Genomic DNA, 449,980 nt, shown 5'->3' on the forward strand with positions numbered 1-449,980 from the left:
GGGCGGCGCGCAGCAGGCCGAGCCGGAAGCCAAGCACGATGACGTGGTGGACGCCGAGTTCGAAGAAGTGAAAGACAACAACAAGCAGTAATCCTGCAAGTTGTCGGCCAGTGCACCGCCGTTTGGCGGTGAACTGGTAGGATGTCGCCGCGCGGGGGCTTGCTCCCGCGTTGACGTATCTGGAATTCGAGAATTTTTGCAGCATTTGTCAGCCCCTCATGGGGAGCAGGTGCTGACGGCGCGGCGCAGATGCCGGACGCCCAACAAGGTGCAAATGACCTATGTCCAAGCGTGATTATTATGAGGTCCTGGGTGTCGAGCGCGGCGCCACGGATGCTGACCTCAAGAAAGCCTATCGCCGGTTGGCGATGAAGTACCACCCCGACCGCAACCCGGGTGACAAAGAGTCCGAAGACAAATTCAAGGAAGCCAACGAGGCCTACGAGGTTCTGTCGGACGCCAGCAAGCGCGCAGCGTTCGACCAGTATGGCCATGCTGGTGTCGACCCGAGCATGGGTGGCGGCGGGGCCGGTTTCGGGGGCGCCAACTTCTCCGATATCTTCGGTGATGTGTTCAGCGATTTCTTCGGCGGCGGCCGGGGTGGTGGACGCGGTGGCGCCCAGCGCGGCAGCGACCTGCGCTACACCCTGGAGCTGAACCTGGAAGAAGCCGTACGCGGCACCACGGTCAGCATTCGCGTGCCGACGCTGGTCAACTGCCAGCCGTGCGATGGCAGCGGTGCGAAGAAAGGCTCCACCCCGTCGACGTGCCCGACCTGCGGCGGTATCGGCCAGGTGCGCATGCAGCAGGGCTTCTTCTCGGTGCAGCAGACCTGCCCGCGCTGCCATGGCCAGGGCAAGATCATCACCGACCCTTGTGGCGCCTGCCACGGCGAAGGCCGCGTCGAGGAATACAAGACCCTGTCGGTCAAGGTGCCAGCAGGCGTCGACACCGGTGATCGCATACGCCTGTCGGGCGAGGGCGAAGCCGGCGCGCACGGTGGGCCGACCGGCGACCTGTACGTGGTGATCAACGTGCGTGAGCACGAGATCTTCCAGCGTGATGGCAAGCACTTGTACTGCGAAGTGCCGATCAGCTTCACCGATGCTGCGCTCGGTGGCGAACTCGAGGTGCCAACCCTCGACGGTCGGGTCAAGCTGCGCATTCCCGAAGGCACCCAGACCGGCAAGCAGTTCCGCCTGCGTGGCAAGGGCGTGGCGCCTGTGCGCGGTGGTGGTGCGGGCGATCTACTGTGCCGCGTGGCGGTGGAGACGCCGGTCAACCTCAGCCGTCGCCAGCGCGAGCTGCTTGAAGAGCTGCGTGATTCGCTCGAAGGCGACAGCTCCCATTCGCCCAAGGCCAATGGCTGGTTCGATGGCGTGAAGCGTTTCTTCGGCGATCTCTGACAAGGAAAAGGCTATGCGACGTATTGCAGTGATGGGCGCGGCAGGGCGAATGGGCAAGACCCTCGTCGAAGCCGTGCAGCAAACCGCAGGTGCCGGACTCACGGCTGCCATCGACCGCCCGGACAGCACGCTGGTGGGTGCGGATGCAGGCGAGTTGGCGGCCCTGGGGCGCATTGGCGTGCTGCTGTCAGACGACCTGGCCAAGGTTGCCGATGACTTCGACGTGCTGATCGACTTCACCCATCCATCGGTCACCCTGAAGAACCTGGCGTTCTGCCGCAAGCATGGCAAGGCCATGGTCATCGGCACCACCGGGTTCACCGTGGAAGAAAAGCACCTGCTGGCCGAAGCGGGCAAAGACATCCCGATCGTGTTCGCGGCCAACTTCAGTGTGGGCGTCAACCTCAGCCTCAAGCTGCTGGACATCGCGGCGCGTGTGCTGGGCGATGACGTCGATATCGAGATCCTCGAGGCGCATCACCGCCATAAGGTCGATGCGCCTTCGGGCACCGCGCTGCGCATGGGTGAAGTGGTGGCCAATGCGCTGGGGCGCGACCTGCAGGAAGTGGCGGTGTATGGCCGCGAAGGGCAGACCGGTGCACGTGATCGCAAGACCATCGGCTTTGCCACGGTGCGCGCCGGCGATGTGGTCGGTGATCACACGGTGCTGTTCGCTGCCGAGGGCGAGCGCCTGGAGATCACCCACAAGGCCTCCAGCCGCATGACATTCGCCAAGGGTGCCGTGCGAGCGGCTTTGTGGCTGGACGGGCGCGAGCCTGGCCTGTACGACATGCAGGATGTGCTCGAGCTGCACTGAGCCATCGGTCGTGACCAGGGCAACCTGCCGCCGCTGACGCGCACCTGTGCGGGTCTAGGCGGTGGGGCTCGCTTCTGGCGCGTGGCTCTGACAGCGGTCTGTCGCATTCATGTGTTTAAGAGGCACATATGCGGTAGACCCAAAACGCACTTTTCTGTAAGCTACAGCTTTAGTGTGTCCACTAAAAGCGCGCAGCGAATTGAATTCAGCACATAAAAGCGGGGTGACGTGTCCATACGTCACTCCGCTTTTTTGCAACCTGCGATCGCCCTTTCATGCTTGATTTTCGGGAGGTCTTCTTGACAAAGCCAGCCATACTCGCCCTTGCCGACGGCAGTATTTTCCGCGGTGAGGCAATCGGTGCCGACGGCCAGACCGTTGGTGAGGTGGTATTCAACACCGCTATGACCGGCTACCAGGAAATCCTTACAGACCCTTCCTACGCGCAGCAAATCGTTACCCTGACCTACCCGCACATCGGCAACACCGGCACCACGCCGGAGGACGCAGAATCCAACCGCGTCTGGTCGGCCGGCCTGGTCATTCGCGATCTCCCGCTGCTGGCCAGCAACTGGCGTAACACTCAGTCGCTGCCCGAGTACCTCAAGGCCAACAACGTGGTGGCCATTGCGGGTATCGACACCCGCCGCCTGACCCGAATCCTGCGTGAAAAGGGCGCTCAGAACGGCTGCATCCTGGCCGGTGACGACATCAGCGAAGAAGCCGCGATCGCTGCTGCGCGCGGCTTCCCAGGCCTTAAAGGCATGGACCTGGCCAAGGTGGTTTCCACCAAGGAACGCTACGAATGGCGCTCCAGCGTGTGGGAGCTCAAGACCGACAGCCACCCCACCCTCGAAGCTGCCGACCTGCCTTACCATGTGGTTGCGTTCGACTACGGCGTCAAGCTGAACATCCTGCGCATGCTGGTCGCCCGTGGCTGCCGCGTCACCGTGGTACCGGCCCAGACGCCGGCGAGCGAAGTGCTGGCTCTCAACCCGGACGGCGTTTTCCTGTCCAACGGCCCGGGCGACCCTGAGCCTTGCGACTACGCCATTCAGGCGATCAAGGAAATCCTGGAAACCGACATCCCGGTCTTCGGCATCTGCCTGGGTCACCAGCTGCTGGCCTTGGCCTCCGGCGCCAAGACCGTGAAGATGGGTCACGGCCACCACGGTGCCAACCACCCGGTTCAGGACCTCGATACCGGTGTGGTCATGATCACCAGCCAGAACCACGGCTTTGCGGTAGACGAAGCGACCTTGCCTGGTAACGTGCGCGCCATTCACAAGTCGCTGTTCGACGGCACCCTGCAGGGTATCGAGCGCACCGACAAGAGCGCGTTCAGCTTCCAGGGCCACCCTGAAGCGAGCCCAGGCCCGACCGACGTCGCGCCCCTGTTCGATCGTTTCACCGATGCCATGGCCAAGCGCCGCTGAGTCTCCTGCTTCAAGGCCCCGGGCGGCATGTGCCATGCCCGGATGCGCCTGACCCAGATTGTTCAATGCGGCTTGCCGACTGACCCCGGATTTGAGTGACAACCATGCCAAAACGTACAGACATCAAAAGCATCCTGATTCTCGGCGCTGGCCCGATCGTGATCGGCCAGGCCTGCGAATTCGACTACTCCGGCGCCCAGGCTTGCAAAGCCCTGCGCGAGGAGGGGTTCCGCGTCATCCTGGTGAACTCCAACCCAGCCACCATCATGACCGACCCGGCCATGGCCGACGCCACCTACATCGAGCCGATCAAGTGGCAGTCGGTGGCCAAGATCATCGAGAAAGAGCGCCCTGACGCCGTCCTGCCGACCATGGGTGGCCAGACTGCGCTGAACTGCGCCCTGGATCTGGAGCGCCATGGCGTTCTGGAGAAGTTCGGCGTGGAAATGATCGGCGCCAATGCCGACACCATCGACAAGGCCGAAGACCGTTCGCGCTTTGACAAGGCCATGAAGGACATCGGCCTGGAGTGCCCGCGCTCCGGTATCGCCCACAGCATGGAAGAGGCCAATGCGGTGCTCGAGAAGCTTGGCTTCCCTTGCATCATTCGTCCGTCGTTCACCATGGGCGGCACTGGCGGCGGCATCGCCTATAACCGCGAAGAATTCGAAGAAATCTGCACCCGTGGCCTGGACCTGTCGCCGACCAAGGAACTGCTGATCGACGAGTCGCTGATCGGCTGGAAGGAATACGAGATGGAGGTGGTCCGCGACAAGAAGGACAACTGCATCATCGTCTGCTCCATCGAAAACTTCGACCCGATGGGCGTGCACACCGGCGACTCGATCACCGTCGCCCCGGCGCAGACCCTGACCGACAAGGAATACCAGATCATGCGCAACGCCTCCCTGGCGGTGCTGCGTGAAATCGGTGTCGAGACCGGCGGTTCCAACGTGCAGTTCGGCATTTGCCCGAACACCGGCCGCATGGTCGTCATCGAGATGAACCCGCGTGTGTCGCGCTCCTCGGCCCTGGCCTCGAAAGCTACCGGCTTCCCGATCGCCAAGATCGCCGCCAAGCTGGCCATCGGCTACACCCTGGACGAGCTGCAGAACGACATCACCGGTGGCCGCACCCCGGCTTCCTTCGAGCCGTCGATCGACTACGTGGTGACCAAGCTGCCACGCTTTGCTTTCGAGAAATTCCCGAAGGCCGACGCTCGCCTGACGACCCAGATGAAATCGGTCGGTGAAGTCATGGCCATCGGCCGTACTTTCCAGGAATCCTTGCAGAAAGCCCTGCGCGGCCTGGAAGTCGGCGCCTGCGGCCTCGACCCGAAAGTCGACCTGGCCAGCCCCGAGGCTGCCAGCATCCTCAAGCGCGAGCTGACCGTGCCGGGCGCCGAGCGCATCTGGTATGTGGCCGACGCCATGCGTTCGGGCATGACCTGCGAGCAGATCTTCGACCTGACCGGCATCGACATGTGGTTCCTGGTGCAGATGGAAGACCTGATCAAGGAAGAGGAAAAGGTCAAGACCCTGGCCCTCACCGCGATCGACAAGGACTGCATGCTGCGCCTCAAGCGCAAGGGCTTCTCGGACCAGCGTCTGGCCAAGCTGCTGGGCATCACCGACAAGACCCTGCGCCGTCACCGCCACAAGCTGGAAGTGTTCCCGGTGTACAAGCGCGTCGACACCTGCGCCGCCGAGTTCGCCACCGACACCGCCTACCTGTATTCCACCTACGAGGAGGAGTGCGAGGCGAACCCGTCGACCCGCGACAAGATCATGATCCTCGGCGGTGGCCCCAACCGCATCGGGCAGGGCATCGAGTTCGACTACTGCTGCGTGCACGCCGCCTTGGCGCTGCGTGACGACGGTTACGAGACCATCATGGTCAACTGCAACCCGGAAACCGTTTCCACCGACTACGACACCTCCGACCGTCTGTACTTCGAGCCGCTGACGCTGGAAGACGTGCTGGAAGTCTGCCGCGTCGAGAAGCCCAAGGGCGTGATCGTGCACTACGGCGGCCAGACCCCGCTCAAGCTTGCCCGCGCCCTGGAAGAAGCCGGCGTGCCGATCATCGGCACCAGCCCCGACGCCATCGACCGTGCCGAAGACCGTGAGCGCTTCCAGCAGATGGTGCAGCGCCTGAACCTGCTGCAGCCGCCAAACGCCACCGTGCGCAGCGAAGAAGAGGCCATCAGCGCCGCTGGCACCATCGGCTACCCGCTGGTCGTGCGTCCATCCTACGTCCTGGGTGGTCGTGCCATGGAGATCGTCTACGAACTGGACGAGCTCAAGCGCTACCTGCGCGAAGCCGTTCAGGTGTCCAACGACAGCCCGGTGCTGCTGGACCACTTCCTCAACTGCGCCATCGAGATGGACGTGGATGCGGTCTGCGACGGTACCGATGTGGTTATCGGCGCCATCATGCAGCACATCGAGCAGGCCGGCGTTCACTCCGGTGACTCGGCATGTTCGCTGCCACCTTACTCGCTGAGCAAGGAAGTGCAGGATGAAGTGCGTGTGCAGGTCAAGAAAATGGCCCTGGAGCTGGGCGTAGTTGGGCTGATGAACGTGCAACTGGCCCTGCAGGGCGACAAGATCTACGTGATCGAAGTCAACCCGCGTGCCTCGCGTACCGTACCGTTCGTGTCCAAGTGCATCGGCACGTCGCTGGCCATGATCGCCGCCCGCGTCATGGCAGGCAAAACCCTGAAGGAACTGGGCTTCACCCAGGAAATCATCCCCAACTTCTACAGCGTGAAGGAAGCCGTCTTCCCGTTCGCCAAGTTCCCAGGGGTTGACCCGATCCTCGGCCCTGAGATGAAATCGACCGGTGAAGTAATGGGTGTCGGTGACAGCTTCGGTGAAGCCTTCGCCAAGGCCCAGATGGGTGCCAGCGAAGTACTGCCGACCGGTGGCACTGCGTTCATCAGCGTGCGCGACGACGACAAGCCGCAAGTGGCCGGCGTTGCCCGCGACCTGATCGCCCTGGGCTTCGAAGTGGTGGCAACCGCAGGTACCGCCAAGGTCATCGAGGCGGCCGGCTTGAAGGTACGCCGCGTGAACAAGGTGACCGAAGGCCGTCCTCATGTGGTCGACATGATCAAGAACGACGAAGTGTCGTTGATCATCAACACAACCGAAGGCCGTCAGTCGATCGCCGATTCCTACTCGATTCGCCGCAATGCGCTGCAGCACAAGATCTACTGCACCACGACCATTGCGGCCGGTGAAGCCATCTGCGAGGCGCTGAAATTCGGTCCGGAAAAAACCGTTCGCCGCCTGCAGGATCTGCACGCAGGACTCAAAGCATGAGCATGACCAAATACCCGATGACCGTCCAGGGCGCTCGCGCCCTGGAAGAAGAACTGCTCTTTCTGAGCAAGACCGAGCGCCCGCGCCTGAGCCAAGCCATTGGTGAAGCGCGTGAGCTGGGCGACTTGAAGGAGAACGCCGAGTACCATGCCGCCCGCGAGGAGCAGGGCATGGTCGAGGCCCGTATCCGCGACATCGAAGGCCGTTTGCAGAACTCGGTCGTGATCGACGTGACCACCATTGCCCATACGGGCAAGGTCATTTTCGGCACTACCGTCGATCTGGAAAACACCGAGACGGGTGATCAGGTCACCTACCAGATCGTTGGCGAGGATGAAGCCGACGTGAAGAAAGGCAAGCTGTCCAGCAGTGCGCCGATCGCTCGCGCCATCATTGGCAAGGAAGAGGGTGACACCGTTGTCGTCAAGACGCCAAACGGTACGGTCGAGTACGAGATTGTCGAAGTCAAGCACATCTGACCGGCGCCTGCGGGCGCCTTCCCTCGAGGGGATCCTCTGGCAGCTGGCCCAGGTATTCTGGGTCGGTGGCCTGTGGGTGTTCCACGTGGGGTTGGTGCCTGCGTTGAAAGTCAGCGGCCTTGCGCCATTGCTTGTCCAGGACATTGCCGGGCAGATCGACCGTTGGTTGATCGGCGTGGCACTGCTCGGCTTGATCACCCAGCTGGCGGTATTGGCGAGGGTGGAAGGCCTGGCTGCCTGGTGGCGCCAGTTCCGTGGCCAGATGCTGTTGCTGGGCCTTGGGGCCTGCATCGGCTACTACACCTTGCGCTACGGGATCTCCGTGGGCGAGCGCTGGCAGATGTTCTGTTTCCTGGTGCTGGGCTTTTCCGGCATCGTGCTGGTCGCCCAGCCCGTTCCACTCAGGGCGCGACATTCGCGCCACTGAGCGGCGCCACCGTTACTTGTAACGGTGGACGTTGGACAGCTGCTTGTTCGGCTGAGGGTTCTTGCGGTAGATCAGCGCCTTCTTGCCGATGGTCTGAACCAGCTCGGCGCGGCCGGCCTTGCACAGCGCGGCAATGGTCTCGGCACGCTCTTCGCGGTCTTCGGAACGAATCTCGACCTTGATCAGCTCGTGGTCGGCCAATGCGCGTTCCAATTCGGCGACGACACCTTCATTCAAACCGTTGCCAGCAACGATCAGGACCGGCTTGAGGTCATGACCAATGGATTTGTATTGCTTCTTCTGCTCGTTATTGAGCGGCATAATCTGACCCTTTCCGTCTGATTCTGTAAAATTGACCGGCATTTTACCCGAGGGCCACCGGCTCCGCCCAGTCAATCACCACGCATATCATCGAGGTGCCCCGTGGTACAACGTTCCAAAAGCAGCGCAAACTGGCTGCGAGAGCATTTCAACGACCCTTTCGTCAAACAGGCGCAGAAGGACGGCTACCGCTCGCGAGCAAGCTACAAGCTGCTTGAGATCCAGGAAAAGGACCGCCTGATCCGTCCTGGCATGAGTGTCATCGACCTGGGCGCAGCGCCGGGCGGCTGGTCCCAGGTGACCAGTCGTCTGATTGGTGGTCAGGGTCGACTGATCGCCTCCGACATCCTGGAGATGGACTCAATCCCCGATGTCACCTTCATTCAGGGGGACTTCACCCAGGACGAGGTGCTACGGCAAATTCTCGAAGCCGTCGGCGATTCACACGTAGACCTTGTGATTTCGGACATGGCCCCCAATATGAGTGGTACGCCCGCGGTCGACATACCGCGAGCCATGTTCCTTTGCGAGCTGGCCCTGGATTTGGCAACCCGCGTGCTTCGGCCCGGCGGTGATTTCCTGATCAAGATCTTCCAGGGTGAAGGTTTCGATGTGTACCTCAAGGACGTGCGCACCAAGTTCGACAAGGTACAGATGCGCAAACCGTCTTCATCGCGGGATCGCTCCCGCGAGCAGTACCTGCTTGGCAAGGGGTTCAAGGGCGCGTGAACGGTACTAAGCGCAGCGGCCGATAGTTAATTCCAATCGGCCACGGCGTCAGGATCGTCCGAACTTCGTGTAGTCTGGATTTCACAAAGGGTTACAGACGGTGCCTGCGGTTGCGTGGGCAATGTAGTAAGTTAGGGCGATGAATATCATGCGAGGCACGGCTGCGTCGTGCGCCGGCCTCAGAGGGTAGCGAATTGAACGACATGGCAAAGAATCTGATCCTGTGGTTGATCATCGCAGCTGTCCTGGTGACGGTGATGAACAACTTCTCCAGCCCTAACGAGCCGCAGACCCTCAACTACTCCGACTTCATCCAGCAGGTCAAGGATGGCAAGGTCGAGCGAGTGACCGTCGACGGTTACATCATCACCGGCAAGCGCTCCGACGGCGACAGCTTCAAGACCGTGCGCCCGGCGATCACCGACAACGGCCTGATCGGCGACCTGGTGGACAACCACGTTACCGTCGAGGGCAAGCAGCCCGAGCAGCAGAGCATCTGGACCCAGTTGCTGGTTGCCAGCTTCCCGATCCTGGTCATCATTGCCGTGTTCATGTTCTTCATGCGCCAGATGCAAGGCGGGGCGGGTGGCAAGGGTGGCCCCATGAGCTTTGGCAAGAGCAAGGCGCGCCTGCTCTCCGAGGACCAGGTCAAGACCACCCTGGCTGACGTCGCCGGTTGCGACGAGGCCAAGGAAGAAGTGGGCGAGCTGGTCGAGTTCCTGCGCGACCCGGGCAAGTTCCAGCGCTTAGGCGGCCGCATTCCGCGCGGTGTGCTGATGGTGGGCCCGCCCGGTACCGGTAAGACCCTGCTGGCCAAGGCTATTGCAGGCGAGGCCAAGGTGCCGTTCTTCACCATTTCCGGGTCGGACTTCGTTGAAATGTTCGTCGGTGTCGGTGCCAGCCGTGTACGCGACATGTTCGAGCAGGCCAAGAAGCACGCCCCTTGCATCATCTTCATCGACGAGATCGACGCCGTCGGCCGTCACCGTGGTGCTGGCATGGGCGGGGGCCACGACGAGCGTGAGCAGACCCTCAACCAGTTGCTGGTAGAGATGGACGGCTTCGAGATGAACGATGGCATCATCGTCATCGCCGCGACCAACCGCCCTGACGTCCTCGACCCTGCGCTGCTGCGCCCCGGTCGCTTCGACCGTCAGGTCGTCGTTGGCCTGCCGGACATTCGGGGTCGTGAGCAGATTCTTAAAGTGCACATGCGCAAGGCGCCGATCGGCGACAACGTCAACCCGGCCGTCATCGCCCGTGGTACGCCGGGCTTCTCCGGTGCAGACCTTGCCAACCTGGTCAACGAAGCCGCGCTGTTCGCCGCTCGCGCCAACAAGCGCCTGGTCGACATGAAGGAGTTCGAGCTGGCCAAGGACAAGATCATGATGGGCGCTGAGCGCAAGACCATGGTCATGTCCGAAAAGGAAAAGCAGAACACGGCCTACCACGAAGCGGGTCACGCGATCGTCGGTCGCCTGGTGCCCGAGCACGATCCGGTCTACAAAGTGTCGATTATCCCGCGGGGTCGTGCACTGGGTGTGACCATGTTCCTGCCCGAAGAAGACCGCTACAGCCTGTCCAAGCGTGCGCTGATCAGCCAGATCTGCTCCCTCTACGGCGGTCGTATCGCCGAGGAGATGACCCTGGGCTTCGACGGCGTCACCACCGGCGCTTCCAACGACATCATGCGTGCCAGCCAGATCGCGCGGAACATGGTCACCAAGTGGGGCCTGTCCGAGAAGCTGGGCCCGCTGATGTATGCCGAAGAAGACGGCGAAGTGTTCCTGGGTCGTAGCGCAGGCAGCCAGCAGACCAGTGTTTCCGGTGAGACGGCCAAGCTGATCGACTCCGAAGTGCGCAGCATCATCGACCAGTGCTACGCCACTGCCAAGCAGCTGCTGACCGAGAACCGCGACAAGCTCGATGCAATGGCCGAAGCCTTGATGAAGTACGAAACCATCGACGCCGAGCAGATCGACGATATCATGGCCGGCCGTACGCCTCGCGAACCTCGCGATTGGGATGATGATTCGGCTTCCGGTACACCGGCTGCCCAGGGTGACCGCCCGGAATCGCCCATCGGTGGTCCAGCGGCTCAACACTAAGGGCACCTATGAGCTCAGTGCAGCACCCGACCCGATTGCCTTGCGGCAATCGGGTTCTTGATTTGTCGCGTACCCATGTCATGGGTATTCTCAATGTCACGCCCGATTCCTTCTCCGACGGTGGCCGCTTCAGTCAGCGCGACGAGGCTTTGCGCCACGCCGAGGCAATGGTGGCCGCAGGCGCCACGCTGATCGATGTGGGCGGGGAGTCCACCCGCCCGGGTGCGCGGCCCGTTTCGGTCACCGAAGAGCTTGAGCGCGTGGCGCCGATGGTCGAGGCCATCCACCGTCATCTCGATGTGGTGGTGTCGGTGGATACGTCCACGCCTGCCGTCATGCGCGAAGCCGCCCGCCTGGGCGCTGGCCTGATCAACGATGTGCGCGCCCTCGAGCGCGATGGGGCGCTGGATGCCGCTGCTGCAACCGGGCTGCCGGTGTGCCTGATGCACATGCGCGGCGAGCCGGGCACCATGCAGGACGACCCGCATTATGAGAATGTCACCCAGGACGTGGCGCGCTACCTCCAGCAGCGCATGGTGGCCTGTGCGAACGCGGGCATCGAGGCCGACCGCGTCGTGCTCGATCCAGGCTTCGGTTTCGCCAAGACCCTGGCCCACAATCTCAGCCTGTTCAAGCACCTCGAAGCGCTCCATCGCCTGGGGCGTCCGCTGCTGGTAGGCGTTTCCCGTAAAAGCATGATCGGCCTGACGCTCGAGCGTCCTGTGGATGAGCGTCTTTATGGCAGCCTGGCGCTCGCGGCGCTGGCCGTGACCAAGGGCGCAAGTATCCTGCGCGTGCATGATGTAGCGCAAACTGTTGACGTGGTCCGCATGATCGCCGCCGTTCAGCACGCCGAATAAGAACATTGGAGTCCCTATGAGCAGAAAATATTTTGGTACCGACGGCATTCGTGGCCGCGTCGGCGAATACCCGATCACCCCAGAGTTCATGCTCAAGCTTGGCTGGGCGGCTGGCATGGCGTTTCGCAAACAAGGCCATTGCCGCGTGCTGGTGGGCAAGGACACGCGGATCTCCGGCTACATGTTCGAATCCGCGCTCGAAGCTGGTCTTTCGGCCGCAGGGGCCGATGTGATGCTGCTGGGCCCGATGCCCACGCCTGCCATCGCCTACCTGACCCGCACCTTCCATGCCGAAGCCGGTATCGTCATCAGTGCCTCGCACAACCCGCACGATGACAATGGCATCAAATTCTTCTCGGGGCAGGGCACCAAGCTGCCGGACGAAGTGGAGCTGATGATCGAGGAACTGCTCGATCAGCCCATGACCGTCGTGGAGTCGAGCAAGCTGGGCAAGGTTTCGCGCATCAACGACGCAGCCGGTCGCTACATCGAGTTCTGCAAGAGCAGCGTGCCCAGCAGCACCAGCTTCGCCGGCCTCAAGCTGGTGGTCGACTGCGCCCATGGCGCCACGTACAAGGTGGCGCCCAGCGTGTTCCGTGAGTTGGGTGCCGATGTGACGGTGCTGCACGCCCAGCCAGATGGCCTGAACATCAACGAGGGCTGTGGTTCGACCCACATCGAGTCGCTGCAGGCCGCTGTGCTGGTCGGCCACGCAGACCTTGGCATCGCTTTCGACGGTGATGGCGACCGTGTGTTGATGGTCGATCACACCGGCGCGATCGTCGACGGTGACGAGCTGCTGTTCATCATCGCGCGCGACCTGCACGACCGCGGCAAGCTGCAAGGGGGCGTGGTGGGTACGCTCATGAGCAACCTGGGGCTGGAGCTTGCGCTCAAGGACCTGGATATCCCATTCGTGCGTGCCAAGGTCGGTGACCGCTACGTCATGGCCGAGCTGCTCGAGCGCGAGTGGCTGGTGGGTGGGGAGAATTCCGGCCACGTGGTGTGCTGCAACTACACCACCACGGGGGATGCGATCATCGCTGCGCTGCAGGTGCTGATGGCGCTCAAGCGCCGTGGCGAGACCCTGGCCCAGGCGCGCCAGGCGCTGCGCAAATGCCCGCAAGTGCTGATCAATGTGCGCTTCAGTGCAGGCGACGTGGACCCCCTCGAGCACCCGGACGTCAAGCAAGCCAGCGCGCAGGTCACAGAGGCCCTGGCAGGCCGTGGGCGGGTGTTGCTGCGTAAATCCGGGACCGAGCCGCTGTTGCGCGTCATGGTCGAAGGTGAGGATGAACACCAGGTGCGTCTGCATGCCGAAGCACTGGCAAAGCGCGTCGCAGAAGTTTGTGCCTGAAGCCGCTTGCCAGCGCGAATCTGGTTGGGTAAGATCTGCGCCCACTTTGACCGACGAGGTAAAGCATGCGTCGCCCTATGGTTGCTGGTAACTGGAAGATGCACGGTACCCGCGCCAGCGTCGCTGAGCTGACCGAGGGTTTGCGCAATCTTGCCCTGCCGAGCGGAGTGGAAGTCGCGGTATTCCCGCCAACCTTGTTCATCAACCAAGTGGTTGCCGAACTCGACGGCAAGGGTATTATCGTCGGCGCACAGAATTCTGCGGTAATGCCCGAACAGGGCGCGCTGACCGGTGAAGTTGCTCCGGAACAGCTGGTTGAAGCAGGTTGCAAGTTGGTGTTGATTGGCCATTCGGAACGTCGCCAGGTAATCGGCGAAGATGACGAAGTGCTGAATCGCAAGTTTGCAGCGGCTCAGGCCAAAGGTTTGAAGCCCGTGCTCTGTATTGGGGAAACCCTTGAAGAGCGCGAGGCCGGCAAAACGCTCGAAGTTGTTGGGCGTCAACTCAACAGTATCATCGAAGCTTTCGGTGTTAGTGTGTTTGCCAATGCGGTAATTGCCTATGAGCCTGTATGGGCCATCGGCACTGGCCTAACGGCCACGCCTCAGCAGGCCCAGGATGTGCACGCCGCCATCCGCGGCCAGCTGGCGGCAAAAGATGCTGAAGTGGCTGCGAAGGTGCAGTTGCTCTACGGCGGCAGCGTGAAGGCGGCCAATGCGGCCGAACTGTTCGGCATGCCGGATATCGATGGGGGTCTCATTGGTGGGGCTTCCCTGAACGCAGACGAATTCGGTGCAATTTGTCGCGCCGCAGGAAACTGAACAAATGCTGGAAACAGTCATCGTTGTTTTTCATCTGTTGGCAGCGCTTTCGCTGGTAGTGCTGGTACTGTTGCAACAGGGTAAGGGGGCGGAAGCCGGTGCATCTTTTGGTGCGGGTGCTTCCAATACCGTCTTCGGAAGTCAGGGCTCTGCCACCTTCCTAAGTAAATTCACTGCAATACTCGCTGCCACTTTCTTTTTGACAGCACTTGGGTTAGGATACTTCGCGAAGCAACAAGCTCACCAGCTTAGCCAAGCAGGTCTTCCAGATCCAGCCGTGCTAGAAGTGAAAGAGCAGCCAAAACCGGCCATCAATGATGATGTACCGGTGCTCCAAGAACAGAAGAGCGAAGCCACTCCTAATTCGGGTGATGTACCTCCTCCGGCAGAAGAGCAGAAGTAACGGGTTTCAAAGTAGTATTGCCGAGGTGGTGGAATTGGTAGACACGCAACCTTGAGGTGGTTGTGCCCATAGGGTGTAGGGGTTCGAGTCCCCTTCTCGGTACCATTTAAAGCTTGAGAGCCCGCCTTGGCGGGCTTTCTTGCAGGTGAAGGTTTGGATTTGACCCTCAAGTGGGTTCGGTCTTATACTTTCGCCCCAGCTTTGTCGCGGGGTGGAGCAGCTTGGTAGCTCGTCGGGCTCATAACCCGAAGGTCGTTGGTTCAAATCCAGCCCCCGCAACCAGCTTCAGCGAAGCCCCTTTTCAGGGGCTTTTTGCTAACCGAACAGTTCAGGCGTCGTTGTCCAACGGCGCTTTCAGGGATGGGCGCTTCGCCCATTTTTTATTTGCACAGCATGCACGAGGGGGTTCAGGTGTCGAGCAAGCTAGAACAGTTGCAGGCCTTGTTGGCCCCGGTTGTCGAGGGTCTGGGCTATCAATGCTGGGGGATCGAATTCGTTTCCCAGGGCAAGCATTCGGTATTGCGTATCTACATCGACAAGGAAGGCGGCATTCTGGTGGAGGACTGCGAAGCTGTCAGCCGTCAAGCCAGCGCCATCCTGGATGTCGAGGATCCGATCAGCAGCGAGTACACCCTCGAGGTGTCTTCTCCAGGCATGGATCGCCCACTGTTCACACTGGAACAGTTTGCCTCGCATGCCGGCGAACAAGTGAAGATCAAGCTGCGCTCACCCTTCGAGGGTCGTCGTAACTTCCAGGGCCTTCTCCGCGGTGTGGAGGAGCAGGATGTGGTGGTCCAGGTGGACGACCAGGAGTTCCTACTGCCGATCGATTCGATCGACAAGGCCAATATTATTCCCAGTTTTGACTGAGACGTGCCGGGCCCGACGGATTATCCGGGCCCAATGGCTTGCGCAAGGCGAGGCGTACGATGAGCAAAGAAGTACTGCTGGTTGTTGAATCGGTATCCAACGAAAAAGGTGTACCGCCCGGCGTCATTTTCGAAGCGCTGGAGGTGGCCCTGGCCACCGCAACCAAAAAACGTTTTGAAGACGAAGTCGACCTGCGTGTGGAAATCAACCGCCACACCGGTAGCTACGAGACTTTCCGTCGTTGGACCGTGGTCGATGAAGCCGACCTCGATGATCCGGCCATCGAAACCTGGCTGGACAAGATCAAGGACACGCATCCCGAAGCCAAGATTGGCGACGTGATCGAAGAAAAGATCGAATCCATCGAGTTCGGCCGCATCGCCGCGCAGACCGCCAAGCAGGTCATCGTGCAGAAGGTCCGTGAGGCCGAGCGTGCGCAGGTGGTCGATGCCTACCGTGAGCGTGTGGGCGAAATCATCTCCGGTACCGTCAAGAAGGTCACCCGCGACAACGTCATCGTCGACCTGGGCAACAATGCCGAGGCGTTGCTGGCCCGCGAAGACATCATTGCCCGCGAAACTTTCCGTGTGGGTGTGCGCCTGCGTGCACTGCTCAAGGAAATTCGCACCGAAAACCGTGGTCCTCAGCTGATCCTGTCGCGCACCGCGCCGCAGATGCTGATCGAGCTTTTCCGCATCGAAGTGCCGGAAATCGCTGAAGGCCTCATCGAAGTCATGGCCGCTTCCCGTGATCCGGGTTCGCGAGCCAAGATCGCCGTCCGCTCCAAGGACAAGCGCATCGACCCGCAAGGCGCCTGCATCGGCATGCGTGGGTCGCGCGTCCAGGCCGTATCCGGAGAGTTGGGTGGTGAGCGTGTGGATATCGTTCTCTGGGACGATAACCCGGCGCAGTTCGTCATCAACGCCATGTCGCCGGCTGAAGTCGCGGCGATCATCGTTGATGAAGATGCCCATGCCATGGACATCGCCGTCGCCGAAGACAACCTGGCTCAAGCCATTGGCCGTGGCGGTCAGAACGTTCGCCTGGCCAGTCAGTTGACTGGCTGGACCCTGAACGTGATGACCGAGAAGGACATCCAGGCCAAGCAGCAAGCCGAAACTGGCGACATCCTGCGCAATTTCATCGATGAACTGGAAGTCGACGAGGAGCTGGCCCAAGTGCTGGTCGACGAAGGCTTCACCAGCCTTGAAGAAATTGCCTACGTACCGTTGGAAGAAATGCTCAACATCGATGGCTTTGACGAAGATATCGTCAATGAGCTCCGCGCTCGAGCCAAGGACCGTTTGTTGACCAAGGCCATCGCTACCGAAGAAAAACTGGCAGACGCCCATCCGGCCGAAGACCTGCTCTCCCTTGAGGGCATGGACAAGGACCTGGCGGCGGAACTGGCGGTGCGCGGCGTGGTTAACCGCGAAGACCTGGCCGAGCAGTCGATCGACGACCTGCTCGACATCGACGGCATCGACGAAGAGCGTGCCGGCAAGTTGATCATGGCCGCCCGAGCCCACTGGTTCGAGTAATTAGGCGCGGCCTGAGGAGAGAAGTGCATGACGCAAGTCACGGTGAAAGAACTGGCCCAAGAGGTCGAGGCACCGGTAGAGCGCCTGCTGCAGCAGATGCGTGAGGCAGGTCTGCCGCACACCGACGCCGGTCAGGTAGTGACCGACAATGAGAAGCAGACCTTGCTGACTCATTTGAAGAGCAGCCACAAGAGCAAGGCGGAAGAACCGCGCAAGATTACCTTGCAGCGCAAAACCACCAGCACCCTGCGTGTCGCCGGTAGCAAGAGTATCAGCGTAGAAGTACGCAAGAAGAAAGTATTCGTGCAGCGCAGCCCGGAAGAAATCCAGGCTGAGCAGAAGCGTGAGCTCGAAGAGCGCCGTGCAGCTGAAAACGCTGCCCGCGACAAGGTTGACGCTGAAGTGCGTCAGCGCAACGAAGAGCAGGCGCGTCGCCAGGCTGCTGATGCCGCCGCTTCCGCTCCGGCTCCGGCTGCTAAGGCAGAACAGGCTTCTGCCCCTGCCGCTGCGCCGGTCGTAGCCAATGCGCCGACGTCGGAAGACGCTGCCGCCCGTGCGGCCGAGCGCAAGAAAGACGAGACCCGTCGCAACGAAAGCCGCACCCGTGATGACGACCGTCGTCGTGGCGAGGCGCCACGTGTGTCGATCAAGGTCAAGGTCAAGGAAAAGGAAAAGGCTCCGACGCCTCGTGCCGCGCCGCGTACCACCGACGAAGAGAGCGATGGCGCTCGTCGTGGTCGTGGTGGCAAGAGCAAGCTGAAGAAGCGTAACCAGCACGGCTTCCAGAACCCGACCGGTCCGGTCATTCGTGACGTGACCATCGGCGAGACCATCACCGTCTCCGAGCTTGCCAACCAGATGTCCGTCAAGGGCGCTGAAGTGGTCAAGTTCATGTTCAAGATGGGCACCCCGGTGACCATCAACCAGGTGCTCGATCAGGAAACCGCTCAGCTGATCGCCGAAGAGCTGGGCCACAAGGTCACGCTGATCAGCGATTCCGCCCTGGAAGACTCCCTGGCCGAATCCCTGAAGTTCGAAGGCCAGACCGAGTCCCGTGCGCCGGTCGTCACTGTCATGGGTCACGTCGACCATGGCAAGACCTCGCTGCTCGACTACATCCGTCGTGCCAAGGTTGCTGCTGGCGAAGCCGGTGGTATCACCCAGCACATCGGTGCCTACCACGTGGAAACCGACCGCGGCATGGTCACCTTCCTCGACACCCCTGGCCACGCTGCGTTTACCCAGATGCGTGCCCGTGGTGCCAAGGCGACCGACATCGTCATCCTGGTGGTGGCGGCGGACGACGGCGTGATGCCACAAACCCGCGAAGCCGTTCAGCATGCCAAGGCAGCTGGCGTACCGCTGGTGGTTGCGGTCAACAAGATCGACAAGCCTGGTGCTGACCTTGATCGCATCCGTAACGAGCTGTCCGTCGAAGGCGTGACCTCCGAGGACTGGGGTGGTGACACGCCATTCGTCAAGGTTTCGGCCAAGATGGGTACCGGCGTGGACGAGCTGCTCGAAGCGGTGCTGCTGCAGGCCGAGATCCTCGAGTTGACCGCTACGCCGACCGCCCCAGGGCGCGGTGTGGTCGTCGAATCGCGTCTGGACAAGGGCCGCGGCCCAGTCGCTACCATCCTGGTTCAGGACGGTACGCTGCGTCAGGGCGACATGGTGCTGTGCGGCTCCAACTATGGCCGCGTTCGCGCCATGCTGGACGAGAACGGCAAGCCTGTGAAGGAAGCTGGCCCGTCCATCCCGGTCGAAATCCTTGGCCTGGACGGCACACCGGAAGCCGGCGACGAGCTGTCGGTAGTGGCTGACGAGAAGAAAGCCCGCGAAGTTGCCATGTTCCGTCAAGGCAAGTATCGCGAGGTCAAGCTGGCCCGTGCTCACGCAGGCAAGCTGGAAAACATCTTCGAGACCATGGGTCAGGAAGAGAAGAAAACGCTCAACATCGTTCTCAAGACCGATGTGCGCGGTTCTCTCGAAGCGCTGCAGGGTTCGCTCGGCGGCCTGGGCAACGACGAAGTGCAGGTCCGTGTCATTGGTGGCGGCGTAGGTGGTATCACCGAGAGCGATGCCAACCTGGCGCTGGCTTCGAACGCAGTACTGTTCGGCTTCAACGTGCGTGCCGATGCCGGTGCGCGCAAGATCGTCGAGCAGGAAGGTCTGGATATGCGTTACTACAACGTGATCTACGACATCATCGAAGACGTCAAGAAAGCCCTGACCGGCATGCTCGGCAGCGATGTTCGCGAGAACATCCTGGGCGTCGCCGAAGTGCGTGACGTGTTCCGTTCGCCGAAGTTCGGCGCCATCGCTGGCTGTATGGTCATCGAAGGTACCGTCTACCGTAACCGTCCGATCCGCGTACTGCGCGACGACGTGGTCATCTTCGAGGGCGAGCTGGAATCGCTGCGCCGCTTCAAGGACGATGCCGCCGAAGTGCGTAACGGCATGGAGTGTGGTATCGGCGTGAAGAGCTACAACGACGTCAAGGTCGGCGACAAGATCGAAGTGTTCGAGAAAGTCCAGGTGGCTCGTACCCTCTAAGGGTGAGCAGGTTGCAAGCGCCTTGGCGGGCGCTTTGCAGCACCTCTTCAGGCAGCGCCCGGTCAGGCATCGTTCTGACCGGGCGTTTGCCGCTTTACGTTACAGGTAACAAGAATGGCCAAAGAATATAGCCGTACCCAACGCATTGGCGATCAGATGCAGCGCGAGCTGGCTGAGCTGATCCGTCGTGAAGTCAAGGATCCGCGTGTCGGTCTGGTCACCATCACTGCCGTGGATGTGAGCCGCGACCTGGGCCATGCCAAGGTGTTCATCACCGTGATGGGTGAAGAAACCCCCGATGCCGTGCAGCAGTCGCTCAAGGCCCTGAACAGCGCCGCCAGCTTCCTGCGCCTGCACCTGGGTCGCTCCATGCAGCTGCGCAGCGTGCCGCAACTGCATTTCCACTTCGACGAAAGCGTCAGCCGTGGCGTGCACCTGTCGGCATTGATCGAGCGTGCAGTGGCCGAAGACCGCCTGCACAAGGATGCCGACGAGTCTGGCACCAAGGAGTAATCGGTGGCCCAGGTCAAACGCATTCGCCGCAATGTCAGCGGCATCATCCTGCTGGACAAGCCCTTGGGCTTCACCTCCAACGCTGCCTTGCAAAAGGTGCGCTGGTTGCTCAATGCAGAGAAGGCCGGTCACACCGGTAGCCTCGACCCGCTGGCCACTGGCGTCTTGCCGCTGTGCTTCGGCGAGGCCACCAAGTTTTCGCAATACCTGCTCGACTCCGACAAGGGTTACGAGACGGTCATGCAACTGGGCCAGACGACCAACACCGGCGACGCCGAGGGCGAGGTGCTGCGCACCCGCGAGGTGACCGTTGGTCGCGCCGAACTGGAAGCCGCATTGCCCGGTTTTCGTGGCCCGATCAGCCAGATACCGCCCATGTACTCGGCTCTCAAGCGTGACGGTCAGCCGTTGTACAAGCTGGCGCGTGCAGGAGAGGTAGTGGAGCGCGAGGCGCGTTCTGTTACTATTAGCCGTCTTGAACTGCTCGAGTGCGAAGGCACCCGTGCACGCTTGAGCGTTGGCTGCAGCAAAGGCACCTATATTCGTACCCTGGTGGAGGATATCGGTGAAGTGCTGGGCTGCGGTGCGTATGTCGCAGAGCTGCGCAGGACGCAGGCCGGGCCTTTCGCGCTGGCACAGACCGTCACCCTCGAGGCACTCGAGCAGGCCCACGCCGAAGGCGGCAACGAAGCGCTCGATCGTTTCCTCATGCCGTCGGACAGCGGGCTGCAGGATTGGCCGATGGTGAGTCTGTCCGAGCACAGCGCGTTCTACTGGCTGCATGGGCAGGCAGTGCGTGCACCGGACGCGCCGCAATTCGGCATGGTTCGTGTACAGGATCACAATGCCCGCTTCATCGGTATCGGTGAGGTGAGCGAAGACGGGCGGATCGCGCCACGTCGACTGATTCGGTCGGAATGACCGAAACCATGGGCCCAGGCAGGTGCCGAGGTCCGTGGAGCAGAGGGTGGCTGTCAGTAGGCACGGTCACACCTCTTTCTATTGATACAGGGATAAGTCCCTGGCCTATTGGAACCCGTTCGCGGGGTCCGTTTAATCAGGAGAAGCCTCATGGCCCTCAGCGTTGAAGAAAAAGCTAAGATCGTTGCCGAACACCAGCAAGCCGCCGGCGACACCGGTAGCCCGGAAGTACAGGTTGCTCTGCTGACCGCCAACATCAACAAGCTGCAAGGCCACTTCAAGGCCAACGACAAAGACCACCACTCCCGTCGTGGTCTGATTCGCATGGTCAACCAGCGTCGTAAGCTGCTGGACTACCTGAAGGGCAAAGACACCACCCGTTACAGCGCGCTGATCGCTCGCCTGGGCCTGCGTCGCTAATAGCGGCCTGGTTGGTGGTGTGCATGGCGTGCCGCTGGCTTCGACAGGGCTGTTTCACAGCCTTGTCGTGGGGCACGCCACGCATGACTTCGAGGCTGGCAGCCTGGTAACTCGAGCGGTTTTTCGCTCGGTTCCAGGCTCCCGGCCTCGAGTTGTATCTGGACGGTAGACAGGGCCGATTCCCTGCACTGCCCAAGCATTCGCAAGAAAACAGTTCCCCCAAGAGCCACTGAAGAAGGTAGGAAACCGTGAACCCGGTAATCAAGACATTCCAGTTCGGTCAATCGACCGTTACTCTCGAAACGGGCCGCATTGCCCGTCAGGCAACCGGCGCCGTGCTGGTCACCGTCGACAACGACGTCACCGTGCTGGTGACCGTGGTCGGTGCCAAGCAAGCTGATCCAGGCAAGGGCTTCTTCCCGCTGTCGGTTCACTACCAGGAAAAAACCTACGCTGCCGGCAAGATCCCCGGTGGTTTCTTCAAGCGTGAAGGCCGTCCTTCCGAGAAAGAAACCCTGACCTCGCGCCTGATCGACCGTCCGATCCGTCCGCTGTTCCCTGAAGGGTTCATGAACGAAGTGCAGGTCGTCTGCACCGTGGTTTCCACCAGCAAGAAGACCGACCCCGATGTCGCCGCGATGATCGGTACCTCGGCGGCTCTGGCCATCTCCGGCATTCCATTCGAAGGCCCGATTGGCGCGGCACGCGTTGCCTTCCACGAAAGCACCGGCTACCTGCTGAACCCAACGTACGAGCAACTGGCGGCTTCTAGCCTGGACATGGTTGTCGCCGGTACCGAAACCGCCGTGTTGATGGTTGAATCGGAAGCCAAAGAGCTCACCGAAGACCAGATGCTGGGCGCCGTGCTGTTCGCCCACGATGAGTTCCAGGCCGTCATCCAGGCCGTCAAGGAACTGGCTGCCGAAGCCGGCAAGCCAACGTGGGACTGGCAGCCCGCCGCCGCCAACACCGAGCTGATGAACCTGGTACGCGCCGAGTTCGGCGAGCAGGTTTCACAGGCCTACACCATCACCCAGAAAGCGGACCGCTACACCCGCCTGGGCCAGCTGCGCGATGAAGCCATCGCCCGCCTGAGCAACGAAGAAGCCGGCCCGACCGCTGGCCAGATCAAGGAAATCTTCGGCGAGCTGGAATACCGCACCGTGCGCGAGAACATCGTGAACGGCAAGCCGCGCATCGACGGCCGTGACACCCGCACCGTGCGCCCGCTGAACATCGAAGTCGGTGTTCTGCCCAAAACCCACGGCTCGGCATTGTTCACCCGTGGCGAAACCCAGGCGCTGGTCGTTGCCACCCTCGGTACTGCCCGTGACGCACAGTTGCTGGACACCCTGGAAGGCGAAAAGAAAGACCCCTTCATGCTGCACTACAACTTCCCACCGTTCTCGGTCGGTGAGTGTGGTCGCATGGGCGGCGCTGGCCGTCGTGAAATCGGCCACGGTCGTCTGGCGCGTCGCGGCGTGCAGGCGATGCTGCCAAGCGACAGCGAGTTCCCGTACACTATCCGTGTCGTCTCGGAAATCACCGAGTCCAACGGTTCCAGCTCCATGGCTTCGGTCTGCGGTGCCTCGCTGGCCCTGATGGATGCCGGTGTACCGATGAAAGCACCGGTTGCCGGTATCGCTATGGGTCTGGTCAAGGAAGGCGAGAAGTTTGCCGTTCTGACCGACATCCTGGGTGACGAAGACCACCTTGGCGACATGGACTTCAAGGTAGCCGGTACCGCCAAGGGCGTCACCGCCCTGCAGATGGACATCAAGATCAACGGCATCACCGAAGAGATCATGGAAATCGCCCTGGGCCAGGCCCTGGAAGCGCGCCTGAACATCCTCGGCCAGATGAACCAGATCATTGCCCAGTCGCGTACCGAGCTGTCGGCCAACGCGCCGACCATGATCGCCATGAAAATCGACTCGGACAAGATCCGCGACGTGATCGGCAAGGGCGGCGCCACCATTCGCGCCATCTGCGAAGAGACCAAGGCTTCGATCGATATCGAAGATGACGGCTCGATCAAGATCTTCGGCGAAACCAAGGAAGCGGCAGACGCTGCCAAGCAGCGCATCCTGGGCATCACTGCCGAGGCCGAGATTGGCAAGATCTACGTGGGCAAGGTCGAGCGTATTGTCGACTTCGGCGCCTTCGTCAACATCCTGCCTGGCAAGGATGGCCTGGTGCACATCTCCATGCTGAGCGATGCGCGCGTCGAGAAAGTCACCGACATCCTCAAGGAAGGTCAGGAAGTTGAAGTGCTGGTACTGGACGTGGATAACCGCGGCCGTATCAAGCTGTCCATCAAGGACGTCGCGGCTGCGAAGGCTTCTGGCGTCTGATCGCCTAGCGCTTCACAAAGGGCTCCCGCGGGAGCCCTTTTTTTTGGATCTATACTGGGCTGTGCCCGTGTAAATACAAAAACAGACACGGAACTTTTAGCGGACTTGCATCTTGCATGCAGGTTTATCGCGCAGGTTGCAGAATGCACGAGTCGTGAATGATGCGATGATACGTAAGTCATTGATTTAAAAGGAATCAAGCGAAGCGTAAAACCTGGCACAAGCCATGCAACTACCTGTTTACCTGCCGCCAGACACATGGCGCAGACCTTTCGAAAAACAGGAGTGACTCACATGAAGAAGTTCGCCATTGCTGCCGCTACTGCTACCGCTCTGACCCTGACCATGGCCAACGCCGCTTTCGCAGCCCAGGCCACCCAGGCTCCGGTAATGCTGGCTGCCAACACTATGGATGACGCTAAGCAAGAAGGCTCTGACACCTGGATCACCACCAAGGTCAAAGCGGATCTGCTGACCGAGAAAGGCGTACCAGGCAGCGACATCAAAGTAGAAACCAGCCACGGCGTAGTCTCTCTGTCCTCGGACGTCAAAGTGACCGAGTCGCAAAAAGAAGTGGCCGTGCGCGTTGCCAAGAACATCAAAGGCGTCAAGAGCGTAATGGCTGACGGCCTGAAAGCTGAATAAGGATCGTCCTGTCGGCCAAATGGATTTGGCCAGCTACAACAAAAGCCCCGGCCTGTGCCGGGGCTTTTTCGTGGAAGCTTTCATTGAGCCGCATAGGCTTGGCATCAAGCCTTAGGAGTCACGATCAGTCGGCATCCAGGTGCATTGGCGTGACAACGCGGCCATCTTTTTCGGGCTGCCCCAGGTGGGTGTCGATGAAGTACACCCTATCGTCTTCAAGCTTGGCTTTGTCCACCAGGTAATCCTTGATACTGCTGGCCCGCTCCTGCCCCAGAGTGCGTAACAGAGCCGTGCTTTCGGCCCAGAACTTGAGCACGGCGTTGCGAAGGTTGGCAGTGCGCGCGTCGCGGTCAAGCTGCTCCCATTCGGCAGGCGGTTGCTGCTTGAGGCGGCTGCGGTAAATGCCTTCGAGCATCGCTGGCTTGTCGGCCTCGTCGACCACCATCAGGGACGCACTGGCCGGTACCTTGTCACCGCGCCGCTGCAGAATCTTGTACCAGGTGGCCTGATATTCCCGCTCCAGACGCTGTTGGGCAAGAATGGGGCCGTCGCTTGCCTGAGCGCTGGTGCCTTCGATTTCCAGGCGCAGTTCCGGCCGCTTTCTCAGCCCTTCGGCAAGTTTATCCAAGGATGCTTGGGCATCGCCTGCCAGCTCGCTGGACCCGGGTGCAAAGGCCACAGTGCCCAAGTCTTCGGCGCCGCCTCCGGCAACAAGGCCACCGATGAGCTTGAACGGTGCCTGCGCGGCGCGCAGCACCAGGTTGCGCAAGGTTTGCCACACGATCGGCATCACGCTGAACTGCGGGTTGTTCAGATCGCCCGCAACGGGCAACTCGATGGAAATCTTGCCGTGAGTGTCTTTGAGCAGCGCCACTGCGAGGCGAATCGGCAGATCGACCGCGTCCGGGCTGTCCACTTTCTCCCCAAGTTGCAACTGCTCAACGACCACCTTGTTCTCGGCTTTGAGTTGGCCCTTGGTGATCAGGTAGTGCAGGTCCAGGTTCAGCCGGCCTTTGCGGATGCGGTAGCCGGCAAACTTGCCCGAGTAGGGCGTCAGGGTGGTCAGTTCGACGCGTTTGAACACGGCGGCGATATCCAGGCTCGCGAGTGGGTCGAATGGGTTGAGGCCACCTTTGATAGTGACGGGTGCGTACCGGTCGACCTTGCCTTGCACATCCACCTGGGCAGGGAGGGGCTTGCGGTTATCGATGGTCCCCACCTGGCCGTTGAGCTGTTGCACGGCCGTGGCGAAATTGGGCGTGAGCGACAGGTCGGCGAAGTTGGCCGAACCGTCCTTGATCACGATCTGGCCAATGTGGATACCGAGCGGCTTTTCCTCGGTGGCGCTTGCAGGCTGGGGCTGGGCCTTGGAAGGGGCATCGTTTGGCTGTGGGATCAACAGGTCATTGATGTTGGTAGTACGGTCTTCGTTGATGATGAAGCGTGCATAAGGCTGTTGCAGTGTCACCTTGTCGATCGACAGGGCATCGCCATGCACATACGTCAGGCCATCGAGGTTGACCTGCTGCCATTTGACGAAGTCCCGGCTCTTGATGGTGTCGAGGGTATGCAACTGATTCACCTGCGCTTTGCCGCTTACCGTCAAGGCCAACGGCGAGGTGCTTTTCAGGTCCACCTTCAGGTCGCTGTCGAGCATACCGCTGCGCAGCTCCAACAGAATGAAGGGGCTGATGTAGGCTTGGGCTAACCGCAGGTCGATGTCCCGGGTGCCGACATCCAGCTTGGCCCACACCGGCGCCAGGTTGACCTGGCCCTGGCCCTGCAGGGTGCCTTGCTTGCCGATGCCGGTGTCGAACTTGACCGTGAAGGGCTTCTGGTTGAGGCTGTCGAAGCCCTTCAAGTCAGCGTTCAAGGGGCCTACGTCCAGGGTGACCGGTTCTTTTTGCGTGCGGTCTGCCAGGTGAACACGGTAGTTCCTGAGCTGGACATCATTAAGCAACACCTGCCAGGGCTTGCTTGGGGCCGCTGGCGTCTGCGGTGCAGCTGAAGCCCCTGCAGTGGGCGGCTCGGCCTTTTCAGCTGGTGTTGGCTTGCCAGGCTCGCCGGCAAACAGCACCTGCCAATCGAGCTGACCGTCCTTCTCCAGCGCTGCCCAGGTTTCCAGTTTTTCACTGCGTACCTTGCCGATCGTGACCTGCTGCTTGACCAGGTCGACGGAGGCATCACTCAACTCCAGATTGGCGAGCCTTGCCAACGGACGACCATCCGGAGCCTTGATGGCAAAGGGCGCCACCCGCACCGAGGCTTTTTCCAGACGCAGTTCGGTCTTATCTGCCAGGTTGAGCCGATAATGCGTGCTCAGGCTGAGCTTGCCGTCTTCCAGCACCAAGGGCACCGCATCGCGCACATAGGGCCAGAACAGCTTCATCTTGCTGTCGGTGACCTTGAGCGTGCCTTCGGACGCGATAGGCGCTAGGCTCAACGTGCCCTGCCAGTCGATGCGCCCACCGTTGGGACCGTTGGCCACCATGGTCATGTCGGCATTGTCATTGGCGAGGGTGCTGAGGTTCTTCAATTCCAGGCCAAGGTTGTCGTAGAGAAACTCGATCGGCTCGCTGGGACGCAGGTCTTCGAAACGCACGAAACCCTGCTCAAGCTTGATGCTGCCGATACGCAGCGGGAAAGGATCGCCTGGGGGTGTATCAGGCTCGCTTTTGCTGGCAGGCAGTTGGAAAAGGCGAGCGAGGTTGAGCGTGCCATCTTTGGCAAATAGCACTTCGGTGCGTGGTTTGACCAACTCGAGGGCGTCAAGGTGCAGCGCGCCGGTCCATAGGCTGTCCAGCGACAGGTTGGCGTACAGTTTTTCGAAGCCAACCTGCTCTTTACCGGGCTCGCCGATCTGCAAGCCCCACAAGGTCAACTCAAGGCTGAAGGGGTTGAACTCGGCTCGTTGCAGGTGGGCCGGCACCGTGGCGTAGTGGGCGAGCTGCTGGTTGGCGATACGCAGCGCGACGCCCGGAAGAATGAAAAAGCCAAGCAGGCTGTACAGGGCGAGCAACGCCAGCAGTGCGCCGATGGCGCGAGTCAGTCCTTTGTACATGAATCGCTTCGTCTGTCCGGGCCGGGATGCCTTGGAGTATGGCACGTTAAATCAGTTCCGCTGAGGTGCGCTCAGTGCTTATTCGATGCCCATGCGGCGCCTGGCCCGGTGCGCAGACCCGTCGCGCATGGCCCAGCGCAATACCGGTGCGGTGCCTTGCACGCCCAGGCGGATCAACCGTTTTTGCCAATGGCCCTGTTCGAGGCCAAGCTGCTGTTGTGCCCACTGTGGCAGCAGCTCGATACCGGCGTGCAGCATCAGCTTGCCCACCGGTTTTGCCAGCCGGCTGGGCGCAGGGGCGTCGAGCAGAATACCCATGACTTCCTGACTGCGGGCATCGCAGCTCAGTTGTGGGCGCATCGCATGCAGGTAGTGTTCGACCTCACGGCGCGAGCGTGGCACGTCCAGGGCGCCCAGGCGTTCGGCGATCAGGGCGATTTCCTGGTAGTAAGCGTCTTGGTCGGCCAGGGACAAGCGGGGGTTGCGGTAACGCAAGTGAGCGGCCAGAAAGCTGCTGACCTCGGCCACATGCACCCAGGTCAGCAGGTGAGGGTCGCTGGCCGCATAGGGGCGGCCATCCGGCGCGGTGCCTTCGACTTGCAGGTGTATCCGGCGCACTTTTTCGATCAGCCAGTGCGCATCTTCGGTCGCACCGAACGTGGTCCCTGAAATGAACTGGCTGGTGCGCCGCAGGCGCCCGATCAAGTCATGGCGAAAGTTGGAATGGTCCCAGACCCCAGCGAGCGCCAGCGGGTGCAGCAACTGCAGCATCAGTGCGCTGATGCCGCCGACCAGCATGCTGGGGAAGTCGCCATGCACCCGCCAACTGACACTGTCGGGCCCGAACAGGCCAGGGTCGCCCTTGGGCGACTCCAGGTCGAGCTGCCCCAACGCCAGGCCGGTGAGGCTCATGGCTTGTTGTTCGATACGGCGGCGAAGCGCTTCCATGGTGACCTGCAGGGCTGGGCAGCCTGGGTAGCGGCCGCCGGTTATCGGTTCAGGCGAGTGTCGATCAACCCTTGGACGACGCTCGGGTCGGCCAGGGTAGAGGTGTCGCCCAGGCTGTCGAGCTCGTTACAGGCGATCTTGCGCAGTATACGCCGCATGATCTTACCCGACCGTGTCTTGGGCAGAGCCGGAGCCCATTGCAGCAGCTCGGGCTTGGCGAAGCTGCCGATCTCCTTGCCGACGAGCGCCAGTAACTGGGCCTTGAGGTCTTCATCGGGGCTGACACCGTTCATGGTGGTCACGAAGGCGTATACACCCTGGCCCTTGAGATCGTGGGGGTAACCCACCACGGCTGCTTCGGCCACGCTGTCGTGAAGCACCAGGGCGCTTTCGACCTCCGCCGTGCCGATGCGATGTCCGGACACGTTGATCACATCGTCCACGCGCCCAGTGATCCAGTAATGCCCGTCGGCATCGCGCCTGGCGCCATCCCCGGTGAAGTAGTAGCCGGGCATGGGCTTGAAGTAGGTGTCGACCATGCGTTGGTGATCGCCATGGACGCTGCGAATCTGCCCCGGCCAGCTGGCCTTGATCGCCAGCAGCCCAGCCCCTGGACCCTCGATGACCTGGCCCTTGTCGTCAAGCAGCACCGGCTGCACGCCGAACATGGGTTGGGTGGCGCAGCCAGGCTTGAGGGTCTGGGTGCCGGGCAGTGGCGTGAGCATGATGCCGCCGGTTTCGGTCTGCCACCAAGTGTCGACGATGGGGCAGCGGCGCTGTCCGACCTCATCGAAATACCAATGCCAGGCTTCCGGGTTGATCGGTTCACCCACGCTGCCCAGCAAGCGCAGGCTCGCACGGGAGGTACTTTGCAGGGGCGCAAGCCCTTCGCGCATCAGGGCGCGCAGGGCGGTGGGTGCGGTGTAGAAGATGTTGACCTGATGCTTGTCCACCACTTGCCAGAACCGCGAGCTGTCGGGGTAGTTGGGCACGCCCTCGAACATCAGCGAGATGGCGCCATTGGCCAGAGGGCCATACACGATGTAACTGTGGCCGGTGACCCAGCCGACGTCGGCGGTGCACCAGAAGACTTCCCCCTGCCGGTAGTCGAACACCACGTCGAATGTCATGGCCGCTTGCAGCAAGTACCCCGCCGTGGTGTGCAGCACGCCTTTGGGTTTGCCGGTGCTGCCGGATGTGTAGAGGATGAACAGCGGCGCCTCTGCCTCCATGGGTTCGGGCGGGCAAGTCTCGTCGACCTGCTCGATGGCGTGGTGGTACCAGACGTCACGACCGTCGTCCCACGCGACATCACCCCCAGTGCGCCGCACGACCACGACGGTGCTGACGGCTGGGCAACTGGCCAGCGCCTTGTCGACATTCTGTTTGAGGGCGATGCGCTTGCCGCCGCGTACGCCTTCGTCAGCGGTGATGACGGTGCGGCAGTCGGCATCGAGGATACGGTCACGCAGCGCGTCGGGGGAAAAACCACCGAACACCACGGAGTGAACAGCGCCTATGCGCGCGCACGCGAGCATGGCGAACGCGGCTTCGGGGATCATCGGCATGTAGATGCATACCCGGTCACCTTTGGCCACGCCTCGCGACTTCAATACATTGGCCAGGCGACATACCTGGCGGTGCAGTTCACGGTAGCTGATGGCCTTGGTGTCGCTAGGGTCGTCGCCTTCCCACAGCAGGGCGGTCTGCTCGGCCCGCGTGGCCAGGTGGCGATCGATGCAGTTGTAGCTGACGTTCAGTTGGCTTCCGTCGAACCAACGGGCGTGGCCGGTGCGCAGGTCCGACCGTTGAACCTGGGACCATGGCTTCATCCAGGTCAGGCGTTGCGCTTGAGTGGTCCAGAAGGTATCCGGGTCTTCGACCGACTGGCGGTACAGGCGGTCATAGTCGTCCTGGGAAAGGGCTGCCGCCTGACTGACGGCGAGGGCGTGCGGGTAATGTCGGAGATCGAACATGGCGGTGGTCCTGCTCTTGTAAGGGGCGAGGCACGGCAACGGCTATTGAGTAGGACAGTTTTGGGGGGAGGGGTGTTCAACCGGTCCGGCGATTGGGCGGTCACGGGCTACAGGGACAGTGGAGCTGCAGACTGGCTTGCTGCGCAGGCTTCACTCACGTGCGATAGGCGCTGCGCGGCAGCCCCGCCAATCGCCCGGAAGCGAACTGCAGAAGCTACGGCGCACTTTTTTCACGCCCTGCCTGACGAGCAGGATGCACTGCCAGGCAGAGGGTGGGATCAGCCGCGATGGCGGCCGCGGAAGTAATTGATCAGGCCCTGGGTAGAACCGTCCTCGGCAACCTCTTCCTGGCTGCCCACAAGACGCTGGTACACACCCTTGCCCAGCTCCTTGCCCAATTCCACGCCCCATTGGTCGAAGGCATTGATACCCCAGACCACGCTCTGCACGAACACCTTGTGCTCATACATGGCCACCAGGGCGCCCAGCCGGCGTGGGCTGATACGCTCGACCACCAAGGTGTTGCTCGGACGATTGCCCGGAATGACCTTGTGCGGGGCGAGCTTTTGCACATCGGCTTCGCTCATGCCCTTGGCACGCAGTTCGGTCTCGGCTTCCTCGCGCGTCTTGCCCAGCATCAGCGCCTGGCTCTGGGACAGGCAGTTGGCGTATAGCCACTGGTGGTGGTCGGCCACCGGGTTGAAGCTGACGACCGGCACGATGAAGTCGGCCGGGATCAGCTGTGTGCCCTGGTGCAGCAATTGGTGATAGGCATGCTGGCCGTTGCAGCCCACGCCGCCCCAGATCACCGGGCCGGTCTCGGTTTTCACCGGGGTGCCGTCCTGCAGCACGCTCTTGCCGTTGGACTCCATGTCCAGCTGTTGCAGGTGCTTGGTGATGTTGCGCAGGTAGTGGTCGTACGGCAGGATCGCGTGGCTGCTGGCACCCCAGAAATTGCCGTACCACACGCCCAGCAGCGCCAGCAGCACGGGCATGTTCTTCTCGAACGGCGCGCTCTGGAAATGCTGGTCCATGGTGTAGGCACCGGAGAGCAGTTCCTTGAAGTTGGCGGTGCCGATGGCAAGCGCAATCGGCAGGCCGATGGCGGACCACAGCGAATAGCGCCCACCGACCCAGTCCCACATCGGGAAGATGTTCTCTTCGCGGATGCCAAACGCCACGGCGGCGGCCTTGTTGCTGGAAACGGCGATGAAGTGGCGGTACAGCTCGGCTTCCGAGCCGCCCTGGGCCAGGTACCAGGTACGCGCGGCCATTGCGTTCTTCAGGGTCTCGAGGGTGTTGAACGACTTGGACGAGACGATGAACAGGGTGGTTTCGGCGCGCAGGCTGGCCGACAGTTCGTGGAACTCGCTACCGTCGATGTTCGCCAGGTAATGGCAGCGTACACCGCGCTGGGCGTAAGGCATCAGCGCTTCGGATACCAGTTCCGGGCCCAGGAACGAGCCACCGATACCAATGTTGACTACGTCGGTGATGGGCTTTTCGCTGTAGCCACGCCACAGGCCATCATGGATGCGGCCTACCAGCTCGGTGATCTGGTTGAGCACCTTGTGCACTTCCGGCATGACGTTCACGCCGTTGACGCTGAGCTTGTCACCCACCGGGCGGCGCAGGGCGGTGTGCAGCACCGGCCGGCCTTCGGAGGCGTTGATGATCTCGCCGCTGAACATCGAGGTGATGGCGTCCTTGAGGCCCACTTCGTCGGCCAGGTTTACCAGCAGGTCACGTGTCTGTTCGGTGATCAGGTTCTTGGAATAATCCAGGAACAGGCCACAGGAGCTCAGGGAGAATTGTTCGAAGCGCTGAGGATCGGCGGCGAAGGCTTCACGCATGCTGAAGCCTTGCATGGCATCGCGGTGCTGCTTGAGCGCCTGCCAGGCGGGTAGAGCCGTGACATCGTGGGGGGTACGGTAATACGCCATTGCGCGGGGGTCCCTTGGTCCGTGGTGATGCGTTGGACACGGCAGTCATTGCCGGGTTCAGGCTGGCATCATTATAGGCGAAGGTCCGGCGCTGGGAATGGGGGGCGTTCAAGTAGATGAGGTGCCTGGGCACCCCAGGCCGTTCAGGCAGTCGTGTCCTGCACTTGCACGTACAGGTTGTCGATCAGGCGGGTGTTGCCCAGGTAAGCCGCCGCGATGACCACCAGGTCTCGGTCATCGACCACGGCCGGGCGCAGGGTCAGGGCATGCCGTACTTCCAGATAATCGGTGCGCAGACCGGCTGTGCTCAACTGGGCCTGGCCGTCGGCCACCAGCGTGGCGAAGTCCTTTTGGCCATGGGCGATGGCAGCTGCCAGTGTCTGGAGTACCCGATACAGCACTGGCGCTGTTGCCCGCTGCTCTGGGGTGAGGTAGCCGTTGCGCGATGACAGTGCCAAACCGTCTGCGGCGCGCACCGTAGGCAGGCCCATCACCTGGATCGGCATGTTCAGGTCGCGCACCATGGCGCGGATGACTGCCAGCTGCTGATAGTCCTTTTCGCCAAAGACCGCGAGGTCAGGCTGCACCATGTTGAACAATTTGCTGACCACGGTGGCCACGCCTTCGAAGTGCCCTGGCCGACTGGCGCCGCACAGCCCTTGCGACAGGGTGGGCACGCTGACCCGCGTCTGCACGCTCATCCCGTCCGGATACATTTCATCCACGCCAGGGGCAAACAGCAGGTTGCAGCCCGATTCGACCAACAGCTGCTGGTCGGCTGCCAACGTGCGAGGGTATTTGTCCAGGTCTTCATTGGCCCCGAACTGCAGCGGGTTGACGAAGATGCTGGCAACGACGAAGTCGGTGCATTGCGCGGCCTTGACCACCAGGGCCGCATGGCCGCTGTGCAGGTTGCCCATTGTCGGCACGAAGCCGATGCGCTTGCCTTCGTTGCGGGCGCGGGCTACGGCGGCGCGCAGCTCCCGCACGGTCTTGACTGTATTCATGCGCTGAACCCGTGTTCACTGGCGGGGAAGGTGACCTGCTTGACGGCCTGGACATAAGCGGCGAGGGCGCTGGCGATGTCAGGTTGGCCGTCCATGAAGTTCTTCACGAACTTGGGCACCCGACCGCTGAGAGACAGGCCGAGCATGTCGTGCAGCACCAGTACCTGACCATCGGTGGCGTTGCCGGCACCAATGCCGATGACCGGGATGCGCACGGCCTGGGTGATCGCTGCGGCCAGATCGCTCGGCACGCACTCGAGCAACAGCATCGCGGCGCCCGCGGCTTCAAGGGCGATGGCATCGGCCTGCATCTGCCGGGCTTGTGCCTCAAGGCGGCCTTGTACTTTATAGCCGCCGAGCACGTTTACGGTCTGAGGTGTCAGGCCCAGGTGGGCGCACACAGGCACGCCGCGCTCGGCCAGCAGCCGAATGGTCTCGGCCAGCCAGGCTGCACCTTCGATTTTGACCATGTGGGCGCCGGCCTGCATCAGCGCCGCGCTGTTGGCAAAGGCCGATTCGGGCGTGGCGTGGGCCATGAAAGGCAAGTCGGCGAGAATCAATGCGCCGTGATTGCCGCGCTTGACCGAGGCGGTGTGGTAGGCCATGTCTGCCGTGGTGACCGGCAAGGTGCTGTCATGGCCTTGCAAGACCATGCCCAAGGAGTCGCCCACCAGCAGGACGTCGACGCCAGCCTGGCTGGCTGCCTTGGCGAACGTCGCGTCATAGCAGGTCAGCATGGCGATTTTTTCACCCTTGGCCTTCAGGCCATTGAGGGTGGAAAGGGTTACTTCAGGCATGTAGAGAGTTCCTCATTCTGGCGCCAGGGGAAACGACTGCATGCAACCTGAGTAGTCATCTTCCGCAGCGGCACATCATCGCGCGTGATGTTCTGGCACAGGTCCGTCCGGGCCTCGATAGGGGTGCGCAACACGGGGGTGCTACGCGGGTGGCCTATAGTCGTGAGCGAAATGAGGGAAGTCAATCACCCTGTTACCGCATTGTTACGATCAGGGTGTTACTGGCGTTACTGCCTTAACGAACGGCCGGTTACAGGCGTTCGAGGCCAATGCAAGGGCAGGCGGCGAGCAGCTGGGACAATTGGCGGCCATCGGCAAGCCGGAAGTCTGCAGGTACCAGTTCGGCCAGCGGATAAAGCACGAAGGGCCTGGCATGCATGTGGTAGTGCGGTACCTGCAGGCGCGGCAGGTCCAGCACCTGGTCGCCGTACAGCAGGATGTCCAGGTCGAGGGTGCGCGGCCCCCAGCGTTCCTTGCGCACCCGGCCCTGGTCGTTTTCGATGGCCTGCAAGGCATCGAGCAGGTCAAGTGGCGCCAAGGCGCTGTCGAGCGCGGCGACCGCATTGGTGTAGCGGGGCTGACCCGGCAGTAGCGAATCGCTGGTATACAGCGCCGAAGCAGCCACCAGTCGCGTTGCCTGGACCTGATCGAGGGCGTCCAGGGCGCTGCGCAACTGCTCGGCCGGGGCATCCAGATTGCTGCCCAAGCCGACGTACACGCGGATGCTCACTCGAAGGCCTCTTCACCACCGCGCTTGCGCTTGCTGTTGCTGCGCTTGCGTTTGCGGGACGCACCGCCTTCATCACGGCTGCCCAGGTCGCGAATCATGTCGCGGCGCTCGCTGTCATTGGCTTCCTGATACTCGGTCCACCACTGGCCAAGGTCATCGGTTTCTTCGCCAGCGCTTTCGCGCAGCAGCAGGAAATCGTAACCGGCACGGAAGCGCGGATTGTCCAGCAGCATGTCGGCGCGTTTACCGCTGCGGCGCGGCAGGCGTTCCTGCATATCCCAGATTTCGCGGATCGGCAGCGTGAAGCGCTTGGGGATGGCGATGCGCGCGCATTGCTCGGCGATCAGGTCATGGGCTGCGCCGTTCATGGCCGGAATCGGTGGCACCCCTTGATTCTGCAGGTGCAGAACGCGTGCTGGCAGGGCAGGCCACAACAGGGCTGCGAACATGAAGGCAGGCGTTACCGGCTTGCCTTGCTTGACGCGCAGGTCCGTGTTGCTCAGCGCCTGGCTGATCAGCGTGTGGGTATAAGTGGGGCGGTCTTCCAGCGCCTGGGCACTGGCGGGGAACAGGGGTTCGAACAGCTGCAGGTCGACCAGCATTTCGAACACCATGGCGCCCTGGCCCGAAAGGAACAGCTTCAGGCTCTCTTCGAACAGCCGCGCCGGCGGTATTTCGCGTAGCAACGGCGCCAGTTCGCGAATCGGCTGTACGGTGTGCTTTTCGATACCGAAGTCGAGCTTGGCCGCGAAACGCACCGCACGCAGCATGCGTACTGGGTCTTCCTGGTAGCGATGGGTAGGATCGCCGATCAGGCGCAACAGGCGATTGCGCACATCGTGCACGCCGTTGGCGTAATCGAGGATGCGCTCGCTGACCGGATCGTAATACAGCGCGTTGATGGTGAAGTCGCGGCGCTGCGCGTCTTCTTCCAAGGTGCCATATACGTTGTCGCGCAAGATTCGCCCGCTGGCATTATGGGACGAGCGGTGGCTGTCGCCCTGATCGTCCTCGGAGTGAGGGGCACGGAAGGTGGCGACTTCAATGATTTCACGGCCGAAATGCACGTGAACCAACTTGAAGCGGCGGCCGATGATCCGCGCGTTACGGAACTCGGCGCGTACCTGTTCGGGGGTGGCGCTGGTGGCCACGTCGAAGTCTTTCGGCGTGATGCCCAGCATCAGGTCGCGGACACAACCACCGACCAGATAAGCCTGGTAACCGGCGCTCTGCAGGCGCTCCACGATGTTTACCGCATGGCGGCTGAACTGGTGGCGCTGCAGCGAATGCTGGCTTTTGTTGATCACCTCGGGCGTGGTACGCCGGTGGTGCTGGCCCGGTACGGGCGGGCGGAACGACTGGAACAGCTTCTTCAGCATGGGATGCACTGTTTGAAGGAATGTTCGGCCAAGAATATGAGAATGGCCGCATGATGGGCGGGGATTCTAGCATTTACTCGCGGGATGGTGTAGGCGGTCGCAGAATGCCTGCCCAAAGGCAGAAACGACAAGGGGAGCCTAAGCTCCCCAAGAAGTCGTTGCGTGTGCTCTTATTGTTTTTTTTGCGGGCTTCTTGTTTTTGTTGAGCGCCCTGCCACTAAGCGCGAAGCTTGTGGACGACCCCCAAGCCAGGGGTAAAGAGCAAACGGATTGCTTTGGCCGCTGATGTCACGTTGATCGTCGATCCATCCAGTTCAGGTGCTGCTTTTTAGTGCAGTTTTTGTTGTTCTCTGCCTGGGTGTGGGGCAAGCCCCAAACATGCATCCTCTCCAAAAGAATCAGTTAGCTGCGCCTCCGCCGTCTTGTTCTTATTGTGCGTGAGTCGTTTCGTCTTGTTCTTATTGTGGGTTGCAGTGCTTGTTATTGTTTTTGTACTAAGCATATAGCAGAAGGCGTGCCAACTTTGGCTGGCCCAGCAAATCCGGGGGTTTGGTCATTTCTGCAGGGTTGCATCCCAGGGGCGCAACGTGTTTTTCGTTACCGTTTGCCTCGGTAACTGTTACGTGCCAGCAGGCAGGTAACAGATTTTGCAGAGGGGGAGGGTGCGGGGAATCGGTTTGAGCCCTATTACGAGGAAGGGCTTTGCAGGGTGACCGAAGACGGGCAGGAGATGACGCCTGCCCGGTTGAATCAGTTCTCGCTGGTGGCGTTGGTTTTACGGCGTGGAATACCCAGGCGCTGCCTGCGCTCCCAAAGGCATTTACGGCTGACGCCCAGCTTGCGTGCCAGCTCGGTCTCGGTCATGTGGTCCTGATGCTCCAACACGAAATGCTGGAAGTAGTCCTCCAGCGACAGGTCTTCGGTCGGCTCATGACTGGCCGTGGCGGCACCGGCCACGGTCAGCGTACTGTCGAGCAGCTCGTCCTCGTCCAGCTCGCTGAGCTCGATGTCGATGCCCAATAGCTCCGCCGAAATTTCCGGGCTCTCGCTCAGGATCACCGCGCGCTCCACGGCGTTTTCCAGTTCTCGCACGTTGCCGGGCCAGCTGTAGTGACGAATGGCCTGCTCTGCCTCGGAAGAGAAGTGCAGATCGTCGCGCCCGATCCGCGCGCACTGGCGGGCCAGGAAGGCACTGGCAATTTCGTTCACATCGCTGCCACGCTCGCGCAGGGCAGGTAGCTTGAGCGCGATCACGTGCAAGCGGTAATACAAGTCTTCACGGAACTGACCGGCCTTGGCCAGGTTTTTCAGGTCTCGGTGAGTGGCCGCGATCAGGCGCACGTCGACCTTTTGCGACTGTACCGAACCCACCCGGCGAATTTCCCCTTCCTGAAGCACGCGCAACAGGCGCGCCTGAGCTTCGAGTGGCAGTTCGCCGATCTCGTCAAGGAACAAGGTGCCGCCGTCAGCAGCCTCCACCAGCCCGGCCCGGCCTGCGCTGGCGCCGGTAAAGGCGCCCTTTTCGTGACCGAACAGCTCGGACTCGATGAGCGTTTCGGGAATCGCCGCGCAGTTGACCGAAATCATCGGTGCCTTGGCCCGCCGAGACAAGTTGTGCAGCGCGCGGGCGACCAGTTCCTTGCCGGTGCCTGATTCACCCTGGATCAGCACATTGGAATCGGTAGGGGCGACCTTGCGGATCTTGTTGAACATGTCCTGCATGGGGGCGCAGGAACCGATGATGCCGATATCTCCGTTGGTCGCCGGTGCGCTGGCTTTGTCCGCCGGGGCAGACTTGCCGGAAACCGGGCGTGGCTCAGGGGCTGCGGGAGGCGCGCTTGGCCGATCACGCAGGATGCGCGCAACCGCCTGGAGCATCTCATCATGATCGAACGGCTTGGCGATGTAGTCGACCGCGCCCATTTTCATCGAGTCCACGGCCGAGCGCAGGCTGGCGTAGCTGGTCATGATCAGCACAGGCCTGCCCTCGCCGAGCTTGATCAACTCGGTGCCAGGGGCACCCGGCAGGCGCAGGTCGCTGACGATCAGGTCGAAGGTCGCAATGCTGAAGCGTTCCTGTGCTTCCTGCACCGAGCCGGCTTCGCTGACCTGGTACTGGTTCCGTTCGAGCAGGCGTCGCAGGGCCGAGCGGATGATGGTTTCGTCTTCGACGATCAGAATATGCGGCATTGATTCAATTCTCTCGACGGTCTCGATTTTCAGGGGACGTCGCTACGACATGCCGGGGCAGGGTCACGCGGATCCGTGTGCCACGTTGCCGTTCGATATCGGCCGGGCTGTCGATGGTGATTTGTCCATAATGCTCTTCCACGATGGAATAGACCAGCGCAAGGCCCAGCCCGGTTCCCTCGCCAGGGTCCTTGGTGGTGAAGAAGGGTTCGAACAAGCGATCCATGATGTTCTTCGGAATGCCGCTGCCCTCATCCTCCACGATCAGGTCGACCGTGTGCTCGCAGCCCACGGTGCGCACGCGGATCGCGCTGCCGGGTGGGGAAGCGTCCCGCGCATTGGACAGCAGGTTGATCAGCACTTGAGCCAGGCGCTGCGGGTCGCCCTCTGCCCAGTGGTCGGGGTCGCACAGGTTGAAGAACTGCACGTCGAAGTTGCGCCGATTCAAGGCCAGCAGGCCAATGGCGTCCTGGGCCACTTCGGCCAGGCACACGGGTTCTTCGCTGTTCTGATGACTGCCGCCTGCATGGGCGAAGCTCATCAGCGACTGCACGATGCGCGACACCCGCTTGGTCTGTTCGAGGATCTGGCTGGACAGCTCGATGATTTCCCCATCCCCTTCGCGCTCCTCGCGAAGGTTCTGCGCAAGGCAGGCGATGCCGGTGATCGGATTGCCGATCTCGTGGGCCACACCCGCCGCCAGGCGACCGATGCTGGCCAGGCGTTCGGAGTGCACCAGCTTGTCTTCCAGGGCCTGGGTGTCGGTCAGGTCTTCCACCAGCAGCACCAGGCCACTGTTGCCTGGGGCCAGCGGTTCGTCGATGGCGGCCTTGTGCAGGTTCAGCCAGCGCGGCTGGCCGTCCAGCGCCAGGCGCTGCTTGTGCAAGTGTTCATCCGGCACATTGATGAAGCCCTGCAGCAGGCCCCGCCAGGGTTCGGCAATGGTGATCAGGCGCGAACCGACCACGTGCTTGGCCGCAATGCCGGTCAGCTCTTCCATGGCCTTGTTCCACATGAGGATTTCCTGGTCCTTGGCCAGGGAACATACCCCCATCGGCAGCTCCTGAAGCGTCTGGCGGTGATAGCGGCGCAACGCGTCGAGTTCCGCAGCCAGGCCGGTCAGGCGCGAGTGGTAGTCTTCCAGCCGGCTTTCGATGAAGTGGATGTCTTCGGTCACATAGTTTTCATTGCCTGACTTGTAGGGCAGGAAGGTCTCCACCATGTCCTGGGCGACGCTTGGGCCCATCAGGCCGGACAGGTTGGCCTCGATGCGGTCGCGCAACCGACGCAGGGCGTAGGGGCGCCGCTCGTCGAAGGGCAGATACAGGTCGCGCAGGGCTTGCTCCACTTCTTTCTGCGCGGCCTTGGCGCCCAGTGGCTTGGCCAGCTGGGTGGCGAACTCCTGTGGCGAGGCGGCGTGCAGTTCGCGGCGCTGGGGACGGCGGACGTTGTCGACGGCGCAGGCTTCGGCGGCGGCCACCTCTTCGTTGCTGGCATTGGTGAACAGGGAGATCAAGGTGAACAGCAGCACGTTGGCGGCCAGCGATGCAATGGCTGCCATGTGCCAGCTGGTGTCGTCGAGCACGTAGATCATGTCCAGCAAGGGGATGTAGAAACCCTGCAGGTTACCCAGCAGCGGCAGCAGCATGGTGCCCATCCACACCAGGGTGCCCGCCACTAAGCCGGCAATGAACCCCCGCCTATTCGCCGTGGGCCAGTACAGCACCGACAGGACCCCTGGCAGGAACTGCAAGGTGGCCACGAACGCGACGATGCCCAGGTTGGCCAGGCTCTGGTGGTTGCTCTGGGTGAGGTAGAACATGAAGCCGGCGGTGATGATGGCCACGATCAAGGCCCGGCGTGTCCACTTCAGCCAGCGGTAGATGTTGCCCTCGGCAGGCGGCTGGTACAGCGGCAGGACCAGGTGATTGAGCGCCATGCCCGAGAGGGCGAGGGTGGTCACGATGATCAACCCGCTGGCTGCCGAAAGCCCGCCGACATAGGCCAGCAGGGCCAAGGCCTGGTTGTTGGCCGCGATGCCCAACCCCAAGGTGAAGTATTCCGGGTTGGTACTGGCGCCCAGGCGCAAGCCGGCCCACAGCACCAGGGGCACGGCCAGGCTCATCAGCAGCAGGAACAGCGGCAGCCCCCAGCTGGCGCTGACCAGCGAACGCGGGTTGAGGTTTTCGGTGAACGCCATGTGGTACATGTGCGGCATGACGATCGCCGAGGCGAAGAACACCAGCAGCAAGGTGCGCCACGGGCCTTCCTGCAAGGGCGTGTGCAGGGCCGCGAGCGCCGTCTGGTTCTGCAGCAGCCAGACCTCCAGGCCGTGGGGCCCGCCAAAGACACCATACAGGGCATAAAGGCCGATGCCGCCCAGGGAGATGAGCTTGATCACCGACTCGAAGGCGATGGCGAAGACCAGCCCCTCGTGCTTCTCACGGGTAGCGATGTGCCTTGAACCGAAGAAGATGGTGAACAGGATGATGAGGGCACAGAAGGCGAACGCTACCCGGGCCTTGACCGGCTCCCCGGTGAGGATGCTGATGGAGTCGGCCACGGCCTGGATCTGCAGGGCAAGCAGCGGCAACACCCCGATCAGCATGATCACCGTGGTCAGAGCCCCGGCCCAGGTGCTGCGAAAGCGAAAAGCCAGCAGATCGGCCAGGGACGATAGCTGGTAGGTCCGGGTGATCTTCAGGATCGGATACAGCAACACCGGTGCCAGCAGGAACGCCCCGGATACCCCCAGGTAACAGGCCAGAAAGCCGTAGCCGTACTGGTAGGCCAGCCCGACCGATCCGTAGAACGCCCAGGCGCTGGCATAAACCCCCAGCGACAAGGTGTAGGTAAGGGGGTGGCGGATGATCGAGCGCGGTATCAAGCCGCGTTCGCTGACCCAGGCCACGCCGAACAGCACCAGCAGGTAGCCGGCACTGATCAGGATCATCTGGGTCAGGCTAAAGCTCATCGGCATCTCGTTGGCTCTGCAGGATGAAAGTGACGACGATCAGGATGAGCCAGAGCAGGTACGGGCGGTACCAGGCTCCGGTGGGCTCGATCCACCAGTCCATGATGGCCGGGGAGAACAGGTAGATCCCCACGACCAGAAGCAGGACCAAACGATAGATGTACATGCGGGCCTCGACGGTTGGGCGCTGCGGGTGTGGATCTATTATTGGCGCATATGGCGTGGCGGATGCTAGCGGGAATCGGCAGCGTTGGCCAAGGGTTTGAATTTCATGGCCTTTTGATTCAGGTTGGCGGGTTATCGAAACCCGGCCTAGCGCAAGTCGGCCTCAGGGACCGTGGTGCGCTGGGCAATGCGTTCGGGCCGCCACTGCGCACGTGCCAGGGCCAGCACTTCGGCCGGGGTGGCGCTTGCGAGCTGCGCGGGCGTGTCCTGGCCCAGTGCCCTGAGCGCGCGCAGCAGCAGCGGGGTGGCCTGGTCGGCCTGCAAGGGCGGGGAGCGGTACGACTTGCCCAGCTTGTGGCCGTCAGGCTGGACGATCAGCGGGACATGCAGGTAGCGCGGCTGCGTGAAGCCGAGCAACTCCTGCAGGTACAGTTGACGGGGAGTGTTGTCGAGCAAGTCGGCGCCGCGCACGATGTCGGTGATGCCTTGCCAGGCGTCATCGAGCACCACCGCCAACTGATAGGCATAGAGCCCGTCGCGGCGCTGAATGACGAAGTCGCCGACGTCGCGGCCCAGGTGCTGCTCGTACTCACCTTGAACCCGGTCGGTGAAGCGGTAGGTCAGCTCCGGTACCCGGATACGAATCGCCGCACCTTCGCGGGCATGCCCGGCGTTGCGACAAAAGCCGGGGTAGATGCCGCCGTACGCTTCCAGCTGCTTGCGCGAACAGGTGCAGGCGTATGCCAGGCCCATGTTGAACAGGCGGTCGACCACGCTGGCATAAACATCAAAGCGCAGGCTCTGGAAAGCCACTTCGCCATCCCATTCCAGGCCGTAGCGCTCCAGGGTTTGCAGGATGGCATCGCGCGCGCCGGGCATTTCCCGTGGCGGGTCGGTGTCCTCCATGCGCAGCAGCCAACGCCCGCCCACGGCTCGGGCGTCCAGCCAGGACGCCAGGGCGGCTACCAGGGAGCCAAAATGCAGGAAACCGCTGGGGGTGGGGGCAAAGCGGCCGATGTAACGGGACTGGGTCATGATCGGGCAGGGCATATAAATGAAGCGGGGCGCATGATGCGCCCCGTTTGGAGAAGAAGACGATCAGCCTTTGCCGACGGTCTTTTCTTTCTTCTCGGCAATTTCCTTGCAGTCAAAGCACAGGTCGGCGGTAGGACGGGCCTCCAGACGGCGCAAGCCAATCTCGATCCCGCAGGAATCGCACCAGCCGTATTCTTCGTCCTGAATCTTTTGCAGGGTCTTGTCGATTTTCTTGATCAGCTTGCGCTCGCGGTCGCGGTTGCGCAGCTCGAGGGCGAATTCTTCTTCCTGGCTGGCACGGTCGGCCGGGTCGGGGAAGTTCGCCGCTTCGTCCTTCATGTGGTCCACGGTGCGGTCCACGCTCTGCATGAGCTCGCCTTTCCAGGCATTGAGAAGCTTGGTGAAGTGCTTCTTCATGGGCTCACCCATGTATTCTTCGCCCTTGGTCTCTTGATAGGGCTCGACACCGTACATGGTTTGACCGGTTTTTTGCTTTTCTACGGTGGACATGAATAGACCGCCTCTCACTCATCTGATCCTATGCGCAGGATGCTCCATCTCCGGCGACCGCCGGCCCTGCGACTGCGAGCCGCCGAACTTACCAGATAGATCGGGGGTGCGCTAGCCCGCCCGATCCTGCTTACTGACACCGGCGCGAACCGTACGTTCGATTGCGCGCAAGGGTAGAATCCCAAGTTTAGACCCGATTGAGAGAAGGACATGGCCCAACCCTACAGTGCGCGCAGTCGCGCCATCGAACCCTTCCATGTCATGGCGCTGCTGGCGCGTGCCAATGAGCTGCAGGCAGCCGGGCATGACGTGATCCACCTCGAGATCGGCGAGCCGGACTTCACTACGGCGGCGCCCATCGTTGCCGCTGGGCAAGCCGCGCTTGCCGAAGGCCACACCCGGTACACGGCCGCCCGTGGTCTGCCGGCACTGCGCCAGGCAATCGCCGGTTTCTATGGTCAGCGCTACGGCCTTGACGTCGATCCGGAGCGCATCCTGATCACGCCAGGTGGTTCCGGGGCGCTGCTGCTGGCCAGCAGCCTGCTGGTCGATCCCGGCAAGCATTGGCTGCTGGCCGACCCGGGCTACCCGTGCAATCGCCACTTCTTGCGCCTGGTCGAGGGCGGGGCGCAGTTGGTGCCCGTAGGGCCTGAGGTGAACTATCAGCTCGATGCAGAGCTGGTGCACAAACACTGGAATGCCGATACGGTCGGCGCCTTGGTGGCATCACCTGCCAACCCGACGGGGACGGTGCTGGGGCGCGAGGCGTTGGCCAGCCTTGCCCAAGCCACGCGCGCCCGCGCCGGTCACCTGGTCGTGGACGAGATCTACCACGGCCTGACCTATGGCATGGATGCGCCCAGCGTGCTCGAGGTGGACGATTCGGCCTTTGTGCTAAATAGCTTTTCCAAATATTTCGGCATGACCGGCTGGCGCCTGGGTTGGTTGGTGGCACCCGAAGATGCGGTGGCTGACCTTGAGAAACTGGCGCAAAACCTCTACATCAGCGCACCCAGCATGGCCCAGCACGCCGCGCTGGCCTGCTTCCAGCCGGAGGCGCTCGGGATCTTCGAGGCGCGCCGGGCAGAATTTGCCAAACGCCGTGATTACCTGCTGCCAGCCCTGCGCAGCCTGGGTTTCAAAATCGCCGTGGAGCCCCAGGGCGCGTTTTATCTGTACGCCGATATCAGCGCATTCGGGGGTGATGCCTTCGGCTTCTGCCGACATTTCCTGGAAACCGAGCACGTGGCGTTTACCCCTGGGCTGGACTTTGGTCGCCACCTGGCCGGCCATCATGTGCGCTTCGCCTACACCCAAAGCCTGCCGCGCCTGGAGCAAGCGGTCCAGCGGATTGCCCGTGGCCTGCAGAGCTGGCAGGGCTGATGCGCTTTTCTCCTGCCCTTGAACAAGGTCGGCTGCTGCGCCGGTACAAGCGCTTTCTGGCCGACATCGAACTGGCCACTGGCGAGCAGCTGACCATCCATTGCCCCAACACCGGCTCCATGCTCAATTGCATGCGCGAGGGTGGCCTGGTGTGGTTCAGTCGCTCAAGTGACCCGAAACGCAAACTGCCAGGCACCTGGGAAATCAGCGAAACCCCGCAAGGTAGGCTGGCGTGCGTCAACACCGGCCGCGCCAACGCATTGGTGGAGGAGGCGCTGCGGGCGGGGATCATCACCGAACTGGCAGGTTTCACTGCACTCAAGCGGGAGGTGGCCTACGGTGAAGAAGGCAGTCGCATCGATTTTCGTCTGGAATTCGACGGTGCACCGGCTTACGTGGAAGTGAAAAGCGTAACCCTGGGTTACGCCGACAGCACCACGGCGGCGTTTCCGGACGCCGTCACCCAGCGCGGTGCCAAGCACCTGCGCGAGCTGGCCAAGCTGGCGCGTCAAGGCATACGGGCGGTTCAGCTGTATTGCGTGAACCTGACGGGAATCGAGGCCGTACGACCGGCCGATGAGATCGACATGGCCTATGCCCAAGCGCTGAAGGTGGCGGCGGCCGAGGGGGTCGAAGTGCTGGCCTATGGGACCCGGCTGGATGCCGAGGGCATCGTCATTGACCGGCGCCTGCCGGTGATCCTCACGCCTTGAGCCAGATGCCCTGACTGTCTTCGAGGCAGTCCAGGGCCTGCAACGACTCGCCTTCGCAAGGCCCGGACACACATTCGCCCGTCTCGATCAAAAAGAGTGCGCCGTGGTGGCTACAGTGAATAAGGCTGTTGCTGTCGTCCAGAAAACGTTCCTGCGGCCCGTTCAATGCAATGCCACGGTGCGGGCAGCGGTTGCGGTAGAGGTAGACGCTGCCTTGGCGGCGAACGCCCAGCAGGAGAACGCCGTCTACATCGAACGGGCGGCTCTGGCCTTCGGGCAAGCTGTGGGAGGGGCAAAGAAAGTGCATGGCAGGCCTGACTCTTGGAACGGTGGTCGACTTGACGCGTCAATGCGAACAATTATCAAATGGCTGTCATTCGCTGCGCCTGGCGTTGCATGGTGCGCAGTTCTGCCGCCTGCTACAAGGTGTGGGGGCCAATCCAATAAAGGAAATCCAATGATGCGTCGCCTTGCCGCCGTGCTTGTTCTTGCCGCCTGCCCACTGCTCTGCACCAAGGCCCTGGCAGCCGAACAGTCAAGCCGTTGGGTCAGTGCTGGCGGTGCCTTGAGCGAGTGGGTGGTCGCGTTGGGCGCTGAGCGGCGGTTGGTCGGCGTCGATACCACCAGCCAACATCCAGCCTCCTTGAAAGCACTGCCCAGTATTGGTTATCAGCGCCAGTTGTCCGCCGAAGGCATTCTGAGCCTGCGCCCTGACAGGTTGATAGGTACGGATGAAATGGGCCCACCGCCGGTGTTGGCACAGATCACCAGGGCCGGCGTGCCCGTCGAGGTGTTCTCCAGCCAGCCCGATATCGATGCCCTCGGGCAGACCCTCAAGCGCCTGGGCGAGCTGCTTGGGGCCCAGGCGCAGGCCGCACGTGCGACTGAAGACTTTCGCCATCAGCTCGATGAACTGCACGACAAGGTACGCCAGGCACAAGCCGAGCAGCCCGCGCCCGGCGTGGTGTTGCTCGTGGGGCATGCCGGTGCCAAGCCGCTGTTGGCAGGTACCGGCACGGCAGGGGATTGGGTCTTGCAGCAGGCCGGGGGGCGTAACCTTGCAACCCATCAGGGCTACAAGGACTTTTCCAGCGAGGCGCTCGCGGCGCTGGACCCGGACGTCATCGTGTTCTCGGACCGCGTGCTCACCGATCAAGCAGCCTTGCAGGCGCTGTTGAAGGAAAACCCTGCACTGGCCGCCTCGCGTGCAGTGCACGATCAGCGCCTGGTTCAGCTTGACCCGACCTTGCTGGTCGGTGGGCTGGGGCCGCGCTTGCCAGCCACGCTTAGGGTGCTGGCCGCTGCGTTCTATCCGTCGGCCACTATCCGCTTCGCGCCATGAGGCCACGGGTTCGACCGCGCACATTGTTCATCTGGCTGGGCTGTGCATGCGTGCTCGCCATCCTGCTTTCCTTGTCGCTGGGGCCCGTGAGTCTGCCGCTGACCGATACCCTGCAGGCCAGCTTGCGGCTTTTGGGTGTACCGCTTGCAGCAGAGGGTTTGCAGCAGGCGCAGATGATCATTGGCCAGATCCGCCTCCCGCGAACGCTACTGGGGCTGGCTGTGGGCGCAGTGCTGGCCTTGTCGGGGGTGGCCATGCAGGGGTTGTTTCGCAACCCGCTGGCAGACCCTGGGCTGGTAGGCGTGGCGGCCGGTGCGGCGGTTGGCGCCGCAGTTGCGATCGTTGGGAGTCAATGGCTGGGTAACATACCCGAGGGTTTGTCACCGTATCTGTTGTCGCTGTGTGCGTTTCTGGGCGGACTGGGTGTGACCGCGCTGGTATACCGGCTAGGCAGGCGCGACGGGCAGACCAATGTGGCCACCATGCTGCTGGCCGGGGTGGCCATGACCGCACTGGGCGGCGCGACCGTGGGGCTCTTCGGCTACCTGGCAGATGACGCCACCCTGCGCACCTTGACGTTCTGGAACCTGGGCAGCCTCAATGGCGCAAGTTACGCGCGGATCTGGCCTCTGCTACTGGTCGCGACGGGCGTTTCGCTCTGGCTACCTCGCCGGGCGAGGGCGCTCAACGTGCTGATGCTGGGGGAGTCCGAAGCCCGCCATCTGGGTATCGACGTCGAGCGCTTGAAGCGCGAGTTGGTGTTCTGCACGGCATTGGGTGTCGGGGCGGCGGTGGCCGCAGCCGGCTTGATCGGTTTCATCGGCCTAGTGGTGCCGCATTTGGTGCGAATGCTGGCCGGCCCTGACCACCGGGTGGTATTACCTGCCTCGTTGTTGGCAGGTGGCGCTTTGATGCTGATGGCCGATCTGGTGGCGCGGCTGCTGCTGGCCCCTGCCGAGCTTCCCATTGGTATCGTCACCGCTTTCATTGGCGCGCCGTTTTTCTTGTACCTGCTGATCCGAGGGCGCGCGTGATGCTGCAAACCGAAGGCCTCTACCTGCGCCGTGGTCAACAGGACGTTCTGCGGGGTATCGATCTGCAGCTACCGCCTGGGCAGATCGTCGGTGTATTGGGCCCGAATGGTGCGGGCAAAAGCAGTCTGTTGGGAGCGCTCAGTGGCGAACTCGTGCCTGCGCAGGGGCGAGTGACACTGCAAGGGCGACCGCTGTCGGGCTGGGCCGGCCCCGAGCGCGCGCAGCGATTGGCGGTGTTGCCACAGGTGGCCAGCCTCGGTTTTGCGTTCCAGGTGCAGGACGTTGTGGGGATGGGGCGCATGCCGCATGCCATAGGGCGCCTGCGTGACGCACAGATTGTGGAGGCGGCATTGCAGGCAGCAGATGCAGCCCACCTTGCACAGCGCAGTTACCTGGCGCTGTCGGGTGGCGAGCGCCAGCGGGTGCACCTGGCACGGGTGATGGCGCAGTTGTGGCCGGGCGAAGAGGGCGTGACGTTGTTGCTCGACGAGCCCACCTCCATGCTCGACCCGCTGCACCAGCACACGACCCTGGAGGCGGTGCGTCGTTTCGCAGATCGTGGCGCTGCCGTTTTGCTCATTCTGCATGACCTTAACCTGGCAGCGCGGTTCTGCGACCAGATCCTGTTGCTGGAACAGGGGCGCAGTTACGCCTTGGCCAGCCCTGCCGGTGTGCTCACCCCAGAGGCGCTCAAGGCTGTCTTCGGAATCGATGTCATCGTGCAGGCGCACCCTGAGCGTGGGCATCCGTTGGTCATCGCCCGCTGAAAGAGAAGCAGGCGTGTTCATGACGTCGGTCGGGTACTCGACCTGAACAGCCAGGCAAAAAAAGACCCGGCAAAGTGCCGGGTCAATAACCGTGATTAGCCTGATGAGGAGATAATCTGAGAGTCCGAACCAAGGGCTCTGAGGTTATCCAACCAGTCTCGCGACCAGTTGTGATAATCATAACGATTCTCATTCATGGGTCAATAGCTTATTACACTTTATTTTTGCCTCGCGCCGAGTGGCGGCTTCCAGCAGCTCGAGCAGTGCCGTCTTGCGCGGGTGCGGCAGCGCTCTCCAGGCAACATCCAGCAGGGCGCCTTCGATGGCGAACAGCAGTACCTTGGTAGCGCGAAAACCGCGAGCCTTCACCGTCAAGTAGGCCTGGACTGCGCCAAGGCGGCGCAGATCCGACGGGGTTTGCACGCCGGCGGCCTTAAGCCACTGGACTGACGTCTTGCCAAGGTTTTTCAGGCATTGCAGATCCTCGGTCATCACGCCTCCTTGCGATGGTTGAGGAAAGAGCGCATGGCGCTGGAGCAAGTGTAGCGGGGCCCTACAAGTGCGCGGCCTTTTGACAAGGCCGCAGGTCGGAGGCGCGTCGCTTGAAACGGCGTCTTGCCGCTTCAGGTATCAGAGCCCTGGCAGGCGCTGACGGATTTGCTCGATGACATGGTCCATGCTGCTGCTCGCCTGGGTGTCTACCGGCGTGCTCAAGGCGACTTCCTCGGCAGCCAACGGCTCACGGCTTGCCTGTTGGGCCTGAACGACCTCCAGGGTGGCATCCGACGGATCCTGGTTCTGCGCCTGGCGTTGCTGCAGCCAGCTGCTGATCACGGCATCCGGGGCATGGCAATCGAGGATCAGGAAGGGGACGCCTGTTTGGCTCGCGACGTCGGCGGCGGCTTGGCGCTGTGCATGCTTGAGGTAGGTGGCGTCGAGTACCACCGGCAAGCCTGCCCGCAGCACGGTACCTGCAATCTGGTGAAGGCGCTGGTAAGTGGCTGCACTGGCCTCTTGGTCGTAGATGCCTGCGCTCAACTGGCCTGTCGTGTCTTGCGCCTGTTCGCCGAACAGACGTTTGCGTTCCACATCCGAGCGCACGCGCACGGCGCCCAGCGCTTCGACCAGACGCATGGCGACATGGCTCTTGCCGACTGCCGAAACCCCATGGGTAATGGCCAGCAGGCGTGAAGGAATGGCGCTGTAGCTTTCTGCGAGATTGGCGTAGTTGCGGTAGGTACGCAGGGTCGTGGCCTTCTGTACGCCATCGGCGTCGGCAGGCATGCTGAACAGCGCGACCTTGGCACGCACCAGGGCGCGGTAGGCCTTGTAGAAGTTGAGCAACTCCAGCCCTTCATAGTCGCCGGTCAGTTCCAGGTACTGGCTGATGAAACGCCGGGCCAGGCACTTGAGCCCGCGGTCCTCGAGGTCCATGGCCAGGAAGCCGGTATCGGCATAGACGTCGGTCAGGCGGAAGGGCTCATTGAATTCGATGCAATCGAAGATCACCACCTGGCCATCGATCAGGGTCGCGTTGCCCAGGTGAATGTCGCCGTGGCATTCGCGAATGAAACCTTCGGCCTTGCGGCGTTCGAGCAGCCCATGCAAGCGATCGAAACTGCTGCGCGCCCAAGCTTGCAGGGCGTCGAGCTGTTGCAGGTCGGCCTTGTCGCTCAGAAACGGACGGATCTGTTCGAAGTTCTGCTCCACCGGTGCCATCACGCTTTCTGGCGTACCCAGCGGGTGCTCCACCGGCACGCGAGGCGCCTGCATGTGGAACTCGGCGATCTGGCGGGCCATCTGGTCGACATGGGCAGCGGTCAGCTCACCGTTGGCCTGGAGAGTTGACAGCATCTGTCCCTGTGGGAACTGGCGCATTTTCAAAGCGAATTCGATGGCCTGGCCCTCTCCACCGATCTGCGGGGCGTCGGCGGTGCCGGTGATTGGCAGCACCTCCAGGTACAGACCGTCGGTCAGGCGCTGATTCAGGCGCAGTTCTTCGTTGCAGAAGTGCTGGCGCTGATCCAGGTGGGTGAAGTCGAGGAAGCCGAAGTTCATCGGCTTCTTGATCTTGTAGGCATACTCACCCGTGAGCAATACCCAGGAGATATGCGTCTCGATGAGGTGGAACCCATCCACGGGGTGGGGGTACAGGGCAGGGTTCTGCAACGCAGTGATGAGGGCTTGGCTCACGGGAAATCCTTCCGGGGGCAGGGAATTCGAATCGGCCATTATGGTCAATGGTGCCGTCCCTGCCTACCGCCGGGCCGCCTGCCCAGCCTCAGTAAAGTGCGTATAATCCGCCGCCATGACTCGATCTCGAAATTCCCGTACCCCCAAAAAACGCCCGACCTGCCGCTCCCGTGCCTGGCTGGGCTGGGCTTTGAAGCTCAGCCTGGTCGGCTTGGTGATCATCGCTGGCTTCGCGGTCTACCTCGATGCCGTCGTGCAGGAAAAGTTTTCCGGCAAGCGCTGGACTATCCCCGCCAAGGTGTATGCCAGGCCGCTGGAGCTGTTCACCGGCCAGAAACTGAGCAAGAACGACTTCCTCACCGAACTCGACGCGCTGGGTTATCGCCGTGAAAGTGCCGCCAATGGGCCAGGCGCGGCAGCGGTGAACGGCAACACGGTGGACCTCAATACACGTGGGTTCCAGTTCTATGAGGGCATGGAGCCTGCCCAGTTCGTCCGTGTACGGTTCTCCGGTGATTACGTGGCGGGACTGGCGGGCGCCGACGGCAAGGCCTTGGATGTGGTGCGGCTGGAGCCGCTGATGATCGGCGGCATCTACCCCAAGAACCTGGAGGATCGCATCCTGATCAAGATCGACCAGGTGCCCAAGTACCTGCTCGAAACCCTTGTGGCCACCGAAGACCGCGATTTCTACAGTCACTTGGGCGTGTCGCCCAAATCCATCGCCCGGGCCATGTGGGTCAATACCTCGTCCGGATCGATGCGCCAGGGTGGCAGTACCCTGACCCAGCAGTTGGTCAAGAACTTCTACCTCACCAGTGAGCGCAGCCTGAGCCGCAAGCTGACCGAGGCGATGATGGCGGTATTGCTGGAACTGCATTACGACAAGCGCGAAATCCTGGAGGCCTACCTTAACGAGGTGTTCGTCGGCCAGGACGGTCAGCGTGCCGTGCACGGTTTCGGCCTGGCCAGCCAGTTCTTCTTCAGCCAGCCGTTGTCCGAGCTCAAGCTGCATCAAATTGCGTTGCTGGTCGGCATGGTCAAGGGCCCGTCCTACTACAACCCGCGCCGTTACCCGGAACGTGCGTTGGCCAGGCGTAACCTGGTACTGGACCTGGTCGCCGAGCAGGGTGTGGCCAGCCAGGCCGAAGTGGATGCGGCGAAGAAGATGCCGCTGGGCGTCACCAAGCGCGGCAGTCTGGCCGACAGTTCGTTCCCGGCCTTCCTCGACCTGGTCAAGCGCCAGCTGCGTCAGGACTACCGCGACGAAGACTTGACCGAAGAAGGGCTGCGCATTTTCACCAGCTTCGACCCGATCCTGCAGATGAAAGCCGAAACTTCGATGAACGAGACGTTCAAGCGCCTGGCCGGGCGCAAGGGCGCCGACGAGGTGGAATCGGCGATGGTCGTGACCAACCCGGAGACCGGCGAGGTGCAGGCACTGATCGGCAGCCGCCAGTCGGGCTTTGCCGGCTTCAACCGAGCCATCGATGCCGTGCGCCCGATTGGTTCCCTGGTCAAGCCGGCGGTGTACCTGACGGCCCTCGAGCAGCCGAGCAAGTACACCCTGACCAGCTGGGTGCAGGACGAACCGTTCTCGGTCAAGGCTGCCAACGGACAGGTATGGCGCCCGCAGAACTACGACAGGCGTTCGCACGGCACCATCTACCTGTACCAGGGGCTGGCGCACTCGTACAACCTCTCCACCGCCAAGCTCGGCCTGGAAGTGGGTGTGCCGAACGTGATCAAGACCATCGGGCGCCTGGGTGTGGATGTGGACTGGCCGGCGTTCCCATCGATGTTGCTGGGTGCAGGCGGGATGTCGCCGATGCAGGTCGCGACCATGTACCAGACCCTGGCCAACGGCGGCTTCAACACGCCGATGCGCGGTATTCGCAGTGTACTGACAGCCGAAGGCGAACCGCTCAAGCGCTACCCGTTCCAGATCCAGCAGACGTTCGACCCGGCGGCCATCTACCTGGTCCAGAACGCCATGCAGCGGGTCATGCGTGAAGGCACCGGGCGCTCGGTATACAACACCTTGCCGCGCACCCTCACCCTGGCGGGCAAGACCGGTACCAGCAACGATTCACGTGACAGCTGGTTCTCAGGCTTCAGCCAGGACCTGCTGGCAGTGGTCTGGATGGGCCGCGACGACAACGGTAAAACGCCCTTCACCGGCGCTACCGGCGCGCTGCAGGTGTGGACCAGCTTCATGAAAAAAGCCGACCCACTGCCGCTCGACATGCCCCAGCCCGACAACGTTGTGCAGGCCTGGATCGATCCGTACAGCGGCCAGGGGTCTGACAGCAGCTGTCCGGGCGCCGTGCAGATGCCGTATATTCGCGGGAGTGAACCGCCTGCCGGCGCGACCTGTGGCGGCGAGCAGAATCCAGCTGAATCGGTCATGGACTGGGTCAAGGGCTGGATGAATTAAGCACAGGCTGCATTGAAGAGGTGTGACGTGAACAAGTGGCTGTTTCCTGCCGTGACGGCGCTGGTGGTGCTCCAGGGGTGCTCCAGCGTGCCTCGCGGCAATATACCGGTGGTCGACTCCAGTACCCGCGTGTCCAACAGCGAGCGCGTCACGGCCAAGCGCCAGGCCCCTGGCATCAACGCCGGCACGCCCCAGGCGCAGACCCTGCCGGAGGATTCCGGCGTCACGGTGATGATTCCCCAGGGGGCCGGGGCGTCCGGCATCCAGACGTTCCCTGCTGGCAATGGCGCGGCGCCTATCAGCACGACGCCGATCACCACCGAGCCGGTTAACGCCCAACCGATTACCACTGACCCTAACCCCATTGCCGACGAGCCTTTCGATATCGCGTCAATGAACAGCGCATCGGCCCCCAAGGCCAACAGCGCGCCTACCGGCATTCCGCGTAGCGGCGCTGGCGGCGGGTTGTCCGCTGACGAACAGCTCGATGGGCCGGTGCTGGCACTGCTGACCACCGCCCAGACGCAGCAGGGCAGCGGCGATTTCAACGGCGCGGCGTCGAGCCTGGAGCGGGCCCAGCGGATCGCACCGCGCGAGCCGCAGGTGCTCTACCGGTTGGCGCAGGTAAGGCTGTCCCAGGGCGACGCCCCGCAGGCCGAGCAGTTGGCGCGCCGTGCGCTGACCTATGCCAATGGTCGTCCGAGCTTGCAGGCCGAGTTGTGGAATACGATCGCCCAGGCGCGTGAAAAGCAAGGCGACAGTGCCGGGGCAGCGCAGGCACGGCAAAAGGCACGGGTGAGCTCGTGACGGTGGAACCGCGGGTACTGGCCATTGCCGATCACCTGATGCTGATCGAGCGTGAGTTGCAGGTGCAAGGTTGGTGGGACGACGAGGCGCCTGACGACGATGCCCTGGAGAGCACGGTGCCCTTTGCGGTCGACACCTTGCGTTTCGAGCAGTGGCTGCAGTGGATTTTTCTGCCGCGCATGAAGATCATCATCGAGTTGGGGCATCCATTGCCCAACGCGTCGGGGATCCTCACCATGGCTGAAACCGTGTTCGTGAACCGGCCGGAGCAGAGCCGGGAGCTGCGCCGACTGTTGGCAGCATTCGACCAATTGATCGCCCCGACCGCCTGATTTCTTCCAATTTTCCTTCAAGGGCCGCAGATTGTGGCCCTTTTTTACGGAAATCTTAATTTTCCTGCTGCTTTAGTGATTTTTAGTGGTGCCAGGAATTCATCTTGGCTGAAAATTGGCAATAATTTTTCTTGACTTGTCGCCGCCAAATCACAAGAATCCAACTTCCGCTGTAGTGGGACTGCCAGAAGCAGACCCGCTAAGCAGATCATGAGGCGCACACCCGCGCCGACCTGTTACACCCCGCAACGCGTTACCTCGCGCTGGGTGGGAAACCCCCGCAACACTCTGGGGAGCTCCCAATACTTGCTCAGTCAGTGCTGACGTTCGCTCATGCTCTGCTTGGCAGTAAACCTATTAAGACCCGCCTGTTGGGGCGGTATTCTGGCGTTTTAGAGGTGAACAACGTGGAGCTTTTATCTGGCGCTGAGATGGTCGTCCGCTTCTTGCGTGACGAAGGCGTTAAGCACATCTACGGGTACCCTGGTGGTGCTCTCCTGCACGTCTACGACGCGCTGTTCAAGGAACCGGAAGTCGAGCACATCCTGGTTCGCCACGAACAGGCGGCGACCCACATGGCCGACGGCTACGCCCGCGCTACCGGCAAGGCCGGCGTGGTGCTGGTGACGTCCGGCCCGGGTGCGACCAATGCCATCACGGGCATTGCCACTGCCTACATGGACTCCATTCCGATGGTCATTCTGTCCGGCCAGGTGCCTAGCACCATGGTAGGTACCGATGCCTTCCAGGAAACCGACATGATCGGTATCTCCCGGCCTATCGTGAAGCACAGCTTCATGATCAAGAACCCGACCGAGATTCCGGAAATCCTGAAAAAAGCGTTCTACCTGGCGCAATCCGGCCGCCCAGGCCCGGTGGTGGTCGATATCCCCAAGGACATGACCAACCCGGCTGAAAAATTCGAGTACGTGTATCCCAAGAAGGTCAAGCTGCGCTCCTACAGCCCGGCCGTGCGCGGTCATTCCGGGCAGATTCGCAAGGCAGCAGAAATGCTGCTGGCTGCCAAGCGCCCGATCGTCTACGCCGGCGGCGGCGTGATCCTGGGTGGTGGATCCGAGTCCCTGACCGAGATCGCCAAGTCGCTGAACTTGCCCGTCACCAATACCCTCATGGGGTTGGGCTGCTTCCCGGGTACCGATCGCCAGTTCCTTGGCATGCTGGGCATGCATGGCAGCTTCACCGCCAACATGGCCATGCACAACGCCGATGTCATCTTCGCCGTCGGTGCGCGTTTCGACGACCGTGTGGTCAACGGCCCGGCCAAGTTCTGCCCGAACGCCAAGATCATCCACATCGACATCGACCCGGCGTCGATCTCCAAGATGATCAAGGCCGACGTACCGATCGTTGGCCCAGTGGACAGCGTGTTGTCCGAGATGATCGGCATTCTCAAGGAAATCGGCGAGCAGCCTGAGAAGGCGTCGCTGGATGCCTGGTGGAAGCAGATCGACGAATGGCGTGGCAATGGCGAGCTGTTCCCTTATGACAAGGGCGACGGCAATGTCATCAAGCCGCAGAAAGTCATCGAGACCCTGTGCGAAGTTACCAACGGCGATGCCTTTGTGACCTCGGACGTGGGCCAGCACCAGATGTTCGCTGCCCAGTACTACCGCTTCAACAAACCCAACCGCTGGATCAACTCCGGTGGCCTGGGCACGATGGGCTTCGGCTTCCCGGCAGCGATGGGCATCAAGCTCAATTTCCCGGACCAGGACGTGGCCTGTGTAACCGGTGAAGGCAGCATCCAGATGAACATCCAGGAGCTGTCGACCTGCATGCAGTACGGCCTGCCGGTCAAGATCGTCAACATGAACAACGGTGTGCTGGGCATGGTTCGCCAGTGGCAGGACATGGCCTACAACGGCCGTCACTCGCACTCTTATGTCGAGTCGCTGCCTGACTTCATCAAGCTGGCCGAGGCCTATGGCCATGTGGGTATCCGCATTACCAGCCTGAAGGACCTCAAGCCCAAGCTCGAGGAAGCCTTCGCGATGAAGGATCGCCTGGTGTTCATCGACATCGCGGTTGACCGCAGCGAGCATGTCTATCCGATGCAGATCAAGGACGGTTCGATGCGTGACATGTGGCTGAGCAAGACGGAGCGTACCTGATATGCGGCACATCATCTCCCTGCTGCTGGAAAACGAACCGGGTGCCTTGTCCCGTGTGGTCGGCCTGTTCTCCCAGCGCAACTACAACATTGAAAGCCTGACCGTGGCGCCGACTGAAGACCCGACCCTGTCGCGTCTGACGTTGACCACCGTTGGCCATGACGAAGTGATCGAACAGATCACCAAGAACCTGAACAAGCTGGTCGAAGTGGTCAAGCTTGTCGACCTGTCGGAAAGCGCTCATATCGAACGCGAGCTGATGTTGGTCAAGGTCAAGGCCACCGGTGCCCAGCGTGCCGAGATCAAGCGCACCACGGATATCTTCCGTGGCCAGATCGTCGATGTGACCGCCAGCGTGTACACCGTGCAACTGAGCGGCACCAGCGACAAGCTGGACAGCTTCATCCAGGCCATCGGCACCGCATCGATTCTCGAAACCGTGCGCAGCGGCGTTACCGGCATTGCCCGTGGCGACAAAGTGCTCAGCATCTGAATTCAACAATAAATTAGCGATGGCTCCTTTGGGGCCGGGATATAACCAGGGGTATTTCATGAAAGTTTTCTACGATAAAGACTGCGACCTTTCCATCATCCAAGGTAAGAAAGTCGCCATCATCGGCTACGGCTCCCAAGGCCACGCTCAGGCGTGCAACCTGAAAGACTCCGGTGTGGACGTCACTATCGGTCTGCGTAAAGGTTCGGCCACCGTTGCCAAGGCAGAAGCCCACGGCCTGAAAGTGACCGACGTAGCCTCGGCGGTCGCCGCTGCCGACCTGGTCATGATCCTGACCCCGGACGAATTCCAGGGCCAGCTGTACAAGCAGGAAATCGAACCGAACATCAAGAAGGGCGCTACCCTGGCGTTCTCCCATGGCTTCGCGATTCACTACAACCAGGTGGTTCCACGCGGCGACCTCGACGTGATCATGATCGCACCGAAAGCCCCGGGCCACACCGTGCGCTCCGAGTTCGTCAAAGGTGGCGGTATCCCTGACCTGATCGCCATCTATCAGGATGCTTCTGGCAATGCCAAGAACGTTGCCCTGTCCTACGCCTCGGGTGTGGGTGGTGGCCGTACCGGTATCATCGAAACCACCTTCAAGGACGAGACCGAAACCGACCTGTTCGGCGAGCAGGCCGTGCTGTGTGGCGGTACCGTCGAACTGGTCAAGGCTGGTTTCGAGACTCTGGTCGAAGCGGGCTATGCCCCTGAAATGGCCTACTTCGAGTGCTTGCACGAGCTGAAGCTGATCGTTGACCTCATGTACGAAGGCGGTATCGCCAACATGAACTACTCGATCTCCAACAACGCCGAATACGGCGAGTACGTGACCGGTCCGGAAGTCATCAACGAAGAATCCCGTAAAGCCATGCGCAATGCACTCAAGCGCATCCAGGACGGCGAGTACGCGAAGATGTTCATCTCCGAAGGTGCTACCAACTACCCATCGATGACCGCCAAGCGCCGTAACAACGCCGCGCACGGCATCGAAGTCATCGGCGAGAAACTGCGTTCGATGATGCCGTGGATCTCGGCCAACAAGATCGTCGACAAGACCAAGAACTAAGGTTCGTCGAACGATGAAAAACGCGGCTTAGGCCGCGTTTTTTCGTTCTGGCAGCCAGCTTCTGGTATAAAGCAGACCAGTGGCCCGCCGTCAGAACCTGTTTAGCGGGCCCGTGTCGAACTTTTTCCATCCTGTTGCAAGGTACCCTCCATGAGCGAACGTCCCGAAGAGCCGAACAAGCCCTCCGACGCCGAAAGCCTGCTACCTGTCGATGAGCACATTGAAGAGGGGCATGACGACGAAGGGCGCAAGGTGCGTCATCGCGGCATTTATCTGCTGCCCAACCTGTTCACCACCGCGAACCTGTTCGCCGGTTTCTATTCCATCATCAGTTCGATGAACGCGCAGAGTGCCCTGAGCGCTGGCGATCCACGCGAAGCGAGCAAGTATTTTGCCTTTGCTGCCATCGCCATCTTCGTGGCCATGGTGCTCGATGGCCTCGATGGCCGGGTGGCGCGCATGACCAATACCCAGAGCGCCTTCGGCGCCGAGTACGATTCGCTGTCGGACATGGTCGCCTTCGGCGTGGCCCCGGCCCTGCTGGCCTTTGGCTGGGCGCTGGGTGACATGGGCAAAGTCGGCTGGATGGTGGCCTTCATTTATGTGGCCGGTGCTGCGCTTCGCCTGGCGCGTTTCAATACGCAGGTGGGCACTGCCGACAAACGCTACTTCATCGGCCTGGCCAGCCCGGCTGCGGCCGGTGTGGTAGCCGGTACCGTATGGGCGTTCAGCGACTATGGCATCCAGGGCTCGAAGCTCTCGTTCCTGGTGGCGCTGTTGGTGGCGGCTGCGGGCATGCTGATGGTCAGCAACATCAAGTACAACAGTTTCAAGGAGCTTGACCTCAAGGGGCGTGTACCTTTCGTGGCGATCCTTGCCGTGGTGCTGGTGTTCGCGGTGGTCTTCAGCGATCCACCGCGCATTCTGCTGCTGGCCTTCCTGGCCTATGCGGCTTCCGGCCCCATTCAGTTCCTGCTGCGCTCGCGTCGCCGAAAAGGGTGATAATCGCTTAATTGTGGAATAACCCTCCGGCTCTATAGTCTTACTGGTACATCCGTTATCCAGTGCTGTGGAGCCGCTCATGCTTATCAAGCTTTCCAGGTCTTCCGAATGCAAGGCGTCGGAGATCACCCCTGAAGGTCTCTATCTCTCGCGCCGCGCCCTGATGGGCGGTTCGCTCGCGGGTCTGGCACTGGGTACGTTGCCGGGCAATGCCCTGGCTGGCGAGCCGTCTCGCTATCCTGACGTACAGGCTGGCAAGGCGCCTGCCTGGTTTGCCGAAAAGTTGCCCGATACCCGCTGGCAGGCGGTGACGGTCCAGAACGAAGCCGTGACCCCCTTCAAGGATGCCACCCACTACAACAACTTCTATGAGTTCGGGCCCGACAAGGGCGACCCGGCTGCCAACGCAGACAGCCTCAAGACCGAACCCTGGAGCGTTGTCATCGATGGGGAAGTGGGTAAACCCGGTCGCTATGCACTGGAGGACTTCGTCAAACCCTACCAACTTGAAGAGCGTGTCTACCGGCTTCGCTGCGTGGAGGCGTGGTCGATGGTCATTCCGTGGCTGGGTTTTCCATTGGCGCACGTGCTCAAGCAGGTCGAGCCCACCTCCAAGGCCCGTTATGTCCGTTTCGAAACGCTCGAGGATCCCAAGAGCATGCCCGGCCAACGTTCTGGCTTTGCATTGATCGATTGGCCTTATGAAGAGGGGCTGCGCCTGGATGAGGCGATGCATCCGTTGGCCATCCTGGCAGTCGGTATGTATGGCCGGGAGCTGCCGAACCAGAACGGGGCGCCGCTCAGGTTGGTCGTGCCTTGGAAGTATGGTTTCAAAAGCATCAAGTCGATCGTGCGCATCAGCCTGGTGGCAGAACAACCGAAAACCACGTGGCAGGGGTTGGCCCCGGACGAGTATGGTTTCTATGCCAATGTGAACCCGACGGTCGATCACCCGCGCTGGAGCCAGGCTCGTGAACGCCGGTTACCTAGCGGGCTGTTCAGTCCCAACGTGCGGGAGACACAGATGTTCAACGGCTATGCCGATGAGGTGGCGTCGCTATATGACGGGCTCGATCTGCGGAAGAACTACTGATGCGATACCCCTGGTTTCGTCTGGGCATATTCATGGCAGGCTGCTTGTTTCCGGCCTGGTGGCTCTATGAGGCCTCGGTCAACCTGTTGGGCCCTGATCCGGGCAAGGTGTTGATGGATCGATTGGGGTTGGGCGCCTTGGTGTTTCTATTGATCAGCCTGTGCATGACGCCATTGCAGCGGCTTACGGGTTGGCCGGGCTGGATCGTGGTGCGACGTCAACTTGGGCTGTGGGTGTTTGCCTACATCGTGTTGCACGTGCTGGCGTATCTGTTCTTTATCCTGGGGTTGGACTGGGGACAGTTGACGGTAGAGCTGCGCAAGCGGCCGTACATCATCGTCGGTGCGCTTGGCTTGCTGGGTTTGCTGGTGTTGGCGGTCACCTCCAATCGCTACAGTCAGCGCCGCCTGGGCGCGCGATGGAAAAAGCTGCACAGGCTGGTCTACGCGGTACTGGGCTTGGGGCTGCTGCATTTCCTATGGATTGTGCGATCTGACCTGCGGGAGTGGGCTGTCTATGCCTTTATTGGGCTGCTATTGATAGTGCTGAGGATACCGGCTGTTGCCCGTTCGCTTCCCCGCGTACACCGCCGACAGGGAAGGTCGGCTTGAGTTGGCATTGGGGTAATAGGTGCTTGTCTCGCGATTTCTGAAAATAGTGGTTGACGCAGTTCCTAATCCGCTTATAATGCGCCCCACTTCCAGCGACATCGGAACGCGAAACTCCTTGAGATTCAATGAGTTAGCTAGTTCGGATGGTGCTGAAAGGGCTACGATCGAATAGATCGACGGCGGTTGAGAAGAAGGTTGACAGCGTGTTGAAACGCTGTAGAATTCGCCTCCCGCTACGAGAGATCGAAGCGAGTCAAGTGGTTGAAGTTGAACGAGTTTCTCGAAACAAACTTCAAAATAAACGCTTGACAGGCAATGAGGAAAGCGTAGAATGCGCGCCTCGGTTGAGACGAAACACTCTTAGCCAAACGCTCTTTAACAAATCGAATCAAGCAATTCGTGTGGGTGCTTGTGAGTACGGACTGATAGTCAGAAAGATTATCAGCATCACAAGTGACCATGCGAGAAATCACATAGTCATTTGAGATTGCTGAGCCAAGTTTAGGGTTTCTTAAAAACCCAAGCAGTATTGAACTGAAGAGTTTGATCATGGCTCAGATTGAACGCTGGCGGCAGGCCTAACACATGCAAGTCGAGCGGATGATGGGGGCTTGCTCCTGGATTCAGCGGCGGACGGGTGAGTAATGCCTAGGAATCTGCCTGGTAGTGGGGGACAACGTTTCGAAAGGAACGCTAATACCGCATACGTCCTACGGGAGAAAGCAGGGGACCTTCGGGCCTTGCGCTATCAGATGAGCCTAGGTCGGATTAGCTTGTTGGTGAGGTAATGGCTCACCAAGGCGACGATCCGTAACTGGTCTGAGAGGATGATCAGTCACACTGGAACTGAGACACGGTCCAGACTCCTACGGGAGGCAGCAGTGGGGAATATTGGACAATGGGCGAAAGCCTGATCCAGCCATGCCGCGTGTGTGAAGAAGGTCTTCGGATTGTAAAGCACTTTAAGTTGGGAGGAAGGGTTGTAGATTAATACTCTGCAATTTTGACGTTACCGACAGAATAAGCACCGGCTAACTCTGTGCCAGCAGCCGCGGTAATACAGAGGGTGCAAGCGTTAATCGGAATTACTGGGCGTAAAGCGCGCGTAGGTGGTTTGTTAAGTTGGATGTGAAAGCCCCGGGCTCAACCTGGGAACTGCATCCAAAACTGGCAAGCTAGAGTACGGTAGAGGGTGGTGGAATTTCCTGTGTAGCGGTGAAATGCGTAGATATAGGAAGGAACACCAGTGGCGAAGGCGACCACCTGGACTGATACTGACACTGAGGTGCGAAAGCGTGGGGAGCAAACAGGATTAGATACCCTGGTAGTCCACGCCGTAAACGATGTCAACTAGCCGTTGGAATCCTTGAGATTTTAGTGGCGCAGCTAACGCATTAAGTTGACCGCCTGGGGAGTACGGCCGCAAGGTTAAAACTCAAATGAATTGACGGGGGCCCGCACAAGCGGTGGAGCATGTGGTTTAATTCGAAGCAACGCGAAGAACCTTACCAGGCCTTGACATGCAGAGAACTTTCCAGAGATGGATTGGTGCCTTCGGGAACTCTGACACAGGTGCTGCATGGCTGTCGTCAGCTCGTGTCGTGAGATGTTGGGTTAAGTCCCGTAACGAGCGCAACCCTTGTCCTTAGTTACCAGCACGTTATGGTGGGCACTCTAAGGAGACTGCCGGTGACAAACCGGAGGAAGGTGGGGATGACGTCAAGTCATCATGGCCCTTACGGCCTGGGCTACACACGTGCTACAATGGTCGGTACAGAGGGTTGCCAAGCCGCGAGGTGGAGCTAATCTCACAAAACCGATCGTAGTCCGGATCGCAGTCTGCAACTCGACTGCGTGAAGTCGGAATCGCTAGTAATCGCGAATCAGAATGTCGCGGTGAATACGTTCCCGGGCCTTGTACACACCGCCCGTCACACCATGGGAGTGGGTTGCACCAGAAGTAGCTAGTCTAACCTTCGGGGGGACGGTTACCACGGTGTGATTCATGACTGGGGTGAAGTCGTAACAAGGTAGCCGTAGGGGAACCTGCGGCTGGATCACCTCCTTAATCGACGACATCAGCCTGCTGATGAGCTCCCACACGAATTGCTTGATTCATTTGCTGATGAGAAATCAGAAATGAACATTCCGGTGTGAATGTTGATTTCTGACTTTTGTCAGACCGTTCTTTAAAAATTTGGATATGTGATAGAAATAGACTGAAGACCAGTTTCACTGCTGGAATTCAGGCTAAGGTAAAATTTGTGAGTTCTGCTCGTAAGAGCGACGTGCGAATTTTCGGCGAATGTCGTCTTCACAGTATAACCAGATTGCTTGGGGTTATATGGTCAAGTGAAGAAGCGCATACGGTGGATGCCTTGGCAGTCAGAGGCGATGAAAGACGTGGTAGCCTGCGAAAAGCTTTGGGGAGTCGGCAAACAGACTGTGATCCAGAGATCTCTGAATGGGGGAACCCAGCCAGCACAAGCTGGTTATCTTGTACTGAATACATAGGTGCAAGAGGCGAACCAGGGGAACTGAAACATCTAAGTACCCTGAGGAAAAGAAATCAACCGAGATTCCCTTAGTAGTGGCGAGCGAACGGGGACCAGCCCTTAAGTTGATTTGAGATTAGTGGAACGCTCTGGAAAGTGCGGCCATAGTGGGTGATAGCCCCGTACACGAAAATCTCTTATCAATGAAATCGAGTAGGACGGAGCACGAGAAACTTTGTCTGAATATGGGGGGACCATCCTCCAAGGCTAAATACTACTGACTGACCGATAGTGAACCAGTACCGTGAGGGAAAGGCGAAAAGAACCCCGGAGAGGGGAGTGAAATAGAACCTGAAACCGTATGCGTACAAGCAGTGGGAGCCTACTTGTTAGGTGACTGCGTACCTTTTGTATAATGGGTCAGCGACTTATATTCAGTGGCGAGCTTAACCGAATAGGGGAGGCGTAGCGAAAGCGAGTCTTAATAGGGCGTTTAGTCGCTGGGTATAGACCCGAAACCGGGCGATCTATCCATGGGCAGGTTGAAGGTTAGGTAACACTGACTGGAGGACCGAACCGACTACCGTTGAAAAGTTAGCGGATGACCTGTGGATCGGAGTGAAAGGCTAATCAAGCTCGGAGATAGCTGGTTCTCCTCGAAAGCTATTTAGGTAGCGCCTCATGTATCACTGTAGGGGGTAGAGCACTGTTTCGGCTAGGGGGTCATCCCGACTTACCAAACCGATGCAAACTCCGAATACCTACAAGTGCCGAGCATGGGAGACACACGGCGGGTGCTAACGTCCGTCGTGAAAAGGGAAACAACCCAGACCGTCAGCTAAGGTCCCAAAGTCATGGTTAAGTGGGAAACGATGTGGGAAGGCTTAGACAGCTAGGAGGTTGGCTTAGAAGCAGCCACCCTTTAAAGAAAGCGTAATAGCTCACTAGTCGAGTCGGCCTGCGCGGAAGATGTAACGGGGCTCAAACCATGCACCGAAGCTACGGGTATCACCTTTTGGTGATGCGGTAGAGGAGCGTTCTGTAAGCCTGTGAAGGTGAGTTGAGAAGCTTGCTGGAGGTATCAGAAGTGCGAATGCTGACATGAGTAACGACAATGCGAGTGAAAAACTCGCACGCCGAAAGACCAAGGTTTCCTGCGCAACGTTAATCGACGCAGGGTTAGTCGGTCCCTAAGGCGAGGCTGAAAAGCGTAGTCGATGGAAAACAGGTTAATATTCCTGTACTTCCAGTTATTGCGATGGAGGGACGGAGAAGGTTAGGCCAGCCTGGCGTTGGTTGTCCAGGTTTAAGGTGGTAGGCTGAAATCTTAGGCAAATCCGGGATTTCAAGGCCGAGAGCTGATGACGAGTTGCCTTTAGGCGATGAAGTGGTTGATACCATGCTTCCAAGAAAAGCTCCTAAGCTTCAGATAACTGGGAACCGTACCCCAAACCGACACAGGTGGTTAGGTAGAGAATACCAAGGCGCTTGAGAGAACTCGGGTGAAGGAACTAGGCAAAATGGCACCGTAACTTCGGGAGAAGGTGCGCCGGCGAAGGTGAAGGGCTTGCCCCGTAAGCTTTTGCTGGTCGAAGATACCAGGCCGCTGCGACTGTTTATTAAAAACACAGCACTCTGCAAACACGAAAGTGGACGTATAGGGTGTGACGCCTGCCCGGTGCCGGAAGGTTAATTGATGGGGTTAGCGCAAGCGAAGCTCTTGATCGAAGCCCCGGTAAACGGCGGCCGTAACTATAACGGTCCTAAGGTAGCGAAATTCCTTGTCGGGTAAGTTCCGACCTGCACGAATGGCGTAACGATGGCGGCGCTGTCTCCACCCGAGACTCAGTGAAATTGAAATCGCTGTGAAGATGCAGTGTATCCGCGGCTAGACGGAAAGACCCCGTGAACCTTTACTATAGCTTTGCACTGGACTTTGAATTTGCTTGTGTAGGATAGGTGGGAGGCTTTGAAGTGGGGACGCCAGTTCTCATGGAGCCATCCTTGAAATACCACCCTGGCAACTTTGAGGTTCTAACTCAGGTCCGTTATCCGGATCGAGGACAGTGTATGGTGGGTAGTTTGACTGGGGCGGTCTCCTCCCAAAGAGTAACGGAGGAGTACGAAGGTGCGCTCAGACCGGTCGGAAATCGGTCGTAGAGTATAAAGGCAAAAGCGCGCTTGACTGCGAGACACACACGTCGAGCAGGTACGAAAGTAGGTCTTAGTGATCCGGTGGTTCTGTATGGAAGGGCCATCGCTCAACGGATAAAAGGTACTCCGGGGATAACAGGCTGATACCGCCCAAGAGTTCATATCGACGGCGGTGTTTGGCACCTCGATGTCGGCTCATCACATCCTGGGGCTGAAGCCGGTCCCAAGGGTATGGCTGTTCGCCATTTAAAGTGGTACGCGAGCTGGGTTTAGAACGTCGTGAGACAGTTCGGTCCCTATCTGCCGTGGACGTTTGAGATTTGAGAGGGGCTGCTCCTAGTACGAGAGGACCGGAGTGGACGAACCTCTGGTGTTCCGGTTGTCACGCCAGTGGCATTGCCGGGTAGCTATGTTCGGAAGAGATAACCGCTGAAAGCATCTAAGCGGGAAACTTGCCTCAAGATGAGATCTCACTGGGATCTTGAATCCCCTAAAGGGCCGTCGAAGACTACGACGTTGATAGGTTGGGTGTGTAAGCGCTGTGAGGCGTTGAGCTAACCAATACTAATTGCCCGTGAGGCTTGACCATATAACACCCAAGCAATTTGCTTCTGCAGATTGCGGTGGTGAAGATGACATGAACCGAAAGTTCGCAACGCATCACAAACATCACATATCCGAATTTGCTGGGCTGTCCAACAGGACATTCTGGCTACAGAATTTCTTGACGACCATAGAGCATTGGAACCACCTGATCCCATCCCGAACTCAGTAGTGAAACGATGCATCGCCGATGGTAGTGTGGGGTTTCCCCATGTGAGAGTAGGTCATCGTCAAGATTCATTTCGCAAAACCCCTATCTGCGCAGGCAGGTAGGGGTTTTGTCTTTAGGCTGGAAAAAATGACGTACTCGTGTTTGTACCGTCAAACGAGCAACCGCCGTGGGCGAGCCGGGGCAGGCGCGCGACTGCCTACCCCACACCAACGCCTCGAAACATCTCTACAACCCCGCCCTCGACCCGCTCCGTGATATCGTTCCTCCCCAAGTAAACGCGCCCGAAAGAGACCTGCCGATGTCCAGTACCCACCTCCAGCCTGGCTTCATGATCGTCCAAGGCAATCGCCCAGACGACCTGCGCAGCCTGGTGGTGAGCTGGATGCGCCGTTACCCTCTGGCGCCTTTGGAGAATGAAATCGCGCTGGTCCAGAGCAATGGTATCGCCCAATGGCTCAAGCTCGCCTTGGCCGAGGATCCTCTAGAAGATGACCAGGGCGGTTGTGGCATTGCCGCTGCCATCGAGATGCAGCTGCCGGGTAGCTTCATGTGGCAGTTGTACCGCACCGTGCTGGGCCGCGATCAGATACCGGAAGTGTCGCTGCTCGACAAGGCGCCGCTCACCTGGCGCCTGATGCGCCTGTTACCCGAACTGGTCGAGCGGCCGCACTTCGAGCCCTTGCGGCGTTTTTTGACTGACGACAGCGATCTACGCAAACGCTACCAGCTCGCCGAGCGCCTGGCCGATCTGTTCGACCAATATCAGGTGTACCGCGCCGACTGGTTGAAAGAGTGGGCCGCAGGGCGGCATGTGCTCAACACTGCCCGCGGCGAACGCAAGCCATTGCCTGTCGACAACTGCTGGCAGGCAGAACTGTGGCGTGCCCTGCTGGAGGATGTAGGCGAGGAAGGCATGGCCCAGAGCCGTGCCGGCGTACACCAGCGGTTCATGGCCTGCATCGACGACCTGGAGCAGGCTCCGGCAAACCTGCCCGCACGGGTGATCGTGTTCGGTATCTCCTCGCTGCCTGCCCAGACGCTCGAAGCGCTGGCCGGTCTCGCCCGTTTCAGCCAGGTCCTGTTATGCGTGCACAACCCTTGCCGCCATCACTGGGCCGACATTGTGGCCGACAAGGACTTGCTGCGGCACCAGTACAAGCGTCAGCAACGCCGGCCCGGCATGCCATTGGAACTGGATGACCAGTCGCTGCACCAACATGCGCATCCCCTGCTGGCAGCCTGGGGCAAGCAAGGCCGCGACTACATCAACCTGCTCGACAGCTACGACGACCCAGGCAGTTACCAGGGTGTCTTCAGCGATGGACGAATCGACCTGTTTACCGAAGGTTCACCCATCACGCTGCTCAACCAGCTACAGGACGATATCCTTCAATTGCGTCCGCTGGCCGAATCCCGTGAGCAATGGCCGCCGGTCAATGCACGCCGCGACCGTTCGGTGCGCTTCCACGTTGCGCACAGCCCGCAACGGGAAGTCGAGATTCTCCACGACCAGTTGTTGGCCCGCTTCAGCGCAGATCCCACGCTGCGCCCACGTGACGTCATCGTCATGTTGCCCGACGTCGATAGCTACGCACCGCACATACGGGCCGTCTTCGGCCAATTGCAGCGCAAAGACCCTCGCTACATCCCGTACACCTTGACCGACCAGGGCCAACGTGGCCGCGAGCCGCTGCTGATCGCCTTGGAGCACCTGCTCAAACTCCCCGAAAGTCGTTTTGCCGTCAGCGAAGTGCTGGACCTGCTGGACGTACCGGCAGTGCGGGCTCGGTTCGGCATTCGCGAAGGTGACTTGCCAACCCTGCACCGCTGGATCGAAGGTGCCGGCATTCGCTGGGGGCTCAATGCCGAGCAACGGGCCAGCCTGGGCTTGCCGGACGGGCTCGAGCAGAACTCCTGGCGCTTTGGTTTGCGGCGGATGCTGCTGGGTTATGCCGTGGGTGTGGGTGATGCCTGCGATGGCATCGAGCCTTACGACGAGATAGGCGGGCTGGACGCTGCACTGATTGGGCCGCTTGTCGCGTTGCTCGATGCGCTTGAAGTGGCGTGCCAAACCTTGTCTTGCCCGGCCAACGCCGGCGAATGGAGCGAACGCCTCAATGCCCTGCTGCACGTCTTCTTCCTGGCCGAGGATGAGCAGGATGAGTTTCTGCTGATCCAGTTGCAGGACCTGCGCGAATCTTGGCTGGATGTCTGCGAAACCGTGGACCTGCAAGACCCACTGCCGCTAACGGTGGTGCGCGAAGCCTGGCTGTCGGGCCTGGACCAAGGCAAATTGTCCCAGCGCTTCCTGGCCGGCTCGGTGAACTTCTGTACGCTCATGCCCATGCGCGCCATCCCGTTTCGCGTGGTCTGCCTGCTGGGCATGAACGACGGTGATTATCCACGCGCGCAGCCACCGCTGGATTTCGACCTGATGGCCACCGATTACCGCCCAGGTGATCGTTCGCGTCGGGAAGATGATCGTTACCTGTTGCTCGAAGCCGTACTGTCGGCCCAGGACCAGCTCTACGTGAGTTGGGTGGGGCGCAGTATCCGCGACAACAGCGAGCGGCCTGCCTCGGTACTGATCGGCCAGCTTCGCGATCACATCGCTGCGGGGTGGCAACTGGCCGATGCGCAAGCCGATGTCAAACACGATCCGGGCCAGCAACTGCTTCATGCCTTGACCCAGGAACACCCCTTGCAGCCCTTCAGCCTGCGCTATTTCGAACAGGGCAGCGCGCTGTTCAGCTACGCACACGAGTGGCAAGTGCTGCACCAGGCCCACAGCGATGTCCCTCACGACCTGGCCGAGCTGCCGCCCTATCAGGATGATGAGCCGCTGACATTGAATCAGCTGGCCGATTTTCTCAGGCATCCGGTGCGGCATTTCTTCAGTCAGCGGCTCAAGGTCTATTTCGAAGCGCTCGAAGCGCCCACGCCGGACGAAGAGCCTTTCGTACTCGACGCCTTGCAGCGTTATGGTGCAAGTGAGGCGTTACTCAGCGCAGCCTTGAGCACACCCGAGGATGTTCCGCGCGCCCTGCATCAGCAGGCACGTCGCCTGCAGGCCCAGGGCTTGCTGCCCTTGGCCGGTTTTGGCGAACTCTTGCAGCATGACCTGATCGAGCCGCTGCCCGACTTGCTGCAACGCCATGGGCAGTTGCTCGAGCGCTGGCCGCGGCAGGTTGAGGGTGCACTGCCTGTGCATTTCGAGCACGGCCCCCATCGGCTGGAGGGCTGGCTGGGTCGCGTGTTCCAAGGCGATGACCAGAGCGTGCTGAGCATCAACACGGTCCCCAACACCATCAGTGCAGGGCGCAACAGCCTAAAATGGCATCGCCTCATCGCGCCGTGGGTGACACACCTTGCCGCCTGCGCGGCAGGTTACGCCTATCACAGTGCGCTGGTGGCCAGTGACGTGACCCTGCTACTGGCGCCTGTTGACCAGCAAGCGGCAGCGGACCTGTTGGGAGAACTGCTGGTGGCACGACAGGCGGGCATGTGTGCACCGCTCCCGGTGGCGCCCAAGACGGCATTCGCCTGGCTCGCCCAGGACGATCCGGACAAAGCCATGGCTGCGGCCGCCCGTGCTTACGAAGGCGACGAACGCACCAGTGCCGGCGAGCGCGGTGAAAGCGTTGCCCTGGCCCGACAGTTCCGCGATTTCGCCGCGCTCACGGCCGACGAAACCTTCGAGGGGTGGTGTGAGGCCTTGTACCGCCCCCTGTTCGACGCCCCCTGGCAAACCCTGGGCAACCCGGAGAAAAGCGCATGACCCAGGCTCGGCCACTGGCCCTAAATTTTCCCTTGCACGGCAGCCAGCTGATCGAGGCCAGCGCGGGAACGGGCAAGACGTTCACCATTTCAGCGTTGTACCTGCGCCTTATCCTCGGCCACGGTGGCGAGCAGGGTTTCGAACGAGAGCTGCTGCCGCCGCAGATTCTGGTAGTGACGTTCACAGACGCTGCCACCAAGGAGTTGCGCGAGCGTATCCGGACTCGGCTGGCTGAGGCGGCGCGGTTTTTCCGCGGTGAACTCGAAGCCGTCGACCCGCTGCTGGCGCAATTGCGTGACGATTATCCACAGCACGCGTGGGCCAGCAGTGCCGCCCGGCTGGAAACCGCTGTGCAGTGGATGGACGAAGCAGCCGTATCGACCATTCACGGCTGGTGCCAGCGCATGTTGCGTGAGCACGCATTCGACAGCGGCAGCCTGTTTACCCAGACCCTCGAAACCGACCACAGTGAACTGCTGGGGCAGGTGGTGCGCGATTACTGGCGACGTTTCTGCTACGGCATGCAAAGCCAGGCCCTGACGTGGGTGCGTAGCCACTGGGTCAGCCCTGCCGCGCTCTTGCCCCGCATTCGCCCGCTGTTTGGCAGGGTGCGTGCCGCCCACCAAGGGCCCGAGCCCGAGGCACTGATCCTTGAGGCGTTGCAGGCCCGCGACGAGCAGCTGGCCCGGCTCAAGGGGCCCTGGGCGGTCTGGGTCCAGGAGCTGCGACAGCTCTGTCATGACGCCGTGGCCGCCAAACAGGTAGACGGCAGGAAGATGCAGGCCCGCTACTTCGAACCCTGGTTCGACAAATTATCCCAGTGGTGCAACGACGAACAGTGCGTGGAACTTGACCTGGGTACAGGCTTCACCCGCCTGACCCCTGCGGGCCTCGCCGAGGCCTGGAAAGTCGGCGAGCCGCCAGCGCACCCTGCACTCGATGCCATGCAAACATTGCAACAAGACCTGCAGGCCCTGGCCAGCCCGGACGCAGCGCTACTCGAACATGCCGCCAGCTGGGTTTCGGCGCAGTTCGAAGTGGAGAAGCGGCGCCGCGCGGAGATGGGGTTCGACGACATGCTCCTGCGGTTGCAGCAGGCACTGTACAGCGAGGCAGGCGAGCGACTGGCCGGATTGATCCGTGAGCAGTTCCCGGTGGCGATGATCGATGAATTCCAGGACACCGATCCGGTCCAGTACGGTATTTTCGAACGCATCTACCGCATCAGCGAGAACCACGGCGACACCGGCCTGTTCATGATCGGCGACCCCAAGCAGGCGATCTACGCCTTCCGGGGCGCCGATATCTACACCTACCTTGCGGCCCGGCGCGCGACCCAAGGCCGCTTGCACAGCCTGGACACCAACTACCGCTCCAGCGAAGGCATGGTCGCGGCGGTCAATCAGGTCTTCCAGCAGGCCGAGGCGCGTCCCAGCGGGCGTGGCGCCTTCCTCTTTCGGGAGGCGGACGACAACCCTCTGCCCTTCGTTGCAGTGCGCGCCCAGGGCCGCAGCGAACAACTGATGCTCCAGGGTCAGCCCTGCGCCGCACTCCAGTGCTGGCAACTCCCCAGCGACGAGCCGGTTTCGATGGGCGTTTACCGGCAGCAAATGGCCACCAGTTGCGCGAGTCACATCGTGGGCCTGCTCAACGCCAGTCAACACGGCACGGCAGGCTTTGCGCACGCCAATGGCCATTTGCGCCCGTGCCTGCCATCGGACATCGCCATCCTGGTGCGCGATGGCCACGAGGCGCAACGTATCCGCGCAGAGCTCGCTGCCCGAGGCGTGCGCAGCGTCTACCTCTCCGACAAGGACTCGGTGTTCGCCGCCCAGGAGGCTCATGACCTGCTGGCCTGGCTCAAAGCCTGCGCAGAGCCGGACTCCGAGCGCCTGCTCAAGGCGGCGTTGGCCAGCTTGACGCTTGACCTGTCGCTGCCGGCGCTTGATCGCCTGAACCAGGACGAACGGGTGTGGGAAAGCTGGGTGATGCGGTTTCGCGCCTACCGCGACACCTGGCAGCGCCAGGGCGTGCTGCCCATGCTGCGTCAGTTGCTGCATGACTTCGAGCTGCCGCGAACGCTCATTCGTCGCACGGACGGCGAGCGCGTGCTCACCAACCTGTTGCACCTGGCCGAGTTGCTCCAGCAGGCCGCAGGCGAGTTGGACGGTGAGCAGGCGCTGATCCGCCACCTGGCCGATCATCTGGCCAGTTCAGGCCAGGCCGGCGAGGAGCAGATCCTGCGCCTGGAGAGCGACGAGCAACTGGTCAAGGTGGTCACCATCCACAAGTCCAAGGGCCTGGAGTACCCATTGGTCTATCTTCCGTTCATCTGCTCCAGCAAACCGGTGGACGGCAGCCGCCTGCCGCTCGCCTGGCACGACAGCCAGGGCAATGCGCACCTGACCCTGACGCCGGACGCCACGCAGGTCGAGCGCGCCGATGACGAACGCCTGGCCGAAGACTTGCGCCTTTTGTATGTGGCGCTCACCCGTGCCCAGTATGCCTGCTGGCTGGGGGTGGCCGACCTCAAGCGCGGTAATCACAAGCGCTCGAGCCTGCATCGCTCGGCGCTCGGCTACCTGCTAGGCGGCGGCGCCGAACTTGCCGATTCCAAGCAACTGACAGGCTGGTTGCAAGCACTGGCCGATACCAGCGCGCACATAACCTGCCCTGGGCTTCCGGAAGAGGACCGAGCGCTCTACCACACCCCGCAGTTGCAGCACCAACTGGTCCCAGCCCGTATGCCCCGGCGCGCGGCGGCCGAACAGTGGTGGATCGCCTCCTACAGCGCGCTGCGGATCGGTGAGCAGGCACTGGGCGTCGACAGCTCGCTGGCGCAACAACTGCTCGACGATGAGCCCGTCGATACCCAGGTACTGCGCGAGGTCCCCGCGGACAGCGGAGACATCCACCGCTTCCCGCGCGGCCCAAACCCCGGCACGTTCCTTCACGGGTTGCTGGAGTGGGCCGGGCGTGAAGGCTTTGCCCAGGTACACGATAACCCGCAAGCGCTGGCCCGCACCGTGGGCCAGCGCTGTAACCGGCGCGGCTGGGAGGGCTGGATACCGACGCTGACCCAGTGGCTCACAGGCCTGCTCGACACACCGATGCCCGTGGCACAAAACGGCCTGACCGTGACCCTCAGCCAGCTCACCCGCTACCAGGTCGAAATGGAGTTCTGGTTTGCCAGTCACCAGGTCGATGCCCAGCAGCTCGACCGCCTGGTGGCCCACTACACCCATCCAGGACTACTGCGCCCAGCCGCGCAGCCGACGCTGCTCAACGGCATGTTCAAGGGTTTCATCGACCTGGCGTTCGAGCTGGAGGGGCGCTACTACGTGACCGATTACAAATCCAATTGGTTGGGCCCCGACATTCAGGCGTATGACCCTGCCGCGATGCAGCGGGCCATCCTTGAGCATCGTTATGACCTGCAATACGTGCTGTACCTGTTGGCCCTGCACCGACAGCTGCGCGCCCGCCTGGCGGACTATGACTATGACCTGCATGTCGGCGGGGCCCTTTTCATTTTCCTGCGAGGGGCCAACAGCAGCGGGCATGGTATTTATCACGCCAAGCCCCCGCGCGAGCTGATCGAAACCCTCGATGCCCTGTTTCGCGGCGAGCACGCACCTGTTGCGCATGACCTGTTTGCCGGAGACGCCCCATGAGCCGAAGCCTCGTCGACCTGCTGCCCACCCCCCTGCAGGCCGAGCACCTGCTGGCCCTGGCCCCTCAACACCGCAGCAGTGACCTGCTGCAACTGCTCGATCGCTGGGTCGAACGCGGCTGGTTGCGGGCGCTGGACCGTGCTTTCGTATCCTTTCTGGAGACGCTTGCGCCGGGCAGTGACCCGCTGTTGCTGTTGGCAGCCGCCCTTGCCAGCCATCAACTGGGGCATGGGCACGTCTGCCTGGACTTGCAGCAGACCTTGGCCGAACCTGACTTCGCGCTCTCGTTACCGCCTGAGGGGGATGCGCTGACCGGCCCGCTGCTGTTGCCCTCCCAACTGCTGGCCGGCCTTGACCTGGACGCCTGGCGCCAGCGCATCGCCGCAAGCCCGCTGGTGGCAGCCGCCGATACGCCAGGGCAGCACACCCGGCCCTTGGTCCTCAGCGGCGAACGCCTTTACCTGCGCCGCTACTGGAGTTATGAGCGGCGCATCGACCGCACCCTGCGCCAACGCCTGACCCAGGCCGACGCCGTACCGTCAGACCTGACGAGGCGTCTGGATGCCCTGTTCGAGGGCGGCAGCCTCGCAGGGCAGGTGGACTGGCAGAAGCTTGCCTGCGCCCTGGCCACTCGCGCCGGGTTCAGCATCATCACGGGTGGGCCTGGCACCGGCAAGACCACCACCGTGGTACGCCTGCTTGCCTTGCTCCAGGCCCCGGCAGTGGAAGCGGGCAGGCCGTTGCGCATTCGCCTGGCGGCGCCCACGGGCAAGGCAGCTGCTCGCCTGACCGAATCCATTGGCCAGCAAGTCGAACGCCTGCATGTCAGCAGCGACGTGCGTGGCCATATCCCCACCGAAGTCAGTACCGTGCACCGCCTGCTCGGTAGCCGTCCAGGCTCGCGACACTTCCGTCACAATGCCGCCAACCCCCTGCCTCTGGATGTACTGGTGGTCGACGAAGCTTCGATGATCGACCTGGAGATGATGGCCAACCTGCTCGATGCCATGCCGCCAAAAGCACGACTGGTGCTGCTCGGTGACAAGGACCAGCTGGCCTCGGTGGAGGCCGGGGCGGTGCTGGGTGATTTGTGCCGGGATGCCGAGCAGGGCCGCTACTCCCCAGCGACCCAGGCATGGCTGGAGCATATCGGCGGGCAATCGCTGTCTGAAAGCGGTCTTGAGCCTGGTGATGAACAGCGCCATCCGCTGGCTCAGCAAGTGGTCATGCTGCGTTTTTCCCGACGCTTCGGCGAAGGCAGCGGCATCGGTCAGCTCGCCCGATTGGTCAACCGTCAGCAAAGCCATGCGGCGCGCGACTTATTGGCCATGCCGCCGCCCGATGTCCACAGCCTGGCCCTGAAACAGGAGCATGACCGCGCCTTCGATCGCCTGCTGCTCGACGGCCTGGACCGCGGCGCGGAAGGCCCCCAGGGCTATCGCAGCTACTTGCGTACCTTGGGCAGTCAGCGTCCGGCACTAGACACTCCATTCGACGACCCTGCCTGGGAACGCTGGGCCGCCAAGGTCCTGCACCGTTTCGAGGATTTCCAGCTGTTGTGCGCCGTGCGCCGTGGCGCCTGGGGTGTAGAGGGGTTGAACGAGCGGGTGGCGCGGGTGCTGCACAGCGCCGGCCTGATCGACAGCCAGCAGCCTTGGTACGAGGGCCGGCCGGTGTTGGTCACCCGCAACGACTATGGGCTGGGTTTGATGAACGGCGACATCGGTATCGCCCTGTGCCTGCCGGATGAGCAGGGCAAGCCATTGCTGCGCGTGGCCTTTCCCCGCAACGATGGCAAGGGTGGCGTACGCTTCGTGCTCCCCAGCCGCCTGAACGAGGTGGAAACCGTGTTCGCCATGACCGTGCACAAGTCCCAGGGCTCGGAATTCGGCCATACCGCACTGGTCCTGCCCGACGCGCTCAACCCGGTCCTGACCAAGGAACTGGTCTACACCGGCATCACCCGTGCCAAGCACTGCTTCAGCCTGGTGGAACCTCGCCAGGGCATTTTCGAGGAAGCCGTGGGGCGCAAGGTTCGACGTATTTCGGGGTTGATGCTCGAGCAGGTGTGAGGGCGACGCTCGTCAGCGCCGTCAGGCCTGGTTGCAGGCCTTGGTAAAGCGCATCACCGTGTCCTGCCCCATCATCAGTGGGGCATTGGCTTCGGTCACCTCGCGGATGTAGTCCCACAACAAGGTGATGCGCTTGAGCTTGCGCAGGTCTTCGCGGCAGTACATCCAGAATTGCCGCGTCACTTCCACCTGCTCGGGCAGCACCGTCACCAGCCGCGGGTCCTGCGCGGCCAGGAAACACGGCAAAATCGCCAGCCCGCGGCCTTGAAGCGCAGCGGTGTACTGGGCAATCACACTGGTACTGCGCAGGTGAGCCGTGGCCCCAGGGATCAGGTTGGCCAGGTACAGCAGCTCGGAGCTGAAGGCCAGGTCGTCGACATAACTGATGAAGGGATGCCCGGCCAGGTCGGCAACGGCCTGGATCGGCGCATGGCTGTCCAGGTATGCCTGCGTGGCGTACAGGCGCAGTCGGTAGTCGCACAGCTTGCAGCATACGTAGGGCCCGTGTTCCGGGCGTTCCAGGGCGATGACGATGTCCGCCTCGCGTTTGGAAAGGCTGATGAAATGCGGCAGCGGCAGGATATCCACTGAAATCGCCGGGTAGGCATCGACGAAGTGGCTCAGCTGCGGGGTGATGAAGAAACTGCCGAAGCCCTCGGTGCAGCCCATGCGCACATGCCCCGACAGCGCCACCCCCGAGCCGGATACCTGCTCGCACGCCATGTGCAGCGTGCTTTCGATGGCCTCGGCATAACTGAGCAGACGTTGACCTTCTGCCGTCAGCACGAAGCCGCTGGTGCGCGATTTTTCGAACAGCAAGGTGCCAAGCGCGCCTTCCAGCGAAGTGATGCGCCGCGAGACGGTGGTGTAGTCCACGCTCAGCCGTTTGGCCGCGCTGCTGGCCTTGCGCGTGCGGGCCACTTCGAGAAAGAACTTCAAGTCGTCCCAGTTGAGCGCGCTCAGGGATGTGAGGTCTTTTTGCATGATGATCCGGAATTTTTATGCGTTCTTGTAGGATGTTTGCACATCTATACTCGAAACATGCCCTCTTACGCCACCCCGCGTTAGCGACGGCGCTGGCGATCTCGTCCTGACAATAATTCCAAGGAGAACGCAGATGAACGCACCCCAGTCCCCTGACCAGACCAAGGTCGAGCAGGCCAAGCTGCTGATCGATGGTCAATGGGTGGAGTCCCGAACGAGCGAGTGGCGCGATATCGTCAACCCGGCCACCCAGGCCGTGCTGGCGCGTGTTCCGTTCGCCACCGCCGAGGAGGTGGACGCCGCCGTGGCGGCGGCCCAGCGTGCCTTTCTGACCTGGCGCCATACGCCGATTGGCGCGCGCATGCGCATCATGCTCAAGCTCCAGGCGCTGATCCGTGAACACAGCAAGCGCATTGCCCAGGTGCTGAGCGCCGAACAGGGCAAGACCCTGGCCGACGCCGAGGGAGATATCTTCCGTGGCCTGGAAGTGGTCGAGCACGCGGCTTCCATCGGCACCCTGCAAATGGGCGAATTCGCCGAAAACGTGGCAGGCGGTGTCGATACCTATACCTTGCGTCAGCCGATTGGGGTATGCGCTGGCATCACGCCGTTCAACTTCCCCGCGATGATCCCGCTGTGGATGTTCCCCATGGCCATCGTCTGCGGCAACACCTTCGTGCTCAAGCCCTCCGAGCAGGACCCGTTGTCGACCTTGTTGCTGGTCGAGCTGGCCGTGGAGGCCGGGGTGCCCGCCGGTGTGCTCAATGTGGTCCATGGGGGCAAGGCCGTGGTCGATGCCCTGTGCACACACCAGGACATCAAGGCGATTTCCTTCGTCGGCTCGACCGAGGTAGGTACCCATGTCTACAACCTGGCCAGCCAGCATGGCAAGCGCGTGCAGTCGATGATGGGCGCCAAGAACCATGCCGTGGTGCTGCCGGACGCCAACCGTACGCAAACCGTGAATGCCCTTGTAGGGGCGGCCTTTGGCGCTGCAGGCCAGCGCTGCATGGCCACCTCGGTTGCGGTGCTGGTGGGCAAGGCCCGCGAATGGCTGCCAGACATAAAGCAAGCGGCGAGCAAGCTCAGCGTGAACGCCGGCAGCGAGCCAGGTACCGATGTGGGGCCGGTGGTGTCCAAGCGGGCCAAGGAGCGTGTACTGAGCCTGATCGAGAGCGGCATCCGAGAGGGCGCCACCTTGGAACTCGATGGCCGCGACGTCAAGGTGCCGGGCTATGAGCACGGCAACTTCGTCGGCCCCACGTTGTTCTCGGGCGTGACCACCGACATGCAGGTCTATACCCAGGAAATCTTCGGTCCGGTTCTGGTGACGCTCGAGGTCGACACCCTCGATGAGGCCATCGCCCTGGTCAACGCCAATCCGTTCGGCAACGGCACCGGTCTGTTCACCCAGAGCGGCGCGGCGGCACGCAAGTTCCAGAGCGAGATCGACGTCGGGCAGGTGGGCATCAACATCCCGATCCCGGTGCCCGTACCGTTCTTCAGCTTCACCGGCTCGCGCGGCTCCAAGCTGGGAGATCTGGGGCCGTACGGCAAGCAGGTGGTGCAGTTCTACACCCAGACCAAGACGGTTACCGCCCGCTGGTTCGATGACGACAGTATCAACGACGGCGTGAACACCACCATCAGCCTGCGCTAAGGAGCACGTCATGCGTATCGCATTCATTGGCTTGGGCAACATGGGCGCCCCCATGGCCCGCAACCTGATCAAGGCCGGTCACGCGCTTGCCCTGTTTGACTTGAACAAGGAGGTACTGGCAGAACTCGGCGCCCTGGGTGGGCAGGTCAGCGCCTCACCACGCGAGGCGGTAGCCGAAAGCGACCTGGTCATCACCATGTTGCCGGCAGCCGCGCACGTGCGCAGCGTCTACCTCGATGACGATGGGGTACTGGCCGGGATCCGAGCTGGCACGCCCACCGTCGATTGCAGCACCATCGACCCACAGACCGCGCGCGAGGTGTCCAAGGCGGCGGCCGCCAAGGGCGTGGACATGGGCGATGCGCCTGTCTCCGGAGGCACGGGTGGGGCGGCGGCCGGTACGCTGACCTTCATGGTTGGAGCCAGCGACGAACTGTTCGCAGCGCTCAAGCCGGTGCTCGAGCACATGGGCCGCAATATCGTGCACTGCGGCGAAGTGGGGACGGGGCAGATCGCCAAGATCTGCAACAACCTGCTGTTGGGCATTTCGATGATCGGTGTGTCCGAAGCCATGGCGCTGGGCAATGCTCTGGGTATCGACACTCAGGTGCTGGCAGGCATCATCAACAGCTCCACCGGACGCTGCTGGAGCTCCGACACCTACAACCCCTGGCCTGGCGTGATCGAGACGGCGCCGTCCTCGCGTGGCTACACCGGCGGCTTCGGCGCCGAATTGATGCTCAAGGACCTGGGGCTGGCCACCGAAGCTGCGCGTCAGGCCCGCCAGCCCGTGATCCTCGGCGCCCTCGCGCAACAGCTGTACCAGGCCATGAGCCTGCGCGGGGAGGGTGGCAAGGACTTCTCGGCCATCATCGAGGCCTACCGCAAGCCACAATGATCAAAGGGTGCACGTCATCGTTGTACAGGGGGCGGCTCATTGCGCCCCCTGCGTCTGCCAATCAGGCGAAGACGAAGTATTTGCGCACCGTCTCGACCACTTCCCAGGTCCCCTTCATCCCTGGCTCGATCACGAACACGTCACCTGCCTTGAGGTGTTTCGGTTCCTCGCCTTCCGGGGTGACGATGCAGTAGCCATCGAGGAAGTGGCAGTATTCCCACTTGTCGTAGTTGACTTCGAACTTGCCCGGGGTGCAGATCCAGGTGCCCATGATCTTGCTGCCGTCGGCCGACAGGTAGGCGTTCAGGTTCACGGTGTGCGGGTCGCCGCCGATGCGTTTCCACTTGGTCGCGTCCACGACCGGGGTGGGGCAGGTTTCACGCAGCACGGTGATGAAATCGGACATGGCACAACTCCTGTGACTGGTTGAATGACCCGTCACCATAGGCGTTGAAGCGCCCGCGCAGTTGCCTGAAGTCGACGTCCAGGTGTCTGGCCGCGCTGTTCGCGCAGGGTCAGCCCAAACTACCGGCTAACGCGCTACCAGGCCTTGGCGCCGTTTCAAGCCCACCAGTAGCGCACGAAGTGGAAAAACACCGGTGCAGCGAAGCAGACCGAGTCGATGCGGTCGAGCATGCCGCCATGGCCTTCGATCATGTGCCCCCAGTCCTTGACGCCACGGTCGCGCTTGATCGCCGACATCACCAGCCCACCAAAGAAGCCCATGGTATTGACCGCCAAGGCCATCAAGGCGGCCTGCCAGAAGCTGAACGGCGTGATCCAGCACAGCAGCGCGCCGATCAGCGTGGCCAGTGCCACGCCGCCGACCAGGCCCTCGAGGGTTTTGGAAGGCGACAAGTTGGGCGCCACCTTGCGCTTGCCGAACAGCTTGCCGCACACGTATTGCAGCACATCGCTGAGCTGCACCACCACGATCAGCCAGGCGATCAGCAGCAGGTTGCGCCCCTCGAAGCCGGGGATCTCCAGGGTCATCAGCGCCGGCACCGACGATACGCAGTACACCGCGATCATCAAGCCCCACTGGACCTTCGAAGCCCGCTCCAGAAAGCGCGTGGTGTCGCCCCCAAGGCTGGCGAGGATCGGCAGCAACAGGAACAGGTAGACCGGAATGAAGATGCTGAACAGGCCATACCAGTCCATGGCGATGAGCACGTACTGGACGGGCAGCGCGATGTAGAACGCCGCCGCCAGGGCGGGGTAGTCACTGCGCCGGGTGGGCGTGAGGGTCATGAACTCGCGCAAGGCATAGAACGACACACCGTAGAACAGCACGATCACGCCGTATTTGCCGAAGACGAAGGCGATGCCGATTACCAGCACCATGACCCACCAGGCATTGATGCGGGCGTTGAGGTTGTCGATCACCGCATGGGGCCCGGGGCCTGCGCGCCACTTCAGCACACGGCCGATCACACTGGCGAGCAGCAGCAGGGCGCCGATGCCGGCGAACAGCGCGAGGGTATTGTCGTGCATGTCAAACGTCCTTGGGGGCTAGATCGAGCAGGGCTTGGCCAGCCCGCTCCAGAAAGGCTTGCTTGCTTTCGTCGGCCTGCAGGTGCAAGGGTTCGCCGAAACTCAGGGTGCATAGCAACGGCAACGGCAAGGCGCGTCCCTTGGGCATCACCCGATTGAGGTTGGCGATCCATACCGGCACCAGCTCGACCTGCGGGTGGGCCGCCGCCAGGTGATACAGGCCACTTCGCAACGGCAACAAGGGCTCATCGCTGAGGTTGCGCGTGCCTTCCGGAAAGAAGATCAGCGAATCGCCCTGGGCCACGGCGTCGAGTACCGGTTGCAAGGGGTGGCCCTGGCCTTCGTCGCGATGTCGCTGGATCAGCACGCCATTGAATACCTTGCGGATGAGAAAATCGCGAATCCCCGGCTTGGCCCAGTAGTCGGCACCGGCTACCGGCCGAGTGCGACGCCGCAGCGTCTGGGGCAGCGATGCCCATAGCAGGACGAAATCGCCGTGGCTGCTGTGATTGGCAAAGTACAGGCGCTGCACCGGAAGGGGCGTGCACCCCAGCCAGAGGGCTCGCGCCCCGGTAATCAGGCGCGCGGCCGAGGTGATCAGGTAGGCGGTCAGGTTGGCGAGCATGGAACGTTCATCATCCTTTGATAGACAGTATCAGCAGGGTAGCCAAGGCCACCGTGAGTTGCAGGCCCAGGCACAGGCCCTGGCGACGCAGCAGAGCAAGCGCCGCCCGGCTGCGGACCGGCCAGGTGCGCGCATCGACTGGCTGCGGCTTGAGCCCGTGGTCGAACAACGCGCGGTCCAGTGCCTGGGTGTCTGCTGCCAGGTCCTGGCTGTTGGCCAGGTGCGCGAACAGGTCGGCATCGAGTGCAACGCGGATGGCCCAGTACTTGTGCAGCATGCCCAGGCCGATGAGCAGCAGGCACGGCACAAGCGACCAGGGTGACAGCGCCGCGCCAAGCAGCGGCACCAGGCCGAACCCGAGCGCCAGCAGGGTCATGCCGTCCGAGAGCCCTGCCAGTTGCCGGCCCCGGCGCAGCAGGCTAGCGACCAACACAAGGTCCACTCAGCGCACCCGTTGAGCGAGGCTGACACTGAAAATCCCCCACTCGTCGATGCGCTGGGTCACCTTGCGAAAGCCTGCCGCCTCCACCAGCTGGTCCATTTCTGCCTGGCTGCGACGACGCATCACCCAGGCCTCGCCACCCCGGTGGCTGGTCAAGGCACGCGCAATCATCTCCAGTTGCGGGTGCCACGGTTGACCGGTGTAGACCAGGTAACCGCCATCCTCCATTGCCTGTGCCAGGCCAGCCAATGAGTTGCTCACCAGGGTGTTGCTGGCGAACAGTTCGTACAGGCCTGATACCACTGCCAGCGTCGGAGGCTGTTCCAGCGTCGCCAGGCTAGGGCGGTCGAAGGCATCGCCCTGGACGAAACGGGCAATGTCCCCCAGGCCCTTTTCCTGGATCAGCGCGGTGCCTTGTTGCACGTTGAGCGGGCTGTAATCGCGCAGCAGGATTGATTCTGGGCGTTGATCGACCTGTTGCAGGGCTTCGAGAATGTAGCGGCCATGGCCGGCTGCGATATCCACGATGTGCACGGGTCGGCCGGCCTCGCGTAGACGATCCATGGCCAGGCGCAGCAGTGCTTCCACATTCAGCTTGCGCTGGCGAATGCCACGCCAGCCGATGGCATTGAGGTAGTTCTGGTCGACCAGGCGGCCCAGCGCGCCTTTGCCTGCAGGCTGGTTGCGGTACACGTAGTCCAGTGTGCTGCCCGAATCGAAACCCGTGTCGAAGCCTAGCCGCACGCCGTCCGCTACCTTGCTGCCCAGGCGCAGACCGGCTCGGGTGGCGCGCCAGTAAAGCCCGCGCAGCGAGTGGCGGGGCAAAGGCGCGGCCAAGCTTTCGGCCTCGGCGCAACTGGCGCCGGTCTTGTCCGCATCGAGCAGCGAAGGCCGCTCGGCAGGGCAGGCGAAGCAGTGCTCGACGAAACGCTCGATACGCCGTAAAGCGTGTGCTCGCTCACGCTCGCCCAAGGTGTCGTGGAAGAACCCCGGCAGCACGTGCATCTCCTTGCGCGCACTGCCCAGACGGTCGAAGAAGCGCTGCTGGGGTGCTAGCTCGACCACCAGGTCTGTACCGGAGACCAGCAGTTGCGTCGGTAGCTGGATGGCCTGGGCGTCGGCCACCACACGATCGGCGGCTTCGTACAGCCCTAGCAGCATGGTCACCGAAATGGGCCGGCTGATCAGCGGGTCTGCCTTGTACGACATGACCCGTTCCGGGTCATGGGTCAGCAGTTGTGGCTTGACGTAGCTGTTGACGAAGAAATTGCCGCGCACGGCCTTGAGCAGCTTCAGGCCAGGGCGTGCCAAGGGGACGTACAGCTTGACCTTGAACGCCGGAGACGCCAGCACCAGGCAACGCACCTTGGGTGCATAGTCATGCGCCCAGGTGGCCACCAGCACCGCGCCGACGCTCTGCGCCAGCACCACCAGGTCCTGTTCGGCCAGCCCGTGACGGGCCTGAATGTGCTCGATGAACGTCTGCACGTCGCGCACGCTGGTCGCGAAGCTCGGGCTGTCCCCGCGTGCGCCGGGCGACAGGCCATGACCGCGGGCATCCCAGGCGAATAAGTCATAGCCCGGCATGTCCAGCTCATCGGCCAAGTGGGCGATTCGCCCGCCGTGTTCATGGCCACGGTGGAACATCACCACCGCCCGACGCGGCTGGTGTTCGTTGCGCGTGGCGGGCCAGTGGCGGTAATGCAGCTCGACACCGTCATGGGTGGAAAAATGCAGGCTTTGCGCTTGGCGCATGGTCGATATCCTTATGCGACGGGCGAAGACTCAGCGGGTTTCAGCCAGCCCGCGACGCACCCGGTTGTAGAGGGTATAGAGGCAGAGCGCCAGGACCACAAGCAGCAAACCATTGATCCAGGTACCGTCAAGCACATCCAGGGCGACACCGGTACCCAGTACACCAAAGGCGAAGGCGCGGTCGCTCTTGCCCATGGGCCCGTCATAGCGGCGCGAGGCACCTGCCAAGGGCCCCATCACGCCAGCGTATTCGCTGATCGTCGCCAGTAGCACCACCATCACCACCAGCGGCGGCCACACGCCTACCAAGAGGGCGAACGGCAGGTACAGGGCGGCATCGGCGATCACGTCGCACAGCTCGTTCAGATAGGCGCCAAGGGTGGATTGCTGGCCAAATTCCCGTGCCAGCATGCCGTCGATGGCGTTGAGCGCCATGCGCAGCAGCATCCATATGGGCACCAGGATGAACAACCCGTGAAGGTGGGGCAGGGCCGCCAGCAGCAGCCCTAGCGCAACGGAGATGACGGCAGCGGTGAGCGTGACCTGGTTGGCCGTCACGCCCCTGTCGTACAGGCGCTGCACCAGAGGCCGCAGCAGGGCCTGGAAACGGGGTTTGAGCTGGTAGATCGAGGCCACTGGCAAGTCCTTTTTGGTGGGGCGTTGTCGCGCATTCTGTTGCAGTCTTGGTGGCCGGTAAAGCCGCAGTCACCGGCGCTCTTGCCACTGACCTGGCTGCGCGACAAGAAGTTTCAGGCACACCCGGCGAATACGCTGACCAATGCCGCTGCGTAGCCTGGCAGGGCCGCAAAGTCGCGCGCGCACAACAGCAACTTCCGGTTAGCCCAGGGTTCCTGCAGTGCCATGGCCCGCAGCGGCAACACCCCTTGCCAGCGCTGCACCGCCGCCAAGGGCACGACCCCGACGCCGGCACCGCCTGCGACCATGCGCAACACGCCTTCGAAGCCCTCGGCACGAACCCTGACGCGCATGCGCTGGCCTGCACGCAGCGCCTGCTCTTCCAGGTAAAGCGCCAGGGCACTGGCCGGCCCGAGGCCGACGTGACCATGGGCCAGGCTGTCGACGAAGCGCGGCGAGGGAAGGTTGACGAGCGGGTGATCCGTTGGCGTCACCAGTACCAACGGGTCGTCGCGAAAGGGCTGCGTCTGTAGATGCTCGCTAGGTGCTGCGCTGGAGATGATGCCCAGGTCGGCCATGCCCTGGGTGATGGCCTGCACGATGCGCAAGCTCGGGTACTCCTGCACATCCACGCTCATGCCTGGGTTCTGGGCAAGGTAGGCCGCCAGCAGTTCGGGCAGGTATTGGGTCAGGGCCGCGGTGTTGCACAGCAAGCGCACCTGGCCTTGATGCCCCTGCGCGTACTGACCCAGGTCGAATTGCAAGCGCTCGACCTGCTGGGCGATGAGCCGGGCATGTTGCAGCAATGCCTGCCCGGCGGGCGTGGGGCTGACACCTCGGCGATTGCGCAGCAGGAGTGCAACGCCCAGGGACGCCTCCATGGCACGAATCCGGGCGCTGGCTGCTGGCAGCGACAAGTGGCTACGCCCAGCACCGGCGGTGATGTTTCCACACTCGACAGCGTGCCGGAATAGGGTCAGGTCAACAAGATCAAAATGCACGTGGCTCTGTCCAGGCAAGAGGCTGACCACGAATATGACAGATGTTCAGCGCGTCATGCATTGGCCATGATGGGCACATGATGACATTTACAGCGTTTTACCAAGACCTTGGCCTACTGCTGACTGCGCTGGTGTTTGCCACCTTTGTTCTGGCAGGTGCCGTCAAGGGCGTGATCGGGCTCGGCCTGCCGACCGTGGCCATGGGGCTGCTGGGCATGGCTCTGCCGCCCGCGCAGGCTGCTGCGTTACTGATCGTCCCATCCACCGTGACCAATCTCTGGCAATTGGCGGCAGGAGGGCATTTGCGAGCGTTGCTGCGCAGGCTGGGCCCGATGCTGGCCATGATCTTTATCGGTACCTTGCTGGGCAGTGCGTGGCTGGGCATCAGCAGTGGCCCCTGGGCCGCGCATGCACTGGGAGGCGCACTGATTCTCTATGCCGTTTATGGACTGGCTGGGCCGGCCTTGCGCATTGCCCGGAAACGCGAAGGGTGGCTCGGCCCTGTCTGCGGCCTGGCTACCGGAGTGATCAGTGCGGCCACGGGTGTGTTCGTGATGCCGGCAGTGCCGTACCTGCAAAGCCTTGGGCTTAGCCGTGACGAGATGATTCAGGCCCTTGGGCTGGCATTTACGGTGTCCACCCTGGCGCTGGCTGTGGGCCTTGCCGGGCAAGGCGCACTCGGCGGCCCGGCGCTGGGTGCTTCTTTACTGCTGGTGGTGCCCGCCCTGCTTGGCATGCAGGCGGGCCAGTGGCTGCGCCGACGCGTCAGCGCACAGGTGTTCCGCCGCTGTTTCTTGGTGGGCCTGATGCTGCTGGGCGTGCATTTGCTGATCAACGGTTAGCGGATGAGTCGCTGAGCATGTCGACCCGTTGGACCTCGAAGTCGCGCTCCAGGTAATCCATGCGCCGGTCGAAAAAAGCAGCCATGTGCGGCAGGGCCGAGTGCACATCCAGTGCCGCCTTGTTCGCCCAGACTTCGAAGAACACGAACAGGCTCGGGTCCTGCTGATCGCGCAGCATGTGGTATTCGACACAGCCGGGTTCTTGTCGGCTGGGCTCGACATAGGGCCGGAACAGTTGCTCGAAGGCTTCTGCCATTTCCGGGCGTGTCTTGGCTTTGAGAATGAAGGCGTATTGCTCGTTCATGAGGGTCTCCTGCTTCGTAAGTGCCAAAGATTAAAGCAATAATCCCGGTCGATTCGTGATCTTGAGTCAAATGTATTTTGCTGTTGATTGGCTGTTTCCCAACTGCGCCTGACCTTAACCTGCCTGCAATCAGTGATCAGGTCCGGGAGGCCCCCATGAAAAACATCTTGCTACTCAACGGCGGCAAACAGTTTGCCCATTCCGCAGGCCAGCTCAATAGCACCCTGCATGAGGCCGCACTGGCGCACCTTGACCGTGCAGGTTTCGACGTGCGCCAGACCTTCATCGACGGGGGCTATGACGTCCAGGAGGAGGTGGAGAAATTCCTCTGGGCTGACGTGGTGATCTACCAGATGCCAGGCTGGTGGATGGGCGCGCCCTGGACCGTCAAGAAGTACATCGATGAGGTCTTCACTGCCGGGCACGGCAGCCTGTATGCCAGCGATGGTCGTACCCGCTCGGATCACACGCAGAAGTACGGCAGTGGTGGGCTCATTCAAGGCAAACAGTACATGCTGTCGCTCACGTGGAATGCACCGCAGCAGGCGTTCGACGAGGCTGACGACTTCTTCGAGGGCAAAGGTGTGGATGCGGTGTACTTCCCCTTCCACAAGGCGCAGCAGTTCCTGGGCATGAGCGGCTTGCCGACCTTCCTGGCCACCGACGTCATGAAGCGCCCGGATGTCCCGGCAGCGCTGGCGGCCTATCAAGCGCACCTGGAGCGGGTGTTTGGCAAGGCTCGGTAGACATCTGCCTTGATGGCACTGCTGGACTTCCCTTGCGCAAGCGGCTATCTAGACCCTGGCAACTCTACCCGCAGGCCTTGATGTGAAAACCCGATCCGAAGAACTCCAGGTGTTCGTCGCCGTCATCGACTGTGGGTCGATCTCTGCAGCGGCCGCGCAAATGGGCCAGACGCCCTCGGCGGTCAGCCGAACCCTGGCGCGCCTTGAGGCCAAGCTGGGCACCACGCTGGTCAACCGCACCACCCGGCGCATGGACCTGACCGAGGAGGGGCGGTTCTTTCTCGAACAGGCAAGGCAGGTGCTGCGGCAGATGGACGAGCTGGAAGAGCGCCTGGCGATGAACCGGCAGACGCCCATCGGTCGCCTGCGGGTCAACGCGGCCACGCCATTCATGCTTCACGCCATCGTGCCCTGGATAGGCGAGTTCCGGCAGCAGTACCCCGGCATCGACCTGGAGCTCAACACCGACGATTTGATCATCGACCTGCTTGAGCACAGTACCGACGTGGCCATCCGCATCGGTGAGCTGGCCGATTCCAGCCTGCACGCGCGCAACCTGGGTTGCAGCCCGGTGCAGGTGCTCGCCAGCCCGGCTTATCTGGCGCGTCACGGCACCCCCCAGCGGGTCGAGGATCTGGCCGATCACTGCCTGCTTGGCTTCAGTCAACCCGAGACGCTGAACCAGTGGCCCCTGCGCCATGCCCAGGGCGAACACTGGACCATTCGGCCTACGCTGGTCGCTTCCAGCGGCGAGACGCTGCGACAACTGGCGCTGGCCGGGGAGGGCATCGTCAGCCTGTCGCACTTCATGACCCACGAAGACATTCGCAGCGGCCGCCTTCAGGTCGTGCTGCCCCAGGCCAACAACGGCCATCGTCAGCCCATCCATGCGGTGTACTACCGCAATACCCAGCTGGCCCTGCGCATTCAATGCTTCCTGGATTTCATCCAGCGCAAGTTGGCCATCTACGCCTGTTCAGTTGCCTGAACGCGACATCTGCTGCCTAGGGGCGGCGCGTCATGGACGATGAGATTGCACAGGCCTGACGCTTGGGTCTTACTGACGGTCCCACAAGAACAACACCCAAGGAATGTGTCATGCGTAGCGTCCCTTTCCAGTACCTGGCTCTGGCAGCCGCGCTGTTGGGCAGCTCATCGGTGTACGCCGTTGCCCTGGAGGGCGGGGCTGTCGCCGCGCCTGATCAGTACGGCGCCCAGGTAGCCGCCGATATCCTGAAAAAAGGCGGCAACGCGGTCGATGCCGCGGTAGCCACCGCATTCACGCTGGCAGTGACTTACCCCGAAGCCGGCAACATTGGCGGTGGGGGCTTCATGACGTTGTTCGTGGACGGCAAGCCCTACTTCCTTGACTACCGTGAAGTGGCGCCCAAGGCGGCCACGCGCAACATGTACCTGGATGACAAAGGCGAAGTGATCGAGAACCTGAGCCTGGTGGGTGCCCGTGCTGCAGGCGTGCCAGGCACGGTGATGGGCTTGTGGGAGGCCCATCGCAAGTTCGGCAAGCTACCGTGGAGCGAGCTGCTGACACCGGCCATCGGCTACGCCAAAAACGGCTTCAAGGTCGCCGACAAGCAGTATCAGTACCGCAACGATGCCCAAGGCATGTTCAAGACCGCCACCAACTTCAACGACTACTTCGGCAGCATGAAGGTGGGCGAGCTGTTCAAGCAACCCGAGATGGCCCAGACCCTCGAGCGCATCGCCGACAAGGGCGTGAGCGAGTTCTACCAGGGCAAGACCGCCGACCTGCTGGTGGCGCAGATGCAGGCCGACAAGGGGCTGATCACCAAGCAGGACCTCAAGGACTACAAGGCCGTGTGGCGTGAGCCCATGGCCGTCAGCTGGCGCGGCAATGTCGTGTACACCGCGCCCCCGCCCAGTTCCGGTGGCGTTGCCCTGGCCCAGCTGCTGGGCATCAAGGAGGACCGTGCCGCCGATTTCAAGGGTGTGGCGCACAACTCTGCGCAGTACATCCACCTGTTGGCCGAGATTGAAAAACGCGTTTTCGCCGACCGGGCCGACTACCTCGGTGACCCGGCTTTCACAAAAGTGCCCGTGGATCAGTTGGTGGCCAAGGATTACCTGGCCAAGCGTGCGGCTCAGGTCAATCCCAAGGCCATTTCCGCTACCGATCAGGTCAAGCCCGGGCTGGAGCCGCACCAGACCACGCATTTTTCCATCGTCGACAAGGCCGGCAATGCGGTCAGCAACACCTACACGCTCAACCTCGACTACGGCAGTGGCGTGGTGGTCAAAGGTGCCGGGTTCCTGCTCAATGACGAGATGGACGACTTCAGCGCCAAGCCGGGTGCCGCCAATGCGTTCGGCGTGATCGGTGGCGATGCCAATGCCATCGAGCCGGGCAAGCGCATGCTGTCTTCCATGAGCCCCAGCCTCATGACCCGTGACGGCAAAGTGGAGCTGGTGATCGGCACACCGGGTGGGTCGCGCATTTTCACCTCGATCTTCCAGGTGATGAACAACCTGTATGACTACGGCATGCCGCTGGACAAGGCAGTGGCTGCGCAGCGGGTCCACCACCAGTTGCTGCCCAAGGACACGATCTATTTCGACAGCTATGCGCCGCTAACCGGGCAGGTGGCTGCTGATCTGAAAAAGATGGGTTACGTGCTGGAGGACCAAGGCTGGGAGATGGGCGACATCCAGGCCATTCGGGTCAACGGACAGACGCTTGAGACCGCGTCCGACCCGCGTGGCCGTGGAGTAGGGATGGTGGTGAAGTGAAGGGCTGATGGCGCGCCGGTTGCTGGCGCGCCGAAGTGCGAGCACTCAGCCAATGGCTGAGGCTTGCGGCAACAGCAGAGGCCGTTGTGCGGCCTCTGCTACGGGCCACCACGCCCAACCCACTGCCTCAGGTCAAACGCGGAACCGGCTGACCAGCATCTGCAACTCGCCCCCCAGGCGCGCCAGCTCAACGCTCGACGCCGCCGTCTCGTCGCTGGCAGAGGCCGTCTGCTCCGACACATCACGCACATTCAGAATGCTGCGGCTGATCTCTTCGGCAACCGCGCTCTGCTGCTCGGCTGCGGCGGCAATCTGCTGGTTCATCGACTGGATGCTCGACACGGTGCCCGTGATGTTCTCCAGCGACTCACCGGCCTTGCGCGCCAGGTCGACACTGCTGTCGGTCAAGGCGCGGCTGCCCTGCATGGCATTGGCTACCTGCTGGGTGCCGTGCTGCAGGCTGGCGATCAGCTCCTCGATTTCCTCGGTCGACTTCTGCGTGCGCTGAGCCAGCCCGCGCACTTCGTCTGCCACCACGGCAAAACCGCGTCCGGCTTCGCCTGCACGTGCCGCCTCGATGGCCGCGTTGAGGGCCAGCAGGTTGGTCTGCTCGGCCACCGATTTGATCACGTCCATGACGCTGCCGATCTTCTGGCTTTCCTGCTGCAACGCAGTCATGGCCTCGGTGGAGCGGTGCATGTCCTGCGCCAGGCGCTCGATCTGGCTGATCGCCTCGCCCACCACCCGATCCCCGGCCCGCGCCTCGCCATCGGCACCTGTCGCCGCCTGCGAAGCCTGTTCGGCATTGCGTGCCACCTCCTGAACCGTGGCGGCCATCTCATGCATTGCGGTGGCCACTTGGTCGGTCTCGACTTTCTGGCTATTGGCACCGGCACTGGTCTGTTCGGTCACGGCCGACAGCTCCTCGGCAGCGCTGGCGATCTGGGTCACACTATCGCGAATGCCCCCGATCAGCTCGCGCAGGGTCGTGCCCATGCGGGCAATGCCTTGCTGCAGCACCCCCAACTCGTCGCGGCGGGTGACATGCAACTGTTGGGTCAGGTCGCCGCTGGCGATTTTCTCGACCGCCGCCAAGGTGTCCTGCAACGGCCGGGTGATCTGCCGGGTGATCAGGACGGCGGCCACGATACCCACCAGCAACGCCAGCAGGGTAGCGATGGTCTGCAAGGTGCGCGCCTGGCTGCTTTCGACATCGCGACGCTCCAGCTGGATCTTGTACAGCGCATCGCTGTGCTTGACGATGTCCGCGCCCTGGACCGTCATCTCGGCGCGAGCACCGGTAATGGTGGTCACGGCATCGCGGAATTGACGCGTAGCTTCACGGTAGTCGGTGACTGCGCGCTCGAGCTGTTGCACCCGGTCGCTTGGGCCGGACAGCTCGCGCTTGAGACTATCGACCACCGCGAGCGCCGCATCGAGCTGGCGCAGAGCCGCCTGTTCATTGTCCGCCGTGTTGTCGGCGATGTAGCCGCGCACATCGATGCGCACCTGCATCAATTGCTGGCGGGCCTTGCTGATCAGTTGGTACTGCGCAAGGCGCACGCTGTCGGCCTCGGGCCGAGCCATGACTTCCTGGCTCAAGGCTTCCATGGCCTGGTCCGCCTGGCTACCGGCGCGGGTCATGGCGGCGCGTGCGGCACGACTGGCGTCGTAACCCTGGCGCATCTTGGACAGCGATACCTTGTAGGCACTGATGATGTCGCCCAGTTCGCCCAGCAGCTTGACGTTTTCGGGGCTCTTGAACGTGTGCTCCAGGTAAGCTTGCTGCTTGCTGAAGGTATCGAGCTTGGCCAGGGTATTGGCAGCCGCGGCATCATCGCCGTTGGCGATCATGTATTGCAGGCGGGCGATACGCAGGTCGGTAAGGTCCTTGTTCAACTGGCCGATGTCGCTCATCCAGTTGCTGCGGTCGATGAGACCGCCCAGGCTCGTCCAGCCCACCAGGGCCAGCAGGCCGGTCAGGATCAGCACCAGGGCGAAGCCCAGGCCGAGTTTGAGGTTGACGCTGATATTGGCAAACCAGCTGTTCATGCACGCACTCCAGAAGTTGTTTTCGCTCTCTTGATCTCCGATCGCAAGGCGTTGTTATTCTGGCTGCCCGCTCAATCGTGCTGGAGTTATCGGCCGTTGGCGAGGAAGCTGAAACGCTTTTTCAGCCGTAGGGGCGATACGGCGCGTTTCAGCGACCACAGGTGCTGCAATGGACGAATCAATCAGGACGCAACGCTGAGCACCTTCAGAGAGTACGCGCGCTGAAGGTGTCGCAGCTGTCGACGTCGCCTTCGGCGAACCCGGCCTTGAACCAGCGCACGCGTTGGGCCGAGGTGCCATGGGTGAACGAGTCCGGCACCACGCGCCCTTGACCCTGCTGCTGCAGTCGGTCGTCACCGATGGCGTTGGCGGCATTGAGCGCTTCCTCCACATCGCCAGGTTCCAACCAGTTCAGGCGTTTCTGTGCCTGGTAGGCCCACACGCCAGCAAAGCAGTCGGCTTGCAGTTCCTGGCGCACCAGTAGGCCATTGCTGCCTTCCATGCGCTGGCCGCTACGCCGTGCCGCGTCCACCTTGGCCGACACGCCAAGCAGCGTCTGCACATGGTGGCCGATTTCATGGGCGATCACGTACGCCTGGGCGAAGTCGCCAGCAGCCGAGAAGCGTGTTTCCATTTCACGGAAGAACGACATGTCCAGGTACACCTGCTGATCCGCCGGGCAGTAGAACGGCCCGACCGCCGCTGTGGCAAAGCCGCACGCAGAATTCACCTGACCGTTGAACAGCACCAGCTTGGGGTCCTTGTACTGTTTGCCGGACTGGGCGAACAATGCTTGCCAGGTGTCTTCGGTGTCGCCCAATACGGAGGCGACGAATTCCGCCTGCTGGTCATTGGCCGGAGGCGCCTTGCCATCGGTCACGGCAGGCGCTTGCTGCTGCATCTGGCCGGTCAATTGACCAAGGATCTGCAAAGGGTCCTGGCCCGTCAGCCAGCCGATCCCGACAATCAGCAAGATGGCGCCAAGTCCCAGTCCTTTGCCACCGCCAAAGCGCATACCACCGCCACCGCCACCTGCACCCCGTGCATCGACCACATTGTCGCTACGCCGGCCTTTTCGCCATTCCATGAGTGCTCTCCAGAGCGTGAAACAAGAAGACAAATATTAGTTCAACACAGCCTCAGGTGTCAGGGCACCTGCGGCTGTCTAGCGCATTGGAGATGGCCGGGGCGCCTGAATTCAATTTCATCGTCCCCGGCCTGCACAGGGTCCAGGCTCAGCGCCGCACCAGCAGCACACCGCTTTCCATGTGGTGGGTGTAGGGGAATTGATCGAACAACGCGCAGCGTTCGATCCGGTGGGTGTCGTGGAGCTGGGCAATGTTCGCCGCGAGTGTTTCCGGGTTGCACGAAATGTACAGGATCCGCTCGAAACGTCGGGTCAGCTCGCAGGTGTCCGGGTCCATGCCGGCGCGCGGCGGATCAACGAAGACCGTGCCGAATGCGTAGCTTTTCAGATCGATGCCTTCGAGGCGGCGGAAAGGGCGCACTTCGTTCAGCGCCTGGGTCAGCTCTTCAGCCGACAAGCGCACCAGGCGCACGTTATCCACAGCGTTCTCGGCCAGGTTGCTCAGTGCGGCGTTGACCGAGGTCTTGCTGATTTCGGTAGCCAGCACCTGGCGCACCCGGGTGGCCAGCGGCAAGGTGAAGTTGCCGTTGCCGCAGTACAGTTCCAGCAGGTCGTCATCGCGATCGCCCATGGCCTCGAAGGCCCAGCTCAGCATCTTCTGGTTCACGGCGCCGTTGGGCTGGGTGAATGCGCCTTCAGGCTGGCGATAGCTGAACACACGGCCGGCCACGTCGAGCTTTTCAACCGCATAGTCACGGCCGATGACCAGGCGCTTGCCCTTGGAGCGGCCGATCAGGCTCACGCCCAGATCTTGGGCCAGTTGCCGCGCGGCCACTTCCCACGCTTCGTCCAGTGGGCGGTGGTAGCACAGCGTGACCATCGCATCACCCGCCAGGGTGGTGAGGAATTCCACCTGGAACAGGCGATTGCTCAAAGCCTCGCTGGCCTGCCAGGCCGCCTTCAGGCGCGGCATCAGGTCGTTGATGCGCTGGCTGGCAATCGGGAAGTCGTCGATCAAGATAGCCTTGTGCTTCTCGCCCGGGGCGAACATCGCATAGTGGCGCTGGCCGTCCTCGCGCCAGAGGCGGAATTCCGCACGCAGGCGATAGTGCGCGCGCGGCGAGTCGAAGACGGCGGGCTCCGGCGCACCGAAAGGTGCGAGCAGCTCGCGCAGGCGGGCGGTCTTATCCTGCAGTTGCGCGTCATAGGCGCTAGGGTCGAATGCAGCACTCATGCGTTGAACCAACCCAGTTTGATGACGAACAGGATGGAAAGAATCACCAGGGCCGCGTTCAGGTCATGGCGACGCCCGGAAATGAGTTTCACGGCGGTCCAGGCAATGAAGCCGAAGGCAATGCCGTTGGCGATCGAATAGGTCAGCGGCATGGCCAACGCGGTGACCACCACTGGGGCTGCTTCGGTGACGTCGTCCCAATTGATTTCTGCCAGGCCCGAAGCCATCAGCACGGCGACGAACAGCAACGCCGGCGCGGTGGCGAAGGCCGGTACGCTGCCAGCCAGCGGTGCGAAGAACAGGGCCAGCAGGAACAGCACGGCGACCACGATGGCCGTAAGGCCCGTACGCCCCCCGGCGCTCACGCCAGCCGCCGACTCGATATAGCTGGTGGTGGTCGAGGTGCCCAGCAGCGAGCCGGCCATGGCGGCGGTGCTGTCGGCAATCAGGGCACGGCCCATCTTCGGCATGTGGCCATCCTTGCCCATCAGCCCTGCACGTTTGGCCACGCCGATCAGGGTGCCGGAGTTGTCGAACAGGTCGACGAACAGGAAGGCGAAGATGACGCTCACCAGGCCCACGTCCAGCGCGCCGGCGATGTCCAGTTGCAGGAAGGTCGGCGCCAGCGAAGGCGGCATGGACACGATGCCCCCGAAGGGCGTGACGCCCATGGCAATGGCTGCCACGGTCACGGCCAGGATGCCGATCAACACGGCGCCGCGCACCTTCAACGCTTCCAGGCCAACGATCAGGAAGAAGCCCAGTGTGGCCAGAATCGGTGCCGGCTGACGCAAGTCGCCCATGCCCACTAGGGTTGCAGGGTTATCGACGACGATGCCCGCATTGTGCAGCGCGATCAGCGCTAGGAACAGTCCGATGCCCGCAGCAATGGCCGAGCGCAGGGGCAGGGGAATGCTGTTCACGATCCATTCCCGGATTCGGAAGATCGACAGCAGGAAGAACATCACCGCCGACAGGAATACCGCACCCAGGGCCACTTGCCAGGTGTGCCCCATGTGCAGCACCACGGTGTAGGTGAAGAACGCGTTCAGGCCCATGCCCGGCGCCAAGGCGATCGGGTAGTTGGCGATCAGGCCCATGGTGGTCGAGCCAATGGCCGCCGCCAGGCAGGTGGCGACGAACAGCGCACCCTTGTCCATGCCCGTCTCGCCGAGGATGCTCGGGTTGACGAAGAGAATGTAGGCCATGGCCAGGAAGGTGGTGACGCCCGCCAGTATCTCGGTGCGCACATTGGTGTTGTGTGCTTTTAGTTGAAACAGCCTTTCCAGCATGCCCGCTCCCCGAGGCGCCCCCGGCGCCATGAATATGTCGACCCCATCAGCAAAGCACAGACCGTACCGGCTGCCGTGATTTCTATGGGGCAGAAAAAAGCCGCGCATCATACCAGCATGCCGGGCAGGGGCCTATGGCCGTCTGGGAATAGGCTGGCCGCGCCCGGTGCGCCTGGCGTACAGGGCCGCTGGGGCGGCCTTTCAGTCTTCGTGCAAACGGTCCCGGTTGGCCAACGTGGGGAACAGTTTTATCCACACTCCCGTCACCACCAAGGTGCCCACCCCACCCATGACGACGGCTGGCACCGTACCAAACCAGTGCGCGGTGACCCCCGATTCGAATTCGCCGAGCTGATTGGAGGCACCGATGAACAGCCCGTTGACGGCGCTGACGCGCCCGCGCATTTCGTCCGGGGTATGCAACTGCACGAAAGCGCCTCGAATGACCATGCTGATCATGTCGGCAGCGCCCAGTACCACAAGGACCGCCAGGGAAAACCAGAAGGATGTGGACAGGCCGAACGCGATAGTGGCCACGCCAAAGACGCCCACCGCCGTGAACATGGTTCGGCCCACCTTGCGCTCGAAGGGAAAGCGCGCCAACCACACCGACATCAGCAACGCGCCTACTGCGGGCGCCGAACGCAGCAGCCCGAGCCCCAGCGGCCCTGTCAGCAGGATGTCCTTGGCAAATACCGGCAGCAGCGCTGTGGCCCCGCCCAGCAGCACGGCGAACAGGTCCAGCGAGATGGCGCCCAGGATATCCGGCCGGCTGCGAATGAAACGAATGCCGGCCAGCAGCGACTCGACGGTGGCACGGCCCCGTTGAACGACTTGTCCTCGCGCCTGCAGGCTCAGGGTCAGCACACAGGCTATGGCATACAACGCCACGGTCGGGCCGTAGACCCAGCCGCTGCCGAATGCGTACAGGAAGCCGCCCACGGCGGGCGCCACAATGGTAGCCGACTGGGTCGCAGAGGCCGACGCGGCGACCGCCCGTGGAAACAGGCCCGCGGGCACGACGTTGGGCAGCAGCGCCTGGGTCGCCGGCATCTCGAACGAACGGGTGGCGCCGAGCAGAAACGCCAGCACGAAAATCAGTTCGCGGCTGACCTGATCCGTGGCGCTGCCCAGCGCCAGGGCCAGTGCGATCAGCCCTTGCAGGCATTGGCACAGGGCGGCAACCTTGCGCCGGTCATAGCGGTCTGCCACATGGCCGGTGTGCAGCATGAACAGCACACGGGGTGCGAACTCCACCAGTCCGACAAGTCCCAGGTCCAGCACGTTGCCGGTCAGCTGATACAGGTGCCAGCCAATCGCCACGGTCAACATCTGGAATCCGCTGGCGGTGAAGACCCGTGCCAGCCAGAACGCCAGAAAAGGGCGATGGTGACGCAACAGCGGCGGTTCAGTCTCGGACATCGGACACCTGTGACCTCGATGCAGGGGAAGCTCCGCAGCCTATCATCTGTATGTAACAAATAGTTGCTGTTTACCGTGTCCGACACCGTTTCGGTGCCGCTGAACAGGGGGTGGGGCAACCGGTCACGCGGCAAACAACCACACCTCGCACCGGGCTATTCGGGGCTATGCTTGATTCATATCGTTGACCTGGATCAATCGTTGCGTTTGCAACGATCCCCGACGATTTCGGCCTTTGGCCGCAATCCCTGCACATCGAACAGAACAATTCCAACACGCCGTACTCGACTATGTGGGGGCAGTGGGCGACAGGGCCGAGTGCCCGACCGCCGGATTATCTGATGAGGTAGCACCTATGTTCGGTCTGGAGGCACTGGATCTTGCCCGGATCCAGTTCGCGTTTACCGTGTCCTTCCATATCCTGTTCCCTGCCATCACTATCGGCCTGGCCAGTTACCTGGCGGTGCTCGAAGGGTTGTGGCTCAAGACAGACAGGCAGGTCTATCGGGACCTGTACCACTTCTGGTCGAAAATCTTCGCAGTCAACTTCGGCATGGGCGTGGTCTCGGGCCTGGTCATGGCCTATCAGTTCGGCACCAACTGGAGCCGTTTTTCCGAGTTCGCAGGTTCGGTCACCGGGCCCCTGTTGACCTACGAGGTGCTGACCGCCTTCTTCCTCGAGGCAGGTTTCCTGGGGGTGATGCTCTTTGGCTGGAACCGCGTAGGCCGTGGCCTGCATTTCTTCGCCACCTGCATGGTGGCGCTCGGAACGCTGATTTCCACTTTCTGGATTCTGGCCTCGAACAGCTGGATGCATACCCCGCAAGGTCACGAAATCATCGATGGTCGCGTGATTCCGGTCGACTGGTTCGCGGTCATCTTCAACCCTTCGTTCCCGTTCCGCCTGATGCACATGGCCACGGCGGCATTCGTCGCCACCGCCTTCTTCGTGGGGGCATCGGCTGCCTGGCACCTGCTGCGTGGACGCGACAACCCCTCGGTGCGCAAGATGCTTTCCATGGCCATGTGGATGGCGCTGATCGTCGCGCCCATCCAGGCAGTGATCGGCGACTTCCACGGGCTCAATACCCTCAAGCATCAACCGGCGAAAATCGCTGCCATCGAAGGGCATTGGGAGAACCCTCCTGGCGAGCCTACCCCGTTGATCCTCTTTGGCATCCCGGACATGCAAGCTGAAACGACACGGTTCAAGATCGAGATCCCGGTGCTCGGGAGCCTCATTCTCACCCACAGCCTGGACAAGCAGGTGCCGGCATTGAAGGAGTTCCCGCCTGAAGACCGGCCCAACTCCACCATCATCTTCTGGTCCTTCCGCATCATGGTGGCGCTGGGCATGTTGATGATCGCCGCTGGCGTGTGGAGCCTTGTATTGCGCAAAGGCGGCAAGCTGTACACCTCGCGGCCGTTCCTGCATTTCGTGACCTGGATGGGGCCTTCAGGATTGCTGGCAATCCTCGCCGGCTGGTTCACCACCGAAATCGGCCGCCAGCCCTGGGTGGTCTACGGGCTGATGCGCACGGCCGACGGCGTCTCCAACCACAGCTATGCCCAACTGGGGTTCACCCTGGTGGCGTTCGTGGTGGTGTACTTCGCCCTGTTCGGCACAGGGTTCGCCTACATGATGCGCCTGGTGCGCAAGGGCCCGCATACCGGCGAAGGCGATCAGCAGCGTCCGGGCGGTCCTGGCCGCAAACGCACGCCGGCGCGGCCATTGTCCGCCGCCGACGAAGGCAGCGATGCCACCACTGCAGACCTGAGCAAGGGGAACTGAGCCATGGGTATCGATCTTCCACTGATCTGGGCCGGCATCATCATCTTCGGCGTCATGATGTACGTGGTGATGGACGGCTTCGACCTGGGCATTGGCATGCTCTTCCCCTTCGTCAAACACGAGCGTGACCGCGACGTGATGATGAACACGGTCGCACCGGTCTGGGACGGCAACGAGACCTGGCTCGTGCTGGGTGGCGCGGGGCTGTTCGGCGCGTTCCCGATGGCGTATGCCGTCGTGCTCGAGGCGCTCTATCTGCCACTGATTCTGATGCTGATCGGTCTGATCTTCCGGGGCGTGGCCTTCGAGTTCCGCTTCAAGGCCACCGACGCTGGTCGCCATCTGTGGGACAAGGCGTTCATCTGGGGCTCTCTGGTGGCAACGTTCTTCCAGGGCGTGGCGCTGGGCGCCTTCATCGAAGGCTTCAAGGTCGTGGATCGGCATTACGCCGGTGGCTCGCTGGACTGGCTGACACCCTTCAGCCTGTTCTGCGGCTTGGGGCTGATCGTGGCCTACGCGCTGCTAGGGTGTACCTGGCTGATCATGAAGACCGAGGGGCCGCTTCAGGAACAGATGCACAAGCTTGGACGGCCGCTGGCGCTTGTGCTGCTGGCTGTAATGGGTGTGGTCAGCCTGTGGACGCCAATCGCCTATCCGCAGATTGCCGATCGCTGGTTCAGCATGCCCAACCTGGTGTGGTTCATGCCGGTGCCGATCCTGGTGCTGTTGACCTTCTACAACCTGTTCAAGGCAGTAGCCCGTAGCGCGAACTACATGCCGTTTTTGCTGACGCTGGGGCTGATCTTCCTGGGTTACAGCGGCTTGGGCATCAGCCTGTGGCCCAATATCATCCCGCCATCGATCTCGATCTGGGAGGCTGCCGCGCCGCCGCAAAGCCAGGGCTTCATGTTGGTGGGAACGCTGTTCATTCTTCCGCTGATCCTGGGTTACACCTTCTGGAGCTACTACGTGTTCCGTGGCAAGGTCACCCATGACCAGGGCTATCACTAGGAGGCTGCACCATGACCCATGAGCAGGACGTGGCAGGCAAGAAACCGCTGTGGCAGCGCCTGGGCTGGTTGGTGTTGATCTGGGCGTTGAGTGTGGCCGCGCTGGGTGTGGCGGCCTGGTTGATGCGCCTGTTCATGAGCGCAGCCGGGTTGACTACCCACTGAGCCCTGGCATCGACAGGTAGCGCGCTATACGCGTCTGCTGACCCTGACGCCGTGCGGTGCGCTACCTGTGGACAGTTACTTGCGTGCCTTGAGCACCACGAACTTGGGCGTTGCCGCCACCTGCTCCACGCCTCGGAACAGGCGGGCAAGCTTGCTGTGATAGCCCAGGTGGCGGTTGCCCACGATATACAAGGCGCCACCGACCACCAGCGCCTCGCGGGCCTGCTGGAACATGCGCCAGGCCAGCACATCACCCACCACTTGCTGCTGGTGGAAGGGCGGGTTGCACAGCACTACGTCCAGTGACTGTTTTTCGATGCCGGCCAAGCCGTCTACGGCCAGAAAATCGGCTGGCCGATCGCCCAGCGCAAGCTGCCAGTTTTCCCGTGCCGACTGTACGGCCATGTAAGACTCGTCCACCAGGGTGTACTGGGCGTCTGGATTTTTCAGGGCGCTGGCAATGGCCAGCACGCCGTTGCCGCAACCCAGGTCTGCGACCCGGGCATTGCCCAGGTTGTCCGGCAAATGCGGAAGAAACGCCCGCGTACCAATGTCCAGGCCTTCACGACAGAAGACATTGGCATGGTTGAGCAGTTCCAGCGGTGGCGATTCCAGGCGATAGCGGCTGGGGTAGGGCGAGGTGAAGGCGGGACGCGCCTCCACCGTGGCGGTCAGCAGCCGGGCTTTTTTACGTGCCAGCGAGGCTTGCATAGGTCCGACATACTTCTCCAGCAGGTCGCCGGCGGCATGGGGAAGGTGCTTGATCATGGCCCCGGCGATCACCAGCGCTCCTGGGGCCAGGTGCCCTTGCAGCCGAATGAGTTGCTCTTCGAGCAAGGCAAGCGTCTTGGGCACTCTGATCACTACCCGATCGAAGGGGCCTTGCCAGGTGTGGCAGGCAGGCACGAACGAAACGCTGTCCGCAGGCAGGCCGTTACGTGCCAGGTTCTTGCCTAGCGCGAGTTGAGCAAGGTAGGAGTCGCCGCTGCTGGTCACCTGCATGTGTCCGGCAAGGCTCACCGCCAGCGCCCCGAAACTGTCGTTGAGCACCAGCACACGGCTGCCGCCTGGCAATGCCTGGGCATGCAATTGTTCGAGCAGGTACTCATCGGCGGCGTCAAAGGCCTGCAAGGGGTCGTTGGCCTGGTCTGGCTGGCGGATCAGATCGAGTTCGGCGAAGGGCGTGGTCAACAGGGGCATGGCAATCTGGCTCGGGTACAAAGCTGCCCGCAACCGTTCGCTGCAGGCCTGGTCGAGCGATTCTACAGGGCTTTGGCTGGGCTCGCAGGCCCTGGCGTCAGATCCAGCCGCGCAACGCGGCAATGGCGACGGCGCCTGCCTTGTTGGCGGCATTGGTCTTGGTGATCACGCTGCGAATATGAAAGTTCACCGTACTCTGCGACAGCGACAGGATGCAGGCGACATCGGCAGCCGTCTTGCCGGCCGCAGACCACTTCAGCACTTCCAGTTCCCGTTCGCTCATCTTGGGTTGGGATGGGCACAGTGCATCGAGGTGATGGGCGCTCAGCACCGCATGTACGGTATGGCACAACCACTGGATGGCACCGGCTTTTTCGAACAGCTCGGCGGTCTCGACCTTGCGTAGCGGCCGGGACACACTCATTTGGCTTTCGTTGTGCTGCAGATCATGCAAGGACTGGGTCCAGCCATGACGCAGGCCATGCTCGCAGGCCGCTTCGCGAAAATGCGGTGCCTCGCGGTAGACCTCGTCGCTCCATACCACAGGGTTGGTCGAGTTGTGGCTGAGCGCAGCCGCGGCGTCCTGCTTGTAGAACTCTTCGTGCTGGTAGCGTTCGATCCAGGCCTTGGGATAATTGCTGTACAAGTAATGGCGAGGTGTCTGGGTGGCGATCTGGATGCGAAGCTTGAGGCCCAAAAATTCGAAATCCATGTCCTGAGCGAGATGCACCGCGATGTCGAACAGCTTCCGAGGACTACGCTCGCTCACCAGGGCGTGCAGGTGCTCGGGGTTCCAGTGAAACATGCCAATCTCCAAGGGCGACGCGGCCCAGTCCATATGGGTACGTGACCAGTGTAGATAGATCCAGATCACTGTGTTCATCTTTTTCGCTATAACTGTGCTGTATTTCTGATTACCTTTGTACAGCTCTTGAAGCCGCAAAAACCCAGTGGTTTTTATCCCGGGCGCTTTGCGCGACACTGTAGGGACCCAAGACATGGAGCCCGACATGACCGCCAGCGACGAAAAATTCACCCGCCAGACCTTGCTCGATGTTCAGCCGCTCACGCCGAACCTCTTCAGCCTGCGGGTTACCCGGGATGCGGGTTTTCGCTTTCGCTCCGGTCAATTTGCACGCCTGGGCGTGGCCAAGGCGGATGGCAGTGTGGTTTGGCGCGCCTATTCCATGGTCAGCGCACCCCACGATGAATACCTGGATTTCTTTTCAATCGTAGTGCCGGGCGGTGAGTTCACCAGTGAGCTTAGCCGACTGGGTGAGGGCGATACGCTATTGGTGGAGCGTCAGGCCTTCGGCTTTCTCACCCTTGACCGCTTTGTCGACGGACGCGACCTGTGGTTGCTGGCCACGGGTACAGGCATTGCGCCTTTCATGTCGATTCTGCAGGACTTCGAAGCCTGGGAACGCTTCGACAACATCAAACTGGTGTATTCGGTGCGAGAGGCCAGGGAGTTGGCCTATCTGAATGAAATCGCTGGCTTGGAACAGCGTGAGTACCTGGCCGAGCATGCCGGCAAGTTGCAGTTCATCCCGGTCGTGACGCGTGAGCGACATCCAGGCGCCCTGAATCAGCGCATCACCACATTGATCGAAAACGGCGAGCTGGAAAAAGCCGCGGGGCTTGAGCTGTCACCCGAGCACTCGCGAATCATGCTGTGCGGCAACCCTGAGATGATCGATGAAACGCGCAAGGTGCTCAAGGCCCGCGACCTGCAGTTGAGCCTTAGCAAACGGCCGGGCCAGGTGGCCGTCGAGACGTACTGGTAGCCGACGTGCCGCTACAGGCTACAGGGGTGAAGCGGTGCATGGAGGTTCGCCGCTTCCTGCAGCCTGTAACGGTGAGCTTCAGGGCCGGTTCTGAGCCTTGAGCAGGTCGCGGATCTCGGTGAGCAGGGTCTGCTCGGGCGACGGCGCCGGCGGCACGCTTGGCGCCACGGCCTCTTCGCGCTTGAGCCGATTGATGGCTTTGACGCCCATGAAGATCGCAAAGGCGATGATCACGAAATCGATCACGGTCTGGATGAACTTGCCATAGGCCAGCACCACGGCCGGGACGTCGCCTTGCGCCGCCTTCAAGGTGATGGCCAGGTCGCTGAAGTCAACGCCGCCGATCAGCAGGCCCAGTGGTGGCATGACCACGTCGCCGACGAAGGACGAGACGATCTTGCCGAAGGCCGCGCCGATGATGATACCTACCGCCATGTCGACGACATTGCCTTTGACCGCGAAGGCCTTGAACTCACTGATCATGCCCATGTTTCGATTCCTTTGTAACAAATGGTGAGGTAAACGCAGTGTAAGCCACTTAAACGCTTCATGCGCTGCATTCAGGGGTAGTGACTTCTGTCGCACCGAATAGTTTTGTCGCATCCCAAGGCATTCGGGACACGGTCAGGCTCGGGTATCATGCAGGTTTTGCCCGGAGGCACTCACCCATGGCCAAGGCCAAGCGCTTGTATGGCTGCACCGAGTGCGGCGCGACTTTTCCGAAATGGGCTGGCCAGTGTGGCGAGTGTGGCGCCTGGAACACGCTGGTCGAAACCATGATCGAGAGCGGCGGCGCCGCAGCCCCCAGCACGGGCCGCGCCGGCTGGACAGGGCAGCAGGCGCAGATCAAGACCCTGGCTGAGGTCAGCGTCGAGGAGATACCGCGCTTCACCACCAGCAGCACCGAGCTCGACCGTGTGCTGGGCGGTGGCCTGGTCGATGGCTCCGTGGTCTTGATCGGTGGCGATCCAGGGATCGGCAAATCGACGATTCTGCTGCAGACCCTGTGCAATATCGCCGTCGGCATGCCGGCGTTGTACGTCACTGGCGAGGAATCCCAGCAGCAGGTGGCCATGCGCTCCCGGCGTCTGGGCCTTCCCCAGGACCAGCTCAAGGTCATGACCGAAACCTGCATCGAAACCATCATCGCCACCGCCCGTCAGGAAAAGCCACGGGTAATGGTGATCGACTCCATCCAGACCATTTTCACCGAACAGTTGCAATCCGCCCCGGGCGGGGTGGCGCAGGTGCGTGAAAGTACGGCGCTGCTGGTGCGTTATGCCAAGCAAAGTGGCACAGCGATCTTCCTGGTGGGCCACGTGACCAAGGAGGGCTCGCTGGCAGGCCCGCGGGTGCTGGAGCACATGGTCGATACCGTGTTGTATTTCGAGGGCGAATCCGACGGTCGCCTGCGGCTGCTGCGAGCGGTGAAGAACCGCTTCGGCGCGGTAAACGAGCTGGGCGTGTTCGGCATGACCGACCGGGGTTTGAAAGAGGTCTCCAACCCCTCGGCGATCTTTCTCAATCGCACCCAGGAAGAAGTCCCTGGCAGCGTCGTGATGGCCACTTGGGAAGGTACCCGGCCGATGCTGGTCGAGGTCCAGGCCCTGGTCGATGACAGCCACCTGGCCAACCCGCGCCGCGTCACCCTGGGCCTGGATCAGAACCGTCTGGCCATGCTGCTGGCCGTTCTGCACCGGCATGGGGGCATCCCGACCCACGATCAGGATGTGTTCCTGAACGTGGTGGGCGGTGTGAAAGTGTTGGAAACGGCTTCGGACCTGGCGTTACTCGCTGCGGTCATGTCCAGCCTGCGCAATCGGCCGCTGGCCCATGGCCTGCTGGTGTTCGGGGAAATCGGCCTGTCGGGTGAGGTGCGGCCTGTACCCAGTGGCCAGGAGCGGCTCAAGGAGGCTGCCAAGCACGGCTTCAAGCGTGCCATCGTGCCCAAGGGCAATGCACCCAAGGAGGCGCCTGCAGGGTTGCAGGTCATCGCTGTGACGCGCCTTGAGCAGGCGCTGGATGCCTTGTTCGAATAGTTCACAGGCGAAAAAAAGGGCCGACGATGCGCATCGGCCCGGTACAACACCCACGTGATAGGTCAGTGCTCGGCGACTGCTGCGCGCTTGACCGGCTCACTGCCATGCTCGTCCTGGCCCCTCATCGGCACCTCGTGGCCTTCGGCATCGAACAGCCTGCCATCCTTGAAATAGTCACCGTCGCGCAGTGCGGAGATATCCGAATAGCGAATGGTGCGTTCGTAGCCGGCAGCGAACACCGACTGCTGGTCCGAATTGCCTGCCGTGAAATGGTTGAAGATCAGGTTCAGCAGGATGGCCATGATCGCCGCCGAACTGATGCCTGAGTGGAAGATGGTTTCGAACCAGGTGGGGAACTGGTGATAGAAGGCCGGTGCGGCGATCGGAATCATGCCAAAGCCCAGGGAAGCGGCAACGATGATCAGGTTGACATTGTTCTGGTAGCTGACCTTGGACAAGGTGCGGATGCCGCTGGCTGCCACCGTGCCGAACAACACGATGCCCGCGCCGCCCAGCACGGGGGTAGGCACTGCGGCGATGATGCGCCCCATGATTGGCAGCAAGCCCAGTACGACCAGGATCAGACCGCCGGTGGCCACCACGTAACGGCTGCGCACGCCAGTAACCGCCACCAGGCCGACGTTTTGGGCGAACGCACTTTGCGTGAACGAGCCGAACACCGGTGCCAGGATGCTTGAGGCCATGTCGGCGCGCAGGCCATTGCCCAGGCGCTTGGAGTCGACCTTGGTACCGATGATCTCACCCACGGCCAGGATGTCGGCCGAGGTTTCGACCAGCGTCACCATGATGACGATGCACATCGACAGGATGGCCGCGATGTGGAACTCCGGCATGCCGAAGTGAAAGGGCGTGGGGAAGGCGAAAACAGGGCCTTCGGTAACCTTGCTGAAGTCGGTCATGCCCAGTGCCCAGGCGATCAGCGTACCGACCACCATCGCCAGCAGGATGGACAACCGGGATATCGTCGCGCTACCCAGTTTGCTCAGCAGCAGCACGATGGCAAAGGTAAGCGCCGCCAAGCCGATGTTGGCCATGCTGCCGAAATCAGGTGAGGCACTGTTGCCACCCATTACCCAGCGCGCGGCCACCGGCATCAGCGTCAGGCCGATGGTGGTGATCACGATGCCGGTTACCAGCGGTGGGAAGAACTTGGTGATGCGCGAGAATACCGGGGTGATCAGCAGCCCTATCAGCGAGGCGGCCATTACCGCGCCGAGCACTCCCGGCAGCCCGCCCCCACTTTCACTGCTGAGAATCGCGCCCATGGTGGCGACGCCGGCAAACGACACCCCCTGTACCAAAGGGAGCTGGCAGCCGAAAAATGGCAGACCCAGGGTCTGAAGCAAGGTCGCCAAGCCACCTGCAAACAGCGAAGCGGCGATAAGCATGCCGATTTCTGCGCCATTGAGGCCTGCGGCCTGCCCCAGAATCAAGGGTACGGCGACGATTCCCCCATACATGGTCAACACATGCTGCAGGCCATAGGCCAGGTTGGCACCCAGGCCGAGGTTTTCGTCCTCTGGTCGCTGGGCGGGAGACGTGCTTGTGGACGTAGTCATGGCGCAGGCTCTCTGTTTATTGTTGTGGAGCTACTGTAGTCAGTTATTGCCTACAGGTACTACACAAATTGTATACAATATTTTGATCCAAGCGCCGCAGGGTAAAGCCTCAGGGCGTATGCATCCTTGTTGCAGGAGGCATACCAACCCGAAGCGCTTATGAGAAAAGGGTGTATACAACGATGCCTGCACTAGGCAGGAAGCTGTCTAGATGGACAGGAAAGGACTAACGGTCAAGAAGATAGCCAGCTAATAGATCCTGTTATTCGATCAGTTCGCGCAGCTCACGCATCATTTCGGTGCTGTCAGCAATGTTCAGTTCCACAAGACGGTGCAGGTGGCTCATGGAGTCGATGTCGATGTACAGGCACACGAAGCCCAGCCGCGTGGGTTCTTCATGGCGCAGTTCGACCTGCATTTTCACCCAGGTATCGGCGTCGAGCTGAATAACGGCCTCGTAGTTCTGGGTAGGGTCCGGGGTCCAGTCGGTCGGGCGCTCGACCAACAGGCCTTTGAGGGAGAGATCGATGAGTCTGGCAGGCCAGCGCTGTTCGCCTTGGCGAAGTTCGGCAGGTGCGTCGAAATCGATGCGTTGGAAGCGGCGGCGTTCGGAAGGTGGCGGGGTCATGGCGAGTCCTCATCTGATGTTCAGACTATAGACCAGCCAAGATCCCCGCATTCGTCCCTACGTTACTTGACGATATTCACGTCGCTGCAGTTGTAGAAACCCTCACCTGCAGCGTCATCCCGTTGCCAGCGGGTGTAGACCACGCGTCGGCCAGTGTGCTCCTTGAGATCGACGTCGAACTCGTAGTAGCCATTGACAGGCTGGACATCTCCGATTTCCTGTACCAGCTCCAAGTCATCCCATTTCAAAGGCTGCTGGGTGGGGTTGTAGTCCGGCTTGGACACATAGATTTCCCAGTAGCTGGGGTTGTGCGGCGCCATGATTTTGTAGCGCATGTGGGCTTTGTTGTCGTCATCTTTTTTCCAGTCCTGGACGTGCCAATCGGCAGGGACGTCCAGGCCGCTCTTGTCATTGACCTGCGTGGACTTCGCTTTCGTCTCCGCCAGGCTGTTGCCTGCCGAGCACAGCTGACCATCTGGAATGGCTTTTTTGACAGCCTCCTTATTGCGGAAATCAACGACGTTCTTCGACACCTCATGCCATTGATTGAACTGGTAAACAGCCTGTTGCGCATTGTTGCCGAACTTTTCATACACATGCTGGTAAGCAGCCTTGCACCCAGGGCTTTTGATGTTTGAACCGTCGACTGGCCAGTTGTAGTCACCCTGTTGATAACAGTAGTACTGCCTGGAAACAGGCATCTCCACTGCGCCATGCATCGGCTCCACAGGTGCGGCATTGACGTGCACACTGCCCGCCGCAAGGCTGGCTGCGATGATGAGATGAAGTGAGTTCATGGCGACTTCCTCGCTAGAGTTGGAAGTACCAAGGTCGGTCAATCGGCCCTGGCTCGACAACTGGCAGAACTACCAGGTAGTCGGTAGTGCAGTACCGCTCTACCACGTGAAGTTGCGCTGTAGATCGGCATGCAATTGGAGATGGTAAAGGCGACCAGCAGGCCCTAGACTCAGTGTGCTGACCATTCCAACCTCTCAGCTGGAAGCCAACTATGAACAATAACAACAGCCTGCTACGCCACCTCCCGTGGCTGGTGCTGGCAGTCCTGGGAGCCTGCGCGCTGGGTGTCGTCGCCCTGCGCCGTGGCGAAGCGATCAATGCCTTGTGGATCGTGGTCGCGGCAGTGGCCATTTACCTGGTCGCCTACCGCTATTACAGCCTGTTCATCGCCACCAAGGTGATGCAACTCGATCCGCGCCGCGCCACCCCTGCGGTGCTCAACAATGACGGTCTGGACTATGTTCCAACCAACAAGCACATCCTCTTCGGCCACCACTTCGCGGCCATCGCCGGCGCAGGTCCCTTGGTCGGGCCAGTACTGGCGGCGCAGATGGGCTACCTGCCCGGCACCCTGTGGCTGATTGCCGGTGTGGTACTGGCAGGTGCCGTCCAGGACTTCATGGTCCTGTTCCTGTCCACCCGCCGCAACGGCCGTTCACTGGGCGACATGGTGCGTGAAGAGATGGGCCGCATACCGGGCACCATCGCCCTGTTCGGCTGTTTCCTGATCATGATCATCATCCTCGCGGTGCTGGCGCTGATCGTGGTCAAGGCCTTGGCCGAGAGCCCCTGGGGCATGTTCACGGTGATGGCGACCATCCCGATCGCCATGTTCATGGGCGTCTACATGCGCTATATCCGCCCCGGCCGCATCGGTGAGATTTCCATCATCGGCGTAGTGCTGCTGCTTGCTTCCATCTGGCTGGGCGGCCAGATTGCTGCGGATCCGGTCTGGGGCCCAGCTTTCACCTTTACCGGTGTACAGATCACCTGGATGCTGGTGGGCTACGGCTTCGTCGCCGCCGTGCTGCCGGTCTGGCTGGTGTTGGCCCCGCGTGACTACCTGTCGACCTTCCTCAAGATCGGCACCATCGTGGGCCTTGCCATCGGCATCCTGATCATCGCCCCTGAGCTCAAGATGCCAGCGTTGACCCAGTTCACCGATGGCACCGGCCCGGTCTGGAAGGGCACGCTGTTCCCGTTCCTGTTCATCACCATCGCTTGTGGCGCGGTATCGGGGTTCCATGCCCTGATCTCGTCGGGCACCACGCCCAAGCTGCTGGATAACGAAACCAACGCCCGCTACATCGGCTACGGTGGCATGCTGATGGAATCGTTCGTGGCGATCATGGCCATGGTCGCGGCTTCGGTGATCGAGCCGGGCGTGTATTTCGCCATGAACAGCCCGGCTGCCGTGGTAGGTGCAGACACGGTTTCGGTGGCGCAGACGGTCAGCAGCTGGGGCTTCTTGATTACGCCTGAGCAGCTTGAGGCGGTTGCCCGTGACATTGGCGAGCACACCATTCTGGCCCGCGCCGGCGGTGCGCCGACATTGGCCGTGGGTATCGCGCAGATTCTTCACCAAGTGTTGCCAGGCGAGAACACCATGGCGTTCTGGTACCACTTCGCCATTTTGTTCGAGGCCTTGTTCATCCTCACCGCCGTGGACGCCGGTACTCGTGCCGGGCGCTTCATGTTGCAGGATTTGCTGGGCAGTTTCGTGCCGGCGCTCAAGCGCACCGAGTCGTGGGGCGCGAACCTGCTGGCTACTGCCGGTTGCGTGGCCATGTGGGGCTACTTGCTCTATCAAGGCGTGATCGACCCACTCGGGGGTATCAACACCCTGTGGCCGCTGTTCGGCATTTCCAACCAGATGCTGGCCGGTATCGCATTGATGCTGGGCACCGTGGTGCTGATCAAGATGAAGCGCCAGCGCTACATCTGGGTCACCCTGCTGCCAGCCACCTGGTTGCTGATCTGCACCACGGCGGCCGGCCTGATCAAGCTGTTCGATCCCAACCCAGCCGTGGGTTTCCTGGCCTTGGCCAAGAAATACAGCACCGCGCTGGACGCTGGGCAGGTACTGGCACCGGCCAAGGACATCGGGCAGATGCAGCACGTGATCTACAACGCTTATACCAACGCCGGGCTGACCATCCTGTTCCTGCTGGTGGTGTTCAGCATTCTGTTCTTCGCGATCAAGGTGGGTTACGCCGCCTGGGGTCGCAAAGAGCGGACCGACAAGGAAACCCCGTTCCAGGCACTGCCTGACGCTTGAGAGGACTGCTGCGATGTTCAATGACCTGGGTCGGCTGGGCAAATACCTGGGGCAGGCTGCACGCCTTATGGTGGGCATGCCTGATTACGACAATTACGTCGAACACATGAACAAAACGCATCCGGACAAACCGGTCATGACGTACGAAGCGTTCTTCCGAGAGCGCCAGGAAGCGCGTTATGGTGGCAAGTCCGGGCCCAAATGCTGTTAAGCCACAAGCGTTGAGCTGTACCGGCCTCACTGTCGGCAGCCTGCGTTCATCGACCAGCCTGCTCCCCTTGGGGGCAGCCACTGGCGGTCAACGCAGGCCTGTCGCGGTGGGGCCTGTGTTTTTTCCGAACAGGAGATGTTCTGCGTGCAGACCCCGATTCCCGTAACCGTACTGACCGGCTTTCTCGGTGCCGGCAAGACCACGCTGCTCAAGCACATGCTCAAGGCCGAGCATGGCCTGAGGCTGGCCGTGATCGAAAACGAGTTCAGCGAAGCAGGCATCGACAGCCAGTTGCTCGGCGACGAGCCGGTGCAGGTCATGACCCTGGCCAACGGCTGTGTGTGCTGCAGCATTCATGGCGACCTTACCCGTGCTCTGTTCCTGCTGCTGGAGCGGCTCGACGCTGGCGAAATCGCCTTTGATCGGCTGGTGATCGAGTGCACAGGGTTGGCCGACCCTGCGCCAGTGGCACAAACGTTCTTCATCGACGAAGAGCTGCGCGAGCGGTACATCCTGGACGGCATCATCACCCTGGTCGACGCCGCCCATGCCGACGTCCATCTGACCCAGACCATCGCCCAGGCCCAGGTGGGCTTTGCCGATCGCCTGCTGCTGAGCAAGACCGACCTGGTGGAGCCGGCCACCGTGCAAGCCCTGCGCGAGCGCCTGGCCCGCATCAATGGGCGGGCAGCCCTGCATGTGGTCGAACAAGGCTGCATCGACCTGGGTGCACTGCTCGATGTACGCGGCTTCAACCTCAACCCAGACCTGGGCGTCAACCTCAAACCCACCCTGCGTCCAGTGCTCAAACCCGCCACCCCGGACCGTATCGCCACCTTGGTGTTGCGCACCGACAAGGCGCTGGATATCGACCGCCTCAGCGACTTCATGAATGGCCTGTTGGAAACCCATGGCACGCAGTTGTTGCGTTACAAGGGCGTGCTCAATATCGCGGGCGAGGACCGCAAGCTGGTGTTCCAGGGCGTGCTCAAGCTCTACGGGTTCGACTGGGACGCTGAATGGGCAGAGGCCGAACCGCGCGAGAGCGTCATGGTGTTCATTGCCGACGACCTTCCCGAAGCTACGATTCGGGCCGGCTTCGAGGCGCTGACGGCCGAGTGACGGGCTGAGCCTGGGCGCCGAACCAACCCGGCCAGGAGCTTCGATGGCGGGTGTGCTGCTCCACGCAAGGGATCAGGCGCTGGGCCAGCACGTCGGTTTGCCGCACCGCCTTGGCCGTGCGGTACTTGGCACTGTGGATGCACTCACGATCGCCAAACTCGCACCGGTTCAACGTGGTACCGCCGCAGGGCCCGTTCGCCAGGCCCTTGGGGCAGGTCTCGGGGCAGGTGTACAAGGTGTCTTCAAGGCGGCAACGACCGCAGGTGTCGCAGCCAAGCAGGGGCCGCTTTACGGCCCGCTCCAGGATGTGCAGCACCTGGGCGCCCAGGCCTGTCGTCCACATCGGCTGGCGAACCGCCCACCCGAACAGCTGACTCACCGGATTGCTACGGCTGAACAGCAGGCCATGCATGCCATGCATGGCGTGGTAGCGGGCTTTCTGCGCAAACGAGGCCACGACACGTGACTCTCCCTCGCGCCACGCCGCCTGCGGTGGATGAAACGTCACCGCCGGTAGGCCAGGCATTTGCCAGCTGGCCTGCCAAGCAGGCGCCCATTGCTCCAGCGTGGTCACGTGCGCCTGCCAGTGCTCAAGGCGTGCCTCCAAGGCAAGCAGCTGGCTGGGCTCATGAATGCCCGACAGGTGCACGCCGGCGTAGCCCATCAGCTTCACCCCAATGACCTGCAGGGCCAGGCGGTCGATGCTGCGCGCCTGGGCAAAGGCCTTGGATTGCGCCGTCTCGGCTTCCAGCATTTGCCGCATCGACGGGGTGACGGTCACGCCTGCGACATGATCGAGCATGCCCGCGCGGCCTTGGGTAAGGCTCATGAGACAGGCCAGCAGGGGTTTAGGCGCGCGTTGGCGGCGCATCCAGTGCATGGCCTCCTGATGCTTGGCGGCATCGAAACCTAGCTGCAGGATGAAAAAGTCGGCACCGGCTGCCAATTTCTTTTCAGCCTTCAGGTACTGAGCGGCACCTTCCTCCTCTCGGTACTTGAACGGGTTGAGTGCTGCGCCCAGCCACCAGTGTGGATAGGCCTGGCGGGCGATCTGCAACGCTGCGACCGATTCCAGGTACCGCACCGGGCGCTCGCCTGGCGTATGGCCTGGCAGGCGATCCCCTGTCAGCATCAGCAGCTGGTGCTGGCCTGCAGCGTCCATGCGCCGCATCTGGGCGAGCAAATGGTGGCGCTCCCGGTCCTTGCCGGAGAAGTGAGGCAGGGCGGGCACCGGGTGCTCGAAACAGGCCAAGGCGTCCAGGGGAGACATGTCAAGCGGGCTGCTCACTCGGTCACCGATGGCAAGTGTCATCGGCCAGCCACACACTTGCCCACGGGCCATTATTGCGTCCATCGCCGCAAAACGCTCTGCTGACGGTTTGGGGACGAACTCCATGACGCAAGCGAATTGCTGCTCTTGCAGGGCGGTTTTGAGCACGCTCATGACGGACACCGGGTGTTGGCAGGCTGGCATTGTGCGCCAGCCCTGCGAGCGGGTCATGCCCGGGTGCGCAGGGCACTGATCTGATCAAGACATGGCAATGAGCCGCGGGCGCGCCCAATGTGAGTGAACATGAGAAAAACTTGGGTTGATCTCAAATTTATTGAGTTTGTTTCAAACGCCAATCGATCTGAAAATGCCGCCATCATTTCTGCACACTGGGGAACACACATGGCACTGGCGCATAACCTGGGCTTTCCACGCACGGGCAACGACCACGCGCTGCGCGCACGTCATTGGCAAATGCAGAAAGACGCCGGGATCGAGCTGTTGCCTGTGGGCGATGTGGACTGGCAGGGTGGGGCCGTGCGCGACCCTCGCACGCCAGTGACGCAGCCTTTCACCCAGCTTGCCGATCAGCTGCTGAAGGAAGTGGCCCAGGCCAGTGCGCTTGGCCACACCGTCAAACCTGTTCTTGTCGGCCCTTTGACCTATTTGTGGCAAAGCGCGGCGCAAGACGGGCACAGCCTGGTGCTGGAATGTGTAGACGAACTGCTTCCGCACTATGACGACGTTCTCAATCGTCTGGCCGAACTAGGCGTGCAGTGGGTGCAGATCGATGAGCCGATCCTTGCCCAGGCGCTGCCGCAGGACTGGAAAAACGCCTACGAGCGGGTTTACAACATTCTGCAGCGTGCCCCGTTGAAGAAGCTGATCGCGACATGGGCCGGTGGCTTGCAGGGCAACCTTGGCCTGGCCGCGAACTTGCCGGTGGACGGCTTGCACATCGACCTGGTGAGTGACCCTGAACAGCTGACGACCACCCTGGACCGTCTGCCTGCCTACAAGGTGCTGTCGCTGGGCCTGGTCGATGCAGAAAACGATGCCCAGCATGCCCTGGACAGCAAGTGGCACTGGCTGTGTGAAGCCAATGAGCGTCTGGGGGAGCGACTGTGGATCGGTACGGCCTGTTCACTGCTGCACAGCCCGCTGGGCGTCGCCGTGCAGGCCTGTGAGGATGTCGCCCGGCTGGCCAAGGCGCTCAATGACCCGATCAAGGCGACGCCACCCACGTTCGATGCCCTGCAGGTGGCCAGCGCCTGATCGTGCATGGCAGGTGCCGCTGCGCACTGGCGTGCTTAGCGGCCCCGGGTGCCCGTGGCTCGGTTGATCAGCGCTCGATCGCCAGGGCCACGCCTTGTCCACCACCGATACACAGCGTGGCCAGGCCTTTCTTGGCATCGCGCTTGATCATCTCGTGCAGCAAGGTGACCAGCACGCGGCATCCGGATGCACCGATGGGATGACCCAGCGCAATCGCCCCACCGTTCACGTTGACCCGCGAAGCATCCCACGCAAGCACCTTGCCAACCGCCAGCGCCTGGGCCGCAAACGCCTCGTTGGCTTCGATCAGATCCAGGTCGGCCAAGTGCCAGCCTGCCTTGCCCAGGCAGCGTTCAGTCGCAGAGACAGGGGCGATCCCCATTACGGCAGGGTCGACTCCAGCGCTGGCATAGGCCGTGATCCTGGCCAGCACGGGCAAGCCCAATGCCTGGGCCTTTTCAGCGTTCATCAGCAGCACTGCCGCAGCCCCATCGTTGAGGCTGGAGGCATTCCCTGCCGTCACGCTGCCATCCTTCTTGAAGGCAGGACGCAGTTTGGCGAGGGATTCGACCGTGGTGTCCGAGCGTGGCTGTTCGTCCTGGGCGAAAACCTTGGGCTCGCCTTTTTTCTGGGGCAGCAAGATCGGGGTGATTTCAGCCTCGAAGCGGCCAGCGGCGATGGCTGCCACCGCCTTGCGCTGCGACTCGGCCGCAAAAGCGTCCTGCTGTTCGCGGCTCAGCCCGTATTCTTGCACCAGGTTTTCGGCAGTGATGCCCATGTGGTAATCGTTGAACGCGTCCCACAGGCCGTCGCTGATCATGCTGTCGATCAACTGACCATGGCCCATGCGCTGGCCGGTGCGGGCAGAAGGCATGACATAAGGGGCGAGGCTCATGTTTTCCTGGCCGCCGGCGATCACCACCTCGGCATCGCCGCAGCGAATGGCCTGGGCGCCCAGGTGCAGTGCCTTGAGCCCCGAGCCGCAGACCTTGTTCAGGGTCAAGGCAGGCACGCTGAACGGCAGGCCTGCCTTGATGGCTGCCTGACGAGCAGGGTTCTGCCCGGCGCCGGCCGTCAGCACCTGGCCCATGATCACCTCGTCGACCTGCGCCGGATCCAGCCCGGTTTGCTCCAACAGACGCTTGATCACGGCTGCCCCCAGGTCGACGGCCGGGACGCCAGCCAGGGCGCCCTGGAAGCTGCCGATGGCGGTGCGGGTCGCGGCGACGATCACCACTTCGTTCATGTTGTTGTTCTCCGTCTGAAGGTGAGGGCACCCAGCATCGGCGCATTTTGCTCATTTGTTAAGTTTGTTTTTGTTGCCTATTGATAGGAAAACCGAATCAATGCCTAGGCGCAGGAAGAGGGCGTCCGGACAGGGCGCTCTGTCGCCAGTCGGCCACCGATTTTGCATCGCTGCGCTCAACCCTTAAGATGTGTCGCCTGACCTGCGGGGTGAGTCTTACCCCTCAGTCCACTTTTGAAAACGCCCTGCGTGGCGTTATCGTGCATAAACCAGACGAGGTACAGACATTGGCCATCATTCATCCTAAGGTCCGCGGTTTCATCTGCACCACGACTCATCCCAAGGGCTGCGAGCTCAACGTCCGTGACCAGATCGAAGCCACCCGCAAACGGGGCGTACGCGAGGATGGTCCGAAGAAGGTGTTGGTCATCGGTGCCTCCAGTGGCTACGGCCTGGCGGCGCGCATCACTGCCGCCTTCGGTTTCAAGGCCGACACCCTGGGCGTGTTCTTCGAAAAGCCAGGCACCGAAACCAAAGCCGGCACCGCCGGCTGGTACAACGCGGCGGCGTTCGACAAGTTCGCCAAGGCCGAGGGCCTGTACAGCAAGTCGATCAACGGTGACGCCTTCTCCGACGAAGCGCGGGCCAAGGTCATCGAGCTGATCAAGAACGACATGGGCGGCAAGGTCGACCTGGTCATCTATTCGCTCGCCTCACCGGTGCGCAAGCTGCCACAGACAGGCGAACTGGTGCGCTCGGCGCTCAAGCCGATTGGCCAGCCGTACAAGTCGACGGCCATCGACACCAACAAGGACGCCATCATCGAGGCCAGCATCGAGCCGGCCACCGAGCAGGAAATCGCCGACACCGTGACCGTCATGGGTGGCCAGGACTGGCAGCTGTGGATCGATGCCCTGGCCGGTGCCGATGTGCTGGCCGAAGGCGCCCGCACCGTCGCCTTCAGCTACATCGGCACCGAAATCACCTGGCCCATCTACTGGCACGGCGCCCTGGGCAAGGCCAAGCAGGACTTGGACGACACTGCCCTGCGCCTGGACCAGAAGCTGGCGGCTGACGTGAAGGGCGGCGCCAATGTGGCTGTGCTCAAGTCGGTCGTGACCCAGGCCAGCTCGGCCATCCCGGTGATGCCGCTGTACCTGTCGATGGTGTTCAAGATCATGCAGGAGAAGGGCGTCCACGAAGGTACCCAGGATCAGCTCGATCGCATGTTCCGTGACCGTATGTATCGCACCGACGGCGCGCCAGCGCAGGTCGACGAGAAAGGCCGTCTGCGCCTGGACGACTGGGAACTGCGCGATGACGTGCAGGACGCCTGCAAGGCCATGTGGCCACAGGTGACTACCGAGAACCTGTTCGAGCTGACCGACTATGCCGGTTACAAGAAGCAGTTCCTGAACCTGTTCGGCTTCGAGCGCACTGACGTCGACTACGACGCAGATGTGGCGACCGACGTGCAGTTCGATTGCGTCCAGCTGTAATCGAGCGCTCAGAGTTCAGATTACCGGGGCTGCCAGGCAGCCCCGGTATTCATGCTGCGATGCCGACCTCCAGGGCGCAGTCCACTCGATGGCAGCCCCTCATCAAGCCTTGCGCGACAGCGGCAGTGTCTCGAACTTGACGCCTGCCAGGCCATACGCGATCAGCGCACGGATATTCCCATGGTCATGGCCCTCGGGTGTGGCCTGCACATCTCGATAATGCTCGCCAAAAGCCAGCAGCGCTTCACGATCACTCAATCCCTCGAGCAACGCCAGGCCCAAGGTCTTGCATGAACCTTCGTTCTGCCCGGCTGCGTTTTCGACGTCACCGTTGCTGAAGGCCCGGGGCTGATAGGCATAGTGTTCGGCAATGAATGCCAGGGTGTCAGCGAACACATGTTCACCACTGTCCAGGCTGGCGCGCAGGGTAGTCAGATCAGTCACGGGGTTTTCCTTGTTCGAATGCGGCCTGCTGCTGGGGGCTGGCCTCTTTCTGGTACTGGGCCTTCCACTCGCCGTAAGGCATGCCGTAGACGGCTTCGCGCGCCTCGTCCAGGCTCAGGTCCAGCTGGCGCTCGTCGGCTGCCGCCTTGTACCACTTGGACAGGCAGTTGCGGCAGAACCCGGACAGGTTCATCAGGTCGATGTTCTGCACGTCGGTGCGTGAACGCAGGTGTTCCACGAGCCGGCGGAAAGCGGCGGCTTCCAGTTCGAGCTGTTGCTGTGGGGTCATGGGCTTCTCTCAAATGATGCGGTTTTTCAGGTGGCGGCCACCATTGATGACCACTTGGCTGCCGGTGCTGTACTGACTGGCAAGCAGGTACTTGACCGTCTCGATCAGCGGCCCGGCGCCCGGTTCGAATTCCAGCAGTGCCTTCTTCAGTGTCTGTTGGCGATAGGCTTCGTCGCCGCCCTCCTTGAGGATCAGCAGCCCAGGCAGAATACCGTTGACGTGCACCGTGGGCGCGTACTTTTCGGCGAACGACAACACCATGTTCTGCAGCGCGGCCTTGGTGGCGGCATAGCCGATGTGGCTTTTGCTGCCGCGCGAGGATGTCTCGTCGCAGACGTGGATGATGTCAGCCTTGTCGACCTTGGCCAACAGCTCGCCCAAGGCCAGGTTGAGATGATAGGGCGCTTCGACATGAAGGCGGAACATAGTCTCGAGGTTGGCCAGGCCATCGTCGAGCCACAGCGAAGCGTTGTGGATGACGGCGCGCAGGCCATCGTAATGGCTGTAGAGGTAGTCGACCAATGCCTGGCGATCGGCCACCTGGCACAAGTCTGCCGTGAACGGGATGATGTTGGGGTGTGGCGATTGCGGCTGGACGCTGCGGCTGGCACTGACCACCGTATGGCCGGCCTGGGCCAGTTCCATGGCCAGGGCCAGCCCGACGCGTTGGCTGGCTCCGGTTATCAGGATAGGGCTGTTCATGTTCGGGGCGGTCAACTGTATCTGTCGAGGGTTGCCGCCCAGCATACCCCAACTGCCCAGCGCGTGTGAGGCCTGCGCCTACCGGCTACGCCAGGCGTGTTCACGTGTTGACGAACCCTGCAGCCAGCCCGCCAGCAGGTGCGTTGAAAGGGGGATGAACAGGTACACCATCAGGGGGGTGAGCGCCAGGGTGCTCACAAGCACGCGTGGCAACAGGTCCATGCCTGCCAACCAGTGACCGAACAGCATATTGAAAGCCAGTGACACCGGAAAGAACGCCAGCCAGATCGCCGTGGCCTGCTTCCAACGGGGTGGTTTACGCACCAAGGCAGTGCCGAACCAGTCGTTTATGCCACTGACCCGTGCCTCTCTGGGGCGCTCGAACAGCCCGTTGCCCCGCTTGAGCCAGGCGCGCCGGGAAGCCGAATGTTCCCAGGCATGCAGGGTCGGCTCGTCACTGAAGCGGAAGATGATCTGAAACTCATCGCCGTCGCGCGGCGGTGCGAGAATCCCTGAGCCCAGGTAGCCGGGGAAGTCGGTGGCCAGCTGTTCGCCCTCATGGAGCCAGGCCAGCAAGTCTTCGTAGCGGCCGTCGGCGGCGCGCCGCGACACCATCAAGGTGACGGGGGATCTAGACATCGTGTATCTCCTGACGACGAGGCTGGCGGGTAGCTGGCCCCTTGGCTGTGTCGGCCGGGGTGGTGGTCGACTCAGTTAGGCATGCAAGAAGTGGGCGCGGATTATGGCGTATCGCCCGGGCAGGCGTAAGTCATAGGGTGGGTAAACACGGCGCGTTCGTCGGGTGTGGGCTTCAGCCGGGCATTTGCGTATGCAACTCAGGGTGAGCCAGCCGGTGCTTGTGGAGAATGAAATCGCGCAGGCGTTCGATGTCTTCCTGGGCAGTGCCACTCAGGTCATAAGCGGCCTTCGATCCGTCGATACGCCGGCCGAGCTTGCCATGAAGCTCGATTGGGCAGACCCCGTCCGGGGCGAATCGGAGCGTGAAGACATCAGGGGCGTCAGGTAGGTCGCGCACTTGCACAAGCACACCTTTGACAGAAATGTCACACACCCAGAGCCCGCTGTCGTCACCATGGGCGTCGAGCAGCGCACAGGGCGGATCAAGGGTCAGTCGCCAGGGTCGCAGCCTGGGGCCTATCTCGAAAATGTCGGGCGCGCCCAGTTGCAATTGCAGCGTATGGAACTCGTCTTCGATCAGCTGCAGCGGAATGCTGATTTGCTGGTTGTCGACATGGGCCTGCAAGGTGACTTGCTCATGCGCGACCAGGCGCGTCAACAGGCCCTGGATGCGGCTGTCCCCATTGACCAGGAGGCTCGTCATGGCTTCGGCCATGTCGAACTGCGGGGAGTGCTGGACATCCTGGATATAGTCCAGCTCATCCTGGGTCAAAAGCGTGTCGGGGGGCATCTTGAAACTCGATGTGGAGGGTTCTACAACCCAGTTGACTCCAAAAAACAACCGGGGTTCAGGTCTGGTCACCGGCTTTCTGACGAACGCGCAGCTCGGCCAATTCGCGTTCCATTTCCACTTGCCGGGTAACGTCCTTCTGAATGCCGATGAAGTACAGGCGCTGGTCAGCCGCATGCCTTAGCGGGGTAATCGAAAGCTCGTTCCAGAACGCGGTGCCATCCTTGCGGTAGTTACGCAGCACTTCACGGCAGGCCCGGCCCTCTGCCAACGCCTTGCGGATGCGCGCGCGGCCCAGTTGGTCGCGGTCGTCTCCCTGCAGGAATCGGCAGTCCTGGTACAGGATTTCATCTCGGCTGTAGCCGGTTAGGCGCTCGAAAGCCGCGTTCACGTAGATGAGGATGGTGTCGTCGCCTTCCTGTTCGGCGACCACGATACCGTCGTCCGAGGCATCGACCATCGATTGCAGCAACTGCGCAGTGATCATGTGTAGGTCATGCAGTGAAGGGATGAGGGCCACGGGCATTACCACGGCCTTGTGCCAGCGCTGGGTGCTAGTATCCTACGATTTCACTCAGTATCGGAAACCTTTTCCCTGATGAAAGTCGTCATTATTTCCGGATCGGTGTACGGCACCGCCGAAGAAGTCGCCCGTCACGCCGAATCGCTGCTCAAGGCTGCTGGCCTGGAGGCCTGGCACGCCAACCGAGCCTCTTTGCCCGACCTGCAGGCGTTCGGCCCGCAGGCAGTGCTAGCGGTGACCTCCACCACCGGCATGGGCGAGCTGCCCGACAACCTCATGCCCCTCTACAGCGCCTTTCGCGACACCCTGCCGGCCGCCTGGCGTGGCCTGCCGGGTGCAGTCATCGCCTTGGGCGATTCCAGTTATGGCGATACGTATTGCGGCGGCGGCGAACAGATGCGCGAACTGTTTGCCGAACTTGGCGTGCACGAGGTGGTGCCCATGCTGCGGCTCGATGCCAGCGAGAGCGTGACACCGGAAACCGATGCCGAGCCGTGGCTGGCTGAACTGGCCCAGGCACTGAATGCCTGACGTTTTGCAGGACGGGAACGCAGCCGGCAACCAGGCAGGCTGCGCCTACCGCTGGTGCAGGTGACTCGCTCAGTCATCAAGCTGGCTGGCAACGCAAGTTCAAGCGCCTCGGCCGCTGGCTAGACTGTGTCTCGACATAGAGAGCACATGCAAGTGCCGAGGTGACATGCAATGACAGCAGCCTTGCCCTATCGCGTCCATATTCCTTAACCCGGTGCCTTCCGATGCCCATGGCCGAAATTCCATTGTGCGTCTGGCGTACCCGGGGACAGAGTTTCACATTCCGGGGCCAGAGCATCCGCTACTGGACCGCAGGGCAAGGAACGCCCCTGCTTTTGCTACATGGTTTTCCTACAGGGAGCTGGGACTGGCATTACCTGTGGGGGCCTCTGGCCCAGCGCTATCGGGTGGTGGCCTGCGACATGCTAGGGTTCGGCGATTCGGCCAAACCGGTTGATCACGTCTATAGCCTGATGGAGCAGGCCGACTTGCAGCAGGCCTTGCTGGCTCACCTGCAGATCGAGCAGCCGGTGGATGTGCTGGCTCATGACTACGGCGGTAACGTGGCTCAGGAACTGCTGGCTCGGCATCATGAACAGCGTGCCAGTATCGCCAGCTGCGTCTTTCTCAACAGCGGCCTGTTTCCTGAAGGCTGTCGCATGCTGCTGCTGCAGAAGCTGCTGCTAAGCCACCTGGGGTGGTTGGTGGCGCGTTCGTTCAGCCGTGATGACTTGGTGCGTCACCTGACCCGTGTCTACGGGCCGTGTACCCACCCGAGCGAAAGCGTGCTCGACGACTTCTGGAGCATGCTGGCTGCCAATCGCGGCACGCGCGTGCTGCACAGGCTTGCCGGTTACGTGCCTGAACGCATGCGCCACCGTGATCGCTGGACACAGGCGCTGCAAGGGACGGTGCCGTTGCGTCTGATCGCTGGCGCAGTCGATCCCCTTTATGGCGCGCACATGGTCGAACACTACCGTCGGCACGTACCGACCGCCGATGCCGTGCTGTTGCAGGGTATTGGTCATCATCCGCATACCGAAGCGCCGCAACAGGTGTTGCGTCATTACCTGGCGTTCAGGGAGCCCGCCCAGGCGTTCGGCTTGCTCAAGGTGGCCCAGTCCTGACCCGTTGAAGCGGCAACCAGGCCCTTGAGCACTAAATCGCAGGCAAAAAAAACCGCTGCCTTTCGCAGCGGTCAATCGAGACGTCAGATCAAGGAGCTTCAAAATCTACGTCGATACACCTGGCTGACACCGCGAGCGGGGGGAGAGCCCTCGGTGGCAGCCAGTGATCCGATAATAAGCAATTGAATCCGCTGGAAAAACCGCATACGGCGACATTCACCGTTACATACCAGGCAACAGTCTGCAGTACTCAAGGCGCTGGGCAGTGCCCCATGCGCCAGCTTGTCTCGCGCGTGGCAGCCAGTAGCCGCTGCGCCGCAGGGCCTTGTTCATCGGCCTGGAACATCGACGTGGGCCCCACCACCGTCATCACCGCAGCGATCTGCCCCATGGCGTTGAAGATCGGTGCTGACAGCGCATCCACACCCGGCATCAGCAGCCCGTGGATGTGGTGCAGGCCGCGTTCACGTATACCTGCCAGTACCTGCTGATAATCATCAGGCCGCTGCTTGAGCTGGGTCAGCTCGCGCGCCATCAGGTCCACGGTTTCCCGCTCAGGCAAATGGGCCGCGAACACCAGCCCGGTGGACGAGGTCAGCAGCGGCAATACCGAGCCGATCTGCGTCACCACGGTGACGGCGCGCACGGCCGGTTCGATGCTTACCACGGTCGCCCCCTGGTTGCCCCACACCGCAATGAAGCAACTCTCGTTCAATTCATCACGCAGCTGGGAGAGCGGCAACGCGGCGACTTTCAGTACATCGATGCTGCCCAGCGCGGCCATGCCCACGCGCAATGCTTCGCGCCCCAGACCGTAATGATTGGTGGCCGCATTCTGTTCGGCGAACCCGCTGGCAATCAAGGCTTGCAGGTAACGATGCACCTTGCTCGCCGGCATCTGGACATGCTCTGCGAGCCTGGACAGTGACGTAGAAGGCGAGAGTTCGGCCAATGCCTTGAGGATGTCGGTGCCCACCTCGGCTGAGCGGACCTTCTGCTTGCCGTTGTCGGTAGGGGAGCTGGCTTTGGCCATCGGTAGGATCATCCGCGAGTCATCGAGTCGCGCCTTTATAGCTTGACGCCTGGCGCAGAGCAAATTACGTTATTCGTAATCTGATTACGATAAAAACAATGCAGATGCGCCGCCGTTCCCTCGGGCAGCAGCAACTGCTCCCACAGGCCGCCCCGGCCCGGAGGCATCGATGAATCGCGACCCTGCACCTGACCTTCACTACCTCAGCGGTTTCGGCAACGAATTCACCAGCGAAGCGTTGCCAGGCGCATTGCCGGTCGGGCAGAACTCGCCTCAGAAAACTCCCTATGGGCTCTATGCCGAGCTGCTCTCCGGCACAGCGTTCACCATGGCCCGTCATGAGCTGCGCCGCACCTGGATGTACCGCATCCGGCCGTCGGCCGCTCACCCGCGTTTCGAGCGCCTTGCGCGCCAGCCTCTGAGCGAGGCGTTGGGTACGATCACGCCCAACCGCCTGCGCTGGAACCCGCAGCCCATCCCGCAAACGCCGACCGACTTCATCGAGGGTTGGGTGCCCATGGCGGCCAATGGCCCTGCTCATGCGCCTGGCGGTGTGAGCATCTACATCTACTGCACCAACCGCTCCATGGAGCGCGTGTTCTTCAACGCCGACGGCGAGCTGTTGCTGGTGCCTGAGCAAGGTCGCCTGCGCATCGCCACCGAGCTGGGTGTCATGCAGGTCGGCCCGCTTGAAATTGCAGTGATTCCCCGCGGCATGAAATTTCGCGTCGAGCTGGTCGATGCCCAGGCGCGTGGCTACCTTGCCGAAAACCACGGCGCGCCCCTGCGCCTGCCGGACCTGGGGCCCATCGGCAGCAATGGCCTGGCCAACCCTCGCGATTTCGAAACGCCGGTGGCCGCTTATGAACAAACCACCGGGCCGGTGCAGCTGGTACAGAAATTCCTGGGGGAGCACTGGGCATGTGAACTCCAGCATTCGCCGCTGGACGTGGTGGCCTGGCACGGCAGCAACGTGCCTTACAAATACGACCTGCGCCGCTTCAATACTTTGGGCACCGTCAGCTTCGACCACCCGGACCCCTCGATCTTCACCGTGCTCACCTCACCGACCAGTGTGCACGGCCTTGCCAACATGGACTTCGTGATCTTCCCGCCGCGCTGGATGGTGGCCGAGAACACCTTCCGTCCACCGTGGTTCCACCGCAATCTGATGAACGAGTTCATGGGGCTGATCGACGGTGCCTACGATGCCAAGGCCGAAGGCTTCGTGCCCGGTGGCGCCTCCCTGCACAGCGTCATGAGCGCCCATGGCCCGGATGCCGAGACGTGCGACAGGGCCATCGCCGCCGAGCTTGCCCCGCACAAGATCGAGAACACCATGGCGTTCATGTTCGAGACCAGCCAGGTGCTGCGCCCGAGCCAGTACGCCATGGCCTGCCCGCAGTTGCAGACCGACTACGACAGCTGCTGGGCCACCTTGCCCAGCACCTTCAACCCGAACCGGAGATAACCCATGAACCAACACGCTATCGCCCGCAGTTGGGTGAGCCATGCCAATGGGCACAGTGACTTCCCGCTGCAGAACCTGCCCTTGGGTATCTTCAGTCGTGGCAGCGAGGCCAGACGCTGTGGCGTGGCCATCGGCGATGCCATCCTCGACCTTGAGGCGGTGCTGGGCTTGGGTTTGTTCGAAGGTCAGGCCAAGGCGGCGGTACTCGCTACGCAGGGCGGCACCTTGAATGGGTTCTTCGCACTGGGGCGCGGAGCGCGCGTGGCGCTGCGTGAACGGCTGCTCGAGTTGCTCGGTGAGCAGTCCGAGCACCAGGCAATGCTGGAAGGGGCGCTTTACCCCGCCAGCACTTGCCAGATGCACGTGCCGGCCCAGATCGGCGATTACACCGACTTCTACGTGGGCATCGAGCACGCCCGCAACATCGGCAAGTTATTCCGCCCCGACAACCCCTTGCTTCCCAACTACAAGTACGTGCCCATCGGCTATCACGGCCGTGCATCGACCATTCGCCCCTCCGGGACGGATGTTCGCCGGCCCAAGGGCCAGACATTGCCCGCCGGGCAGAGCGAACCGAGCTTCGGCCCGTGTGCGCGGCTGGACTACGAGCTGGAGCTGGGCATCTGGATCGGGCAGGGCAATGACATGGGCCAGGCCATCCCCATCGGCGATGCCGCCGAGCACATCGCGGGCCTGTGCCTGCTCAACGACTGGTCGGCGCGAGACATCCAGGCGTGGGAATACCAGCCACTGGGGCCGTTCCTGTCCAAAAGCTTCGTGACCACGATTTCGCCCTGGGTCGTCACGGCCGAGGCGCTGGCGCCCCTGCGCTGCGCTCAGCCGGCCAGGCCGCAAGGGGATCCCCAGCCGCTGTCCTACCTGCTCGACAAGCGTGATCAGGCAGCCGGTGCATTCGACATCGAACTGGAGGTGCTGCTGCTCACCGAACGCATGCGGGAGGAGGGGGCTACGCCGCACCGCCTGGCCCTGAGCAACACCCGCAGCATGTACTGGACGGTGGCCCAGCTGGTGGCGCACCACAGTGTCAACGGTTGCCAGTTGCAACCCGGCGACCTGTTCGGTTCCGGCACCCTGTCAGGTGCCACCCCAGGGTCCTATGGCAGCTTGCTGGAAATCACCGAGGGCGGTAAGCACCCGGTGGAGTTGCCCAATGGCGAAGTGCGCAAGTTTCTGGAGGACGGCGACGAAGTCATCCTGCGGGCACGGGGTGTGTGCGACGGTGAGGTGAGCATCGGGTTCGGCGAGTGCCGTGGCCGGGTCATCGCGGCCAACTGAGGAGCGCAGGCATGGAGCTGTATACCTATTACCGTTCCACCTCGTCCTACCGGGTGCGGATTGCCTTGGCCCTCAAAGGGCTGACCTTCCGTGCACTGCCCGTCAATCTGCTGCAAGGCGAGCATCGGCAAGCCGGTTACCTGGGTATCAATCCCCAGGGCCGGGTACCCACCCTGCGTACAGACGGTGGCGAGCTGCTGGTGCAATCCCCAGCGATCATCGAGTACCTGGAAGAGGCCTACCCGCAGCCCGCCCTGCTACCGGAAGGTGCAGCGCAGCGCGCCCAGGCCCGCGGGGTGGCGGCGATCATCGGCTGCGACATCCACCCCCTGCACAACGTCAGCGTGCTCAACCGCTTGCGTGAAGCGGGCCAGGATGAAGTGCAGATCAACCAATGGATCGGTCATTGGATAAACCAGGGGCTGGGGGCTGTCGAGCAGGTGATCGGCGAGGGTGGGTATTGCCTGGGCGATACCCCTGGCCTGGCGGATGTCTACCTGATACCGCAGCTTTATGCCGCCGAGCGATTCGGGATCGACCTAGGGCGTTACCCGCGCATCCGCAGAGTGGCGGCGTTGGCGGAGCAGCATCCGGCGTTCATGCAGGCTCATCCTTCGCGTCAGTCCGATACACCGCGGTGAGCCGCGTTCGATTGGTGATCAATGAAGGGAGCGGCTTGTCGAGGGCAATTGCTCCAGACGCTCGTTCAATACGAGTCGCTGCACAGGGTCTTCCGTGAGCAGCAACGCATGTTCCAGGTCGAAGCGTTCGGCGTGCGGGCAATCGAGTTGCCTGTACAGGCTTGCCCGGGCCAGGTAGTCGCCAACCTGGGCGGGCCCCAGTTGCATGACGCGCTCGGCATCGATCAGCGCCGCGAGTGGGGCATCATTACTGGTGTGCAGGTGGCGCAAGTTGCGTGACAGCCGTTGCAGCATCTGCATCGCGCTGGCCGGGCGCAGGTGCTCGGCGCTCAACGCGGTGCCAGGGCCATACTGGCGGATCAGCAGCTCCCGGCAATCATTGGGGTAAAGACGCCGACCGCCGCAGGGGTCGAGCAAATGGTCGGCACCCGGCACGCGCAATAGGAAGTGCCCCGGGAAGCTGACTCCTTCGAGTGGAATGGACAAACGTTGCGCAAACTCCAGTGCCAGGATGGCCAAGGCCAACGGTTGGCCGCGTCGCCTTGTCAGCACATGGTTCATCAAGGCAGCGTGCGGACGCAGCGGCAGGTATTCATCCTGTTGGAAACCTAACGCGTTGAGCTGGCGCAAAAGCGGCTGGGCAAGTTCAGTGGCCGCCACCATGGGCAGGTGAATGCTGATGGTGTGCTGCATGTTCTGGCAGACGGCCTGGCAGGCATCAGGGTCGACGCTTGGGTCATGTTCGGCGGCGATCCACAGCGCAGCTTGCAGCAGGGCGGCAGGCTTGTTTTCAAGGCAGGCCAGGCAGGCTTGACGTGGCTTCATGGGCTTCTCCACTCACCCTTGAGTAATAGCCGGCCAGAGCGGTTTCGTCCAGTTGTCCGGTAGCCCGGCCTGCCCGGTTCAGGTGCCTATACTGGATGCTGCACCTCATGGGGGAGCCAGGCCATGTTCGCACTGATGCAAAGCACCCGTACTCAGTCACTGCATGTGTTCAACGATCCGCAGACAGGCCTTGAAGCCGTCGTGGTCATTCACAGCGAGCGGTTCGGGCCGGCCATGGGCGGTTGTCGCTACCTGGCCTACACCGATCATGAGAGTGCCATCACCGATGCAGTCACCCTGGCCCAGGGCATGAGCTACAAAGCGGCAATGGCGGGCCTGCCGTTCGGGGGCGGCATGGCGGTCATTTTGCGCAGTCCGCATGTGAACGACCGCGCCGCCCTGTTCGAGGCACTCGGCCGCTGCATCGATAGCTTGCAAGGGCGACTGCTCATTGCCCTGGACAGCGGCACCTCGACGCTGGACATGGATTGCCTGGCGCAGGGCACCCCCCATGTTGTCAGCACGACGGCGCTGGGTGAGCCTGCCCCACATGCGGCGATGGGGGTATTCGCGGGCCTGCGCGCCACCGCCCATGCACGGCTGGGCAGCCACAACCTGGAAGGGCTGCGTGTTGCCGTTCAGGGACTGGGGAGCGTGGGGTATGCGCTGGCCGAACATCTGCATGCATCCGGTGCAGACCTGCTGGTCAGCGACCTGGAGCCAGGCCGGGTGCGACTTGCAGTGGAGCAGTTCGACGCACAACCGATTGCCCACGATGCGCTACCCAGTACACCGTGCGACATCTTCGCCCCGTGCGGCGTAGGCCCGGGATTGAATGGGCAAAGTGTGATGCAGTTGAGGTGCGCGGCGGTGGCAGGCGCTGCGAATAACCAGCTGGCATCGCTGCATGTTGCCGATCAGTTGGAGGGGCGAGGAATTCTCTATGCGCCTGATTACGTGATCAACGCAGGCGCCCTGATCTACTCGGCGTTGGCTCATAAGGGCGAAAGAGCGGAGGCGATCACCGCCCATATTGCCCGTATACCTGCCCGACTCACCGAAGTGTTCGGCCATGCCCAGGCTGAAAAGCGTTCACCTGCACGTGTGGCGCAGGCGCTGGCGGAACGTTTGCTGTACGCGTGATTTCCGCGCCCTTAGGCAATCAAGGCACCAGCGATCGTTATTGAGCAGCATCGCTCTCGAGCAGTTCACCCAGCGCGTCAGGCTGGCTCTTGAACGCCCTGGCAAACACGTCGCGGTTCTTCGCCATGTAGATACCAGCTTCTTCTACCTGCTGCTCGCTCAATGATGGCACGGCCTTGTGCAGCACCTCTGCCAGGCGCTCAGCCAGTTCGAGCATCTTGTCGTGACGGTCTGCTTCGGCTTTATCCATGAACAAGCGCTCCGGGTCGCGGCTGCTGCGATACACCACTTCGACGGCCATTCATCACCTCTATGCCTTTTTGCTGTTAACAATTTACTGTATCTATATACAGTAATGGCATTCTCCGAATCGCGCAACCCTGAATTTCCCGGGTGCTGCGCGTGTCCTGCGTCACTCGACCACCTTCCAAGCCCCTGTGCCTGGCCCTTTAACTGCATGGCACAAGCGTCATACGGGTAGCGCATCATTTTTTGGATAGCTTTGGGGAGTCGTTGATCGTGAACATCAAATGGGCAGAAAAACTGCGCAAAGGCTTGCATGGTTCAGCCGATTCGCTGGGCAACCTGTGCGTCGAAGGCTTTCACTACCTGGCCTTATTCGGCATCGGTGCGATAACCGCCTATGCCGCTGTGGTGACCTTCCTGGACATGCTCGGCAAGGGTGGGATCAGTGTGGATGACATCCTGCTGCTGTTCATCTACCTGGAGTTGGGCGCCATGGTAGGCATCTATTTCAAGACCAACCACATGCCCATCCGCTTTCTACTGTACGTGGCCATCACGGCGCTCACCCGCCTGTTGATTGGCGACGTGTCGCACCACAAGGCGCCGGATGTAGGCTTGCTGTACGTGTGCGGGGGCATTCTGCTGCTGGCATTGGCCATTCTGGTGGTGCGCTACGCGTCGTATCGCTATCCGTCGACCAAGGCCCTGGATGCCAGCGGCAAGGATGTGGAAGAGGGCAAGTAACCCTCAGTTGGCCACGACGTTGCGTGCTTGGCCGCCACCGGGGCGCGTGAGGGCGGCGAGCACTTGCATGGGGTTCTGGCTGCGGTCTATCGCCAGACCCAGGCGGATGCTGTCGATGACCCGTTGCAAACGAGCAGGGTCGTTGCGTTGCGCCTGGCTGATCAAGCGTTTGGCGGCAATGCCCGCCTCGTCAGACAAGGTGAGCATGATGCTCCCGTCTAGCGCCTCGATGCTCAGGTTGACCCGGTACTGGGGGCTGAACGCTGCACTGATCTGATCGAATGGGTTGGTCATGATGGCGCTTCTGCAACGTGATGATGCAGAAATTGACTGGCGGGGGCAGGAGCAGGTTCCAACCGTTTATCGGTCGTGACAGGCGCAGTAGTGCAAGGCTGAGCCCCTGCGGCTGGATAAGGCAAGGGCCGCTGCGCGGCCCTATTCTGGTCAGGTGATCAAGCCTCCGGATCGCTCACCTCCAGCACGCCACGCTTGCTGCGCAACTTGCCGTACAGATGCTCCAGCGCGTGGGTCAGCTTAATAGCCGCGCCTTCCACCGCCTGGTCAAGCGAATTGGCCGTATGGGTCACCGAGATCGGCTGATGGCCTTTGGGGCGAGCCTCCATCTGGCAGCGCTTGTCCTGTGGTCCGGGTTTGCCGCCGTTTTCATCGCGCAGGTGCACCTCGATACGGGTGAGGTCTTCCTCGTAGCGCTCCAGCGTGTCTTGCACCGTGTTGCGGACCCACTCGTCGAGCCGGGCATTGCCATCGATGTGGTTGCTGCTGTTGACCTGGATTTGCATGATTCAATCCTTATTCAGCTTGCTCGCGTGGAGACGCCAGGCCCTTGAGACCCTTGGAATTTCTGCGCCTCTTGACTCTAAGGTCAGGCAAGCGAACAGCGAATTCAACCCCCGCGAAAAAATAAATGTCTTGTAGCAAAGCCGATTGCTCACTTTTGCCCGGCATGCTGTCGGCCAGGCTTTGCATATGAGAATCCATATCATTATTATTGCTGGCCTGACCCTTTCTGGACTTCGTCATGACCCGTAAACCCGCCAGCCTCACGCCCAGCTATCGTCTGGCCGTGGCTTCACGCAGCCTGGCGGCGTTGCTCGGCGGTTACCTGTTGGCGTCTACGGCCAGTTTCTGCGTGGCAGTGTCGCTGCCCGTGGCGCCGGTCGACGCCACGCTGATCGGCCTGATGCTGTCGTTCGTGTTCTACGTGCTGGCATTCATCGGTTGCTTTGCCTGCCGTGATGCCTGGCGAGCGTGGCTGGGCGTGTTGATACCGAGCCTGGTGCTCGGGCTGCTTGGCGCACTGGTCCATTGGATGAAATTGCCATGAAAGAAGGCTTCCGCCAGGCGATGGCCTGGCTGCACACCTGGACGGGCCTGCTGTTCGGCTGGCTGCTCTTTGCCATCTTCCTCACCGGCACCCTGTCGTACTTCAAGGAAGAAATCACCCACTGGATGCAGCCTGAGATAAGCCATCACGCCGCCAGCCCGCAGGCCGCACTGGAGGCGGCGCAGCGCTACCTGCAACGTCAGGCGCCCGCTTCGCAAAGCTGGTTCATTCGCCTGCCCAATGAGCGTGAAGCAGGGGTGAAGGTCGGGTATCGGGATGCGAACGGCGGGCCGCGCGGTTTCGTCACCCAGACCCTCGATGCCAAGACCGGCGAGCCCGTCACGGCGCGCGACAGTCGCGGCGGTGAGTTCTTCTACCGGTTCCACTTCCAACTGCAGATGCCTTATCCGTATGGCCGCTGGCTGTCGACATTCTGCGCCCTGATCATGCTGCTGGGGCTGGTCACCGGCATCATCACCCACAAGAAGCTCTTCAAGGAATTCTTCACCTTTCGTCCTGGCAAAGGCCAGCGTTCCTGGCTGGACGGACACAACGCCATTGGCGTGCTGGTGCTGCCGTTTCACCTCATGATCAGCTACAGCAGCCTGGTGCTGTTCATGTACCTGGTCATGCCCGCAGGGCTGATGGCGCATTACGGCGATGACACCTCGAAGTATTTCAATGATCTGTTTGGGGGAGGGGAGGCGCCCAAGGCAGCCCAGGTCGCCGCGCCGCTTGCACCACTGCCGGGTCTGTATGCCCAGGTCCAGGCGCTGCAACCAGGGGCGCGGGTGGGCAACATTCGGGTCGAGAACCCGGGCGACAGCAACGCCCGGGTCACCTTCACTCAATCTGCCGCCGACCACGTTGCCTATCGTCGCAGTGCCAACTGGACCTTCGACGGCGCCACAGGCGCGCTGCTCGAACAAGGCAAACCCGAAAGTGGCGCCATGCTGACGGCATTCAGTTTCGCCGGGTTGCACATGGGCAATTTTGCTGGCCCTTGGCTGCGATGGCTGTATTTCTGCTTCGGGCTGGCGGGCACCGCTGTAATCGGGACCGGCCTGGTGATGTGGTTGGACAAGCGCCAGCTCAAGCATGCCAAAGCCCCACGCGTTCCACGTGAGCTGCGTCTGGTGGAAGTGCTCAATATCGTCAGCATGAGTGGGCTGCTGTTGGCAGTGGCCAGCTTTTTCTGGGCTAACCGGCTGCTGCCGGTGGCGCTTGAAGCCCGTGCCGACTGGGAGGTCAACGCGTTTTTCATCACGTGGGGCCTGGCGCTGGCGCATGCCATTGCGCGTAGCGGTCGCCGGGCCTGGGGTGAGCAATTGGCACTCGGGGCGCTGGCCTTCATGCTGTTGCCCCTGCTCAACGCGCTGACCACGGCGCACGGGCTCGACCACGCCATCATCGATGGCGACTGGAGTATGGCGGGGTTCGACCTCACCGCACTGGGCTGCGGCGTATTCCTGGCCTGGCTGGCAAGCAAGAAGCTGCGCCCTGCGGTGGCCTCGGCCAAGCTTTCCCGTTCACGCGCCAGCCAGGTTGGCCATGAAACGGCGCAGGCCCGATGATGTTCGGTATCGCCTTGATCGGCTTTGCGGGTTTCGCCGCCTTGTGCCTGGCCATGCCCAAGCACTTCGAAACGCTGTTGGGGCGCACGCCTGGTCCAGGACAACCGCAGCTATTACGCGTGACCGGCTGGCTCATGCTGCTGGTCTCGTTGGCCCTTGCTGTGCAGTCGCGGGGCTGGGCTCACGGCTTGGTGGAGTGGACGGCCGTGGTGATGGCAGGTGTGACCATGTGGGTGTTCGCGTTGCCGTATCTGCCGCGCTTGCTGGTCGGCATGGCCGCCGTCAGCGCATTGCTGGGGCCGTTGCTGGTCCTGTCAGCCGGGTGATGCCATGAGCCCCACGACGCAGAACGATGGCTCGGACGGTGAATCGAGCGCTCGTGCCCGCTTTATCCAGGTCTTCATGGCCCAGCGCGCGCGCATGGAGGCGCTGGTCAGTCGCCGGGTAGGCTGCCGGGCCACCGCGTCCGACCTGGTCCAGGAACTGTTCTTGCGCTTCTGGGGGCGTGCGCAGGTCAAGGTCGAAGCCCTGGACACCTACTTGATGCGCTGCGCCGGCAACCTGGCCATCGATCACTTGCGCAGCGAGAGCAGCCGACAGCGTGCTGTCGCTGATGCTTCACAGGACAGCGCGCACCTTGTGAGCCAGACGCTGGAGCAGACCCTGGAGGTGGATGACGATCTGCAACGTATCGAAAACGCCTTGCGTGCGTTACCCGAGCGTACCCGGCAGATCTTTCTGCTCAACCGTGTCCACGGTTGCACGTACAGCGAAATAGCACTCGCCATGCAACTGTCCCAAAGCGCCGTGGAAAAACATATGATGCGTGCCCTGCAAGCCTGCAAGGCCAGTGTCGCCCTGGCCGCGCCCTTTCCACGACGACCACGGGGCACGCCGTGACGACCACGTTAGCTGCTGTCACCCAGGCACAATCCGATGCCGCCCTGCAGTGGCTTGTACGCATCAACGGGCAGCCCGAGCAGGCCCGCTGCGCGGCGTTCAGGCGTTGGCTGCTGGCCGATCCCCGGCACCCGGTTGCGTACGAGCAGGCGCAGGCGCTGTGGAACCACAGTGCTTCCGCTGCCGCGACCCTGGCCGATGAAGACCGGCTGGCCCTGCACCACTACCTCGACCGGATGACGCCGCCTGCTACGAGGCGCCCCAGGCGTTGGCGTGCAGGGGCGCTGGTCATGGCCGCTTGCCTGATCATGGCCATTGGCATGCTCGTTGGATGGCAGCCCGGGCACTGGCTGCTGGATCTGCGCGCCGACTACAGTACGTCGGCCGAACGGCGCGAAGTGACCTTGCCGGACCACTCGGCGGTCACGCTGGACGCCCACAGTGCGATTGCCGTGCATTTCGACAAAGGCCAGCGACGCGTGCGGTTGCTGCACGGCGCCGCGTTCTTCAAGGTCACCCACACTGGCGAGCCCTTTGTGGTGCAGGCCGCGGATGGGCAGGTGCGAGTGCTGGGCACCGAGTTCGAAGTACGCGAGCAGGGCGCCGCCACCCAGGTCACCGTACGCGCCGGTCGCGTAGCGGTCCGCCCATCCAAGGGAGCCGTGGCCCGTGAGCTGATTGCCAACCAGCAGGTGAGCTACAGCGCGGGGCAGGTCAGCCACACGTTGTCGGTCGACAGCGAGCAGCGTCTGGCATGGCGCGAGGGTTGGCTGACCTACTCCCAGGCGCCGCTGGCGCAAGTGGTCGAGGAGTTGGGTCGCTATTACCCCGGTCACATCGTGCTGCTCAACGAAGCATTGGGGCACCGTGAAGTCAGTGGCAGTTTCCCCATTGCCGAACCGCTGCAGGCGCTGGACTCACTGGGTGCAGTGTTGGGCTTTTCGCGTCAGACGGTGCTTGGGCGGTTCACGGTTATCCGTTGAATGCTGGTCGTTATGCACCGGGTGCCATGCTCTCAAAAAAACTTCATCCCGCAGGTGAGGTATCAGCACCCCTGAACCGTGTAGTGCGTGGAAGTGCGATTCATTCGCACTCAACACCCTCTCTCAGGTCAGCGTCCATGAAGTCTACCTTGCGTTGCGTTCCCCTCTGGCTCGGTCTTGCAGTACTCCCGCCGTTCGTCTACACCCCAGCGGTGAGTGCGGCGCAACGCGCGCAAGCTTACACCTTCGACCAACCCGCCCAGCCACTGCTCCAGGCCCTGGACGCCTTCAGCCGCGTCACCGGGCAGAGCGTGGTCCATACCCTGACGCTGCCTGCCGTGCAGGCGCCTGCGCTGCGCGGGGCCTTGAGCGCCGAGCAAGCGTTGCAACGCTTGTTGGGTAATGCCGGGCTGATCTGGCGACGGGTCGATGCCCATACCTTCACCCTGGAGGCGCTGGACACCGCAGGTGCCTTGAACCTGCAGGCCACCACCGTGACTTCGCAGCTCGACAGCTCAAGCTATCAGCCGCCGGACACCACCTCGATCATGCGTGGCCAGGGCCCGACTCAGGACATCCCCCAGGCGATCAACGTGGTGCCTGCCCAAGTGCTGCGCGACCAGGCGCCGCGCAACCTTGACGATGCCCTGGCCAATGTCAGCGGCATTACCCAAGGCAACAATTTCGGCGGTACCTCCGACACCGTCATGAAGCGCGGCTTTGGCGACAACCGCGACGGCTCGATCATGCGCGATGGCATGCCGTTGGTGCAGGGCCGCAGCCTCAGTGCCAGCACTGAGCGGGTCGAGGTGCTCAAGGGGCCGGCTTCGCTGCTGTACGGCATCCAGGATCCAGGCGGCGTGATCAACGTGGTCAGCAAGCGGCCGCAGTTGCAGGCCTACAACGCCCTGACTGCACGCGGCTCGACCTATGGCGATGGCAAGAACGGCAGCGGTGGCGGGTTCGATAGCACCGGCGCGCTGGGGGACAGCAACATGGCCTACCGCCTGATTGCCGACCATACGGACGAAGACTACTGGCGCAACTATGGCGTGCGCCGCGAGACGCTGCTGGCCCCCTCGCTGGCCTGGCTGGGCGAGGATACCCAAGTGGTGGTGGCCTACGAGCACCGTGAGTTTCTCTACCCGTTCGACCGTGGCACGGCCTTCGGTAACGACGGTCATCCGCTTGACATCCCAGCCACTCGGCGCCTGGATGAGCCGTTCAACGATATGCAGGGCCGCTCCGACCTCTACAGCCTGCAACTGGACCATCAGCTTGCCGACGACTGGAAACTGCACCTGGGCTACAGCTTCAACCGGGAAACCTATGACGCCAGCCAGGTACGCGTGACCGGGGTCAACCCGCGCACCGGCACACTGTCGCGCAGCATCGATGGCACGCGCGGTGCCATGAGCCGGGACCAGTTCGTCACGGCGAGCCTGGCTGGCACGGTCCAGTTGGCAGGCCTGCAGCATGACCTGCTGGTGGGCCTGGACCATGAAGACCGCAAGGTGTACCGCGCCGACTTGATCCGCCAGACGCCGCGCACCTCCTTCAACTACCTGAACCCTGTGTATGGGCGTGAAGTGGAAGGCAGCACGGTACGCGCCTCCGACAGTGACCAGACCGACAAGCTGCGCACCGACGCCCTGTTCATGCAGGATGCGCTGCACCTGGACGATCACTGGATCCTGGTGGCCGGTGGGCGCTTCCAGCAATATGACCAGTACGCCGGTCGCGGGCGCCCGTTCAATGCCAACACCGACATCAGTGGGCAAACCTGGGTCCCCCATGCGGGGGTGGTGTACAAGGTCGATGAGCAACTCTCGTTCTACGGCAGCTACAGCGAGTCGTTCAAGCCCAACTCGACCATCGCGCCACTGGCCGGCAACGTGGTGCTCGACGGCGCCATCGCCCCGGAAGAGGGTAAGTCGTGGGAGCTTGGGGCCAAGCTCGACGTGCCGGGGCGTATCACGGGTACCCTGGCCTTGTTCGACATCACCAAGCGCAACGTTCTGGTGTCCAACTTCGATTCGAGTACCCGCGAGACGGTTTACAGCAATGCCGGTGAAGTGAACTCCCGGGGCGTCGAGCTGGACCTGACCGGCCAGTTGAGCGAGCGCTGGAGCCTGATCGGTAGCTACGCCTTCACCGATGCCAAGGTCACCCAGGACCCGGCCCTCAAGGGCAACCGCCTGCAGAACGTGGCGCGGCACGGCGCTTCGTTGTCCGCCGTCTACGATTTCGGCAGCCTGTTCGGTGGCGACAGCCTGCGCGCCGGTGCCGGGGCTCGTTATGTGGGCGAGCGTACCGGCAATGCGACCAACACCTTCGACCTGCCGTCCTACACAGTGGCCGACGCCTTCGCCAGCTACGAGACCCAGCTGGACGAGCACACCGTTCGCCTGCAACTGAACGTCAAGAACCTGTTCGACAAGGTGTACTACAGCTCGTCGGTGAACCAGTACTTCGTGGCGGTGGGCGATGCGCGGCAGGTGAGCGTATCGGGCACCTTCGAATTCTAGCGACCGGCCCTTCGGCCCAGGGCTTGGCGATACTCCCCAGGCGTGGCCGCCAGCACCTGGCGGAAGCGATTGCTGAAATGGCTGGCACTGGCGAACCCGCAGGCCAGGGCCACCTCGCCCAAGGGCGCATGGCCCAGCCGCAGCAGCAGGCACGCCCGGTGCAGGCGCCGGGCCAGCAGGTATTGATGGGGTGGCAAGCCGAAGCTCACGCGAAACATGCGTGCGAAATGGTACTCGGACAGGTTGCACCGCACGGCCAGCTCGCCAAGGGTAAGGGCATGCTCCAGGTGTGCCTCGATGTAGTCGATCAACTGGCGGCGCTGGCTGGGCGCCAGCCCGCCCTTCAGGCGCAGACCTTGGCGCAGGCCCACCTGGCTGAGCACGGCATGGTCGACGATCTCGTGCGCCAGGCTGCTGGCCAGCAAACGCTCGGCCGGCTCGTTCCAGTCAAGGCCTGACAACTGGCGAAAGCGCAGGGCCTGCCCGGGGTCGTCCAGGAAGGTCGCCTCCTGCAGTTGCAGCGCCCGCGGTTCCCGGTCGAGCAGGCGTACGCACCCCAGCGCAAACTGCGCTGGGCTCACATACAAGTGGGCCATGCGGATGGCCCCGTTAATCACCCAGTTCGACTCGTGCTCGGCCGGCAATACGCACAGCTTGTCCGGAGCACCTTTGTCGGCCGGGCGTTGGCGTCGAAAGGTGCCGGTACCGTCGGCCAGGTAGCAGGAGAGGGTGTGGTGGCTGGGTGCCTGGTAGTCGCGGGCATCGTCGCGGTTGCGCCACAGCGCAGCCGCCAGCCCATCGCCCAGGTGCGCGCTGAGCTCCAGCCGGGCGTTGGGTGATGCATGCATGACATTGAACACTTGCAGCTGGGTGAATGGCGTCATCGGGGCCTACCTCTGCTGCACATGCTACTGCGGCCAAGGACTGGTGACAGCGCCCTGATGCGCAAAAGCGCAAGTTTATGCAAGCAGGGCAGGGACACCGAGCGAAATACTGGCGATGCCCGGTACCCAGGCATGCCTGCCTTGGCCGGGACACCCGTGGACGGCCCAAAGGAAACACACCATGAACCTGTCGCTCTACCTGCTCACCGTGCTGATCTGGGGTACGACCTGGATTGCCCTGAAATTCCAGCTGGGTGGGGTCGCCATCCCGGTATCCATCGTCTATCGCTTTGCCTTGGCAGCGCTGATCCTGTTTGCCATGCTGTTGCTCACCCGGCGCCTGCAGCCCATGGGGCGGCGCGGCCACCAGATTTGCCTGGCCCAGGGGTTGTGCCTGTTCTGCATCAACTTCATCTGCTTTCTCAGCGCCAGCCAATGGATCGCCAGCGGCCTCATTGCCGTGGTGTTCTCCACCGCCACCTTGTGGAACGCGATCAATGCCCGGCTGTTTTTTGGCCGGCAGGTAGCCCCGCATGTACTTGGCGGTGGGGCCCTGGGTTTGCTGGGCCTGGGCCTGCTCTTCTGGCCGGAGCTGTCGCACCATGCGGCCAGCCGCCAGACCCTCTATGGCCTTGGCCTGGCACTGCTCGGCACCTTGTGTTTTTCGGCAGGCAACATGCTCTCGAGCGTGCAGCAGGCGGCCGGGCTCAAGCCCATGACCACCAACGCCTGGGGCATGGCGTATGGGGCAGGCATGCTGTCGATCGCCTGCCTGTTGGGTGGGATTCCCTTCGAGATGGAGTGGAGCACACGCTACGTGGGCTCACTGCTCTACCTGGCGGTGCCGGGCTCGGTGATCGCGTTCACGGCGTATCTGACCTTGGTCGGTCGCATGGGGCCGGAACGCGCGGCCTACTGCACGGTGCTTTTCCCGCTGGTGGCCCTGAACGTGTCGGCGGCCGTCGAAGGCTATCAATGGACGCCCACCGCCTTGCTTGGCCTGGTGGCGGTGATGGCGGGCAATGTGCTGGTGTTTCGCAAACCCAAGGCTGCGCGTAGTTCCGAGGTGCCACGGCCTGCCTAGGCCTGGTCATGAAGCCGGGCCGCACCGGTGGCGGCCCGTGCGCTCAACAACGGCCGTGCTCAGCCTTTCCACACCTGAGGGTTGACCAGGTCCCTCGGCCGCTCGCCCAGCAGCGCCGCGCGCAAGTTGTCGATGGCGCGGTTGGCCATCGCCTCGCGCGTCTCGGCGGTCGCCGAACCAATGTGGGGCAGGGTCAGGGCATTGGGCAGGCTGAACAGCGGGGAGTCGGCCAGGGGTTCCTTTTCATACACGTCCAAGCCGGCACCTCGGATCGTGCCGTCCTGCAGGGCCTGGATCAATGCCGCTTCGTCCACCACTGGCCCGCGGGCGATGTTGATCAGAAACGCCGAGGGCTTCATCAGCTTCAGCTCGCGGGCGCCTATCAACTGGCGCGTGGCATCGGACAGCGGCACCACGATGCAGACGAAGTCGGCTTCGCCCAGCAGTTGCTCGAGGCTGCGCATCTGCGCACCCAGTTCCTGCTCCAGGGCCGTCTTGCGGCTGTTGCCGCTGTAGATGACCGACATGTTGAAGCCCAGACGACCCCGCCGCGCGATGGCGGCGCCGATGTTGCCCATGCCGACGATGCCCAGGGTCTTGCCATGTACGTCACTGCCGAACAGCGCAGGCCCTACGCTGGCCTGCCAATGGCCGGCCTTGGTCCAGGCGTCGAGCTCTGCGGTCCGCCTGGCGCAGCCCATGATCAAGGAAAAGCCCAGGTCGGCCGTACTTTCAGTGAGCACGTCCGGTGTATTGGTGAGGGCGATGCCCCGTTCGTTGAAGTAGTCCAGGTCGTAGTTGTCGTAGCCCACTGACACGCTGGACACCACTTCGAGCTTGCCAGCCCCTTCGAGCTGGGCACGCCCCAGCTTGCGGCCCACCCCAATCAGGCCGTGGGCATGCGGCAGGGCTTCGTTGAACTGCGCGTTGACGTCACCGCGTTTGGGATCGGGCATGATCACGGTGAAATCGTGCTGCAAGCGCTCGGCCATGGCCGGGGTGATCCGGCTGAAGGCAAGGACGGTCTTTTTCATCGTTCACCTGAAGGCAAAACCCTGAAGCTACAGGTTGTGCGCAGCAGGCTGCAACCCTTGCCGGTGGTGGCTCAATGCGCTTTCAGGTCGGCTTCATGGGCCGCGAGGATTTCCGGCAGCGAGTTGCGCAGGTACTCCACCCAGGTCTTGATCTTGGCGTCCAGGTACTGGCGCGACGGGTAAATGGCATACAGGTTGAGTTCCTGCAGCCGGTATTGCGGCAGGATTCGCACCAGGGTGCCGTTGCGCAAGCCTTCGATGGCCGAATAGATCGGCAATACCCCCACCCCCATGCCACTGCGAATGGCCGTGCGCATCGCATCGGCCGTGTTGACCATGAAGGGTGAGCTGGTGATGTTGACCATTTCCTGGCCTTCGGGACCATCGAACAGCCATTTTTCAAGCGGTATCACCGGGCTGACCATGCGCAGGCAGGCATGCTTGAGCAGATCGGCCGGCTTCTGCGGCACGCCATGACGGGCAATGTAGGCCGGCGACGCGCAGACGATGCTGTAGGTGATGCCCAGCCGTTGTGACACGAAGCCTGAGTCCGGCAGCTCGGTGGCCAGCACGATGGACACGTCGTAACCTTCGTCGAGCAGGTCGGGCACGCGGTTGGCCATGGTCAGGTCGAAGGTCACGTCCGGGTGCGATTCGCGGTAGCGGGCGATCGCATCGACCACGAAATGCTGGCCCACCCCGGTCATCGAGTGCACCTTCAACTGCCCGGCCGGGCGGGCATGGGCGTCGCTGGCCTCGGCCTCGGCTTCTTCGACGTAGGTCAGAATCTGTTCGCAGCGCATCAGGTAGCGCTTGCCGGCTTCGGTCAGCGCGATGCGGCGGGTGGTGCGGTTGAGCAGGCGTGTTTGCAGATGCGCTTCCAGGTTGGAGACGGCCCGCGACACGTTGGCGGTGGTGGTATCCAGCTGGCCCGCTGCGGCCGTGAAGCTGCCGAGCTGGGCCACGCAACTGAAGGCACGCATGTTTTGCAGGGTGTCCATGGGTCACTCTCGATCTAGAGGACAAAATTGTGTCACGAAGTCGCGCAACCAGGATGAAAAGTTGCGTTCGACCAAAGGCTGATTATCGCTGTTTCAGTAACAAAGATTCGCAGGAATCAGCGCTTATCGCCAGTGTGGCCGCCCCCTAGAATTGCCCAGCCCCTCCACCTCTTCCTCGGGATATCGCAGCTGTGCCGCGTTGCATCATCGGAACGCTCCAAGCGTTCAGTGCCTGTGCCCTTGCCCTCACCTTGAGCGGCTGTATCGGAACCTGGGGCATTGCCCCGCAGACCCAAACGCTGCAAGCCAACACCCTGAGCCCCAGTGCAGCCATCGAGCAGGCCGCCGCCGACGCCCACTGGCCCGACCAGCAATGGTGGCGCGCCTACCGCGACCCCCAACTCGATCACTGGATAGCACTGGCGCTGGCCGCCAACCCCAGCCTGGCCATCGCCGCAGCACGGGTGCGTCAAGCGCGGGCCCTGGCTGGCCTTGCCGAGTCGGCCGAACACCTGCAAGGTACCGGTCGGGCGACGCTCAACCGGCACAATTGGCCTGACGATCCCTTCTATGGCCCGGGTGATTTGTCCGGTTCCACCACCTGGGATAACAACGCAAGCCTTGGCCTGAGCTACGCCCTTGATCTGTGGGGGCGCGAGCGCAATGCCAGCGAGCAGGCCGTGGACCAGGCCCATCGACAGGCCGCAGAGGCCAGGCAGGCCCAGTTGGAGCTGCAGCACACGGTGGTGAGCGTGTACATCGAGCTGAGCCTGCACTACGCCCGGCGCGACATCATCAAGGCTCAACTGGCGCAGCAAGAGCAGATTCTGGACCTGGCCCAGCGTCGACTGGACGCTGGCATCGGTACCCATCTGGAGGTCAGCCAGGCTCAGGCGCCGCTGCCGGAAACCCATCGCCAGCTCGACAGCTTGGACGAGGATATCGCCCTGGCCACTCATCAGCTGGCGGCCCTGGCGGGCAAGGGGCCAGGGGAGGGCGCGCAGCTGCAGCGCCCCAGCCTGACCCTTGCCGCACCCTTGACGCTGCCTTCCAGGCTACCCGCCGAACTGGTCGGCCAGCGCCCCGATGTGGTCGCCAGCCGCTGGCAGGTCGCGGCCCAAGCGCGGGGGATCGACATGGCCCATGCCGGCTTCTTCCCCAACGTGGACCTGGTCGGCAGCCTGGGTTTCGTGGCCACTGGCGGCGGCCCGCTGGCATTTCTCACCGGGCGCAAGTTCAACTACACCGTCGGCCCGGCCGTCACCCTGCCGATCTTCGATGGCGGGCGTCTGCGCGCGCAACTGGGGGCCGCCGCCGCCGACTATGATGTGGCCGTGGCGCGCTACAACCAGACGGTGATCGGCGCGCTCAAGGACATCTCCGATCAGCTGGTGCGTCGTGAGTCGATGCAGGCGCAGGCGCACTTTGCGGCCGAGTCGGTCGCCGCGGCGCAGAAAACCTACGACATCGCCATGGTCGCCTACCAGCGGGGCTTAACCGACTACCTGAACGTGCTCAACGCGCAGACGCTGCTGTTTCGTCAGCAGCAGGTTCAGCAGCAGGTGCAGGCCGCGCGCCTGATCGCTCACGCCGCGCTGGTGACTGCGCTGGGCGGCGGTCTGCAAGCCGGCTCGGATGTGCCGGACGAAGAACGCCAGGCGCCGCCAGCCACGCCAGCACCTCTCGCCCTACTCAACGCCAAGCCGAGTGAGCGCCCATGAATACCTGGGGTTTACCCCTGCGCTGGTTGCAGAGCCTGCAATGGCGGCGCGGTTTCCAGGCCTGGGTGCGGACCGATGGGGTCACCTGGGTGTACATCTTCAAGGTGCTGGCTGCAGCCTTCATCACCTTGTGGCTGGCCATGCGCCTGGAGTTGCCGCAGCCGCGCACCGCCATGATCACCGTGTTCATCGTCATGCAGCCGCAAAGCGGGCATGTGTTCGCCAAGAGCTTCTACCGGGTGCTGGGCACCTTGGCGGGTTCTGTGATGATGGTCGCATTGATGGCCGTGTTCCCGCAGAACACCGAACTGTTTCTGCCCAGCCTGGCCGTCTGGGTGGGCCTGTGCTCGGCAGGCGCCATGCGCTACCGCACTTTTCAGGCGTATGGCTTCGTGCTTGCCGGCTACACGGCGGCGATGATCGGCCTGCCGGTGTTGCAGCACCCGGACCAGGCGTTCATGGCAGCGGTGTGGCGAGTGCTGGAGATTGCCTTGGGCATCCTGGTGTCCACGTTCGTCAGCGCCGCCATCTTGCCGCAATCGGCCAGTGCTGCCATGCGCAACGCCCTATACCAGCGTTTCGGTGCGTTCGCGGCCGTGGTGGTCGAAGCCTTGCGTGGCGACAGCCAGCGTGAGCGTTTTGAAAGCAGCAACGTGCGCTTCGTGGCCGAGGCGGTGGGGTTGGAAAGCCTGCGCAACGTCACTGCCTTCGAGGACCCGCACATGCGGCGGCGCAGTGGCCGGTTGGTACGCATGAACAGCGAATTCATGGCCATCACCACACGCTTCAACGCCCTGCACCGCCTGATCGAGCGGCTTCGCGCACGTGGGCCCGTGCAGATCGTCAGCGCCATCGAGCCTGGCCTGCACACCCTCGTCGACCTGCTCGAACCCTATGTGGGACGCGCGTTGACCGATGCCGACGCCTTGCGCCTGACCCTTGAGCTTGGTGCCTACCGCGAAGGGTTGCAGGCCCAGGTCCGCAGTTTGCGCGCCGAATACCTGGCCACCGCGCCCTGCGAAGCCGACCTGCTGGATTTTCACACGGCGTTCGAGTTGCTCTACCGCTTCGTGGACGAGATGTACAGCTACGCCGAAACCCACGCCTCCCTGGCGGTGCACAACCACGCGCGAGAGCAGTGGGACGAACCCTACGTGGCGCAGACCAGCACCCTGGTATGCCTGGCAGCCGGGCTGCGCTCGGCAGCGGTGCTGTTGCTGCTGGGCAGTTACTGGCTGATCAGCGACTGGCCAAGCGGCGCCATGATGACCTTGATCGCCACGGTCACCGCTGGGCTGTCTGCGGCTTCGCCCAACCCCAAGCGGCTGTCGTTCCAGATGGCGTGCGGCACGGCGATAGGCGCGGTGATCGGGTTTTTCGAAACCTTCTTCGTGTTTCCCTGGATCGACGGCTTCCCTTTGCTGTGCATGGTCCTGGCCCCGGTGTTCGTGCTGGGTGCGTTTCTCTCGTCGCGCCCGGCCTACTCGGGCTACGGCATTGGCCTGCTGGTGTTCTTCGCCATCGGCTCGGTGCCCAACAACCTGACGGTGTATGACCCGTACAGCTTCATCAACGACTACATCGCCATGGTCGTTGGCATGTTCGTGTGCGCGGCTGCCGGCGCGATCATCCTGCCGCCCAATAGCCGCTGGTTGTGGAGCCGGCTGGAGCAGGCCCTGCGTGAACAAGTGCTGTTTGCTATCAGCGGGCGTCTGCGCGGCATCGGCACGGCCTTCGAAAGCCGCACGCGCGACTTGCTGCACCAGGCCTATGGCCTGGCGGCCGGCAAGCCGCAGGTGCAAAGCCAGTTGATGGGCTGGATGTTCAGCGTGCTTGAAATCGGCCATGCGGTCATCGAGCTGCGCAAGGAGCAGGCACGGGCACCCGTGCACCCGGCCTATGCCGAGTCCCAGCCGTGGCGCCAGGCTATCCGGGTCATGGGCCGTGCCCTGGCGCGGTTGTTCTTGCAGCCCAGCGCCGGGAATCATGAGCGTGCCCTTGTGGCGGTGGACCATGCCATTTCCCGGGTGCAGGCCACCGACGAGCCGTTTGCGCGGCACTTCGACACGTCGGTGTTACGCCGTGTCCAGAGCTACCTGCACTTTATCCGCTCATCCCTGCTCGACCCCCACTCACCGCTTGCGCCACCCAAAGGCTTGCCCCATGCCTCGTGAAATCGCCTTCCACGGCGTGTACATGCCCACCCTGACCGTGATGTTCCTGTTTGCGCTAGGCCTGGCCTGGGGGCTTGACCGGTTCATTGCCAGCGTTGATGGCTACCGCTTCTTCTGGCACCCGGCGCTGCTGCGCCTGAGCCTGTTCGTCTGCCTGTTCGGCGCCCTGGCGCTGTCGCTCTACTGGTGAGAATCCTTCGATGAAAAAGTTCTTCAGCCTTGTCGCTACGTTGCTGGTCCTGGCGGCCGCCGTGGTGATCGGTCGTCAGCTGTGGCTGCATTACATGACCACCCCCTGGACACGCGATGGCCGGGTGCGTGCCGACATCATCAACGTGGCGGCCGATGTGCCTGGCTACGTGGTCGATGTGCCAGTCAAGGACAACCAGCGGGTCAGCAAGGGCGACCTGTTGATCCAGATCGACCCGGAACACTACCGGTTGGCGGTCGAACAGGCCAAGGCCTTGGTGGCCGCCCGCAAGGCCACCTGGGAGATGCGCCGGGTCAATGCCAGACGCCGAGCCGACCTGGACAACCTGGTGATCTCCAAGGAAAACCGCGACGATGCCAGCAACATTGCCAGCGCTGCGCTGGCCGAGTACCAGCAGGCCCAGGCGACGCTGGCGGCTGCCGAGTTGAACCTCAAGCGTACCCGGATCGTGGCCACGGTCGATGGCTATGTGACCAACCTGAACGTTCATAAGGGCGATTACGCACGTACCGGCGAGGCGGTGATGGCGGTGGTCGATGAGGCGTCATTCTGGGTGTACGGGTTTTTCGAAGAAACCAAGCTGCCCCATGTGAAGGTAGGCGACCCTGCCGAGCTGCAGATGATGAGCGGGGAACGCTTGCAGGGCCATGTGGAGAGCATCGCCCGGGGCATCTACGACCGCGACAACCCGCAGAGTCGCGAGCTGATTGCCGATGTGAACCCGACCTTCAACTGGGTGCGCCTGGCCCAGCGGGTGCCGGTGCGCATCCATATCGACCAGATGCCCGAAGGTTACTTCCTGGCAGCGGGGACTACCTGTACGGTGGTGGTCGATCCGCAGTGAAGCACTCGGCAGCCTGCCGCTGCAGCGCGTTGCGCCTGGGCGGCACGTTTCTGCAAGTCCCGCAATCACCTGAAGGTCCGGCTCCTCAAGCGGGACATTCAGCCGGCCCGACCAAAACCGGCACCTGCACCTGATCGATCACCTTGGCACTGATCGAAGGGTCCAGCAGTCGCCCCAATCGCGACAGATGACGGTGCCCCATGATGATCAGTTCGCAGTTCAGGGCCTGGGCCTTGGCCACGATGACCTCTACAGGCCGACCGGCCACCATGCTGCCGTGGCAGGCGAAACCCGCCTGCTGCAAGTCACGGACCGCCTTGCCCAGGGCATGGTCGGCCTGTTGCTGTTCCTCGCACGCGGCAGGGTACTGCGCTTGTTCGTCGGCCGTGTAGGGCGCCGGTTGTTCGTGCACGGCAAAGGAAGTATCGATGGCCAGCAGTACATGCAAGGTATGGTCTTCAGGACGACACCAGCGGCGGGCCAGGGCGAGCAGCGCTTGGGTAGCAGGGGAGGCGTCGATGGCGATGAGCACGGGGCTTGGCATACGGAATCCTTGATCGTGGGGGTGGCTGAGCTGCCGGCCAGGGCCGAGCCTGCTGCTGCCATTGTCGACCTCACCCAGGCTGCGAATAAAGGCCCTGCCACGCACGAGCACATTGCGTCGGGCGCAATCGAGCAACCTGCTAACATCGCCCTTTCCCAACGTCGTCTCGGAAAACGACCATGCAACTGCCTGACATGAACCTGCTGGTCGCCCTCGACGTGCTGCTCGATGAGGGCAGCGTGGTGGGCGCGGCACAACGTATGAACCTCAGCCCAGCCGCCATGAGCCGCACGCTGGGGCGCATACGCGAGGCCATGGGCGACCCCATCCTGGTGCGCGCTGGCCGCGGGCTGGTGCCCACGCCGCGCGCCCTGGCCCTGCGCGAGCAGGTGCATGGCCTGGTGGAGCAGGCCGGGCAGGTGTTTCGCAGCCGTGAAGGCGTCGACCTGTCCAAACTGCACCGTGCCTTCAACGTGCGTACCAACGACCTGTTCATTGCCCTCTACGGGGCCAAGCTGCTGCGCATGATGCTGGCCGACGCGCCCAATACCGTGCTGCGTTTCGTGCCCGAAGGCAGCAGTGACGACGATGCCATGCTGCGCAACGGCCACATCGACCTGATCGTCAGCTCCTCCGTGGAGCTGGGGCCGGAGATCAAGGTGCAGAGTTTGTTCAGCACCTACTTCGTCGGCCTGGCGCGCATGGAGCATCCGGTCTTCGACCAGGACATCACCCCACAACGCTTCGCCGCGTTCCCGCAGATCAGCGTGTCGCGCCGGGGCCGTGCCAACGGTCCGATCGATGTGGCCCTGGCCAACCATCGGGTCGAGCGCCGGGTGGCGCTGATTACCACCAGCTTCCACTCGGCGATGTTCTCGTTACCTGACTCGGACCTGATCCTGCCGATCCCGGCCAACATCCTGAACAGCGTCCAGCGTCTGAAGCTTCCCCTGCGCTCCTTCGAAATTCCCGTACCCCTTGAAAAAGTGAACGTGATGCAGGCCTGGCACCCACGTTTTGACAACGACCCGGCCCACCAGTGGCTGCGTCAGACGATCAAGGCCTGTACCCGAAGCGACCCTTGAACATGGAATCATTGCGTTTGACGCAATATAAAGCTGCCAATAATTCAGTTTTCGTCAGCATTCACCCTGCCTAAAATCGCTCCAGTCGTAAAATTGTTGCTGGAGATGTCTCTAAATGAATGCCGTTTCTGCCTCAGCGAGTGGGCTGGCTGCCACGCCTGCACCGGCCGCCCCCGCACAGGGCGCGTTCGGCCTGCAGGTGGTGGTCGGGCTGTTCGGCGTGTTGCTGGCGGTGCTCTGTGCGGGCCTCAACGAGTCCGTGACCAAGATTTCCCTGGCCGATATCCGCGGGGCCATGGGCATCGGTGCCGATGAAGGGGCCTGGCTGCTGGCGGTGTACAGCGCAGCCTCCGTTTCGGCAATGGCCTTTTCGCCCTGGTTGGCGACCACCTTTTCCTTGCGGCGCTTCACCTTGGCAGCCATTGGTACCTTCGCGGTGCTGGGTCTGCTGCAACCCTTCGCCCCCAACGTGCACAGCCTGATGCTGCTGCGGGTGCTGCAAGGGCTCGCCTCGGGTGCACTGCCGCCGATGCTGATGAGCGTGGCGCTGCGTTTCCTGCCCCCTGGCATCAAGGTCTACGGCCTGGCGTGCTACGCCTTGACGGCCACCTTCGGCCCCAACCTGGGTACACCGCTGGCTGGCCTGTGGACCGAATACGTCGGCTGGCGCTGGGCGTTCTGGCAGATCATCCTGCCGTCGCTGGTGGCCGGTGGCTGCGTGGCGTGGGGGTTGCCGCAGGACCCATTGCGCCTGGAGCGTTTCAGGCAGTTCGACTGGCGTGGTGTGCTGCTTGGGTTGCCGGCGATCTGCGGTATCGTGCTGGGGCTGTCCCTGGGCGATCGCTGGGGCTGGTTCGATTCGCCGTTGATCTGCTGGCTGCTGGGCGGTGGGCTGCTGCTGTTGGTGCTGTTCATGTTCAACGAGTGGTCCGAGCCCCTGCCGTTTTTCCAGCTGCGCTTGCTGGGCCGGCGCAACCTGGCCTTTGCCCTGCTAACCGTCGCAGGCGTACTCATCGTGCTGTCGGGTGTGGGTAGCCTACCGTCCGCCTACCTGGCCCAGCTCCAGGGCTACCGGCCCGCCCAGACCAGCCCGCTGATGCTGCTGGTGGCCATGCCACAATTGATCGCCCTGCCGCTGACCGCCGCGCTTTGCAACATCCGCGCAGTCGACTGCCGCTGGGTGCTGGGTATCGGCCTGGCAATGCTGGCCGCGTCCTGCATCGGCAGCAGCCTGCTCACGAGCCAGTGGATCCGCACCGACTTCTACCCGTTCTACCTGTTGCAGGTGTTCGGCCAGCCGATGGCGGTCCTGCCGTTGCTGATGCTCTCGACCACGGGCATGAGCCCCCAGGAAGGCCCCTTCGCCTCGGCCTGGTTCAATACCGTCAAGGGCTTGTCCGCCGTCGTGGCGGGCGGGCTGCTGGATGCCCTGGGCACGCTGCGTCGGCATTTTCATTCCAATCACCTGGTCGACAGCCTGGGCAATGCCCCGTTGCTGGACGACCACGCTGCCAGCCTTGCCAAGCGTATTCATGACCAGGCGCTGGTACTGACCTCGGCCGACCTCTACCTGGTCCTGGCCGTCATTGCCGTGGCCCTGATCTGCCTGATCCCTGTCATGCCCACCCGGGTCTATCCGCCGCGCGCGGTGGCCTGACCCCCGTCTGAATTCGAGAAACGCCAAATGACCATCCACCGTAAAACCCTGTTCATCGGCGCTGTGCTGGCCGTGGCCGTGCTGGCCGCCCTCGTCGGCCCCTGGCTGGTGGGCAGCGATCACCGGCAGAGCACCAACGATGCCTACGTGACCGCCGACTACACCGTGGTCGCGCCCAAAGTCGCTGGCTTCATCACGCAGGTGCTGGTCGAGGACAACCAGCAGGTCAAGGCCGGACAACTGTTGGCCACCATCGATGCCCGTGACTACCAGGCTGCCCTGGACGCTGCCCAGGCGCAGCTGCTGGTGGCCAAGGCCCAGAGCACCGATGCCCGCGCCACCCTCGACCGCCAGGACGCGCTGATTGCCCAGGCCCAGGCAGCGGTGAAAGCCGCCGAAGCCGAGGCGGCGTTCGCCGATCATGAGGTGCGCCGCTACGGGCGCCTGGCCGAGCAGGGCGCCGGTACCGTGCAAAACGCTCAGCAAGCGCGCAGCGCCGTGGACCAGGCCCGTGCCCGCCTGGCCAATGCCCGCGCAGCTTCGGTGGCTGCACGCAAGCAGGTAGACATCCTCGCCGCCCAGGTCGCCAGCGCCGATGGCCAGCTCAAGCGCGCCGAAGCCGGGGTGGAAAAGGCCCGGCTGGACCTCTCCTATACCCGCATCACGGCGCCGGTCGACGGCATGGTCGGTGAGCGTGCGTTGCGCATCGGGGCCTACGTCAACCCAGGGGCGCGACTGTTGTCGGTGGTGCCCCTGCAACAGGCCTATGTGGTGGGCAACTTCCAGGAAACCCAATTGACCCACGTGCAGCCTGGTCAGCCGGTCAGCATCAGCGTCGATACCTTTGCCGATGAACAACTCCATGGACACGTCGAAAGCATCGCTCCGGCCACAGGGGTGACGTTCTCCGCTGTGAAGCCGGACAACGCCACCGGCAATTTCACCAAGGTGGTCCAGCGTATTCCGGTGAAGATCGTCTTCGATGACGGGCAGCCGTTGTTGACCCGCCTGCGTGTCGGCATGTCGGTCGAAGCGACCATCGACACGACCCGCGATACCCGAGGCGATAAGCTGGCAGGCAGCGGGGTGACAGCCCGATGAACATCGCTCACGCGCAGAGCCCTGCACCCGCCCGCCCACAAGTAGTCAGTTCATCGCGGCCCGTCACGCGTTTCAAGACAAAGACCCCTGCGGCCGTACTGCTCGCTGCACTGCTCACGGGCTGTACCCTTGGCCCGGACTTCCAGCGCCCTGACGCCCAGGCGCCCCAGCAGTGGGACCCGTTGCAGGGTGAACACGCGCCCAGCCAACCTGTGGCAGAGGCCATCCAGTTGCGCTGGTGGGACAGCTTTCACGACCCACGGCTCAGTGCACTGATCGAGCAGGTCGCCACGCGCAACCTCGATCTGCAGATCGCCAGTGCCCGCTTGCTGCAAAGCCGTGCGCTGCGCAGTACTGTGGCCGCCGACCAGCAGCCGTCGGTGGACGCCAATGCAGGCTACAGCCGTGCCCGCAACAGCGCCGAGGGGCTGAGCGACCCCTCGGGCAACGCGGGTAAATCGGCCTTCAACCTGTGGCAGGGTGACTTGGTGGCAGGTTGGGAGCTGGACGTCTGGGGGCGTGTGCGGCGTCAGGTCGAAGCGGCCGACGCCAGTGTCGAGGTCGCCGAGAACGACCGAAACGGCGTCCTGCTGGCCCTGCTCGCCGAAACAGCCGGTGATTACATCCAGCTGCGTGCGGTGCAGCATACGTTGCAGGTGACCGAGGACAACCTCAAGGTCGCGCGGCACAGCCTTGAATTGTCCGAAGACCGTCAGGCCGAAGGCGTGGCCACTCGGCTCGACGTGGCCCAGGCCAACGCCCAGGTCGCCTTGATCGAATCTCGCCTGCCCACTTTGCAGGCACGCCGTGACGATTTGATCAATGCCTTGAGCCTGCTGGCGGCCGAGCCCCCACGCAGTCTGCAGGACAGCCTGCTGCAAGCCGGTGAGCTACCCGACCCGCAGCAGACGTTCGCCATCGGCGTGCCTTCGGAACTGGCCGAGCGGCGTCCGGACATCCGCCAGGCCCAGGCGCGCCTGCATGCTGCCACGGCCAGCATCGGCGTGGCCAAGGCAGATTTTTATCCGCGTATCCGGCTGTCTGGCAACGTGGGCTTCCAGGCCATGCAACTGGCTGACTTCGGTGCCTGGGACTCTCGCCGCTTCGCCTTCGGACCGCAGCTGTCGCTGCCGATTTTCGAAGGCGGTCGCCTCAAGGGCACCTTGGCACTGCGCCAGGCGCAGCAGCAGGAAGCGGCCCTGAACTACCGCAAGGTGGTGCTGGGGGCCTGGCATGAAATCGATGATGTGCTGCGCCTTTACAACGCCAGCCAGCTGCGTCGCGATCGCCTCGCCGAAGCCGTGCGGCAGAACCGCATCGCCCTGGAAACGGCCCAGCGTCAATACGTGGAAGGTGCGGTGGATTTTCTCAATGTACTGACCGTGCAGTCGGCCTTGCTGGCCAGCGAAGAGCAGTGGATCGACAGCGCTGCCGCAGTATCCCAGGCGCTCGTGGGGCTGTACAAAGCGCTCGGCGGAGGGTGGCAGGCGTTCGACAAGGTCTGAGTGCGCGGCGCCGTCAGCGCCCTACAGCGTTCGTGACAAGCCAAACCGTTTGCGCAGCACCTTGTCCAGTAAACGCTGCGGCACCAGGCAGGCCATCAGTGGCAAGGCAGTGCTGCCGTTGCCCAGCCGCACCCGTGCTGGCACTGGCGAACGCTGGGTCGCTTTCAGCACGCCCTGGGCAAAGACCGCTGCCGGTGTTGGCCGGTCGAGCGAGGCGCGGGCCCGGGCTTGAATGTGTTCACGCAATGGCCACCACGGCGATTCCGGCGCCAGCACCTGCTGCGCCTGCTGCTGGGCGTGACTGGCGAACTGCGAGGCAATCGCTCCAGGCTGCACCTCCATCACGCGTATGCCCAACGGCGCAAGCTCCAGGCGCAAGGCGTCGCTCAAGGCCTTCACGGCGGCCTTGGAGGCGCAGTAGGCGCCGGCGAACGGCGTGACCAGCACCCCGGAGACACTGCCGATGTTCACCACCAGGCCTTTGGCGCGACGCAACTGGGGGAACAGTGCGCGTGTCACGCCGACCAGCGCGAACACGTTTGTCTGGAACTGGCGCTGCAGGGCGTCGACCCCGCCATCGAGCAGCGGCCCCATGGCGCCGTAGCCGGCGTTGTTGATCAGGATGTCCAGTGCATCGAGCTCCTGCGCGAGCAGGGCCAGGGCGTGTGGGTCGTTGACATCCAGTTGTCGGGCAACGAAGCCCGCAGCGGCCAGGCGCGCCACATCTTCAGCCTGGCGGGCAGTGGCCCAGACCTGATGACCGGCATCGCGAAACGCATCGGCCAGGGCGCGGCCAATGCCGCTGGAGCAACCGGTGATCAGAACAGTCGACATGCAGAAGGCCTTTGGGTCTGGGTAGAGGGGCAGTGGGTGTGCGCCGAGTCGCCGATGCGTCGCCAGCGGTTGGGCATCGAAGGATTCAGTTGGCAAAGCTGCCTTGCAGGTGCTCGGCCCTGAACGCCAACGTCTGTGCACGGTAGCCCGAGCGTAGCGCAGGCAACGGCAGGCAATCGGACCACTGCGCGCCGGGTTGCAATTCCCCAGGCCCACGGTAGCGCGGTGCATTGTAGGTGTTTTCTGCCAGGTTGACGGTGTCGCCAGGCGCATAGGCCGCCACACGCCAGCGCAGTTCGGTGAGCGGAACCTTGTTGTCGTTCTTCAGGGTGACCTGCAAGGGGCGGTCGGCGGGGCATTGGGTGGGGGCATAGGCAAGGCGCATGTCCAGGCGGGCCAGTTGCGAGGTTTCGCGAGTGTCCTGCCAGATGACGAACAAGGCCACCAGGCCCAGACCACCCACCGCAGCCAGCGAAATCGGCAAGGCCTTGGCGGGGTAGCGCAGCAACAGCACCAGCCAGGTGAGGATAAGGAGAGCGCCGATGATCATGAGGCTTGCAGACCTTGGTTGCGCGAGGGTTGAAGCATCGTAGCGTGAAATGGGGGAAGGCTCAAAAGGGGAAGGCTTGGCCGGCTGTGGATCGAGCAAGGCGAGGTGGGGCTCAAGTGCCGGAGCGCGAATCAGCCCCGGGGCTTGAGCCCCCCATCACCGCGCAATCACTGCGAAGCAGCCTTGACCGCGCCACCACACTGCGCCGACTCGGACGTACGCCCGTACACATCCTCGAACCGCTCGATGTCATCCTCGCCAAGGTAGCTGCCCGACTGCACCTCGATGATCTCAAGGGGGATCTTGCCGGGGTTGCGCAGGCGATGCACCGACGCGATCGGAATGTAGGTCGACTGGTTTTCGGTGAGCAGGAATACATTCTGATCGCACGTCACTTCAGCCGTACCCGACACGACGATCCAGTGCTCGGCGCGGTGATGGTGCATCTGCAACGACAGGCTGGCCCCCGGCTTGACCGTGATGTGCTTGACCTGGAAACGCCCGCCCATGTCCACCGAATCGTACGAGCCCCACGGACGGTAGACTTCCGGATGGCTCTGGGTTTCGCTGCGACCCTGGGCGTCCAGGGTCTTGACCATCTGCTTGACGCCCTGGACCTTGTCCTTGTGGGCAATCATCATGGCGTCCTTGGTTTCGACCACCACGATGTTGTCCAGCCCGATCACCGACACCAGCTTGCCGTTGCCGTGAATCATGCAGTTGTGGCTGTCCTGCACCACCACGTCACCCTTGGTGACATTGCCGTGGTCATCCTTGTCGTGCACATCCCACAGTGACGACCAGCAACCCACATCGCTCCAGCCGGCCGACATGGGCACCACGCAGGCTCGCTGGGTCTTCTCCATCACGGCATAGTCGATGGAGTTGTCCGGGCAGCAGGCGAAGCTCGCTTCATCGATGATCAGCGTGGTGCCATCCACCTGGCTGCGCTCCAGCGCCAGCAAACAGGTGTCGTAAATGTCGGGGTCGTGCTTTTTCAGCTCTTCGAGAAAGCGGCTGGCACGGAACAGGAACATGCCGCTGTTCCAGAAATACCCCCCGGCCTGAACGAACTCGATCGCCCGCTGCTCGTCAGGCTTTTCGACGAACTGCGCCACTCGCGCCACGCCTTCGGGCAGCAAGGCATCCTGGCTCGAGCGAATGTAGCCGTAGCCGGTTTCAGGCTTGGTCGCCGGCACCCCAAACAGCACCATCTCGCCGCGCTCGGCGGCCACGGTGGCCAGCGCCAACGCCCGCTGCAGCGCCTTCTGGTCATCGATGACATGGTCAGCAGGCAGCACCAGCATCAACGCGTCACGCCCTTCGTTGACCAGTTTCATGGCGCTCATGGCCACTGCCGGCGCGGTGTTGCGCCCGAACGGTTCGAGCAGGATGCCCTGGGTTTGCAGGTCGAGCGCGGCCAGTTGCTCCTGCACGATGAAGGTGTGCTCCTTGTTACAGACCACAATGGGTGCGTCCATGCCTTCGAACACCAGACGTTCGAGTGTCTGCTGGAACAGCGTGTGCTCGCCGGTCAGGGCCAGGAACTGCTTGGGGAACTGCTTGCGCGACAAAGGCCACAAACGCGAACCGCTACCGCCAGAAAGAATTACCGGGATCATCGTGTTTCTCCAATCGTCATTGAGGGCAGGGCAATCAGTTGCTGCTCACAGGGCGGGTGACCCATACCGGGGACAGCGTGCTGCCGGAGCCGGTGACATACAGCACGGCCGCTTCGCCGCGCTCCAGGGCCACGGGTTTCACGTCACCGACTTTCCGGTCGCCCTGGAACAGCGCCAGGTCCACCTTCACAGGGTTGATTTCACGCTCGCCGCGGCCATTGGCGGCGACCGGCTTGACCACTTCGGTCTTGCCATCGGCGGTTTTCAGCGCCAGCGTCTGGTTGCTCAGGTTCTGTACCCGTACCAGCGCTTTCTGCTTGTTCTTGAACGGCGGCTCTTCGATCAGTAGAGGCGTACCGGCAGGGCTGTTGACCAGGGTGTAGTACTGGTCCGAGGCCAGCTTGACCGGTACGCGCTGGCTGCCGACCTGAGCGGTGTAGTCACCGCCTGGCAGGAAACTGAAGTCACTGCTGGCCTGGGGGCCGACCGGCTTGATCTGCGTGTTGCCGACGGAGGCGCCAGCCGGTGCGCTGCTTGCGTTGTACAAGCGCACGAAGGTCGAGCCCTTCGGCGCGCTCGGGCCGTAAAGCGCCGCGTCGGCGCCGGCATAAGCCTGTACTGATGCCAGGGACAGGCCGGCTGCGAGGGTCAGGGCTTTGGCGATGGAAGATGGAGTCGTCATGGGCATTGCCTCTTTCGGTCAGTGGGTGGTTCGGGTGGCCGTCAAGGCCAGGTTTTTTTCGGCGTCGCGCGAGTGCTTGAGCTGAGCGACCCAGTGCGGATCGATGCCGTCGAGTTCAGGTTTCATGGGCAGGTAGCGCTCCGGGAATTCCCACACCACCACTTGTGGCGCGGCATGTTGGAAGGCATCGCTTTGCAGGTACTTGAGCATGGGTAGGAAGGGCCCGTGGCCGTCCTCGGCATAGTTGGCCACGTCGCTGTGCAGCGCCTGCTGCAGGGCGCCCACGAAGTTCCAGCGGGGGTTTGCGCTGTAGCTGGTGCCCACCAGCGCCACGGGGATCTGCTGGTCGGCGAACAACGCATCCCCTGCGTCGGCTTGAGCTGCAACAGGGCGGGTGGTGCGTTGCTGGAGGGTGTCCGGCGGCGGCAGCAGGTGGGAGAACAAAGGATCCAACGGCAGGAAGTTGGTCAGGTCGCCCTTGTACGGCGCACTGCCCTGGGCCTGGGTGACGAAGGCTTGTGGGCTCGCTTCGAGCAGACGCTGGCGGCTGACGGCCGCAGCCAGCGCTTGTGCTGCCACTTCGGCACCCAGGGGCGTCCAATGGGTATCGGTGCGCAGAAACACCTGGCCGCGGGCCTTGGCCTGTTCCAGCGGGGCCATCAGGTCCGGGGCGAACACATTGGCCTGGCGTGCCTTGGCATGAAACTGGTTGTACAGCTCCCCATGCAGGCTCGCCGGTCGTGTCTGGCCAAGGTGTTCGTCGTACACCCGCGCCTTGGCCGGCACGATCGCCAGCACCAGCTGGCTGCCGTGCCGTTGCAGGGTGTCGCGCACGCCGCGGATCAGCGCCAGGTTCTCCTGCACCAATGCCTCGGCACCGGCGGTGGGCTTGAACTCTTCGTCACTGAACAGCCACTGGTCGCGCCCCAGCACCACGCCTGGCCGCCCTTCGTGGAACAGCTTGAAATCCAGGGCGGCCCACACGTTGGTGCCCAGGCGCTTGATCGGAAACGCGGCGTCGTAATGTTGTTCGGTGGCCTTGGCCAGCTTGCCGTCGAGCAGGCTCATCTGTTCGGTGCGTTCAAAGCCGTGCAGGCTTGAGGTCGACCACAGGCCCATGCCCGTCAACAGGCCGAGGAAAGACAAGCAGTAGGTCATGCGAAGTGTCCGGGTCATCACATCGGCCTCAGAACTGGAAATAGAGAAACGGCGAATAGCTCTGCGCCGACAGCTTCAGGATCGACGCGACAAACAGCAGCAGCACCAGGGTTCGGGTCATCACGCGCGTCCAGCCAAGGCCGAGCGAGCCATCACGGTTGATCTGCACTGGCGTGGCGGTGGGTGATGCGGTGGGCGTGGTTCGGGCGTTACGGTAAACATCGCGCAGGCCGAAGAAGGCCAAGGCCAGGTAGGCGATCACCAGAGTCGCCACTTGCAGGCCGGTCAGCTGAGCGCGGTTGAGTTCGGAAAGCTGCCAGTGGCCGAAGCTGAACATGGCGCCGTACATGCGCGCTGCGACGTGCAGGTTCTCGGCCCGGAACACCACCCAGCCCACCACCACCAGCAGGAAGGTGAAGGCCCACTTGACCGGGTTGAAGCGCTGCGGGTGGGTGTCGATGCCCAATGCCCGTTCGATCGCCAGCCACACGCCATGCCAGGCGCCCCAGAGGATGTAGGTGACGTTGGCGCCATGCCAAAGCCCGCCCAGCAGCATGGTCAGGAACAGGTTGCGGTAGGTGTTGAGCGTGCCTTTGCGGTTACCGCCCAGGGTGATGTACAGGTAGTCGCGCAGCCAGGTGGACAGGCTGATGTGCCAGCGCCGCCAGAACTCGGTGATGGACTGGCTGATGTAGGGCTGGCGGAAGTTTTCCATGAAGCGAAAGCCCATCATCAGGCCCAGGCCGATGGCCATGTCGCTGTAGCCGCTGAAGTCGAAATACAACTGCGCGGTGTAGGCCAGCGCGCCCAGCCAGGCATCGCCGGTGGTGGGCTGCTGCAAGGCGAAGCAATGGTCTGCCACCACCGCCAGGGTATCGGCGATGAATACCTTCTTGACGAACCCTTGCATGAAGCGCGTGCAGCCTTCGGAAAATTTGTCCAGCGTATGCGTGCGGTGGTTGAACTGCTCGACCAGGTCCTTGAAGCGCAACACCGGCCCGGCGATCAGGTGCGGGAAGATCGCCACGAAGGCGGCGAAGTCGATCAGGTTGTCGGTGGCCGGGGTATCCCCGCGGTACACGTCGATGAGGTAGCTGATGGACTCGAAGATGTAGAACGAAATGCCGATTGGCAGCAGCACATGGGTGAGGATGAACGGCTCAAGGCCGAACGAGGTGATGATCGCATTGAGGCTTTCGACGCCGAAGTTGGCGTACTTGAAATAGCCCAGAATGGCCAGGTCCACGCCAACGCCCAGCAGCAGCCAGCGTTGCGCGGGCTTGCTGCGCACACCGGCGGCACCGACGTTCAGCCCGATCCAGTAGTTCCACAGGGTGACGCCGGCGAACAAGGCGAGGAAGTCCACGCGCCACCAGGCATAGAAGAGGTAGCTGGCGATCAGCAACAACGCGTTGCGATAGCGCTGCCCGCTCAGGTAGTACAAACCGAGGAAGATCGGCAGGAACAGGAACAGGAACACGTTGGACGAAAAGACCATCCCGGTTCTCCTAAAGACTCACAGCATCCAGGGCAAAGCGCCCCCCAAACCCCCCACAGATAATCGGGAGGCCACCTAGCTTTGTGCAGGCGGTGTGTCGTCACGACACGCCGCCCCTTGCACGGTCTTGCGTTAGTGCTTGCGCATTGCGCCTGGGTCATACACGCGCGTCATGTCCCCCCCCATGCGGAAGCTGTTGAACGGCTGCATGCCCTGCTTGCGCGCCAGGGTGTCGCCCACGCAGTGGTACAGGGCGCACCAGGGCTCCAGCCAGGCGTACTTGGTGTCGACCTTCAGGTCCTTCATGTCCTGTTTCTCGCCTGCGCGCTCGGCGAAATGACGCGGGTCGCGGGCGCCGGCCAGTACCCCTTCGCCCAGGCGCTGCAAGGCAAAATTGTTCTCGGCGCGCAGGTCCACGCCGTTGGCCTGGGCAAAGCTTGCGATCAATGCCAAGGGCGGCAGGGCATAGTTGTGATAGGCCAGCGCACGTTGCTTGCGTTTGATCTCGTTGGGCAGAAAGCCCTGGTCGTCGACTTGATTGACGCCGACCTTGTATTGCTTCACTGCCCAGTCGAACAGGTCACGGCGGTCGGTGGCCACGGCCGTGGCCATGACCGACCAGGCCGCCCAGTAGCTGTGATTGTTGATCTTCTGCAGCGGCAGGTCGCTCCAGTCGCTAACCGTCTGCTGGGCCAGGCGAGCGAACCATTTCTCGATCAGCTCGGCTTCGGCCTGATGCGCCGCCAGTGGCCTGGCGTTGGAGAACTTCAGGCGCAGCCATGACCCGCTCAGGCTGCCCAAAGCCCATTTGCGCATCGATTTGCCGGTGTGGTTGTAGTTCGTGGACATCAGTGCGTCGGCCCGTGCCCAGGTGCCCAGCCACGCCAGTGCGCAGTCCAGCTGCGCCGGTCGACCGTCGCGCATGTACTGGGTGACCAGTTTGCTTACCCCCTTTTCCAAGGCAGTGATGTCCTGGGTGGAGGTCCGAAAGGCGTGCTCGGAAGCCACATTGAGCGTGGCCCGCGCCTTGTCCGAGCCTTCGTACTTGCTGCGAAACTGCAGGGCACCGGTATACGGGGTGGGCGGGGCTTCGCAGCGAAAATCGCCGGTACCCGTCTTGAGTTTCTCGATGCCTTCGTAGTAACCCTGAGGTGGCACCAGCGAGGCCTGCGCGGCGCTTGCGAACAGAGCGAGGGCGAGCAGGGCCGGGCGCAGAATCAGTTTGTAATGGGTCATGTTCGCCTCACTGGCCGGCCTGCGCGGTCTGCGCAGGTCCGGCGAAGTCGTTACGTTTGCACAGCTTGGCTTCGAGCTTCTGCGTGCCTTTTTCCGGCCCCTGCACCTCGAAGGCCAGCAGCTTCTGATCGGCCCAGTCCTGGTCCTCGCGCATCTGGAACACGAACCGGCCATCGGTATCGGAGGTTTCGGGTTTTTCCAGCTTGATGTCCTCGTGCCGGCCGTTGAGGTACCAGAGGGTTGCCTGCAGCAACTTCACTGAGGGGTCGTCGAACTTCACATCCATTTGCAGGTGGCGGTTGACCAGCGGCTTGATCACCCCACCCTTGCCATTGACCATCAGGGTGTTCTTGCCCGGCTTGAGCGTAGTCTTGGCGCTCATCAGCGCCGGGCGGTCGTCGCAGCCGTCGTCGAGCAGGCCGAGGATCTGTCGCCAGATGGTTTCCTGCTCCAGGCTGTAGAGGGGCGAAAATTCCCAGACCAGGATCTTGGGTGGATGCTTGCGGAACTCCTCGCTGCCCAGGTACTGAATCATCGAGCCCTCCAGACCGCCGCCGGGGAAGGCGACGTTGAGCACATCGGCGCCGATGTACTGCTCCAGAAACCCGGCGAAGTTGTAGTTCTTGCCGCTGTGGCTCGTGCCCACCAATGTGATCTGGGCATTGCCCTGGTCGCCGAACAGGTCGTCGTCATCGCCGCTGGCCCCTTTGGGTTCGGTGCTGAACTGGTCCATGTACTGCACCGCGTAGCTAGTGCCGCACAGCTGCCCGGCAACGTTGTGCAAGGTTCCGGTCTTGCCCATGCGCCCGGACTTGACGGTTTCGAATGCCTTGCGCGGGATGCCCTGGAATGCAGGCATCGTGTGCACGGTGTCGGCCACGATACGGGCAGCGCGCTCGGCGCCGTAGGGCGTCCAGTGCTGGTCGCCACGGAAGTAGAAATCCTTGCCCTGGTCGGCGGCAGGCAGCTGCTCGTTGGTCAGCGGCGACAGGTCAGGCACGTTGTAGCCCATGGCGGCGAAGCGCTTGAGCATGGCCTGGTAGTTGCCCAGTGCTTTCTGGTAGTCGAACGCGGCTTTTTCTGCCGGCTCAAGCATGTTTCGGTTCACCAGGCCCCGGGTCGGCTGATACACCACTACCAGTTCCACACCGCGTTTCTTGAAGGCGTCGTGCACCTGCTGCAGGCGTTTGTACCCGGCAGGGGAGGTGTCGAATTCGGTGCGCAGGTCTTCACGGGTTCGGAACAACCAGTCGCCCTGGCCCTGCACCAGGGTGGTGAAGTTCTGCTGGTAGCGGGTGGTGTAGCGGCTGGCATCGTGTGCCTGCGGGCACAACTGGCAGCACGGCACCGCCGTGAAGGTAGGGGCCTGCACGGTGTCGGCGCGTGAGCCCTGACTGATGGCCAGGAGGGCGCAGGTGACGCTCAGCACGGTAATCGCTTGTGGAGTCATGGTCCGGGCTTCCTTATTGGATCAATTCGGTCTGGCGCTCGACCGGGTCGATCAACACGGCTTTGCGCTGGCGTACCAGCAGGTCGAGGATTTCATCCTGGCGCTGGCCCAGCACACCGTTGAAGGTGATCCCGCTGGCTTTGCGCGGCGCCAGCATGGCCACGTCGTACAGCTCGACCGACAACGGCGAGTCGATCGACAGCGGGCCAGAGCCGTTGGCCGCCAGTTGCCCACCCACCAGGATCAACGACACCTTGGTGTCGAACGGGTCGAGGGCAATGTCGCGGTCGGTGTCGGACAGGTCCTTGATGTGGCCGTAAACGCCCACCAGACCGTTGGCCATGGCGATGTTGTCGTACAGCCGGATGTTCACGCTGTTGCGCACGCGAATGCCATGGCGTCGGTTGTTGACCAGCGTGTTGCCCCACAGCAAGTTATCGCCGCTTTCGTACAGGGTGATGCCGTCGGTGTGGTTGCGGTAGATCTGGTTGTAGGCCACCAGGTTGTTGACGCTGTTGCGATCGATCACGACGCCTGACAGCTTGTTGTCGAAGCTCTTGTTGTTGAAGATCCAGCTGTCGTTCACCTCCCGCGAAACGATGATGCCGTGCTTCTTGCGCGTGCCATGCACGCTGTTGCCGGCGATGATCAGCCCGTGGGAGCGGTCGTGCGGGTCGATGCCGTAGACGATGTTGTCGCGGTAGGTGTTGTCCTTGACCACGAAGTCGCGCGTCTCATAGCAGTAGAAGCCGTACCACAGGTCGCTGAACTGCGAACCGATGATCCAGCCGGTCGGCTCCGCCCGGCCCATGCGCTTGGCCAGGTTGGGGGTGTACTGGGAAATGCTCACGCCATAGGACTTGGACTTCGCATAGCCCAGGCTGGCCAGGGTGCTGTTGACGATGTAGGTCTCGGTGCCGCCCCAGGACAGCAGAAACGGGCGAAACGCCTGGGGCGAGCGGAACGTGGCCGGGCCTTTGGCCTGCTCGCGCCACCCGGTCACCTGGGTGTCGGTGATGAACAGCTTGCCGTCGTTGACCAGAAATGCCCCGCCTTCCTCGGACAGGCGCAGTTGCTTGACCTTGCCGTCGATCTCCAACGTCCCGGTGCGCCCGACCACGATGGGCAGACGCGCCAGGTACACACCGGGCTGCACCTCGGACAGGTACTGGCGCGGCACCTGGCGGCTCAACTGCGCCAGGTCCACGTGGCCATCGTCGATGAAAATGGCCTGTGGAATGCCGTGTTGGCGCCGCACCCATTCGGCGGCCTTGTTGTCGCCACCGACGAATGCCTTGAGGCTGTCTTCCTGGAACATACGGCGCAGGCTGACCTTGCCCGGCTGGCTGCGATCGATCTTTTGCTGCACGGCCTGTGCGGTGTAGCCACTGAGGTCAGGGAGCTTGGGCGGGTCCAGCTGCAGCGGCGCTATCGGTGCGCTAGAGACGGTATAGCTGCGCGCCTGTTGCAGTTCCTTGGTCAGCAGGCCGGGTTGCGCCGCCCAGGTCGAACCACTGGCAAGCAGCAGGGCGCAGGCCAGCAGGCTGTGGCGAAGATGGGGATGAACGTTCATGGCAATTTCCTCGTGGCCTCAGAAACGCCAGATCACGTCGACGAAGGCGCGGTGCATGTAGCTGTCTGCCTCTTTGCCGTAGGCATCGCCCGGCTTGAATACCCCAGCACGCAGGCGAACCAGAGCCGAAGGCTCGTCGATCGCCTGGCTCATCGAGGCGGGGAGCAGGCCTTGCTTGAAGTACTTGGTCACGACCACGTCCATTTCCTGGCCAAGGTCTTTCTCACCCTCGACCAAGGGCCGGTTGATGCCGTTGTCGTTGACTACGGCGTTGATGCCGCTGGAGCCTATGTTCTGCGCACCGTCCACTCGCCAGAACCTGTGGTAGAGGAAGCTTGCGTCGTAGTCGTCGCGCAGCTGCCAGGAGGCGAACAAGGTGGCGGCCTGCAGGTTGCCCAACTCGCCACGAAAGGCCTCGCCAAAGCGATGCACACGCGATCGGGTGCCGGTGAAGTTGGAGCGGTTGCTTTCAAGGCCGGTCTGCTCGAAGTTGTTGCCGCCCTCGTCACCGCCGCCGCTGCCGCGGGCGTAGGCGGCGCCCACCTGCCACTGCGGGTTCAGGCGCAGGCGTACGCCCAGGTCGGTGGCCCAGGCATTGACGTCGCCGCGTTGGGTACCGGTGGCCACTTGCTGGTCGCCCACCTGGCGGCTGCTGAGGGTGTCACGGTTGCCGGTCAGCCAGGTCAGGCTGCCCCAGTAGTTGACGTCATGCTCATTGCGCCAGTTGTAGGCATCGCTGTTGGCCTCCAGGCCCAGCCATGTCAGGTCGCCGGTGCGGGTCTTGTCCAGGGCGTCGACGGTTTGGCCGGGGTTTTTCAGGCTACCGCTGTCGTGGGTGTGATGAGCCCGCAGGCCCACCCAATGGCCAGGCGTCCACTGGGCAGCGACATTGCCGTAGAGGTGAGTACGATCCTCGTCCTGCGGGGCCAGGTCGGTCAGGTCGGTTCGGTATTCGCTGAAACGCCGGGCTACACCCAGGTCGGCCTTGAGCAGGGTGGTGTCGAAGGTCCAGTTGAGGGCTTCGATGTTGGTGTCGCGCCACATGCCATCGTCGCTGCGCAACCGTTGCCGGCCCAGTCGCAGTTGCTCGCCGGGGTAGGCGGTCAGGCCGCTGTAGCCCACCCAGAACTCGCGCATGGCCAGGTAGCTCTTGTCCGGTTGACGACTGTCTGCGCCCGTGTCGGTGGTGGTGCCATCGTCGTTCTGGCGCAGGGTATCGGTTTCGATGGTATCGGTGGCAGTGACCGCCTGGCCCATGGCATAAGCGCTCCAGTTGCCGCGCTCGCCGTAGACCCACGGGCGCAGGTCCAGGCCCAGGCCATTGACGTCACCGCCTGGGCGGGTGCCCAGGTCGCGGTCGTCTTCGGACTGGCCAGTGACTTTCACTTCCAGGCCAAAATTGCGTTCGGCCGTGACCTGGGCCAGGCTCGGGCAGGACCACAGCAAGGCAAAGCCAAGGCCGATCCCGGCTTTGACGAAAGGGTTGAGCATCATGGCGCGTCCTCACCGTCTACGTCGTTTTCATCGTCTTGCAGCACATCCAGGGCCAGGGTATTGATGGCGCCGGGCGTCATGGCCATGCGAGCTTGGGTCTCCCGCGCCAGCGTCTGCTGAGCCTGGCGGCGCGCCTCGGGCGCCAGCTGCTGCTCGATCTGCTGCAACAGCTCGGCCGACTGGGGCGTCGGGTTGGCCTGGGCGAGTTGCGCGAAGACCCATGCATCGGCAGGTTGCGGGCGGATGCCATGCCCCTCGCTGAACAGCTGCGCCAGGGCATAGTCGGCACTGACCTGGCCACCGCGTGCGGCCGCCAGCAGGTTGTCCAGCGCTTTCTGCGGCTCGACGTTGCCCAGGTAGCCACGGCGATAGAGTTGGCCCAGGTAGTAGCGGGCACTGGTCTCGCCGGCCGTGGCGGCGGCCAGCAGGTGACGCTCGGCGCTCTCGGCATCGGCCGGCAGCTGCTTGCCCTCGTAGTACAGGCGGCCGAGCAGCAGGTCCGCGCGAGGCTGCTGCGCATCACGGCCTTTTTTCAGGTAAGCCAGCAACTGGTCGGTGTCCCCCAGTTCAGGGAAGTCGTACAGCAGCTGCGCCAGGCTGACCCAGGATGCCGGGTACGCCGGTGCCACGCGTTCGAGCAACGCCTTGGCAGCTTGCCCGTCGGTCTGGCCCAGGCTGCGGTCGGCCAGCACGCGAGCGACGCTGTCCACCCGGCTGGCAGGCACTGCCCCGCGGGCGTAAGCCGATTCGAGCTGGTGCATCAGGGCGGTCAGCTGTTCGGCCTGACCACGCTTGCGGTACACGGTGGCCAGCTCCACGTAGCACAGGTCGGCAGTCGCCAACCCCGCCTGGCACAGGCTCTGCACTTCGTCCAGGTGCTGGTCGTAGGTGCCCTGCGTACGGTAGAGCAGCACCTGGGCGATGCCCGCTTCCGGGTAGCCCTCGGTACGCCACCGCTCGATCTGCTGCTGCGCGTTGATGGTGGGGAAGCTCTGCGGGTAGGCCAGGTACAGCATGGCCAGTGGCACCAGGGTATTGCCCTGGCCCTGGCGGGCGGCCAGCTTGAGCAGCGTTTGCGCTTCTTCGCGCTCGGCCTGGGTGCTGCCCGGCTTGGTCACCAGCAGGCGGCCAAGGCGCGCCTGGGCACGGGGCGAGGTGGCAGCGGCGGCGCGGTAGGTGGCTTCGGCTTGCTCGCGTTGGGCGCTGTCACCGGTGGCCACCTTGATGTCGGCCAGCCCGACCTGGGCATCGCTGTAGCCCAGGTCGGCCAGTGCCTGGTAGTTGCGTTCGGCCACAGCCAGGTCGCCGCGCTTGAGCGCTTCGTTGGCCAGGCGCTGGTCGGGCAGACCGGCGCAACCGGCCAGTGTCACGGTCAGGGCAAGTGCGCACGCAGTAAAGGGGCGCGGGTTGGACCCAGGCAAGGTTGGCATGCTCGTCATCTCACAGGTCACGGGCCGACGCACTGCCGATCAGCCAGTCCAGCGAAGGGCCGCGGTTGCTGGCAACCGACACCGGCCGGCCTGCCAGGGCCGCTGGCAGGGCGCTGTCCGGTTTGATCTGTACGCGGATGTCGGCGGCCAGCGCGTCGGGTTCCAGGCTGCTGCTGGCGACGATTTCCCCTGCGCGCACCTGGTCTTCGCCTGCCACCTGGAAGTTGACCCGCGTCCCCGGCTTGACCTCGTCGAACTGGCGGTAGCTGAAGCGGGCCTGGACAGTGGGTGTGCTCGTGCGTGGCACCAGCTCGAAGATCGGTTGGCCCTTGGCGGCGTACTGGCCGTCTTCCACACGCTGGCGGGCGACGATGCAATCGCAAGGGCTGGTGAGGGTGCCGGACAGTTGCTTGCCGAACAGCTCCTGGATTTTGGCGGGGTCGAGCTGGGTGTCGTCCAGGCTGCCCTTGAGCACGTCCAGCATGCTGGTGCTGAAGCTGGCAAGCGGGGCGCCCTTGCTCGTTTGGGCGCCGCTTGGCACCAGGCTGCTGACGGTGCCGTCCCTGGGCATGGTGATGGTGGTGACAGGCACGGCGACGACTGCGGCCTGGGCATGGCTGACGAAGTACAGGCCATACAGCGATTTGGCAACGAAGCCGAACGCTGCCACGCCCGCCACGAACACGCCCAGCGTCACGCTGACCGCCTTGAACCGGGCCAGGGGGCCCTGCCCGCTGCCGGCGTCCTTTTGCTTGCGCGCCTTGGTGAAGTTGTCCCGTTGCAGCGTGCTGAGCACATCGCCCACGGTGATCAGCTCGCCGGACAAGTGGCTGGTGATCAGGTGGCGCAAGGTGGCGATATCGCGCGGCTCCAGGTTCTGGAACTGCACGCCGGCCCGACCGCTGCCTGGGACGTAGGAGCGCACCTGAAACGCCACGTCCATCGACAGCCCCAGGTTATCGACGCTGAACTGCAACCGGCCGTGCAGCACCTGGCCTACGGCCAGAGGATGCGGGCTATGGAAGCTCAGGCCGCCGGCCGACAGGTCATCTACCTTGGTTTCATGGGGCTGACCCTGGGCGTCGACAAAGCGCAGCCTGGCAGGCATGCGCACCCGTGCGTGCTGGCGCTGGGCTTCGGATTCATGCACGACGTTGACGTTCACGGCGGTATTCATGGCGGTTGTTCCTGTTAGTTCCGATCCGGGGCGGGGTCACACGACCATGAACAGCGCAGCGACGAACAGGCTGGCAGCCGAAAAGGTCATGGCCCGCGAGGACCAGGTGTTGAACCATTGTTGAAAGCTGGCGAGGTCACGCTTGAGGGTGGTGGGCTGGCGCGTCCACGACTGTTTGTCGAGGCGGAAGAACACGTAGATCTTCATCAGCGCGCCGACGATCTGGTTGTAATAGAGAATCACCGGGTAGGCCGGGCCAACGCTGTGGCCCGAGCACAGCAGCATGAAGGTGAGTACCAGGCGGGTGAAACCGATCCACAGCAGGTACACCAGCAGGTAGGCCATGCCGAATTTCAGGCTGGCGATGAGGGCCACTGTCAGGCCCAGCAGGCTGGTCCACATCGAGACCCGCTGATCGAACAGCACGATGCTGGTGAACAGCCCCAGGCGGCGCAGGCCAAGCCCAAGGGCGCGTGAATTCTGCCGAAGGTTGTTGCCGTACCAGCGGTACATCAGCTTGCGGCTGGCCTTGAAGAAGCTTTTTTCAGGCGGATGCTCGACCGTGTTGATGGCCGCATCGGGCACGTAAAACGTGTCGTAACCCAGGCGCATCAGGCTGAACCAGCTGGACTTGTCGTCACCGGTCAGGAACTTGAAGCGCCCCAGGCGCCAGTGCATCAACGCGTCGCTTTCCACGTCGGCGATGAACTCGGGGTTGGTCACCACGCTGGCGCGGAACATCGACATGCGGCCAGTCATGGTCAGCACGCGCTTGGACAGGGCCATGGAACACATGTTGATGTGGCGCTGGGCGAAGCGCAGCTTGTGCCACTCGCTCATGATGTAGCCGCCGCGCACTTCGCAGAACTCGTTGGTGGTCAGGCCGCCGACGTTGGGGAACAGCTTGAACCACGGCACGGTCTTGCGCACCACGCCCTCGTCCAGCACGGTGTCGCCGTCGATTACCGCCACCACGGCATCGTCATCGGGCAGCATGCGGGAAATGGCGCGAAAGCCGTAGGCAAGGCCATCGCGTTTGCCGGTACCTGCGATGCGCACGATGTCCAGGGTGACATGAGGGGGCGGGTTGTACCTGGCCCACAGGCTCTTGACCAGCAGCTCGTCCGACATCTCCACCAGCGAACAGACCACGGTGGTGGGGAAGCCGCAGTCGATCGCTTCGCGAATCACCGAGCTGTACACCTGGGCGGTGGTCAGCGCTTCGATGCGAAAGCTGGTGACCATCAGGTAGACATGGGACGGATCGGCTGCCTGGCCCATCTTCTGCACCTTGCGGCGCAGGTACGGATAGACGCCGTACAGAAAGACCATGCCACGGATGAAGTGGGTGGCGCCCATGGAGTAACGCCAGATGCCAACTGCGCCGACCAGGAAGATGAAGTGCCTGGACTGCGGGTCGAAGATGTCGGCTGGCAGGGCCAGGGCGATCAGCATGAGAAGGCTCATGTAGAACAACCAACCGGCGCACTGCAGCAGCGCTGTCTTAAGCCTTTGCATGTTCAGCATCCGTGAAGAATTCAGGGTAGGGGCGACGCGGGATGGGGCACTGCGTCGCCTGGCCAGGCGTTACCAGCAGATGCCTTCGGTGCGGCCATCGGGGCTGGTGGGCTTGGCCATGAAGCCCACCAGGTCGATCACTTGCTTGCCGGCCGGCGCGTGCTGGGCCAGGGCGCGGAACTGCTCGTCACGGTTGCCGAGCACGATGATGTCGGCGTTGTCGATCACCTTCTGGAAATCGGCATTGAGCAGCGAGGACACGTGCGGGATCTTCGATTCGATGTACTCTTTGTTCGCCCCGTGTACCCGGGCGTACTGCACGTTCTCGTCATAGATGTCCAACTGGTAGCCCTTGCCGATCAGGCGCTCGGCCAGCTCCACCAGTGGGCTTTCACGCAGGTCATCGGTGCCGGCCTTGAAGCTCAGGCCCAGCAGGGCCACCTTGCGCTTGTCGTGGCTGTCGATCAGGTCGAAGGCGTTCTGCACCTGGGACTCGTTGCTGCGCATCAGCGAATCGAGCAGGGGCGCTTTCACATCGAGGCTGGCGGCGCGGTAGGTCAGTGCACGGACATCCTTGGGCAGGCACGAGCCGCCGAAGGCGAAGCCGGGACGCAGGTAGTACTGGGACAGGTTCAGCGCCTTGTCCTGGCAGACCACTTCCATCACTTCGCGGCCATCGACGCCCACGGCCTTGGCGATGTTGCCGATCTCGTTGGCGAAGGTCACCTTGGTGGCATGCCACACGTTGCAGGTGTACTTGATCATCTCGGCCACTTCGACCGACTTGCGGATGACAGGTGCATCGAGTTCTTCGTAGAGCGCCTGGAGCACGTCGCCACTGGCGCTGTCGAGCTCACCGATGACGGTCATCGGCGGATGGTCGTAGTCCTTGATGGCCGTGCTCTCCCGCAGGAACTCAGGGTTGACTGCGACGCCGAAGTCGATGCCGGCACGTTTGCCGGAGCAGTCTTCGAGCAGCGGTATTACCACGTTCTTCACGGTGCCCGGCAACACGGTACTGCGTACCACGATGGTGTGGCGGCTGGCTTTTTCACGCAGTACGAAACCGATCTCGCGGCACACCGATTCGATGTACTCAAGGCCCAGGTCGCCATTCTTCTTGCTGGGGGTGCCCACGCAGATCATCGACACATCGCTGGCCCGGATGGCCTCGGCAAAGTCGGTGGTCCCCCGCAGGCGGCCATTGGCGATGCCCTGCTGCAACAGCGCCTCCAGGCCTGGTTCGACGATGGGCGACTTACCCTGGTTGATCAAGTCGATCTTGGTGGCCGAGACATCGACGCCAATTACGTCATGGCCACGTGCAGTCAGGCAACCTGAACAGACGGCACCTACATAACCCAAACCAAAGATGCTGATACGCATCGCTATCACCTCGTGTGTTATCACGCTGGCACTTGTACTTGCAGGTGCCGAGTGGGGTTGATTAACAACAAATTCAGGGCGCACGGGGGCGTGGCGATTATCGGCATCGCCCCAGGCAATCACATTCAACATTAAACGTATGCGTTTAAAGTGCTTAGTTGAGCACGCCCATTTGAGCCACGCTTAGAAAGTACTTGGGTGCGGTCGGCACGTCTGTTCATGTTTATGTACAGGTGCCGGGTCGCTGGGTGTGCTATTTAAAATAAAAACCATAGCGTTCAATTACCCGCGCTGGGCGTGGCCATTATTGACGTGCTGGGCGCGACATTTTATTGCCAGGGTTGGCTATCGAGATGCTGGCAACTTTCCGGTATGGGAATTTATCTTTAGGCCATCTCTTACAACCTACGAACAGCAAAATCGTTACGGCACCTATGAGCAGTAGGGTTGAGAGAAGTTCCGGCCTGAGATTCATTCGTATGCGGGTTTTTTCAGTATTTCGCGAGGGTCATACAATTTCAAATTGATGGCACGAGGCGGTTTGACCTCGGTATATAAAGGGCGAAAATGTTTCGAGATGTTTATATGCCAGCATGAGCGTCGGGTGCGAAAAAAAACTAAAAAAATCGGCCTGAGCGATGGTGGCAATCTGAGATTTTTTGGACCGGTGTTTATTTCTTGACGTCAATAAACAGTCCTTTACGGCTGGGTTTCACGATTTCTCGCCATATTTCGTAACGCTTGAAGGCCCTTCGCTTCCTAAGGTTTTTCAGCACCGGGCCGCCAACGTGGCTAGACGTCGTCATCGGCGGCTGTGAACGAAGGATCGTCGCAGTCCATGCGTTGCCGGCCCACGCAGGCGTCTGCTCCCTAACCACATGGAAGAGACGAGGCTTGAAACGATGAAGAACTGCATGCGAATCCTGTCTGCCACCGCCGTCATGCTGGCGGCGGCTCCAGCCCTTGCTGGGCCACCCGTTGAAGTGACGTTCAGAAATCTTGGAACCGAGTCGGTGAAACTCCAGCTGACCAATGCGAACGAGACCAGTACGTATCAGATTGCCAACCCTAAGCCGCACCATGAAGTGAAACCGGGTGAGAGCATCAGGTTCACCGTGCAGCGTCTGGTGAGCCGTGACACCAATGGTGCAATGCTCCGCTATTCGCAAGGGCGCAAGTCATGCGCCTTCAGCACGACGTTCGTCATGATGATGTCAGGAGGTATCAAGCAGCCTAAGTGGAACAAGACTGCCACGCCGGCCGGCGGTGCAACCTGCACCGCCGTTAACTCGGGGTTCAGTTCCAACTACGCCTGGAAAGCCGAATTCACTATGAAGTAACTCGGCTCCGTAGCCTGCTTTGCTGTTGGATTGGCGCTGATGGCAAACGCAGGCACTTTCACCGATTGAACTCACGGAATTTCAAATCGAGGTGCGGCGATGGAACATATTTCGAGAACGGCAAGTTTTTCCGCAGGGGCTGTACCTGTAACGCGGGCAAAGGAGGCAACGACCGGTACGAACGCGGGCAACGTAGCGCCCGTGTTTGAAATACATGAGTCAAGTTCTGATGTTTCAGCGTTGGGCCGTCAACTCGCGGCGGCGGCGCAGCGAGCGGCTGTCCGAGATAGCCAGCTGAGTCGGCAGGAGTTGGCGGAGCTTGGGTCGCGCATTCAAATGGGTCTAGGCGGTCAAGGCTACGTCTATACAAAGGCGCTGCATGATGCCTTCATCCCTGATACGCAAGATCAGGCGCTGTTAGCCAGGGCGCGGCAAGCAACTGATTTTATCAACGGGAAAGATGCCAACCCCTTCAAACACCTCACCACAGAGCAATTGGCGCTGATTGGTTACGATGAGGGCGAAGACTTCACCTACAACGAGCGGCTCGCTGCCAGTGCTGAATTGGGTCATCGTTATTCGCAGTGGACCCGCTACATCGTTGACAAAGCCAACGCGGAATACGACAGGACAGGCTTCAGGGACGATGCGCTGAGGGAAATGATCGATTACTACAAAAAACTTCCTCCTATCATGGAGGCGAGTTTTAGAAACTACGAATTTGATTTGACTGCGATGATAGGCAGAACCGAACCACCGCACGGCGATGAAGCCGATTCTCTGATAGACACCCTCCTGAAAACCGCCCGCAAGCTTGAAGACCGGGCAAAGAAGGATCACCCGCCGCTCGAAGGCCCTGACGAACCAGGCAAGCCCGCATGATGCCCGCCGTACAGCTGTGCAATGTCAGTCGGTTTCAGGGTGACGTGCCGGTGCTTCAAGGCATCGACCTGCTGATCCCCAGCGGGCAGACGTGCGCTGTCATCGGCCCGTCCGGTTCGGGCAAGAGCACGTTGCTGAACCTGATCGGGCTGCTAGACCGCCCGTGCGCAGGCCAGGTATGGATCGGCGGTACCGACATGACAGGCGCCAGCGCCGACCAGCGCGCCGTGATGCGCAACCGCCTGATCGGCTTCGTTTTCCAGAGTTTCAACCTGCTGCCGCGGTTGTGCGCCCTGGACAACGTGGCGTTGCCGCTATCGTATCGAGGGCTGCGCTTGCCCGTTGCCCGCCAGCACGCCGAGGTGCAATTGCGTGCCGTAGGCCTTGCCAGCCAGGCGGGCAAGCGGCCCGCCGAGACGTCCGGTGGTCAGCGCCAACGTGTGGCGATCGCGCGTGCGTTGGTGACCGAGCCGAGCCTGCTGGTGGCCGACGAGCCCACCGGGAGCCTTGACGCCCAGACCGGTGAGCAGGTGCTGCACCTGCTGCTGACCCTCAACCAGGAAAGAGGCACGACCTTGCTGGTGGTCACCCATGATGCCAAGGTGGCACACAGGCTGCCCTGACGACCTGTTGCGCTCAGCGCCCTATGCGTCGGGCTGATCCCGCAAGAACACCAGGTGTTCGGCCTTCGACTGCTCGGCGCTGTAGTAATACCCCTGCACGTCGAACTGCTTGAGCTGCGTCGGGTCACTGATGCGCTCTTCGATGACGAAGCGGCTCATCATGCCGCGCGCTTTCTTGGCATAGAAGCTGATGATCTTGTGCTGGCCGTTTTTCAGGTCCTTGAAGTCCACGTTGATCACCCGGGCCTTCAGGGCGCTGCGCTTGACCGCGCTGAAATATTCGTTGCTGGCCAGATTCAGCAGCACATCGTCGCCCTGTTCGGCCAGGGCCTCGTTGAGCCACTCGCTGATGCGCGTGCCCCAGAACGCGTACAGGTCCTTGCCACGGGCGTTGGCCAGTTTGGTGCCCATTTCCAGGCGATAGGGCTGCATCAGGTCCAGAGGGCGCAGCAGGCCGTAGAGGCCGGAGAGCATGCGCAGGTGATCCTGGGCATAGCTGAGGTCGTCTTCAGTCAAGGTCTGGGCGTCCAGGCCGGTGTAGACGTCACCTTTGAAAGCCAGCAGGGCCTGCTTGGCGTTCTCTGGCGTGAAGGTAGGTGTCCAACTGCCGAAACGCGCGGCGTTCAGGCCCGCCAGCTTGTCGGACAGGTGCATCAGTTCGCTGATCTGCGCCGGGCTCATTGCTCGCAGCTGCTCGATCAGTTCCTGGGAATGGTCGAGGTGGCGGGGCAGGGTGAAACGCTCGGTCACCGGCGGGGTGTCGTAGTCGAGGGTCTTGGCGGGGGAAATCACCGTCAGCATCGGATCGGCTCCTGGCATCGTTGAGCGGGGATTCTAAGGGTTGGAAGAGGCAAGTCCAAACTATGGCGACAATAGTCAACGCCCATGGCCGATACAGCGGCTATAGTGCCTGTTTTCCTTGAGCGGAGCCCTGACCGTGCGCCTCGTTACAGCCCTGCTGGCTGGCCTGTTGAGCCTGGCCGTTCAAGCCGCCCCTGCCACGCCGGCCAGCCTGGACCGTGGCCTGTGGCCGGAGCAGCTGGACAGCCCTGCGCTGTTCGATGTGGCATCACGGGCCGAAATACTCTCGTTCGCCCGGGTGCTGCACGAGAACGAGCTGCTCGACGAGAATACCTTGGCAGCTCGCCTGGGCCTGCGGCAGGTCAACGTGCAGAAGGTCAGGCAGGTGAGGGCGCGGCTGTGGCAGCGGCTTTGGCAAGGTTATCAACAGGCGCAACGCAGTTGCGAGCAGGATGCGTCCTTTTGCTATGCGGTGACGTCGATGGCCGAACTGCGCTTGCAAGCGGCGACCTTCGCCACGGATGTGGGTGAGTTCTACACGGGCTGGATCGAGCCCAGCCGGCAATTTCATGAGCAGTACCTGAACGAGCAACTGCGCAAGGCGGCGTTGTTGCCGCAGACCAGCAGCGAAGTACAGCGGCTGTCGGCGGCCGAACGCAACGGCGATGAGCTCAATGACCGGCTGTTTCTGCTCACCTTTGCCGGTGGGCCGGGCGCGGCGGCGGGCACCACAGACGCGTTGACCGCCTACCTGCGCAAGCAGAAGCTCGACGGGACGTTCTTCGTGCTCGGCAGCCGTTTGCAGCAACGTCGTGACGGCGAATCGCTGGCGGCCCTGCGGCGCTTGTATGAAGGGCAGTGCGTAGGCATTCAGGGGTGGGAGTACCGGTCCCACGCGCAGTGGACGGATTGGCAGGCCTCGATCAGCCGCAGCCAGGCACGGGTGCGGGCAGACCTGCCCGAGCAGTACGTGCCGCTGTTTCGCCCGCCCTATGGCCAGCGGCGGGCCGACGGCCAGGCCTTCATGCAGCGCCAGCAGTTGCAGGTCTCGCTGTGGGATATCGATGCGCAGGACGACTCGGGCTTGAGTGCGCAGGCCTCAGCCCAGCGTGTGTTGACCTTGATGCTGCTATGGCGCAAAGGCGTGATCCAGTTTCACGACGCGTTGCCCAAGGCCAGGCCTGCGCTGCAGTGGCTGCTTGAACACACCGCGCAAAGCGGCATTGGTTGGCAGGATTGTCGCGAATACGGACAGGGCGCGCAGCAACCTGACTTCTGACTGTAGACCTGCTTGGCGCTGGCGCCAAGGCCTGTTCGTCAATCAGAAAAATAAAGTTGGCAATCGTATGAAAATGCTTTTTCCGGTCATGGCTTTTGCGGTATGAAGAAACCAGACAGCCGATTCCTGCAGCACAGGTGGCGTCACATGGGTCCACCTGGCCAGATCGCTTCCCGCCCGTAACAACGCGGATACGGGAAGAACGGCAGTCACTCCGCGGCGTAACAGACCACGCCGTGCCGCTTCGACATAAGGTGACCGAGTATGGATGACCAAGGACGCACCCCTTCCTCCAGCAAGCCAATCCTCTATGTGCTCGATACCAACGTCCTGATTCACGACCCCAACGCATTACTCAACTTCGAGGAGCACCACGTCGCCATTCCCATGACGGTGCTGGAGGAACTCGACAAGCTCAAGGCCGGTAAGCAAAGTATCGCTGCCGAATGCCGCCAGGCCATCCGCCTGATCGACCAGACGCTGGGTGATGCCTCGCCCAGCGTGGTGGAGCAGGGGGTACCCATCCAGCGTGGCAAAAGTGGGCCAAAAGGTTATCTGTCCATCCTGATGACCCCGCGCAACGAGCCGAACAAGCTGTTGCCCGAAACCCTCAACGACAACATCATCATCAATCAGCTGCTCGAAGTCAGGGCACGGCGTACCGACCTGGACGTGGTGCTGGTCACCAAGGACATCAACATGCGCCTGAAGGCGCGTGCCTGCGGCATTGCCGCCGAGGACTACAGCACCGACCAGTTGGTCGACGACGTGTCGCTGTTGTCCAAGGGCTACCACTCGGTCACCGGCTCGTTCTGGGACCGGGTCAGCAAGGTCGACACGCGTCAGGAGCGTGGCCGTACCTGGCACAGGGTGCAATTGGCCGAGCCGCTGCCAGCGGTGCACGTGAACGAGTTCATCATCGATGAGCAAGGGTTCGTCGGCTGGATCAAGGGCACGCGCGAGGGCGAACTGCTACTGCTCGACCTGCACCAGGAGCCCTTGCTGCACCAGGAAGCCTGGGGCTTGAAGCCGCGTGACATTCATCAGAGCCTGGCGCTGTTGGCGCTGCTCGATCCGGATATCCACCTGGTCAACCTGACCGGGGCGGCGGGTTCGGGCAAGACCATCCTGGCGCTGGCGGCGGCCATCGAGCAGACCATGGTCAGCAAGCGTTACCGGCGCATCATCGCCACCCGTAGCGTGCAGGGGCTCGACCAGGAGATCGGTTTTCTACCGGGGACAGAGGCCGAGAAGATGGAGCCCTGGCTGGGCGCGATCACCGACAACCTCGAAGCCTTGCACATGGACGACGAAAGCACCCACGGCAGTGTCGAGTACATCCTCGAGCGGGTGCCGCTGCAGTTCAAGTCGCTCAACTACATCCGTGGTCGCAGCTTCCAGCAGAGCCTGATCCTCATCGACGAGTGCCAGAACCTCACGCCGCACCAGATGAAAACCATCATCACCCGTGCCGGCGCAGGGTCGAAGGTGGTGTGCCTGGGCAACCTGGCGCAGATCGATACACCGTACCTGTCCGCGACCAGTTCGGGCCTGACCTACCTGACCGAACGCTTCAAGGACTTCCCCCATGGCGTGCACATCACCCTGCAAGGGGTGCCTCGGTCGGTGCTGGCCGAGTTCGCCGAGTCCCACATGTAGCCCCGTGCGCCGGGCGGTTCGCCGCCCGGCGGCTTCTGGCCGCGATGCGTCGGCCTGGCCCCTGCTCAAACCTGACCCACCGGTTTACACTCTCTGCTCCCTTCACAGGAGCAGAGCAGTGCTGACACATCTTGATTCCCAAGGGCGGGCCAATATGGTCGACGTCACTGAAAAAGCCGTGACCGAGCGCGAGGCCACAGCCGAAGCGCGCGTGCGCATGTTGCCGCACACCCTGCAAATGATCGTGGACGGTGAGCATCCCAAGGGTGATGTCTTCGCTGTGGCGCGCATCGCCGGCATTCAGGCGGCGAAGAAGACCAGCGACCTGATTCCGTTGTGCCACCCGCTGATGCTGACCAGTGTCAAGGTCGAGCTCAGCGCCGAGGGCAGTGATGCGGTGCGCATCGTCGCCCGGTGCAAGCTGGCCGGGCAGACCGGCGTGGAGATGGAAGCGCTGACGGCAGCCAGCGTGGCTGCATTGACCCTCTACGACATGTGCAAGGCCGTGGACAAGGGCATGGTCATCGAGCAAGTGCGCTTGTTGGAGAAGCTGGGCGGAAAAAGCGGCCCGTACAAGGTGCAAGGCTGATGAAGATCAAGGTGATGTATTTCGCTCGCTACCGGGAGCGGCTGGGACGCGGTAGCGAGTCGCTCGAAGGGACGTTCAAGGATGTGGACGATGTGCGCCTGGCGTTGGTGGGTAGAGGCGAGCCTTATCAGGTGCTGGCCGAGCAAAACCTGATGTGCGCCCGCAACGAGGAATTGTGCAGGCTGGATGAGCCTGTGCAAGAGGGCGATGAAGTGGCGTTCTTTCCGCCTGTAACCGGAGGTTGAGCATGGCCGTTCGGGTACAGGAAGGCGCTTTCGACCCAGGCGTTGAGACCAACGCCTTGCACGCGGCCAACGTGGGTGTCGGGGCAGTGGTCAGCTTCATCGGCTACGTGCGGGACTTCAACGACGGCCAGGACGTGGCGGGTATGATGCTTGAGCATTATCCCGGCATGACCGAGAAGGCCCTGGCCAAGATCGTGGCCGAGGCGCAGCAGCGCTGGCCGTTGCTCAAGGTCGAGGTGCTGCACCGCGTGGGTTACTTGGCGCCCGGTGAGCCGATCGTGTTCGTCGGCGTGGCCAGTGCCCATCGGCAGGCCTCGTTCGAGGCTTGCAACTTCATCATGGATTACCTGAAGACCCGTGCACCGTTCTGGAAGAAGGAAACGACCGGGCAAGGGGAGCGATGGGTGGAAGGACGTCAGAGCGACCAGGACGCGGCGGGGCGGTGGGGGTAGAGGGAGCGATTGACCTTGGGCGTCGCAGAAACGCCCAGGGTTTAGTCATGCAGGCTCAACGCCCAGGGTCGCTGCGCGGCCCATTGCGGCCGATCCGGTGGTCAGGGCCCGGAGCATGGGCATCATCGACCTGACCGCCCGCAACCCGATCACGTGTGCTTGCGCGGCACTGGCTTGAGCAACTCATCAGGCGGCATTTCACACTTGATCTTGCGCCCCAGCAGCGTTTCGATCGCTGGTAACTGGTAGGAATCATCTTCGCCGGCAAAGCTGATCGACACGCCGCTCGTGCCTGCCCGGCCGGTACGGCCGATCCGGTGCACGTAATCGTCAGGGTCTTCCGGCAGGGTGAAATTGATGACGTGGCTGATGCCGTCGATATGAATCCCGCGCCCAGCCACATCGGTCGCCACCAGCACCGTGATACGCCCCTCACGGAAGTTCTCGAGGGTACGGATACGCTTGTGCTGGGGTACATCGCCGGACAACTGCGCGGCATTGACGCCATCGCGTACCAGTTTTTCCTCGATACGGCGCACTTCGTCCTTGCGATTGGCGAACACCATCACCCGTTCCCACTTGTTCTGGGTCACCAGGTTGTACAGCAGCTTGTATTTGTCGCTGCCAGCCACCGCGTAAACGTGCTGCTCGACCGTTTCGCTGGCCACGTTCTCGGGCTCGATCTCGACGATGGCGGGATCGGTCGTCCACTGCTTGGCCAGGTTCATCACGTCATCAGTGAAGGTGGCCGAGAACAGCAACGTCTGGCGCTCGCTCTTGGGCGGCGTCTGGCGAATGATCTGACGCACCTGCGGGATGAAGCCCATGTCCAGCATACGGTCGGCTTCATCCAGCACCATCACCTCGACCATGTCCAGGTGCACCTCGCCACGCTGGCTGAAATCCAGCAGGCGGCCGGGTGTTGCCACCAGGATGTCGCAGTGGCGTGCTTCCAGGGCCTTGAGCTGCTTGTCGAAGTCCATGCCGCCGACGAAGCTCATCACGTTCAGGCCGGTGTATTTGGTCAGGGCGACCGCGTCCTTGGCAATCTGCACCACCAGCTCGCGCGTGGGGGCGATGATCAGCGCGCGTGGCTCGCCCATGTAGCGTTCCTTGGGCGGGGGCGTCTGTTGCAGCTGGGAAATGATCGAGATCAGGAACGCGGCCGTCTTGCCGGTACCGGTCTGGGCCCTGCCGATCGCGTCCTGGCCCCGCAGCGTGAAGCCCAGCACCTGCGCCTGGATCGGCGTGCAGTAGGGGAACCCCAGATCGTGAATGGCGTGCATCAGCTCAGAGGAGAGCTTGAAGTCGTGGAAACGGGTCTTGCCCTCCTGGGGCTCGACCACGAAGTCCTCCGGTTTCCACAGGCTGGCCTGCGGCTTGGGCTTTGGCTTGCGCTCTCGACGCGGTTTGTCACTGGCCGGTTTGGTGGCGGCAGTGTGTTCGATTTGGGCGGCAGGCGGGTTGCCCGCAACGGCGGGGGCCGCTGGCAAATCGGCCTGGGGGGCCGCTGGCGCCGGGGTAGTGCTGGCAGCGGGCGCAGTGGCCTGGGGGGCAATGTCTCCCTTGCCGAATATTTTCTTGAGTGCCTTGAGCACGGTCATCTCGTCAATTGGTTAAGGAATGTACGCCGGGCAGTGTAATGCAAGATCCCCGCTCGGCGTAGTGCAATGGCCTTGAACGAACCGTGCGCCCAGGTCACTGCAGTTGCGTGGCCAGCCATTGAAGGATGTCATTGAGTTCTTCGACGATCACTTCGTGCTCCATCGGGTACTCGTGCCATTGGGCAGCGACGCCCCAGGTGTTCAGGTACTCGAAGGCCGTGCGCCCCATCGACGGGATCACCACCGGGTCGTGCACACCATGCAGGCACAGGGCCGGGGTGCGTTGCTGGCAAGCACTCAACGTGTGCTCGTCAGCGAAGGTGGGGGCATAGGTGGAAAGGGCCAGCACGCCACCCAGCGCTTCCTGCCACTTTATATAGGCCGTGTGCAGCACGACGGCGCCCCCTTGGGAGAACCCGGCCAGGAAGATGCGCGACAGGCTGATGCCCTTGGCCTGCTCGGCCTTGATCAAGGCGATGACCTGCTCGGCCGAGGCCTCGAGCTCGGCCTCGTCTATGGCCCTGGCCGGCGTCATGGCCTTGATGTCGTACCAGCTGGGCATGGCATAGCCGCCATTGATGGTCACCGGCCGGGTCGGCGCCTGGGGCATGACGAACCGGGCAGTGAGCAGATGCTGCTGCATGAATTCGGCCACCGGTAGGAAGTCGTAACGGTCCGCGCCCAGGCCGTGCAACCAGATCACACAGGCATCTGCGGCTTTTTGGGGTTCGAGAATGAGTGGGTCGGTCATGGCTGCTCCGAAAACATGCGTGTGGAAGGGGTCGTGCTTGAAAAGAAGGCGCGCGCCCGACGAGCCGGAAAAAGAATGTCGCAACGATGCAACTTTCCCTACTTGACTCGTGCTTAAACGCTCAAGCCGCGCAATCTGGTACGCGTTTTGCACTTCCCTCTGTGATGCAAGGGACAGGCCGAGACGGTAACACCCTTTGCACGCGAAGGCTGTCACAGAACAGCCCATTGCGCCAAGTGACCCAATAACAAGCCAATACGGGTCGGATGCGCCTCAAAAGGGTGCGGTGCAATTCCGGCTCGATACAACAAGAGCGATTTGGAGGTTGTGAATGAAGATGTTGAAAACCACCCTGGCAGTCCTGACCGCTGCCGCTGCCCTGGGCGCCGTGAGTACGGCCCAGGCCGGTGCGACGCTCGATGCGGTAAAGAAGAAGGGCTTCGTCCAGTGTGGCGTGAGTGACGGTCTCCCTGGCTTCTCGGTTCCAGATGCACAAGGCAAGATCGTCGGGATCGACGCCGATGTCTGTCGCGCTGTAGCGGCAGCAGTGTTCGGGGACGCGACCAAGGTCAAGTTCAGCCAGCTCAACGCCAAGGAACGCTTCACCGCGCTGCAATCGGGCGAAGTCGACGTGCTGTCGCGCAACACCACCTGGACCAGCTCGCGCGATGCCGGCATGGGCCTGATGTTCACTGGGGTCACCTACTACGACGGCGTAGGTTTCCTGGTCAACAAGAAGCTTGGCGTATCCAGCGCCAAGGAGCTCGATGGCGCGACCATCTGCATCCAGGCCGGCACCACGACCGAACTGAACGTATCGGACTTCTTCCGCGCCAATGGCCTGAAATACACCCCCATCACCTTCGACACTTCGGATGAGAGCGCCAAGTCCCTGGAGTCTGGCCGTTGCGACGTGCTGACGTCGGACAAGTCCCAATTGTTCGCCCAGCGTTCCAAACTCGCCGCCCCGACCGACTACGTGGTACTGCCGGAAACCATTTCCAAGGAACCGCTGGGCCCGGTCGTGCGCAAGGGTGACGAGGAGTGGTTCAGCATCGTCAAGTGGACCCTGTTCGCCATGCTCAATGCCGAAGAAGCCGGCATCACCTCCAAGAACGTCGAGGCCGAGGCCAAGAGCACTAAGAACCCGGATGTGGCGCGTCTGCTGGGTGGCGACGGCGAGTACGGCAAGGACCTCAAACTGCCCAAGGACTGGGTAGTGCAGATCGTCAAGCAAGTGGGCAACTACGGCGAGGTGTTCGAGAAGAACCTTGGCCAGAGCACCGACCTGAAGATCGACCGTGGCATGAATGCCCTGTGGAACAACGGCGGCATCCAGTACGCACCACCTGTGCGTTGAATGGTTGCACCTGCGGCGGCATCCCGCCGCCGCAGGCGGTCCGCTACCCTTCTCTTCGGGGCATTTCATGCAAAATCGAATTGGCGCACGAAAGGGATTATCCCTGAGCGATCCACGTGTGCGCGCGTGGCTGTTCCAGCTATTGACCATCGTCTTCGTGGTCGGTCTGGGCTGGTACCTGTTTCACAACACGCAAACCAACCTGCAGCACCGAGGCATCACCTCGGGCTTCGACTTTCTTGACCGCAGTGCCGGCTTCGGCATCGCTCAGCACCTGATTCCCTATGTGGAGTCGGACAGCTATGCGCGGGTGTTCGTCATCGGGCTGCTCAACACCTTGCTGGTGACCCTCATCGGGGTGGTGCTGGCCACACTGCTGGGCTTCATCATCGGTGTCGCCAGGTTGTCGCCGAACTGGATGATCAACAAGCTGGCTACCGTGTACGTGGAAACCTTCCGCAACATCCCGCCGCTATTGCAGATCCTGTTCTGGTACTTCGCCGTGTTCCTGACCCTTCCGGGGCCGCGGGGCAGCATCAACATCGATGACGCGTTCTTCATCAGCAACCGCGGCCTGAACATGCCTGGGGCCTCCATGGCAGAAGGCTTCTGGCCATTCGTGGCTGCCCTGCTGGTAGCCTTGCTGGCAACCGTGTTGATGGCGCGTCGAGCCAACCGGCGCTTCGAAGAAACCGGCCAGCCGTATCACAAGTTCTGGGTGGGGCTGGCGCTGATGATCGCCATTCCGGGTGCCTGTGTGCTGTTGTTCGGCAGCCCCGTGCAGTGGGAGGTGCCGCAGCTCAAGGGCTTCAACTTTGTCGGCGGCTGGGTACTGATCCCTGAACTACTGGCGTTGACCCTGGCCTTGACGATCTACACCGCAGCATTCATTGCCGAAATCGTGCGCTCGGGTATCCGTTCGGTCAGCCATGGCCAGACCGAGGCTGCGCGTTCGCTGGGGCTGCGCGAGGGGCCAACCCTGCGCAAGGTGATCATCCCGCAGGCACTGCGCGTGATCATTCCACCGCTTACCAGCCAGTACCTGAACCTGGCGAAGAACTCGTCGCTGGCCGCAGGCATCGGCTATCCGGAAATGGTCTCGCTGTTCGCCGGCACCGTGCTCAACCAGACCGGCCAGGCCATCGAGGTGATCGCCATCACCATGAGCGTCTACCTGGCCATCAGCATCAGCATTTCGCTGTTGATGAACTGGTACAACAAGCGCATCGCGCTGATCGAACGGTGAGGATACGTCTGTGAATGCTCATGTTTTCAAACCTGACATGCCGCCTCCGGTGAAAACCGTCGGCGTGCTCGCCTGGATGCGCGCCAACCTGTTCTCCAACTGGCTCAACACCCTGCTTACCCTGTTCGCCATCTACCTGGTCTGGCTGATCGTGCCACCGCTGCTGCAATGGGCGTTGATCGATGCGAACTGGGTGGGCACCACCCGTGCCGACTGCACCAAGGAGGGCGCCTGCTGGGTGTTCATCCAGCAGCGTTTCGGCCAGTTCATGTATGGCTATTACCCCTCCGAGTTGCGCTGGCGGGTGGACCTGACGGTATGGCTGGCGGTGCTGGGCGCAGCGCCGCTGTTCATCCGCAGCTTCCCGCGCAAGGCGGTCTACGGGCTGGGGTTCCTGGTGCTGTACCCGCTGGTGGCCTACACCCTGCTGCACGGCGGGCTGTTTGGCCTGGAGACGGTACCGACCAGCCAATGGGGCGGCCTGATGCTGACGCTGGTGATTGCCACCGTGGGCATCGTCGGGGCCTTGCCCCTGGGGATCGTACTGGCGCTGGGGCGGCGCTCGCGCATGCCGGCGGTGAAAGTGGTGTGCGTGACCTTCATCGAGTTCTGGCGGGGCGTGCCACTGATCACGGTGTTGTTCATGTCGTCGGTGATGCTGCCGTTGTTCCTGCCCGAGGGCATGAGCTTCGACAAGCTGCTGCGGGCCATGATCGGGGTGATCCTGTTCCAGTCGGCATACATCGCCGAAGTGGTGCGTGGCGGCCTGCAAGCCATCCCCAAGGGGCAGTACGAAGCCGCCGCCGCCATGGGGCTGGGCTACTGGCGCTCGATGGGGCTGGTGATCCTGCCCCAGGCGCTCAAGCTGGTCATCCCCGGCATCGTCAATACCTTCATCGCCCTGTTCAAGGACACCAGCCTGGTGATCATCATCGGCCTGTTCGACCTGCTCAACAGCGTCAAGCAAGCTGCCGCCGACCCGGCCTGGCTGGGCATGGCCACCGAAGGCTATGTGTTCGCCGCCTTGGTTTTCTGGATTTTCTGTTTCGGTATGTCCCGCTACTCCATGCACCTGGAGCGCAAGCTGGACACTGGCCACAAGCGTTAGGAGTTTCGAAATGAGTGAAGCGATCAAGCAGCCTGCCGGCCCCGAAGGCATCATCCAGATGCAGGGCGTGAACAAGTGGTATGGCCAGTTTCATGTGCTCAAGGACATCAATCTCAATGTTCGCCAGGGCGAGCGCATCGTGCTGTGCGGGCCCTCGGGTTCGGGCAAGTCCACCACCATCCGTTGCCTGAACCGTCTGGAGGAACACCAGCAGGGGCGGATCGTGGTCGACGGTGTGGAACTGACCAACGACCTCAAGCAGATCGAGGCCATCCGCCGCGAAGTGGGCATGGTGTTCCAGCACTTCAACCTGTTTCCGCACCTGACCATCCTGGAAAACTGCACCCTGGCGCCCATGTGGGTGCGCAAGATGCCCAAGCGCAAGGCCGAGGAAATCGCCATGCACTACCTGGAGCGAGTGCGTATCCCCGAGCAGGCGCACAAGTACCCCGGGCAGTTGTCTGGCGGTCAGCAGCAGCGCGTGGCCATCGCCCGGGCGTTGTGCATGAAGCCCAAAATCATGCTGTTCGATGAGCCGACCTCGGCGCTGGACCCGGAAATGGTCAAGGAAGTGCTCGATACCATGGTTGGCCTGGCCGAAGATGGCATGACCATGCTGTGCGTGACCCACGAGATGGGCTTTGCCCGCACCGTGGCGAATCGGGTGATCTTCATGGACAAGGGCGAGATCGTCGAGCAGGCGTCACCGGACGATTTCTTCGACCGGCCACAGAGTGACCGCACGCGCTTGTTCCTCAGTCAGATTCTGCACTGATGCAGTAGAGGGGCGAATGGCCTGCGTAGCGCCGCAGGCCAATCGCAAGCGCCCACATGTTGGGCACTTGCGTTACTTTTCTTCCTGCTTGGCCACCGGCGCTGGCGGTGGCCGCAGGCCTACCTCGGCGATCAGCTTGAGCTGCTGACCGTTGCGCATCACCTCGATGGTGATCTTTTCGTTGGGCTTGATGCGCGCCACCTGGTTCATCGACCGGCGGCCATCGCCCGCCGGCTCGCCGTTAATGCTCAGGATCACATCCCCTAACTGCAGGCCGGCCTTGGCCGCCGGGCCTTCGCGGAAAATGCCCGCCACCACGATGCCTGGCCGGTCCTTCATGCCGAACGACTCGGCAAGCTCTGTGCTGAGCGGCTGAACCTCAATACCCAGCCAGCCCCGGATGACCTGGCCGTGCTCGACGATCGACTTCATCACCTCAAGGGCCAGCTTCACTGGAATAGCAAAGCCGATGCCTTGCGAGCCACCCGACTTGGAGAAGATGGCGGTGTTGATGCCGATCAGGTTGCCGTTGGCATCCACCAGGGCGCCGCCCGAATTGCCCGGGTTGATCGCCGCGTCGGTCTGGATGAAATCTTCGTAGTTGTTCAGACCCAGCTGGTTACGGCCGGTGGCGCTGATGATACCCATGGTCACGGTCTGGCCGACGCCGAACGGGTTGCCGATCGCCAGCGACACGTCGCCGATGCGAATGGTGTCGGAGCGCCCGATGGTGATGGCCGGCAGTTTCTTCAGGTCGATCTTGAGCACCGCCAAGTCTGTCTCCGGGTCGCTGCCGATCACCCTGGCCAAGGTTTCCCGGCCATCCTTGAGCGCCACGACGATCTGGTCGGCGCCGCTGGTCACGTGGTTGTTGGTCAGCAGATAGCCCTCGGGGCTCATGATCACCGCCGAGCCCAGGCTGGACTCCCAGCGGCGCTGCTTGGGCAGGTTGTCGCCGAAGAACCGGCGGAACTGCGGGTCTTCGAACAGCGGGTGCGAGCTCTTGTTCACCACCTTGGTGGTGTACAGGTTGGCCACCGCAGGCGCGGCCAGGGTGACGGCATCGGCATAGGAGACCGGGCCCTGCACCACCTGTGTGGACTGGGGCGCCTGTTGCAGGTTGACATCCTGGCTGGGCAAGCCGACCCACTCCGGAAAGCGTTGGATGATCAGGGCGGCGATGAGCACGCCAGTGAGCAGGGGCCAGCCAAAGTAACGCAGAGCCTTGAACATGAACGAATCCTGGAAAGAGCCGGGGCCTGGGGCCGCGCATTGGAGCGTGGGCGCGCGATCATACACCGGTTCCCCCAGTGCCGACGACGGCCCATAATGGCCGGCATTATACGGACCTTCGCCAGGCCTTGCGCCTGGCAGGCACCCAGTTTTTTCGAGGAGATTTCCCATGGCCGTCGCGCTGAGTACATTGGTCGAAGAAGCCGAGCGCTACCTGGGCAGCAGCAGGATCCAGGACTATTGCCCCAATGGCTTGCAGGTCGAAGGCCGGCCGCAGGTCGGGCGCATCGTCACGGGCGTGACCGCCAGCCAGGCCTTGCTCGATGCGGCCGTAGAGGCTCAAGCCGATCTCGTGCTGGTGCACCATGGTTATTTCTGGAAGGGGGAAAACCCCTGCATCACCGGCATTCGCCAGCGACGCCTGAAAACCCTGCTGAACAACGACATCAGCCTGCTGGCCTTTCACCTGCCGCTCGACGTCCACCCGGAAGTGGGCAACAACGTGCAGCTGGCGCAACAGCTTCAGATCACCGTCGAGGGCCCGCTGGATCCAGAAAACCCCAAGGTAGTCGGGCTGGTCGGGTCGCTGGCCCAACCCATGACTGCCCGCGATTTCGCCCGACGCGTGCAGGATGTGCTGGGGCGTGAGCCATTGCTGGTCGAAGAAGACAGGGTCGTTCGTCGTGTAGGGTGGTGCACCGGCGGCGGGCAGGGCTACATCGACACCGCGATCGCCGCCGGGGTGGACTTGTACCTGACCGGCGAAGCGTCGGAACAGACCTACCACAGCGCCCGCGAAAACGGCGTGAGCTTCATCGCCGCAGGACACCATGCGACCGAGCGTTACGGGGTGCAGGCATTGGGCGATTACCTGGCACGGCGTTTTGCCGTGGAGCACCTGTTCATCGATTGCCCCAATCCGATCTGACCGGCCTGTCGGCGCAGGCCAGATGATGGATCAGCGGGCTTGAGCGCCAACCCGCAGCCCAAACCCGCAGTCATATGGTTAGACGCTTTCGATCTATCCAGGCGTCTAAATAGAATCATCTGCTGTGATAGAGTGGCTCGCTCGAACACGGCCCGCTGGCCGTCCATAAGATCGTTTTTCGTGAGTAGCCATGGTCGACAAACTGACGCACTTGAAACAGCTGGAGGCGGAAAGCATCCATATCATCCGCGAGGTGGCCGCCGAGTTCGACAACCCGGTCATGCTGTACTCGATCGGCAAGGATTCCGCCGTGATGCTGCACCTGGCGCGCAAGGCTTTCTTCCCGGGCAAGCTGCCGTTCCCGGTGATGCACGTCGACACCCAGTGGAAATTCCAGGAGATGTACCGCTTCCGCGACAAGATGGTCGAGGAAATGGGGCTCGACCTGATCACCCACGTCAACCCAGAGGGTGTGGCGCAGGGCATCAACCCGTTCACCCATGGCAGCGCCAAGCACACCGACATCATGAAGACCCAGGGCCTCAAGCAGGCACTGGACAAGCATGGCTTCGATGCCGCTTTCGGTGGCGCCCGCCGCGACGAAGAAAAGTCGCGAGCCAAGGAACGCGTGTACTCCTTCCGTGACAGCAAGCACCGCTGGGACCCGAAGAACCAGCGCCCTGAGCTGTGGAACGTCTACAACGGCAAGGTCAACAAGGGCGAGTCCATTCGTGTGTTCCCTCTGTCGAACTGGACCGAGCTGGACATCTGGCAGTACATCTACCTTGAAGGCATCCCGATCGTGCCGCTGTACTTCGCCGCCGAGCGCGAAGTCATCGAGAAGAATGGCACCCTGATCATGATCGACGACGAGCGCATCCTCGAGCACCTGTCCGAGGAAGAGAAAGCCCGTATCGTCAAGAAAAAGGTGCGTTTCCGTACCCTGGGCTGCTACCCGTTGACGGGCGCCGTGGAGTCCGAAGCCGAGACGCTCACCGACATCATTCAGGAAATGCTCCTGACGCGCACTTCCGAGCGTCAGGGCCGGGTCATCGATCACGACGGCGCCGGGTCCATGGAAGACAAGAAACGCCAGGGCTATTTCTAAGCTTCAAGCGGCAAGCTGCAAGAGCAGTCGAACGCGCTGCGTTCGAACCTTGTGGATTGCCGCCTGCATGGCCCGCGAGCGCTCCAGAATGCCAAGTGGGTTGATCAACCTAATTTCTAACTAGTTGTACGCCGACAAGCTTGCCGCTTGAAGCTGACAGCTTGGAGCTTGAATGAGATGAGTCACCAATCCGATTTGATCAGCGAAGACATCCTCGCTTATCTGGCTCAGCACGAGCGCAAAGAACTGCTGCGTTTCCTGACCTGCGGCAACGTGGACGACGGCAAGAGCACCTTGATCGGGCGCCTGCTGCATGACTCGAAGATGATCTACGAGGACCACCTCGAAGCCATCACCCGTGATTCGAAGAAGTCCGGCACCACGGGCGAGGAAGTGGACCTGGCGCTGCTGGTCGATGGCCTGCAGGCCGAGCGCGAGCAGGGCATCACCATCGACGTGGCCTACCGCTACTTCTCCACGGCTAAACGCAAGTTCATCATCGCCGACACCCCGGGCCACGAGCAGTACACCCGCAACATGGCGACCGGCGCGTCCACCTGCGACCTGGCCATCATCCTGGTCGATGCGCGCTACGGTGTGCAGACCCAGACCCGCCGCCACAGCTACATCGCCTCGTTGCTGGGCATCAAGCACATCGTGGTCGCCGTCAACAAGATGGACCTCAAGGGCTTCGATGAAGGCGTCTTCGAGTCGATCAAGGCCGACTACCTGGCATTCGCCGAAGCCATCAACCTGACGTCGAGCAGCCTGCACTTCGTGCCGATGTCCGCGCTCAAGGGTGACAACGTGGTCAACCACAGCGAACAGTCGCCGTGGTACACCGGCCCGACCCTGATGGAAATCCTGGAAACCGTGGAAGTGGCGGCCGACCGCAACTTCACCGACCTGCGTTTCCCGGTGCAGTACGTCAACCGCCCCAACCTGAACTTCCGTGGTTTCGCAGGCACCCTGGCCAGCGGCGTGGTGCACAAGGGCGATGAAGTCGTCGTGCTGCCGTCGGGCAAGAGCAGCCGGGTGAAGTCCATCGTCACCTACGAAGGCGAGCTGGAAAGCGCAGGCCCGGGCCAGGCCGTGACCCTGACCATGGAAGACGAGATCGACATCTCCCGTGGCGACCTGCTGGTGCATGCCGACAATGTGCCGCCTGTGACCGACCAGTTCGAAGCCATGCTGGTGTGGATGGCCGAAGAGCCGATGCTGCCGGGCAAGAAGTACGACATCAAGCGTGCGACCAGCTACGTGCCGGGTTCGATTGCCAGCATCACCCACAAGGTGGACGTCAATACCCTGGAGAAGGGCGCTGCCAGCGCCTTGCAACTGAACGAAATCGGTCGCGTCAAGGTGTCCCTGGACAGCGCCATTGCGCTGGACGGTTACGAGAGCAACCGCACCACCGGTGCGTTCATCGTCATCGACCGCCTGACCAACGGCACCGTGGGCGCCGGCATGATCATCGCCCAGCCCGTACTGCCCCATGGCAGCGCCGGGCAGCATGGCAAGTCGGCGCATGTCTCGACCGAAGAGCGCGCCCTGCGCTTTGGCCAGCAACCGGCAACCGTGCTGTTCAGCGGCCTGTCCGGCGCCGGCAAGAGCACCTTGGCCTACGCGGTGGAGCGCAAGCTGTTCGACATGGGCCGCGCCGTTTACGTACTCGACGGGCAGAACCTGCGCCATGACCTGAACAAGGGCCTGCCACAGGATCGCGCTGGCCGTACCGAGAACTGGCGCCGCGCCGCCCATGTGGCGCGCCAGTTCAACGAAGCCGGCTTGCTGACCCTGGCCGCGTTCGTGGCCCCGGATGCCGAAGGCCGTGAGCAAGCCAAGGCGCTGATCGGCAAGGACCGCCTGGTGACCGTCTACGTCCAGGCCTCGCCACTGGTCTGCCGCGAACGCGATCCGCAGGGCCTGTATGCAGCCGAAGGTGACAACATTCCAGGCGAGAGCTTCCCGTTCGATGTACCGCTGGACGCCGATCTGGTCATCGATACCCAAGCCACCAGCGTGGAAGAAGGGGTCAAGCTCGTGCTGGATGTGTTGAGGCAGCGTGGGGCGATCTGACCGACGCCAGTCCAGCGCCTTGGCAATGCCCCTCCTACAAAAAACTGCGAGCCTGCTGACTCAGGCAGCACGCGGTCTGGGGTAGGAGCGGCATTACCGGGGCGCCGGACCGACTGCGATGGGCCGCGCAGCGGCCCCAGCGCTCCCACATGCACAGCTTCACGACACCGGTATGGATCTCCCTTCCTTCACCGCCTTGTACGAAAAACTCGAATAGATTTCCTTGACCCCCGGCAACCGTTGCAACACTTCACGGGTAAACTCCCCGAACGATTCCAGGTCAGCGGCGAGCACTTCAAGCAAAAAATCGTAGCGTCCCGAAATGTTGTGGCAGGCCACGATTTGTGGAATGGCCATCAGCTGCTGCTCGAATGCCAACGCGGTCTGCTTGGTGTGCGATTCCATCATGATGCTGACGAACGCGGTTACGCCAAAGCCCATCGCCCTGGGTGAAAGTACAGCCTGATAGCCCGTTATGTACCCGCTTTCTTCAAGCTGCTTGACCCGCCGCCAACAGGGCGAAGTGGTCAGCGACACCAGGTCGGCCAACTCGGCGATGGTCAGGCGTGCATTGCCTTGCAGGGCAGTCAACAGGGCGCGATCGATACGGTCTAGCTCGGCAGGCATAACGTGCCCTCGCAAACGGCAGAATGGCTGTTTTGTTGTGAAATAAGCAGTGCTTACAAGCGAGTTTGGAAAAATTCGTGCGACGCAGTGGCATAAGCTTAGATCAAACCAACAAGAGGCTGTTGCCATGCGCGACTCCCGTCACGACAACGGTTTTTCAACGCGTGCCATCCATCACGGTTACGACCCGCTAGCGCACGGCGGCGCACTGGTACCGCCGATCTACCAAACCGCTACCTATGCCTTTCCAACCGTCGAATACGGCGCGGCGTGCTTTGCCGGTGAACAGGCCGGGCATTTCTACAGCCGTATCTCCAACCCCACGCTGAATGTGCTCGAAGCGCGCATGGCGTCGCTTGAGGGCGGGGAGGCGGGCCTTGCGCTGGCATCGGGGATGGGCGCCATCACGTCCACGCTCTGGACCCTGCTGCGCCCGGGCGATGAGTTGATCGTCGGGCGGACCGTGTATGGATGCACCTTTGCCTTCATGCACCACGGCATCGGGGCGTTTGGCGTGACGATCCGCCACGTCGACCTCAACGATACCGACGCACTGCGCGCCGCGCTCAGTGACAAGACGCGCATGATCTACTTCGAGACCCCCGCCAACCCGACCATGCGGCTGGTCGATATTGCCGCCGTGGCCGAAGCGGTACGCGGCCGTGATGTGCTGGTGGTGGTCGACAACACCTACTGCACGCCTTACCTGCAAAGGCCGCTGGAACTGGGCGCTGATCTGGTCGTGCATTCGGCCACCAAGTACCTCAGCGGCCATGGCGATATCACCGCCGGCTTGGTGGTGGGCCGTCAGGCGCTGATCGATCGGATTCGTCTGCAGGGGCTCAAGGACATGACAGGGGCGGTGCTGTCGCCTCAGAACGCCATGCTGCTGATGCGCGGAATAAAGACCCTGGCCCTGCGCATGGACCGGCATTGCGAAAACGCCCGGCAGGTCGCCGAGTACCTGTCGCGTCAGCCGCAGGTGGAGCTGATCCACTACCCAGGCTTGCCGACGTTCGCACAACACGACTTGGCCAAGCGGCAAATGCGCCTACCCGGCGGCATGATCGCTTTCGAGCTCAAGGGCGGCCTTGATGCTGGACGCCGCTTCATGAATGCGCTGGGCCTGTTCGCACGCGCCGTGAGCCTGGGTGATGCCGAGTCGTTGGCCCAGCACCCGGCAAGCATGACCCATTCTAGCTACACGCCCGAAGAGCGGGTGCAGCACGGTATCTCCGAGGGGCTTGTGCGTTTGTCGGTAGGGCTTGAGGACATTGAGGACCTGCTGGCAGACGTGCAACAGGCGTTGCGCGCCTGCTCATGAGGTGCGAGGAAGCGCTACCCGATGCCTTGTCCAGACTGGGCGAGGGCATTCTGGCGGTGCTGGCGAAAGAGCCAGCGTATCCAAGAGGAGCGTCACCATGAAAGTATCTGCATACCCACTCGATCTGATCATTCGCCATGCTGGCGGAGATGACGATGAGGGCGGTCATTCCTGGCGCAAGCCTTGACCTGAAGGGCGTTCCCCGCCCTTGCAGGGGGCGCCTGGTCGATGTTGATCGTGCATTGAAAAAGGCCTCTTTCGAGGCCTTTTTCAATGTTCAGTGCTTCAGACCATAGCTCTCGTCGAGCATGCCCGGCGAGTTGGGCGTTTTCGGCGCGTAATCGCGCGGCACTTCGGCGGTATCCCTGGGCGGCGTCAGGCGACTGTGCGGGCCGTGGGAGCTTTCCGAGTGCAGCGCTGCCAGCAGGCGTTGACGCGTCACTTCGTCCAGGGCCAGGTTGTTGGCGCCATCGGCCAGGTGATCTTGAACATCCTGATAGCTCTGATTGAGCTTTTTGACCAGTACGGCGGTGCTGTTGAAGTGCGTCACCACCTGGTTCTGGTAGCTGTCGAAACGCTGTTGGATGTCATCGAGCTGGCGCTGGCTGCTGCTGGGCGCAGCGTTGGGCAACAGGCGCGCCACGACGAAACCGACGACCACACCGATGACCAGGGCCAGGGTAGGCAACAACCAAACAAGGAGCGAGAGTTCCACGAGTCCTTCCTCTATAAACGGCTTTGCTTTACGTTAACGGCTCAGACCTGCGCTGTATACCGCGAGCGATCGCAAATCAGAACAGAATTCCTCACCTAGACGAATCGACCTCCCCCAAGGTCACGGAGTAGTGCCTTGCTTGTCCGCGAAACCCCTCTGTTCATCGACGGCCCCAGTGGCCCGCTCGAAGCCCTCTACCTGGACGTGGCAGACGCCCGTGGCGCCGTGCTGATCTGTCATCCCAACCCGGTCCAGGGCGGCACCATGCTCAACAAGGTGGTTTCGACATTGCAACGCACGGCCCGGGACGCCGGGTACGTGACCCTGCGTTTCAACTACCGCGGCGTTGGGCAAAGCGCCGGCAGCCATGACATGGGTGAAGGCGAGGTGGCTGACGCCCAGGCCGCGGCCGCCTGGCTGCAGGCGGCGCATCCCGGGCTGCCCCTGGTGTTGATGGGCTTTTCCTTCGGCGGCTTCGTGGCGACCGCCCTGGCTGGCCGCCTGGAAGCCGAAGGCACTGCCTTGCAGCATCTCTTCATGATCGCTCCGGCCGTCATGCGCCTGACCGATCAATTCCCCGTGCCGCAGCGGTGCCCGGTGACCCTGGTGCAACCCGATGCCGACGAGGTCGTTTCACCGGCGCTGGTTTACGATTGGTCCGACAGCCTGTCACGCCCCCATGAGCTGCTGAAAGTGGCAGAATGCGGACACTTCTTCCATGGCAAGCTGACCGACCTCAAGGATCTGCTGCTGCCGCGACTTTCGAACCGAGCCAAGCCTGAATAAGCGAACACCCATGACCACGCGTATCCTTACCGGTATCACGACCACCGGCACTCCGCACCTGGGCAACTACGCCGGTGCCATCCGCCCGGCCATCCGAGTCAGCCAGCAGCCTGGCGTGGACTCGTTCTACTTCCTGGCCGACTACCACGCCCTGATCAAGTGCGACGATCCGCTGCGCATCCAGCGCTCGCGTCTGGAAATCGCCGCCACCTGGCTCGCCGGTGGCCTGGATCCGGACAAGGTGACCTTCTACCGCCAGTCCGACATTCCGGAAATCCCCGAGCTGACCTGGCTGCTGACCTGCGTGGCGGCCAAGGGCTTGCTCAACCGCGCCCATGCCTACAAGGCATCGGTGGACAAGAACGTCGAAAACGGCGAAGACCCGGATGCCGGCGTCACCATGGGTCTGTTCAGCTACCCGGTGCTGATGGCGGCGGACATCCTAATGTTCAACGCCAACAAGGTGCCGGTTGGTCGTGACCAGATCCAGCACGTGGAAATGGCCCGCGATATCGGCCAGCGCTTCAACCACCTGTTCGGCCAGGGCAATGAGTTCTTCGCACTGCCGGAGGCGGTCATCGAGGAAAGCGTGGCCACCTTGCCCGGCCTGGATGGGCGCAAGATGTCCAAGAGCTATGACAACACCATCCCGTTGTTCACCAGCGCCAAGGACATGAAGGATGCCATTTCGCGCATCGTCACGGACTCGCGCGCGCCGGGTGAAGCCAAGAACCCGGACGACGCGCACCTGTTCACGCTGTTCCAGGCCTTCTCCACACCTGAGCAGTGCGCCGAGTTCCGAGCCGAGCTGGAGCAGGGCCTGGGTTGGGGCGAAGCCAAGCAGCGACTGTTCCAGTTGCTCGACGGCCAGCTGGCCGAAAAGCGCGAGTATTACCATCAGCTGATCGCGCGGCCTGCGGACCTGGAGGATATCCTCCTGGCAGGCGCGGCCAAGGCGCGCGCCATCGCCACGCCATTTCTGGAGCAATTGCGCGAAGCCGTTGGCCTGCGCTCGTTCCGCAGCAGCGTACAGGCCACGGCGAACGTCAAGAAGAAGGTCGCCAAGAGCGCGCGCTTCGTCAGCTTCCGCGACGAAGACGGGAGCTTCCGCTTCCGCCTGTTGGCTGCCGATGGCGAGCAACTGCTGTTGTCGCGCAGCTTTGCCGATGGCAAAAGCGCAGGTACCGTGAGCAAGCAGTTGCAACAAGGCGACGGGGTGGATATCCGCGCCGAGGGATTGGGCTTTGCTGTGTGGCTCAAGGATCAGCCGGTTGCCGACGGTGCGCCGTTCGACAGCGAACAAGCCCGTGATGCTGCCATCGAGCGTCTTCGCGCAGCGCTTGAGCCGCAACAGGACTGACCGACGGGTGGGAGGTATCCGCCCACTGGTACTGTGATCAGGGTAGCCTCATCGGGTCTCTGGTGCCGGTATGAGGCATATTGACGCAAGTCGCATTGCCATTAGGCGGGCCGCTCGCTACAGTGACGGCCCGTTTTTTGTTGCCTCGCTAACGAATCATGACTCCCCTAGAACGCTATCAAGCAGATCTGAAACGTCCCGATTTCTTTCATGACGCGGCGCAGGAAACTGCGGTGCGTCACCTGCAGCGCCTGTACGACGACCTGGTGCAGGCCCAGAACAACAAGCCGGGTGTATTCGGCAAGTTGTTCGGCAAGAAGGAGCAGACCCCGGTCAAGGGCCTGTACTTCTGGGGCGGGGTAGGGCGAGGCAAGACCTACCTGGTCGACACCTTCTTCGAAGCGCTGCCGTTCAAGCAGAAGATGCGCACGCACTTCCACCGCTTCATGAAGCGTGTCCACGAGGAGATGAAAACCCTAAAGGGCGAGAAGAATCCCCTGACCATCATTGCAAAGCGCTTCAGCGATGAGGCCAAGGTGATCTGCTTCGACGAGTTCTTCGTCTCGGACATCACCGACGCCATGATCCTGGGCACCTTGATGGAGGAGCTGTTCAAGAACGGCGTTTCCCTGGTGGCCACTTCCAACATCGTGCCGGACGGCCTCTACAAAGATGGCCTGCAGCGTGCGCGCTTCCTGCCGGCCATCGCCATGATCAAGCAGTACACCGATGTAGTGAACGTCGACAGCGGTGTCGATTATCGCCTGCGCCACCTGGAGCAGGCCGAACTGTTCCATTACCCGCTCGACGAGGCGGCGCAGCAGAGCATGCGTGCCAGCTTCAAGGCGCTGACGCCCGAGTGCACGGCAGCGGTCGAGAACGACGTGCTGATGATCGAGAACCGTCCCATTCATGCGCTGCGCACCTGCGACGATGTGGCCTGGTTCGACTTCCGCGCCTTGTGCGATGGGCCGCGAAGCCAGAACGACTACATCGAACTGGGCAAGATCTTCCATGCGGTCCTGCTGAGCAACGTCGAGCAAATGGGCGTGGCAAGCGATGACATCGCGCGTCGCTTCATCAACATGGTCGACGAGTTCTATGACCGTAACGTCAAGCTGATCATCTCGGCCGAAGTGGAACTCAAGGACCTGTACACCGGTGGGCGCTTGAGCTTCGAGTTTCAGCGCACGCTGAGCCGACTGCTGGAAATGCAGTCTCATGAATTCCTGTCCCGCGCGCACAAGCCTTGAAAACCTGGGGCTGCCTTGCAGCCCATCGCCTAACTGCCGGCGATGGGCTGCAAGACAGCCCGATTGCGCTCAGGCCTCTTGCATGAACTGCTGGCGATACTGATTCGGTGACAGGTCGGTGTGCTGGCGAAACAGCCGGGCGAAGAAGCTGGCATCGTCATAGCCCACCTCGTAACTGATGGTCTTGATGCTCTTGCGCGTGCTCGACAACAGCCCCTTGGCCGTCTCGATGCGCAAGCGTTGCAGGTAATGCAGCGGCTTGTCCCCGGTTGCGCCCTGGAAACGGCGCATGAAATTGCGAATGCTCATGCCGTGGTTGCGGGCTACGTCCTCGAAGCGAAACTTGTCGGCGAAATGCTCTTCCAGCCAGTGCTGAATCTGCAGGATGATCAGGTCCTGGTGCAGCTTCTGGCCGCCAAAGCCCATGCGTCCCGGCGTGTAGTTGCGCTGCACCTCGTACAGGATGTCGCGCGACACGGCCCGCGCCACATTGGCCCCGCAGAAGCGCTCGATCAGGTAGATGTACAGATCGCAGGCTGACGTGGTGCCGCCAGCGCAGTACAGATTGTCCGCATCGGTCAGGTGTTTGTCCTGGGTCAGGCGTACGTGTGGGAAGCGCTCGGCAAAACTGTCGAAGAAACGCCAGTACGTGGTCGCTTCCTTGCCGTCGAGCAGGCCTGACTCGGCCAGCCAGAACACGCCGCTGGCCTCTGCACACAGCACGGCGCCCCGCGCATGCTGTGCCTGCAGCCAGGGCAGCACCTGCGGATAACGTTGCAACAGGTTGTCAAAATCGTCCCAGAACGCCGGAAGGATGATCACATCGGCATCATCCAGGCCGCCGTCCACCGGCAGCTGCACGTTGCTGAAGCTCTCTACCGGCAACCCGTCAGGGCTGACCAGGTGGATCTCGAACATGGGTTGCAAGCCCAGGCCAAGCTGCTTGCCGTAGCGCAAGCTGGCCAGGTGAAAGAAGTCCTTGGCCTGCATCAAGGTCGAAGCGAATACCTTGTCAATGGCCAGGATGCTGACGCGCCGCAACGACGCGGAGGGTTGGGTAAACATCATTGTCATTGTTCTTATAGGATGGAGTGGTCAATCACTGGCTGGATCGTCTTATTTTTTACGGGTCATGTCTAGCCTGGTAGACAGCGCCGCCCGCTTCGCGGGTAAACCCGAGAAGCAAGCGGCGTTGGGTGCGTGCTCAGGGCGCGGGGTTGGGTTGATCCTGGTGGATGGCCTCGATGGCTGCCAGCAGTTCGTCATCGAGGCTGAGTTCGAGGCTGGCCAGGTTGCTGTCCAGTTGCTCGAGGCTGGTGGCACCGATGATGTTACTGGTCACGAACGGTTGACGGGTAACGAAGGCCAACGCCATCTGCGCCGGATCGACACCATGTTCCCGGGCCAGCTGTACATAACGCTCGCAAGCGGCCACTGTCTGTGGGTTGGAATAGCGCGCAAAGCGGCTGAACAGGGTCAGACGCGCCTTCTCCGGGCGGGCGCCGCCGTCGTATTTGCCCGAGAGCATGCCAAAGGCCAGGGGCGAGTAGGCCAGCAGGCCGCACTGCTCGCGAATGGCGATTTCGGCAAGCCCCACCTCGAAGCTGCGGTTGAGCAGGTTGTAGGGGTTCTGGATGGAGACGGCCCGAGGCCAGCCACGGGTTTCGGCCAACTGCAGGAATTTCATGGTGCCCCAGGGGGTTTCGTTGGACAGCCCGATGTGGCGGATCTTGCCCGCGCGCACCTGCTCGTCGAGCACCTCCAGGGTTTCTTCCAGTGGGGTGAAATGGTCCTGCGGCAGGTGCTGGTAGCCCAGCTTGCCGAAGAAGTTGGTGCTGCGCTCAGGCCAGTGCAGCTGGTAGAGATCGATGCGATCGGTCTGCAGGCGCCGCAGGCTCTCTTCCAGTGCCGCGACAATGTGTTGCCGGTTGTGCCTGAGTTGACCGTCGCGGATATGGCTGATGCCATTGCCGGGGCCGGCCACCTTGCTGGCCAGTACCCAGTCGTCCCGATCGCCCTGGCGGGCGAACCAGTTGCCGATGATGCGCTCGGTGGCGGCATAGGTTTCCGGGCGCGGGGGTACCGGGTACATCTCTGCAGTGTCGATGAAGTTGATGCCTGCGGCCTTGGCCCGGCCAATCTGTTCGAATGCCTGGGTCTGATCGTTCTGTTCGCCCCAGGTCATGGTGCCCAGACACAGCGCGCTGACTTCGAGGTCGGTGCGACCCAGCTGACGGTAGTCCATCGGTTGCTTGCTCCTTGGCTATGGTCATTCATCAAAGCAGGTTGATATTTTTCCCGCAATCTGGATAATTCAGCCCCTCTCCGCGTGGCGGAAGTGATGCACCATCACGCAGGAAGAACCCCGTCGAACATTGGCGTGCCTGACCCGAGCCCCCAAAAGCGTCAGCGTTCGGCTGCGCGCTTGCCCTTGGCAAGCTGTGCACTATCCAGTAAGATTCGCCGTCTATTTTTCGCTGGGCGGCCTCTGAGGCTTTAGAGAATGAAAACTTTTACTGCTAAACCGGAAACAGTAAAGCGCGAGTGGTTCGTAGTCGACGCCGCTGGCCAGACCCTGGGTCGTCTGGCTACCGAAATCGCTAGCCGTCTGCGTGGCAAACACAAGCCAGAATACACCCCTCACGTTGATACCGGCGACTACATCGTCGTCATCAACGCCGAGCAGGTTCGTGTGACGGGTGCCAAGTCTTCCGACAAAATGTACTACTCCCACTCCGGTTTCCCAGGTGGTATCAAGGAAATCAACTTCGAGAAGTTGATCGCCAAGGCCCCTGAGCGTGTTATCGAGACTGCGGTCAAAGGCATGCTGCCGAAGAACCCGCTGGGTCGCGACATGTACCGTAAGCTGAAAGTGTACGCGGGTGCTGCTCACCCACACACTGCTCAGCAGCCTCAAGAACTGAAGATCTAACGGGATAGTTCATTATGTCGGCGACTCAAAATTACGGCACTGGCCGTCGCAAGACCGCAACCGCTCGCGTATTCCTGCGTCCGGGTACTGGTAACATCTCCATCAACAACCGTTCTCTGGACGTGTTCTTCGGTCGCGAAACCGCTCGCATGGTTGTTCGCCAGCCACTCGAGCTGACCGAAAGCGTTGAGAAGTTCGACATCTACGTCACCGTTTCCGGTGGTGGTGTCAGCGGTCAGGCCGGTGCGATCCGTCACGGTATCACCCGCGCTCTGATGGAATACGACGAAACCCTGCGTGGCGCACTGCGTCGTGCTGGCTACGTCACCCGCGACGCTCGTGAAGTCGAGCGTAAGAAAGTGGGTCTGCGTAAAGCGCGTAAGCGTCCTCAGTACTCCAAGCGTTAATACCGCTTCGGCAGTCGAAAAAAGCCCGGTTCCTTGGAACCGGGTTTTTTTTTGCCTTGAATAATTCACCCGCTCGGCGGTGAGCGTCTTTCCCATAGACGTAGATCAAGCAAAGCGTGGGTAGTGGCCGTGCAGCCCGGTAATCACCTTGTCAGTGTGTGGTTTTGTTACTTACCATGGCGACCAATTTTTAGCGCCACTGACACAACCTAGGTACGAGCCTGGTTCAACAGGCCAAGCAAGCTGATGGGAGAGGACTGAATGAGCAATGACGGCGTCAACGCAGGCCGGCGCCGCTTCCTCGTAGCCGCGACATCCGTGGTCGGGGCAGCGGGAGCAGTGGGGGCTGCGGTACCGTTCGTGGGGTCATGGTTCCCCAGTGCCAAGGCGAAAGCTGCAGGTGCACCGGTAAAGGTCAACATCGCCAAGGTCGAGCCAGGGCAGCAGATGGTTGCAGAATGGCGAGGGCAGCCTGTATTCATCGTGCGGCGAACGGCTGAGATCCTCGGCAATCTCAAGAAAATCACCGGCGAACTGTCAGACCCCGATTCCCAGGCATCGGACCAGCCGACCTACGTCGATCCGCAGGTACGCTCCATCAAGCCAGAGATCCTCGTGCTGGTTGGTCTGTGCACGCACCTGGGTTGCTCGCCGACGTTCCGCCCTGAAGTGGCCCCTGTCGACCTCGGACCCAAATGGGTCGGAGGTTATTTCTGCCCCTGCCATGGTTCCCACTACGACATGGCGGGGCGAGTGTACAAGTCGCAGCCGGCACCGCTGAACCTGCCGGTGCCGCCGCATGCCTACGAGTCCGACGAAATCATCGTCATCGGTATCGACCAGGAGAACGCATGATGAGCAAGTTCATGGACTGGATCGACGCGCGTTTCCCTGCCACCAAGATGTGGGAAGACCACCTCAGCAAGTACTACGCGCCCAAGAACTTCAATTTCCTGTACTTCTTCGGCTCTCTGGCCTTGCTGGTGCTGGTCAATCAGATCGTCACCGGGGTCTGGCTGACGATGAGTTTCACGCCTTCGGCCGAAGAGGCATTCGCCTCGGTCGAATACATCATGCGTGACGTGGAGTACGGCTGGATACTGCGCTACTTGCATTCGACGGGTGCGTCGGCCTTCTTCATCGTCGTCTACCTCCACATGTTCCGCGGCTTGCTGTATGGCTCCTACCAAAAGCCCCGGGAGCTGGTATGGCTGTTTGGTATGCTGATCTACCTGGCGCTGATGGCTGAGGCGTTCATGGGCTACCTGCTGCCATGGGGGCAGATGTCGTATTGGGGCGCACAGGTGATCATCTCCCTGTTCGGGGCCATTCCCGTCATCGGCGATGACATCACCCAGTGGATTCGCGGCGACTACCTGATTTCGGGCATCACGCTCAATCGCTTCTTCGCCCTGCACGTGGTGGCCTTGCCGATCGTCATTCTGGGCCTGGTGGTGCTGCACATCCTGGCCTTGCACGAAGTCGGCTCGAACAACCCTGACGGCATCGACATCAAGAAGCACAAGGACGAAAACGGTATCCCGCTGGACGGCATTCCGTTCCACCCGTACTACACCGTCAAGGATATCGTCGGAGTGGTCGTGTTCCTGTTCGTGTTCTGCGCCGTGGTGTTCTTCTTCCCGGAAATGGGCGGATACTTCCTGGAAAAACCCAACTTCGAACAGGCCAACGCCTTCAAGACCCCTGAGCACATCGCGCCGGTGTGGTACTTCACGCCGTTCTACGCCATCTTGCGCGCCGTACCGGACAAACTGATGGGCGTGATCGCCATGGGCGCTGCCATTGCCGTGCTGTTCGTGCTGCCCTGGCTGGACCGCAGCCCCGTTCGCTCCATGCGCTACAAGGGCTGGATAAGCAAACTCTTCCTGCTGGTGTTCTGCGTCGCCTTCATCGTCCTCGGCGTGCTGGGGGTACTGGCGCCGACGCCTGGGCGTACCTTGCTGTCGCAGGTGTGCACGTTCCTGTACTTCGCCTACTTCCTGCTGATGCCGTTCTACACAAGGCTCGAGAAGACCAAACCGGTTCCGGAAAGGGTGACTGGCTGATGAAAAAGTTGATTGCTGTAATTCTCCTGGCAGTGATGCCTGCATTCACCCTTGCTGCAGAGCATGGCGTGGAACTGGACAAGGTCGATATCGACCTGAGCGACAAGGCGGCGATGCAGGACGGTGCGCGCACGTTCGCCAACTACTGCATGGGTTGCCACAGTGCCAAGTTTCAGCGCTATGAGCGTGTGGCCGATGACCTGGGCATACCCCACGATGTGATGCTTGAGAACCTGGTGTTCACCGGGGCAAAGATTGGCGACCACATGCAGATTGGCATGAAGCCCAGCGATGCCAAGACCTGGTTCGGTGCCGCGCCGCCCGACCTTACCCTGGTGGCGCGGGTCAGGGGTGCCGACTGGCTGTACAGCTACCTGCGCAGTTTCTACGAGGACCCATCGCGGCCCTACGGCGTGAACAACAAGGTCTTCCCCAACGTCGGCATGCCGAACGTGCTGGTTGGCCTGCAGGGAAACCAGGTGATCGGCTGCAAGCAGGTGCAGACGGTGGTGGATGGCAAAAAACAATTTGACCCATTGACCGGCACGCCGTTGACCCATGAAGCCTGCGATCAGCTGACCATTACGCCGAATTCCGGTACCCTGACCACCGAGCAGTTCGACGAGAAGGTCAAGAACCTGGTGACCTTCCTGGCCTATTCGGCCAACCCGGTCAAACTGGAAAGTCAGCGCATTGGTACTTACGTATTGCTGTACCTGGCTTTCTTCTTCGTATTCGCCTATTTGCTCAAGCGTGAATACTGGAAGGACGTGCACTGATCACGCAGTAACCTCTGGTTGTTGAACGCGCCTGTGGCGCACTGGCAGTTATGCCAGTGCGCCACAGGCGCGTTTTCATTTACAGTTTTTACAAGCATCCCTCGAGAGGAGGCGCTACATGGGCGTAACCAATGGGTTAGCCTGCTATTCCGACCCTGCCGATCAATACTCGCATCGGGTTCGCCTTGTGTTGGCCGAAAAGGCCGTTGACGCGCACATCATCGACGTCGATACCGGCAAGATCCCGCCGCGGCTCGCCGAACTGAACCCGTATGGCAGCGTGCCGACCTTGGTGGATCGGGATTTGGTTCTGTACGAGTCGACCGTGATCATGGAATACCTGGAGGAGCGCTATCCGCACCCTCCGCTGATGCCGGTCTATCCGGTCGGGCGTGGCAATAGCCGGTTGCTGATGCACCGTATCCAGCGAGACTGGTGCAGCCTGGCCGATCAGATTCTCGACCCACGCACCAGTGAGGCTGCCCGTGCAGAGGCTCGCAAGGCACTGCGCGAAAGCCTGACCGGTGTCTCGCCGCTGTTTGCCGAGTTCGCCTGTTTCATGAGCGATGAGCAAAGCCTGGTCGATTGCTGTCTACTGCCCATACTCTGGCGTCTGCCGATGATGGGTATCGAATTGCCGCGGCAAGCCAAGCCGCTGCTGGATTACATGGAGCGACAGTTCGCCCGGGAATCATTCCAGGCAAGCCTGTCGTCCGTTGAACGCGAAATGCGCACGCTTTGAGGAGCTGTTGATGAACTCCAGTCGCCCCTATCTGGTTCGAGCACTGTACGAGTGGATCGTCGACAACGATTGCACACCCCATATGTTGGTCAATGCCGAGTACCCGAAAGTACAGGTGCCGGACGGTTTCGCCAGTGATGGCCAGATCGTCCTGAATGTGTCGCCAAGCGCTGTGCGCAGTTTGCACATGGACAATGACGCCGTCAGCTTCGAAGGCCGTTTTGGCGGTGTGCCCCATTCATTGTTCGTGCCCATTGGCGCGGTGCTGGGTATCTATGCCCGCGAGAATGGACAGGGCATGGTCTTCGAGTTGGAGTCTTCGATGATGGAGGACGACGAGATCGAGGACGATCAGGAGCAGCCTGATGATGATGGGCCGCCAGAAGGCGGCGGGCAGCCTCCGCGCCCAAGCGGGCGGCCAAGTTTGAAAGTGGTGAAATAAAAAAAGGCGATCCGCAAGGATCGCCTTTTTAGCATGGGCAATAGACGAGGTGCGCGCTGGTCCGCGCTGCCTGCGGGCTCACGTGTTCAGTCGATGTACTCGAACAGTTTCACGATCTTCTGCACGCCAGACACGCTCTGCACGACGGCAGTGGCGGCATTGGCCTCCTGCTGGGTGACGAGGCCCAACAAGTACACGATGCCATTCTCGGTGATCACTTTGATCCGCGAGCTGGGTACTGCTGTATCGGTCAGCATCTGGGTCTTGATCTTGGTGGTCAACCACGCGTCGTTGTTGCGTGCCAGGATGGAGGAGGGCTGCATGACCTGCAGTTCGTTATGCACCTTCTTGACGCGCTGGACCTGGCTGGCCGTCTGTTCGGCAAGGCTCTTGAGTTCGGCGCGTGGTGTCTGGCCAGCCAAGAGCACGATGCCGTTGTAGCTGCTCACGACGATGTGCGAGCCCTTGTCCAGGTCTGGGCTGGCCTTGGCGATATTCACCGAGGCCTTGGTCTCGATCAGTGAGTCGTCGATCTTGCTGCCAATGGTACGAGTGCCTCGGTCATCCTCGATGGGCGAATTACGAGCAGAGTTGAGTACCGAACTGCAGCCGGTGACGCTCAGGCACAAGGTCAAGGCCACAAGGCCAATGCGCATAGGGGTCATTCTTCACTCCCGAACAGTTGGCTGTCGATCAAATCGCACAGGCAATGGATCGCCAGCAGGTGGACTTCCTGGATGCGAGCGGTCACCGTCGAGGGTACCCGAATCTCGACGTCCTCTGGCAGCAAGAGCGAGGCCATGCCCCCGCCGTCGCGGCCGGTCAATGCTACGACAATCATTTCGCGGTCATGTGCGGCCTGGATGGCCTGGATGACGTTGGCGGAATTGCCGCTGGTAGAGATGGCCAGCAGAACATCCCCAGGTTGGCCCAGGGCGCGGATCTGCTTGGAAAATACCTCGTTGTAACTGTAGTCGTTGGCAATCGAGGTCAGGGTCGAGCTGTCGGTGGTCAGCGCGATCGCTGGCAGGCTGGGGCGTTCGCGCTCGAAGCGGTTGAGCAGCTCCGAGGAGAAATGCTGCGCATCGCCGGCCGAGCCGCCATTGCCACACGCGAGCATCTTGCCCTCGTTGAGCAGTGCGTTGACCATGACCAGGCTGGCCTGCTCGATGTGCGGTGCCAGGATGTCCATTGCCTGTTGCGTGGTATCGATGCTGGCCTGGAACAGCCGGCGGATTCGGGATTGCATGTCCATCTGGTGACCTTAAATGGGGCGGAGGCCGGCGCGGCACGCGACGGTAATCAGCCCGCGAAACATAGAGCAAAAAGAACGGAGTGGGTTCAGCATTCGAAGGCGTTTTTCAACCATTCGAGCGGCTTGCCAGCATGATGGCTGCCTTGCAGGGCAACCACGTCGAAGCGGCAAGGACAGTTGCCCCATTGAGGCTTCTGATGCAGGAACAGGCTGGCGGCAAGCACCAGCCGCTTCTGCTTGCGCTGATCGATACTGCCGAGGGCGCCACCGAAGCGTGCGTGCAACCGATAGCGGACTTCGACGAATACTACTGTATCGGCGTCGAGCATGACCAGATCAAGCTCGCCTCCTTTGCATCGCCAGTTGCGGGCAATCAGCTTGAGGCCATGCCCTTGAAGGTACTCAAGGGCCTGGTTTTCCGCTGCTTGCCCGGCATGGCTTGGCGAGGCAGGGGGCATCAACGGGGCGTGTCGGGGAGGCGCTTGACCTGGCCACCGGCAAACTCTGCCCACGGCAGCTGACGCTCAACACGTTGGCTGGCATTGATGCCCAGGTTGCCAGACAGGCCCTGGATACGGCTGTCAGGCAGAGCCTTGAGCTGCCCCAGGCGCGGGGCCAGGCTGTAGGCGTCCACCCCCATGGCATACAGGCGACCCAGGCTGCCGGCAGCTTGCGGCCATTGCTGTACCACCTGCTGGCGGAGGCTGTTGCTGCTGTCGAGCAACCATGGGGTTTCACAGAAACGGATGCCGTTCATGTCGTTGTACTGGTTCACATCGCCGCTGGCGCTGTACAGGTTGGAGGTGGCATAGACCGGCACATCACCTGCATACTGGAAGTTCAGGGTCGGCTTGATTTGCTGTGCCTGCTGTGGGGTGGCTGCGAGGAACAGGAAGTCGATGTCCTGGCGACGCGCGGGCTGGGCAGCGATGCTGCCGCCCACGGTGCTTTGCACGCTCTTGGCGCGACCTTCGCTTTGGCGCAGCTGGAACAGGTCGGCAATCTGCTGGGCCAGTGCCACGGGCTGGGCAATACGCTCTGCAGCCAGCAATGTGCCGCCGTTGCTCTCCCAGTCCTGACGGAACGCGGCCAGTACACGGTCGCCCCATTCCCCGCTCGGCACCATGGCAACGGCACGGACCATGCCGTCTGCGCGCGCCCTGCGGGACACCTCGCGGGCTTCGTCCTCGGCGGCAAGGCCAAATTGGAACAGTTGAGGCGGCGCTTTCTGACCGGCGTCGGCGTAGTTCAGTGCCAAGGTTGTGATCGGAAGCTGCGGTTTGGCAGCCAGTTGCTTGACCAGCGGTTTTTCCAGCGGGCCGATGACAAGCTGCACGCCCTCGGCCTGGGCCTGGCGGTAGAAGTCGTCCAGCGACCCTAGGCGGGAGCTGTCGACCATCTGCACGGACGGGGCAGGCTGCCCGGATTGCTGGGCCTGGAAGTGGGCAGCCATGAAGCCGTCACGCAGCGCACGCGCCACGCCAGCCAATGGGCCTTCCTGGGGAAGTAGCAGGGCGATGCGCGTCAGAGGCTGGCTAGCCAGCTCCTTGAGCTTGGTCAGAGCGGTTGGCAACTGTTTCGCGGCAGGATGATCCGGGTGCTGTTTGACCCAGTCGTCGATCGCTGCCTGTTGCTGTTCCAAGGTACCAGCGCCCTTGACGGTCAGGGCCAAGCTGGACCAGCCTGCCAGGACAGGATCGCTGGTGGGCTGTTGCAGTTGCTCGTTCGACAGCGAGGCGACCAGTGACCAGATGGCATCGTGGTTGGCGCTGGCAGCTTGCCCGCTGAGCAGCGGTGCCAACAGCACGCGCTGCTGGGCGGCGGCCATGGCCTGCCCGTCGGCTTCCAGGGCGGCGGCGTGTACCGAATAGGTACGCACTTGCTGTTGCGCAGGCAATTCGGGCACGTGCTGCAGGCTGGGGTGCTGCAATGCGCTCAGGGCCGCCTTGGGTTGATTGCGGCTCATGGCAAGTTCGGCCGCCAGCGTAACGGCGAACACCTGCTGGGCTGGCTTGAGCGTCTCTACCTGGACTTGTTCGAGAATGCGTGCGGCGCGCGGGAAGTCCTTTTGCTGGTAGGCCATGTCTGCGGCGCTCAGGCGCAGCAGTGCGGCATCTTCGGCAGACTTGCTGGAGGTCGCCCTTTCGAGCAACTGCTCGATGCTGGCATCCGGCGTACGGGGGAGCTCGCCAAGGCTGGATGAGGGCGAACTGGCGCAAGCTGCCAGCAGGGCAGCGAGACAGAAGGCTGTGAGCAGCCGCAGGCAGGCGATCATGTAATTGTCCTGTTACTCGATCAAGTTGGCTGGCGATTGTACCCAAGCGCTGGCTGGGGCGCGATGTCGCCGTGTGAAAGCATCACTATAGGCCTGCTGCCGCGCAGCGGCGTTCAACTTCTTTGCGCGCTGTTGCGGGTGCTCGGGCTACAATGCCCGCTTTGATTTCAATCGCAGGTGCGTGCAGTGACTGATGTGGCCGGGGCTTCGACCGCCCCCGTGGGAACGCTTTATGTGGTGGCAACACCTATCGGCAATCTTGACGACATGAGTGCCAGGGCGCTGAAGGTGCTGGCAGGCGTGTCCCTGATTGCTGCCGAGGACACGCGCCATTCGATCCGCCTGCTTCAACACTTCGGCATCGACACTCCGCTGGCCGCCTGTCACGAACATAACGAGCGGGACGAGGGGGGGCGCTTTCTGACCCGGCTATTGGCCGGCGACGATGTGGCGCTGGTGTCTGACGCAGGCACCCCGTTGATTTCGGATCCGGGTTATCACCTGGTCCGGCAGGCTCGCAGTGCAGGCGTACCCGTGGTGCCGGTACCTGGCGCCTGTGCCTTGATCGCCGCACTGTCGGCGGCAGGCTTGCCTTCGGATCGTTTCATCTTCGAAGGTTTCCTGCCGGCCAAGGCAGCGGGGCGCCGCGCCCGTCTGGAGCAGGTCAAGGAGGAGCCGCGTACCTTGATCTTCTATGAGGCGCCGCATCGCATCCTGGAGTGCCTGGACGACATGCAGGCAGTGTTTGGCGCAGATCGCCCAGCGGTGCTGGCGCGTGAAATCACCAAAACGTTTGAAACCCTCAAGGGCCTGCCTTTGTCCGAGTTGCATGCGTTCGTGGCCGGCGACAGCAATCAGCAGCGGGGTGAATGCGTGGTATTGGTAGGCGGCTGGAGCGCCCCGGAAGGCGAGCAGGGGATTGGCACCGAGGCGCAGCGGGTACTTGACCTGCTGCTGGCCGAGCTTCCGCTCAAGCGGGCCGCGGCGCTGGCGTCGGAAATAACGGGCGTACGCAAGAACCTGCTGTATCAAGTTGCGCTGGAAAAACAGAAAGAGCAGTAGTGGCTAATTGATATATGTGGCGGTAACGCTTGTTCTTGGCAGCATCTGCCGGTACTCTTTGCGCCGGAGAGTCGATCGGACAGTCGCTGCCCGTTTAAGTTCCACCGCATTGCGGTGTCGCTGGCGGGGGGAGGAAAGTCCGGGCTCCGCAGGGCAGAGTGCCAGGTAACGCCTGGGAGGCGCGAGCCTACGGAAAGTGCCACAGAAAACAACCGCCTAAGCACTTCGGTGCCGGTAAGGGTGAAAAGGTGCGGTAAGAGCGCACCGCACGGCTGGCAACAGTCCGTGGCTAGGTAAACCCCACTCGGAGCAAGACCAAATAGGGTTCCATCAGGCGTGGCCCGCGTCGGAACCGGGTAGGTTGCTAGAGGCGTCCAGTGATGGCCGTCGTAGAGGAATGACTGTCCTCGACAAAACCCGGCTTACAGATCGACTCTCCACCTTTTCCTTCCTGCTTGAATCGATAGCAGATCTCATCTGGTAATGCCGAAAAAATCTTACTCTTGATAAATCACTTTAAGTTCGGCCCGCATCGGGTTGTGCGCGTTTGATTTCTCAAGTCTTTTTATTCCCCAGATAGTCTTTCCACATTCCTTTAACGCGCTAAATCTCGGTCATGTAAGGCTTTTCCTTCCGAACGTGCCTTGACGGTGCTGCGGGCGGATTCCTATAGTGTGCGCAAGTGGCAGAAAGTGGGATGAAGTGGGTTTTCTGACACAAAAAAGCTAATATTGTGGGGAATCGCAGCCGTGTTTCGCGGAGCCAATGCCGTCAGTCTCGATGCCAAGGGCCGTCTCGCCATGCCGAGCCGGTATCGTGACGAGCTCGATTCGCGTTGCAACGGGCAGCTGATCGTGACCATCGATGCTGTCGATCCCTGTTTGTGCGTCTACCCGCTCGATGAGTGGGAGCAAATTGAAGCCAAGTTGCGAGCCTTGCCGTCGCTTCGTGAGGAAAACCGCCGCCTGCAGCGCTTGCTGATCGGTAACGCGGTCGACCTTGAGCTTGATGGCAGTGGTCGCTTCCTGGTGCCGCCCCGCTTGCGTGAGTACGCCCGGCTGGACAAGAAGGCGATGCTGGTGGGGCAACTGAACAAATTCCAGCTGTGGGATGAGGAAGCCTGGAACACGGTTTCGGCAGCCGACCTCGCAGCTATCCAACAACCGGGCGCCATGCCCGACGAATTGCGTGACCTGATCCTGTGACCATAGATAGCGGCTTCAACCACATTACCGTCCTGCTCGACGAAGCTGTCGAGGCACTGGCCTTGCGCGCCGACGGTTGCTATCTGGACGGCACCTTTGGCCGTGGCGGACACAGTCGGTTGATTCTCAGCAGGCTCGGCCCACAAGGGCAGCTACTGGGCTTTGATAAAGATCCACAAGCGATTGCCACAGGGCAAGCGCTGGCGGCCGAAGACGGCCGCTTTGTCATTGTGCAGCGCAGCTTTGCCGAGCTGGGTGCAGAAGTGGCCGAACGCGGCCTGCACGGCAAGGTGAGCGGGATACTGATGGACCTGGGTGTGTCCTCACCTCAGCTCGACGACCCGGAACGTGGCTTTAGCTTTCTCAACGACGGGCCGCTGGACATGCGCATGAATCCCGATCAGGGCATCAGCGCCGCCGAATTCATTGCCACCGCGCCGGTCGAGGAAATCGCCCGCGTGTTCAAGGAGTATGGCGAGGAGCGCTTTGCCGGCCGTATGGCCCGTGCCGTCGTCGAGCGCCGTGAAAAGCAGCCGTTCACCCGCACCGGTGACCTTGCCGAGGTTCTCAAGGTAGCCAACCCTGCGTGGGAGAAGGGCAAGAACCCTGCCACCCGCGCGTTCCAGGGCCTGCGTATCCATGTCAACAACGAACTCGGTGACCTGGAAACCGGGCTGCAAGCGGCTATCGACGCGCTGGAGGTTGGCGGTCGCCTGGCCGTGATCAGCTTCCACTCGCTCGAAGACCGGATCGTCAAGCTGTTCATGCGCAAACTGGCCAAGGGCGAAGCTGACAACCTGCCGCGCAACCTGCCCGTGCAGCACAAGGTGTTCGAGCCCAAGATCAAGCTGATCGGTAAAGCCCAGTTCGCCTCCGATGCAGAGCTCAAGGCCAACCCCCGCTCACGCAGTGCGGTGATGCGTGTTGCGGAGAAATTGCGGTGAGCAAGTTGTTCGCCAAACCTCTGCCGGGCGGCAGCTTCCTCATGCTCATGCTGTTCGTCGGCGTGCTGGGCTCGGCCATTGCCGTGTCGTATAGCGCGCACTGGAACCGGCAATTGCTCAATACCCTGTACGGGGAGCTGAATGAGCGGGACAAGGCCCAGGCCGAATGGGGCCGGTTGATTCTGGAACAAAGCACCTGGACGGCGGCCAGCCGCATCGAAAACCTGGCCACCGAGCAGCTCAAGATGCGTGTGCCAGCCGCTGACGAAGTGCGGATGGTGGCGCCATGATGAAGCTCGAAGGCGCACTCTACCCCTGGCGGTTCCGCGTAGTCGTTGGCCTGCTGGCGCTGATGGTCGGCGCCATTTGCTGGCGCATCATCGACCTGCAGGTCGTCGACCGCGATTTCCTCAAGGGGCAGGGCGATGCGCGCAGCCTGCGTCACATTCCTATCCCTGCGCACCGTGGCTTGATCACAGACCGCAATGGCGAGCCACTGGCGGTCAGTACGCCGGTCACCACCCTGTGGGCCAACCCCAAGGAAATGCAGGCTTCGCGCGATCGGTGGCCGCAGTTGGCAACCGCCCTTGGGCAGAATCCACAGCAGCTCACCGAACGCCTGACCCAGCAGGCCAACAAGGAATTCATCTACCTGGTCCGCGGCCTGACGCCGGAGCAGGGGCAGCATGTGCTGGACCTGAAGGTGCCAGGCGTCTATGGGCTGGAAGAGTTCCGCCGCTTCTACCCCGCTGGTGACGTGACCGCCCACATGGTCGGTTTTACCGACCTGGATGATCACGGTCGCGAAGGTGTCGAGCTGGCCTATGACGAGTGGCTGGCCGGTGTGCCGGGCAAGCGGCAGGTGATCAAGGACCGGCGCGGTCGCCTGATCAAGGACATCCAGGTCACCAAGAACGCCAAGGCAGGGAAGACCTTGGCGTTGTCGATTGACCTGCGCCTTCAGTACCTGGCTACCCGCGAACTGCGTAACGCCATCGCCGAGCAGGACGCCAAGGCCGGTAGCCTGGTGATCATGGACGTCAAGACCGGTGAGGTTCTGGCGATGGTCAACCAGCCTACCTACAACCCTAACAACCGCCGCAGCATGTTCCCGGCGGCCATGCGCAACCGGGCCATCATCGACGTATTCGAGCCTGGTTCCACGGTCAAGCCCATCTCGATGAGTGCCGCACTGGAAAGTGGCCGCTGGAAGCCCACCGACAAGGTCGAGGTTTATCCGGGCAGCCTGCAGATCGGTCGCTACACCATCAAGGACGTGTCCCGAAGCGAAGGTCCGATCCTCGACCTGACCGGCATTCTGATCAACTCCAGTAACGTGGGCATGAGCAAGATCGCCTTCGATATCGGCGGCGAAGCCATCTACCGGGTCATGTCTCAGGTCGGGCTGGGTCAGTACACCGGCCTGGGTTTCCCGGGTGAGCGCGTCGGCAACCTGCCCAACCACCGGGAATGGCGCAAGGCCGAAACAGCCACGCTGTCGTACGGCTACGGCGTTTCGGTCACCGCCCTGCAGCTGGTGCACGCTTATGCAGCCTTGGCCAACGACGGCAAGATGGTGCCGCTGTCGATCCTCAAGGTGGACAAGGCGCCCGAGGCCGTCCAGGCGATTCCCAAGGACACCGCAGAGACCGTGCAGGGCATGCTCCAGCAAGTGATCGAGGCGCCGCGCGGCGTATTCCGTGCCCAGGTGCCGTTCTATCACGTGGCCGGCAAGTCCGGTACCGCGCGTAAAGCCACGGTGGGCTCCAAGGGCTACACCGAAAATGCCTATCGCTCGCTGTTCGCAGGTTTCGGTCCGATGAGCGATCCGCGTTATGCGATCGTCGTGGTGATCGACGAGCCCGGCAAAGGCGGGTACTTCGGCGGTCTGGTATCGGCACCTGTGTTCAGCAAGGTCATGTCCGGCACCCTTCGGTTGATGAACGTGCCGCCAGACAACCTGCCGCCCCCTGCGCCGGCAGCGCCGGCAAGCCAATCGCAAGTCAATGCAGCAGCTGCCAACGGAGGGCGTGGATAATGACAATGCCATTGAGCAAGCTCTTCGCCCATGCCAGCCGCGATCCGCTGATTCGTGAACTGACCCTCGACAGCCGCAACGTGCGCCCAGGCGACCTGTTCCTGGCGGTGCCTGGGGCCAAGGTCGACGGCCGCGAGCATATCGCCGACGCGCTGGCCCGTGGCGCTGCCGCCGTGGCTTACGAGGAACAGGGCGCCACGGTGCTGCCGCTGACCGATGTACCGCTGATTCCAGTCAAAGGCCTGATCGCCCAGCTGTCGGACATCGCCGGGCGCTTCTATGGCGAGCCCAGCCGCCAATTGAACCTGGTGGGCGTGACCGGCACCAACGGCAAGACCAGCGTTACCCAACTGGTGGCACAGGCGCTCGACCTGTTGGGCCAGCGTTGCGGCCTGGTGGGTACCCTGGGGACGGGTTTCTACGGCGAGCTGAAAAGCGGCCGCCTGACCACGCCTGACCCGATCGCCGTGCAGTCGACCCTGTATGACTTGAAAAAACAAGGCGCCAAGGCCGTGGCCATGGAAGTGTCCTCCCATGCCCTGGAACAGGGGCGTGTAGCGGCCCTGGCGTTCGACATCGCGGTGATGACCAACCTGTCCCGTGACCACCTCGACTACCACGGCAGCATGCAGGCCTACGAAGCGGCCAAGGCCAAGCTGTTTGCCTGGCCAAGCCTGCGCTGCCAGGTGGTCAATCTGGACGACGACTTCGGTCAACGCCTTGCTGACGCCTACGCTCGCAAGCCGATGGCCGATCGCATCGATACCCGGCTGATCAGCTACAGCCTGGAGCACCCCGACGCCTCGCTGTATTGCCCCGAGGCCACGTTCGACGACGATGGCGTCTGCGCCACCCTCGTCACCGCCCAGGGCGAGCGCACGTTGCGCACGCAGCTGCTGGGTCGCTTCAACCTGAGCAACGTATTGGCGGCCGTGGCGACCTTGCTGGCATTGGATTACGCGCTGGACGAGATCCTCAAGGTCATGCCGCAGCTGCACGGCCCTGTTGGCCGCATGCAACGCCTGGGCGGCGGCGAAAAGCCCCTGGTGGTGGTCGATTACGCGCACACGCCCGATGCCCTGGAAAAAGTGCTCCAGGCCCTGCGCCCTCATGCCCACGGGCAACTGCTGTGCCTGTTCGGCTGTGGCGGCGACCGTGACCGGGGCAAGCGCCCGCTGATGGCAGAAGTGGCCGAGCGCCTGGCCGACCGGGTGCTGGTGACCGACGACAACCCGCGGACCGAAGACCCGATGCGCATATTCGACGATATTCGTCCCGGCTTTACGGCGCCGACCGAGGTGGCGTTCGTGCCCGGTCGCGGCGAGGCCATCGCCCAGCTGATCGCCGGTGCCCGCGCCGCCGACGTCATCGTGCTGGCCGGCAAGGGACATGAGGATTATCAGGAAATCAACGCGCAGCGGCATGCGTTTTCCGATTTGACCGAGGCCGAAAAGGCACTCGCAGCCTGGGAGGCCCCCAATGCTTGAGGCGATGACGCTCAGCCAGGTGAGCTCCACCTTGCACGGCCGCCTGACCGGCGCCGATGCTCGCTTCGATGGCGTCAGCATCGACAGCCGTAGCGTCGTGCCGGGGCAGCTCTTCGTTGCCCTGACCGGCCCGCGCTTCGACGGCCATGACTACCTGGCAGACGTCAAGGCCAAGGGCGCCGTGGCGGCGCTGGTAGAGCGCGAAGTGCAAGGCGTCGACCTGCCGCAATTGGTGGTCGCCGATTGCCGCCTGGCCCTTGGCCAGCTTGGAGCACTCAACCGGGCCGCCTTCGACAAGCCCGTGGTGGCCATTACCGGGTCCAGCGGCAAGACCACAGTCAAGGAAATGCTCGCCAGCATTTTGCGCACGCGCGGCCTGGTGCATGCCACACGAGGCAACCTGAACAATGACCTGGGCGCGCCCCTGACCTTGTTGGAAATTGCCCCCGAGCATAGCGCCGCCGTCATCGAGCTGGGCGCCTCGCGCATCGGCGAGATTCGCTACACCGTGGGCCTGACCCAGCCTCAGGTGGTGATCATCAATAATGCCGGCACCGCGCACGTGGGTGAATTCGGCGGCCCGGACAAGATCGTCGAGGCCAAGGGCGAAATCCTCGAAGGGCTGGGTGAGGGCGGTACAGCCATTCTCAACCTGGCCGACAAGGCCTTCGACACCTGGCGCACGCGTGCTGGCGATCACCGGGTCGTGAGCTTTGCGCTCGACGATCCCCGTGCCGATTTCCATGCCAGTGGCATTGGCCGTGATCCCCGCGGTTGCCCGTCCTTCACCCTGCACGGGGCCGGCGAGCAGGTGCAGGTGCAACTCAACGTGCTGGGCGTGCACAACGTCAGCAACGCCCTGGCCGCCGCCGCCGCTGCCCATTCCGTGGGCATCAGCCTGCAGGGTATTGCCGCAGGCCTGGCTGCGGTTCAGCCGGTCAAGGGCCGCACCGTGGCGCAGGTCACCCCGCGCGGTGCTCGTGTGATCGATGACAGTTACAACGCAAATCCCACCTCCATGTGTGCCGCCATTGATATACTCGCCGGCTTTTCCGGACGCACCGTCCTGGTGCTTGGAGAAATCGGCGAGCTGGGTCAGTGGGCGCAGGAAGGTCACCGTCAGGTGGGTGACTACGCACGCGGCAAGGTCGACGCCTTGTATGCGGTGGGTGCCAACATGGCGCACGCCGTCGAGGCGTTCGGGACCCATGGCCACCATTACGCTACGCAGGCCGCGCTGATCGAAGCAGTCAGTGCCGAAAATGCCAGCGATACCACTATCTTGATCAAGGGCTCGCGCAGCGCTGCGATGGAAAACGTCGTGGCTGCACTGTGCGGTGCCAGCGGGGAGAAACATTAATGCTGCTGCTGTTGGCCGAGTATCTGCAACAGTTCCACAAAGGCTTCGCGGTCTTCCAGTACCTCTCCCTGCGCGGGATTCTCGGGGTGCTTACCGCGTTGTCGCTGGCGCTGTGGCTGGGGCCGTGGATGATCCGTACGCTGCAAATTCGCCAGATCGGCCAGGCCGTGCGCAATGACGGGCCGCAGTCGCACCTGTCCAAGTCCGGTACGCCGACCATGGGCGGGGCGTTGATCCTGTCTGCCATCGCCGTCAGTACTTTGCTGTGGGCCGACCTGACCAACCGATATGTCTGGGTGGTGCTGATCGTCACCCTGGCCTTCGGTGCCATCGGCTGGGTCGACGACTACCGCAAGGTCATCGAGAAGAACTCCCGTGGCCTGCCAAGTCGCTGGAAGTACTTCTGGCAGTCGGTGTTCGGCCTGGCTGCGGCGGTGTTCCTCTACAAGACCGCCCCGACCAGTGTCGAGACCACCCTGATACTGCCGTTCATCAAGGACGTCACCATTCCCCTGGGCATCGGTTTCGTGGTGCTGACCTATTTCGTCATCGTCGGCTCCAGCAACGCCGTGAACCTGACCGATGGCCTGGATGGCCTAGCCATCATGCCGACCGTGATGGTCGGCGGGGCGCTGGGCATCTTCTGCTACCTGTCGGGCAACGTGAAGTTCGCCGAGTACCTGTTGATCCCGTACGTGCCCGGCTCCGGTGAGCTGATCGTGTTCTGCGGCGCACTGATCGGTGCTGGCCTCGGCTTTCTGTGGTTCAACACCTACCCGGCACAAGTGTTCATGGGCGATGTGGGGGCATTGGCGCTGGGCGCGGCGCTGGGCACCATCGCCGTGATCGTGCGCCAGGAGATCGTGCTGTTCATCATGGGCGGCGTGTTCGTGATGGAAACCCTGTCCGTGGTCATCCAGGTCGCTTCGTTCAAGCTGACCGGCAAGCGCGTGTTCCGCATGGCGCCGATTCACCACCACTTTGAACTCAAGGGCTGGCCAGAGCCACGCGTGATCGTCCGATTCTGGATCATCACCGTGATCCTGGTGCTGATTGGCCTTGCCACCCTGAAACTGAGGTAGATGCGCGTGTCACTGATCGCTTCCGACCAATTCCGCATCGTTGTCGGCCTCGGCAAGAGCGGCATGTCCCTGGTTCGCTTCCTGGCGAGCCGGGGCATCGCCTTTGCGGTCGCCGATACCCGCGAGCAACCGCCGGAACTGGAAACCCTGCGCCGTGACTACCCGCAGGTGGAAGTACGCTGTGGCGAGCTTGACGTGGACTTCCTGTGCCGCGCCAGCGAGCTGTACGTCAGCCCAGGCCTGGCCTTGGCTACGCCGGCGCTGCAACAAGCCGCTGCCCGTGGGGTCAAGCTGTCCGGCGACATCGAACTGTTCGCGCGCAACGCCAAGGCACCCATCATCGCCATCAGTGGATCGAATGCCAAAAGCACCGTCACCACCCTGGTCGGCGAAATGGCCGCCAGGGCGGGCAAGCGCGTGGCGGTCGGCGGCAACCTTGGCACACCGGCCCTCGACCTGTTGGCCGATGACGTGGAGCTGTACGTAATGGAGCTGTCCAGCTTCCAGCTGGAAACCACCGACCAGCTCAATGCCGAAGTCGCCACGGTGCTGAACATCAGCGAAGACCACATGGACCGCTACAGTGGCCTGCCGGCCTACCACCTGGCCAAGCACCGCATCTTCCGTGGTGCGCGGCAGGTGGTGGTCAATCGCCAGGACGCGCTCAGCCGTCCCCTGCCGGTCGAAGGCCGTCCCTGCTGGACCTTTGGCCTGGGCGAGCCCGACTTCAAGGCGTTCGGCCTGCGCGAGGTGGACGGCGAGAAATACCTGGCCTTCGCGTTCCAAACCCTGATGCCGGTTCGCGACCTCAAGGTGCGCGGCGCCCATAACCAAAGCAATGCGCTGGCCGCACTGGCCCTGGGCCATGCTGCGGGCCTGCCCTTCGAGCCGATGCTGCAGGCGCTGCGTGAATTCACGGGGCTCGCTCACCGCTGCCAGTGGGTACGTGAGCGCAACGGCGTGAACTGGTATGACGACTCCAAGGCCACCAACGTTGGCGCCGCACTGGCAGCCATCGAAGGCCTGGGTGCCGATACAGCAGGCAAGCTGGTGCTGATTGTCGGAGGCGACGGCAAGGGCGCCGATTTTGCCGCGTTGCGCGAACCGGTCCGGCGCTACTGCCGCGCCGTGGTGTTGCTGGGCCGTGATGCCGAACGCCTGGGCCAGGCCCTGGGTGATGCTGCGCCGCTGTTGCGGGTGGCCTCCCTGGACGACGCCGTTCAGCGCTGCGCCGAGCTGGCACAGCCCGGTGATGCCGTTCTGCTGTCGCCAGCCTGCGCCAGCCTCGACATGTTCAAGAACTTCGAAGAACGCGGGCGCCTGTTTGCCCAGGCAGCGGGAGCACTGGCATGATCTTCGGCATCCTCAAGCCCTATCCGTCGCCGCTGATCAGCGGCCGTGGCATCGACCTGGACTTCCCCCTGCTGGCCGGTTGCCTGGCGCTGCTGGGCCTGGGCCTGGTGATGATCACTTCCGCCTCCTCGGAAGTGGCCGCCGTTCAGTCCGGCAACCCGCTTTACCACATGTACCGGCACCTGGTTTACGTTTTCCTCGGGCTGGTCGCCTGTGGCGCGACCATGATGGTGCCAATTGCCACCTGGCAGCGCATGGGCTTCATGATGCTCCTGGGGGCCTTCGGCCTGTTGGTCATGGTGCTGGTGCCCGGGATCGGGCGCGAGGTCAACGGCTCGATGCGCTGGATCGGCTTCAGCTTCTTCAACGTCCAGCCGTCTGAAATCGCCAAGGTATTCGTGGTCATCTACCTTGCCGGCTACCTGGTACGCCGTCAGACCGAGGTGCGGGAAAGCTGGATGGGCTTTTTCAAGCCGTTCATCGTGCTGCTGCCCATGGCTGGCCTGCTGCTGATGGAGCCGGACTTCGGCGCCACCGTGGTGATGATGGGGGCGGCGGCTGCCATGCTGTTCCTGGGTGGGGTGGGGCTGTTCCGATTCAGCCTGATGGTGGTGCTGGCGGTTGTCGCGGTGTTCGTGCTGGTGCAGGCGCAGCCCTATCGAATGGCGCGACTGATCACCTTCACCGACCCCTGGTCCGATCAGTTCGGCTCCGGCTACCAGTTGACTCAGGCCCTGATCGCATTCGGGCGTGGCGAGTGGCTTGGCGTGGGCCTGGGCAACAGCGTGCAGAAGCAGTTCTACCTGCCTGAAGCGCACACCGACTTCGTGTTCTCGGTGCTGGCCGAAGAGCTGGGTGTGGTGGGCTCGCTGGTCACCATCGCGCTGTTCGTCTTCGTCACTGTCCGTGCGCTGTACATCGGGCTCTGGGCCGAAAAAGCCAAACAGTTCTTCGCCGCGTACATGGCCTTCGGGCTGGCCTTCCTGTGGATTGGTCAGTTCCTGATCAACATTGGCGTGAACGTCGGTTTGCTGCCGACCAAAGGCCTGACCCTGCCGTTCCTCAGCTATGGCGGCAGCTCGCTGGTCATCTGTTGCGCGTGTGTGGGGCTGCTGCTGCGCATCGAATGGGAAAGCCGTACCCACCTGGGCAGCGAGGAGCACGAATTCAGCGAAAGCGATTTTGCCGAGGAGCCTGCCCATGGCCGCTGAAGGCAAGAACGTATTGATCATGGCTGGCGGAACCGGCGGTCACGTGTTCCCGGCGCTGGCCTGCGCGCGCGAGTTCCAGGCGCGTGGCTATACCGTGCACTGGCTGGGTACCCCGCGAGGTATCGAGAATGAATTGGTGCCCCAGGCCGGCCTTGCCCTGCATCAGATTCAGGTCACCGGCCTGCGTGGCAAGGGCAAGCTGTCGCTGCTCAAGGCCCCATTGACCCTGGTCAAGGCCGTGCTGCAGGCCCGGCGCATCATCCGCGCGCTCAAGCCTGCCTGTGTGCTGGGCTTCGGCGGGTACGTCACAGGCCCCGGCGGCGTGGCAGCGCGCCTTTGCGGGGTGCCGCTGATCATTCATGAGCAAAATGCCCGCGCTGGCACCGCCAACCGTTTGCTGGTGCCTCTGGCTGCACGGGTGTGCGAAGCCTTCCCCGACACCTTCCAGGCCAGTGAAAAGCGCCGCACCACAGGCAATCCGGTGCGTGCGGAACTGTTCATGGATGCCGAGCGCCCTGCGCTTGGCCAGCGCCAACCGCACCTGCTGGTACTCGGCGGTAGCCTGGGCGCGGAACCCTTGAATACTTTGTTGCCTAAGGCGCTGTCCGAAGTGCCCGAAGCCGTGCGCCCCAAGGTGTTCCACCAGGCGGGCAAGCAACATGCGTCGATCACCGCCGAGCGATACCGCGAAGCGGGTGTCCAGGCGCAGGTCGAGCCCTTCATCAAGGACATGGCCCAAGCCTATGGCTGGGCCGACCTGGTGGTCTGCCGTGCCGGGGCCCTCACCGTCAGCGAGCTGGCGGCAGCGGGCCTGCCCTCGATGCTGGTGCCCTTGCCCCATGCGATCGACGACCACCAGACCCATAACGCCCATTATCTGGCCCGCGAAGGCGCTGCCTTCCTGATGCCACAAGCGACAACTGGCGCAGCGCAGCTCGCTGAACGCCTGAACGAGGTGCTGATGCAACCCGAGAAACTGACTGTCATGGCCGGTACCGCAAGACGCCTGGCCAAACCTGCTGCAACCAGCACCGTCGTCGATATCTGCCTGGAGGTGGCCCGTGGTTGAGAGCCAGAAAGCCATGCCCCAGCCCAAGATGGGCCGTATTCGCCGTATCCACTTCGTGGGTATCGGCGGTGTCGGCATGTGCGGTATCGCCGAGGTGCTGCTGAACCTGGGCTACGAGGTTTCCGGTTCGGACCTCAAGGTCTCGCCTGTGACCGAGCGCCTGGAGTCGTTCGGCGCGCAGATCTTCGTCGGCCATCGTGCAGAGAACGCTGCGACCGCTGACGTGCTCGTGGTGTCGAGCGCCATCAACCCGGCCAACCCTGAAGTGGCAACCGCCCTGGAACGCCGCATTCCGGTGGTGCCACGCGCCGAGATGCTGGCCGAACTCATGCGCTACCGCCATGGCGTGGCCGTGGCCGGGACCCACGGCAAGACCACCACCACCAGCCTGCTGGCCTCGGTATTCGCCGCCGGTGGGCTGGACCCCACGTTCGTCATCGGTGGCCGTTTGACCGCAGCGGGCACCAATGCCCAGCTGGGCACCAGCCGTTACCTGATCGCCGAAGCCGATGAAAGCGACGCCAGCTTCCTGCACTTGCAACCGATGGTCGCCGTGGTCACCAACATCGACGCCGACCACATGGCCACCTACGAAGGGGACTTCAACAAACTGAAGAAGACCTTCGTCGAGTTCCTGCACAACCTGCCGTTCTACGGCCTGGCGGTGATGTGCCTGGATGACCCGGTGGTGCGCGAGATCCTGCCCCAGGTCAAGCGCCCGACGGTCACCTACGGCTTCAGCGAAGAAGCCGATATCCGCGCCATCAACGTCCGCCAGCAAGGCATGCAGACGCATTTCACCGTCTTGCGCCGCGACTGCGAGCCGCTGGAAGTCTCGGTGAACATGCCCGGCAACCACAACGTGCTCAATGCACTGGCGACCATTGCCATCGCCACTGACGAAGGCATTCCCGACGAAGCCATTCTCCAGGGGCTCTCCGGGTTTCAGGGCGTCGGCCGTCGGTTCCAGGTGTACGGTGAGCTGCCCGTGGAAGGCGGCAGCGTGATGCTGGTGGATGATTACGGTCATCACCCCACTGAAGTGGCCGCGGTGATCAAGGCCGTGCGTGGCGGCTGGCCAAGCCGCCGCCTGGTGATCGTCTACCAGCCGCACCGCTACAGCCGCACCCGCGACCTGTACGACGACTTCGTCCAGGTGCTCGGTGACGCCAACGTGCTGCTGCTGATGGAAGTCTACCCGGCTGGCGAAGAGCCGATCCCCGGGGCCGATAGCCGCCAGCTGTGCCACAGCATTCGCCAGCGCGGCAAGCTGGACCCGATCTACATCGAGCGCGGCGCCGAGCTGGCGCCGTTGGTTCAGCCGTTGCTGCGTGCCGGCGACATCCTGATCTGCCAAGGTGCCGGCGATGTCGGTGGCCTGGCTCCGCAATTGATGAAAAGCCCGCTGTTTGCCGGCGCCGTGCAGGAGACGTCTAAATGACCAGCGCCTACGACCTATTGCCCAGCACCTTGGACGTCAAGGCGTTCGGCCGCGTCGCCGTGCTCTATGGGGGCAAGAGCGCCGAGCGGGAAGTCTCGCTCAAGTCCGGCGCCGCCGTGATAGGTGCGCTCACCGAAGCCGGCGTGGACGTCGTCGCCATCGACGTGGGCGATGACCTGCTTGCGCGTCTGCAAAGCGAAAAAATCGACCGTGCCTTCATCATCCTGCACGGCCGCGGCGGCGAAGACGGCAGCATGCAGGGGTTGCTCGAGTGCCTGGGCATTCCCTACACCGGTAGCGGCATCCTGGCTTCGGCCTTGGCGATGGACAAGCTGCGCACCAAGCAGGTGTGGCAGAGCCTGGGCATTCCTACCCCGCGGCATGCGGTATTGGCCAGCGAAAGCGATTGTTTGCGTGCCAGTACGGAACTGGGCTTCCCGCTTATCGTCAAACCTGCCCATGAAGGCTCCAGCATCGGCATGGCCAAGGTGAACAGCGAGCAAGAACTGGTTGCCGCCTGGCGAGATGCCGCCAACTACGATTCTCAGGTACTCGTGGAACAGTGGATTCACGGCCCGGAGTTCACCATTGCGGTGTTGCGCGGGCAGGTACTGCCGCCGATTGCCCTGGGAACCCCCCACGTGTTCTACGACTACGACGCCAAATACATCGCCAACGATACCCAGTACCGCATTCCCTGTGGGCTCGATAGCGCCAAGGAGCAGGAACTGATCGATCTGACCGCTCGCGCTTGCGATGCCATCGGCATCGAAGGCTGGGGGCGGCTGGACGTGATGCAGGACGAGCAGGGCCGGTTCTGGCTGCTCGAAGTCAACACCGCACCAGGCATGACTGATCATAGCCTGGTGCCCATGGCGGCCCGCGCGGCCGGCTTGGACTTCCAGCAACTGGTGCTGGCGATCCTGGCCGAAAGCGTGGCGACGCGAGGTTAATCATCATGCAGGGCGCAATGGTACGTCAGCAGCAACCCGTTACCGGCCGCAGCAAGCCGGTGCCGCGTGGTGCCAGCCGGCTGGTGGCCGACGAGCCCGTATCGGCGCGCCTGCCGCGTCCAAGCCTGGGCGGCCTCAAGCGCCTGCTGTGGCCGGTGTTGCTGGTAGCCGCAGGCTTCGGCGCCTACGAGGGGGCCATACGGCTCATGCCGTATGCCGACCGGCCGATCACCAAGATCGACGTGCAGGGCGACCTGACCTACATCAGCCAGCAGTCGGTGCAGCAGCGTATCGCCCCCTATGTGGCCGCAAGCTTCTTCACCGTCGACCTGCCGGCGATGCGCAAGGAGCTTGAGCAGATGCCCTGGATCGCCCATGCCGAAGTGCGCCGGGTATGGCCGGACGAAGTGGTGATTCGCCTCGAGGAACAACTGCCGGTGGCACGCTGGGGTGACGCGGCCTTGCTCAATAACCAGGGCCAGGCCTTCACACCGCGCGAACTGGCCAACTACGAGCACCTGCCACAATTGGCCGGCCCCCAGCGGGCCCAGCAGCAGGTCATGCAGCAGTATCAGATATTGAGCCAGATGCTGCGCCCCCTGGGCTTCTCCATTGCGCGCCTGGAGTTGCGCGAGCGAGGCAGCTGGTTCCTGACCACGGGCGCGAGCAGCGCAGGGCCTGGTATCGAGCTGCTGCTGGGGCGCGACCATCTGGTCGAGAAGATGCGCCGTTTCATTGCCATTTACGACAAGACGCTTAAAGAGCAGATCGCCAACATCGCCCGCATCGATCTGCGATATGCCAACGGGCTTGCCGTTGGCTGGCGGGAACCGATTGCACCGACGACGGCCCAACCCGCCGTTGCGAAGAATTAGAGAGAGGCAGGACCATGGCAAACGCGCATAGCGGCAAAATGATCGTCGGGCTGGACATCGGCACTTCCAAGGTAGTGGCCTTGGTAGGTGAGGTGGGCGAAGACGGCACGCTGGAAATCGTCGGGATCGGCACACACCCGTCCCGCGGCCTGAAAAAAGGCGTGGTGGTGAACATCGAGTCCACCGTGCAATCGATCCAGCGCGCCGTTGAAGAAGCTCAGCTGATGGCGGGCTGCCGCATCCACTCGGCCTTCGTGGGCGTTGCAGGCAATCACATCCGCAGCCTGAACTCCCATGGCATCGTCGCCATTCGCGATCGCGAAGTCAGCCTGGCCGACCTTGAGCGTGTGCTCGATGCCGCCCAGGCGGTGGCCATTCCGGCGGACCAGCGGGTGCTTCACACCCTGCCGCAGGACTACGTGATCGATAACCAGGAAGGCGTGCGCGAACCGCTCGGCATGTCGGGCGTGCGCCTGGAGGCCAAGGTTCACGTGGTGACCTGCGCCGTCAATGCCGCCCAGAACATCGAGAAATGCGTGCGCCGCTGCGGCCTCGAAATCGACGACATCATTCTCGAGCAACTGGCATCGGCCTATTCGGTACTGACCGACGACGAGAAAGAGCTGGGCGTGTGCCTGGTCGACATCGGCGGCGGCACCACCGACATCGCGATTTTCACCGAAGGCGCCATTCGCCACACCGCCGTCATTCCGATTGCCGGCGACCAGGTGACCAATGACATTGCCATGGCCCTGCGTACGCCCACACAGTATGCCGAGGAAATCAAGATCCGTTATGCCTGCGCCTTGGCCAAGCTGGCAGGTGCAGGTGAAACCATCAAGGTGCCAAGCGTTGGCGACCGTCCTCCGCGCGAACTGTCGCGCCAGGCATTGGCCGAAGTGGTCGAGCCGCGCTACGACGAACTCTTCACCCTGATCCAGGCTGAACTTCGCCGCAGCGGCTACGAGGACCTGGTGCCTGCTGGCATCGTCCTGACCGGTGGCACCGCCAAGATGGAAGGCGCGGTCGAGCTGGCCGAGGAAATTTTCCACATGCCGGTACGCCTGGGCGTGCCGCACAGCGTGCGCGGCCTGAGCGACGTGGTACGCAACCCGATTTATTCCACCGGTGTGGGCTTGCTTACCTACGGGCTGCACAAGCAGACCGAAGACCTGCCCTTGACCGGCAACAGCAGCAGCAACAACAGCTATGGCGATGAACCGAAGGCCCCGGTGCTTGAGCGCTTCAAGCGGTGGGTACAAGGCAACTTCTAAGTTTCAAAGCAGTAGTGGTAGGCGCGACAACTAGAGAACTGTAAGGAGAGGGAAAATGTTCGAGCTCGTAGACAACGTCCCGCAAAGCCCGGTCATCAAGGTGATCGGCGTAGGTGGTGGTGGTGGTAACGCCGTCAATCACATGGTCAAGAGCAGCATCGAAGGCGTGGAGTTCATCTGCGCCAACACCGATGCTCAGGCGCTCAAGAACATTGGTGCGCGCACCATCCTGCAATTGGGCACTGGCGTGACCAAGGGCCTGGGTGCTGGCGCCAATCCGGAAGTCGGTCGTCAGGCCGCGCTGGAAGACCGTGAGCGCATCGCCGAAGTGCTGCAAGGCACCAACATGGTGTTCATCACCACCGGCATGGGCGGCGGTACCGGTACCGGTGCAGCGCCGATCATCGCCGAAGTGGCCAAGGAAATGGGCATCCTCACCGTGGCAGTGGTGACCCGTCCGTTCCCGTTCGAGGGCCGCAAGCGCATGCAGATCGCCGATGAAGGCATCCGCATGCTGGCCGAAAGCGTCGACTCGCTGATCACCATCCCCAACGAGAAACTGCTGACCATCCTGGGCAAGGACGCAAGCCTGTTGTCCGCGTTCGCCAAGGCCGATGACGTGTTGGCCGGTGCCGTTCGCGGTATCTCCGACATCATCAAGCGCCCGGGCATGATCAACGTCGACTTCGCCGACGTGCGCACCGTGATGGGTGAGATGGGCATGGCCATGATGGGCACCGGCTGCGCCAGTGGCCCGAACCGTGCTCGCGAGGCGACCGAGGCTGCGATCCGCAACCCGCTGCTCGAGGACGTCAACCTGCAGGGCGCCCGTGGCATCCTGGTCAACATCACCGCAGGTCCGGACCTGTCCCTGGGTGAATACTCCGACGTGGGTAGCATCATCGAAGCGTTCGCCTCGGACCATGCCATGGTCAAGGTCGGTACCGTGATCGACCCAGACATGCGCGACGAACTGCATGTCACCGTCGTGGCCACCGGCTTGGGTGCGCGTATCGAGAAGCCGGTCAAGGTGGTGGACAACACTCTGCAGACTGCCCAGCAGGCCTACGAGGCGTCCAACCCTGCCCCTGCGCGTCAGGAGCAGCCAGCCGTCAACTACCGTGATCTGGAGCGCCCGACCGTCATGCGCAATCAGGCGCACGCGGGTGCGGCAGCGGCGGCTAAGCTGAACCCTCAGGATGACCTGGATTATCTGGATATTCCGGCCTTCCTGCGTCGTCAGGCTGATTAATGAAATTTATCAGGGCTATGAAGGTGATTGGTATTCATCAAAGGTTGGGTCTGGTATTATCGCCAGCCTTTGTTGATAACTGTTCGCAATTTGCGCTGAAGCGGCCAATGCCATGATTAAACAACGCACCCTGAAGAATACCATCCGTGCCACAGGTGTCGGTCTGCACTCTGGGGAGAAGGTCTACCTGACCCTCAAGCCTGCACCTGTTGACACCGGCATCGTCTTCCGCCGCGCCGACCTCGACCCTGTGGTCGAGATCCCGGCGCGTGCGGCCAATGTCGGCGAGACAACCATGTCCACGACGCTGGTCAACGGTGACGTCAAGGTCGATACGGTCGAGCATCTGCTCTCCGCCATGGCGGGCCTGGGCATCGATAACGCCTACGTCGAGCTCTCCGCCTCGGAAGTACCGATCATGGATGGCAGCGCCGGACCTTTCGTATTCCTGATACAGTCTGCCGGCCTGGAAGAACAGGACGCAGCCAAGAAGTTCATCCGCATCCTGCGTGAGGTAACGGTGCAAGAGGGCGACAAGCGCGCCACCTTCCTGCCTTTCGAGGGGTTCAAGGTGAGCTTCGAGATCGACTTCGATCACCCGGTGCTTCGCAACCGGACCCAGAGCGCAAGCGTCGACTTCTCCAGCACCTCGTTCGTGAAGGAAGTCAGCCGCGCCCGCACCTTTGGCTTCATGCGTGACATCGAATACCTGCGCAAGCACAACCTTGCGCTGGGCGGCAGTGTAGAAAACGCCATCGTGGTCGATGAGGAAGGCGTGTTGAACGAAGACGGTCTTCGCTACGAAGACGAGTTCGTCAAACACAAGATTCTCGACGCCATTGGCGACCTGTACTTGCTGGGCAACAGCCTGATTGGCGAGTTCAAGGGCTTCAAGTCCGGTCACGCGCTGAACAACCAGCTGTTGCGCAAGCTGATTGCCGAAACCGATGCCTGGGAAGTGGTCACTTTCGAAGATGCCAGCACGGCGCCGATCTCGTATATGCGTCCTGTCGCGGCTGTGTAAGCTCGAACACTCTCTAGTTCATTGAGGCCACCTTCGGGTGGCCTTTTTTATGGCTTGCTTATGGGCAGAGACACCCATCAATCCATCCAGATGGCCCGAGCCGACCGTGTAAGTCGGGGCAGCGTCGGACTGTATCCTGCGGCGCCGAGGCGGCAAAGGCATCGACTCAGACTTCGATGGTGGATGCGATCCATCGGCTTGGCCCTGGGGCTGCCCTTGCGCGCGGCTCTTTCATCCTCGATATGATCCAGGCGCGCATGCACCTGTGAGTATTGGCGGCCATCCAAACCCGGCGCCGCCGAGGATGGCTCGCACCATCAGGCTGAACAGCGCAGTCTGTAACGCCTTCAAAATCTTGGTTGCTGCCGCCCGAAGCCCCCTGGCAAATCGGTCAGTCCTTGGCCTGCGCATGCGCCGCCAGGCGCTCAAGTGCGGCCCGCAATTTCGCGTCAGTGATGCCTTCGGCCGTCTGCAGCAGGCTCTCGGCCGCGCTGTTGGACAACTCGGTCGCATGCCCGCCGCGTTTGGCGGGTACCAAGGGTGGTTGCACCTTGAAAAGAATACGCCTGAGGTTGCCGAACGCATCGGTTGCCTGCAACGCCGCCATCAGGCGCTTTTGCTGGTAACGCAGGCGCGTGGCCCAGTGCCCATCGGTTACCACAAGCAGTAAGGTACCGTCACGCCATGACGCCACGTGGCAGTGCTCGCGTGCAGCCGGCTGCAACTGGCCTTCGACCAGGCGTTGCAGGTGCTCCAGGCGCTCGGCCTGGTTGAGCAGCAGGCGCAGCGGGCGAACCTGGCGCAGCAACGCCGAGGGCGGCTGGGCGGGGGAGGGTTTGTAGGCCATGGGTATACGCATGAGGTTACAAGTAGGGCAGTCTAACACTTCAGCGTCTGTCCCGATCACCCGGCGGTTGAGCCCACTGGCCAAGCGCTGCGCCTGACGCTACCGGGGCCAGGCCCTGCAAGGCAGCGCGCACAGGCGAGTCTTGAACGCTTTCATCTTTCCAGGTCTTGAACTCAGGGGAAATGCCCCTATCTAAGACACGCCCCTGTAAAAGCGCTGTGCCAGCATCGTGGAATCCACCACTTTCATCACCATCGTTTCCGGGTAGAATGCTCGTTCGCATGCGGCCTTAGGGCTGCACGGGCGACTCATGGGGCCGCCCTCCATCCCTACGTGTGGAAGATCCTGCCAATATGTTTGCGCCTTTGTTAAAGAAACTTTTTGGAAGCAAGAACGAGCGTGAAGTCAAACGCATGCTCAAGACGGTGAGTATCGTCAATGCCTTCGAAGAGAAGATGGTGGCCCTCTCCGACGAGCAGCTGCGTGGCAAGACTGCCGAGTTCAAGGAGCGTTTGGCCAAAGGCGAAACACTGGACCAACTGCTGCCCGAAGCCTTCGCCGTCGCCCGTGAGGCTGGCAAGCGCGTAATGGGCATGCGTCACTTCGACGTTCAGCTCATTGGCGGCATGACCCTGCACGAGGGCATGATCGCGGAAATGCGCACCGGTGAAGGCAAGACCCTGGTCGGTACCTTGGCCGTCTACCTCAATGCATTGTCCGGCAAGGGCGTGCACGTGGTCACCGTCAACGACTACCTCGCCCGTCGTGACGCCAACTGGATGCGCCCGCTGTACGAGTTCCTCGGCCTGTCGGTCGGTATCGTCTCGGCCTTCCAGCCGCCGGAAGAAAAGCGCGCAGCCTACGCTGCCGACATCACTTACGGTACCAACAACGAATTCGGTTTCGACTACCTGCGCGACAACATGGCGTTCAGCCAGGACGAGAAGTTCCAGCGTGAGCTGAACTTCGCAGTGATCGACGAAGTGGACTCGATCCTCATCGACGAAGCCCGTACGCCGTTGATCATTTCCGGCCAGGCCGAGGACAGCTCCAAGCTGTACATCGAGATCAACCGCCTGATCCCGCGCCTGACCCAGCACATCGAGGAAGTCGAAGGCCAGGTTACCCAGGAAGGCCACTTCACCATCGACGAGAAGACCCGCCAGGTCGAGCTCAACGAAGCCGGTCACCAGTTCATCGAAGAAATGTTGACCCAGGTCGGCCTGCTGGCCGAGGGCGAGAGCTTGTACTCGGCGCACAACCTGGGCCTGCTGACCCACGTCTATGCCGGTCTGCGCGCGCACAAGCTGTTCCACCGCAACGTCGAGTACATCGTGCAGGACGGCCAGGTGCTGCTGATCGACGAGCACACCGGGCGTACCATGCCGGGTCGTCGTCTGTCCGAAGGCCTGCACCAGGCCATCGAGGCCAAGGAAAACCTCAACATTCAGGCCGAGAGCCAGACCCTGGCTTCCACCACGTTCCAGAACTACTTCCGTCTGTACTCGAAACTGTCGGGCATGACCGGCACCGCCGATACCGAGGCCTTCGAGTTCGCCCAGATCTACGCCCTGAACGTGATGGTCATTCCGCCGAACAAGCCCCTGGCGCGCAAGGACCACAACGACCTGGTGTACCTGACCGCCGAAGAGAAGTACGCCGCGATCATCGCCGACATCAAGGAAACCTTGAAGCAAGGCCGGCCGGTGCTGGTGGGTACGGCCACCATCGAAACCTCCGAGCACATGTCCAACCTGCTGCACAAGGAAGGCATCGAGCACAAGGTTCTGAACGCCAAGTACCACGAGAAGGAAGCCGAGATCATTGCCCAGGCCGGTGCGCCAGGCGCGCTGACCATTGCCACCAACATGGCCGGTCGCGGTACCGACATCCTGTTGGGCGGCAACTGGGAAGCTGAAGTGGCCGCACTGGAAAACCCAACGGCCGAGCAGATCGCGCACATCAAGGCCGACTGGCAGAAGCGTCACCAGCAGGTGATCGAGTCCGGTGGCCTGCACGTCATCGCCTCCGAGCGTCACGAATCGCGTCGTATCGACAACCAGCTGCGCGGTCGTTCCGGTCGCCAGGGTGACCCGGGTTCCAGCCGCTTCTACCTCTCGCTCGAAGACAGCCTGATGCGCATCTTCGCCTCTGACCGGGTGAAGAACTTCATGAAGGCGCTGGGCATGCAGTCGGGCGAAGCCATCGAACACCGCATGGTCACCAACGCCATCGAAAAGGCCCAGCGCAAGGTCGAAGGCCGCAACTTCGATATCCGCAAGCAGTTGCTCGAATACGACGACGTGGCCAACGAGCAGCGCAAGGTCATCTACCACATGCGCAACAGCCTGCTGGCCGCAGAGAACGTGGGCGACACCATCGCCGAATTCCGCAAGGAAGTACTCGACGCCACCATCAGCCAGCACATCCCGCCGCAATCGCTGCCTGAGCAGTGGGACGTGGCCGGCCTGGAAGCCTCGCTGTCCAGTGACTTCGCCATGAAGTTGCCGATCCAGCAGTGGCTCGACGAAGACGACCACCTCTACGAAGAGACCCTGCGCGAGAAGCTGCTGCACGAAATCACCACGGCCTACACCGAGAAAGAAGACCAGGCCGGGATGGAAGCACTGCGCACCTTCGAGAAGCAGATCCTGCTGCGTGTGCTGGACGACCTGTGGAAGGACCACCTGTCGACCATGGACCACCTGCGTCATGGTATCCACCTGCGCGGCTACGCCCAGAAGAACCCGAAGCAGGAGTACAAGCGCGAGTCGTTCACCCTGTTCCAGGAACTGCTCGAGTCGATCAAGCGCGATGCCATCCGTGTGCTCTCGCACGTTCAGGTTCGCCGCGAAGACCCTGCCGAGGAAGAAGCACGCCTGCGCCGCGACGCCGAAGAGTTGGCCAGCCGCATGCAGTTCGAACACGCGCCCGCACCTGGTCTTGAAAGCGAGCAGTTGGCCGAGGAGGGCGCTGAGGTAGCCGTGGCTGCCGAGCCTGTGCGCAACGAGCAGAAACTGGGTCGCAACGAGCCGTGCTGGTGTGGTTCGGGCAAGAAATTCAAGCACTGCCACGGCCAGATCGAGTGATCTGACCGCAAGGCCGTCACAGGGCGCACGGCGCCGTGCTGGCTGCTCACTGCCAAGGGGCTACTGCGCAGCCCATCGCCGACACGCCAGCGCCGCCCTGAGCTGCGTCGATTCAAGCCATGCGGTATGCCCGGTTCGCCCGGGCTTGCCAAAGATGGGCCGCACAGCGGCCCTTTTTTTCACCACACGTATTTTCTAGGAGCGCTCCAATGGCTGTTGGTCTTGGTCCTTTGCCTACGCTGCACCCCGTCCCGGGTTTCGAACTCGGTATTGCCTCCGCCGGCATCAAGCGCCCGGGGCGCAAGGATGTGGTGGTCATGCGCTGCGCCGAGGGTTCGAGTGTGGCCGGTGTGTTCACCCTCAATGCCTTCTGCGCCGCCCCCGTGATCCTGGCCAAGCAGCGGGTGCAGGGTACCGTACGCTACCTGCTGACCAACACGGGCAATGCCAACGCCGGCACGGGCGCCCCCGGCTTGGAAGCGGCGCAGCGGACCTGCGCGAAACTCGCCGAGCTTGCTGGTGTGTCCGCCGAGTCGGTTTTACCGTTCTCCACCGGTGTGATCGGTGAGCCACTGCCGGTGGAAAAGATCGAAGGTGCCTTGCAAGCTGCCCTGGACAACCTGTCGGAAAACAACTGGGCTGAAGCGGCCACCGGCATCATGACCACCGACACCTTGCCCAAGGGCGCGAGCCGTCAGTTCCAGCACGACGGCGTGACCGTGACCGTGACCGGTATCAGCAAGGGCGCGGGCATGATCCGCCCGAACATGGCGACCATGCTGGGCTACATCGCCACCGACGCCAAGGTCGCGCCAGGCGTGCTCAAGGACCTGATGCTGGACGGGGCCAACAAATCGTTCAACCGCATCACCATCGACGGTGATACCTCGACCAACGACTGCTGCATGCTGATCGCCACCGGCCAGGCCGACCTGCCGGAAGTCACCCAAGCCAGCGGAGCCCTGTTCGAAGCTTTGAAAAAGGCTGTGTTCGAGGTCTGCATGGAGGTGGCACAGGCCATTGTCCGTGACGGTGAGGGGGCGACCAAGTTCGTGACCGTGCAGGTCAACGGCGGTGGCAACCCTCAGGAATGCCTGGACGTCGGCTACGCCGTGGCGCATTCGCCGCTGATCAAGACCGCACTGTTCGCCTCCGATCCCAACTGGGGCCGCATCCTCGCAGCGGTTGGGCGTGCCGGCGTGCCCGCGCTGGATGTGAGCCTGATCGATGTCTACCTGGATGAGGTGTGCATTGCCAGCCAGGGCGGTCGTAGCCCGAGCTATACCGAAGACCAGGGCGCCCGGGTGATGGCCCAGGAAGAAATCACCATCCGTATCGACCTTGGCCGTGGCCAGTGCAGTGAAACCATCTGGACCACCGACCTCTCTCACGAATACGTGAAAATCAACGCCGAGTACCGCACCTGATGCAGCCGGGGCCGCTCGCGGTCCCGATGTTTCAATGCCAAGGGAGCAGAACCATGAGCTTTATGCCAACCCCATTGCCCACAGCTGGCGTGACGGAGTGTGACCGATGAAACGGGTTCACGTCGTTGCAGCCGTGATTCGGGGCATGGACGGGCGGATACTCATCGCCCGCCGCGCCGACACCCAACACCAGGGCGGCCTCTGGGAGTTTCCGGGAGGCAAGGTGGAGCCCGGTGAAAGCGTCGAGGCCGCGCTGGCGCGTGAGCTCGACGAGGAGCTGGGCATCCAGGTAACGCGCTCGCGGCCCTTGATCAAGGTCAGTCACGACTACCCCGACAAACACGTACTGCTCGAGGTGCGCGAGGTCGAGGCCTTCAACGGTGAACCCCATGGCGCCGAGGGGCAACCGCTGGCCTGGGTCGCGCCCCGTGAGCTGCCGGACCATGCGTTTCCCGAGGCCAACAAGCCCATCGTCAACGCTGCCCGGCTGCCGGATCAATACCTGATCACACCCGACGGCCTGGACGTGCCTGACATGCTCAAGGGTATCCAGAAGGCCGTGGCCAGTGGCATCCGGCTGATCCAGTTGCGTGCACCGGACATGTACGACCCCAAGTACCGCGATGTGGCGGTTGATGCGGTGGGGTTATGCGCGGGCAAGGCCCAGCTCATGCTCAAGGGGCCTCTGGAGTGGTTAGGCGACTTCCCGTCGGCAGGCTGGCACCTGACGGCAGCGCAGTTGCGCAAGTATGCCGACAAGGGCAGGCCGTTCCCGGTCCAGCGCTGGCTTGCCGCCTCCTGCCACACTGCCGAGGAGCTTGCCCTGGCCCAGCAGATGGGGGTCGACTTCGTCACCCTGTCGCCGGTCCAGCGTACCGAAAGTCACCCAGAGGCCGCGCCGCTTGGCTGGGAACAGGCCCAGCACCTGATTGCCGGGTTCGACCAACCGGTGTACCTGCTCGGTGGCATGGGCCCAGCGGACCGCGAACAGGCCTGGCTAGCCGGGGCGCAGGGCGTTGCGGGTATCAGGGCGTTCTGGCCGACCCTCTGACGCCGGACCGGTGCGGCAAGCGCTTGGCGTCAGCCTTGAGGTTTTTCGGCCGGCTGCCACAGGACCTCGGCAATGCCTTGCCGCCTGCCGATGATACGGGCGGCAACGAACAGCAGGTCCGATAGGCGGTTGATGTACGCCAGGCCGACACCCTCCAGCGGCTCTACGGTATTGAGGTGCTGGCAGCGTCGCTCGGCGCTGCGTGCCAGGCTGCGGCACACGTGTGCTTGGGCGACCAGGGCCGACCCGCTGGGCAGGATGAAATTCTTCAGTGGGCCCAGTTCGTCATTCCACTCATCGATGGCCGCCTCCAGCCGCTCCACCTCTGCCGTGGTCAGGGCCTGGTAACTGGGCATGGCCAGCTCCCCGCCCAGGTCGAACAGGCGGTGCTGGCAGGGCGCCAGAACGCGGCTGACTTCGTCCAGACCTTGTTCATCCAGGCCGGCCAGCAACAGGCCAAGCTGGCTGTTGAGGCTGTCCACTTCGCCGATGGCTTCGATGCGTGGATGATCCTTGGGTACACGCCGGCCATCGCCCAGGCCGGTTTCACCTGTGTCGCCAGTGCGGGTATAGATTTTGGACAAGCGGTAGCCCATGTCATTGCTCCGTGGTGACCGGCAGCGGCGGATGCGGCTGGCCGAGGGGCAGGCGCAGGGTGAAACAGGTCCCCTGCCCAGGCGTGGAATGCACCTCCATCTGCCCCTTGTGGTTATTGGTGATGATGAAGTACGACACCGAAAGCCCAAGACCGGTGCCCTGGCCGATTTCCTTGGTCGTGAAGAAGGGCTCGAAGGTGCGCTTGCGCACGGCTTCGGGCATGCCCACGCCATTGTCCTCCACTTGGATTTCTGCCCAGGGCGGCGCAAGCCGTGTGCGCAAGATGATACGGCCTGGCTCGCAAGGTGCCGGGCGCTGGTGAATGGCCTGGGCGGCGTTCTTGAGCAGGTTGAGCAATACCTGCTCCAGTTCGTTGGCGGTGCAGGGCACAGGCCCCAGCGCCGGGTCGAACTGGCGCACGATGGCCTGGCCTTTGAAGTCGAAACCAATGGCCAGGTCGAAGTCGTTGCCTGCTATGTCCACCGCCTGGTCAATCAAGGCAGGGAGGTCGCAGGGCGCCAGTTCGCGCGTGCTGCGACGGCTGAAACTGAGCATGTGGGTGACGATCTTGGCGGCCCTGGCACCCGCTTGCTGGATGCCATCGAGCAACTGAGGCACTTCGCGGCTTTGCAGGTAGGCGTTGACCGTGGTCAGGTCGATGCCCAGCGCGTGGGCTTGCTCAAGATTGCGCGGCAGATCAGGTGACAGGCGGCGGCGGATATTCTGCACGTTATGCAGGATGGCCCCGAGCGGGTTGTTGATTTCGTGGGCCATGCCGGCCGCCAGGCCACCGACCGAGAGCATCTTTTCCGACTGCACCATCATTTCTTCGAGCGACAGACGTTGGGTGATGTCATCGATCCGGATCACCACGCCCCGGCCTCCACCGCCGGTGAGTGGGTAGAAGGTCAATGCGTAATGCCGCGGCTCATCATCCTTGTGCCAGGTAACACGCTCGATTTTCGCCACCCGGTGCCGCTCCACCGTGTCCTTCAACTGTGGCAAGAAGGGTTTTAGCGGTGCGAAGGCGATGAACACCGGTTGGTTGAGCGCCTCGTTGAGGGTCGTGCCGGATAACGCCGTTGCCTCTTGGTTCCACTGGGTCACGTACAGCTGCTCGTCCAAGGCGATCAGGGCCGACGGCATGGAGTCGATGATGCTGTTCAGGTAGTTCTGAAAGCCTGTGAGCTTTTTCTCGATCTTGCTGCGCACCTGCACTTCGAGCTCGAGCTTGCGGTTTGTATGACGCGTTTGCTCGGCAAGCCCCTGGGCCTGGTCGTAGGCACTCTGGAACTCGTCCCGGGCACGCTTGAGCTGGTGCTCCCGGGCCTCGATGCGCGAGAGCATCGTATTGAAGGCATTGGCCAGGCTACCGATCTCGTCGTCGTTGCCGCGTCGGGCTCGCAGCGCGTAGCTCTCCTCACGGGTGACCTGGCGGCTGAGCTCTTCGAGCTGGTTGATCGGCTGCGTGATCAGGCGTTTGATCTGCCGGGCGATGAAGAGCCACAACAGCACGCTGAACACCAGAATGGCCAGGCTCGCGCTGAGCGTGCCGGTGTAGAAGGCGGTGGGCAGCTCGCTGCTGGCTACCAGTAGCAAATGCCCCGGCGGGCTACCGGCCCGTGGCAGGCGAATCAGCTGCGTGCTGCGAAACTCCATGAATCGCCAGCCTTCTATGTTGCGAAACCGCTTGGGCAGTGTGAGGGGGGCGCCATGCTGCAATTGGGCGAGCATGCGCCCGTCGCTGCCATACAAGGCGGCGGCGCGCAGCGGCGCATAGCTGTCCAGTTCATCGAGCAGCGCCTGGGCCGAGGTGGGGTCGTCTGCCGCGCGGGTCGACAGCTCAGGGTTGGAGACCAGCCGGCCGATGGTCTGGAGCGCTTGCGGTGCCATGCTTTCCTGGGTGATCCAGTAGGCGGCGCTGATGAAGGTCAGGTTCGCCACCAGCAGAATGGTCACCAGCAAGACCAGCAAAGCTGCCAGCAGCTTCTGCCCGACGGGGAGGTTCTCCAGGCGTTGACGCAGCGTCATGGGCAAGGCGATGTCCGTGTGGGTTCAAGGGCCGCGTCAGTCGCAGGGCAAGCCCCGCACGCGCAAGTTATCGACCAGGCATTGGAGCAGGTGTTCCAGATGCGGCAGGTGCAGCCCATGTCGGCGGGCTGCCTGGCAAGCATAGCCAAGCAGGTACTGCACTTCGGTACGCCGGCCAGCCCGCACATCCTGGTACATCGAAGCGTAGTTGGTGGCAGTGGCCAGGAGGACCCGTTGCACGTCCTGTTCAAGGTCCTGAGCGGCCTGCGGCTGGCCGCACTGACGCAACAGACGCTCGAGCTCAACGCACAGTGCCTGCACCTGATCGAGATGGCCCAGCAGGCCCCCGTTGCGGCATTGGTGCAGCACGGTCAGCGGGTTGATCGCGCAGTTGATGGCCAGCTTGCGCCAGAGCCGGCTGAGGATATCGGGGCTCCATTGGGCAGGGATACCCGCTGCTTGCAAATCCTCGAGCCACGGCGGTGGAGCAGGATTGCCCGGGTCCCCCAGCCAGTTGTACCCCTGCCCGGCGAAGCGCACCTGCCAGTCACGTTCCCGGTAGGCGCCCTCGGTGCTGGAGACGAAGATGCAGCGGGCCTGCGGCACCTGCCTGGCCACCTCGTCCTGGCTACCCAGGCCGTTTTGCAACAACAGCACCTCGGCGCCGGGCACAAGACGGCTGGCAACGCTGGCCACGGCCGGCGCCGCGTCATAGGCCTTGCAGGCCACCAGCAGGCGGTGGATCGGCCCATCACTCTGGGCTGTCTCGGCCGGTATGGCGTAGTGGGCGGTCAGGTCCTGTTCCAGCAAGCCAAGGCTGCCCACTTGCTGGTAAGCCTGCAAACGCGTGCTGTCACGCATGATCAGGCGCACGGCCTTGCCGGCCCGCGCCAGACGACAGGCCCACAGGCTGCCCAGGCTTCCTGCGCCGAGAATGTGCCAGGTGCTGCTCATATGCGTTTCGCAACCGTTATAATGAGCCCGCATTTTAACCGTCAAACCCAGCGCGCTCCATCTTCAGTCCGAGCGCGCTTTTATTTTGGGAGAGTAACCATGCCTTCGTTCGACGTGGTATCGGAACTGGACAAGCACGAAGTGCAGAACGCGGTCGACAATGCCATCAAGGAGCTTGACCGCCGCTACGACCTCAAGGGCAAGGGCAGCTTCGAGTTCAAGGATAAAGAGCAGACCGTCATGCTCACGGCCGAGGAAGAGTTCCAGCTCGAGGCGATGATCGAAATCCTGCGCCTGGCCCTGGTCAAGCGCAAGATCGACGTCAAGTGCCTAGAAACCAAGGACCCCTATCCGTCCGGCAAGGAGAAAAAGCAGGAGGCCAAGTTCCGCGAGGGCATCGACAAGGACCTGGCCAAGAAGATCGTCGCCACCATCAAGGATGGCAAGCTCAAGGTCCAGGCCGCCATCCAAGGCGAGCAGGTACGGGTCACTGGCAAGAAGCGCGATGATCTGCAGGAAGCCATCGCCTTGCTGCGTACCAAGGAATTTGACATGCCGCTGCAGTTCAACAACTTCCGCGACTGATCCGGGCCGCCGGAACCCCCGTGCACTCACGGCTGTCCATGGGGGCCTGGCCGCTGAAATGCAGGCGGCCTGACGTATTGTGCAATCGCCGTTCGGCATCAGGAGATGAATATGGATTTGAGTGCTGAAGTCGATCAGCTGGTCCGCCAATCCGAAAACTGGATTCCCATGATCATGGCGTACGGCAGCCGCCTGCTGCTGGCGCTGGTGACCCTCGCCATCGGCTGGTGGGTGACCAACATCGTCAGCGACCGGCTGGCACGGCTCGTGGGCCTGAAAGTCCACGACCCGGCGCTGCAGAACTTCATCCGCACGCTGGCCAACATCGTGTTGAAGATCCTGCTGGCCATCAGCGTGGCCTCGATGATCGGTATCGAGACGACCTCCTTCGTGGCGGCCATCGGTGGTGCTACCCTGGCCATCGGCCTGGCGTTGCAAGGCAGCCTGGCGAACTTCGCAGGCGGCGTACTGATCCTGCTGTTCCGCCCGTTCCGCATCGGTGACTGGATCGAGGCGCAGGGCGTAAGCGGTACCGTGGACAGCATCCAGATTTTCCACACGGTGCTGCGTACCGGCGACAACAAGACCGTGATCCTGCCCAACGGCTCCCTGTCCAACGGGATCATCACCAACACCAACCGCCAACCCACCCGCAAGGTGGTGTTCGACGTGGGGGTGGACTACGAGGCTGACTTGCAGAAGGCGCGCAACGTCCTGCTGGAGCTGGCCCAGGACCCACGTGTGCTGGCCGACCCTGCCCCTGTGGCGGTGGTGTCTACCCTGGGTGACAGCTCGATCACCGTCTCGCTGCGTCTGTGGACCAAGACCTCGGACTACTGGGACGTGATCTTCATGCTCAACGAGCAGGCACGTGACCGCTTGAAGGCGGAAGGGATCGACATTCCGTTCCCGCAGCGGGTCATTCGCGTGGTGCAGGAAACGGCCGCGCAGTAAGGCCTCAGCACAGGCTGGCATCGATCGAGCCCGCCCTCCGGGTTCAGCAGCGTCCTTCACAGGGCCTGCTGGGCGCGCAGGGCGGGCTTCGTTGCTCAAGGGGATCTATTCGCGCGCTTACACTTGCTCACAGTCAGTCATCGGGATTTCTGGCATATAGCCTCGTCCCACCGTCATCTTCGTAAACCATCATGAAACCACTGCTGTACATCACCCCGCTGCGGGCCTTGTTGTTTGGCCTGACACTCGCGCTGTTCGAGCTGCTGACCTACCTGGCCAGCGACGCCGTCATGCCGGCGATGCCCGTTGTGGTGGGCGAGCTCAAGGCCGGCCCCGAATACATTCCCCATGCGCTCAATCTCTACCTGCTCGGGGGTGTCTTGCTGCAATGGCTGATCGGGCCGTTGGCCGATCGCTACGGCCGCCGACCGCTGCTGCTCACCGGTTGCGCATTCTTCGGCCTGGCGTGCCTGGGCACCTTCTGGGTCCATGACATTGGCCTGTTCAACCTGCTGCGTCTGCTGCAAGGCATCGGACTGGGTTTTGTGGTCACGGTCAGTTATCCCGCACTCAACGAGGCATTCAGCGAGGCGGATGCCGTGCGCATGATGGCCTTGCTGGCCAATATCGCCTTGCTGTCGCCACTGCTGGGGCCTTTGGTGGGGACGCTGATGCTGCAATGGCTGGACTGGCGCTGGTTGTTCGTGGCGTTTGCCATTGGCGCTGTGGTTGCCTGGTTGCTGCTGTATCGGTTGATGCCCGAAACCTTGGGTGTGGAGCGGCGCGACGGCTCGCGCCTGGCCTTCACCCCGATCCACCTGTTGCCGTTGCTGGCCGGGTACGGGCAGCTGCTGTCGAACCGGCGTTTCGTCGCCGGCAGCGCCGCCCTGGGCCTGGTTGGTCTGCCGTTGATCGGCTGGATTGGCCTGTCCCCGGTGCTGCTCATCCACGATGAAGGGCTAAGCACGCTCGCCTATGCCCTGTGGCAGTTGCCGGTGTTTGGTGGGCTGATTCTGGGCAACCTGATCATCAACCACATTGCCGACCGTCATCCGCTGCCGACGTTGGTGCGCGGTGCGCTGTGGCCTTATGTGGCAGGGCTCTGCCTGATGGTGGTGGCAACCTGGGTATGGCCGAGCGTTATCAGCCTGGTGGCAGGTCTGTCGCTCTACGCACTGGGCCTGGGTATCGCCAATGCCGTGCTCTATCGCATGACATTGTTCGCAAGCACTCAAAGCAAAGGCCTGGTCTCGGCCATGCTCGGCATGATCACCATCGCGCTGCTGGGATTAGGCGGGGCCTTGCTGGCCATGATCGGTGCCGGGGCGAGCCTTTTGCACTTTGCCGTGGCGGCCAGTGTGGCAGGGGGGCTAGCCCTGTGGCCGCTGTGGTCGCTGTTAAGGGCGCGCAGTGCCCAAGCGGCTGTGATGCCTTAGGCGGTACACATGCCTTGCCCTTGCAAGGCAGGCGGTTCAGGGCTGCTCGGAGGCCGGGGCAGGTGGGCTGGCCGACTGGCCGGGCGTGCTGTCCTGGCGCCACTGCAAGGCGATCAGGATCAAGGTCGGCACGCCAAGCAGCGCGGTGATCAGGAAGAAATCGTGGTACCCGAACTTCTCCACCATGACGCCGGAATAGCCACCGATCAAGCGTGGCAGCAGCAACATGATCGAGCTCAGTAGCGCATACTGGGTGGCCGAGAACTTGAGGTTGGTCAGGCTCGACAAGTAGGCGACAAAGGCTGAAGTCGCCATGCCGGAGCTGAAGTTGTCCAGCGAAATGGTCACCACCAGCATTTCCAGATTCGGGCCCATGTCCGCCAGCATCAGGAACAGAATGTTGGTGCCGGCTGACGCCACGCCACCGATGAACAGAATGGGCATGATGCCGAAGCGCACGATGAGCAGGCCGCCCACGCCGGCGCCCACCAAGGTCATGATCAGGCCGAAAATCTTGCTGACACTGGCGATCTGGTCCTTGGTAAAGCCCATGTCGATGTAGAACACGTTGGCCATGACGCCCATTACCGTGTCGGACATGCGGTAGGTGGCGATCAGCCCGAGTAGCAGCAGGGCTTGCCAGCGGTAGCGCACGATGAAGTCATTGATGGGCGTGAGCACCGGCGCAAGGCCGCGGCGCCCAAGGCTCGACAGGCAAGCCCAGGACAGCAGCACGTACAGGATCAAGCGCAGGAAGGCGCGGTCCTCGAGCAGCAGGTCCAGGGGCGTGGCGTCGCCCGAGATCACGCTCGACCAGCCTGTATTGAACATCTGCGTGAAGCTGGCCGGCACCGACACCAGCAGGATGATGAGCACGAACACCGAGGCCAACTGGTGGGCCAACCCGTAGCGGGCTGCCGAAAGCTGGGTGCGCAGGGGCACGGGTGGCTCGCGCATGACCAGGGTCGTGAAGAGGGCCGGAAGCATCATGACTGCGAACATCACATAGGTGCCGGCCCACGCCTTGTGCAGGTAGCTGAACCCGGTGGAGCCAAACCATTCGGCAAAGAACAGCGCGCCGGCGGTGGCGAGCAGGGCGGCGACGCGATAACCGGCCATGTAGCTGGCGGCCAGGGCCGCCTGGCGCTGGTCATCGGCGATCTCCAGGCGGTAGGCATCCACGGCGATATCCTGGGTGGCCGAGGCAAAGGCCACCAGGACGGCCAGGGCGATCAGCCACGAAAGGTGCTGTTGCGGGTCGCACAGGCTCATGCCGACCAGGCCCACCACGACCAGTGCCTGGGACAGCAGCAGCCAGGAACGGCGACGCCCCATGCCGCCCAGAAGCGGTAAACGCCATTGGTCCAGCAGCGGCGACCACACCCATTTGAAGGCATAGGCCAGGCCGATAAGGCTGGCATAGCCGATGGTTTCCCTGGCTACGCCGGCTTCGCGCAACCATACGGAGAGGGTCGAGAACACCAGCATGTAAGGCAGGCCGGCCGCGAAGCCGAGCAGCAAAAGCACCAGGGTTGACGGGCTGGCATAGGCAGCGAGCGCAGCGCGCCAGGTTTTACGGGGCATGGACCAACATCTGCCTCAAGTTTCCAGGACAAAGCGCGCACTCTAACCGCTGTGCTCCATCGGGCGCCAGCCATGGCGCGTCATATCCACGCGATTGTTGGCCACGTGCACGCCTTCGGCACGCAAACGGGCCCGTTGCTCATCGCCCGATGGCGTACCTGAAGGCAGGCTCAGGCGACCGCCTGCGCCCAGCACCCGATGCCAAGGCAAACGCGTGCCCTCAGGCAACTGGGACAGCGTGCGGCCCACCCACCGGGCGGCCTTGCCAAGCCCGGCAAGCTCTGCCAGTTGGCCATAGCTCACCACGCGCCCGACAGGCACCTGGCCGAGCACTGAATACAATGCCGTCCGTCGGCCCTCTGCAGTTTCCAAGGTATGCTCCATCGCGTCGAACACCAGGCCCTCCCTGGGGTGTACATGAAACCTGACCAACGGCCGGCAAATGAGAGTGGAACTCATCGGCGCGTGGCAGGTCTTTGCTTGCTCTTGCCGGTTGCATCTGGATAATGCCCGGTTTTCTCGCCAAATCGAACCTGTAGCCCGCTTATGTCCTTCAAATTACTGCTCTCACTGCTCGCCGCCTCCTGCTGCGTCTCCTCGGCGTTCGCCGATACTGTCTGGATGAAAAATGGCGACCGCCTGAGCGGCAAGATCAAGGTCTTCGACGGCGGCAAGCTGCTGCTCGAAACGCCTTACGGCGGTTCGATCGCCTTGGACTGGAAACAGGTGAAGACCCTTGAAAGCGACCAGGAGCTGCTGGTCAAGCAGGATGCCTACTCCGGCGAGAAGGCCAAGTCGCTCCAGGCTGCCGAGGCAGGCAAAGTGACCCTGGCCAACGGCGAGGCACCCAAGACGGTGGACCTGGCGAGCATCGAGCAGATCATGAAGCCCAAGCCGGTGGTCGAGGACCTGGTCTGGAAAGGCAATGTCGATGTGGCGCTGGACTACAAGCGGGCCGAGAACGACACCGACGACTACGACGTCAGTTTCAAGACCACTGCACGCCATGGGCGCTGGCGTCATAACGCCGAAGGCGAGTACAACCGCGAGACCAAGGACGATGTCACCACCACCGACAACTGGAGCGCCGAGTATGCGCTGGACCGCTTCCTGACCGAGAAATGGTTCTGGCAGGGGCGTGCCGAGTACAAGCGTGACCGTATCGAAGACCTCGCCCGCCAGCGCACGGTGGGTACTGGCCCTGGCTACCAGTTCTGGGACGACGAGCTGGGTGCCTTCTCGCTGGGCTCGCTGATCAACCGTACCGACTTCGAGTACCAGGACGGTGACAAGGACAACTTCTATTCCGCCGCCGTGAAGTGGGACTACACCCGCTACCTGATCGGCAAGAAGGTGCAGCTGTTCACTAACGGCGAGCTGGCAAAGCCCCTGGGCAATGTCGCCGACTATTCCCTGGACGCCGAAGTGGGCCTGCGCTACAAGGTCACCGACTGGGCGTCGCTGAACCTCAAGGCCGAGAAGGACATCATCAGTGGCACCCGCGAGAGCGACCTGGACAAGACCCGCTACACTGCAGGCTTTGGCGTTACCTGGTAAGCCGTCGGGGTTAAGCTGGGCGATTGGAGTCAGGCCTGCCCTTGTCGGTCTTGTGCCTGCCATCACCGCCTGCTGCCTGCAGGGTTTCATCGAGGGGTTTCGAAGTGAGTGAGAACGCCGTCCGTCCTGCCCGGGAATTGTTGCTCAAGGAATACCGGGGGGTCTTGTCGACCCATTCCAAGTCCATGCCTGGTTTCCCGTTCGGTTCGGTCGTGCCCTATTGCCTCGATGCAGAGGGCAGGCCGCTCATCCTGATCAGCCGTATCGCCCAGCACACGCATAACCTGCACAAGGACGCCAAGTGTTCGCTGCTGGTGGGCGAGCGTGAGGCGCAGGACGTGCAGGCGGTCGGGCGACTGACCGTCATGGCCGAGGCGAGCAAGCTGCAGGACCCGGCCAGCATCGAGGCAGCGGCCCTGCGCTATTACCGCTACTTCCCGGACGCGGCCGACTACCACCAGGCTCACGACTTCGATTTCTGGGTGCTTGAGCCGGTACGGCATCGCTACATCGGTGGCTTCGGTGCCATCCACTGGCTCGACAAGGTGACCTTGGCCAATCCGTTCGCCGGCAAGGTCGAGAGCGGCATGATCGAGCACATGAACAGCGACCATGCCGTGGCCATCGCGCACTATGTGCAGCTTGCCCAGCTTCCCAGCCACATGCCTGCGCAGTTGGTCGGTATCGACAGCGAAGGGATGCACCTGCGCATCGGCCAGGCGATCCACTGGTTGGCATTTCCGACTCATTGCAATACGCCGACACAAGTGCGCGAAGCCTTGGTTTTTCTGGCCCGCGCCGACCGCTGGCCGGCTTCGAGCGAAATACCTGCTTGAAAAGCGGAGCACACGCATCCATTTGTAGGTCTTACTGCAAGGGTGTCTTGCGACGAGGAATGCTTTGATGCGTGTTTTTCTACTGCTGCTTCTGCTGTTTCCAGTGCTGGAGCTGTTCGTCTTCGTGAAAGTCAGCGGTGCCATCGGGTTCTTCCCCGCATTGCTGCTGATTATCGCCGGCTCCGCCCTCGGGGTCTTGGTCATGCGAGTCGCCGGGTTGGCCACGGCCCTGCGTGCGCGTGAAAGCCTGCAACGCGGTGAGCTGCCTGCCGAGGACATGTTCCATGGCATGATGCTGGCGGTCGGCGGCGGGCTGCTGATGATCCCCGGTTTCATCAGCGACGTGCTCGGCCTGCTGTGCCTGTTGCCCTTCACCCGCCGTCTGGCGGCTCGCAAGATGCGCGAGCGTGCCCAGGCCCAGGCGACCCGCCAGCGAGCGTTTCAGGATGACCCTTTGCAGGGCCAGCCCCCGCGTGACGGGGGCCATCGGCCCAATGTGATCGAAGGCGAGTACGAGCGCCGCGATCAGTGAGAACAGGGCCGCCAAGCGGCCCTTTTTCATACCTAGGCAAAAAAAATTCCCTGCCAAGCCTTGTAATCGATTCGGACGGCCTCATGTAGTGGTCACCGCAAGGTTTCTGGTGGTGACACCAGACATGACTCAGGCCGTTTGCTCGTTGCGAGCGGCCTTCCGGCAACGCCGGACAGCATCAACCCGCCGGTGTCGACACCGGCCGATGAAAACCACAATTTGGGAGAGATCGACAATGAAGCTTCGTCCTCTGCATGACCGCGTCGTCATCCGTCGCAGCGAAGAAGAATCGAAAACCGCTGGCGGTATCGTCCTGCCAGGTTCGGCCGCTGAAAAACCAAACCGCGGCGAAGTCGTCGCCGTCGGCACTGGCCGCGTCCTGGACAACGGCGAAGTACGTGCACTGGCCGTGAAAGTGGGTGACAAAGTGGTTTTCGGCCCGTACTCGGGTAGCAACACCGTGAAAGTCGACGGCGAAGACCTGCTGGTCATGGCCGAAAACGAAATCCTGGCCGTTGTTGAAGGCTGATTTCCACCGACTTCCCGTTACTCCAAAGATTTATCAAGGATTAAACGATCATGGCTGCTAAAGACGTAAAATTCGGCGATTCCGCTCGCAAGAAAATGCTGGTTGGTGTCAACGTTCTGGCTGACGCGGTAAAAGCGACCCTGGGCCCGAAAGGCCGTAACGTGGTACTGGCCAAGAGCTTCGGCGCGCCGACCATCACCAAGGACGGCGTTTCCGTCGCCAAGGAAATCGAGCTCAAGGACGCCTTCGAGAACATGGGCGCCCAGTTGGTCAAGGAAGTCGCTTCCAAGGCCAACGATGCAGCCGGTGACGGCACCACCACCGCGACCGTGCTGGCTCAGTCGATCGTCAACGAAGGCCTGAAGGCCGTCGCTGCCGGCATGAACCCGATGGACCTCAAGCGCGGCATCGACAAGGCGACCTCCGCCATCGTTGCCGAGCTGAAGAACCTGTCCAAGCCATGCGCCGATTCCAAGGCCATTGCCCAGGTCGGTACCATTTCCGCCAACTCCGACAGCTCCATCGGTGAAATCATCGCCGAAGCCATGGAGAAGGTCGGCAAGGAAGGCGTCATCACCGTCGAGGAAGGTTCGGGCCTGGAAAACGAGCTGTCGGTCGTCGAAGGCATGCAGTTCGACCGCGGCTACCTGTCCCCGTACTTCGTCAACAAGCCAGACACCATGGTTGCCGAGCTGGACAGCCCGCTGCTGCTGCTGGTCGACAAGAAGATCTCCAACATCCGTGAGCTGCTGCCAGTACTGGAAGCCGTTGCCAAGGCCGGCCGCCCGCTGCTGATCGTTGCTGAAGACGTCGAAGGCGAAGCCCTGGCTACCCTGGTCGTCAACAACATGCGCGGCATCGTCAAGGTTGCAGCAGTCAAGGCACCAGGCTTCGGCGACCGTCGCAAGGCCATGCTGCAGGACATCGCCGTCCTGACTGGCGGCCAGGTCATCTCCGAAGAAATCGGCCTGTCCCTGGAAACCGCTACCCTGGAACACCTGGGCAACGCCAAGCGCGTTACCCTGTCCAAGGAAAACACCATCATCATCGACGGCGCTGGCGCTGAAGACGATATCCAGGGTCGCGTCAAGCAGATCCGTGCTCAGATCGAAGAAACCTCTTCGGACTACGACCGTGAGAAGCTGCAAGAGCGTCTGGCCAAGCTGGCCGGCGGTGTTGCCGTCATCAAGGTCGGTGCTGGCACCGAAGTCGAAATGAAAGAGAAGAAAGCCCGCGTCGAAGACGCACTGCACGCTACCCGTGCAGCGGTCGAGGAAGGCGTGGTGCCTGGCGGTGGTGTTGCCCTGGTGCGCGCCCTGTCTGCAATCGTTGACCTCAAAGGTGACAACGAAGACCAGAACGTCGGTATCTCGCTGCTGCGCCGTGCGGTCGAATCCCCGCTGCGTCAGATCACTGCCAACGCCGGCGACGAGCCAAGCGTTGTGGCTGACAAGGTCAAGCAGGGTTCGGGCAACTACGGCTACAACGCTGCGACCGGCGAGTACGGCGACATGATCGAAATGGGTATCCTGGACCCAGCCAAGGTTACCCGTTCGGCACTGCAAGCTGCTGCTTCGATCGGCGGTCTGATGATCACCACCGAAGCCATGGTTGCTGACCTGCCGGAAGACAAGCCAGCAGGCGGCGGCATGCCTGACATGGGCGGCATGGGTGGCATGGGCGGCATGATGTAAGCCAGCCTTACCCTCGCTATACCCCTAAGCCCCGGCTCGCAAGAGCCGGGGCTTTTTCGTTCAGGGCTCGGCACTCGACCGGGGGGCACTGACTCAGGCAGGGTTGGGCTCGGCGGCTGGCCTGTCTGCTGCCCGTCTGCGGTACAGCACCAGGTAGTAGGCACCCAGGCCGATCAGCCAGCAGAAGACGGCCGTCCACACGTTGTGGGACAAAAAGTGCGCCCCTTGCATCATCCTGCCCACCGACAGGACCGTACCGGCGATCAGGGCGGCCGCAAATGCCACGCGCGCGAGGCGCGGTTTACGATCACGCAACGCGAAAAACAGCGCGAACAGGCAGAACCCCGTGGTCGCGTGACCGCCCGGCCAGCACAGGCCCGGCTTGTCGGTGGCAGGCCTTGGCTCGAGCAGCTTGCTGTAGGTTTCCGAGCCGCCGAACTGCGTGAGGCTCCAAGGGCACTGCACCTGCGTCAGTTTCTTAAGCGGTGTGACGAAGGCGGTGGACACCCCCAGTGCGAGCACCAGGCAGCCCAGTTCGCGGCGCCAGCTGTACAAACCCTTGACCAAGAAACTTGCCGCAAACACAGCCAGTGCCAGTACGCCCAACACGATTACGCCCTGCTTGACCCGGTCATGCAGGATGTTCTCCAGCAGGTAGCTGTGGCGACCGATGAACTGCCCGGTGGCGGTATCGAAGAACAGGTTGGCTATGTCCATGTCCACCGACGTCCATTCGAGCGCCACCAGCCCAAGCATGATGGCCATTGGAATACCCAGGTACAGCCACAGGTTCAAGGGGCGAGGGCAATTTGATTGCTGCATGGCGGCTCCAGGGCGCGAGAAGGTCGCGCATTGTCAGGCCGCTTCTATGCTGTGTCCGTGAAGGTTCGGTGAAAAAAACGTCAAGCCGCCTGAATTCATCCAAAGGCTGGCACCCCGCAGGCTTAGGCCTTAAGCTGCGCCTGCCGCGCATCACCGCGAGCAGCGTCGCACAGGAGAAATTCATGCGCATCCTCTTGGTTGAAGACAACCGCGATATTCTGGCCAACCTTGCCGATTACCTCGGCATGAAGGGCTATACCGTCGACTGTGCCCAGGATGGGTTGTCGGGCCTGCACCTGGCAGCGACCGAGCACTATGACCTGATCGTGCTCGACATCATGTTGCCGGGCATCGATGGCTATACGCTGTGCAAGCGCCTGCGCGAAGACGCACGCCGCGACACGCCGGTGATCATGCTCACCGCCCGCGATCAGCTGGACGATCGGCTGCAAGGCTTCCGTTCCGGCGCCGATGACTACCTGCTCAAGCCCTTCGCCTTGTCCGAGCTGTCTGCGCGTATCGAAGCCGTGCTGCGCAGGGCGCAGGGTGGTGGGCGTCGCACGCTGCAGGTTGCAGACCTGAGCTACGACCTCGACACACTCGAGGTCAGCCGGCAAGGCCGCCTGCTCAAGCTCAACCCGGTCGGCCTGAAACTGCTGGCGGTGCTCATGCAGAAGAGCCCGCACGTGTTGCGGCGCGAAGTGCTCGAAGAAGCCCTGTGGGGCGATGACTGCCCCGACAGCGACAGCCTGCGCAGCCATGTACACCAGTTGCGCCAGGTGATCGACAAACCCTTTGAAAAACCCCTGCTGCATACCGTCCATGGCGTCGGCTATCGCCTCGCCGAGGGCCGCGATGGAGTTTAAACAGAGCCTTGCCCAGCGCATCATCATTGCCTTTGCGTTGATGAGCGCGCTGGTGGCGGGGGCTTTCGCCGTGGGTATCGTTTCTACCGTGCACCTGGTGGAAGAACGCCTGATTTCGTCGGTGCTCGGCGGTGACTTGCAGCGTCTGTTGCGCATGGACAGCGTCAGCGACTGGAGTCACCGTCCGCGACCGGACCAACTGTTCTACTTCAGTGGCGGGCGGGACGACTTCGAGTTGCCAAAGGACCTGCGCCATCTGGACCGGGGTTTCCACGAGGTCTTTCGCGATCAGCTTTCGTATCACGCCATGGTGGAGATCGTGGACGGTCGTCGCTACGTGCTGTTGCAGGATCAAAGCGACTTCGAGGAGCGAGAACGGCTGCTGTTCGCGGTGGTGGTCGTAGGGTTCGTATTGAGCCTGGTGCTCGCCGTGATTCTGGGCTGGTTGGTGGCGCGCCGGGTGATGGCGCCGGTCATCCGCCTGGCGCGCCAAGTGCGCCATCGCGATCAGCTGTTGGGGTTGGCGCCACCATTGGCGCCTGATTACGCCGCCGACGAGGTCGGGCAGTTGGCAGTGGCCTTCGACGACACCCTGGGCCGTCTGCGCGATGCCTTGACGCGCGAGCGCCTGTTCACAAGCGACGTCAGCCACGAGTTGCGTACGCCGCTGATGGTGCTGGCCACCTCGTGCGAGCTGCTCATGGAAAACCCGGCACTGGACGCGCGCTCGCGCAGTCAGGTCGAACGGGTAGCCCGCGCCACCGAGGAAATGCGCGAGCTGGTAAAAACCTTCCTCATGCTGGCCCGGGCCCAAAGAGACGAAGGCGCTGTGGCTTCGCGGGCAACCCTGCGCGAGGTGGGGGACGAATTGATCGGGGTATGGCGCGACACCATCGAACAAAAGGGGCTGACGCTGCATTACGAAGGCCGTGGTAACGCAGGTCCGGTCTTGTACAACGCCACCTTCCTGCAATCGGTCATGGGCAACTTGCTGCGTAATGCTGCCCATTACACCGACAGCGGTTACATTCGTCTGACCCTGCAAGCCACGCATTTCACCGTGGAAGACAGCGGGGTAGGCATCCCGGAGGAGCAGCGCGAAGCCATGTTCAAGCCCTTCGTGCGGGGGGATGAGCGCCGAGGTGAAGGGCTTGGTCTGGGCTTGTCGTTGGTCCAGCGCATTTGCGATGACCAGGGCTGGCAGGTCACCCTGACCTCGACCCACCCCCATGGCTGCCGTTTCCAAGTGGACCTCAGCAGCACCGTAGCCAAGGGCGAGCTGAACACACTTTCGTAATAGCCTGTAAGAAATATCCTATTGAAGAACGCTTTTTTCACAAGGCCATAACCTGATTCCAACGCTTGGCTGCTTAGTCTGGCCGCCATTGGAATCAGGAGATGCCCGATGCGTAGCCCCATCAACCTCGAGTTTTCCCGTAAATACGACAAGGCCCATGCCCAACAGTATTTTTTGAAGCACCAGGCTGGCCTGGCCAGGCGCCTTTCCCATAAGCGCGATGAACAGTTGGCTCGACGGGCCCTGATGCTGGCGGGCGAGCCGGGCCTGGTCCTGGACCTGCCCTGCGGGGCGGGTCGCTTCTGGCCACTGCTGGCGGAAAAAGCCAACCGCGTGATCATCGGAGCAGACAATTCTGCCGACATGATCGAGACGGCATGTGCGGCCCAACCACCGGAAATCGTGGCCCGGGTACGACCTTTGCAGACCTCGGCCTTTGCCATCGAATTGCCGGACAACGCGGTGGACAGCATCTTTTGCATGCGTCTGTTTCACCATATTGGCGAAGCGGCGCACAGAAAAGCGATTCTCAATGAGTTTCATCGGGTTAGCCGAGACAGCGTGATTGTGTCGTTGTGGGTGGATGGCAATTTCAAAGCCTGGCGGCGCAGGAAGCTCGAGCGGCGTCGCGGCGCCGAGCACGGGCCGGAAAGTTACCAGAACCGTTTTGTGTTACCCACCGAAACGGTTGAGGCGGAATTCGCTGCCGCGGGTTTCAGAATCCAGGAGCGTCTCGACTTCCTGCCGTTTTATGCCATGTGGCGTGTGTATGTATTGCGCAAGGGTTGAGGCGCATTGACGGCTCTCGAGGGCAGCGCCCTTTGCGTGATCACCCATGTGACAGGTGCCGCCATTCGTCGTTCAAGCGTGCAAAGGGGCGTAGGTTGCACTACGTTGATGAGGTAGCGTTTGGCAGCGCTGTCAAAGGGTTAGGGCAATGAAACTAGAAATAGCTCGAACTTTGTTCCTGGTTGGGGGCCTGGCGCTCACTACCGTTGCGGTGGCAGCGTGGGAACAACCAAAAACAGTGGTGTTCAGCCAATCGGAGCTGGCTGAACAATGTGCACTGCCGCGCGAGGTAAAGCCGCAGCAGCAGGCCAAGGTGCAGCCTGATCATGACCTGCTGCTGTTCCTGTTCGGCATGCGCCAGGGCCTGCGGCCGTTCGGCTAAGCCGCAGGGCATGGCCTGACGCACATTTCAGATTAGGTGCAGGTGATTGTCCCAGAAGCCTGAAGGCAGGTTCAGGGGCTGGCCGACGAGCTGGTGCTTGCGGCAATCATAGAACCGGCAACGGCCTTGGCCAGATGTCACGACGAACCCGTCCTTCACCGCACCAACCCCGGCACAGTCGGGCATGGGTGCATCCAGACGAACGGCGCCGCTGTCCAGGTCCCAGACGAACAGGCGGTTAGCCCGTGGTGCTGTCAAGGCCACCAGACGCAGTTCGTCGTGAATGGCCACGCTGGCGGTGTACTGGGCCATGGCCTGTAGCTGGTGTTGCGCAACGGGGAAAGCCTGGAAAGGCTGGCCCGGCCGTTTGATCGCCAGTAGCTCGGCAGTATCCGAGGCATCCCCCATGAACTGCTGGCACGCGGCAATGGTGCCGTCGCGTGCTACCGCCAGGTGACGAACACTGTTCATCTGCTGGGCCAGGGTTTCCTTGCTCAACAAGGTGCCGTCGCGCTGCATCAGCACCAGGCTCGGCTCCATGGCATCAAGGTTCATTTCCACCCGGCTTTCGGCTTCGGTACGGATGCCACCGTTGGCGACTACCAGCGTTTCGCCGTCCGGCAGCCAGGCGACTTCGTGCGGCCCAATGCCGTGGGTGCTGAGCTCGCCTGTGCGCACCAGGCGCTCGTCGTCGAAACGGTAGACCCCCAGCACGCCACGGCCAGGGTCACGGGTATCGTTTTCGGTGGTGTATAGCCACTGTCCGTCCTTGTGGAGCACGGCATGACCATAGAAATGCCGGTCGGGCGGCGATACCACCGTCTGCAACAGCTTCCCGTCGCGCAGATCGACCAGGTAGCTTTCGGTCCCCGGGCGGCGAGCCACGAACAGGGCGACGGGCCGGTCGGGGTGATCGATGATGGCATGGCAACGCTGGGCGACCTGGGTGCTGAACACCTGGGTGCCGTCCAGGCGATAGCCCACGGCGTAGTGCTTGCCGTCGGCGTCGTCGCGTGCCGAAAGCAGCAAGGGCTCGCTACCTTTGTTGCGCAGAAGCGTCCAGCCGCCCAAGGTGAGGGCACTGAGTACAACGCTACCGAGTTTCAGGGCCTGGCGTCGCAGCATGATCAGTCACCGTCGTTGGCGTTGAAGCCCAACTGAATGTTAAGTGCCTTGGCCAACTCACCTTCATGCAGGCGGTGCACGACGTTGAGGCTGTCGTAGATCTGGTTGAGGGTCTGCTGGCCTGCATCGTCGGCCAGCAGCTCGCCCAGGGTTTTCTGATTGTCGGCCAGCAACTTCAACGATGTGGCGTAGGCATCGTCTATCTTTTGCGCAAGCGCCTTCTGATCGCTAGGCAGCAGCCCGCGCAGCCCTTGATTGTCCACGCCCACCCAGACCGCCTGGGCCGCCTTGAGGCTGGCCTGGAGGCTGTTCATGGAGTTGTGGCTACGCCAGGCTTCAGCCTGCAGCGGCTGTGGGATGCCTTTGCTTTGCCGCCCCATGGGCGCACCCAGCTTCTTCTTCAGCGAGTCCAAAGCGGTCACCTGTGCGCGCAGCAGGTCGGCGATGGCCTCGTGCGAATCGGCGTAGCGCTGATTGGGGAACTTGGTCATCTGCGAGAGCATGCCATCAGTGCTGTTCCAGCCCTTGAGAATTTCCTCGGCCAGCCCCTTCTGGTGCTCGGCGATGGCCACCAGCATCGGGCAGTATCGCGCCTTCTGCTCGGCCGTGGCGATGTCCGGCTTGCTGTCGAACAGGATGTACTCATAGGCCGACAAGCCGCGGACGACAACGCTGGCCTTGGCCAGGGAAGCCGCATCGACAGGCTTGTCCGCATTGACCAATTGCTCGACCTGACGGCCGACCAGGTTCTTCTTGTCAGGCCAGAACTGTACCTGCCACGCACGGTTGCCTTCGGCCAGTGGACCCACCAGCAAGGGTTGCAGTTCGGCCCAGGCCTTTTGCGCATTGAGGAAATCGGCGCGCGCCTTTTCCAGGGTCTCCTTGCCTTCACAGAAAGCCAGGGCGCTGGCGGCCAGCATGCGGTCGGCTTCGACCCAGCGGCTGTAGGTGGGCAGGATCACCTGCTTGGCGATGGCCGCGGAGGTGACGGCCTGCGGATCCTGCGGCGAGCAGGCGCCAAGGGCCAGGGCAGCGAGGCTGGTAAACAACAGTTTGGGTCGGAACATGGCCGGCTCCTGTGCATGTTTAAAGTGAGTTCAGAAAAGCCAGCAGCGCAGCGCGCTGCTCGGCATCGAATGTAAGGACGAAATCGCGTGCTGCCTGGGCTTCGCCGCCGTGCCACAGCACCGCTTCGAGCAAGTTGCGCGCGCGTCCGTCATGCAGAAATTGCGAGTGACCGCTGACCGTTTCGCTCAGGCCGATTCCCCAGAGCGGGGCCGTGCGCCAGTCCTGGCCGTTGGCGGCAAATTCGGTTCGTTCATCGGCAAGGCCGGGCCCCATGTCATGCAGCAGCAGATCGGTATAGGGCCGGATGGTCTGACCGGCGAGCTCCGGCTCGGCGGCATCGCTGGCGGTGGTGAACTGAGGAATGTGACAACTCTGGCAGCCGGCCTCGTGGAACAGGTTCTTGCCTGCAAGCACCTGGGGGTCAGACACATCCCGCCGGGCCGGTACTGCAAGGTTGCGTGTATAGAAGGTGACCAGGCGCAGGATGTTGTCACTGACTTCCTTTTCGCCTGCCACGCCGTCGCCATTTGGCGCTGCGCGGCATTCGACCTGCGCCTGGGTGCAGTCGTCGTTGGGCTGCAATGTCGTCGTCAGGCCCATGTCGCCGGCGAACGCATGCGCGTTCTGCTGGTTCACGTTGGGCTGGCCCGCTTTCCACCCAAAGCGGCCAACAACTGAACGTCCCTGAGCGTCGTCCCATACGCGGTTGGCGCGCCCACGAATCCCGTCGCGATTGCGGTCGTCCGGGTCTTCGTTGGCCAGCAGGTCGGCCTCGGGGATCGCCTCGAGCAGGCCCAGGCCGATCATCGGTGGCGCCACGCGTGCCGAAAAGCGCGTGTCCGGGTGCATCGCCCCATAGCCCAGCTGAGTGATCTGCAACGCAGGCATGCGCAGCTCGACCTGATGGCCATCCTTGAACGAGACCGTCTGCGGGGTGTAGGTCATGCGCACCTTGCCTTCAGGCACTACGCCAGGAATGGCCATGTCCTGAAGCTGGGTGCCGTACACAGGTTCCGGTACCACCCCGAGCCGTTCGATGACCTTGGCCAGGTAGGGCTGGTCAGGTATCGACAGGCGCACGAGCATGCCAACTGCATTGCTGGCATCTGTTGCGGGGGGGTGGCCACGCCCGTCGCGCACATGGCAGTTCTGGCAGGCGTTGGTATTGAACAAGGGGCCCAGGCCGTCGCGCGCCGTTGTGGTAGAGGGGGCGATGACCCACGGGTTGCGAAAGAAACTGTTGCCCACGGCAAAGTCCAGGCGCCGCTCAGGGGAGAGATTGGCAGCGGGCTGCGAATACGCATTGCGGTCACTGCGCAACACGGTCGTCTTGCCACCTGACAGCGCTTCGCCCGGCTCGGCCTGGGTGAAACGCGGAGCGTCATCACAGGCAGCGAGGGCAAAGACCAGCAGCAGAGGGGCAAGTCGGGACAGCGGCAGGGACATGCAGAATCCTGGGCCTGAACTTAAAAACCGGCGTGCAAGCTTATCAGGCCCAGGATCATTGAATAAGAGCAATTTGCGTTTGCTGGATGAAATCGTCTTGGCAGGTGCTTATGCCATGAAGAGTTTGAACTGGCGATTGACCAGGCTGACGATGAGGTTCTTGCTACCGCCTTCATGATTATCGCCCGGGACCTCCATCACTTCTTCGCTGGTGTATTCCATGGACGAGGCGGTCAGGTATTTCACTACATCCTTGTGGGCGGGCTGCCAGTAATCCTGAAAAACCCAAATGTTGGTCTCTGCACCTGGCCCCAGAATCAAGCGCAGCGCCTTGTAGTTCTCTTTGGATTTACCGATCCAAGGTACCGCGAGCGAGCCGTTCCAGGCGTGCTGGGCGCCAATTGCCAGGCTTTGGCTACGGCTCTCTCCGTCAACCAAAGTCAGGGTATAAGGCGTGTTGTTGGCAATGGAACGCAGGTAGGTGACGCTGGCCATGGTGTATCTCCTTTATGGATGAGTACTCGGACGTGGCAAGGGGGCGCTCGGGGCGCGGTATACGTAGGCCGCGAGCAAGGTGATTTCATTGAAGGGCGGTTCGAGGGTGGCTGGATCGAAGCGACCCAAGGGTTGCAGGCCATACTCGTGAGCCACGGCTTCGAACAGTCGTCGGTCGCTTTCGTTGGGGTCGTACAGGTAGACCTTGCCTGACCCTGCCAATACACGGCACATTTCCTCGGCCACCGTGTGGGTGATCGGCGCGCCCATGAGGGTGACATGCGGGACGGAGTGATCGTCGATCGGGAACTTGGGCGCGTCGTACTCATACACCAGGATCAAGTTGGGAATCGGCCCGCCAGCAAATGGGCCGTTGGAGATGCGCTGCCCTGCTTTGTTGAGGTTATAGGCGTTGTGAAATCCTGTGATCAGGTTCGCGCCTTCAGCGCGCTGCACGATCCGGCCCTCTCCCCAGACATCGAGAATCTGCAGCATTGGCTGCCTCCCTGTTGGCGATTGAATGATGCGTACAGGGTGGTCGATCATCGGCCTGCCAGGCAGCGGGAAGCGCTGCCGCAGACATGAAAACGCCCGGCTCTAGGCCGGGCGTCGGGTGCTGCACAAGGGTGGGATCAGAACTCGTGGTCGGCTGTGTCAGGGTTCAGGTTGTCGATACCCAGTTTGCCGGCTGCCTGTTCGATGGCACCGGTCTGCTTGACCAGGGCTGCAATCGCATCACGCACGATCTGATTGCCGGCGGTGTTGTCGGCAGCGATCAGTTGGTCGTAGTGCTCGCCTTTGAGGGCGTGATCGACGATCACCTGGATCTTCGCTTCGGTGGCTTCCAGGTCTGCGCGCAAGGTCGCATCGGCGGCAGGGTCGGCCTTGGCCACCAGTGACGACAGGCTAGGCCCGGTCAGCTTGGTGCCATCGGGGCGGGTGTACTCGCCCAGATAGACGTTGCGAATGCCCTTGGCATCGTAGAAATGCGAGTAGTGAGTGTTGTCGCTGAAGCAGTCGTGTTCGTCCTCGGGCGAGTTCGCCTCCAGGGACACCTTCATGCGCTCACCGGCCAGCTCACCGAGCGACAGGCTGCCCATGCCGAACAGCATCTTGCGCAAGCCGTCGGTGGCAGGCTCGGCTTCGAGCTTGGCGCGATAGTTGTCGGTCACGTTCGGCGCCCAGTTGGCAACCATCTCGTCGAGATCGGCGACCAGCAGGTCGGTGACGGCCTTGAGGTAGGCACGGCGGCGGTCGTTGTGACCACCCGTGGCACCCTGGCCTTCGAGGTAGTCCGACGCCGGACGGTTACCCGCACCTGGGCCGGTACCGTTCAGGTCCTGGCCCCATAGCAGGAATTCGATGGCGTGGTAGCCGGTGGCGACGTTGGCTTCGGAGCCGCCCAACTCGTTGAGGCTGGCCAGCTTCTCCGGGGTGATGTCCTTGACGTCGATCTTCTCTTCGCCCACCTGGATCTCGGTGTTGGCGATGATATTGGCACTGGCTGCCGGGTTGCCCAGGGCGTGCTCATAGCTGGTGTCGACGTAGTCGATCAGGCCTTCGTCCAGGGGCCAGGCGTTCACCTGGCCTTCCCAGTCGTCGATGATGGTGTTGCCGAAGCGGAACACTTCGCTTTGCAGGTATGGCACGCGCGCAGCGACCCAGGCGTCCCTGGCGGCCTTGAGCGTCTGATCGTTGGGCGTGGCGAGGAATGCGTCCACGGCGCTCTGCAGGGTTTTGGCGGTGCTCAGCGAGTCGCTGTACACGGCATGGACCATCTCGGCGTAGTGCTTGACCACGGCCTTGGCAGCGGCTTCGTCGACAGCCCCCGGCGTTGCTGCAGGGGTGCTGGCGGCAGCGGGCGCCTGGGCTTGCGGCGCGGCGGTCTTGTCGTCCTTGCCTTCACCGCAACCGGCGAGAGCGATGGCAATGGCCAGCAGACTGGCAGAGGCCAGGGGCGTTCGAATCATTGTTGGTTTCCTGCGTCGTGTGGTTGGACCATGGATGAACCGTGCGCGATGGCACGTTGAACCGACACATCATGCGAAAGATTTGCATTTGCTGTAAAGGGTCCAGCCTGCGATTCATGTAAAAGCAGGTCACGACGTGTCATCTGTGCACTCAGAGCACGGAAACCTGATTGCGCTGGGCCTGCCTGAGGAAGCTGGTCAGTTCCCGGGCCGACAGCGGTTTGCTGTAGTGGTAGCCCTGGCCCTCGTGACAGCCTTGGGCAATGATGTAGGCTTCCTGTTCGGCGGTTTCCACGCCTTCGGCAATGACCTGCATGCCCAGGCTTTTGCCCAACTGGATGATGGCGCGCACGATGGTCGCGTCATCGTCGTCATCGAGCAGGTCCTGCACGAAGCTCTTGTCGATCTTGATCTTGTCCAGGGGCAAGGACTTGAGGTAACTCAATGACGAGTACCCGGTCCCGAAGTCGTCGATGGCGATCAGGGCGCCCGAGCGGCGCAGGCTCAGCAGGTGTTGGGCCGCGGTGCTGATGTCCTCCATCAGGCCAGTCTCGGTCACCTCCAGTTCCAGGCTGCGCGGGGGCAGGCGATAGGCCTGGAGCAAATTGTTCACCACCCGCGGCAGTTCGCTGTGGTGAAGTTGGACGGTGGACAGGTTGACCGCCATGCGCAGTTCGCTGAAGCCCAGGTCGTGCCATTCGCGCAATTGCTGGCAGGCCTGGTCGAGCACCCACTCGCCGATCCCGATGATGCTGCCGTTCTGTTCGGCCAGCGGTATGAACTGATCGGGCGGCACCATGCCCAGTTCCGGATGCTGCCAGCGCAACAGCGCCTCGACCCCTACAACGCGATGATCGCGATAGCTGATCTGGGGTTGATACACCAGGTACAGCTGGTTGCGTGGCAGGGCCTCGCGCAGGTCCTTTTCCAGCTCACGGCGCCGACGCATCTCGGTGTCCACGCTCGCGATATAGAACTGGTAGCGATTGCGTGAGCGCGCCTTGGCCAGGGTCATGGTCTGTTCGGCTTTTTGCAGGAGTTTTTCGGTGCTGTCGCCGTCTTCCGGGAACAGGGTGATGCCAATGGTTGCGCGCAGCCGGATCTGCTGGTGGTGGTCCAGGTCGAAGGGCACTTCCAGGTCATCCAGGATGCTTTGCGCAAGCTCTGCCGCTTCGTAGGGCTGTTCGATGTTGGCCTGCACCAGTGCGAACTGGTCGCCCCCCAGCCGCGCCAGCGCGCCCAGTCGTCCGCTGTGGGCCCTCAGACGATCGGCCAAGGCCAGCAGCAACTGGTCGCCTACCTGGTAGGTGAACTGCTCGTTGATGCCCTTGAAATCATCCAGGCCTACGCATAGCACGGCCACCCGGTGTTGCAGGCGCCCACCGTCCACCAGAATCTTGTCCAGTTGCTGCTGCAGTTGCTGGCGATTGGGCAGGCCGGTGAGGAAGTCGTACTGGGCCATGCGCTGCAGACTGTTCTCGGCCTCATGGCGCAGATGGGTATTGCGCTCGATCGATGCCAGCAACTGGTTGGCGGTGTTCACCCAAAGGCCGAGCTCGTTCTTCTCATGGCCTTTGATCAGTGGGATCTGATGCTGGCTGGGGCGATCCGGATTGATCTGGGTGAGGTGTTCGATGATTTTGGAGAGTGGCTTGGTCAACAGCCAGTGGTAGACCAGGTACAGCACCAGCCCCATGGCAAGCGCTCGAAGCACGCCGGAGATGAAGATGATCACGGCATTGATCAGAAAGTCTTCGCCATAGGCCGCCGTATCGAGGGTGATGTTGAGGTCGCCGTAATATTCACTGTAGGGCCCCCGGCCTACCAGCTGCGTGGAGTAGCTACGCTCCTGGCCAAGAATCAGGTCGGTGAGCCAACGCAGGGGCATGTCCTGCAAGGGTCGGGACTTTTCTGCCAGCATCGTCTCGTTGGGGTGGCCGATGGAGGCCATTCGAACCGACTCGTCCTGAAACAGGCCTTCCATGACCTGCATGCCCATTTCTCGGTCCAGGCTGTAGACCGCCTGTGTGGAAGGATCGCGGAACATGTCGAGGATACGCTGGGCGTCATTGTTGACGGCCTGGCGTGTCTTGTAGGTGTCATAGACGATTTGCGCACAGCTGAGCACGACGCCGACCGCTAGCGCCGCCAGGAGCACGACCCTTAGCAACTTGACCGACAAGCTGTTACGCAATTCCAGCTTCAAGGGAGGTTCCTTAATCCATGCAAATGACATTATTTTGCCATCAATCACGACCCTTCACTACGGGAGGGTCATTAGCAGTGTATCGGTTGAAGCCCTGGGTAACTTGAGTGGGCCTCGTCAAGAAACCGGAAGTTTGATGTTAGCGCGCTATGCACACTGAGCAAGTGCCACATCGCCGAACAGCAGGCATAAAAAAGCCCGGCACGTGCCGGGCTCTCAGAGCGTTACGAGGCTCAGGCCTTGAAGGTCTTGCCTTCGAACTGCTCGGCCACGAAGGCCCAGTTGACGAGGTTCCAGAACGCCTCGACATACTTCGGCCGCAGGTTGCGGTAGTCGATGTAGTAGGCGTGCTCCCAGACATCGCAGGTCAGCAGCGGGGTATCGTCGCTGGTCAGCGGGTTGCCGGCACCGATGGTGCTGGCCAGCGCCAGGGAACCATCAGTTTTCTTGACCAGCCAGCCCCAGCCGGAACCGAAGGTGCCGACGGACGTCTTGGTGAACTCTTCCTTGAACTTGTCGAAGGAACCGAAAGCGGTGTTGATGGCTTCTGCCAGGGCGCCGGTCGGCTGGCCGCCGCCGTTTGGCGACAGGCAGTTCCAGTAGAAGGTGTGGTTCCACACTTGAGCGGCGTTGTTGAAGATGCCGCCCGACGAAGAGGTGACGATCTCTTCGAGGGTCTTGCCTTCGAATTCGGTGCCCGGGACCAGGTTGTTCAGGTTCACGACATAGGTGTTGTGGTGCTTGTCGTGGTGATACTCCAGGGTTTCCTTGGAGATGTGCGGCTGCAGGGCATCGTGGGCGTAGGGCAGCGGCGGCAATTCAAAAGCCATGGTAGATCTCCTGATTCAGGTCTAGTTCGCGGTTTGCGCAGGGCCGATCACGGGCGGCCCTATGTGCGTCGGCGAGTTTGTACTCTTTGCGACGCAAGGGCTGGATCATAGCACCAAGCCTTGGCGCATAACCACGCAACAAACATAGGGATTAGAGGTTCCAGGCGCCTTGGCGGGCAGCGACCGGTGGCAGTCGTTTCCAGACCGGACAGGCAGGTAAGTCGCCCGTTGGCACCCACGAGCCCGTACGATCAGTTGAAGATCAGTTGCGCTGCCACGGCGAACATCATCACGGCCACCATCAGGTCCAGCAGTCGCCAGGTGCCTGGCCGTGCCAGCCAGGGCGCCAACCAGGCCGCCCCGATCGCCAGGGTCGAGAACCACAGCAGCGAAGCACTGGCAGCCCCGGCCACGTAGGCGCCCGGCGCCGTCTGCTGGGCCCCGAGCGAGCCGATCAGCAGCACGGTGTCGAGGTAAACGTGGGGGTTGAGCAAGGTGACCGCCAGGGCACTGAGCAGCACGGCGCGCCGTGAGCGCATGCCTTGGCCCTGCTGGTGCTGCAGGCTCTGGTCGGAAAAGACGCTGCGAAGCGCCTTGGCCCCGTACCAGATGAGGAACACCGCGCCCCCCCAGCGGGCAACGCTCAGCAGCGTCGGGTTATGGGCCAGGGCCGTGGCAAGGCCGAACACACCTGCGGCGACCAGCAGGGCATCACACAGGATGCACAGCGCTGCCACCGGCAAGTGATGCTCGCGGCGCAGGCTTTGCGCCAGGACGAATGCGTTCTGCGTGCCGATGGCCATGATCAGGCCCAGGGCGACCAGCAGGCCATTGAGATAACTCTGCCACATGGAAGACGACTCCTCGAAAGATGCTGGCCAGTGTGACAAGTTGCGGGTTATAAGAAAAATCAATAAAGCTCACTGGGCATTAGGAAAATCGATGTTCGACTACAAGTTGCTCGCGGCGCTTGCTGCTGTCGTCGAGCAAGGCGGTTTCGAGCGTGCCGCGCAGGTGCTGGGCCTGTCTCAATCGGCCGTGTCGCAGCGCATCAAGCTGCTGGAGGCGCGCGTGGGGCAGCCGGTACTGGTTCGCATCGCGCCGCCTGGCCCGACGGAGGTAGGCCGGCAGTTGCTCAACCATGTGCAGCAGGTACGCCTGCTTGAGCGCGACCTGCAGCGTCAGGTACCCGCGCTCGAAGACGGGGGCATGCCGGAGCGTCTGCGCATCGCGCTCAATGCCGATAGCCTGGCCACTTGGTGGGCCGGCGCCGTGGGGCAATTCTGCGCCGAGCACAAGGTGCTTACCGATTTGGTGGTCGAGGACCAGGAAGTGGGCCTCAAGCGCATGCGCGCCGGCGACGTGGCCGCCTGCCTGTGCGGCAGCGAACGCCCAGTGGCCGGCGCGCGCAGTCTGGCGCTGGGGGCGATGCGCTATCGGGCCTTGGCCAGCCCTGCCTTCATGAAGCAGCATTTTGCCCAGGGATTCGATGCCCGTCGCCTGGCCCGCACGCCCGCGATCGTCTACGGCCCCGACGATTTCCTGCAGCACCGCTACCTGGCCTCTTTGGGCATGCAGGACGGTTTTCTGCATCATTTATGCCCCTCATCCGAAGGCTTTTTGCGCATGACCGAAGCGGGGTTGGGCTGGGGGCTGGTGCCCGAGTTGCAGGCCCGCGAGCAACTGGCCAGCGGCCAATTGGTGGAAATCTGCAGCGATACCCCGATCGATGTACCGTTGTACTGGCATCATTGGCGTAACGGCGGGCAACTGCTGGCACAGCTGACCGACCACCTGCGCCACAGCGCCCGGCACTGGCTGGTGCCGTTGTAGCGCCTAAGGGCGTCAAAGGCTTCTGAACATCAGGCAAGGCGGAGTGTTACATGCGAATTCTGGTCACTGGCGCAAGTGGCTTCATCGGCGGGCGTTTTGCGCGGCTGGCCCTGGAGCGGGGGCTGGATGTGCGGGTCAGTGGCCGGCGCGCCGAAGGTGTGGAGCACCTGGTGCGGCGTGGCGCGCAGTTCATTCCGGGCGACCTTGGCGACGCGGAGCTGGCCCGGCGCCTGTGCCAGGGCGTCGAGGCCGTGGTGCATTGCGCCGGTGCAGTGGGGCACTGGGGACCCTATCAGGCGTTTGCCCAGGGCAACGTGGTGGTGACCGAGAACGTCGTCGAAGGCTGCCTGAAGGAACACGTGCGTCGCCTCGTGCACCTGTCATCGCCTTCGATCTACTTCAATGGCCGTTCACGCGTGGCCATTGGCGAGGATCAGGTGCCCGGCCGGTTTGCCAATCACTACGCCAGGACCAAGTTCATTGCCGAACAGAAGGTGTTCGGCGCCCAGGAGTTCGGCCTCGAAGTGTTGGCGCTGCGCCCGCGTTTCGTCATCGGCGCAGGCGATACGAGCCTGCTGCCGCGGCTGGTGCACCTGCAACGCAAAGGCAGGCTGGCGATCATCGGCAACGGCTTGAACAAAGTCGACTTCACCAGTGTTCACAACCTGAACGAGGCGCTGTACAGCGCAGTGTTCGCGGACGGGCGCGCGCTTGGGCAAGCGTACAACATCAGCAATGGCCAGCCCTTGCCGCTGTGGGATGTGATCAACTATGTCCTGCGCCAGCTTCAGCTCCCTCAGGTCACCCGCTACCGAGGTTATGGGCTGGCCTACGGCTTGGCCGCGCTCAACGAGGCAGCGTGCACCCTGTGGCCGGGGCGGCCGGAGCCTACGCTGTCACGCCTGGCCATGCAGGTGATGAGTCGCGATTTCACCCTGGACATCACCCGCGCCAGTCAGTACCTGGACTATCAGCCCACCACCAGCGTATGGGCGGCATTGGATGAATTCTGCACGTGGTGGAAACACCAGCCGCCTGGCCGGTAAAGCGTTCAGCTCGACGTCGGGCATCACCGGGCTGCGCGCGCGGTTTATAATCCGGCTTATTTGCAACCTGTGGGGTGGGATGCTCATGCGCTTTGATGCTCGCGATGATTTCGATGATGTACCGGCCTTGCGCGCAGGGACGCAGGATGACGATGAGTTGCTGCCAGCTCATGTCTCGCGCAGTCGCCGTCAAGCGGCCAGGGCGCCGAGCACCGGCCCATTGTGGGCGATGCTGGTGGCCGCGTTCATCGCCCTGGGCTGTCTGGGATGGTGGAGCTATCGGCAGATCTCCCTGATGGAGCAGCAGCTGGTCGCCACTCAGGAGAGCTTCGCGCGCATCAGCGAAGACGCGGCAGGGCGTTTGCAGGCAATCAGCGGCAAGGTCGAAGCCAGCGCGTCGTCCAGCAACAGTGGCAGTGAAGCCCTCAAACAGCAGATCAGCCAGTTGCAGGCCAGTCTGGCCGAGCAAGGCAAGCAGCAGGCAGGTGTAGCGGGCCAGGCCGGGGACCTGGGCAAGCGCCTGGAGCAGGTCCTGGCGGACACCCGTGAACAGCAAAGAGCGGTCACCGAGCTGCAAACGCAGTTGCAGGCACAGTTGAAGGCGGTGAACGGCGAGTTGGCAGCGCTCAAGTCGGGCCAGGTCGATGGGGGCAAGCTCGACGGGCAACTCAAGAGTCTGAGCGAGGAGGTGGCCGCGCTGAAAAAACAAGGCAATCCCACGGCCGCCATCGAAAGCCTGCAGCAGGATGTGCTGGTGCTCAAAAGCCAGCTGGACAACCGCCCGAACACGGCGGCCGGCGGGGGCGCATCGGTGCAGGAGTTCGACGCGTTTCGTGGTCAGATGACCCGTAACCTGAACAACGTCCAGAGCCAGCTGCAGAACCTGCAGCAGCAGATCAACGCCAGGCCATGACTGGGAAGGGCAGGGGCCGGGTCCTGGCCCCTGTCTCAGGCCTTACAGGCGTGGGTAGTCGATATACCCCACCGGCCCCTGGCCATAGAACGTTTCCGGATGAGCTTCGTTCAGTGGGGCATCGTCAGCCAGGCGTGCAGGCAGGTCCGGGTTGGCGATGAACGGCACACCAAAGGCCACGGCATCGGCTTTGCCATCGGCCAGGGCCGCATTGGCACTGGCTTTGTCGAAACCTTCGTTGACGATATAGACGCCACCAAATGCGTCTTTGAGGGCAGGGCCCAGGCTGTCGTCGCGCTCCCGCTCCCGTGAGCAGATGAAGGCAATGCCCCGCTTGCCCAGCGCTCGCGCCACATACGTGAAGGTCTGGGTACGGTCGGCATCGCCCATGTCATGGGCATCGGCGCGCGGCGCCAGGTGCATCCCAACGCGCTGCGCCCCCCATACCTGGACTACGGCATCGGTGACCTCCAACAGCAGGCGCGCCCGGTTTTCCAGCGAGCCGCCGTACGCGTCGGTGCGCTGGTTGGTGCTGCTTTGCAGGAACTGGTCGAGCAGATAGCCGTTGGCGCCATGGATCTCGACACCGTCAAAGCCTGCGGCCTTGGCGTTTTCGGCGCCAGTGCGGAAGGCCTCGACGATGTCGCTGATCTCTTCGGTATCCAGGGCCCGAGGCGTGGGGTAGTCGCTGAGCGGGCGAACCAGACTCACGTGCCCCTTGGGCTGGATGGCACTGGGTGCGACCGGCAACTGGCCATCGAGGTAGCGTGGATGGGAAATGCGGCCCACGTGCCACAGCTGCAAGAAGATTCGGCCGCCTGCGGCATGCACGGCATGGGTGACGTGGGTCCAGCCCCTGACCTGTTCCGCACTCCAGATGCCCGGTGTGTCCGGGTAGCCCACGCCCATGGGGCTGACCGACGTCGCCTCACTGATGATCAGACCGGCACTGGCGCGTTGTACGTAGTACTCGGCCATCAGTGCATTCGGCACGCGGCCGGCGTCTGCGCGGCAACGGGTGAGTGGGGCCATGATGATACGATTGGGCAGTTCCAGATCGCCCAGGGTGATTGGATCGAATAGCGTGGTCATGACGTATACCTGAAAGTCAAAGGGAGTCGCGCAATTGTTCGAGCAATGCTTCGATGATGACTTCGTTGCGCTTGAACAAGTGCCATTGGCCGATTTTCTGGCGGATGACCAGGCCTGCTCGCTGCAGGATCGCCAGGTGCGCCGACACAGTCGATTGGGACAACCCGCAGCGCCGCTCGATCTGCCGGCACAAACCCCTTGGTCAGTACTGTGGACCTGCTCGAGAAACTGGGCTGCCGGCGTTTTCAACCAGCCGAGTATTTCCCGCCTCACCGGGTGGGCGAGGGCTTTCATGATGTCGTCCAGGTCAAGCGGCATGGCTCATCTCGCAGCGGTGCATCGGGTCAGCGCGAACCCTACATCGTGATTTTGCGATATACAAAGATTCAAGTGTTCCGAGCGAGTAGCCAGACGATATATCGCTCGGCGGCGATATGTCCCGAGCAAGTGATAGACTGGCGCCATGAATTATCTTGCACACCTGCACCTGGGAGGGTCGGCTCCGCAGCAATTGCTGGGCAGCCTCTACGGGGACTTCGTCAAAGGTTCGCTGGAAGGGCGGTTCCCGCCGCAGCTCGAAGCGTCCATCCGACTGCATCGACACATCGACAGTTTCACCGACGCCCACCCTGTGGTGCTCGCTTCCCTGGCGCGCTTTGCGCGGGTGCGGCGGCGGTTTGCGGGGATCGCTCTGGACGTCTTTTTCGACCACTGCCTGGCGCGGCACTGGCCCGAGTATGGGCGCCAGCCGCTGCGTCAGTTCACCCAGGCGTTCTATCAGGTGCTGTTAGCCGAGCCCGCCCTGCCGGGCCGGTTGGCCCACATCGCGCCGTCCATGGCGCAGTCTGATTGGCTGGGCTCGTATGCTGACTTTGCCACGCTGGAGCAGGTGTTTGCCGGGATCGCCCGGCGCTTGTCGCGGCCTGAAGGCCTGGTAGGGGTCATGGACGAGCTTGATCGCCTGTACGTGCCGTTGCTCGATGATTTCCGCGAATTCTACCCGCTGGTACAAGCGTTCGCTGCCAGTCATCGGGCACAGGCCAGCCCGTGCGTTGATTGACGGATCTGCTGCATTCAGGCAGCAGTCGCACACTGCCTGCGAAGTGCCGGTGGCTCTGGTTTGCCGTAGAGCGCCTGATGGATCGAACGCTGGGCCTGGAGCCCCAGCAGCGTGCGGCCCTTGCCATGACTTGCCAGTGGCTCGAGCAGGTGAATCCGCACTCGACCGCGAGGTTGCGCGAGCAACCGCAGCAGGTGTGACAGCAGATCGTCATCTCCCACGAAGGGTGCAAAGGGGTCGATCTGGCCCCGCCGCTGGTATTGGATTGCCACCGGTTGCACGGCGATGCCCTGGTCGATGGCTGCCGCCAGCAGGCGCCCATGGAACGTCCCGAGCTGGTGCCCGTCGGTGGTAGTGCCTTCGGGAAACAGCAACAGGGGGTGACCTGTGACCAACCGCTGACCGATGTGCACGCGCAGCTGCTGGCCATCGCTGGCACCGCGCTTGATGAACAAGGTGCCTGCCTGCTCGGCTAACCACCCGGCAAGCGGCCAGTGCCGGACCTCGGCCTTGGACAGAAATGACACAGGGGCCAGCATGCCCAACAGGGGAATGTCGGTCCAGGACACATGGTTGCTGACCCACAGCATGGGGCTGCTCGGCAGCTTCCCCGTCACGCAGACGTCGAACGGCAGTGCTGCCACCAAGCGCCGCATGAACAGCCGTGTCCAGCGTTGCCGGCGCGCGAGCGACGCTTTGATGCCAAGGTGCCGCCCGATGACGAGCAGGCTGGCCATCAGCAGCCCCAGCGCCACCACCAGCAGCACGTGAGCCAGGCGCCCCACCTGCCGCAGACGGCCCCTCACACAGCGGCCTTGAAGTGACGGGCGTAGCGCGGGCACAGCGCCTCGCGCTTGAGCAGGATGAACACATCGGCGACCTGGAAGTCTTCATCCCAGCACGGTTCGCCACAGACCTTGGCGCCCAGGCGCATGTAGGCCTTGAGCAAGGCCGGCATCTGGGCGCCCACGTTATCCGGCAACGTCAGCGGTGGCAGCGGTTTGCGGGGTTCGGCACGCAGGTCCTGGGTGCACAGGTGGCGTTCGCGCAGGCGCTGCATGACCGCATGCGCCTGCACCCCGCCGTCCTGCATCGAGATGCTGGCGCAACCCATCAGGTAGCGATAACCGCCTTCGTTGAGTACTTCGGCCAGCTCACTCCAGAGCGTAGCAATGGTGCCGCCGTTGCGGTACGGCGCGGCCACGCAGGTGCGGCCCACTTCCAGGATAGGGCCCTGAAGTTGCAGCAGCCCCTGCAGGCGGAACCCTTCCTCGCTGTAGAAGCGACCCAGGCTGCTGGCCGCCTCGTGGTCGAGCAGGCGGGTGGTGGCCACCAGTCGTCCAGTGGTGACATCGCGTACGCCGATATGGCGGCAGTGCGCGTCAAATTCGTCCTGATCCAGGCCGTGCTCAGCGCCCTTGAACCTTGCCTCGAACGCTTCGCTGAAGACCTGATAGCGCAGGGCCTGGGCCTCCTGCAACGCGGCGTGACCCATCAGGCGCTCGGCGTGCAGGCGGTGTCCGGCGCAGGTGTCGGCAACATGAGCGATTCGCGTCATTACGAGTCTCCATAAAACCAGCCATGCAAAGGTGGCCGGTAGGCGTTTATGTGCACGTTCAGGCTAGAAACATGGGATGTCACGGCGATGAAGGTTCGATGATGCTTGCATGAACCGCCCGTTGGGCGTGGCGGCGAACGTGCTGGCGCTTGCTGTGCCAAAGACCTGCGCGGTAAGGTGAGCCGCCTGCATTTTCGAGACCCCTCATGCTGAAGTCACTCCGCCTATGGCCCGCACTGCTGCTTGCGTTGTGCCTGCCCGCACACGCCAATTGGCACCTTGATGGCGAGTCGTCTCGCCTGTCGTTCATCACCGGTACCAATGGCGAAGCGGCGCAGGTGCACCGCTTCCTGGTGCTGCATGGCACGGTGGACCGCAAAGGCGCCGCGAGCCTTCGTATCGAGATGGATTCGGTCAGCAGTGGCGTGCCGCTGCGTGATGAACGCATGCGTGACGCGTTGTTCGACGTCGCGCGGTTTGCCGAAGCGACCGTGCAGGCACAACTGGATCTGCGCCCGATCAACGACTTGGCCAACGGGGCGCAGATCGAACTGCGCCTGCCGCTGACGGTAACGTTGCACGGCCAGTCCCATCGTTACGAGGCCTTGCTGCTGGCCACTCGCCTGGACGAGCGGCGGTTTCAGGTCGTGACCTTGGAGCCTCTGGTGCTGCGCGCCGAGGATTTCGGCCTGATGCCAGGGCTGCAAGCCCTGCGCAAGTCCGCCAACCTTACGGCCATCAACCCGTCCGTACCGGTCAATGCGGTACTGATCTTCACTGCGCGCTGACATGCCGGGCCCGGTCTTCCCCTGGCGGGATGGCAACCAGTTCGAGCTGCTGATCGATGGGCCACACTTCTTTCCCCGCATGCTGTCGGCCATCGAGCATGCCCAGACGCAGGTAGACCTGGAGCTGTACCTGGTCGAGTCCGGGGCCTGCGCCGAGGCTGTGGTCCAGGCGCTGGAACAGACGGCCCGCCGCGGGGTGCGGGTGCGCTGCCTGTTCGATTATTACGGGTCGCTGGCCTTGAGCGCCAAGCTGCGGCAACGTCTGGTGGATGCCGGCGTGTACCTGCGCTGGTACAACCGGCTGCACTGGAAACGCGGGCTGCGCAACCTGTACCGCGACCATCGCAAGTTACTGGTGGTCGACGAGCAGTGGGCGGTGGTCGGCGGTACCGGGGTGACCGACGAGTTCTGGCAACCGGGCCAGCCCAGCAGCGAATGGCATGAGGTGATGGTGCTGATGCAAGGCCCGGTGGTGAGCGACTGGCAATTGCTGTTCGATCGCCAGTGGCAGGCCAACCATCGCCGCACGGCCTGGCGCCCTGCCGAGGGCTTCGGCCTGCCGCGCCTGCCCAAGGTGCCTGCGCAAGGGCAGGGCATGGGCCGGGTGGCGTACGCCGACGCCCGTCAGCATCAGGACATCCTGCATGCATTGGTGCGTGCCCTCAACAGCGGCAAGCAGCGCATTTGGCTGGCCACGCCTTATTTTCTGCCGACCTGGAGCGTACGCCGCTCGCTGCGCCGCGCAGCGGGCAAGGGCGTCGATGTGCGGTTGCTGCTCACCGGCCCGCGCACCGACCACCCTTCGGTACGGTATGCCGGCCACCGGTACTATCCACGCCTGCTGCGCGCCGGAGTGCGAATTTTCGAGTATCAGCCGTGCTTCCTGCACCTGAAGATGGTGGTGGTGGACGATTGGGTCAGCGTCGGCTCCTGCAACTTCGACCATTGGAACCTGCGCTTCAATCTGGAGGCCAATATAGAAGCGTTGGACCTGCCGCTGACGACCGCAGTGGTCGCCAGTTTCGAGCGCGATTTCGCCCTGAGCGAGGAAGTCGACCTCGCGCACTGGAATGCCAGGCCGTTCTGGCGCCGGGTCAAACAGCGCATCTGGGGATGGCTGGACCGGTTGGTGGCCAACGTGCTCGACCGGCGCGACTGAGCGCAGCTATCGTGCAATGACGGTTCACAGGCAATCGATGGAGTGGATGCGATGACGGCTAAGAAGATACTCATGCTGGTGGGCGATTACGTCGAAGACTACGAGGTCATGGTGCCCTTCCAGGCGCTGAGTATGGTCGGGCATACCGTGCACGCCGTGTGCCCGGAAAAGGTAGCGGGCCAGACCGTGCGCACGGCTATTCAAGACTTCGAAGGCGACCAGACCTACAGCGAAAAGCCAGGGCACCAGTTTGCCCTGAATCAGGATTTCGTCAGGGCCCGTGCCGAAAGTTACGATGCCCTGGTGATCCCGGGCGGGCGGGCGCCTGAGTACCTGCGCCTGAACGAGAAAGTGCTCGACCTGGTGCGAGCGTTCGACCAAGCAGGCAAGCCCATCGCCGCCGTGTGCCACGGCGCCCAGTTGCTGGCCGCCGCCGGTGTGCTCAAAGGCCGGGAGTGCAGTGCGTACCCGGCCTGCGCTCCGGAGGTGCGCCTGGCAGGCGGCACCTATATCGACATTGCGGTGGACCAGGCCCATGTGGACGGCAACCTGGTCACCGCGCCCGCCTGGCCGGCACACCCTGCGTGGCTGGCGGCGTTTCTGAAGGTGTTGGGCACCCGTATCCTCTGACCCAACAGGCCGACCGGCCCGTGGGTCAGCCGACTTGCTCGACCCAGTCGTTGAGGTTGTAATAGTTGGTCACGCGGGCGATCTTGCCGCAGTGGATATAGAAGAACGCGCCGGCCGGCAGGACATAGGTCTGGCCGGTGGCCGCAGGCAGGCCTTCGTCATCGGCCACGTACTGGCCGTGCACGGTGAATTCCGCCGCTGCGCGGCTGCCATCGGCATTTTGCATCACCACGATGTCGGCAAGGCGCTCGCGGTAACACCGGTTCATCTTGTCCATGAAGGCGGCGAACCTGGCCTTGCCCATCTGCCGCTCACCCTGGTTGATGTCGTGAATTACATCCTCGCTGAGCAGGGCCAGAAACCCTGGCATGTCGCCTGCGTTGAAGGCAGCGTAGTAAGCGTTTACCAATTCGGTAGCGGTCATGGAACATTACCTGTCGTGTAGGGAAAAGGCGTGTCGTTGGCCTGGATGATAGGGTTTCCCCTCAAGCCCGGCTTAGCCGAGCGCGTCATCCACATCGACAAAACGACCGCCAAGCATGCAAATACGCCTACTGCACGGCGCCGCCATCGCGCCTTATATCGATGACCTCGCTCGTCTGCGCCTGACCGTGTTCCGCGAGTTCCCCTACCTCTACGACGGTTCGCCCGAGTACGAAGCCGACTACCTGGCCACCTATGCCCGTTCCGGTCGCAGCCTGGTGGTGCTGGCCGTGGATGAGGACAAGGTGGTGGGCGCGTCGACGGGCCTGCCCCTGGTCGACGTCGCGCCCGAGTTTCAGGAGCCGTTCGTGGCCCAGGGTCGCGACCCGGCCAGCGTCTACTATTTCGGCGAGTCCGTGGTTCTGCCGCAATACCGAGGGCAGGGGCTTGGGGTACGCTTTTTCATCGAACGCGAATCCTACGCCCATAAACTGGCCGAGTTCGATTACTGCGCGTTCTGCGCCGTGGAGCGGCCCGGTGTACATCCGCGCCGCCCAACCGATTACAAGCCCTTGCATGGGTTCTGGCGCAACCGTGGTTTTCTGCATGACCCGTCCCTGCGTACCCGGTATGCCTGGCGCGACCTGGACGAGCAGGAAAGCTCGGACAAACTCATGTCGTTCTGGCTCAAGGAGCTGCCCTTTTGATCCGTGTCGCGGCCTGCCAGTATGCCATTGAGCTGCACGAAACCTGGGAGGCCTATGCCGACCACCTGCAAGGTTTGTGTGCAGAGGCGGTGGAGGCTGGCGCGCGTCTGTTGCTGCTGCCCGAGTATGCAGGGCTGGTACTCAGTGGGCAGCTGACACCCGAGCAGCGGGGGGACCTGAACGCTTCCATTGCAGGCATCCAGCCGTTGATCGAGCCGTGGAAGGCCTTGTGTGCGGGCCTGGCCAGGCGTTGGGGCATCTACCTGCAACCAGGCACGCTGCCGGTACTGGACAGCGACGGCGCCTACCGCAACCGCGCCTGGCTGTTTGGCCCCAAGGGTGTGCTAGGGCATCAGGACAAGCTGATGATGACCCGCTTCGAGCGGGAACAGTGGGGCATTGCCGCAGGCCAAGGGCTGACGGTCTTCGACACCGATCTGGGCCGTCTTGGCATCCTGGTCTGTTACGACAATGAGTTCCCGCTCTTGGCCCGTCGGTTGGCAGAACGTGGCGCCGACCTGATCCTGGCGCCGAGCTGCACCGACACCGAGGCCGGCTATCACCGTGTACGGATCGGGGCTCAAGCACGCGCGTTGGAGAACCAGCTGGCCGTGTTGCAGAGCCCGACCGTGGGGCTGGCCCCTTGGTCGCCGGCACTGGACGAGAACCTGGGCCGGGCAGGGCTGTTCGTGCCGCCTGATCGTGGCATGCCGGGGGATGGGGTGATGGCATTGAGCGAATCGCTCGACCCGCAGCGCAGCCGTTGGCTGATGTGTGACCTGGATCTGGAGGCCGTGCGCCGGGTCAGGCAGCAGGGGCAGGTATTCACACGCAGGGACTGGCCCGAACAATTCGAACGTCTTTGAACGCAACAGCGGCGGGCCCTGGCATCAAGGTCCGCCGCTGCAGGTTGGCTGCGCATTGACTGCGCACGCGAGCGGCCGGTGACAGCGCCGTCGCTGTTGCCTTGGGTTACTTCACTTCGACGGCCAGGCTCTGGGCGATCTTGTTCTGCCACAAGGCGGGGCCTGTGATGTGCACCGACTCACCGTTGCTGTCCACGGCCACGGTCACTGGCATGTCCTTGACCTCGAACTCGTAGATGGCCTCCATGCCCAGCTCGGCAAAGGCCAGGACCTTGGACTTGCGGATGGCTTGCGCGACCAGATAGGCGGCGCCACCTACGGCCATCAGGTAAACGGCCTTGTTGTCCTTGATCGCTTCGATGGCGGTCGGGCCGCGCTCGGACTTGCCGATCATGCCCAGCAGACCGGTCTGCTCCAGGATCTGGCGGGTGAACTTGTCCATGCGCGTGGCGGTGGTGGGGCCAGCAGGGCCGACCACTTCGTCGCCTACCGGGTCGACCGGGCCAACGTAGTAGATGAAGCGGCCCTTGAGATCCACCGGCAGTGCTTCGCCGCGGTTGAGCATTTCGACCATACGCTTGTGGGCGGCATCCCGGCCGGTCAGCATCTTGCCGTTGAGCAGGATGGTTTCACCCGGTTTCCAGCTGGCCACTTCTTCGGGCGTGATGCTGTCCAGGTTGACACGTCGGGCGCTTGGGCCGGCTTCCCAGACGATCTCGGGATAGGCGTCCAGCGACGGCGCTTCCAGCTGCGCCGGGCCCGTGCCGTCGAGCACGAAGTGGGCGTGGCGAGTGGCCGCGCAGTTTGGGATCATGCACACCGGCAGCGAGGCGGCGTGGGTCGGGTAGTCCATGATCTTGACGTCGAGCACGGTGGTCAGGCCACCGAGGCCCTGGGCGCCGATGCCCAGCTGGTTGACCTTCTCGAACAGCTCCAGACGGATTTCTTCCAGGCGGTTCTGCGGGCCGCGTGCCTTGAGCTCATGGATGTCGATGGACTCCATGAGCACTTCCTTGGCCATGACCGCGGCTTTTTCGGCGGTGCCGCCGATGCCGATGCCCAGCATGCCAGGCGGGCACCAGCCAGCGCCCATGGTCGGAACGGTCTTGAGCACCCAGTCGACGATGGAGTCGGACGGGTTGAGCATGGCCATCTTGGACTTGTTTTCCGAACCGCCGCCCTTGGCTGCAACATCGACCTCGACCTTGTCGCCGGGGACGATGGAGTAGTGGATGACGGCCGGGGTGTTGTCCTTGGTGTTCTTGCGGGCGCCGGCCGGGTCGGCCAGGATCGATGCGCGCAGGACGTTTTCAGGCAGATTGTAGGCGCGGCGCACACCCTCGTTGATCATGTCGTCCACGCTCAAGGTGGCGCCGTCCCAGCGCACATCCATACCCACGCGCACGAACACGGTGACGATGCCGGTGTCCTGGCAGATAGGCCGGTGACCGGTGGCACACATGCGCGAGTTGATCAGGATCTGGGCGATGGAGTCGCGCGCAGCCGGCGACTCTTCGCGCAGGTAGGCCTCGTGCATGGCCTGGATGAAATCGACGGGGTGGTAGTACGAGATGAATTGCAGGGCGTCGGCAACGCTCTGAATCAGGTCGTCTTGCTTGATCACGGTCATGCAGCGCGCTCCTCTTAAAGACGGGAACATTCAGTGAGACGTTCGACGGAGCCGACCAGCCTGTCGAAACGCCTTGCAAAGGCGCGCCGACAGCCTGCCGACGCAAAAAAGGCGCGGCAGTATAGCGCGCCTGCCCCGGTGAAACACCTGCGAGTGGTCAGGACCATGGTCTGGCCGGTGGCCGGCATCCTTTTTGCTGCTCGGCACAGTACAGGGCATTAGAATCGACGGGCACGCGGTCGCGTCCATCGGCACAAGGGGTTTGAAGAGGTGAGTGAACATGCCCGAACTTAGCGTGGGCACGCGTTGTTGGACAGTGCCGACTGGCGCCAACTTGCTCGATGCCTTGAACGAGGCAGGGCTTGATGTGCCCTACAGCTGCCGTGCAGGGCGCTGCCATGCGTGCCTGGTACGGTGCGAGCACGGGTTGCCCCTCGATGCCCTGCCAGAAGCCCTGGCGTTGGACAGGCATGCCGTGGGCTGGCGCCTGGCCTGCCAGTGCCGCGTGGTAGAAGACTTGCGCGTGGACGTGTTCGATCCCTTGCGCGACGGCGTAGGCGGCGTTGTCAGCGAACTGGACTGGTTCGGTGATGTGTTGCGGTTGCGCCTGCGGACCGAGCGCAGCGTCCGCTACCAGCCAGGCCAACACGCGGTGCTCTGGTTGGGTGGGGTGGCGCGGCCTTATTCACTGGCCAGCCTGCCGGGTGAGGATGATTGCCTGGAGTTTCATATCGATTGCCATCGTCCCGGTGCTTTCTGTGACCAGGCACGGGCGCTGGGGGTGGGCGATGCGTTGCGCCTTGGCGAAGTCAGGGGTGGGGCATTGCATTACGACCTTGACTGGCAGGACCGGCCGTTATGGCTACTGGCTGCCGGTACCGGGCTTGCACCGCTATGGGGCATCGTGCGCGAAGCGTTGCGTCAAGGGCATCGGGGGGAGATCCGGTTGCTGCACGTGGCCCGCGACCGCGCAGGGCACTACCTGGCAGCACCGTTGCAGCAGTTGCCAGGTGTGAGCGTGGAACTGGTGGTGACAGCGCAGCTGGAGGAAACACTGGCGGCGCTGCGGCCTTCATCGAGACAGACCTTGGCCCTGCTGTGCGGCGCGCCCGCCAGCGTCGAACGGTTTGCCCGAAGGCTGTTCATCGCCGGCGTGCCGAGGGGGCAGGTGTTCGCAGACAGCTTTGTCGAGCACGTCTGAGCCGACGTGTCTGCAGTGCCTGCACAGGGCCGCTTGCTCACGGGGGAACGCGCGCGAAGCGACCCTGGCTCGTCAGCCGATCAGCCGACCAGCGGATCACCGACATGCAGGATCTTCATGCCGTTGGTCCCGCCGATGGTGTGGTAGCTGTCGCCCTTGGTGAGGATCACCCAGTCACCTTGCTCGACCAGCCCACGCTTGAGCAGCTCGTCCACGGCGGCCTGGCTGACCTTGTCGGCCGGCAGCGATGCCGGGTCGAAATCGATCGGGTACACACCCCGGAACATCGAGGCACGGGCCTGGGTAGCGCGGTGCGGAGACAGGGCGAAGATCGGTACGTGCGAGCGCAGGCGCGACATGATCAGCGGGGTATAACCGCTCTCGGTCAGGGCGATGATCGCCTTCACGCCTGGGAAGTGGTTAGCCGTGTACATGGCTGCCAGGGCGATGCTTTCGTCGCAGCGCTCGAACGTGGTGTGCAGGCGGTGGCTGGAGCGCTGGCTAGTTGGGTGTTTCTCGGCACCCAGGCAGATGCGCGCCATGGCCTGGACGGCTTCGATCGGGTATGAACCGGCGGCGCTTTCGGCCGACAGCATCACGGCGTCGGTGTTGTCGAGCACGGCGTTGGCCACGTCGGACACTTCGGCACGGGTCGGCATCGGGTTCTGGATCATCGATTCCATCATCTGGGTCGCGACGATCACTGCCTTGTTGTTGCGGCGGGCGTGCTGGATGATCTTTTTCTGAATGGCGATCAGCTCGGCGTCGCCGATTTCCACGCCCAGGTCACCACGGGCAACCATGACGGCGTCGGAGGCTGCGATGAGCTTGTCGAGGGTTTCGTCGTCAGCAACCGCTTCGGCGCGTTCGATCTTGGCCACCAGCCAGGCGCTGCCACCAGACTCGTCACGCAGCTTGCGGGCGTATTCCATGTCGCTGGCGTCACGCGGGAAGGACACGGCCAGGTAGTCCAGGTCCATCTCGGCAGCCAGCTTGATGTCGGCCTTGTCCTTCTCGGTCAGGGCCGGTGCAGTCAGGCCGCCACCTTTGCGGTTGATGCCCTTGTGGTCCGACAGCGGTCCACCGATGATCACCACGCAGTGCAGGGCGTCGGCGGTCGCGGTTTCGACGCGCATGACCACGCGGCCATCGTCGAGCAGCAGTTCGTCGCCAACGCCACAGTCCTTGACCAGGTCGGGGTAGTCGATACCGACGATGTCCTGGTTGCCTTCGGTCAGCGGATGAGCGGTCGAGAAGGTGAAGGTGTCACCGACTTTCAGTTCGATGCGCTTGTTGGCGAACTTGGCGATGCGGATCTTCGGACCCTGCAGGTCGCCGAGCAAGGCCACGTGACGGCCATTCTTGGCAGCGATTTCACGGATCAGGCGGGCGCGTGCCTTGTGCTCGTCCGGAGTGCCATGAGAGAAGTTCAGGCGAGCCACGTCCAGGCCGGCGAGGATCAACTGTTCGATCACTTCCGGCGAATTGCTGGCGGGGCCAAGGGTGGCGACGATTTTGGTACGGCGGATGGTCATGCACAGACTCCTATAGTGAAGCGCAGCGAGAGGCTACTCCTGAATCGGGCTGTAGTCATCGTTAGGTTGCACTACCTGGCTTTGGAAAACTGTGCAGGTGACAGTCGCGCGCATTTGCTGGCTGGCGTGGTCGGGCCACTGCACGCGATACGTGCCGACCGTTGAAGAATCCGATGGGCCGGCCGATACGCTCTTCAGCAAAGGAGACTCCCATGCGCATGCTGATCGTTTTAGCCCTCGCGGCCAGTGCCGTCGGGTGTACCCGCTGGTCCATGGACCACCATCTCAACAATGCCTACCGCGCTTATGATCGCGGTGATTGCCAGCGGGTAATGTTGGAGCTGTCCCAGGTCGACCGCACCAGCCGCGCCCGGCCTTTCATCCACCCGGAAGTGGCGTTGCTGCGCGGGCAGTGCCTGGAGCGGCAAGCGTTGTACGTGGATGCCGCACAGACCTACCAGTACCTGATCCAGCGCTATCCGGGCAATGAATATGCCTACCGTGCCCAGGCGCGTCTGCAAACATTGGAGAAGCTGGGTCATTACCGGGGTGGCGAGCCGGCCGTGACCAGGCCAGCGCCGAGCGTACCTTGGCGCTAATGCCAAGGTGTGCTGTATTGACGGGGAGATTTGTCGCAGCGTGCGCTAACCTGTAACTCAACTGATACAACAACCGCCAGTACCAGGCGTTCCTGGCATCGCGGACGGACTGACCTTGACGCTATTCAATAAACGACATATCGACCGCCACCAGTTGCCTTTTGTCCTGAAGGTATTCAATCGCTTCAATGGGCAGGAGATGGGCCAGCTGGGCAATGCCTCTGAAAACGGCATGATGCTGATCAGCGAGCTGCCGGTCATGGTGGGCCCCGATTACGAATTGCAGTTGCGCCTGCCGTTGACGGGGGGTGGGCATCAGTTCGTCAACCTTACGGCCAGTTGTCTGTGGTGCCGCGAGGACCAGACGCCTGGGTACTACGATTCGGGCTTCATGTTGTTGCAGGCGCCTCGCGAATACGACGACTTTGTGCGCTCCTTGCAGGAGTACTTCAGTTTTCGCGCCTCCTCTACCTCGGTTTGACAGGTCGGTATTGCCGATTGCTGACGCCCGTCCATGAGATCGGTCCGGGTCAGTAGGGGCTGTGTAGCACGGCCTACTGGCCCCAAGTCGCTTCATTGGCCCGACGTCAGGCCCGGCTCAACGCGTTAGAATCAGGGCGAACCTGCAACAGGACGGCCCTGTGACTTCAAGCATTTTCTGGCATGACTACGAAACCACCGGCATCAACCCGCGCTGCGACCGGCCCGTGCAGATGGCAGGGGTGCGTACTGACCTCGACCTGAATGAAATCGCCGAACCGATCAACCTCTATTGCCGCTTGTCGGATGACATATTGCCGCATCCTGCTGCCTGCCTGGTGACGGGCGTCACGCCGCAACAGTTGGCCGAAAAAGGACTCGGCGAGGCCGAGTTCATGGCGCGCGTGCATGCCGAACTGGCGCAACCCGGTACCTGCGGTGCCGGCTACAACACGCTGCGTTTCGACGACGAAGTCACGCGCTACAGCCTATACCGCAACTTCTTCGACCCTTACGCACGCGAGTGGCAGGGCGGTAACAGTCGCTGGGACCTGATCGATATCGTCAGGACCGCGTTCGCGTTGCGTCCCGATGGCATTCAATGGCCCCAGCAGGAAGGGCGCATCAGTCTGCGCCTTGAGTTGTTGAGCAAGGCCAACGGCCTCGAACATGGCCACGCACACGAGGCACTCTCCGATGTTCGGGCGACCATTGCCCTTGCCCGGCTGATACGCGAGAAGCAGCCAAAGTTGTACGACTGGTTGTTTCAGCTTCGCAGCAAGCACAAGGTCATGGAGCAGATACGGCTGCTGCAGCCGATGGTGCATATTTCTGGACGTTTCAGTGCTGCGCGTCATTACTTGGGCGTCGTGTTGCCTTTGGCCTGGCACCCTAAAAACCGCAATGCATTGATTGTTTGCGATCTGCATCAGCAAACCCTGCCGCTGATTGAAGAGCGCGCCGAAACTTTGCGCCAGCGGCTCTATACCCGTCGAGAAGCCCTTGGCGAAGGCGAGCTCCCTGTACCGCTCAAACTCATCCAGATCAACCGCTGCCCGGTGGTGGCGCCCCTTTCTGTATTACGACCGGCTGATCAAGCGCGTCTGGGGATTGACCTGGACGCATTACAACGACGCGCCGAGGCATTGGTCCGTCAACAGGATCAATGGCAGGAAAAACTGGCACCTATTTATACGCAAGACGGTTTTGCGGCCAGTGACGATCCTGAACAGCAATTGTATGAGCGGTTTCTCGGCGAGCGTGACCGGCGGTTATGCGATCAAGTGCGTTCGCTGTCGCCCGCCCAGTTGGGCGCCGGGCAGTGGATGTTCGATGATCCACGCTTGGCCGAATTGCTCTTTCGTTACCGTGCACGTAACTTTCCCGACACCTTGAACGATGAAGACAGGGCGCGATGGCAGGATTTTTGTAGGCAACGTCTGACTGACCCCCGCTGGGGTGCGCCCAATACCCTGGGTGATTTCGCCCAGGCCCTGGCCGCAGCCTGGCCTGGCGCGGGTGAAGCAGGACAGCAAGTGCTGACAGCCTGGCAACTGCATGCCAACGCGTTGCAAACGAGGTTTGCCGTCAATTGAAAGCCCATAAAAAAACGCCGGTTATTAACCGGCGTTTTTTACGTATATCAAATAGCGAGCAATGGACAATCAGTCCAGCAGGGTTGCCCAGCTTTCTACCTCGTCACCGCCCCATTGAGCTTTCCACTCTTTCAGGGTTTTGTGGTTGCCACCTTTGGTTTCGATGACTTCACCGTTGTGCGGGTTTTTGTATTGCTTGACCTTGCGCGCGCGTTTGGTGCCAGTGGTTTTCACGGCGCCACGCGGCAGTTTGCTCATCTTGGCATCAGGGTCGAGCAGGGCAATGATGTCACGCAGCGACTTGGAATATTCGCCCATCAGGGTGCGCAGTTTGCCTTCGAACTCCAGTTCTTTTTTCAGCTTGTCATCCTGAGACAGGTTGGCCAGGCGGGCCTGAAGTTCCTTGATGGCTTCTTCGGTAGCACGGTACTCGTTGATCAGGGACATGGAGTGTTCCTTAATGCGTGTTCGGAAATGTGTGGAGCAATAGTAAACAGGCAATTCTCGCAAGTAAACATATGATTGATGTATTAACAGTTGATTAGCTGTGACAGTAATTCTCCACGTGAACAAAAATTTACATAGGTTGCCGTTTCGTCCATAAACCTTGTCGGAAGATTCCCGCCTGATAGGCACAGCGACCCTATGCAGCACGTCGCAATCATTACTGCGTTTTTCTCAGCGTGCCGCTAGAATAAGCGCCTTTGCGAGTTCTGGAGTCTTATTCATGCGCACCTACCGTCTGGTGATCGCTTGCCCCGACCGTGTCGGCATCGTGGCGAAAGTCAGTAATTTCCTGGCCTTGTACAACGGCTGGATCACCGAAGCCAGCCATCACTCCGACGAGCAGACTGGCTGGTTCTTCATGCGTCATGAAATTCGCGCCGAGTCGCTGCCCTTCGGTATCGAGGCGTTCCGCGAAGCGTTCGCGCCCATCGCCGAAGAGTTCTCCATGACCTGGCGCGTGACCGATTCTGCCCAGAAAAAGCGCGTCGTGCTGATGGCCAGCCGCGAATCCCACTGCCTGGCCGACCTGCTGCACCGCTGGCACAGCGATGAGCTCGATTGCGACATTCCCTGCGTCATTTCCAACCACGACGACCTGCGCAGCATGGTCGAGTGGCACGGTATTCCGTTCTTCCACGTTCCAGTAGACCCCAAGGATAAAGCCCCGGCGTTTGCCGAGGTGTCACGCCTGGTGCAGGAACACGCAGCCGATGTGGTCGTGCTGGCGCGGTACATGCAAATTCTGCCGCCGCAACTCTGCCAGGACTATGCTGAGAAGGTCATCAACATCCACCATAGCTTCCTGCCATCGTTCGTCGGCGCCAAGCCGTACCATCAGGCGGCGCTGCGTGGCGTGAAGCTGATCGGTGCGACCTGCCACTACGTGACCGAAGAGCTGGACGCCGGCCCCATCATCGAGCAGGACGTGGTGCGGGTTACCCATGCCGACAGCATCGAGGACATGGTCCGCTTCGGGCGCGACGTGGAGAAAATGGTGCTGGCCCGCGGCCTGCGCTATCACCTGGAAGACCGGGTTCTGGTGCACGGCAACAAGACAGTGGTGTTCGACTGATAGCAGGGCTGCTATCAAGCCTCTTGAGCAACGTGAGGATCGACCAATGGGACGGCGCGGTACGCCTACAGCCTCTCCACCCCCTGTAGTGGGCCAGGGTTGCCTGGCCCGCTACGATCCAGACGCGTTGCAGGACACCGACGGCACCGACTTCCCCGGTGCCGCTGCGCTTTGGCAAGCGCTCAACCCACCTGACGCCGCCAGCGCTCCAGCAGCGGACGTGCCAGCAGGCACACGAACACAGGCCCTCCGGCGAGCAGATACAGGTAGTAAGTGATTGCGCGCCAGATCAGGATCGCCGCTGCCGCCGTCGAGCTGCCCACCATGGGTGTCAGCAGGCTGGCCGAGGTCAGCTCGGCAGCGCCTGCGCCGCCGGGCATCATGCTGAACTGACCGGCGCTGAGCGAGAGCATCTGGACCAGGAAACTGGGGATCCAGGCCAGCTCCACGCCCAGGCCCTTGACCACTAGGTACAGCACGCTAAAGCGCAGCCCCCAGTGGACGCACGTCAGGCTGAACACCAGAAACAGGGTGCGCTTGGGTAGCTGCCAGGTTTGCGCCAGTGCCTGCACGAAACGAAGCAGCTTACGGGCCCAGCGCCGTTTGCGCGGTGCGCTGGTACCCAGGCGCTGCAGCAGCCTGCCATTCAGCCGCATCACCTTGCGCCGGTAGCGCAGCAACGCCACCACGCCTGCCAGCGCCGCGCACAGCAGTGCCGCACTGCCCAGCAACATGCTTTCCTGGCTGCGCCCCAGGCTGTGAAACAACGCATAGCCGGCGATCGCCAGCATGGCGCAGAAGAAAAACACCAAGTCATTGAGCTGATCCATCGCGAACACCGCGCCGCTGCGGGCTGCGCTGATGCCCTCGCGGGCCAGCAAGGCCATCAGGGTCAGGGGACCGCCGCCACCACCTGGAGTGGTACAGATGGCGAATTCGGTGGCCATGACCACACCCAAGGTGCGCACCCGCGACACGCGCACTGCCTGATCGCCTAGCAGCAGGCGCATCCGGCAGGCGTTGATCACCCAGCACAGCAGAATCATGCCCACCAGCGTCATCAACAGCTGCGGGTCGAAGCGGCTCAGCTTGGGCAGCAGTTCGCTGCCGCCCAACAGTGCCGGCACCAACGCTGCGCCCAGCAGCGCCAAGCCCAGCAGCAGCCAGCGGTTCATGCTGCCACCTGCCGCTCCAGCCAGGCTGACTTGGTCAAGGGTTCGCGCCCGTCTTCGATCAGTTTTTCAAGGGTGCGCAGCCAGTAGTCCCGTGAGTATTGATGGCGCATGTCCACCGGGTGCAGCCCCAGGCGCAGGGTGTTAGCACCTTGCCAGCGTCGACATTGCCAGTCGCTGAGCACCCGCGACACACCACGGCGCCAGGCGCTGCGCGCGCTCCAGACCAAACCGGGTGCATCGATGGCGGTAAAGTCCGGCAGGCGATAGAGGTGCTGCGGGGTGCTGGTGTATTTGAGCGGCAGTTGGCGCAGCGCTTGCCGCGTGCCCTGGCTCATCAACCACGCGGGGGCCACGAAGCCTGCTACAGGCCAGCCTTGACGGTCGAACAACGCCAGGCCGTCTTGTAGCCGGGCGATGGCCTGGTGTTCGTCCAGCGCGTAGAACTCGCCTTCATGGGTATAGATCCGCCGCATGAAGTAGTCCACGGGCGTACGCGGCGTGGGGCCCTCATCGGCATGGGCGTAACCGTGCAGGGCCAGCTCGTCACCCGCGGCCAGACGGCGATCGAGCAACTGGCAGAAGCCGGGAGACTGAGTCAGCAGGTTGCGCCGATGAAAGTCGGGCACCACCAGCCAGGTCATGGGCACGTTACCCAATGCATCGACCGCCTGCACGAACGGCTCGTAATCTGGCCACGTCTCTGGGGCCACATCATGCAGCACCAGCATCACGCTACGGGAACGGGTACCGGACTCAAGCATGTGCCCGCACCTGCTGTTGATGGCCAAGTACAGCCTGGTAATGCTCAAGCAGGCCATTGACCACGTTGTCCCATGAGTAATGCTGCTCTACATGTCGCCTGGCCTGTGCACCGAGCTTGCGCGCCCCGGCTTCGAACGCCTCGCGCACCGCCAGGGCCATTGCCCGGGCATCATTGGGTTGGCACAAGCGCCCGCACTGGTCGTTGACGATTTCGCCGAAGGCGCCGGCACGCACTGCAACCACGGGCGTGCCACTGGCCATGGCTTCGAGGATGACCAGGCCGAAGGTTTCCTGGTCGCCGGCATGCACCAACAGGTCGGCGCTGGCCATCAGGCGAGCCACCTGGTCAGGTGGGCAGAACTGGCCGATCACGCTGACGTTGTCGGGCACATTGGCGGGCATGTTGGACCCCACCAGCAGCAGGTGATACCCGCGCCCCAGCTGCCGCATGCAGTCGAGCAGCACGGGCAGGTTCTTCTCCCGAGAGCCTCGGCCTGCATAGATCAGCAGCCGGCAGGTGTCGGCGATGCCCAGTTCGGCCCGCACCTGTGGATCGCGGCGTGCGGGGTTGAAGGTTTCCAGGTCCACGCCCAGCGGCTGCACGTGAACATCACGTACCCCCAGGCGGCGGAGCTTGTCTGCCATGACCTTGCTCGGTGCGAGCACGCGGTCGAAATTGCCATACAACTTGCTGACATAGGCCTCGACGTTGGGCGTGAACCAATTACCCATGCGGTTGCTCACCAACAGCGGCAGGTCGGAGTGATAGAAACCAATGACCGGTACGTCCAGCTGACGGCGCGCTTCAAGCGCCGCCCAGGCGGTCAGGTACGGGTCGCCGACCTCGATCAGGTCTGGCTTTAGCGTGCGCAGCGTGTTGCACCATGGCGCCAGGCGTACCGGAAAGCGGTAGCCTTTGCCAAAGGGCAGGGGTAGTGCAGGCACATGATAGACACCGCCTTCATGCCGAGCGCTGGCGCCGGGGATCAACAGGCTGTGACGGACACCTTGTAGGGCATCCAGGCGGTGGTGTTTGGCATCAAGGTAAGTGCGTACGCCGCCGCTGGCCGGGGCGTAGAACATGGTGATGTCGGCAATGTGCACGATCTGCATCCCTCCGGGATCGTCTTTCGGGTCTGTCATCGCGCGGTAACGAAACCGGCGTTGACATGCCATGAAGTTGACCTTTCAGAAGGATAGTTTGTTCGATCAGCTTGTGCGGTTGATCGCCCGGCAGCCGAGCGCCAGGCAAAGGCGCTCGGCGGGTCGGTGCCGGCTTCAGATACGGAAGGTGCCGACCAGGTGTTTCAGACGGCTGGCCTGCTGTTCCAAATCGGAACAGGCACGCAGCGTCGCCTGCAGGTTTTCGACGCCTTCCTGATTGAGCATGTTGATTTCGTTGATATCCATATTGATGGCTTCGACCACGGCCGTCTGCTCCTCGGTGGCCGTGGCCACGGACTGGTTCATGCCATCGATTTCGCCAATGCGCACGGTGACACTGTCCAGCCGCTCACCGGCCTGGTTGGCGATCTGCACACTGTCCAAGCTGTGGCGCTGGCTCTGGTCCATGGTATCGACCGACTCGCGGGCGCCCACTTGCAGCTCCTCGATCATGCCCTGGACCTGCTGCGCGGATTCCTGGGTGCGATGGGCCAGGTTACGCACTTCGTCGGCCACCACTGCGAAACCACGACCCGCTTCACCGGCACGCGCGGCCTCGATGGCGGCGTTGAGCGCCAGCAGGTTGGTCTGCTGGGAAATGCTGGTGATCACTTCGAGAATCTGGCCGATGTTGACGGTTTTACTGTTGAGCGTCTCGATGTGGGCGCTGGACGTCACGATCAAGTCGGAAAGCCGGTTCATGGCGGCGATGTTGCGATCGACCACTTGCTGGCCTTCTTCAGCCAGACGCCGTGCAGAACTTGCATGCTGAGAAGCCTGCGCCGCATTGCCGGCGATCTCCTGGGCGGCAGCGCCCAGCTCGTTGATGGCGGCCGCCACGCTGTTGGTGCGGTTGGATTGTTCGTCGGAATTGGTCATCGACGAATTGGACGCACTGATCACACGCAACGCGACTTCGTTCACCTGCTCGGTGGCCGAGGACACTTCACGGATCGAGCCGTGGATACGCTCGACGAAGCGGTTGAAGGCGTTGCCCAGGATGCCGAACTCGTCGTGATGGTGGATGCGCAGGCGCTTGGTGAGGTCGCCTTCGCCCTCGGCGATATCCTCCATGGCCCGTGTCATGGTGTGCAGCGGCTGCATCAGCACACGGATCAGCAGCCCCAGCAGGGCGATGATGATCACCACGGCCACCACGGTGGCGATCACGGCGGAGGTGCGGAACGTGCTGAGCATCGCGAAGGCCTTGTCCTTGTCCACCGACAGGCCGATGTACCAGTTGGCCGAAGGCAAGCCGGTCACCGGTGTGAACGTCAGCAGGCGGGCATGGCCGTCACTTTGCACTTCGGTCAGCTCAGGGGTGAGCTTCGGTGTGCGCTCGGGGAACAGGTCTGACAATGATTTCATCACCAGGCCTTGATCCGGGTGGACCAGGATCTTGCCTTGGTCGTTTACCAGGAAGGCATACCCCATGCCGCCGAAGTTCAGCGAGTTGATGATTTGCGCCAGGCCGTCCAGTGCCAGGTCACCACCGACCACTCCCACCGAATCGGCCACCTTGTCGAGGATGCCGATCACCATCTTGTTGGTGGTCATGTCGATGTAGGGTTCGGTCAGCAGGGTGCCGCTGGCACTCATGCCATCCTTGTACCAGGGGCGTGTGCGGGGATCGTACCCGTCAGGCATCTTTGCATCCGGGCGCACGCTGAAGCTGCCATCGACCCTGCCCAGGTAAACGGTAAGGAAACTCGATATCAGCGCCTGCTGGCCCATCAGGGTTTCAGCATTGGCCGGTTGCTGGGCGATATTCTGCGCCAGGTTCTCGACCAGTTTGATACGTCCCTCGAACAAACTGCGGATGTTGGTCGACGTAGAGGCGCCCATCTCAGTCAGGTAGTCCTGAAGGTCCTCGCGAATCGCATTACGCTGCAGGTAATCGTTGTAGAGGGTGAACAGGCTGAATGCGAGGATCACGATCAGTGATGCTGCCAGCAGAATCTTGTGGCTGAAACGAAGGCTTTTGTTCATGAAATCATCGGGTCCGCTAAGGTTTTGTATCAGGCGTTCGCAGCTGTAGGGCCCAGCCAGTGCAACATCCCGAAAAGTCCTTTTTCGGTTGTTCTCTCTGAGTAAGGCGAATATCACCCAGAGGTATCGGCCGAAGTAAGACAAAGCTTGAGCAGAGGATTAAAGAGATGTCGGAATCTTCATTTATCGTTGTAGGATCAAGCCCTGATGGCCAGCCCGTAGGGCAAGCGATGCGGCTTGCCAACCGGCACGGGTTGGTGGCGGGGGCCACCGGTACCGGCAAGACCGTGACCCTGCAACACTTGGCCGAGGCTTTCAGCGATGCCGGCGTGGCGGTGTTCGCGGCCGACGTCAAAGGCGACCTGTGTGGGCTAGGCGCCAAAGGCGCGCCTGAGGGCAAGGTGGCCGAGCGCATCGCAGGGATGCCTTGGTTGCACCACCAGCCACAGGCCTACCCAGTCAGCGTGTGGGACATCGCGGGCCAGTCGGGGCATCCGTTGCGTACCACGATCAGCGAAATGGGGCCTTTGCTGCTAGGCAACTTGCTTGAGCTCACCGATAGCCAACAGGCGGCGCTGTATGCCAGTTTCAAGGTGGCCGATCGCGAAGGCTTGCTGTTGCTGGACCTCAAGGACCTCAAAGCGCTGCTTGGCCACCTGAAGGACAACCCGCAGGTGCTGGGCGAAGACAGTGCGCTGGTTACCGGCGCGTCCGTGCAGGCGTTGCTGCGCCGGCTGGCCACCCTGGAGCAGCAGGGGGCAGAGGCGTTGTTTGGTGAGCCGGCATTGCAGCTCGAAGACATTCTGCGGCCCGACCCGGATGGGCGAGGGCGCATCCATTTGCTCGACGCCAGCCGCCTGGTGCATGAGGCACCCAAGGTCTACGCCACGTTTCTACTGTGGCTGCTGGCCGAACTGTTCGAGCAACTGCCCGAGCGTGGTGATGCCGAAAAACCGGTGCTGGCGCTGTTCTTCGATGAAGCGCACCTGCTGTTCAAGGACACGCCCAAGGCCTTGCAAGACCGCCTGGAGCAGGTGGTGCGGCTGATTCGCTCAAAAGGGGTCGGGGTGTATTTCGTCACCCAGTCCCCAGCCGACCTGCCCGATGCAGTCCTTGCCCAGTTGGGCCTGCGAATCCAGCATGGCTTGCGGGCGTATACGGCCAAGGAGCAGAAGGCGCTACGCGCCGTAGCCGAGGGCTTTCGCCCCAACCCTTCATTCGATGCGTTGTCCTCGCTGACCGAGCTGGGCATCGGCGAGGCACTGGTCGGCACGCTCGAGGACAAGGGAACACCTGCCAGTGTGCAGCGAGTGCTGGTCGCCCCACCGCAATCGCGCATCGGCCCGTTGAGTGAGGCCGAGCGCAGTGCACTGATTGCGCGGTCCCCCTTGGTTGGCCGTTATGACAAACCCATAGACCGGGAGTCGGCTTACGAAAGGCTCAACCAACGCAAGGGCGAAGCGGTGGAGCCCGCGCCGCAACCCAAGGCTGATGACAGCAGTTTCGCTGAAAAGGCGGGCGAATTTCTGCAAGGCGCGGCCGGGCAGGCGATCAAGTCGGCGATGCGTCAGGCTGCCAATCAACTGGGGCGGCAGCTGGTGCGCGGGCTGATGGGCTCGTTGCTGGGCGGGAAAAAGAAGTAGCTGCGCGGTGTGAAACCATCGCCCATAAAAAAGGCGCCCGACGGCGCCTTTTTCTATGGGCTGAGGTCAGCCGATTGCCTTGGACGCCAACCAGAACAGGCCGGCGGCAAGCCCCATCGAGGCGGGCAGGGTCAGCACCCACGCCATCAGGATGGTCTTCACCGTACCGCCCTGCAGGCCGCTTTTGTTGGCGACCATGGTGCCAGCAACGCCGGAAGACAGCACATGCGTGGTTGAAACCGGCAGCGCGAACACGTTGGCCATGCCAATGGCGCAGGCCGCGGTGATCTGCGCCGACATGCCCTGGGCATAGGTCATGCCCTGTTTGCCAATCTTCTCGCCGACGGTCAACACCACGCGGCGCCAGCCAACCATGGTGCCCAGGCCCAGGGCCAGGGCAACGGCCACGATCACCCAGAACGGAGCGTACTCAGTGGTGGCGGTCAGGTCCTTGCGCAGCTTTTCCAGGTCGGACTTTTCACGCGCATCCAGGCCCGGCAACTTGCCAACCTTTTTCGCGGTGTCGTCCAGGCACAGCAGGTAACGGCGTACTTCTACACGCTTGTCCGCGTCCAGGGCCCGGTAGTCGGTCACGCCCTGCAGCGAGGACTGCAGCGCGGCGATGGTCGGCTCGGTCTGCTGGGGATTGCAGCTGAACTGTTCAGGCAGGTCACTGGCCTTGGCCTTGCCCAGCGCCAGGAATTCGCCCAGCGTGGCAGCGTTGCGCTCGTAGAACTGGCTCATGTGCAACGTGGCATCACGGGTGCGTTCGATCTGGTAGGTGGTGCTGTTCAGGTCGAGCACGAACTTGGCCGGTACGATGCCGATCAATACCAGCATGATCAGGCCAATGCCTTTCTGACCGTCATTGGAGCCGTGCACGAAGCTCACGCCCATGGCCGAAATCACCAGCACCAGACGATTCCAGAAAGGCGGGTGCTTCTTGTCGTCCAGTTTGCGGCGTTGCTCAGGCGTCTTGTGCATCTTCGACAGCGGGCGCCACCATTTCAGGCCAAGCAGGACCAGCGCGGCCACGGCAAACCCGGCGATCGGCGAAACCACCAGGGACATGGCGATATCGATGGCTTTCTGCCAATTGACGCCGTCACCCAGCGGAATGTCGTTGATGAGCGCGTTGGCCAGGCCCACGCCCAGGATCGAGCCGATCAGGGTATGCGAACTGGACGCAGGAATACCGAAGTACCAGGTGCCCAGGTTCCAGGTAATGGCTGCGGCCAGCAGCGAGAAGACCATGGCCAGGCCGTGCCCGGTGTTCACATTGATCAGCAGCTCTACCGGAAGCAGGTGCACGATGGCATAAGCCACCCCGACCCCACCCAGCAGAACGCCAAGGAAGTTGAACACGCCGGAGAAGAACACGGCCAGGTGTGGTGGCATGGCTTTGGTGTAGATGACGGTGGCTACCGCGTTGGCGGTGTCATGAAAGCCATTGATGAACTCGAAGGCGAGCACGAAGGTCAAGGCGAGCAGCAAGCTCACCAATACCCAGGCATCCAGTCCGCTGAATAAATCGATCATGAAGGTTGTCTGGCGGTCGTAGGGGGGCCGGATTATGCCAGAAAACGTTGGCAATCGATGCACCCGCGGCAGCCGCTGATCATGTCGCCCAGGTCAGAAATTGCCGTCTGCCACTGCAGGTCGGTCAACATTATCGAAGCCAAATGTGTTCAACGTCAGCGAAAAATCAGCAAAATGCGCGGAAGGTGAGGCGGTTAATCGTTTTAAACGCCCGTATGAAATTTGTGAAATTCCATTACAACCATTGCGCCAGAGCAATTACGCGCTCTGGGCACCCCTAGCGCTTTGACGATTGGGCAAAGGGCTAGGGGTTAGCGCTGCGCAATTCCTTCTCCATGCGTTCCAGCTCCTGGCTGAACGCCTGGTCGCGCATGTTGGCGCGTTTGCGCCAGGGTTTGCGTTCCGGTTCCGGCTGTGCCGCATAGGTGGTCACTTCGCCGCCATATACATCCTTGAAACGCTCAGCCTGGCGCTCGAGTTCTGCGCGCAGTTCTTCTTTTGTCACATGCAGTACCTGAATTGAATTGAAAAGAGGACCGCCCTGTCGGCGTAAACCGTTAGACGATATCGACACTTAACTTGCCGGCGGGACCTGGATCGACGCGTCGTCCAACTAGACGACCGGAGTATATCAACACTCGAATAAGGCCAGTGTGATGGGATTGGCCCGATGGGCAATCAAAGACATGTCGATATTAAGAAAACCACAACGTGTGAAAGTTCGATATCGCACGCGATGCACACCGCAAAAACAAAACGGCCCCACCAATTGGCAGGGCCGTTGCCTGGGACTTCTACGGTGGGTACCTGACCAGTCTCTCCAAAGAAGCCACAAGTGGCACTGGAAAGGTATAAGCAAACGTGTCGCCGGTCAATTGCGATTATCGGCCGGTTGTTCGATAATCGCACAAGTCGGCGATTTTGTTGAGGTGTGCGATGAATGACGATAAAACAGCCCGTGACAGTGCTCTGCCCGAAGCAGCACGCAGTCCGGCACCCGCCCTGGCCCCGCCAATCGTGGCATCGCCGGCCAAACGCATTCAGGCGTTCACCGGCGATCCTGACTTCATGACCTCCCTGGCGCGTGGGCTTGCCGTCATACAGGCATTTCAGGAACGCAAGCGGCACCTGACCATCGCGCAAATCAGCCATCGCACCGAAATACCTCGGGCGGCAGTGCGCCGATGCCTGCATACGCTGATGAAGCTGGGCTACGCGACCACCGACGGGCGTACCTACTCCTTGCTGCCCAAAGTGCTGACGCTCGGCCATGCGTACCTGTCATCGACACCCCTGGCCATTTCCGCGCAGCCTTACCTGGACCGTATCAGCGACCAGTTGCACGAGGCGGCCAACATGGCGACCCTCGAAGGGGACGACATTCTGTACATCGCCCGCTCGGCGACGGTAGAGCGCCTGATCTCGGTAGACCTGTCGGTCGGTGGACGGCTCCCGGCGTATTGCACGTCCATGGGCCGCATCCTCCTGGCGGCCATGGACGACACCAGCTTGCGCGAATACTTCGATCGTGCCGACCTCAAGGCCCGCACCAGCCGTACCCTGCACGACGCCCCGTCGCTGTTCGCCTGCATCGAGCAAGTGCGTAGCCAGGGATGGTGCGTGGTCGACCAGGAACTCGAACAAGGCCTGCGCTCGGTGGCCGTGCCCGTCTACGACGCCTCAGGCCAGGTACTGGCGGCGCTGAACGTCAGTACCCACGTCGGGCGTGTACCGCGCAGTGAACTGGAACAGCGGTTTCTTCCCGTACTACTGGAAGCCAGCCAAGAGCTCAGCCATCAGCTGTTTGGCTAAGCGCGAAGGCTTTAGGATCATTACAGCCTGCTGACAAAGCGTTCGATAATCGCCCAGTTCAGCCTTGAGCTAATTGTGACGGCCCTGCCTTTGTCCCTAACCTGATGCCCACCCGGCGGACAGGTTGCAGTGACCCGATTGTGCCTGTATCGCCGGCGCCCATGGTCACTGCAGGAGACGCAAGATGCGCGAGGTCTATATTTGTGATGCCGTTCGCACGCCCATTGGCCGGTTTGGTGGCGCCCTTGCCAGCATCCGGGCTGACGACTTGGCGGCGGTACCGCTCAAGGCATTGATCGCGCGCAACCCGGGTGTGCACTGGGCGCACCTGGACGAGGTGTTTTTCGGTTGTGCCAATCAGGCGGGCGAAGACAACCGTAACGTGGCACGCATGGCGTTGCTGCTGGCCGGGCTGCCTGAATGCGTGCCGGGTGTCACCCTCAACCGCTTGTGCGCTTCGGGCATGGAGGCCGTCGGCGCGGCGTTCCGCGCCATCGCCTGTGGCGAAATGGAGCTGGCCATCGCGGGCGGCGTGGAGTCGATGTCGCGAGCGCCGTTTGTCATGGGCAAAGCGCAAAGCGCTTATTCACGCACCATGCAACTGGAAGACACCACCATCGGCTGGCGTTTCGTCAACCCGCTCATGAAAGCGCAATACGGCGTGGATGCCATGCCGCAGACGGCGGACAACGTAGCTGACGACCATGGCATCTCCCGCGCCGACCAGGATGCGTTTGCCTTGCGCAGTCAGCACAAGGCCGCAGCGGCGCAAGCTGCCGGGTTTTTCGCCGAGGAAATCGTGCCGGTGTGCGTCGCGCACAAGAAGGGTGAGACCTGGGTAGAGCACGATGAGCACGTGCGACCCGATACCACCCTTGAGGCCTTGGCCAGGCTCAACCCCGTCAATGGCGTGGGCAAAACGGTGACGGCGGGCAATGCATCGGGGGTCAACGATGGCGCGGCAGCGATGATCCTGGCGTCTGCCGAGGCCGTGCACACCCATGGCCTGACCGCTCGCGCCAAGGTACTGGGCATGGCCAGTGCGGGGGTGGCCCCGCGGGTCATGGGCATCGGGCCGGTGCCTGCGGTACGCAAGCTGATCGAGCGACTGGGCATCGACATCAGCGCATTCGATGTCATTGAACTCAACGAGGCCTTCGCCAGCCAGGGGCTGGCCGTTCTTCGCGGGCTAGGGGTGGCGGACGATGCGCCCCAGGTCAACCCCAACGGCGGTGCCATCGCACTGGGCCACCCGCTGGGCATGAGTGGTGCGCGCCTGGTACTGACGGCGCTGCACCACCTTGAGCGCACAGGAGGGCGCAAAGGCTTGGCCACGATGTGCGTAGGTGTCGGTCAAGGGCTGGCGCTGGCCATTGAACGGCTTTGAGGGAGCCTGCGCCCGGGTGCCTCAGAGATGAGGGCAGCCGGCAGCGCCTCGCTGCACTTGATTGCACACCACGCGGAACGACTGTGTAACCAGGTATGTCTAGACTTACCTTGTATTCCTCCAGGAGCACGACTGACATGACCACCCCTCACTACACTGGCGAGGAGCGTAGCAAACGCATCTTCGCCATCGTCGGCGCCTCTTCAGGCAACCTGGTGGAATGGTTCGACTTCTATGTCTACGCCTTCTGCGCCATTTATTTTGCTCCGGCGTTCTTTCCCTCAGATGACCCGACCGTGCAACTGCTCAATACCGCCGGTGTGTTTGCCGCGGGCTTTCTGATGCGGCCTATCGGCGGCTGGATCTTCGGCCGTCTGGCCGACCGCCACGGTCGCAAGAACTCGCTGATGATCTCGGTACTGATGATGTGCTTCGGGTCCTTGGCCATCGCCTGCCTGCCCACTTACGCCAGCATTGGCACATGGGCGCCGGCATTGCTGCTGCTGGCGCGCTTGATTCAGGGCCTGTCGGTGGGGGGTGAATACGGCACCACGGCGACCTACATGAGCGAAGTGGCGCTGCGTGGCCAGCGGGGCTTCTTTGCATCGTTCCAGTACGTGACCCTGATTGGCGGCCAGTTGCTGGCAGTATTGGTGGTGGTGATCCTGCAGCAGTTGCTGACCGAAGACGAGCTGCGCGCCTGGGGCTGGCGAATTCCCTTCGTGGTCGGTGCGATCGCTGCCGTCATCTCCTTGATGCTGCGCCGCTCCCTGCACGAAACCAGCAGCGCAGAAACGCGCCAGGACAAGGACGCCGGCAGTATCCGCGGTTTGTTCGGCAATCACCTGGCGGCCTTCATCACGGTGCTGGGCTACACCGCTGGCGGCTCGCTGATCTTCTACACCTTTACCACCTACATGCAGAAGTACCTGGTCAATACGGCTGGCATGACCGCCAAGCACGCCAGCTACGCAATGACCGGGGCGCTGTTCCTGTTCATGGTGATGCAGCCGTTCTTCGGCATGCTGTCCGACCGCATCGGCCGGCGTAACTCCATGCTGTTGTTCGGCGCGCTGGGCACGGTGTTCACGGTGCCATTGCTCATGGCGCTCAAGACGGTCAGCAGCCCCTTCATGGCGTTCGTGCTGGTGAGCCTGGCGTTGTGCATCGTCAGCTTCTACACCTCCATCAGTGGTCTGGTGAAAGCCGAAATGTTCCCGCCCCAGGTGCGGGCCTTGGGCGTGGGGCTTGCCTACGCGGTTGCCAACGCCGTGTTTGGCGGGTCAGCGGAGTACGTGGCCCTGGGGCTCAAGACCTTGGGCATGGAAAACACGTTCTACTGGTACGTGACCGCCATGATGGCCATCGCTTTCCTGTTCAGCCTGCGCTTGCCAAAACAAGCCAAGTACCTGCACCACGATCATTGACGAGCTCGACACAGAGCGTGAAGCGCGGCGGGCCGTCCGCGGTATCGGGACGGCCTGTCGAGGTTGTCACTGCCGCACGGCCTTACGCACCGCCACCGGGCCGACGGCGCGCTCGATCTGACGCTTGAGGGCAGGGCACAGGCCCATCATGAAGGCCGCTTCGGCCACCACGAACAGCGGCCCGATGATCAAGCCGCTGATGTCATCGACGAACGCTGGCTTGCGCCCCTCGTAATGATGACCGACGAACTGGATGATCCAGCCCACCACGAACGCACCCACGCCCACCGACAGCCACAGCGCCGTGGTCTGCACCGCCAGCAGGTGACCTAACCACAGGCACAGGCCCAACAGGGCGCCCATCACCAGGCCGAAGCGAAGCTCCAGGCGCAGGTAGAACCAGGTGGCCGCCGCCGAGACAAGCAGGGCAGGAGACAGCCAAATGCCGCCCAGCGACCCGCCTGGCCGAGACAACAGAATGGCCACGGACATGACAATCAGAGGTATGCCGACGAAATGAGTGACGATGTTGCGTGGGTCGCGGTGATAGCCCGCGTAGCGGATCAGGTGCTCGGCGAGGGTGCTCATGGTGCTGCCTCCTGGTGGGCTTGCCGGGGTGTGCCCGATATAGCTCAGGATAGCTGTGGTCACCATCATCATCAGCCTGGCGAATGCCAGGGCCGCGCCTTGCTCATCACCCACCGCGTCTGTCGAGGCCTGGCGGGTGGTGAGCAAGCGGGCGGGTATCAGCCGCGGGGCGTCTGTACCGAGGCCTGCTGGTTGGCCTGCCCGGTGCGCTCGTACCAGCCGCCACCGAGTGCCTTGTACAGGTTGACTTCGCTGGTCAGCTGCGAAAGGCGGTCACCGATCAGCGCCTGCTGCGCACTGAACAGGTTGCGCTGGGCGTCGAGGAACGTCAGGTTGCTGTCGATGCCGATACGGTACCGACGCTCGGCCAGGCGGTAGTAGTCCTGGTTGGCTTGCACCAGGTCCCGCTGGGCTTGCAACTGCTCCTCGAAGGTCTTGCGCGCAGCCAGCCCATCGGATACTTCCTGGAACGCAGTCTGGATGGACTTCTCGTAGCGGGCGACGTTGATGTCCTTCTGGATCTTGGCGTAGTCAAGGCTCGCTTTCAGGCTGCCGGCGGTGAAGATCGGCAGGTTGATCTGCGGCTGGAACAGCCAGGTGCCCGACCCACCCTTGAACAGCCCGCCCATGTCGGTGCTCAAGGTGCCCGCATTGGCCGTCAGGCTGATGCTGGGGAAGAAGGCCGCGCGGGCAGCGCCGATGTTGGCGTTGGCCGCCTTGAGCAGGTGCTCGGCCTCCTGGATGTCAGGGCGGCGCTGCAACAGGTCCGACGGCAGGCCTGCCGGTACTTCGGCCAGTTGATCGGCGTCCAGGCGCAGTGGTTCAGGCAGGTTTGTGGGGATGCCGGTCCCCAGCAGGACAGTCAGGCTGTTCACGTCCTGGGCGACCAGGCGCTGGTACTGCGAGTACTTGACCCGGGCGCCTTCGACAGCCGTGCGGGCCTGGCTCAGGTCCAGCGCCGACGCCACGCCCACCTCGTTGCTGCGCCGGGTGAGGTTGTAGCTTTCCTGGTAGTTCTTCAGGGTTTCCTCGGTCAGCTTGAACAGCGCCTGGTCGGCCTGCCAGGTGTAATAGGCGTTCGCCACGCTCGCCACCAGGCTGATCTGGGTGGAGCGACGCGCCTGCTCGCTGGACAGGTAGGTCTCCAGCGCCTGTTCCGAAAGGCTGCGCACGCGGCCGAACAGGTCGAGTTCATAGGCACTGACGCCCAGGGTTGCCGAATACTGGCTGGTGATGCCCGACTGGCCAGTCTGCGACATGTTCGCCGGGATGCGTTGACGGCTGCCACTGCCGTTGGCCGACACCGCCGGGAACAGGTCCGCACGCTGGATGCGGTACTGGGCGCGGTAGGCGTCGATGTTCAGCGCCGCGACGCGCAGGTCCCGGTTGTTGACCAGCGCGGTCTGGATCAGTTGCTGCAGCGCCGGGTCGTTGAAGAACTGCCGCCAGCCCTGTTCAGCGGCAGCGACGTCCGCCGACTGGGTGGGCGAGTAGGCCGGGCCTTGCGGCCACTGCTCAGCCACCGGTGCTTCCGGGGTCTGGTAGTCGGGAATCAGCGAGCAGCCGCCGAGGATGAAAGCGGTGACTGCCAGGGACAACAAAGACTTGGTCATTGCCCAGCCTCATAACGTGGAGTTTCAGGGGTGTCATCTTTTTTCGGCTCTTTGCTGCCGAACAGCGACGACACTGCGACGAAGAACAACGGTACCCAGAAGATGGCCAGCACGGTCGCACTGATCATGCCGCCGATCACGCCGGTACCAATGGCGTGCTGGCTGCCGGCGCCAGCGCCGCTGGCGATGGTCAACGGTACCACGCCGAGGATGAAGGCCAGCGAGGTCATGATGATCGGGCGCAAACGCATGCGGCACGCCTCGATCGCCGCGTCGTACAGGCTGCGGCCCTGCTCGTGCAATTCCTTGGCGAACTCGACGATCAGAATGGCGTTCTTGGCCGCCAGGCCGATGGTGGTCAAGAGGCCGACCAGGAAGTACACGTCATTGGACAGCCCGCGCAGGCTGGTAGCGATCAACGCACCGATGATGCCCAGTGGCACCACCAGCACCACGGCGATCGGAATCGACCAGCTTTCGTACAGCGCTGCCAGGCACAGGAACACGAACAGCAGCGACAGGGCGAACAGGGCCGGCATTTGCGAACCAGACAGCTTCTCCTCGTAGGACATGCCCGTCCAGGAGAAACCTACGCCGCTTGGCAGTTCGCCGGCGATGCGCTCGACCTCGGCCATGGCCTCACCGGTACTGTAGCCAGGGGCAGGCGCACCGAGGATTTCCATGGCTTCTACGCCGTTGTAGCGCGAGAGCTTGGGCGAGCCGTAGGTCCATTCACCTTTGGCGAACGAAGAGAACGGCACCATTTCGCCATCGGCGTTGCGCACATACCACTTCTGCAGGTCTTCCGGGCTCATCCGGGCATTGGCTTCGCCCTGGATGTAGACCTTCTTGACCCGGCCGCGGTCGATGAAGTCGTTGACGTAGCTGGCACCGAAGGCAATCGACAGGGTGTTGTTGATGTCCGAGATGGTCACGCCCAGGGCGCTGGCACGCTCGTCATCGATGGTCAGCTGGTACTGCGGTTCGTCGTTCAGGCCATTGGGGCGTACACCGCTGAGGATCTTGCTTTGCGAAGCCTTGGCCAGGAACTGGTTGCGGGCCTCCATCAGCTTGGCATGGCCGACACCGCCGCGGTCCTGCAGGAACACGTCGAAGCCTGTGGCGTTACCCAGCTCGAGCACCGCTGGTGGTGCGAACGCGAAGACCATGGCGTCGCGGAAGCTGAAGAAGTGCTGCTGCGCCCGCTGGGCAAGACCGAACACGCTGTTTTCCGCCGTACGCTCACCCCAGGGCTTGAGCATGATGAACGCCATGCCCGAGCTCTGGCCGCGGCCTGCGAAGTTGAAGCCGTTGACGGTGAACACCGAGGATACCGTGTCGGCTTCGTCCTTGAGCAGGTATTCGCGCATCTGGTCGACCACTGCCTGGGTACGCTCGGCACTGGAGCCGGCCGGCGTCTGCACCTGGGCAAACAGTACACCCTGGTCTTCCTCGGGCAGGAACGCGGTTGGAATGCGGGTGAACAGGAAAATCATGCCGGCCACGATCAGGGCATAGCCCAACAGGAACGGAATCTTGTTGCGCAGGATGGTCCCCACGCTGCGCTCGTAGCCGTTGACGCTGCGATCGAAGCTGCGGTTGAACCAGCCGAAGAACCCACCCTTGGCCTCATGGTGCTGGCCCTTTTTCAAAGGCTTGAGCATGGTGGCGCACAGCGCCGGGGTGAAGACCAGCGCCACCAGCACCGACAGGCCCATGGCCGAGACGATGGTGATGGAGAACTGGCGGTAGATCACACCAGTGGAGCCCCCGAAGAACGCCATGGGCAGCAGTACGGCCGACAATACCAGGGCGATACCCACCAGCGCGCCCTGGATCTGTTCCATGGAGCGCTTGGTCGCCTCCTTGGGCGGCAGCCCTTCTTCGGACATCACACGCTCGACGTTTTCCACCACCACGATGGCATCGTCCACCAGCAGGCCGATGGCCAGCACCATGGCGAACATGGTCAGGGTGTTGATGCTGAAGCCTGCGGCGGCAAGGATGCCGAAGGTGCCCAGCAAAACCACCGGTACGGTCATGGTGGTGATGATGGTGGCGCGGAAGTTCTGCAGGAACAGGTACATCACCAGGAACACCAGCACGACGGCTTCGATCAGGGTATGGATGACCCCGCTGATCGATTCGGTGACCACCGGCGTGGTGTCATACGGGAATACCGCCTTGACCCCTGGCGGGAAGAACGGCTCCAGGTCGGCGATGGTCTGGCGCAGGGCCTTGGCCGTATCCAGTGCGTTGGCGCCCGTGGCCAGCTTGACGGCCAGGCCCGAGGCGGGCTTGCCGTTGAACTGGGCGCTGACGGCATAGTTCTCGCCGCCAAGGCTGACCTGGGCCACATCGCCCAGGCGTACCTGGGAGCCGTCGTTGTTGACCTTGAGCAGGATCTTCTCGAACTGCTCGGCAGTCTGCAGGCGGGTCTTGCCGATGATGGTGGCGTTGAGCTGCGTCCCAGGCACGGCTGGCAGGCCGCCGAGCTGGCCGGAGGAGACCTGAACGTTCTGGGCAGCCACGGCGGTCTTGACGTCCACCGGGGTCAGCTGGAACTTGTTCAATTTGGCCGGATCGAGCCAGATGCGCATGGCGTACTGGGCGCCGAACACCTGGAAGTCACCCACACCGGCCGTACGCGAGATCGGGTCCTGCATGTTGGAGACGATGTAGTTGGCCAGGTCGTCCTTGGTCATGCTGCCGTCTTCGGACACCAGACCGATCACCATCAGGAAGTTCTTCACGGCCTTGGTGACGCGGATACCTTGTTGCTGCACTTCCTGCGGCAGCAAGGGGGTGGCCAGGTTGAGCTTGTTCTGCACCTGCACCTGGGCGGTGTCGGGGTTGGTACCCTGCTCGAAGGTGGCAGTAATGGTCATGCTGCCGTCGGAGTTACTTTCCGACGACACATAACGCAGGTTGTCGATACCGTTGAGCTGCTGTTCGATCACCTGCACCACCGTATCCTGCACGGTTTGCGCCGAAGCGCCCGGGTAGGTCACGGCAATGGCGATGGCCGGTGGGGCGATGCTGGGGTACTGGTTGATCGGCAACTTCAGGATCGACAAGGCGCCGACCAGCATGATCACCAAGGCGATCACCCAGGCGAAGATCGGGCGATCAATAAAGAACTTCGACATGGTTTACTCCGCTTTGGCGTCTGCTTTCGCTGCGTTGCCCTGGTTGGGGCTGTCCGGCTTCTTGACGTTGGTGGCTTCGCTGACCTTGACCTCGGCACCTGGACGCACGTACTGCAAGCCTTCGGTGATCAGGCGGTCGCCTGGGTTCAGGCCTTCCTCGATCAGCCAGTCGCTGCCCACGGTACGGCTGGCCTTGAGCTGGCGCAGTTCGACCTTGTTGTCCTTGTTCACCACCAGCGCGGTAGGGGCGCCCTTGAGGTCGCGCGTCACGCCCTGCTGCGGTGCCAGGATGGCATTGGCGTTCACGCCCGCCTTGAGCCGTGCATGCACGAACATGCCAGGCAACAGGGTGTGGTCAGGGTTGGGGAAGATGGCACGCAGGGTGACCGAGCCGGTGGTTTCGTCCACGGCCACTTCGGAGAACTCCAGGCGCCCTTCCTGCTTGTACAGGGTGCCGTCTTCGAGCACCAGTTGGACCGACGCTGCGTTGTCGCCAGCGCGCTGCAGTTGGCCGCTTTCCAGCTCGCGCCGCAGCTTGAGCAGCTCGGCAGTGGACTGGGTCACGTCGACGTAGATCGGGTCCAGTTGCTGGATGGTGGCCATGGCATTGGTCTGGCCGCTGTTGACCAGCGCGCCTTCGGTTACCGCCGAACGACCGATGCGGCCGCTGATGGGGGCCAGGACCTTGGTGTAGCGCAGGTCGATCTGCGCACTTTTGAGCGAGGCCTCGGCTTGCAGGCGCTTGGCATTGGCGTCGTCGTATTCCTGCCGGGAAACCGCCTGTTCCTCGATCAGCTGCTTGTAGCGATCAGCCAGAGAGCGGGTAGCCTGCAGGTCTGCCTGGGCCTTGCTCAGGTTGGCTTCGTAGACGGCCGGGTCGATCTGATACAGCTGTTGACCCTGCTTGACCTCGCTGCCTTCCTTGAACAGGCGCTTGAGGATGATCCCGTTGACCTGTGGACGAACTTCGGCGATCCGGTAGGCATTGGTGCGGCCTGGCAGCTCGGTGGTCAAGGTGAAGGCCTGCGGCTGTAGGGTCACTACGCCGACTTGAGGCGCCTGCTGCTGCTGTTGCTGCTGCGCGGCTTGGTCTTCTTTATTGCAGCCACTGAGCAGGGTTGCGAGGGCTACGGCTGAAACCAGGGCGGTAACGGCTGGCTTGAATTGCATGAGAATCCTCGGATCGCAGGAGCAGGGAGACGCTCAAGAGTAATGGAATGTCTTGATCTGGATAAATGGCTATCCGGTGGATAAATAGCTTGCTAAGGAATATACTTACATTCATGGTTGTTTGTAAATACCGCCGGGTTGTCCATGGCTACCGCCACAGCCCTTGATTAGCTTGATCCGCCAGGTGCCCCTAGAGGCGCCCCGGAGCCTTCCCGCACGCGTCGCCGCGTTCGGGCCAGATGAGGTTGTACTGCCATGGTCCGTCGAACCAAAGAGGAAGCCCAGGAAACTCGCGCCCAGATCATCCAGGCGGCAGAGAGGGCTTTCTACAAGCGCGGGGTTGCGCGAACCACCCTTGCGGACATCGCCGAACAGGCGGGCGTCACGCGAGGTGCAATCTACTGGCACTTCAATAACAAGGCCGAGCTGGTGCAGGCACTGCTCGACAGCTTGCATGAAACCCATGACCATCTCGCGCGCGCCAGCGAAAGCGAGGACGAACTCGACCCGCTCGACTGCATGCGCAAATTGCTGCTGCAAGTGTTCAACGACCTGGTGCGCGACGCCAGGACACGCCGTATCAATGAGATTCTGCATCACAAGTGCGAGTTCACCGATGACATGTGCGAAATCCGCCAGCAGCGCCAGGTGGCAGTAGTGGACTGCCACACAGGCATTACCCTGGCCCTGGCCAATGCAGTGCGCCGTGGCCAACTGCCGGTGGAGCTGGATGTGGAGCGGGCAGCGGTGGCCATGTTTTCTTACGTTGACGGGTTGATCAGGCGCTGGCTGTTGCTGCCCGACAGCGTGGACCTGCTGGGCAACGCCGAGAAATGGGTCGACGCCGGGTTGGATATGCTGCGCTTGAGCCCGGCGATGCGCAAATGAGACTTTGTGAAGGTTTGTGAGGGCTAGTCCCCAGGGACGTGCCAGTGATCAGCACCTGAGCTTCCCTGCGGGCCACCTCAATGCCCGCGCAGTGGCCGATCCGGCAGCAGCACCGCCACCACCAGTGCAATGACGCCGACCCCTGCACTGGCCATCAACAGATGCCGGAAAGTGATCGCCAAGTGTGCCTGCAGTTCAGGGCTCACCTGGTTGGCCTTGAAGGTACCCAGCAACGGATTGTCCAGCAACGCGAACCCGCCTTGGTGCAGCAAGGCCAGCAGCAGGCTCGACATGCAGGCCACGCCCATGGCGCCACCGAGGGACCGAAACAGGTTGGTGGTGCTGGTGGCGACCCCCATGTCCTGGGCCTGCACGGCATTCTGCGTGCCTACCAGTGACGTTGGGAACTGCATCCCGCACGCGATCCCTGTCAGCAGCATGAACAGTGCACTGGCCAGCCCGGCCTGCGGCGGCGTGATCGCCAAGGCGAAGATAGACACCGGCATCAGCAGGGCGCCAGTAAGGATCTGCGGCTTGTAGCGGCCAAGCCGCGTTGTCAGACGTCCTGCGGTAAAAGCACCGATGGGTAGCCCCATGGCCAACGGCAGCAGATGCAAGGCGGCGCTGTCGGCACCGGCACCGGTGAGGCCCTGGTAGCGCAAGGGCATCAGCATGGTCAGGGAAATGGCCTGGAAGCTGGCGAAGAAAATCACGCCCCAGCACAGCACCGCGGCGCGATTGCCGAATAGCGTCAACGGCAGAAGTGGCTCGACGCAGCGGCGCTCCTGGAGGATGAACAGGATCATGGCGATCACGGCGCAGGTGAACAGGCCTAGCACGGCGGGCGCCGTCCAGGCCTGCCCCTGGCCGACCAGGGTGATCCCGAGCAGCAGGCTGCCCAAGCCCACGATCAGCAGCAGCGCGCCCGGATAATCCACTTGTGCGGGCCGATGCTGCACGGGCAGACCGGCCAGGGCGCGGTGGATAGCCCAGAGCGCGGCGATGCCCAGCGGCACGTTGATCCAGAACACCCAGCGCCAGGACAGGTACTCGGTCAGCCAGCCGCCCAGTACCGGCCCCGCCACGCTGGCCAGGGCATACATGCTGCTGAAATAGCCCTGATAACGGCCTCGTTCGCGCGGGGGCACGAAGTCGCCGATGATCGCCTGGCTCACCGATACCATGCCGCCTGCGCCGATGCCTTGCAGCACTCTGGCCAGCACCAGTTGCGGCATGTCCTGAGCCAGCGCACAGCCGATCGAGGCGACAGTGAACACGCCGATCCCGGTCAGGATCATGCGACGCCGCCCATAGAGATCGCCCAGCTTGCCGTAGATCGGGACGGCCACTGTCATGGCCACCATATAGCCGGAAATGACCCAGGCCAGCAGACCGACATCATTGAACTGCGCGGAGATCGCAGGCAATGACACTGCCACGATGGTTTGATCCAGTGCGCCGAGAAAGATGGCCAGCATCAAGGCGGTCAGGATCTGGCGCAGGGCAATCGCAGGCAGGGCAGGGGGCACGGCAGTTCCTTGGTTTGAGTGGGCTTCATCCGAACGATCCCGCAGGCTACAGCTACGCGCCATCAAGACCAGGGCACGCCTGCACAGGGGCAGTGAAAGCATGGCAGTGTAACCTGAGTTACGTAGCTTCCTATGTACTCTGAGCATCGCCTATGCACGATCGGCATCAACGCATTCATCCAGCAGAGGCTGGCCCCGTGATATCTTTGGTATGCCAATCCCGCGCTAAGCCCCTGTTTGCACTAGCTTGGTGCGACCTCTCGGGGGTTAATCGGATTCCCCTGGCTCCTACACCTTTATTCCTCTGCCTGCATGTGGAGCATGACCGCGACTTGAGTGGTCCATGAATTGTGCAGGTACGCCCGATACAGAGGCCGGTAGTTACCGTTCAGAAATTTCTACAATTGCGGAGTGATCATGCCCAAGGCTTCCCACCAAGATCTGCGTATTGCCTTCCGCGAGCTGCTCGCTTCAGGTTCGTGCTACCACACCGCCTCGGTGTTCGACCCCATGTCTGCGCGCATTGCCGCGGACCTGGGTTTTGAGGTCGGCATCCTCGGAGGTTCGGTGGCATCGCTGCAGGTACTGGCTGCGCCGGATTTTGCCCTGATCACACTCAGCGAATTCGTCGAGCAAGCCACGCGAATTGGTCGCGTGGCCCAGTTGCCGGTGCTGGCAGACGCCGACCACGGATACGGCAATGCGCTGAACGTGATGCGCACTGTCACGGAGCTGGAGCGTGCCGGCGTGGCGGCGTTGACGATCGAGGATACGCTGTTGCCGGCCCAGTTCGGGCGCAAGTCCACCGATCTCATATCGGTAGAAGAAGGCGTGGGCAAGATCCGCGCGGCGCTCGAGGCGCGCGTCGATTCGTCCCTGTCGATCATCGCCCGTACCAACGCCGGCGTGCTCAGCACCGAGGAAGTGATCGTGCGGACCCAGAGCTACCAGAAAGCGGGTGCCGATGGCATCTGCATGGTAGGGGTGAAGGACTTCGACCAGCTCGAACAGATCGCCAGCCACCTGACCGTACCCTTGATGCTGGTGACCTACGGCAACCCCAACCTGCATGATGACGCGCGTCTGGCAAGCCTGGGCGTGCGCATCGCCGTCGACGGTCACGCGGCTTACTTCGCCGCCATCAAGGCGACGTACGACTGCCTGCGCCAGCAGCGTGGCCAGCAGCACAAGTCCGATAACTTGAGCGCCACCGAGCTTTCGCATACCTACACCCAGCCCGAGGACTACATCCGCTGGGCCAAGGAATACATGAGCGTCGAGGAGTAAGCAGGCGCTTACAGGTCCCAGTCCCAGGCCGGCTCCTCCTCGAAGCGCTGGACGAGAAAGTCCAGCAGGGTGCGCAAGGTCGCGGGCATGTGCTTGCGTGAGGTATAGACCGCCGTCAGGTCCAGGGTCTGCGGCCTGGCCTCGGGAAGCAGGCGCACCAGTTCTGCGCTGCGCAGGGCGGCAGCCGCCTGATAGGTGGGGAGCAGGGCGATGCCGGCGCCTGCTGCTACCGCCTTTTGCAATGTCAGGGACTCGTTGGCGCTGATGTTGCCCTGAACCGGCACCGCGACCTGCTGGCCGTTGACCTCGAACTGCCACACCCCATTGCCGTAATAGCTGTGCGTCAGGCAATTGTGGTGTGACAGGTCCTCGACCCGCTCGGGTGTGCCGTGCTCGGCCAGGTAGGCGGGCGCGGCGCAGATCACCGAGCGGCATACGCTCAGGCGGCGGGCAACCAGGCTAGGGTCCAGGTCGTTGCTGTTGCGGATGGCCAGGTCGATGCGTTCGTCCACCAGGTTCACGGTGCGATCGAGCATCTGCAGGTCGACTTTTACCAATGGGTACTGACGCACATAGGCGGCCACGGCATCGGCCAGCTGCGCCTGTCCAAATGACGTACTGACGCTGATACGCAATGTCCCCCGTGGTGTCTGGTCTTGCTGTTGTACGGCTCCTTGCAGTTCGCTGGCCAACTCCAGCAATTGCCTGCAGCGCGGCAGGAGGTCCTGGCCTGCGGCAGTCAGGCTGAGCCGGCGCGTGGTGCGCTGCATCAGCCGCGCGCCCACCCACGCTTCGAGCTGTGCCAGGTACCGAGAGACCACGGGGCGCGAGAGCTGCAGGTGCTCGGCCGCCGCCGACTGACTGCCAAGGTCCACTACCGTGACGAAAACGCGCATAGCTGTTAAACGATCCATCATTTGCCCGATTTCAGAAACAAACCATGTGCAAGCATGGCATTTTTCTGCAGGGTGTCGCCCCTTAAGCTGCAGGCATTTCCACTCTGACGGATGCCTGCGATGACACTCCTTTCTCCCTTGCGTGGCCTGGTGCTCGGATGCCTGGCCTGTGCCGCCCCACTGCTGGCCGCCGCTCCCTTGCAATTGGACGTGTACAACCCTGGCGCTGATGCGCCGTTTGCGGTCAGCTCGGTGATCGTGAGCGGCCAGCGTGACGCCGTGTTGATCGATGCACAATTTGGCACTGATCACGCCCGGCAACTGGTGCAGCGTATCCGTGCGAGTGGCAAGCGCTTGACGACGATCTACATCAGCCAGGGTGACCCCGATTATTACTTCGGCCTGGCAACCTTGACCCAAGCGTTCCCTGACGCCGAGGTGTTGGCTTCGGTCGCCACGGTCGAACACATCCGCAACACCATGGAGGCCAAACTGGCGTACTGGGGGCCTGAAATGGGGGCGCAAAAACCTGAGCGGCTGGTGCTGCCCAAGGTGTTGACAGGCAACCGCCTGCTGCTCGAGGACCAGGTGCTGGAGGTGCGTGGCCTTGAAGGACCGCAGCCGGACCGCAGCTTTGTCTGGATACCTTCGATCAAGGCAGTGGTTGGCGGGGTCGTGGTTTCGCAGAACATTCATGTGTGGATGGCCGACACACAATCGGCGTCCTCGCGTGCCCATTGGCTGCAAACCCTGGCGGACATCCAGGCGCTTGCGCCGCAAACCGTGGTGCCCGGGCACTTCGTCGGTGCCAGTGATTACTCACCGCAGTCCGTTGGCTTTACCGCCGATTACATCCGCACCTTCGAGGCGCAGGCGCGCGCAGCAAACGATGCGGCTGCGCTGGTCGAGGCCATGAAACGACGCTATCCGGGGTTGGGCGATGAGAGTGCGCTGGCGCTCAGCGCCAAGGTGGCCAAGGGCGAGATGCAGTGGCCCCTCCAGTGACGGTGCGCGCGTACGCAATGCAGCGCTGCGGTGACCTTGGTCTTGCTACACCGCGCTGGACCGCAGCCGGGCCATGTCACGAATAGGCGGTGCGCCGTAGAGCCGGCTGTACTCACGGCTGAATTGCGAAGGGCTCTCGTAGCCCACTCGATAGGCCGCCACGGCGGCCTCAAGGCCATCGTTGAGCATCAGCCGCCGGGCTTCTTGCAAGCGCAGTTGCTTCTGGTACTGCAGCGGGCTCATCGAAGTCACCGCCTTGAAGCGATGGTGCAGGGTGGAAACGCTGAGGTTGACCTCGCGGGCCAGGTCCTCGATGCGCAGTGGCCGCTGATAGTTGTCGTTGAGCCAGCTGATGGCCTGGCACACGCGGTGGGTCTGGCTGTTGGCCAAGGCAATTTCGTACAGCCGGTAGCCCTGCGGGCCGCGCAGCAGGCGGTAGAGAATCTCCCTGCGCACCAGCGGTGCCAGCATGGCGATGTCGCGTGGCGTGTCGAGCAGGCGGAGCAGGCGCAGCAAGGCATCGAGCAGCGCGCCGTCGGTTTTTTCCACGTACAGGCCGCGCCCATACGGGCGATTGGGTACCAGCATCGGACCGCTGTCGGCGATCAGCTGGCTGATCTCGGCAGGGTCCAGGTCCATGCGCAACCCCAGGCTCGGGCGCTGCGGGCTGGCGTCGAGCTTGACCGCGCTCAGCGGCAAGGTGACCGAAACCACCATGTAGTGCAGCGGGTCGTAGGCGTACTGTTCGTCCCCGAGGAACAGGCTTTTGCTGCCCTGGGCCAGAATGCACAGCGCAGGTTGCGCCAGCGTAGGTACCGAGCGAATGTTCTCGGTGTAGCGCACCAGGAACAGGTTGTCGATGGCCGAGGCCGGCCCATAAGGGTCGCCTGCATGGCGAGCGATCAAGTCGGCCAACTCCTGGCGCTGGACCTCCAGGTGCGGATCAAGGGACGGGGCGATGGACATGGGGCTTTCCTCTGCTGACCGACGCAGAATAGGTTTGGGCAACCGCCGAAGCTAGTCGAATACTGCAGATCGATTGCCTGATCCTGCCGCGATGCAGAATCAGGCAATCGGTGTGCAGTAATGGCCTAACGCGCAAACGCGCCCAGGCCCTAGCCTTGCAAGCCAGGTATTCGACTGCTGCTTCAGGGAGAGTGTGCAATGAGGCTACAACAACCGGTCACCCACCTTGCCTTGATTCGCGCCAGCAGCGGGCGCTCGGCCGAACTGGGCGCACGCTTGCGCGACCTGTTGATGCCATCGCTGGACATCCCGGGTTGCCTGAGTTTTTCGGTGCAACGCTCGCAGGCTGATGACGACCTGTGGTTATTGAGCGGTAGCTGGCAGGATCAGCAGGCGATGAATGGTTACTTCGCTTCGCCAACGCTGAATGTGTTCGGCGAGTTGGTACAGTCCCAAGTGGTGAGCAGTCTGGATCTGCACACGTTTGGTTGAGCCTGTTCAACGGGCGCCCAGGCCAATGATTGCCGCATCATCAAGCCAGTGGGTACCATCCAGGTTTCACCCACAAGGCGTATGGCAAAGATGGCACGTAGAGAGTTTCCCCAGTTCGAAGCCGTGTCGGCAATGGTGCCGGCCGAAGGCGGTGGCTACCACGCAGCCATTGCCGTCAAGGCCATGGGCATGGGCGGTGCACCGCGCTTTCACAAGGTGCTCGATGGGCAAGTGTTCAAGGGCGCCGTGGCTGCCGACGAGGCGGCCACGGGCGAATTGCAACGCCTGCAAGGTGTCAGCGAAGCGGGTGAGCTGATCTGGTGATCAGGCTTTGGGCCTGGGCATCTTGAACAGGTTGCCCAGCTCGAAATAGTCCGCCGGGCCACCGCCACGCAGGATAGGCTCGGCCGCTGCGGTATCGTAGATGCCGTCCTTGAGCAGGCGCTCGGCGATGTGCACCGCCACCACTTCGCCCAGGATCAACCAGCTGGGTACCAACGCCTGGTCGGCGCGCTGCAGTTGCACGATCTGCGTCACCTTGCATTCGAACGCCACAGGGGTTTCCCCTACCCGTGGCACCTTTACCACGCTCGACGGCGTAGCCGTCAGGCCGCTGAGTTCGAACTCGTTCACCTCAGGCGATACCGCCGAGCAGCTCAGGTTCATCTGCTCGGCCAGGGGGCGGGTGGCCAGGTTCCAGACGAATTCACCGGTTTGCTCGATATTGTTCAGGCTGTCTTTGCGCCCGACGCTGCAGAAACCGATGATCGGTGGAATGTAGTTGAAGGCGTTGAAGAAGCTGTAAGGCGCGAGATTCAAATGGCCTTGCTGGTCCTGCGAAGATATCCAGCCGATCGGGCGAGGGCCGACGATGGCGTTGAATGGATCATGGGGTAGGCCATGGCCTTTGGCGGGTTCGTAGTAATACATCTGCGCTGGGCTTGCCGGCCCACCTCCTGGTTTGAGAGGCGACCAGTGTGCCAAGCCTGAGGCCAACTGGGAATGCTGGAGCCCGGCGAAAGCCGGGCTGAGTGCGCATGGCTACTATCAGCTAATGCCATGGGCGTTGGTGCGGTCGAAACCGTCTTCGGCGAAGCGCTGGCCACCGGTGCGGTCGAAACCATCTTCGGCGAAGCGCTGGCCACCGGTGCGGTCGAAACCATCTTCAGCGAAGCGCTGGCCACCGGTGCGGTCGAAACCATCTTCAGCGAAGCGCTGACCGCCTGTGCGGTCAAAGCCGTCCTCGGCATAGCCGGTGGCCTGAGCAGGCGCCGCTGCGAAGGTATGCGCATGGGTGCGATCGAATCCATCTTCGGCGGATGCGCCTGCGGCAAATGCGAAAAGAGCGAGGGTCAGGATGAATTTGCTTTTCATGGGGATGCTCCAGAGTAGGTGTGTCGTTTCGATAAAATGAATGCTACGCCGATTAATACGATTAAAAAGCGCTAAAAATCGTGCTTAATAATCTATTTATCCGATTGATTGGAGCGCGCACCTGGGCTGGAACGCAGGCAGCCCGGGGAGTTTCGAGGCGCAGGTACTGGCGCTTTTGCTGATGGGGTAATGTGCCGGAGTGTGATTAATGGGCCATTAAGCCAAGCGCGTCGGACGAACGTCGTGCCAGTGCGGGAAGGGAAGGTGCAAGCTGGGCCTGCAGAGGAGGGCTGGCGCCTGGATGATCCGACGAGGCCCGGCGTGGCCAAACGAAACCGGGCGCCCTCTAGGCGCCCGAAGCAGTGCTAAGCGTGGATGGGCTTAGTCGGTGGTGATCCGCGAATGCTGCTTGGTGTCCTTCATGGTGGCGTACACCAACAGCGAGCAGGCGATGCAGCCTGTGACGTACCAGTAGAAGCCGCTTTCCATGCCGGCGCTCTTGAACCACAAGGCCACGTATTCGGCCGTACCGCCGAAGATGGACACGGTCAGGGCGTAGGGCAGGCCAACGCCCAGGGCGCGGATTTCGGTGGGGAACAGCTCAGCCTTCACCACCGCGTTGATCGAGGTGTAGCCGCTGACGATGATCAACGCGGCCATGATCAGGAAGAACGCGCCCCACCAGGTCTGGATGGTGTGCAGCGTGCTGAGGATCGGCACCGTGAACAGCGTACCGAGCACCCCGAAGGCAATCAGGATAGGGCGCCGGCCGATCTTGTCCGACAGCCCACCCACCAGGGGTTGCAGGCACATGAACAGGAACAGCGTCGCGGCCGAGATGGTGGTCGAATCGCTGATGCTCATCCCGACTGTATTGACCAGGTATTTCTGCATGTAGGTGGTGTAGGTGTAGAAGGCCAGGGTACCGCCCATGGTCAGGCCGACCACGGTCAGCAGTTCCTTGGGGTGGCGCATCAAGGTGCGCATCAGGCTTTCCTTGGCTTTCTCCTTCTTGGTGAACGACGCGGTTTCTTCCATGCCCCGTCGCAGGTAGAGGGCCACCACCGCACACAGGGCACCGATCACGAACGGCACACGCCAGCCCCAGGCGTACAACTGCTCGGTGGTCAGGGTCTGTTGCAGGACGATCAGTACCGCCAGGGCGATGAGCTGGCCCGAAATCAGCGTCACGTACTGGAAGCTGGAGAAGAAGCCTCGACGCTCCTTGCTGGCCATTTCGCTCAGGTAGGTGGCCGAGGTGCCGTACTCACCGCCCACCGACAACCCTTGCATCAAGCGAGCGACCACCAGCAGGACCGGCGCTGCCACACCGATGGTTTCATAGCCGGGGGTGAGGGCGATCACCAGCGAGCCTGCGCACATCAGCAGCACCGAGGCCATCAGTGCAGCCTTGCGGCCCTTGCGGTCGGCGTACATGCCCATCAGCCAGCCACCGATCGGGCGCATCAAAAAGCCCACCGCAAAGATGGCGGCGGTGTTGAGCAGTTGAGCGGTGGAATCGCCGGCCGGGAAGAAAGCCTTGGCGAAATACAGCGAGAACGCTGCATAGACGTACCAGTCGTACCATTCGACCATGTTGCCGATCGAACCGCTGAAGATCGACTTGAGGCGACTGGCAGTGGTTCTTGGCGCGGCAGGCGTTGCGGCCGCCCCGGTAGGCAGGGAGGTAGCGTTATCCATCAGGGACACCTTCTCATTGTTGTTGTGAAAGCGCGCAGGGCGCAGCTTGCAGTAGCTTTTGCAGAAGGTGTGCCAAAAAGAGGCGCGATTGCTTCGTTTAGGTGCGCGCTTGTGTGAAACCCGTATGAATCATGGCGTTGCGCCGAACGCGCGACGCACTGTGGGAGAGATCCGCGGCAGGCCAGTTCACCTGCATAGGCAAGATCCCGCTCATTAGGGCGTAGACGTCGGCGAGTTTCCGCTTACGGTGCGTTGACGAATTCGTCCCGAACCAGCCCATGACGCTGCATTTTCTCGTTCAAGGTACGGCGGGGCATTTGCAGGTCCTGCATCACCGCCTTGATCTCACCGGCATGTTGGCGCAGTGAAGCACGCAGGCACTGCGCCTCGAATGCTTCCACGCGCTCAGCCAACGACTGCCCGGCAGGCGCCTGTTCTGGCGTGGGCGAACCGAGCCCCAGCACGTGGCGCTCCGCCGCGTTGGCCAGTTCACGCACATTGCCTGGCCAATCATGGGTCAGCAGTTGAGCCAACTGCGGGCCCGACTGCGGCAGGGCCGTACGGCCAATCCGGGACGCGGCTGCCTGTGCGAAATGCTCGAACAACAGGACGATGTCTTCCCGCCGTTCCCGTAGGGGCGGCAGGCGCAGCTCTGCAACGTTCAGGCGGTAGGCCAAGTCCTCTCGAAAGCGTCCGGCCCGGGCTTCGTCGAACAGGTCGGGCTTGGTGGCGGCAATAATGCGCAGGTCTACGCGGATGCTCTGATTCGCACCCAGGCGCTCGATCTTCTGGTCCTGGATCACCCGCAGCAACTTGGCCTGTTGCGCCAGGGGCATGCTTTCGATTTCATCGAGAAAGACCGTGCCACCATCGGCATATTCCAGCCTGCCGATGCGTTTGCCCTGGGCGCCGGTGAAGGCGCCGCTTTCATGGCCGAACAGCTCGGCCTCGAACAAGGCTTCGGGAATGGCCGCGCAGTTGAGCGCAACGAAAGGTTTGCTGGCGCGTGGGCCAAAGTCGTGCAGGCAGCGGGCGACCTGCTCCTTGCCGCTGCCGGTTTCGCCGCGAATCAGCACGTTCACCGGCAACGCGGCCAAATCCAGTACCTGGCGGCGCAACTGCTGCATGCCTGGTGATACCCCAAGCAGCGTGGTTTCAAGGCGCGTCCTGAGGTCTGCCTGCTGATGCAGGCGTCGATTTTCCAGCACCAATTGGCGTTTTTCCAACGCCCGGCGAAGGCTGCCGAGCAGGTGCTGGGGGGTGAAGGGCTTTTCCAGGAAATCGTAGGCGCCGCTGCGCATGGCCTCGACCGCCATGGGCACGTCACCGTGACCGGTGAGCAGGATCACAGGCAGGTCCGGATCGTCGGCCTGCAGCCGTTCGAGCAGTTGCAGGCCGTCCATGCCAGGCATGCGCACGTCGCTGATGATCACGCCTGGATAGTCCCGGCCGATGTGCACCAGGCCGTCATCGGCACGAGCAAAGACCTGGACCTCGAAGCCCGACAGGCTCAGCCATTGCTCGACTGCCGTACGGATACTGGCTTCATCGTCTATGACCATCACTGAGTTCAACATGCAGGCTCCTGATCGCGAGGCAAGGTGATGCTCAGGCGCGCGCCGCCCGGTACGTTTTCGGCCAGCAGCTGCCCACCGGCGTCGTGCACGATGCCATAGGAGATCGCCAGGCCCAAGCCCAGGCCGTCCCCTACGGGCTTGGTGGTGAAGAAGGGGTCGAAGATCCTGGGCAGGTCCTCGGCCGCGATGCCGCCCCCCGAATCGAGCACGCTCAAGCGCCAGTGCTGCGCATCGGGCTCGATGCGGATTTCCAGGCGCCGGTAGCGCTTGTCTGCCATGGCGTCCAACGCGTTGCTCAGCAGGTTGATCAGCACCTGTTCCAAGCGGATGGCGTCGCCGCGCACCCACGCCGGACGCGCCAGGTACAGGGCCAACTGCACGTCCAGGGCATGCAGGCGTGCCTGCAACAAATCCAGCGCCTGGTCGACAACGCCGGCCAAGTCCAGGCGCTCGCGCAAGCCACCGGGGCTGTTACGGGCAAACGTCTTCAAGTGCCCGGTCAGCGACGCCATGCGCGTCAACATCTGCTCCAGCGGCTCCAGGGCCTGGCGAGCCTCGTCGTAACGTCCGTGGTCCAGCAGCAGTTTCAGGGTTTCAAGCTGCATGCGCTGGGTCGTGAGGGGCTGGTTGATTTCGTGCGCCATGGCAGCGGACATCTGCCCCAGGGCAGCCAGCTTGGCCGTTTGCACCAGGCCTTCCTGAGCCGTGCGCAGCTCGCGGGTGCGCTCCTCGACCTGGCGCTCGAGCTCCTCGCGGCTGCGTTGGCGCAGGCGCGACAGGCGCAGGCGCTGGCTGACCAGCAAAGCAGCGAATACCAGGCTCAACCATACCGCTGCAGCACCCAGGCCAGCATTGCGCGCGTCGGTACCGACCTGGGGCCTGCGCAGCAGGTGCAGGGTCCATTGCTCGCTTTCCAGCGGCAGGCTTTCCCACAGGAACTCGGTCTCGCCTTGCGGTGCCTGCACCCGGCTGAGTGTGCTGTTTTCAGCGAAACGCGTCAGCACCTGGTGCATCAGCGGTATCAGCGGGTGTTTGTCGTACTGGCGGGTCTGCGCCAGTTCGGCCCGGTCGGCGCCGTCCAGCGGGCGCAATTCCCGGTAGCGCCAGCCGTCCTGGTTGGCAATGAAGGTAATGCCACGGGCATCGCTGACCAGCAGGATGTCGCTGCCCTGGCGCCATTCTCGCTCGAGCTCGGGAAATTCCAGCTTGACCACCATGGCGCCGAGAAAACGGCCCTGTTCGTCATTCACCGCGCTGGACAGAAAGTAGCCGGGCACCCCGCTGGTCACGCCAACGGCATAGAAACGGCCGTTACCCAGGCTACGGGTTTGCTTGAAATAAGGGCGAAAGCCGTAGTTGGAGCCCACGTAACTGGTTGGCAGCCGCCAGTTGCTGGCCGCCACGGCCAGCCCGTTGCGGTCGAGCAGTTCGAGGGTGGAGGAGTTGGCTGCACCGTTGATGCGCTCGAGTTTGCGGTTCAGGGCAGCCTGCGTTTGCTCCTGGACCGGGCCGCGCAACGCGTCGATCAGTTCCGGGTCCAGGGCCAGCACCGCTGGCAGGGCCCGATAGCGGTCGATGAGGGTGTGCAAGGCATTGGCGTACAGCCCCAGTTGCTGGCTGGCCCGGCGGGCGTCCGCCTCCATGGCCTGGCGTTTGGCCTGGTGCATGGCCCAACTGGCACAAAGCACGGTACCCAGCACGATCACCAGGGTGATCAGGCCCAGACGCAGGGCGCGAAAGGAAAAAGGCATTGGGAGCAGATCCGCATGGGTGGGGAAGGGGCCCGCTTTGGCGGAACCGGAGCGCTGCACCGCCGCTCCGGTCTCTCCGCGAAATGGCCGTCAAGGGTCGACACTTACAGCAGTTCAAAGCCCTGTTGTTGCACCGCCTCGGAATCCAGGCCCACCTGGACGTTGAAGGTCCCGGGCTCGGCAACGCGCTGCAGCTGGCCATTGTAGAACTTCAAGTCTTCTTCGCTGATGCTGAAGGTCACGGTCCGTGTTTCGCCGGGTTTGAGCATGAGCTTCTGGAAGTTCTTCAACTCCTTGACCGGGCGACTCATCGAGGCGGACACATCCTGCACGTACAGCTGAACCACCGTCTCGCCGGCCACCTTGCCGGTATTGCGCACCACGACGCTGGCTTGCAACGTGTCCCCGCGCTTGAGCTTGTTGCCTGAAAGCGCGAGCCCCGACAGTTCGAACGTGCTGTAGCTCAGGCCGTAGCCGAAAGGATACAGCGGCCCATTGGGTTCTTCGAAGTACTGCGAGGTGTAGTTGCCGGGTTTGCCAGGCGTGAACGGACGACCGATACGGGTGTGGTTGTAGTACATAGGAATCTGCCCGACCGAACGTGGGAACGTGATCGGTAGCTTGCCGGAGGGGTTGTAGTCGCCGAACAGCACGTCGGCGATGGCGTTACCGCCTTCGGTACCGGCGAACCAGGTTTCGAGCAGGGCGTCGGCCTGCTCGCGCTCCCAGCCGATGGACAGCGGCCGGCCATTCATCAGTACCAGTACCAGCGGTTTACCGGTGGCCTTCAAGGCCTCGATCAACGCGCGCTGGTTGGCCGGCACCTGCAGCGAAGTGCGGCTGGAAGATTCATGGGACATGCCGCGCGATTCGCCGACCACGGCCACGACCACATCCGCCTGCTGCGCGGCCTTGACCGCTTCGTCGATGAGCACTGCAGGTGGTCGAGGGTCGTCGACGATTTCCGGCGCATCGAAGTTGAGGAAGTTCAGGTAGTCGAGAATGGCCTTGTCACCGGTGACGTTGGAGCCCTTGGCGTAGACCAGCTTGCCCTTGCCCTCGATGGCGCGGCGCAGCCCTTCGCGCACCGTGACCGAGTGGTTGGGCCGCCCGTCGGCCGCCCAGCTGCCCATCATGTCGATCGGTGCGTCGGCAAGGGGACCGACCAGGGCGATGGTGGCGTCTTTGCTCAGCGGCAGTGTCTGCTTGCGGTTTTCCAGCAGCACCAGGCTGCGGCGCGCCACGTCGCGCGCGGCGTCGCGGTGCAGGCGATCCTCGCCGTAGTAGTCCTTGAGGTCGTTCTGCGCCGCGCCGATGCGCACGTAGGGGTTCTTGAACAGGCCCATGTCGTACTTGGCGCCCAGCACTTCGCGTACGGCCTGATCCAGCTCCGCCTGGCTCACGTCGCCCGCCTTGAGCAACCCTGGTAGCTCTTCGCCGTACAAGGTGTCGTTCATGCTCATGTCGATGCCCGCCTTGATCGCGAGTTTGGCAGCCTCGCGACCGTCGCGCGCCACGCCATGGCGGATCAGCTCCTGGATAGCGCCATGATCGCTGATGGTAACGCCCTTGAACCCCCACTCCTTGCGCAGCACGTCGTTCATCAGCCAGGTGTTGGAGGTGGCCGGCACGCCGTTGATCGAGTTCAGCGCAACCATCACCCCACCGGCGCCGGCGTCGATCGCAGCGCGGTAGGGCGGCAGGTAATCGTTGTACATCTTCGGCAGGCTCATATCGACCGTGTTGTAGTCACGCCCGCCTTCCACCGCACCGTAAAGGGCGAAATGCTTGACGATGGCCATGATGCTGTCCGGGTTGGCCGGGCTGCTGCCCTGGAACGCGCGGACCATCACCTGGCCGATCTTCGCCGTCAGGTACGTGTCTTCGCCAAAGCCCTCGCTGGTGCGACCCCAGCGAGGATCCCGGGCGATGTCGACCATCGGCGCGAAGGTCATGTCCAGTGCGTCGGCAGCCGCTTCGATGGCCGCCGTGCGGCCGACCTTGGCGACGGCGTCCATGTCCCAGGTGGCGGCCATGCCCAGGCCGATGGGGAAGATGGTGCGCTCGCCATGTACCGTGTCGTAGGCGAAGAACATCGGGATCTTCAACCGGCTGCGCATGGCCGCGTCCTGCATTGGCCGGTTTTCCGGTGCCGTGCGCGAATTGAACGTGCCTCCGATGCGTCCGGCGGCGATCTCCTCGCGGATCTTCTCCCGGGGCATTTCGGGGCTGATGCTGATCAGGCGCAACTGCCCGATTTTTTCGGCCTCGGTCATCTGGCTGATCAGATGGTCGATGAAGGCCTGTTTGTTCTCGAGCGGCGGCGCGGAAGTGGCGGCGACAGCCGCCTGGCTGACGAGGCCCATGGCCAGGCCCAGCAGAGACAGTTTCATCATGAATTCCGTAAGGGGGCCGATGCACGGTCAACGGTGACACACGCACGGGCGAAGTTTTCGGGCGGCTGTTGTTGTACGATTTGCACGCAGATCTTCCTGCGGCGGATTATGCCTGAATCCGTCGCGTGCTGACGAAGCCCCGTACACCGGGAAAACAACTATAAGAACGCTCACGAGAACACGGCATGACCCCGCTTGAACCCTACTACCAGCGTCAGCTCGCTGAAGCCATGGCCGGTGTTGGCCGGCGCACGGATGTCGCGTTGCTGGCAGTGCTCGCCCGCCGCGCCGATGATTACGCGTATTTCCCACTATTCTGGTCAGCCGTGCTGGCGCTGGCGCTGCCAGGCTTGCTGCACGGGGTGCTGGGCTGGCCCAGCGTGCGCGGCCTGATCGTCGCCAACGTGCTGCTGTTCGTAGGCCTGTGCGTGCTGTTGCGCAGCCCGCGCCTGGAACGCTTGACCGTACCGCGGGCCTGGCGCCGCTGGCGAGCGTCGCGTCTGGCCACTCGTCAATTTCTCGACCTTGGCGCTCAGGCCTTTACAGGTGCCGGATGCGTCATGATTTTCGTCAGCGAGGCCGAGCAGTACGCACGGTTGCTGATGGACAAGCAGGTCGCGCTTTGCCTTGATGACGCGGTGCGGGTCGCGCTCACTGACCGTCTAGCCAGCCAGGTTCGCCAGGGGCAAACCTTGCAGGGAATGATCGAGTGCGTCGAGGCGTGCGGCCTTCTCCTTGGCCAGCAGGCGCCACGCGCGCTTGCGTGCAGGCGTTTGCCCCAGCCGCTGGTAATCCTCGACTAACGCAACCCTGGCCGACTGCGCTGGGGTGTAGAATACGGCCCCCGCTATTGGAGGTACCGTTTGCCCATGTCTGCCCTTTCTACTCCACCGGATGCGCGCGTCCAGTTTCTCGACCTGCTTCGCACCGGCTTGCAGGGCAACACTGTGGTCAAGCTGGTCCTGGCGCGGCCTGTGGGCACCGACCCGACCCTGCAACGCATCATCGCCAAGCCCTTGCTGGTCAAGGGTCAGGCGAACCTGTCCCTGGTCTACCGTCACCAGACCCGCGATATCACCCGCAACCTGCCGCTCGATGATGCTCTGCAATGCATCGCCGAGCTGCTGCCAGAACATTTTCGCAACGCTCACCTGTTCGATGCAGAGGGTGAGCTGCAATTGACCTTCAGCAAGAAGGGCAAGCCCATGCTGCAGCGTCATGGCGCCCAGGCGCCCCGGGAAACCGTTGGCAGCAACGGGCATGACCGCGAGAAAAAGCGCTACCTGGACATTGCCCGACCGTTTTTGCGTGACCTTGGCGTAACGGATGGCCAGGGCGCACTGATCCCTTCGATGTCGCGCAAGTGGAAGCAGATCAACAAGTTCATCGAGGTTTTCGACCACGCCCTGGCCAATGCGCCCTTGTCGAGCGAGCAGCGCTTGCGGGTGGCCGACTTCGGCTCGGGCAAGGGCTATCTGACCTTCGCCATGCACGATTACCTGCGCAATACGCTGGGCCGCGATGCCCAGGTAACGGGGGTGGAGCTGCGCCAGGACATGGTCGAGCTGTGCAACGCTGCCGCCGCGCGGCTCGAACACCCAGGGCTCGAGTTTCAATGCGGGGATGTGCGCAGCGTGGTGCCCGATGCCATCGAGGTGATGATCGCCCTGCACGCCTGCGACGTGGCGACCGACTACGCCATCCATACCGGCATCCGCTGCAACGCGGCGATCATCATGTGCTCACCGTGCTGCCACAAGCAGATCCGCCCGCAGTTGCACAGCCCAGGTCTGTTGCAGCCGATGCTGCAATATGGCCTGCACCTGGGCCAGCAGGCCGAAATGCTCACCGACAGTCTGCGCGCACTGTACCTGGAGGCCTGCGGCTACGAGACCAAGGTGTTCGAGTTCATATCGTTGGAGCACACCAACAAGAACAAGATGATCCTGGCCGTCAAGCGGCGCCAGCCAGCGGATCAGTCAGCCTTGCTGGAAAAGATAGAACAGCTCAAGGCGTTCTATGGCGTGAAGGCGCATTGCCTTGAAACGTTGCTGCGGGCGGATGGTTTGCTTTGAACCTGATGCGCTCCAGCCTTGGATATGCTCATCCTTGCTTCGCTGCTCATGAGCGCGTTCTGATGCTGCAGGCATGCTTGATCACTCAGCTTGAGCAATCAATTGCACAGTCGTGCTTGCCAGCCCCAGCGGATGCGTCTGGGCGTCGAAGAAGTGCAGGGCCGTGTCCGGCATGTCTTCGAAGCGGCTGGTGAAATGACGCTTCTGATTGATGACCGATGCCTCTCCCAATGGGCGTATGGCAATGGCCAGGTGGCTGGGCCGGGCTGAGCGAATGGCTTCGAGCAGGTGCCGGTCGTTGCTGTCCAGATGCTGGCCGAACAGGCACATGCCTTGGTGTTCACCGGCCAACTGGCCGAGGCTCCAGCTGAGGTAGTCCGAATGCCGGATGGCACGCAGTTTTTCGTCGCTGCGCTCTTCGTTGACGAACAGCGGCACTTCACCTGGCACATTCACGGCGAACCCTTCGAGCATTTCAGCGCTGCTTGCACTGCGTTGCCGGGTGGTGCCGTCAGGCAGCTTGAGCAGGTGCATGCCACCGTGCAGGTGCAGCACCCGAGTGCCTTTATCCGTCGTTCGGCGCACGTCGAAAAAACCCTGCTCGTCGAACAATTCGGCGAAGCCCTTCGGGTCGTGCTGCACGGCCCAGACCAGCAGCAGGTCATAGTTGCTGGTATAGACGTTGCGGTAGCCGCGCAGGGCCTGGTTGAGGGTGGTCAGGGCGGCTTCGGGCATGGCCGACCAGGGCATGTGCACGGTGCGCACGGCGTGGATCAGCGCCTCCTTGATGGAGTAATAGCGGTTAAGCGGCGCTGTCGAGTTGATGGCCAGCGCAGCGTTGGTGCGCACCGTAGTGTTGAGGGCGGTCAGCACCGGTTCGAACAGCTCAGTGCCCAACGACTTGAACAAGGCCTGATCGCTGATGGCCAAGCCCTTTTTGCGCCCGGCCCGTTGCGCCTCCTCATACAGCGAGAAGTACCCGAACGGCTTCCAGAAGGCCCGGCTTGCGCCGTTGCCGACCAGTAGGGTTTCGCAGGGGTACTGGTCGGCAAGGTCTGACCAGGCGGGGAGAGTGGCGTCGAGTGCGGGCATGCTGAAGTCCGTAAAGCGGGATCCGGCAGACTTTACCACGCCAAGCCCAGGTCATGAGTGCGCCGTGCCAGAGCTGGCAGCGCCGTGTAGGGGGCATTGGTGAGGGTGAGGGCATCTGCAGAGGATTGAAAGTGAACACGAGCGGACTTCATTCCCTCCAAGGTATTGAGTGGTCACGGTGCAGTGCCTAGCCAGCATCGGCCACACCGACACATAGATCGTCATGTCTTTTACTTGAACAGGAGATCCCTCATGGACACCTATCATGTAAGCCCTGCCAACGACGGGTGGGAACTGAAGAAGGCAGGTGCTGCGCGTGCCTCGAAACACAGCGCTACCAAGCAAGAACTGGTGGGGTCGCTGGCCACCTTCTTTGAGGGCAAGACCGCCTCGGTTAAGATCCACAAGGCCGATGGCACCCTCGAGGAAGAGCGCACCTACCCACGTGCCGCTGACCCGCGGCGCACCAAGGGTTGATACCGATCAGCGCCGCGCTGCTTGGCATCGACATGCACCAGTGCCATGGGCGCGGCCTCTACAAGTGGTTGCTTGCAAGCTTTCTGATCGGCAAGCGCATTCGCGCCAGTGTCGCGGTCCAGGCCTATCAGGTACTGGTCGATACCCACGGCCTGGACACACCGGGCAAGCTGGCGAGGTGCCCGCATCACACGTTGGTGAAGCTGCTGGGTCAGGCCGGTTACGCACGCTACGACGAATCCACGGCCCGGCGGCTGCATCGGTTGGGCAAAGGGCTTGAAGCGGAAATGGACCACGTGCTGCTGGACGACGCAGTGGACATGGCGCACGTAAACGCTTGGCTGCTGAGGTTTGAAGGCGTGGGGCCCAAGACGCTCGAGATTTTCATGCGGGAAGCGGCGCCGGTACTGCAGCATCAACGTGCGCAATGAGGATGGGCGGTAGAGGAAGCGTAAGCCATGTGAACGCTGGCTTGAAGGTGGAGCGGGTAGAGGGAATCGAACCCTCAACTAAAGCTTGGGAAGCTTTCGTTTTGCCACTAAACTATACCCGCATCTGAGCTGCACTTTTTACCAGAACGTTCGGCAAATTAGAAGCCCGCGTTATAAAAAAACGTCATTTCCCTCCGTTTTCCCGTGCTCCCCTCCATGCGCCTAAGGCTCGCCTACACGGCAGCGATTTCCTCGCGCGTGAGTTCACGGTATTCCCCTGGCGGCAGGTCCAGGTCCAGCGCGATGGCGCCCATGCGCTCCCGGTGCAGCTTGACCACCTTATTGTCGTAGAACCCGAACATGCGTTTGACCTGATGATAGCGCCCTTCGACGATGGCGAGCCGGGCCAGGCGCGGCCCGAGGATCTGCAGGTCGGCCGGTTGTGTCGTCAGGTTTTCGAAAGCAAAGTGGAAACCCTCCTGAAACCGGGCCACGTAGTGCTCGCCGATCTCGTCCTGGGTTTCGACCAGGTAATGCTTGGGCAGCTTGGTGGTGGGTTGGGTCAGCCGCCGGGACCACTGGCCATCGTTGGTCAGGATCATCAGCCCGGTAGTATTGAAGTCCAGGCGCCCGGCAATATGCAGACCCTGCGCAAGCGCGTCGGGCAGCAAGTCCATGACGGTCGGATGCTGGGGGTCGTGGGTGGCGCTGACGCAACCGGCCGGCTTGTGCAGCATCAGGTAGCGTGGCGGGTGGCCCGCCTGCAGCACCTCATCGTCCAGCTCGACCCGGCTGAACGCCCGCACTTCCGTCAGCGGGTCGCTGGTTACCTGGCCATCGACGCGCACGCGACGTTGAGCCAGCATCAGGCGCGCATGCTGGCGGTTGCAGGTCGGCAGGTTGGCAAGAAAACGATCAAGGCGCATGGGTGAAACCAGCAGGCGATGCCAATTGGGCCTCGACGCCCGCGCAGCTTGGGCACAGGCAGGCACGGTCGCGCAGTTCGGCAGGCAGGGCCTGCAGCACGGCCGGGTCGATGCGCACACTGAAGCACCAGCAGGCCTGGGTGGCCTGGGCAGGGTCGGCCAGGGTGCACTGGTTAAGGGCACCGCAGGCGGGGCAGTATTGATCGTCGTTCATATCAGGTTTCAGTGCAGACACGGTTGCGGCCAGCCTGTTTGGCACGATAGAGGGCGCCGTCGGCGCGGGTCAGGAGGGTATGCAACGTGTCGCCTGACTTCAGGTGGCTGACCCCGATGCTGGTGGTCAGGCGCAGCGGCTGGTCTTCGTAACTGAAGGTCAGTTGCTCGGCGCGGCGCCGGATCTTTTCGGCAGCCTCGTTCGCCTGGCAAGCATCGGCCTCACGCAGCAGCACGATGAACTCCTCGCCTCCCCAGCGGCAGAGTATATCGGACTGGCGAATGCTGCCTTGCAGGACATTGGCAAATTGGCGCAGCACTTCGTCGCCTGCCAGGTGACCATAGGTGTCGTTGAGCACTTTGAAGTGGTCCAGGTCGATCAGCAACGCCACCAGCGGACTGTTGTCACGCTGGGCCTCGCGCAGCGCCTGGGCGGCCAGCAGGTCGAAGCTGCGTCGGTTGGGCAGCCCGGTCAGGCTGTCGAGCGTGGCCAGGGCTTCGGTGCTGGCCTGGTGGCGGCGCACCATCGCATGCACCAGGGCCACCACCACGAGGGTGATCATGGCGCAGATCGCCAGGTTCAGGTACAGCGAATGACGAATCCGGTCCAGCGCCCCGGTCTCGCGCTTGTCCACCAGCAGGTACCAGTCCAGTTCCGGCAAGTGGCGTACGTTCAGAAAATGGCTGTGGCCTGCAAGGTCACGGTATTCATGACTGCCCTCGCCAGGCACCGGCTGGTGTGCGAGCACGCCGCCCAGGTCTGGGCTGTCGACCAGCGACTGGCCGACGCGCAGGCCCTGCGGGCCACCACCCGAGCCTGTCATCAACACCTTGCCCTGGGCGTCGACGAAGACCACGGATCGCTGATAGCGATGTTGGTACTGGTCGATCATCCTGACCACGGTCGAAACGCTCAGCCCTACCCCCGCAGCGCCGATGAAGCGCTGCTGATAGTCGTGCACCTTGTAGTTGATGAACACGGTGAGGTTGTCCTGGTTGGCCATGTCCAGGTCTACATTGATCTCGTAAGGCGCTGCCTGGTCGCGCAGGCGGAAGTACCAGGCATCACGCCAGGCCTGGGGCTGGACCTGCTTAAGCACGCCCTTGGCCTGGTAGTAGGTCAGCGTGCGTTCGGAGACGAAAAAGGACGTGAAGATGTCCTGCTTGCCCGTCACCTCGCCCAGGTAGCGGGTCATGCGCTGGGCATCCTGCTCACCGGCCAGCACCCAGTCACGCAGGAAGGTGTCCTGGGCCATCATCGATGCGATCAGAACAGGGCGGATCAGGTCTTTCTGGATTTCCGAATAAACCGTGTCGGAAGTCAGGGGCAGTTCGGTATTGATGATGCCGTCACGTATGGCGCTGCGCGAGGAGAAATAACTCAGCAGCGACGTGGCGAGGAAACCGCAGGCCAGCAGCATCAGCAGGGCGGCGATTAACGAACGCTGCGATGACGGAGCGGAGCGTGAAGGCATGATCTTCCCATGATGTGTGCCGGGCCGCACATTCTAGTGTTCTGGGCACTAAATAACTGCAAGATTTTGTTTGGAAGCTGCAGCTGTATCAAATTATTACCAGTATGGCACTGCACGAGTTGACGCTTGTCTGATTCCATGTCGATCAACGTGTTGTGCATCGACGCTCGGCAGCGTTCGCTGTGCGGGCACCTCAGCGGTCCGGGAGGCCGCCTATGTCCTATCGAATTCTGCTTGTGGCCCTGCTCGGGCTGACGCTTGGCGCCTGTGCGCCGTACGCTGGACGGTCGACCTACTACCGCTCCGACTATTACGTCACGGACCGGTATGTCTCGCCTGGCTACGCGCCCGGCTATTACCGCTACGGTCGTTATCCGGTGGCGCCACAACCGCGCTACTACTACCAACCGGTGCCTCGTTACCATGCGCCGCCCGGCTACCGACCGTTGCCGCCGCCCGACGTGCGCCGCTGGCACGGCAACCCGCGCTACGATTATGGTCATCGCCAGCGCTGGGACTACAGGCGTGACCGTGACCGGCACGACTACCGCAACGATGGCCCGCGCTATCAGGATGGAGGTCGACATCAAGGCGGCTGGGGTGACAGGCGTGGACGAGGACACTGATCAGGTGACAAGCACCCTGTCACTTACGCGCCGCTAGTGCAGGTCCGACAGTGGGTGATGGCCTTCCCAGGGTGCTTGGAAGTGTGCCTGTACCACGGCTGCGGGCACATGGTCCACATCCGGCCAGTGCCAGCGTGGCTGGTGATCCTTGTCCAGCAGGCGTGCGCGCACCCCTTCGCTGAACTCAGGGTGGCGACAGCAGTTCAGGCTCATGGCGTACTCCATCTGCAGCACCTGCGCCAGTGACAAGTACCGGGCCCGACGGATCTGCTCCCACACCAGATGAGCCGTCAGCGGGCAGCCCGCCAGCATGCGCTCGGCGGCTGCCGAGAGCAGTGGGTCCTCGTGCTGGCGCAGGCCCGCCACGGCCCGCCAGGCAGCGCCTGCGCAGGTGACATCGAGCAATGCGTCGATGAGCGCGCGGCGCGGCAACCACTGGGCTGTGGGTAGCGTTTGGCGGGCACAATGCTCCTCAGCCCTGAACAGGCTGTTGAGCTGGAGCGCGGTCTGCTCCTGCCAGTTCACCTGCAGCAGTTCATCGATCAACGCCGCTTGTCGGTCTTCGCCCATGAAGCGGTCGGCCAGCCCCAGGTCCAGCGCATCGCGCGCATTGACAGGCGCACCGGTGAGCCCCAGGAACAACCCCAGCTTGCCCGGCAAGCGGGCCAGGTACCAACTGGCCCCAACATCGGGGTACAGACCAATGCTGATCTCTGGCATGGCCAATACGCTGCTGGGGGTCACGATGCGTACGTTGGCGCCCTGAAGCAAACCCATGCCGCCGCCCAGCACATGGCCATGGCCCCAGCACAGCAGCGGCTTGGGATAAGTGTGCAGGGCATGGTCCAGGCGATATTCGGCGGCAAAGAACGACGCGGCCAGCGGTGGCACGCTGCCAGGCTGCTCGCGGCACGCCTGGGCCAGCGCCCGCACGTCGCCACCGGCGCAGAAGGCCTTGGCGCCATTGCCACGCAGCAGCACACAGGCGATGCCCGGGTCTTGCGCCCAGCTGTGCAACTGCTCGGCCAGCGTCTCTATCATTGGCAGGTCGAGGGCATTGAGCGCCCTTGGCGCATCGAGGGTGACGATGCCCAGGCGAGCGCCGTCGGCGCCTGTCAGGACTTGGCAGTGAATGCTCATGGCTTACCTCATTCAGGTCACCGCTCAAGTATGGCCTGCCTGGTCGATCCCGCCGGGCACTGGTCGGATCGTTTGACAAGCGTCGGTGTCACCCCTAGTGTCGCCCCATTGTTTACGGAAGCCCACATGACTGACGACGATCGCATCAAACTCGAGCCCAGTTGGAAAGCCGCCTTGCGTGCCGAGTTCGAGCAGCCTTACATGCAGCAATTGCGCGAGTTCCTGCGTGGTGAATATGCCGTCGGCAAGCAGATCTACCCGCCTGGCCCGCTGATCTTCAATGCACTCAACTCCACCCCCCTGGATCAGGTCAAGGTGGTGATCCTCGGCCAGGACCCGTACCACGGCCCAGGGCAGGCCCATGGCCTGTGCTTCTCGGTGCAGCCTGGCGTGCCGACGCCGCCGTCGCTGGTGAACATCTACAAGGAGCTGCATCGCGATCTGAATATTCCCATCCCCAACCATGGCTACCTGCAAAGCTGGGCCGAGCAGGGTGTGTTGCTGCTCAATACCACCATGACCGTGGAGCGGGGCAACGCGGCATCCCATGCCAAGAAAGGCTGGGAGTTCTTCACCGACCGTATCATCGAGGTGGTCAGCGAACAGTGCGAGCATGTGGTGTTTCTGCTGTGGGGCTCCCATGCGCAGAGCAAGCAGAAGCTGATCGACGGCACCAAGCACCTGGTGCTCAAGTCTGTGCACCCCTCGCCGTTGTCGGCGTACCGCGGTTTTCTTGGCTGTGGACATTTCAGCCGTGCCAACGGTTTTCTCGAGCAGCGCGGGCTAGCGCCCATCAACTGGGCGTTGCCACCGCTGTGAGCCAGGCGGGGCCGTCAGGCCCCACAGGTCATGAGGGCCGCTTGCTCATCCAGTAACGGAACAGGGGCTCGGCCAGGAACAGCACGAAGAGCAGGCGCATCACTTGCAAAGCGGTCACCAGGGGCACCGACAGTTGCAGCGTTTCGGCGGTCAGGCTCATTTCAGCGATGCCCCCGGGCATCATGCCCAGCGTCAGTGAGCGCAGGTCCAAGGCTGTCAGCAGGCTCAAGCCCCAGGCGGCAGCGCCAGCCAGGGCCATGCTCAAGGCAGTCGCCACCAGCGTGCGTCCCAGAAATGCCGGGGCTCGGCGGAAGAACGCACGGTTGAAGTGGCAGGCCAGGCCGCTGCCGATCAGCCATTGGCCGATCTGACTGGCGCCATTGGGCAGGGCAATCTGCAAGTCGGCGGCCAGGCTGAAGGTGGCTGCCACCAGCAGTGGCCCGAACAGCCATGGGTTGGGCTGTTGCAGCCGCTGCCAGAGCCACCCGGCGGCCACCCCCAGCGGTGCGATGAGGGCCAGCCAGGCCCAGCTGACGCTGCCGGTGTGGTTGAGCGCTACGCCATCGCCCAGCAGCAGCTTGAACAGCGCCGGCACGCACAGCACCACGGCCAGCACGCGCAGGCTCTGGGCTGCGGCTACCTGGCTCAGTACCGCGCCATTGCGCGCACCCAGGTTGACCATTTCACCGGAGCCGCCTGGCATGCTGGCAAAGAACGCGGTGGCGCGGTCCTCACCCGAGCGGCGCAACAACCACACGCCAAGCACGCTTGAGACCGTGGTGAACAAGGCGCCGAAGAAGATCAGGGCGAAATGGCTGCCCACTTGCTCGATGACCTGGGGCGTGAAGTGCAGGCCGATGCCCAGGCCGATGATGCATTGCCCGCAGCGCCGGCCATTGGGTATCTCTGGCAACTGCCAAGGGCTCAGGCAACGTACCGCGATGATCGCCAGCAGCGAGCCGACCATCCACGGCAAAGGCCAGCCGACCTTGCTGGCGGCGAAACCGCCAGCAAGGCCGACCAGCCCAGTTGCCCAGTACAGCGGCAACGCGCGATCAGGCATCGGCCATGGCCCGGCGCTGCAGGCTGCGTTTGCGCCAGATGCGCACCATGGGCAGCGCGAGCATGAGCGCTACCAGTGCCCAGACACCCATGCTGATCGGGCTCGACCAGAGAATGCCCAGCTCGCCATTGGAAATCGACAATGCACGGCGCAGGTTCTGCTCCATCAGGCCACCCAGAATGAAGCCCAGCAGAATCGGCGACAGCGGGAAGTCCAGCTTGCGCAGGATATAGCCCATGATGCCGATGCCGACCATCAGGAACAGGTCGAAGGTGGTGGCATGCACGGCGTAGACGCCGATCCCGGTGATGATGGCGATCACCGGCACCAGGGCCCAGTTCGGTACGGCCAGGATGCGGGTGAAGATGCGGATCATCGGGATGTTCAGGATCACCAGCATGATGTTGGCGATGAACAGCGACGCGATCAGGCCCCAGACGATGTCAGGTTGCTGTTCGAACAGCAGCGGGCCAGGGGTGATGTTGTAGAGGGTCAGCGCGCCGATCATCACCGCCGTGGTTCCCGAACCCGGTACGCCAAGGGTCAGCATGGGCACCAGGGCGCCACAGCAGGAGGCGCCGATGGCCGTTTCCGGTGCAGCCAGGCCACGGGCGTCACCCTTGCCGAACTTGCCGCTGGCACCGGCCATGCGTTTTTCGGTCATGTAGGCCACCGCACTGGCCAGCGTGGCACCTGCGCCTGGTAACACGCCCATCACGAAGCCCAGCAGGCCGCAGCGAATGTTCACCGCGAACACCGACGCCGCTTCCTTGAAGTTGAACAGCATGCGCCCGGTGGCCTTGACTGCCTGGTGGCCGTGGTGGGTCTTTTCCAGCAGCAACAGAATTTCGCTGATCGAGAACAGGCCCAGCACCAGCACGACGAACTGAATGCCGTCGGCCAAGTGCACGCTGTCACCGGTGAAGCGGTACACGCCACTGTTGGCGTCGATGCCCACCGCCGACAAAAACAGGCCGATCAAGGCGGCGATGAAGGTCTTGAGCGGCTTGTCGCCGGCCATACCGCCCAGGGCGACAATGGCGAACACCATCAGCACGAAATACTCGGCCGGGCCGAAGGCGATTGCCCACTTGGCCAGCAGCGGGGCGAACAGCACCATGCCGCAGGTGGCGATGAAAGCGCCGATGAACGAGCTCCAGGCCGACAGGGACAGGGCCACGCCCGCCAGACCCTGGCGTGCCATCGGGTAGCCGTCCAGGGTGGTCATCACGGTCGACGCTTCGCCCGGGATGTTCAGCAGGATCGAGCTGATTCGCCCACCGTACTCGCAGCCCAGGTACACCGCAGCCAGCAGGATCAGCGCCGACTCCGGAGGCAGGCCCAGGGCGAAGGCGATGGGAATCAGCAGGGCCACGCCATTGATCGGGCCCAGGCCCGGCAGCAGGCCGACGACGGTACCGATCAGCGTGCCGGACAGGGCAGTGACCAGGTTGTAAGGGGACAGGGCGACGCCGAAGCCCTGGCCCAGGTAGCTCAAGGTATCCATGTGTCAGTTCTCCAGTACGCTCAGCAGGCCAAGGGGCAGGGGCACGTCCATGACGCGGTCGAACAGCCAGTAGAGGAAAAGGCTCATGCCAACCACGACGATGACGCTGTGCAGCCAGCGACCGCCATACAGGCGCGCCATGGGCACACCGGCCAGGATGGCGCTGAGGATGAAGCCAAGGGACTCGAAGGTGGTCGCGAAAATCAGCAGCAGGCCAATGCAGGCGGCGATCTTGGTCAGGGTCGCCTTGTCCAGCGCCGGCTCGTCGTCCTTGTGCACGATCGGCGTGGGGCGGATCGCCATGTACAGCAAGCCCAGGCTCATCAGGCCGAGCATCAGCAGCGGGTAGGCACGTGGGCCTACCGGCTCATAGGAAAACGCCGCCTGATACGGCCAGGCCATCACGGCCAGGGCGGCGCACACGGCCAGCAGAATCAGGGCGAAGATGCGTTGCAGGATCATGGAGGAATCCTCGGTAAGTAGCGATGGGAGCGGCACACCCGTGAACCTGGGCCAAGGCCCAGGCCATGCACGGCAGCGTCTGCCTGCTCCTGCCAGGAAAAACCGGCAGACTGGGTTACTGCACCAGGCCGAATTCCTTGGCCAGCATCTTGTAGTCAGCGACTTGCTTCTTGACGTAGCCATCGAGCTCTTCACCCGTCATGGCGAAGGGGAACAGCTCACGCTGGTCACGCAATTTGGCGAAGTCTTCGGAGGCCAGCATCTTGTCGAACGAGGCTTTCCACCAGGCGTAGTCTTCGTCGCTCACTTTCGGGCCGAGGTAGAAGCCGCGCACCACAGGCCAGACGATGTCATAGCCCTGTTCCTTGGCAGTGGGGATGTCCTTCATGGCCGGGTCGTCCAGGCGTTTTTCCGAGAACACGGCCAGCAGGCGCATGTTGCCGCTCTCGATGTGCGGCATGGAGTCGGAGATGTCGGTGGAGCCTACCTGGATATGGCCGCCGAGCAATGCCGTGGCGATTTCGCCGCCGCCTTCAAGTGCCACGTAGCGCAGGTCGCGTGGGTTGATGCCGGCAGCCTTGGCGATCAGGGCGGTTTGCATCCAGTCCTGGCTGCCTACGGTGCCGCCGGAGCCGATCACCACCTTGCTCGGATCTTTCTTCAGCGCCGCGACCAGGTCGTCGAGGGTTTTGTAGGGCGAGTCGCTCTTGACTGCGATCGCGCCGTAGCTGGTACCGACGGCAGCCAGCCATTTCACTGCATTTTCATCGAAGCGACCGAACTTGCCCTGGGCCAGGTTCAGCAGCGAACCGCTCGACCAGGCCACCAGGGTCCCGGCATCGGCTGGGCGTTGGGCTACTACCGCGTTGTAGGCCACAGCGCCGACACCGCCAGGCATGTAGGTCACGCGCATGGGCTTGCTCAGGATCTTCTCCTGCACCAAGGCGCTTTGCACCAGCTTGCAGGTCAGGTCGAAGCCGCCGCCAGGCGAGGCCGGGGCGATGCATTCGGGGCGTTTGGGTTCGGCGGCCAGGGCATTGCCTGCCAGCAGCAGGCAGCCGGTTGCCAGTACGATACGGCGCAGTGAAAAGGTCATGGTCTATCTCCGTAGGCGTTGTTGTTATCGGGTTACCACAGGGCGACGCTGTAGCTCACCAGCAGCCGCACTTCGTCGGCGTCACGGGCGAAATTGGAGCGGAAGGTCGCGTTTCGCAGGCGCACCGCCACGTTTTTGAGCGGGCCGTTCTGCACCACGTATTTCAGCTCGGTATCACGCTCCCATTCCTTGCCCTCGCCACCGCTGGCACGGCTGACGTTGTCGCCGCTGATATAGCGGGTCAGGAACGTCAGGCCAGGCACGCCGAGTGCGGCAAAGTTGTAGTCGTAGCGGGCCTGCCAGGAGCGCTCGTCGGCATTGGCGAAGTCGTTGATCTGGACGAAGTTGACCAGGTAGGGGTCGGCGCCATCGACATAGGGGAACGCGCTGTCGCCGGTCAGCTGCTGCCAGCCGGCGCTGAACTTGTGCCCACCCAGGGCATAACTGACCATGCCGTTGAAGGTGGTGTTGTCGATGCTGCCGGCCCTGGCAGCCCCTGCGTCATCGCTCAGCGCCAGGCGCAGGTCGAAGGCCAGTGCGCCTGGGCCTACGGCTTGGGTGGCGAGCAGGCCGATGAAGTGCTGGCGGTAGATGTCATCCAGTTGGGCGAAGTGATAGCTGCCGGTCAACCGGTCGCTGAACTGATAGTCCAGCCCCGCCAGCGACAGGTTGTCTGCGCTGAACGAGCCACCGAAGCGGCCGTTCTTGTTGTTCAGTGCCAGGTCTTCCCAGTTGGTGTCGTCACGGTCCTTTGCCTTGTCCAGGCGCCCACCAGTGAAGGTCAGGCCCTTGATTTCCTTGGAGGTGAGCAGACCGCCTTCGAAGGTTTGCGGCAGAATGCGGCCATCGTTGGGGCGCAGGGTGGGCAGGGAAGGGATCAGGGTGCCGATCTTCAGTTCGGTCTTGGAAATCTTGGCCTTGGCGGTCAGGCCGAGCTTTGAGTACTCGTCGGCAGCCTTGCCATTGTCATGGGTGGGCAGCAGGCCACTGCCGGTACGGTCAGGGCTTGAATCGAGCTTGATGCCCATCATGCCCAGCGCATCCACGCCGAAGCCTACGGTACCTTCGGTGTAACCGGATTCGAGGTTGAGCATGAACCCCTGGGCCCATTCGTCGCGCTTGGATTGTTGCGCACTGGTGCCATCGCGAAAGTCGCGATTGAAGTACATGTTGCGGGTTTCGAAGGTGGCCGTGCTGTCTTCGAAGAAGGCGGCCTGGCTGAGCGGGGCGACGCCGGCGAGCGCGAGGGCGCTGGCGATGGCGCTGGGGCGTGCGGCGAGGGAACGAGCAGGTGCGAGCGCCTGCGGCTGCAATGACAGCATCGTTGTGGCTCCGTTTCTTGTTCTTATTCGATTGCACCTTGCTGGTGCTTTATTCGGCGCTCGGGGCGACCGTGGTGCGATGCTAGGTAACGAACCTTTCGCTAACCTTTCAGCGTGAAAGGTTTGTCGCGCCGGCTTCACAGGCCGCGGCGGCGGGGTACACTCCGCGCCATCGCCCCACCTAACAGGGACAATCCGATGCGTGTGCTGCTGGTAGAAGATCATCTGCAATTGGCCGACAGTGTGGCCCAGGCCTTGAAAAGTCTGGGCCTGACTGTGGATGTGCTGCATGACGGGGTGGCTGCCGACCTGGCCCTTGGCAGTGAGGACTACGCCGTGGCCGTGCTCGACGTGGGCTTGCCGCGCATGGACGGCTTCGAGGTGCTGGCCCGTCTGCGCGGACGTGGCAAGACCGTACCGGTGCTGATGCTCACCGCCCGCAGCGACGTCAAGGATCGGGTCCATGGCCTGAACCTGGGGGCTGACGATTACCTGGCCAAGCCGTTCGAGCTGACCGAGCTTGAGGCGCGGGTCAAGGCGCTGTTGCGCCGTAGTGTGCTCGGGGGCGAACGCCAGCAGCGCTGCGGGCCGCTGGTGTATGACCTCGATACCCGACGGTTCACCTTGGATGAGGCCCCGTTGTCCCTGACTTCCCGCGAGCAGGGTGTGCTCGAAGCCTTGATCGCCCGGCCGGGCCGGGTGATGAGCAAGGAGCAGTTGGCGGCCCAGGTGTTCGGCCTGGACGAGGACGCCAGCCCCGATGCCATCGAGATCTACGTTCATCGCCTGCGCAAGAAGCTTGATGGCCATTCGGTGGCCATCGTCACCTTCCGCGGCCTGGGTTACCTGCTCGAGCATCGCGATGCGTGAGAATGTCAGCCTGCGTGGGCGCCTGCTGGGTAATCTGGCGCTGCTGCTGGTGGTCCTGATGCTGGCCAGTGGGCTCAGTGCCTACTGGAACGGCCGCGAGGCGGCGGACACCGCCTACGACCGGACACTGCTGGCGTCCGCCCGTACCATCGCTGCGGGCCTGTCGCAACGCGACGGGTCGTTGAGCGCCGATGTGCCCTATGTGGCACTCGACACCTTTGCCTACGACAGCGCAGGACGTATCTACTACCAGGTCCTGGACATCAACCAACGGCTGATTTCAGGGTATGAAAAACTGCCGCCCCCGCCGTCTGGTACACCGCGTACAGACGACTACCCCGCCTTGGCGCGATTCTATGATGCGACGTATCTGGGGCAGAACGTGCGAGTGGTCAGCCTGCTCAAAGCGGTGAGCGAGCCGAACATGAACGGCATGGCGGAAATTCGCGTGGCTGAAACCGATGAGGCGCGGGTGAGCATGGCCCGGGGCCTGATGGGGGATACGTTGCTGCGTCTGGGCATGTTGGCCCTGGGCGCTTTGGTGATGGTGTGGTTCGCCGTCAGTGCGGCGCTGCGACCGCTCGAGCGCCTGCGCACGGCGGTCGAGGAGCGCCAGCCGGACGATCTGCGCCCATTGCCGGTGGTACAAGTGCAGCCTGAATTGCGGCCACTGGTGGGGGCGCTCAACCACTTCACCGAGCGTTTGCGTGCACAGTTCGAGCGCCAGGCGCAGTTCATCGCCGATGCTGCCCACGAGCTGCGTACGCCCCTGGCGGCGCTCAAAGCGCGGGTGGAACTGGGTTTGCGCGCCAATGAGCCGCAACAGTGGCACCAGACGCTGGAAGCGGCGGCGCAGGGCACCGACAAATTGACGCACCTGGCCAACCAGTTGCTTTCACTGGCGCGTGTGGAAAACGGCGCGCGTGCGATCGCCGAGGGGGGCGCCCAGCGCCTGGACCTCAGCCAACTGGCGCGCGAGCTGGGCATGGCCATGGCGCCGTTGGCGCACAATCGTGGCGTTGCACTGGCCCTCGAGGCGCAGGCACCGGTATGGCTCAAAGGCGAGCCGACGTTGCTCAACGAGCTGTTGAGCAACCTGGTCGACAATGCCCTGGCCCACACCCCAAAGGGCGGCAACGTCATCCTGCGCGTGCTCGCGCCTGCGGTGCTCGAGGTGGAGGACGACGGCCCCGGCATTCCAGAAGCCGAGCGCGAGCGGGTGTTCGAGCGCTTCTATCGCCGTAGCGCCCTGGGCAGCGGGTTGGGCCTCGCGATCGTGGGGGAGATCTGCCGGGCTCACCTGGCGCAGATCAGCCTGCATGATGGCGACAACGGCGGGCTGCGCGTGCGGGTGAGTTTCATCGCTGACTAAGCGTGGGCGCTCGGATCAATCCGGCCGCCAGGCAGAGCGAAGCCCTCAGCGCAACAAGCTGCGGGCTTCGAGCAGATCCTCGGCGTGCAGCTCGCTCCCCATGGGCAAGCCCAGGTGCCGGTAGGCTGGCAAGGCCGCCAGCGGCCTCTCTCGCCCACGCTGGCTGATGCAGCGGGCGATCTGGACCACATCGATGTAGTCGATGCGGTCGGTCTGTCGATCCAGGTCCTGAACCAGGCCGGGCAGCTTGACCAGCTGTTCGGGAAACTCCCATGCCTTGAGTATCTTGTCGCCCAGTACGGGCTGGATCAGTTCGATGACATGGTGCAGGCAGACCGGATCGGACAGCAGCTCGTTGTGCTCTTCGGCGTAGATCAGAACTGGCAGCGCGCCGATCTGGTTGACCAGGCCGCCCAGTGCCGCCTGATCAGGCTTGAGCCGCGTGTAGCGCCGGGCCAACTCGTAACTCATGCCGGCGACCTCAAGGCTGTTGGCCCAGATTTCGCGCAGTTTTTGCTCAACTGCAGGCGAACGCGCGTGGAAGATCTGCTCGATGACCAGGCCGATGGCCAGATTGCAGCTGTAGTTGATGCCCAGGCGAGTGATCGCCGTGTGCAGCTCGGTCACCTCGACCGTGGCCCGCAGCAGCGGGCTGTTGACCACCTTGATCAGGCGTGCCGACAAGGCGGCATCGCGGCCGATCACCCGGCTCAAGGCCGCCACGCTGATCTCGCTGTCTTCGGCGGCCTCGCGGATGCTCAAGGCAACCTCAGGCAAAGTCGGAAGTACCAGGTCATCCTTTTCAATGGCATCCAGCAGTTGCGCCTGGACCATTTCGGCCAGCTTGTTCATGGACGTGTCTACCGCAGTGGTGAAGCGGCCCCGCTGTCAAAGCGGGGCGGGGCTGGTCAGCGCTGGATTTCCCTGTCGCGGTCCAGTTCGTAGGGCAGGGGCAGTACCTGCAGGGGCGGGCCTTCGAGATGACCCAAGTGCAGGTTGCCATCCTCCACGGCATCGGCTGCGATCACCGCGAGCAGCTCACAGCCACTGCCGGTGCTGGCCGCCATCACCACATCGCCTACCGAGGAGCCATGCACGGGGGAGAAGAGCTGCTCCCCAGGTGCCGGCAGGGTTTGCTGATCGATTGCCAGGCGGTACATGCGACGCTTGAGCTTGCCCAGGTACTGCATGCGTGCAACGATTTCCTGGCCGGTGTAGCACCCTTTCTTGAAGCTGACGCCATCGACGGCTTGCAGGTTGATCATTTGCGGAATGAACTGCTCGCGGGTAGGCCCCAGCACCTGACCGATCCCGGCGCGGATCTGCCCCAGCAGCCATGGGTTGAGGCCGGCTTCGGGTAGTGTGTCGGCCAGGGTCTTGCGAACCTCGCCTGCCTGATCTGCCGGTACCCAGAGCTCGGTGCGGCCGGTGCTGACCGTTACAGCGATCAGCCCTTCCTGCCGCGCCGTGCTGCCGGCTTCGGGCGCCAGTTCCAGCCCCAGTGCCACAAGCGCTGCCTGGCCGTCGTGCAGGCCGAAACGCACCCAGGCGGCGCTTTCGTCGGTCAGGGTGGCCTTGGAAAACACAGCGTATTTCTTCAGGTCGGCCAGCTGAGGCTCCAGCAATTCACTGGCCATGGCCAGGAGGTAACCGTTGCCTTCAGGCAAGATTCTGAAGCTGGACTGCATGCGCCCCTTGACCATGCAACGTGCGCCAAAGCTGGCGTATTCGGGGCTGAGGTAGTTGATGTTGCAGGTCAGCTGGCCCTGCAGGAATTTGCCTGCATCGGAGCCGCGGACAGCGAGAATGCCTTCGTGGGACAGAGGGCAGAAGAAAGCGGTATCGGCCATGGGTCATCGCGGTGGCTTAAAGTCTGGGGCCATCATAGAACGCTGGTAACAAAATAGGTAGGTGACTTAGACCAACAGTTGGCTGTCGCTTCGCGCGGCTGGCTGTATACTGGCGGGCCACTCGAGGAGGGCCCCATGGTCGAACAAACTGAACTCAACCGGCTTTTCTGGCATAGCCGCCGCGGTATGCTGGAACTGGACGTCCTGCTAGTGCCTTTCACCCAGGAGGTCTACCCCAGCCTCAACGAAACCGATCGTCAGTTGTATGTTCGGCTGCTGAGCTGTGAGGACCAGGACATGTTCGGCTGGTTCATGGAGCGTACCGAGTCCGAGGACCCGGAGTTGCAGCGCATGGTTCGCATCATCCTGGACCGTGTCCAACCCAAGTGAGTGGTTCGAATGCCGCTGGCAGGGCTCACGCCTGTTGCTGGTGGCCTACCTGATCAGCCAGGCGCTCGCCTGGTTCGCCGTGCTTGTCAGCCCGTTACCGTTCTGGTTGGGGCTGCTGGTGATCGCTGCATGTAGTGTTCATGCGGCGTGGGCTATTCCGCGTCGTATTCTGTTGACGCATGTTCAGGCTGTCACCGGGCTTCGTCGTGACGGAGCCGGCTGGTGGGTGTTTTCACGGGCCCGGGGGTGGCAGCCTGTGCGGCTGTGTCGTGACAGCATCGCGTTGCCCGCGCTCGTAGTGCTGAGATTCGTACCGGTTGGGGCAGGGTGGGGGCGCAGCCAATGTGTGCCCTGGGATGCGCTTGGGATCGATGAGCATCGGCGTTTGCGGGTGAGGTTGAAGTTCAGCCGCAGGCGCTGGGTGGCGCCCATGCAGCACTAAACTATGCAGGCTGGCGCCGCGTCTGCCCTTGCCCTTGCCCTTGCCCTTGCCCTTGCCCTTGCCCTTGCCCTTGCCCTTGCTCTTGCTTTGGCTTCTAAGCGCGCGGTAGTTCAGGCACTGCAGATCGCGACTTCAGGAGGCCGAGCGCAGGGCTTGCGGAGGGAGGTGACAGGCATGGATGCCTGTCAAGCGCTGGGCCCCAGGATGGGGCCTGCAGCGCGGTCCTCCCGGGAGCAAGCCCGGAGCGAGGGAACCCCGGAGCGTAGCGTAGGGGCCGGATGATGGGAGCAGGCGGTTTTTGCTTACTTTTTGACAAGACAAAAAGTGAGCCGCCGTAAGGGCGGAAGGGTGACTGTGCGCCACCCGCGCCAATGAATACCAACTTGCTGTATGCGCCCACGCTTCGAACTTCGAACTTCGAACTTTAAACTTTGAGCTTTGAGCTTTGAGCTTTGAGCTTTGATTGCATTGGTGTGGGTATTAAAAGAGAGCATAGTCCATTTGCGATGGCGACGCTTAATCACCTTTTCGCCCTTACGGCGAGTCACTTTTTGTCAAACGCCACAAAAAGTAACCAAAAAAGGCTGCGCTCCGTTCATACGGCCCCTACGCTGCGCTTCGGGGTTCCCTCACTCCGGTCTTGCTCCCGGGAGGACCGCGCTGTAGGCCCCATCCTGGGGCCCAGCGCTTGACAGGCATCCATGCCTGTCACCTCCCTCCGCAAGACCTGCGTTCGGCCTTCTGAAGTCGCGAAGATCAAAAGCAAGATCAAGATCAAGATCAAGATCAAGATCAAGATCAAGATCAAGATCAAGAGCAAGAGCAAGAGCAAGAGCAAGAGCAAGAGCAAGAGCAAGAGCAAGAGCAAGATCAAGATCAAGATCAAGATCAAGATCAAGATCAAGATCAAGATCAAGATCAAGATCAAGATCAAGATCAAGATCAAGATCAAGATCAAGATCAAGATCAAGATCAAAGGCAAGAGCGTTGGGGTGCTTCGTGGGTGCGAGTTATGAAAGATTCAGAAAGTTAATATATGAGCTCGCGTTATACCGGTTTTATATCAGGGGTATGCTGTTTGGCACAGTGCTCGCTGTTAAACACATCTCAATAAGCAGCAGCGTATCCCTAAGCAGTACGCACGCGCGTAGAAGCGGTCTTGCCGGGACGCCAGACCGGCCCCGACAATGTGGGCCGCGAAGCTAAATCCTGCAGTCCCCATCTTCCCCCAACCATTCAATCGGGCTCAAGCACCGTGTCTCTGGCCTCGCCAAGCATCGCCGGATAATCCAACGTGTAATGCAACCCCCGGCTCTCCTTGCGCTGCATCGCCGAGCGAATCATCAACTCCGCCACCTGCGCCAGATTGCGCAACTCGATCAAATCCCGACTGACCTTGTAGTTGCTGTAGAACTCGTCGATTTCATCGAGCAACAACCGCACGCGATGCTGCGCCCGCTGCAACCGCTTGCTGGTTCGCACGATCCCCACGTAATCCCACATGAAGCGCCGTAGCTCATCCCAGTTATGCGCAATGATCACATCCTCGTCCGAGTCCGTGACCTGGCTGGCATCCCACCCAGGCAAGGCCATTGGCATGCCGACATTCTCGAGGTTCGCCTGGATGTCGGCCGCCGCAGCCCGACCGTAGACGAAGCACTCCAGCAGCGAGTTGCTGGCCATGCGATTGGCGCCATGCAGCCCCGTGAAGCTGGTTTCACCAATCGCATACAGCCCCGGTACATCCGTGTGCCCCCGGTCGTCCACCATGACGCCACCACAGGTGTAGTGCGCTGCCGGCACCACAGGTATCGGCTGGCGGGTGATGTCGATGCCAAAGCCCAGGCACCGCTCGTAAACGGTAGGGAAATGGTTCTTGATGAACTCGACAGGCTTGTGCGAGATGTCCAGGTAGACGCAGTCCACCCCCAGGCGCTTCATTTCATGGTCGATCGCCCGTGCCACGATGTCGCGCGGGGCAAGCTCCTCGCGTGGGTCGAAGCGGGGCATGAAGCGCTCCCCGTTGGGCAGGCGAAGCAGGGCGCCTTCGCCACGCAAGGCCTCGGTGATCAAAAAGCTCTTGGCCTGCGGGTGATAAAGGCACGTAGGGTGGAACTGGTTGAACTCAAGGTTCGCGACCCTGCAGCCAGCCCGCCAGGCCATGGCGATACCATCGCCGCACGCGCCATCTGGGTTGCTGGTGTACAAGTACACTTTCGCCGCCCCACCCGTGGCCAACACCGTGAACCGCGCGCCGAACGTGTCCACTTGGCCCGTGTTGCGGTCCAGCACGTAGGCACCCAGGCAGCGCTCGCCGTCCAGGCCCAGGCGCCGCTCGGTGATCAGGTCCACCGCCACACGCTGCTCCAGCAGCTCGATGTTCGGGCGCTGCCTGGCCTGGGCCAGCAAGGTGTTGAAGATGGCCGCGCCCGTGGCGTCGGCGGCATGGATGATGCGCCGGTGGCTATGGCCGCCTTCACGTGTCAGGTGAAATTCGAAGCCTGCGTCGACCACGCCGTTGGGCTCATCCCGGGTAAACGGCACGCCTTGCTCGATCAGCCACTCGATGGCTTCGCGGCTGTGCTCCACGGTAAAGCGAACAGCGTCTTCGTGGCACAGGCCACCGCCGGCATTGAGGGTGTCCTCCACGTGGGACTGAATCGTATCGGCGCCGTCCAGTACGGCCGCTACGCCCCCTTGGGCCCAGTAGGTCGAACCGCTGGCCAGGTCACCCTTGCTCAGCACCGCAATGCGCAGATTCGCAGGCAGGTTCAGGGCCAGGCTCAGGCCCGCTGCGCCGCTGCCGATAACCAGGACATCATGTTGGAATTGTTGGCTCATGTCAGGACACTAGTAATCTTCGGAGGGGGCACGGCACAATAGTCATGCGTCGATGGCATTGTGAAACTATCGTTTAATGGCCGGGTGGCCTTTATAGCAGCCTCGGGTGGCCCTTTTCCATGCCGCTCGCCCGGTAACGGCAGGCATTGTGGGAACTTTCCAGCGTGGCTGGAAATCCTATGAAGGCTGCCCGCACGCCAACAATTTGCCGCGGCGACGCAGGGTGGTAGCTCGACATTGGGCTCACCTGCGTATTCGTAACCTGATTATCGACGTTGTCGGCTGCTGCCGTGCCGCGTCTTCCGTGCACGCCGCTCAAGGTCTGCAGGAAACTTGCTTGGAGGGGAGAACTTTTGCGCAAAGCCCGAGTCTATGGTTGCAAGCCTGAGCGATGGCTGCTGCAACGCTCCTTCGAGATCACCGAGGAGTGTTCATGCTAACCCAGGAAGAAGATCAGCAACTGGTCGAGCGCGTACAACGCGGCGACAGGCGAGCTTTCGATCTATTGGTGCTGAAGTACCAGCACAAGATTCTCGGGTTGATCGTGCGGTTTGTCCATGACACCCACGAAGCCCAGGACGTTGCACAAGAAGCGTTCATCAAGGCGTACCGTGCGCTTGGCAACTTCCGCGGTGACAGTGCGTTTTATACGTGGCTGTACCGCATCGCCATCAACACGGCGAAGAACTACCTGGTGTCCCGTGGAAGACGGCCGCCAGACAGCGATGTGAGCTCCGAGGATGCGGAGTTTTACGACGGCGATCATGGCCTCAAGGATCTTGAGTCTCCAGAGCGCTCCTTGTTGCGGGATGAGATCGAAGGCACTGTCCATCGCACCATTCAGCAACTGCCAGAAGACTTGCGTACGGCGCTGACCCTGCGAGAGTTCGATGGCCTGAGTTACGAAGACATTGCCAGCGTCATGCAATGTCCAGTGGGTACCGTGCGCTCTCGTATCTTCCGCGCTCGGGAGGCCATTGACAAAGCCTTGCAGCCTTTGCTGCAGGAAACCTGAGACAGCGGCTACAGCCAAGAGAGGAACCGCCATGAGTCGTGAAGCTTTGCAGGAATCGCTGTCCGCGGTAATGGATAACGAAGCGGACCAACTGGAATTGCGTCGGGTGTTGAATGCCGTCGACGATGCCGAAACCCGTGCTACCTGGTCCCGTTACCAGGTAGCCCGTGCAGCCATGCACAAGGAGCTGCTGCTGCCTAACCTGGACATCGCCTCGGCGGTATCCGCAGCGCTGGCCGATGAGGCCGTGCCTGCCAAGGCCAAGCAAGGCCCATGGCGCACCGTAAGCCGCGTGGCTGTTGCCGCGTCGGTGACCCTCGCCGTACTGGCAGGTGTGCGCCTGTACAACCAGGATGATATTACCGGTGCCCAGCTTGCGGCCCAGCAGCCTGTTCAGCAGGGTGTGACCGTGCCGCAGGCCCAAGGCCCTGCCGTGCTGGCCGGCTACAGCGAAAGCAGCGATCAGCCGACTGGCCCGATGGCCAACGGTGTTTTGCAGAACCAGGCTGGCTGGGACCAGCGGCTGCCAGGTTACCTGCGCCAACATGCCCAGGAGTCCGCTCTGAAGGGTTCTGAAACCGCACTGCCTTACGCTCGCGCCGCCAGCCTGGAAAACCGCTAATTAGGGAGGCTCATGCGCGCGCTACCTCTCCTGTCGCTGCTGCTCGGCAGCTGCATGACGGTGCTAGCGTTGGCAGCCAATTCTTCGCCCGAGGCGAACGAGTGGCTGAACAAGCTGGCACAGGCCGAGCAACGACAGAGCTACCTGGGCTCCTTCGTTTACGAACGTAACGGCAGCTTTTCAACCCACGATATCTGGCACCGTGTCCAAGAGGGCAAGGTCAGCGAGCGGCTGCTGCAGCTCGATGGCGTCGCCCAGGAAATCGTGCGCGTCGATGGCAAGGTACAATGCGTCAGTGGCGGGCTTGCCGAAGGTATTTCGGCGCCGCCCGATAGCGCGCCACGCCGCCTTGACCCCCTCAAACTCATGAGTTGGTACGACCTGTCCGTGTCCGGCAAGTCTCGTGTTGCAGGCCGGGACGCGGTGGTCGTGTCACTTTCACCGCGTGATCAGCACCGTTACGGTTACGAGCTGCATCTGGACCGTGCAACGGGCTTACCGCTGCGCTCGCTGATGCTCAACGAGAAAGGTCAACTGCTTGAGCGGTTCCAGATGACCCGGCTTGAAGCACGCATGCCTACCGATGAAGACCTGCGCCCCAGTTCGGCCTGCAAGCCCGTGGTGGCAGCGGCGCCTGCCGGTGGGGCTGTCTCTGGGTGGCGCTCCGATTGGCTACCGTCGGGGTTCGAAGTGGTCAATAGCGCCATCCGCCGCGAACCTGGGCAGGGCAGCCCGGTCAGCACCTTGATGTATGACGACGGTCTGGCGCGTTTCTCTGTCTTCATCGAGCCTGTGAAGGGCGAGGCTGGCGTTGATGTGCGTACCCAGTTGGGCCCGACATCGGCAGTATCGCGGCGCCTGAGTACGCCAAAGGGCCAGATGATGGTGACCGTCGTTGGCGAGATTCCGCTAGGCACGGCCGAACGCGTTGCCTTGTCGATGCGTCCTCAAGACGCTCAGGCGGGCCAGTGAGCAAAGGCTAATGGCGAGCGGTCCCGCTCAGGGCGTGGCTTTTTGAAATGAAATTAAAGCATTGTCATTTGCAATCTGACGGCAAATTTTCTATAGGTCAGGCTTCTGGGAGCCTGGCCATTGCTGCGTTGTGCAGGGTCGTTTCTTAATTACCGCTCGTTGTGACGGGAGCCGTATGTCAATACCTCGTTTGAAACCCTATCTATCGTTCTTCGCGGCCGTGCTGATGCTCGGGCAAGTGCTGACGGTCCAGGCTGAAGAAGCCCTGCCGGATTTCACGACGCTGGTCGAGCAAGCCTCGCCGGCGGTCGTCAACATCAGTACCAAGCAGAAGCTTCCGGACCGTCGCATCGCCGCAGGTCAAATGCCGGATCTCGAAGGCCTGCCGCCAATGTTCCGCGAATTCTTCGAGCGCAACCTTCCGCAGCAACCGCGTGCACCGCGTGGTGACCGTCAGCGTGAGGCACAGTCACTGGGCTCGGGCTTCATCATTTCCAGCGACGGCTATGTACTGACCAATAACCATGTCATCGCCGATGCCGACGAAATCATCGTGCGCTTGTCCGACCGCAGCGAATTGCAAGCCAAGCTGGTGGGTACCGACCCGCGCACTGACGTCGCATTGCTGAAGGTGGAGGGTAAGAACCTGCCTACCGTCAAGCTGGGGGATTCTGAAAAGCTCAAGGTCGGCGAATGGGTATTGGCCATCGGCTCGCCGTTCGGCTTTGACCATTCGGTGACCAAAGGTATCGTCAGCGCCAAGGGCCGCACCCTGCCCAACGACACCTATGTGCCGTTCATCCAGACCGACGTTGCGATCAACCCGGGCAACTCGGGTGGGCCGCTGTTCAACATGAACGGCGAAGTGGTAGGGATCAACTCGCAGATCTTCACGCGCTCCGGTGGCTTCATGGGCCTGTCGTTCGCGATCCCGATCGACGTGGCCATCGATGTCTCGAATCAGCTGAAGAAGGACGGCAAGGTCAGCCGTGGCTGGCTGGGCGTCGTCATCCAGGAGGTCAACAAGGACCTGGCTGAATCCTTCGGTCTGGACAAGCCTGCCGGTGCGCTGGTCGCTCAGGTGCTGGAAAACGGCCCGGCTGCCAAAGGGGGCCTGCAGGTCGGTGATGTCATCCTGAGCATGAATGGCCAGCCGATCGTCATGTCTGCCGACTTGCCGCATCTGGTAGGTGGCTTGAAGGATGGTGCCAAGGCCAAGCTGGACATCATTCGCAACGGCAAGCGCCAGACCCTTGATGTCAGTGTTGGCGCACTGCCAGACGACGATGCCGACATCGGCGCCGGTGCCGGCGACAGCAATGTCGAGCGCAGCAGCAATCGCCTGGGCGTTTCGGTGGCCGATCTTACTGCCGAGCAGAAGAAATCCCTGGAGCTCAAGGGCGGCGTGGTCATCAAGGAAGTGCAGGATGGTCCGGCCGCGCTGATCGGCCTGCGTCCGGGTGACGTCATCAGTCACCTGAACAACCAGGCCATCGGTTCGGCCAAGGAATTCACGCAAATCGCCAAGGAGCTGCCGAAGAACCGCTCCGTGTCCATGCGCGTGTTGCGCCAGGGGCGCGCCAGCTTCATCACCTTCAAGCTCGCCGAGTAAGCGCGGCGAATACGGGAGGAGGGCAGCGACAGCTGCCCTTTTTCATGTGCAGTGACATTTCAATGCCAAGCTGCAGGTGACGGCCGGGCAGAGGAATCTCCCACATCCTGGCAGCTTCAGGTACAATTGCCGGCTATTTTTCGGCGGGCGTCCGGCTCGCAGCCTTTTCCGAGTGTTGACCCGTGAGTGATTTGAGTCATATCCGCAATTTCTCCATCATCGCCCACATCGACCATGGCAAGTCGACGCTGGCCGACCGTTTCATTCAAATGTGCGGTGGCCTGACTGCGCGCGAAATGGAAGCCCAGGTGCTCGACTCCATGGACCTGGAGCGCGAACGCGGGATCACCATCAAGGCCCACAGCGTCACGCTCAACTACAAGGCCCAGGACGGCAAGGTCTACCAGCTCAACTTCATCGATACCCCCGGCCACGTCGACTTCACCTATGAAGTCTCGCGCTCGCTGGCGGCGTGCGAAGGGGCGTTGCTGGTGGTCGATGCCGGCCAGGGTGTCGAGGCCCAGTCCGTCGCCAACTGCTACACGGCCATCGAGCAAGGCCTGGAAGTCATGCCGGTTCTGAACAAGATGGACCTGCCACAGGCCGATCCCGATCGCGTCAAGGACGAAATCGAGAAGATCATCGGCATCGATGCCACCGATGCCGTGGCCTGCAGTGCCAAGAGCGGCATGGGGGTGGACGAGGTGCTCGAACGCCTGGTGCACACCATTCCCGCACCGACCGGCGATATCGACGCGCCACTGCAAGCCCTGATCATCGACTCCTGGTTCGACAACTACCTGGGCGTGGTCTCGCTGGTGCGCGTGCGCCATGGTCGCGTCAAGAAAGGCGACAAGATCCTGGTCAAGTCCACCGGCAAGCTGCACCTGGTCGACAGCGTGGGCGTCTTCACGCCCAAGCACACCCAAACCGCCGACCTCAAAGCCGGCGAAGTGGGCTTCATCATCGCCAGCATCAAGGACATCCACGGTGCCCCGGTCGGCGATACCCTGACCCTGTCTTCCACCCCGGAAGTCGAAGTGCTGCCTGGGTTCAAGAAGATCCAGCCGCAGGTATACGCCGGTCTGTTCCCGGTCAGTTCCGATGACTTCGAAGACTTCCGCGATGCCTTGCAGAAGCTGACGCTCAACGATTCGTCCCTGCAATACATGCCCGAAAGCTCCGACGCCCTGGGCTTTGGCTTCCGCTGCGGGTTCCTGGGCATGCTGCACATGGAGATCATCCAGGAGCGCCTGGAGCGCGAGTACGACCTGGACCTGATCACCACCGCGCCCAGCGTGATCTACGAGCTGGAACTCAAGACCGGTGAAACCATCGTCGTCGACAACCCGTCGAAGCTCCCAGACGTCTCGTCGGTCACCGACTTCCGCGAGCCCATCGTGACCGCGACCATCCTGGTGCCACAAGAACACCTGGGCAACGTGATCACCTTGTGTATCGAGAAGCGTGGCGTTCAGCGCGACATGCAGTTCCTGGGCAGCCAGGTGCAAGTGCGTTACGACATGCCGATGAACGAAGTGGTACTGGACTTCTTCGACCGCTTGAAGTCCACCAGCCGTGGCTATGCTTCGCTGGACTATCACTTCGATCGTTACCAGTCGGCCAACCTGGTCAAGCTGGACGTGTTGATCAACGGTGACAAGGTCGATGCCCTGGCATTGATCGTGCACCGCGACAACGCTGCGTACAAAGGCCGCGCGTTGACCGAGAAGATGAAGGAACTGATCCCGCGGCAGATGTTCGATGTGGCGATCCAGGCAGCCATTGGTGGCCAGATCATCGCGCGTACCACTGTCAAGGCGCTCAGAAAGAACGTACTGGCCAAATGTTATGGCGGCGACGTCAGCCGTAAGAAGAAGCTGCTCGAGAAGCAGAAGGCCGGTAAGAAACGCATGAAACAGGTGGGCAACGTGGAAATTCCACAAGAAGCCTTCCTCGCCGTGCTCAGGTTGGATAGTTAGGTCCTATGTCGCTAAATTTCCCGCTGTTGCTCGTCATTGCCGTGTTCGTGTGCGGTCTGTTGGGCCTGATCGACCTTCTGTTCCTGGCGCCGCGCCGACGTGCGGCGATCGCCACTTACCAGGGCAGTGTCAGCCAGCCGGAACCGGCGGTGGTCGAGCGCCTGAACAAGGAACCCTTGCTGGTCGAATACGGCAAGTCGTTCTTCCCGGTGCTGTTCATCGTGCTGGTGCTGCGCTCGTTCCTGGTCGAACCTTTCCAGATTCCGTCGGGGTCGATGAAACCCACGCTGGAAGTGGGTGACTTCATCCTGGTGAACAAGTTCTCCTATGGCATCCGCTTGCCGGTGATCGACAAGAAGGTCATCGAGGTGGGCGACCCACAGCGCGGCGATGTGATGGTGTTCCGCTACCCCAGCGACCCGAACGTCAACTACATCAAGCGGGTCGTTGGCTTGCCCGGTGACCAGATCCGCTACACCAACGACAAGCAGTTGTTCGTCAACGGTCAGCGGGTCGCCGAGCAACTGGTGGGTACCGAGCCTGGGACGCTGGGCAGCGCCCAGCTGTACAAGGAAAAGCTCGGTGCTGCCGAGCACCTGATCCGCAAGGAGATGAGCCGTTACCGTATGCCGCCGGACCAGCAATGGACGGTGCCAGCCGGCCATTACTTCATGATGGGCGACAACCGCGACAACTCCAACGACAGCCGCTACTGGGATGACCCCAACATTCCCAAGGAACTGCACGGCATGGTTCCGGACCGCAACATCGTTGGCAAGGCTTTCGCAGTATGGATGAGCTGGCCTGAGCCAAAACTCAGCCACCTGCCCAACTTGTCGCGGGTCGGACTGATCCATTGATACCCTTCGGCGCTGTCCATACAGCGCCGAATGCTTTTCTGACATAGGCTGTGTCTCAAGGATGGGAGATTCGCCGCCCAGCGTGCGGTGACCATGGCCAAACCGTCTTTCAGGATGCTGATTTGAACAACGCGTTTAACAACGATCGGGTGGCCGCATGACTGCTTCCCTTACCCGCCTGGAGCGAAAGCTCGGTTACACCTTCAAGGACCAGGACCAGATGCTCCTGGCCCTGACCCACCGCAGCTATGCCGGGCGCAATAACGAGCGTCTGGAGTTCCTCGGTGACGCCATTCTCAACTTCGTCGCCGGCGAGGCGCTGTTCGAGCGCTTCCCCCAGGCCCGTGAAGGGCAGCTGTCACGGCTGCGTGCCCGCCTGGTCAAAGGTGAGACCCTGGCCCGTCTGGCCCGAGGGTTCGACCTGGGCGAATACCTGCGCCTGGGTTCGGGCGAGCTCAAAAGCGGGGGCTTTCGCCGCGAGTCCATTCTGGCCGATGCGCTGGAGGCCTTGATCGGGGCCATCTACCTGGACGCCGACATGGACACGGCCCGCGAGCGCGTGCTCGCCTGGCTGGCCAACGAGTTCGAAGGGCTGACCCTGGTCGATACCAACAAGGATCCTAAAACCCGCCTGCAGGAGTTCCTGCAATCGCGCAGCTGCGAGCTGCCGCGTTACGAAGTAGTGGATATCCAGGGCGAACCTCACTGCCGTACGTTCTTCGTCGAATGCGAAGTCGTGCTGCTGAACAACAAGAGCCGTGGTCAGGGTGTCAGCCGGCGTATCGCCGAGCAGGTAGCCGCTGCGTCCGCATTGATCGCCCTGGGCGTGGAGAATGGCAATGACTGAGAACACCACTACCCGTTGCGGCTACGTCGCTATCGTCGGTCGCCCGAACGTCGGCAAGTCGACCCTGTTGAACCACATCCTTGGCCAGAAACTGGCCATCACCTCGCGCAAGCCGCAGACCACGCGTCACAACATGCTCGGCATCAAGACCGAGGGCCCGGTGCAGGCCATCTATGTCGATACCCCCGGCATGCACAAGGCCAACGACAAGGCCCTGAACCGCTACATGAATCGCAACGCCTCGGCCGCCTTGAAGGACGTCGACGTGGTGATCTTCGTAGTGGACCGCACCCGGTGGACGGATGAGGACCAATTGGTGCTCGAGCGCGTTCAGTACGTGACCGGCCCGGTGATCCTGGCGGTGAACAAGACTGACCGCATGGATGAAAAGGCCGAGCTCATTCCGCACCTTCAGTGGCTGCAAGGCCAGCTGCCCAACGCCGAGATCGTGCCCATTTCCGCGCAGCAGGGCCACAACCTCGAATCGCTCGAAGCGCTGATCGCCAAGCACCTGCCGGAAAACGAGCATTTCTTCCCGGAAGACCAGATCACCGATCGCAGCAGCCGCTTTCTGGCTGCCGAGCTGGTGCGTGAAAAGATCATGCGTCAGCTGGGCGCCGAGCTGCCTTACCAGATCACAGTGGAAATCGAGGAGTTCAAGCAGCAGGGGCATGTGTTGCATATCCATGCGCTGATCCTGGTCGAACGCGACGGGCAGAAGAAAATCATCATCGGCGACAAGGGTGAGCGCATCAAGCGCATCGGTTCCGATGCGCGCAAGGACATGGAAGTGCTGTTCGACGCCAAGGTCATGCTCAACCTCTGGGTCAAGGTCAAAGGCGGCTGGTCCGATGACGAGCGCGCCCTGCGCTCGCTGGGCTACGGCGACCTCTAAGGCTTACGCAGCCTGATGCGAGAGCGCCCCGGTCGGGGCGTTCTCGACAACGTCTGCCTCACGCGGGCTGGTGAATTTCATGGAACAACCTGTCGGTCAGCCAGCCTATGTGCTGCACAGCCGCGCCTACAAGGAAACCAGCGCGCTGGTGGACTTCTTCACCCCCCAGGGGCGCGTACGTGCCGTATTGCGCCGCGCGCGGGGCAAGGGTGGCAGCCTGGTGCGCCCCTTTGTGCCACTGGAGCTTGAGCTGCGCGGGCGAGGGGAGCTGAAGAACGTTGGCAGGCTGGAAACGGTCGGCATGGCACCCTGGCTGCACGGGGACGCTGTGTTCAGCGGTTTGTACCTCAATGAGTTGCTGATGCGCCTGCTCCCGGCAGAGGCACCTTCGCCTGGGTTGTTTGATCACTATGCGCAAACCCTGCAAGCTCTTCTGGCCGGCCGTCCGCTCGAGCCGCTGTTGCGGGCCTTTGAATGGCGGCTGCTCGATGAGCTGGGTTACGCCTTCTCGCTGCACATGGATGTCAACGAGCAGCCCATTGCCGCCGAGGGGCGGTACCGCCTGCGCGTGGACGCTGGGCTGGAGCGGGTCGAACTGCCCCAGCCTGGGCTGTTCGGTGGCACCGAGTTGCTGGCCTTGGCCGAGGCAGACTGGGAAATGCCAGGTGCTTTGCTGGCGGCCAAGCGCTTGATGCGCCAGGCCCTGGCCGTTCATCTGGGTGGCAAGCCGCTGGTCAGCCGCGAACTGTTTCGCAAGCGCTGATCACGACGTATGCTGTAGGGCTCAATCCAAGGAGAGCCTTTCGTGACTCACAGCAACCGCATGCTTCTCGGCGTGAACATCGACCATGTGGCCACCCTGCGCCAGGCCCGGGGTACGCGTTACCCAGACCCTGTCAAGGCGGCGCTGGATGCTGAAGAGGCGGGTGCCGACGGCATCACCGTGCACCTGCGCGAGGATCGCCGCCACATCCAGGAGCGCGACGTGTTGCTGCTCAAGGATGTATTGCAGACGCGCATGAACTTCGAAATGGGCGTCACCGAAGAGATGATGGCCTTTGCCGAAAAGATCCGCCCGGCGCACATCTGCCTGGTGCCTGAAACCCGTCAGGAACTCACCACCGAGGGTGGGTTGGATGTGGCAGGCCAGGAAGCGCGAATCAAAGCGGCGGTCGAGCGCCTGTCGCGGATCGGCGCAGAGGTGTCGTTGTTCATCGATGCCGACGAGCGCCAGATCGAGGCCTCGCACCGGGTAGGCGCGCCGGCCATCGAGCTGCACACCGGCCGTTATGCCGACGCGCAATCACCTACCGAAGTGGCTGAAGAGCTCAAGCGCATTGTCGATGGCGTGGCGTTTGGCATCGGCCAAGGCTTGATCGTCAATGCCGGCCATGGCCTGCACTACCACAACGTTGAGGCCGTGGCGGCCATCAAGGGCATCAACGAACTGAACATCGGCCACGCGCTGGTCGCCCACGCATTGTTCGTGGGCTTCAAGGCCGCCGTATCAGAAATGAAGGCATTGATTCTCGCGGCCTCGCGTTGAGCCAACGGCTATTTGCGCGCCACCAGCGTGGCGCGACGCGGGGCAGGCAAGCCCTCGATGGTTTTGCCTGAATCGCTGGGGTCGAGGAAATCACTGAGCGACTGATAGCGCATCCATTCGGTGCTGCGCTGTTCTTCCAGGCTCGTGACACTGACATCCACGCAGCGAACATCACTGAACCCAGCCCGGCGCAGCCAGCGCTCCAGGGCTGGGACCGAGGGCAGGAACCACACGTTGCGCATCTGCGCGTAACGGTCCTCGGGCACCAGCACCTGTTGCACGTCGCCTTCGATCACCAGTGTTTCCAAAACCAGTTCGCCGCCCTTGACCAGGCAGTCCTTGAGCGCCAGCAGGTGCTCGATAGGCGAGCGACGGTGATAGAACACCCCCATCGAAAACACAGTGTCGAAGCCCTCGAGGCTGGCAGGCAGGTCTTCCAGCGCAAAAGGAAGGTGCCAGGCCGGCAGGTTCGGCAAGTACCGTTGTACCGCCTGGAACTGACAGAAGAACAACCAGTTCGGGTCGACCCCGATGACCATGTCGGCGCCAGCGCCCAGCATGCGCCACTGGTAATAGCCATTACCGCAGCCAACGTCCAGTACCCGCTTGCCCTTGAGGTCCAGGTGCGGCGCAACGCGAGCCCATTTCCAGTCCGAGCGCCATTCGGTATCGACGTGCACGCCAAACAGATCGAAGGGGCCTTTGCGCCAGGGCGACAGCCCCATCAATGCCTGGCGCATTTGCACGCGGCTGGCATCATCGCAGTCGCAGTCCAGACGCAGTCCGTTTACCAGGTCGATTTCGCTCGGCTGCAGGGCCGGTAGCGCGTGCAGCGCACCACGCCAGCGGTCCAGGTCGCCATGACCTTTTTCCAGCTTGGCATCGAGTTGCGCCTGCAGGCCTTGCGACCATTCAGCCAGGGGGGTGCCCGCCAGACGGCGCGCCAGAGGGGAAAGATCGATCATGGTAGGGCTATCAACGAGGCAAAGTTAAGGCATTGGAACCAGGGCACCACCGTCGAGAACCCTGCATCGAGCAAGCGCTGGCGGTGGGTTTCCAGGGTGTCAGGCTTCATCACGTTGTCGATGGCGCTGCGCTTCTGGGCAATTTCCAGTTCGCTGTAGCCGTTGGCGCGTTTGAAGTCCAGGTGCAGGTCGTTGAGCAGCGCCTGCGCAGTGGCGTCGGCAAAGCACAGCTTTTCCGAAAGGATCAGGGCACCGCCGGGCAGCAGTGACTGGCGGATGCGGGTCAACAGCGCCAGTCGCTGCGGCGGTGCGATGAACTGCAGGGTGAAGTTCATCGCCACCACCGAGGCCGGTTCGAACGCCAGGTTGAGGATGTCCGCTTCCAGCACCTCGACAGGCAACAATTCCTGGAACATCGAGTCCTGGGCTGCGAGGTATTCGCGGCAGCGCTCGACCATGGCGGCGGAATTGTCCACGGCGATTACGCGGCAACCTTCCCCGCGCACGTGCCGGCGCAAAGCCTGCGTAACCGCACCGAGCGAGGCGCCCAGGTCATACAACGCCGTGCCGGGCATGGCGAAGCGTGCGGCCAGTACGCCCACATTCTCGACAATCGTCGGATAGCCCGGCACGGAGCGCTTGATCATGTCCGGGAACACGCGCACCACGTCCTCGTTGAAAACGAAGTCGGGTACCTGCGCCAACGGTTGGGCGAAAAGACGATCGGGATCTGTGGTCACGGCGGGCTCAAGGCTGGGTGAAACGGGGCGCGCATTTTATCGAATGGCGGGTGATCTTGCCATGCCAGCGTGGCGCCGATTGGCCTGGATCCTGCGTATGTACGGCAGATTCGCCCACGTACATCAACGCAAAGCGTCAGCGCACGACAACATTGCAATCGAAGGTTTGCACTGGCGTCACCTGCCTGGCCCAAGGCTGTTGATAGACCAGCTTCAAGGCGGCCTTGCCGCTTTGATCGGCTTGATAACGCCACGTCGAGAGGCCTTCGCTGCCGACCACATCCTCCTGATCGGGCGCGCTGTAGACCTCGGGCCCGAGGCTGAGGAGCACAGGCGTAGCGGCGGCTTCCACTCGCCAGCGGTAGCCAGTGGAAGGGTTGCTGGGAAGGGTCAGGTTCAACACCTGCCCTTTTTCCAGGTAGATCGGGCACTCACTGTCAGCATCCAGGGTGACAGGCTCGGGCCCGTGCTGGGCGCAGGCGGTTAGCAGAGTCAGCCCCAACGGGGCAAGCAGGCGTGAGGTGGACATAGGGGCTCCACGGGTTGTCGAGTGCCCGAGGATAACCGATTAAGCGGCACGGTAGTCATACCGAGGGAAGGATGAACCAGGGGGCTGCAGCACAGCCCCTGCTCCTGTACTTCAGAAAAGCACTTTGGCGACGTCGGCAAAGCGTTTGGCGAAATGCACCGTCAACCCTTCACGCAGGTAGTCGGGCAGTTCCTCGAAATCGCCGCGATTAGGCTCGGGCAGGATCAACTCGTGGATCTTCTGCCGGCGCGCCGCGATGACCTTTTCACGCACCCCACCAATGGGCAGCACCTGCCCGGTCAAGGTCAGCTCGCCGGTCATGGCCACACCTTTCTTCGGTGCCTGATCCCGTGCCAAGGACAGCAGCGCGCTGGCCATGGTAATGCCGGCACTCGGACCGTCCTTGGGGGTAGCACCCTCGGGGACATGCAGGTGAATGAACGCTTCGTTGAAGAAGGCCGGGTCGCCGCCAAACTGCTTGAGGTTAGAACTGACATAGCTGTACGCGATTTCAGCCGATTCCTTCATGACATCGCCGAGCTTGCCGGTCAGCTTGAAACCGCGGTTGAGCGTGTGAATGCGCGTCGCTTCGATTGGCAGTGTGGCACCGCCCATGCTGGTCCAGGCAAGGCCCGTGATCACACCTTTGCCCGCCAGCACCTGCTCACTGCGGAACACCGGTATGCCCAATGCGCCTTCCAGATCCTTTGGTCCGATTTTGAGCTTGGCGGTGGGGTCTTCAAGCAGCTTCACCACGGCCTTGCGCACCAACTTGCCCAACTGTTTTTCCAGCTGTCGTACGCCGGCTTCCCGGGCATAGCCTTCGATCACCAGGCGCAAGGCGCTGTCGGTGATACTCAGGCTGCTTTTGGCCACACCCGCCTTGGCCAGTTGCTTGGGCCAGAGATGGCGTTTAGCGATGGCCAGTTTTTCTTCGGTGATGTACCCGGAGAGGCGGATGACCTCCATGCGGTCGAGCAGTGGACCGGGGATGGAATCCAAGGTATTGGCGGTGCAGACGAACAGCACCTTGGACAGGTCCAGGCGCAGGTCCAGATAGTGATCGAGGAAGTCGACGTTCTGCTCGGGGTCCAGGGTTTCCAGCAGCGCCGAGGCCGGGTCGCCTTGGTAGCTTTGCCCCATCTTGTCGATTTCGTCGAGCATGATGACCGGGTTCATCACTTCGACATCCTTCAGGGCTTGCACCAGCTTGCCTGGCTGGGCCCCGATGTAGGTGCGGCGATGCCCCTTGATTTCGGCTTCGTCGCGCATGCCGCCCACGCTGAAGCGATAGAATGGGCGGCCCAACGATTCGGCGATGGACTTGCCAACGCTGGTCTTGCCCACCCCTGGCGGGCCCACCAGCAACACGATCGAGCCACTGATCTCGCCTTTCCATGCCCCAACGGCCAGAAACTCGAGGATACGTTCCTTGATATCGTCCAGCCCCGCATGATGCTGGTCGAGCAGCTTGCGGGCGTGCTTGAGGTCGAGCTTGTCGTCCCCGTAGATACCCCAGGGCAGGGCTGTCGCCCACTCCAGGTAGTTTCGGGTCACGGCGTATTCGGGTGAGCCTGTCTCCAGGATCGCCAACTTGCCCATCTCCTCGTCGATGCGCTTGCGTGCCTGGTCCGGTAGGGTCTTGCCTTCGAGCCGTTGTTCGAACTGCTCGAGGTCCGCGCTGCGATCATCCTTGGTCAACCCCAGTTCCTGCTGGATGACCTTCAGTTGCTCCTTGAGGAAGAATTCGCGCTGATGCTCGCCAATCTGCCGGTTCACCTCGGCGGAAATTTCATTTTGCAGGCGAGCGACTTCAACTTCCTTGCGCAGCATGGGCAGCACTTTTTCCATGCGCTTGAGCATGGGCACGCAGTCGAGCACCTCTTGAAGCTGGCTGCCGGTCGCCGAGGTCAACGCGGCGGCGAAGTCGGTCAGCGGGGAGGGGTCGTTGGGGCTGAAGCGGTTGAGGTAATTCTTTAACTCTTCGCTGTACAACGGGTTGAGGGGCAGCAGCTCCTTGATGGCGTTGATCAGGGCCATGCCATAGGCTTTGACCTCGTCGGTCGGGTCGGCCGGTTGGCGCGGGTAGTCGACTTCAACCAGATAGGGCGGGCGATGGTGCTTGAGCCAGGTCCGAATACGTACCCGCGTCAGGCCCTGGGCCACGAACTGCAACTTGCCGTTTTCCCGGCTGGCATGGTGCACCTTGACCAGGGTGCCGTACTCCGGAAGGGCCTTGGTGCCGAAATGGCGGTGGTCTTCAGGCGGCGTGTCCATGAAGAACAGCGCCAGGCAGTGGTCGGGAGACTTGGCCACCAAGTCCAGCGTCTCGGCCCACGGCTCTTCGTTGACGATGACCGGCAGCACCTGCGCCGGAAAGAACGGGCGGTTGTGAATGGGGATCACATAGACCTTGTCCGGCAGCTGTTGTCCAGGCAGGGCCAAGGCATGGCCGGTTATCGGCTGGCTACTGGTATGTTCGACTTCGTTGGAATCGTCGGCGTGTTCAGGGTAATCCTGCTGGTCGCTCATGGGGCACCTGCGTGAATGACTATGGTGCTTAGATGGGGCAAGGCAGGAAGGGTTTCAAGCCGCTGCCGGGCAGTGGCGTGCGCGCATGAAAAAGCGGAGCCTGCAAGGCTCCGCTTTTGGTGACACCGTGCCGGTTACTCGGCGAGTTTGTAGGCGATGATGTAGTCGCCCATCTTGGTGCCCAGCGAGCCGTGGCCACCGGCCACGATGAGCACGTACTGCTTGCCGTCCTTGCCGGTATAGGTCATTGGCGTGGCCTGGCCGCCTGCTGGCAGGCGGGCTTTCCACAATTCCTTGCCGTTGTTGACGTCATAGGCGCGCAGGTACTGGTCCAGCGTACCGCTCAGGAAGCCTACGCCGCCGGCGGTGACGATCGAGCCGCCCATGCTGGGTACCCCAACCGGCAGGCCGATTGGGACCGGCGTGCTGTCGCGGGTAGTGCCGTTCTTGTGCTTCCAGACCACCTTGTTGGTGAACAGGTCGATGGCGGCCACATAGCCCCAGGCAGGCGCCTGGCACGGCACGCCCAGCGGCGACATGAACGGGTGCATGGTGACGGCATAGGGTGCACCGGTGTTCGGTTGCACGCCGCTGGTCTCGCTCTCGCGCTTGCTACCGTCCGCAACCTGCTCACGGGGGATCATCTTGGAGACGAATGCCATGTAGTTGGGCGATGTGAACAGCAGTTGACGTACCGGGTCGACCGAGACGCTGCCCCAGTTGAACACACCCACGTTGCCTGGGTAGATCAGCGAACCCTGCTCCGATGGCGGGGTGTACTGGCCTTCGTAGCGCAGCTCGCGGAACTGGATGCGGCACAGCATCTGGTCGAACGGCGTGGCGCCCCACATGGCCTGTTCGGTCAGCTCAGGGCCGAGCAGGTTGAGGTCCGAACGGGCCTGGGTCGGCGAGGTGTGATCGCCCTTGACCGCGCCTTGCGGGGTCGGGATTTCACGGATCGGCACGATCGGCGTACCGTCACGACGGTCCAGCACGTACAGGCTACCCTGTTTGGTCGGCACGATGACCGCAGGCTTGACGCCATCGTCGGTCTTCAGGGAGACCAAGGTAGGCTGGCTGCCCACGTCCATGTCCCACAGGTCATGGTGGGTGAACTGGTAGTTCCAGCGGGCCTTGCCGGTCGCCAGGTCCAGGGCGACCACACCGGCGCTGTATTTCTCGGCGCCTGGCGTGCGGTCAGCACCCCATTGGTCCGGCGTCTGGTTGCCCAGTGGCAGGTAGATCATGCCCAGGTCTTCGTCGACGCTGGCAATCGACCACATGTTGGCCGAGTTGCGGCTGTACATCTTGCCCGGTGCCAGTGGCGCGGTGTCGTCCGGGTTGTTGCTGTCCCAGTTCCACACCAGGCGGCCGTCGTGTACGTCGTATGCGCGGATCACGCCAGACGGCTCGCTGGTCGACTCGTTGTCGGTCACGTGACCGCCAATGATCACCAGGTCGCGCGTGATGGCCACAGGCGATGTGGAGTAGTAGCCACCTGGCGTGAATGGCCCAAGGCCGGTGGTCAGGTCGACACTGCCCTGGTTGGCAAAGCCTTCGCAGACCTTGCCGTTGTCGGCATTGATGGCGATCAGGCGCGCGTCGGCAGTTGGCAGATAAAGACGGCGCGGGCAGGCCTGAGCCACGGCCTTGCCAGCATCGCTGATGGTCGGCGCAGGGCTGCCGTCACGGCTTACGTAGCGGTTTTCGTCATAGTACGAAACGCCACGGCACGTCATGTGGGCGAAACCCTTGAAGGTGCCCACCGGGCTCTTGATCTGCGGGTCATAACGCCAGATTTCAGCACCGGTGTCCGGGTCCAAGGCCAGCACGCGGCTGTGGGCGGTGCAGGCATAGAGCATGCCATTGGCTTTGAGCGGCGTGTTTTCGTTGGTCAGTTCCACCGGGTCGTTGTCACTGGGCAAGTCGCCGGTGCGGATACGCCAGGCCTCTTCAAGGCGGTAGGCGTTTTGCGCGGTGATCTGGCGCAGCGGCGAGTAACGGTCGCCGTGCTCGGTGCGGCCGTAGGCATGCCACTCGCCGTCGGGCATGGCCGGGGCGGTGCTGGCCATTTCGCTGGTGTCGCGACCCAGTTCGCCATACACCTCACCGGGGTGGGTGAACTGACTGGCGACGGCGCAGGCACCCGATGCCACCACGGCAACGGTGAGCAGGGCCGTGTTGGCTTTGCTGGCTGGCCCGATCAACGGTCGGCGCGACCAAGGCAGCAACAGCACTACACCGATGGCGAACCAGATGGCCAGACGCGGTACCAGTTGCCACCAGTCCAGGCCCACTTCGAGCAGTGCCCAGACCGTGCTGCACAGCAACACGACGGCGTAGACACCCAGGCCGATGCGGCGCTGGGCCAGCAGGAGGGCGCCAGACACGGCAAACCCGATGCCGGCGATCAGGTAATACAGCGACCCGCCCAGCTGACTGAGCTTGATGCCACCGGCCAGCAGTGCCAGCCCCATCAACAACAGCAGGACGCCGATCAGGCGGGGTAGCCAGCGGCTTCCCTTGTTGGCACCTTCAGTGCTCATCGCATGTTCTCCGTTTGATATGTGTTTTTAGAAAGTGCTCTGGATTTTCAAGCCGCCGACCAGGGCGTTGTCGACCTGCGACACGCCGCCGGGGTGGCGGATGTATTGCAGGTTCGGTCGCACCGTGAGCCAGTCGGCCAGGTGAATGCCGTAGTACAGCTCGGCGCTGTATTCGGTGTCCTGTACTGGCAGGAAGCCAGGGTTGTCATAGTCGTAAAGCCCCGCGGCCTGGTTGGCCAGCCGGGCATTCTTGCGATAGGCCGGGTTGACATGCACACGGGCGACTGCAAGGCCGATGTCGTCCTTGGCCCGACTGTCGAACGGCCCTTTGAATACCAGTCCAGCCTGCACATAGTTGTCGATGGCATTGGTTTTCTTGTCATGCATCGTGGCGTTGGCGAATACGCTCAAGCCACGCGAGGCGTCCGATGCCAGCGCAGTCACCTGCTGCTGAGCACCCAGCCACACGCCGTGCTTGCTTGAGCTGCTGCGGTAGGCGGCACCGCTGATCGCTGCCGACTGCCCGTCGCTGTCCTTGAGTACATCGCTTGCCTTGGCATTACTGTAGTAGTACCCGGCGCGATATTCCCCTTTCATGCCTTTGATACGTGGGCTCCATACCAGTTCGATTGGCATCACCGCGCCTTGGGTGCCGCTGCCGCTGAGCTTGAAGCCGTTGCCCGACTCCAGGTTGGACGGGTTCTGCTCGAACACGCCAACCTGCGCGAAGAGGCTGTCGCTGAGGTTGTAGCGCACGCGCAGGGCCCACTGGCTGACGGGCCAGTTGTACCAGATGCCACCTACCCAGTTGCCCACCTGAGAGCCACAGAAGGCCAGGTTTTGGAAGTCGCAGGGGAAGCTGTTGAAGTCTTCACCTTCGCCAAAGCGGCCAAACTTGACGTCCAGCGCGCCGTCGAAATATTTCTGCTTGACCCACAGCTGCGTCAGGCGCCAGGTCTGACCGCGGCCCCACACTTCCTGCGCCGAGGTGAAGCCGCCGACGCGGGGGTCATTGATGCGGTCGTTGCTGATGTTCTGGCCATGGCGCTCGGTGACCGTGAGTTGGAACTCGGCGTCGCGCCAGCCGAAGATCTTTTCCAGGTCCATGTGGCTGCCGAAGGTGAACTGGTCACTGTAGCGGGCCGTGCGGTTGTGGTCGTAGCCACCGCGCAGGTTGCTGCCCATTTCGCCTGTGTAGCCCAAGGTGAAGTCATAACCTTGGTCGAGCAAGGCGGTACGGTGCCCGGCCCAATCACCGAACATCCAGGGAGAGTCACTGGCAAACGGCTCGTTGGCGTAGGCTGCGTTGGCCATGGCCGCTAGGGCGAAGCCGAGGTAGCTGGATTTTGGCAGTTGAAGCATGAGGTAGCGCTGTCTTCTGATTGTTGGAAAAACGGCAAGCGCATCGACAGGCAGGCCCTGGCAATGGGTTGACGAAGGGGGTAAATGGGTGAAGCGATTCAGCTTGGGGCGGGGAGGATATAGGGTAAAGCGTGGGAAAAAAAGACAAAATGTCGCAGTGCATTGTTACCCTTTGGGTAACAGTGCACTCAAATGGGGCGCGTGGCGCCCCATGTTACCCGTCGTGGCAGGCGGGCTACCTCAGAAGGTAGTGCGCAGGCCGACTTCCACGCTACGCCCCGGGGCCGGTGCGATATCACGCAGGATCGAGCTGGCATAACGCACCGTCTGATCCGTCAGGTTCTCACCCCGCACGAACGCCAGCCACTGGCTGTGGCCCACGTCGAACCGATAGCCCACGCTGGCGCCCAGGGTGGTATACCCATCGGTGCGGGTTTCATTGGCCGGTTTGCGGTGTTGAGCGGCGGCATGCTCAACGTCCACTCGCGCCTGCCAGCGGTCGAGCTCCCAGACCAGGCCGCTGTTCAGGCGCAGCGGGGCGATTCGTGGCAGGGGCTCGCCGGAATCGAGGTTCTTGGCCCTGGTGTAGTCACCCGACAATTCGAGCGCAAAGCTGCCATAGCGGTTCTGCGCCAGCTGCCACCGGTCTTGCGCCTCGATGCCGTAGAACCGGGCCCGAACACCTTGGTACTGGTATTCGGGAATGCCGTCGTGGTCATGGTCGTGGTCATGATCTTCGCCTTCATGATCATGATCGTGACCTTCGCGCAGGTTGCCGGTGCCGATCAGGCCGATATAGTTGCGAAAATGGCTGTAGAAAACGCCCACGCTGCCTTTGTGCGTTCCGTTGTCAAAGCGCAGTGCCAGATCGCCCGAAACTGCCTTTTCCTTGTTCAGGCTGGCATCGCCCACTTCATAGGCGCCGGTAGCCACATGTGCGCCGTTGGCATAGAGCTCATAGAAGGTCGGCGCCCGCTCGGTGTAGCCCAGGTTGGCGGCGAGCGACCAGATCGGGTCCAGTTGGTACACGGCACCTGACGACAGACTGAAGGCGTTGAAGCTGCTGGCGCTGTCGGCGTCTGCGAACTGCGCGTTGCCCTTGCCGTCCGGGTCGACGCGGGTGTGCTCCATGCGTGCCCCGAGGCTCAAATCCAGCCGGTCAGTGGCGTGCCATTGCTCCAGCAGGAACAGTGCAAAGCTGTCGGTATCGGTATGCGGCACGAACGCTTCTTCGCCCAGCGCTGAGAATTCATTCCGGCTGACCTGCGCTCCCAGCACCCCTTCCACGGGACCCAAGGGTTGGTGGCGGGCCTCGACACGGGCTTCATAGCCCTTGTTCTTGAACGTGGTATGAACTTCGCCTTCTTCGATCTCACGATGTTGGTAATCGGTATACCCGGCATCGAGCTTCACCGAGCTGAACGGGCCGTCCAGGTCGCGAAACTGCGAGGCGAAGGCATAGTGGTCCTGCTCCATGTCCAGCCGAACGCCGGGCTCAGCCACCGAACCGTAGTTGGTGTCATAACGGCTGTAGGACAGGCCAGCATAACCGTGGTCCCAGTGGTAGGCACCGCCCAGTGCGCCGCCGTCCTGGCGGCCGTCGCTGTTTTCCAGGCGATGCTTGCTGCCGGGTGCATCGGCATCGCGGACCTGGGCGCTGCGTGCAAAGCCTGGGATGCGCAAATCATTGTACTGACGGGCGTTGGCATCCACGTGCAGGGCGAAGGCACCGTTGCCGGCCTCCAGCTTGCCGGCACTGCTGCGTGTGGTGTCGGCGCCACCGTAGCGCAGCTCGCCGGCGCCCTGGATGCCGTCGATAGGGGTATCGGGAATGCGGTTGTCGAACGTGTTCACCACGCCGCCAATGGCGTTGCCGCCATAGAGCAGGGCAGCGGGGCCTCGGACGATTTCGATGCGTTCGACAGTGACGGGGTCAAGGGGCACGGCGTGGTCGTAGGACAACGACGAGGCATCCAGCGCGCCGACGCCATTGCGCAGCAGGCGGATGCGATCCCCGTCCAGGCCTCGAATGATTGGGCGGCTCGCCCCTGGCCCGAACCAGGTGGAGGCCACACCTGGCTGTCGGTTCAGGGTTTCCCCCAGGCTGCTGTGCTGTTGTTGCAGCAGGTCAGTGCCTTCCAGCACCGTGCTGGGGCTGGCCAACTGGGCGCTGCCCAGCGGGTTTGCAGTGATGACCTGAGGCGAGAGTTCAACCCCCTGGCTGTTTGAGGTAACCATGCAAAGTGCTAGTGCGAGGGGAGAAAGGCGAAGCGGTGAGTGCACCATGAGCGGTAGCGGTCCTTGGCAGAGATGTTTATTGTTACAATATAACATCTCTATTTCAGCATAGCCTTGCCGCACGCCGCCAGCCTTATTTGTCCCGTGCAGGGTGCGCGACGATGCCTGCACTGGTGTAAGGTGCGCATCTTTGTACCGGAGCCTTGGCATGAGCACTGCCCAACACAACGCGCTGCACGGCAAGACCCTCGAGCAGATCCTGACCGAGCTGGTCGCCCACTATCAATGGCAGGGGCTGGCCGAACGCATCGATGTGCGCTGCTTCAAGAGCAACCCGACGGTCAAGTCGAGCCTTACCTTCCTGCGCAAGACCCCGTGGGCCCGCGAGAAGGTCGAGCAGCTGTACATCAAGCTGCAGCGCCAGGCCTGACATGCAGCGTCACCCGTGGTTGAGCACCATGGCCATGCTGGGCTGGCTAGGCCTGAGCGTGCAGGTATACCTGGTGCTCTGGGGGCGATGGCAGGAGCAGGCGAGCCTGATAGGTGGACTGATCAACGTGTTCGGCTACTTCACGGTGCTGACCAATACGCTGGTGGCCACTGTCCTGAGCTATGCCGCATTTGGCCGGGAAGGGGCGAGCAGGCGCTTTTTCCTGTCTCCTGTGGTCAGCTCGGCGGTGGCGGCGAGCATCGTGCTGGTGGCGCTGGCGTATAGCCTGTTGTTGCGCCATCTGTGGCAGCCCGAGGGTTGGCAATGGCTGGCAGACGAGCTGTTGCATGACGTCATGCCAGCGCTTTACGCCTTGTACTGGTGGTTCGAGGTGCCCAAGGGCCGATTGCGGCTGCACCACCTGGGGCTATGGGCGTTCTATCCTGCCGCCTATTTCGCCTATGCGTTGTGGCGTGGCAGTGAGATTGGCGTCTACGCCTATCCCTTCATCGATGTTGCCACCCTGGGGTATGCCCAGGTGATGATCAATGCGCTGGGTGTGCTGGCAGGGTTCTGGGCAATCGCCGGGGTGCTGCTCATGCTTGACAGGTGGAGAGCGGGATGAGGCAGGGCGTGCCGTCAATCAGGCAAATCAGGCATCCATCAAGTCTGCGCAGCAGCCCAGGGATTTGAGCGCCGCGACGGGCATTGCCAGGGCCGCCGCAGCCCCGTTGGCCTTGATTGACTGGCCTTGGCCACAGCCTTTCAGTCGTCGCTTGCTGAACCTTCGGCGCGCCAGTAGGCGGCAGCCTTGAGAGCGTCCTGCGCCACACCTTTGCTGATCAGCAATGTCTTGACCTGACGCGTCAGGTTCTTCTCCAGCGCTACCCAGGCGTACAAGGTCCCCTCGGGTAATGGCAAGGCCTCGACCGTGGCCACCAGGTCGTCCCGACCTCGTACGGACCAGGTCACGTCCACCTGAGCTTGGCTGGGCAAGGGCTGACGCTCCTGCTCATCGTGAACCTGGATGACGGCCACCACCCGTCGTCCCGCAGGCAGGGCTTCAAGACGGCGGCCAATGGCCGGCAAGGCAGTTTCGTCACCGATCAGCAGGTAGGCCTCGAAGATGTCCGGTACCACCATCGAGGCACGTGGCCCGGCGATATCCAGGGTTTGCCCCGGCGCCGCCTGCGCCGCCCAGGTCGAAGCGGGGCCATCGCCGTGCAGCACGAAGTCGATGTCCAGTTCGTTGGCTTGCAGGTCGATGCGCCGGGGGGTGTACTCACGCATGGTGGGCCGCTCGCCCCCTTCCCGATTGAGCGTGCGGGCATCAATGGCGTGCTGCTGCTCGGCAGTCTCGGCAAACAGCAGCTTGATATGGTCATCCGTGCCCAGGCTGGTGAAGCCCTGTAGCTCGGGGCCGCCCAGTGTCACGCGGCGCATGCGCGGGGTCAGGTCGGTCACACGCAGCACGTTCAGGCGGCGCTGGCGAATCTCGTGGTTGACGCGGTGGATGGCTTCACTCATCAGCGCTCTCCTGGTCAGGGGCATGGGGGCCGCCAGCGATGGCTTTGGCGGTCACGTTAAGCAAGTCGCGGACGCGCTCGATTTCCTCAGGTGTCCAGCGGCCATGGTGCATGTGCAAGGCGTGGCGCAGATTGCCCACGGCCTCGTGAATCTCAGCGGGGCGGTCGTGACCCCGCAGGGCATGCTTGCTGACTTCGATACGCACGCGTAACCCGTCCAGTGCCACGGCCTGCTCGGTCAAGGCGCTGCGGCCCGTGTCGGTGATGGTGTACAGCCGCTTGCTGCCTTGAGGCTGACCCTGGATGAGTTCGGCCTCCTCCAGGAAGTTGAGCGTGGGATAGATCACCCCTGGGCTCGGCGTATAGCTGCCATCGAAGCGTTTTTCGATTTGCCTGATCAGGTCGTAGCCGTGTCCTGGCTGTTCGCCCAAGAGTGAGAGCAGCAGCAGTTTCAGATCGCCTGGGGCGAACACCCGAGGGCCGCGTTCGCCGCGGCCGGGTTTGCGTTCGAAGTTTTCGGAATCGCGCATGCTGGAAAGTGCCTGTTCAAGATATATCTCAAGATAGTACTCAAGATGTATCTTCGGCAAACCACAAATGCTGATGATTCTTATCTACCCGTTCGATACATCCTCAGGTGAACGGGCAACTACGCTTGCCTGCTGCGGGGGGATGCATTCGTTAGGGTTGCCCGGCTGCAAGTAGGGCATGAGGATCGGCGCCATGCCCTTGAGCACCTGCACCGGCAGCGCAGAGGTGAACTTGAAGGCTTCCGCCGAGCGTCCGGGCACGAAGGCAGTCAAGGTGCCGAAGTGGTTATCGCCCAGGAAGAACACGAACGTCGCGGTGCGGTTAAGCGACCGTGAGCCTATCAGGCGGCCCCCGGCGCCGAAGCTCTCGATGCGGTTGTCGCCCGTTCCGGTCTTGCCGCCCATGACCAGAGGCGTGCCATCCTTGAGCATGAAGCTGCCGGAAATGCGCCGCGCGGTACCTGCGTCCACCACTTGCGACATGGCGCCCTTGAGCGCGCGCGCTACCTCGACCGGCAGTATCCGCACACCACGATCCGGGTCGCTGATCAGTTTGGTCTCGTACGGCGTGTCCGCTGCAAAGTGCAGGGTATCGATGCGCAGTGTCGGCAGCCGTACACCGTCGTTCTGAATGATGCCCACCAGTTCGGAAAGCGCGGCAGGCCGGTCACCGGAGCTGCCAATAGCGGTCGCCAGCGACGGGACCAGGTGATCGAAGGGATAGCCCACCCGCTTCCAGCGCTGATGAATGTCGAGAAACGCCTCGATTTCCACCATGGTCCGGATGCGGCTGTCCCGTGCGCCCTGGTGACGGCTCTTGAACAGCCAGCTGTAGACCTCCTGGCGTTCGAAGCGGCTGGCGTTGATCATTTCGCTCAAGGTCGATGCAGGGTGCTTGAGCAGGTAGCCCAGCAGCCACAGGTCCAGCGGGTGGACCTTGGCGATGAAGCCCTGGTCAGGCAGGTTATACCGCCCCGGGCCGTAGGCATCGTACATCTGTACCAGACGGTCGTCGGTCAGTTTGCTCTGGGCGAGCTTGCTGTCTTTGCTATGGGCCCGCACGAAGGCGTTGAACGTGGCCTGGCCAGCCTCAGGGAACAGGTAGCGGTGCACGGCCGCCAGGCGCTGGGGTGTCACGCGCATGCCGTCGAGGAAGGTGTCCAGGCGTTGCTGCGAGGTCTTGCGCTGGTACTTGCGCCAGAAACGCATCAGGTAGCTGGTCCCTTCCTTGTCGGCGAACTTTGCCAGGTACTCCTGCCGGCGCGGGTCAGCATCGTCCTTGAGCAGCGGCACCCTGTTCAAGGGCTGCTGATAGGTGACGTAGCGCACCACGTCGCGCATCAGGCGGATGAACGGCAGGTTGATCGATTCGCGCAGGGCGTCCTTGAGGGTAGGGTTGCGGCCGTTGTCTTCCTTGCGAAAGTTATTGAACACGTGCATGCCGCCGCCGGTGAAGAAGGATTCGCCAGTGCTGGCCGAATACTTGCGCTCAAGGGCGGCGTCGAGCATCGCGTCCAGGCTCTGGTTTCTGCTGTTTTGCATCAGCCAGTCCAGTGACCAGCGGCTGATGACGTCCAGGTCGGCGACCTCGACTTTCTTCAGCTCAGCCGCAGGCTTGCCGGCGTACTTGTCATGCAGCTCGGCGACGATTTCCAGGTAGGTGGTCAGCACCCGAAGCTTGGCGGTCGAACCCAGTTCCAGCTTGCTGCCTTCGTTGATGTCGAAGGGCTGGTCGGTGCTGTCCGTCTGGACCCGCACGCGTGAGCCATCGGCAGTGCGTTCGAACAGGGTGAAACTGTAGCTGACCTGGTCGGTGGTTTTGGCAGTCAGCAAACGCTCGCCAATCAGGCCGATCTGCGCGGCGAAGGCCGGGTCGGCCAGATGCTTAAGGTACTCGCTGACTTGCAGCTGCAGGTCAGCCTGCAAGGTGCTGGTGGCGGAAAGGTCCAGACGGTCGAGGTCGTACAGCGGGCGGTTGAGCATGGCCGAAAGACGGTTGCGGGCCAGGCTGATGCCCTTGTTGGTGACGATAGGCACGATGGTCGGCTGCGCGACCCAGTCACGGTAGACGGCCTTGCTGGCCAACGCGGCATCGGCCAGCGCCTGAGGGATGATCTGGTTCGCTGCCAGCACACGAACGTGGGCGTCGGTCAGCTCGGCAAGTTCCACGCGCCCCTTGGAGAGGTAGTGCGATGGCCGGCGCTGGGCAATCATCAACGACAGCACCTGACGCAGCGCAAGGCCGCGGGCCGCCAGGCTCTGCGCATCCGTGGCGGTGTCATTGAGCGCGCGGTTGACGTGCTCGAAGTCTGCTCCATACCACACGCGCAGGCCTTCGGCCATGCCGTGGACTTCACCATGACCCGGCACGGCGGACAGCGGCACGCTGTTGAGGTAATCACGCACGATGCGCTGGCGCGCCTCGGTGGTGTCCGGCCCGCCCTGATAGGCGCGCACGCTGGCAGAAATCATCTGCCTGATCTTCTCGGCGCCCGACACGGTCAACCCGTCGGGTGAATGGCGGTACTTCTCCAGCTGGGTGGCCAGGGTACTGCCGCCGGCGGATTGGCCAGGCAGGGCCAGGTAGCGCGCGATCTGGCTGTAGGCAGCCTTGGCGAAACGCGGCCAGTCCACTGCCGGGTTGTTGCGCGGATCACGGGTATCGAGCAGGTCGCGGTTCTCGATGAACAGCAGGCTGTTGACCACGACCGAGGGAATCGAGGCGAAGTCCGGGTACAGGTACTGGGGATACTGATACTGGTAGAGCATGTCGCCCCGGCAATCGGTAATCGCCAGACCTGCCTGGACCTTTTCGATATAGGGCGCGAACAGCCCATGATCGACGTAATTGACCAGCGCCGGCGAGAATCGCACTTGTTGGCTGATCAGGTAATCGCGCTTGAGCAGGCGCGGCAGGAACTCGCCGAGCGAGCTATAGCCCAGGCGCTTATCGAACGGTCCTTCGCCTGGGTACACGATCGCATCGCTGGGACCGGGCTGCAGCGAGTAGGTCAGGGTGCTCGCCAGCTTGCTGAACTCGCGCGATTGCAGCTCGGACGTGCGGAACTCTTCATAGGCCGCGAAGCCGACAGCGCCAGCGCCCACCAGCAGAATCAGGATGATCAGACGCCACCATAGCCGGCGCTGACGAGGGGACTTGGGTTCTGGCGTCTCGGCAGGCGTTTGTTCGGGTGCTTGCTTGGTGTTTGGTTCCGTTTGCCACAGTGCGCCCATAATCGTCTATCCAGCCAGGTATTTTCGTCTTGCTTGCCTGAAGCTTAGACGTTGCGCCGGGTATGTGAAAATTTTGTGGAAACTGCGGAATAAAGCGGGTGCGCGGCAGGGCCGCGCTCAAGCATTCAGGCGGCTACCTCGCTGTTGGGCTCAAAGCTGTCCGCTCGGGCCAGTTGCCACATGCGCGAATAGAATTGCCCATCGACCTCACCGGTCAGTAGCTCGCCCGGCTTGAGGAACACATGCATTTGCGAGAACAGCTTGATCTCGGTGGCTGAAATGCGCCGCACCAAGTGCTTGGCTTCGAGCTGCGACGGGTGTTCCAGCCCAGCTGCAGCCAGCATCTCGGCCAAGGCACGCAGGGTGTTGCGATGGAAGTTCAGCACCCGTTCGGCCTTGTCCGGCACCACCAGGGCACGTTGGCGCAGCGGATCCTGCGTGGCCACACCCGTCGGGCACTTGTTGGTGTGGCAGCTCTGGGACTGGATGCAGCCGATGGCGAACATGAACCCCCGCGCGGCGTTGGCCCAGTCCGCACCGATGGCCAGGACGCTGGCGATATCGAAGGCGCTGACGATCTTGCCGCTGGCTCCGAGCTTGATCTTGTCGCGCAGGTTCAAGCCCACCAAGGTGTTGTGCACGAACAACAGGCCTTCGCGCAGCGGCACCCCGATATGGTCGGTGAACTCCACGGGGGCGGCCCCGGTGCCGCCTTCCTTGCCATCGATCACGATGAAGTCAGGCAGGATGCCGGTTTGCAGCATGGCCTTGGCGATACCCATGAACTCCCACGGGTGACCCAGGCAGAGTTTGAACCCCACGGGTTTGCCGCCCGACAGTTCACGCAGTTGGGCGATGAACTGCATCATTTCGATTGGCGTGGAAAACGCGCTGTGCCGCGATGGCGAGATGCAGTCCTCGCCCAGCGGGACGCCGCGGGTTTCGGCAATTTCCTGGGTGACCTTGTGTTTGGGCAGTATGCCGCCATGCCCAGGCTTGGCGCCCTGGCTCATCTTGACCTCGATCATGCGCACCTGCGGGCTGCGTGCCTGCGCGGCAAATGCCTGCGGGTCGAAACGTCCGTCCGAGGTGCGGCACCCGAAATACCCGCTGCCCAGTTCCCATACCAAATCACCGCCGTGCTCGCGATGGTAGGGGCTGATGCTGCCCTCACCGGTGTCGTGGTGAAAGTTGCCCAGTTTCGCGCCTTGGTTCAATGCGCGAATGGCGTTGGCGCTGAGCGAGCCAAAACTCATGGCGGAAATGTTGAAGATCGAAGCTGAATACGGCTGGCTGCACTGCGGGCCGCCGATGGTGATGCGAAAGCTTGCCGGGTCAGCCAACGGCGCCGGGCGCATGGAGTGGCCGATGAACTCGAAGCCGGACGCGTAGACGTCGATCAGGGTGCCGAACGGTTTGTCCGAGACCTGGTTCTTGGCCCTGGAGTAGACCAGCGAGCGTTGGGCACGGGAGAAGGGCAGGGCGTCGCTGTCTGCTTCGAGCAGATACTGGCGGATTTCCGGGCGAATGGTTTCCACCAGGTAGCGGATGTTGCCCAGGATCGGGTAGTTGCGACGCACGGCGTGGCGTTTCTGCAACAGGTCGAACAGGCCTATCAGGCTGAGCAGGCCGGTTGTCAGGGTGAAGGGCCACAGCCATTGGTGGTGGATCAATGGCAGGGTTGCCAGGGTAAACACGATGCAGATGGCGAACACCGCATAACGGCTGAGAAGTGACAGGCTCATACAGGGTCCTTGCGATGGCTCGGTCAGGCTCACGGCCTGGGTTGAGCCCCGACCATAGCCAACTTGTCCGTCCCTGCAAAGGCCGTGTCGCGCAGCAGCAACTGCCGCCACTGCGTCTGCTGCGCCGCGCAAGCCTCGACCAGGTAGTCGTAACGCTTGCCCACCCGCGCAGCCACCGGCACGCCGTCGCGGTAGAGCAGCCGGTTGCCGCTGGTGGCAGGTACCTTGGCCCCCGGCAGCAACGTGCCGATCAGGTTCAGCGGATCACTGGCGCTGACCACCACCAGTGTGCCGTCCGCCGCTTGCCGGCGAATCTGGCGCAGCATTGCCACGGCTTCGGGCAAGGCGAACTGTTCGCCGGACAATCCGGCAATGAAGCGCCCGCCCCGTATTTCCCCACGCGCCTCCAGGCGATGGTAGCAGCGCAGCAGATCACGCCAGGGCGGCAGCACATCGCTCTCACGCGCCAACAGGCGCCAGCACATCACCCCGTAGCGCTGCAGCAGCAGGCGAGCAAGGTGTTCGATGCGCTGATCCTGATCCAGCTCGGCTTCGCTGCGCGCCAGCAGGGCCCAGCGCCCTGCATGGGCCATGCTGCTGGACAAGGGCAGGTGACCGAAGCGAGGCCGACGCGTGGTGCGCCGAGCGGCCGGGGTGATCAGGCTGCGCAGCCCGGTGAAGCTGTCGGCATTGGCCAGGCCTGCACCGACCAGCGCCTGCAGGGCCGTTTCCAGTTCGCTGGGGAGCAGGCGGGCCTCTTGGGCCAATTCGTCGAAGAACAGTGCACCCCGGGTTTTCAGGGCGTCATGCACCCGCTGGGCGCGTGGTCCCAAGGTGTCGAGACTCGGGGGTGGGGCCAGGCTTCGCCACAGCTGCAGGTGTTCGCGAGGCAGCAACACCACAGGCGTGCTGGCCACCGTGCTGGCTGACACGGTGTTTGCCAACCGGCTCCAGGCGAACTGCCCGCTGCGGCAAGCCTCGTCGAGCCAGCTGGGGCTGTAATCGCGTACGCGCGCCGGCAGCACGTCGGCTTCCCACGCCCCGGCCGCACTTGGAAATCCCTGCAGCTGGGCCAGCACAGCAGGCAGCGCCTGCGGCCCTTGCAACCGTTGCTCCGGATCAAGGTGTTGCCAGTGAAACAGGAAACGCATGAAGTCCTGCAGGCTGACGGGCTCGATCTCCCGGCGCAGGCGTTTGACGGTATAGCGGTGAATACGCGCCAGCAGGTGGCGTTCGCACCACTGTGTGGCTACTGCATCCGGGCTGAAATGGCCCCGTAGCACATGGCCTTGGGCCTCGAGCCGGGCCAAGGCCTGTTCCACCTCAGCGATGGGCTTGCCCAGCGGCGCCGCAAGCTGGGCGACGGTGACAGGCCCATGGCCGCTCAGCCGGGCACGCAGCAATTCGGGCAGCGCCAGGCCGTGGTCCACGGGTTGATCGAAGCCAGGCAGCGGTTCGACGGCAGGCACCAGAGGGCAATCGGGGTAGACGGCTTGCAACAGCGTCAAGCGCTCACGGGCCAGCCACAACGCCTGCTCAGGCAGGTAGACGGCCCGGCCCCGCTTGGCCAGCTGGTCAAGCAGCGTACGCCAGCGTGAGCCTGCCTGGGCTTCTGTCTGGCTGATGGCGCCCAGGCTCATCAGCGCTTCATGCATTTCATCAGCGTTGACCGGCTGCGGCCAAGCCTCGGCTGCCACCGCCGCGATCGCATCCGCATCCAGTGCACCCAGCTCATCGCCTGACTGCACATCCGCCCAGCGGCGATTAAGGACCGCCTGGGTACGACGCTCTTCAATCGGGGCATCATCCAGAAAGGTGTAAGGCCTGGCGTTGAGAATGGCTGAGGCCAGCGGCGAGGGCGCCGACAGGTCGCATGCCAGCAGGCGCACGGCACCGCTTTCCATGCGCCGCAGCAACACCAGCCAGCCCTTGCTATCCATGGCGTCGTGCAGGCAGTCGTCGAGGGTCTGACGAACCAGTGGGTGGTCCGGCACCTGCCGTTCACCGGGCAGATTCTCAAGGCAGGCGATCTGATCGGGGAATACCGAGGCGATCAGGTCCTCGCTTTTCATGCGCTGGATCTGCGGCGCAACTTTGCGACCACCGGCAAAACGCGGCAAGGCCATCGCCACACCCGCGTTCCAGCGCCAGCGCACACCGAACATCGGGGCGTCGAGCACGGCCTGGATCAGCACCTGCTCGGCGCTGCGGCTGTCGAGGTAGCGCCACACTTCGTCGAGGGCGAAGCTGTGGCTGGTTGACAGCGACAGCACGATAGCATCTTCACTGGCTGCCGCTTGCAGCTCGACATTGAAGGTACGGCAGAACCGCTTGCGCAGGGCCAGCCCCCAAGCGCGGTTGATGCGGCTGCCGAACGGCGAGTGAATGATCAGCTGCGTGCCGCCTGACTCGTCGAAGAAGCGCTCCATCACCAGGGTGTCCTGGGAGGGCAGGGCGCCCAGTACCTGCCGCGTACGGGCCAGGTAGTCGAGCAACTGTTCGGCACAGCTGGCGTCCAGTTCGAAGGTGGCTTGCAGCCAGGCCAGCACGTGCGGCAGCGAGCCACCGGCGTGTTGCAGGCGGTCATCGATCTGCCCTTGCAGCCTGGCCACGGCAGCGCTGAGCTCGCGGCTGCGCCCAGGGGCTTCGCCTAGCCAGAACGGGATCGTGGGGGGCTGGCCGTGTGCGTCTTCGACCCGGACTCGCCCGGCCTCCACGCGCAGGATGCGATAGGACGCATTGCCCAGCTGGAAGATGTCGCCAGCCATGCTCTCCACGGCGAAGTCTTCGTTGACGCTGCCGATGTTCAGCGCCTGGGGGTCGAGCATGACGGCGTAGTCGGCATTGTCGGGAATCGTCCCGCCACTGGTCAAAGCGGTGAGCTGGCTGCCACGGCGCCCTCGCACCATGCCGCTGACCGCATCGCGGTGCAGGTACGCGCCGCGCACGCCCTGGCGGCCGTTGTAGCCTTCGGCAAGCATGCCGAGCAAGGCGTCGTAATGTTCGTACGCCATCGTGTCGAACGGCATGGCCTGGCGCAGGCAGTCGAACAGCGCTCGCTCGTGCCAGGTCTGGTTGCTGGCCTCGGCGACGATCTGCTGGGCCAGTACATCCAGCGGCGCCTGCGGTACCTGTACTTCATCCAGCTCGCCGCGGCGCACGCAATCGAGCAGCGCCACGCACTCGATCAGGTCGTCTCGCGATGTCGCGAACAACCGTCCTTTGGGCACCCCGTCCACCTGATGCCCAGCACGCCCCACGCGCTGCAGGAACGCTGCGATCGAGCCGGGTGAAGCGACCTGGCACACCAGGTCGATGTCGCCGATGTCGATGCCAAGTTCCAGCGAGGCCGTGGCCACCAGCACCTGCAGCTCGCCGGCCTTCAGGCGCTGCTCGGCACTCAGGCGCCTCTCCTTGGACAGGCTGCCATGGTGAGCGGCCACCGCCGCCGCGCCCAGCCGATCGCTCAGGTGACGGGTGATACGCTCAGCCAGCCGCCGGGTGTTGACGAACACCAGGGTGGTGCGATGCGCACGGGCCAGTTCGGCCAAACGATCGTACACCAGCCCCCATGCATCCTGGTCGAGCACCGCCCCCAGTGGCACGGGTGGGATTTCGATGGCCAGGTCACGTTGACGCGCGTGCCCCACATCGACGATGGCGCAGGCCCGCCCGCTGCCCACCAGAAACTGCGCCACGCGTTCGACCGGACGCTGGGTGGCAGACAGGCCGATGCGTCGCAGCGGACGGTCACACAACGCTTGCAGGCGTTCGAGGGTCAGCGCCAGGTGGCAACCGCGCTTGTTGCCGGCCAGGGCATGGATCTCATCGACGATGACGGTGTGCACCGTGCGCAGGCCTTCACGTCCAGAGGCCGAACCCATCAGCACGTACAGGGACTCCGGGGTCGTGACTAGAATGTGCGGCGCCTGCTTGCGCATGGCGATACGTTCTTTCTGGGGCGTATCACCGGTGCGCACCGCCGTGGTGATGGTGGGGGCTGCGTGCCCTTGCGCTTGGAGCGCGCGCTGGATGCCCTCCAGCGGTACTTGCAGGTTCAAACGGATGTCGTTGGACAGGGCTTTCAAGGGCGATACATAGACGATTTGCGTGGTGGCGTGCAATGTGCCGCCCTGCTCCAGCCCCTGGCGAAACAGCGCGTCGAGCACTGCCAGGAATGCACTGAGCGTCTTGCCTGAGCCGGTCGGCGCTGCCAGCAGCACGGATTGTCCCGCCTGGATGAGCGGCCAGGCCTGGGCCTGGGCATCGGTCACCGACGGATAATGGCCTGAGAACCAGGCCGCAACGCCTGGATGGAACAGCTCAAGTACTGGATGGTTCGCGGCAGGAAGCGTCATGAGAAGGTTATGAAGGGTACAGGCCAGGTTGGCAAGTGACCGTTCGTCCGCCTGTGTCCGAGCCTGGCAGTGGCCTTGTCACGGTCGGGGAGGCATGGGATGCTCGCCGCCCATTTTCAGGGAGATCACCCATGGCCAATATCATCCGCATTGCCGCCGCATTATTGCTGGACCCGCAAGGTCGCACCCTGCTGGTGCGCAAGCGCGGCACCCAGGCATTCATGCAGCCGGGCGGCAAGATCGATGCAGGCGAAACCCCGGTTCAGGCGCTTGCCCGGGAGCTGCTCGAGGAACTGGGCCTGCAGATCGACCCCGCCAAGGCCGTGCGCCTTGGCCAGTTCAGTGCCCCGGCCGCCAATGAGCCGGGGTTCGAGGTGCAGGCCGAGCTGTTCCGGGTGGACTGCGCGGCAGCGGTAATGCCGGCGGCCGAAATCGAGGAGATCACCTGGCTGGCCGCTGACCAGACGCCAGAAATGCCCTTGGCGCCCTTGACCCGTGATCTGATCCTGCCGCTATACCACCAGTTGCTCAGCGTACCGCGCTGACACCGTCGAGGGTGGCGAACGAAGTGTCCTTGGCCGTCAGTAGAAAATCGCGCATGTAGGGCGCATCGAGCATGTCGGTGCGCACGGCCGCGTAGAGTGTCGCGAACAGGCCTTTTTCGCCCAGGCGCTTGCCTTTGACGTAGCCGCGAGAGCTGTATTCGTGCAAGGCCCAATGGGGCATGCCGCACACGCCCCGGCCGCTGGCCACCAACTGCATCATCATGACCGTGAGCTCGGAGGTGCGTACGGCCGCAGGTTCGATGTCGGCTGGCTCCAGGAAGCGGGTGAAGATGTCCAGACGGTCGCGTTCCACCGGGTAGGTGATCAGGGTCTGGTCCGCCAGGTCCTGGGGCACCATGTAGGGTTTGCTGGCCAACGGGTGTTGGTTGGCCACTGCCAGCATGGCTTCGTAGGTGAACAGAGGAACGTAGGTGATGCCGGCCAGGTCCAGGGGATCGGAGGTCACCACCAGGTCCAGGTCGCCACGGGCCAAGGCGGGCAAGGGCGCGAACGCGAAGCCTGACGCCAAGTCCAGTTCCACTTCAGGCCAGGCATCACGGAACTGATCGATGGTGGGCATCAGCCACTGGAAACAGCTGTGGCATTCGATGGCCATGTGCAAGCGACCGGCCGTGCCCCCCGCCAGTCTGGCGATATCGCGCTCGGCGCCACGCAACAGGGGAAGCGTGGCGTCGGCCAGTTGCAGCAGGCGCAGCCCGGCGCTGGTGAAGCGAATGGGCTTGCTCTTGCGCACGAACAACGTCAGGCCCAGGCGCTCTTCCAGCTCCTTGAACTGGTGTGACAGGGCCGACTGGGTCAAGTGCAACCGCTCGGCCGCTTCGACCAGGCTGTCTGCCTCGCGCAGGGCATGAAGGGTTTTCAGGTGGCGAATCTCCAGCACAGCTGACTCCGGGGGTAAGGCTGAGGGTGAACATCATGGAGTTGAGTTTCCCTCATGTTGCCGCCGCTGTCGACCGTGCCTTGCCTATCGACTGAGACGGTGCAGCGCCTGGGTAACTCAACCAAGCCCGTATTTCTTGACCTTGTCGAACAACGTGGTCTTCGCCATGCCCAACTCCTGGCTCGCCTGGCTCAAGTTGCCGCCGGTGCGCTGCAAGGCGTCACTGAGCAGGTTGCGCTCGAAGGCCTCCACAGCTTCGGCAAAGCCCAGCCCTTGGCTGCTGGTGCCCGTAGGGCCTTTCTTGAAGGCGGGCAGACCCAGCGCATAGCGCTCGGCCACGTTACGCAATTCGCGAACGTTGCCCGGCCAGTCGTGGGCCATCAGCCGTGACAGGGTCTGGCTGTCCAGAGTGGGCGTCTCTCGGTCGAACCGCAGGGCCGATTGTTGAAGGAAGTGTTCGAACAGCTGCAGGATGTCTTCGCGGCGTTCGCGTAGCGGTGGCAGTTCGAGGGTCACCACGTTCAGACGGTAATACAGGTCGCTGCGGAACTGCCCGCTCTGACCCAGGCTGTCGAGGTCGGCCTTGGTCGCCGCAATGAGCCGGCAATCCACTGGAATGCTCTGGTTCGAGCCGAGCCGTTCCAGGGTACGCTCCTGTAACACCCGCAACAGTTTGATCTGGAGGTTGATCGGCATGCTTTCCACTTCATCGAGGAACAGCGTGCCGCCGTTGGCGTGCTCGATCTTGCCGATGCGGCGTTTGCCAGCACCGGTGAAGGCGTTGGCTTCGTGGCCGAATATCTCGCTCTCGAACAGGTTCTCTGGCAGGCCACCGCAGTTCAGTGCCACGAAGGGCTGGCCCTGGCGACGGCTGAAGTCGTGCAGGCAGCGGGCCACCAGTTCCTTACCGGTGCCTGTTTCACCCTCGATCAGCACATTGGCAGAAGTGTCCGCCACGTTGGCGATCAGTTCGCGCAGGTGCTGCATGGCGGGCGAGCGCCCGATGATGCGCCCTTCCAGGCTGCTTTGCCCGGCAAGCTGGCGGCGCAGCGCCGACACTTCGCGGGACAGACCGCGCTGCTCGAGCGCACGGCGCACCACATCGACCAGCCGCTCGGGCGAGAAGGGCTTTTCCATGAAGTCATACGCGCCGTTGCGCATGGCGCCGACGGCCATGTCGATATCGCCGTGCCCGGTGATCAGGACGACTGGCAGGCTGCGATCGCGTGCCTTGAGACGGTTGAGCAGCTCTAGGCCATCGATACCCGGAAGGCGAATGTCACTGACCACGATGCCGGCAAAATCATCGCCAATGCGTTCGAGCGCCTGTTCGGCACTGCCCACGCCTTCGCAACCGATGTCCTCCAGCGCCAGTGCCTGCTGGCAGCCAAGAAGGACATGGGGGTCGTCTTCGACGATCAGAACGGTAAGGGGCGCTTGGGTCATGGAAAGTCTGCCGATTCGGTGGGGGTGGATGCCAAGGGCAGGATCAGCACGAAGGCTGTGCCGCCGCTGGCAGGATGCTCGACACTGAGGCTGCCCTTGGCGGCCGCAGCAAGGCTGGCCGAGAGGGTCAGGCCCAGGCCAAGGCCATCGTCGCCCGGCTTGGTGGTGAAGAACGGTTCGAAAAGATGCTTGCGTGCCTCCGGATCGATACCATGGCCGTTGTCGCGCACCTGCAAGCGGTATTTGTCACCTTGCAGTTCGCCTTCGAGCCACAAGGCCGGCTGGGGCTGGACAGCCATGGCATCCAGGGCGTTGCCGATGAGATTGACCAGAATCTGCTCCAGGCGGGTCTGGTCGATGGCCAACTGCAGGTCTTCGTAATCGCGGTGTACCTGTAGGTGGCTGCTATTGATGCGTTCTGCCAGCACCTGCAGGCTGGCTTCGACCGCCTTGGCCACTGCGGCCTGGCCGCTGTCGTCGCTGCGTCGGGCGAATGAACGCAGGCTGGCGGTGATGCGGCCCATGCGGTCGACCAGGCCATTGATGGTGCGCAGGTTGGTACTGGCGGTATCCAGAGCGCCGCGTTCGATGAACCGAACGGTATTGCCCGACAAGGTACGCAGCGCCGCCAAGGGTTGATTGAGCTCATGGGCAATACTGGTGGACATCTGCCCGATGGCCGCCAGTTTGCCAGCCTGCACCAGTTCGTCTTGGGCCTGGCGCAGGGTCTGCTCGGCATGACGGCGCTCGCGTATCTGCCCCTTGAGCCGCTCATTGCTGGCCCGCAGGTCGGCCGTACGCTCGGCGATGCGACGCTCAAGCTGGCTATTGGCTTGCTCCAGCGCCTCGCGGGCTGCCAGGCGGGTGGCGATGACTTTGCGTCGCTCGTTCCAGGCGATGCCCAGAATGGTCAGCAAGGCAAACGCCACGCCAACCAGAATACCTTGCACCATGGACTCGCGGCGCAGGTCCTGAAGCGGCGTCAGCAGCGTGAAGTGCCAAGGCGTATCGACCAGGCGACGTGTCTGGGCCAGGTAGGCCACCTCATGCGGGTTGCCCTGGGCCGTTTCGCTGTTGGCCGGGAAGGTCAGCTTTTCCACCCCGTCGGCCAGGGTCTCGCGCCCCAGCGGTTGCAGCTCGTTGAGCGGCCACCAGTAGTATTGCAGGCTGCGCGCCAGGCGCTCCTTGGTTTGCGGGGTCAGCGGACGGACTGATTTGAGGCGTCGAGCCGGATCGCTGGAAAGAATGATGATCCCGTTCTCGTCGCTGACGAACGCTTCCAGGCGGGCGCGCTGCCAACGTTCCTCCAAGGTATCGAGGCGCACCTTGATCACGGCCACGCCGATGATCTTGCCATGCTCCTCGAGCCCATGGGCCAGGTAGTAACCGGCTTCGCCCGTGGTGCTGCCGATGCCGTAGAAACGCCCCGGTTCGCCACGCACGGCGGTCTGGAAATACGCGCGAAACGACAGGTCTTCACCCAGGAAGGAGTCGGTATCGCGCCAGTTGCTGGTGGCCTGCACCCGCCCCTGGGTGTCGAGCACGAAGATCGCGCGGCTGCGGCTGCGCCGGTTGAGGCCTTCGAGGTATTCGTTGACGGTTTGCCGTGAACCTCCATCAGGGTCGGTCAGCAGGTGCGACACACTGTCTTCGAGTTCCAGCAGGCTGGGAAGGTAGGTGTACTTGCTGATCTCGCTTTCGACCGTGCGTGCATGCAATTCCAACTGGCGTTCGCCATTTTCACTGAGCACCCGTATGCCGTTGCTCTCGCTGATCAGGAACCCGGCCATGCCCAGCCCGATCATCAGCAGGATGATCAGCGGTGGTAACAGCAGTTGGCGAACAAGGCGGGCTTTCACGGCAGGCTTGGCAGGTAACAGGAGCGAGGGGTCGCATTTCATCACAGTGACCTCGTCACGACCAGCGCCCGCTGCCCGCAAGGGCGGCGGGGCCGAGCGGCTCGATGAGGCAGGATCAGTGCTGAAGGATCTTGCTCAGGAAGTGCTGGGTGCGTTCGTGACGGCCTTCGGGGTTGCCGAAGAAGTCTTCCTTCTGGCAATCCTCGATGATGTTGCCCTTGTCCATGAAGATCACGCGGTTGGCCACTTTGCGAGCAAAGCCCATTTCGTGGGTCACGCACATCATGGTCATGCCTTCGTGGGCAAGCTCGACCATCACGTCCAGCACTTCGTTGACCATCTCCGGGTCCAGGGCCGAAGTAGGCTCGTCGAACAGCATGACGATCGGGTCCATGGACAATGCGCGCGCGATGGCGACCCGTTGCTGCTGACCGCCGGACAACTGCCCGGGATGCTTCTTGGCGTGGGCACTCAAGCCGACGCGGTCGAGCAAGGCCAGGCCCTTCTTGGTGGCTTCGGCCTCACTGCGGCCCAGCACCTTGCGCTGGGCAATGGTCAGGTTTTCGGTGATGGTCAGGTGCGGGAACAGCTCGAAATGCTGGAAGACCATGCCCACGCGCGAGCGCAGCTTGGGCAGGTTGGTCTTGGCGTCGGCGATCGAAGTGCCGTCGACCACGATGTCGCCCTTCTGGAAAGGCTCCAGCGCGTTCACGCACTTGATCAGGGTGGACTTGCCCGACCCCGAGGGACCGCATACCACCACCACTTCACCTTTCTTGACCTCGGTGCTGCAGTCGGTCAGCACCTGGAAGTCCCCGTACCACTTGTTGACGTTCTTGATGGAAATCATACGGTGATCCTTTTTTGCAGGCGCTTGACCAGCCACGAAGCGGAGAAGCTGATGATGAAATACACGATGCCGGCGAAGATCAGGAACTCGTGGGAGCGCCCGATGATGTCGCCGTTGGAGCGTGCCGAGTTGAGGAAGTCGACCAGGCCTACCGTGTAGACCAAGGACGTGTCCTGGAACAGGATGATGCTCTGCTGCAGCAGCAACGGCGTCATCTTGCGGAAGGCCTGGGGCAGGATGATCAGGCGCATGGTCTGGCCATAGGTCATGCCCAACGCCTGGGCTGCGCCCATCTGGCCTTTGGAGATCGACTGCACACCGGCACGCACGATTTCGCAGAAGTAGGCCGCCTCGAACATCATGAAGGCGACCACGCAGGAGGTGAAGGCCCCCACCGGCGTATCCTGCCCAGTGATCCAGCGCAGCACGAACGGCACCGCCAGGTAGAACCAGGTGATCACCAGCAGCAGCGGGATCGAACGAAAATAGTTGACGTAGGCGCCGGCCAGCCTGGACAGCAGTTTATTCGACGACAGGCGCATCAGCGCCAGCAGGGTGCCCAGCACGATGCCGCCGATGACGCCCATCACCATCAATTGCAGGGTCATGGCCATGCCATCCCAGAGGGCGGGCAGGGCGGGGATGATTTCGCTGAAATCCAGGTCCATTTACTTGCCCCCCACAGAGATCAGGCCAGGTACGGCCACTTTCTTCTCGACGATACGCATGAGCAGCATCAGGCCCATGTTGAGGGTGAAATAGATCAACGTGGCCAAGGTGAACGCTTCGAACAGGTTCGCCGAGAACTCGGCAGTCTGCTTGGTTTGCGCCAGCAGCTCCATCAGGCCGATCAACGAAGCCACCGAGGAGTTCTTGAACACGTTCAGGAATTCGGAGGTAAGTGGCGGAATGATGATGCGGTAGGCCTGTGGCAGCAGCACGTTGGTGTAGATCTGCGGCAGGCTGAAACCCATCGCTCGCGCGGCGGCTTCCTGGCCACGCGGCAGGGCCTGGATGCCGGTGCGAACCTGTTCGCACACGCGCGCGGCGGTGAACAGGCCCAGGCACACGACCACACTGATCAAGGCCGACGTGGTCGGGTTCAAGTCCTGCTTGAACCATTCCTGCAGCCCCTCTGGCAGCAGGTCCGGCACCAGGAAGTACCAGATGAACAGCTGCACCAGCAAAGGCACGTTGCGGAACAGCTCGACGTATGCGGTTGCGATACCGGAAACGAGCCGGTTAGGCACGGTTCGCATCACGCCCAGGATCGACCCCAGCAGCAAGGCGATGATCCAGGCGGAAATGGCGATGGCGATGGTCCACCCCAGGCCGGTGATGTACCAGTCCAGATAGGTTTCGCTGCCCACGCCAGTGGACTTGAAGAATACGCCCCAGTCCCAGTTGTAATTCATCGGGATTTCCCCTCAGACGATTGTTTCACAGGCACCTTCCAGCATCCGAGGGCAAACTGCCCTCGGATGAAAGGTTAGACACTAACGGGGAGCCTGCCCGTTTAATTCGCGCCTTGCAGCGCGGCAGGCTCCAGGCTGGGGGTCAGGATTTCTTCTCGTCCGCCGCCTTGTCGGTCGGCTCGGCGATCAGCTTCTTGAGCTCGTCGCTCATTGGGAACTGCAGGTTCAGGCCTTTAGGCGGGATTGGCTGCTGGAACCACTTGTCGTAGCTCTTGTTGACTTCACCGGACTTGAAGTAGCCAATGATCGCGTCATCCACGGCCTTCTTGAAGGGCTCATCACCCTTGCGCACCATGCAACCGTAGATTTCGTAGGATTGCGGCGTACCGGTGATGACCCAGTCCGACGGCTTGCGAGCCTTGGCCATTTCGCCAGCGAGCAGCGCGTCGTCCATCATGAAGGCCACAGCGCGACCGCTCTCGAGCATGTTGAAGGCTTCACCGTGGTCCTTGGCGGAGATCACGTTCATCTTCATCTGCTTGTCGGCGTTCATGGCCTTGAGGAGGCGTTCGGAGGTGGTGCCCGCGGTGGTCACCACGTTCTTGCCAGCCAGATCTGCGAAGTCCTTGTAGGCCGGCTGGCCGTCCTTGACCTTGGTCAGCAGACGGGTGCCAACCTCGAAGATACCCACCGAAAAGCTGACTTGCTGCTGGCGCTCGACGTTGTTGGTGGTGGAGCCGCACTCCAGGTCGACGGTGCCGTTCTGTACGAGCGGGATGCGGGTCTGGGAAGTGACCAGGTTGTAGCGGACCTTGATGTCGGTACCCAGTTGCTTCTTCAGGGCCTCGACGACGGCCAGCTGGATATCGTGGGAGTAGCCGACGGGCTCTGGCTTGCCGGCCAGGTAGGAAAACGGGATGGAGGAGTCGCGGTGGCCCAGGGTGATGGTGCCTGAATCCTTGATCTTCTTCAGGGTGCCGGTGAGTTCTTCGGCCATGGCCGGCGAAGCGATCACAGCAGCCGCGATGGCGGCGCCCAGCAATTGACGAACGATACGCATCAAATTTTCCTCGACGTGTTTGTTTTTTTTATGGAGCCGTTGGCGGACTCTTTCGTTCAACGGATACGGCAGCGGTTGCATCCGGTTGAATGGATATGAGCAGAAGTCGTGCCAAGGTCCGTGAAGCATGTTAGCCCCGCTGAAAGCAAGGGCGTTAGCCTTGTTCGACTAATTCGAGTTTTTCAGCAGGGTCGGAAATTCGAATTACCGTCATTTTTATGTTCGGTTATCCGAATGAGTGCTCACCATTGTGCACCTAGCCATATGTATATGTAACACCTGTCCATGACAGCTCGATGTTCTGCTGCGGCATTTCCCAGACCAGAGGAAGATCCGTGGCAGATAACGCACTACCTCACGTTTCCGTTGATGCGCTCGTGGCGAGCGTGTTGCCGGCTTGGCTGACCAGCGCCGATCCAGACCTGCTCAGCACGTTCCATCGTGCGCTCGAGCTTGAACAGTTGTCCTGCGAGGCGGTCAAGGTGCGTCTGAAAACGTTGCCTGGGCTGCAGACCTTTGCCCGCCCATTGCTTCAGGAGGCGCTGCGAGCCATGGGCTTGGGCGAGGTGAATGTGGATACCGCTCGGGTGGTGGTGCACGACAGGCTTGCGATGCCCAGTGCCGCCCCTCGGCTGCACACACCCATGAAGGTGATTTACAGCAATGAATCGCTGTTGATGGCCGCGTTACACAACTTTCATGAAAGCGAGACCCATCCCGGCCTGCACCGGCGCGCTCAATTGCAGAAGGCAGACGGCACTGTACTGCCGCTTTCCTTCGAAGCGTTTGCTCGCCTCTGCCGGCAGCTGGATCTGGGCGGGCGGTACCAGCAGCAGCTGCATACGTGCCTGTTCCCCAAGGCGCGTCCCCCGGCACCCGCCGATTTTGGGCAGCGTGCAGTGGAACAGATTTTCGAGGAGCGCCTACGCGCGGCGCTTGATGTTGCAGTCAGGATGGCCAGGCTCAAAGGGCAGCTGACCGATCAAGACTACCTCACACTTCTGCCGCTGATAGCCCGCAAGCCGACGGTACCGGCCGTGGCTCAAATGTTCCAGGCGTTCGAGCTATTCGTCTTGGGTAAGCGCGTTCAGCGTTGCCTGGTCATTGAGCTTCGCGCGGCGGCAAATGGGCCCGTGCACGGCCTGATAAGCTGGTTTTCCAATGACCCGGCCGAGCCCATCGGGCGGCATGCGAACTGGACTGGATTGTACGAACACCTCGGCATGCGGCTGCGTGAGCGTCGATATACACAGTACTTTGCCGGCTTGATTGCTCAGCGCGAGCGGCCTGCGTTTCTGGCCCAGCTGGCGCAGTTGAACAAATCCTCGACTGGTCCTACACCGCTCGCCCTCGATGGTCGGCATTTCGCAATAGAAGGCTCTGTCTTTGCCTGCCTGCGCAAGCGCTTGCTCGATGCAATGATCGATGATGCCCGGGTACTTGCCGTTCCCACAGGCGACCTGACTCAACTTGAGCGGCACGAGCGCATCGACGCCTTGAAAGGGGCAGGGCTGGATGCGCTTACCCTGGCCGCGCTGTTCGTCCCCGGCCTGGGCGAAGTTTTATTTGTTGCGGCTGCGGTGGACGTCGTGCGCGAAGTCTATGACGGTTACGAGACTTGGCAGATAGGCGACAGGCAGCAAGCGCTGGCGCATGTGTTCAATGTGGCCCAGGTCGTGGCCACGGGCGCGCTGCTGGGTGCTGCGCAGCCATTGTTCGGCGGCGCGCTCGAGCGCATCGGTTTGGTCGACGGCCTCACGCCGGTCATGGCCGGCAACAGGGGATTGCGGCTAAAAAAGATGCCGGCGTCGGCCCACTACCTGGAGCATCCGGGGGAATTGATACGCAGCTTTGGCGCCGATCTTGAGCAAGTGTCGGACGTGGACGCCGACGCGCTGGTGCATATCACCGGCCTGACGCCCGAACACTTGCGCAGCCTGCGGGTACACGAGGAACCGGCGCCAGCGCGGTTCAGAGAAGCGCAGGCACGGCACCTGCTGTATGGGCAGGGGCCGACATCAGAGCTGTTGGTCGAGCAAGCGCTGACGCATTCAGTGGGCGAGCCAGGCGTTGGCGTGGATACGCTCACTCGCGACTTCACCGGCCTGTCAGTGCCACTTGCGCAAGAAATCGTGGAATGCGCGACCACAGAACAACTTGAAACGCTGATGAGCGGCAAGGTCCCCCTGCCGCTTGCTGAGCGGGCGCGTTGGGCAGTGCGTGAAAGCCGCATCGATCGCGCGCTGTTGGGCTTCGAGCATGAGCAGGCCACCAACCTGGACACACTGCGCCTGGCGCTGGCGCTGATCGATGAAACATCGCCATGGCCTGTGTCGATGCGTATCGAGGTGCGCCTGGGTGAGGCCCAGGGCAAGCTCGTGGCCTCCCACGGCCCAGTTGACGCACAGCGCACCGAGGTGATCGTGCAGACCAGCGGAGGATATCAGTTGCAGGCACGTTCGATTCAGGCCGTGGATCAAGGACTGCTGGCGTGTTTGCTGCAGACCCTGGATGAAACCCAGAAAACCGCCTTCGGCGGTTCATCGGTTACGGCTGTCGAATTGGCGGAAAACCTGCTGCACAGGGCGGCTGTCGATCGGGGCAAAACGGCCCAGTCACTGGGCATGGTGGCTCTGGGTGGCCGATTCAACCCGCCTCGCCGACTCCAGGATGGTCGTATTGGTTACCCCCTCAGCGGGCGAGGGGAGAGCAGCCGGCAAGCACTACGCCGGGGCATACACCGCATCTACCCGACGCTGACCGAGAGCCAGATGGACGCCTACCTGGAGCAATTGACCGAGCGCGACGTGAATTTATGGGACCACTTGAGCGATCTCGAAGGGCGACTGGCACGTTTGCGTGAGTCCCTCGCCTCCTGGGAGAGCCAACGCAATGGTTTCATCGATGGGCGCCGCCGACGCAGGGTTGCCACCCAGATCCGCCGCGCTTGGCGACGCAAGACAGTTGGGTCCGGGAACGATGAGTATGTGCTGCGTATACAGGGCGAGCAGGTGGGCACGCTACCTGACCTGCCTGACGACATCGATTTCAATCACGTGCGGCAATTGAGCCTGCGCAACTTGGCGCTTATCAACGTCAGCGACAACTTTCTCAAGCGCTTCCCGCACCTGCAGGTGCTCGATCTGCGCGGCAACCAGTTGACGCAGCTGCCGACCGGCCTCAGTGACCTGGAGCAGTTGCGGGTATTGCGGTTCGATGACAATCGAATCGTACTTCGACCTGACAGTGACACGGCACTGACCAGACTGACCCACCTTGAGTACATTAGCTTGAGCGGTAATCCGATCGGCAGAATACCGAACCTGTCTCCCCTACGTCATCTGCGTACGATTTCACTGCGCAACACAGGCCTGTTGAACATCCCGCAGCGCCATCAATTACTGTGGCGCGGCCTGATGGACATCCGGGAAAACCAGATTCGTGAGGTCAACGAGCATCTGCAGATGCTCGGAGAACACATCCAGCAAATGTCCCTGCACGACAATCCGTTGGACGAAGCCAGTCAGCAAGCACTCGCCACTGCAAACGAGGGCTCGCTCGCGCCGCGCACCCATGCCCAGGTGTCCATTGACGACGAGCTGCGAGACAGCTGGATTGGACCGGCCAAGCCAGACATTCGCCATCGATATGAAGGCATCTGGAACGCCTTGCTTGACGATGAGGGCTCTGCCGATCTCTTCCGGTTCCTTGCCGACTTTGCCGAATCTGACGATTTCCATGAACGCCCGCCATACTACCGCGCACGCATATGGCGCATTCTCGAATTGTGTGCTGAAAGTACGGATGTCCGCGAATCGGTCTACCTGCAGACCCAAGGCCCGCAGACCTGCGAAGACCGTTTGTTGCTACTGCTCAGTCAACTTGAGGTGAGAACGCTTATTGCCGTTCATACGGCTGGGGCGAGTGCCGGGCAGACTGAGCGCGAACTCCTGCGCCTTGGGCGTTCGCTGTATCGTCTGGACCAGGTGGACAGTATCGCCGCTCGGCATATCGAGCGTATGCGGCGCGATCCCTATGCGAGGGTGGATGACATCGAGGTGTACCTGGCTTACCGGGTCAATCTGGCGAACCGCTTGGGGTTACCGGCTCAACCAAGTTACATGAATTACCCGGAATTCAGCGATGTCAGCAGTCGGCAGATCAGGCTGGCCGGAGAGCGGGTACTGGCGGGCGAGAGTTTGGACGTACTGGCCGCGGCACTGGCGCAACGCGAGTTCTGGCAGTCGTTTGTACGCAGTCATTACCGCGAACGTTTCGAGGCGCTGGCTGCACCGTTTCACCAACGGCTCGAAACCGCCGAGCGCACCGTCGGCGAACACGGGGAGCAGGTCTATCTTCAACAGGCTGCTGCCTTGAAGGCTGAGCTCGATGCGCACGAGCAGGCGCTTTACCACGAGCTGGCCGTCGAGGCCTACAGCCGCCTGTGAGCATGTGCTGACAGGCGGCACATCTGGGTCAGGCAGCGTGACTGCGCTGCGTTGCCTTTTCCAGGTACTGGCTAAGGGTGTTCTGTTCGGCTTCGGTGGTGAACAGCCCAAGCTTGGTACGACGCCACAGGATATCTTCTAGGCTGGTAGCCCACTCATGCTCGCGCAGGTAATCCACCTCGCGGGCAAACAGCCCTGCACCGATGGCCTGACCCAGGTCCTGCGGGCCTTCAACGCCTGCCAGAAGCGTCCAGACGCGGCTGCCATAGGTGCGTGCCCAGCGCTGGGCAATGGCCGGGGCAAGCCAGGTATGCCGAGCAAGCAAGGCTTCTTCAAGTGCCTGCGGCGTGGTCATGTCCTCACCGCCCGGCAGGGTTGATTCGGCTGTCCAACTACCGCCCATCTGGCTGAAGAACGGCTTGAGTTCGGCCATGGCCGATTCGGCCAGCTTGCGGTAAGTGGTGAGCTTGCCACCGAAGACCGAGAGCAGGGGGGCTTCACCGTGGGCGGCCGACAGTGCCAAAGTGTAGTCGCGGGTAACGGCCGATGGGTTGTCCGATTCGTCATTGCACAGAGGGCGAACGCCTGCATAGGTGCTGAAAATGTCACTGCGCTGAAGCTGATGATTGAAGTGGGCGTTGACCACGTTGAGCAGGTAGTCGGTTTCCTGATCGGTGATCGCCACCTTGGCAGGATCGCCCGTGTATTCACGGTCGGTGGTGCCGATCAGTGTGAAACGATCAAGGTACGGAATGCAGAAAACGATGCGCTGGTCTTCGTTCTGCAGAATGTAGGCGTGCTCGCCTTCATACAGCCTAGGGACGATCAGATGACTCCCCTGGATCAGACGGATCCCATAAGGGGCGTCCAGTTTCAGGTCGTTCTTGATGAACTGCGCAACCCATGGGCCGGCGGCGTTCACCAGGCCCTTGGCACGCACCGTCCGGGTGCTGCCGTCGGCGTGTTGCACTTCCACTTCCCAGAGGGCGCCGACACGTTTGGCGCCCAGGCACAGCGTCTGGGTGTGAATGTGCGCGCCATGTTCACGGGCAGCCATGGCGTTGAGGACCACCAGGCGAGCATCATCGACCCAGCAGTCGGCATATTCGAAACCACGGGTGATGGCCGGCTTGAGCGCAGAGCCAGCGCCAAATCGCAGGCTGCGCGAGGCGCCCAGCCGCTTGCGCTTGCCCAGGTGGTCGTACAGGAACAGGCCAGCACGGATCATCCAGGCAGGGCGCAAATGGGGGCGATGGGGCAGCACGAAGCGCATGGGTTTGACGATGTGCGGTGCCTTGGCCAACAGGACTTCGCGTTCGGCCAGGGCCTCGCGTACCAGACGAAACTCGTAATGCTCGAGGTAGCGCAGACCTCCGTGAATCAGCTTGCTGCTGGCTGACGAGGTGTGCCTGGCCAGGTCGTCCTTTTCACACAGGAAGACTTTCAGGCCGCGGCCGGCTGCGTCGGCGGCGATGCCCACACCGTTGATGCCACCGCCTATCACCACCAGGTCATAGCAGTCGGCGACGGGAGCGCTGGTCGAATCGGGCTGGGACACAGGGAAGGCCTCCTGGAGCAGTTCGTATCGAAAGTGAACATTTATGTTCGTTTCCGAAAATACTAGCGCAAGCGCAGGCGACTCGCCAGTCCGTATTCATAGAAAATACTGATCAGGTGACAAGCAAATGAACATTAACGAAAAAGTCAGCGGGTGTCGGGCGCCTGTGCCACGCCCATGCTCACAGCGCCGGCGCCGACCTTCTAAACCACTTCGACACGTACCTTGTGGTCATTGAGCAGTTGGACCAGGGCAGGGGTCGGTGCCTGGTCAGTCACCAGGCAGTCGACCAGGCTGATGGCCCCCAGGCGCACCATGGCATTGCGCCCGAACTTGCTGGAGTCCGCAGCCAGAATCACCTGCCGAGCATTGGCGATGATCGCCTGGGACACGCGCACTTCCTGATAGTCGAAATCCAGCAGGCTCCCGTCTTCATCGATGCCGCTGATGCCGACCAGGGCGTAATCGACCTTGAACTGATTGATGAAGTCCACACTCGCCTGGCCTACGACACCGCCGTCACGGCGCACGGTGCCGCCCGCCACCAGCACCTCGAAGTCATCCTTGGCCGCCAGGATGGAGGCGACGTGCAGGTTGTTGGTAATGACCTTCAGTTGGCTGTGGTTGAGCAAAGCGCGGGCGATGGATTCGGTGGTGGTCCCGATATTGATGAACAGCGAGGCATGATCGGGCACCTGCCGCGCGACAGCCTCGGCGATGCGCTGCTTTTCATCACGCATCTGGTCGGCGCGCATGGCATAGGCGGTGTTTTCGACGCTTGAATCGTAGGCTGCGCCCCCGTGGTACCGGCGCAACAGGTCGAGCTCTGCCAGTTGGTTGATGTCGCGGCGGATCGTCTGCGGGGTAACGACGAACAGCTGCGCCATTTCCTCGATACTGACATAGCCGCGGTCGCGGACCAGTTCGAGGATTTGTTGTTGGCGTGGAGGCAAATTCATGGACGTCCTTCGGAGCAGCCTGACAAATGCTGCAATGATGCCGTAGGACGGGGATGACGACCAGCGTGGCGTCCGAAGGGTGGATCCGGCGCAGACCTGGGAGCGGACTGCGCCGTTGCCTAAAGCGATCAGGCGTCGTGATCTTCCCAATCGCGGGTGCGATCGACGGCTTTTTTCCAGCCGCCGTACAATTTCTCTTTCTGCGTTTCATCCAGTTGCGGGCTGAACTCCCGCTCGATGATCGCCTTGTTGCGCAGCTCGTCCAGACTGCTCCAGAAACCGCAAGCCAGGCCCGCCAGGTAGGCTGCACCCAGCGCCGTGGTTTCACGCATCTTGGGGCGCTCGACACACGTGCCGAGGATATCGGCCTGGAACTGCATGAGGAAATTGTTGGCCACGGCGCCGCCGTCGACGCGCAGTTCGGACAGGCGCTGGCCGCAGTCCTGCTGCATGGCATCGAGCACGTCGCGGGTCTGGTAGGCGATGGACTCCAATGCTGCGCGGATGATGTGATCCACCTTGACGCCACGGGTCAGGCCAAATAGCGCACCGCGGGCATAAGGGTCCCAGTAGGGGGCGCCGAGGCCGGTGAAGGCAGGCACCAGGTAGACGCCATTGCTGTCCTTTACCTTGCTGGCGAAGTACTCGGTATCCAACGCGTCATTGACGATCTTCAGCTCATCACGCAGCCACTGGACCGTGGAGCCACCGTTGAACACGGCCCCTTCCAGGGCATAGGCCACTTCACCGCGCGGGCCACAGGCAATGGTGGTCAGCAGGCCATGGGATGACGTGACGGCCTTGTCGCCCGTGTTCATCAACAGGAAGCAACCGGTGCCGTAGGTGTTCTTCGCCTGCCCCGGTTCCACGCACATCTGCCCGAACAGTGCCGATTGCTGGTCCCCGGCAATGCCGGCGATGGCGATGCCACTTTTGGTGTGCCCATAGACCTCGGAGGAGGAGCGCACTTCTGGCAGCATTTGCGCAGGAATGCCCAGGATGTCGAGCAGTTTTTCATCCCACTGCAGCGTGTGGATGTTGAACATGAGGGTTCGCGAGGCATTGGTGTAGTCGGTGACATGCACCTTGCCGCCGGAAAACTTCCAGATCAGCCAGGTATCGACGGTGCCGAACAGCAGCTCGCCACGTTCGGCGCGTTCCCGGGCGCCGTCGACATTGTCCAGGATCCACTTGAGCTTGGTACCGGAAAAGTACGGGTCGGTGACCAGGCCCGTGGTTTCACGAATGTAGTCCTCAAAGCCGTCGCGCTTGAGCTGGGCGCAGATTTCGGTGCTGCGCCGGCATTGCCAGACGATGGCATTGTACACCGGGCGGCCTGTTTCCTTGTCCCAGACGACGGTCGTCTCGCGCTGGTTGGTGATACCCAGGGCCGCGACCTGGGCATGGCTGATGCCAGCCTGGGCCAGTGCCTCGACCATGGTCGCACTCTGGGTGGCAAAGATTTCCATGGGGTCGTGCTCGACCCAGCCTGCCTGCGGATAATGCTGCACGAACTCACGCTGTGAGGTGCCGACCACATTGGCGTCACGGTCGAAGATGATCGCACGCGAACTGGTGGTGCCCTGGTCCAGGGCGATGATGTATTGCTTGTCCTGAGTGTCTGTCATGGTGTTGGCCTTGCAAAATAGGGGTCGTGGCGGGTCTGGCTGCCGTGCTCAACTGATTTGCGTATCGCCTTGGCGACCGTCGCCTGTCGCGGGCGTGGGCGCTGGTGCAGGCAGGTTGCGGGCAATCAAGCCACGATAGGTGGCAGCACCCAGGCAGGCGCCGATGATAGGGCCGAATATCGGCACCAGGAAGTAAGGCACATCCCGGCCGCCGGTAAAGGCGATTTCGCCCCAGCCTGCCAGGAACGTCATGATTTTCGGGCCCAGATCGCGTGCCGGGTTCATGGCAAAGCCGGTCAACGGCCCCATGGCACTGCCAATCACCGCGATCAGCAGGCCGATCAGCAGCGGCGCCATCGCGCCGCGTGGCAGGCCGTTGTTGTCGTCGGTCAGGGCCATGATGACGGCCATGAGGATCGCCGTGATGACCACCTCAACCAGCAGCGCTTGCGCCGTGGACAGGGAGGGGTGTGGGTAGGTCGAGAACACCGCCGCCAGTTCCAGGCTGGATTCACTACCGCGCAGCAGGGTGTGCGCTTGTTCGAAATCGAAGAACAGGCTGCTGTAGAGGGTGTAGACCAGTGCCGCGCCGCAGAAGGCACCGCACACTTGGGCTAGTATGTAGAAAGGCAGCTTGCGCCGCTCGAAGCCGGCGAACAGGGTCAGCGCGATGCTGACGGCAGGGTTCAGGTGGGCACCGGAGATCCCTGCGGTGAGGTAGATACTCATGCTGACCCCCACCCCCCAAATGATGCTGATTTCCCAGAGTCCGAAGCTTGCGCCTGCGACCTTGAGCGCGGCGACGCAGCCGGTACCGAAGAAGATCAGCAGCGCAGTACCGAGAAATTCGGCCAGGCACTGGCTGGACAGCGTGGGTTGGCCTTGGGCAATTGTCATGTATGACCTCGTTGTTTTTGTTGTGAGTCGCGCGGGGCTCGACAGCAAGGCCCGGACCTTCCGGATGGTCCTGGGCGGGTATGAGATGCACCGTGAAGGTGCACCCCCGGTATTCAGAAACGAAAAAATATAGACAAGAAACGCTGATGTCAAAGGTCGAAAGTGAACGGTCAGTCACGTTTTGGGCAACCGCCGCCAGCGTGACGCCCCTTTGTAGAGCGGGGCGCTTGGGCTTATTGGCTGGGATGTAGGAATTGACCTAAAGTAGCTGCCGATCTGTCTTACACCGGAACTTCGTATGACACCCGCTCTGGATCTGTTGAAAAAGCATCACGCGCACTATCACGTTCACAGCTACGAGCATGATCCCAAGACAGCGTCCTATGGGCTGGAAGCTGCAGATAAGCTCGGCCTGGACCCACAGCAGGTGTTCAAGACGCTGCTGGCCTGTAGCGAAAAAGGAGAGCTGCTGGTGGCGGTGGTGCCTGTGGTGGGTACGCTCGATCTCAAGGCCTTGGCGCATGCGGCGGGCGTCAAAAAGTGCGAGATGGCCGATCCGGTCAAGGCGCAGCGAGCAACGGGTTACCTGGTAGGTGGGATCAGCCCCTTAGGGCAGAAGAAGCGTCTGCGCACCTTCATCGACGAGGCGGCGCAGCGTTTTGCGACCATCCATGTGAGTGCTGGACGACGTGGGCTGGAGGTAGAACTGGCGGCAACGACTTTGGCCGAGCATACTCAGGGCACCTTTGCCAGTATCGGCAGAACGTGATGCCAGCGCCCATTCACCCTCGCTACCCGCTCGGATCGAGCCGGTAGCGCGTCCGCTCAAGACGGAGCCCGGGCCTGGTCAGTTTGGCCCGCTGTGGCGACGAACCCCTGTTGCCTGCTGCACCGTCTGGGTAGCGATGCTACCTGGCACCGGGAACACCACCAGGTGGTCGGCTTTTACCGCAATGCCCACCTCTTCGCCTGGCTGACGATCCACATGGCTGGTGAAGATCGCTTCGAGCTGGCTGCCTGTGGGGAGTTGCAGGCGATACAGCGTTGAGGCGCCTAGAAAGCTCTTGGCCACGATGACAGCGCGCAACGGGCTTTCGGGAGCGTGCACGATATCATCCGGGCGCAGCAACACATCCACCGAGCTGCCCTGCGCCATGCGATAGGCACGGTTGCCTCGCAGCTCGCCCAGTTCGGTGCTGACGGCTTCCACGCTGGTCATCTGGCCACGGATGAAATAGCCCTGGCCGATGAAACTGGCCACGAAAGGTGTCTGCGGCTCGTGGTACAGGTTGTAGGGCGTATCCCACTGCTCAAGCCGGCCCTCCTTGAACACCCCAACCTGGTCGCTGACAGCGAACGCTTCTTCCTGGTCATGGGTGACCAGAATGGCGCTGGTGCCGCGCTGCTTGAGGATGTCCCGCACCTCATGGCTGAGCCTGCGACGAAGCTCCACGTCAAGATTGGAAAACGGCTCGTCCAAAAGCAGCAATTGCGGCTCTGGGGCCAACGCCCGTGCCAGTGCGACCCGCTGCTGCTGGCCGCCGGACAACTCGTGGGGGTAACGGCCACCCAACCCACCCAACTTGACCAGGTCGAGCATCTCGTCGATGACCGCAGCTTGGCGTGGGTGCTTGGCGATACCGAAGGCGATGTTCTGCGCCACCGTCAGATGGGGGAACAGGGCGTAGTCCTGGAACACCATGCCAATGCGACGCTTCTCCGGCGCCAGGGTAAACCCCGCCTTGGAAATGACGTTGCCGGCCAGTTGGATTTCGCCTTCGTGCACCGACTCGAAACCCGCGATGGCGCGCAAGGTCGTGGTCTTGCCGCAGCCGGACGAGCCAAGCAGGCAGCCAATGTCGCCTGCATTCAGATGCAGATTCAGGTTCTGGACGATGCGCTGGTCGCCGTAGCCGCAGGCAAGGTTGCGCAGGTTGAGCAGTAGAGGTTGACTCATGCGTGGTGGTAAGCCGGTTCGACGAGAAATTCGAGAAGTGCCTTTTGTGCATGCAGGCGGTTCTCAGCTTGATCCCAGGCGACCGAACGGGGGTCATCAAGCAGATCATGGCTGATTTCCTCGCCGCGGTGGGCGGGCAGGCAATGCATGAACAAGACGTCAGGTGCTGCCAGGTCGAGCATGTCGCGGGTGACCTGGTACGGCGCGAAATGCGCCAGGCGACGAGCAGTTTCCTCTTCCTGACCCATGGAAGTCCAGACATCGGTGGTCACCAGGTGGGCGCCTTTTACCGCTTCGCGGGGATCGCGCACGATCTGCACGTGCTCAGCGCCGATGGCCATGAACCGGGGATCGGGCTCATACCCCTCGGGGCAGGCGATGCGCAGCTGGAAACCGAACTGCCGGGCCGCTTCGATGTAGGAGTTGCACATGTTGAAGCCATCGCCAATCCAGGCGACGGTCTTGCCCTCGATCGCCCCCCGGTGCTCGAGAAACGTCTGCATGTCGGCCAGAAGCTGACACGGGTGCGACTCGTCCGACAGGGCATTGATCACCGGTACGCGGGACTTGGCGGCAAAGTCGGTCAGGGTGCTGTGGGCGTGGGTCCGTATCATCACCACGTCGAGCATGCTCGACAAGACGATGGCGCTGTCGCCGATTGGCTCGCCTCGCCCCAGCTGGGTGTCGCGTGGGGACAGGAAGATGGCCTGGCCGCCAAGCTGGATCATCCCGGCTTCGAAGGACACGCGGGTGCGGGTCGAAGATTTTTCGAAGATCATGCCCAGCACACGGCTTTTGAGCGGCTCGAACAGCACGCCGCGCTTGCGCAGGTCCTTCAGCTCGATGCCGCGGCGGATCACCCCGAGCAATTCGTCGGTGGTGAAGTCCAGCAGGGAGAGAAAGTGCCTAGCGCTCATGATTGACTACCTTATCTGCAACAGTATGCAGGCCGACCGTGCGGTTTTTTTTGACAACGGCGGTGACCTGCGGCGTAAGCCGCACGGGGCGGACGAATAGGGAAAGGCGCAATACTATAATTAAATGTCGCCTGAAACCAAGGGGTGAAACCACTTGGCGCCCCCGGCGCTGTTGCAAGGGGTTTCGCAGGGCACTGTATTGCTGTGTTTTATTTGCTACGGCTGTTTGTACACGGCTTGAGGGTGCATTGGCAAACGGGCTGGGTCTGCCGTGTGGGTGATAAAGGCCAATTCACACCACGAAGCACGCTGGCCCCTGCGCAGGGCACAGTTCATAGTCGAGCCATCAAGACAACGAGGCATGCGGCCATGACCCGTACCCTGCACCACCGCGCCTGTCACCTGTGTGAAGCCATTTGTGGTTTGAACATCGTGGTGAGCCACGCGCCTGGCGAACCTGCCCGGATCGAGTCCATCAAGGGCGACCCTCAGGACCCTTTCAGCCGGGGGCATGTCTGCCCCAAGGCGGTGGCGCTGCAGGATATCCAGAATGATCCTGATCGGCTGCGCCAACCCCACCGGCGCGTGGGCGAGCAGTGGCAGGCGATTGGGTGGGAGGAGGCATTTGACCTCGCCGCCGAGCGCCTGTGGGACGTGCAGCAGGCCCACGGCAACAATGCGGTTGCCGTGTATCAAGGCAACCCGAGTGTGCACAACTATGGGTTGATGACCCATGGCAACTACTTTTTAGGGCTGTTGAAAACCCGCAATCGCTTTTCTGCCACGTCTGTGGACCAACTGCCTCAGCACCTGATCAGCCACCTGATGTATGGCCATGGGCTGCTCCTGCCGATTCCGGACATCGATCACACGGACTTCATGCTGGTGCTGGGCGGCAACCCGTTGGCCTCCAACGGCAGCATCATGACTGTCCCCGATGTGGAGAAACGCCTCAAGGCCTTGCAAGCCAGGGGTGGACGTCTGGTGGTGATCGACCCGCGGCGCAGTGAAACTGCGGCGATCGCAGACAGTCATCTATTCATTCGCCCCGGCGGCGACGCGGCCTTGTTGTGCGGGCTGCTCAACACGTTGTTCGAAGAAGGCCTGACGCGCGGCTCGCATCTGCCGATTACAGGGCTGACCGATGTCCGCGCCGCCCTGGCTCCCATGACAGCCGAGGCCATGAGCAGCCTGTGCGGCATCCCGGCGCAGGACATTCGTCAGTTGGCGCGTGATTTCGCCGCGGCGGACAAGGCGGTCTGTTACGGCCGCATGGGGGTATCGACCCAGGTGTTCGGCACCCTCTGTCACTGGCTGGTACAGATGATCAACCTGGTCACCGGTAACCTTGATCGCAAGGGCGGGGCACTGTGTACCGAACCTGCGGTGGACGTGGTGGCGAGCACGTCGGGTGGTCACTTCAACGTCTGGCAGAGTCGGGTGTCCGGCCTGCCCGAATATGCCGGGGAACTGCCGGTAGTGGCGCTTGCCGAGGAGATGCTGGCCCCGGGTGAGGGGCAGGTCCGGGCTTTGGTCACGGTCGCGGGCAATCCCGTGCTGTCCACGCCCAACGGGCGGCAATTGGACAGCGCACTGTCGGGGCTCGATTTCATGCTCAGCATTGACCTGTACATCAACGAAACCACGCGCCATGCCGATCTGATCCTGCCATCGACTTCAGCCCTGGAAAACGATCACTACGACACCACCTTCAACTTGCTGGCAGTTCGCAATGTGAGCCGGTTCAACCGAGCGATTCTGCCCAGGCCCGATGGCGCCCTGCACGACTGGGAAATCTTCGTCGGCCTGGCCAAGGCGTATGCGCGACGCGCCGGGCGTGAACTGTCGCCGACCGTAGCGCCAGCGCAGATGATCGACAAAGCCTTGCGCAGCGGGCGTTATGGGCAGGCGACGCCCTGGCAGCTGTCACTCCAGACCCTCGATGCACACCCGCACGGGTTGGACCTGGGCCCCTTGCAGGCCAACCTTGCACATCGCCTGGGCACTGCGAGCAAAACCGTCGAGGCAGCGCCGCGCCTGCTGCTTGATGATCTACAGCGTCTGGCCCGGCAGGCGCCGCCAGAAACCGGGCAACTGCTGCTCATCGGGCGGCGGCACGTACGCAGCAACAATTCCTGGATGCACAATTATCACAGGCTGGTGAAAGGTAAACCGCGCCATCACTTGTTGATGCACCCTGATGACCTGCGTCAGCGCCAACTGCAGGATGGCCAGCAGGTCAGGGTGCGCTCGCGAGCAGGGGCGGTGCAGGTGCAGGTGCAGGCATGCGAAAGCATGATGCCCGGGGTGGTAAGCCTGCCCCATGGCTTCGGGCATGACCGTCAGGGTGTGCGCCTTCAGACTGCCCAGGCGCAGCCCGGCGTCAGCGCCAATGATCTTACTGACGAGCTGCTGCGTGACTCGGTCTGTGGCAATGCTGCGCTCAACGGCGTTCCGGTGTACGTCGAAGCCGCTTGAGCCTTGGCAAGGCCGAGCATGCTGCTCGGCTTTCCGTTACAATGCGTCACCGTGCCGACGCCCGTGTCGGAAAGTCAAGCCGAGGTGCTACATGGATATCATCGAAACGATCAAAGAGCAGATTGCCAACAACACCATTCTGCTTTACATGAAGGGCTCGCCGAATGCGCCGCAGTGCGGCTTTTCGGCCCGTGCCTCCCAGGCAGTGATGGGTTGCGGCGAGAAGTTCGCCTACGTCGACATCCTGCAGAACCCGGAAATCCGCGCCAACCTGCCCAAATATGCCAACTGGCCAACCTTCCCCCAGCTGTGGGTCGGTGGTGAGCTGGTCGGTGGCAGCGACATCGTGCTGGAAATGTTCGAAAAGGGTGAGCTGCAGACCCTGATCAAGGATGCCGCCGCCAAGGCGAAGGCTGCCGAAGCGTAAACACTGCGCTCATAAAAAAACCCGCCATTGGCGGGTTTTTTTGTAGGGGCGTCTTATTCTTCGCCCATCTGCGACTGCAGGTAATTTTCGATACCGATCTTGTCGATCAAGCCCAGCTGGGTTTCCAGCCAGTCGATATGCTCTTCTTCGGACTCCAGAATATCTTCGAGGACGTCACGCGAACCAAAGTCACCCACTGTTTCGCAGTGGGCAATGGCCGCCTTCAGGTCGATCAGGCCTTTCTGCTCGATTCGCAGGTCGCATTCGAGCATCTCCTTGGTGTGCTCGCCAATCAGCAGCTTGCCCAGGTCCTGAACGTTAGGGATACCTTCGAGAAACAGAATACGCTTGATCAATTTGTCAGCGTGCTTCATTTCGCCGATGGATTCTTTGTACTCGTGCTTGCCGAGCTTGTTCAGGCCCCAATCTTCGTACATGCGGGCATGCAGGAAGTACTGGTTGATTGCGACCAGCTCGTTTCCGAGGATCTTGTTGAGATGCTGGATGACGCTGATGTCGCCTTTCATTGGGGTTCCTGCCCTGTCGAAGTGTGCCAATGCAGGGAAGTTTGAGCCTGATGCTCAGGCCTGTCAAACCTAAGTAATTGAATAATAAATGAAAATTAATAGGAATAAGAATGTTTGTGAACCGCGTTGGCGCGCTAACTTGTTGAATTAAAGCGAAAAAAAACCGGACACAGGGTCCGGTTTTTGTCAATCTGGGTATCAGGCAGTGGTGAATTCTACCGGATAGGGCAGGGCGGCCTGGCTGACCTGAAGTTTGGTCAGTGTCTCGCGCACCACTTCCTTGGCCAGGCAAGCGCACTTGCCACACTGGCTGGCGACATTGGTGGCGGCTCGGACTTCCTTGTAGCTGCAGCATCCTTCATAGATCGCATCGCGGATCTGTCCGTCGGTGACGCCGACACAAAGACACACATACATAGGGCTGACCATCGCTGGCGGGTTCGATGGATTGGAGCTTAATGTGAATGAGAATGCTTGTCAAAGTGGTTTCAGAAGGCATTCGGCCCGGCTGACCAGCGGTCGTGCGCTCAGCATTCGGCCTGCCATCGTAACCTGTGTATGATGGTCAACCTTTGCTGCATGTCGGGTCGGCGACTCGGCCTGGCAATGGTTCTTCACTCACATCAGGAGATAACAATGAGCGTACTCGTTGGCAAGAAAGCCCCCGATTTCACCGTACCTGCCGTACTGGGCAGCGGCGAGATCGTCGACAGCTTCAACCTGGCCTCGGCCATCAAGGGCAAGTACGGCCTGGTGTTCTTCTACCCGCTGGACTTCACCTTCGTTTGCCCGTCCGAGCTGATTGCCCTGGACAACCGCATTCCTGACTTCCAGGCGCGCAACGTTGAAGTGATCGGCGTATCGATCGACTCGCACTTCACCCACAACGCATGGCGCAACACCCCCGTCAACAATGGCGGCATCGGCCCGGTCAAGTACACCCTGGCTGCCGACATGACCCATGAAATCTGCAAGGCCTACGACGTGGAGTCCGAAGGCGGCGTGGCCTTCCGTGGCGCCTTCCTGATCGACACCAACGGTGTCGTGCGCTCGCAGATCATCAACGATCTGCCGCTGGGCCGTAACATGGACGAGCTGCTGCGCCTGGTCGACGCCCTGCAGTTCCACGAAGAGCACGGCGAAGTCTGCCCTGCCAACTGGAAAAAAGGCGACAAGGGCATGAACGCATCGCCAGAAGGCGTTGCTGCCTACCTGAGCGAGAACGCCGGCAAGCTGTAAGCCCGCGTCGCGCACAAAAAAACCGGCCCTCATGGCCGGTTTTTTTTGGCCAGCCGCATGGGGCTGACCTGAACCTGGAACGCGCGGATCAATCCTGGCGCCAGCCGCCCATGTCTTTCCAGCGATTGACGATACCGCAGAACAGCTCAGCCGTTTTTTCGGTGTCGTAGCGCGCCGAGTGGGCCTCGCGACCATCGAAATCGATGTCGGCGCTCTGGCAGGCGCGAGCCAGTACGGTTTGCCCATAAGCGAGCCCTGCCAGGGTGGCCGTGTCGAAGCTTGAGAACGGGTGGAACGGGTTACGCTTGAGGTCGTTGCGCGCTACCGCCGCGTTGAGGAAACCCAAATCGAAACTGCTGTTGTGGCCCACCAGAATAGCGCGCTTGCAGCCATTGGCCTTGAGCGCCTTGCGGATGCCTCGGAAGATATCCGTCAGGGCCGTTTCTTCGCTTACTGCCATGCGCAACGGATGGTCGAGCTTGATGCCGGTGAACTCCAGCGCGGCGGCCTCGATGTTGGCGCCTTCGAAGGGCTCCACCCGGTGAAAATAGGTATGTTCGGGGAACAGGAAACCCTTTTCGTCCATGCCAATGGTGACGGCAGCAATTTCCAGCAAGGCGTCAGTGGCGCTGTTGAAGCCGCCAGTCTCCACATCCACCACCACTGGCAGGTAACCCCGGAAGCGTTCTGCCATCGGATGGCGGTGACCACCGCTGCCGGAGGATTCAAGTTCGTCTTCGTACAGGTCTTCGCTCACGCGTGTTCCTCCAGCAGGCGCCAGCGCAGTGTTTCCCCGGCGCGCAGCGGGATCACGGTTTGCTCACCGAAGGGCAGGCTCTCTGGGGCCGTCCACTGATCACGAACCAGGGTGATGGTGTCGGTGTTGGCCGGCAGGCCGTAGAACGCAGGGCCGTGCAGGCTGGCAAAGCCTTCGAGCTTGTCCAGCGCGTTGCGTTGTTCGAACGCCTCTGCATAGAGTTCGATGGCCGCGTACGCGGTATAGCAGCCAGCGCATCCACACGCCGCTTCCTTGGCGTGGCGAGCGTGGGGAGCCGAGTCGGTGCCGAGGAAGAATTTCGGGTTACCGCTGGTGGCGGCGTCGAGCAACGCCACCTGATGCGTGTTGCGCTTGAGAATGGGCAGGCAATAGAAATGGGGTCGTATTCCGCCCACCAGCATATGGTTGCGGTTGTACAGCAAGTGCTGCGCCGTGATGGTGGCGCCAACGTTGGCCGAAGCTTCGGTCACGAACTGGGCCGCATCGCTGGTGGTAATGTGCTCGAAGACTACCTTGAGCGTGGTGAAACGCTCGACCAGGCGGCGCATGTGCTCATCGATGAAGCGCTTTTCACGGTCGAACACGTCGATCTCGCTGCGCGTGACTTCGCCGTGCACCAGCAACGGCATGCCGACTTCAGCCAGCGCCTCGATAGCGGGGAAGATGTTGTCGATGCTGGTCACACCAGAATCGGAATTGGTGGTGGCGCCTGCCGGGTAGAGCTTGGCGGCATGCACGATACCGCTGGCCTTGGCATCTCGGATGTCTTGCGCGCTGGTGCGGTCGGTGAGATACAGCACCATCAACGGCTCAAACCGACTGCCAGCCGGGCGAGCAGCCAGGATACGGTCACGATAGGCCCCGGCTTCGGCGGCATTGCGCACCGGCGGCACCAGGTTGGGCATGATGATGGCACGGGCGAAAGTGCGCGCCACATCACCAACGGTGTGGGGCAGGACGGCACCATCACGCAGATGGATGTGCCAGTCGTCGGGGCGCAGGAGGGTCAGGCGATCGGACATTGAGGATTCCAGGCGGGTCGAACTCAAGCCGCAATGCTACCGGAAAAGCCCCTCCAGAGCACAGGTATCAAGTTTTCCCGCGACTGCCCGATAGCGTAAAGGTGAGTGTCGAATTATGTGGAGCCCGCCGTGCGCCAGCGTTACCTAGCCTTGTTTATCGTGTTTGCCAGCTTGCCGGCCGGCGCGTTGACGTTTCAGACGCGCATGGAAAGCATTGCCTGGACGGTGGAGGGCGACGCGTTCGAATGCCGGCTGACCCAGCCGATAGACGGTTTCGGAAGCGGCGAATTCGTGCGTCGTGCCGGTGAGCAACCGGTGTTTCGCCTGCGCTCACAGACCAATGCGCTCGGCGCCGGCGGTGCCACCTTGCTGGCGGCAGCAGCACCCTGGCAACCTGGGCGCGGGGACATCAACCTGGGCAATGTGCGCATGGCGCGCACCGGCGTGCTGTTCAACTCATCCCAAGGCCAGGCCAGTCGGTTGATCAATGGCCTGCTCGATGGCCGCAGCGCCGTGGTGCGCAATTACACCGGGGAGGGGGGCAGGGCAATGGAAGTGCGCGTACTGCCGGTCAGTTTCGCCAAGGCCTACAGCGACTACCAGGCCTGCGCCAGCAAGCTGCTGCCCATGAACTACGACCAGGTACGCCAGACCCAGGTGGGCTTCCCGGGTGGCGGCATCGTGCTGGATCAGGCTGCCAAGGCCCGACTGGATGTGCTGCTTGAGTACATGAAGGCCGACCCCAGCGTCAATCAGGTGGCCTTGGACGGGCATTCCGACAACAGCGGCAACCGGTTGACCAACCGCGACGTGTCCCGCCGGCGAGCCCTGGCGGTCGCCGATTACCTCATGGCCCACGGCGTGCCTGAAAGTCAGATAACCGTGCGTTTCCACGGCGAGCGTTACCCGCTGGCCAAGAACAACAACGCCGGCAATCGGGCCCGTAACCGGCGGGTCAACATCGAGCTAGAGCGAGGCCCTGTCCAGGCGCAGCTCACACAAAAGGTCGCCGAGGCGCCCGCTGCTCCCGCTGCTCCCGCTGCTCCCGCTGCTCCCGCGCAGGCTGCGGGTACCACGACGCCGGCCCAAGGCAAACCCGCCATGGCCAAGTAGCGGCCGTCGCGCCATCGACAATTCTTGTCGCTTTGTCGTCAGAAGCTGTCGCGCCTCTATAAATTGAGCCTCAACGCCGTTAGAATCGGGCCTTTTCCGTACAACCCCGTGGAGTGATGGCATGGCGGACGTAAAAAAGGTCGTACTGGCGTATTCCGGCGGCCTTGATACTTCGGTGATTCTCAAGTGGCTGCAAGATACCTACAACTGCGAAGTGGTGACGTTCACCGCCGACCTGGGGCAGGGCGAAGAGGTCGAGCCGGCGCGCGCCAAGGCTCAGGCAATGGGCGTCAAAGAGATCTACATCGACGACCTGCGCGAAGAATTCGTGCGTGATTTCGTGTTCCCGATGTTCCGCGCCAACACCGTATATGAAGGCGAGTACCTGCTGGGTACTTCCATCGCCCGTCCGCTGATCGCCAAGCGTCTGATCGAAATCGCCAACGAAACCGGTGCCGACGCCATCTCCCACGGCGCTACCGGCAAAGGCAACGACCAGGTTCGGTTCGAACTGGGCGCTTATGCCCTCAAGCCTGGCGTCAAGGTCATCGCGCCATGGCGTGAATGGGACCTGCTCTCGCGCGAGAAGCTGATGGACTACGCCGAGAAGCACGGTATCCCGATCGAGCGTCATGGCAAGAAGAAGTCCCCTTACTCGATGGACGCCAACCTGCTGCACATCTCCTATGAAGGCGGTGTGCTGGAAGATACCTGGACCGAGCACGAAGAAGACATGTGGCGCTGGAGCGTTTCGCCCGAAAACGCCCCGGACCAGGCAACCTACCTGGAACTGACCTACCGCAACGGCGACATCGTCGCGATCGACGGTGTAGAGAAGAGCCCGGCCACTGTCCTGGCTGATTTGAACCGCATCGGCGGCGCCAACGGCATCGGTCGACTGGACATCGTCGAAAACCGCTACGTGGGCATGAAATCGCGTGGCTGCTACGAAACCCCTGGCGGCACCATCATGCTCAGGGCGCACCGCGCCATCGAGTCGATCACCCTGGACCGCGAAGTCGCTCACCTCAAAGACGAGCTGATGCCCAAGTACGCCAGCCTGATCTACACCGGTTACTGGTGGAGCCCGGAGCGCGTCATGCTCCAGCAGATGATCGACGCCTCCCAGGTCAATGTGAACGGTGTCGTGCGTCTGAAGCTCTACAAGGGCAACGTTACCGTAGTCGGCCGCAAGTCCGACGACTCGCTGTTCGATGCCAACATCGCCACCTTCGAAGAAGACGGCGGTGCCTACAACCAGGAAGACGCGGCGGGCTTCATCAAGCTCAATGCGCTGCGTATGCGCATCGCTGCGAACAAGGGCCGTTCGTTGCTCTGATGCAGCAAGCCGCTCTGCACGAACCCGGCCTAGTGCCGGGTTTTTTGTCTTTACTCCAGCGGGCTGACTGAAAGCCGGACACACTGGCCCCTCGGCACATTGCAGAACTGCCAGGTGCGAGCCGGCTCAGGCGCTTGTGCGAGCGCTTGCAATAACTCCTTTTCCATCAACTGACTTGCCTCTGGCCCACTGAACATGAAGGTCATCGGCTCCCCATGCGCGATTGCGCTTGGCGTGGTCGTGGAGGTGATCTTGCGGGCACTCTGCGCACTGTCCACAGCTTCAGTGCGCGATCCAGCAGGCGTATAGAAGGACTTGTAATTGAAGTTCAGCGTCAGGAAGAACAAAGCGGTCAGAAAGAAGGGAAAACCAACCAGGAACCACGTGTAAAGCGTCTGGCTGGCTTCGCTGAGAAAAGGCAAGGTAGCCAGGGCGGAGGCTTCGATTATCCCAGCAAAGATGGCGACAATTGTCAGCGGAGCAACGGGTTGTGCTTGATTCATGGGCCTTCTCCTGCGCTTTCGTTACATCTATAGCCTAGGATCTTGCTCAGCTAAACCCTGCACTGTTTCCATGCCGCGGCTGCGCCTGGCTAGCGTTCGAAGCTTAATGAAAACCGTTGTCCGCGGTTGATGTGAAAGTTTCGGTAGTTGTCATCCCGGGGAGTGTTATCCGCTTTTTTATAATTAGCTTGTAACAACTCTTCATATTGTGTGTAGGAAACTTCCGTAAGTTTAGTAATCCGTGTCTGTACGTCCGTTTCTAGGCGAAAACGCCGCGCCATGAGTTCTTCTCTCGGTTATCGTAGCCTGCCAATGCAATAGCAATGAATGGATATCGCATGAACAAAGTGCTTATCGTGGATGATCACCCTGTGATACGTCTGGCCGTACGCATGCTGATGGAGCGGCATGGGTACGATGTCGTCGCTGAAACGGACAACGGAGTGGCCGCGCTGCAACTGACTCGGCAACATCTTCCCGATATCGTCGTGCTGGACATCGGCATACCCAAGCTCGACGGCCTCGAAGTCATCGGCCGCATGGCCAGTTCCAGCCCATGCAGCAAAGTGCTCGTACTGACCTCCCAGGCACCCGGCAACTTCTCGATGCGGTGCATGCAGGCAGGGGCGGCAGGGTACGTGTGCAAGCAACAGGAACTGACCGAACTGCTCAGCGCGATCAAAGCCGTGCTATCGGGCTATAGCTACTTTCCCAACCAGGCGCTGCACGCCTCGCGAGGGCGCAGCGGCGGCAGTGAAGCGGAAATGGTCAATCGCCTTTCGGCAAGGGAGATGACGGTGCTTCAGCAATTGGCGCGGGGCCGTTCGAACAAGGAAATCGCCGACAGCATGTACTTGAGCAACAAGACGGTCAGTACTTACAAGTCTCGGCTGCTGCTCAAGCTAAACGCTCGGTCATTGGTGGACCTGATCGAGCTGGCGCAGCGACAGGGGTTGAACTGATGGTATGCAGAGCCTCCTCCAGGGGAGCTCTGCGCCGAATTCGAGGCCCTGAACGGCGCAGTCAGGGGAGGGAACGGGGCCATCGAAGGCCCGCCAGCAACCACCTCTCTAGAGGTCGTAATCGAAATCGGCCAGTTGCTTCTGCAATCGACGTTCTTCCAGCAGATTGTCGATGGTGCGACGCTTGCTCAAATTGGTTTTCGCCGGTTCCACGTGCGGCTCGACCTCTTCTTCAGCTGTCACAAAATCATCTTCAATCGCGAGGTCGTCTTTATCAGTGCTCATGAGTCGCTCCACGGCAAGGGCCAATGGCCGACCTTATAACCATAAAGTGAGCGCTGGTAAAAAAGATTTTTTCAATCGAAGCGCAGTGTTTTTACTATTGCTTCAATCATCAGTGGTCTTGTGCTTGTATTCGCACAGGTCCTCGATTCGGCAACTGCCGCATCTGGGCTTACGGGCCTGACAGACATAGCGGCCATGCAAGATCAGCCAATGGTGTGCGTCGAGCAAGTAATCCTTGGGGACGAACTTGAGCAGTTTTTTTTCCACCTCCAGCACCGTCTTGCCCGGGGCGATGCCTGTGCGATTGCTGACGCGGAAGATATGGGTATCCACAGCCATCGCCGGTTGGCCAAACGCCGTATTGAGCACTACGTTGGCTGTCTTGCGGCCCACGCCCGGCAAGGCTTCGAGGGCCTCGCGCGTGTCCGGCACCTGGCCGCCGTGCCGCTCAATGAGCAGACGACAGGCCGCGATGACGTTCTTGGCCTTGCTGTTGTAGAGCCCAATGGTCTTGATGTACTGGCTCAGTCCGTCGACACCCAGCGCGTAGATAGCCTCAGGGGTATTGGCGACTGGAAAAAGCCGCGCTGTCGCCTTGTTCACACCGACATCGGTGGACTGAGCGGAGAGGGTCACGGCTACCAGCAGCTCGAACGGTGTGGTGTAAGCCAGCTCGGTTTTGGGTGTCGGGTTGTCTTCGTGCAGTCGACGGAAGATTTCTCGACGTTTGACGGCATTCATGAATTGGCAGCGTTCCTGGAGAACGTGAGCAGTCACTTGGACGCGCCTGCTCTAGGCAAAGCGCAGCAGCCCGTGGCTGCGCGCCATTGTCGCAAGGCGGAGCCCAATGCAGGCTCCGCTTGTGGGTCACTTGATGCGCTGACCGGGCTTGGCGCCGCTGTCGGGGCTGAGCAAGTAGATTTCTTCACCGCCAGGGCCAGCGGCCATCACCATCCCTTCAGAGACGCCAAAACGCATTTTGCGTGGCTTGAGGTTGGCGACCATCATGGTCAGCCGGCCTTCGAGCTGGGCGGGATCAGGGTAGGCAGACTTGATGCCGGAGAAAACGTTACGGCGTTCATCACCGATGTCCAGGGTCAATTGCAGCAGCTTGTCAGCACCCGGTACGGCTTCGGCCTTGACGATCAATGCCACGCGCAGGTCGACAGCGGCAAAGGTATCGAAGTCGACTTCCGCCGACAGCGGGTCCTTGTGCAGCTCGCCATTACCGACAGGTGCCTTGGGCTCCTCGGCGGCCAGCAGGTCTTCCTTGCTGGCCGCGATCATGTCTTGCACCTTGGCAGGCTCGATGCGGCTGAGCAGGGCCTTGAACGGGTTGAGCGTGTGATTTTCCAGGCGAGAGCGGTGATCGTCCCAGGTCAACGATGCGACATTCAGGAAGGCCTCGGCATCGGCCGCCAGCACGGGCAGCACAGGCTTGAGGAAAATCACCAGTTGGCGGAACAGGTTGATGCCCTGAGCGCAAATGGCTTGCACTTCATCCTGCTTGCCCTCCTGCTTGGCCAGCGACCAGGGCGCCTTGTCGGCGATCCAGGCATTGGCACGGTCGGCCAGTGCCATGATCTCGCGCATGGCGCGTGCGAAGTCGCGGCCCTCGTAGGCCTCGGCGATGGACGGCGCAGCTGCCTGGAAGGCTTCTGTCAGCTCTGGCGCCGCATCACCGGGCACCATCACGCCGCCATTGCCTTTGTGGATGAACCCGGCACACCGGCTGGCGATGTTGACCACCTTGCCCACCAGGTCGGAGTTGACCTTCTGCACGAAGTCTTCGAGATTCAGGTCCAGGTCATCGACCCCGCGACCAAGCTTGGCTGCGTAGTAGTAGCGCAGGTATTCGGGTTGCAGATGGTCGAGGTAGGTACGGGCCTTGATGAACGTGCCCCGCGACTTGGACATCTTCGCACCGTTGACGGTGAGGTAGCCGTGCACGTTGACCGCGGTCGGCTTGCGCAAGCCCGCACCTTCGAGCATGGCGGGCCAGAACAGGGCGTGGAAGTTGACGATGTCCTTGCCGATGAAGTGGTAAAGCTCGGCGGTGGAGCCTTGGTTCCAGAAGGCGTCGAAGTCCAGGTCCGGGCGGCGCGCGCACAGGTTCTTGAAGCTCGCCATGTAACCGATTGGCGCGTCCAGCCAGACGTAGAAGTACTTGCCAGGCTCGCCAGGGATCTCGAAACCGAAGTAGGGCGCATCGCGGGAGATATCCCACTCCTGCAGACCGGCATCCAGCCATTCGGCGAGCTTGTTGGCCACGGCGTCCTGCAACGTTCCGCTGCGCGTCCACTGCTGGAGCATGGCCTGGAAGTCGGGCAGTTTGAAGAAGAAGTGCTGGGAGTCGCGCAGCACCGGTGTAGCACCTGAAATGGCAGACTTGGGGTCTTTCAATTCGGTCGGTGCATAGGTCGCGCCGCATTTTTCGCAGTTATCGCCATACTGGTCTTCGGCCGCGCACTTCGGGCAGGTGCCTTTGATGAAGCGGTCTGCCAGGAACATGCCCTTTTCAGGGTCGAAGTATTGGGTCACCGAGCGGGTAGAGATGTGCCCCGCCTCGCGCAGTCGGGTATAGATCATGCCCGACAGCTCACGGTTTTCTTCGCTGTGGGTGGAGTGGAAATTATCGAAGTCCACCAGGAAGTCAGCAAAGTCGGCGCTGTGCTCAGCTTGTACGTTGGCGATCAGTTGCTCTGGCGTGATGCCTTCCTTCTCGGCCCGCAGCATGATGGCCGAGCCGTGTGCATCATCGGCGCAGACATAGATGCACTGATTGCCGCGCAGCTTTTGAAAGCGGACCCACATGTCTGTCTGGATGTACTCGAGCATATGGCCAAGATGGATCGATCCATTGGCATAGGGCAAGGCGCTGGTGACGAGAATCTGACGTGGCTCGGACATGGTGGCTCGGCTACTTATCTGGCGACGGGTGAAAATGAGGATGATCGGCCACTATAAAGGGCTGACGAATATATTTCACCCCGCGTACGCATCTGCTGACGGTTGACGGGTTAGGATAGGCGCTTGTTTTACATTCAGTTTGCCAACGGGAGTGTCCATGAGTGCCCTCAATCGCGCCGCCATCGAAGCCGTGCTTCGCCAGTACACCGACCCCTATCTCGAGCAGGATCCGGTCACTGCCGGTTGCGTGAGTGCCATCGAAATCCAGAATGGGCGTGTCAGCGTACAGATGCAGCTCGGCTACGCCGCAGGCCTGTTCAAGCAAGGCTGGGCGCAGGTGCTGGAAACTGCGATCGGTAACCTTGAGGGGGTGACCCACGCCCAGGTGAACATCGAGTGCGTGATCGCGGCCCACAAGGGCCAGGCTCAGGTGCCCGGTATGGCCAACGTCAAGAACGTCATCGCCGTGGCATCGGGCAAGGGCGGTGTAGGCAAATCCACCACTGCCGCCAATCTGGCGCTGGCACTGGCCCGCGAGGGTGCGCGCGTTGGCATTCTCGATGCGGATATCTATGGCCCCAGCCAAGGTGTGATGTTCGGCATCCCCGAAGGTACTCGGCCGCAGATTCGTGATCAGAAATGGTTCGTGCCTATCCAGGCCCATGGGGTCGAAGTGATGTCGATGGCATTCCTGACCGATGACAATACCCCCATGGTCTGGCGCGGCCCCATGGTTTCGGGTGCGCTGCTGCAGTTGGTAACCCAGACGGCGTGGAATGATCTCGATTACCTGGTCATCGACATGCCGCCTGGCACTGGCGACATCCAGCTGACGCTGGCGCAGAAAGTGCCGGTTGCAGGTTCGGTCATCGTGACCACGCCGCAGGACCTGGCGCTGCTCGATGCCAGAAAAGGCGTGGAAATGTTCCGCAAGGTCAACATACCGGTGTTGGGCGTGGTCGAGAACATGGCCGTACACATCTGCTCCAATTGCGGCCATGCTGAGCACCTGTTCGGCGAAGGTGGCGGTGAGAAACTCGCCAGCCAGTACGGCGTCGATCTGCTGGCTTCGTTGCCGCTTTCGATGTTGATTCGCGAGCAGGCCGACAACGGCAAGCCTACGGCTATCGCCGAGCCCGAGAGCCAGATCGCCATGGTGTACCAGGAGCTGGCACGCAAAGTAGGGGCGCGTATCGTACTGCGTGAAGCGGCAGCGCCAGCGATGCCGAGCATCACTATCAGCGAAGACTGATCAAGATCGGAGGGCGGCTCGGTGAGTCGCTCGTGCTGACGGGCCGTGGTTGTTGGAGGCCGATCCATGTTTAACGGGAGCCTTGACCACGGCCAGCATGCTCTGGCGCCTTCTGGCGAAATGACAGGCATAAAAAAAACCCGCCGAAGCGGGTTTTTTTGAAAGCTAGAAAGCTCGATCGACTTAGGCGATCTGAACTTCTTCAGCCTGCATACCTTTCTGGCCGCGGGTAGCGACGAAAGTAACAGCCTGGCCTTCTTTCAGGGTTTTGAAGCCGTCAGCTTGGATGGCTTTGAAGTGCACGAACAGGTCGTCGCCCGACTGAGGGGTGATGAAGCCGTAGCCTTTCTCATCGTTGAACCACTTGACGGTACCGCTTTGACGATTGGACATTTTTCTGTCTCCTTGGACAATTTGATTTCGGTCAGGAAAAACCCCGCCCGGGACTGAGCGCAAAGAGAGCAGAAAATTCAGCGATGGGCCGATCAGGATCGTGCATCAAACTAGAGATTCTCGGTGTCACGTGCAGCACAGTGGCAACACCTTACCCCACTTTGCCCAAGCTGCCAATGGCCAGACGCCTCTTTACCCGAAAAGAGATCGACGGCAGCTGCAAGCCACGCCTTGCGGGCACTGTAGCGGCAGCGGGCGGCAAACGCCGGATGGAACTTTGAAGAGCGCGCCGGGACCGGTAAGATGCGCGTCTATCTTTACCTTGCAGACTCTTCAGGACATCCCGCCATGAGCATCAAATCGGACAAGTGGATTCGCCGCATGGCGCAGGAACACGGCATGATCGAGCCGTTCGTCGAGCGCCAGGTGCGTGGCGAACAGGATAACCGGGTCATCTCTTTCGGCGTTTCGAGCTACGGCTACGACGTGCGCTGCGCCGACGAATTCAAGGTCTTTACCAATATCAACTCGGCCACCGTCGACCCGAAGAACTTCGATGCCGGCAGCTTCGTCGACATCAAGAGCGACGTGTGCATCATCCCGCCCAACTCCTTTGCACTGGCACGCACCGTGGAGTACTTCCGCATCCCGCGCGACGTGCTGACCATCTGCCTGGGCAAGAGCACCTATGCGCGTTGCGGCATCATCGTCAACGTGACCCCGCTGGAGCCTGAATGGGAAGGCCACGTGACGCTGGAGTTCTCCAACACCACCACGTTGCCGGCCAAGATCTACGCCAACGAAGGGGTGGCGCAGATGCTGTTCCTGCAGTCGGACGAGCCATGTGAAGTGTCCTACCGGGACCGCGGCGGCAAGTATCAGGGCCAGCGTGGCGTCACCCTGCCACGTACCTGACCGACAGGCGTTGGGAATTTCACTGCCTTTTGACACTCCAACCTGTAACCCTGCCGATTTGCATAAAGCGGGTCGGCTGTTGTCAGGAGGTGCCAATGAAACTCCACCCAACGATCAGTGCGAAGTTGGCTGGCTTGCAGCCCAATCACATCGGGCTGCTGTCCTGGTCACTGCTGGCTGACCCATTGCCGATGAATGCTGGCGGTGTGCCAGGGCAGCCCGATCCGGACACGCCGCAGCCCGGCCAGCCGGGTGATACGCCCATGGAACCCGGTGAGCCTACCCTTCCCGATGAGCCGCCTCCCGCGCCTGTGGCCTGACGCATCTCATAGCGGCCATACCCGGCCGGCGCCCGCCAGATAGACCTGGCTGGTGCTGGCGGGCTCGATTTCCCAACCGCCCGTGAACTCCCCGAAAGCTGGCAACAGGCTGACGTGTTCGTCGATCAAAAAGCACGGCAGGCGAAGCCGTTGGCGGGCCCTGCCGCGCAATACGAAGATCGGGTGGACGTGCCCTGAAAGCACCGTGAGCGTCGGATGCTCCTTGGGTTCGTGTTGCAGGGCAAATGGCTCCACCACATAAGGTTCATCCACCACGTCGATCCCCAGCTCCACGGGTGGATCCCCTGCGTTGCGGTCATGGTTGCCGCGTATCAGCACGATGCTCAACCCGGGGTGACGTGCTCGCCAGGCTTGCACCCGGGCCAGCGTAGCCGGCGCCCGCGCAGTACGGGCATGCAGGAAATCACCGAGCACGATCAGTTGCTCGCACTCATGTTCGGCAAGCAGTGTGTCGAGCCGGGCCAAGGTGGCTTCGGTAGTGCCTCTGGGAACGGGTTGGTGCAAGGCCCTGTAGCTCGCCGCCTTGCCGATGTGCACATCGGCCAGCAGCAAGGCCTTGCGGGCCGGCCAATACACGGCTTTGTCCGGGAGCAGCCAGAGTTTCTGCCCGGCCAGTTCGATGGCGCAATGTGTCGTCATGTGTGGATCGCCAGGCCGTCGATGGCAAGCGAGATAACCGCTGCCCCATGAATGCGTTTGGTCGTTATCGGGTTCAACCTGCAATGCTCTCCAATTCCGCCACCATCCGCGCAATGCGGTCGGCCAGTTTTTCCGTGCTGAGGGTTTCACGCAGTCCTTCGACCAGCAGCGCGAACGCCAGCGGCCCGGTGCGCTCCATCACGCGCAAGTCCAGCCTGAGGTCGGTCAGCTTCAGTAGCTGGCCCCGAAGCCGATCGATTTCCAATTCTTCACTCAGTACCTCATCACGTGCCTGGCCCAGCAGCAGGTTGCCTGCATCGTGCTTGCGGAAGACCTCGTAGAACAGCCCGCTTGAGGCCTGGATCTGGCGCATGCTCTTTTGCGCCGCAGGATAGCCACCGAATACGAGCCCTGCGATCTGGGCGATTTCCCGGAACCGCCTCAATGCCATTTCCCCGGCATTGAGGCTGGCAAGCACATCCTCCAATAGATCTTCGGTACTCAACGCCCGGGGCAGGTAGCTGGCCCAATCCACCGGTCCAGGGCTAAGCAGCTCGAAGCCATAGTCGTTGACGGCGATGGAAACCGACAGCGGTTGCTCGCGGCTGACACGCCAGGCAATCAGGTTGGCCAGCCCCATGTTGGCCATGCGCCCGGCAAAGGGGTACACGAACAGGTGCCAGCCCTGCCTGGACTTGAACGTCTCTGCAAGCAGGGTCCCTGTCGTCGGCAGCGCCGACCACTGGGCTTGTACCGTGAGCAATGGCCTTACTGCGCGCATTTCAGGGCTATCGAAGCGCCCGTGCGCGGCGGCGTCAAGTTGTTGCACCACAGCGTCGGCCAGTTCGCTGGAAAGTGGCATGCGCCCGCCGTTCCAGCGGGCCACCGCCGCCTTTCGCGCGTTGCTGCGGCGTACATAGGCGGTCATGTTTTCCACGCGAACCAGCTCCAGCACGCGGCCGGCGAACACGAAGGTGTCCCCGGGCCTCAAGCGTGAGATGAACGCCTCTTCCACGCTGCCTAGGTTCTTGCCGCCACCGCCTTTGCTCCAGTATTTCAGGTGCAGCGAAGCGTCACTGACAATGGTGCCGATGCCCATCCGATGGCGGCGCGCCAAGCGCTCACTGGCAACCCGGTACAAGCCGTCGGGGTGCATTTCAACACGTTGATAGTCGGGGTAGGCGCTGAGCGAGCTGCCGCCATGGCAAACGAAGTCCAGTGCCCATTGCCACTGGCTGTCGCGCAGGTCGGCAAAGGCCCAGGTGCTGCGCACTTCAGCGAGCAGTTGCTGCGGATCGAACCCGCTGCCCAGGGCCATGCTGACCAGGTGCTGAACCAGTACATCCATGCACAGGCGCGGCGACCGGCGGCCCTCCAGGTGGCCTGCCGCCAGGGCCTGACGCATGGCGGCGGCTTCCACCAGCTCCAGGCTGTGGGTGGGCACAAGAGTGATGCGCGAGCGCCGTCCAGGCGCATGCCCGGAACGCCCTGCGCGCTGCATCAAACGGGCGATCCCTTTTGCCGAACCGATCTGCAGGACGCGCTCGACCGGCAGAAAGTCCACGCCCAGGTCCAGGCTCGATGTACAGACGACGGCTTTGAGCGTGCCTTCCTTGAGGCTGCGCTCGACCCAGTCGCGGGTGTCACGTGCCAGGCTGGCGTGATGCAACGCAATCAGGCCTGCCCAGTCGGGGCGCTCTTCGAGCAGGGCCTGGTACCAGAGTTCGGCCTGCGCCCGGGTGTTGGTGAAGACCAGGCAACTGCTGCTGGCGTCGATTTCCCGGCTCACCTGCTTCAACATTTTCAGGCCGATATGCCCCGCCCATGGGAAGCGCTCGATGTGCTCGGGCACCAGGGTATCGACCTGCAGCACCTTGTCCTGGCGCCCGCGCACCAGCTGACCACCTTGGGGCAGCAACACGTCCAGTGCATGCTGCAGGTTGCCGAGGGTGGCCGACAACCCCCAGGTCGGCAGGCCAGGGTGCCAACGGCGCAGGCGGGCCAACGCCAGTTGCAGCTGAACCCCCCGCTTATTGCCGAGCAGCTCGTGCCACTCATCGACCACCACCATGCGCAGCGTCGCGAAGTCATTGCTGGCCTGGGCTCGGGTCAGCAGCAGCGTCAGACTTTCAGGTGTGGTGACCAGCACGCTGGGCATGCGCCGGGCCTGGCGTGCGCGCTCGGCGCTGCCCGTGTCGCCGCTGCGCACGCCAACGCTCCAGGGCAGGCCCATCTCGTCGATAGGCGCCTGCAGCGCCCGAGCCGTATCGGCTGCCAGGGCGCGCATGGGGGTGATCCAGATGACCTGGAGTGGCGCCGCGTGACGCCCCTGGGCCTGGGCCTTGAATGCCCGCAGGGCCGCCAGCCAGACCGCATACGTCTTGCCAGCGCCGGTATTGGCATAAAGCAGGCCTGACTCCCCCCGCTCGACGGCGGCCCACACCTTGCGCTGGAAAGCGAACGGCTTCCAGCCGCGTTGAGCGAACCAGGCATTGGCAAGATCGGTGGTGGTGGGCATCAGGCAGGCAGTCCCTCGAAGGCTGTGCTTCTAAAGACCACCGCTGCAAGGTATTGGTTTACTTGTCAGTTGGCCAGCAGATTGCCGCTGCGGCACACCTGCTCGCCGGCCACATGGGCGATCACCATGCCTGCCGTGGCCATGCGCCGCACACTGCGCGCATACAGCAGTCCAGGCTGTCTGTTGCGCAGGGGCATGACGCGATCACTGAGCGGGTCGATGACCTCGGCAATCAGTTGACCTGCCTCCAGGTACTGCCCTGGCTTGGCGTGGTACACCAGCAACCCGCCCGCCGCAGCCGTGATCGGCTCCACAGCAGCCAGTGGCGTGGCTGGCCAGCGCAAGGGCGGCAGGGCAGGGGCATGGCCCTGGATAACGCCAGCATGGGTCAGGAAGTCGAGAATGGCCTGGCAGTCCTGACGCGCCAGGTCATGGCTCACATCAGCCTGACCGCGCAGTTCGAGGGTGACCGAACACGTGCCTGCCGGGATGGGGAAGCGTTTGCCAAAGCGCTGTTGCAGTTGCCACCACAGCAGGCTGAAGCACTCGTCAAATGACTGCCCGCCCGAATCAGTCGCCAATAGGCTGGCCTGGACACCCAGGTAACGGGCCAAGGGCTCGAACTGCGGCCAGGCGTCTGGAGTGGTGTAGAGGTGTTCGACGGCCTCGAAGTCGCAGTGCAGGTCCAGAACCAGGTCAGCATCGCACGCCAGGCGCTGCAGGATCAGGCGCTGCGCTTGCAGGGGGGTACGTGCCGGATGGGCATCCAGGCCGCGGCGCAGGTATTCGCGGATCAGTGCCTGGTTGTGGAGCGGGTCCTGGGTCAGGTGGGCCTCGACCTGATCACCGATGGTGTCTGACAGGTCGACGAAATTGCGGTTGAAGTTCTCGCCACTTTGCAACTCGAACCGGCCCAGCGGGGCGTCGAGCAGCACCTGCTCAAGGCCCACTGGGTTGGCGACCGGCACCAGGATAACCTCGCACTGCAGGCGGCCTTGCTGGTCCAGTTCCAGCAACTGGCGCTTGAGGTGCCAGGCCACCAGCATGCCGGGCAATTCGTCGGCATGCAGCGAGGCCTGGATGTACACCTTGCGACCACTGCGTGGCCCGAAGTGAAAACTGTGCAGTTGGCGGGTTACCCCAGGAACAGGGGAAAGAATGTCGTGGGTCGAGTGGTGCATGATGGTCCTGAATACGGGGCTGTACGGTCTGGGGCACGGGTTGAGCCTTCAGATGAAAGCACAGTTTCGCCGCCAGCGCCTCACGCCAGCCCCTCGCCGCCACCTGCGATCCCGATCAGGCCAGCAAGGCCTGCAAGGTCGCCAAGTCGTCAGCCTCCTCGACAGGCTTGTCCAGACGCCAGCGCAACATGCGCGGAAAGCGCACGGCAATGCCGCTCTTGTGGCGCTTGGACAGGGCGATGCCTTCAAAGCCCAGCTCGAACACCAGCGTAGGCGTGACGCTGCGCACTGGGCCGAAGGTTTCCTGGGTGGTCTTGCGCACGATGGCATCGACCTTGCGCATCTCCTCGTCGGTCAGGCCGGAATAGGCCTTGGCGAAGGGGATCAGCGTGCGGTCCGGGGTGCCGGCAGGGCTGTCCCAGACCGCGAAGGTGTAGTCGCTGTACAAGCTGGCGCGCCGTCCGTGACCCCGCTGGGCGTAGATCAGCACGGCATCGACGCTGAACGGGTCGATCTTCCACTTCCACCAGGTGCCCATGTCCTTGGTGCGGCCAACGCCATACAGGGCCTCGCGCTGCTTGAGCATCATGCCTTCCACGCCCAGGCTGCGTGACTGCTCCCGCTGCCGGGCAAGGTCCGCCCAATCGGGCCCTTCGAGCAGTGGGGAGAGCAATACAGGTGCCAGTGGGGAGGCCTCAAGCACGCGCTCGAGCTGCGCGCGCCGTTCATGCTGCGGGCGACTGCGCCAGTCCTCGCCTTGCCACTCCAGCAAGTCATAGGCCTGCAACACCACCGGGGCATCGCTCAGCAATTTCTTGCCCAAGGTCTTGCGACCCAGGCGCTGCTGCAGCAGGGCAAAGGGCTGCACGGACGCCTCTGCCTTGGCATCGCTCGCTTTCCAGACCAGGATCTCGCCATCGAGCACCACGCCATCGGGCAGGGTCTGGGCCAGGCTCTGCAACTCGGGAAAACGTTCGGTGACCAGCTCCTCGCCGCGCGACCAGACCCACAACTGCCCGTCGCGCTTGACCACCTGTGCCCGGATGCCATCCCACTTCCATTCGATTTGCCAAGCGCTGGGTGGCCCGAGCAGCGTATCGAACTGTTCGACCGGGGCTTGCAGTGGGTGCGCGAGAAAGAACGGATACGGCTGCCCACCACGCTGGCTATGCTCATCGGCAGATTCGGGCGCGATCAGTTGAAGGTAGCGCTCGGCGGTTGGCCGGTGGCTGATGTCGGTATACCCGACCAGCCGCTGGGCTATCCGCTTGGCATCCAGCTCCGCCAACTGGGCCAGGGCACGCGTGACCAGCAGCTTCGATACGCCGACGCGGAAACTGCCGGTGATCAGCTTCAGGCACAGCATCAGGCTGGGGCGATCCAGCCGTGCCCACAAAGGTGGCAGACGTTGCTGGAGCTCTTCCGGGGGCAGGCCGCGCAACGGCAGCAGGTAGCTTTCGACCCAGTGCGCCAGGCCTTCGTCATCGCCCTCCTGGGTGTCGGGCAGCAGCAGCGAAATGGTCTCGGCCAGGTCGCCTACCGCCTGGTAGCTTTCCTCGAACAGCCAGTCCGGCAGCCCTGCCATCGCGCCGGCCAGTTCGCGCAGTACCCGAGTGGGTACCAATTGACGCGGCCGCCCGCCAGCCAGGAAATACACCGCCCAGGCGGCGTCCTGGGCCGGTGCGCTGGCGAAGTATTCACGCAGGGCCTGGAGCTTGGCATTGCTGGAGGTGGTGCCATCGAGGCGCAGGTACAGTTCGGCGAAGGCTTTCATGCGCCCGTCTCCCCAGCTGTAGCGTCATCTTCCTCACCGTATTCGGTAACGAATGCGCGGGCGTCGAGCCCCTGTTCATTCAGGTAGCGCACCAGCACGCCCACCGATCCATGGGTGACCATGACCCGTTCGGCGCCGGTCTGGCCGATGGCCCACAGCAGCCCAGGCCAATCGGCGTGGTCCGAGAGCACGAAGCCCCGGTCTACACCGCGTCTGCGCCGGGTGCCGCGCAGCAGCATCCAGCCACTGGCGAACGCGTCGCTGTAATCGCCGAAGCGTCGCATCCAGCTGCTGCCGCCAGCGGACGGCGGGGCCATCACCAGGGCGGTGCGCAATAGCGGGTCGTTGCGTGCAATATCGCCGGCATAGCGGGTTTCAGGTAAATACACGCCCGCTTCGCGATACACCCTGTTCAGCGGCTCGACGGCGCCGTGCACCAGAATCGAGCCGATGCTGGGGTCCAGGCCATGCAGGATGCGCTGCGCCTTGCCGAAGGCGTAGCAGAACAGCACGCTGGCCTTGCCCTGTTCGCTGTTGGCCCGCCACCAGGCGTTGATCCCGGCGAACACATCCGCCTGGGTCGGCCAACGGTAGATGGGCAGGCCAAACGTCGATTCGGTGATGAAGGTATGGCAGCGTACGGGCTCGAACGGCGCGCAGGTGCCGTCGGGCTCGACCTTGTAGTCGCCCGACGCCACCCACACCTCGCCTTGATACTCCAGGCGCACCTGCGCCGACCCCAGCACATGCCCGGCAGGGTGCAGGCTCAAGGTCACGCCGTGGTGCAACAGGCGCTCGCCGTAGGGCAGGGTCTGCAAATTGATGTCCATGCCCAGGCGGCTGCGCAGGATGCCGGCGCCCGGGTCTGCGGTGAGGTAGTGGCGATTGCCGGAACGCGAGTGGTCACCGTGACCATGGGTGATCACGGCACGGTCTACCGGCCGCCAGGGATCGATGTAGAAATCGCCGGGCGGGCAGTACAGGCCTTCGGGTCGAGCGATGACGAGGTCCATGGCACACGCACTGGTAGGGAGTTACCAGTTAGGAGCCGCTGCGGCCAGGGGAAGTTCGACCGGTGGTTTCTTCACTCCTTGACCGCCGCAAGCGCTGCACGCCGCCGGCCGTTTCTACTTGCCCGGTACCAGGGTCAGGCGCTGGGTGCCATAGGCACGCGCGAAGTGCTGAGGCGCAAGGGGCATGACAGCGAAGCGGCCCTTGAACCAGGCCTCAAGGCCATCCCCGTAATGTGGGCTGGCCGGATTGCCGGACTGGCCGCTGCTGGTCAGCACCTGGAGGGGTTCAGCCTGGCTGAAGTCCACGATCAGCCGCGCCGATGCCGGCAGGCGGGTGACGAAGTCGCTTCCCCAGGCGTAGGGGGTGAAGGCAAGCGTGCTGAAGTCGCCGCCTGCAGGCTGCGCAGGGTGGCTGATGGCATCACCCAGCCCATGGTAGGCCGGTGCAGGCCATTGGTATTGGTGCAGTTTGCCCCATTGCCAGGCGCTGCGGTCGGTGCCCAGTTGGGCGATGCCCGTGTCCATTGCCGCGACCAGGCTGCGGGCCAGGATGGCGGGTTTGTCTTCCTTCTGTGGCGTACTGCGGTCGTCCCAGAACGGGCTGTCATCCCGGCCCAGCAGGTGATCGGCCTGTGCCGAGAACGACAAGCGTGCATTGCTGACCAATGCCTGCCAGGCCGCTCCCGCTTCCGGTCCCAAGTCATCGAGGAATGTCTGACGGGCGACAGCCTGGAGGAACAGGGCGTACAGCGCAGCATCTGCCGACACTGGGCTCAAGCGACCATCGAATGCCTTGAGCCTAGCCAGCGCCGTACGGGCCTTTTCGCGCTGATCGGCGGGCAAGGCATTGATGGCCTGCTGCAGCGGGCCTGCCATGCCTGGCGCTTCGAACATCTGCTTGAGCTTGCCGGCCAACAAGGTGACCTGGTCGTTCTGCAGCGCCATCAGGCTGCGGCTATCAAGGCGGCCACTGCCGGCGAGCTGGCCCAGGCGTTCGGCACGCTCCGGGTAGTACCAACTGCTCGACAGCTGCATGCCGTAGCCGCGCGGCAGGCTGCGCTGGTTGGCGTGGCCGATCCAGCCAGCGGTCGGGTCCTGATCGTATGGGTGCAGCATGGGGTCGGCATAGCCATCCCAGTCATAACGCCCATCCCACCCCGGCGAAGGCAACAGGCCTTGGCCTTCTCGGCGATTGGGGTAGCGCCCGCTCACCTGCCAGCCAATGTGCGATGCTTCGGCGAAGACGAAGTTCAGCGCCGCAGCCGTGACATCACGGGTGCTGTCGAATGCGCGCTCCACGGTCTTGGCGCGGGTCAGGTCGAACAGTGCATCAAGGCTGCGATCGCCCTTGAACTGCGGCAGGTTCAGTGCAAGGCCCAGGCTGGCATTGCCCGACTGGCCAAGTAGCGTGCCATGGCGCGTGTCGTGCATCACTTCGCGCACTGGGCGCTCGCCGCGCACCAGGAAGGTCTCGGTGTGCGCCCTGGCTGCAACCCATTTGCCGTCCGCCAGGTAACTGACCTGATTGCCCTGGTGGCGCAGTTTTTCCAGGAACAGGTCCTGGTTGTCGGCCATCACCGCGCTGCTGGTCCAGGCCAGCTGGCCGTTGTAGCCAGCCAGCACGATCGGCAGGCCCGGCAGCGACAGGCCGGCCACTTGGTACTTGCTGGAGTGGATCTGCACCGGGCTCAGCGCCCAGGCTGCACGGCTGTCGCTGGCCAGCAGGCTCTTGCCGCTGCGGCTGCGTTGCGGGCCGATGGCCAGGTTGGCCGAACCGGGACTGCCCAGCAGATCAAGGTCGCCCAGTTTTTGACTGGCAGCTGCCAGGGCAGACAACCCCGGCAACTGACTGGCAAGGTCCAGGCCCTTGAGCTTGGCTGCTTCGCCTTCGGGAAGCGGTTCGTCGGCGGCACCGGGTAGCAGCCAGGCCAGCTTGTCGCTGCCGACTTTCTGCGCCAGGGTCAATGCACTGATCTCTTCTTGCAGGTTGACCGACTGACTGAAGGCATACAGCGAAAACATCAGCGCGCAGTCTTCGGGCTTCCAGTACTCGGGGCGGTAGCCGCTGTTGGCCAGGTCCGCTGGCAGCTTGTCGCGGTAGCGGAACAGGTAGGCGTTGACCCCGCGCGCATAGACGTCGAAGAAGCGCTTGAGCCGTGGCGATGCGTCGGCGTACAGCTGCGCCGCGCTTTGCTTGAGGTTGGCCGCCCGCATCAAGCGGTCGATATCCAGTGCATCACGGCCGGCCACTTCAGCCATGCGCCCTTGGGCGAGCAACCGCATGGCGACCATCTGCTCAATCCGGTCCCCGGCATGCACGTACCCCAAGGTGAAGAGCGCGTCATGGAACGAGCTGCTCTCGATCAGCGGAGCGCCCATGGCATTGCGCCTGACCGACACGTTCTGGGCCAGGCCCTTGAGCGGCTGCACGCCGCTGGACGGCGGCAGGCTGTCCTGTTGGGCGGTGGTCTGGCAACCGGCCAGGCCAAGTGAACCGAGCAGCAGGGCAGCCGTTGCAGCGCGCGGGCGGAAAAAGAAAAGGGCGGGGGCGGCCATGGCAAGGCTCCTGCAAGGCGTAGCGGGTATGGAAAGGCGCTAAGGTAGTGAGCAGGCCGCCTGGGTGCAAGGCCTGCCCCGGCTTTATTTCGGCACACTGCCCCAGCGGTGGATGAGTGGCAGGACTCTGTCGGCAATTTGCCAATCCGTGGCCATGACGCTGGGGTACCCAAGCGCGCCTTGCAGTGGGTCAAACCTCGAAATGCTCAGCCATGGCGTCGGAAAAGTGCGTGCAGTTGATGCGGGTGTACTGCACATAGTTACGTGTGATCGCAAAGGATTCGCCAGGCATGAGCAGCACATCGTGCTGTTCGAGTTGGCGCACGAACGGATGCAGGTCGGCGATATCGGGGTGATGGACCCACAGAAACATGCCGCCTTGGGGCGTGATATCGAAGCGCCAACCGCGGTCTGTCAGCGTGCGCTGGGTCTGAACCTGCTGTCGAATCAGGCGTTGCTGCAGATCGCTCATGTGCCTGGCGTAGGTGCCGTCGGTGAGGATGGTGTTGACGAAGCGCTCGCAGAACGCAGGCACCGCCACGCAGGTGAGCAGTTTCAGGCGCATGAGCGGTTCGACCAGTGCAGCCGGGCAAGCGATGTAGCCCACGCGTAGCGAGGCGGACAGGCATTTGGAGAAACTGCCGATATAGATGACCTGCTGCAGGTTGTCCAAGCCGGCGAAGGTCTGGCGTACACCCGGGCTGAAGTCGCCATAGACATCGTCTTCGACGATGTAGAAGCCGTGTTCGATCGCCAGTCTCAGCACGCCGAAGGCATTGTGCGGGCTGACGTTGCTGCCGGTGGGGTTGTGGAATGTGCTGTTGCAGAAGAATGCCTTGACCTTGTGCTGGACCAGGTGCCGCTGCATGTCCTCAAGGTCCGGGCCGTCTTGCAGCCGACGGATGCCGATCACGTGCCCGCCGGCCAGCTGGATCAGCTTGATCAGGTTACCGTTGCAGGGCTCGTCGACGAACACGTGGTCGCCAGGGGCGATCAGCAGACGGGCCACCAGGTCCAGGGCCTGGGTGGCGCCCAATGTGCTGAGTAATTGCTGTGGACCTACATCGATCTGGGTCATGCGCCGCAGGTGCACGCACAGCTGCTTGCGCATGGGCAGGTAACCCTGGATGTCGCCGTAATCGGCCAGCGAGCTTTGTTCCAGGCGCGCCGTGCGACGCACAGCCTTGGCCAGCAGCTCGGTGTCGCGCCAGGCAGGGGGCAGCCAACCGCAGCCGAGCTTGGTGTAGTGCTGGCCGCCTTGCAGCAGTTTGAACAGCGCGTCCCCGGCCATATGCCCAGGTGCCTCGTCTCTGGCTGGCGGCCGAGCGGTGCCGGCCACGAAATAGCCACGCCCTGGCACGGCCGTCAACAGCCCTTCGCTGACCAGGCGCCCATAGCTGGACACGACCTCGTGGTAGGTCGCACCCGTGCTGGCCGTGAGCTTGCGAATCGACGGCATGCGTTGCCCTGGCAGCCATTCGCTGGCAGCCAGACGCTGCCGGAGTTGATGAAGCAGAGTGTCAGCACGCATCGACGGGTCCGCCAGTGTTAGAAAAAACAGCCTAACAGTTAGCTGGAAACCGCGTCGACTGTTCGCCCGTGCTCGGCCGATCAGTGAGAAGCTTCGGCGCATTCCATTCCTGCATCATCAGCGAGCACGCCATGACCGAAACCCTGCCAGCACGCACCTACCTGTATTTCATTGCGCAGTCGGTCAACCTCACCACGGCTGTGATGTCCGTGACCATGGCGGCCCTGGTCGGTGCTGCTCTGGCGCCCGATCCTGCGTGGTCAACGGTGCCCTACGGGTTTCAGTTTCTCTGCGTGATGCTGGCGACCTACCCGGTGTCGTGGCTGATGGGGCGCATCGGTCGTCGGCGCGCGTTCATGCTGGGTGCTCTACCCTTGGCCCTATCCGGCGTCAGCGGGTTCCTGGCCGTGCAGCACCAGCACTTTGTTGCCCTGATACTCAGCCACTGCGCATTGGGGGTGTATATCGCGTTCGCCAACTTCAACCGGTTTGCCGCTACCGACAACCTGACGCAACACCTCAAAGCGCGGGCGCTCTCACTGGTGGTGGCAGGCGGAGTGATCGCGGCAGTGGTGGGGCCGGCCTTGACCGGTTGGCTCAGGGATGTGGGTGGGTATCCGCTGTTCTCGCTGTGCTACGCCGCCTTTGTCGGCCTAGCGCTCGTGTCGTGGTTGATAGCCCTTTGCTTGCCTAAAGAGAAACCGGTCAATCGCCCGCAGCAGGACCTGCGAGCGTGCGAGGTAGGGCAGCTTGCGTCACGCAGGGTGCTGGTGGTGGCGATGAGCGTGGCAGCGCTGGGGTACGGCATCATGAACCTGTTGATGATCCAGGCTTCGCTGCACATGAAAGGTATGCACCAGGACTTCTCCGACGTGCGCATGGCCATCCAGTGGCATGTCGTGGCGATGTTTGCGCCTTCGTTCTTCACTGGCAGCATCATTCAACGGTTGGGCATCAAGGTGACGATCTGTGCCGGGTTGGGCCTGTTCGTGGTGAGCACGGCCTTGAACATGGGGTCTAGCAGTTATGCCGTGATGACGGCGGCACTGATAGCCCTGGGCCTGGGCTGGAACCTGACCTACGTGGGCGGGGGGGCGCTGCTGGCGCAGGCATTGCAAGATAGCCCGGGGGCGATGCGCCTGCAGGGCAAGAATGACCTGGCCATCGCCGTGTGTGCCACCCTCGGCGCCTTTACGCCATCCTTGTTGCTGGACACCGCAGGCTGGACGGGCACCAACGGTCTATGCATGGTGCTGTGCCTGGGGCTGTTGCTGGCCACCGCGCTTCGGTTGCCAGCCAAGCCAGGCACCTCGGCGCCCGGGCTGCAGACCGCACCGCGCCCGCGCTAACGGACAGGCGCGGTGCTGTCAAACGGCGGGGCGGCTATCAGGCGCCGTGGCACTTCTTGAATTTCTTTTCGCTGCCGCAGGGGCACGGGTCGTTGCGGCCAACATCCTTGAGGGCGTTGCGCACCGGCTCCTGGTGAACGTGGTTGCAGTGCGGCCCGTGGACGTGGCCGTGGCCGTGATCATGGTGATGATCGTGGTCGTGGTCGCAGTCAGGGCCGTGAACGTGAGGCTGTTGGGACATTGCAGGGTTACTCCAGGTAATGATCGCCGGGCATTATCTCACCACCGCGCAACAAGTGCAGGTTCCGATGGATCAACAGGCCGGTGCCCAGTTCGGCCTTGAGCGTGTACTTCAAAGGCTGGTGACTCTTGAGCATCTTGGCCAAGGGCTTGAGGCGCTGCCACAGGTTGGTTCGGGCGGTGATCTTGAAGGTGCGCTGGTCGTGCCCGCCAATACTGCGCCACAGGCTGGCTTCGTCTTCTGCCAGCAGCACATCGTTCAACCGCAGGGCATAGGACAGGTTGCGGATGAACAGGCGGCTGTCGTTGGGGTTTTCCACCCGCACGTGGAGCACGAATTCCTGTTGCAGCAGGCGGGCCTTGACCGTTTCCACCCTGACCAGGTGGATCTCCGGTTGCCGCCATGGCTCACCACCCCAGCTGACGCAGCCGGCCAGGAGCATCACCAACAAGGCAGGCAGCAGGACACGCAGGCGGGTCATCATGCTCAGCCACCCACATAGCTGGCGCAGCATTTCTTGAATTTCTGCCCGCTTTGGCAAGGGCAGGGATCGTTGCGCGTGGCGTTCAGGCCAACGGTGGGGTCGATGAAGTACCAGCGGCCATCGTGCTGCACGAAGGCTGAGCGCTCGCGGTGCTGGTGATCACCGTCCTGGTCGTGCCAGCGGGCAGTGAAGGTGACGAAGCCGTGTTCAGGCTGGCCACCGATCAGCTCGGCGTCTTCCACTTCCAGGCCCAGCCAGATGCTCTGGGCACTCCAGGCGGCCATGGCGGCGCGATCAAGGCCGGCCTGTTGGGCTGGCAGGGTGGTCGCCACCAGGTAATCGACCAGCCCCAGCACATAGGCGCTGTAGCGTGAGCGCATCAGGGCTTGGGCGTCCGGTGCAGGCGTGCCGGCGTGGTAATGCCCGCAGCAGGCGTCGAGCACGTTGCCACTGCCGCATGGACAGACCGAAACACTCATCATCACCACCAGTATTTGCCGAAGTTTTCAGGGTTGGCCCAGAACCGCGCATTCAGCCAGTCAGGGACCTGCTTGTAGTCATGTAGATCATAGGTGAACAGGCTCAGCACCTGCTGGTCGCGTTGAAACTTCTCACTGGCCGACAGGGCCAGGGCGAAGAAGTCCGTGTCTTGCCAGCCGCAGGCGGCCAGGTCGGCCAGCACTGCGACTCGACTGGCGTTGAGATTGCGAATGCCACCCAGCAGTTCCAACCCGTTGCGCTTGGGCAGGTGTTCCAGGCAATCGACCAGAAGCGCCAGGTCGAAGCGCTGGGCTGCCAGTTCAGCCGGCAGCGGGCCCGGCGGCGCGCACGCCAGGCTCGCTTGTGGGTGGGCCTGCAGGAAGGCGTCAAGTGCCGGGAACCGCGTGCCCACCAGCAACAGGCGTTGCGGGGACACGCGCTCGAGCAAGGCGGCAAGCGCCTGCTGCGGTGTGCGTTGGGAAAAACCGTCGGTCATTGCCAGTCCTCATCAAGATCAGCCAAGACTATCGGGCCAGAGCCTGTCGGCATAGGGCCGTGGCATCCGGTCATGGCAAATGGCTGGCAGGCTGTGCAAGCAGCGTCTTTACTGCCCTGATCGGCCACGATGCCGATCCCCCCAAAAGAGGCGATGAGATGAGCATAGTACGCACAGCTGTACCTCTGGTTCTGCTCACCAGTGTGTTGACTGGTTGCGCGGGTTTGCAAAAAACCGACTGGCCCAAGTGTGCGGCGGTCGGCGGTGTGGGCGGCGCAGCGCTGGGCGCGATCGAAAGCTCGAGCTGGGCAGGTTGGGGCGCGCTGCTCGGGGGCGGCCTTGCAGCGGGGTATTGCTGGGCCCATGGTGATGGCGACGAAGACGGCGATGGCGTACCCGACAGCCGCGACAAGTGCCCAGGGACGCCGCGCGGCGTACAGGTCGATGCCAACGGTTGCCCGCCGCCTGCACCGCAGGTCGAGGCTGTGGTCGTCGAGCAAGTGGTGGTCGAGAAAGAAGAGGTGATCGTCATCCGCGATGTGCATTTCGAATTCGACTCTGCACGGCTGACCGCCGCCGACAAGCAGCGCCTCAATACCATCGCTACGCGCCTGAAGCAGGAAGCGCCGTCGGCCCGCCTGAGCGTGAGCGGCCACACCGACAGCGTGGGTGCCGACAGCTACAACCAGAAACTTTCCGAGCGCCGTGCCCACTCGGTCACCGACTATCTGGTCGAAAGCGGCATCCCGCGCAACAGCTTCGTGTCCGTGGTCGGGGCTGGCGAATCCCAACCTGTGGCTGACAACGCCACCGCCGAGGGGCGTGCCATGAACCGTCGTACGGAGATCAAGATCCAGCGCTGAAGCAGCAGCGCCCGCCCAGCGTATCGGCGCGGGCGCTTTGCAAACGCCATAGACGGTAATGGCCGGTGCCCATACATTGCCAAGCGCAGTGTGCGCTGGCGTGAGTCCCGACCGAGCGGTTAATGTGAAATGGTCGCGTTGGCCATCCCGGCAGTACGCCATACGGTGGGGCAGAGCATGAAATTCATCTTGAGCCTGGGCAAGCTCCTGACCATAGTCTTCTGGGGTGTAGTGCTGTACAACCAGATGGTGCCGCAACCTGTGCCGCTGAACCTATTGATCAACGCCACAGGCCTGTTGCTGGTGCTGCTGCATTTGCTCGAAATGCTGTTTTTCAATGCCAGTCTGCGCGGCCGTAGCCATCGCTGGTTCGACCGTCTGCAGATCCTGTTGACGGGCATTTTCCACATCATGTCCATCCCCCGCGCGCAAGAGGCGCCACGAAATGCGTAATCTGATGTTGTTCGCCCTGTTGGCTGCGCCGCTTGCGCAGGCACAGAACCTCGAAGTACCCGCCAATTCCATGCTGCGCTTGCCGACCAAGTCGGCCGAGGTGCATCTGGAGCAGCTCAGGGTGGCGGACGATGCCACCTTGCTGCTTCCCGCCACGCTCGCCTCGCTGACGGTCGATCGGCTGGAGCTGGGCCGTGATGCGCGTATCGCCGTGGCGCCGGCCGATACCCCGCTCCTGATCGAAGCGGCCAGTGCCAGCCTGGGTGAAGGCAGTGAGTTCAGTGCGCCGGGCGCGCCTGGGACTTATGAACGTGCCGCGCGTTCAGGGCGCGGGCTCGACCTCAAGCTTGCCCAGGTGCAGGGCGAACAACTGTCCATCGACGCCCGCGGCGGCGCGGGTGCGCCAGGGTTCGCCGGGCTCGATGGTGCCAACGGCCAGGCCGGTGGCTGCACCTGGGGCCGTGCCAGCCGCGGCTTCAACGGGGATGATGGCGGCAATGGCCACGACGGAGCACCGGGTGGTCGAATTCGCCTGAGCGTGCCCGAGGCCTTCCCTGCCGAGCGCATCAGGGTGCGCCTGGACGGTGGCGCGCCGGGCAAGCCTGGGGCAGCAGGCCAGGCGGGCAAGGGCGGTGCGAGCAAGGGTTGCCTGGTCTACCGCACCTCGCCGGGCAACAGTGGCCGCGCCGGGCAACCCGGTCAGCCAGGCCTTGCCGGGGCTGCCGGCGAGCTGATCCTGCAGCGACTCTGATCGCTGCGGGTACGCTCAGAACATCAGGCGGGCACTGGCCACGGCGACCACGGCCAGGCCCAGCAGCAGGTTCACCCCCACCATCCGGCGGATGCGCCCCAGCACGGCCGCCGCGCCTGGCCAGTCCTCGGCCTGGACCGCCGTTTTCATTTCTGGCAGCAGCAACGCCTGGATGCGCATGAACAGGGCGAACATGACGATACCGCCCCCGATCATCACCTGGACATACCGCGGCGCGGTTTCGAAGCCATTGAAGCGCAGGTGAATCATGCCCACGCCGCTTATCGCCAGAATCGCCACGGCCACCCAGACCCAGCCGAAGAAGCGTCGGAAAACTTCCACCCACAACCGCAGCCTGGCAGGCCCGTCCAGCGCTGCAACCGTTGCCGGGCGCAGCACCATCCAGGCGAAGAACATGCCACCCACCCACACCAGGGCGGCCAGAACGTGCAGGGTGTAGGGCAGGGCAAAGGCAGTCATCCGGATCTCCATGCGGCATAAACAGCGTGAGCGGGGTATGATAGCCGCCCTATGCGCGATACTGAAAATATATCCAGCCCTTCGGGCGCCTGCACACCATGATCAGCACTGAACTCAAAGCCACCATCCAGGGCGCCTACACGCGATTTCTCGAAGCCAAGAGCCTCAAGCCGCGTTACGGCCAGCGCCTGATGATCGCCGAGGTGGCCAAGGTCCTCGGGGATATTCCCTGCGACGACGAAGGCCGCCGTGCCGGCGAGCCCGCCGTCGTGGCGGTGGAGGCGGGCACCGGTACCGGCAAGACGGTCGCCTACAGCCTGGCGGCCATTCCGGCGGCCAAGGCGGCAGGCAAGCGCCTGGTCATCGCCACCGCGACCGTGGCGCTGCAGGAGCAGATCGTCTTCAAGGACCTGCCTGACCTGATGCGCAACAGCGGGCTGAATTTCAGCTTTGCCCTGGCCAAGGGACGGGGCCGCTACCTGTGCCTGTCCAAGCTCGACATCCTGGTCCAGGAAGGTCATGCCCAGACGTCCCAGGCGCAGCTGCTGGAGGAAGAAGGCTTTCGCATCGACGTGGACGAGCGCAGCCTGAAGCTGTTCAACAGCATGATCGAAAAGCTGGCCGGCAACCGCTGGGACGGTGATCGCGACAGTTGGCCAGAGAGCCTCGAAGACGAGGACTGGGCACGGCTGACCACCGACCACAGCCAGTGCACCGGCCGCCACTGCCCCAACTTCCAGCAGTGCGTGTTCTACAAGGCCCGTGAAGGCATGGGCAAGGTAGACGTGATCGTCACCAACCACGACATGGTGCTGGCCGACCTGGCGCTGGGCGGCGGTGCGGTGCTCCCGGCCCCCCGCGACACCATGTACGTGTTCGACGAAGGGCATCACCTGCCAGACAAGGCCATCGGCCACTTCGCTCATTATTCACGGCTGCGTTCGACGGCCGACTGGCTCGAGCAGACCGCCAAGAACCTGACCAAGCTGCTGGCCCAGCACCCCCTGCCGGGTGACCTGGGCAAGCTGATCGAGCAGGTCCCTGAGCTTGCCCGCGAAATCCGCACCCAACAGCAGTTCATGTTCACGCTGTGCGAGCAGGTGGCCGATTTTCGTCCAGGCGAGGACAACGAAGGCCGAGAACGCCCTCGCTATCGTTTTCCAGGTGGCGTGGTGCCCGATGAAATCCGCGAGGTTGGCGTCGAGCTGAAAAAAGGCTTCGCCCGCCTGAACGATGTGTTCACCCGCCTGACCGACCTGCTCAAGGAAGGCATGGGCGGCGAGGTCAGCATTGGCATCGCCAGCCACCAGGCCGAGGAGTGGTACCCGCTGTTCGGTAGCCTGCAGACCCGTGCCCAGGGCAACTGGGAGTTGTGGACGGCGTTCACCGCCGAAGACCCCGAGGACAGCCCGCCCATGGCCCGCTGGCTTACCTTGGCCGAGAGCGGGGCCCTGTTCGATATCGAGGTCAATGCCAGCCCCATTTTGGCGGCCGAGATGCTGCGGCGCAGCTTGTGGAACGTGGCACACGGCGCCTTGGTCACCTCGGCGACCCTGACCGCGCTGGGCAAGTTCGACCGCTTTCGCATGCGCTCGGGATTGCCCCGCGATGCAGTTTCCTGCGTGGTGCCCAGCCCGTTCGTGCACGGTGATGCAGGCCTGCTGCGGGTACCGGACCTCAAGGCTGACCCCCGTGACGCCGCTGGCCACACCGCGGCTATCATCCGCGAGCTGCCGGGCATCGTCGAGGATGCCCGTGGTGCGCTGGTGTTGTTCTCGTCACGCAAGCAGATGCAGGATGTGTTCGATGGCCTGGACCGGGACTGGCGCAAGCTGGTGCTGATCCAGGGCAACCTGTCCAAGCAGGAAACCCTGAACAAGCACAAGGCCCGCGTCGACGACGGCCAGCACAGCGTGCTTTTCGGCCTGGCCAGCTTCGCCGAGGGCGTCGACTTGCCGGGGGCCTATTGCGAGCATGTGGTCATCGCCAAGATCCCGTTCGCCGTGCCTGACGACCCCGTCGAGGCCGCCTTGGCAGAATGGATCGAAGCGCGAGGCGGCAATCCGTTCATGGAAATTGCCGTACCCGATGCCTCGTTGCGCCTGATCCAGGCGTGTGGCCGACTGTTGCGCACCGAGCAGGACCGCGGTGTCATCACCTTGCTGGACCGGCGCCTGGTCACCCAGCGCTACGGCAAGGCTATCCTCAATGCGCTGCCGCCATTTCGGCGGGAGATTTCCTGACGGCCGGAGCGCTTGCGCCGGCACGTTGTCCAACCTCAGTCGTGGGCCATGAGGGCCCTGAAGGAGAGACTCCGCCCTATGGTTCGCCGTACCTTGCCCGCTGTCATCGCTTTGCTGTTGAGCCCGCCGTTGCTGGCGGGGCAGCAGACGTTGTTCAGCTTCGTGCGCCCGGCCTCAGTGGTCAATGTCGAAACCGTGGACGCCGGCATGCCCCAGTACAACGCCGAGCAGACCGCTCAGGGCGAGGTGTTGCGACGCGTGGTGTTCAACGCTGCCGAGCGTCCGACCTTGCGCATGAGCCCACAGAGCGGCACTTGGGACTGGTCTTCCGGCCGCTACCTGACCCTGCGTCTGCAGAACGCGATGGCCTGGGCGCTGACCTTGGATGTGACGGTGCAGGGCAATGACGGCCGTACATTGATCAGCCGCATCGACTTGCCGGCAGGGCCTGCGCAAACGGTGATGGTGCCGTTGACGGCGCGTTCGCCCCTGCAGGAAGGGCTGCGTGCGGGCCCGCCCATGCCGTGGAGCTTTAGCGGCCAGCGCGTGCTGCTCGGCAGCAGCACGGGCGCGGTGGACCTTGCACAGGTCGCTGCGGTCAGCCTGAGCATCCCTGCCCCCAAGGCAGCCCAAAGCCTGCTGATCGAACGCATGGGCATCCAGGATGACGACCAGGCATGGCAAGCGGCCTACCACGAACTCATCGATGCCTACGGGCAGTCCACGCGCGGCACGTGGCCTGAGAAAGTGACCAGCGACGAGCAACTCAAGGCGAGCGCCGGGCGCGAACAGCAGCAGATCAAGGGGTGGCTGGCCGAGCGTGAAAAGCAGCCACTGGATACCTATGGCGGCGTGACAGCGGGCACGCCCTTCGAGGCGACCGGGTTCTTTCGCACCGAAAAACGTGAGGGGCGCTGGTACCTGGTCACGCCGCTGGGCCACCCGTTCTACTCCCTGGGCGTCAATGCCGTGGCCGCAGATGGCGGGCGCACCTATGTGGCGGGTCGCGAGGCCATGTTCAAGGCGCTGCCGCAACAAGGCGAGCCCTTGTCCGCCTTCTATGGCGAGGGCAACAACGATGATGGCAATGCCTCGTCCCAGGGGCGCGCCTTCAAGAAGGGGCGCTGGTTCGACTTCTACGCCGCCAATCTCGAACGCACCCACGCAGCCCCTTGCCAGGTGGCCGACCCGCAGGCGTCAGCGCAGCCGGTCAATTGCCCGCCCGCCAAGTTGGACAGCGCCCGCTGGCAGCGCCATACGCTCGACCGGCTGCAGGCCTGGGGCTTCAATACACTGGGCAACTGGAGCGATGCGGCCCTGGTCGAGCAGCAGCGCGTGCCCTATACCTTGCCGCTGTCCATCGTGGGCGATTACGCGAGCATCAGCACCGGCATGGATTGGTGGGGCCGGATGCCCGATCCCTTCGACCCACGCTTTGCCATGGCCACCGAGCGGGCCGTGGCCATCGCCGCCCGCGATCACCGCGATGACCCTTGGCTCATCGGTTACTTTGCCGACAACGAGCTGGCCTGGGCGGCCCCGGGCGATGACCCGAAGGCGCGCTATGGGCTGGCCTACGGCACCTTGCGCCTGACCACCGACGTACCGGCCAAGCGCGCTTTCCTCAAGCAGTTGCGTGACAAGTACCGAAACCAGGAGGGCTTGTCCAAGGCCTGGGGCATCGAACTGGCGGCCTGGGAGCTGATGGAAGACCCTGGTTTCGAGGCGCCACTGCCCAGCGCGGAACACCCGGAAATCGAGCGTGACTACCAGTATTTCCAGCAGGTGTTCGCCCAGACCTATTTCAAGACCCTCTCCGACTCGCTCAAGTGGCATGCCCCCAACCACCTCTTGCTGGGCGGTCGGTTTGCCGTGAGTACACCCGAAGCGGTCAAGGCCTGCGCCGAGTTCTGCGATGTGCTCAGCTTCAACTTCTATACCCTCAAGCCTCAGGATGGCTATGACTTCGCGCGCCTGGCAGAGCTGGACAAGCCGGTGCTGGTGTCCGAGTTCCAGTTCGGCTCGCGCGATCGCGGGCCTTTCTGGCCGGGGCCGGTGGAGGTCGCGCGTGAGGAAGACCGCGGGCCTGCCTATGGCAATTTCCTCAAGGCGGCGCTCGCCCAGCCCATGATCGTTGGCGCCCATTGGTTCCAGTACCTCGATCAGCCTGCCAGCGGCCGTTTGCTGGACGCAGAGAACGGACACCTGGGGTTGGTTGCCATCACCGACGTGGCTTACCCAGGCTTCGTCCAGGCCGTGCGCAAGAGCAATCTGGAGGCATTGGACCAGTTGCGCACTCGCAGCCAAGCACCCGCGTCGCCGTGACGTGTGATGCGCGCCTGTAGGCAAAAGGCCGAACTACTGAAACAATGCAGGCCCTTTTGCCAACATGCCGCATGGAGAACACAGGGTGCAGATTCAGGGTCATTTCGAGCTGAAATTCGAAGCAGTGCGCGAGGCCTTCGCGGCGCTGTTCGATGATCCCCAGGAACGCGGGGCTGCGCTGTGCATCCAGGTGGGTGGTGAAACGGTAGTGGACCTGTGGGCGGGCACCGCCGACAAGGATGGCCAGCAGCCATGGCACAGCGATACCATCGCCAATCTGTTTTCCTGCACCAAGCCCTTTGCCGCCGTCACCGCCTTGCAGTTGGTGGGCGAGGGTAAACTTGAACTCGATGCCCCGGTAGCGCGTTACTGGCCTGAGTTCGGTCAGGCGGGCAAAGAGGCCATCACGCTGAGGCAACTGCTTAGCCACCGTGCCGGGCTGCCTGCGATTCGCGAATTGCTGCCGGCCCAGGCCCTCTACGACTGGCAGGCAATGGTCGATGCCCTGGCCGCGCAAACGCCGTGGTGGACACCGGGCAGCGAGCACGGCTACGCCGCCATCACCTTTGGCTGGCTGATCGGCGAGTTGATTCGTCGCGCCGATGGGCGCGGCCCAGGCGACTCGATCGTGGCGCGTACGGCGCGGCCGCTGGGGCTGGACTTCCATGTCGGGCTGGCTGACGAGGAGTTCTATCGGGTAGCCCATATCGCGCGTGGCAAAGGCAACCCCGGTGACGCCGCTGCCCAGCGCTTGCTGCAGGTCACGCTGCGCGAGCCCGAGGCATTGTCCACAAGGGCGTTTACCAACCCGCCCGCCATTCTGACCAGTACCAATAAACCGGAATGGCGGCGCATGCAACAACCTGCTGCCAATGGCCATGGCAATGCCCGGAGCCTGGCTGGGTTCTATGCAGGCCTGCTCGATGGCAGCCTGCTGGAGTCGGACCTGCTGGAGGCGTTCACCCGCCAACACAGCCTGGGCCAGGACCGGACCTTGCTGACCCAGACGCGCTTTGGCCTAGGGTGCATGCTCGACCAGCCCGATGTGGCCAATGCCACCTTCGGCCTGGGCGCTCGCGCATTCGGTCACCCCGGTGCCGGGGGCTCGGTCGGATTTGCCGATCCGGAGCGAGATGTGGCTTTTGGCTTTGTCGTCAATACCTTGGGGCCCTATGTGCTGATGGACCCTCGTGCCCAGAAACTGGTGCGCGTGCTTGGGCAATGCCTTTGATCGGTTAGTGCGGGTATTGCCCAGCCTCTTTGACTATCCTCAATGCCGACGCCTCAAGAGTGTGGGCAAAATTCCTTTCTAATTCATGGTGTATCGCTGATGTCTTCACATAAAACCTTAGCACTCGCCCTGTGCCTGACCGCTGTCACCGGCTGCGCCAGCCATCCCGAGGGTTCTGCCAAGAGCGCCAGTTCAAGCTGGTGGCCATTCGGCTCGGACAAGGTCGCCGAACAGGAAGTGAAGGCAGCAGTCACGGAAAAGGTCGCCAAGGCCGACGCCAAATCCGAAAGCACCAGCCGCTGGTGGTGGCCATTTGGCGGTGAGCAGAAGCAGGCCCAAGGGCCGGTGGTGCCGAAGATCGACCAGCAGGCCACCCAGGCCTGGTTGGACGAGTACGAGCCCAAGCTGCGCGAGGCCATCAAGGACAGCAAGCTGGAGCTCGAGCGGCGCGACAACGTGCTGGCAGTCACCTTGCCAGTGGACGGTGCGTACAACCCTGACCGTCCGAACATGTTGTTGCCCGTCACCCTGGGCCCTATCACCCGCGTGGCCAAGACGGTAGAAGGCGACCCCAAGACGGCCGTACTGGTCCTGGGCCACGCCGACACCAGCGGCGTGGTGGCTGCCAACCAGAAGCTGAGCCTTGAGCGTGCTGCCTCGGTGTCGGCCATTTTCCGCCTGAGCGGGTTGCAACGTGACCGCCTGATTCTCAAGGGCATGGGCTCGGTGATGCCTCGCGCCGCCAATGACAGTGCCGAAGGCCGTGCGCTGAACCGCCGCGTGGAAATGCTGCTGACCCCACAGAACACCATGGTCGCGCTGCTGAGCAAGTATCAACAGGCCACACCAACGCCGTCGCCAGCCACCATGGTGGCCGTGCAGGATGCCAAGGCGCCTGTGTCCAAGGCTCCAGCCGCCAAAGCCCAGCCAAGCAAGGCTGCAGCCAAGCCAGCCGTCAAAACCGCTGCCAAGAAACCTACCGCCAAAGCCAACACCCCGGCCAAGACGGCGACCAAGAAAGCGGCGACCGCCAAGCCTGTCGCCAAGAAAGCTGCCACTGACAAGAAGGTAGCCTCCAACAGCCCTGCGAAGACCAACTGATCGTCAAGGAACGCAGTAATGACCCAATCCCTGGCCGATATGCGCCGCGATTACACCCGGGACGGCCTGGCCGAAGCTCAGGCTCCGGCCGAGCCGTTCGCTTTGTTTCACCAATGGTTCGGCGATGCCGTGAAAACAGAGCAGGCGCCGGTGGAAGCCAACGCCATGACCCTGGCCACGGTCGATGCCGATGGGCGACCACACTGCCGTGTGCTGTTGCTCAAGGGGCTGGATGAGCAGGGCTTCACGTTCTTCACCAACTATGACAGCGCCAAGGGTAGGCAACTGCAGGTTAACCCGTTCGCCGCCATGACCTTTTTCTGGCCGGCGCTCGAGCGGCAAGTGCGTATCGAGGGCCGTGTCGAGAAGGTCTCGGCCAAGGAGTCCGACGATTACTACCAGGTCAGGCCGTTGGGCAGCCGCCTGGGCGCCTGGGCATCGCCTCAGAGCCAGGTGATCGCTGGGCGCGAGGCGCTCGAAGCCCTGGTCAAGGCGACCGAGGCGCGTTTCTCCGACACGCAGCCTCACTGCCCCGAGCATTGGGGTGGCTACCGCCTGCTGCCAGAGCGCATCGAGTTCTGGCAAGGACGCGCCAGTCGCCTGCATGACCGCCTGAATTACCGCAAGGCGGCCCAAGGCTGGCACCGCGAGCGTCTGGCGCCTTGATAGGCGGGGCTACCAGATAGCCCCATTCGCCCTGGCGCTCAGCGCGAATACGCCGCCGCCTCCTGCGCAAGCCACTGAACCCGTGCCTTGCGCCCCATCTTCAACTGACGCGCATGCTGCAACCGCTGCAGCATGTACGCCTGCATGTGCGGGTCGCCACCTGCCAGTGACAGCGCCAGGTCGCGGTCCATCCACTGCCGCATGAGCATGTAGAGCCAGGCGTGAAACCCCAACCCTGCGAGGGTGGCGACCACGACGATGAAGTAATCCATGGTTATCCTTGGTCTGATCGGTAAGCGCCCTGCCTGATCGCGTTGGCTGTACGCTGGCTGAATGAAAGCAATTTTATGCAGTGAGTACCGTGACAGCCGTCAATGTGCAGCGTCTAATGAATACCTGACTTATGGAGATTCTACCCATGCGTAAATCCGCTTTGCTGGTCGCGACCTTCACAGCCACCACGTTGCTACTCGGTGGCTGTGCGTCAAACTTGAGCGGCGACAGCTATTCGCGCGATGAGGCCCGCCGTGTGCAAACCGTGCGCATGGGCACCATCGAATCGCTGCGCCCTGTGAAGATCGAAGGCACCAAGACGCCGATTGGCGGAGGCGCCGGTGCCGTGGTAGGTGGCTTGGCGGGCAGCGCCGTTGGCGGCGGGCGTGGCAGCATCGTCGCTGCCGTGATTGGTGCCGTTGCCGGTGGCTTGGCCGGTTCGGCCGCCGAAGAGGGTATTACCCGTACCCAGGGTGTGGAGATCACGGTGCGCGAAGACGATGGCAGCATGCGTGCCTATGTGCAGTCCGTGCAGGAAAACGAGATTTTCCGGGTGGGCGACCGCGTGCGCATCATGACGGTCGATGGTACCAGCCGCGTCTCGCACTGATCGCAGCCCTGAAAAAACCCGATCAGGCTTCTGGCCTGGTCGGGTTTTTTGTACCGGCAATTCAGGGCTTGTTACTGGGCTAGCATGGCCTTGGCCACCGCTTCGGCAACCCGAATGCCATCAACCCCTGCAGACAAAATGCCGCCTGCATAGCCAGCCCCTTCGCCGGCAGGGAACAGGCCCTTCACGTTCAGGCTCTGGAAGTCTTCACCCCGCGTGATGCGCAGCGGCGAGGACGTGCGTGTCTCGATCCCGGTCAACACCGCGTCATGCAGGTTGTAGCCCTTGATCTGCCGATCAAAGGCGGGCAGGGCCTCGCGTATCGCCTCGATGGCGAAGGCCGGCAGGCTTGGCGCCAGGTCCCCCAGGGTCACGCCAGGCTTGTAGGACGGCTCGACACTGCCCAGCGCGGTCGAAGGCTTGCCAGCCACGAAATCGCCCACCAGCTGAGCCGGCGCCTGGTAGTTGCTCCCGCCCATGACGTAGGCGTGCGCTTCCAGGCGTTCCTGCAACTCGATGCCCGCTAGCGGGCCACCGGGATAGTCCCGTTCCGGGTCGATGCCGACGACGATGCCGGAGTTGGCGTTGCGTTCGTTGCGTGAGTACTGGCTCATGCCATTGGTGACGACGCGGCCCGGTTCACTGGTGGCGGCCACTACCGTTCCGCCAGGGCACATGCAGAAGCTGTAGACCGACCGCCCGTTCTTGGCGTGGTACACCAGCTTGTAGTCCGCCGCACCCAGTTTGGGGTGGCCTGCATATTTGCCCAGGCGCGCCTTGTCGATGAGCGATTGCGGATGCTCGATGCGGAAACCGACGGAAAACGGTTTGGCTTCCATGTACACACCCTGCGCGTGCAGCATGCGGAAGGTGTCCCGGGCACTATGGCCCAATGCCAGAACCACATGCCGTGAAAGCAGTTGCTCGCCACTTTCAAGCACTACGCCTTGAACCTGGCCTTCTTCGATCAGCAGGTCGGTGACCTTTTGTTCGAAACGAACCTCGGCCCCCAGGGCGATCATTTCCTGGCGCATCTGCTCAACCATGCCGGTGAGGCGGAAGGTGCCGATGTGCGGCTTGTTGATGTACAAGATCTCGTCAGGCGCACCGGCCTTGACGAACTCTTCCAACACCTTGCGGCCATGATGCTGCGGGTCCTTGATCTGGCTGTACAGCTTGCCGTCTGAGAATGTCCCAGCGCCGCCTTCGCCGAACTGCACGTTGGACTCGGGGTTGAGCACACTTTTGCGCCACAGGCCCCAGGTGTCCTTGGTACGCTGGCGCACTTCCTTGCCGCGCTCGAGGATGATCGGCTTGAAGCCCATTTGCGCCAGCAGCAAGCCGGCGAAAATCCCGCACGGGCCCAGACCCACCACGATTGGTCGTGCGTCCAGGCCTTCAGGGGCTTGGGCGACGTACCGGTAGGTAACGTCCGGCGCGGGCACGACATTATGGTCGTCGGCAAACTTGCGCAGCAGCTCTTCTTCGTTGCTGGCATGCAGGTCGATGGTGTAGATGAACAGCAGTTCGGTGTTCTTCTTGCGCGCATCGTAGCTGCGCTTGAACAGGTTGAAGCTGATCAGTTGCTCGTCGCGGATGCCCAGGCGCTGGACGATGGCCTCGCGCAGTGCTTCATCGGGATGGTCCAGGGGCAGCTTGAGTTCGGTGATTCGTAGCATGGCAGGGTCCAGTATCCCGGCCGTGGGCGGCCGGCGGCTTAACACAAACCGCCAAGTATAAAGCTTTAGCCGCCTCGACTGGCAGGATTAAGCCGCCCGGTCATCAGTCATCGCGCGCGCCACCGTAATAACCGCAACCTTGAAGGGTCGTGCCATCGAAGCGCAGTTCTGCGCGCAAGTGGTTGAACGCGCCCGTGGCCGGGTCCATGCAGCGCTGTGGCGCCAGCCAGAGTTCGACGCGCTGCCCGTTGGCTTCGCTGGTCAGGGTCAAGCCGCCACCGGGCACCTGCTCCTCCAGAAAGGGCAGGGCAAGCGGGGGCTGATCAGCACGGTTGAGCACCATGCCCCGGCTGTTGGCCTTGACGTCCCAATCGGGCTTGTGGCCACCGGCGCGCAGGGTAAGCTGCTTGAAATTGGGGTCGATGCACCCGTTGCTGGCGTGCTCCAGGCGGTACAGGCGGCGCAGGTCCAGCTGTCCATCGGTGCTGGCCTGCTTGCTGCCTGTAAGTCGGCCACGCACGTCGGCGAACAGGGTGTCGTTGGCCCCGGTTGCAAGGTTCGCCGCTTCCTGCAGGATGCCCGTGGCGGCGGCATCGTTGATGACGAAGCTGCGGGGTTCGTTGCAGGGCTTGAACAGCAACTGCCCACCGGCAGCGTGAACCTGGCCTTGCATGCGAGTGCTGCCGATATCAGGGTCGACGAGTTTTTCGGCCAGCAGCTGGCAGCCCGCGAACAGGGGCAACAAGGCGGTCAGTAGCAGGGAAGGGGTCAGGCGCATGACGGGCTCCGGTGTTCGAGAGGCCGTCACGTTACTGAGGCGGGCAGGGGCAATACAAGCCCGGCGAAGAGAAATAGACGGCTGTCACCTGCATGCAGCCTGCCCTGTTTGATCGTGAAGCGGGGTGCAAGCGTAGCGTCTTCAAGACAACGGGGCCCCTGCAGGCCCCGCTGGCATCAACCGCCCAGGTAGGCGTCACGCACTTTTGGATCGGTCAGCAGCCCCTCGCCCGTACCCTGCATCACCACATGGCCATTTTCCAGCACATAGGCCCGGTCGGCGATCTTCAGCGCCTGGTTGGCATTCTGCTCTACCAGGAACACCGTCACGCCATCACGGCGCAGTTGTTCGATGATGTCGAAGATCTGCTGGATGATGATCGGTGCCAGGCCCAGGGAGGGCTCGTCGAGCAGCAGCAACTTGGGTTTGCTCATCAGGGCACGCCCGATGGCCAGCATCTGCTGCTCGCCCCCGGACATGGTGCCGCCACGCTGGGCATACCGCTCCTTCAGGCGCGGGAACAGCTGCAGCACTTTGTCCAACTGCGCCTGATAGTCACCCTTGTCGGTGAAGAACCCGCCCATGGCCAGGTTCTCCTCGACGGTCAGCCGGGCGAACACCCGGCGGCCTTCCGGCACCACGGCAATGCTCTTGCGCATGATGTGCGACGAAGGCTGACCGACCAGTTCCTCGCCCAGGTACTTGATGCTGCCGCTGTGGGCTTGGGGTGAACCGCACAGGGTCATGAGCAAGGTGGATTTGCCGGCGCCGTTGGCGCCGATCAGGGTGACGATTTCTCCCTGGTTGATCTCCACGTTGACGCTGTGCAGCGCCTGGATCTTGCCGTAGAAAGTGGAAACGTTCTCGAACTTCAGCATTTACGCTTCCCCCAGGTAGGCTTTGATCACTTCAGGATTGTCGCGGATTTCCTGGGGCGTACCGTGGGCCAGGGGTGTGCCCTGGTTGATGACCACGATGTGATCGGAAATGCTCATCACCAGCTTCATGTCATGCTCGATCAGCAGCACGGTCACGTTGTGCGATTCACGCAGATAGGCAATCAATGCCTTCAGGTCCTCGGTCTCTTTCGGGTTCAACCCCGCAGCCGGCTCGTCGAGCATGATGATCCGCGGGCGGGTCATCATGCAGCGAGCGATTTCCAGGCGACGTTGTTGGCCGTAGGCGAGGGTGCCGGCAGTGCGGTTGGCGAACTCGGTCAGGTTGACCTTGTCCAGCCAGTACTGCGCCCGCTCCATGGCTTCCTTTTCACTGCGGCGGAACCCTGGGGTCTTGAACAGCCCCGCGAAGAAGTTGGTGTTCAAGTGCCGGTGCTGGGCGATCAGCAGGTTCTCGAGCGCTGTCATTTCCTTGAACAGGCGCACGTTCTGGAAGGTGCGTACCACCCCTTTGCGCGCGATCTGATGGCCGGCCAGCCCTTGGATGGGTTCGCCATCGAGCAGGATGGTGCCGCCGCTGGGCCGGTAGAAACCGGTCAGGCAGTTGAACACCGTGGTCTTGCCGGCGCCGTTCGGACCGATCAGCGCCACCACTTGTTTTTCCTTGACGGTCAGGCCCACGCCGTTGACCGCCAACAAGCCGCCGAAGCGCATGCTAAGGCCGCTGACTTGCAGAATTTCGCGGCTCATCGACGCAGCTCCATGTGGGGACGTTGCATTGGCAGCAGACCTTGCGGACGCCAGATCATCATCAGCACCATCAGCGCACCGAACATGAGCATCCGGTATTCACTGAATTCGCGCATCAGCTCAGGCAGCAGGATCATGACAATGGCAGCGAGGATCACGCCCAACTGAGAGCCCATGCCGCCGAGCACCACGATGGCCAGGATGATGGCCGACTCGATGAACGTGAACGATTCCGGCGTGACCAACCCTTGGCGAGCGGCAAAGAAGCTGCCGGCAAACCCTGCGAAGCAGGCACCCAGGGTGAAGGCCGAGAGCTTGATCACGGTCGGGTTCAGGCCCAGGGCGCGGCAGGCGATCTCGTCTTCACGCAACGCTTCCCAGGCACGGCCGATGGGCATGCGCAACAGGCGGTTGATCACGAACAGCGCAAGCAGTGCCAGCAACAGTGCAACCAGGTACAGGAAGATGACCTTGTTGATCGAGTTGTAAGGCAGGCCGAAATACTCGTGGAAGGTCTGCATGCCTTCGGCGGCGCGGCGTTCGAAGGTAAGGCCGAAGAATTCGGGCTTGGGAATGTTGCTGATGCCGTTAGGGCCACCGGTCCAGTCGGTGAGGTTACGCAGGAACAGGCGAATGATCTCGCCGAAGCCCAGCGTCACGATCGCCAGGTAGTCGCCGCGCAGGCGCAACACCGGGAAACCGAGCAGGAAGCCGAAGGTGGCGGCCATCAGGCCGGCAATCGGCAGGCAGACCCAGAAACTCCACCCCAGGTAGTGCGAGAGCATGGCGTAGCTGTAAGCGCCCACAGCGTAGAAGCCCACATAACCCAGGTCCAGCAACCCGGCCAGGCCGACCACGATGTTCAGGCCAAGGCCGAGCAACACATAGATCAGGATCAGGGTGGCGATGTCGACAGCGCCGCGCGAGCCGAAGAACGGCCAGATCAGGGCTACCACGACCAGCCCCAGAATCACCCAGCGCTGGGTTTTGGGAAGGGTCAGGTAGTTGCTCAGCGCAGGTGGAATCAGCTTGCGGTCCGAGCGTCGGCCCATCACCGAGCTCCACTGCCGGTCGAACAGCACGCGCAGGAACATCAGCACCGAGCACACGGCGATGATGCTGATGGTGAACGAGCCCTGGCTATGCACCACCAGGCTGATGCCGTCGATGCTCAGTTTCAGGCCCAGCACCGGGAAGGCCACGGCCCAGACCAGCAAGGCGCTGAAAAACGCCGGTTTGAGATTCTTGTTCATACTTTTTCAACCTCCGGGCGGCCCAGAATGCCGGTCGGCCGGAACAACAGGACGAGAACCAACAAGCCGAATGCCACGACGTCCTTGTACTGATCACCGAAGATGTCGGCGCCGAACGCTTCGGCCACACCCAGCACCAGCCCACCGAGCATGGCGCCCGGAATGCTGCCGATACCCCCCAGCACTGCGGCGGTAAACGCCTTCAGGCCTACCAGGAAACCGGCATTGGGGTTGATGACCCCGTATTGCATGCTCAGCAGCACGGCCGCGACGGCCGCCAGGGCAGCGCCGATGACGAAGGTGAGGGCGATGATGTTGTTGGTGTTGATGCCCAGCAGGTTGGCCATCTTGATGTCCTCGGCGCAGGCGCGACACGCGCGGCCCAGTCGCGAACGGGAGATGAACAGGGTCAGCAGGGTCATGGCCACGAGCGTCACCACGAACACCAGCACTTGCATGTAGGACACCAGGACTTCTTCTGCGCCGCCTGGTCCGAACGAGAAGCTGCCCGGAATCAGGTTGGGAATGGACTTGTCCTTGGAGTCTTGGGACAACAGCACGGTGTTCTGCAGGAAAATCGACATGCCGATGGCAGAAATCAGCGGAATCAGCCGGTTACTGTTGCGCAGTGGTCGGTAGGCAACCCGTTCGATGCTGTAGCCATAGGCACTGGTCACGAAAATGGTCGCGACGAAGGCAACGGTCATCAGGATCGGCAGCGAATGAATACCCATCATGGCCAGACCCGCCAGGGCGATGAACGCCACGTACGAGCCGATCATGTAGACCTCGCCATGGGCGAAGTTGATCATGCCAATAATGCCGTACACCATCGTGTAGCCGATGGCGATCAAGGCATAGGTGCTGCCGATGGTCAATCCATTAACCAGTTGTTGGAAGAAATGGTAGATCTCAGGCATTACAGCGCTCCTAAAAACCTGATTTGCATTTCGCTGGCCGGGGTACGGCCAGGAAACCGCGGGTGACGGTTTTAAGATTTTCAGGTGAGCCCGTCCCCGGATCGCGGGGGCGTGCCCATGAACCTCGTAAAACAAAGCCCACTGCTCGCACAGTGGGCTTCTCGGTCAGCTATTAGTCACGCTTGTTACTGAGGGGAGACTTCGGTCTTCGGCTTGCCGAAGTGCCATTCGTAGACCACGAACTTGAAGTCTTTGAGGTCACCCTTGTCGTCATAGGTCAGGGTGCCGGTAGGGGTCTTGAACGAACCTTGGTGGATGGCCTCGGCCACCTTGTCGGTGTCCTCGGAGCCTGCGGCCTTGATGCCCTGGGCGATCAGCTCGACGGCCGAGTAGGCAGGGAAGACGAACGGGCCGCTTGGGTCCTTGCCGTCAGCCTTGATCGCGTCGACGATCTTCTTGTTCTCAGGGTCGGCATCGAACGACTTCGGCAGGGTGACCAGCAGCCCTTCGGAGGCATTCTGGGCGATTTGCGAGATGGAGTCGTTACCCACACCTTCCGGACCCATGAACTTGGCTTTGAGGCCTTTTTCCTGTGCTTGACGCAGGATCAGACCCAGCTCTGGGTGGTAGCCGCCGTAGTAGACGAAATCGACGTTGTTCTGCTTGAGCTTCTGAATGATGGACGAGAAGTCCTTGTCGCCGGCGTTGAGGCCTTCGAACACGGCAACCTTGGTGCCTTTTTGCTCCAGAGTCTGTTTGACGGCCGTGGCGATGCCTTCACCGTACTGCTGCTTGTCGTGCAGCACTGCGACCACCTTGGGCTTGACGTGATCGGCGATGTAGTTGCCTGCGGCAGGGCCCTGGGCGCTGTCCAGGCCGATGGTGCGGAAGATCAGCTTGTAGCCGCGGGAGGTGATTTCCGGGGATGTTGCCGCCGGGGTGATCATGATCACGCCTTCGTCTTCGTAGATGTCGGACGCTGGCTGGGTGGAGCTGGAGCACAAGTGGCCGATGACGAACTTGACGCCATCGTTGACCACTTTGTTGGCGACGGCCACGGCCTGTTTAGGGTCGCAGGCGTCGTCGTATTCCTTGGCTTCTAGCATCTTGCCATCGACACCGCCTGCTGCGTTGATGTCCTTGATGGCTTGCTTGGCGCCGATGAACTGCATGTCGCCATATTGGGTCACGGGGCCAGTCTTGGGCCCGGCGATCCCGATCTTGATGGTATCGGCGGCAAACGAATGGCTGGCTACCCCGGCCAGAACCATTGCGGCGAACAGCTTGGAAATCTTGATCATAATGCTCCACTCATTCTGTTGTAATTCTTATAGTCCTGGCGGCCAGGGCTACAGACCAGGCGGGTTGCGGCGTGGCCATGCCAACGCGCAAGCCCACCTTCCCCGGAACATGTCCCGGAACTGTACCGGTACAGTGTAGAGCGCTGTCAGCGCGCTTGAAAAGCGGGCAAAAAGCGCCTGGTTTAACGGTTGTCGCTTGCTTGACACAAAAGTACAGAAAGGCGCCATCAAATGGCTTATCCTGGCGGTCGTACCCCGAAAATACGGGGCCTGATACCCAAATGCATATTTGAAACCGGGTTTTTCTGCAAAAATGCCGGCTTTTTCAAAAGCCAGATTTCCAGCGGATATTCCCATGACTGATCGAACAAGCACCCTCTATGCCAAACTGCTCGGAGAAACCGCCACCATCGAGTGGAAAGCCTTAGAAAGGTTCTGGGCAAAGGGTGACCTGATTTGGGTCGATCCCGCCCTGGATTTAATCACCGTGGCCACGGCAATGGCCGAAAACCGCAGTGACCTCTTCGATAAGTGGCGCTCTGATGGCACTGTCGGCCCGGTTACGGCAGAACAGGCCAGTGACCTGCAAACCCGCGATCCAGAGATATGGGCGGTAGTCGTATCGCCGTTCATCGTCATTCAAGTCAGGCGGTGAATGACAGCCTTGTGCTTTTTTGGTGCGCGAAAACGCGCAGGCGCCTCTTTTGGGTGCTTGTGATTGCTCAATCGAGGTAGAGGTAAGTAACAATTCGGCGTGGCGGTAACAGTTTACGGCATGCGTAAAGGTGGCCATCGCCGCAGTCATGCAGCGCAGCATTGCCCCAGCCACCCTTTTTCAGCCAGGAGTTCCTGATGAGCAACGCATTACCCTCCCTAGGTTTCGCTGGTGTCGGTCTGATGGGCCTGCCGATGTGCCAGCGCCTGCTGGCGGCCGGCTATGGGCTGTGGGTGTGGAACCGCAGCCCGGAAAAATGCCAGGCGCTGGTTGACGCAGGCGCGCGACTGGCCGCGAGCCCTGCCGAGCTTGCGCAGCAGGTGGACATGGTATTGCTGTGCCTGGCCGATACCGCCGTGGTGCGCGACGTGGTATTTGGCGATCAGGGCGTTGCCACAGGCGGGCGGCAGGGTCAGCTGCTGGTGGATTTTTCCAGCCTGGAGCCTGGCGCTACCCGGGAAATGGCAGCCCAGCTGGGCGCCTTGTGTGGTATGGGGTGGCTGGATGCCCCGGTGTCCGGCGGCACGGCAGGTGCGCAGGCAGGTACCCTGGCGATCATGGTGGGCGGGGAGGTGGCTGACCTGGCGCGTGCTCGCCCAGTGTTGGAGGTGCTCGGCCAGCGGGTGACACACATGGGGGGCGTTGGCGCAGGCCAGGTGACCAAGGCCTGCAACCAGATGATCGTGGCGTGCAACGCCCTGGTCATCGCCGAGGTCATCGCGCTGGCCGAGCGTTCCGGGGTGGACGCCGGGTTGATCGCCCAAGCCCTGGCAGGCGGCTTTGCCGACTCCAAGCCTTTGCAGATACTGGCCCCACAGATGGCAGAGAGCCGTTTCGCTCCCATCAAGTGGCACGTGCGGACCCTGCTCAAGGATCTGGATGGTGCCGTGAAGTTTTCACGCGAACAGGGCGCAGCGACGCCGCTTACGGGCCTGGCTGCCCAGTTGATGCGGTTGCACGGCAGTCAGGGTTACCTGGACCAGGACCCTTCGACGTTGGTCGAGCAGTATCGAATCAAACGCCAGGACTAGGTGCTGACCCGGCGCGTGGTGGGTACGTTCTGCCCAGGGGCGACCTCATCCCAGAAACGATGAGGCCGCTGCAGGTCAGGTGGGCTCGCCGGGGTCAGCCTGCGACCAGCACCCGTATCGCTTCAAGACGCAGTGCTGCTTTGGCCAACATGGCCAGGCCCTCTTCGCGCTGCTTGCGCAACGCGTCGATTTCACTGTCCCTCACGCTCGGGTTGACCGCTTGCAGTGCCACCAGGCGTGCGAGCTCTTCGTCGGCTTCGGCGGCCAGGCGACGTTGGGCGTCGGCCACCCGTTGCTCGTGGAGCGGGACGATCTTTTCTTCGCCGCTGCCGATGCGCTTTGCAAGCACGTCACGCTGGGCCTGGACGAACTTGTTGGCACTGGCACGCGGCACGCTCTCGAGCTGATCGTTCAGGGTCTCGAATGCGACCCGCGAGGCCAGGTCATTGCCGTTGGCATCAAGCAGGCAGCGCAGGGCGGCGGGCGGCAGGTACCGGCCCAGTTGCAAGCTGCGCGGCGCGACCACCTCGCTGACGAACAGCAGCTCCAGCAGCACGGTCCCAGGCTTGAGCGCCTTGTTCTTGATCAGTGCCACGGCGGTATTGCCCATCGAGCCGGACAGCACGAGGTCCATGCCGCCTTGCACCATCGGGTGCTCCCAGGTCAGGAACTGCATGTCTTCACGCGACAGCGCCTGGCCGCGGTCGTAGGTGATGGTCACACCTTCGTCATCGCCCAGGGGGAAGCTGGCATCGAGCATCTTCTCGCTGGGCTTCAGGATCAGTGCGTTTTCCGAATGGTCTTCACTGTCGATACCGAACGCATCGAACAGGGTTTCCATGTAGATCGGCAGGGCGAACTGATCGTCCTGCTCGAGGATGGCCTCGACCAGCGCTTCACCTTCGCCAGCACCGCCGGAATTGAGTTCGAGCAAGCGGTCACGGCCGGTATGCAGTTCGGCTTCAAGCCGCTCACGTTCGCTTCTCGCTTCGTTGACCAGGCTATCCCAGGCCTTGCTGTCATCGCTGTCGAGCAGTGCCAGCAGGCGTGGGCCGAATTGGTGCTGCAGGGCGTTACCGGTGGGGCAGGTGTTCAGGAACGCGTTGAGCCCCTCGTGGTACCACTGGAACAGGTGCGCTTGCGGCGTGCCTTGCAGGTACGGCACGTGCAACTCGATGGTGTGCTTCTGGCCGATACGGTCCAGACGCCCGATACGTTGTTCGAGCAGGTCGGGGTGAGCAGGCAAGTCGAACATCACCAGGTGATGGGCGAACTGGAAGTTGCGCCCCTCACTGCCGATTTCCGAACAGATCAGCACCTGGGCGCCGAATTCTTCGTCGGCGAAGTAAGCCGCCGCGCGGTCGCGCTCCAGGATGCTCATGCCTTCGTGGAAGACAGAAGCCGGAATACCGGAACGCACGCGCAGGGCGTCTTCCAGGTCCATGGCGGTCTCGGCATGGGCGCAAATGACCAGCACCTTGGTGCGCTTGAGCATTTTCAAGGTGTCGATCAGCCAGTCGACCCGCGAGTCGAAGCGCCACCAACGCTCTTCTTGCGCCTGGTCCGCCTGGGACTGGAACGCCACCTCAGGGTAGAGCTCGGCGTGTTCACCCTCGGGCAAGCTGGCGTATTGCTCCGGATTGGGCAGTGAGTGAGGGTGCAACTGACGCTCAGGGAACCCCTGGATGGCGGCACGGGTGTTGCGGAACAGCACTCGCCCGGTGCCATGACGATCGAGCAGTTCGCGGATCAGTCGGGCACTGGCCTGGCTGTCCCCGTCGTTGACCGCAGCGAGCAGTGCATCGCCCTCGGCCCCGAGGAAACCCTGGATGGTGGCGTGTGCCTTCGGCGACAAGCGCCCCTCGTCCAGCAGCTCCTGCACCGCCTCGGCCACCGGCCGGTAGTGCTCGCTTTCGGCGCGGAAGGCCGCCAGGTCATGGAAACGGTTGGGATCGAGCAGGCGCAGCCGCGCGAAATGGCTGTCCTGGCCCAGTTGCTCAGGGGTTGCGGTGAGCAGCAACACGCCGGGAATGACCTGGGCCAGCTGTTCGACCAGCGCATATTCGGCACTGGCGTGTTCCTCGTGCCAGACCAGGTGGTGCGCTTCATCGACCACCATCAGGTCCCAGCCTGCCGCGAACATTGCATCCTGGGCCTTCTCGTCGTCGACCAGCCACTCCAGCGCGACCAGCGCGAGCTGGGCATCCTCGAAGGGGTTGCTGGCATCGCTTTCGATGAACCGCTCGGCATCGAACAGGGCGACCTGCAGGTTGAAGCGCCGGCGCATCTCTACCAGCCATTGATGCTGGAGGTTCTCAGGCACCAGGATCAGCACCCGGCTGGCGCGGCCGGTCAGCAGCTGGCGATGAATCACCAGGCCTGCCTCGATGGTCTTGCCCAGGCCCACTTCGTCGGCGAGCAGTACGCGAGGTGCGCTGCGGTCGGCCACTTCGCGGGCGATGTGCAACTGGTGAGCGATGGGCTGGGCGCGGCAGCCGCCCAGGCCCCACAGCGTGGACTGCATCTGCTTGCTGGTGTGCTGAAGGGTGTTGTAGCGCAGGCTGAACCACGACAGCGGGTCGATCTGGCCGGCGAACAGGCGGTCGCTGGCCAGGCGGAACTGGATGAAGTTCGACAGCTGGGTCTCCGGCATCGTGCGGGGCTGATTCTGCCCGTCGAGCCCGTGATAGACCATCAAGCCGTCGATGTCCTCGACTTCGCGCACGGTCAGCTTCCAGCCTTCGAAGTGAGTGATCTGATCACCTGGCGAGAAGCGCACGCGTGTCAGCGGCGCATTGCGCAGGGAATATTGCCGGGTATCGCCAGTGGCCGGGTAGAGGACGGTCAGGAGGCGGCCATCCTGCGCCAGGATGGTACCCAGGCCGAGCTCTGCCTCGCTGTCGCTGATCCAGCGTTGCCCCGGTTGATACTGCTGCGCCATACTGCCTGCACTCCCGCGATGAAAAAGCCGATTATGTTAACGGATCGGCCGGGCAGACCAAAGTGCCGAGTGCACCTGAGGGTGCCGAACGGTATCGGCCGGTGCATCAGTCTAGCCGTTTCGTCGCTTCATGCCGTGCCGACGAGGGTTCTGCATCCCATGCCTGCCAAGCCCCTTTGCGTTGTCTTGAGCCTTACGGCCGGCGGTCTGCTCCTGGCAGGCTGCGAGCCCAAGACCTTCGAAACCTTGCCGCCCATCCCCATGGAGCAGTTGGAGGTGCTGGGTGTGCAGGCACCGCTCAAGAGCGTGCACTACCGTGACAGGAACGGCGAAGGCCTGTTGGTCTTGAGCCGTGTCGATGGCCAGGCCAGCGACCCGGAAAGTGAGCAGGAAGTGGACAAGGTCGTGCTCAAGGCGACCTTGTACGGCCGCCGCAAAGCGCAAGAAGCTTTCCAGGCGCGCTGGCAGATCGATCAGCAAACCACGTGTCCGGGCCTGGATCTGGACGTGGATTTCTACACCGATGTCAGCGGCGTGGCCGACCTCGATCAGAACGGTGAGGCCGAGGTGACGGTGGCCAGTCATGCCTTCTGCGGAGGAGGTGTCGAGCCCCATGACATCGCCATCGAGATGCGTGACGGGCAAACGGTCTACAGCATCACGGGTCAGTCGCTGATCACCCCGGCAGGCGAAGACCCGATCGGCGGCGAGCGCCAGGACAGTGCCTCGCTCAAGGCTGCCCCGGCCTGGGTTCGAGCCCATATGGATGCAGTGTGGCAGCAGGTCTACCAGCGTCCCTGGAGCGAAACTGCCTTGCAGGACCAGGATGAGGCGCAGGACGAACCGGGCTGAATGTTGTCCATGACTTCAAGGCAGCTGTGTGGTTGCCGATACAGGGGTACAGGAGAACGCCATGCTGCCACCGATCATTCCGCTCAGCGCTGCCCCGGTCACCTCGCAGCAGGACCCGGTCAAACCGACCCCGGATATAAAGCCGGTAGTGCCGGCGCAGCCTGCGTCCGGTGAAAGTGCGATCGACCTCAAGCGCCAGCGTGACCCGCAGGAACAGCAGTTGCTGCTGCGCGAGGAGCAGCGCCGGCAGCAGCAACGCCAGGGTAAAGGCAAAGGTATTGATGAACGGTTCGATGCGTTGCCAGGCCATGAGGTCAACGCCGACAGTACCGTGCCAGTGGTGCCGCTGATGGGCGAGCCCGTGCGTCAGGGGCTGCTCGTGGACATCGAGGTATGAAGCAGGGCTGGCAAGTGTCTGGTTCTAGCCCCATCATGCAGCATCCGTAGCGTGTAGAGCCCAGTATGAGCCAAGACAATCTCATTGATTTCGATGCCGAACGTGCCCGCCGCGTGCATGACATCAAGGAAAAGCGCCTGAACGAGATGCGCGATGCGTTCGAACAGGCATTGCCCTTGAACGCTGCCAAGAAGAAGTCCAAGCGCAAGCCCAAGAAGCGCTGACGCTTGATGCAGGTCAACCCTGCGCCCGCCCCGTGCGCCCGGCCCCGGGCGTCATTGACCTTGGTCAATTTCCTTGCGCCCGACATTGGTTACTGTTTCCCCATCGGACAACGGCGAACAAATGGAGAGGTCGGCATGTTCTTCGACAACGTGGTTATCGCAGGGGTGGTAACGGTGGGGTTGATGGTGGCTTTCTTCGCCGGTCTAGGCATTTTCATCTGGAAGGACTCGAGCAAGCGCAAGCGCCCTTGACCTTCCCGATTCATGAGCACGCAAGGCATTTAGGGCGACTTCGGTCGCCCATTTTTTTGCCTGGCATCTGTTCCGGCGACGTGGCCCGTTGGGCACGGGCGTGGCCTGCAGTGGCAAGCGTTCCCGTGTGACGGCTGCGCAGCGCGTTCCATTGACCATGAGGTGGGGCATGACCATTACATCCCAGGATATCTGCAAGGCGGCCGAGCAGCTCAAGGGCTTCGTGGGCTTTCACGGTAAACGTGGCATCTATATCGTGCGTTTCTCCGAGGATGCCTTCGGTATGGATATCGCCGACGACAGCATCACCCCGTGCAACGAGTTCGTATGGCGGCCTGAGCAGGGACATCGCATGGCCTTGTGTCGCGAGCGACTGGGCTTGCTGATGGAGCAACACATGGATGAGCGGCTGAATGTGAGTGAGCCGTTGAAGGCTTACCTTCGCCGGCATGACCTGCCTGAGATTGTGGCCGAGCGACACTTGCACCCGGCAGGTGTCATCGCGCCAGCGATATGAAGGCGGGGGGTTCGGCAGAAGGCGCCACGCTGGCATTGGCCCGATGAGTGACCATGACCCGATCCCGGCCATTGCGCTTGGCGACATACAAGGCGGTGTCCGCCTGGCGTAACCAACCGTCCGGAGTCTCCAGCGAGGGGTCGAACGGGCACAGGCCAATGCTCAAGCTGATGCGCAATTGGGGCATCTGCGGGTCGCGGTAGCTCGCCACACGCTCACGCAGGCGTTCCATGGCCTGAAAGGCCTGGGCTTCGGTGGTGCTGGGCAGTATCACGCAAAATTCATCACCCCCGTAGCGTCCGGCCTTGTCGCCTTCGCGCAGGGCGCCGCGCAACTCGATGCTGACCTGGCGCAATACCTGATCGCCGACCACATGGCCGAAAGTGTCATTGATGGTCTTGAAATGGTCGATGTCGATCAGAGCGACTACAGCCTCACCGCGCTGTTTCCTGCACCCGCTAAAACGCCTTGCCAAGAGGTCTTTCCAGGCGCCGTGGTTGAGTAGCCCGGTGAGGCTGTCGGTGAGGCTGAGGGTGTTGAGCCGGCGTTTGTGCTCGGCCAGCTTGATTGCCAGTCGATAGCACACCCACCCAAGCGCCGCTGGATACAGCGTCAACATCGGCAGGCAGGCGTAGACCTGGAAGGCGGTAGCGTTGGGTTGAAATCCCGGCCCCAGCAGGGCGCAAGCCGCAAGCATGCCTGCCAATTGCGCCATCCCTGCGCGAATAGCCAACCCCTTGCCGCCGGCTGCGACGTTGTTCATGGTGACCATCGACAGGACGGTAACCGTCGGCAGCGGGTTGAACTGCATGGCACCGGCCCAGAACCCACCCATCAGCGAATCAAGGAAAAAGTTGCGCTGCTCGGCCTGGTAGGGCGCTTTGGACCGGGCCGCCCACTGATAGGCCAAGTGTGGCCACAGCAAGCCGTTGAAAAGCATGAATGCCCAAACCCAAGCGGGGGGAGACAGGGGTTCCACCGCAGCCATTACCGCGAAAAGCCCCACACCCTTGCCCAGTACCCGAGGCAGATAAATCCGTTTGGCAAACGAAAGGCCTTTGCCGGTGCGTGTGTCCATGGGTTTGATCTCTATCGGGGCGCTTATCGCTTGACGTGCGCGAGTATTCTGGGCCATGGCAGGCGCACGAGACATGGCCTTGCAAGCCAAATCACGGGTGATGCGAGCAGTGGGGCGAGTATGCCTGACTGGGCTGTGGAATAAGAGGGCAAAGCTGGGCAGCGTTGTCGCAACGCCTCGGCCCAGCTTCCTTATAGAAGAAGAGGGGATGTTACCCGCACGCCTTGAAGGCAACGTTTCACTTTTGCTGATCGTCCTGGTGCTTTCGCGAGGGCTGTTCATCTTTGAGTAACTGGGACGGCGATTTGCCGCTGTCGCTGCGCACCTGTGCATGGCTGATCAGACCAAAGATGAGACTGCCGCCGATGATGTTGCCGGCCAGCGTAGGCAGGGCAAAGTGCAGCAAGAAGTTGCTCCAGGTTTCTTCACCCGCCCAGACCAGATACGAGACCTCTACCGACCCCACCACGATGTGGGTGAAGTCGCCCAATGCCATGAGGTAGGTGATGACCAGGATGATCCAGATCTTGGCGTGCTCCATGGAGGGGATCATCCAGACCATTGTGGCGATCATCCAGCCGGACACGATGCCTTTGGCAAACATCTGGCTGACGTCGTTTTCCATCACCTTACGGCCCACCTCCAGAAACGCGATATCTGTCTTGGTATCAAAGATCGGCAGTTCGAGCATCACCCAGGCCACCAATAGAGTACCGGCCAGGTTGCCGGCCAGGACCACGCCCCACAGGCGCAGCAAGCGACCGAAGTTGCCCAGCGTTGGCGTCGTCATCACTGGCAGGACAGCGGTCAGGGTGTTCTCGGTGAACAATTGCTGCCGCGCGATGATGACGGCCAGGAAGCCGGCGCTGTAGCCGATACTGGCGATGACCTGCGCGCTCTCGCCGTCCGGCAGACGCGAGTACAGAAGACCCATGGCCATCAGTGACAGCCCCATGGACAAACCTGCGGCAAGGGCTGACCACCAGAGCGCAGCCAATGTACGTTCCAGTTCCTGATCGCCCTGCAAGCGAATGGTCTCGTGCAACACCGCCGCACGCGGCGGCTGGTTGGAACTGACCTCCTGTTGTTCGTCTGCCGACAGGCCCGGGGTTTTCTCGCTTTGCGTCTCGCTCATTACCGCTACGCTCCGTGGTGGGTTTATCTACAGATTCACTGCAGCCTCATTAAGTTGCGGGGAGTGGGGCGCTGCGAGCGCAAAAGTTTTTAAATCAAAGGGTTGACTCCAGATTCAAAGCGCGTATTATTCGCCACCTCGCAGCGAGTAACGCAGCGGGGAAGTCGGTCAGCGGTTGAAGTTTCAAGTCTTCGAGTAAGGCGCTTCAGAAAACTTCAAAATAAACGCTTGACAGGCAATGAGGAAAGCGTAGAATGCGCGCCTCGGTTGAGACGAAACACTCTTAGCCAAACGCTCTTTAACAAATCGAATCAAGCAATTCGTGTGGGTGCTTGTGAGTACGGACTGATAGTCAGAAAGATTATCAGCATCACAAGTGACCATGCGAGAAATCACATAGTCATTTGAGATTGCTGAGCCAAGTTTAGGGTTTCTTAAAAACCCAAGCAGTATTGAACTGAAGAGTTTGATCATGGCTCAGATTGAACGCTGGCGGCAGGCCTAACACATGCAAGTCGAGCGGATGACAGGAGCTTGCTCCTGGATTCAGCGGCGGACGGGTGAGTAATGCCTAGGAATCTGCCTGGTAGTGGGGGACAACGTTTCGAAAGGAACGCTAATACCGCATACGTCCTACGGGAGAAAGCAGGGGACCTTCGGGCCTTGCGCTATCAGATGAGCCTAGGTCGGATTAGCTTGTTGGTGAGGTAATGGCTCACCAAGGCGACGATCCGTAACTGGTCTGAGAGGATGATCAGTCACACTGGAACTGAGACACGGTCCAGACTCCTACGGGAGGCAGCAGTGGGGAATATTGGACAATGGGCGAAAGCCTGATCCAGCCATGCCGCGTGTGTGAAGAAGGTCTTCGGATTGTAAAGCACTTTAAGTTGGGAGGAAGGGTTGTAGATTAATACTCTGCAATTTTGACGTTACCGACAGAATAAGCACCGGCTAACTCTGTGCCAGCAGCCGCGGTAATACAGAGGGTGCAAGCGTTAATCGGAATTACTGGGCGTAAAGCGCGCGTAGGTGGTTTGTTAAGTTGGATGTGAAAGCCCCGGGCTCAACCTGGGAACTGCATCCAAAACTGGCAAGCTAGAGTACGGTAGAGGGTGGTGG

At 62.3% G+C, this 449,980-nt stretch carries 400 protein-coding genes, 3 tRNA genes, 4 rRNA genes, 1 other RNA gene and 4 pseudogenes (2 of these 412 running past the window's edge); 216 read left to right on the forward strand and 196 right to left on the reverse strand.

The genetic code is table 11. The features are described 5' to 3' along the window. The 7 genes from dnaK to NMB38_RS03300 form a co-directional block, all read left to right on the forward strand. Nucleotides 1-91: the 3' end of a molecular chaperone DnaK gene (dnaK, locus tag NMB38_RS03270; protein WP_023533180.1), read on the forward strand. Its footprint begins 1,835 nt before the window's first position; 91 of the gene's 1,926 nt are visible here — the last part of the coding sequence; its start codon lies beyond the left edge, outside the window; it ends in the stop codon at nt 89-91. Nucleotides 92-281: 190 nt separating this feature from the next. Continuing rightward, nucleotides 282-1,406: a molecular chaperone DnaJ gene (gene dnaJ, locus NMB38_RS03275; protein ID WP_027915421.1), complete on the forward strand. Its 1,125-nt coding sequence runs from the start codon at nt 282-284 to the stop codon at nt 1,404-1,406. Between the two features lie 13 nt (nt 1,407-1,419). After that, nucleotides 1,420-2,223: a 4-hydroxy-tetrahydrodipicolinate reductase gene (gene dapB, locus NMB38_RS03280; protein ID WP_028687807.1), complete on the forward strand. Its 804-nt coding sequence runs from the start codon at nt 1,420-1,422 to the stop codon at nt 2,221-2,223. A 299-nt stretch (nt 2,224-2,522) separates the two neighbouring features. Further along, entirely contained in the window at nt 2,523-3,659 is a 1,137-nt protein-coding gene (gene carA / locus NMB38_RS03285; protein WP_027915419.1) for a glutamine-hydrolyzing carbamoyl-phosphate synthase small subunit, read from the forward strand. A 104-nt stretch (nt 3,660-3,763) separates the two neighbouring features. Further along, nucleotides 3,764-6,985, forward strand: a complete 3,222-nt coding sequence (gene carB / locus NMB38_RS03290; protein ID WP_027915418.1) for a carbamoyl-phosphate synthase large subunit — start codon at nt 3,764-3,766, stop codon at nt 6,983-6,985. Continuing rightward, on the forward strand, nt 6,982-7,464 hold the full coding sequence (gene greA / locus NMB38_RS03295) for a transcription elongation factor GreA (protein ID WP_173645884.1): 483 nt from the start codon (nt 6,982-6,984) through the stop codon (nt 7,462-7,464). Before carB ends, greA begins: the two co-directional genes overlap by 4 nt. After that, the gene (locus NMB38_RS03300; protein WP_080992917.1) at nt 7,442-7,891 is read left to right on the forward strand and encodes an MFS transporter; all 450 of its coding nucleotides are present in this window, start codon (nt 7,442-7,444) and stop codon (nt 7,889-7,891) included. Before greA ends, NMB38_RS03300 begins: the two co-directional genes overlap by 23 nt. Before the next feature lie 12 nt (nt 7,892-7,903). On the opposite strand, the gene yhbY is transcribed toward NMB38_RS03300, so the two are convergent. Next, complete coding sequence (gene yhbY, locus NMB38_RS03305; RefSeq protein WP_023533185.1) at nt 7,904-8,212, reverse strand: ribosome assembly RNA-binding protein YhbY; 309 nt, start codon at nt 8,210-8,212, stop codon at nt 7,904-7,906. A 102-nt stretch (nt 8,213-8,314) separates the two neighbouring features. Between yhbY and rlmE the strand changes: the two genes are divergently transcribed. The 16 genes from rlmE to NMB38_RS03385 all read left to right on the forward strand — a co-directional run bounded on the left by rlmE (nt 8,315) and on the right by NMB38_RS03385 (nt 24,310). Continuing rightward, entirely contained in the window at nt 8,315-8,941 is a 627-nt protein-coding gene (rlmE, locus tag NMB38_RS03310) for a 23S rRNA (uridine(2552)-2'-O)-methyltransferase RlmE (RefSeq protein ID WP_027915415.1), read from the forward strand. Between the two features lie 203 nt (nt 8,942-9,144). Beyond that, entirely contained in the window at nt 9,145-11,049 is a 1,905-nt protein-coding gene (gene ftsH, locus NMB38_RS03315; RefSeq protein ID WP_027915414.1) for an ATP-dependent zinc metalloprotease FtsH, read from the forward strand. Between the two features lie 8 nt (nt 11,050-11,057). Beyond that, on the forward strand, nt 11,058-11,909 hold the full coding sequence (gene folP, locus NMB38_RS03320) for a dihydropteroate synthase (protein WP_490805832.1): 852 nt from the start codon (nt 11,058-11,060) through the stop codon (nt 11,907-11,909). 16 nt (nt 11,910-11,925) lie between these two features. Next, on the forward strand, nt 11,926-13,266 hold the full coding sequence (glmM, locus tag NMB38_RS03325) for a phosphoglucosamine mutase (RefSeq protein WP_027915412.1): 1,341 nt from the start codon (nt 11,926-11,928) through the stop codon (nt 13,264-13,266). Between the two features lie 65 nt (nt 13,267-13,331). Further along, on the forward strand, nt 13,332-14,087 hold the full coding sequence (gene tpiA, locus NMB38_RS03330) for a triose-phosphate isomerase (RefSeq protein WP_027915411.1): 756 nt from the start codon (nt 13,332-13,334) through the stop codon (nt 14,085-14,087). Between the two features lie 4 nt (nt 14,088-14,091). After that, nucleotides 14,092-14,490: a preprotein translocase subunit SecG gene (gene secG / locus NMB38_RS03335; protein ID WP_027915410.1), complete on the forward strand. Its 399-nt coding sequence runs from the start codon at nt 14,092-14,094 to the stop codon at nt 14,488-14,490. Nucleotides 14,491-14,509: 19 nt separating this feature from the next. Further along, nucleotides 14,510-14,595 (forward strand) — tRNA-Leu (locus tag NMB38_RS03340). Between the two features lie 100 nt (nt 14,596-14,695). Then, a tRNA-Met gene (locus NMB38_RS03345) sits at nt 14,696-14,772 on the forward strand. A 129-nt stretch (nt 14,773-14,901) separates the two neighbouring features. Then, on the forward strand, nt 14,902-15,360 hold the full coding sequence (gene rimP, locus NMB38_RS03350; protein WP_027915409.1) for a ribosome maturation factor RimP: 459 nt from the start codon (nt 14,902-14,904) through the stop codon (nt 15,358-15,360). A 59-nt stretch (nt 15,361-15,419) separates the two neighbouring features. Beyond that, nucleotides 15,420-16,901: a transcription termination factor NusA gene (nusA, locus tag NMB38_RS03355; RefSeq protein WP_023533184.1), complete on the forward strand. Its 1,482-nt coding sequence runs from the start codon at nt 15,420-15,422 to the stop codon at nt 16,899-16,901. A gap of 27 nt (nt 16,902-16,928) precedes the next feature. Further along, complete coding sequence (gene infB / locus NMB38_RS03360) at nt 16,929-19,457, forward strand: translation initiation factor IF-2 (protein ID WP_027915408.1); 2,529 nt, start codon at nt 16,929-16,931, stop codon at nt 19,455-19,457. 114 nt (nt 19,458-19,571) lie between these two features. Further along, nucleotides 19,572-19,970 (forward strand): 30S ribosome-binding factor RbfA, encoded by a 399-nt coding sequence (gene rbfA, locus NMB38_RS03365; protein WP_012274243.1) that lies wholly within the window; start codon nt 19,572-19,574, stop codon nt 19,968-19,970. A 3-nt stretch (nt 19,971-19,973) separates the two neighbouring features. Beyond that, nucleotides 19,974-20,891 (forward strand): tRNA pseudouridine(55) synthase TruB, encoded by a 918-nt coding sequence (truB, locus tag NMB38_RS03370; RefSeq protein WP_049696582.1) that lies wholly within the window; start codon nt 19,974-19,976, stop codon nt 20,889-20,891. Nucleotides 20,892-21,041: 150 nt separating this feature from the next. Next, nucleotides 21,042-21,311: a 30S ribosomal protein S15 gene (gene rpsO, locus NMB38_RS03375; protein ID WP_023533188.1), complete on the forward strand. Its 270-nt coding sequence runs from the start codon at nt 21,042-21,044 to the stop codon at nt 21,309-21,311. Between the two features lie 248 nt (nt 21,312-21,559). Continuing rightward, nucleotides 21,560-23,665, forward strand: a complete 2,106-nt coding sequence (gene pnp / locus NMB38_RS03380) for a polyribonucleotide nucleotidyltransferase (RefSeq protein ID WP_023533183.1) — start codon at nt 21,560-21,562, stop codon at nt 23,663-23,665. Nucleotides 23,666-23,959: 294 nt separating this feature from the next. Next, nucleotides 23,960-24,310 carry a BON domain-containing protein gene (locus NMB38_RS03385; RefSeq protein ID WP_027915406.1) on the forward strand — a complete coding sequence of 117 codons (351 nt, stop codon included), beginning with the start codon at nt 23,960-23,962 and terminating at the stop codon, nt 24,308-24,310. Between the two features lie 124 nt (nt 24,311-24,434). Here the strand turns inward: NMB38_RS03385 and NMB38_RS03390 are convergent, their stop codons facing one another. The 13 genes from NMB38_RS03390 to dksA form a co-directional block, all read right to left on the reverse strand. After that, nucleotides 24,435-27,371, reverse strand: a complete 2,937-nt coding sequence (locus tag NMB38_RS03390; protein ID WP_242810097.1) for a DUF748 domain-containing protein — start codon at nt 27,369-27,371, stop codon at nt 24,435-24,437. A 78-nt stretch (nt 27,372-27,449) separates the two neighbouring features. Further along, nucleotides 27,450-28,319, reverse strand: coding sequence for an oxygenase MpaB family protein (locus NMB38_RS03395; protein ID WP_059183388.1), 870 nt, complete (start codon nt 28,317-28,319; stop codon nt 27,450-27,452). 41 nt (nt 28,320-28,360) lie between these two features. Next, a complete protein-coding gene (acs, locus tag NMB38_RS03400; protein WP_490805833.1) occupies nt 28,361-30,295 on the reverse strand; it encodes an acetate--CoA ligase in 1,935 nt (644 codons plus the stop codon). A 278-nt stretch (nt 30,296-30,573) separates the two neighbouring features. Further along, a complete protein-coding gene (gene pgi, locus NMB38_RS03405) occupies nt 30,574-32,238 on the reverse strand; it encodes a glucose-6-phosphate isomerase (protein ID WP_027915403.1) in 1,665 nt (554 codons plus the stop codon). A gap of 143 nt (nt 32,239-32,381) precedes the next feature. Further along, a complete protein-coding gene (panC, locus tag NMB38_RS03410) occupies nt 32,382-33,245 on the reverse strand; it encodes a pantoate--beta-alanine ligase (protein WP_027915402.1) in 864 nt (287 codons plus the stop codon). Further along, nucleotides 33,242-34,042, reverse strand: a complete 801-nt coding sequence (panB, locus tag NMB38_RS03415) for a 3-methyl-2-oxobutanoate hydroxymethyltransferase (RefSeq protein ID WP_027915401.1) — start codon at nt 34,040-34,042, stop codon at nt 33,242-33,244. The genes panC and panB overlap by 4 nt, the downstream gene beginning before the upstream one ends. 250 nt (nt 34,043-34,292) lie before the next feature. Next, a complete protein-coding gene (folK, locus tag NMB38_RS03420; protein WP_027915400.1) occupies nt 34,293-34,772 on the reverse strand; it encodes a 2-amino-4-hydroxy-6-hydroxymethyldihydropteridine diphosphokinase in 480 nt (159 codons plus the stop codon). Further along, nucleotides 34,769-36,151, reverse strand: a complete 1,383-nt coding sequence (locus NMB38_RS03425; RefSeq protein WP_027915399.1) for a polynucleotide adenylyltransferase PcnB — start codon at nt 36,149-36,151, stop codon at nt 34,769-34,771. Before NMB38_RS03425 ends, folK begins: the two co-directional genes overlap by 4 nt. A 750-nt stretch (nt 36,152-36,901) precedes the next feature. Next, the gene (locus tag NMB38_RS03430) at nt 36,902-38,341 is read right to left on the reverse strand and encodes a sigma-54-dependent transcriptional regulator (protein ID WP_027915398.1); all 1,440 of its coding nucleotides are present in this window, start codon (nt 38,339-38,341) and stop codon (nt 36,902-36,904) included. A gap of 4 nt (nt 38,342-38,345) precedes the next feature. Further along, entirely contained in the window at nt 38,346-41,321 is a 2,976-nt protein-coding gene (locus tag NMB38_RS03435) for a sensor histidine kinase (protein WP_027915397.1), read from the reverse strand. After that, complete coding sequence (locus tag NMB38_RS03440) at nt 41,305-41,481, reverse strand: hypothetical protein (RefSeq protein ID WP_003250005.1); 177 nt, start codon at nt 41,479-41,481, stop codon at nt 41,305-41,307. The genes NMB38_RS03435 and NMB38_RS03440 overlap by 17 nt, the downstream gene beginning before the upstream one ends. A 146-nt stretch (nt 41,482-41,627) precedes the next feature. Next, entirely contained in the window at nt 41,628-42,515 is an 888-nt protein-coding gene (gene gluQRS / locus NMB38_RS03445; protein WP_028687816.1) for a tRNA glutamyl-Q(34) synthetase GluQRS, read from the reverse strand. Nucleotides 42,516-42,578: 63 nt separating this feature from the next. Then, a complete protein-coding gene (gene dksA, locus NMB38_RS03450) occupies nt 42,579-43,025 on the reverse strand; it encodes an RNA polymerase-binding protein DksA (protein WP_023533176.1) in 447 nt (148 codons plus the stop codon). A gap of 210 nt (nt 43,026-43,235) precedes the next feature. Between dksA and NMB38_RS03455 the strand changes: the two genes are divergently transcribed. Further along, nucleotides 43,236-44,408, forward strand: coding sequence for a pyridoxal phosphate-dependent aminotransferase (locus NMB38_RS03455; protein WP_049696577.1), 1,173 nt, complete (start codon nt 43,236-43,238; stop codon nt 44,406-44,408). After that, a complete protein-coding gene (gene sfsA / locus NMB38_RS03460; protein WP_027915394.1) occupies nt 44,408-45,121 on the forward strand; it encodes a DNA/RNA nuclease SfsA in 714 nt (237 codons plus the stop codon). Before NMB38_RS03455 ends, sfsA begins: the two co-directional genes overlap by 1 nt. Here sfsA and NMB38_RS03465 read toward each other — a convergent pair. After that, complete coding sequence (locus NMB38_RS03465) at nt 45,111-45,428, reverse strand: Rieske (2Fe-2S) protein (protein WP_049696576.1); 318 nt, start codon at nt 45,426-45,428, stop codon at nt 45,111-45,113. The genes sfsA and NMB38_RS03465 overlap by 11 nt on opposite strands. 150 nt (nt 45,429-45,578) lie before the next feature. Between NMB38_RS03465 and NMB38_RS03470 the strand changes: the two genes are divergently transcribed. Genes NMB38_RS03470 through NMB38_RS03480 form a run of 3 tightly spaced genes read left to right on the forward strand, consistent with a single transcriptional unit; the run spans nt 45,579 to nt 48,264 of the window. Then, nucleotides 45,579-46,463 carry a heme/hemin ABC transporter substrate-binding protein gene (locus NMB38_RS03470; protein ID WP_049696575.1) on the forward strand — a complete coding sequence of 295 codons (885 nt, stop codon included), beginning with the start codon at nt 45,579-45,581 and terminating at the stop codon, nt 46,461-46,463. Nucleotides 46,464-46,513: 50 nt separating this feature from the next. Next, complete coding sequence (locus NMB38_RS03475) at nt 46,514-47,497, forward strand: FecCD family ABC transporter permease (RefSeq protein ID WP_177430803.1); 984 nt, start codon at nt 46,514-46,516, stop codon at nt 47,495-47,497. Then, on the forward strand, nt 47,497-48,264 hold the full coding sequence (locus NMB38_RS03480) for a heme ABC transporter ATP-binding protein (protein WP_494354901.1): 768 nt from the start codon (nt 47,497-47,499) through the stop codon (nt 48,262-48,264). Before NMB38_RS03475 ends, NMB38_RS03480 begins: the two co-directional genes overlap by 1 nt. A gap of 189 nt (nt 48,265-48,453) precedes the next feature. Here the strand turns inward: NMB38_RS03480 and NMB38_RS03485 are convergent, their stop codons facing one another. Both NMB38_RS03485 and NMB38_RS03490 read right to left on the reverse strand, forming a co-directional pair. Beyond that, nucleotides 48,454-48,756, reverse strand: coding sequence for a TfoX/Sxy family protein (locus tag NMB38_RS03485; RefSeq protein WP_027915389.1), 303 nt, complete (start codon nt 48,754-48,756; stop codon nt 48,454-48,456). 138 nt (nt 48,757-48,894) lie between these two features. Further along, nucleotides 48,895-50,457: a bifunctional aminoglycoside phosphotransferase/ATP-binding protein gene (locus tag NMB38_RS03490; RefSeq protein WP_104925836.1), complete on the reverse strand. Its 1,563-nt coding sequence runs from the start codon at nt 50,455-50,457 to the stop codon at nt 48,895-48,897. A 115-nt stretch (nt 50,458-50,572) separates the two neighbouring features. Here NMB38_RS03490 and mrcB point away from each other — a divergent pair, with 115 nt between their 5' ends. From mrcB to recD, 15 genes are all read left to right on the forward strand, one after another. After that, nucleotides 50,573-52,894 (forward strand): penicillin-binding protein 1B, encoded by a 2,322-nt coding sequence (gene mrcB, locus NMB38_RS03495; protein WP_027915387.1) that lies wholly within the window; start codon nt 50,573-50,575, stop codon nt 52,892-52,894. 27 nt (nt 52,895-52,921) lie between these two features. Then, complete coding sequence (locus NMB38_RS03500) at nt 52,922-53,701, forward strand: tetratricopeptide repeat protein (protein WP_027915386.1); 780 nt, start codon at nt 52,922-52,924, stop codon at nt 53,699-53,701. Nucleotides 53,702-53,739: 38 nt separating this feature from the next. After that, on the forward strand, nt 53,740-54,033 hold the full coding sequence (locus tag NMB38_RS03505; RefSeq protein WP_042139838.1) for a YqcC family protein: 294 nt from the start codon (nt 53,740-53,742) through the stop codon (nt 54,031-54,033). A gap of 407 nt (nt 54,034-54,440) precedes the next feature. Further along, complete coding sequence (locus NMB38_RS03510; protein WP_023533127.1) at nt 54,441-56,165, forward strand: acetolactate synthase 3 large subunit; 1,725 nt, start codon at nt 54,441-54,443, stop codon at nt 56,163-56,165. A 1-nt stretch (nt 56,166) separates the two neighbouring features. Next, on the forward strand, nt 56,167-56,658 hold the full coding sequence (ilvN, locus tag NMB38_RS03515; protein ID WP_003250040.1) for an acetolactate synthase small subunit: 492 nt from the start codon (nt 56,167-56,169) through the stop codon (nt 56,656-56,658). 58 nt (nt 56,659-56,716) lie between these two features. Further along, complete coding sequence (gene ilvC / locus NMB38_RS03520) at nt 56,717-57,733, forward strand: ketol-acid reductoisomerase (protein WP_023533144.1); 1,017 nt, start codon at nt 56,717-56,719, stop codon at nt 57,731-57,733. Between the two features lie 150 nt (nt 57,734-57,883). Beyond that, the gene (pssA, locus tag NMB38_RS03525) at nt 57,884-58,735 is read left to right on the forward strand and encodes a CDP-diacylglycerol--serine O-phosphatidyltransferase (RefSeq protein ID WP_023533151.1); all 852 of its coding nucleotides are present in this window, start codon (nt 57,884-57,886) and stop codon (nt 58,733-58,735) included. A gap of 79 nt (nt 58,736-58,814) precedes the next feature. Beyond that, nucleotides 58,815-59,828: a protein-methionine-sulfoxide reductase catalytic subunit MsrP gene (gene msrP / locus NMB38_RS03530; protein ID WP_104925837.1), complete on the forward strand. Its 1,014-nt coding sequence runs from the start codon at nt 58,815-58,817 to the stop codon at nt 59,826-59,828. Beyond that, nucleotides 59,828-60,439, forward strand: coding sequence for a protein-methionine-sulfoxide reductase heme-binding subunit MsrQ (gene msrQ / locus NMB38_RS03535; protein ID WP_104925838.1), 612 nt, complete (start codon nt 59,828-59,830; stop codon nt 60,437-60,439). The genes msrP and msrQ overlap by 1 nt, the downstream gene beginning before the upstream one ends. Nucleotides 60,440-60,970: 531 nt before the next feature. After that, nucleotides 60,971-62,507: ribosomal RNA gene (locus NMB38_RS03540) — 16S ribosomal RNA — on the forward strand. A gap of 278 nt (nt 62,508-62,785) precedes the next feature. Continuing rightward, nucleotides 62,786-65,677 (forward strand): 23S ribosomal RNA (locus NMB38_RS03545). A gap of 134 nt (nt 65,678-65,811) precedes the next feature. Further along, nucleotides 65,812-65,927 (forward strand): 5S ribosomal RNA (rrf, locus tag NMB38_RS03550). Together the 16S, 23S and 5S rRNA genes form the textbook arrangement of a ribosomal RNA operon. A 234-nt stretch (nt 65,928-66,161) precedes the next feature. Continuing rightward, nucleotides 66,162-69,641 (forward strand): exodeoxyribonuclease V subunit gamma, encoded by a 3,480-nt coding sequence (gene recC / locus NMB38_RS03555; RefSeq protein WP_104925839.1) that lies wholly within the window; start codon nt 66,162-66,164, stop codon nt 69,639-69,641. Further along, nucleotides 69,638-73,315 carry an exodeoxyribonuclease V subunit beta gene (gene recB / locus NMB38_RS03560; protein ID WP_104925840.1) on the forward strand — a complete coding sequence of 1,226 codons (3,678 nt, stop codon included), beginning with the start codon at nt 69,638-69,640 and terminating at the stop codon, nt 73,313-73,315. The genes recC and recB overlap by 4 nt, the downstream gene beginning before the upstream one ends. Further along, nucleotides 73,312-75,387, forward strand: a complete 2,076-nt coding sequence (gene recD, locus NMB38_RS03565; RefSeq protein ID WP_027914369.1) for an exodeoxyribonuclease V subunit alpha — start codon at nt 73,312-73,314, stop codon at nt 75,385-75,387. Before recB ends, recD begins: the two co-directional genes overlap by 4 nt. A 21-nt stretch (nt 75,388-75,408) precedes the next feature. Here the strand turns inward: recD and NMB38_RS03570 are convergent, their stop codons facing one another. Then, nucleotides 75,409-76,371, reverse strand: coding sequence for a LysR family transcriptional regulator (locus tag NMB38_RS03570; RefSeq protein WP_027914370.1), 963 nt, complete (start codon nt 76,369-76,371; stop codon nt 75,409-75,411). Nucleotides 76,372-76,504: 133 nt separating this feature from the next. On the opposite strand from NMB38_RS03570, the gene NMB38_RS03575 reads away from it, so the two are divergent. Continuing rightward, nucleotides 76,505-78,031 carry a CoA-acylating methylmalonate-semialdehyde dehydrogenase gene (locus NMB38_RS03575; RefSeq protein WP_027914371.1) on the forward strand — a complete coding sequence of 509 codons (1,527 nt, stop codon included), beginning with the start codon at nt 76,505-76,507 and terminating at the stop codon, nt 78,029-78,031. Nucleotides 78,032-78,041: 10 nt separating this feature from the next. Then, nucleotides 78,042-78,929 carry a 3-hydroxyisobutyrate dehydrogenase gene (mmsB, locus tag NMB38_RS03580; RefSeq protein WP_027914372.1) on the forward strand — a complete coding sequence of 296 codons (888 nt, stop codon included), beginning with the start codon at nt 78,042-78,044 and terminating at the stop codon, nt 78,927-78,929. A gap of 61 nt (nt 78,930-78,990) precedes the next feature. On the opposite strand, the gene NMB38_RS03585 is transcribed toward mmsB, so the two are convergent. From NMB38_RS03585 to NMB38_RS03615, 7 genes are all read right to left on the reverse strand, one after another. Next, on the reverse strand, nt 78,991-79,335 hold the full coding sequence (locus NMB38_RS03585) for a cupin domain-containing protein (RefSeq protein WP_023534343.1): 345 nt from the start codon (nt 79,333-79,335) through the stop codon (nt 78,991-78,993). 155 nt (nt 79,336-79,490) lie between these two features. Continuing rightward, nucleotides 79,491-80,423 (reverse strand): phosphatidate cytidylyltransferase, encoded by a 933-nt coding sequence (locus NMB38_RS03590; RefSeq protein WP_023534414.1) that lies wholly within the window; start codon nt 80,421-80,423, stop codon nt 79,491-79,493. A 1-nt stretch (nt 80,424) separates the two neighbouring features. Then, nucleotides 80,425-81,048, reverse strand: coding sequence for a lysophospholipid acyltransferase family protein (locus NMB38_RS03595; protein WP_027914373.1), 624 nt, complete (start codon nt 81,046-81,048; stop codon nt 80,425-80,427). Nucleotides 81,049-81,058: 10 nt separating this feature from the next. Then, a complete protein-coding gene (locus NMB38_RS03600; protein WP_028687611.1) occupies nt 81,059-81,490 on the reverse strand; it encodes a hypothetical protein in 432 nt (143 codons plus the stop codon). Beyond that, a complete protein-coding gene (locus NMB38_RS03605) occupies nt 81,491-83,245 on the reverse strand; it encodes a bifunctional alpha/beta hydrolase/class I SAM-dependent methyltransferase (RefSeq protein WP_490805834.1) in 1,755 nt (584 codons plus the stop codon). Between the two features lie 30 nt (nt 83,246-83,275). Beyond that, nucleotides 83,276-83,881 (reverse strand): CDP-alcohol phosphatidyltransferase family protein, encoded by a 606-nt coding sequence (locus tag NMB38_RS03610; RefSeq protein WP_027914376.1) that lies wholly within the window; start codon nt 83,879-83,881, stop codon nt 83,276-83,278. A gap of 113 nt (nt 83,882-83,994) precedes the next feature. Then, the gene (locus NMB38_RS03615) at nt 83,995-84,882 is read right to left on the reverse strand and encodes a LysR substrate-binding domain-containing protein (RefSeq protein ID WP_049696529.1); all 888 of its coding nucleotides are present in this window, start codon (nt 84,880-84,882) and stop codon (nt 83,995-83,997) included. Nucleotides 84,883-84,959: 77 nt separating this feature from the next. On the opposite strand from NMB38_RS03615, the gene NMB38_RS03620 reads away from it, so the two are divergent. Then, nucleotides 84,960-85,724, forward strand: coding sequence for a sulfite exporter TauE/SafE family protein (locus NMB38_RS03620; protein WP_027914378.1), 765 nt, complete (start codon nt 84,960-84,962; stop codon nt 85,722-85,724). On the opposite strand, the gene NMB38_RS03625 is transcribed toward NMB38_RS03620, so the two are convergent. Then, nucleotides 85,714-86,028 (reverse strand): putative quinol monooxygenase, encoded by a 315-nt coding sequence (locus NMB38_RS03625; protein ID WP_027914379.1) that lies wholly within the window; start codon nt 86,026-86,028, stop codon nt 85,714-85,716. The genes NMB38_RS03620 and NMB38_RS03625 overlap by 11 nt on opposite strands. 155 nt (nt 86,029-86,183) lie before the next feature. Between NMB38_RS03625 and mdaB the strand changes: the two genes are divergently transcribed. From mdaB to ggt, 3 genes are all read left to right on the forward strand, one after another. Further along, the gene (gene mdaB / locus NMB38_RS03630; RefSeq protein ID WP_027914380.1) at nt 86,184-86,774 is read left to right on the forward strand and encodes an NADPH:quinone oxidoreductase MdaB; all 591 of its coding nucleotides are present in this window, start codon (nt 86,184-86,186) and stop codon (nt 86,772-86,774) included. An 82-nt stretch (nt 86,775-86,856) separates the two neighbouring features. After that, entirely contained in the window at nt 86,857-87,762 is a 906-nt protein-coding gene (locus tag NMB38_RS03635) for a LysR family transcriptional regulator (RefSeq protein WP_027914381.1), read from the forward strand. Nucleotides 87,763-87,872: 110 nt separating this feature from the next. Beyond that, nucleotides 87,873-89,540: a gamma-glutamyltransferase gene (ggt, locus tag NMB38_RS03640; protein ID WP_027914382.1), complete on the forward strand. Its 1,668-nt coding sequence runs from the start codon at nt 87,873-87,875 to the stop codon at nt 89,538-89,540. A gap of 132 nt (nt 89,541-89,672) precedes the next feature. On the opposite strand, the gene NMB38_RS03645 is transcribed toward ggt, so the two are convergent. The 6 genes and pseudogenes from NMB38_RS03645 to NMB38_RS03670 form a co-directional block, all read right to left on the reverse strand. Continuing rightward, nucleotides 89,673-90,536, reverse strand: a complete 864-nt coding sequence (locus NMB38_RS03645; RefSeq protein ID WP_371259666.1) for a methyl-accepting chemotaxis protein — start codon at nt 90,534-90,536, stop codon at nt 89,673-89,675. Nucleotides 90,537-90,575: 39 nt separating this feature from the next. Continuing rightward, a pseudogene (locus tag NMB38_RS03650) lies at nt 90,576-91,592 on the reverse strand (methyl-accepting chemotaxis protein); the annotation flags it as partial. Between the two features lie 205 nt (nt 91,593-91,797). Next, nucleotides 91,798-92,679 carry a KPN_02809 family neutral zinc metallopeptidase gene (gene ypfJ, locus NMB38_RS03655; RefSeq protein ID WP_027914384.1) on the reverse strand — a complete coding sequence of 294 codons (882 nt, stop codon included), beginning with the start codon at nt 92,677-92,679 and terminating at the stop codon, nt 91,798-91,800. A 148-nt stretch (nt 92,680-92,827) separates the two neighbouring features. Continuing rightward, nucleotides 92,828-93,913 (reverse strand): tRNA (uridine(54)-C5)-methyltransferase TrmA, encoded by a 1,086-nt coding sequence (gene trmA / locus NMB38_RS03660; RefSeq protein ID WP_027914385.1) that lies wholly within the window; start codon nt 93,911-93,913, stop codon nt 92,828-92,830. Then, nucleotides 93,910-95,205, reverse strand: a complete 1,296-nt coding sequence (locus NMB38_RS03665) for an NCS2 family permease (RefSeq protein ID WP_027914386.1) — start codon at nt 95,203-95,205, stop codon at nt 93,910-93,912. Before NMB38_RS03665 ends, trmA begins: the two co-directional genes overlap by 4 nt. 201 nt (nt 95,206-95,406) lie before the next feature. Then, nucleotides 95,407-96,627, reverse strand: coding sequence for an MFS transporter (locus NMB38_RS03670; protein WP_027914387.1), 1,221 nt, complete (start codon nt 96,625-96,627; stop codon nt 95,407-95,409). A 355-nt stretch (nt 96,628-96,982) separates the two neighbouring features. On the opposite strand from NMB38_RS03670, the gene NMB38_RS03675 reads away from it, so the two are divergent. From NMB38_RS03675 to NMB38_RS03685, 3 genes are read left to right on the forward strand one after another with little or no spacing between them, the layout of a single operon-like run. Beyond that, entirely contained in the window at nt 96,983-98,419 is a 1,437-nt protein-coding gene (locus NMB38_RS03675) for a cytochrome ubiquinol oxidase subunit I (protein ID WP_027914388.1), read from the forward strand. Nucleotides 98,420-98,422: 3 nt separating this feature from the next. Next, nucleotides 98,423-99,430, forward strand: a complete 1,008-nt coding sequence (cydB, locus tag NMB38_RS03680) for a cytochrome d ubiquinol oxidase subunit II (RefSeq protein ID WP_027914389.1) — start codon at nt 98,423-98,425, stop codon at nt 99,428-99,430. An 11-nt stretch (nt 99,431-99,441) separates the two neighbouring features. Further along, nucleotides 99,442-99,594 carry a DUF2474 domain-containing protein gene (locus tag NMB38_RS03685; RefSeq protein WP_033695023.1) on the forward strand — a complete coding sequence of 51 codons (153 nt, stop codon included), beginning with the start codon at nt 99,442-99,444 and terminating at the stop codon, nt 99,592-99,594. Between the two features lie 75 nt (nt 99,595-99,669). On the opposite strand, the gene NMB38_RS03690 is transcribed toward NMB38_RS03685, so the two are convergent. Together NMB38_RS03690 and NMB38_RS03695 are read right to left on the reverse strand one after the other, a co-directional pair. Further along, nucleotides 99,670-100,794 (reverse strand): methyltransferase, encoded by a 1,125-nt coding sequence (locus NMB38_RS03690; RefSeq protein WP_027914390.1) that lies wholly within the window; start codon nt 100,792-100,794, stop codon nt 99,670-99,672. A gap of 97 nt (nt 100,795-100,891) precedes the next feature. Then, a complete protein-coding gene (locus NMB38_RS03695) occupies nt 100,892-101,599 on the reverse strand; it encodes an autoinducer binding domain-containing protein (protein ID WP_027914391.1) in 708 nt (235 codons plus the stop codon). A 205-nt stretch (nt 101,600-101,804) separates the two neighbouring features. Here NMB38_RS03695 and NMB38_RS03700 point away from each other — a divergent pair, with 205 nt between their 5' ends. Beyond that, a complete protein-coding gene (locus tag NMB38_RS03700) occupies nt 101,805-102,581 on the forward strand; it encodes a ferredoxin--NADP reductase (protein ID WP_027914392.1) in 777 nt (258 codons plus the stop codon). Between the two features lie 78 nt (nt 102,582-102,659). Here the strand turns inward: NMB38_RS03700 and mscL are convergent, their stop codons facing one another. After that, the gene (gene mscL / locus NMB38_RS03705) at nt 102,660-103,070 is read right to left on the reverse strand and encodes a large-conductance mechanosensitive channel protein MscL (RefSeq protein ID WP_023534347.1); all 411 of its coding nucleotides are present in this window, start codon (nt 103,068-103,070) and stop codon (nt 102,660-102,662) included. 179 nt (nt 103,071-103,249) lie between these two features. Between mscL and radA the strand changes: the two genes are divergently transcribed. Beyond that, nucleotides 103,250-104,620, forward strand: a complete 1,371-nt coding sequence (gene radA, locus NMB38_RS03710) for a DNA repair protein RadA (protein ID WP_023534442.1) — start codon at nt 103,250-103,252, stop codon at nt 104,618-104,620. A gap of 62 nt (nt 104,621-104,682) precedes the next feature. Here radA and NMB38_RS03715 read toward each other — a convergent pair whose 3' ends face one another. The 3 genes from NMB38_RS03715 to NMB38_RS03725 form a co-directional block, all read right to left on the reverse strand. Beyond that, on the reverse strand, nt 104,683-106,200 hold the full coding sequence (locus tag NMB38_RS03715; RefSeq protein ID WP_027914393.1) for a nucleobase:cation symporter-2 family protein: 1,518 nt from the start codon (nt 106,198-106,200) through the stop codon (nt 104,683-104,685). A gap of 262 nt (nt 106,201-106,462) precedes the next feature. Continuing rightward, entirely contained in the window at nt 106,463-106,828 is a 366-nt protein-coding gene (locus NMB38_RS03720) for a PilZ domain-containing protein (protein ID WP_027914394.1), read from the reverse strand. Between the two features lie 62 nt (nt 106,829-106,890). Further along, nucleotides 106,891-107,625 (reverse strand): lytic polysaccharide monooxygenase auxiliary activity family 9 protein, encoded by a 735-nt coding sequence (locus NMB38_RS03725; RefSeq protein ID WP_059183332.1) that lies wholly within the window; start codon nt 107,623-107,625, stop codon nt 106,891-106,893. Nucleotides 107,626-107,837: 212 nt separating this feature from the next. On the opposite strand from NMB38_RS03725, the gene NMB38_RS03730 reads away from it, so the two are divergent. The 3 genes from NMB38_RS03730 to yjiA all read left to right on the forward strand — a co-directional run bounded on the left by NMB38_RS03730 (nt 107,838) and on the right by yjiA (nt 111,237). Further along, nucleotides 107,838-109,904, forward strand: coding sequence for a carbon starvation CstA family protein (locus NMB38_RS03730; RefSeq protein ID WP_023534399.1), 2,067 nt, complete (start codon nt 107,838-107,840; stop codon nt 109,902-109,904). 13 nt (nt 109,905-109,917) lie between these two features. Next, nucleotides 109,918-110,115 carry a YbdD/YjiX family protein gene (locus tag NMB38_RS03735; protein WP_023534469.1) on the forward strand — a complete coding sequence of 66 codons (198 nt, stop codon included), beginning with the start codon at nt 109,918-109,920 and terminating at the stop codon, nt 110,113-110,115. A gap of 144 nt (nt 110,116-110,259) precedes the next feature. After that, a complete protein-coding gene (yjiA, locus tag NMB38_RS03740; protein WP_088522937.1) occupies nt 110,260-111,237 on the forward strand; it encodes a GTPase in 978 nt (325 codons plus the stop codon). On the opposite strand, the gene NMB38_RS03745 is transcribed toward yjiA, so the two are convergent. Beyond that, nucleotides 111,197-112,681, reverse strand: coding sequence for a methylenetetrahydrofolate reductase C-terminal domain-containing protein (locus NMB38_RS03745; protein WP_490805835.1), 1,485 nt, complete (start codon nt 112,679-112,681; stop codon nt 111,197-111,199). The genes yjiA and NMB38_RS03745 overlap by 41 nt on opposite strands. Nucleotides 112,682-112,909: 228 nt before the next feature. On the opposite strand from NMB38_RS03745, the gene NMB38_RS03750 reads away from it, so the two are divergent. Further along, nucleotides 112,910-113,782 (forward strand): 5-methyltetrahydropteroyltriglutamate--homocysteine methyltransferase, encoded by an 873-nt coding sequence (locus NMB38_RS03750; RefSeq protein WP_042139756.1) that lies wholly within the window; start codon nt 112,910-112,912, stop codon nt 113,780-113,782. Nucleotides 113,783-113,849: 67 nt separating this feature from the next. On the opposite strand, the gene NMB38_RS03755 is transcribed toward NMB38_RS03750, so the two are convergent. After that, nucleotides 113,850-115,028, reverse strand: a complete 1,179-nt coding sequence (locus NMB38_RS03755) for an acetyl-CoA C-acetyltransferase (protein WP_104925847.1) — start codon at nt 115,026-115,028, stop codon at nt 113,850-113,852. A gap of 287 nt (nt 115,029-115,315) precedes the next feature. Here NMB38_RS03755 and fabV point away from each other — a divergent pair, with 287 nt between their 5' ends. Next, nucleotides 115,316-116,527 carry an enoyl-ACP reductase FabV gene (gene fabV / locus NMB38_RS03760; protein ID WP_027914399.1) on the forward strand — a complete coding sequence of 404 codons (1,212 nt, stop codon included), beginning with the start codon at nt 115,316-115,318 and terminating at the stop codon, nt 116,525-116,527. 102 nt (nt 116,528-116,629) lie between these two features. Here the strand turns inward: fabV and NMB38_RS03765 are convergent, their stop codons facing one another. From NMB38_RS03765 to NMB38_RS03790, 6 genes are all read right to left on the reverse strand, one after another. After that, nucleotides 116,630-116,971 (reverse strand): HopJ type III effector protein, encoded by a 342-nt coding sequence (locus NMB38_RS03765; protein ID WP_027914400.1) that lies wholly within the window; start codon nt 116,969-116,971, stop codon nt 116,630-116,632. Further along, nucleotides 116,964-117,260 carry a DUF1244 domain-containing protein gene (locus NMB38_RS03770; RefSeq protein WP_027914401.1) on the reverse strand — a complete coding sequence of 99 codons (297 nt, stop codon included), beginning with the start codon at nt 117,258-117,260 and terminating at the stop codon, nt 116,964-116,966. The genes NMB38_RS03765 and NMB38_RS03770 overlap by 8 nt, the downstream gene beginning before the upstream one ends. 9 nt (nt 117,261-117,269) lie before the next feature. Then, nucleotides 117,270-118,007, reverse strand: a complete 738-nt coding sequence (gene folM, locus NMB38_RS03775; RefSeq protein WP_027914402.1) for a dihydromonapterin reductase — start codon at nt 118,005-118,007, stop codon at nt 117,270-117,272. A gap of 33 nt (nt 118,008-118,040) precedes the next feature. After that, nucleotides 118,041-118,601 (reverse strand): antibiotic biosynthesis monooxygenase, encoded by a 561-nt coding sequence (locus NMB38_RS03780; RefSeq protein ID WP_028687622.1) that lies wholly within the window; start codon nt 118,599-118,601, stop codon nt 118,041-118,043. A gap of 172 nt (nt 118,602-118,773) precedes the next feature. Further along, nucleotides 118,774-119,391: a hypothetical protein gene (locus NMB38_RS03785; RefSeq protein WP_023534363.1), complete on the reverse strand. Its 618-nt coding sequence runs from the start codon at nt 119,389-119,391 to the stop codon at nt 118,774-118,776. Nucleotides 119,392-119,449: 58 nt separating this feature from the next. Next, nucleotides 119,450-119,878, reverse strand: coding sequence for a PAS domain S-box protein (locus NMB38_RS03790; RefSeq protein ID WP_027914404.1), 429 nt, complete (start codon nt 119,876-119,878; stop codon nt 119,450-119,452). Nucleotides 119,879-119,989: 111 nt separating this feature from the next. On the opposite strand from NMB38_RS03790, the gene NMB38_RS03795 reads away from it, so the two are divergent. Continuing rightward, entirely contained in the window at nt 119,990-120,445 is a 456-nt protein-coding gene (locus NMB38_RS03795; protein WP_027914405.1) for a flavodoxin, read from the forward strand. A gap of 224 nt (nt 120,446-120,669) precedes the next feature. Then, entirely contained in the window at nt 120,670-121,572 is a 903-nt protein-coding gene (locus NMB38_RS03800; RefSeq protein WP_111475208.1) for an alpha/beta fold hydrolase, read from the forward strand. Nucleotides 121,573-121,822: 250 nt separating this feature from the next. Here the strand turns inward: NMB38_RS03800 and NMB38_RS03805 are convergent, their stop codons facing one another. Further along, complete coding sequence (locus tag NMB38_RS03805; protein WP_027914407.1) at nt 121,823-122,605, reverse strand: IclR family transcriptional regulator; 783 nt, start codon at nt 122,603-122,605, stop codon at nt 121,823-121,825. A 169-nt stretch (nt 122,606-122,774) separates the two neighbouring features. On the opposite strand from NMB38_RS03805, the gene hmgA reads away from it, so the two are divergent. The 3 genes from hmgA to maiA are packed head-to-tail and all read left to right on the forward strand — an operon-like array spanning nt 122,775 to nt 126,013. Beyond that, a complete protein-coding gene (gene hmgA, locus NMB38_RS03810) occupies nt 122,775-124,076 on the forward strand; it encodes a homogentisate 1,2-dioxygenase (RefSeq protein WP_027914408.1) in 1,302 nt (433 codons plus the stop codon). Between the two features lie 3 nt (nt 124,077-124,079). After that, nucleotides 124,080-125,372 (forward strand): fumarylacetoacetase, encoded by a 1,293-nt coding sequence (gene fahA / locus NMB38_RS03815; protein ID WP_028687626.1) that lies wholly within the window; start codon nt 124,080-124,082, stop codon nt 125,370-125,372. A gap of 11 nt (nt 125,373-125,383) precedes the next feature. Next, entirely contained in the window at nt 125,384-126,013 is a 630-nt protein-coding gene (maiA, locus tag NMB38_RS03820) for a maleylacetoacetate isomerase (protein ID WP_236165859.1), read from the forward strand. 18 nt (nt 126,014-126,031) lie between these two features. Here maiA and NMB38_RS03825 read toward each other — a convergent pair whose 3' ends face one another. Then, nucleotides 126,032-126,838: a SirB1 family protein gene (locus tag NMB38_RS03825; protein WP_028687628.1), complete on the reverse strand. Its 807-nt coding sequence runs from the start codon at nt 126,836-126,838 to the stop codon at nt 126,032-126,034. A gap of 123 nt (nt 126,839-126,961) precedes the next feature. On the opposite strand from NMB38_RS03825, the gene NMB38_RS03830 reads away from it, so the two are divergent. Continuing rightward, complete coding sequence (locus NMB38_RS03830; RefSeq protein WP_490805837.1) at nt 126,962-127,981, forward strand: Glu/Leu/Phe/Val dehydrogenase family protein; 1,020 nt, start codon at nt 126,962-126,964, stop codon at nt 127,979-127,981. Nucleotides 127,982-128,018: 37 nt separating this feature from the next. Here NMB38_RS03830 and NMB38_RS03835 read toward each other — a convergent pair whose 3' ends face one another. After that, nucleotides 128,019-128,282 (reverse strand): YebG family protein, encoded by a 264-nt coding sequence (locus NMB38_RS03835; protein WP_027914414.1) that lies wholly within the window; start codon nt 128,280-128,282, stop codon nt 128,019-128,021. A 218-nt stretch (nt 128,283-128,500) separates the two neighbouring features. On the opposite strand from NMB38_RS03835, the gene NMB38_RS03840 reads away from it, so the two are divergent. After that, nucleotides 128,501-128,971: a phosphate-starvation-inducible protein PsiE gene (locus NMB38_RS03840; protein ID WP_027914415.1), complete on the forward strand. Its 471-nt coding sequence runs from the start codon at nt 128,501-128,503 to the stop codon at nt 128,969-128,971. Nucleotides 128,972-128,974: 3 nt separating this feature from the next. On the opposite strand, the gene NMB38_RS03845 is transcribed toward NMB38_RS03840, so the two are convergent. Together NMB38_RS03845 and NMB38_RS03850 are read right to left on the reverse strand one after the other, a co-directional pair. Continuing rightward, a complete protein-coding gene (locus NMB38_RS03845; RefSeq protein WP_027914416.1) occupies nt 128,975-129,265 on the reverse strand; it encodes a DUF3509 domain-containing protein in 291 nt (96 codons plus the stop codon). Nucleotides 129,266-129,423: 158 nt separating this feature from the next. Further along, a complete protein-coding gene (locus NMB38_RS03850) occupies nt 129,424-129,771 on the reverse strand; it encodes an HPF/RaiA family ribosome-associated protein (protein WP_254286596.1) in 348 nt (115 codons plus the stop codon). Nucleotides 129,772-130,010: 239 nt separating this feature from the next. On the opposite strand from NMB38_RS03850, the gene NMB38_RS03855 reads away from it, so the two are divergent. The 6 genes from NMB38_RS03855 to NMB38_RS03880 all read left to right on the forward strand — a co-directional run bounded on the left by NMB38_RS03855 (nt 130,011) and on the right by NMB38_RS03880 (nt 136,301). Further along, nucleotides 130,011-130,316, forward strand: a complete 306-nt coding sequence (locus NMB38_RS03855) for a DUF3649 domain-containing protein (protein ID WP_027914418.1) — start codon at nt 130,011-130,013, stop codon at nt 130,314-130,316. After that, nucleotides 130,313-131,890, forward strand: coding sequence for a PepSY-associated TM helix domain-containing protein (locus NMB38_RS03860; RefSeq protein WP_027914419.1), 1,578 nt, complete (start codon nt 130,313-130,315; stop codon nt 131,888-131,890). The genes NMB38_RS03855 and NMB38_RS03860 overlap by 4 nt, the downstream gene beginning before the upstream one ends. Next, complete coding sequence (locus NMB38_RS03865; protein WP_490805847.1) at nt 131,890-132,216, forward strand: DUF3325 domain-containing protein; 327 nt, start codon at nt 131,890-131,892, stop codon at nt 132,214-132,216. The genes NMB38_RS03860 and NMB38_RS03865 overlap by 1 nt, the downstream gene beginning before the upstream one ends. Nucleotides 132,217-132,220: 4 nt before the next feature. Beyond that, a complete protein-coding gene (locus NMB38_RS03870) occupies nt 132,221-132,790 on the forward strand; it encodes an RNA polymerase sigma factor (RefSeq protein WP_049696520.1) in 570 nt (189 codons plus the stop codon). Then, on the forward strand, nt 132,787-133,773 hold the full coding sequence (locus NMB38_RS03875; RefSeq protein WP_490805838.1) for a FecR family protein: 987 nt from the start codon (nt 132,787-132,789) through the stop codon (nt 133,771-133,773). The genes NMB38_RS03870 and NMB38_RS03875 overlap by 4 nt, the downstream gene beginning before the upstream one ends. Before the next feature lie 137 nt (nt 133,774-133,910). Beyond that, complete coding sequence (locus NMB38_RS03880; RefSeq protein WP_049696519.1) at nt 133,911-136,301, forward strand: TonB-dependent siderophore receptor; 2,391 nt, start codon at nt 133,911-133,913, stop codon at nt 136,299-136,301. On the opposite strand, the gene NMB38_RS03885 is transcribed toward NMB38_RS03880, so the two are convergent. Further along, nucleotides 136,298-137,185 (reverse strand): helix-turn-helix domain-containing protein, encoded by an 888-nt coding sequence (locus tag NMB38_RS03885; RefSeq protein ID WP_027914424.1) that lies wholly within the window; start codon nt 137,183-137,185, stop codon nt 136,298-136,300. The genes NMB38_RS03880 and NMB38_RS03885 overlap by 4 nt on opposite strands. Before the next feature lie 181 nt (nt 137,186-137,366). Here NMB38_RS03885 and NMB38_RS03890 point away from each other — a divergent pair, with 181 nt between their 5' ends. Beyond that, nucleotides 137,367-138,269: a DMT family transporter gene (locus tag NMB38_RS03890; protein WP_494354902.1), complete on the forward strand. Its 903-nt coding sequence runs from the start codon at nt 137,367-137,369 to the stop codon at nt 138,267-138,269. Between the two features lie 59 nt (nt 138,270-138,328). Here the strand turns inward: NMB38_RS03890 and NMB38_RS03895 are convergent, their stop codons facing one another. Next, nucleotides 138,329-139,303: a 2-hydroxyacid dehydrogenase gene (locus tag NMB38_RS03895; RefSeq protein ID WP_023534454.1), complete on the reverse strand. Its 975-nt coding sequence runs from the start codon at nt 139,301-139,303 to the stop codon at nt 138,329-138,331. A gap of 71 nt (nt 139,304-139,374) precedes the next feature. After that, entirely contained in the window at nt 139,375-140,304 is a 930-nt protein-coding gene (locus NMB38_RS03900) for a LysR family transcriptional regulator (RefSeq protein ID WP_027914427.1), read from the reverse strand. A 191-nt stretch (nt 140,305-140,495) separates the two neighbouring features. Between NMB38_RS03900 and NMB38_RS03905 the strand changes: the two genes are divergently transcribed. From NMB38_RS03905 to NMB38_RS03920, 4 genes are read left to right on the forward strand one after another with little or no spacing between them, the layout of a single operon-like run. After that, entirely contained in the window at nt 140,496-142,025 is a 1,530-nt protein-coding gene (locus tag NMB38_RS03905) for an efflux transporter outer membrane subunit (protein ID WP_111475211.1), read from the forward strand. Continuing rightward, nucleotides 142,022-144,199: an FUSC family protein gene (locus tag NMB38_RS03910; RefSeq protein ID WP_027914429.1), complete on the forward strand. Its 2,178-nt coding sequence runs from the start codon at nt 142,022-142,024 to the stop codon at nt 144,197-144,199. Before NMB38_RS03905 ends, NMB38_RS03910 begins: the two co-directional genes overlap by 4 nt. Beyond that, a complete protein-coding gene (locus NMB38_RS03915; RefSeq protein WP_027914430.1) occupies nt 144,189-144,389 on the forward strand; it encodes a DUF1656 domain-containing protein in 201 nt (66 codons plus the stop codon). Before NMB38_RS03910 ends, NMB38_RS03915 begins: the two co-directional genes overlap by 11 nt. A gap of 10 nt (nt 144,390-144,399) precedes the next feature. Beyond that, nucleotides 144,400-145,254 carry an efflux RND transporter periplasmic adaptor subunit gene (locus NMB38_RS03920; RefSeq protein ID WP_145280270.1) on the forward strand — a complete coding sequence of 285 codons (855 nt, stop codon included), beginning with the start codon at nt 144,400-144,402 and terminating at the stop codon, nt 145,252-145,254. 85 nt (nt 145,255-145,339) lie between these two features. On the opposite strand, the gene NMB38_RS03925 is transcribed toward NMB38_RS03920, so the two are convergent. Next, complete coding sequence (locus tag NMB38_RS03925; protein ID WP_490805839.1) at nt 145,340-145,798, reverse strand: universal stress protein; 459 nt, start codon at nt 145,796-145,798, stop codon at nt 145,340-145,342. Between the two features lie 179 nt (nt 145,799-145,977). Here NMB38_RS03925 and NMB38_RS03930 point away from each other — a divergent pair, with 179 nt between their 5' ends. From NMB38_RS03930 to NMB38_RS03945, 4 genes are all read left to right on the forward strand, one after another. Next, complete coding sequence (locus tag NMB38_RS03930; RefSeq protein WP_023534365.1) at nt 145,978-146,883, forward strand: LysR family transcriptional regulator; 906 nt, start codon at nt 145,978-145,980, stop codon at nt 146,881-146,883. Between the two features lie 115 nt (nt 146,884-146,998). Further along, nucleotides 146,999-148,540 (forward strand): MFS transporter, encoded by a 1,542-nt coding sequence (locus NMB38_RS03935; protein ID WP_028687637.1) that lies wholly within the window; start codon nt 146,999-147,001, stop codon nt 148,538-148,540. A 27-nt stretch (nt 148,541-148,567) separates the two neighbouring features. Further along, nucleotides 148,568-149,641: an HlyD family secretion protein gene (locus NMB38_RS03940; RefSeq protein ID WP_404697750.1), complete on the forward strand. Its 1,074-nt coding sequence runs from the start codon at nt 148,568-148,570 to the stop codon at nt 149,639-149,641. Then, nucleotides 149,638-151,146: an efflux transporter outer membrane subunit gene (locus tag NMB38_RS03945; RefSeq protein WP_080992904.1), complete on the forward strand. Its 1,509-nt coding sequence runs from the start codon at nt 149,638-149,640 to the stop codon at nt 151,144-151,146. The genes NMB38_RS03940 and NMB38_RS03945 overlap by 4 nt, the downstream gene beginning before the upstream one ends. 21 nt (nt 151,147-151,167) lie before the next feature. Here NMB38_RS03945 and NMB38_RS03950 read toward each other — a convergent pair whose 3' ends face one another. The 14 genes and pseudogenes from NMB38_RS03950 to NMB38_RS04015 all read right to left on the reverse strand — a co-directional run bounded on the left by NMB38_RS03950 (nt 151,168) and on the right by NMB38_RS04015 (nt 168,754). Next, entirely contained in the window at nt 151,168-151,980 is an 813-nt protein-coding gene (locus NMB38_RS03950; RefSeq protein ID WP_028687640.1) for an SDR family oxidoreductase, read from the reverse strand. An 85-nt stretch (nt 151,981-152,065) separates the two neighbouring features. After that, nucleotides 152,066-152,530 (reverse strand): hypothetical protein, encoded by a 465-nt coding sequence (locus NMB38_RS03955; RefSeq protein ID WP_027914437.1) that lies wholly within the window; start codon nt 152,528-152,530, stop codon nt 152,066-152,068. 181 nt (nt 152,531-152,711) lie between these two features. Continuing rightward, nucleotides 152,712-154,152: pseudogene (locus NMB38_RS03960) on the reverse strand (mannose-1-phosphate guanylyltransferase/mannose-6-phosphate isomerase); the annotation flags it as partial. A gap of 34 nt (nt 154,153-154,186) precedes the next feature. Further along, a complete protein-coding gene (locus NMB38_RS03965) occupies nt 154,187-154,834 on the reverse strand; it encodes an alginate O-acetyltransferase AlgF (RefSeq protein ID WP_049696512.1) in 648 nt (215 codons plus the stop codon). A gap of 18 nt (nt 154,835-154,852) precedes the next feature. Continuing rightward, nucleotides 154,853-156,010 carry an alginate O-acetyltransferase gene (locus tag NMB38_RS03970; protein ID WP_027914440.1) on the reverse strand — a complete coding sequence of 386 codons (1,158 nt, stop codon included), beginning with the start codon at nt 156,008-156,010 and terminating at the stop codon, nt 154,853-154,855. Between the two features lie 10 nt (nt 156,011-156,020). Continuing rightward, the gene (locus NMB38_RS03975) at nt 156,021-157,490 is read right to left on the reverse strand and encodes an MBOAT family O-acyltransferase (protein ID WP_059183321.1); all 1,470 of its coding nucleotides are present in this window, start codon (nt 157,488-157,490) and stop codon (nt 156,021-156,023) included. A 132-nt stretch (nt 157,491-157,622) separates the two neighbouring features. Further along, on the reverse strand, nt 157,623-158,726 hold the full coding sequence (locus NMB38_RS03980) for a mannuronate-specific alginate lyase (RefSeq protein WP_027914442.1): 1,104 nt from the start codon (nt 158,724-158,726) through the stop codon (nt 157,623-157,625). 7 nt (nt 158,727-158,733) lie between these two features. After that, the gene (locus tag NMB38_RS03985; RefSeq protein WP_490805840.1) at nt 158,734-160,176 is read right to left on the reverse strand and encodes an alginate O-acetyltransferase; all 1,443 of its coding nucleotides are present in this window, start codon (nt 160,174-160,176) and stop codon (nt 158,734-158,736) included. Nucleotides 160,177-160,189: 13 nt separating this feature from the next. Beyond that, entirely contained in the window at nt 160,190-161,749 is a 1,560-nt protein-coding gene (algG, locus tag NMB38_RS03990) for a mannuronan 5-epimerase AlgG (RefSeq protein ID WP_145280258.1), read from the reverse strand. Between the two features lie 18 nt (nt 161,750-161,767). Further along, nucleotides 161,768-163,243, reverse strand: a complete 1,476-nt coding sequence (locus tag NMB38_RS03995; protein ID WP_028687186.1) for an alginate export family protein — start codon at nt 163,241-163,243, stop codon at nt 161,768-161,770. Next, nucleotides 163,240-164,673, reverse strand: coding sequence for an alginate biosynthesis TPR repeat lipoprotein AlgK (gene algK, locus NMB38_RS04000; RefSeq protein ID WP_042139490.1), 1,434 nt, complete (start codon nt 164,671-164,673; stop codon nt 163,240-163,242). The genes NMB38_RS03995 and algK overlap by 4 nt, the downstream gene beginning before the upstream one ends. A 10-nt stretch (nt 164,674-164,683) precedes the next feature. Continuing rightward, nucleotides 164,684-165,850 (reverse strand): alginate biosynthesis protein Alg44, encoded by a 1,167-nt coding sequence (locus tag NMB38_RS04005; protein WP_028687188.1) that lies wholly within the window; start codon nt 165,848-165,850, stop codon nt 164,684-164,686. A 36-nt stretch (nt 165,851-165,886) separates the two neighbouring features. Further along, nucleotides 165,887-167,368: a mannuronan synthase gene (gene alg8 / locus NMB38_RS04010; protein ID WP_161780414.1), complete on the reverse strand. Its 1,482-nt coding sequence runs from the start codon at nt 167,366-167,368 to the stop codon at nt 165,887-165,889. A 69-nt stretch (nt 167,369-167,437) separates the two neighbouring features. Beyond that, on the reverse strand, nt 167,438-168,754 hold the full coding sequence (locus NMB38_RS04015) for a nucleotide sugar dehydrogenase (protein WP_027914449.1): 1,317 nt from the start codon (nt 168,752-168,754) through the stop codon (nt 167,438-167,440). Nucleotides 168,755-169,668: 914 nt separating this feature from the next. Here NMB38_RS04015 and NMB38_RS04020 point away from each other — a divergent pair. The 3 genes from NMB38_RS04020 to NMB38_RS04030 all read left to right on the forward strand — a co-directional run bounded on the left by NMB38_RS04020 (nt 169,669) and on the right by NMB38_RS04030 (nt 171,599). Further along, a complete protein-coding gene (locus NMB38_RS04020) occupies nt 169,669-170,094 on the forward strand; it encodes a hypothetical protein (protein WP_490805841.1) in 426 nt (141 codons plus the stop codon). A gap of 99 nt (nt 170,095-170,193) precedes the next feature. Beyond that, complete coding sequence (locus tag NMB38_RS04025) at nt 170,194-170,976, forward strand: hypothetical protein (RefSeq protein WP_146109513.1); 783 nt, start codon at nt 170,194-170,196, stop codon at nt 170,974-170,976. Beyond that, on the forward strand, nt 170,973-171,599 hold the full coding sequence (locus tag NMB38_RS04030) for an ABC transporter ATP-binding protein (protein ID WP_490805842.1): 627 nt from the start codon (nt 170,973-170,975) through the stop codon (nt 171,597-171,599). Before NMB38_RS04025 ends, NMB38_RS04030 begins: the two co-directional genes overlap by 4 nt. A gap of 21 nt (nt 171,600-171,620) precedes the next feature. Here NMB38_RS04030 and yaaA read toward each other — a convergent pair whose 3' ends face one another. Beyond that, nucleotides 171,621-172,400, reverse strand: coding sequence for a peroxide stress protein YaaA (gene yaaA / locus NMB38_RS04035; RefSeq protein WP_059183308.1), 780 nt, complete (start codon nt 172,398-172,400; stop codon nt 171,621-171,623). Between the two features lie 136 nt (nt 172,401-172,536). Here yaaA and NMB38_RS04040 point away from each other — a divergent pair, with 136 nt between their 5' ends. The 5 genes from NMB38_RS04040 (at nt 172,537) to moaE (ending at nt 176,624) form a co-directional block, all read left to right on the forward strand. Further along, entirely contained in the window at nt 172,537-173,679 is a 1,143-nt protein-coding gene (locus NMB38_RS04040; RefSeq protein WP_059183307.1) for a polysaccharide deacetylase family protein, read from the forward strand. 264 nt (nt 173,680-173,943) lie between these two features. Then, nucleotides 173,944-175,338: a PhoH family protein gene (locus NMB38_RS04045; protein WP_023534350.1), complete on the forward strand. Its 1,395-nt coding sequence runs from the start codon at nt 173,944-173,946 to the stop codon at nt 175,336-175,338. A gap of 118 nt (nt 175,339-175,456) precedes the next feature. Further along, the gene (moaC, locus tag NMB38_RS04050; RefSeq protein WP_023534451.1) at nt 175,457-175,927 is read left to right on the forward strand and encodes a cyclic pyranopterin monophosphate synthase MoaC; all 471 of its coding nucleotides are present in this window, start codon (nt 175,457-175,459) and stop codon (nt 175,925-175,927) included. Beyond that, the gene (locus tag NMB38_RS04055) at nt 175,927-176,172 is read left to right on the forward strand and encodes a MoaD/ThiS family protein (RefSeq protein ID WP_027914453.1); all 246 of its coding nucleotides are present in this window, start codon (nt 175,927-175,929) and stop codon (nt 176,170-176,172) included. The genes moaC and NMB38_RS04055 overlap by 1 nt, the downstream gene beginning before the upstream one ends. Before the next feature lie 2 nt (nt 176,173-176,174). Further along, entirely contained in the window at nt 176,175-176,624 is a 450-nt protein-coding gene (gene moaE / locus NMB38_RS04060) for a molybdopterin synthase catalytic subunit MoaE (RefSeq protein ID WP_027914454.1), read from the forward strand. 149 nt (nt 176,625-176,773) lie between these two features. On the opposite strand, the gene rhlB is transcribed toward moaE, so the two are convergent. Together rhlB and NMB38_RS04070 are read right to left on the reverse strand one after the other, a co-directional pair. Then, a complete protein-coding gene (rhlB, locus tag NMB38_RS04065) occupies nt 176,774-178,222 on the reverse strand; it encodes an ATP-dependent RNA helicase RhlB (protein ID WP_110607143.1) in 1,449 nt (482 codons plus the stop codon). Nucleotides 178,223-178,322: 100 nt separating this feature from the next. Beyond that, nucleotides 178,323-178,979 (reverse strand): alpha/beta hydrolase, encoded by a 657-nt coding sequence (locus NMB38_RS04070; RefSeq protein WP_027914456.1) that lies wholly within the window; start codon nt 178,977-178,979, stop codon nt 178,323-178,325. Between the two features lie 331 nt (nt 178,980-179,310). On the opposite strand from NMB38_RS04070, the gene NMB38_RS04075 reads away from it, so the two are divergent. The 4 genes from NMB38_RS04075 to NMB38_RS04090 all read left to right on the forward strand — a co-directional run bounded on the left by NMB38_RS04075 (nt 179,311) and on the right by NMB38_RS04090 (nt 183,468). Continuing rightward, nucleotides 179,311-180,339: an amino acid ABC transporter substrate-binding protein gene (locus NMB38_RS04075; RefSeq protein ID WP_027914457.1), complete on the forward strand. Its 1,029-nt coding sequence runs from the start codon at nt 179,311-179,313 to the stop codon at nt 180,337-180,339. Nucleotides 180,340-180,406: 67 nt separating this feature from the next. Then, entirely contained in the window at nt 180,407-181,585 is a 1,179-nt protein-coding gene (locus tag NMB38_RS04080) for an amino acid ABC transporter permease (RefSeq protein WP_027914458.1), read from the forward strand. A gap of 10 nt (nt 181,586-181,595) precedes the next feature. Then, nucleotides 181,596-182,693 (forward strand): amino acid ABC transporter permease, encoded by a 1,098-nt coding sequence (locus tag NMB38_RS04085; protein WP_059183304.1) that lies wholly within the window; start codon nt 181,596-181,598, stop codon nt 182,691-182,693. A gap of 10 nt (nt 182,694-182,703) precedes the next feature. Then, nucleotides 182,704-183,468: an amino acid ABC transporter ATP-binding protein gene (locus tag NMB38_RS04090; protein ID WP_027914459.1), complete on the forward strand. Its 765-nt coding sequence runs from the start codon at nt 182,704-182,706 to the stop codon at nt 183,466-183,468. Nucleotides 183,469-183,540: 72 nt separating this feature from the next. Here NMB38_RS04090 and algW read toward each other — a convergent pair whose 3' ends face one another. After that, nucleotides 183,541-184,701 carry a Do family serine endopeptidase AlgW gene (algW, locus tag NMB38_RS04095; RefSeq protein WP_027914460.1) on the reverse strand — a complete coding sequence of 387 codons (1,161 nt, stop codon included), beginning with the start codon at nt 184,699-184,701 and terminating at the stop codon, nt 183,541-183,543. A gap of 169 nt (nt 184,702-184,870) precedes the next feature. Between algW and NMB38_RS04100 the strand changes: the two genes are divergently transcribed. The 3 genes from NMB38_RS04100 (at nt 184,871) to cysN (ending at nt 188,816) form a co-directional block, all read left to right on the forward strand. Then, a complete protein-coding gene (locus NMB38_RS04100) occupies nt 184,871-185,629 on the forward strand; it encodes a Nif3-like dinuclear metal center hexameric protein (protein ID WP_027914461.1) in 759 nt (252 codons plus the stop codon). Nucleotides 185,630-185,819: 190 nt separating this feature from the next. Continuing rightward, nucleotides 185,820-186,737, forward strand: coding sequence for a sulfate adenylyltransferase subunit CysD (gene cysD / locus NMB38_RS04105; RefSeq protein WP_023534492.1), 918 nt, complete (start codon nt 185,820-185,822; stop codon nt 186,735-186,737). 177 nt (nt 186,738-186,914) lie between these two features. Then, complete coding sequence (gene cysN, locus NMB38_RS04110; RefSeq protein ID WP_494354903.1) at nt 186,915-188,816, forward strand: sulfate adenylyltransferase subunit CysN; 1,902 nt, start codon at nt 186,915-186,917, stop codon at nt 188,814-188,816. A 159-nt stretch (nt 188,817-188,975) separates the two neighbouring features. Here the strand turns inward: cysN and NMB38_RS04115 are convergent, their stop codons facing one another. Beyond that, nucleotides 188,976-189,443, reverse strand: coding sequence for an Lrp/AsnC family transcriptional regulator (locus NMB38_RS04115; RefSeq protein WP_088522910.1), 468 nt, complete (start codon nt 189,441-189,443; stop codon nt 188,976-188,978). Between the two features lie 127 nt (nt 189,444-189,570). Here NMB38_RS04115 and NMB38_RS04120 point away from each other — a divergent pair, with 127 nt between their 5' ends. After that, nucleotides 189,571-190,767: a methionine gamma-lyase gene (locus NMB38_RS04120; protein ID WP_494354904.1), complete on the forward strand. Its 1,197-nt coding sequence runs from the start codon at nt 189,571-189,573 to the stop codon at nt 190,765-190,767. A 277-nt stretch (nt 190,768-191,044) separates the two neighbouring features. On the opposite strand, the gene NMB38_RS04125 is transcribed toward NMB38_RS04120, so the two are convergent. Beyond that, on the reverse strand, nt 191,045-191,482 hold the full coding sequence (locus NMB38_RS04125; RefSeq protein WP_023534478.1) for a Z-ring associated ZapG family protein: 438 nt from the start codon (nt 191,480-191,482) through the stop codon (nt 191,045-191,047). 135 nt (nt 191,483-191,617) lie between these two features. Here NMB38_RS04125 and NMB38_RS04130 point away from each other — a divergent pair, with 135 nt between their 5' ends. The 3 genes from NMB38_RS04130 to zapE all read left to right on the forward strand — a co-directional run bounded on the left by NMB38_RS04130 (nt 191,618) and on the right by zapE (nt 194,881). After that, the gene (locus NMB38_RS04130) at nt 191,618-192,268 is read left to right on the forward strand and encodes an alpha/beta hydrolase (RefSeq protein ID WP_027914465.1); all 651 of its coding nucleotides are present in this window, start codon (nt 191,618-191,620) and stop codon (nt 192,266-192,268) included. A gap of 10 nt (nt 192,269-192,278) precedes the next feature. Continuing rightward, a complete protein-coding gene (locus NMB38_RS04135; RefSeq protein ID WP_482577315.1) occupies nt 192,279-193,628 on the forward strand; it encodes a tryptophan--tRNA ligase in 1,350 nt (449 codons plus the stop codon). A 158-nt stretch (nt 193,629-193,786) separates the two neighbouring features. Then, nucleotides 193,787-194,881 carry a cell division protein ZapE gene (gene zapE, locus NMB38_RS04140; protein ID WP_027914467.1) on the forward strand — a complete coding sequence of 365 codons (1,095 nt, stop codon included), beginning with the start codon at nt 193,787-193,789 and terminating at the stop codon, nt 194,879-194,881. Nucleotides 194,882-194,950: 69 nt separating this feature from the next. On the opposite strand, the gene NMB38_RS04145 is transcribed toward zapE, so the two are convergent. Together NMB38_RS04145 and NMB38_RS04150 are read right to left on the reverse strand one after the other, a co-directional pair. Then, on the reverse strand, nt 194,951-195,847 hold the full coding sequence (locus NMB38_RS04145; protein ID WP_162832347.1) for a GlxA family transcriptional regulator: 897 nt from the start codon (nt 195,845-195,847) through the stop codon (nt 194,951-194,953). Nucleotides 195,848-196,085: 238 nt separating this feature from the next. Next, complete coding sequence (locus NMB38_RS04150) at nt 196,086-197,126, reverse strand: NADP(H)-dependent aldo-keto reductase (protein ID WP_028687197.1); 1,041 nt, start codon at nt 197,124-197,126, stop codon at nt 196,086-196,088. Between the two features lie 258 nt (nt 197,127-197,384). Here NMB38_RS04150 and rplM point away from each other — a divergent pair, with 258 nt between their 5' ends. The 7 genes from rplM (at nt 197,385) to NMB38_RS04185 (ending at nt 202,249) form a co-directional block, all read left to right on the forward strand. After that, nucleotides 197,385-197,813 carry a 50S ribosomal protein L13 gene (rplM, locus tag NMB38_RS04155; protein ID WP_003260798.1) on the forward strand — a complete coding sequence of 143 codons (429 nt, stop codon included), beginning with the start codon at nt 197,385-197,387 and terminating at the stop codon, nt 197,811-197,813. Between the two features lie 14 nt (nt 197,814-197,827). Next, the gene (gene rpsI / locus NMB38_RS04160) at nt 197,828-198,220 is read left to right on the forward strand and encodes a 30S ribosomal protein S9 (RefSeq protein ID WP_003251821.1); all 393 of its coding nucleotides are present in this window, start codon (nt 197,828-197,830) and stop codon (nt 198,218-198,220) included. Between the two features lie 261 nt (nt 198,221-198,481). Continuing rightward, the gene (gene petA, locus NMB38_RS04165; RefSeq protein WP_023534417.1) at nt 198,482-199,075 is read left to right on the forward strand and encodes a ubiquinol-cytochrome c reductase iron-sulfur subunit; all 594 of its coding nucleotides are present in this window, start codon (nt 198,482-198,484) and stop codon (nt 199,073-199,075) included. Further along, nucleotides 199,075-200,286, forward strand: a complete 1,212-nt coding sequence (locus NMB38_RS04170; protein WP_028687198.1) for a cytochrome b — start codon at nt 199,075-199,077, stop codon at nt 200,284-200,286. The genes petA and NMB38_RS04170 overlap by 1 nt, the downstream gene beginning before the upstream one ends. Continuing rightward, on the forward strand, nt 200,286-201,065 hold the full coding sequence (locus NMB38_RS04175; protein ID WP_027914471.1) for a cytochrome c1: 780 nt from the start codon (nt 200,286-200,288) through the stop codon (nt 201,063-201,065). Before NMB38_RS04170 ends, NMB38_RS04175 begins: the two co-directional genes overlap by 1 nt. 118 nt (nt 201,066-201,183) lie before the next feature. Beyond that, complete coding sequence (locus NMB38_RS04180; RefSeq protein ID WP_028687199.1) at nt 201,184-201,807, forward strand: glutathione S-transferase N-terminal domain-containing protein; 624 nt, start codon at nt 201,184-201,186, stop codon at nt 201,805-201,807. A gap of 10 nt (nt 201,808-201,817) precedes the next feature. Beyond that, on the forward strand, nt 201,818-202,249 hold the full coding sequence (locus NMB38_RS04185; RefSeq protein WP_027914473.1) for a ClpXP protease specificity-enhancing factor: 432 nt from the start codon (nt 201,818-201,820) through the stop codon (nt 202,247-202,249). 86 nt (nt 202,250-202,335) lie between these two features. Here the strand turns inward: NMB38_RS04185 and NMB38_RS04190 are convergent, their stop codons facing one another. The 4 genes from NMB38_RS04190 to NMB38_RS04205 form a co-directional block, all read right to left on the reverse strand. Further along, nucleotides 202,336-202,914, reverse strand: coding sequence for a BON domain-containing protein (locus NMB38_RS04190; RefSeq protein WP_027914474.1), 579 nt, complete (start codon nt 202,912-202,914; stop codon nt 202,336-202,338). After that, complete coding sequence (locus tag NMB38_RS04195) at nt 202,911-203,504, reverse strand: phosphoheptose isomerase (RefSeq protein ID WP_494354905.1); 594 nt, start codon at nt 203,502-203,504, stop codon at nt 202,911-202,913. Before NMB38_RS04195 ends, NMB38_RS04190 begins: the two co-directional genes overlap by 4 nt. Nucleotides 203,505-203,590: 86 nt before the next feature. Further along, complete coding sequence (locus NMB38_RS04200; RefSeq protein ID WP_027914475.1) at nt 203,591-203,962, reverse strand: YraN family protein; 372 nt, start codon at nt 203,960-203,962, stop codon at nt 203,591-203,593. Beyond that, on the reverse strand, nt 203,962-205,779 hold the full coding sequence (locus NMB38_RS04205; protein ID WP_104925869.1) for a penicillin-binding protein activator: 1,818 nt from the start codon (nt 205,777-205,779) through the stop codon (nt 203,962-203,964). The genes NMB38_RS04200 and NMB38_RS04205 overlap by 1 nt, the downstream gene beginning before the upstream one ends. A 267-nt stretch (nt 205,780-206,046) precedes the next feature. Here NMB38_RS04205 and rsmI point away from each other — a divergent pair, with 267 nt between their 5' ends. The 18 genes from rsmI to lpxC all read left to right on the forward strand — a co-directional run bounded on the left by rsmI (nt 206,047) and on the right by lpxC (nt 225,409). After that, nucleotides 206,047-206,841 carry a 16S rRNA (cytidine(1402)-2'-O)-methyltransferase gene (gene rsmI, locus NMB38_RS04210; RefSeq protein ID WP_219857988.1) on the forward strand — a complete coding sequence of 265 codons (795 nt, stop codon included), beginning with the start codon at nt 206,047-206,049 and terminating at the stop codon, nt 206,839-206,841. 67 nt (nt 206,842-206,908) lie between these two features. Further along, an RNA gene (rnpB, locus tag NMB38_RS04215) (RNase P RNA component class A) lies at nt 206,909-207,282 on the forward strand. A gap of 308 nt (nt 207,283-207,590) precedes the next feature. Continuing rightward, nucleotides 207,591-208,046, forward strand: coding sequence for a division/cell wall cluster transcriptional repressor MraZ (gene mraZ / locus NMB38_RS04220; RefSeq protein ID WP_023534344.1), 456 nt, complete (start codon nt 207,591-207,593; stop codon nt 208,044-208,046). Further along, complete coding sequence (gene rsmH / locus NMB38_RS04225) at nt 208,043-208,990, forward strand: 16S rRNA (cytosine(1402)-N(4))-methyltransferase RsmH (protein WP_023534295.1); 948 nt, start codon at nt 208,043-208,045, stop codon at nt 208,988-208,990. Before mraZ ends, rsmH begins: the two co-directional genes overlap by 4 nt. Then, nucleotides 208,987-209,280 carry a cell division protein FtsL gene (ftsL, locus tag NMB38_RS04230; protein WP_023534348.1) on the forward strand — a complete coding sequence of 98 codons (294 nt, stop codon included), beginning with the start codon at nt 208,987-208,989 and terminating at the stop codon, nt 209,278-209,280. Before rsmH ends, ftsL begins: the two co-directional genes overlap by 4 nt. Next, complete coding sequence (locus NMB38_RS04235; protein ID WP_161631443.1) at nt 209,280-211,028, forward strand: peptidoglycan D,D-transpeptidase FtsI family protein; 1,749 nt, start codon at nt 209,280-209,282, stop codon at nt 211,026-211,028. The genes ftsL and NMB38_RS04235 overlap by 1 nt, the downstream gene beginning before the upstream one ends. After that, a complete protein-coding gene (locus NMB38_RS04240) occupies nt 211,025-212,515 on the forward strand; it encodes a UDP-N-acetylmuramoyl-L-alanyl-D-glutamate--2,6-diaminopimelate ligase (RefSeq protein WP_373456113.1) in 1,491 nt (496 codons plus the stop codon). The genes NMB38_RS04235 and NMB38_RS04240 overlap by 4 nt, the downstream gene beginning before the upstream one ends. Further along, a complete protein-coding gene (locus tag NMB38_RS04245; protein WP_028687201.1) occupies nt 212,508-213,875 on the forward strand; it encodes a UDP-N-acetylmuramoyl-tripeptide--D-alanyl-D-alanine ligase in 1,368 nt (455 codons plus the stop codon). Before NMB38_RS04240 ends, NMB38_RS04245 begins: the two co-directional genes overlap by 8 nt. After that, on the forward strand, nt 213,875-214,957 hold the full coding sequence (gene mraY, locus NMB38_RS04250; protein WP_015271711.1) for a phospho-N-acetylmuramoyl-pentapeptide-transferase: 1,083 nt from the start codon (nt 213,875-213,877) through the stop codon (nt 214,955-214,957). The genes NMB38_RS04245 and mraY overlap by 1 nt, the downstream gene beginning before the upstream one ends. 6 nt (nt 214,958-214,963) lie before the next feature. Beyond that, nucleotides 214,964-216,310: a UDP-N-acetylmuramoyl-L-alanine--D-glutamate ligase gene (gene murD, locus NMB38_RS04255; protein WP_059184114.1), complete on the forward strand. Its 1,347-nt coding sequence runs from the start codon at nt 214,964-214,966 to the stop codon at nt 216,308-216,310. After that, a complete protein-coding gene (gene ftsW / locus NMB38_RS04260) occupies nt 216,307-217,521 on the forward strand; it encodes a putative lipid II flippase FtsW (protein ID WP_023534433.1) in 1,215 nt (404 codons plus the stop codon). Before murD ends, ftsW begins: the two co-directional genes overlap by 4 nt. After that, a complete protein-coding gene (gene murG / locus NMB38_RS04265; RefSeq protein WP_088522915.1) occupies nt 217,511-218,590 on the forward strand; it encodes an undecaprenyldiphospho-muramoylpentapeptide beta-N-acetylglucosaminyltransferase in 1,080 nt (359 codons plus the stop codon). Before ftsW ends, murG begins: the two co-directional genes overlap by 11 nt. Before the next feature lie 13 nt (nt 218,591-218,603). Then, entirely contained in the window at nt 218,604-220,031 is a 1,428-nt protein-coding gene (murC, locus tag NMB38_RS04270; protein ID WP_173645895.1) for a UDP-N-acetylmuramate--L-alanine ligase, read from the forward strand. Beyond that, complete coding sequence (locus NMB38_RS04275; RefSeq protein WP_027914482.1) at nt 220,028-220,984, forward strand: D-alanine--D-alanine ligase; 957 nt, start codon at nt 220,028-220,030, stop codon at nt 220,982-220,984. Before murC ends, NMB38_RS04275 begins: the two co-directional genes overlap by 4 nt. A 5-nt stretch (nt 220,985-220,989) precedes the next feature. Further along, nucleotides 220,990-221,859 carry a cell division protein FtsQ/DivIB gene (locus NMB38_RS04280; protein ID WP_027914483.1) on the forward strand — a complete coding sequence of 290 codons (870 nt, stop codon included), beginning with the start codon at nt 220,990-220,992 and terminating at the stop codon, nt 221,857-221,859. Nucleotides 221,860-221,873: 14 nt separating this feature from the next. Continuing rightward, a complete protein-coding gene (ftsA, locus tag NMB38_RS04285; RefSeq protein WP_023534383.1) occupies nt 221,874-223,133 on the forward strand; it encodes a cell division protein FtsA in 1,260 nt (419 codons plus the stop codon). A gap of 55 nt (nt 223,134-223,188) precedes the next feature. Further along, nucleotides 223,189-224,385, forward strand: coding sequence for a cell division protein FtsZ (gene ftsZ / locus NMB38_RS04290; protein WP_012274054.1), 1,197 nt, complete (start codon nt 223,189-223,191; stop codon nt 224,383-224,385). 112 nt (nt 224,386-224,497) lie between these two features. Next, complete coding sequence (gene lpxC, locus NMB38_RS04295; protein WP_023534425.1) at nt 224,498-225,409, forward strand: UDP-3-O-acyl-N-acetylglucosamine deacetylase; 912 nt, start codon at nt 224,498-224,500, stop codon at nt 225,407-225,409. Nucleotides 225,410-225,800: 391 nt separating this feature from the next. Here the strand turns inward: lpxC and NMB38_RS04300 are convergent, their stop codons facing one another. Further along, entirely contained in the window at nt 225,801-226,256 is a 456-nt protein-coding gene (locus tag NMB38_RS04300) for a DUF721 domain-containing protein (RefSeq protein WP_104925871.1), read from the reverse strand. 353 nt (nt 226,257-226,609) lie between these two features. On the opposite strand from NMB38_RS04300, the gene secA reads away from it, so the two are divergent. From secA to NMB38_RS04315, 3 genes are all read left to right on the forward strand, one after another. Continuing rightward, complete coding sequence (gene secA, locus NMB38_RS04305) at nt 226,610-229,345, forward strand: preprotein translocase subunit SecA (protein WP_023534287.1); 2,736 nt, start codon at nt 226,610-226,612, stop codon at nt 229,343-229,345. A gap of 209 nt (nt 229,346-229,554) precedes the next feature. Beyond that, nucleotides 229,555-230,772 carry a bifunctional glutamate N-acetyltransferase/amino-acid acetyltransferase ArgJ gene (argJ, locus tag NMB38_RS04310; protein WP_027914485.1) on the forward strand — a complete coding sequence of 406 codons (1,218 nt, stop codon included), beginning with the start codon at nt 229,555-229,557 and terminating at the stop codon, nt 230,770-230,772. 106 nt (nt 230,773-230,878) lie between these two features. Next, nucleotides 230,879-231,823: a Nudix family hydrolase gene (locus NMB38_RS04315; protein WP_027914486.1), complete on the forward strand. Its 945-nt coding sequence runs from the start codon at nt 230,879-230,881 to the stop codon at nt 231,821-231,823. A gap of 29 nt (nt 231,824-231,852) precedes the next feature. On the opposite strand, the gene NMB38_RS04320 is transcribed toward NMB38_RS04315, so the two are convergent. The 3 genes from NMB38_RS04320 to NMB38_RS04330 are packed head-to-tail and all read right to left on the reverse strand — an operon-like array spanning nt 231,853 to nt 235,405. Next, nucleotides 231,853-232,419, reverse strand: coding sequence for a cob(I)yrinic acid a,c-diamide adenosyltransferase (locus NMB38_RS04320; protein ID WP_027914487.1), 567 nt, complete (start codon nt 232,417-232,419; stop codon nt 231,853-231,855). Nucleotide 232,420: 1 nt separating this feature from the next. After that, nucleotides 232,421-234,451 (reverse strand): ATP-binding protein, encoded by a 2,031-nt coding sequence (locus NMB38_RS04325; protein ID WP_027914488.1) that lies wholly within the window; start codon nt 234,449-234,451, stop codon nt 232,421-232,423. 36 nt (nt 234,452-234,487) lie between these two features. After that, the gene (locus NMB38_RS04330) at nt 234,488-235,405 is read right to left on the reverse strand and encodes a putative 2-dehydropantoate 2-reductase (RefSeq protein WP_027914489.1); all 918 of its coding nucleotides are present in this window, start codon (nt 235,403-235,405) and stop codon (nt 234,488-234,490) included. Nucleotides 235,406-235,504: 99 nt separating this feature from the next. Between NMB38_RS04330 and NMB38_RS04335 the strand changes: the two genes are divergently transcribed. The 3 genes from NMB38_RS04335 (at nt 235,505) to NMB38_RS04345 (ending at nt 238,380) form a co-directional block, all read left to right on the forward strand. Then, on the forward strand, nt 235,505-235,990 hold the full coding sequence (locus NMB38_RS04335) for a YajQ family cyclic di-GMP-binding protein (RefSeq protein WP_110607306.1): 486 nt from the start codon (nt 235,505-235,507) through the stop codon (nt 235,988-235,990). Between the two features lie 111 nt (nt 235,991-236,101). After that, complete coding sequence (locus NMB38_RS04340; RefSeq protein ID WP_104925872.1) at nt 236,102-236,944, forward strand: mechanosensitive ion channel family protein; 843 nt, start codon at nt 236,102-236,104, stop codon at nt 236,942-236,944. A gap of 191 nt (nt 236,945-237,135) precedes the next feature. Beyond that, on the forward strand, nt 237,136-238,380 hold the full coding sequence (locus tag NMB38_RS04345) for an MFS transporter (RefSeq protein ID WP_049696494.1): 1,245 nt from the start codon (nt 237,136-237,138) through the stop codon (nt 238,378-238,380). A gap of 36 nt (nt 238,381-238,416) precedes the next feature. Here NMB38_RS04345 and NMB38_RS04350 read toward each other — a convergent pair whose 3' ends face one another. Both NMB38_RS04350 and NMB38_RS04355 read right to left on the reverse strand, forming a co-directional pair. Further along, nucleotides 238,417-239,964: an AmpG family muropeptide MFS transporter gene (locus NMB38_RS04350; protein ID WP_027914493.1), complete on the reverse strand. Its 1,548-nt coding sequence runs from the start codon at nt 239,962-239,964 to the stop codon at nt 238,417-238,419. A gap of 42 nt (nt 239,965-240,006) precedes the next feature. Further along, nucleotides 240,007-240,348, reverse strand: coding sequence for an MGMT family protein (locus NMB38_RS04355; RefSeq protein ID WP_088522941.1), 342 nt, complete (start codon nt 240,346-240,348; stop codon nt 240,007-240,009). A gap of 162 nt (nt 240,349-240,510) precedes the next feature. On the opposite strand from NMB38_RS04355, the gene NMB38_RS04360 reads away from it, so the two are divergent. From NMB38_RS04360 to groL, 5 genes are all read left to right on the forward strand, one after another. Next, nucleotides 240,511-241,521 (forward strand): DUF481 domain-containing protein, encoded by a 1,011-nt coding sequence (locus tag NMB38_RS04360; protein WP_027914495.1) that lies wholly within the window; start codon nt 240,511-240,513, stop codon nt 241,519-241,521. 104 nt (nt 241,522-241,625) lie between these two features. Further along, complete coding sequence (locus tag NMB38_RS04365) at nt 241,626-242,357, forward strand: HugZ family pyridoxamine 5'-phosphate oxidase (protein ID WP_027914496.1); 732 nt, start codon at nt 241,626-241,628, stop codon at nt 242,355-242,357. 67 nt (nt 242,358-242,424) lie between these two features. Then, nucleotides 242,425-242,889, forward strand: coding sequence for an FxsA family protein (locus NMB38_RS04370; RefSeq protein WP_027914497.1), 465 nt, complete (start codon nt 242,425-242,427; stop codon nt 242,887-242,889). A gap of 235 nt (nt 242,890-243,124) precedes the next feature. Continuing rightward, a complete protein-coding gene (locus NMB38_RS04375; protein WP_003251905.1) occupies nt 243,125-243,418 on the forward strand; it encodes a co-chaperone GroES in 294 nt (97 codons plus the stop codon). A 50-nt stretch (nt 243,419-243,468) separates the two neighbouring features. After that, the gene (groL, locus tag NMB38_RS04380) at nt 243,469-245,112 is read left to right on the forward strand and encodes a chaperonin GroEL (protein WP_027914498.1); all 1,644 of its coding nucleotides are present in this window, start codon (nt 243,469-243,471) and stop codon (nt 245,110-245,112) included. A gap of 93 nt (nt 245,113-245,205) precedes the next feature. Here the strand turns inward: groL and NMB38_RS04385 are convergent, their stop codons facing one another. Further along, nucleotides 245,206-245,934 carry a phosphatase PAP2 family protein gene (locus tag NMB38_RS04385; protein WP_027914499.1) on the reverse strand — a complete coding sequence of 243 codons (729 nt, stop codon included), beginning with the start codon at nt 245,932-245,934 and terminating at the stop codon, nt 245,206-245,208. 182 nt (nt 245,935-246,116) lie between these two features. Here NMB38_RS04385 and colR point away from each other — a divergent pair, with 182 nt between their 5' ends. The 4 genes from colR (at nt 246,117) to NMB38_RS04405 (ending at nt 249,268) form a co-directional block, all read left to right on the forward strand. Further along, entirely contained in the window at nt 246,117-246,800 is a 684-nt protein-coding gene (colR, locus tag NMB38_RS04390; protein ID WP_023534349.1) for a two-component system response regulator ColR, read from the forward strand. Beyond that, a complete protein-coding gene (locus tag NMB38_RS04395) occupies nt 246,790-248,097 on the forward strand; it encodes a sensor histidine kinase (protein WP_027914500.1) in 1,308 nt (435 codons plus the stop codon). Before colR ends, NMB38_RS04395 begins: the two co-directional genes overlap by 11 nt. Before the next feature lie 108 nt (nt 248,098-248,205). Beyond that, nucleotides 248,206-248,886 (forward strand): class I SAM-dependent methyltransferase, encoded by a 681-nt coding sequence (locus tag NMB38_RS04400; RefSeq protein ID WP_027914501.1) that lies wholly within the window; start codon nt 248,206-248,208, stop codon nt 248,884-248,886. A 148-nt stretch (nt 248,887-249,034) separates the two neighbouring features. Further along, nucleotides 249,035-249,268, forward strand: a complete 234-nt coding sequence (locus NMB38_RS04405; protein WP_023534390.1) for a hypothetical protein — start codon at nt 249,035-249,037, stop codon at nt 249,266-249,268. A 27-nt stretch (nt 249,269-249,295) separates the two neighbouring features. Here NMB38_RS04405 and NMB38_RS04410 read toward each other — a convergent pair whose 3' ends face one another. The 9 genes from NMB38_RS04410 to NMB38_RS04450 all read right to left on the reverse strand — a co-directional run bounded on the left by NMB38_RS04410 (nt 249,296) and on the right by NMB38_RS04450 (nt 259,259). Further along, nucleotides 249,296-250,393 carry a DUF1513 domain-containing protein gene (locus NMB38_RS04410; RefSeq protein WP_027914502.1) on the reverse strand — a complete coding sequence of 366 codons (1,098 nt, stop codon included), beginning with the start codon at nt 250,391-250,393 and terminating at the stop codon, nt 249,296-249,298. 2 nt (nt 250,394-250,395) lie between these two features. After that, nucleotides 250,396-251,460: an imelysin family protein gene (locus NMB38_RS04415; RefSeq protein WP_027914503.1), complete on the reverse strand. Its 1,065-nt coding sequence runs from the start codon at nt 251,458-251,460 to the stop codon at nt 250,396-250,398. 19 nt (nt 251,461-251,479) lie between these two features. Next, a complete protein-coding gene (locus NMB38_RS04420) occupies nt 251,480-252,907 on the reverse strand; it encodes a di-heme oxidoreductase family protein (protein WP_181073580.1) in 1,428 nt (475 codons plus the stop codon). Between the two features lie 108 nt (nt 252,908-253,015). Next, nucleotides 253,016-253,402, reverse strand: coding sequence for a hypothetical protein (locus tag NMB38_RS04425; RefSeq protein WP_027914505.1), 387 nt, complete (start codon nt 253,400-253,402; stop codon nt 253,016-253,018). Between the two features lie 12 nt (nt 253,403-253,414). Next, nucleotides 253,415-253,897 (reverse strand): hypothetical protein, encoded by a 483-nt coding sequence (locus NMB38_RS04430; protein ID WP_027914506.1) that lies wholly within the window; start codon nt 253,895-253,897, stop codon nt 253,415-253,417. A 137-nt stretch (nt 253,898-254,034) separates the two neighbouring features. Beyond that, nucleotides 254,035-255,372 (reverse strand): imelysin family protein, encoded by a 1,338-nt coding sequence (locus tag NMB38_RS04435; RefSeq protein WP_027914507.1) that lies wholly within the window; start codon nt 255,370-255,372, stop codon nt 254,035-254,037. Between the two features lie 151 nt (nt 255,373-255,523). Further along, a complete protein-coding gene (locus tag NMB38_RS04440) occupies nt 255,524-257,578 on the reverse strand; it encodes a putative bifunctional diguanylate cyclase/phosphodiesterase (RefSeq protein WP_027914508.1) in 2,055 nt (684 codons plus the stop codon). Nucleotides 257,579-257,811: 233 nt separating this feature from the next. Then, the gene (locus NMB38_RS04445; protein WP_027914509.1) at nt 257,812-258,408 is read right to left on the reverse strand and encodes a superoxide dismutase; all 597 of its coding nucleotides are present in this window, start codon (nt 258,406-258,408) and stop codon (nt 257,812-257,814) included. A 251-nt stretch (nt 258,409-258,659) separates the two neighbouring features. After that, complete coding sequence (locus tag NMB38_RS04450; RefSeq protein WP_027914510.1) at nt 258,660-259,259, reverse strand: LysE/ArgO family amino acid transporter; 600 nt, start codon at nt 259,257-259,259, stop codon at nt 258,660-258,662. Between the two features lie 91 nt (nt 259,260-259,350). On the opposite strand from NMB38_RS04450, the gene NMB38_RS04455 reads away from it, so the two are divergent. The 3 genes from NMB38_RS04455 (at nt 259,351) to NMB38_RS04465 (ending at nt 262,200) form a co-directional block, all read left to right on the forward strand. Then, on the forward strand, nt 259,351-260,241 hold the full coding sequence (locus NMB38_RS04455; RefSeq protein ID WP_027914511.1) for a LysR family transcriptional regulator ArgP: 891 nt from the start codon (nt 259,351-259,353) through the stop codon (nt 260,239-260,241). Nucleotides 260,242-260,291: 50 nt separating this feature from the next. After that, complete coding sequence (locus tag NMB38_RS04460) at nt 260,292-261,287, forward strand: NAD-dependent epimerase/dehydratase family protein (RefSeq protein ID WP_027914512.1); 996 nt, start codon at nt 260,292-260,294, stop codon at nt 261,285-261,287. An 85-nt stretch (nt 261,288-261,372) separates the two neighbouring features. Beyond that, nucleotides 261,373-262,200, forward strand: coding sequence for a hypothetical protein (locus NMB38_RS04465; protein ID WP_028687212.1), 828 nt, complete (start codon nt 261,373-261,375; stop codon nt 262,198-262,200). 42 nt (nt 262,201-262,242) lie between these two features. On the opposite strand, the gene NMB38_RS04470 is transcribed toward NMB38_RS04465, so the two are convergent. Together NMB38_RS04470 and NMB38_RS04475 are read right to left on the reverse strand one after the other, a co-directional pair. Next, the gene (locus NMB38_RS04470; protein ID WP_027914514.1) at nt 262,243-263,292 is read right to left on the reverse strand and encodes an alkene reductase; all 1,050 of its coding nucleotides are present in this window, start codon (nt 263,290-263,292) and stop codon (nt 262,243-262,245) included. Between the two features lie 16 nt (nt 263,293-263,308). After that, nucleotides 263,309-263,610: pseudogene (locus tag NMB38_RS04475) on the reverse strand (ArsR/SmtB family transcription factor). Nucleotides 263,611-263,755: 145 nt separating this feature from the next. Between NMB38_RS04475 and NMB38_RS04480 the strand changes: the two are divergent. Further along, on the forward strand, nt 263,756-264,352 hold the full coding sequence (locus tag NMB38_RS04480) for an acyl carrier protein phosphodiesterase (protein WP_027914515.1): 597 nt from the start codon (nt 263,756-263,758) through the stop codon (nt 264,350-264,352). Nucleotides 264,353-264,366: 14 nt separating this feature from the next. Here NMB38_RS04480 and NMB38_RS04485 read toward each other — a convergent pair whose 3' ends face one another. Together NMB38_RS04485 and NMB38_RS04490 are read right to left on the reverse strand one after the other, a co-directional pair. Then, entirely contained in the window at nt 264,367-265,158 is a 792-nt protein-coding gene (locus NMB38_RS04485) for a lysophospholipid acyltransferase family protein (RefSeq protein WP_027914516.1), read from the reverse strand. Continuing rightward, complete coding sequence (locus NMB38_RS04490; protein WP_027914517.1) at nt 265,155-265,910, reverse strand: GNAT family N-acetyltransferase; 756 nt, start codon at nt 265,908-265,910, stop codon at nt 265,155-265,157. The genes NMB38_RS04485 and NMB38_RS04490 overlap by 4 nt, the downstream gene beginning before the upstream one ends. 206 nt (nt 265,911-266,116) lie before the next feature. On the opposite strand from NMB38_RS04490, the gene NMB38_RS04495 reads away from it, so the two are divergent. From NMB38_RS04495 to NMB38_RS04505, 3 genes are read left to right on the forward strand one after another with little or no spacing between them, the layout of a single operon-like run. Continuing rightward, nucleotides 266,117-266,698, forward strand: coding sequence for a YceI family protein (locus NMB38_RS04495; RefSeq protein ID WP_027914518.1), 582 nt, complete (start codon nt 266,117-266,119; stop codon nt 266,696-266,698). A 1-nt stretch (nt 266,699) separates the two neighbouring features. Beyond that, nucleotides 266,700-267,857 carry a phospholipase D-like domain-containing protein gene (locus tag NMB38_RS04500; protein WP_027914519.1) on the forward strand — a complete coding sequence of 386 codons (1,158 nt, stop codon included), beginning with the start codon at nt 266,700-266,702 and terminating at the stop codon, nt 267,855-267,857. Between the two features lie 51 nt (nt 267,858-267,908). Next, nucleotides 267,909-268,487 carry a DJ-1/PfpI family protein gene (locus NMB38_RS04505; protein WP_494354906.1) on the forward strand — a complete coding sequence of 193 codons (579 nt, stop codon included), beginning with the start codon at nt 267,909-267,911 and terminating at the stop codon, nt 268,485-268,487. Between the two features lie 25 nt (nt 268,488-268,512). On the opposite strand, the gene NMB38_RS04510 is transcribed toward NMB38_RS04505, so the two are convergent. After that, nucleotides 268,513-268,911, reverse strand: coding sequence for a nuclear transport factor 2 family protein (locus NMB38_RS04510; RefSeq protein WP_027914521.1), 399 nt, complete (start codon nt 268,909-268,911; stop codon nt 268,513-268,515). 115 nt (nt 268,912-269,026) lie between these two features. On the opposite strand from NMB38_RS04510, the gene NMB38_RS04515 reads away from it, so the two are divergent. Then, nucleotides 269,027-269,617 carry a GNAT family N-acetyltransferase gene (locus tag NMB38_RS04515; protein WP_028687216.1) on the forward strand — a complete coding sequence of 197 codons (591 nt, stop codon included), beginning with the start codon at nt 269,027-269,029 and terminating at the stop codon, nt 269,615-269,617. Beyond that, nucleotides 269,614-270,483, forward strand: a complete 870-nt coding sequence (locus NMB38_RS04520; RefSeq protein WP_027914523.1) for a carbon-nitrogen hydrolase family protein — start codon at nt 269,614-269,616, stop codon at nt 270,481-270,483. Before NMB38_RS04515 ends, NMB38_RS04520 begins: the two co-directional genes overlap by 4 nt. Before the next feature lie 106 nt (nt 270,484-270,589). Here the strand turns inward: NMB38_RS04520 and NMB38_RS04525 are convergent, their stop codons facing one another. Further along, nucleotides 270,590-272,113, reverse strand: coding sequence for a fumarate hydratase (locus NMB38_RS04525; protein ID WP_110607295.1), 1,524 nt, complete (start codon nt 272,111-272,113; stop codon nt 270,590-270,592). 280 nt (nt 272,114-272,393) lie between these two features. Here NMB38_RS04525 and NMB38_RS04530 point away from each other — a divergent pair, with 280 nt between their 5' ends. Continuing rightward, the gene (locus NMB38_RS04530; protein WP_027914525.1) at nt 272,394-273,314 is read left to right on the forward strand and encodes an iron-sulfur-binding ferredoxin reductase; all 921 of its coding nucleotides are present in this window, start codon (nt 272,394-272,396) and stop codon (nt 273,312-273,314) included. Nucleotides 273,315-273,394: 80 nt separating this feature from the next. Here NMB38_RS04530 and pyk read toward each other — a convergent pair whose 3' ends face one another. Continuing rightward, nucleotides 273,395-274,849: a pyruvate kinase gene (gene pyk / locus NMB38_RS04535; protein WP_027914526.1), complete on the reverse strand. Its 1,455-nt coding sequence runs from the start codon at nt 274,847-274,849 to the stop codon at nt 273,395-273,397. A 212-nt stretch (nt 274,850-275,061) separates the two neighbouring features. Here pyk and NMB38_RS04540 point away from each other — a divergent pair, with 212 nt between their 5' ends. The 3 genes from NMB38_RS04540 (at nt 275,062) to sbcB (ending at nt 277,523) form a co-directional block, all read left to right on the forward strand. After that, nucleotides 275,062-275,448: a tol-pal system YbgF family protein gene (locus tag NMB38_RS04540; RefSeq protein WP_027914527.1), complete on the forward strand. Its 387-nt coding sequence runs from the start codon at nt 275,062-275,064 to the stop codon at nt 275,446-275,448. A 115-nt stretch (nt 275,449-275,563) separates the two neighbouring features. Then, nucleotides 275,564-275,929: a PilZ domain-containing protein gene (locus NMB38_RS04545; RefSeq protein WP_033695024.1), complete on the forward strand. Its 366-nt coding sequence runs from the start codon at nt 275,564-275,566 to the stop codon at nt 275,927-275,929. 160 nt (nt 275,930-276,089) lie between these two features. Then, a complete protein-coding gene (gene sbcB, locus NMB38_RS04550) occupies nt 276,090-277,523 on the forward strand; it encodes an exodeoxyribonuclease I (RefSeq protein WP_027914529.1) in 1,434 nt (477 codons plus the stop codon). A gap of 69 nt (nt 277,524-277,592) precedes the next feature. Here the strand turns inward: sbcB and mvaT are convergent, their stop codons facing one another. Next, nucleotides 277,593-277,970 carry a histone-like nucleoid-structuring protein MvaT gene (gene mvaT, locus NMB38_RS04555; protein ID WP_023534419.1) on the reverse strand — a complete coding sequence of 126 codons (378 nt, stop codon included), beginning with the start codon at nt 277,968-277,970 and terminating at the stop codon, nt 277,593-277,595. 280 nt (nt 277,971-278,250) lie between these two features. On the opposite strand from mvaT, the gene purU reads away from it, so the two are divergent. Beyond that, on the forward strand, nt 278,251-279,102 hold the full coding sequence (purU, locus tag NMB38_RS04560; RefSeq protein WP_027914530.1) for a formyltetrahydrofolate deformylase: 852 nt from the start codon (nt 278,251-278,253) through the stop codon (nt 279,100-279,102). 182 nt (nt 279,103-279,284) lie between these two features. Here purU and gpgF read toward each other — a convergent pair whose 3' ends face one another. The 5 genes and pseudogenes from gpgF to NMB38_RS04585 all read right to left on the reverse strand — a co-directional run. Continuing rightward, nucleotides 279,285-280,277 (reverse strand): glucosaminyl phosphatidylglycerol flippase, encoded by a 993-nt coding sequence (gene gpgF, locus NMB38_RS04565; protein ID WP_088522922.1) that lies wholly within the window; start codon nt 280,275-280,277, stop codon nt 279,285-279,287. Continuing rightward, the gene (gpgD, locus tag NMB38_RS04570) at nt 280,274-281,038 is read right to left on the reverse strand and encodes an N-acetylglucosaminyl phosphatidylglycerol deacetylase (protein ID WP_027914532.1); all 765 of its coding nucleotides are present in this window, start codon (nt 281,036-281,038) and stop codon (nt 280,274-280,276) included. Before gpgD ends, gpgF begins: the two co-directional genes overlap by 4 nt. Continuing rightward, nucleotides 281,031-282,152, reverse strand: coding sequence for an N-acetylglucosaminyl phosphatidylglycerol synthase (gpgS, locus tag NMB38_RS04575; RefSeq protein ID WP_027914533.1), 1,122 nt, complete (start codon nt 282,150-282,152; stop codon nt 281,031-281,033). Before gpgS ends, gpgD begins: the two co-directional genes overlap by 8 nt. A gap of 165 nt (nt 282,153-282,317) precedes the next feature. Continuing rightward, nucleotides 282,318-283,082, reverse strand: a complete 765-nt coding sequence (locus NMB38_RS04580; RefSeq protein WP_371259667.1) for a methyl-accepting chemotaxis protein — start codon at nt 283,080-283,082, stop codon at nt 282,318-282,320. Nucleotides 283,083-283,223: 141 nt separating this feature from the next. Continuing rightward, nucleotides 283,224-284,192, reverse strand: a pseudogene (locus tag NMB38_RS04585) (cache domain-containing protein); the annotation flags it as partial. A gap of 167 nt (nt 284,193-284,359) precedes the next feature. On the opposite strand from NMB38_RS04585, the gene NMB38_RS04590 reads away from it, so the two are divergent. After that, a complete protein-coding gene (locus NMB38_RS04590; protein ID WP_027914535.1) occupies nt 284,360-285,835 on the forward strand; it encodes a helicase HerA-like domain-containing protein in 1,476 nt (491 codons plus the stop codon). Nucleotides 285,836-285,901: 66 nt separating this feature from the next. Here NMB38_RS04590 and NMB38_RS04595 read toward each other — a convergent pair whose 3' ends face one another. Both NMB38_RS04595 and NMB38_RS04600 read right to left on the reverse strand, forming a co-directional pair. Next, nucleotides 285,902-287,374 carry an inorganic phosphate transporter gene (locus tag NMB38_RS04595; protein WP_023534437.1) on the reverse strand — a complete coding sequence of 491 codons (1,473 nt, stop codon included), beginning with the start codon at nt 287,372-287,374 and terminating at the stop codon, nt 285,902-285,904. A gap of 304 nt (nt 287,375-287,678) precedes the next feature. Next, complete coding sequence (locus tag NMB38_RS04600; RefSeq protein WP_027914536.1) at nt 287,679-287,879, reverse strand: hypothetical protein; 201 nt, start codon at nt 287,877-287,879, stop codon at nt 287,679-287,681. Between the two features lie 431 nt (nt 287,880-288,310). On the opposite strand from NMB38_RS04600, the gene pcaR reads away from it, so the two are divergent. The 3 genes from pcaR (at nt 288,311) to NMB38_RS04615 (ending at nt 292,000) form a co-directional block, all read left to right on the forward strand. Then, on the forward strand, nt 288,311-289,186 hold the full coding sequence (pcaR, locus tag NMB38_RS04605; RefSeq protein WP_230396010.1) for a pca regulon transcriptional regulator PcaR: 876 nt from the start codon (nt 288,311-288,313) through the stop codon (nt 289,184-289,186). 184 nt (nt 289,187-289,370) lie between these two features. Next, entirely contained in the window at nt 289,371-290,573 is a 1,203-nt protein-coding gene (gene pcaF, locus NMB38_RS04610; RefSeq protein WP_027914538.1) for a 3-oxoadipyl-CoA thiolase, read from the forward strand. Between the two features lie 137 nt (nt 290,574-290,710). Further along, nucleotides 290,711-292,000 (forward strand): MFS family transporter, encoded by a 1,290-nt coding sequence (locus NMB38_RS04615; protein ID WP_023534482.1) that lies wholly within the window; start codon nt 290,711-290,713, stop codon nt 291,998-292,000. A 66-nt stretch (nt 292,001-292,066) separates the two neighbouring features. On the opposite strand, the gene NMB38_RS04620 is transcribed toward NMB38_RS04615, so the two are convergent. The 4 genes from NMB38_RS04620 to NMB38_RS04635 all read right to left on the reverse strand — a co-directional run bounded on the left by NMB38_RS04620 (nt 292,067) and on the right by NMB38_RS04635 (nt 298,520). Next, a complete protein-coding gene (locus NMB38_RS04620; protein ID WP_404666155.1) occupies nt 292,067-292,588 on the reverse strand; it encodes an Mpo1 family 2-hydroxy fatty acid dioxygenase in 522 nt (173 codons plus the stop codon). Nucleotides 292,589-292,746: 158 nt separating this feature from the next. Then, nucleotides 292,747-294,201, reverse strand: coding sequence for an AdeC/AdeK/OprM family multidrug efflux complex outer membrane factor (locus NMB38_RS04625; RefSeq protein WP_027914540.1), 1,455 nt, complete (start codon nt 294,199-294,201; stop codon nt 292,747-292,749). Continuing rightward, complete coding sequence (gene ttgB / locus NMB38_RS04630; RefSeq protein WP_027914541.1) at nt 294,198-297,350, reverse strand: multidrug efflux RND transporter permease subunit TtgB; 3,153 nt, start codon at nt 297,348-297,350, stop codon at nt 294,198-294,200. Before ttgB ends, NMB38_RS04625 begins: the two co-directional genes overlap by 4 nt. Nucleotides 297,351-297,353: 3 nt before the next feature. After that, on the reverse strand, nt 297,354-298,520 hold the full coding sequence (locus NMB38_RS04635; protein WP_027914542.1) for an efflux RND transporter periplasmic adaptor subunit: 1,167 nt from the start codon (nt 298,518-298,520) through the stop codon (nt 297,354-297,356). Between the two features lie 255 nt (nt 298,521-298,775). On the opposite strand from NMB38_RS04635, the gene ttgR reads away from it, so the two are divergent. Beyond that, a complete protein-coding gene (gene ttgR / locus NMB38_RS04640; RefSeq protein WP_023534320.1) occupies nt 298,776-299,408 on the forward strand; it encodes an efflux transport transcriptional regulator TtgR in 633 nt (210 codons plus the stop codon). A gap of 77 nt (nt 299,409-299,485) precedes the next feature. On the opposite strand, the gene NMB38_RS04645 is transcribed toward ttgR, so the two are convergent. Next, the gene (locus NMB38_RS04645; RefSeq protein ID WP_027914543.1) at nt 299,486-300,937 is read right to left on the reverse strand and encodes an MDR family MFS transporter; all 1,452 of its coding nucleotides are present in this window, start codon (nt 300,935-300,937) and stop codon (nt 299,486-299,488) included. Nucleotides 300,938-301,354: 417 nt separating this feature from the next. On the opposite strand from NMB38_RS04645, the gene NMB38_RS04650 reads away from it, so the two are divergent. After that, nucleotides 301,355-302,224: an isocitrate lyase/PEP mutase family protein gene (locus NMB38_RS04650; protein ID WP_027914544.1), complete on the forward strand. Its 870-nt coding sequence runs from the start codon at nt 301,355-301,357 to the stop codon at nt 302,222-302,224. Nucleotides 302,225-302,232: 8 nt separating this feature from the next. Here NMB38_RS04650 and NMB38_RS04655 read toward each other — a convergent pair whose 3' ends face one another. After that, nucleotides 302,233-303,138 (reverse strand): LysR family transcriptional regulator, encoded by a 906-nt coding sequence (locus NMB38_RS04655; protein WP_027914545.1) that lies wholly within the window; start codon nt 303,136-303,138, stop codon nt 302,233-302,235. A 102-nt stretch (nt 303,139-303,240) separates the two neighbouring features. On the opposite strand from NMB38_RS04655, the gene NMB38_RS04660 reads away from it, so the two are divergent. Next, the gene (locus NMB38_RS04660) at nt 303,241-304,125 is read left to right on the forward strand and encodes an MBL fold metallo-hydrolase (protein WP_197874304.1); all 885 of its coding nucleotides are present in this window, start codon (nt 303,241-303,243) and stop codon (nt 304,123-304,125) included. 45 nt (nt 304,126-304,170) lie between these two features. Here the strand turns inward: NMB38_RS04660 and NMB38_RS04665 are convergent, their stop codons facing one another. Further along, nucleotides 304,171-305,091, reverse strand: coding sequence for an AraC family transcriptional regulator (locus tag NMB38_RS04665; RefSeq protein WP_023534387.1), 921 nt, complete (start codon nt 305,089-305,091; stop codon nt 304,171-304,173). 198 nt (nt 305,092-305,289) lie between these two features. Here NMB38_RS04665 and NMB38_RS04670 point away from each other — a divergent pair, with 198 nt between their 5' ends. Together NMB38_RS04670 and NMB38_RS04675 are read left to right on the forward strand one after the other, a co-directional pair. Continuing rightward, entirely contained in the window at nt 305,290-305,583 is a 294-nt protein-coding gene (locus tag NMB38_RS04670) for an antibiotic biosynthesis monooxygenase family protein (protein ID WP_049696485.1), read from the forward strand. 81 nt (nt 305,584-305,664) lie between these two features. Continuing rightward, nucleotides 305,665-305,907 (forward strand): hypothetical protein, encoded by a 243-nt coding sequence (locus NMB38_RS04675; RefSeq protein ID WP_033695025.1) that lies wholly within the window; start codon nt 305,665-305,667, stop codon nt 305,905-305,907. On the opposite strand, the gene NMB38_RS04680 is transcribed toward NMB38_RS04675, so the two are convergent. The 6 genes from NMB38_RS04680 to bglX all read right to left on the reverse strand — a co-directional run bounded on the left by NMB38_RS04680 (nt 305,908) and on the right by bglX (nt 314,382). Then, on the reverse strand, nt 305,908-306,513 hold the full coding sequence (locus tag NMB38_RS04680; RefSeq protein ID WP_027914549.1) for a flavin reductase family protein: 606 nt from the start codon (nt 306,511-306,513) through the stop codon (nt 305,908-305,910). It lies immediately after the preceding gene. 117 nt (nt 306,514-306,630) lie between these two features. Beyond that, the gene (locus tag NMB38_RS04685) at nt 306,631-306,957 is read right to left on the reverse strand and encodes a hypothetical protein (RefSeq protein ID WP_323157608.1); all 327 of its coding nucleotides are present in this window, start codon (nt 306,955-306,957) and stop codon (nt 306,631-306,633) included. A gap of 381 nt (nt 306,958-307,338) precedes the next feature. Then, nucleotides 307,339-308,658 carry an MFS transporter gene (locus NMB38_RS04690; protein ID WP_023534430.1) on the reverse strand — a complete coding sequence of 440 codons (1,320 nt, stop codon included), beginning with the start codon at nt 308,656-308,658 and terminating at the stop codon, nt 307,339-307,341. A 242-nt stretch (nt 308,659-308,900) separates the two neighbouring features. Continuing rightward, nucleotides 308,901-310,235 carry a sigma-54-dependent transcriptional regulator gene (locus NMB38_RS04695; RefSeq protein ID WP_323157607.1) on the reverse strand — a complete coding sequence of 445 codons (1,335 nt, stop codon included), beginning with the start codon at nt 310,233-310,235 and terminating at the stop codon, nt 308,901-308,903. Continuing rightward, nucleotides 310,229-311,986, reverse strand: coding sequence for a sensor histidine kinase (locus NMB38_RS04700; protein ID WP_049696481.1), 1,758 nt, complete (start codon nt 311,984-311,986; stop codon nt 310,229-310,231). Before NMB38_RS04700 ends, NMB38_RS04695 begins: the two co-directional genes overlap by 7 nt. 104 nt (nt 311,987-312,090) lie before the next feature. Then, on the reverse strand, nt 312,091-314,382 hold the full coding sequence (gene bglX / locus NMB38_RS04705) for a beta-glucosidase BglX (protein ID WP_059183286.1): 2,292 nt from the start codon (nt 314,380-314,382) through the stop codon (nt 312,091-312,093). A 185-nt stretch (nt 314,383-314,567) separates the two neighbouring features. Between bglX and NMB38_RS04710 the strand changes: the two genes are divergently transcribed. Together NMB38_RS04710 and NMB38_RS04715 are read left to right on the forward strand one after the other, a co-directional pair. Then, nucleotides 314,568-315,185, forward strand: coding sequence for a membrane protein (locus tag NMB38_RS04710; RefSeq protein ID WP_049696479.1), 618 nt, complete (start codon nt 314,568-314,570; stop codon nt 315,183-315,185). 66 nt (nt 315,186-315,251) lie between these two features. Then, nucleotides 315,252-316,457, forward strand: a complete 1,206-nt coding sequence (locus NMB38_RS04715; RefSeq protein ID WP_049696478.1) for a class I SAM-dependent methyltransferase — start codon at nt 315,252-315,254, stop codon at nt 316,455-316,457. Between the two features lie 81 nt (nt 316,458-316,538). Here the strand turns inward: NMB38_RS04715 and NMB38_RS04720 are convergent, their stop codons facing one another. Then, nucleotides 316,539-317,549, reverse strand: coding sequence for a DUF4917 family protein (locus NMB38_RS04720; protein WP_027914556.1), 1,011 nt, complete (start codon nt 317,547-317,549; stop codon nt 316,539-316,541). A 252-nt stretch (nt 317,550-317,801) separates the two neighbouring features. Here NMB38_RS04720 and NMB38_RS04725 point away from each other — a divergent pair, with 252 nt between their 5' ends. Together NMB38_RS04725 and NMB38_RS04730 are read left to right on the forward strand one after the other, a co-directional pair. Then, on the forward strand, nt 317,802-318,026 hold the full coding sequence (locus NMB38_RS04725; RefSeq protein WP_027914557.1) for a DUF2188 domain-containing protein: 225 nt from the start codon (nt 317,802-317,804) through the stop codon (nt 318,024-318,026). Then, a complete protein-coding gene (locus NMB38_RS04730) occupies nt 318,023-318,457 on the forward strand; it encodes an HhH-GDP family DNA glycosylase (RefSeq protein WP_173645883.1) in 435 nt (144 codons plus the stop codon). The genes NMB38_RS04725 and NMB38_RS04730 overlap by 4 nt, the downstream gene beginning before the upstream one ends. A 48-nt stretch (nt 318,458-318,505) precedes the next feature. Here NMB38_RS04730 and NMB38_RS04735 read toward each other — a convergent pair. The 4 genes from NMB38_RS04735 to NMB38_RS04750 form a co-directional block, all read right to left on the reverse strand. Beyond that, a tRNA-Gly gene (locus NMB38_RS04735) sits at nt 318,506-318,579 on the reverse strand. A 111-nt stretch (nt 318,580-318,690) separates the two neighbouring features. Beyond that, a complete protein-coding gene (locus NMB38_RS04740; RefSeq protein WP_128610795.1) occupies nt 318,691-319,383 on the reverse strand; it encodes a pseudouridine synthase in 693 nt (230 codons plus the stop codon). Continuing rightward, a complete protein-coding gene (locus NMB38_RS04745) occupies nt 319,373-319,597 on the reverse strand; it encodes a cysteine-rich CWC family protein (RefSeq protein WP_028687227.1) in 225 nt (74 codons plus the stop codon). The genes NMB38_RS04740 and NMB38_RS04745 overlap by 11 nt, the downstream gene beginning before the upstream one ends. A 1-nt stretch (nt 319,598) precedes the next feature. Beyond that, a complete protein-coding gene (locus NMB38_RS04750; protein WP_027914561.1) occupies nt 319,599-321,071 on the reverse strand; it encodes a sensor domain-containing diguanylate cyclase in 1,473 nt (490 codons plus the stop codon). 215 nt (nt 321,072-321,286) lie between these two features. Between NMB38_RS04750 and NMB38_RS04755 the strand changes: the two genes are divergently transcribed. Then, nucleotides 321,287-321,697 (forward strand): hypothetical protein, encoded by a 411-nt coding sequence (locus NMB38_RS04755; RefSeq protein WP_027914562.1) that lies wholly within the window; start codon nt 321,287-321,289, stop codon nt 321,695-321,697. Nucleotides 321,698-321,730: 33 nt separating this feature from the next. Here the strand turns inward: NMB38_RS04755 and dspII are convergent, their stop codons facing one another. After that, nucleotides 321,731-322,837, reverse strand: coding sequence for an enoyl-CoA hydratase/isomerase DspII (gene dspII / locus NMB38_RS04760; protein WP_027914563.1), 1,107 nt, complete (start codon nt 322,835-322,837; stop codon nt 321,731-321,733). A 126-nt stretch (nt 322,838-322,963) separates the two neighbouring features. Here dspII and ung point away from each other — a divergent pair, with 126 nt between their 5' ends. Further along, entirely contained in the window at nt 322,964-323,656 is a 693-nt protein-coding gene (gene ung, locus NMB38_RS04765; protein WP_490805844.1) for a uracil-DNA glycosylase, read from the forward strand. A gap of 28 nt (nt 323,657-323,684) precedes the next feature. On the opposite strand, the gene NMB38_RS04770 is transcribed toward ung, so the two are convergent. The 5 genes from NMB38_RS04770 to NMB38_RS04790 form a co-directional block, all read right to left on the reverse strand. Beyond that, on the reverse strand, nt 323,685-324,719 hold the full coding sequence (locus tag NMB38_RS04770) for an AbrB family transcriptional regulator (protein ID WP_088522933.1): 1,035 nt from the start codon (nt 324,717-324,719) through the stop codon (nt 323,685-323,687). Beyond that, a complete protein-coding gene (locus NMB38_RS04775) occupies nt 324,712-326,226 on the reverse strand; it encodes a tripartite tricarboxylate transporter permease (protein ID WP_023534356.1) in 1,515 nt (504 codons plus the stop codon). The genes NMB38_RS04770 and NMB38_RS04775 overlap by 8 nt, the downstream gene beginning before the upstream one ends. Nucleotides 326,227-326,229: 3 nt before the next feature. Then, entirely contained in the window at nt 326,230-326,688 is a 459-nt protein-coding gene (locus tag NMB38_RS04780; RefSeq protein WP_049696475.1) for a tripartite tricarboxylate transporter TctB family protein, read from the reverse strand. Nucleotides 326,689-326,803: 115 nt separating this feature from the next. Then, a complete protein-coding gene (locus tag NMB38_RS04785; RefSeq protein ID WP_028687230.1) occupies nt 326,804-327,784 on the reverse strand; it encodes a Bug family tripartite tricarboxylate transporter substrate binding protein in 981 nt (326 codons plus the stop codon). A gap of 32 nt (nt 327,785-327,816) precedes the next feature. Beyond that, complete coding sequence (locus NMB38_RS04790; RefSeq protein ID WP_028687231.1) at nt 327,817-329,106, reverse strand: OprD family porin; 1,290 nt, start codon at nt 329,104-329,106, stop codon at nt 327,817-327,819. A gap of 198 nt (nt 329,107-329,304) precedes the next feature. Here NMB38_RS04790 and NMB38_RS04795 point away from each other — a divergent pair, with 198 nt between their 5' ends. After that, nucleotides 329,305-329,976, forward strand: a complete 672-nt coding sequence (locus NMB38_RS04795; protein ID WP_027914569.1) for a response regulator — start codon at nt 329,305-329,307, stop codon at nt 329,974-329,976. After that, nucleotides 329,969-331,348 carry a sensor histidine kinase gene (locus tag NMB38_RS04800; RefSeq protein ID WP_028687232.1) on the forward strand — a complete coding sequence of 460 codons (1,380 nt, stop codon included), beginning with the start codon at nt 329,969-329,971 and terminating at the stop codon, nt 331,346-331,348. The genes NMB38_RS04795 and NMB38_RS04800 overlap by 8 nt, the downstream gene beginning before the upstream one ends. Nucleotides 331,349-331,393: 45 nt before the next feature. Here NMB38_RS04800 and NMB38_RS04805 read toward each other — a convergent pair whose 3' ends face one another. Together NMB38_RS04805 and ygfZ are read right to left on the reverse strand one after the other, a co-directional pair. Continuing rightward, nucleotides 331,394-332,200, reverse strand: coding sequence for an HDOD domain-containing protein (locus NMB38_RS04805; protein ID WP_023534337.1), 807 nt, complete (start codon nt 332,198-332,200; stop codon nt 331,394-331,396). Nucleotides 332,201-332,256: 56 nt separating this feature from the next. Next, on the reverse strand, nt 332,257-333,198 hold the full coding sequence (gene ygfZ, locus NMB38_RS04810; RefSeq protein WP_027914571.1) for a CAF17-like 4Fe-4S cluster assembly/insertion protein YgfZ: 942 nt from the start codon (nt 333,196-333,198) through the stop codon (nt 332,257-332,259). 135 nt (nt 333,199-333,333) lie between these two features. Between ygfZ and NMB38_RS04815 the strand changes: the two genes are divergently transcribed. From NMB38_RS04815 to NMB38_RS04825, 3 genes are all read left to right on the forward strand, one after another. Beyond that, the gene (locus NMB38_RS04815) at nt 333,334-333,588 is read left to right on the forward strand and encodes an FAD assembly factor SdhE (protein WP_023534507.1); all 255 of its coding nucleotides are present in this window, start codon (nt 333,334-333,336) and stop codon (nt 333,586-333,588) included. Then, entirely contained in the window at nt 333,572-334,030 is a 459-nt protein-coding gene (locus tag NMB38_RS04820) for a protein YgfX (RefSeq protein ID WP_027914572.1), read from the forward strand. The genes NMB38_RS04815 and NMB38_RS04820 overlap by 17 nt, the downstream gene beginning before the upstream one ends. 701 nt (nt 334,031-334,731) lie before the next feature. Further along, the gene (locus NMB38_RS04825; protein ID WP_494354907.1) at nt 334,732-335,046 is read left to right on the forward strand and encodes a hypothetical protein; all 315 of its coding nucleotides are present in this window, start codon (nt 334,732-334,734) and stop codon (nt 335,044-335,046) included. A gap of 220 nt (nt 335,047-335,266) precedes the next feature. Here NMB38_RS04825 and nadB read toward each other — a convergent pair whose 3' ends face one another. Then, nucleotides 335,267-336,871, reverse strand: a complete 1,605-nt coding sequence (gene nadB / locus NMB38_RS04830; RefSeq protein ID WP_110607312.1) for an L-aspartate oxidase — start codon at nt 336,869-336,871, stop codon at nt 335,267-335,269. 433 nt (nt 336,872-337,304) lie between these two features. On the opposite strand from nadB, the gene rpoE reads away from it, so the two are divergent. The 10 genes from rpoE (at nt 337,305) to pdxJ (ending at nt 347,222) form a co-directional block, all read left to right on the forward strand. After that, complete coding sequence (rpoE, locus tag NMB38_RS04835) at nt 337,305-337,886, forward strand: RNA polymerase sigma factor RpoE/AlgU (protein ID WP_003252049.1); 582 nt, start codon at nt 337,305-337,307, stop codon at nt 337,884-337,886. Nucleotides 337,887-337,917: 31 nt separating this feature from the next. Beyond that, entirely contained in the window at nt 337,918-338,508 is a 591-nt protein-coding gene (locus NMB38_RS04840) for a sigma-E factor negative regulatory protein (protein ID WP_023535291.1), read from the forward strand. Nucleotides 338,509-338,520: 12 nt separating this feature from the next. Continuing rightward, a complete protein-coding gene (locus NMB38_RS04845; RefSeq protein ID WP_132579072.1) occupies nt 338,521-339,480 on the forward strand; it encodes a MucB/RseB C-terminal domain-containing protein in 960 nt (319 codons plus the stop codon). Nucleotides 339,481-339,706: 226 nt separating this feature from the next. Then, nucleotides 339,707-341,092 carry a DegQ family serine endoprotease gene (locus NMB38_RS04850; RefSeq protein WP_371259679.1) on the forward strand — a complete coding sequence of 462 codons (1,386 nt, stop codon included), beginning with the start codon at nt 339,707-339,709 and terminating at the stop codon, nt 341,090-341,092. Nucleotides 341,093-341,274: 182 nt separating this feature from the next. Beyond that, nucleotides 341,275-343,074 (forward strand): translation elongation factor 4, encoded by a 1,800-nt coding sequence (gene lepA, locus NMB38_RS04855; RefSeq protein ID WP_023535281.1) that lies wholly within the window; start codon nt 341,275-341,277, stop codon nt 343,072-343,074. Nucleotides 343,075-343,079: 5 nt separating this feature from the next. Then, nucleotides 343,080-343,934 carry a signal peptidase I gene (gene lepB, locus NMB38_RS04860; RefSeq protein WP_023535203.1) on the forward strand — a complete coding sequence of 285 codons (855 nt, stop codon included), beginning with the start codon at nt 343,080-343,082 and terminating at the stop codon, nt 343,932-343,934. Between the two features lie 157 nt (nt 343,935-344,091). Continuing rightward, nucleotides 344,092-344,781 carry a ribonuclease III gene (gene rnc / locus NMB38_RS04865; protein ID WP_023535270.1) on the forward strand — a complete coding sequence of 230 codons (690 nt, stop codon included), beginning with the start codon at nt 344,092-344,094 and terminating at the stop codon, nt 344,779-344,781. Next, nucleotides 344,774-345,676, forward strand: coding sequence for a GTPase Era (gene era / locus NMB38_RS04870; protein WP_023535257.1), 903 nt, complete (start codon nt 344,774-344,776; stop codon nt 345,674-345,676). Before rnc ends, era begins: the two co-directional genes overlap by 8 nt. A gap of 79 nt (nt 345,677-345,755) precedes the next feature. Beyond that, nucleotides 345,756-346,439: a DNA repair protein RecO gene (gene recO, locus NMB38_RS04875; protein ID WP_027915379.1), complete on the forward strand. Its 684-nt coding sequence runs from the start codon at nt 345,756-345,758 to the stop codon at nt 346,437-346,439. A 60-nt stretch (nt 346,440-346,499) separates the two neighbouring features. Next, nucleotides 346,500-347,222: a pyridoxine 5'-phosphate synthase gene (gene pdxJ, locus NMB38_RS04880; RefSeq protein WP_219857981.1), complete on the forward strand. Its 723-nt coding sequence runs from the start codon at nt 346,500-346,502 to the stop codon at nt 347,220-347,222. Nucleotides 347,223-347,230: 8 nt separating this feature from the next. Here pdxJ and cmoB read toward each other — a convergent pair whose 3' ends face one another. The 7 genes from cmoB to NMB38_RS04915 form a co-directional block, all read right to left on the reverse strand. Then, the gene (gene cmoB, locus NMB38_RS04885) at nt 347,231-348,187 is read right to left on the reverse strand and encodes a tRNA 5-methoxyuridine(34)/uridine 5-oxyacetic acid(34) synthase CmoB (protein WP_027915378.1); all 957 of its coding nucleotides are present in this window, start codon (nt 348,185-348,187) and stop codon (nt 347,231-347,233) included. Next, on the reverse strand, nt 348,184-348,927 hold the full coding sequence (cmoA, locus tag NMB38_RS04890) for a carboxy-S-adenosyl-L-methionine synthase CmoA (RefSeq protein ID WP_027915377.1): 744 nt from the start codon (nt 348,925-348,927) through the stop codon (nt 348,184-348,186). Before cmoA ends, cmoB begins: the two co-directional genes overlap by 4 nt. Before the next feature lie 136 nt (nt 348,928-349,063). Beyond that, a complete protein-coding gene (locus tag NMB38_RS04895; protein WP_027915376.1) occupies nt 349,064-349,456 on the reverse strand; it encodes a protease inhibitor I42 family protein in 393 nt (130 codons plus the stop codon). A gap of 111 nt (nt 349,457-349,567) precedes the next feature. Next, nucleotides 349,568-351,988 (reverse strand): endopeptidase La, encoded by a 2,421-nt coding sequence (lon, locus tag NMB38_RS04900; protein ID WP_494354908.1) that lies wholly within the window; start codon nt 351,986-351,988, stop codon nt 349,568-349,570. A gap of 134 nt (nt 351,989-352,122) precedes the next feature. Further along, nucleotides 352,123-354,534 (reverse strand): glucose/quinate/shikimate family membrane-bound PQQ-dependent dehydrogenase, encoded by a 2,412-nt coding sequence (locus NMB38_RS04905; RefSeq protein WP_494354909.1) that lies wholly within the window; start codon nt 354,532-354,534, stop codon nt 352,123-352,125. Nucleotides 354,535-354,561: 27 nt separating this feature from the next. Beyond that, complete coding sequence (locus tag NMB38_RS04910) at nt 354,562-355,896, reverse strand: carbohydrate porin (protein ID WP_027915373.1); 1,335 nt, start codon at nt 355,894-355,896, stop codon at nt 354,562-354,564. Between the two features lie 240 nt (nt 355,897-356,136). Then, the gene (locus NMB38_RS04915) at nt 356,137-358,182 is read right to left on the reverse strand and encodes a TonB-dependent receptor (RefSeq protein WP_027915372.1); all 2,046 of its coding nucleotides are present in this window, start codon (nt 358,180-358,182) and stop codon (nt 356,137-356,139) included. 160 nt (nt 358,183-358,342) lie between these two features. On the opposite strand from NMB38_RS04915, the gene NMB38_RS04920 reads away from it, so the two are divergent. Further along, nucleotides 358,343-358,564: a VF530 family protein gene (locus NMB38_RS04920; RefSeq protein WP_027915371.1), complete on the forward strand. Its 222-nt coding sequence runs from the start codon at nt 358,343-358,345 to the stop codon at nt 358,562-358,564. A gap of 1 nt (nt 358,565) precedes the next feature. Then, complete coding sequence (locus NMB38_RS04925) at nt 358,566-359,189, forward strand: Pr6Pr family membrane protein (RefSeq protein ID WP_027915370.1); 624 nt, start codon at nt 358,566-358,568, stop codon at nt 359,187-359,189. A gap of 140 nt (nt 359,190-359,329) precedes the next feature. Here NMB38_RS04925 and NMB38_RS04930 read toward each other — a convergent pair whose 3' ends face one another. The 5 genes from NMB38_RS04930 to NMB38_RS04950 all read right to left on the reverse strand — a co-directional run bounded on the left by NMB38_RS04930 (nt 359,330) and on the right by NMB38_RS04950 (nt 369,957). Next, nucleotides 359,330-360,091: a siderophore-interacting protein gene (locus NMB38_RS04930; protein ID WP_027915369.1), complete on the reverse strand. Its 762-nt coding sequence runs from the start codon at nt 360,089-360,091 to the stop codon at nt 359,330-359,332. Then, nucleotides 360,084-360,620 carry a PadR family transcriptional regulator gene (locus tag NMB38_RS04935; RefSeq protein WP_027915368.1) on the reverse strand — a complete coding sequence of 179 codons (537 nt, stop codon included), beginning with the start codon at nt 360,618-360,620 and terminating at the stop codon, nt 360,084-360,086. Before NMB38_RS04935 ends, NMB38_RS04930 begins: the two co-directional genes overlap by 8 nt. An 84-nt stretch (nt 360,621-360,704) precedes the next feature. Next, nucleotides 360,705-363,854 (reverse strand): transglycosylase domain-containing protein, encoded by a 3,150-nt coding sequence (locus NMB38_RS04940; protein WP_027915367.1) that lies wholly within the window; start codon nt 363,852-363,854, stop codon nt 360,705-360,707. A 125-nt stretch (nt 363,855-363,979) separates the two neighbouring features. Next, entirely contained in the window at nt 363,980-365,599 is a 1,620-nt protein-coding gene (locus NMB38_RS04945) for an FMN-binding glutamate synthase family protein (RefSeq protein ID WP_027915366.1), read from the reverse strand. A gap of 29 nt (nt 365,600-365,628) precedes the next feature. Further along, entirely contained in the window at nt 365,629-369,957 is a 4,329-nt protein-coding gene (locus NMB38_RS04950; protein ID WP_494354910.1) for a DNA glycosylase AlkZ-like family protein, read from the reverse strand. 131 nt (nt 369,958-370,088) lie between these two features. On the opposite strand from NMB38_RS04950, the gene NMB38_RS04955 reads away from it, so the two are divergent. After that, nucleotides 370,089-370,502, forward strand: a complete 414-nt coding sequence (locus NMB38_RS04955) for an NUDIX hydrolase (protein ID WP_027915365.1) — start codon at nt 370,089-370,091, stop codon at nt 370,500-370,502. On the opposite strand, the gene metR is transcribed toward NMB38_RS04955, so the two are convergent. The 7 genes from metR to NMB38_RS04990 form a co-directional block, all read right to left on the reverse strand. Beyond that, on the reverse strand, nt 370,486-371,403 hold the full coding sequence (gene metR / locus NMB38_RS04960) for a transcriptional regulator MetR (RefSeq protein WP_023535218.1): 918 nt from the start codon (nt 371,401-371,403) through the stop codon (nt 370,486-370,488). The genes NMB38_RS04955 and metR overlap by 17 nt on opposite strands. Before the next feature lie 117 nt (nt 371,404-371,520). Further along, on the reverse strand, nt 371,521-372,849 hold the full coding sequence (gene aauR, locus NMB38_RS04965; protein WP_027915364.1) for a two-component response regulator AauR: 1,329 nt from the start codon (nt 372,847-372,849) through the stop codon (nt 371,521-371,523). After that, nucleotides 372,846-374,750 (reverse strand): two-component sensor histidine kinase AauS, encoded by a 1,905-nt coding sequence (aauS, locus tag NMB38_RS04970; RefSeq protein WP_132579069.1) that lies wholly within the window; start codon nt 374,748-374,750, stop codon nt 372,846-372,848. Before aauS ends, aauR begins: the two co-directional genes overlap by 4 nt. Before the next feature lie 73 nt (nt 374,751-374,823). Next, nucleotides 374,824-375,558 (reverse strand): amino acid ABC transporter ATP-binding protein, encoded by a 735-nt coding sequence (locus tag NMB38_RS04975; RefSeq protein ID WP_027915362.1) that lies wholly within the window; start codon nt 375,556-375,558, stop codon nt 374,824-374,826. Beyond that, nucleotides 375,555-376,226, reverse strand: coding sequence for an amino acid ABC transporter permease (locus NMB38_RS04980; protein ID WP_027915361.1), 672 nt, complete (start codon nt 376,224-376,226; stop codon nt 375,555-375,557). The genes NMB38_RS04975 and NMB38_RS04980 overlap by 4 nt, the downstream gene beginning before the upstream one ends. Continuing rightward, nucleotides 376,227-376,973 (reverse strand): amino acid ABC transporter permease, encoded by a 747-nt coding sequence (locus tag NMB38_RS04985; RefSeq protein ID WP_023535216.1) that lies wholly within the window; start codon nt 376,971-376,973, stop codon nt 376,227-376,229. 142 nt (nt 376,974-377,115) lie between these two features. Then, nucleotides 377,116-378,033 (reverse strand): glutamate/aspartate ABC transporter substrate-binding protein, encoded by a 918-nt coding sequence (locus NMB38_RS04990; protein WP_027915360.1) that lies wholly within the window; start codon nt 378,031-378,033, stop codon nt 377,116-377,118. A 335-nt stretch (nt 378,034-378,368) separates the two neighbouring features. Here NMB38_RS04990 and NMB38_RS04995 point away from each other — a divergent pair, with 335 nt between their 5' ends. Beyond that, entirely contained in the window at nt 378,369-382,481 is a 4,113-nt protein-coding gene (locus NMB38_RS04995) for an NEL-type E3 ubiquitin ligase domain-containing protein (protein WP_140174676.1), read from the forward strand. A 28-nt stretch (nt 382,482-382,509) separates the two neighbouring features. On the opposite strand, the gene glpD is transcribed toward NMB38_RS04995, so the two are convergent. The 4 genes from glpD to NMB38_RS05015 all read right to left on the reverse strand — a co-directional run bounded on the left by glpD (nt 382,510) and on the right by NMB38_RS05015 (nt 387,523). Beyond that, nucleotides 382,510-384,039 carry a glycerol-3-phosphate dehydrogenase gene (gene glpD, locus NMB38_RS05000; protein ID WP_027915358.1) on the reverse strand — a complete coding sequence of 510 codons (1,530 nt, stop codon included), beginning with the start codon at nt 384,037-384,039 and terminating at the stop codon, nt 382,510-382,512. A gap of 203 nt (nt 384,040-384,242) precedes the next feature. Then, nucleotides 384,243-384,998 (reverse strand): DeoR/GlpR family transcriptional regulator, encoded by a 756-nt coding sequence (locus NMB38_RS05005; protein ID WP_027915357.1) that lies wholly within the window; start codon nt 384,996-384,998, stop codon nt 384,243-384,245. Between the two features lie 128 nt (nt 384,999-385,126). After that, complete coding sequence (gene glpK / locus NMB38_RS05010; RefSeq protein ID WP_027915356.1) at nt 385,127-386,626, reverse strand: glycerol kinase GlpK; 1,500 nt, start codon at nt 386,624-386,626, stop codon at nt 385,127-385,129. A gap of 48 nt (nt 386,627-386,674) precedes the next feature. Continuing rightward, nucleotides 386,675-387,523: an MIP/aquaporin family protein gene (locus tag NMB38_RS05015; RefSeq protein WP_027915355.1), complete on the reverse strand. Its 849-nt coding sequence runs from the start codon at nt 387,521-387,523 to the stop codon at nt 386,675-386,677. 298 nt (nt 387,524-387,821) lie between these two features. Here NMB38_RS05015 and ybaK point away from each other — a divergent pair, with 298 nt between their 5' ends. Beyond that, the gene (gene ybaK, locus NMB38_RS05020) at nt 387,822-388,292 is read left to right on the forward strand and encodes a Cys-tRNA(Pro) deacylase (protein WP_049696464.1); all 471 of its coding nucleotides are present in this window, start codon (nt 387,822-387,824) and stop codon (nt 388,290-388,292) included. Between the two features lie 78 nt (nt 388,293-388,370). Here ybaK and NMB38_RS05025 read toward each other — a convergent pair whose 3' ends face one another. Together NMB38_RS05025 and argF are read right to left on the reverse strand one after the other, a co-directional pair. After that, entirely contained in the window at nt 388,371-389,480 is a 1,110-nt protein-coding gene (locus NMB38_RS05025; protein WP_027915353.1) for an ABC transporter ATP-binding protein, read from the reverse strand. Beyond that, nucleotides 389,477-390,397: an ornithine carbamoyltransferase gene (gene argF, locus NMB38_RS05030; RefSeq protein ID WP_023535282.1), complete on the reverse strand. Its 921-nt coding sequence runs from the start codon at nt 390,395-390,397 to the stop codon at nt 389,477-389,479. Before argF ends, NMB38_RS05025 begins: the two co-directional genes overlap by 4 nt. Nucleotides 390,398-390,766: 369 nt before the next feature. On the opposite strand from argF, the gene NMB38_RS05035 reads away from it, so the two are divergent. Together NMB38_RS05035 and grxD are read left to right on the forward strand one after the other, a co-directional pair. Further along, nucleotides 390,767-392,875, forward strand: a complete 2,109-nt coding sequence (locus tag NMB38_RS05035) for a molybdopterin-dependent oxidoreductase (protein WP_494354911.1) — start codon at nt 390,767-390,769, stop codon at nt 392,873-392,875. A 91-nt stretch (nt 392,876-392,966) separates the two neighbouring features. After that, nucleotides 392,967-393,302, forward strand: coding sequence for a Grx4 family monothiol glutaredoxin (gene grxD / locus NMB38_RS05040; RefSeq protein ID WP_023535214.1), 336 nt, complete (start codon nt 392,967-392,969; stop codon nt 393,300-393,302). Between the two features lie 53 nt (nt 393,303-393,355). Here the strand turns inward: grxD and bfr are convergent, their stop codons facing one another. Then, nucleotides 393,356-393,829 carry a bacterioferritin gene (gene bfr / locus NMB38_RS05045; RefSeq protein ID WP_494354912.1) on the reverse strand — a complete coding sequence of 158 codons (474 nt, stop codon included), beginning with the start codon at nt 393,827-393,829 and terminating at the stop codon, nt 393,356-393,358. A gap of 198 nt (nt 393,830-394,027) precedes the next feature. After that, nucleotides 394,028-394,246 carry a bacterioferritin-associated ferredoxin gene (locus tag NMB38_RS05050; protein ID WP_027915349.1) on the reverse strand — a complete coding sequence of 73 codons (219 nt, stop codon included), beginning with the start codon at nt 394,244-394,246 and terminating at the stop codon, nt 394,028-394,030. Between the two features lie 219 nt (nt 394,247-394,465). On the opposite strand from NMB38_RS05050, the gene NMB38_RS05055 reads away from it, so the two are divergent. Further along, nucleotides 394,466-395,068 (forward strand): peroxiredoxin, encoded by a 603-nt coding sequence (locus NMB38_RS05055; protein WP_023535284.1) that lies wholly within the window; start codon nt 394,466-394,468, stop codon nt 395,066-395,068. An 88-nt stretch (nt 395,069-395,156) separates the two neighbouring features. On the opposite strand, the gene rnt is transcribed toward NMB38_RS05055, so the two are convergent. Together rnt and pyrC are read right to left on the reverse strand one after the other, a co-directional pair. Next, the gene (rnt, locus tag NMB38_RS05060; RefSeq protein WP_027915348.1) at nt 395,157-395,825 is read right to left on the reverse strand and encodes a ribonuclease T; all 669 of its coding nucleotides are present in this window, start codon (nt 395,823-395,825) and stop codon (nt 395,157-395,159) included. Beyond that, nucleotides 395,822-396,868, reverse strand: coding sequence for a dihydroorotase (gene pyrC, locus NMB38_RS05065; RefSeq protein WP_049696463.1), 1,047 nt, complete (start codon nt 396,866-396,868; stop codon nt 395,822-395,824). The genes rnt and pyrC overlap by 4 nt, the downstream gene beginning before the upstream one ends. Nucleotides 396,869-396,997: 129 nt before the next feature. Between pyrC and NMB38_RS05070 the strand changes: the two genes are divergently transcribed. Then, a complete protein-coding gene (locus NMB38_RS05070; protein ID WP_404666150.1) occupies nt 396,998-397,981 on the forward strand; it encodes a flagellar protein MotY in 984 nt (327 codons plus the stop codon). 121 nt (nt 397,982-398,102) lie between these two features. Then, nucleotides 398,103-399,320 (forward strand): argininosuccinate synthase, encoded by a 1,218-nt coding sequence (locus NMB38_RS05075; protein ID WP_023535267.1) that lies wholly within the window; start codon nt 398,103-398,105, stop codon nt 399,318-399,320. Between the two features lie 50 nt (nt 399,321-399,370). Here NMB38_RS05075 and NMB38_RS05080 read toward each other — a convergent pair whose 3' ends face one another. Beyond that, entirely contained in the window at nt 399,371-399,823 is a 453-nt protein-coding gene (locus tag NMB38_RS05080; protein WP_027915345.1) for a hypothetical protein, read from the reverse strand. 338 nt (nt 399,824-400,161) lie between these two features. On the opposite strand from NMB38_RS05080, the gene NMB38_RS05085 reads away from it, so the two are divergent. Next, nucleotides 400,162-400,785, forward strand: a complete 624-nt coding sequence (locus NMB38_RS05085) for a response regulator transcription factor (RefSeq protein ID WP_023535252.1) — start codon at nt 400,162-400,164, stop codon at nt 400,783-400,785. Nucleotides 400,786-400,893: 108 nt separating this feature from the next. Here the strand turns inward: NMB38_RS05085 and NMB38_RS05090 are convergent, their stop codons facing one another. The 3 genes from NMB38_RS05090 to metG form a co-directional block, all read right to left on the reverse strand. Further along, nucleotides 400,894-401,070, reverse strand: a complete 177-nt coding sequence (locus tag NMB38_RS05090; RefSeq protein ID WP_027915344.1) for a PA3496 family putative envelope integrity protein — start codon at nt 401,068-401,070, stop codon at nt 400,894-400,896. Nucleotides 401,071-401,172: 102 nt separating this feature from the next. Then, nucleotides 401,173-401,811, reverse strand: coding sequence for an endonuclease III (gene nth / locus NMB38_RS05095; RefSeq protein ID WP_028687592.1), 639 nt, complete (start codon nt 401,809-401,811; stop codon nt 401,173-401,175). Nucleotides 401,812-401,937: 126 nt separating this feature from the next. Then, nucleotides 401,938-403,980: a methionine--tRNA ligase gene (gene metG, locus NMB38_RS05100; RefSeq protein WP_049696461.1), complete on the reverse strand. Its 2,043-nt coding sequence runs from the start codon at nt 403,978-403,980 to the stop codon at nt 401,938-401,940. Nucleotides 403,981-404,137: 157 nt separating this feature from the next. Here metG and apbC point away from each other — a divergent pair, with 157 nt between their 5' ends. Continuing rightward, nucleotides 404,138-405,232: an iron-sulfur cluster carrier protein ApbC gene (apbC, locus tag NMB38_RS05105; protein WP_027915341.1), complete on the forward strand. Its 1,095-nt coding sequence runs from the start codon at nt 404,138-404,140 to the stop codon at nt 405,230-405,232. A gap of 183 nt (nt 405,233-405,415) precedes the next feature. Here the strand turns inward: apbC and NMB38_RS05110 are convergent, their stop codons facing one another. After that, entirely contained in the window at nt 405,416-405,625 is a 210-nt protein-coding gene (locus NMB38_RS05110; protein ID WP_016488765.1) for a cold-shock protein, read from the reverse strand. Between the two features lie 348 nt (nt 405,626-405,973). Between NMB38_RS05110 and dcd the strand changes: the two genes are divergently transcribed. Beyond that, nucleotides 405,974-406,540, forward strand: a complete 567-nt coding sequence (gene dcd / locus NMB38_RS05115) for a dCTP deaminase (protein WP_023535255.1) — start codon at nt 405,974-405,976, stop codon at nt 406,538-406,540. A gap of 95 nt (nt 406,541-406,635) precedes the next feature. Next, nucleotides 406,636-406,860, forward strand: coding sequence for a hypothetical protein (locus NMB38_RS05120; protein WP_027915340.1), 225 nt, complete (start codon nt 406,636-406,638; stop codon nt 406,858-406,860). A gap of 6 nt (nt 406,861-406,866) precedes the next feature. Here the strand turns inward: NMB38_RS05120 and pdeM are convergent, their stop codons facing one another. From pdeM to NMB38_RS05155, 7 genes are all read right to left on the reverse strand, one after another. Further along, nucleotides 406,867-407,520 carry a ligase-associated DNA damage response endonuclease PdeM gene (gene pdeM, locus NMB38_RS05125; protein WP_286928101.1) on the reverse strand — a complete coding sequence of 218 codons (654 nt, stop codon included), beginning with the start codon at nt 407,518-407,520 and terminating at the stop codon, nt 406,867-406,869. A 73-nt stretch (nt 407,521-407,593) separates the two neighbouring features. Then, nucleotides 407,594-410,038: a ligase-associated DNA damage response DEXH box helicase gene (locus tag NMB38_RS05130; protein WP_028687594.1), complete on the reverse strand. Its 2,445-nt coding sequence runs from the start codon at nt 410,036-410,038 to the stop codon at nt 407,594-407,596. A gap of 65 nt (nt 410,039-410,103) precedes the next feature. Then, entirely contained in the window at nt 410,104-411,219 is a 1,116-nt protein-coding gene (locus NMB38_RS05135) for a succinylglutamate desuccinylase/aspartoacylase family protein (RefSeq protein WP_404666148.1), read from the reverse strand. Nucleotides 411,220-411,334: 115 nt separating this feature from the next. Next, nucleotides 411,335-412,993: an ATP-dependent DNA ligase gene (locus NMB38_RS05140; RefSeq protein WP_049696458.1), complete on the reverse strand. Its 1,659-nt coding sequence runs from the start codon at nt 412,991-412,993 to the stop codon at nt 411,335-411,337. Then, nucleotides 412,990-414,006 (reverse strand): ligase-associated DNA damage response exonuclease, encoded by a 1,017-nt coding sequence (locus NMB38_RS05145; protein ID WP_023535285.1) that lies wholly within the window; start codon nt 414,004-414,006, stop codon nt 412,990-412,992. The genes NMB38_RS05140 and NMB38_RS05145 overlap by 4 nt, the downstream gene beginning before the upstream one ends. Before the next feature lie 114 nt (nt 414,007-414,120). Next, nucleotides 414,121-416,562: a penicillin acylase family protein gene (locus NMB38_RS05150; protein ID WP_281211615.1), complete on the reverse strand. Its 2,442-nt coding sequence runs from the start codon at nt 416,560-416,562 to the stop codon at nt 414,121-414,123. A gap of 190 nt (nt 416,563-416,752) precedes the next feature. Continuing rightward, nucleotides 416,753-418,093: an aminotransferase-like domain-containing protein gene (locus NMB38_RS05155; protein WP_028687596.1), complete on the reverse strand. Its 1,341-nt coding sequence runs from the start codon at nt 418,091-418,093 to the stop codon at nt 416,753-416,755. 131 nt (nt 418,094-418,224) lie between these two features. Here NMB38_RS05155 and NMB38_RS05160 point away from each other — a divergent pair, with 131 nt between their 5' ends. Then, nucleotides 418,225-419,442, forward strand: a complete 1,218-nt coding sequence (locus NMB38_RS05160; protein ID WP_286928106.1) for an MFS transporter — start codon at nt 418,225-418,227, stop codon at nt 419,440-419,442. A 37-nt stretch (nt 419,443-419,479) separates the two neighbouring features. Here the strand turns inward: NMB38_RS05160 and NMB38_RS05165 are convergent, their stop codons facing one another. The 4 genes from NMB38_RS05165 to NMB38_RS05180 are packed head-to-tail and all read right to left on the reverse strand — an operon-like array spanning nt 419,480 to nt 421,143. Beyond that, a complete protein-coding gene (locus tag NMB38_RS05165; protein ID WP_494354913.1) occupies nt 419,480-419,683 on the reverse strand; it encodes an SEC-C metal-binding domain-containing protein in 204 nt (67 codons plus the stop codon). A gap of 7 nt (nt 419,684-419,690) precedes the next feature. Next, nucleotides 419,691-420,167, reverse strand: coding sequence for an LEA/WHy family protein (locus NMB38_RS05170; RefSeq protein ID WP_490809714.1), 477 nt, complete (start codon nt 420,165-420,167; stop codon nt 419,691-419,693). A 2-nt stretch (nt 420,168-420,169) separates the two neighbouring features. After that, nucleotides 420,170-420,646 (reverse strand): YchJ family protein, encoded by a 477-nt coding sequence (locus NMB38_RS05175; RefSeq protein WP_140174666.1) that lies wholly within the window; start codon nt 420,644-420,646, stop codon nt 420,170-420,172. Nucleotides 420,647-420,648: 2 nt separating this feature from the next. Beyond that, the gene (locus tag NMB38_RS05180; protein ID WP_027915329.1) at nt 420,649-421,143 is read right to left on the reverse strand and encodes a DUF6231 family protein; all 495 of its coding nucleotides are present in this window, start codon (nt 421,141-421,143) and stop codon (nt 420,649-420,651) included. 158 nt (nt 421,144-421,301) lie between these two features. On the opposite strand from NMB38_RS05180, the gene NMB38_RS05185 reads away from it, so the two are divergent. The 3 genes from NMB38_RS05185 (at nt 421,302) to NMB38_RS05195 (ending at nt 423,210) form a co-directional block, all read left to right on the forward strand. After that, on the forward strand, nt 421,302-422,006 hold the full coding sequence (locus NMB38_RS05185; protein WP_027915328.1) for a PA1041 family peptidoglycan-binding anchor lipoprotein: 705 nt from the start codon (nt 421,302-421,304) through the stop codon (nt 422,004-422,006). A 177-nt stretch (nt 422,007-422,183) separates the two neighbouring features. After that, the gene (locus NMB38_RS05190; protein ID WP_027915327.1) at nt 422,184-422,459 is read left to right on the forward strand and encodes a DUF1145 domain-containing protein; all 276 of its coding nucleotides are present in this window, start codon (nt 422,184-422,186) and stop codon (nt 422,457-422,459) included. Further along, nucleotides 422,452-423,210: a hypothetical protein gene (locus NMB38_RS05195; RefSeq protein ID WP_027915326.1), complete on the forward strand. Its 759-nt coding sequence runs from the start codon at nt 422,452-422,454 to the stop codon at nt 423,208-423,210. The genes NMB38_RS05190 and NMB38_RS05195 overlap by 8 nt, the downstream gene beginning before the upstream one ends. A gap of 15 nt (nt 423,211-423,225) precedes the next feature. Here the strand turns inward: NMB38_RS05195 and NMB38_RS05200 are convergent, their stop codons facing one another. Further along, nucleotides 423,226-423,690 (reverse strand): CopD family protein, encoded by a 465-nt coding sequence (locus NMB38_RS05200; RefSeq protein WP_027915325.1) that lies wholly within the window; start codon nt 423,688-423,690, stop codon nt 423,226-423,228. Between the two features lie 98 nt (nt 423,691-423,788). Between NMB38_RS05200 and dinG the strand changes: the two genes are divergently transcribed. The 5 genes from dinG (at nt 423,789) to pdxH (ending at nt 431,256) form a co-directional block, all read left to right on the forward strand. Then, complete coding sequence (dinG, locus tag NMB38_RS05205; protein WP_027915324.1) at nt 423,789-425,933, forward strand: ATP-dependent DNA helicase DinG; 2,145 nt, start codon at nt 423,789-423,791, stop codon at nt 425,931-425,933. A gap of 78 nt (nt 425,934-426,011) precedes the next feature. Next, nucleotides 426,012-428,258, forward strand: coding sequence for a beta-galactosidase (locus NMB38_RS05210; protein ID WP_027915323.1), 2,247 nt, complete (start codon nt 426,012-426,014; stop codon nt 428,256-428,258). An 85-nt stretch (nt 428,259-428,343) separates the two neighbouring features. Continuing rightward, nucleotides 428,344-429,489, forward strand: a complete 1,146-nt coding sequence (locus NMB38_RS05215) for an EstA family serine hydrolase (protein ID WP_027915322.1) — start codon at nt 428,344-428,346, stop codon at nt 429,487-429,489. A gap of 99 nt (nt 429,490-429,588) precedes the next feature. Beyond that, a complete protein-coding gene (locus tag NMB38_RS05220) occupies nt 429,589-430,590 on the forward strand; it encodes an OmpA family protein (RefSeq protein ID WP_125922324.1) in 1,002 nt (333 codons plus the stop codon). Between the two features lie 18 nt (nt 430,591-430,608). Continuing rightward, on the forward strand, nt 430,609-431,256 hold the full coding sequence (pdxH, locus tag NMB38_RS05225; RefSeq protein WP_027915320.1) for a pyridoxamine 5'-phosphate oxidase: 648 nt from the start codon (nt 430,609-430,611) through the stop codon (nt 431,254-431,256). A 38-nt stretch (nt 431,257-431,294) separates the two neighbouring features. Here pdxH and NMB38_RS05230 read toward each other — a convergent pair whose 3' ends face one another. Further along, nucleotides 431,295-431,528 (reverse strand): hypothetical protein, encoded by a 234-nt coding sequence (locus NMB38_RS05230; RefSeq protein ID WP_027915319.1) that lies wholly within the window; start codon nt 431,526-431,528, stop codon nt 431,295-431,297. Nucleotides 431,529-431,674: 146 nt separating this feature from the next. Between NMB38_RS05230 and NMB38_RS05235 the strand changes: the two genes are divergently transcribed. Then, a complete protein-coding gene (locus NMB38_RS05235; protein WP_027915318.1) occupies nt 431,675-432,139 on the forward strand; it encodes an outer membrane lipoprotein in 465 nt (154 codons plus the stop codon). A gap of 71 nt (nt 432,140-432,210) precedes the next feature. Here NMB38_RS05235 and NMB38_RS05240 read toward each other — a convergent pair whose 3' ends face one another. From NMB38_RS05240 to NMB38_RS05270, 7 genes are all read right to left on the reverse strand, one after another. After that, nucleotides 432,211-433,818, reverse strand: coding sequence for an NAD(P)/FAD-dependent oxidoreductase (locus tag NMB38_RS05240; protein ID WP_049696452.1), 1,608 nt, complete (start codon nt 433,816-433,818; stop codon nt 432,211-432,213). A gap of 103 nt (nt 433,819-433,921) precedes the next feature. Next, the gene (locus tag NMB38_RS05245; RefSeq protein WP_494354914.1) at nt 433,922-434,596 is read right to left on the reverse strand and encodes a COG3650 family protein; all 675 of its coding nucleotides are present in this window, start codon (nt 434,594-434,596) and stop codon (nt 433,922-433,924) included. A gap of 176 nt (nt 434,597-434,772) precedes the next feature. Then, nucleotides 434,773-435,474, reverse strand: a complete 702-nt coding sequence (locus NMB38_RS05250) for an ABC transporter ATP-binding protein (RefSeq protein ID WP_023535231.1) — start codon at nt 435,472-435,474, stop codon at nt 434,773-434,775. After that, nucleotides 435,475-436,242: a high-affinity branched-chain amino acid ABC transporter ATP-binding protein LivG gene (gene livG, locus NMB38_RS05255; protein WP_023535212.1), complete on the reverse strand. Its 768-nt coding sequence runs from the start codon at nt 436,240-436,242 to the stop codon at nt 435,475-435,477. Continuing rightward, a complete protein-coding gene (locus tag NMB38_RS05260) occupies nt 436,239-437,495 on the reverse strand; it encodes a high-affinity branched-chain amino acid ABC transporter permease LivM (protein WP_023535261.1) in 1,257 nt (418 codons plus the stop codon). Before NMB38_RS05260 ends, livG begins: the two co-directional genes overlap by 4 nt. Then, entirely contained in the window at nt 437,492-438,415 is a 924-nt protein-coding gene (gene livH / locus NMB38_RS05265) for a high-affinity branched-chain amino acid ABC transporter permease LivH (protein WP_023535272.1), read from the reverse strand. Before livH ends, NMB38_RS05260 begins: the two co-directional genes overlap by 4 nt. A 185-nt stretch (nt 438,416-438,600) precedes the next feature. After that, complete coding sequence (locus tag NMB38_RS05270) at nt 438,601-439,716, reverse strand: branched-chain amino acid ABC transporter substrate-binding protein (protein ID WP_027915315.1); 1,116 nt, start codon at nt 439,714-439,716, stop codon at nt 438,601-438,603. 355 nt (nt 439,717-440,071) lie between these two features. Between NMB38_RS05270 and NMB38_RS05275 the strand changes: the two genes are divergently transcribed. Both NMB38_RS05275 and NMB38_RS05280 read left to right on the forward strand, forming a co-directional pair. Beyond that, nucleotides 440,072-440,371, forward strand: coding sequence for a DUF2288 domain-containing protein (locus tag NMB38_RS05275; RefSeq protein WP_027915314.1), 300 nt, complete (start codon nt 440,072-440,074; stop codon nt 440,369-440,371). A 197-nt stretch (nt 440,372-440,568) separates the two neighbouring features. Then, on the forward strand, nt 440,569-441,462 hold the full coding sequence (locus NMB38_RS05280) for an NAD(P)-dependent oxidoreductase (protein WP_027915313.1): 894 nt from the start codon (nt 440,569-440,571) through the stop codon (nt 441,460-441,462). A 94-nt stretch (nt 441,463-441,556) separates the two neighbouring features. Here NMB38_RS05280 and rapA read toward each other — a convergent pair whose 3' ends face one another. Beyond that, nucleotides 441,557-444,403, reverse strand: a complete 2,847-nt coding sequence (gene rapA / locus NMB38_RS05285; RefSeq protein ID WP_282478669.1) for an RNA polymerase-associated protein RapA — start codon at nt 444,401-444,403, stop codon at nt 441,557-441,559. A 159-nt stretch (nt 444,404-444,562) separates the two neighbouring features. Here rapA and NMB38_RS05290 point away from each other — a divergent pair, with 159 nt between their 5' ends. The 5 genes from NMB38_RS05290 (at nt 444,563) to NMB38_RS05310 (ending at nt 446,645) form a co-directional block, all read left to right on the forward strand. Then, nucleotides 444,563-445,255, forward strand: a complete 693-nt coding sequence (locus NMB38_RS05290; protein ID WP_028687604.1) for a M949_RS01915 family surface polysaccharide biosynthesis protein — start codon at nt 444,563-444,565, stop codon at nt 445,253-445,255. Nucleotides 445,256-445,316: 61 nt separating this feature from the next. After that, on the forward strand, nt 445,317-445,652 hold the full coding sequence (locus NMB38_RS05295) for an aspartate-semialdehyde dehydrogenase (RefSeq protein ID WP_236166004.1): 336 nt from the start codon (nt 445,317-445,319) through the stop codon (nt 445,650-445,652). Between the two features lie 65 nt (nt 445,653-445,717). Beyond that, a complete protein-coding gene (locus NMB38_RS05300; RefSeq protein WP_088523537.1) occupies nt 445,718-445,876 on the forward strand; it encodes a hypothetical protein in 159 nt (52 codons plus the stop codon). Between the two features lie 135 nt (nt 445,877-446,011). Further along, nucleotides 446,012-446,128, forward strand: a complete 117-nt coding sequence (gene ccoM, locus NMB38_RS05305; protein ID WP_023535213.1) for a cytochrome c oxidase subunit CcoM — start codon at nt 446,012-446,014, stop codon at nt 446,126-446,128. Nucleotides 446,129-446,297: 169 nt separating this feature from the next. Continuing rightward, nucleotides 446,298-446,645, forward strand: a complete 348-nt coding sequence (locus NMB38_RS05310) for a DUF2025 family protein (protein WP_088523536.1) — start codon at nt 446,298-446,300, stop codon at nt 446,643-446,645. Here the strand turns inward: NMB38_RS05310 and NMB38_RS05315 are convergent. Next, nucleotides 446,626-447,723 (reverse strand): diguanylate cyclase, encoded by a 1,098-nt coding sequence (locus NMB38_RS05315; protein WP_110607330.1) that lies wholly within the window; start codon nt 447,721-447,723, stop codon nt 446,626-446,628. The two genes, NMB38_RS05310 and NMB38_RS05315, sit on opposite strands and share 20 nt — an antisense overlap. Nucleotides 447,724-447,961: 238 nt before the next feature. Further along, a complete protein-coding gene (locus tag NMB38_RS05320) occupies nt 447,962-448,858 on the reverse strand; it encodes a formate/nitrite transporter family protein (protein ID WP_049696449.1) in 897 nt (298 codons plus the stop codon). Nucleotides 448,859-449,312: 454 nt separating this feature from the next. On the opposite strand from NMB38_RS05320, the gene NMB38_RS05325 reads away from it, so the two are divergent. Beyond that, a 16S ribosomal RNA gene (locus NMB38_RS05325) occupies nt 449,313-449,980 on the forward strand; it runs 869 nt beyond the window's last position.

It is taken from the genome of Pseudomonas sp. FBCC-B35 (assembly GCF_059133755.1).

Bases quoted from the DNA above. Each gene is read 5' to 3' on its own strand.
- dnaJ (WP_027915421.1), top strand. From the start codon at position 282: ATGTCCAAGCGTGATTATTATGAGGTCCTGGGTGTCGAGCGCGGCGCC.
- dapB (WP_028687807.1), top strand. From the start codon at position 1,420: ATGCGACGTATTGCAGTGATGGGCGCGGCAGGGCGAATGGGCAAGACC.
- carB (WP_027915418.1), top strand. From the start codon at position 3,764: ATGCCAAAACGTACAGACATCAAAAGCATCCTGATTCTCGGCGCTGGC.
- greA (WP_173645884.1), top strand. From the start codon at position 6,982: ATGAGCATGACCAAATACCCGATGACCGTCCAGGGCGCTCGCGCCCTG.
- yhbY (WP_023533185.1), bottom strand. From the start codon at position 8,212: ATGCCGCTCAATAACGAGCAGAAGAAGCAATACAAATCCATTGGTCAT.
- ftsH (WP_027915414.1), top strand. From the start codon at position 9,145: ATGGCAAAGAATCTGATCCTGTGGTTGATCATCGCAGCTGTCCTGGTG.
- folP (WP_490805832.1), top strand. From the start codon at position 11,058: ATGAGCTCAGTGCAGCACCCGACCCGATTGCCTTGCGGCAATCGGGTT.
- glmM (WP_027915412.1), top strand. From the start codon at position 11,926: ATGAGCAGAAAATATTTTGGTACCGACGGCATTCGTGGCCGCGTCGGC.
- tpiA (WP_027915411.1), top strand. From the start codon at position 13,332: ATGCGTCGCCCTATGGTTGCTGGTAACTGGAAGATGCACGGTACCCGC.
- secG (WP_027915410.1), top strand. From the start codon at position 14,092: ATGCTGGAAACAGTCATCGTTGTTTTTCATCTGTTGGCAGCGCTTTCG.
- nusA (WP_023533184.1), top strand. From the start codon at position 15,420: ATGAGCAAAGAAGTACTGCTGGTTGTTGAATCGGTATCCAACGAAAAA.
- infB (WP_027915408.1), top strand. From the start codon at position 16,929: ATGACGCAAGTCACGGTGAAAGAACTGGCCCAAGAGGTCGAGGCACCG.
- rbfA (WP_012274243.1), top strand. From the start codon at position 19,572: ATGGCCAAAGAATATAGCCGTACCCAACGCATTGGCGATCAGATGCAG.
- rpsO (WP_023533188.1), top strand. From the start codon at position 21,042: ATGGCCCTCAGCGTTGAAGAAAAAGCTAAGATCGTTGCCGAACACCAG.
- NMB38_RS03385 (WP_027915406.1), top strand. From the start codon at position 23,960: ATGAAGAAGTTCGCCATTGCTGCCGCTACTGCTACCGCTCTGACCCTG.
- NMB38_RS03390 (WP_242810097.1), bottom strand. From the start codon at position 27,371: ATGTACAAAGGACTGACTCGCGCCATCGGCGCACTGCTGGCGTTGCTC.
- NMB38_RS03395 (WP_059183388.1), bottom strand. From the start codon at position 28,319: ATGGAAGCGCTTCGCCGCCGTATCGAACAACAAGCCATGAGCCTCACC.
- acs (WP_490805833.1), bottom strand. From the start codon at position 30,295: ATGTTCGATCTCCGACATTACCCGCACGCCCTCGCCGTCAGTCAGGCG.
- pgi (WP_027915403.1), bottom strand. From the start codon at position 32,238: ATGGCGTATTACCGTACCCCCCACGATGTCACGGCTCTACCCGCCTGG.
- panC (WP_027915402.1), bottom strand. From the start codon at position 33,245: ATGAATACAGTCAAGACCGTGCGGGAGCTGCGCGCCGCCGTAGCCCGC.
- panB (WP_027915401.1), bottom strand. From the start codon at position 34,042: ATGCCTGAAGTAACCCTTTCCACCCTCAATGGCCTGAAGGCCAAGGGT.
- NMB38_RS03425 (WP_027915399.1), bottom strand. From the start codon at position 36,151: ATGCTGAAGAAGCTGTTCCAGTCGTTCCGCCCGCCCGTACCGGGCCAG.
- NMB38_RS03430 (WP_027915398.1), bottom strand. From the start codon at position 38,341: ATGCCGCATATTCTGATCGTCGAAGACGAAACCATCATCCGCTCGGCC.
- NMB38_RS03435 (WP_027915397.1), bottom strand. From the start codon at position 41,321: ATGCCGATGAGCTTTAGCCTGACCCAGATGATCCTGATCAGTGCCGGC.
- NMB38_RS03440 (WP_003250005.1), bottom strand. From the start codon at position 41,481: ATGTACATCTATCGTTTGGTCCTGCTTCTGGTCGTGGGGATCTACCTG.
- gluQRS (WP_028687816.1), bottom strand. From the start codon at position 42,515: ATGACCCAGTCCCGTTACATCGGCCGCTTTGCCCCCACCCCCAGCGGT.
- dksA (WP_023533176.1), bottom strand. From the start codon at position 43,025: ATGTCCACCGTAGAAAAGCAAAAAACCGGTCAAACCATGTACGGTGTC.
- NMB38_RS03455 (WP_049696577.1), top strand. From the start codon at position 43,236: ATGGCCCAACCCTACAGTGCGCGCAGTCGCGCCATCGAACCCTTCCAT.
- sfsA (WP_027915394.1), top strand. From the start codon at position 44,408: ATGCGCTTTTCTCCTGCCCTTGAACAAGGTCGGCTGCTGCGCCGGTAC.
- NMB38_RS03465 (WP_049696576.1), bottom strand. From the start codon at position 45,428: ATGCACTTTCTTTGCCCCTCCCACAGCTTGCCCGAAGGCCAGAGCCGC.
- NMB38_RS03470 (WP_049696575.1), top strand. From the start codon at position 45,579: ATGATGCGTCGCCTTGCCGCCGTGCTTGTTCTTGCCGCCTGCCCACTG.
- NMB38_RS03480 (WP_494354901.1), top strand. From the start codon at position 47,497: ATGCTGCAAACCGAAGGCCTCTACCTGCGCCGTGGTCAACAGGACGTT.
- NMB38_RS03485 (WP_027915389.1), bottom strand. From the start codon at position 48,756: ATGACCGAGGATCTGCAATGCCTGAAAAACCTTGGCAAGACGTCAGTC.
- mrcB (WP_027915387.1), top strand. From the start codon at position 50,573: ATGACTCGATCTCGAAATTCCCGTACCCCCAAAAAACGCCCGACCTGC.
- NMB38_RS03505 (WP_042139838.1), top strand. From the start codon at position 53,740: ATGCTGATCGAGCGTGAGTTGCAGGTGCAAGGTTGGTGGGACGACGAG.
- ilvN (WP_003250040.1), top strand. From the start codon at position 56,167: ATGCGGCACATCATCTCCCTGCTGCTGGAAAACGAACCGGGTGCCTTG.
- ilvC (WP_023533144.1), top strand. From the start codon at position 56,717: ATGAAAGTTTTCTACGATAAAGACTGCGACCTTTCCATCATCCAAGGT.
- pssA (WP_023533151.1), top strand. From the start codon at position 57,884: ATGAGCGAACGTCCCGAAGAGCCGAACAAGCCCTCCGACGCCGAAAGC.
- msrP (WP_104925837.1), top strand. From the start codon at position 58,815: ATGCTTATCAAGCTTTCCAGGTCTTCCGAATGCAAGGCGTCGGAGATC.
- msrQ (WP_104925838.1), top strand. From the start codon at position 59,828: ATGCGATACCCCTGGTTTCGTCTGGGCATATTCATGGCAGGCTGCTTG.
- recC (WP_104925839.1), top strand. From the start codon at position 66,162: ATGTCCAGTACCCACCTCCAGCCTGGCTTCATGATCGTCCAAGGCAAT.
- recB (WP_104925840.1), top strand. From the start codon at position 69,638: ATGACCCAGGCTCGGCCACTGGCCCTAAATTTTCCCTTGCACGGCAGC.
- recD (WP_027914369.1), top strand. From the start codon at position 73,312: ATGAGCCGAAGCCTCGTCGACCTGCTGCCCACCCCCCTGCAGGCCGAG.
- NMB38_RS03570 (WP_027914370.1), bottom strand. From the start codon at position 76,371: ATGCAAAAAGACCTCACATCCCTGAGCGCGCTCAACTGGGACGACTTG.
- NMB38_RS03575 (WP_027914371.1), top strand. From the start codon at position 76,505: ATGAACGCACCCCAGTCCCCTGACCAGACCAAGGTCGAGCAGGCCAAG.
- mmsB (WP_027914372.1), top strand. From the start codon at position 78,042: ATGCGTATCGCATTCATTGGCTTGGGCAACATGGGCGCCCCCATGGCC.
- NMB38_RS03585 (WP_023534343.1), bottom strand. From the start codon at position 79,335: ATGTCCGATTTCATCACCGTGCTGCGTGAAACCTGCCCCACCCCGGTC.
- NMB38_RS03590 (WP_023534414.1), bottom strand. From the start codon at position 80,423: ATGCACGACAATACCCTCGCGCTGTTCGCCGGCATCGGCGCCCTGCTG.
- NMB38_RS03595 (WP_027914373.1), bottom strand. From the start codon at position 81,048: ATGCTCGCCAACCTGACCGCCTACCTGATCACCTCGGCCGCGCGCCTG.
- NMB38_RS03605 (WP_490805834.1), bottom strand. From the start codon at position 83,245: ATGCGCCAAGCGCAAAGCCTGCATTTTTCCACCCATGACGGTGTCGAG.
- NMB38_RS03620 (WP_027914378.1), top strand. From the start codon at position 84,960: ATGATGACATTTACAGCGTTTTACCAAGACCTTGGCCTACTGCTGACT.
- NMB38_RS03625 (WP_027914379.1), bottom strand. From the start codon at position 86,028: ATGAACGAGCAATACGCCTTCATTCTCAAAGCCAAGACACGCCCGGAA.
- mdaB (WP_027914380.1), top strand. From the start codon at position 86,184: ATGAAAAACATCTTGCTACTCAACGGCGGCAAACAGTTTGCCCATTCC.
- ggt (WP_027914382.1), top strand. From the start codon at position 87,873: ATGCGTAGCGTCCCTTTCCAGTACCTGGCTCTGGCAGCCGCGCTGTTG.
- NMB38_RS03645 (WP_371259666.1), bottom strand. From the start codon at position 90,536: ATGGGCACGACCCTGCGCGAGCTGATCGGGGGCATTCGCGATAGTGTG.
- ypfJ (WP_027914384.1), bottom strand. From the start codon at position 92,679: ATGGAATGGCGAAAAGGCCGGCGTAGCGACAATGTGGTCGATGCACGG.
- trmA (WP_027914385.1), bottom strand. From the start codon at position 93,913: ATGAGTGCTGCATTCGACCCTAGCGCCTATGACGCGCAACTGCAGGAT.
- NMB38_RS03665 (WP_027914386.1), bottom strand. From the start codon at position 95,205: ATGCTGGAAAGGCTGTTTCAACTAAAAGCACACAACACCAATGTGCGC.
- NMB38_RS03670 (WP_027914387.1), bottom strand. From the start codon at position 96,627: ATGTCCGAGACTGAACCGCCGCTGTTGCGTCACCATCGCCCTTTTCTG.
- NMB38_RS03675 (WP_027914388.1), top strand. From the start codon at position 96,983: ATGTTCGGTCTGGAGGCACTGGATCTTGCCCGGATCCAGTTCGCGTTT.
- cydB (WP_027914389.1), top strand. From the start codon at position 98,423: ATGGGTATCGATCTTCCACTGATCTGGGCCGGCATCATCATCTTCGGC.
- NMB38_RS03685 (WP_033695023.1), top strand. From the start codon at position 99,442: ATGACCCATGAGCAGGACGTGGCAGGCAAGAAACCGCTGTGGCAGCGC.
- NMB38_RS03690 (WP_027914390.1), bottom strand. From the start codon at position 100,794: ATGCCCCTGTTGACCACGCCCTTCGCCGAACTCGATCTGATCCGCCAG.
- NMB38_RS03695 (WP_027914391.1), bottom strand. From the start codon at position 101,599: ATGTTTCACTGGAACCCCGAGCACCTGCACGCCCTGGTGAGCGAGCGT.
- NMB38_RS03700 (WP_027914392.1), top strand. From the start codon at position 101,805: ATGACCGCCAGCGACGAAAAATTCACCCGCCAGACCTTGCTCGATGTT.
- mscL (WP_023534347.1), bottom strand. From the start codon at position 103,070: ATGGGCATGATCAGTGAGTTCAAGGCCTTCGCGGTCAAAGGCAATGTC.
- radA (WP_023534442.1), top strand. From the start codon at position 103,250: ATGGCCAAGGCCAAGCGCTTGTATGGCTGCACCGAGTGCGGCGCGACT.
- NMB38_RS03715 (WP_027914393.1), bottom strand. From the start codon at position 106,200: ATGACTACGTCCACAAGCACGTCTCCCGCCCAGCGACCAGAGGACGAA.
- NMB38_RS03720 (WP_027914394.1), bottom strand. From the start codon at position 106,828: ATGACCCCGCCACCTTCCGAACGCCGCCGCTTCCAACGCATCGATTTC.
- NMB38_RS03725 (WP_059183332.1), bottom strand. From the start codon at position 107,625: ATGAACTCACTTCATCTCATCATCGCAGCCAGCCTTGCGGCGGGCAGT.
- NMB38_RS03730 (WP_023534399.1), top strand. From the start codon at position 107,838: ATGAACAATAACAACAGCCTGCTACGCCACCTCCCGTGGCTGGTGCTG.
- NMB38_RS03735 (WP_023534469.1), top strand. From the start codon at position 109,918: ATGTTCAATGACCTGGGTCGGCTGGGCAAATACCTGGGGCAGGCTGCA.
- NMB38_RS03745 (WP_490805835.1), bottom strand. From the start codon at position 112,681: ATGAGCGTGCTCAAAACCGCCCTGCAAGAGCAGCAATTCGCTTGCGTC.
- NMB38_RS03750 (WP_042139756.1), top strand. From the start codon at position 112,910: ATGGCACTGGCGCATAACCTGGGCTTTCCACGCACGGGCAACGACCAC.
- NMB38_RS03755 (WP_104925847.1), bottom strand. From the start codon at position 115,028: ATGAACGAAGTGGTGATCGTCGCCGCGACCCGCACCGCCATCGGCAGC.
- NMB38_RS03770 (WP_027914401.1), bottom strand. From the start codon at position 117,260: ATGACCCCACAGCAACAGCTCGAACTGGAAGCCGCCGCTTTCCGCCGG.
- folM (WP_027914402.1), bottom strand. From the start codon at position 118,007: ATGCTGGGCGGCAACCCTCGACAGATACAGTTGACCGCCCCGAACATG.
- NMB38_RS03780 (WP_028687622.1), bottom strand. From the start codon at position 118,601: ATGTCTAGATCCCCCGTCACCTTGATGGTGTCGCGGCGCGCCGCCGAC.
- NMB38_RS03785 (WP_023534363.1), bottom strand. From the start codon at position 119,391: ATGCCCCCCGACACGCTTTTGACCCAGGATGAGCTGGACTATATCCAG.
- NMB38_RS03790 (WP_027914404.1), bottom strand. From the start codon at position 119,878: ATGATCACTGCGCAGTTGCTGCAATCGATGGTCGATGCCTCGGACGAC.
- NMB38_RS03795 (WP_027914405.1), top strand. From the start codon at position 119,990: ATGAAAGTCGTCATTATTTCCGGATCGGTGTACGGCACCGCCGAAGAA.
- NMB38_RS03800 (WP_111475208.1), top strand. From the start codon at position 120,670: ATGCCCATGGCCGAAATTCCATTGTGCGTCTGGCGTACCCGGGGACAG.
- NMB38_RS03805 (WP_027914407.1), bottom strand. From the start codon at position 122,605: ATGGCCAAAGCCAGCTCCCCTACCGACAACGGCAAGCAGAAGGTCCGC.
- hmgA (WP_027914408.1), top strand. From the start codon at position 122,775: ATGAATCGCGACCCTGCACCTGACCTTCACTACCTCAGCGGTTTCGGC.
- fahA (WP_028687626.1), top strand. From the start codon at position 124,080: ATGAACCAACACGCTATCGCCCGCAGTTGGGTGAGCCATGCCAATGGG.
- maiA (WP_236165859.1), top strand. From the start codon at position 125,384: ATGGAGCTGTATACCTATTACCGTTCCACCTCGTCCTACCGGGTGCGG.
- NMB38_RS03825 (WP_028687628.1), bottom strand. From the start codon at position 126,838: ATGAAGCCACGTCAAGCCTGCCTGGCCTGCCTTGAAAACAAGCCTGCC.
- NMB38_RS03830 (WP_490805837.1), top strand. From the start codon at position 126,962: ATGTTCGCACTGATGCAAAGCACCCGTACTCAGTCACTGCATGTGTTC.
- NMB38_RS03835 (WP_027914414.1), bottom strand. From the start codon at position 128,282: ATGGCCGTCGAAGTGGTGTATCGCAGCAGCCGCGACCCGGAGCGCTTG.
- NMB38_RS03845 (WP_027914416.1), bottom strand. From the start codon at position 129,265: ATGACCAACCCATTCGATCAGATCAGTGCAGCGTTCAGCCCCCAGTAC.
- NMB38_RS03850 (WP_254286596.1), bottom strand. From the start codon at position 129,771: ATGCAAATCCAGGTCAACAGCAGCAACCACATCGATGGCAATGCCCGG.
- NMB38_RS03855 (WP_027914418.1), top strand. From the start codon at position 130,011: ATGACCCGTAAACCCGCCAGCCTCACGCCCAGCTATCGTCTGGCCGTG.
- NMB38_RS03860 (WP_027914419.1), top strand. From the start codon at position 130,313: ATGAAAGAAGGCTTCCGCCAGGCGATGGCCTGGCTGCACACCTGGACG.
- NMB38_RS03865 (WP_490805847.1), top strand. From the start codon at position 131,890: ATGTTCGGTATCGCCTTGATCGGCTTTGCGGGTTTCGCCGCCTTGTGC.
- NMB38_RS03870 (WP_049696520.1), top strand. From the start codon at position 132,221: ATGAGCCCCACGACGCAGAACGATGGCTCGGACGGTGAATCGAGCGCT.
- NMB38_RS03880 (WP_049696519.1), top strand. From the start codon at position 133,911: ATGAAGTCTACCTTGCGTTGCGTTCCCCTCTGGCTCGGTCTTGCAGTA.
- NMB38_RS03885 (WP_027914424.1), bottom strand. From the start codon at position 137,185: ATGACGCCATTCACCCAGCTGCAAGTGTTCAATGTCATGCATGCATCA.
- NMB38_RS03890 (WP_494354902.1), top strand. From the start codon at position 137,367: ATGAACCTGTCGCTCTACCTGCTCACCGTGCTGATCTGGGGTACGACC.
- NMB38_RS03895 (WP_023534454.1), bottom strand. From the start codon at position 139,303: ATGAAAAAGACCGTCCTTGCCTTCAGCCGGATCACCCCGGCCATGGCC.
- NMB38_RS03900 (WP_027914427.1), bottom strand. From the start codon at position 140,304: ATGGACACCCTGCAAAACATGCGTGCCTTCAGTTGCGTGGCCCAGCTC.
- NMB38_RS03910 (WP_027914429.1), top strand. From the start codon at position 142,022: ATGAATACCTGGGGTTTACCCCTGCGCTGGTTGCAGAGCCTGCAATGG.
- NMB38_RS03915 (WP_027914430.1), top strand. From the start codon at position 144,189: ATGCCTCGTGAAATCGCCTTCCACGGCGTGTACATGCCCACCCTGACC.
- NMB38_RS03920 (WP_145280270.1), top strand. From the start codon at position 144,400: ATGAAAAAGTTCTTCAGCCTTGTCGCTACGTTGCTGGTCCTGGCGGCC.
- NMB38_RS03925 (WP_490805839.1), bottom strand. From the start codon at position 145,798: ATGCCAAGCCCCGTGCTCATCGCCATCGACGCCTCCCCTGCTACCCAA.
- NMB38_RS03930 (WP_023534365.1), top strand. From the start codon at position 145,978: ATGCAACTGCCTGACATGAACCTGCTGGTCGCCCTCGACGTGCTGCTC.
- NMB38_RS03935 (WP_028687637.1), top strand. From the start codon at position 146,999: ATGAATGCCGTTTCTGCCTCAGCGAGTGGGCTGGCTGCCACGCCTGCA.
- NMB38_RS03940 (WP_404697750.1), top strand. From the start codon at position 148,568: ATGACCATCCACCGTAAAACCCTGTTCATCGGCGCTGTGCTGGCCGTG.
- NMB38_RS03945 (WP_080992904.1), top strand. From the start codon at position 149,638: ATGAACATCGCTCACGCGCAGAGCCCTGCACCCGCCCGCCCACAAGTA.
- NMB38_RS03950 (WP_028687640.1), bottom strand. From the start codon at position 151,980: ATGTCGACTGTTCTGATCACCGGTTGCTCCAGCGGCATTGGCCGCGCC.
- NMB38_RS03955 (WP_027914437.1), bottom strand. From the start codon at position 152,530: ATGATCATCGGCGCTCTCCTTATCCTCACCTGGCTGGTGCTGTTGCTG.
- NMB38_RS03965 (WP_049696512.1), bottom strand. From the start codon at position 154,834: ATGACGACTCCATCTTCCATCGCCAAAGCCCTGACCCTCGCAGCCGGC.
- NMB38_RS03970 (WP_027914440.1), bottom strand. From the start codon at position 156,010: ATGACCCGGACACTTCGCATGACCTACTGCTTGTCTTTCCTCGGCCTG.
- NMB38_RS03975 (WP_059183321.1), bottom strand. From the start codon at position 157,490: ATGGTCTTTTCGTCCAACGTGTTCCTGTTCCTGTTCCTGCCGATCTTC.
- NMB38_RS03980 (WP_027914442.1), bottom strand. From the start codon at position 158,726: ATGACCCATTACAAACTGATTCTGCGCCCGGCCCTGCTCGCCCTCGCT.
- NMB38_RS03985 (WP_490805840.1), bottom strand. From the start codon at position 160,176: ATGACTCCACAAGCGATTACCGTGCTGAGCGTCACCTGCGCCCTCCTG.
- algG (WP_145280258.1), bottom strand. From the start codon at position 161,749: ATGAACGTTCATCCCCATCTTCGCCACAGCCTGCTGGCCTGCGCCCTG.
- NMB38_RS03995 (WP_028687186.1), bottom strand. From the start codon at position 163,243: ATGATGCTCAACCCTTTCGTCAAAGCCGGGATCGGCCTTGGCTTTGCC.
- algK (WP_042139490.1), bottom strand. From the start codon at position 164,673: ATGCCAACCTTGCCTGGGTCCAACCCGCGCCCCTTTACTGCGTGCGCA.
- NMB38_RS04005 (WP_028687188.1), bottom strand. From the start codon at position 165,850: ATGAATACCGCCGTGAACGTCAACGTCGTGCATGAATCCGAAGCCCAG.
- alg8 (WP_161780414.1), bottom strand. From the start codon at position 167,368: ATGCAAAGGCTTAAGACAGCGCTGCTGCAGTGCGCCGGTTGGTTGTTC.
- NMB38_RS04015 (WP_027914449.1), bottom strand. From the start codon at position 168,754: ATGCGTATCAGCATCTTTGGTTTGGGTTATGTAGGTGCCGTCTGTTCA.
- NMB38_RS04020 (WP_490805841.1), top strand. From the start codon at position 169,669: ATGCGAATCCTGTCTGCCACCGCCGTCATGCTGGCGGCGGCTCCAGCC.
- NMB38_RS04025 (WP_146109513.1), top strand. From the start codon at position 170,194: ATGGAACATATTTCGAGAACGGCAAGTTTTTCCGCAGGGGCTGTACCT.
- NMB38_RS04030 (WP_490805842.1), top strand. From the start codon at position 170,973: ATGATGCCCGCCGTACAGCTGTGCAATGTCAGTCGGTTTCAGGGTGAC.
- yaaA (WP_059183308.1), bottom strand. From the start codon at position 172,400: ATGCTGACGGTGATTTCCCCCGCCAAGACCCTCGACTACGACACCCCG.
- NMB38_RS04045 (WP_023534350.1), top strand. From the start codon at position 173,944: ATGGATGACCAAGGACGCACCCCTTCCTCCAGCAAGCCAATCCTCTAT.
- NMB38_RS04055 (WP_027914453.1), top strand. From the start codon at position 175,927: ATGAAGATCAAGGTGATGTATTTCGCTCGCTACCGGGAGCGGCTGGGA.
- moaE (WP_027914454.1), top strand. From the start codon at position 176,175: ATGGCCGTTCGGGTACAGGAAGGCGCTTTCGACCCAGGCGTTGAGACC.
- NMB38_RS04070 (WP_027914456.1), bottom strand. From the start codon at position 178,979: ATGACCGACCCACTCATTCTCGAACCCCAAAAAGCCGCAGATGCCTGT.
- NMB38_RS04075 (WP_027914457.1), top strand. From the start codon at position 179,311: ATGAAGATGTTGAAAACCACCCTGGCAGTCCTGACCGCTGCCGCTGCC.
- NMB38_RS04080 (WP_027914458.1), top strand. From the start codon at position 180,407: ATGCAAAATCGAATTGGCGCACGAAAGGGATTATCCCTGAGCGATCCA.
- NMB38_RS04090 (WP_027914459.1), top strand. From the start codon at position 182,704: ATGAGTGAAGCGATCAAGCAGCCTGCCGGCCCCGAAGGCATCATCCAG.
- algW (WP_027914460.1), bottom strand. From the start codon at position 184,701: ATGTTCAAGGCTCTGCGTTACTTTGGCTGGCCCCTGCTCACTGGCGTG.
- NMB38_RS04100 (WP_027914461.1), top strand. From the start codon at position 184,871: ATGGCCGTCGCGCTGAGTACATTGGTCGAAGAAGCCGAGCGCTACCTG.
- cysD (WP_023534492.1), top strand. From the start codon at position 185,820: ATGGTCGACAAACTGACGCACTTGAAACAGCTGGAGGCGGAAAGCATC.
- cysN (WP_494354903.1), top strand. From the start codon at position 186,915: ATGAGTCACCAATCCGATTTGATCAGCGAAGACATCCTCGCTTATCTG.
- NMB38_RS04115 (WP_088522910.1), bottom strand. From the start codon at position 189,443: ATGCCTGCCGAGCTAGACCGTATCGATCGCGCCCTGTTGACTGCCCTG.
- NMB38_RS04120 (WP_494354904.1), top strand. From the start codon at position 189,571: ATGCGCGACTCCCGTCACGACAACGGTTTTTCAACGCGTGCCATCCAT.
- NMB38_RS04135 (WP_482577315.1), top strand. From the start codon at position 192,279: ATGACCACGCGTATCCTTACCGGTATCACGACCACCGGCACTCCGCAC.
- zapE (WP_027914467.1), top strand. From the start codon at position 193,787: ATGACTCCCCTAGAACGCTATCAAGCAGATCTGAAACGTCCCGATTTC.
- NMB38_RS04150 (WP_028687197.1), bottom strand. From the start codon at position 197,126: ATGGACTACCGTCAGCTGGGTCGCACCGACCTCGAAGTCAGCGCGCTG.
- rplM (WP_003260798.1), top strand. From the start codon at position 197,385: ATGAAAACTTTTACTGCTAAACCGGAAACAGTAAAGCGCGAGTGGTTC.
- rpsI (WP_003251821.1), top strand. From the start codon at position 197,828: ATGTCGGCGACTCAAAATTACGGCACTGGCCGTCGCAAGACCGCAACC.
- petA (WP_023534417.1), top strand. From the start codon at position 198,482: ATGAGCAATGACGGCGTCAACGCAGGCCGGCGCCGCTTCCTCGTAGCC.
- NMB38_RS04170 (WP_028687198.1), top strand. From the start codon at position 199,075: ATGAGCAAGTTCATGGACTGGATCGACGCGCGTTTCCCTGCCACCAAG.
- NMB38_RS04175 (WP_027914471.1), top strand. From the start codon at position 200,286: ATGAAAAAGTTGATTGCTGTAATTCTCCTGGCAGTGATGCCTGCATTC.
- NMB38_RS04180 (WP_028687199.1), top strand. From the start codon at position 201,184: ATGGGCGTAACCAATGGGTTAGCCTGCTATTCCGACCCTGCCGATCAA.
- NMB38_RS04185 (WP_027914473.1), top strand. From the start codon at position 201,818: ATGAACTCCAGTCGCCCCTATCTGGTTCGAGCACTGTACGAGTGGATC.
- NMB38_RS04190 (WP_027914474.1), bottom strand. From the start codon at position 202,914: ATGACCCCTATGCGCATTGGCCTTGTGGCCTTGACCTTGTGCCTGAGC.
- NMB38_RS04195 (WP_494354905.1), bottom strand. From the start codon at position 203,504: ATGGACATGCAATCCCGAATCCGCCGGCTGTTCCAGGCCAGCATCGAT.
- NMB38_RS04200 (WP_027914475.1), bottom strand. From the start codon at position 203,962: ATGCCCCCTGCCTCGCCAAGCCATGCCGGGCAAGCAGCGGAAAACCAG.
- NMB38_RS04205 (WP_104925869.1), bottom strand. From the start codon at position 205,779: ATGATCGCCTGCCTGCGGCTGCTCACAGCCTTCTGTCTCGCTGCCCTG.
- rsmI (WP_219857988.1), top strand. From the start codon at position 206,047: ATGAGTGCCAGGGCGCTGAAGGTGCTGGCAGGCGTGTCCCTGATTGCT.
- NMB38_RS04235 (WP_161631443.1), top strand. From the start codon at position 209,280: ATGAAGCTCGAAGGCGCACTCTACCCCTGGCGGTTCCGCGTAGTCGTT.
- NMB38_RS04245 (WP_028687201.1), top strand. From the start codon at position 212,508: ATGCTTGAGGCGATGACGCTCAGCCAGGTGAGCTCCACCTTGCACGGC.
- mraY (WP_015271711.1), top strand. From the start codon at position 213,875: ATGCTGCTGCTGTTGGCCGAGTATCTGCAACAGTTCCACAAAGGCTTC.
- ftsW (WP_023534433.1), top strand. From the start codon at position 216,307: ATGATCTTCGGCATCCTCAAGCCCTATCCGTCGCCGCTGATCAGCGGC.
- murG (WP_088522915.1), top strand. From the start codon at position 217,511: ATGGCCGCTGAAGGCAAGAACGTATTGATCATGGCTGGCGGAACCGGC.
- murC (WP_173645895.1), top strand. From the start codon at position 218,604: ATGCCCCAGCCCAAGATGGGCCGTATTCGCCGTATCCACTTCGTGGGT.
- NMB38_RS04275 (WP_027914482.1), top strand. From the start codon at position 220,028: ATGACCAGCGCCTACGACCTATTGCCCAGCACCTTGGACGTCAAGGCG.
- NMB38_RS04280 (WP_027914483.1), top strand. From the start codon at position 220,990: ATGCAGGGCGCAATGGTACGTCAGCAGCAACCCGTTACCGGCCGCAGC.
- ftsA (WP_023534383.1), top strand. From the start codon at position 221,874: ATGGCAAACGCGCATAGCGGCAAAATGATCGTCGGGCTGGACATCGGC.
- ftsZ (WP_012274054.1), top strand. From the start codon at position 223,189: ATGTTCGAGCTCGTAGACAACGTCCCGCAAAGCCCGGTCATCAAGGTG.
- lpxC (WP_023534425.1), top strand. From the start codon at position 224,498: ATGATTAAACAACGCACCCTGAAGAATACCATCCGTGCCACAGGTGTC.
- NMB38_RS04300 (WP_104925871.1), bottom strand. From the start codon at position 226,256: ATGGCCTACAAACCCTCCCCCGCCCAGCCGCCCTCGGCGTTGCTGCGC.
- secA (WP_023534287.1), top strand. From the start codon at position 226,610: ATGTTTGCGCCTTTGTTAAAGAAACTTTTTGGAAGCAAGAACGAGCGT.
- argJ (WP_027914485.1), top strand. From the start codon at position 229,555: ATGGCTGTTGGTCTTGGTCCTTTGCCTACGCTGCACCCCGTCCCGGGT.
- NMB38_RS04315 (WP_027914486.1), top strand. From the start codon at position 230,879: ATGAAACGGGTTCACGTCGTTGCAGCCGTGATTCGGGGCATGGACGGG.
- NMB38_RS04320 (WP_027914487.1), bottom strand. From the start codon at position 232,419: ATGGGCTACCGCTTGTCCAAAATCTATACCCGCACTGGCGACACAGGT.
- NMB38_RS04325 (WP_027914488.1), bottom strand. From the start codon at position 234,451: ATGACGCTGCGTCAACGCCTGGAGAACCTCCCCGTCGGGCAGAAGCTG.
- NMB38_RS04330 (WP_027914489.1), bottom strand. From the start codon at position 235,405: ATGAGCAGCACCTGGCACATTCTCGGCGCAGGAAGCCTGGGCAGCCTG.
- NMB38_RS04335 (WP_110607306.1), top strand. From the start codon at position 235,505: ATGCCTTCGTTCGACGTGGTATCGGAACTGGACAAGCACGAAGTGCAG.
- NMB38_RS04340 (WP_104925872.1), top strand. From the start codon at position 236,102: ATGGATTTGAGTGCTGAAGTCGATCAGCTGGTCCGCCAATCCGAAAAC.
- NMB38_RS04345 (WP_049696494.1), top strand. From the start codon at position 237,136: ATGAAACCACTGCTGTACATCACCCCGCTGCGGGCCTTGTTGTTTGGC.
- NMB38_RS04350 (WP_027914493.1), bottom strand. From the start codon at position 239,964: ATGCCCCGTAAAACCTGGCGCGCTGCGCTCGCTGCCTATGCCAGCCCG.
- NMB38_RS04355 (WP_088522941.1), bottom strand. From the start codon at position 240,348: ATGGAGCATACCTTGGAAACTGCAGAGGGCCGACGGACGGCATTGTAT.
- NMB38_RS04360 (WP_027914495.1), top strand. From the start codon at position 240,511: ATGTCCTTCAAATTACTGCTCTCACTGCTCGCCGCCTCCTGCTGCGTC.
- NMB38_RS04370 (WP_027914497.1), top strand. From the start codon at position 242,425: ATGCGTGTTTTTCTACTGCTGCTTCTGCTGTTTCCAGTGCTGGAGCTG.
- NMB38_RS04375 (WP_003251905.1), top strand. From the start codon at position 243,125: ATGAAGCTTCGTCCTCTGCATGACCGCGTCGTCATCCGTCGCAGCGAA.
- groL (WP_027914498.1), top strand. From the start codon at position 243,469: ATGGCTGCTAAAGACGTAAAATTCGGCGATTCCGCTCGCAAGAAAATG.
- NMB38_RS04385 (WP_027914499.1), bottom strand. From the start codon at position 245,934: ATGCAGCAATCAAATTGCCCTCGCCCCTTGAACCTGTGGCTGTACCTG.
- colR (WP_023534349.1), top strand. From the start codon at position 246,117: ATGCGCATCCTCTTGGTTGAAGACAACCGCGATATTCTGGCCAACCTT.
- NMB38_RS04395 (WP_027914500.1), top strand. From the start codon at position 246,790: ATGGAGTTTAAACAGAGCCTTGCCCAGCGCATCATCATTGCCTTTGCG.
- NMB38_RS04400 (WP_027914501.1), top strand. From the start codon at position 248,206: ATGCGTAGCCCCATCAACCTCGAGTTTTCCCGTAAATACGACAAGGCC.
- NMB38_RS04405 (WP_023534390.1), top strand. From the start codon at position 249,035: ATGAAACTAGAAATAGCTCGAACTTTGTTCCTGGTTGGGGGCCTGGCG.
- NMB38_RS04410 (WP_027914502.1), bottom strand. From the start codon at position 250,393: ATGCTGCGACGCCAGGCCCTGAAACTCGGTAGCGTTGTACTCAGTGCC.
- NMB38_RS04415 (WP_027914503.1), bottom strand. From the start codon at position 251,460: ATGTTCCGACCCAAACTGTTGTTTACCAGCCTCGCTGCCCTGGCCCTT.
- NMB38_RS04420 (WP_181073580.1), bottom strand. From the start codon at position 252,907: ATGTCCCTGCCGCTGTCCCGACTTGCCCCTCTGCTGCTGGTCTTTGCC.
- NMB38_RS04425 (WP_027914505.1), bottom strand. From the start codon at position 253,402: ATGGCCAGCGTCACCTACCTGCGTTCCATTGCCAACAACACGCCTTAT.
- NMB38_RS04430 (WP_027914506.1), bottom strand. From the start codon at position 253,897: ATGCTGCAGATTCTCGATGTCTGGGGAGAGGGCCGGATCGTGCAGCGC.
- NMB38_RS04435 (WP_027914507.1), bottom strand. From the start codon at position 255,372: ATGATTCGAACGCCCCTGGCCTCTGCCAGTCTGCTGGCCATTGCCATC.
- NMB38_RS04445 (WP_027914509.1), bottom strand. From the start codon at position 258,408: ATGGCTTTTGAATTGCCGCCGCTGCCCTACGCCCACGATGCCCTGCAG.
- NMB38_RS04450 (WP_027914510.1), bottom strand. From the start codon at position 259,259: ATGTGGCAGAGTTATCTCAATGGCCTGCTGGTCGCCCTGGGCCTGATC.
- NMB38_RS04455 (WP_027914511.1), top strand. From the start codon at position 259,351: ATGTTCGACTACAAGTTGCTCGCGGCGCTTGCTGCTGTCGTCGAGCAA.
- NMB38_RS04460 (WP_027914512.1), top strand. From the start codon at position 260,292: ATGCGAATTCTGGTCACTGGCGCAAGTGGCTTCATCGGCGGGCGTTTT.
- NMB38_RS04465 (WP_028687212.1), top strand. From the start codon at position 261,373: ATGCGCTTTGATGCTCGCGATGATTTCGATGATGTACCGGCCTTGCGC.
- NMB38_RS04470 (WP_027914514.1), bottom strand. From the start codon at position 263,292: ATGACCACGCTATTCGATCCAATCACCCTGGGCGATCTGGAACTGCCC.
- NMB38_RS04480 (WP_027914515.1), top strand. From the start codon at position 263,756: ATGAATTATCTTGCACACCTGCACCTGGGAGGGTCGGCTCCGCAGCAA.
- NMB38_RS04490 (WP_027914517.1), bottom strand. From the start codon at position 265,910: ATGACGCGAATCGCTCATGTTGCCGACACCTGCGCCGGACACCGCCTG.
- NMB38_RS04495 (WP_027914518.1), top strand. From the start codon at position 266,117: ATGCTGAAGTCACTCCGCCTATGGCCCGCACTGCTGCTTGCGTTGTGC.
- NMB38_RS04500 (WP_027914519.1), top strand. From the start codon at position 266,700: ATGCCGGGCCCGGTCTTCCCCTGGCGGGATGGCAACCAGTTCGAGCTG.
- NMB38_RS04505 (WP_494354906.1), top strand. From the start codon at position 267,909: ATGACGGCTAAGAAGATACTCATGCTGGTGGGCGATTACGTCGAAGAC.
- NMB38_RS04510 (WP_027914521.1), bottom strand. From the start codon at position 268,911: ATGACCGCTACCGAATTGGTAAACGCTTACTACGCTGCCTTCAACGCA.
- NMB38_RS04515 (WP_028687216.1), top strand. From the start codon at position 269,027: ATGCAAATACGCCTACTGCACGGCGCCGCCATCGCGCCTTATATCGAT.
- NMB38_RS04525 (WP_110607295.1), bottom strand. From the start codon at position 272,113: ATGACCGTGATCAAGCAAGACGACCTGATTCAGAGCGTTGCCGACGCC.
- NMB38_RS04530 (WP_027914525.1), top strand. From the start codon at position 272,394: ATGCCCGAACTTAGCGTGGGCACGCGTTGTTGGACAGTGCCGACTGGC.
- pyk (WP_027914526.1), bottom strand. From the start codon at position 274,849: ATGACCATCCGCCGTACCAAAATCGTCGCCACCCTTGGCCCCGCCAGC.
- NMB38_RS04540 (WP_027914527.1), top strand. From the start codon at position 275,062: ATGCGCATGCTGATCGTTTTAGCCCTCGCGGCCAGTGCCGTCGGGTGT.
- mvaT (WP_023534419.1), bottom strand. From the start codon at position 277,970: ATGTCCCTGATCAACGAGTACCGTGCTACCGAAGAAGCCATCAAGGAA.
- purU (WP_027914530.1), top strand. From the start codon at position 278,251: ATGCGCACCTACCGTCTGGTGATCGCTTGCCCCGACCGTGTCGGCATC.
- gpgF (WP_088522922.1), bottom strand. From the start codon at position 280,277: ATGAACCGCTGGCTGCTGCTGGGCTTGGCGCTGCTGGGCGCAGCGTTG.
- gpgD (WP_027914532.1), bottom strand. From the start codon at position 281,038: ATGCTTGAGTCCGGTACCCGTTCCCGTAGCGTGATGCTGGTGCTGCAT.
- gpgS (WP_027914533.1), bottom strand. From the start codon at position 282,152: ATGCAGATCGTGCACATTGCCGACATCACCATGTTCTACGCCCCGGCC.
- NMB38_RS04580 (WP_371259667.1), bottom strand. From the start codon at position 283,082: ATGACCAATTCCGACGAACAATCCAACCGCACCAACAGCGTGGCGGCC.
- NMB38_RS04590 (WP_027914535.1), top strand. From the start codon at position 284,360: ATGTCGGAATCTTCATTTATCGTTGTAGGATCAAGCCCTGATGGCCAG.
- NMB38_RS04595 (WP_023534437.1), bottom strand. From the start codon at position 287,374: ATGATCGATTTATTCAGCGGACTGGATGCCTGGGTATTGGTGAGCTTG.
- pcaR (WP_230396010.1), top strand. From the start codon at position 288,311: ATGAATGACGATAAAACAGCCCGTGACAGTGCTCTGCCCGAAGCAGCA.
- pcaF (WP_027914538.1), top strand. From the start codon at position 289,371: ATGCGCGAGGTCTATATTTGTGATGCCGTTCGCACGCCCATTGGCCGG.
- NMB38_RS04615 (WP_023534482.1), top strand. From the start codon at position 290,711: ATGACCACCCCTCACTACACTGGCGAGGAGCGTAGCAAACGCATCTTC.
- NMB38_RS04620 (WP_404666155.1), bottom strand. From the start codon at position 292,588: ATGAGCACCCTCGCCGAGCACCTGATCCGCTACGCGGGCTATCACCGC.
- NMB38_RS04625 (WP_027914540.1), bottom strand. From the start codon at position 294,201: ATGACCAAGTCTTTGTTGTCCCTGGCAGTCACCGCTTTCATCCTCGGC.
- ttgB (WP_027914541.1), bottom strand. From the start codon at position 297,350: ATGTCGAAGTTCTTTATTGATCGCCCGATCTTCGCCTGGGTGATCGCC.
- NMB38_RS04635 (WP_027914542.1), bottom strand. From the start codon at position 298,520: ATGCAATTCAAGCCAGCCGTTACCGCCCTGGTTTCAGCCGTAGCCCTC.
- ttgR (WP_023534320.1), top strand. From the start codon at position 298,776: ATGGTCCGTCGAACCAAAGAGGAAGCCCAGGAAACTCGCGCCCAGATC.
- NMB38_RS04650 (WP_027914544.1), top strand. From the start codon at position 301,355: ATGCCCAAGGCTTCCCACCAAGATCTGCGTATTGCCTTCCGCGAGCTG.
- NMB38_RS04655 (WP_027914545.1), bottom strand. From the start codon at position 303,138: ATGGATCGTTTAACAGCTATGCGCGTTTTCGTCACGGTAGTGGACCTT.
- NMB38_RS04660 (WP_197874304.1), top strand. From the start codon at position 303,241: ATGACACTCCTTTCTCCCTTGCGTGGCCTGGTGCTCGGATGCCTGGCC.
- NMB38_RS04665 (WP_023534387.1), bottom strand. From the start codon at position 305,091: ATGTCCATCGCCCCGTCCCTTGATCCGCACCTGGAGGTCCAGCGCCAG.
- NMB38_RS04670 (WP_049696485.1), top strand. From the start codon at position 305,290: ATGAGGCTACAACAACCGGTCACCCACCTTGCCTTGATTCGCGCCAGC.
- NMB38_RS04675 (WP_033695025.1), top strand. From the start codon at position 305,665: ATGGCAAAGATGGCACGTAGAGAGTTTCCCCAGTTCGAAGCCGTGTCG.
- NMB38_RS04680 (WP_027914549.1), bottom strand. From the start codon at position 306,513: ATGTATTACTACGAACCCGCCAAAGGCCATGGCCTACCCCATGATCCA.
- NMB38_RS04685 (WP_323157608.1), bottom strand. From the start codon at position 306,957: ATGAAAAGCAAATTCATCCTGACCCTCGCTCTTTTCGCATTTGCCGCA.
- NMB38_RS04690 (WP_023534430.1), bottom strand. From the start codon at position 308,658: ATGGATAACGCTACCTCCCTGCCTACCGGGGCGGCCGCAACGCCTGCC.
- NMB38_RS04695 (WP_323157607.1), bottom strand. From the start codon at position 310,235: ATGTTGAACTCAGTGATGGTCATAGACGATGAAGCCAGTATCCGTACG.
- NMB38_RS04700 (WP_049696481.1), bottom strand. From the start codon at position 311,986: ATGCCTTTTTCCTTTCGCGCCCTGCGTCTGGGCCTGATCACCCTGGTG.
- bglX (WP_059183286.1), bottom strand. From the start codon at position 314,382: ATGATGAAACTGTCTCTGCTGGGCCTGGCCATGGGCCTCGTCAGCCAG.
- NMB38_RS04710 (WP_049696479.1), top strand. From the start codon at position 314,568: ATGACCCCGCTTGAACCCTACTACCAGCGTCAGCTCGCTGAAGCCATG.
- NMB38_RS04715 (WP_049696478.1), top strand. From the start codon at position 315,252: ATGTCTGCCCTTTCTACTCCACCGGATGCGCGCGTCCAGTTTCTCGAC.
- NMB38_RS04720 (WP_027914556.1), bottom strand. From the start codon at position 317,549: ATGCCCGCACTCGACGCCACTCTCCCCGCCTGGTCAGACCTTGCCGAC.
- NMB38_RS04725 (WP_027914557.1), top strand. From the start codon at position 317,802: ATGGACACCTATCATGTAAGCCCTGCCAACGACGGGTGGGAACTGAAG.
- NMB38_RS04740 (WP_128610795.1), bottom strand. From the start codon at position 319,383: ATGCGCCTTGATCGTTTTCTTGCCAACCTGCCGACCTGCAACCGCCAG.
- NMB38_RS04745 (WP_028687227.1), bottom strand. From the start codon at position 319,597: ATGAACGACGATCAATACTGCCCCGCCTGCGGTGCCCTTAACCAGTGC.
- NMB38_RS04750 (WP_027914561.1), bottom strand. From the start codon at position 321,071: ATGCCTTCACGCTCCGCTCCGTCATCGCAGCGTTCGTTAATCGCCGCC.
- NMB38_RS04755 (WP_027914562.1), top strand. From the start codon at position 321,287: ATGTCCTATCGAATTCTGCTTGTGGCCCTGCTCGGGCTGACGCTTGGC.
- dspII (WP_027914563.1), bottom strand. From the start codon at position 322,837: ATGAGCATTCACTGCCAAGTCCTGACAGGCGCCGACGGCGCTCGCCTG.
- ung (WP_490805844.1), top strand. From the start codon at position 322,964: ATGACTGACGACGATCGCATCAAACTCGAGCCCAGTTGGAAAGCCGCC.
- NMB38_RS04770 (WP_088522933.1), bottom strand. From the start codon at position 324,719: ATGCCTGATCGCGCGTTGCCGCTGTACTGGGCAACTGGGCTGGTCGGC.
- NMB38_RS04775 (WP_023534356.1), bottom strand. From the start codon at position 326,226: ATGGATACCTTGAGCTACCTGGGCCAGGGCTTCGGCGTCGCCCTGTCC.
- NMB38_RS04780 (WP_049696475.1), bottom strand. From the start codon at position 326,688: ATGATCCTGCAACGCATCTTCGCCCTGATTCTGCTGGCCGTGTGCGCC.
- NMB38_RS04785 (WP_028687230.1), bottom strand. From the start codon at position 327,784: ATGACCTTTTCACTGCGCCGTATCGTACTGGCAACCGGCTGCCTGCTG.
- NMB38_RS04790 (WP_028687231.1), bottom strand. From the start codon at position 329,106: ATGCTGTCATTGCAGCCGCAGGCGCTCGCACCTGCTCGTTCCCTCGCC.
- NMB38_RS04795 (WP_027914569.1), top strand. From the start codon at position 329,305: ATGCGTGTGCTGCTGGTAGAAGATCATCTGCAATTGGCCGACAGTGTG.
- NMB38_RS04800 (WP_028687232.1), top strand. From the start codon at position 329,969: ATGCGTGAGAATGTCAGCCTGCGTGGGCGCCTGCTGGGTAATCTGGCG.
- NMB38_RS04805 (WP_023534337.1), bottom strand. From the start codon at position 332,200: ATGAACAAGCTGGCCGAAATGGTCCAGGCGCAACTGCTGGATGCCATT.
- ygfZ (WP_027914571.1), bottom strand. From the start codon at position 333,198: ATGGCCGATACCGCTTTCTTCTGCCCTCTGTCCCACGAAGGCATTCTC.
- NMB38_RS04815 (WP_023534507.1), top strand. From the start codon at position 333,334: ATGGTCGAACAAACTGAACTCAACCGGCTTTTCTGGCATAGCCGCCGC.
- NMB38_RS04825 (WP_494354907.1), top strand. From the start codon at position 334,732: ATGCCTGTCACCTCCCTCCGCAAGACCTGCGTTCGGCCTTCTGAAGTC.
- nadB (WP_110607312.1), bottom strand. From the start codon at position 336,871: ATGAGCCAACAATTCCAACATGATGTCCTGGTTATCGGCAGCGGCGCA.
- rpoE (WP_003252049.1), top strand. From the start codon at position 337,305: ATGCTAACCCAGGAAGAAGATCAGCAACTGGTCGAGCGCGTACAACGC.
- NMB38_RS04840 (WP_023535291.1), top strand. From the start codon at position 337,918: ATGAGTCGTGAAGCTTTGCAGGAATCGCTGTCCGCGGTAATGGATAAC.
- NMB38_RS04845 (WP_132579072.1), top strand. From the start codon at position 338,521: ATGCGCGCGCTACCTCTCCTGTCGCTGCTGCTCGGCAGCTGCATGACG.
- NMB38_RS04850 (WP_371259679.1), top strand. From the start codon at position 339,707: ATGCTCGGGCAAGTGCTGACGGTCCAGGCTGAAGAAGCCCTGCCGGAT.
- lepB (WP_023535203.1), top strand. From the start codon at position 343,080: ATGTCGCTAAATTTCCCGCTGTTGCTCGTCATTGCCGTGTTCGTGTGC.
- rnc (WP_023535270.1), top strand. From the start codon at position 344,092: ATGACTGCTTCCCTTACCCGCCTGGAGCGAAAGCTCGGTTACACCTTC.
- era (WP_023535257.1), top strand. From the start codon at position 344,774: ATGACTGAGAACACCACTACCCGTTGCGGCTACGTCGCTATCGTCGGT.
- recO (WP_027915379.1), top strand. From the start codon at position 345,756: ATGGAACAACCTGTCGGTCAGCCAGCCTATGTGCTGCACAGCCGCGCC.
- pdxJ (WP_219857981.1), top strand. From the start codon at position 346,500: ATGCTTCTCGGCGTGAACATCGACCATGTGGCCACCCTGCGCCAGGCC.
- cmoB (WP_027915378.1), bottom strand. From the start codon at position 348,187: ATGATCGATCTTTCCCCTCTGGCGCGCCGTCTGGCGGGCACCCCCCTG.
- NMB38_RS04895 (WP_027915376.1), bottom strand. From the start codon at position 349,456: ATGTCCACCTCACGCCTGCTTGCCCCGTTGGGGCTGACTCTGCTAACC.
- lon (WP_494354908.1), bottom strand. From the start codon at position 351,988: ATGAGCGACCAGCAGGATTACCCTGAACACGCCGACGATTCCAACGAA.
- NMB38_RS04905 (WP_494354909.1), bottom strand. From the start codon at position 354,534: ATGAGCACTGAAGGTGCCAACAAGGGAAGCCGCTGGCTACCCCGCCTG.
- NMB38_RS04910 (WP_027915373.1), bottom strand. From the start codon at position 355,896: ATGCTTCAACTGCCAAAATCCAGCTACCTCGGCTTCGCCCTAGCGGCC.
- NMB38_RS04915 (WP_027915372.1), bottom strand. From the start codon at position 358,182: ATGGTGCACTCACCGCTTCGCCTTTCTCCCCTCGCACTAGCACTTTGC.
- NMB38_RS04920 (WP_027915371.1), top strand. From the start codon at position 358,343: ATGAGCACTGCCCAACACAACGCGCTGCACGGCAAGACCCTCGAGCAG.
- NMB38_RS04925 (WP_027915370.1), top strand. From the start codon at position 358,566: ATGCAGCGTCACCCGTGGTTGAGCACCATGGCCATGCTGGGCTGGCTA.
- NMB38_RS04930 (WP_027915369.1), bottom strand. From the start codon at position 360,091: ATGAGTGAAGCCATCCACCGCGTCAACCACGAGATTCGCCAGCGCCGC.
- NMB38_RS04935 (WP_027915368.1), bottom strand. From the start codon at position 360,620: ATGCGCGATTCCGAAAACTTCGAACGCAAACCCGGCCGCGGCGAACGC.
- NMB38_RS04940 (WP_027915367.1), bottom strand. From the start codon at position 363,854: ATGGGCGCACTGTGGCAAACGGAACCAAACACCAAGCAAGCACCCGAA.
- NMB38_RS04945 (WP_027915366.1), bottom strand. From the start codon at position 365,599: ATGAGCCTGTCACTTCTCAGCCGTTATGCGGTGTTCGCCATCTGCATC.
- NMB38_RS04950 (WP_494354910.1), bottom strand. From the start codon at position 369,957: ATGACGCTTCCTGCCGCGAACCATCCAGTACTTGAGCTGTTCCATCCA.
- NMB38_RS04955 (WP_027915365.1), top strand. From the start codon at position 370,089: ATGGCCAATATCATCCGCATTGCCGCCGCATTATTGCTGGACCCGCAA.
- aauR (WP_027915364.1), bottom strand. From the start codon at position 372,849: ATGACCCAAGCGCCCCTTACCGTTCTGATCGTCGAAGACGACCCCCAT.
- aauS (WP_132579069.1), bottom strand. From the start codon at position 374,750: ATGAAATGCGACCCCTCGCTCCTGTTACCTGCCAAGCCTGCCGTGAAA.
- NMB38_RS04975 (WP_027915362.1), bottom strand. From the start codon at position 375,558: ATGATTTCCATCAAGAACGTCAACAAGTGGTACGGGGACTTCCAGGTG.
- NMB38_RS04980 (WP_027915361.1), bottom strand. From the start codon at position 376,226: ATGGACCTGGATTTCAGCGAAATCATCCCCGCCCTGCCCGCCCTCTGG.
- NMB38_RS04985 (WP_023535216.1), bottom strand. From the start codon at position 376,973: ATGAATTACAACTGGGACTGGGGCGTATTCTTCAAGTCCACTGGCGTG.
- NMB38_RS04990 (WP_027915360.1), bottom strand. From the start codon at position 378,033: ATGCGTATCGTTCGTCAATTGCTGGGCGCCGCCATCGCGGCTGCTGTG.
- NMB38_RS05005 (WP_027915357.1), bottom strand. From the start codon at position 384,998: ATGAATTTGCCTCCACGCCAACAACAAATCCTCGAACTGGTCCGCGAC.
- glpK (WP_027915356.1), bottom strand. From the start codon at position 386,626: ATGACAGACACTCAGGACAAGCAATACATCATCGCCCTGGACCAGGGC.
- NMB38_RS05015 (WP_027915355.1), bottom strand. From the start codon at position 387,523: ATGACAATTGCCCAAGGCCAACCCACGCTGTCCAGCCAGTGCCTGGCC.
- ybaK (WP_049696464.1), top strand. From the start codon at position 387,822: ATGACACCCGCTCTGGATCTGTTGAAAAAGCATCACGCGCACTATCAC.
- NMB38_RS05025 (WP_027915353.1), bottom strand. From the start codon at position 389,480: ATGAGTCAACCTCTACTGCTCAACCTGCGCAACCTTGCCTGCGGCTAC.
- argF (WP_023535282.1), bottom strand. From the start codon at position 390,397: ATGAGCGCTAGGCACTTTCTCTCCCTGCTGGACTTCACCACCGACGAA.
- NMB38_RS05035 (WP_494354911.1), top strand. From the start codon at position 390,767: ATGACCCGTACCCTGCACCACCGCGCCTGTCACCTGTGTGAAGCCATT.
- grxD (WP_023535214.1), top strand. From the start codon at position 392,967: ATGGATATCATCGAAACGATCAAAGAGCAGATTGCCAACAACACCATT.
- bfr (WP_494354912.1), bottom strand. From the start codon at position 393,829: ATGAAAGGCGACATCAGCGTCATCCAGCATCTCAACAAGATCCTCGGA.
- NMB38_RS05050 (WP_027915349.1), bottom strand. From the start codon at position 394,246: ATGTATGTGTGTCTTTGTGTCGGCGTCACCGACGGACAGATCCGCGAT.
- NMB38_RS05055 (WP_023535284.1), top strand. From the start codon at position 394,466: ATGAGCGTACTCGTTGGCAAGAAAGCCCCCGATTTCACCGTACCTGCC.
- pyrC (WP_049696463.1), bottom strand. From the start codon at position 396,868: ATGTCCGATCGCCTGACCCTCCTGCGCCCCGACGACTGGCACATCCAT.
- NMB38_RS05075 (WP_023535267.1), top strand. From the start codon at position 398,103: ATGGCGGACGTAAAAAAGGTCGTACTGGCGTATTCCGGCGGCCTTGAT.
- NMB38_RS05080 (WP_027915345.1), bottom strand. From the start codon at position 399,823: ATGAATCAAGCACAACCCGTTGCTCCGCTGACAATTGTCGCCATCTTT.
- NMB38_RS05085 (WP_023535252.1), top strand. From the start codon at position 400,162: ATGAACAAAGTGCTTATCGTGGATGATCACCCTGTGATACGTCTGGCC.
- NMB38_RS05090 (WP_027915344.1), bottom strand. From the start codon at position 401,070: ATGAGCACTGATAAAGACGACCTCGCGATTGAAGATGATTTTGTGACA.
- nth (WP_028687592.1), bottom strand. From the start codon at position 401,811: ATGAATGCCGTCAAACGTCGAGAAATCTTCCGTCGACTGCACGAAGAC.
- metG (WP_049696461.1), bottom strand. From the start codon at position 403,980: ATGTCCGAGCCACGTCAGATTCTCGTCACCAGCGCCTTGCCCTATGCC.
- apbC (WP_027915341.1), top strand. From the start codon at position 404,138: ATGAGTGCCCTCAATCGCGCCGCCATCGAAGCCGTGCTTCGCCAGTAC.
- NMB38_RS05110 (WP_016488765.1), bottom strand. From the start codon at position 405,625: ATGTCCAATCGTCAAAGCGGTACCGTCAAGTGGTTCAACGATGAGAAA.
- dcd (WP_023535255.1), top strand. From the start codon at position 405,974: ATGAGCATCAAATCGGACAAGTGGATTCGCCGCATGGCGCAGGAACAC.
- NMB38_RS05120 (WP_027915340.1), top strand. From the start codon at position 406,636: ATGAAACTCCACCCAACGATCAGTGCGAAGTTGGCTGGCTTGCAGCCC.
- pdeM (WP_286928101.1), bottom strand. From the start codon at position 407,520: ATGACGACACATTGCGCCATCGAACTGGCCGGGCAGAAACTCTGGCTG.
- NMB38_RS05130 (WP_028687594.1), bottom strand. From the start codon at position 410,038: ATGCCCACCACCACCGATCTTGCCAATGCCTGGTTCGCTCAACGCGGC.
- NMB38_RS05135 (WP_404666148.1), bottom strand. From the start codon at position 411,219: ATGCACCACTCGACCCACGACATTCTTTCCCCTGTTCCTGGGGTAACC.
- NMB38_RS05140 (WP_049696458.1), bottom strand. From the start codon at position 412,993: ATGAAAGCCTTCGCCGAACTGTACCTGCGCCTCGATGGCACCACCTCC.
- NMB38_RS05145 (WP_023535285.1), bottom strand. From the start codon at position 414,006: ATGGACCTCGTCATCGCTCGACCCGAAGGCCTGTACTGCCCGCCCGGC.
- NMB38_RS05150 (WP_281211615.1), bottom strand. From the start codon at position 416,562: ATGGCCGCCCCCGCCCTTTTCTTTTTCCGCCCGCGCGCTGCAACGGCT.
- NMB38_RS05155 (WP_028687596.1), bottom strand. From the start codon at position 418,093: ATGCGTGCTGACACTCTGCTTCATCAACTCCGGCAGCGTCTGGCTGCC.
- NMB38_RS05160 (WP_286928106.1), top strand. From the start codon at position 418,225: ATGACCGAAACCCTGCCAGCACGCACCTACCTGTATTTCATTGCGCAG.
- NMB38_RS05165 (WP_494354913.1), bottom strand. From the start codon at position 419,683: ATGTCCCAACAGCCTCACGTTCACGGCCCTGACTGCGACCACGACCAC.
- NMB38_RS05170 (WP_490809714.1), bottom strand. From the start codon at position 420,167: ATGATGACCCGCCTGCGTGTCCTGCTGCCTGCCTTGTTGGTGATGCTC.
- NMB38_RS05175 (WP_140174666.1), bottom strand. From the start codon at position 420,646: ATGAGTGTTTCGGTCTGTCCATGCGGCAGTGGCAACGTGCTCGACGCC.
- NMB38_RS05180 (WP_027915329.1), bottom strand. From the start codon at position 421,143: ATGACCGACGGTTTTTCCCAACGCACACCGCAGCAGGCGCTTGCCGCC.
- NMB38_RS05185 (WP_027915328.1), top strand. From the start codon at position 421,302: ATGAGCATAGTACGCACAGCTGTACCTCTGGTTCTGCTCACCAGTGTG.
- NMB38_RS05190 (WP_027915327.1), top strand. From the start codon at position 422,184: ATGAAATTCATCTTGAGCCTGGGCAAGCTCCTGACCATAGTCTTCTGG.
- NMB38_RS05195 (WP_027915326.1), top strand. From the start codon at position 422,452: ATGCGTAATCTGATGTTGTTCGCCCTGTTGGCTGCGCCGCTTGCGCAG.
- NMB38_RS05200 (WP_027915325.1), bottom strand. From the start codon at position 423,690: ATGACTGCCTTTGCCCTGCCCTACACCCTGCACGTTCTGGCCGCCCTG.
- dinG (WP_027915324.1), top strand. From the start codon at position 423,789: ATGATCAGCACTGAACTCAAAGCCACCATCCAGGGCGCCTACACGCGA.
- NMB38_RS05210 (WP_027915323.1), top strand. From the start codon at position 426,012: ATGGTTCGCCGTACCTTGCCCGCTGTCATCGCTTTGCTGTTGAGCCCG.
- NMB38_RS05220 (WP_125922324.1), top strand. From the start codon at position 429,589: ATGTCTTCACATAAAACCTTAGCACTCGCCCTGTGCCTGACCGCTGTC.
- pdxH (WP_027915320.1), top strand. From the start codon at position 430,609: ATGACCCAATCCCTGGCCGATATGCGCCGCGATTACACCCGGGACGGC.
- NMB38_RS05230 (WP_027915319.1), bottom strand. From the start codon at position 431,528: ATGGATTACTTCATCGTCGTGGTCGCCACCCTCGCAGGGTTGGGGTTT.
- NMB38_RS05235 (WP_027915318.1), top strand. From the start codon at position 431,675: ATGCGTAAATCCGCTTTGCTGGTCGCGACCTTCACAGCCACCACGTTG.
- NMB38_RS05240 (WP_049696452.1), bottom strand. From the start codon at position 433,818: ATGCTACGAATCACCGAACTCAAGCTGCCCCTGGACCATCCCGATGAA.
- NMB38_RS05245 (WP_494354914.1), bottom strand. From the start codon at position 434,596: ATGCGCCTGACCCCTTCCCTGCTACTGACCGCCTTGTTGCCCCTGTTC.
- NMB38_RS05250 (WP_023535231.1), bottom strand. From the start codon at position 435,474: ATGCTGAAGTTCGAGAACGTTTCCACTTTCTACGGCAAGATCCAGGCG.
- livG (WP_023535212.1), bottom strand. From the start codon at position 436,242: ATGAGCCGCGAAATTCTGCAAGTCAGCGGCCTTAGCATGCGCTTCGGC.
- NMB38_RS05260 (WP_023535261.1), bottom strand. From the start codon at position 437,495: ATGAACAAGAATCTCAAACCGGCGTTTTTCAGCGCCTTGCTGGTCTGG.
- livH (WP_023535272.1), bottom strand. From the start codon at position 438,415: ATGCCTGAGATCTACCATTTCTTCCAACAACTGGTTAATGGATTGACC.
- NMB38_RS05270 (WP_027915315.1), bottom strand. From the start codon at position 439,716: ATGATCAAGATTTCCAAGCTGTTCGCCGCAATGGTTCTGGCCGGGGTA.
- NMB38_RS05275 (WP_027915314.1), top strand. From the start codon at position 440,072: ATGACTGATCGAACAAGCACCCTCTATGCCAAACTGCTCGGAGAAACC.
- NMB38_RS05280 (WP_027915313.1), top strand. From the start codon at position 440,569: ATGAGCAACGCATTACCCTCCCTAGGTTTCGCTGGTGTCGGTCTGATG.
- rapA (WP_282478669.1), bottom strand. From the start codon at position 444,403: ATGGCGCAGCAGTATCAACCGGGGCAACGCTGGATCAGCGACAGCGAG.
- NMB38_RS05290 (WP_028687604.1), top strand. From the start codon at position 444,563: ATGCCTGCCAAGCCCCTTTGCGTTGTCTTGAGCCTTACGGCCGGCGGT.
- NMB38_RS05295 (WP_236166004.1), top strand. From the start codon at position 445,317: ATGCTGCCACCGATCATTCCGCTCAGCGCTGCCCCGGTCACCTCGCAG.
- NMB38_RS05300 (WP_088523537.1), top strand. From the start codon at position 445,718: ATGAGCCAAGACAATCTCATTGATTTCGATGCCGAACGTGCCCGCCGC.
- ccoM (WP_023535213.1), top strand. From the start codon at position 446,012: ATGTTCTTCGACAACGTGGTTATCGCAGGGGTGGTAACGGTGGGGTTG.
- NMB38_RS05310 (WP_088523536.1), top strand. From the start codon at position 446,298: ATGACCATTACATCCCAGGATATCTGCAAGGCGGCCGAGCAGCTCAAG.
- NMB38_RS05315 (WP_110607330.1), bottom strand. From the start codon at position 447,723: ATGGACACACGCACCGGCAAAGGCCTTTCGTTTGCCAAACGGATTTAT.
- NMB38_RS05320 (WP_049696449.1), bottom strand. From the start codon at position 448,858: ATGAGCGAGACGCAAAGCGAGAAAACCCCGGGCCTGTCGGCAGACGAA.